The 461,373-nt window shown below is 42.5% G+C and carries 422 protein-coding genes, 5 tRNA genes and 1 pseudogene (2 of these 428 cut by a window edge); 194 read left to right on the top strand and 234 right to left on the bottom strand.

Annotation, left to right across the window (positions count from 1 at the left end; translation table 11 throughout):
- The 3 genes in view from GVT53_RS18835 to GVT53_RS18825 are tightly spaced (at most 9 nt apart) and all read left to right on the top strand, a layout consistent with a single transcriptional unit that may run on beyond the window.
- Positions 1-2,095 carry the 3' portion of a VPS10 domain-containing protein gene (locus GVT53_RS18835; RefSeq protein ID WP_240905232.1) on the top strand. The gene continues 1,004 nt to the left of window position 1, outside the view, so only the last 2,095 of its 3,099 coding nucleotides appear in the window; its start codon lies off the left edge, out of view; its stop codon occupies positions 2,093-2,095.
- The gene (locus GVT53_RS18830; RefSeq protein WP_166250021.1) at positions 2,095-2,667 is read left to right on the top strand and encodes a pentapeptide repeat-containing protein; all 573 of its coding nucleotides are present in this window, start codon (positions 2,095-2,097) and stop codon (positions 2,665-2,667) included. Before GVT53_RS18835 ends, GVT53_RS18830 begins: the two co-directional genes overlap by 1 nt.
- Before the next feature lie 9 nt (positions 2,668-2,676).
- Positions 2,677-3,030 (top strand): hypothetical protein, encoded by a 354-nt coding sequence (locus tag GVT53_RS18825; protein WP_166250020.1) that lies wholly within the window; start codon positions 2,677-2,679, stop codon positions 3,028-3,030.
- Between the two features lie 195 nt (positions 3,031-3,225).
- On the opposite strand, the gene GVT53_RS18820 is transcribed toward GVT53_RS18825, so the two are convergent.
- A complete protein-coding gene (locus tag GVT53_RS18820; RefSeq protein ID WP_166250019.1) occupies positions 3,226-3,696 on the bottom strand; it encodes a CBS domain-containing protein in 471 nt (156 codons plus the stop codon).
- Positions 3,697-3,818: 122 nt separating this feature from the next.
- Between GVT53_RS18820 and GVT53_RS18815 the strand changes: the two genes are divergently transcribed.
- The 3 genes from GVT53_RS18815 to GVT53_RS18805 all read left to right on the top strand — a co-directional run bounded on the left by GVT53_RS18815 (position 3,819) and on the right by GVT53_RS18805 (position 7,669).
- Positions 3,819-6,089: a M28 family peptidase gene (locus GVT53_RS18815; protein WP_166250018.1), complete on the top strand. Its 2,271-nt coding sequence runs from the start codon at positions 3,819-3,821 to the stop codon at positions 6,087-6,089.
- Positions 6,082-6,891: an SDR family oxidoreductase gene (locus tag GVT53_RS18810; RefSeq protein WP_166250017.1), complete on the top strand. Its 810-nt coding sequence runs from the start codon at positions 6,082-6,084 to the stop codon at positions 6,889-6,891. The genes GVT53_RS18815 and GVT53_RS18810 overlap by 8 nt, the downstream gene beginning before the upstream one ends.
- Positions 6,892-6,961: 70 nt before the next feature.
- Positions 6,962-7,669 (top strand): hypothetical protein, encoded by a 708-nt coding sequence (locus GVT53_RS18805; protein WP_166250016.1) that lies wholly within the window; start codon positions 6,962-6,964, stop codon positions 7,667-7,669.
- On the opposite strand, the gene GVT53_RS18800 is transcribed toward GVT53_RS18805, so the two are convergent.
- Both GVT53_RS18800 and GVT53_RS18795 read right to left on the bottom strand, forming a co-directional pair.
- Positions 7,670-8,170, bottom strand: coding sequence for a nuclear transport factor 2 family protein (locus GVT53_RS18800; RefSeq protein WP_166250015.1), 501 nt, complete (start codon positions 8,168-8,170; stop codon positions 7,670-7,672). It abuts the gene before it with no gap.
- Complete coding sequence (locus tag GVT53_RS18795) at positions 8,160-8,657, bottom strand: hypothetical protein (RefSeq protein WP_166250014.1); 498 nt, start codon at positions 8,655-8,657, stop codon at positions 8,160-8,162. Before GVT53_RS18795 ends, GVT53_RS18800 begins: the two co-directional genes overlap by 11 nt.
- Positions 8,658-8,721: 64 nt before the next feature.
- On the opposite strand from GVT53_RS18795, the gene GVT53_RS18790 reads away from it, so the two are divergent.
- A complete protein-coding gene (locus GVT53_RS18790; RefSeq protein ID WP_166250013.1) occupies positions 8,722-9,663 on the top strand; it encodes an NAD-dependent epimerase/dehydratase family protein in 942 nt (313 codons plus the stop codon).
- Positions 9,664-9,666: 3 nt separating this feature from the next.
- On the opposite strand, the gene GVT53_RS18785 is transcribed toward GVT53_RS18790, so the two are convergent.
- Positions 9,667-10,017, bottom strand: coding sequence for a hypothetical protein (locus tag GVT53_RS18785; protein ID WP_166250012.1), 351 nt, complete (start codon positions 10,015-10,017; stop codon positions 9,667-9,669).
- Between the two features lie 274 nt (positions 10,018-10,291).
- On the opposite strand from GVT53_RS18785, the gene GVT53_RS18780 reads away from it, so the two are divergent.
- A complete protein-coding gene (locus tag GVT53_RS18780) occupies positions 10,292-11,575 on the top strand; it encodes a DUF2157 domain-containing protein (protein ID WP_166250011.1) in 1,284 nt (427 codons plus the stop codon).
- Positions 11,565-12,143, top strand: a complete 579-nt coding sequence (locus tag GVT53_RS18775) for a GDYXXLXY domain-containing protein (RefSeq protein ID WP_166250010.1) — start codon at positions 11,565-11,567, stop codon at positions 12,141-12,143. Before GVT53_RS18780 ends, GVT53_RS18775 begins: the two co-directional genes overlap by 11 nt.
- 43 nt (positions 12,144-12,186) lie before the next feature.
- Here GVT53_RS18775 and GVT53_RS18770 read toward each other — a convergent pair whose 3' ends face one another.
- Positions 12,187-13,173 carry a helix-turn-helix domain-containing protein gene (locus tag GVT53_RS18770; protein ID WP_166250009.1) on the bottom strand — a complete coding sequence of 329 codons (987 nt, stop codon included), beginning with the start codon at positions 13,171-13,173 and terminating at the stop codon, positions 12,187-12,189.
- A gap of 126 nt (positions 13,174-13,299) precedes the next feature.
- Between GVT53_RS18770 and GVT53_RS18765 the strand changes: the two genes are divergently transcribed.
- The 4 genes from GVT53_RS18765 to GVT53_RS18750 all read left to right on the top strand — a co-directional run bounded on the left by GVT53_RS18765 (position 13,300) and on the right by GVT53_RS18750 (position 19,248).
- Complete coding sequence (locus tag GVT53_RS18765) at positions 13,300-15,717, top strand: TonB-dependent receptor (RefSeq protein ID WP_166250008.1); 2,418 nt, start codon at positions 13,300-13,302, stop codon at positions 15,715-15,717.
- 20 nt (positions 15,718-15,737) lie between these two features.
- Positions 15,738-17,102, top strand: coding sequence for a hypothetical protein (locus GVT53_RS18760; protein ID WP_166250007.1), 1,365 nt, complete (start codon positions 15,738-15,740; stop codon positions 17,100-17,102).
- A gap of 132 nt (positions 17,103-17,234) precedes the next feature.
- Positions 17,235-18,740: an ankyrin repeat domain-containing protein gene (locus GVT53_RS18755; RefSeq protein WP_166250006.1), complete on the top strand. Its 1,506-nt coding sequence runs from the start codon at positions 17,235-17,237 to the stop codon at positions 18,738-18,740.
- Positions 18,741-18,750: 10 nt separating this feature from the next.
- Complete coding sequence (locus GVT53_RS18750) at positions 18,751-19,248, top strand: DUF2271 domain-containing protein (RefSeq protein ID WP_166250005.1); 498 nt, start codon at positions 18,751-18,753, stop codon at positions 19,246-19,248.
- A gap of 294 nt (positions 19,249-19,542) precedes the next feature.
- Here the strand turns inward: GVT53_RS18750 and GVT53_RS18745 are convergent, their stop codons facing one another.
- From GVT53_RS18745 to GVT53_RS18705, 9 genes are all read right to left on the bottom strand, one after another.
- On the bottom strand, positions 19,543-21,753 hold the full coding sequence (locus tag GVT53_RS18745) for a S41 family peptidase (RefSeq protein WP_166250004.1): 2,211 nt from the start codon (positions 21,751-21,753) through the stop codon (positions 19,543-19,545).
- Positions 21,754-22,090: 337 nt separating this feature from the next.
- Positions 22,091-22,633 carry a DinB family protein gene (locus GVT53_RS18740; RefSeq protein WP_166250003.1) on the bottom strand — a complete coding sequence of 181 codons (543 nt, stop codon included), beginning with the start codon at positions 22,631-22,633 and terminating at the stop codon, positions 22,091-22,093.
- Between the two features lie 134 nt (positions 22,634-22,767).
- Positions 22,768-23,859 carry an alpha/beta fold hydrolase gene (locus GVT53_RS18735; protein ID WP_205791765.1) on the bottom strand — a complete coding sequence of 364 codons (1,092 nt, stop codon included), beginning with the start codon at positions 23,857-23,859 and terminating at the stop codon, positions 22,768-22,770.
- Between the two features lie 127 nt (positions 23,860-23,986).
- Positions 23,987-24,658 (bottom strand): recombinase family protein, encoded by a 672-nt coding sequence (locus GVT53_RS18730; RefSeq protein ID WP_166250001.1) that lies wholly within the window; start codon positions 24,656-24,658, stop codon positions 23,987-23,989.
- Between the two features lie 740 nt (positions 24,659-25,398).
- A complete protein-coding gene (locus GVT53_RS18725) occupies positions 25,399-26,664 on the bottom strand; it encodes a site-specific integrase (protein ID WP_166250000.1) in 1,266 nt (421 codons plus the stop codon).
- A 231-nt stretch (positions 26,665-26,895) separates the two neighbouring features.
- Positions 26,896-26,967: transfer RNA gene (locus tag GVT53_RS18720), tRNA-Arg, on the bottom strand.
- A gap of 89 nt (positions 26,968-27,056) precedes the next feature.
- Positions 27,057-27,461, bottom strand: coding sequence for a response regulator (locus GVT53_RS18715; protein ID WP_166249999.1), 405 nt, complete (start codon positions 27,459-27,461; stop codon positions 27,057-27,059).
- Positions 27,462-27,564: 103 nt separating this feature from the next.
- Positions 27,565-27,978, bottom strand: coding sequence for a DUF6691 family protein (locus GVT53_RS18710; protein WP_166249998.1), 414 nt, complete (start codon positions 27,976-27,978; stop codon positions 27,565-27,567).
- On the bottom strand, positions 27,975-28,532 hold the full coding sequence (locus tag GVT53_RS18705) for a YeeE/YedE family protein (protein WP_166249997.1): 558 nt from the start codon (positions 28,530-28,532) through the stop codon (positions 27,975-27,977). Before GVT53_RS18705 ends, GVT53_RS18710 begins: the two co-directional genes overlap by 4 nt.
- Before the next feature lie 105 nt (positions 28,533-28,637).
- On the opposite strand from GVT53_RS18705, the gene GVT53_RS18700 reads away from it, so the two are divergent.
- From GVT53_RS18700 to GVT53_RS18690, 3 genes are read left to right on the top strand one after another with little or no spacing between them, the layout of a single operon-like run.
- Positions 28,638-29,858, top strand: coding sequence for a sulfite oxidase (locus GVT53_RS18700; protein WP_166249996.1), 1,221 nt, complete (start codon positions 28,638-28,640; stop codon positions 29,856-29,858).
- A 1-nt stretch (position 29,859) separates the two neighbouring features.
- Positions 29,860-30,312 (top strand): monoheme cytochrome C, encoded by a 453-nt coding sequence (locus GVT53_RS18695; RefSeq protein ID WP_166249995.1) that lies wholly within the window; start codon positions 29,860-29,862, stop codon positions 30,310-30,312.
- A 2-nt stretch (positions 30,313-30,314) separates the two neighbouring features.
- On the top strand, positions 30,315-31,193 hold the full coding sequence (locus GVT53_RS18690) for a sterol desaturase family protein (RefSeq protein WP_166249994.1): 879 nt from the start codon (positions 30,315-30,317) through the stop codon (positions 31,191-31,193).
- Between the two features lie 37 nt (positions 31,194-31,230).
- On the opposite strand, the gene GVT53_RS18685 is transcribed toward GVT53_RS18690, so the two are convergent.
- The 9 genes from GVT53_RS18685 to GVT53_RS18645 form a co-directional block, all read right to left on the bottom strand.
- Complete coding sequence (locus GVT53_RS18685; RefSeq protein ID WP_166249993.1) at positions 31,231-32,640, bottom strand: MBL fold metallo-hydrolase; 1,410 nt, start codon at positions 32,638-32,640, stop codon at positions 31,231-31,233.
- Positions 32,641-32,697: 57 nt separating this feature from the next.
- On the bottom strand, positions 32,698-34,431 hold the full coding sequence (locus GVT53_RS18680) for a SulP family inorganic anion transporter (RefSeq protein ID WP_166249992.1): 1,734 nt from the start codon (positions 34,429-34,431) through the stop codon (positions 32,698-32,700).
- 63 nt (positions 34,432-34,494) lie between these two features.
- A complete protein-coding gene (locus GVT53_RS18675) occupies positions 34,495-35,127 on the bottom strand; it encodes a Crp/Fnr family transcriptional regulator (protein WP_166249991.1) in 633 nt (210 codons plus the stop codon).
- Positions 35,128-35,250: 123 nt separating this feature from the next.
- The gene (locus GVT53_RS18670) at positions 35,251-36,327 is read right to left on the bottom strand and encodes a sulfatase-like hydrolase/transferase (protein WP_166249990.1); all 1,077 of its coding nucleotides are present in this window, start codon (positions 36,325-36,327) and stop codon (positions 35,251-35,253) included.
- Positions 36,317-37,921 carry a fibronectin type III domain-containing protein gene (locus GVT53_RS18665; RefSeq protein ID WP_166249989.1) on the bottom strand — a complete coding sequence of 535 codons (1,605 nt, stop codon included), beginning with the start codon at positions 37,919-37,921 and terminating at the stop codon, positions 36,317-36,319. Before GVT53_RS18665 ends, GVT53_RS18670 begins: the two co-directional genes overlap by 11 nt.
- A complete protein-coding gene (pbfA, locus tag GVT53_RS18660; RefSeq protein ID WP_166249988.1) occupies positions 37,921-39,288 on the bottom strand; it encodes a (R)-1-hydroxy-2-aminoethylphosphonate ammonia-lyase in 1,368 nt (455 codons plus the stop codon). Before pbfA ends, GVT53_RS18665 begins: the two co-directional genes overlap by 1 nt.
- 3 nt (positions 39,289-39,291) lie before the next feature.
- Positions 39,292-40,950: an alkaline phosphatase family protein gene (locus tag GVT53_RS18655; RefSeq protein WP_240905077.1), complete on the bottom strand. Its 1,659-nt coding sequence runs from the start codon at positions 40,948-40,950 to the stop codon at positions 39,292-39,294.
- Between the two features lie 74 nt (positions 40,951-41,024).
- Positions 41,025-42,476: a SusD/RagB family nutrient-binding outer membrane lipoprotein gene (locus GVT53_RS18650; protein WP_166249987.1), complete on the bottom strand. Its 1,452-nt coding sequence runs from the start codon at positions 42,474-42,476 to the stop codon at positions 41,025-41,027.
- A gap of 21 nt (positions 42,477-42,497) precedes the next feature.
- Positions 42,498-45,707, bottom strand: a complete 3,210-nt coding sequence (locus GVT53_RS18645) for a SusC/RagA family TonB-linked outer membrane protein (protein WP_166249986.1) — start codon at positions 45,705-45,707, stop codon at positions 42,498-42,500.
- A gap of 282 nt (positions 45,708-45,989) precedes the next feature.
- Between GVT53_RS18645 and GVT53_RS18640 the strand changes: the two genes are divergently transcribed.
- Entirely contained in the window at positions 45,990-46,556 is a 567-nt protein-coding gene (locus GVT53_RS18640) for a helix-turn-helix domain-containing protein (protein ID WP_166249985.1), read from the top strand.
- On the opposite strand, the gene GVT53_RS18635 is transcribed toward GVT53_RS18640, so the two are convergent.
- From GVT53_RS18635 to GVT53_RS18625, 3 genes are read right to left on the bottom strand one after another with little or no spacing between them, the layout of a single operon-like run.
- Positions 46,549-47,229 carry a phosphonatase-like hydrolase gene (locus tag GVT53_RS18635; protein ID WP_166249984.1) on the bottom strand — a complete coding sequence of 227 codons (681 nt, stop codon included), beginning with the start codon at positions 47,227-47,229 and terminating at the stop codon, positions 46,549-46,551. The genes GVT53_RS18640 and GVT53_RS18635 overlap by 8 nt on opposite strands.
- Positions 47,226-48,398 (bottom strand): TIGR03364 family FAD-dependent oxidoreductase, encoded by a 1,173-nt coding sequence (locus GVT53_RS18630; RefSeq protein ID WP_166249983.1) that lies wholly within the window; start codon positions 48,396-48,398, stop codon positions 47,226-47,228. The genes GVT53_RS18635 and GVT53_RS18630 overlap by 4 nt, the downstream gene beginning before the upstream one ends.
- Positions 48,388-49,596: a DUF5690 family protein gene (locus GVT53_RS18625; RefSeq protein WP_220123538.1), complete on the bottom strand. Its 1,209-nt coding sequence runs from the start codon at positions 49,594-49,596 to the stop codon at positions 48,388-48,390. Before GVT53_RS18625 ends, GVT53_RS18630 begins: the two co-directional genes overlap by 11 nt.
- Before the next feature lie 348 nt (positions 49,597-49,944).
- On the opposite strand from GVT53_RS18625, the gene GVT53_RS18620 reads away from it, so the two are divergent.
- On the top strand, positions 49,945-51,594 hold the full coding sequence (locus tag GVT53_RS18620; RefSeq protein WP_166249981.1) for a solute:sodium symporter family transporter: 1,650 nt from the start codon (positions 49,945-49,947) through the stop codon (positions 51,592-51,594).
- Positions 51,595-51,639: 45 nt separating this feature from the next.
- Here the strand turns inward: GVT53_RS18620 and GVT53_RS18615 are convergent, their stop codons facing one another.
- Complete coding sequence (locus GVT53_RS18615; RefSeq protein ID WP_166249980.1) at positions 51,640-52,329, bottom strand: LytR/AlgR family response regulator transcription factor; 690 nt, start codon at positions 52,327-52,329, stop codon at positions 51,640-51,642.
- Positions 52,330-52,332: 3 nt separating this feature from the next.
- Positions 52,333-53,331 (bottom strand): sensor histidine kinase, encoded by a 999-nt coding sequence (locus tag GVT53_RS18610; protein ID WP_166249979.1) that lies wholly within the window; start codon positions 53,329-53,331, stop codon positions 52,333-52,335.
- A gap of 266 nt (positions 53,332-53,597) precedes the next feature.
- On the opposite strand from GVT53_RS18610, the gene GVT53_RS18605 reads away from it, so the two are divergent.
- A complete protein-coding gene (locus tag GVT53_RS18605) occupies positions 53,598-54,158 on the top strand; it encodes a YceI family protein (RefSeq protein WP_166249978.1) in 561 nt (186 codons plus the stop codon).
- A 354-nt stretch (positions 54,159-54,512) separates the two neighbouring features.
- Here the strand turns inward: GVT53_RS18605 and GVT53_RS18600 are convergent, their stop codons facing one another.
- Positions 54,513-55,352: a hypothetical protein gene (locus GVT53_RS18600; RefSeq protein WP_166249977.1), complete on the bottom strand. Its 840-nt coding sequence runs from the start codon at positions 55,350-55,352 to the stop codon at positions 54,513-54,515.
- Positions 55,353-55,755: 403 nt separating this feature from the next.
- On the opposite strand from GVT53_RS18600, the gene GVT53_RS18595 reads away from it, so the two are divergent.
- From GVT53_RS18595 to GVT53_RS18565, 8 genes are all read left to right on the top strand, one after another.
- Positions 55,756-57,081, top strand: a complete 1,326-nt coding sequence (locus tag GVT53_RS18595; protein ID WP_166249976.1) for a tyrosine-type recombinase/integrase — start codon at positions 55,756-55,758, stop codon at positions 57,079-57,081.
- Between the two features lie 16 nt (positions 57,082-57,097).
- Positions 57,098-57,232 (top strand): hypothetical protein, encoded by a 135-nt coding sequence (locus tag GVT53_RS21170; RefSeq protein ID WP_258537702.1) that lies wholly within the window; start codon positions 57,098-57,100, stop codon positions 57,230-57,232.
- A gap of 62 nt (positions 57,233-57,294) precedes the next feature.
- Positions 57,295-57,786: a hypothetical protein gene (locus GVT53_RS18590; RefSeq protein WP_166249975.1), complete on the top strand. Its 492-nt coding sequence runs from the start codon at positions 57,295-57,297 to the stop codon at positions 57,784-57,786.
- A 2-nt stretch (positions 57,787-57,788) separates the two neighbouring features.
- Positions 57,789-58,520, top strand: a complete 732-nt coding sequence (locus GVT53_RS18585; protein WP_166249974.1) for a hypothetical protein — start codon at positions 57,789-57,791, stop codon at positions 58,518-58,520.
- A gap of 89 nt (positions 58,521-58,609) precedes the next feature.
- On the top strand, positions 58,610-58,888 hold the full coding sequence (locus GVT53_RS18580; RefSeq protein ID WP_166249973.1) for a helix-turn-helix domain-containing protein: 279 nt from the start codon (positions 58,610-58,612) through the stop codon (positions 58,886-58,888).
- A 4-nt stretch (positions 58,889-58,892) separates the two neighbouring features.
- Positions 58,893-59,300, top strand: a complete 408-nt coding sequence (locus GVT53_RS18575) for a hypothetical protein (protein ID WP_166249972.1) — start codon at positions 58,893-58,895, stop codon at positions 59,298-59,300.
- A 54-nt stretch (positions 59,301-59,354) separates the two neighbouring features.
- A complete protein-coding gene (locus tag GVT53_RS18570; protein ID WP_166249971.1) occupies positions 59,355-60,548 on the top strand; it encodes a hypothetical protein in 1,194 nt (397 codons plus the stop codon).
- 713 nt (positions 60,549-61,261) lie between these two features.
- Positions 61,262-61,903 (top strand): hypothetical protein, encoded by a 642-nt coding sequence (locus tag GVT53_RS18565; RefSeq protein ID WP_166249970.1) that lies wholly within the window; start codon positions 61,262-61,264, stop codon positions 61,901-61,903.
- A 231-nt stretch (positions 61,904-62,134) separates the two neighbouring features.
- Here the strand turns inward: GVT53_RS18565 and GVT53_RS18560 are convergent, their stop codons facing one another.
- Entirely contained in the window at positions 62,135-62,365 is a 231-nt protein-coding gene (locus tag GVT53_RS18560; RefSeq protein WP_166249969.1) for a helix-turn-helix domain-containing protein, read from the bottom strand.
- A 9-nt stretch (positions 62,366-62,374) separates the two neighbouring features.
- A complete protein-coding gene (locus GVT53_RS18555) occupies positions 62,375-62,938 on the bottom strand; it encodes an SH3 domain-containing protein (protein ID WP_166249968.1) in 564 nt (187 codons plus the stop codon).
- A gap of 171 nt (positions 62,939-63,109) precedes the next feature.
- Here GVT53_RS18555 and GVT53_RS18550 point away from each other — a divergent pair, with 171 nt between their 5' ends.
- A complete protein-coding gene (locus tag GVT53_RS18550; protein WP_166249967.1) occupies positions 63,110-63,964 on the top strand; it encodes a hypothetical protein in 855 nt (284 codons plus the stop codon).
- 281 nt (positions 63,965-64,245) lie between these two features.
- On the opposite strand, the gene GVT53_RS18545 is transcribed toward GVT53_RS18550, so the two are convergent.
- Together GVT53_RS18545 and rseP are read right to left on the bottom strand one after the other, a co-directional pair.
- Positions 64,246-64,319 (bottom strand) — tRNA-Asn (locus GVT53_RS18545).
- A 70-nt stretch (positions 64,320-64,389) separates the two neighbouring features.
- Complete coding sequence (rseP, locus tag GVT53_RS18540; protein WP_166249966.1) at positions 64,390-65,742, bottom strand: RIP metalloprotease RseP; 1,353 nt, start codon at positions 65,740-65,742, stop codon at positions 64,390-64,392.
- 151 nt (positions 65,743-65,893) lie between these two features.
- On the opposite strand from rseP, the gene GVT53_RS18535 reads away from it, so the two are divergent.
- From GVT53_RS18535 to GVT53_RS18500, 8 genes are all read left to right on the top strand, one after another.
- On the top strand, positions 65,894-66,568 hold the full coding sequence (locus tag GVT53_RS18535) for an SCO family protein (protein ID WP_166249965.1): 675 nt from the start codon (positions 65,894-65,896) through the stop codon (positions 66,566-66,568).
- A gap of 85 nt (positions 66,569-66,653) precedes the next feature.
- Positions 66,654-66,899 (top strand): FeoA family protein, encoded by a 246-nt coding sequence (locus GVT53_RS18530; RefSeq protein WP_166250539.1) that lies wholly within the window; start codon positions 66,654-66,656, stop codon positions 66,897-66,899.
- Positions 66,896-69,112, top strand: a complete 2,217-nt coding sequence (gene feoB, locus GVT53_RS18525) for a ferrous iron transport protein B (protein ID WP_166249964.1) — start codon at positions 66,896-66,898, stop codon at positions 69,110-69,112. Before GVT53_RS18530 ends, feoB begins: the two co-directional genes overlap by 4 nt.
- A 7-nt stretch (positions 69,113-69,119) precedes the next feature.
- Positions 69,120-69,263 carry a hypothetical protein gene (locus GVT53_RS18520; RefSeq protein WP_166249963.1) on the top strand — a complete coding sequence of 48 codons (144 nt, stop codon included), beginning with the start codon at positions 69,120-69,122 and terminating at the stop codon, positions 69,261-69,263.
- Between the two features lie 209 nt (positions 69,264-69,472).
- Positions 69,473-69,997, top strand: a complete 525-nt coding sequence (locus GVT53_RS18515) for an RNA polymerase sigma factor (protein ID WP_166249962.1) — start codon at positions 69,473-69,475, stop codon at positions 69,995-69,997.
- Between the two features lie 2 nt (positions 69,998-69,999).
- Positions 70,000-70,785 carry a HEAT repeat domain-containing protein gene (locus GVT53_RS18510; protein ID WP_166250538.1) on the top strand — a complete coding sequence of 262 codons (786 nt, stop codon included), beginning with the start codon at positions 70,000-70,002 and terminating at the stop codon, positions 70,783-70,785.
- A gap of 19 nt (positions 70,786-70,804) precedes the next feature.
- A complete protein-coding gene (locus GVT53_RS18505; protein ID WP_166249961.1) occupies positions 70,805-71,557 on the top strand; it encodes a DUF4097 family beta strand repeat-containing protein in 753 nt (250 codons plus the stop codon).
- A 38-nt stretch (positions 71,558-71,595) separates the two neighbouring features.
- Positions 71,596-72,306: a DUF4097 family beta strand repeat-containing protein gene (locus GVT53_RS18500; protein WP_166249960.1), complete on the top strand. Its 711-nt coding sequence runs from the start codon at positions 71,596-71,598 to the stop codon at positions 72,304-72,306.
- Here the strand turns inward: GVT53_RS18500 and GVT53_RS18495 are convergent.
- The 3 genes from GVT53_RS18495 to GVT53_RS18485 are packed head-to-tail and all read right to left on the bottom strand — an operon-like array spanning position 72,303 to position 73,549.
- Positions 72,303-72,695, bottom strand: coding sequence for a DUF423 domain-containing protein (locus GVT53_RS18495; RefSeq protein ID WP_166249959.1), 393 nt, complete (start codon positions 72,693-72,695; stop codon positions 72,303-72,305). The two genes, GVT53_RS18500 and GVT53_RS18495, sit on opposite strands and share 4 nt — an antisense overlap.
- Positions 72,696-72,698: 3 nt before the next feature.
- Positions 72,699-73,103 carry a DUF2141 domain-containing protein gene (locus tag GVT53_RS18490; protein ID WP_166249958.1) on the bottom strand — a complete coding sequence of 135 codons (405 nt, stop codon included), beginning with the start codon at positions 73,101-73,103 and terminating at the stop codon, positions 72,699-72,701.
- Positions 73,104-73,105: 2 nt separating this feature from the next.
- Positions 73,106-73,549: a hypothetical protein gene (locus GVT53_RS18485; protein ID WP_166249957.1), complete on the bottom strand. Its 444-nt coding sequence runs from the start codon at positions 73,547-73,549 to the stop codon at positions 73,106-73,108.
- 125 nt (positions 73,550-73,674) lie between these two features.
- On the opposite strand from GVT53_RS18485, the gene GVT53_RS18480 reads away from it, so the two are divergent.
- The 5 genes from GVT53_RS18480 (at position 73,675) to GVT53_RS18460 (ending at position 79,356) form a co-directional block, all read left to right on the top strand.
- Complete coding sequence (locus GVT53_RS18480; RefSeq protein ID WP_166249956.1) at positions 73,675-74,415, top strand: DUF6090 family protein; 741 nt, start codon at positions 73,675-73,677, stop codon at positions 74,413-74,415.
- 14 nt (positions 74,416-74,429) lie between these two features.
- Positions 74,430-75,185: an SDR family NAD(P)-dependent oxidoreductase gene (locus tag GVT53_RS18475; RefSeq protein ID WP_166249955.1), complete on the top strand. Its 756-nt coding sequence runs from the start codon at positions 74,430-74,432 to the stop codon at positions 75,183-75,185.
- A 6-nt stretch (positions 75,186-75,191) separates the two neighbouring features.
- On the top strand, positions 75,192-75,668 hold the full coding sequence (locus GVT53_RS18470) for a hypothetical protein (RefSeq protein ID WP_166249954.1): 477 nt from the start codon (positions 75,192-75,194) through the stop codon (positions 75,666-75,668).
- A gap of 3 nt (positions 75,669-75,671) precedes the next feature.
- A complete protein-coding gene (locus GVT53_RS18465; RefSeq protein ID WP_166249953.1) occupies positions 75,672-76,163 on the top strand; it encodes a hypothetical protein in 492 nt (163 codons plus the stop codon).
- Positions 76,164-76,239: 76 nt separating this feature from the next.
- Complete coding sequence (locus GVT53_RS18460) at positions 76,240-79,356, top strand: VPS10 domain-containing protein (protein WP_166249952.1); 3,117 nt, start codon at positions 76,240-76,242, stop codon at positions 79,354-79,356.
- A 13-nt stretch (positions 79,357-79,369) separates the two neighbouring features.
- On the opposite strand, the gene GVT53_RS18455 is transcribed toward GVT53_RS18460, so the two are convergent.
- Both GVT53_RS18455 and GVT53_RS18450 read right to left on the bottom strand, forming a co-directional pair.
- Entirely contained in the window at positions 79,370-80,191 is an 822-nt protein-coding gene (locus GVT53_RS18455; RefSeq protein WP_166249951.1) for a ZIP family metal transporter, read from the bottom strand.
- The gene (locus tag GVT53_RS18450; protein ID WP_205791763.1) at positions 80,191-80,847 is read right to left on the bottom strand and encodes a metal-dependent transcriptional regulator; all 657 of its coding nucleotides are present in this window, start codon (positions 80,845-80,847) and stop codon (positions 80,191-80,193) included. The genes GVT53_RS18455 and GVT53_RS18450 overlap by 1 nt, the downstream gene beginning before the upstream one ends.
- Positions 80,848-81,046: 199 nt before the next feature.
- On the opposite strand from GVT53_RS18450, the gene GVT53_RS18445 reads away from it, so the two are divergent.
- Positions 81,047-81,511 carry a hemerythrin domain-containing protein gene (locus GVT53_RS18445; RefSeq protein WP_166249950.1) on the top strand — a complete coding sequence of 155 codons (465 nt, stop codon included), beginning with the start codon at positions 81,047-81,049 and terminating at the stop codon, positions 81,509-81,511.
- Positions 81,512-81,591: 80 nt separating this feature from the next.
- A complete protein-coding gene (locus tag GVT53_RS18440) occupies positions 81,592-82,734 on the top strand; it encodes a lycopene cyclase family protein (RefSeq protein WP_166249949.1) in 1,143 nt (380 codons plus the stop codon).
- On the opposite strand, the gene GVT53_RS18435 is transcribed toward GVT53_RS18440, so the two are convergent.
- The gene (locus GVT53_RS18435; protein WP_166249948.1) at positions 82,731-83,714 is read right to left on the bottom strand and encodes a polyprenyl synthetase family protein; all 984 of its coding nucleotides are present in this window, start codon (positions 83,712-83,714) and stop codon (positions 82,731-82,733) included. The genes GVT53_RS18440 and GVT53_RS18435 overlap by 4 nt on opposite strands.
- Before the next feature lie 173 nt (positions 83,715-83,887).
- Here GVT53_RS18435 and GVT53_RS18430 point away from each other — a divergent pair, with 173 nt between their 5' ends.
- From GVT53_RS18430 to GVT53_RS18405, 6 genes are all read left to right on the top strand, one after another.
- Positions 83,888-84,436, top strand: a complete 549-nt coding sequence (locus GVT53_RS18430; protein WP_166249947.1) for an RNA polymerase sigma factor — start codon at positions 83,888-83,890, stop codon at positions 84,434-84,436.
- Positions 84,426-84,857: a hypothetical protein gene (locus GVT53_RS18425; RefSeq protein ID WP_166249946.1), complete on the top strand. Its 432-nt coding sequence runs from the start codon at positions 84,426-84,428 to the stop codon at positions 84,855-84,857. Before GVT53_RS18430 ends, GVT53_RS18425 begins: the two co-directional genes overlap by 11 nt.
- Positions 84,858-85,080: 223 nt before the next feature.
- Positions 85,081-85,686, top strand: a complete 606-nt coding sequence (locus GVT53_RS18420; protein WP_166249945.1) for a TetR/AcrR family transcriptional regulator — start codon at positions 85,081-85,083, stop codon at positions 85,684-85,686.
- Positions 85,687-87,018 (top strand): TolC family protein, encoded by a 1,332-nt coding sequence (locus tag GVT53_RS18415; protein ID WP_166249944.1) that lies wholly within the window; start codon positions 85,687-85,689, stop codon positions 87,016-87,018.
- Positions 87,019-87,040: 22 nt separating this feature from the next.
- Positions 87,041-88,213: an efflux RND transporter periplasmic adaptor subunit gene (locus GVT53_RS18410; protein WP_166249943.1), complete on the top strand. Its 1,173-nt coding sequence runs from the start codon at positions 87,041-87,043 to the stop codon at positions 88,211-88,213.
- 22 nt (positions 88,214-88,235) lie between these two features.
- The gene (locus GVT53_RS18405) at positions 88,236-91,748 is read left to right on the top strand and encodes an efflux RND transporter permease subunit (RefSeq protein ID WP_166249942.1); all 3,513 of its coding nucleotides are present in this window, start codon (positions 88,236-88,238) and stop codon (positions 91,746-91,748) included.
- A gap of 70 nt (positions 91,749-91,818) precedes the next feature.
- Here the strand turns inward: GVT53_RS18405 and GVT53_RS18400 are convergent, their stop codons facing one another.
- Positions 91,819-92,169 carry a toxin-antitoxin system YwqK family antitoxin gene (locus GVT53_RS18400; RefSeq protein WP_166249941.1) on the bottom strand — a complete coding sequence of 117 codons (351 nt, stop codon included), beginning with the start codon at positions 92,167-92,169 and terminating at the stop codon, positions 91,819-91,821.
- 364 nt (positions 92,170-92,533) lie between these two features.
- On the opposite strand from GVT53_RS18400, the gene aspS reads away from it, so the two are divergent.
- The 4 genes from aspS to GVT53_RS18380 all read left to right on the top strand — a co-directional run bounded on the left by aspS (position 92,534) and on the right by GVT53_RS18380 (position 96,666).
- Complete coding sequence (gene aspS / locus GVT53_RS18395; RefSeq protein WP_166249940.1) at positions 92,534-94,282, top strand: aspartate--tRNA ligase; 1,749 nt, start codon at positions 92,534-92,536, stop codon at positions 94,280-94,282.
- 64 nt (positions 94,283-94,346) lie between these two features.
- Positions 94,347-96,131 (top strand): chloride channel protein, encoded by a 1,785-nt coding sequence (locus GVT53_RS18390; protein WP_166249939.1) that lies wholly within the window; start codon positions 94,347-94,349, stop codon positions 96,129-96,131.
- On the top strand, positions 96,128-96,388 hold the full coding sequence (locus GVT53_RS18385) for a hypothetical protein (RefSeq protein WP_166249938.1): 261 nt from the start codon (positions 96,128-96,130) through the stop codon (positions 96,386-96,388). The genes GVT53_RS18390 and GVT53_RS18385 overlap by 4 nt, the downstream gene beginning before the upstream one ends.
- 83 nt (positions 96,389-96,471) lie before the next feature.
- Positions 96,472-96,666, top strand: coding sequence for a cold-shock protein (locus tag GVT53_RS18380; RefSeq protein ID WP_166249937.1), 195 nt, complete (start codon positions 96,472-96,474; stop codon positions 96,664-96,666).
- Positions 96,667-96,720: 54 nt separating this feature from the next.
- Here GVT53_RS18380 and GVT53_RS18375 read toward each other — a convergent pair whose 3' ends face one another.
- Complete coding sequence (locus GVT53_RS18375; RefSeq protein WP_166250536.1) at positions 96,721-97,170, bottom strand: nucleoside deaminase; 450 nt, start codon at positions 97,168-97,170, stop codon at positions 96,721-96,723.
- A gap of 83 nt (positions 97,171-97,253) precedes the next feature.
- Here GVT53_RS18375 and GVT53_RS18370 point away from each other — a divergent pair, with 83 nt between their 5' ends.
- Together GVT53_RS18370 and GVT53_RS18365 are read left to right on the top strand one after the other, a co-directional pair.
- Positions 97,254-99,032, top strand: a complete 1,779-nt coding sequence (locus GVT53_RS18370; protein ID WP_166249936.1) for a 1-deoxy-D-xylulose-5-phosphate synthase — start codon at positions 97,254-97,256, stop codon at positions 99,030-99,032.
- On the top strand, positions 99,023-100,081 hold the full coding sequence (locus GVT53_RS18365; protein WP_166249935.1) for a DUF3078 domain-containing protein: 1,059 nt from the start codon (positions 99,023-99,025) through the stop codon (positions 100,079-100,081). The genes GVT53_RS18370 and GVT53_RS18365 overlap by 10 nt, the downstream gene beginning before the upstream one ends.
- Here GVT53_RS18365 and dgt read toward each other — a convergent pair.
- Positions 100,078-101,436 (bottom strand): dGTP triphosphohydrolase, encoded by a 1,359-nt coding sequence (dgt, locus tag GVT53_RS18360; protein WP_166249934.1) that lies wholly within the window; start codon positions 101,434-101,436, stop codon positions 100,078-100,080. The two genes, GVT53_RS18365 and dgt, sit on opposite strands and share 4 nt — an antisense overlap.
- A gap of 149 nt (positions 101,437-101,585) precedes the next feature.
- Here dgt and GVT53_RS18355 point away from each other — a divergent pair, with 149 nt between their 5' ends.
- On the top strand, positions 101,586-103,859 hold the full coding sequence (locus tag GVT53_RS18355) for an inorganic phosphate transporter (RefSeq protein ID WP_166249933.1): 2,274 nt from the start codon (positions 101,586-101,588) through the stop codon (positions 103,857-103,859).
- A gap of 36 nt (positions 103,860-103,895) precedes the next feature.
- A complete protein-coding gene (locus GVT53_RS18350; protein WP_166249932.1) occupies positions 103,896-104,618 on the top strand; it encodes a DUF6503 family protein in 723 nt (240 codons plus the stop codon).
- 1 nt (position 104,619) lies between these two features.
- Here the strand turns inward: GVT53_RS18350 and nadD are convergent, their stop codons facing one another.
- The 6 genes from nadD to GVT53_RS18320 form a co-directional block, all read right to left on the bottom strand.
- The gene (gene nadD, locus GVT53_RS18345) at positions 104,620-105,204 is read right to left on the bottom strand and encodes a nicotinate (nicotinamide) nucleotide adenylyltransferase (RefSeq protein ID WP_166249931.1); all 585 of its coding nucleotides are present in this window, start codon (positions 105,202-105,204) and stop codon (positions 104,620-104,622) included.
- A gap of 3 nt (positions 105,205-105,207) precedes the next feature.
- A complete protein-coding gene (gmk, locus tag GVT53_RS18340; protein ID WP_166249930.1) occupies positions 105,208-105,804 on the bottom strand; it encodes a guanylate kinase in 597 nt (198 codons plus the stop codon).
- Positions 105,801-106,658, bottom strand: a complete 858-nt coding sequence (locus tag GVT53_RS18335; protein WP_166249929.1) for a YicC/YloC family endoribonuclease — start codon at positions 106,656-106,658, stop codon at positions 105,801-105,803. The genes gmk and GVT53_RS18335 overlap by 4 nt, the downstream gene beginning before the upstream one ends.
- An 84-nt stretch (positions 106,659-106,742) precedes the next feature.
- Positions 106,743-107,462 carry a 3-keto-disaccharide hydrolase gene (locus GVT53_RS18330; RefSeq protein ID WP_417941845.1) on the bottom strand — a complete coding sequence of 240 codons (720 nt, stop codon included), beginning with the start codon at positions 107,460-107,462 and terminating at the stop codon, positions 106,743-106,745.
- 37 nt (positions 107,463-107,499) lie between these two features.
- Positions 107,500-108,246 (bottom strand): 3-keto-disaccharide hydrolase, encoded by a 747-nt coding sequence (locus GVT53_RS18325; protein ID WP_166249927.1) that lies wholly within the window; start codon positions 108,244-108,246, stop codon positions 107,500-107,502.
- Positions 108,243-109,295, bottom strand: coding sequence for a sugar phosphate isomerase/epimerase family protein (locus tag GVT53_RS18320; protein WP_166249926.1), 1,053 nt, complete (start codon positions 109,293-109,295; stop codon positions 108,243-108,245). The genes GVT53_RS18325 and GVT53_RS18320 overlap by 4 nt, the downstream gene beginning before the upstream one ends.
- Before the next feature lie 142 nt (positions 109,296-109,437).
- Between GVT53_RS18320 and GVT53_RS18315 the strand changes: the two genes are divergently transcribed.
- Both GVT53_RS18315 and GVT53_RS18310 read left to right on the top strand, forming a co-directional pair.
- Complete coding sequence (locus GVT53_RS18315; protein ID WP_166249925.1) at positions 109,438-111,141, top strand: GMC oxidoreductase; 1,704 nt, start codon at positions 109,438-109,440, stop codon at positions 111,139-111,141.
- A gap of 11 nt (positions 111,142-111,152) precedes the next feature.
- The gene (locus GVT53_RS18310) at positions 111,153-111,617 is read left to right on the top strand and encodes an ASCH domain-containing protein (protein WP_166249924.1); all 465 of its coding nucleotides are present in this window, start codon (positions 111,153-111,155) and stop codon (positions 111,615-111,617) included.
- 45 nt (positions 111,618-111,662) lie between these two features.
- Here GVT53_RS18310 and GVT53_RS18305 read toward each other — a convergent pair whose 3' ends face one another.
- From GVT53_RS18305 to GVT53_RS18285, 5 genes are all read right to left on the bottom strand, one after another.
- Complete coding sequence (locus GVT53_RS18305; RefSeq protein ID WP_166249923.1) at positions 111,663-112,799, bottom strand: Gfo/Idh/MocA family protein; 1,137 nt, start codon at positions 112,797-112,799, stop codon at positions 111,663-111,665.
- A gap of 24 nt (positions 112,800-112,823) precedes the next feature.
- Positions 112,824-114,062 carry an MFS transporter gene (locus GVT53_RS18300; RefSeq protein WP_166249922.1) on the bottom strand — a complete coding sequence of 413 codons (1,239 nt, stop codon included), beginning with the start codon at positions 114,060-114,062 and terminating at the stop codon, positions 112,824-112,826.
- A 97-nt stretch (positions 114,063-114,159) separates the two neighbouring features.
- Positions 114,160-115,389: a nucleoside permease gene (locus GVT53_RS18295; protein WP_166249921.1), complete on the bottom strand. Its 1,230-nt coding sequence runs from the start codon at positions 115,387-115,389 to the stop codon at positions 114,160-114,162.
- Positions 115,390-115,412: 23 nt separating this feature from the next.
- Positions 115,413-115,856, bottom strand: coding sequence for a DinB family protein (locus GVT53_RS18290; RefSeq protein WP_166249920.1), 444 nt, complete (start codon positions 115,854-115,856; stop codon positions 115,413-115,415).
- A 24-nt stretch (positions 115,857-115,880) separates the two neighbouring features.
- Positions 115,881-116,879: a sugar phosphate isomerase/epimerase family protein gene (locus GVT53_RS18285; protein WP_166249919.1), complete on the bottom strand. Its 999-nt coding sequence runs from the start codon at positions 116,877-116,879 to the stop codon at positions 115,881-115,883.
- Positions 116,880-117,015: 136 nt separating this feature from the next.
- On the opposite strand from GVT53_RS18285, the gene GVT53_RS18280 reads away from it, so the two are divergent.
- From GVT53_RS18280 to GVT53_RS18265, 4 genes are all read left to right on the top strand, one after another.
- Entirely contained in the window at positions 117,016-118,734 is a 1,719-nt protein-coding gene (locus tag GVT53_RS18280) for a GMC oxidoreductase (RefSeq protein ID WP_166249918.1), read from the top strand.
- Positions 118,734-119,387, top strand: a complete 654-nt coding sequence (locus tag GVT53_RS18275; RefSeq protein WP_166249917.1) for a gluconate 2-dehydrogenase subunit 3 family protein — start codon at positions 118,734-118,736, stop codon at positions 119,385-119,387. Before GVT53_RS18280 ends, GVT53_RS18275 begins: the two co-directional genes overlap by 1 nt.
- A gap of 1,115 nt (positions 119,388-120,502) precedes the next feature.
- The gene (locus tag GVT53_RS18270; protein ID WP_166249916.1) at positions 120,503-121,237 is read left to right on the top strand and encodes a LytR/AlgR family response regulator transcription factor; all 735 of its coding nucleotides are present in this window, start codon (positions 120,503-120,505) and stop codon (positions 121,235-121,237) included.
- A gap of 81 nt (positions 121,238-121,318) precedes the next feature.
- On the top strand, positions 121,319-123,220 hold the full coding sequence (locus GVT53_RS18265) for a tetratricopeptide repeat-containing sensor histidine kinase (RefSeq protein WP_240905076.1): 1,902 nt from the start codon (positions 121,319-121,321) through the stop codon (positions 123,218-123,220).
- Here the strand turns inward: GVT53_RS18265 and GVT53_RS18260 are convergent.
- Positions 123,213-123,782, bottom strand: coding sequence for a DUF3109 family protein (locus tag GVT53_RS18260; RefSeq protein ID WP_166249914.1), 570 nt, complete (start codon positions 123,780-123,782; stop codon positions 123,213-123,215). The two genes, GVT53_RS18265 and GVT53_RS18260, sit on opposite strands and share 8 nt — an antisense overlap.
- A gap of 122 nt (positions 123,783-123,904) precedes the next feature.
- Here GVT53_RS18260 and GVT53_RS18255 point away from each other — a divergent pair, with 122 nt between their 5' ends.
- Positions 123,905-124,489, top strand: coding sequence for a MarC family protein (locus tag GVT53_RS18255; RefSeq protein WP_166249913.1), 585 nt, complete (start codon positions 123,905-123,907; stop codon positions 124,487-124,489).
- Positions 124,490-124,498: 9 nt separating this feature from the next.
- Positions 124,499-124,699, top strand: coding sequence for a hypothetical protein (locus GVT53_RS18250; RefSeq protein ID WP_166249912.1), 201 nt, complete (start codon positions 124,499-124,501; stop codon positions 124,697-124,699).
- Between the two features lies 1 nt (position 124,700).
- On the opposite strand, the gene GVT53_RS18245 is transcribed toward GVT53_RS18250, so the two are convergent.
- The 4 genes from GVT53_RS18245 to GVT53_RS18230 all read right to left on the bottom strand — a co-directional run bounded on the left by GVT53_RS18245 (position 124,701) and on the right by GVT53_RS18230 (position 128,200).
- The gene (locus GVT53_RS18245; RefSeq protein ID WP_166249911.1) at positions 124,701-126,329 is read right to left on the bottom strand and encodes a S41 family peptidase; all 1,629 of its coding nucleotides are present in this window, start codon (positions 126,327-126,329) and stop codon (positions 124,701-124,703) included.
- A gap of 15 nt (positions 126,330-126,344) precedes the next feature.
- A complete protein-coding gene (locus tag GVT53_RS18240; protein ID WP_166249910.1) occupies positions 126,345-126,782 on the bottom strand; it encodes a deoxycytidylate deaminase in 438 nt (145 codons plus the stop codon).
- Positions 126,783-126,867: 85 nt separating this feature from the next.
- Positions 126,868-127,452: a HupE/UreJ family protein gene (locus tag GVT53_RS18235; RefSeq protein ID WP_166249909.1), complete on the bottom strand. Its 585-nt coding sequence runs from the start codon at positions 127,450-127,452 to the stop codon at positions 126,868-126,870.
- A gap of 10 nt (positions 127,453-127,462) precedes the next feature.
- Complete coding sequence (locus GVT53_RS18230; RefSeq protein ID WP_166249908.1) at positions 127,463-128,200, bottom strand: TerB family tellurite resistance protein; 738 nt, start codon at positions 128,198-128,200, stop codon at positions 127,463-127,465.
- 122 nt (positions 128,201-128,322) lie between these two features.
- Between GVT53_RS18230 and GVT53_RS18225 the strand changes: the two genes are divergently transcribed.
- From GVT53_RS18225 to GVT53_RS18210, 4 genes are all read left to right on the top strand, one after another.
- A complete protein-coding gene (locus GVT53_RS18225) occupies positions 128,323-128,733 on the top strand; it encodes a BrxA/BrxB family bacilliredoxin (protein WP_166249907.1) in 411 nt (136 codons plus the stop codon).
- A 77-nt stretch (positions 128,734-128,810) separates the two neighbouring features.
- Positions 128,811-129,548, top strand: coding sequence for a lysophospholipid acyltransferase family protein (locus GVT53_RS18220; RefSeq protein WP_166249906.1), 738 nt, complete (start codon positions 128,811-128,813; stop codon positions 129,546-129,548).
- Entirely contained in the window at positions 129,545-130,204 is a 660-nt protein-coding gene (locus tag GVT53_RS18215) for an HD domain-containing protein (RefSeq protein WP_166249905.1), read from the top strand. The genes GVT53_RS18220 and GVT53_RS18215 overlap by 4 nt, the downstream gene beginning before the upstream one ends.
- Before the next feature lie 64 nt (positions 130,205-130,268).
- Positions 130,269-131,693, top strand: a complete 1,425-nt coding sequence (locus GVT53_RS18210; protein WP_166249904.1) for a Gfo/Idh/MocA family protein — start codon at positions 130,269-130,271, stop codon at positions 131,691-131,693.
- A 99-nt stretch (positions 131,694-131,792) separates the two neighbouring features.
- On the opposite strand, the gene GVT53_RS18205 is transcribed toward GVT53_RS18210, so the two are convergent.
- From GVT53_RS18205 to GVT53_RS18165, 9 genes are all read right to left on the bottom strand, one after another.
- Positions 131,793-132,443 (bottom strand): hypothetical protein, encoded by a 651-nt coding sequence (locus GVT53_RS18205; RefSeq protein ID WP_166249903.1) that lies wholly within the window; start codon positions 132,441-132,443, stop codon positions 131,793-131,795.
- A gap of 176 nt (positions 132,444-132,619) precedes the next feature.
- A complete protein-coding gene (locus GVT53_RS18200) occupies positions 132,620-133,693 on the bottom strand; it encodes a PA0069 family radical SAM protein (protein ID WP_166249902.1) in 1,074 nt (357 codons plus the stop codon).
- A gap of 136 nt (positions 133,694-133,829) precedes the next feature.
- Positions 133,830-134,417, bottom strand: a complete 588-nt coding sequence (locus GVT53_RS20965) for a collagen-like protein (RefSeq protein WP_205791976.1) — start codon at positions 134,415-134,417, stop codon at positions 133,830-133,832.
- A gap of 211 nt (positions 134,418-134,628) precedes the next feature.
- On the bottom strand, positions 134,629-136,182 hold the full coding sequence (locus GVT53_RS18190; RefSeq protein WP_166249901.1) for a hypothetical protein: 1,554 nt from the start codon (positions 136,180-136,182) through the stop codon (positions 134,629-134,631).
- 24 nt (positions 136,183-136,206) lie between these two features.
- Positions 136,207-136,989, bottom strand: a complete 783-nt coding sequence (locus GVT53_RS18185; RefSeq protein WP_166249900.1) for an enoyl-CoA hydratase/isomerase family protein — start codon at positions 136,987-136,989, stop codon at positions 136,207-136,209.
- 39 nt (positions 136,990-137,028) lie between these two features.
- The gene (locus GVT53_RS18180) at positions 137,029-138,444 is read right to left on the bottom strand and encodes a sensor histidine kinase (protein ID WP_166250535.1); all 1,416 of its coding nucleotides are present in this window, start codon (positions 138,442-138,444) and stop codon (positions 137,029-137,031) included.
- A 166-nt stretch (positions 138,445-138,610) separates the two neighbouring features.
- Complete coding sequence (locus GVT53_RS18175) at positions 138,611-139,156, bottom strand: CopD family protein (RefSeq protein ID WP_166249899.1); 546 nt, start codon at positions 139,154-139,156, stop codon at positions 138,611-138,613.
- A 16-nt stretch (positions 139,157-139,172) separates the two neighbouring features.
- Positions 139,173-142,298: a VPS10 domain-containing protein gene (locus GVT53_RS18170; RefSeq protein ID WP_166249898.1), complete on the bottom strand. Its 3,126-nt coding sequence runs from the start codon at positions 142,296-142,298 to the stop codon at positions 139,173-139,175.
- Positions 142,299-142,376: 78 nt separating this feature from the next.
- Positions 142,377-145,511, bottom strand: a complete 3,135-nt coding sequence (locus GVT53_RS18165; protein ID WP_166249897.1) for a VPS10 domain-containing protein — start codon at positions 145,509-145,511, stop codon at positions 142,377-142,379.
- Between the two features lie 106 nt (positions 145,512-145,617).
- Here GVT53_RS18165 and GVT53_RS18160 point away from each other — a divergent pair, with 106 nt between their 5' ends.
- The 7 genes from GVT53_RS18160 to GVT53_RS18130 all read left to right on the top strand — a co-directional run bounded on the left by GVT53_RS18160 (position 145,618) and on the right by GVT53_RS18130 (position 152,937).
- On the top strand, positions 145,618-146,406 hold the full coding sequence (locus tag GVT53_RS18160; protein WP_166249896.1) for a 3-keto-disaccharide hydrolase: 789 nt from the start codon (positions 145,618-145,620) through the stop codon (positions 146,404-146,406).
- 10 nt (positions 146,407-146,416) lie between these two features.
- A complete protein-coding gene (locus tag GVT53_RS18155) occupies positions 146,417-147,841 on the top strand; it encodes a Gfo/Idh/MocA family protein (protein WP_166249895.1) in 1,425 nt (474 codons plus the stop codon).
- A gap of 14 nt (positions 147,842-147,855) precedes the next feature.
- On the top strand, positions 147,856-148,359 hold the full coding sequence (locus GVT53_RS18150; protein WP_166249894.1) for a DinB family protein: 504 nt from the start codon (positions 147,856-147,858) through the stop codon (positions 148,357-148,359).
- Between the two features lie 64 nt (positions 148,360-148,423).
- Positions 148,424-149,497: a DmpA family aminopeptidase gene (locus GVT53_RS18145; protein ID WP_166249893.1), complete on the top strand. Its 1,074-nt coding sequence runs from the start codon at positions 148,424-148,426 to the stop codon at positions 149,495-149,497.
- Between the two features lie 302 nt (positions 149,498-149,799).
- Entirely contained in the window at positions 149,800-150,387 is a 588-nt protein-coding gene (locus GVT53_RS18140; protein WP_166249892.1) for a hypothetical protein, read from the top strand.
- Positions 150,388-150,622: 235 nt separating this feature from the next.
- On the top strand, positions 150,623-151,762 hold the full coding sequence (locus GVT53_RS18135; RefSeq protein WP_166249891.1) for an SPFH domain-containing protein: 1,140 nt from the start codon (positions 150,623-150,625) through the stop codon (positions 151,760-151,762).
- An 80-nt stretch (positions 151,763-151,842) separates the two neighbouring features.
- Positions 151,843-152,937, top strand: coding sequence for a TFIIB-type zinc ribbon-containing protein (locus tag GVT53_RS18130; protein ID WP_166250534.1), 1,095 nt, complete (start codon positions 151,843-151,845; stop codon positions 152,935-152,937).
- A 54-nt stretch (positions 152,938-152,991) separates the two neighbouring features.
- On the opposite strand, the gene GVT53_RS18125 is transcribed toward GVT53_RS18130, so the two are convergent.
- Genes GVT53_RS18125 through hemH form a run of 4 tightly spaced genes read right to left on the bottom strand, consistent with a single transcriptional unit; the run spans position 152,992 to position 157,440 of the window.
- Entirely contained in the window at positions 152,992-154,089 is a 1,098-nt protein-coding gene (locus GVT53_RS18125) for a lactonase family protein (protein WP_166249890.1), read from the bottom strand.
- 53 nt (positions 154,090-154,142) lie between these two features.
- On the bottom strand, positions 154,143-155,519 hold the full coding sequence (locus GVT53_RS18120; RefSeq protein ID WP_166249889.1) for an MATE family efflux transporter: 1,377 nt from the start codon (positions 155,517-155,519) through the stop codon (positions 154,143-154,145).
- A 58-nt stretch (positions 155,520-155,577) separates the two neighbouring features.
- Positions 155,578-156,360, bottom strand: coding sequence for a DUF3050 domain-containing protein (locus GVT53_RS18115; protein WP_205791758.1), 783 nt, complete (start codon positions 156,358-156,360; stop codon positions 155,578-155,580).
- Positions 156,361-156,393: 33 nt separating this feature from the next.
- A complete protein-coding gene (hemH, locus tag GVT53_RS18110; protein WP_166249888.1) occupies positions 156,394-157,440 on the bottom strand; it encodes a ferrochelatase in 1,047 nt (348 codons plus the stop codon).
- A 146-nt stretch (positions 157,441-157,586) separates the two neighbouring features.
- Here hemH and GVT53_RS18105 point away from each other — a divergent pair, with 146 nt between their 5' ends.
- Both GVT53_RS18105 and GVT53_RS18100 read left to right on the top strand, forming a co-directional pair.
- Positions 157,587-158,657: a mechanosensitive ion channel family protein gene (locus GVT53_RS18105; RefSeq protein WP_166249887.1), complete on the top strand. Its 1,071-nt coding sequence runs from the start codon at positions 157,587-157,589 to the stop codon at positions 158,655-158,657.
- Positions 158,647-159,498: an N-acetylmuramoyl-L-alanine amidase-like domain-containing protein gene (locus GVT53_RS18100; protein WP_166249886.1), complete on the top strand. Its 852-nt coding sequence runs from the start codon at positions 158,647-158,649 to the stop codon at positions 159,496-159,498. The genes GVT53_RS18105 and GVT53_RS18100 overlap by 11 nt, the downstream gene beginning before the upstream one ends.
- On the opposite strand, the gene GVT53_RS18095 is transcribed toward GVT53_RS18100, so the two are convergent.
- A complete protein-coding gene (locus tag GVT53_RS18095; protein WP_166249885.1) occupies positions 159,484-160,242 on the bottom strand; it encodes a ThuA domain-containing protein in 759 nt (252 codons plus the stop codon). The genes GVT53_RS18100 and GVT53_RS18095 overlap by 15 nt on opposite strands.
- Before the next feature lie 11 nt (positions 160,243-160,253).
- Positions 160,254-161,132: a helix-turn-helix transcriptional regulator gene (locus GVT53_RS18090; RefSeq protein WP_166249884.1), complete on the bottom strand. Its 879-nt coding sequence runs from the start codon at positions 161,130-161,132 to the stop codon at positions 160,254-160,256.
- Between the two features lie 210 nt (positions 161,133-161,342).
- On the opposite strand from GVT53_RS18090, the gene hemA reads away from it, so the two are divergent.
- The 12 genes from hemA (at position 161,343) to GVT53_RS18030 (ending at position 172,210) form a co-directional block, all read left to right on the top strand.
- Positions 161,343-162,599 (top strand): glutamyl-tRNA reductase, encoded by a 1,257-nt coding sequence (gene hemA / locus GVT53_RS18085; protein WP_166250532.1) that lies wholly within the window; start codon positions 161,343-161,345, stop codon positions 162,597-162,599.
- The gene (gene hemC, locus GVT53_RS18080; protein WP_166249883.1) at positions 162,596-163,522 is read left to right on the top strand and encodes a hydroxymethylbilane synthase; all 927 of its coding nucleotides are present in this window, start codon (positions 162,596-162,598) and stop codon (positions 163,520-163,522) included. Before hemA ends, hemC begins: the two co-directional genes overlap by 4 nt.
- On the top strand, positions 163,500-164,210 hold the full coding sequence (locus GVT53_RS18075) for a uroporphyrinogen-III synthase (RefSeq protein ID WP_166249882.1): 711 nt from the start codon (positions 163,500-163,502) through the stop codon (positions 164,208-164,210). The genes hemC and GVT53_RS18075 overlap by 23 nt, the downstream gene beginning before the upstream one ends.
- 38 nt (positions 164,211-164,248) lie before the next feature.
- Positions 164,249-165,274, top strand: coding sequence for a uroporphyrinogen decarboxylase (hemE, locus tag GVT53_RS18070; RefSeq protein ID WP_166249881.1), 1,026 nt, complete (start codon positions 164,249-164,251; stop codon positions 165,272-165,274).
- Positions 165,271-165,762 carry a DUF6973 domain-containing protein gene (locus GVT53_RS18065; RefSeq protein ID WP_166249880.1) on the top strand — a complete coding sequence of 164 codons (492 nt, stop codon included), beginning with the start codon at positions 165,271-165,273 and terminating at the stop codon, positions 165,760-165,762. Before hemE ends, GVT53_RS18065 begins: the two co-directional genes overlap by 4 nt.
- Entirely contained in the window at positions 165,759-166,661 is a 903-nt protein-coding gene (hemF, locus tag GVT53_RS18060) for an oxygen-dependent coproporphyrinogen oxidase (protein WP_166249879.1), read from the top strand. The genes GVT53_RS18065 and hemF overlap by 4 nt, the downstream gene beginning before the upstream one ends.
- A 28-nt stretch (positions 166,662-166,689) precedes the next feature.
- On the top strand, positions 166,690-167,478 hold the full coding sequence (locus GVT53_RS18055) for a PhzF family phenazine biosynthesis protein (RefSeq protein ID WP_166249878.1): 789 nt from the start codon (positions 166,690-166,692) through the stop codon (positions 167,476-167,478).
- Between the two features lie 68 nt (positions 167,479-167,546).
- On the top strand, positions 167,547-168,536 hold the full coding sequence (gene hemB, locus GVT53_RS18050; protein WP_166249877.1) for a porphobilinogen synthase: 990 nt from the start codon (positions 167,547-167,549) through the stop codon (positions 168,534-168,536).
- Between the two features lie 12 nt (positions 168,537-168,548).
- Positions 168,549-169,856 (top strand): serine hydrolase domain-containing protein, encoded by a 1,308-nt coding sequence (locus GVT53_RS18045; protein ID WP_166249876.1) that lies wholly within the window; start codon positions 168,549-168,551, stop codon positions 169,854-169,856.
- Between the two features lie 39 nt (positions 169,857-169,895).
- Positions 169,896-171,017, top strand: a complete 1,122-nt coding sequence (locus GVT53_RS18040) for a CNNM domain-containing protein (protein ID WP_166249875.1) — start codon at positions 169,896-169,898, stop codon at positions 171,015-171,017.
- Positions 171,017-171,487, top strand: a complete 471-nt coding sequence (locus GVT53_RS18035; protein WP_166249874.1) for a methylated-DNA--[protein]-cysteine S-methyltransferase — start codon at positions 171,017-171,019, stop codon at positions 171,485-171,487. Before GVT53_RS18040 ends, GVT53_RS18035 begins: the two co-directional genes overlap by 1 nt.
- Before the next feature lie 9 nt (positions 171,488-171,496).
- Complete coding sequence (locus tag GVT53_RS18030; RefSeq protein WP_166249873.1) at positions 171,497-172,210, top strand: 3'-5' exonuclease; 714 nt, start codon at positions 171,497-171,499, stop codon at positions 172,208-172,210.
- 822 nt (positions 172,211-173,032) lie between these two features.
- Here the strand turns inward: GVT53_RS18030 and GVT53_RS18025 are convergent.
- From GVT53_RS18025 to GVT53_RS18015, 3 genes are all read right to left on the bottom strand, one after another.
- Positions 173,033-174,769, bottom strand: a complete 1,737-nt coding sequence (locus GVT53_RS18025; RefSeq protein WP_166249872.1) for an Ig-like domain-containing protein — start codon at positions 174,767-174,769, stop codon at positions 173,033-173,035.
- A 643-nt stretch (positions 174,770-175,412) separates the two neighbouring features.
- A complete protein-coding gene (locus GVT53_RS18020) occupies positions 175,413-177,608 on the bottom strand; it encodes a S8 family serine peptidase (RefSeq protein ID WP_166249871.1) in 2,196 nt (731 codons plus the stop codon).
- Between the two features lie 151 nt (positions 177,609-177,759).
- A complete protein-coding gene (locus tag GVT53_RS18015) occupies positions 177,760-178,710 on the bottom strand; it encodes an endonuclease/exonuclease/phosphatase family protein (RefSeq protein ID WP_166249870.1) in 951 nt (316 codons plus the stop codon).
- Positions 178,711-178,801: 91 nt separating this feature from the next.
- On the opposite strand from GVT53_RS18015, the gene hflX reads away from it, so the two are divergent.
- Entirely contained in the window at positions 178,802-180,013 is a 1,212-nt protein-coding gene (gene hflX / locus GVT53_RS18010) for a GTPase HflX (RefSeq protein ID WP_166249869.1), read from the top strand.
- A gap of 253 nt (positions 180,014-180,266) precedes the next feature.
- On the opposite strand, the gene GVT53_RS18005 is transcribed toward hflX, so the two are convergent.
- Positions 180,267-181,199 (bottom strand): DUF3078 domain-containing protein, encoded by a 933-nt coding sequence (locus GVT53_RS18005; protein WP_166249868.1) that lies wholly within the window; start codon positions 181,197-181,199, stop codon positions 180,267-180,269.
- 550 nt (positions 181,200-181,749) lie between these two features.
- Between GVT53_RS18005 and GVT53_RS18000 the strand changes: the two genes are divergently transcribed.
- The 3 genes from GVT53_RS18000 to GVT53_RS17990 all read left to right on the top strand — a co-directional run bounded on the left by GVT53_RS18000 (position 181,750) and on the right by GVT53_RS17990 (position 185,817).
- Complete coding sequence (locus GVT53_RS18000) at positions 181,750-183,234, top strand: IPT/TIG domain-containing protein (protein WP_166249867.1); 1,485 nt, start codon at positions 181,750-181,752, stop codon at positions 183,232-183,234.
- 32 nt (positions 183,235-183,266) lie between these two features.
- Complete coding sequence (locus tag GVT53_RS17995; RefSeq protein WP_166249866.1) at positions 183,267-183,494, top strand: hypothetical protein; 228 nt, start codon at positions 183,267-183,269, stop codon at positions 183,492-183,494.
- A 574-nt stretch (positions 183,495-184,068) separates the two neighbouring features.
- On the top strand, positions 184,069-185,817 hold the full coding sequence (locus GVT53_RS17990; RefSeq protein ID WP_166249865.1) for an Ig-like domain-containing protein: 1,749 nt from the start codon (positions 184,069-184,071) through the stop codon (positions 185,815-185,817).
- A 1,187-nt stretch (positions 185,818-187,004) separates the two neighbouring features.
- Here the strand turns inward: GVT53_RS17990 and GVT53_RS17985 are convergent.
- The 10 genes from GVT53_RS17985 to GVT53_RS17940 form a co-directional block, all read right to left on the bottom strand.
- Positions 187,005-187,514, bottom strand: coding sequence for a DUF2480 family protein (locus tag GVT53_RS17985; protein ID WP_166249864.1), 510 nt, complete (start codon positions 187,512-187,514; stop codon positions 187,005-187,007).
- A 30-nt stretch (positions 187,515-187,544) separates the two neighbouring features.
- Positions 187,545-187,778, bottom strand: a complete 234-nt coding sequence (locus tag GVT53_RS17980; protein ID WP_166249863.1) for a TIGR03643 family protein — start codon at positions 187,776-187,778, stop codon at positions 187,545-187,547.
- Positions 187,779-187,792: 14 nt separating this feature from the next.
- Positions 187,793-188,122 carry an iron-sulfur cluster assembly protein gene (locus tag GVT53_RS17975; RefSeq protein ID WP_100816841.1) on the bottom strand — a complete coding sequence of 110 codons (330 nt, stop codon included), beginning with the start codon at positions 188,120-188,122 and terminating at the stop codon, positions 187,793-187,795.
- Positions 188,123-188,128: 6 nt separating this feature from the next.
- Positions 188,129-188,551 carry a SufE family protein gene (locus GVT53_RS17970; protein ID WP_166249862.1) on the bottom strand — a complete coding sequence of 141 codons (423 nt, stop codon included), beginning with the start codon at positions 188,549-188,551 and terminating at the stop codon, positions 188,129-188,131.
- Between the two features lie 72 nt (positions 188,552-188,623).
- A complete protein-coding gene (locus tag GVT53_RS17965; protein WP_240905075.1) occupies positions 188,624-189,850 on the bottom strand; it encodes an aminotransferase class V-fold PLP-dependent enzyme in 1,227 nt (408 codons plus the stop codon).
- A 27-nt stretch (positions 189,851-189,877) separates the two neighbouring features.
- Positions 189,878-191,194, bottom strand: a complete 1,317-nt coding sequence (sufD, locus tag GVT53_RS17960; protein WP_166249861.1) for a Fe-S cluster assembly protein SufD — start codon at positions 191,192-191,194, stop codon at positions 189,878-189,880.
- A gap of 78 nt (positions 191,195-191,272) precedes the next feature.
- Complete coding sequence (sufC, locus tag GVT53_RS17955; protein ID WP_166249860.1) at positions 191,273-192,025, bottom strand: Fe-S cluster assembly ATPase SufC; 753 nt, start codon at positions 192,023-192,025, stop codon at positions 191,273-191,275.
- Positions 192,026-192,112: 87 nt separating this feature from the next.
- A complete protein-coding gene (gene sufB, locus GVT53_RS17950) occupies positions 192,113-193,558 on the bottom strand; it encodes a Fe-S cluster assembly protein SufB (RefSeq protein ID WP_166249859.1) in 1,446 nt (481 codons plus the stop codon).
- Between the two features lie 36 nt (positions 193,559-193,594).
- The gene (locus tag GVT53_RS17945) at positions 193,595-193,963 is read right to left on the bottom strand and encodes a four helix bundle protein (RefSeq protein ID WP_166249858.1); all 369 of its coding nucleotides are present in this window, start codon (positions 193,961-193,963) and stop codon (positions 193,595-193,597) included.
- A 37-nt stretch (positions 193,964-194,000) separates the two neighbouring features.
- On the bottom strand, positions 194,001-194,330 hold the full coding sequence (locus GVT53_RS17940) for a HesB/IscA family protein (RefSeq protein WP_166249857.1): 330 nt from the start codon (positions 194,328-194,330) through the stop codon (positions 194,001-194,003).
- 247 nt (positions 194,331-194,577) lie between these two features.
- Here GVT53_RS17940 and thiL point away from each other — a divergent pair, with 247 nt between their 5' ends.
- A complete protein-coding gene (thiL, locus tag GVT53_RS17935; RefSeq protein WP_166249856.1) occupies positions 194,578-195,624 on the top strand; it encodes a thiamine-phosphate kinase in 1,047 nt (348 codons plus the stop codon).
- Positions 195,625-195,744: 120 nt separating this feature from the next.
- On the opposite strand, the gene GVT53_RS17930 is transcribed toward thiL, so the two are convergent.
- Positions 195,745-195,999 (bottom strand): hypothetical protein, encoded by a 255-nt coding sequence (locus GVT53_RS17930; protein WP_166249855.1) that lies wholly within the window; start codon positions 195,997-195,999, stop codon positions 195,745-195,747.
- A gap of 243 nt (positions 196,000-196,242) precedes the next feature.
- On the opposite strand from GVT53_RS17930, the gene brnQ reads away from it, so the two are divergent.
- Positions 196,243-197,577 (top strand): branched-chain amino acid transport system II carrier protein, encoded by a 1,335-nt coding sequence (gene brnQ / locus GVT53_RS17925; RefSeq protein WP_205791755.1) that lies wholly within the window; start codon positions 196,243-196,245, stop codon positions 197,575-197,577.
- Here brnQ and GVT53_RS17920 read toward each other — a convergent pair.
- The 5 genes from GVT53_RS17920 to GVT53_RS17900 form a co-directional block, all read right to left on the bottom strand.
- Positions 197,574-199,268, bottom strand: coding sequence for a hypothetical protein (locus GVT53_RS17920; RefSeq protein ID WP_166249854.1), 1,695 nt, complete (start codon positions 199,266-199,268; stop codon positions 197,574-197,576). The two genes, brnQ and GVT53_RS17920, sit on opposite strands and share 4 nt — an antisense overlap.
- A gap of 300 nt (positions 199,269-199,568) precedes the next feature.
- Positions 199,569-200,801, bottom strand: a complete 1,233-nt coding sequence (locus GVT53_RS17915) for an alpha/beta fold hydrolase (protein WP_205791752.1) — start codon at positions 200,799-200,801, stop codon at positions 199,569-199,571.
- Positions 200,802-200,860: 59 nt separating this feature from the next.
- Positions 200,861-201,490 (bottom strand): cation efflux transmembrane domain-containing protein, encoded by a 630-nt coding sequence (locus GVT53_RS17910; protein ID WP_166249853.1) that lies wholly within the window; start codon positions 201,488-201,490, stop codon positions 200,861-200,863.
- A 70-nt stretch (positions 201,491-201,560) separates the two neighbouring features.
- Positions 201,561-201,737, bottom strand: a complete 177-nt coding sequence (locus GVT53_RS17905; protein ID WP_166249852.1) for a hypothetical protein — start codon at positions 201,735-201,737, stop codon at positions 201,561-201,563.
- Positions 201,738-201,742: 5 nt separating this feature from the next.
- Entirely contained in the window at positions 201,743-203,035 is a 1,293-nt protein-coding gene (locus tag GVT53_RS17900) for an aminopeptidase P family protein (RefSeq protein ID WP_166249851.1), read from the bottom strand.
- Positions 203,036-203,114: 79 nt separating this feature from the next.
- Here GVT53_RS17900 and GVT53_RS17895 point away from each other — a divergent pair, with 79 nt between their 5' ends.
- Both GVT53_RS17895 and GVT53_RS17890 read left to right on the top strand, forming a co-directional pair.
- The gene (locus GVT53_RS17895) at positions 203,115-203,504 is read left to right on the top strand and encodes a DUF2721 domain-containing protein (protein ID WP_166249850.1); all 390 of its coding nucleotides are present in this window, start codon (positions 203,115-203,117) and stop codon (positions 203,502-203,504) included.
- A gap of 181 nt (positions 203,505-203,685) precedes the next feature.
- Positions 203,686-204,114 carry a hypothetical protein gene (locus GVT53_RS17890; RefSeq protein WP_166249849.1) on the top strand — a complete coding sequence of 143 codons (429 nt, stop codon included), beginning with the start codon at positions 203,686-203,688 and terminating at the stop codon, positions 204,112-204,114.
- Between the two features lie 10 nt (positions 204,115-204,124).
- On the opposite strand, the gene GVT53_RS17885 is transcribed toward GVT53_RS17890, so the two are convergent.
- The 3 genes from GVT53_RS17885 to GVT53_RS17875 all read right to left on the bottom strand — a co-directional run bounded on the left by GVT53_RS17885 (position 204,125) and on the right by GVT53_RS17875 (position 207,370).
- The gene (locus GVT53_RS17885; protein ID WP_166249848.1) at positions 204,125-205,012 is read right to left on the bottom strand and encodes a RimK family alpha-L-glutamate ligase; all 888 of its coding nucleotides are present in this window, start codon (positions 205,010-205,012) and stop codon (positions 204,125-204,127) included.
- Between the two features lie 81 nt (positions 205,013-205,093).
- Positions 205,094-206,626 carry a histidine kinase gene (locus GVT53_RS17880; protein ID WP_166249847.1) on the bottom strand — a complete coding sequence of 511 codons (1,533 nt, stop codon included), beginning with the start codon at positions 206,624-206,626 and terminating at the stop codon, positions 205,094-205,096.
- A gap of 9 nt (positions 206,627-206,635) precedes the next feature.
- A complete protein-coding gene (locus tag GVT53_RS17875; protein ID WP_166249846.1) occupies positions 206,636-207,370 on the bottom strand; it encodes a LytR/AlgR family response regulator transcription factor in 735 nt (244 codons plus the stop codon).
- Positions 207,371-207,624: 254 nt separating this feature from the next.
- Between GVT53_RS17875 and GVT53_RS17870 the strand changes: the two genes are divergently transcribed.
- The 6 genes from GVT53_RS17870 (at position 207,625) to GVT53_RS17845 (ending at position 213,068) form a co-directional block, all read left to right on the top strand.
- The gene (locus tag GVT53_RS17870) at positions 207,625-208,239 is read left to right on the top strand and encodes a collagen-like protein (RefSeq protein WP_166249845.1); all 615 of its coding nucleotides are present in this window, start codon (positions 207,625-207,627) and stop codon (positions 208,237-208,239) included.
- Between the two features lie 379 nt (positions 208,240-208,618).
- A complete protein-coding gene (locus GVT53_RS17865) occupies positions 208,619-209,287 on the top strand; it encodes a succinate dehydrogenase cytochrome b subunit (RefSeq protein ID WP_166250528.1) in 669 nt (222 codons plus the stop codon).
- A gap of 2 nt (positions 209,288-209,289) precedes the next feature.
- The gene (locus tag GVT53_RS17860; RefSeq protein WP_166249844.1) at positions 209,290-211,293 is read left to right on the top strand and encodes a fumarate reductase/succinate dehydrogenase flavoprotein subunit; all 2,004 of its coding nucleotides are present in this window, start codon (positions 209,290-209,292) and stop codon (positions 211,291-211,293) included.
- 55 nt (positions 211,294-211,348) lie between these two features.
- A complete protein-coding gene (locus tag GVT53_RS17855) occupies positions 211,349-211,744 on the top strand; it encodes a four helix bundle protein (RefSeq protein WP_166249843.1) in 396 nt (131 codons plus the stop codon).
- Positions 211,745-211,763: 19 nt separating this feature from the next.
- Positions 211,764-212,510: a succinate dehydrogenase/fumarate reductase iron-sulfur subunit gene (locus GVT53_RS17850; protein WP_166249842.1), complete on the top strand. Its 747-nt coding sequence runs from the start codon at positions 211,764-211,766 to the stop codon at positions 212,508-212,510.
- 69 nt (positions 212,511-212,579) lie between these two features.
- Positions 212,580-213,068, top strand: a complete 489-nt coding sequence (locus GVT53_RS17845; protein WP_166249841.1) for a very short patch repair endonuclease — start codon at positions 212,580-212,582, stop codon at positions 213,066-213,068.
- Here GVT53_RS17845 and GVT53_RS17840 read toward each other — a convergent pair.
- Positions 213,043-213,747 carry a helix-turn-helix domain-containing protein gene (locus GVT53_RS17840; protein WP_166249840.1) on the bottom strand — a complete coding sequence of 235 codons (705 nt, stop codon included), beginning with the start codon at positions 213,745-213,747 and terminating at the stop codon, positions 213,043-213,045. The genes GVT53_RS17845 and GVT53_RS17840 overlap by 26 nt on opposite strands.
- 140 nt (positions 213,748-213,887) lie before the next feature.
- On the opposite strand from GVT53_RS17840, the gene GVT53_RS17835 reads away from it, so the two are divergent.
- Complete coding sequence (locus GVT53_RS17835) at positions 213,888-214,208, top strand: hypothetical protein (protein WP_166249839.1); 321 nt, start codon at positions 213,888-213,890, stop codon at positions 214,206-214,208.
- Here the strand turns inward: GVT53_RS17835 and GVT53_RS17830 are convergent.
- From GVT53_RS17830 to trhO, 7 genes are all read right to left on the bottom strand, one after another.
- Positions 214,197-214,712: a GNAT family N-acetyltransferase gene (locus tag GVT53_RS17830; RefSeq protein ID WP_166249838.1), complete on the bottom strand. Its 516-nt coding sequence runs from the start codon at positions 214,710-214,712 to the stop codon at positions 214,197-214,199. The genes GVT53_RS17835 and GVT53_RS17830 overlap by 12 nt on opposite strands.
- 322 nt (positions 214,713-215,034) lie before the next feature.
- Positions 215,035-215,688 (bottom strand): 3-oxoacid CoA-transferase subunit B, encoded by a 654-nt coding sequence (locus GVT53_RS17825; protein ID WP_166249837.1) that lies wholly within the window; start codon positions 215,686-215,688, stop codon positions 215,035-215,037.
- Positions 215,689-215,748: 60 nt separating this feature from the next.
- Entirely contained in the window at positions 215,749-216,450 is a 702-nt protein-coding gene (locus GVT53_RS17820) for a CoA transferase subunit A (RefSeq protein ID WP_166249836.1), read from the bottom strand.
- A 99-nt stretch (positions 216,451-216,549) separates the two neighbouring features.
- Entirely contained in the window at positions 216,550-218,877 is a 2,328-nt protein-coding gene (locus GVT53_RS17815; RefSeq protein ID WP_166249835.1) for a penicillin-binding protein 1A, read from the bottom strand.
- Positions 218,877-219,368: a gliding motility lipoprotein GldH gene (locus tag GVT53_RS17810; protein ID WP_166249834.1), complete on the bottom strand. Its 492-nt coding sequence runs from the start codon at positions 219,366-219,368 to the stop codon at positions 218,877-218,879. Before GVT53_RS17810 ends, GVT53_RS17815 begins: the two co-directional genes overlap by 1 nt.
- On the bottom strand, positions 219,358-220,518 hold the full coding sequence (locus tag GVT53_RS17805) for a PSP1 domain-containing protein (protein WP_166249833.1): 1,161 nt from the start codon (positions 220,516-220,518) through the stop codon (positions 219,358-219,360). The genes GVT53_RS17810 and GVT53_RS17805 overlap by 11 nt, the downstream gene beginning before the upstream one ends.
- Before the next feature lie 103 nt (positions 220,519-220,621).
- Positions 220,622-221,653: an oxygen-dependent tRNA uridine(34) hydroxylase TrhO gene (gene trhO, locus GVT53_RS17800; protein ID WP_166249832.1), complete on the bottom strand. Its 1,032-nt coding sequence runs from the start codon at positions 221,651-221,653 to the stop codon at positions 220,622-220,624.
- A 268-nt stretch (positions 221,654-221,921) separates the two neighbouring features.
- On the opposite strand from trhO, the gene recA reads away from it, so the two are divergent.
- The 7 genes from recA (at position 221,922) to GVT53_RS17765 (ending at position 230,669) form a co-directional block, all read left to right on the top strand.
- Positions 221,922-222,929, top strand: a complete 1,008-nt coding sequence (recA, locus tag GVT53_RS17795; protein ID WP_166249831.1) for a recombinase RecA — start codon at positions 221,922-221,924, stop codon at positions 222,927-222,929.
- A 96-nt stretch (positions 222,930-223,025) separates the two neighbouring features.
- Positions 223,026-223,469, top strand: coding sequence for a hypothetical protein (locus GVT53_RS17790; protein ID WP_166249830.1), 444 nt, complete (start codon positions 223,026-223,028; stop codon positions 223,467-223,469).
- 28 nt (positions 223,470-223,497) lie between these two features.
- Entirely contained in the window at positions 223,498-224,028 is a 531-nt protein-coding gene (locus GVT53_RS17785) for an RNA polymerase sigma factor (protein WP_166249829.1), read from the top strand.
- Positions 224,029-224,039: 11 nt separating this feature from the next.
- Positions 224,040-225,503: an outer membrane beta-barrel protein gene (locus tag GVT53_RS17780; protein WP_166249828.1), complete on the top strand. Its 1,464-nt coding sequence runs from the start codon at positions 224,040-224,042 to the stop codon at positions 225,501-225,503.
- Positions 225,504-225,635: 132 nt separating this feature from the next.
- Positions 225,636-227,525, top strand: a complete 1,890-nt coding sequence (locus tag GVT53_RS17775) for a sensor histidine kinase (protein ID WP_166249827.1) — start codon at positions 225,636-225,638, stop codon at positions 227,523-227,525.
- A 164-nt stretch (positions 227,526-227,689) separates the two neighbouring features.
- Positions 227,690-228,799 carry a histidine kinase gene (locus tag GVT53_RS17770; protein ID WP_166249826.1) on the top strand — a complete coding sequence of 370 codons (1,110 nt, stop codon included), beginning with the start codon at positions 227,690-227,692 and terminating at the stop codon, positions 228,797-228,799.
- A gap of 4 nt (positions 228,800-228,803) precedes the next feature.
- On the top strand, positions 228,804-230,669 hold the full coding sequence (locus GVT53_RS17765; protein ID WP_166249825.1) for a sensor histidine kinase: 1,866 nt from the start codon (positions 228,804-228,806) through the stop codon (positions 230,667-230,669).
- Here the strand turns inward: GVT53_RS17765 and GVT53_RS17760 are convergent.
- On the bottom strand, positions 230,666-231,403 hold the full coding sequence (locus GVT53_RS17760; protein WP_166249824.1) for a lysophospholipid acyltransferase family protein: 738 nt from the start codon (positions 231,401-231,403) through the stop codon (positions 230,666-230,668). The genes GVT53_RS17765 and GVT53_RS17760 overlap by 4 nt on opposite strands.
- A gap of 114 nt (positions 231,404-231,517) precedes the next feature.
- Between GVT53_RS17760 and trpS the strand changes: the two genes are divergently transcribed.
- Positions 231,518-232,486 (top strand): tryptophan--tRNA ligase, encoded by a 969-nt coding sequence (trpS, locus tag GVT53_RS17755; RefSeq protein WP_166249823.1) that lies wholly within the window; start codon positions 231,518-231,520, stop codon positions 232,484-232,486.
- Between the two features lie 551 nt (positions 232,487-233,037).
- On the opposite strand, the gene dprA is transcribed toward trpS, so the two are convergent.
- Positions 233,038-234,144 (bottom strand): DNA-processing protein DprA, encoded by a 1,107-nt coding sequence (gene dprA, locus GVT53_RS17750; RefSeq protein ID WP_166249822.1) that lies wholly within the window; start codon positions 234,142-234,144, stop codon positions 233,038-233,040.
- A gap of 105 nt (positions 234,145-234,249) precedes the next feature.
- Here dprA and GVT53_RS17745 point away from each other — a divergent pair, with 105 nt between their 5' ends.
- Both GVT53_RS17745 and GVT53_RS17740 read left to right on the top strand, forming a co-directional pair.
- Positions 234,250-235,194: an HU domain-containing protein gene (locus tag GVT53_RS17745; RefSeq protein WP_166249821.1), complete on the top strand. Its 945-nt coding sequence runs from the start codon at positions 234,250-234,252 to the stop codon at positions 235,192-235,194.
- Positions 235,195-235,252: 58 nt separating this feature from the next.
- The gene (locus GVT53_RS17740; protein ID WP_166249820.1) at positions 235,253-235,765 is read left to right on the top strand and encodes an acyl-CoA thioesterase; all 513 of its coding nucleotides are present in this window, start codon (positions 235,253-235,255) and stop codon (positions 235,763-235,765) included.
- Between the two features lie 3 nt (positions 235,766-235,768).
- Here GVT53_RS17740 and GVT53_RS17735 read toward each other — a convergent pair whose 3' ends face one another.
- The 31 genes from GVT53_RS17735 to GVT53_RS17590 all read right to left on the bottom strand — a co-directional run bounded on the left by GVT53_RS17735 (position 235,769) and on the right by GVT53_RS17590 (position 261,548).
- Positions 235,769-236,605 (bottom strand): aldo/keto reductase, encoded by an 837-nt coding sequence (locus GVT53_RS17735; RefSeq protein ID WP_166249819.1) that lies wholly within the window; start codon positions 236,603-236,605, stop codon positions 235,769-235,771.
- A 4-nt stretch (positions 236,606-236,609) separates the two neighbouring features.
- The gene (locus tag GVT53_RS17730; RefSeq protein WP_166249818.1) at positions 236,610-237,836 is read right to left on the bottom strand and encodes a murein hydrolase activator EnvC family protein; all 1,227 of its coding nucleotides are present in this window, start codon (positions 237,834-237,836) and stop codon (positions 236,610-236,612) included.
- Position 237,837: 1 nt separating this feature from the next.
- Complete coding sequence (gene lolB1 / locus GVT53_RS17725) at positions 237,838-238,617, bottom strand: lipoprotein insertase outer membrane protein LolB1 (protein ID WP_166249817.1); 780 nt, start codon at positions 238,615-238,617, stop codon at positions 237,838-237,840.
- On the bottom strand, positions 238,617-239,534 hold the full coding sequence (locus GVT53_RS17720) for a tetratricopeptide repeat protein (protein WP_166249816.1): 918 nt from the start codon (positions 239,532-239,534) through the stop codon (positions 238,617-238,619). The genes lolB1 and GVT53_RS17720 overlap by 1 nt, the downstream gene beginning before the upstream one ends.
- Positions 239,518-240,000, bottom strand: coding sequence for a hypothetical protein (locus GVT53_RS17715; RefSeq protein ID WP_166249815.1), 483 nt, complete (start codon positions 239,998-240,000; stop codon positions 239,518-239,520). Before GVT53_RS17715 ends, GVT53_RS17720 begins: the two co-directional genes overlap by 17 nt.
- An 11-nt stretch (positions 240,001-240,011) precedes the next feature.
- Complete coding sequence (locus tag GVT53_RS17710; protein WP_166249814.1) at positions 240,012-240,479, bottom strand: hypothetical protein; 468 nt, start codon at positions 240,477-240,479, stop codon at positions 240,012-240,014.
- A gap of 44 nt (positions 240,480-240,523) precedes the next feature.
- Entirely contained in the window at positions 240,524-241,540 is a 1,017-nt protein-coding gene (locus GVT53_RS17705) for a sugar phosphate nucleotidyltransferase (protein ID WP_166249813.1), read from the bottom strand.
- A 70-nt stretch (positions 241,541-241,610) separates the two neighbouring features.
- Positions 241,611-241,922 (bottom strand): GIY-YIG nuclease family protein, encoded by a 312-nt coding sequence (locus GVT53_RS17700; RefSeq protein ID WP_166249812.1) that lies wholly within the window; start codon positions 241,920-241,922, stop codon positions 241,611-241,613.
- An 83-nt stretch (positions 241,923-242,005) separates the two neighbouring features.
- A complete protein-coding gene (dut, locus tag GVT53_RS17695; RefSeq protein ID WP_166249811.1) occupies positions 242,006-242,440 on the bottom strand; it encodes a dUTP diphosphatase in 435 nt (144 codons plus the stop codon).
- Positions 242,430-243,899, bottom strand: a complete 1,470-nt coding sequence (locus GVT53_RS17690) for a lipopolysaccharide biosynthesis protein (RefSeq protein WP_166249810.1) — start codon at positions 243,897-243,899, stop codon at positions 242,430-242,432. The genes dut and GVT53_RS17690 overlap by 11 nt, the downstream gene beginning before the upstream one ends.
- A 336-nt stretch (positions 243,900-244,235) precedes the next feature.
- Complete coding sequence (locus tag GVT53_RS17685) at positions 244,236-244,844, bottom strand: hypothetical protein (RefSeq protein WP_205791746.1); 609 nt, start codon at positions 244,842-244,844, stop codon at positions 244,236-244,238.
- Between the two features lie 46 nt (positions 244,845-244,890).
- The gene (locus GVT53_RS17680; RefSeq protein ID WP_166249809.1) at positions 244,891-245,421 is read right to left on the bottom strand and encodes a hypothetical protein; all 531 of its coding nucleotides are present in this window, start codon (positions 245,419-245,421) and stop codon (positions 244,891-244,893) included.
- Between the two features lie 114 nt (positions 245,422-245,535).
- A complete protein-coding gene (locus tag GVT53_RS17675; RefSeq protein WP_166249808.1) occupies positions 245,536-246,084 on the bottom strand; it encodes a hypothetical protein in 549 nt (182 codons plus the stop codon).
- 34 nt (positions 246,085-246,118) lie between these two features.
- Positions 246,119-246,493, bottom strand: coding sequence for a hypothetical protein (locus GVT53_RS17670; protein ID WP_166249807.1), 375 nt, complete (start codon positions 246,491-246,493; stop codon positions 246,119-246,121).
- A 6-nt stretch (positions 246,494-246,499) separates the two neighbouring features.
- Positions 246,500-247,219 carry a SprT family zinc-dependent metalloprotease gene (locus GVT53_RS17665; protein ID WP_166249806.1) on the bottom strand — a complete coding sequence of 240 codons (720 nt, stop codon included), beginning with the start codon at positions 247,217-247,219 and terminating at the stop codon, positions 246,500-246,502.
- 95 nt (positions 247,220-247,314) lie between these two features.
- A complete protein-coding gene (locus GVT53_RS17660) occupies positions 247,315-247,740 on the bottom strand; it encodes a hypothetical protein (protein WP_166249805.1) in 426 nt (141 codons plus the stop codon).
- A 30-nt stretch (positions 247,741-247,770) separates the two neighbouring features.
- Entirely contained in the window at positions 247,771-248,526 is a 756-nt protein-coding gene (locus GVT53_RS17655; protein ID WP_166249804.1) for a hypothetical protein, read from the bottom strand.
- Positions 248,483-249,967, bottom strand: coding sequence for a hypothetical protein (locus GVT53_RS17650; protein WP_166249803.1), 1,485 nt, complete (start codon positions 249,965-249,967; stop codon positions 248,483-248,485). Before GVT53_RS17650 ends, GVT53_RS17655 begins: the two co-directional genes overlap by 44 nt.
- A gap of 287 nt (positions 249,968-250,254) precedes the next feature.
- Positions 250,255-251,115, bottom strand: coding sequence for an ATP synthase F1 subunit gamma (atpG, locus tag GVT53_RS17645; RefSeq protein WP_166249802.1), 861 nt, complete (start codon positions 251,113-251,115; stop codon positions 250,255-250,257).
- 30 nt (positions 251,116-251,145) lie between these two features.
- Positions 251,146-251,484, bottom strand: coding sequence for a four helix bundle protein (locus GVT53_RS17640; RefSeq protein WP_166249801.1), 339 nt, complete (start codon positions 251,482-251,484; stop codon positions 251,146-251,148).
- A 19-nt stretch (positions 251,485-251,503) separates the two neighbouring features.
- Positions 251,504-253,084, bottom strand: coding sequence for a F0F1 ATP synthase subunit alpha (gene atpA, locus GVT53_RS17635; protein ID WP_166249800.1), 1,581 nt, complete (start codon positions 253,082-253,084; stop codon positions 251,504-251,506).
- 2 nt (positions 253,085-253,086) lie between these two features.
- On the bottom strand, positions 253,087-253,626 hold the full coding sequence (atpH, locus tag GVT53_RS17630; protein ID WP_166249799.1) for an ATP synthase F1 subunit delta: 540 nt from the start codon (positions 253,624-253,626) through the stop codon (positions 253,087-253,089).
- A gap of 6 nt (positions 253,627-253,632) precedes the next feature.
- Positions 253,633-254,133 carry a F0F1 ATP synthase subunit B gene (locus GVT53_RS17625; RefSeq protein WP_166249798.1) on the bottom strand — a complete coding sequence of 167 codons (501 nt, stop codon included), beginning with the start codon at positions 254,131-254,133 and terminating at the stop codon, positions 253,633-253,635.
- Between the two features lie 78 nt (positions 254,134-254,211).
- Positions 254,212-254,406 (bottom strand): ATP synthase F0 subunit C, encoded by a 195-nt coding sequence (gene atpE / locus GVT53_RS17620; protein WP_014032715.1) that lies wholly within the window; start codon positions 254,404-254,406, stop codon positions 254,212-254,214.
- 36 nt (positions 254,407-254,442) lie between these two features.
- Complete coding sequence (atpB, locus tag GVT53_RS17615; RefSeq protein WP_166249797.1) at positions 254,443-255,612, bottom strand: F0F1 ATP synthase subunit A; 1,170 nt, start codon at positions 255,610-255,612, stop codon at positions 254,443-254,445.
- A gap of 82 nt (positions 255,613-255,694) precedes the next feature.
- On the bottom strand, positions 255,695-256,033 hold the full coding sequence (locus GVT53_RS21275; RefSeq protein WP_417941842.1) for a DUF6168 family protein: 339 nt from the start codon (positions 256,031-256,033) through the stop codon (positions 255,695-255,697).
- Between the two features lie 47 nt (positions 256,034-256,080).
- The gene (locus GVT53_RS17610) at positions 256,081-256,308 is read right to left on the bottom strand and encodes an AtpZ/AtpI family protein (protein ID WP_166249796.1); all 228 of its coding nucleotides are present in this window, start codon (positions 256,306-256,308) and stop codon (positions 256,081-256,083) included.
- A complete protein-coding gene (locus GVT53_RS17605; RefSeq protein ID WP_166249795.1) occupies positions 256,286-256,708 on the bottom strand; it encodes a bactofilin family protein in 423 nt (140 codons plus the stop codon). The genes GVT53_RS17610 and GVT53_RS17605 overlap by 23 nt, the downstream gene beginning before the upstream one ends.
- 21 nt (positions 256,709-256,729) lie before the next feature.
- On the bottom strand, positions 256,730-259,261 hold the full coding sequence (porW, locus tag GVT53_RS17600) for a type IX secretion system periplasmic lipoprotein PorW/SprE (protein WP_470299723.1): 2,532 nt from the start codon (positions 259,259-259,261) through the stop codon (positions 256,730-256,732).
- Between the two features lie 100 nt (positions 259,262-259,361).
- The gene (locus GVT53_RS17595; protein ID WP_166249794.1) at positions 259,362-260,057 is read right to left on the bottom strand and encodes an ABC transporter ATP-binding protein; all 696 of its coding nucleotides are present in this window, start codon (positions 260,055-260,057) and stop codon (positions 259,362-259,364) included.
- Positions 260,058-260,078: 21 nt separating this feature from the next.
- On the bottom strand, positions 260,079-261,548 hold the full coding sequence (locus GVT53_RS17590; RefSeq protein WP_166249793.1) for a DUF5687 family protein: 1,470 nt from the start codon (positions 261,546-261,548) through the stop codon (positions 260,079-260,081).
- A gap of 120 nt (positions 261,549-261,668) precedes the next feature.
- On the opposite strand from GVT53_RS17590, the gene GVT53_RS17585 reads away from it, so the two are divergent.
- Positions 261,669-262,718 carry a ferredoxin--NADP reductase gene (locus GVT53_RS17585; protein WP_166249792.1) on the top strand — a complete coding sequence of 350 codons (1,050 nt, stop codon included), beginning with the start codon at positions 261,669-261,671 and terminating at the stop codon, positions 262,716-262,718.
- Between the two features lie 19 nt (positions 262,719-262,737).
- Here the strand turns inward: GVT53_RS17585 and GVT53_RS17580 are convergent, their stop codons facing one another.
- On the bottom strand, positions 262,738-263,511 hold the full coding sequence (locus tag GVT53_RS17580; RefSeq protein ID WP_166249791.1) for a patatin-like phospholipase family protein: 774 nt from the start codon (positions 263,509-263,511) through the stop codon (positions 262,738-262,740).
- Positions 263,512-263,670: 159 nt separating this feature from the next.
- Here GVT53_RS17580 and GVT53_RS17575 point away from each other — a divergent pair, with 159 nt between their 5' ends.
- The 3 genes from GVT53_RS17575 to arsS all read left to right on the top strand — a co-directional run bounded on the left by GVT53_RS17575 (position 263,671) and on the right by arsS (position 265,938).
- Positions 263,671-264,228 (top strand): fasciclin domain-containing protein, encoded by a 558-nt coding sequence (locus GVT53_RS17575; protein WP_166249790.1) that lies wholly within the window; start codon positions 263,671-263,673, stop codon positions 264,226-264,228.
- A gap of 196 nt (positions 264,229-264,424) precedes the next feature.
- On the top strand, positions 264,425-264,760 hold the full coding sequence (locus GVT53_RS17570) for an arsenosugar biosynthesis-associated peroxidase-like protein (protein ID WP_166249789.1): 336 nt from the start codon (positions 264,425-264,427) through the stop codon (positions 264,758-264,760).
- An 89-nt stretch (positions 264,761-264,849) separates the two neighbouring features.
- Positions 264,850-265,938 carry an arsenosugar biosynthesis radical SAM (seleno)protein ArsS gene (gene arsS, locus GVT53_RS17565; protein WP_166249788.1) on the top strand — a complete coding sequence of 363 codons (1,089 nt, stop codon included), beginning with the start codon at positions 264,850-264,852 and terminating at the stop codon, positions 265,936-265,938.
- On the opposite strand, the gene GVT53_RS17560 is transcribed toward arsS, so the two are convergent.
- From GVT53_RS17560 to GVT53_RS17545, 4 genes are all read right to left on the bottom strand, one after another.
- Entirely contained in the window at positions 265,935-266,873 is a 939-nt protein-coding gene (locus GVT53_RS17560; RefSeq protein WP_166249787.1) for a hypothetical protein, read from the bottom strand. The two genes, arsS and GVT53_RS17560, sit on opposite strands and share 4 nt — an antisense overlap.
- Before the next feature lie 105 nt (positions 266,874-266,978).
- Positions 266,979-268,028: a glycosyltransferase family 9 protein gene (locus tag GVT53_RS17555; protein WP_240905074.1), complete on the bottom strand. Its 1,050-nt coding sequence runs from the start codon at positions 268,026-268,028 to the stop codon at positions 266,979-266,981.
- Positions 268,012-268,617, bottom strand: a complete 606-nt coding sequence (locus GVT53_RS17550) for a DUF4254 domain-containing protein (protein ID WP_166249786.1) — start codon at positions 268,615-268,617, stop codon at positions 268,012-268,014. Before GVT53_RS17550 ends, GVT53_RS17555 begins: the two co-directional genes overlap by 17 nt.
- 39 nt (positions 268,618-268,656) lie before the next feature.
- Positions 268,657-269,586 carry a DUF6427 family protein gene (locus tag GVT53_RS17545; protein ID WP_166249785.1) on the bottom strand — a complete coding sequence of 310 codons (930 nt, stop codon included), beginning with the start codon at positions 269,584-269,586 and terminating at the stop codon, positions 268,657-268,659.
- A gap of 39 nt (positions 269,587-269,625) precedes the next feature.
- On the opposite strand from GVT53_RS17545, the gene GVT53_RS17540 reads away from it, so the two are divergent.
- Complete coding sequence (locus GVT53_RS17540) at positions 269,626-269,847, top strand: DUF6341 family protein (RefSeq protein ID WP_166249784.1); 222 nt, start codon at positions 269,626-269,628, stop codon at positions 269,845-269,847.
- On the opposite strand, the gene purD is transcribed toward GVT53_RS17540, so the two are convergent.
- The 28 genes from purD to GVT53_RS17400 form a co-directional block, all read right to left on the bottom strand.
- Positions 269,836-271,113, bottom strand: a complete 1,278-nt coding sequence (gene purD / locus GVT53_RS17535; RefSeq protein WP_166249783.1) for a phosphoribosylamine--glycine ligase — start codon at positions 271,111-271,113, stop codon at positions 269,836-269,838. The two genes, GVT53_RS17540 and purD, sit on opposite strands and share 12 nt — an antisense overlap.
- A 44-nt stretch (positions 271,114-271,157) precedes the next feature.
- Entirely contained in the window at positions 271,158-272,135 is a 978-nt protein-coding gene (locus GVT53_RS17530) for a UDP-glucuronic acid decarboxylase family protein (RefSeq protein ID WP_166249782.1), read from the bottom strand.
- A 6-nt stretch (positions 272,136-272,141) separates the two neighbouring features.
- Positions 272,142-273,494 (bottom strand): undecaprenyl-phosphate glucose phosphotransferase, encoded by a 1,353-nt coding sequence (locus GVT53_RS17525; RefSeq protein ID WP_166249781.1) that lies wholly within the window; start codon positions 273,492-273,494, stop codon positions 272,142-272,144.
- 53 nt (positions 273,495-273,547) lie between these two features.
- Positions 273,548-274,444, bottom strand: coding sequence for a GDP-mannose 4,6-dehydratase (locus tag GVT53_RS17520; RefSeq protein ID WP_166249780.1), 897 nt, complete (start codon positions 274,442-274,444; stop codon positions 273,548-273,550).
- Entirely contained in the window at positions 274,428-275,462 is a 1,035-nt protein-coding gene (gene gmd / locus GVT53_RS17515; protein ID WP_166249779.1) for a GDP-mannose 4,6-dehydratase, read from the bottom strand. The genes GVT53_RS17520 and gmd overlap by 17 nt, the downstream gene beginning before the upstream one ends.
- Positions 275,459-276,601 (bottom strand): glycosyltransferase family 4 protein, encoded by a 1,143-nt coding sequence (locus tag GVT53_RS17510; protein WP_166249778.1) that lies wholly within the window; start codon positions 276,599-276,601, stop codon positions 275,459-275,461. Before GVT53_RS17510 ends, gmd begins: the two co-directional genes overlap by 4 nt.
- Positions 276,602-277,621, bottom strand: coding sequence for an NAD-dependent epimerase/dehydratase family protein (locus tag GVT53_RS17505; RefSeq protein ID WP_166249777.1), 1,020 nt, complete (start codon positions 277,619-277,621; stop codon positions 276,602-276,604).
- 61 nt (positions 277,622-277,682) lie between these two features.
- Positions 277,683-278,909: an O-antigen ligase family protein gene (locus GVT53_RS17500; protein WP_166249776.1), complete on the bottom strand. Its 1,227-nt coding sequence runs from the start codon at positions 278,907-278,909 to the stop codon at positions 277,683-277,685.
- 20 nt (positions 278,910-278,929) lie between these two features.
- Positions 278,930-279,988, bottom strand: coding sequence for an O-antigen ligase family protein (locus GVT53_RS17495; RefSeq protein WP_166249775.1), 1,059 nt, complete (start codon positions 279,986-279,988; stop codon positions 278,930-278,932).
- 118 nt (positions 279,989-280,106) lie between these two features.
- A complete protein-coding gene (locus GVT53_RS17490; protein ID WP_166249774.1) occupies positions 280,107-281,039 on the bottom strand; it encodes a polysialyltransferase family glycosyltransferase in 933 nt (310 codons plus the stop codon).
- Between the two features lie 5 nt (positions 281,040-281,044).
- Positions 281,045-282,286 carry an MATE family efflux transporter gene (locus GVT53_RS17485; protein WP_166249773.1) on the bottom strand — a complete coding sequence of 414 codons (1,242 nt, stop codon included), beginning with the start codon at positions 282,284-282,286 and terminating at the stop codon, positions 281,045-281,047.
- 80 nt (positions 282,287-282,366) lie between these two features.
- The gene (locus GVT53_RS17480; protein ID WP_166249772.1) at positions 282,367-283,956 is read right to left on the bottom strand and encodes an acyltransferase family protein; all 1,590 of its coding nucleotides are present in this window, start codon (positions 283,954-283,956) and stop codon (positions 282,367-282,369) included.
- 110 nt (positions 283,957-284,066) lie between these two features.
- Complete coding sequence (locus tag GVT53_RS17475; protein ID WP_166249771.1) at positions 284,067-285,347, bottom strand: hypothetical protein; 1,281 nt, start codon at positions 285,345-285,347, stop codon at positions 284,067-284,069.
- Between the two features lie 62 nt (positions 285,348-285,409).
- The gene (locus GVT53_RS17470) at positions 285,410-286,093 is read right to left on the bottom strand and encodes an acylneuraminate cytidylyltransferase family protein (RefSeq protein WP_166249770.1); all 684 of its coding nucleotides are present in this window, start codon (positions 286,091-286,093) and stop codon (positions 285,410-285,412) included.
- A 1-nt stretch (position 286,094) separates the two neighbouring features.
- Complete coding sequence (locus GVT53_RS17465; RefSeq protein ID WP_166249769.1) at positions 286,095-287,141, bottom strand: nucleotidyltransferase family protein; 1,047 nt, start codon at positions 287,139-287,141, stop codon at positions 286,095-286,097.
- Positions 287,138-288,310, bottom strand: coding sequence for a UDP-N-acetylglucosamine 2-epimerase (gene neuC / locus GVT53_RS17460; protein ID WP_166249768.1), 1,173 nt, complete (start codon positions 288,308-288,310; stop codon positions 287,138-287,140). The genes GVT53_RS17465 and neuC overlap by 4 nt, the downstream gene beginning before the upstream one ends.
- The gene (neuB, locus tag GVT53_RS17455) at positions 288,307-289,308 is read right to left on the bottom strand and encodes an N-acetylneuraminate synthase (RefSeq protein ID WP_166249767.1); all 1,002 of its coding nucleotides are present in this window, start codon (positions 289,306-289,308) and stop codon (positions 288,307-288,309) included. Before neuB ends, neuC begins: the two co-directional genes overlap by 4 nt.
- Entirely contained in the window at positions 289,305-289,943 is a 639-nt protein-coding gene (locus GVT53_RS17450) for a NeuD/PglB/VioB family sugar acetyltransferase (RefSeq protein WP_166249766.1), read from the bottom strand. Before GVT53_RS17450 ends, neuB begins: the two co-directional genes overlap by 4 nt.
- Positions 289,940-291,082, bottom strand: a complete 1,143-nt coding sequence (locus tag GVT53_RS17445; RefSeq protein ID WP_166249765.1) for a LegC family aminotransferase — start codon at positions 291,080-291,082, stop codon at positions 289,940-289,942. Before GVT53_RS17445 ends, GVT53_RS17450 begins: the two co-directional genes overlap by 4 nt.
- A 7-nt stretch (positions 291,083-291,089) precedes the next feature.
- The gene (locus tag GVT53_RS17440) at positions 291,090-292,280 is read right to left on the bottom strand and encodes a UDP-N-acetylglucosamine 4,6-dehydratase (RefSeq protein ID WP_166249764.1); all 1,191 of its coding nucleotides are present in this window, start codon (positions 292,278-292,280) and stop codon (positions 291,090-291,092) included.
- 48 nt (positions 292,281-292,328) lie between these two features.
- Complete coding sequence (gene rfbC / locus GVT53_RS17435; protein ID WP_166250525.1) at positions 292,329-292,871, bottom strand: dTDP-4-dehydrorhamnose 3,5-epimerase; 543 nt, start codon at positions 292,869-292,871, stop codon at positions 292,329-292,331.
- Complete coding sequence (rfbA, locus tag GVT53_RS17430; RefSeq protein WP_166249763.1) at positions 292,871-293,740, bottom strand: glucose-1-phosphate thymidylyltransferase RfbA; 870 nt, start codon at positions 293,738-293,740, stop codon at positions 292,871-292,873. The genes rfbC and rfbA overlap by 1 nt, the downstream gene beginning before the upstream one ends.
- Positions 293,737-294,798 carry a dTDP-glucose 4,6-dehydratase gene (rfbB, locus tag GVT53_RS17425; RefSeq protein ID WP_166249762.1) on the bottom strand — a complete coding sequence of 354 codons (1,062 nt, stop codon included), beginning with the start codon at positions 294,796-294,798 and terminating at the stop codon, positions 293,737-293,739. Before rfbB ends, rfbA begins: the two co-directional genes overlap by 4 nt.
- Before the next feature lie 38 nt (positions 294,799-294,836).
- Positions 294,837-295,613: a dTDP-4-dehydrorhamnose reductase gene (gene rfbD, locus GVT53_RS17420; protein WP_166249761.1), complete on the bottom strand. Its 777-nt coding sequence runs from the start codon at positions 295,611-295,613 to the stop codon at positions 294,837-294,839.
- 35 nt (positions 295,614-295,648) lie between these two features.
- Positions 295,649-296,698: a hypothetical protein gene (locus GVT53_RS17415; RefSeq protein ID WP_166249760.1), complete on the bottom strand. Its 1,050-nt coding sequence runs from the start codon at positions 296,696-296,698 to the stop codon at positions 295,649-295,651.
- A 2-nt stretch (positions 296,699-296,700) separates the two neighbouring features.
- Positions 296,701-298,389: a DUF6909 family protein gene (locus GVT53_RS17410; RefSeq protein ID WP_166249759.1), complete on the bottom strand. Its 1,689-nt coding sequence runs from the start codon at positions 298,387-298,389 to the stop codon at positions 296,701-296,703.
- A gap of 50 nt (positions 298,390-298,439) precedes the next feature.
- Positions 298,440-299,939 (bottom strand): GH3 auxin-responsive promoter family protein, encoded by a 1,500-nt coding sequence (locus GVT53_RS17405; RefSeq protein WP_166249758.1) that lies wholly within the window; start codon positions 299,937-299,939, stop codon positions 298,440-298,442.
- On the bottom strand, positions 299,940-300,809 hold the full coding sequence (locus GVT53_RS17400; RefSeq protein WP_166249757.1) for a M23 family metallopeptidase: 870 nt from the start codon (positions 300,807-300,809) through the stop codon (positions 299,940-299,942). It lies immediately after the preceding gene.
- A 166-nt stretch (positions 300,810-300,975) separates the two neighbouring features.
- Between GVT53_RS17400 and tatA the strand changes: the two genes are divergently transcribed.
- Both tatA and GVT53_RS17390 read left to right on the top strand, forming a co-directional pair.
- Positions 300,976-301,173, top strand: a complete 198-nt coding sequence (tatA, locus tag GVT53_RS17395; RefSeq protein WP_166249756.1) for a twin-arginine translocase TatA/TatE family subunit — start codon at positions 300,976-300,978, stop codon at positions 301,171-301,173.
- A gap of 222 nt (positions 301,174-301,395) precedes the next feature.
- Positions 301,396-303,219 (top strand): OmpA family protein, encoded by a 1,824-nt coding sequence (locus GVT53_RS17390; RefSeq protein WP_166249755.1) that lies wholly within the window; start codon positions 301,396-301,398, stop codon positions 303,217-303,219.
- A 50-nt stretch (positions 303,220-303,269) separates the two neighbouring features.
- On the opposite strand, the gene GVT53_RS17385 is transcribed toward GVT53_RS17390, so the two are convergent.
- Positions 303,270-303,416, bottom strand: a complete 147-nt coding sequence (locus GVT53_RS17385; RefSeq protein WP_166249754.1) for a hypothetical protein — start codon at positions 303,414-303,416, stop codon at positions 303,270-303,272.
- Positions 303,417-303,459: 43 nt separating this feature from the next.
- Here GVT53_RS17385 and GVT53_RS17380 point away from each other — a divergent pair, with 43 nt between their 5' ends.
- Positions 303,460-303,630 (top strand): DUF6747 family protein, encoded by a 171-nt coding sequence (locus tag GVT53_RS17380; protein ID WP_166249753.1) that lies wholly within the window; start codon positions 303,460-303,462, stop codon positions 303,628-303,630.
- A gap of 76 nt (positions 303,631-303,706) precedes the next feature.
- Here GVT53_RS17380 and GVT53_RS17375 read toward each other — a convergent pair whose 3' ends face one another.
- The 3 genes from GVT53_RS17375 to GVT53_RS17365 form a co-directional block, all read right to left on the bottom strand.
- Positions 303,707-304,711: a DUF4837 family protein gene (locus GVT53_RS17375; protein ID WP_166249752.1), complete on the bottom strand. Its 1,005-nt coding sequence runs from the start codon at positions 304,709-304,711 to the stop codon at positions 303,707-303,709.
- A gap of 12 nt (positions 304,712-304,723) precedes the next feature.
- Complete coding sequence (locus GVT53_RS17370; protein ID WP_166249751.1) at positions 304,724-306,325, bottom strand: lytic transglycosylase domain-containing protein; 1,602 nt, start codon at positions 306,323-306,325, stop codon at positions 304,724-304,726.
- 117 nt (positions 306,326-306,442) lie between these two features.
- Positions 306,443-307,633, bottom strand: coding sequence for a phosphoglycerate kinase (locus GVT53_RS17365; protein WP_166249750.1), 1,191 nt, complete (start codon positions 307,631-307,633; stop codon positions 306,443-306,445).
- Positions 307,634-307,815: 182 nt separating this feature from the next.
- On the opposite strand from GVT53_RS17365, the gene GVT53_RS17360 reads away from it, so the two are divergent.
- From GVT53_RS17360 to GVT53_RS17340, 5 genes are read left to right on the top strand one after another with little or no spacing between them, the layout of a single operon-like run.
- Positions 307,816-308,967, top strand: coding sequence for a DNA polymerase III subunit (locus GVT53_RS17360; RefSeq protein WP_166249749.1), 1,152 nt, complete (start codon positions 307,816-307,818; stop codon positions 308,965-308,967).
- 11 nt (positions 308,968-308,978) lie between these two features.
- The gene (locus tag GVT53_RS17355; protein WP_166249748.1) at positions 308,979-309,374 is read left to right on the top strand and encodes a DoxX family protein; all 396 of its coding nucleotides are present in this window, start codon (positions 308,979-308,981) and stop codon (positions 309,372-309,374) included.
- Between the two features lie 12 nt (positions 309,375-309,386).
- A complete protein-coding gene (locus GVT53_RS17350) occupies positions 309,387-309,842 on the top strand; it encodes a DUF2207 domain-containing protein (protein WP_166249747.1) in 456 nt (151 codons plus the stop codon).
- Positions 309,843-309,844: 2 nt separating this feature from the next.
- Positions 309,845-310,027 carry a hypothetical protein gene (locus tag GVT53_RS17345; RefSeq protein WP_166249746.1) on the top strand — a complete coding sequence of 61 codons (183 nt, stop codon included), beginning with the start codon at positions 309,845-309,847 and terminating at the stop codon, positions 310,025-310,027.
- On the top strand, positions 310,024-310,596 hold the full coding sequence (locus GVT53_RS17340) for a DUF7010 family protein (RefSeq protein ID WP_166249745.1): 573 nt from the start codon (positions 310,024-310,026) through the stop codon (positions 310,594-310,596). Before GVT53_RS17345 ends, GVT53_RS17340 begins: the two co-directional genes overlap by 4 nt.
- Before the next feature lie 58 nt (positions 310,597-310,654).
- Here the strand turns inward: GVT53_RS17340 and GVT53_RS17335 are convergent, their stop codons facing one another.
- The 6 genes from GVT53_RS17335 to GVT53_RS17310 form a co-directional block, all read right to left on the bottom strand.
- A complete protein-coding gene (locus tag GVT53_RS17335; RefSeq protein ID WP_166249744.1) occupies positions 310,655-311,161 on the bottom strand; it encodes an OmpH/Skp family outer membrane protein in 507 nt (168 codons plus the stop codon).
- 241 nt (positions 311,162-311,402) lie between these two features.
- A complete protein-coding gene (locus GVT53_RS17330; protein ID WP_166249743.1) occupies positions 311,403-312,233 on the bottom strand; it encodes a class I SAM-dependent methyltransferase in 831 nt (276 codons plus the stop codon).
- A complete protein-coding gene (locus GVT53_RS17325; protein WP_166249742.1) occupies positions 312,211-312,756 on the bottom strand; it encodes a hypothetical protein in 546 nt (181 codons plus the stop codon). Before GVT53_RS17325 ends, GVT53_RS17330 begins: the two co-directional genes overlap by 23 nt.
- Positions 312,757-312,854: 98 nt before the next feature.
- Positions 312,855-314,723, bottom strand: a complete 1,869-nt coding sequence (mnmG, locus tag GVT53_RS17320; RefSeq protein ID WP_166249741.1) for a tRNA uridine-5-carboxymethylaminomethyl(34) synthesis enzyme MnmG — start codon at positions 314,721-314,723, stop codon at positions 312,855-312,857.
- Positions 314,724-314,725: 2 nt separating this feature from the next.
- Positions 314,726-315,145 carry an rRNA maturation RNase YbeY gene (ybeY, locus tag GVT53_RS17315; protein ID WP_166249740.1) on the bottom strand — a complete coding sequence of 140 codons (420 nt, stop codon included), beginning with the start codon at positions 315,143-315,145 and terminating at the stop codon, positions 314,726-314,728.
- Entirely contained in the window at positions 315,138-318,557 is a 3,420-nt protein-coding gene (locus tag GVT53_RS17310) for a hypothetical protein (protein ID WP_166249739.1), read from the bottom strand. The genes ybeY and GVT53_RS17310 overlap by 8 nt, the downstream gene beginning before the upstream one ends.
- A gap of 161 nt (positions 318,558-318,718) precedes the next feature.
- On the opposite strand from GVT53_RS17310, the gene gltX reads away from it, so the two are divergent.
- Entirely contained in the window at positions 318,719-320,215 is a 1,497-nt protein-coding gene (gltX, locus tag GVT53_RS17305) for a glutamate--tRNA ligase (protein WP_166249738.1), read from the top strand.
- A 93-nt stretch (positions 320,216-320,308) separates the two neighbouring features.
- Entirely contained in the window at positions 320,309-321,244 is a 936-nt protein-coding gene (locus GVT53_RS17300) for an SPFH domain-containing protein (protein WP_166249737.1), read from the top strand.
- A 69-nt stretch (positions 321,245-321,313) separates the two neighbouring features.
- Here the strand turns inward: GVT53_RS17300 and GVT53_RS17295 are convergent, their stop codons facing one another.
- The 4 genes from GVT53_RS17295 to GVT53_RS17280 all read right to left on the bottom strand — a co-directional run bounded on the left by GVT53_RS17295 (position 321,314) and on the right by GVT53_RS17280 (position 324,191).
- On the bottom strand, positions 321,314-321,529 hold the full coding sequence (locus GVT53_RS17295; RefSeq protein ID WP_166249736.1) for a DUF6327 family protein: 216 nt from the start codon (positions 321,527-321,529) through the stop codon (positions 321,314-321,316).
- The gene (locus tag GVT53_RS17290) at positions 321,526-321,876 is read right to left on the bottom strand and encodes a hypothetical protein (protein ID WP_166249735.1); all 351 of its coding nucleotides are present in this window, start codon (positions 321,874-321,876) and stop codon (positions 321,526-321,528) included. The genes GVT53_RS17295 and GVT53_RS17290 overlap by 4 nt, the downstream gene beginning before the upstream one ends.
- A gap of 3 nt (positions 321,877-321,879) precedes the next feature.
- Positions 321,880-322,209, bottom strand: a complete 330-nt coding sequence (locus GVT53_RS17285; protein WP_166249734.1) for a YtxH domain-containing protein — start codon at positions 322,207-322,209, stop codon at positions 321,880-321,882.
- 296 nt (positions 322,210-322,505) lie between these two features.
- A complete protein-coding gene (locus tag GVT53_RS17280) occupies positions 322,506-324,191 on the bottom strand; it encodes a glutamine--tRNA ligase/YqeY domain fusion protein (protein WP_166249733.1) in 1,686 nt (561 codons plus the stop codon).
- A 267-nt stretch (positions 324,192-324,458) separates the two neighbouring features.
- Between GVT53_RS17280 and GVT53_RS17275 the strand changes: the two genes are divergently transcribed.
- From GVT53_RS17275 to GVT53_RS17245, 7 genes are all read left to right on the top strand, one after another.
- On the top strand, positions 324,459-326,717 hold the full coding sequence (locus GVT53_RS17275) for a T9SS type B sorting domain-containing protein (RefSeq protein ID WP_166249732.1): 2,259 nt from the start codon (positions 324,459-324,461) through the stop codon (positions 326,715-326,717).
- Positions 326,718-326,723: 6 nt separating this feature from the next.
- Positions 326,724-328,796, top strand: a complete 2,073-nt coding sequence (locus tag GVT53_RS17270) for a PorP/SprF family type IX secretion system membrane protein (protein WP_166249731.1) — start codon at positions 326,724-326,726, stop codon at positions 328,794-328,796.
- A gap of 24 nt (positions 328,797-328,820) precedes the next feature.
- Positions 328,821-338,831 (top strand): T9SS type B sorting domain-containing protein, encoded by a 10,011-nt coding sequence (locus tag GVT53_RS17265; RefSeq protein ID WP_166249730.1) that lies wholly within the window; start codon positions 328,821-328,823, stop codon positions 338,829-338,831.
- 21 nt (positions 338,832-338,852) lie between these two features.
- A complete protein-coding gene (locus GVT53_RS17260) occupies positions 338,853-339,812 on the top strand; it encodes a PorP/SprF family type IX secretion system membrane protein (protein ID WP_166249729.1) in 960 nt (319 codons plus the stop codon).
- A 47-nt stretch (positions 339,813-339,859) separates the two neighbouring features.
- Complete coding sequence (gene folB, locus GVT53_RS17255; RefSeq protein WP_166249728.1) at positions 339,860-340,216, top strand: dihydroneopterin aldolase; 357 nt, start codon at positions 339,860-339,862, stop codon at positions 340,214-340,216.
- 64 nt (positions 340,217-340,280) lie between these two features.
- Positions 340,281-340,352: transfer RNA gene (locus tag GVT53_RS17250), tRNA-Cys, on the top strand.
- A 75-nt stretch (positions 340,353-340,427) separates the two neighbouring features.
- A tRNA-Cys gene (locus tag GVT53_RS17245) sits at positions 340,428-340,498 on the top strand.
- Positions 340,499-340,530: 32 nt separating this feature from the next.
- Here GVT53_RS17245 and GVT53_RS17240 read toward each other — a convergent pair.
- The 3 genes from GVT53_RS17240 to rnr are packed head-to-tail and all read right to left on the bottom strand — an operon-like array spanning position 340,531 to position 344,112.
- Positions 340,531-341,193 (bottom strand): LysE family translocator, encoded by a 663-nt coding sequence (locus tag GVT53_RS17240; protein ID WP_166249727.1) that lies wholly within the window; start codon positions 341,191-341,193, stop codon positions 340,531-340,533.
- 2 nt (positions 341,194-341,195) lie between these two features.
- Positions 341,196-341,876, bottom strand: coding sequence for a head GIN domain-containing protein (locus GVT53_RS17235; RefSeq protein WP_166249726.1), 681 nt, complete (start codon positions 341,874-341,876; stop codon positions 341,196-341,198).
- Positions 341,877-341,928: 52 nt separating this feature from the next.
- Positions 341,929-344,112, bottom strand: coding sequence for a ribonuclease R (rnr, locus tag GVT53_RS17230; RefSeq protein WP_166249725.1), 2,184 nt, complete (start codon positions 344,110-344,112; stop codon positions 341,929-341,931).
- 594 nt (positions 344,113-344,706) lie between these two features.
- Here rnr and rpiB point away from each other — a divergent pair.
- Genes rpiB through GVT53_RS17215 form a run of 3 tightly spaced genes read left to right on the top strand, consistent with a single transcriptional unit; the run spans position 344,707 to position 346,510 of the window.
- Positions 344,707-345,138, top strand: coding sequence for a ribose 5-phosphate isomerase B (gene rpiB, locus GVT53_RS17225; RefSeq protein WP_166249724.1), 432 nt, complete (start codon positions 344,707-344,709; stop codon positions 345,136-345,138).
- A 5-nt stretch (positions 345,139-345,143) separates the two neighbouring features.
- Positions 345,144-346,067: a cation diffusion facilitator family transporter gene (locus GVT53_RS17220; RefSeq protein WP_166249723.1), complete on the top strand. Its 924-nt coding sequence runs from the start codon at positions 345,144-345,146 to the stop codon at positions 346,065-346,067.
- Entirely contained in the window at positions 346,067-346,510 is a 444-nt protein-coding gene (locus GVT53_RS17215; RefSeq protein ID WP_166249722.1) for a GNAT family N-acetyltransferase, read from the top strand. The genes GVT53_RS17220 and GVT53_RS17215 overlap by 1 nt, the downstream gene beginning before the upstream one ends.
- Positions 346,511-346,576: 66 nt before the next feature.
- On the opposite strand, the gene GVT53_RS17210 is transcribed toward GVT53_RS17215, so the two are convergent.
- The gene (locus tag GVT53_RS17210; protein WP_166249721.1) at positions 346,577-347,185 is read right to left on the bottom strand and encodes a hypothetical protein; all 609 of its coding nucleotides are present in this window, start codon (positions 347,183-347,185) and stop codon (positions 346,577-346,579) included.
- Positions 347,163-348,410 (bottom strand): DNA (cytosine-5-)-methyltransferase, encoded by a 1,248-nt coding sequence (gene dcm / locus GVT53_RS17205; RefSeq protein WP_166249720.1) that lies wholly within the window; start codon positions 348,408-348,410, stop codon positions 347,163-347,165. The genes GVT53_RS17210 and dcm overlap by 23 nt, the downstream gene beginning before the upstream one ends.
- Positions 348,411-348,661: 251 nt before the next feature.
- Here dcm and GVT53_RS17200 point away from each other — a divergent pair, with 251 nt between their 5' ends.
- A complete protein-coding gene (locus GVT53_RS17200) occupies positions 348,662-349,243 on the top strand; it encodes a hypothetical protein (RefSeq protein WP_166249719.1) in 582 nt (193 codons plus the stop codon).
- A gap of 10 nt (positions 349,244-349,253) precedes the next feature.
- Here GVT53_RS17200 and GVT53_RS17195 read toward each other — a convergent pair whose 3' ends face one another.
- The 6 genes from GVT53_RS17195 to GVT53_RS17170 all read right to left on the bottom strand — a co-directional run bounded on the left by GVT53_RS17195 (position 349,254) and on the right by GVT53_RS17170 (position 357,274).
- Positions 349,254-350,216, bottom strand: coding sequence for a DUF3592 domain-containing protein (locus GVT53_RS17195; protein ID WP_166249718.1), 963 nt, complete (start codon positions 350,214-350,216; stop codon positions 349,254-349,256).
- 112 nt (positions 350,217-350,328) lie between these two features.
- The gene (locus tag GVT53_RS17190; RefSeq protein ID WP_166249717.1) at positions 350,329-351,954 is read right to left on the bottom strand and encodes a S41 family peptidase; all 1,626 of its coding nucleotides are present in this window, start codon (positions 351,952-351,954) and stop codon (positions 350,329-350,331) included.
- Positions 351,938-352,735, bottom strand: a complete 798-nt coding sequence (locus GVT53_RS21215; protein ID WP_166249716.1) for a ribonuclease P protein component — start codon at positions 352,733-352,735, stop codon at positions 351,938-351,940. The genes GVT53_RS17190 and GVT53_RS21215 overlap by 17 nt, the downstream gene beginning before the upstream one ends.
- Positions 352,736-352,878: 143 nt before the next feature.
- Complete coding sequence (locus GVT53_RS17180; protein WP_166249715.1) at positions 352,879-354,729, bottom strand: M1 family metallopeptidase; 1,851 nt, start codon at positions 354,727-354,729, stop codon at positions 352,879-352,881.
- Between the two features lie 3 nt (positions 354,730-354,732).
- Positions 354,733-356,382, bottom strand: coding sequence for a S8 family peptidase (locus GVT53_RS17175; protein ID WP_166249714.1), 1,650 nt, complete (start codon positions 356,380-356,382; stop codon positions 354,733-354,735).
- 25 nt (positions 356,383-356,407) lie between these two features.
- The gene (locus GVT53_RS17170) at positions 356,408-357,274 is read right to left on the bottom strand and encodes an MBL fold metallo-hydrolase (protein ID WP_166249713.1); all 867 of its coding nucleotides are present in this window, start codon (positions 357,272-357,274) and stop codon (positions 356,408-356,410) included.
- 209 nt (positions 357,275-357,483) lie between these two features.
- On the opposite strand from GVT53_RS17170, the gene GVT53_RS17165 reads away from it, so the two are divergent.
- Positions 357,484-359,337: a cation:proton antiporter gene (locus GVT53_RS17165; RefSeq protein ID WP_166249712.1), complete on the top strand. Its 1,854-nt coding sequence runs from the start codon at positions 357,484-357,486 to the stop codon at positions 359,335-359,337.
- 119 nt (positions 359,338-359,456) lie between these two features.
- On the top strand, positions 359,457-361,235 hold the full coding sequence (locus tag GVT53_RS17160) for an SLC13 family permease (protein WP_166249711.1): 1,779 nt from the start codon (positions 359,457-359,459) through the stop codon (positions 361,233-361,235).
- Positions 361,236-361,240: 5 nt separating this feature from the next.
- Here the strand turns inward: GVT53_RS17160 and lepA are convergent, their stop codons facing one another.
- Complete coding sequence (gene lepA / locus GVT53_RS17155) at positions 361,241-363,037, bottom strand: translation elongation factor 4 (protein ID WP_166249710.1); 1,797 nt, start codon at positions 363,035-363,037, stop codon at positions 361,241-361,243.
- A gap of 151 nt (positions 363,038-363,188) precedes the next feature.
- Between lepA and GVT53_RS17150 the strand changes: the two genes are divergently transcribed.
- Together GVT53_RS17150 and dusB are read left to right on the top strand one after the other, a co-directional pair.
- Complete coding sequence (locus GVT53_RS17150; protein WP_166249709.1) at positions 363,189-365,609, top strand: TonB-dependent receptor; 2,421 nt, start codon at positions 363,189-363,191, stop codon at positions 365,607-365,609.
- Between the two features lie 50 nt (positions 365,610-365,659).
- Positions 365,660-366,652, top strand: coding sequence for a tRNA dihydrouridine synthase DusB (gene dusB, locus GVT53_RS17145; protein ID WP_166249708.1), 993 nt, complete (start codon positions 365,660-365,662; stop codon positions 366,650-366,652).
- On the opposite strand, the gene GVT53_RS17140 is transcribed toward dusB, so the two are convergent.
- Both GVT53_RS17140 and rbfA read right to left on the bottom strand, forming a co-directional pair.
- Entirely contained in the window at positions 366,649-367,854 is a 1,206-nt protein-coding gene (locus GVT53_RS17140; RefSeq protein ID WP_166249707.1) for an ABC transporter permease, read from the bottom strand. The two genes, dusB and GVT53_RS17140, sit on opposite strands and share 4 nt — an antisense overlap.
- 2 nt (positions 367,855-367,856) lie before the next feature.
- Complete coding sequence (gene rbfA, locus GVT53_RS17135; RefSeq protein WP_127136013.1) at positions 367,857-368,252, bottom strand: 30S ribosome-binding factor RbfA; 396 nt, start codon at positions 368,250-368,252, stop codon at positions 367,857-367,859.
- 102 nt (positions 368,253-368,354) lie between these two features.
- Between rbfA and mce the strand changes: the two genes are divergently transcribed.
- Both mce and GVT53_RS17125 read left to right on the top strand, forming a co-directional pair.
- The gene (gene mce, locus GVT53_RS17130; RefSeq protein WP_166249706.1) at positions 368,355-368,762 is read left to right on the top strand and encodes a methylmalonyl-CoA epimerase; all 408 of its coding nucleotides are present in this window, start codon (positions 368,355-368,357) and stop codon (positions 368,760-368,762) included.
- Between the two features lie 57 nt (positions 368,763-368,819).
- Positions 368,820-368,893, top strand: a tRNA-Ile gene (locus tag GVT53_RS17125).
- A gap of 351 nt (positions 368,894-369,244) precedes the next feature.
- Here the strand turns inward: GVT53_RS17125 and GVT53_RS17120 are convergent.
- From GVT53_RS17120 to GVT53_RS21225, 4 genes are all read right to left on the bottom strand, one after another.
- Positions 369,245-369,880, bottom strand: a complete 636-nt coding sequence (locus tag GVT53_RS17120) for a DUF7002 family protein (RefSeq protein WP_166249705.1) — start codon at positions 369,878-369,880, stop codon at positions 369,245-369,247.
- Complete coding sequence (locus GVT53_RS17115; protein ID WP_166249704.1) at positions 369,880-371,529, bottom strand: adenylosuccinate synthetase; 1,650 nt, start codon at positions 371,527-371,529, stop codon at positions 369,880-369,882. Before GVT53_RS17115 ends, GVT53_RS17120 begins: the two co-directional genes overlap by 1 nt.
- Positions 371,519-372,991, bottom strand: a complete 1,473-nt coding sequence (locus tag GVT53_RS17110) for an ImmA/IrrE family metallo-endopeptidase (RefSeq protein WP_166249703.1) — start codon at positions 372,989-372,991, stop codon at positions 371,519-371,521. Before GVT53_RS17110 ends, GVT53_RS17115 begins: the two co-directional genes overlap by 11 nt.
- A gap of 255 nt (positions 372,992-373,246) precedes the next feature.
- Positions 373,247-373,480: a helix-turn-helix domain-containing protein gene (locus GVT53_RS21225; RefSeq protein ID WP_335341876.1), complete on the bottom strand. Its 234-nt coding sequence runs from the start codon at positions 373,478-373,480 to the stop codon at positions 373,247-373,249.
- Between the two features lie 774 nt (positions 373,481-374,254).
- On the opposite strand from GVT53_RS21225, the gene GVT53_RS17105 reads away from it, so the two are divergent.
- From GVT53_RS17105 to GVT53_RS17095, 3 genes are all read left to right on the top strand, one after another.
- Positions 374,255-377,284, top strand: coding sequence for a SusC/RagA family TonB-linked outer membrane protein (locus GVT53_RS17105; RefSeq protein WP_166249702.1), 3,030 nt, complete (start codon positions 374,255-374,257; stop codon positions 377,282-377,284).
- A 17-nt stretch (positions 377,285-377,301) separates the two neighbouring features.
- Entirely contained in the window at positions 377,302-378,732 is a 1,431-nt protein-coding gene (locus GVT53_RS17100; RefSeq protein WP_166249701.1) for a RagB/SusD family nutrient uptake outer membrane protein, read from the top strand.
- Positions 378,733-378,804: 72 nt separating this feature from the next.
- A complete protein-coding gene (locus tag GVT53_RS17095) occupies positions 378,805-381,105 on the top strand; it encodes a zinc-dependent metalloprotease (protein ID WP_166249700.1) in 2,301 nt (766 codons plus the stop codon).
- 166 nt (positions 381,106-381,271) lie between these two features.
- Here the strand turns inward: GVT53_RS17095 and GVT53_RS17090 are convergent, their stop codons facing one another.
- The 4 genes from GVT53_RS17090 to GVT53_RS17075 are packed head-to-tail and all read right to left on the bottom strand — an operon-like array spanning position 381,272 to position 383,497.
- The gene (locus tag GVT53_RS17090) at positions 381,272-381,514 is read right to left on the bottom strand and encodes a DUF6520 family protein (protein WP_166249699.1); all 243 of its coding nucleotides are present in this window, start codon (positions 381,512-381,514) and stop codon (positions 381,272-381,274) included.
- 58 nt (positions 381,515-381,572) lie between these two features.
- Complete coding sequence (locus tag GVT53_RS17085) at positions 381,573-382,076, bottom strand: MauE/DoxX family redox-associated membrane protein (protein WP_240905072.1); 504 nt, start codon at positions 382,074-382,076, stop codon at positions 381,573-381,575.
- 35 nt (positions 382,077-382,111) lie between these two features.
- The gene (locus GVT53_RS17080; RefSeq protein WP_166249698.1) at positions 382,112-383,074 is read right to left on the bottom strand and encodes an AraC family transcriptional regulator; all 963 of its coding nucleotides are present in this window, start codon (positions 383,072-383,074) and stop codon (positions 382,112-382,114) included.
- Between the two features lie 51 nt (positions 383,075-383,125).
- Positions 383,126-383,497, bottom strand: a complete 372-nt coding sequence (locus GVT53_RS17075; RefSeq protein WP_166249697.1) for a DUF7793 family protein — start codon at positions 383,495-383,497, stop codon at positions 383,126-383,128.
- Positions 383,498-383,842: 345 nt separating this feature from the next.
- Here GVT53_RS17075 and GVT53_RS17070 point away from each other — a divergent pair, with 345 nt between their 5' ends.
- The 6 genes from GVT53_RS17070 (at position 383,843) to GVT53_RS17045 (ending at position 388,330) form a co-directional block, all read left to right on the top strand.
- Positions 383,843-384,682: an RteC domain-containing protein gene (locus GVT53_RS17070; protein WP_166249696.1), complete on the top strand. Its 840-nt coding sequence runs from the start codon at positions 383,843-383,845 to the stop codon at positions 384,680-384,682.
- Between the two features lie 269 nt (positions 384,683-384,951).
- Positions 384,952-385,239, top strand: a complete 288-nt coding sequence (locus GVT53_RS17065) for a helix-turn-helix domain-containing protein (RefSeq protein WP_166249695.1) — start codon at positions 384,952-384,954, stop codon at positions 385,237-385,239.
- Positions 385,236-385,910 carry a hypothetical protein gene (locus GVT53_RS17060; protein WP_166249694.1) on the top strand — a complete coding sequence of 225 codons (675 nt, stop codon included), beginning with the start codon at positions 385,236-385,238 and terminating at the stop codon, positions 385,908-385,910. The genes GVT53_RS17065 and GVT53_RS17060 overlap by 4 nt, the downstream gene beginning before the upstream one ends.
- Positions 385,894-386,571 carry an ATPase gene (locus GVT53_RS17055; protein WP_166249693.1) on the top strand — a complete coding sequence of 226 codons (678 nt, stop codon included), beginning with the start codon at positions 385,894-385,896 and terminating at the stop codon, positions 386,569-386,571. Before GVT53_RS17060 ends, GVT53_RS17055 begins: the two co-directional genes overlap by 17 nt.
- A gap of 18 nt (positions 386,572-386,589) precedes the next feature.
- Positions 386,590-387,651, top strand: a complete 1,062-nt coding sequence (locus GVT53_RS17050) for an endonuclease/exonuclease/phosphatase family protein (protein ID WP_166249692.1) — start codon at positions 386,590-386,592, stop codon at positions 387,649-387,651.
- A 148-nt stretch (positions 387,652-387,799) separates the two neighbouring features.
- Positions 387,800-388,330, top strand: coding sequence for a hypothetical protein (locus tag GVT53_RS17045; protein ID WP_166249691.1), 531 nt, complete (start codon positions 387,800-387,802; stop codon positions 388,328-388,330).
- A gap of 151 nt (positions 388,331-388,481) precedes the next feature.
- Here the strand turns inward: GVT53_RS17045 and GVT53_RS17040 are convergent, their stop codons facing one another.
- Positions 388,482-389,051, bottom strand: coding sequence for an N-acetylmuramoyl-L-alanine amidase family protein (locus GVT53_RS17040; RefSeq protein ID WP_166249690.1), 570 nt, complete (start codon positions 389,049-389,051; stop codon positions 388,482-388,484).
- Positions 389,052-389,347: 296 nt separating this feature from the next.
- On the opposite strand from GVT53_RS17040, the gene GVT53_RS17035 reads away from it, so the two are divergent.
- The 8 genes from GVT53_RS17035 to GVT53_RS17000 are packed head-to-tail and all read left to right on the top strand — an operon-like array spanning position 389,348 to position 396,173.
- Entirely contained in the window at positions 389,348-389,641 is a 294-nt protein-coding gene (locus tag GVT53_RS17035) for a hypothetical protein (protein WP_166250523.1), read from the top strand.
- 36 nt (positions 389,642-389,677) lie between these two features.
- On the top strand, positions 389,678-389,968 hold the full coding sequence (locus GVT53_RS17030; RefSeq protein WP_166249689.1) for a hypothetical protein: 291 nt from the start codon (positions 389,678-389,680) through the stop codon (positions 389,966-389,968).
- Entirely contained in the window at positions 389,943-392,369 is a 2,427-nt protein-coding gene (locus tag GVT53_RS17025) for a TraG family conjugative transposon ATPase (RefSeq protein ID WP_166249688.1), read from the top strand. The genes GVT53_RS17030 and GVT53_RS17025 overlap by 26 nt, the downstream gene beginning before the upstream one ends.
- Positions 392,356-392,961, top strand: coding sequence for a conjugal transfer protein (locus GVT53_RS17020; protein ID WP_166249687.1), 606 nt, complete (start codon positions 392,356-392,358; stop codon positions 392,959-392,961). Before GVT53_RS17025 ends, GVT53_RS17020 begins: the two co-directional genes overlap by 14 nt.
- A gap of 11 nt (positions 392,962-392,972) precedes the next feature.
- Complete coding sequence (locus tag GVT53_RS17015; RefSeq protein ID WP_166249686.1) at positions 392,973-393,797, top strand: hypothetical protein; 825 nt, start codon at positions 392,973-392,975, stop codon at positions 393,795-393,797.
- Between the two features lie 31 nt (positions 393,798-393,828).
- On the top strand, positions 393,829-394,446 hold the full coding sequence (locus tag GVT53_RS17010; protein WP_166249685.1) for a conjugal transfer protein TraK: 618 nt from the start codon (positions 393,829-393,831) through the stop codon (positions 394,444-394,446).
- Positions 394,447-394,452: 6 nt separating this feature from the next.
- Positions 394,453-395,355 (top strand): conjugative transposon protein TraM, encoded by a 903-nt coding sequence (traM, locus tag GVT53_RS17005; protein ID WP_166249684.1) that lies wholly within the window; start codon positions 394,453-394,455, stop codon positions 395,353-395,355.
- An 11-nt stretch (positions 395,356-395,366) separates the two neighbouring features.
- Positions 395,367-396,173, top strand: a complete 807-nt coding sequence (locus GVT53_RS17000; protein ID WP_166249683.1) for a DUF4138 domain-containing protein — start codon at positions 395,367-395,369, stop codon at positions 396,171-396,173.
- 198 nt (positions 396,174-396,371) lie between these two features.
- Here GVT53_RS17000 and GVT53_RS16995 read toward each other — a convergent pair whose 3' ends face one another.
- From GVT53_RS16995 to GVT53_RS16980, 4 genes are read right to left on the bottom strand one after another with little or no spacing between them, the layout of a single operon-like run.
- Positions 396,372-397,397 carry a ComEC/Rec2 family competence protein gene (locus GVT53_RS16995; protein WP_166249682.1) on the bottom strand — a complete coding sequence of 342 codons (1,026 nt, stop codon included), beginning with the start codon at positions 397,395-397,397 and terminating at the stop codon, positions 396,372-396,374.
- Positions 397,398-397,399: 2 nt separating this feature from the next.
- Complete coding sequence (locus GVT53_RS16990) at positions 397,400-398,092, bottom strand: hypothetical protein (protein ID WP_166249681.1); 693 nt, start codon at positions 398,090-398,092, stop codon at positions 397,400-397,402.
- A gap of 3 nt (positions 398,093-398,095) precedes the next feature.
- The gene (locus GVT53_RS16985; RefSeq protein ID WP_166249680.1) at positions 398,096-400,285 is read right to left on the bottom strand and encodes a ThiF family adenylyltransferase; all 2,190 of its coding nucleotides are present in this window, start codon (positions 400,283-400,285) and stop codon (positions 398,096-398,098) included.
- Positions 400,286-400,289: 4 nt separating this feature from the next.
- A complete protein-coding gene (locus GVT53_RS16980; RefSeq protein WP_166249679.1) occupies positions 400,290-401,420 on the bottom strand; it encodes a cobyric acid synthase CobQ in 1,131 nt (376 codons plus the stop codon).
- Between the two features lie 502 nt (positions 401,421-401,922).
- Here GVT53_RS16980 and GVT53_RS16975 point away from each other — a divergent pair.
- The 3 genes from GVT53_RS16975 to GVT53_RS16965 are packed head-to-tail and all read left to right on the top strand — an operon-like array spanning position 401,923 to position 403,710.
- Positions 401,923-402,516 (top strand): hypothetical protein, encoded by a 594-nt coding sequence (locus tag GVT53_RS16975; RefSeq protein WP_166249678.1) that lies wholly within the window; start codon positions 401,923-401,925, stop codon positions 402,514-402,516.
- Positions 402,513-402,914 carry a hypothetical protein gene (locus GVT53_RS16970; RefSeq protein WP_166249677.1) on the top strand — a complete coding sequence of 134 codons (402 nt, stop codon included), beginning with the start codon at positions 402,513-402,515 and terminating at the stop codon, positions 402,912-402,914. The genes GVT53_RS16975 and GVT53_RS16970 overlap by 4 nt, the downstream gene beginning before the upstream one ends.
- Positions 402,901-403,710 carry an ImmA/IrrE family metallo-endopeptidase gene (locus GVT53_RS16965; RefSeq protein WP_166249676.1) on the top strand — a complete coding sequence of 270 codons (810 nt, stop codon included), beginning with the start codon at positions 402,901-402,903 and terminating at the stop codon, positions 403,708-403,710. The genes GVT53_RS16970 and GVT53_RS16965 overlap by 14 nt, the downstream gene beginning before the upstream one ends.
- Here GVT53_RS16965 and GVT53_RS21100 read toward each other — a convergent pair.
- From GVT53_RS21100 to GVT53_RS16945, 5 genes and pseudogenes are all read right to left on the bottom strand, one after another.
- Positions 403,661-403,939, bottom strand: a pseudogene (locus tag GVT53_RS21100) (hypothetical protein); the annotation flags it as partial. The gene GVT53_RS16965 and the pseudogene GVT53_RS21100 overlap by 50 nt on opposite strands.
- 7 nt (positions 403,940-403,946) lie before the next feature.
- Positions 403,947-404,201 (bottom strand): cupin domain-containing protein, encoded by a 255-nt coding sequence (locus GVT53_RS16960; RefSeq protein ID WP_205791749.1) that lies wholly within the window; start codon positions 404,199-404,201, stop codon positions 403,947-403,949.
- 188 nt (positions 404,202-404,389) lie between these two features.
- Positions 404,390-406,006 (bottom strand): type IV secretory system conjugative DNA transfer family protein, encoded by a 1,617-nt coding sequence (locus GVT53_RS16955; RefSeq protein ID WP_240905071.1) that lies wholly within the window; start codon positions 406,004-406,006, stop codon positions 404,390-404,392.
- 11 nt (positions 406,007-406,017) lie between these two features.
- Complete coding sequence (gene mobB, locus GVT53_RS16950) at positions 406,018-407,043, bottom strand: MobB family relaxase (RefSeq protein WP_166249674.1); 1,026 nt, start codon at positions 407,041-407,043, stop codon at positions 406,018-406,020.
- A 5-nt stretch (positions 407,044-407,048) separates the two neighbouring features.
- Positions 407,049-407,633, bottom strand: a complete 585-nt coding sequence (locus GVT53_RS16945; RefSeq protein ID WP_166249673.1) for a BfmA/BtgA family mobilization protein — start codon at positions 407,631-407,633, stop codon at positions 407,049-407,051.
- Positions 407,634-408,063: 430 nt separating this feature from the next.
- On the opposite strand from GVT53_RS16945, the gene GVT53_RS16940 reads away from it, so the two are divergent.
- Positions 408,064-408,279 (top strand): STAS-like domain-containing protein, encoded by a 216-nt coding sequence (locus GVT53_RS16940; protein ID WP_166249672.1) that lies wholly within the window; start codon positions 408,064-408,066, stop codon positions 408,277-408,279.
- A 98-nt stretch (positions 408,280-408,377) separates the two neighbouring features.
- Here GVT53_RS16940 and GVT53_RS16935 read toward each other — a convergent pair whose 3' ends face one another.
- The 4 genes from GVT53_RS16935 to GVT53_RS16920 all read right to left on the bottom strand — a co-directional run bounded on the left by GVT53_RS16935 (position 408,378) and on the right by GVT53_RS16920 (position 409,952).
- Positions 408,378-408,827 (bottom strand): JAB domain-containing protein, encoded by a 450-nt coding sequence (locus GVT53_RS16935; RefSeq protein ID WP_166249671.1) that lies wholly within the window; start codon positions 408,825-408,827, stop codon positions 408,378-408,380.
- 76 nt (positions 408,828-408,903) lie between these two features.
- Positions 408,904-409,284: a DUF6876 family protein gene (locus tag GVT53_RS16930; RefSeq protein ID WP_166249670.1), complete on the bottom strand. Its 381-nt coding sequence runs from the start codon at positions 409,282-409,284 to the stop codon at positions 408,904-408,906.
- A 66-nt stretch (positions 409,285-409,350) separates the two neighbouring features.
- The gene (locus GVT53_RS16925) at positions 409,351-409,761 is read right to left on the bottom strand and encodes a single-stranded DNA-binding protein (protein WP_166249669.1); all 411 of its coding nucleotides are present in this window, start codon (positions 409,759-409,761) and stop codon (positions 409,351-409,353) included.
- Entirely contained in the window at positions 409,758-409,952 is a 195-nt protein-coding gene (locus GVT53_RS16920) for a hypothetical protein (protein WP_166249668.1), read from the bottom strand. Before GVT53_RS16920 ends, GVT53_RS16925 begins: the two co-directional genes overlap by 4 nt.
- A 356-nt stretch (positions 409,953-410,308) precedes the next feature.
- Between GVT53_RS16920 and GVT53_RS16915 the strand changes: the two genes are divergently transcribed.
- The 3 genes from GVT53_RS16915 to GVT53_RS16905 all read left to right on the top strand — a co-directional run bounded on the left by GVT53_RS16915 (position 410,309) and on the right by GVT53_RS16905 (position 413,214).
- Positions 410,309-411,202 carry a hypothetical protein gene (locus GVT53_RS16915; protein ID WP_166249667.1) on the top strand — a complete coding sequence of 298 codons (894 nt, stop codon included), beginning with the start codon at positions 410,309-410,311 and terminating at the stop codon, positions 411,200-411,202.
- A 1-nt stretch (position 411,203) separates the two neighbouring features.
- Complete coding sequence (locus tag GVT53_RS16910; RefSeq protein ID WP_166249666.1) at positions 411,204-412,352, top strand: putative phage abortive infection protein; 1,149 nt, start codon at positions 411,204-411,206, stop codon at positions 412,350-412,352.
- A gap of 172 nt (positions 412,353-412,524) precedes the next feature.
- Positions 412,525-413,214: a hypothetical protein gene (locus GVT53_RS16905; RefSeq protein ID WP_166249665.1), complete on the top strand. Its 690-nt coding sequence runs from the start codon at positions 412,525-412,527 to the stop codon at positions 413,212-413,214.
- Between the two features lie 94 nt (positions 413,215-413,308).
- Here GVT53_RS16905 and GVT53_RS16900 read toward each other — a convergent pair whose 3' ends face one another.
- The 4 genes from GVT53_RS16900 to GVT53_RS16885 all read right to left on the bottom strand — a co-directional run bounded on the left by GVT53_RS16900 (position 413,309) and on the right by GVT53_RS16885 (position 416,854).
- Positions 413,309-413,665 carry a hypothetical protein gene (locus GVT53_RS16900; RefSeq protein ID WP_166249664.1) on the bottom strand — a complete coding sequence of 119 codons (357 nt, stop codon included), beginning with the start codon at positions 413,663-413,665 and terminating at the stop codon, positions 413,309-413,311.
- Positions 413,666-413,768: 103 nt separating this feature from the next.
- Positions 413,769-414,305 (bottom strand): hypothetical protein, encoded by a 537-nt coding sequence (locus tag GVT53_RS16895; protein ID WP_166249663.1) that lies wholly within the window; start codon positions 414,303-414,305, stop codon positions 413,769-413,771.
- Positions 414,302-415,834 (bottom strand): patatin-like phospholipase family protein, encoded by a 1,533-nt coding sequence (locus GVT53_RS16890; RefSeq protein WP_166249662.1) that lies wholly within the window; start codon positions 415,832-415,834, stop codon positions 414,302-414,304. The genes GVT53_RS16895 and GVT53_RS16890 overlap by 4 nt, the downstream gene beginning before the upstream one ends.
- A gap of 357 nt (positions 415,835-416,191) precedes the next feature.
- Complete coding sequence (locus GVT53_RS16885) at positions 416,192-416,854, bottom strand: response regulator (protein WP_166249661.1); 663 nt, start codon at positions 416,852-416,854, stop codon at positions 416,192-416,194.
- Positions 416,855-417,247: 393 nt separating this feature from the next.
- Here GVT53_RS16885 and GVT53_RS16880 point away from each other — a divergent pair, with 393 nt between their 5' ends.
- The 17 genes from GVT53_RS16880 (at position 417,248) to GVT53_RS16800 (ending at position 446,913) form a co-directional block, all read left to right on the top strand.
- Positions 417,248-417,733, top strand: coding sequence for a hypothetical protein (locus GVT53_RS16880; RefSeq protein WP_166249660.1), 486 nt, complete (start codon positions 417,248-417,250; stop codon positions 417,731-417,733).
- Positions 417,734-418,455: 722 nt separating this feature from the next.
- A complete protein-coding gene (locus tag GVT53_RS16875) occupies positions 418,456-420,135 on the top strand; it encodes a hypothetical protein (protein ID WP_166249659.1) in 1,680 nt (559 codons plus the stop codon).
- Entirely contained in the window at positions 420,135-423,683 is a 3,549-nt protein-coding gene (locus tag GVT53_RS16870; protein ID WP_166249658.1) for a peptidoglycan-binding domain-containing protein, read from the top strand. The genes GVT53_RS16875 and GVT53_RS16870 overlap by 1 nt, the downstream gene beginning before the upstream one ends.
- A 10-nt stretch (positions 423,684-423,693) precedes the next feature.
- Positions 423,694-424,620, top strand: coding sequence for a hypothetical protein (locus tag GVT53_RS16865; RefSeq protein WP_166249657.1), 927 nt, complete (start codon positions 423,694-423,696; stop codon positions 424,618-424,620).
- 14 nt (positions 424,621-424,634) lie between these two features.
- Positions 424,635-430,454, top strand: coding sequence for a hypothetical protein (locus GVT53_RS16860; protein ID WP_166249656.1), 5,820 nt, complete (start codon positions 424,635-424,637; stop codon positions 430,452-430,454).
- A 1,294-nt stretch (positions 430,455-431,748) separates the two neighbouring features.
- Positions 431,749-436,311, top strand: coding sequence for a fibronectin type III domain-containing protein (locus GVT53_RS16855; protein WP_166249655.1), 4,563 nt, complete (start codon positions 431,749-431,751; stop codon positions 436,309-436,311).
- A gap of 13 nt (positions 436,312-436,324) precedes the next feature.
- The gene (locus GVT53_RS16850; protein ID WP_166249654.1) at positions 436,325-437,914 is read left to right on the top strand and encodes a hypothetical protein; all 1,590 of its coding nucleotides are present in this window, start codon (positions 436,325-436,327) and stop codon (positions 437,912-437,914) included.
- Positions 437,915-437,931: 17 nt separating this feature from the next.
- On the top strand, positions 437,932-438,117 hold the full coding sequence (locus tag GVT53_RS16845) for a hypothetical protein (RefSeq protein ID WP_166249653.1): 186 nt from the start codon (positions 437,932-437,934) through the stop codon (positions 438,115-438,117).
- A gap of 397 nt (positions 438,118-438,514) precedes the next feature.
- Positions 438,515-439,804 (top strand): tail fiber domain-containing protein, encoded by a 1,290-nt coding sequence (locus GVT53_RS16840; protein ID WP_166249652.1) that lies wholly within the window; start codon positions 438,515-438,517, stop codon positions 439,802-439,804.
- Positions 439,805-439,814: 10 nt separating this feature from the next.
- Positions 439,815-441,320 carry a tail fiber domain-containing protein gene (locus tag GVT53_RS16835; RefSeq protein WP_166249651.1) on the top strand — a complete coding sequence of 502 codons (1,506 nt, stop codon included), beginning with the start codon at positions 439,815-439,817 and terminating at the stop codon, positions 441,318-441,320.
- A 21-nt stretch (positions 441,321-441,341) separates the two neighbouring features.
- Entirely contained in the window at positions 441,342-442,742 is a 1,401-nt protein-coding gene (locus GVT53_RS16830) for a tail fiber domain-containing protein (protein ID WP_166249650.1), read from the top strand.
- Positions 442,742-443,431 (top strand): BACON domain-containing protein, encoded by a 690-nt coding sequence (locus GVT53_RS16825; RefSeq protein ID WP_166249649.1) that lies wholly within the window; start codon positions 442,742-442,744, stop codon positions 443,429-443,431. Before GVT53_RS16830 ends, GVT53_RS16825 begins: the two co-directional genes overlap by 1 nt.
- Before the next feature lie 27 nt (positions 443,432-443,458).
- Positions 443,459-443,683 carry a hypothetical protein gene (locus GVT53_RS16820; protein WP_166249648.1) on the top strand — a complete coding sequence of 75 codons (225 nt, stop codon included), beginning with the start codon at positions 443,459-443,461 and terminating at the stop codon, positions 443,681-443,683.
- 47 nt (positions 443,684-443,730) lie between these two features.
- Complete coding sequence (locus GVT53_RS16815; protein ID WP_166249647.1) at positions 443,731-444,327, top strand: N-acetylmuramoyl-L-alanine amidase; 597 nt, start codon at positions 443,731-443,733, stop codon at positions 444,325-444,327.
- A gap of 17 nt (positions 444,328-444,344) precedes the next feature.
- On the top strand, positions 444,345-444,815 hold the full coding sequence (locus GVT53_RS16810; protein WP_166249646.1) for a hypothetical protein: 471 nt from the start codon (positions 444,345-444,347) through the stop codon (positions 444,813-444,815).
- Between the two features lie 2 nt (positions 444,816-444,817).
- Entirely contained in the window at positions 444,818-445,141 is a 324-nt protein-coding gene (locus GVT53_RS16805; protein ID WP_166249645.1) for a VOC family protein, read from the top strand.
- An 8-nt stretch (positions 445,142-445,149) separates the two neighbouring features.
- The gene (locus GVT53_RS16800; RefSeq protein ID WP_166249644.1) at positions 445,150-446,913 is read left to right on the top strand and encodes a hypothetical protein; all 1,764 of its coding nucleotides are present in this window, start codon (positions 445,150-445,152) and stop codon (positions 446,911-446,913) included.
- Between the two features lie 54 nt (positions 446,914-446,967).
- Here the strand turns inward: GVT53_RS16800 and GVT53_RS16795 are convergent, their stop codons facing one another.
- The 7 genes from GVT53_RS16795 to GVT53_RS16765 form a co-directional block, all read right to left on the bottom strand.
- The gene (locus tag GVT53_RS16795) at positions 446,968-447,258 is read right to left on the bottom strand and encodes an STAS-like domain-containing protein (RefSeq protein ID WP_166249643.1); all 291 of its coding nucleotides are present in this window, start codon (positions 447,256-447,258) and stop codon (positions 446,968-446,970) included.
- Positions 447,259-447,377: 119 nt separating this feature from the next.
- Entirely contained in the window at positions 447,378-447,653 is a 276-nt protein-coding gene (locus GVT53_RS16790; protein ID WP_166249642.1) for a hypothetical protein, read from the bottom strand.
- Positions 447,634-448,545: a hypothetical protein gene (locus tag GVT53_RS16785; protein ID WP_166249641.1), complete on the bottom strand. Its 912-nt coding sequence runs from the start codon at positions 448,543-448,545 to the stop codon at positions 447,634-447,636. Before GVT53_RS16785 ends, GVT53_RS16790 begins: the two co-directional genes overlap by 20 nt.
- A 253-nt stretch (positions 448,546-448,798) precedes the next feature.
- The gene (locus GVT53_RS16780) at positions 448,799-449,815 is read right to left on the bottom strand and encodes an RES family NAD+ phosphorylase (protein WP_166249640.1); all 1,017 of its coding nucleotides are present in this window, start codon (positions 449,813-449,815) and stop codon (positions 448,799-448,801) included.
- Between the two features lie 3 nt (positions 449,816-449,818).
- Positions 449,819-450,751: a sce7725 family protein gene (locus tag GVT53_RS16775; protein WP_166249639.1), complete on the bottom strand. Its 933-nt coding sequence runs from the start codon at positions 450,749-450,751 to the stop codon at positions 449,819-449,821.
- The gene (locus GVT53_RS16770) at positions 450,732-451,511 is read right to left on the bottom strand and encodes a sce7726 family protein (protein ID WP_240905066.1); all 780 of its coding nucleotides are present in this window, start codon (positions 451,509-451,511) and stop codon (positions 450,732-450,734) included. Before GVT53_RS16770 ends, GVT53_RS16775 begins: the two co-directional genes overlap by 20 nt.
- A gap of 184 nt (positions 451,512-451,695) precedes the next feature.
- A complete protein-coding gene (locus GVT53_RS16765; RefSeq protein WP_166249637.1) occupies positions 451,696-452,841 on the bottom strand; it encodes a tyrosine-type recombinase/integrase in 1,146 nt (381 codons plus the stop codon).
- 669 nt (positions 452,842-453,510) lie between these two features.
- Here GVT53_RS16765 and GVT53_RS16760 point away from each other — a divergent pair.
- The 5 genes from GVT53_RS16760 to GVT53_RS16740 all read left to right on the top strand — a co-directional run bounded on the left by GVT53_RS16760 (position 453,511) and on the right by GVT53_RS16740 (position 457,716).
- Positions 453,511-454,602 carry a sensor histidine kinase gene (locus GVT53_RS16760; RefSeq protein ID WP_166249636.1) on the top strand — a complete coding sequence of 364 codons (1,092 nt, stop codon included), beginning with the start codon at positions 453,511-453,513 and terminating at the stop codon, positions 454,600-454,602.
- Between the two features lie 5 nt (positions 454,603-454,607).
- Entirely contained in the window at positions 454,608-455,933 is a 1,326-nt protein-coding gene (locus GVT53_RS16755; RefSeq protein WP_166249635.1) for a sigma-54-dependent transcriptional regulator, read from the top strand.
- 206 nt (positions 455,934-456,139) lie between these two features.
- Entirely contained in the window at positions 456,140-456,556 is a 417-nt protein-coding gene (locus GVT53_RS16750) for a GreA/GreB family elongation factor (protein ID WP_166249634.1), read from the top strand.
- A 42-nt stretch (positions 456,557-456,598) separates the two neighbouring features.
- Entirely contained in the window at positions 456,599-456,958 is a 360-nt protein-coding gene (locus tag GVT53_RS16745) for a hypothetical protein (protein ID WP_166249633.1), read from the top strand.
- A 140-nt stretch (positions 456,959-457,098) separates the two neighbouring features.
- Positions 457,099-457,716 carry an MCP four helix bundle domain-containing protein gene (locus GVT53_RS16740; protein WP_166249632.1) on the top strand — a complete coding sequence of 206 codons (618 nt, stop codon included), beginning with the start codon at positions 457,099-457,101 and terminating at the stop codon, positions 457,714-457,716.
- On the opposite strand, the gene GVT53_RS16735 is transcribed toward GVT53_RS16740, so the two are convergent.
- Genes GVT53_RS16735 through GVT53_RS16725 form a run of 3 tightly spaced genes read right to left on the bottom strand, consistent with a single transcriptional unit; the run spans position 457,713 to position 460,880 of the window.
- Positions 457,713-458,156, bottom strand: a complete 444-nt coding sequence (locus tag GVT53_RS16735) for a 3-oxoacyl-ACP synthase (protein WP_166249631.1) — start codon at positions 458,154-458,156, stop codon at positions 457,713-457,715. The genes GVT53_RS16740 and GVT53_RS16735 overlap by 4 nt on opposite strands.
- A 7-nt stretch (positions 458,157-458,163) precedes the next feature.
- Positions 458,164-459,516 carry a sensor histidine kinase gene (locus tag GVT53_RS16730; protein ID WP_166249630.1) on the bottom strand — a complete coding sequence of 451 codons (1,353 nt, stop codon included), beginning with the start codon at positions 459,514-459,516 and terminating at the stop codon, positions 458,164-458,166.
- Entirely contained in the window at positions 459,516-460,880 is a 1,365-nt protein-coding gene (locus tag GVT53_RS16725) for a sigma-54-dependent transcriptional regulator (RefSeq protein WP_166249629.1), read from the bottom strand. Before GVT53_RS16725 ends, GVT53_RS16730 begins: the two co-directional genes overlap by 1 nt.
- Before the next feature lie 202 nt (positions 460,881-461,082).
- On the opposite strand from GVT53_RS16725, the gene GVT53_RS16720 reads away from it, so the two are divergent.
- Positions 461,083-461,373: the beginning of a TolC family protein gene (locus GVT53_RS16720; protein ID WP_166249628.1), read on the top strand. It continues 1,044 nt past the right edge of the window; 291 of the gene's 1,335 nt are visible here — the first part of the coding sequence; its start codon is at positions 461,083-461,085; the stop codon falls past the right edge of the window.

Below are 461,373 nucleotides of genomic sequence, written 5' to 3'. Positions count from 1 at the left end.
GCCTCATGGGGACAATCACGACCTCTGGATACACCCTAAAAACAACCAGATCATGGTCAACTCCAACGACGGCGGTGCCAATGTGTCCAACAACGGAGGTATCAGCTGGAGCTCGCAAGAATATCAACCCACCTCGCAGTTTTACCGGGTCATCACGGATAATTTAGTGCCCTACAATGTGTACGGAGGCCAACAGGACAACTCTTCCGTGGCCATTGCCAGCCGCACGCGCGATGGCGGTATCGATTGGAAAGACTGGTACCCGGTGGCCGGTTGCGAAAGTGCCTATTTGGCATTCGATCCAGACAACCCCGAGGTCGTTTACGGTGGTTGCTACCAAGGAATCATCGAAAAGTGGGTGAAGGCTTCGCGTATGGCAAAGCCCATCAAAGAATATCCAGAATTGGGCCTCGGAAACATTCCAAAGGATTTTAAGTTCCGCTATAATTGGAACGCCCCCATCATTAGCTCACCCCACGATCGCAACACCATTTACCATGCAGGCAATGTGGTGTTCCGAACCAAAGATGGCGGCTACAGTTGGGATGTGGTCAGTCCTGACCTAACAAGGGACGAAATCGAGAAACAAGGCCCGGGAAGCGGACCGTACACCAACGAAGCTGCCGGTGGGGAAAACTACAACACCATTATGTACTTGGTGGAATCTCCCCACGAAGAAGGTCTGCTCTATGCCGGTTCGGACGACGGTTTGGTGCACATCACCAAAAATGGTGGTGATTCCTGGGAAAATATTACGCCCCCGAACATTAAGGAAGGTATCATCAACAGTATTGAGGTATCCCCACACGATCCTGCCACGGCATACATCACTTTGATGCGATACAAGTTTATGGATTTGGACACCTACATCTTCAAAACCACGGATTATGGGCAAACATGGACCAAAATCACCAACGGGATTGATGGTGAGCACACCTTTGCCCGCGTGGTGCGCGAGGATAAAAAGCAAAAAGGATTGCTGTATGCCGGTACCGAAACCGGGCTATATGTTTCTTTGGATGATGGCCAACACTGGCAACCCTTGCAACTGAACCTGCCCGTAGTGCCCATCAATGATTTGATTATTCAGGATAATGATTTGGTAGCCGCCACGGCCGGAAGGGCTTTTTGGATATTGGATGATTTGGGTGCGATCCAAAATAGTTTGAAGCCGGCAAGTTCGCTTCAAATTGTGACGCCAAAACCATCGTACCGAATTTTTAACGGCAGCAACGATGAATATGTACCGGGATTGGGCCAGAATCCAAAATCTGGGGTAACCTTTGATTATTACCTGCCCAAGAAATTGGATTCCACCGAACTGAAGCTGGAAGTGCTGTCCGGCGGAAAAGTAATCCGAACTTATACCAATCAAGCCCCAAAAGATTTCAAAAGCTGGGCAGGCGGACCATCAAAACCACAGGTTTTGCCTTCCGCCAAAGGATATAATCGGTTCACTTGGGATTTTTACCGTGAGCCCTCACCGGCCATTGAAAATGTCTTTGGTTTTGATGGTTACGGAAGCTCGCGCGTGGCACCGGGAACCTACACGCTCCGCCTAACTTTGGAAGACGAGACGGTCCAAACAGATGCCGTGGTTCTGGCCGACCCATTGATCGATGCTTCACCTGCCGATTATGCGGAGCAGCAATCCTATTTGACCCAAATCGATGAGACCTTGGTAAGCATGCACAAGGCCGTCAACCAAATGCGCACCGCAAAAAACCAGCTTAAAAAATATAAGGAACTGCTTCAGGACAACGAAAGTGCCAAAGAATTGCTGGAGAAGGGCGATGCACTTTTGGAACGCATCAATACCTGGGAAGAAAACTTGATTCAGCCCAAACAGAAAACCTTCCAAGATGTGGTGAACTTCAGCAGTAAACTCAATGCAGATTTTATGCATTTGAGAGGTTTTATAGATGTGCCGGAACCCAAAGTGACCGAAGGAGCCAAAGAACTGTTCAAGGACAATATGGCCGAATGGAAAACTTTTGAAAATGAGAAAAATGCCATCGTGGGCAGTGGTATGAAAGATTATAATGACATGTTCAAGGCCTTGGACATTCCTGCCATTATTTTAACAGGAGAGTAATGGCAGCAGCCTTTTGGACCGATCAGGAGTTCACAAGACAGGATTATACGCAAACCAAATTGCCCAAGGGCGATTACGAAAATTGCCGTTTTGTGGACTGCCTGTTCTCCAAAGGTTTTTTGGACAATCAGAATTTTGTGGAATGCACTTTTGAAGGATGTGATTTCACCAACGCCAATATAGCCAACACCATTTTTAACGAGGTTACTTTTGAAGGGTGCAAAATGGTGGGCCTTCAGTTTGATACTTGCAATCAACTATTGTTATCGCTTCATTTTTTGGATTGCAATGTATCCATAGCATCATTTACCGGGATGCATCTCCCCAACATCCAATTTTCTGATTGCAGGCTCCATCAAACTGACTTTACCGATGCACACCTGAAACAGGCCAAATTCCTTGACTGTGATCTGGAAAATGCCATTTTCGAGAACACAAATCTGGAACAAGCTGATTTCACCTCTGCCATCAATTTCAATATTGATCCATCCATCAACCAATTGAAGAAAACCCGTTTTGGCAAGGACGGATTGATCGGTTTATTAAAAAAGTATGATATTGTGGTGACCTAATCTTATCCTATGCCTGAAAGAAAATGCTTGGTTTGCGGTGAAAAACTATTGGGCCGTATCGACCAAAAATACTGCTCCGACCACTGCAGGAATGCCTACAATAACCTATTGAACCGCGATAGCAAAAACCTGGTGCGCAACATCAACAACAAACTCCGAAAAAATTACAGGATACTCGATAGCTTTCCATTACGGGACGGCAAGACCAAGACCACCAAAATGCGCTTGCTGGACAAAGGTTTTGATTTTGAATATATCACCAACCTTTACACCACCAAAAAAGGCAGCACCTATTTCTTTGTCTACGACTTGGGCTATTTACCGCTCGACAATGATTATTATATGATAGTGAAAAGAGAGTAGACTCCACCAGTAGTGTATTTTGATAATATTATGGTAAACCGTCAGTTCGAGTGATTTTGAGAAACGAAAAATCGTATCGAGAACCTTTTTTTAAATAAAAATTCTTTTTCTCGATACAAATTTCACTCATATTGTCGTGAAATCCACTCGAAATGACGAATCTTTCATCAAAATATATTACGAGTTAAAGCCTTTCTATTTCCAGCTGTGGGAGGTTAGTTTAAGCGCCGCAACCACCACATCTTTTCTACTGATCTGCCCCACCAGGATGTCATTTTTCATTACGGGCAACCTACGCCTGTTGTGCCTGGCAAAAACACCGGCAACATCAAAAATGGACATATCGTGCGGAACTGTTTCCACATTTTTCGTCATAAACCGCTCCACGCTCTTGTCCAAAATAGGCTGGTTAAAATATCGGCTCTCGGAAATTTGCTTCATACAATCTGCCTCGGAGACGATCCCGACCAAAAAACCATTGTTGTCCAAAACAGGGCCACCGGATATATGGTGCTTGGCAAAAGTCTCCATTACTTCCAAAATGGATTGGTCAGGGGAAAAAGTGATCAATTTTCTGGTCATGTAATCCTCTACCAAAATTGGGGCATTGTATTTCTTTTTGTTCTCTTCCTTGGAACGAACGCCTTGAAAACTCTTGATTGCCATACGGTTAGATTTTAAAGTTGAACAATAAATATAGACTTTTTTAGCGAATAACCTAATTTTGGCCATCAAAATATGAGAACCTTTTAGAAATTCATACATTTAGATTCCAACAACGCTATACCATGAAATTTTCAAGAACCCTTGCCCTGATACTTCTTTTTGCCGCTGTTTATTGGAGCTTTAAATCCTTGATGCCCACCTATGATGCAGACGAGAAGATTCCCAAGGAATCCTTTTCCACCGATAGGGCTTTGGAACATGTGGAACAATTGTCCAAAGAACCCCATGCGGTCGGTTTTCCGGGACATGAACGCACCAAGGACTACATCATTTCCGAACTGAACAAAATGGGGCTGAAGACCATTGTCCAAGAAGGGTATACGGCAGGCGATTGGGGCAACTTGAGCAAGGCCACCAATATTTTGGCAAGAATAGAGGGAAGTGGAGATGGCAAAGCGCTTCTTTTGCTCTCTCACTACGATAGCAGTCCACATTCCTCCTACGGAGCTAGTGATGCCGGTAGCGGTGTCGCCACTATTTTGGAAGGGGTGCGCGCATTCTTGAGCGAGAACAAAACCCCACAAAACGATATCATTGTTCTAATTTCCGATGCCGAGGAACTGGGCCTTAACGGTGCCGACCTTTTTGTGAACAACCATCCTTGGGCCAAAGATGTAGGGCTGGTCCTTAATTTTGAGGCACGCGGCAGTGGCGGACCCAGCTACATGCTCATCGAAACCAATCGGGGCAATGCCAAACTGATAAAGGAATTCAAGGAGGCCAACCCAGCATTTCCCGTGGCCAATTCACTCGCCTATAGTATTTACAAAATGCTCCCTAACGATACCGACCTTACCGTTTTTAGGGAGGATGCTGATATTGATGGCTTCAATTTTGCCTTTATCGATGACCACTTTGATTACCACACTGCATTGGACACCTATGAACGGTTGGACAGGAACACCCTGGCACATCAAAGCAGCTATTTAATGCCGTTGCTTAGCTATTTTAGCGATGCCGACCTTAACAACCTTAAAAGTTTGAGCGATGAAGTGTACTATAACCTTCCACTCTATCGGATGGTCTCCTACCCCTTTGAATGGATCTGGCCCATGTTCGCCTTTGCAGTGCTTGCATTTGTACTGTTGCTGTTTTTTGGATTCAAAAAGAAAATGCTTAATATCAAGGATGTTCTCAAGGGATTTGTGCCCGCACTGATCACGTTAATCGTCAACGGGCTTGCAGGTTATTTTTGTTGGTCCATCGTCACTTGGTGGTATCCCGGCTTTAAGGATATGCTTCATGGATTCACTTACAATGGCCACATCTACATTGCCGTGTATGTTATGTTCTCCCTCTTTGTTTGTTTTTACACCTATCATAAATTCCGAAGAACCAGTACGCCCAATTTATTGGTGGCCCCAATATTCATTTGGTTGATCATTTGCGGATTGGTTGCGCAATATTTAAAGGGAGCGAGCTTTTTTATTGTACCGCTCTACGGTTTATTGGCAGGGCTTTTGGTGACCATCAACCAAGAAAAGCCAAATGCCTTCCTAATGGTGTTCTTGGCCTTGCCCGCCGTGCTGATCTACTCACCGTTCATTAAAATGTTCCCCGTTGGCCTTGGTCTAAAAATGATGGTCGCCGCAACGCTGTTCACAACACTATTGTTCTTCTTGGTACTCCCGTTTTTTGGTCAGTTGAAAAGTAAAGGGCGATTGGCGTATCTATTTTTGTTCCTCTTTTTTGCCTTCGGAATCACCAGCCACATCCAATCCAGTTTTAACGAAGAAAGACCAAAACCCAGTAGCCTCCTCTACATTTATAATGCAGATACCGATACTGCCCAATGGGCCACTTACGACAATGTTCTGATTGATTGGAACGGCCAATTTTTAGGGGGTGACAAACGAAAGCCCGAAGCAGAGACAATTTCCAGTAAGTACCGTACGAACTTGAATTATGTTGCCGATGCGCCGAAGAAAGAAATTCCGGCACCGTACATTGATACGGTACTCGACACAATTATTGGTAGTAATAGGGTAATTGAAATCTGCATTATGCCAAAGAGAGATGTAAACCGTTTGGAGATATTCACAAACCCGATAAAATTGGGCAAAGCCAAAGTAAATCGCATTGAATTATCCCCCTATTTTTTGGAAAACCGAAAGAACAGGTTGGTTACACATTACATCTCCGATAACAATTTCACAGAGCTGCAATTGGAGTTCCCAAAGGATTCCGTTTTGGAACTGACCCTGTACGAAGCCTCCAACAATCTACTGACTCATCCTGATTTTAGCATTCCGGAACGCCCAAAAAACAGCATTCCTACACCATTTGTCCTAAATGATGCTATATTGACGATAAAAACATTACGATTTGAGTAAAAACATTGGCGTTTTAGGTTGTGGATGGTTGGGGTTGCCCCTTGCCAAAAAGTTGATCGAAGATGGGCATACCGTTTATGGCACTACTACATCTTCCAACAAATTGGAGGTTTTGGAAAACGAGGGAGTCAATTCGTTCAAAGTTCAACTATCCGAAAATGGCATCGAAGGGGACATCCAAGATTTTCTTTCCCACATTGACACCTTAATCGTAAATGTTCCGCCAAAACTTCGTGGCAAAAACACGGAAAGCTTTGTCGACAAGATCAAACATCTCATCACGGAGATAAAAAAGAGCGAAGTGTCGCATATCATATTTGTGAGCAGTACGGCCGTTTATGGAGATGCGGAAGGCGAAGTCTCCGAAGAGTCACCTACACAGCCCGTAACCGAATCTGGTAGGCAGTTGGTGGAATGCGAGGCCATGTTTCAGAACTATAAAAATTTCAAGACCACCATCATTAGGTTTGGCGGATTGATTGGCCCCGACCGACATCCCGTGACGATGCTTTCCGGTAGAGAGCAGCTCACCAATGGCAATCACCCCATCAACTTGATACATCTTCACGATTGTATCCACATGATTCTTACCATTCTACGGCAAAAGTACTGGGGCGATATTTTTAATGGGGTATATCCACATCACCCAAAAAAACAGGTATACTATTTTGAAGAAGCCCAAAAAAGGGGACTGCCGGCTCCCAATTATCGAACAGAGCTATCAGATAAAAAAGGTAAAATAGTATTGAGCAAAAATTTTACGGATAAGGGACACACCTTTATGACCCCTGTGGTTTACTGATTCCTTATCGTATTCTTAACAGCTGGGTTGGGATTATTTTGTTAGATTTGGCGCACTAAATTGAAGATCAATGAAAAAGACTGTACTCTTGCTGCTCCTATTAGTGGGCTTTACAGGTATTTCCCAAACAAACGACGCACTCCTAAAACATTACAATGCCTATTACAAAGAAATGCGCCTTCAAGGTGATATTAATGGTGTAATAAGCGCACTGACACACTTAAATGTTATTTCCCCTTCCAAAGAGAGAAGGGACACCTTGGCCTTTGTTTACATGAACAATGGCAAACACATGCAGGCATTGAACACCATAGGCATTGAAAAGAATGCCGATGATTCGGACCTGGCAGTACAGGTAAAGGCCTTTTCCTTAAAGTCTTTGAACCAGCCCAAAAGGGCATTGGAACATTTCGAGGAGTTGAATTCCAGAAATCCTTCCCCCTACTTGGCGTATGAAATGGCCGATCTTAAAATTCAGACGGGTGATATGGCCGGTGCCGTTACAAATATCGAATATGGTATTGCCAATGCCACGGACGAGATGAAATATGCTTTTTATGAGCGACAGCAGCCGTACGAAGTTCCGTTAAAAGCTGCTTTTTACCATTTGAAGGGTTTGGCCGACTTTAACCAAGACAAGGAAAATATTGATGCCGCCATTGCTTCCATTGATGAAGCATTAAAAATAGCCCCTAACTTTAATTTGGCAAGCTTGAGCAAACAAGCTTTGGAATCCAGAAAAAATGAAGCCGCATCGGGCACGAGCAACGAGAACTAACTATTGCTTCTTTTTTAGTTCTTGAAGCAATTCATCGTCTTTCTCCCGCTTAATTTGCACCAGTTCGTCCACATTCTCGTTGGGTACGGCAATTGACAATACATAATGGGCAATTTTCCATTGCCCATTTATTTTTTTAAGCACTCCGGAACCCCTGCAAATCTTCATTTGGGTGTCTAGCAATTCGTCGAACCAAGCAAAGGTTTCGGACTCGTCCAAATAAATGTTGCGTTCCACGGCGGTAAAGCTCCACGCTTTCCCTTTATCAAAATAAGGTTTGGAAAATTCCCTGAACTCATCGTTCTGCCAGTTTTCCATGGCATCGGTTCCCAAGAAGACACCGTCTTTCGTCATTTTATCAAAATATGCCTCGAAATCGGCATTTGCGGCAGCAAGGTGCCAACCATCCAAAACCATATTGATTTTATCTTTTTCCGCATCCTGTGCAAATATGGCAAGGGACGCCATCAAAAATCCGAGTAATATAATGTTACGTTTCATCTAGAATCAATTTTTTGTCCAACTGGCTGTTCATGATTACATTCAACTGCTTTCGCATGGAGTTATAAGCTTCCAAAACTTTAATGGCAGGAGCCGTTGTGGGTTGATTTTCCATAATACTGGCCTTCACTTTGTACAGGAAAGTCCGCATTACCATTTGTCTGCTCTTTATCTGATAGGTATCAAATAGTTCCGGGTATTTTGCTTCGGCCAGTTTTTTCTCCTTTTCTATTAAGTCGTCAATGGCCAGGGCCAAGTCTTCGTTATTGGTCGCCTTGTAAAGTACATCAATACTACTGTTCAAGTCTTTGAACTGCGGCCAATCAGCTACTATGGCAGCAGCTTCGGCATTGATATCAAATTTTTCGGGCATTTTTTGATAGTTGAACTCCAACGCCTCGGTGTTCACCTCAACAGGGGCTTCCTTGGCCTTTTTACAGGCGCCCAGAAGCACTATCAAAACAAGAATACCTAACAATTTTTGCATAAGCGAATGTACAAATTTTAATAAAGGGTATCTTTGCGACTGAACTAAATTAACTTCATTTTTAATGCATAAGCCCATATTGATCATTGGCGCCTGTGGCCAAATTGGAACGGAACTCACCTTTGAACTCAGAACCAAGTACGGTGCTGAGAATGTAATCGCAAGCGATATTCGCGAGGGCGGCGATGCCCTGATGCAATCGGGGCCTTTTGAACTTTTGGACGCGACCAATTATGCCGCTATTGAGGATGTGGTAATGCACTACGAGATTGATGAAGTTTATTTAATGGCGGCCATGCTCAGTGCCACTGCGGAGAAATTTCCCATGCGTGCTTGGAACCTGAACATGAACTCTTTGTTCAATGTGCTCAACTTGGCGAAGGACAAAAAAATATCCAAAGTGTTCTGGCCGTCCAGCATAGCTGTTTTTGGCCCAAACACGCCAAAAAACAACACACCGCAAAACACCATTATGGAACCCAGTACGGTGTATGGCATTAGTAAGCAATCGGGGGAAAGGTGGTGCGAATACTATCACAAAAAATATGGTGTGGATGTTAGAAGTGTGCGCTACCCCGGGCTGATAAGCTGGAAAACGATGCCAGGCGGGGGCACTACCGATTATGCGGTAGAAATTTATCATGAAGCCCTTAAAAAAGGTGCGTATGAGTGCTTTTTGAAGAGTGATACCGAACTTCCCATGATGTATATGGACGATGCCATCAGAGCGACCATTAATTTAATGGAAAGCCCATCGGAGCAAATAAAAGTGAGGTCTTCCTACAATTTGGCCGGCATGAACTTTACTCCTGAACAGATGGCCAAAAGCATAAATGCCCATATTCCAGGTTTTGAAATAAGCTACGCTCCGGATTTTAGACAAGAGATTGCCGATTCCTGGCCCAGTAGCATTGACGATACGGAAGCAAGAAATGAGTGGGGCTGGAAGCCCAAGTTCAACTTGGAACAGACCACAAAAGAAATGCTGGATAATCTGAAAGGTTAACGATTATTCGTCCTCATCGGAGTCGGAGTCATCAGAATCGGAATCATCATCGGAATCGGAAAAGCCTTCCTCTTCATCGGGGATTTTTTCGTAATCCTCCGAATCAAAATTATCGTCCTCGTTATCATCCTCATCGAAATCGGCCATGGTTCGTTCCAGTTTTGAGCTGATCTTTACCAGATATTTGGTGTCCTCGGTAGATACTTCTACGGCCTCTATATATTCTCCTTTTATATTCTTGAAGTTGATAACGTCGTCATCCCCATAGCCATCAGGATATTTTTCCACCAAAAGCTTGAGTACCTCGGAGGTGAGTTTTTTATAGTCTACGATTACGCGTTTGAGGTTGTCCATGGTGTTGCGGGTTACTTATCCTAAGTTATTCAACTATTGTGATTGTATGGAAAAAGTATAAAAAAAATCTTTGCATTTCAAAATTGGGGCGATTTTATCGACCAAATTTGATGTAAAGGTGAAGTTGGCATTAAAAAAAGGGAAACAATACGGAAAAGCAATTGCTAAGATGAATAAAGTCTTTCTACCAATCTTACACCTTATCTCCGAACTTTGCAATAATTATGTATCTTAACCTGATTTAACACAGGACTTAACCTACAAACACAGGACTATGAGTATTCTCAACGACCTGCCAGAACTTGAACGTGCCGGGGTAATCTCCAAGGATACCGCGGCAAAAATCGAATTGTACTATAAAAACAAAAAAGACCCTTCCTCCAATAAGCTTTTTGTTGTTTTTGGCATTTTAGGGGCCATTTTGGTAGGCTTGGGCGTTATTTTAATAATTGCGCATAACTGGGACGAGCTTTCGCGTGGTTTAAAAACGGCCGCTGCTTTTCTTCCATTGTTGATCGGTCAGGCTCTGTGTGTGTTTACCCTGCTCAAAAAGAACCAAAATAAGGCATGGACAGAAGGCACATCGGTTTTTTTGTTCTTTGCCGTTGGCGCCAGCATCGCCTTGATCAGTCAGATTTACAATATTCCCGGAAACTTAAGCTCCTATCTACTTACTTGGATGATCCTGGGATTGCCCCTTGTTTATGTCATGAAGTCTTCTATGGTTTCGTTGCTATACATTGTGGGGACCACCTATTATGCTTGCGAAACCGGTTATTGGGATTACCCTACCACCGAACCCTACAGCTATTGGTTATTGATTGCCGCCATGGTCCCGCATTATTACCTTTTGCTCAAGAACAGTCCAAAAAGCAACTTTGTACGTTTTCATAATTGGTTTATTGCGCTATCCCTTACCGCCGTTCTTGGTGTCTTTTCCAAGCAGATGGACGAACTCATGTTCTTGGCATACTCATCTTTGTTCGGGCTGTTCTATCTTTTTGGAACAAGTAAGTTTCTCTTGGATGAAATCAAAAAAAACGCCTATACCCTGTTGGGAAGTTTGGGCACCGTAATTATCTTATTGATATTAAGTTTTAACGAGTTTTGGGAGCATTTCATAAAAAAAGAAATGTTCCTGAGCGACATTATTGCTTCTCCAGAATTTATCATCACCATCATATTGTCTATACTGGCTATAGTGCTGTTGTATGTAAGGTTAAAATCGTCATCGATTAAAAACCTTCCTCCTTTTGCGGTTGCCTTTTTGGTTTTTATCCCCATATTCTTCATTGGAACCTTTTCGCCAATAGCGGTATTCTTGATAAATCTTATGGTTTTTGCCGTTGGGATACTTACCGTTCGAGCTGGATCAAAACAAGACCATTTGGGCATTCTCAACTATGGACTACTTATAATTGCTGCATTGATCGTATGTCGATTTTTTGATACGGACCTAAGCTTTGTTATCCGCGGACTATTATTTGTATCGGTAGGTGTCGGGTTCTTTTTTGCCAACTATAGAATGATTCGAAAAAGACAGGGAAATGATGAATAAGAAAAATCAACTACTCATTTTTGCCGTGGTGGCATTGGTGCAGCTCTACGTTCCTGCCAAAATGATATGGAACCAAGAAAGTATATTAAAAGACGGTGCCGAATATAAATTCAAGACAGCTCCCATTGACCCAAATGATCCTTTTCGGGGAAAATACATCACTTTGAGTTTTGAAGAAACCAACTATACGGTGCAAGATGAAACGGACTGGCGCCGAGGAGAGGAAGTGTACGTGCTCCTAAAAACGGATACATCCGGATTTGCAGAAATAGACTCCGTTTCCAAACAAATACCTTCGAGCGATCAGGACTTTGTAAAAGCCAAAGTATGGTTTGTGTCCGGAAATGGCGAGAACAATTTAACTATCGACTACCCTTTTAACCGATTTTACATGGAGGAATCCAAGGCCAAAGATGCAGAGATCACTTATCGAGAATCCCAAATGGATACCACAAAAACCACATACGCCCTGATCCAGGTAAAAAATGGTGATGCCGTATTAAAAGATGTGCTGATCGATGGCGTTCCGCTGAAGAAACTCGTTAAAAACGCTCAATTGAAGAATTGACATTAATACCTTCACCAAATGCCATGCCCCTTTTATAAAGAAATCAATTTTTAAGGGCGCTGGGCAAATATCCCATTGTGCGCTTGAACGCATTGGTAAAATGTTGTGGGTTGGAATACCCGACTTCGTGTGCCGCCTGAGCAATCGTCAAACCCCTGTTCACGATCAAATCACTGGCAGTTTCCATCCGTAATTGTGTGATGTACTTGAATATGGTGGTGCCATATGTCCTTTTAAATTCCCTTTTCAGTTTTGATGCATTGAATCCTGCTACGACCGTAAGCTGGGAAATGCACAGGGAGGTATTCAAGTTTGCTTTTATATGATGCTCCACAATGCGTAAACTATTCATGTCCGCATTGGGCATATCTATCTTTGGAACAGGGCTGTGCTTTGCGTTCGCCTGAATCAAAATATCGAGCAACAAGGTGGTAATCCTGGACTGCAAATACGTCTTTTTCAACCTTCCATCAAACGGGCAAGAGATAATCGCTTCCAAAACTCTGCTCAGTTCAGGAGAAATCGGGCAGGGCCGTTTCCAAAAAACGATCGGTTCGCCCTTTTCAACTGCAGTACCGATCTTTTCCAAAACCTGGGCATAGTCTTCCCCTATCAACTTCTTGATCAGGCCCTGCGTAAAAATAATTTCAAGGGTACGCCTTGGGTTACCCTTGTACTCGAGAATACCGTTTGTTCTTGGAAGATAGAACATGTTGTACTCAAATCCCCCAATCTCTAAAAGAGGTTGCTCCCCTCCCTTGGGCGTGTAGCAATAATTCCCCGCAATTTCAAAATGTAGCACAAAAACGGAAAAATTGTTGGAAACCTCAAAACTGTATCCGTTCGGGGCATTAATGTCTTTGTTCACCACAAAAATCCCATCCAACTGGGTTTCCCTAATGGTACCAGAAACACCATCCGCATCGATGTTGATCTTATTTTCGATCAACTCATCGGCCAAAAAGTCCTTCGAGTATTCTTTTTGATAAATACTGTTCCTGAACAAACTACTTTTTAAAACGGATCGCATTACTTCCTTTTGCGTACTTAAAAATTCCTTTTGCGGTACTCAACCAACCACTACTGCTCTAGATTTGCAAATCTAGTTTATTTAGATTAAATCTTAATAAAAATTGTAACCCTTTTTACTATTGGAATGGCCAAATACCTTGTAGTGATTTTCTTTTTGATTGTTGCACCAATACAGGCTCAAAGCACCAAAGAGAGCTCTATTTTTGGTAGAATAACTTCTGTGGATGGCAGCCCATTGTCATACGCCACAGTGGTGATCAAAGGAACAAGAACTGGAACTTTGACCGATGAACAAGGAAATTTCCAAATGAATGTTCCTTATGGCCAATATACCGTTACCGTTACTTTTATCGGTTATGTAAAAACATCCAAGACCGTGGAGACCAGTCCCGGCAACAATAGGGCAAGGCTTGATTTTACCCTAAAGGAAAATACCGAGAATCTGGACGAGGTCACCGTCAACGGCAAATCCAAAAAAACGGTACTGGAAACCGAAGGTTTTGCCGTAAATGCCGTAGAAACCAAGGAAGCCAGCCTACGGAATATACAGGCCAACGAGTTGTTGAACACCACTGTCGGGGTCAAAATACGCCAAAATGGAGGGCTGGGCTCCAACGTGGAATATTCGTTGAACGGTTTATCCGGTAGCGCCGTCCGTATTTTTATTGATGGCATACCCATCTCAACCTACGGGTCTTCGTTCAACCTGAACAGCATCCCTCCTTCCATGATCAAGCGAATCGAAGTGTACAAGGGCGTGGTTCCGGGTCACTTGGCAGATGACGCACTGGGAGGTGCTATCAACATCCAATTGCATCAAGAAGCAAGTACCAATTTTAATGCTTCCGTTTCCTATGGATCATTTAACACATTTCAGGCCAATGTAAATGGAACCTACCGCTTTGATGATTCCGGTTTTACCGTAAAAGCCTCTCTTTTTCATAATTACTCCGACAATGATTACAAAGTTTCGGGCCGAAGTGTCGTCGTAACGGGTATTGGTGGCGTACAGACGCCGATTACCGCCAGACGATTCAACGATGCCTACAGGTCTACCGGAGGAATGGCACAGGTCGGCTTTACCGATGTAAAATGGGCAGACCAATTTTTTGTAGGGGTCACGGGTTCCGATGATTACAAAGAAGTGCAGCATGGGGCCTTTATGACCATTACGCCCTATAAAGACAGGTTTTTGGAATCCGATGCCCTGTTGGGCAACCTCACGTATCAAAAAACCGATTTGTTCACCAAAGGTCTGGACCTGAATGTACATGGTTTATACGGAAAACGGAACCGGGCCGTGAACGATACCGTGCCATGGGCCTATAGCTGGAACGGGGAACGGGCCATTGATTTTAGGGGAGATGAATACCAATATTCGTGGGGGTCACAGCAAGAAGGAGGTCCTACCTTGGCAAAGATCAAACGAAATGTGGCATCCATACGTTCCGGGCTGTCCTACTCCATCAACAACAACCACAAATTTTTGTTTAACCACGTTTTCAGTAGTATAGACCGGGAAGATAGCGACGAACTACGGTCCGTCTTGGAAAACACATTTACGGGAACCCGCGACCTGCGCAAGAACATTTTTTCCTTGACCTATGAATTATCCGCCTTTAAAAACCGTTTGAAGACCAGCCTGTTCGGCAAGCACTATCAGCAAAAAACAATCAGTGTGGATCCCGCGATTGAAACCGATGCGAACGGAAACAATCAGGTTGTGGACGAGGTGGTGAGCAGCAACAAAGATTACGATGGGTACGGTTTTGCTTTGTCCTATGCAATTTTGCCAAACATCACACTTTTGACATCGGCAGAGAAAGCCGTTCGCCTTCCCAACGAAACGGAAATTTTTGGTAACGACGGGGACAACGTAGTGGCCAATGCAAGCATTAACCCAGAGCAGAGCAATAATTACAATCTAGGGTTCCGCCTTGGAACGTTCTCCTTTAAAAAGCACGATTTTAGTGTTTCGACGAACTTTTTCACAAGAAACATTAAGGATAGGATCGGTTTGCCCATTGAAACATCCCTTAATGTGGACGACGAACTCATTCTTTATGTAAATCAGGGGAGCGGTACCTCAAAAGGTTTTGATGCCCAATTTGATTATACCTACGACAATAATTTTGGGGTCAACTTCAATATTTCCCGTTTTGATTTGACCGTTGAAAACAGAGGAGTGGAAATCGATGTGCCCAACACGCCGTTCTTCACCATGAACGCAAGTGCCAGATACTCGTTCAAAGATTTGATACAAAAAAATTCCAGATTGAACCTCTTCTATACCATGTATTTCACCGGAGAGTTTTCATACTTGGTTCCGCAGGGCTCCAACACCGTGGGAGATGACTTTTTTAAAGTCCCGGAGCAATTGGCCCAGGACATTGGTCTTAGTTACACCTTTCCCAACAACAAGTTCATAATGAGCTTTGATGTGAAGAACATATTCGACAAACCTGTCTATGATAATCTATCGGTACAAAAGCCGGGAAGGGCTTTCTATCTAAAATTAAACTACATAATCAATTCTATTTAATTACTTAAATATCATTTAAAATGAAACGTAACTTTTTGAATATTAAATTTTTCGCCTCTATCCTTATGGTAGTAGCACTTATTTCCTCTTGTAGTAGCGACGACAATGGGGGCACCCCCCCTCCCACCGATGGTGATGGTGATGGAGACGGTGAACCCGTGGAAGATACAAGATGGATCACCGTGGCCGCGGCCCGAATGGGAGAAAATCCGGGAGACGGCAATGGCGGTACATTGATCTATGCCATTAGCAGTGAAGATGCCAAAGACCCTACCGTATCCGTGGAACCTTTTGATAATGGTTTTATAGTTCCATCGAACAGAACGGCCAGATTGCAAGCCTCAGAGGATGGCAACACAATCTTCAACATCAGCTATGCTGGGGACACCGGCGGAAATTACACCAAGTATACCGTTGATGGCGGACAGGACTTTACCCAAACAGGAACCGAGATCAGCATTGCACCATACGTAGGCTCTGCCCCTAGATGGATCAAGTTGTTCGATGGGGATAAAACGGGGTCGGCCGTGTATGTTTCCACAGAAAATCAATTCGATGAAAACGACAATTACCTACGCACCGAGGCCACAATGGGAGTTTTGACCTTGGACTTGGAAAATTCACAGATCAACGAATTTCAAGAGCACAGCATCGCTTTAAGTGCCGAAGAAGAGGCCAACGGTTACTACATTTCCAGAATCGATATGCCCGTACTGAACGAAGCGGGGGACAAACTATATATCGGAGCCCGTTTGAGCAAGGTAGATCCTGAAACCGCAGAAAGGGATAGCGATTACGAAATTTTGGGCTCCAAGACCATAGTATTGGACTATCCATCACTGTTGAACCCATCTGTAATCACTTCCACAGTCGGGCACGGAAATACCAACGGTTACCGAAGCATCAATGCCTTCTTGTACAACGGAAGTGTTTATCAGGCCAACCAAGGAGACCCCGAAGGTTCCCACATCCTAAAAATAGATGCCGACAACGAATACGACGACACCTACGATTTTAATCTTGACGAAGCGTTGGGCGTGGAAGGAGCATATATCCTTGCCTGGAGACCAGCGGCCAATGGAAAAGCTGTTTTGGCCTACCGTCATAATGGCTCGGCCGAAGGAGTTGCAGGGGCGCAGGGATTCTTTGCATTAGTGGATTTGGAAGCGCAGACCGCTCAGCAAATCACCGAAATTCCTTATGACCCTGATTTTTACCTCTTCCAATACCAAGGTTTTGCCGTTGATGGTACAGAAATCTATGTAACCCAAGCTCCTGTTGGGGAAAACGGAAACATTTACGTAATCGACACGGAAACCGGGGACGTGACCAAAGGTGCTGAATTAATCAATGTGGAAGGAAGCCACTTTATCGGAACTTTTTAATGCCTTCCATGAATTTATGATTGTAAAAATCCGCGTGAACAACATTTCTCGCGGATTTCTTACCTTCGTATTAAGACTAATTTAAAATAGTGAATCAAGAAAATATAGTTCACTCAAAAGAACCCAACAAAAATGAAGGCAAAAACGATAAAATCAGTTCTTTTCGGTATTATTACCGTGCTTACCACCGCCGTTACAACGGCTCAGGGTGGTTCTGAAAATCCATTTATGGACAGGGATTACTGGGCCTCACAACCCAGCCTTGCCGATATTGATGCCAAGATTGCCGAAGGATATTCCATTACCGAAGCCAACAGAGGTGGGTTCGACCCAACGACCTTCGCCATTTTCGGAGGCAACCCTGTGGCAACCATAAATCATCTTATAGAAAAAGGAAACGATGTGAACAAACGCACGCACGACTCAAGAACCTATATTTTTTGGGCAGCCTCCCGAGGAGATCTTGAAGTGATGCAATACTTGGTCGAAAAAGGTGCCAAAACGGACCTAAAAGACTCCCACGGGTACTCTTTGACGCAATTTACCGCAGCTACGGGCCAAACCGACCCTAAAATCTATGATTTTCTTATTAAAAACGGAGCAGACCTAAAAAACGAAAAAGACCACGATGGCCGAAATGTACTTTTGGTGGCAGCTCCAAGAGTTAAAGATTTGGACCTTATCGACTATTTCGTGAGCAAAGGGCTAAATCTTAACACAACGGACGGCCACGGAAATGGAATCTTTAACATAGCGGCACAAGGTGGAAATATTGATGTCCTCAAAGCGTTGGCGGACCGAGGCGTTTCCACTGAAAAAAACCCGAAAACCAACGAAAATGCCATTCTTTTTGCCAGCAGGGGCGGAAGAGGGAGCAGCAACGGTCTGGAAGTTTTTGAATACTTGGAAGGATTGGGGCTGGATGCCAATATTACATCAACAGATGGAACCACGCCATTGCACAACATTTCACGTTCTTCTGATCATCTGGCCATCTACGATTACTTTATTGGTAAGGGGGTTGACCCCAACGCTGCCGACAAAGATGGTAACACACCATTGTTGAACGCAGCCACACGAAATAAACTGGAGGTAGTGAAGTATTTGGCCGAAAAAACAAAGAATATCAACCATACCAACAAGGAAGGCCATTCTGCCTTGGCCCTTGCCCTTCAGAACAACAGCGGAGAGGTAGTAAATTACTTGATTTCCCAAGGGGCCAAGACCGATGTTTTGGACAAGGACGGAAACAATTTGGCCTACTACCTTTTCGCCACCCGTGGCAATCCCCGTGATTTTGATGAAAAAGTGGCCGCATTGCGCAAAAAAGGCTTTGATTTTAAGCAAACCCAACCGGACAAGAGTACCGTTTGGCATTTGGCCGTTGCCAAAAACGATTTGGGACTCCTTAAAAGTGTTTCAGCTTTTGGAGCGGACATCAACGCAAAGGATAGCCAAGGAAACACGGTTCTGCACTACGCCGCAATGAAATCCAATAATGCCGACATGCTTAAGTACTTGATTGCTAACGGAGCAGATACCAAATCCATGACCGAATTTGGTGAAACACCTTATGATCTAGCGGTAGAAAATGAGTTATTAAAGCAAAACAACGTCAATTTAGATTTTTTGAATTAACTAGGGACAAATGAAGAAAATTATATCTAAAACATTATCCGTTCTTACTCTGGCCCTAATGGTTTTTGGTTCATCTGCTTTTGAACAGGCACCATCACCCGTATCGTATAAATGTATGATACAAATGGCCAACTATTCCGGTGAAAGGGCATACGTGGTCGTCTCCTTAATAGATGGCGATGGCTCCTATGTCAAAACCCTTTATATGCAGGGGGATGACCCCGAATGGTTTCCCGACCTTAAAGAATGGTGGGGCTTCAGCCATGGTACAAACGAAAAGATCGATGCCATTACAGGGGCAACCGTTGGAAATGGTGAAAGAAACCTAATCACTTTGACCGTGGATTCATCGGTAATCGACAAGGGTTACAAGATACGGTTCGAATCCGCCGTGGAAAACCAAGAATATTATACCGTTGATTCCGAGATAGACCTTAGTTCCTCTTCCATTCCAGGAAAGGCCGAAGGAAAAGGATATATACGCTATATACGAATAGCTCCAAATTGATCATACTATGGAACATAAAAAAAATCCCCGGTTATCGCCGGGGTTTTTTTTTGAGGTCCAATAAGAAGATTGTATCTATCCTGTGAATGGGAAAAAAGGAATAAATCTTAAAAAAGTAGCCCCGGCATGAATCAACGTTTTCCATGGACTCCAATTTTTATTGGGGTTTTCACTTTTTTCAAAATGTTGACGGTTTGTGAACTCTTAAAGTCAATTTGACTTTCGTCATTTAAAATATAACCAAACCGTTGTAAATGATTTAATTATAAATCAAAGTCTATCGTTTATTTGAACTTATTCTTCTTTTTTGATTATTTCAATAGCTTTTTCCAGCAGTTCATCCTTGCCTTGCCTGATTCCTAAAATGGTCGGTTTGACTTCTATGTCCGGAACAATACCAACTCTTTGCGTCTCTTCTCCATTTGGGTAATATACCCCAATTCCTGAAATCATGGTTCTCATTCCGCCAGGCAAATATAGCGGGGAAACGTTACCATCAGCTCCTGCCGTTGTACTGCCAATTATGGTGGTATTGTCTCCTGCCCTAAAAGCCATAGAAGTATATTCAGCTTGACTTTGTGTAAGTTCATTGACCAGAACCACTAATTTTCCTTGGTATGTATCTCCTTTACTCGGAATTTTCAACTCTTTTTCAAAAGTAAATTCACCAGGATTGTCTACGGACCCGTGGGTAAACTTTACAAAAGGCGTAGCGGAAGAGACAAAATAACTTCCTAATACAAATGGGACAAACTTTGAAGGATAATTTCTGATGTCCATGATTATACCTTTTGTGTCTCTGAATTGCTTCTTAATTTCGGATATATCTTCATCCTTAATGGTTTGTAAGGTCACATAGCCAATATTGTTATCCAGCAATTTAAAAGATTTTCTATCATCTCTTCTATACCATCGGTATATGTCAAGGCTATCTTTTGGGTATAGTTTTAATGACTTGATCTTTACTTTATTTTCCCCTAATTGTACCTTTATTTCAATTTCATCGGAATTCGAGCGCAAAAGGTCCATTGAGATATCCCTAAGCATTGTAGGATAGTTGGAAGCCGGATAATATTTAGCTTTCTCTTCCACTATTTCGGCCACGGGTATGTCATTGATCTCGGTGATTACGTCTCCTATTTCCAATCCAACCTTACCTCTATGTTCCTCATTATAAAAATCCGTTACTACTAATTGATTTTCAATGAAGCGAGTATGAACTGGGGGATAATTTGACCCCTTCCAAGCATTTAGCTTGCCTGCACCTTCCCATATATTGGCATGTGTATCTTGAACATCCCCAATAAGCTGGATGGCCGCCATTTCATATTCGAGTTCGTTTTTGGCATTTAGAAAGATTGGAATGTATTCACCGAGTACCGTGTTCCAATCCTTATCGGTAAGATGCCTGTATGGAAAAAAATAATGAATCATGTTCCAAAATCTATATAGCGCAAGCAATCTGTATCCATCATCGGGAAAAGGCATGAGATAGTATGCCTCTTCATTTTTAAATATTGGATTACGAACGCCAGGTGCCATCCCTATGTAATAATGCTTTCCCTGGGAACGGCTATTGTAGACATCCAGTAACTTTTCTTTGAGTTGAGCATCTTGATCCTCAATCCAATTATGATCAGGGCGAATCACCGCGTCTTCACTGGTGGGTTCACATTTGGAACAATCTTTCAAATCACCCAAGGAATCAATCCATTCAATTAATAAAGTATTTCTCTCTACCTCGCTTTTGGTTAGAATATATTTTGGCAAAAACCGAAAGAGTTCATAGTCCCAATTATAATTTCCCGCGGCTATTTCTGGATGATGATATTTGAGAAACCCCCAAACTCTGCCCAACAAGGCCAAGTTTTGGATGTCTTTGGAGGATATATCGGACAACTCGATCGATGATCCTGAATCAAACTCCTTATCCAATTGTGCCTTGGTCGGTTTTCTTTTGGCTTGTTTAAGGGTTTGTACATTTTGACCATCTATAGTCACTGTAAAGTCATCAAACCAGGCCTCACCTCTACCTACCAGTATACCAGCAACATAAATCATTTCAGCACCTTCAGGATAATTGAGGTTTATTGTATATTTTTTCCAGTCGTTGGTTCCCGTTATATTTTGATTTTGCATATTATCAAATTCCAAGTAAGAACCGCCGCCATCTATTCTCATCAGCAAGCCTGCAAAACCGTTTTGGACGTCCTTGGTTCGCATATAACCTTCAAGCTTTATGCTTTTGCCTTCATATTTAGCAGGTATTATGTATGCAATACTTCCAAAGTTACCGCCTTCAAGAGATGTAATTTTTCCTGCCTTCTTTCCCGAATACGCCAGGGTATCTATGGATAATTTATAGTCGCCCCATTGGAACCAATCTTCCGCAAGGTCGGCACCTTCATTATGTTGTTCAAAATCCAAATTAAACTTTTGATTATTCTGACCATGGCAACTTATAGTGACCAGAAGAATTGAAAGTGAAAATAGTAGCTGTTTCATTTATGGTTTTTTAGTGTTTAGGTGTAGAAAAGATTTCCATTTTAAATGCTATTGGATACTGTTGGGGGAGATTGCCACTTGATATGTAGCACTTTAAAAATAGAAAAATCCGAATAGGATTGAGAAAGGTTAACAGCAATTTAAGGGATGACCATGTGTGAATGGTTGTTTTTAACGCACCACTTTAAGTACATCCATGCCGCTCCAATGATTAGCATAAGTGAACCTGAAATATTGGGGTAATTATTTAAGAATCCAACAATTGATTAAAATTTAATTTTGTTCACTGGCAATCGTTTATTTGAACTTGGGTCAACCTAGTTCTTTAATTGTACAACTATTTATTTTCCTCTTTTTTAGGTCTTTTAATCCCATAATCGAATGAATTATCAACAATCCGTTTTATGGTCGCAATTTGCCCGCAATGCCACATCGTATGCTTAATATTCCAGTCAATAGCATCAAATTTAGTTTTGGCTACCGGGTGTGGAACTTTAGTTGGTTCAACAGCATTCTGTAAATCATTTTCTGATAAGGAACTAATTACTGCCAAAGATTTTTCCTGCATAAGTTTTAAATGCTCCAATAACTGATTGGAATCCGTTTTTCCAACCATATCACTTGCAAAAGTATTATAGTTACAGATTTCGGTATATAGACGTAAATCAAGGTTTTCAATCAATTCGGAAATGTGTCCTACCGTCGTCATTATCGTATGGTAATAAATACTGATTATTTGATGCCCGACCTGCCAGCTTACATTTGACTCAATTCCATCGGCCATGATATCCCATTTGTCCATTGGAACAGAAACAATCAATTTGTTTGTCCACTCAAATGCATTTTCAGTTTGTTTGATAAGGGTTTGAAGTTCAGTCATTTTGCTTACTCTTAAGCTGTGCACTAAAATGCATATATTATACTAAATTAGAATCTAATCATTGGAGTGGATATCGTTTATTTGGACTTTTTCAGGATAAAGGGCAATTGTTTTTCAAAATATGCGGTACATTTTTATTCTTGTTTTAATTGCATCAACATTTTCCTTCCATTTTCATTTTTCGGATTCAATTCTATAGATTTTTCATACATTTTGATTGCTTCTTCTTTTCGATTTGATTTCATTAAAGCTTCACCATAACTATCGTATGCATTGAAACTATCCGGAAATAAGATTGTAGTTAATTTGAAAACTTCTAAAGCCTTATCCAATTCTTCATTTCCCAAAAATGAATATCCCAATGCATTCAAATCCTGTTCTGAACGATTATTCTCCTTAGCTTCAATTGACAATTCCATGGCATTGTCGAGGGCCTTTTGTAAAAGTTCATCTTGTTGTTCATTGTCCAATGTTCTTGAGTAAGCTTTGATAATAGCATTGATTATTAATCCCGGGTTATCTTGGAATACAGCATGACCACTTCCTTTGGCAACAATGTTGGTTACATTGTCCTTATGGTCACCAAGTTCCTCGTGAAGTTTTCTCCACCTCTTTGAAAGTACCTCGGGAAAACCTGGGAAGGAATTTTCAGGGAAAATATTCAAAATAGGTATATTCTCCTGAAAATCAAGGTTTCTTACGTATCGCATTGTTTCATTGAAATTCACATTTAAATAGTAGTCTCCCGAAGGCTTAGGTATGGAGTTAATATCTACATTTTGATCTCTCATGGCAAGGAATTCCTCATTCCAAAAATCAGGGGGAGTTGCATCAATCAAAACGACCGATTTGACTTTTTCAGGATGCTTATTAGTGTACAACAGATTATACAACCCACCGTAGGAATGGGAAACAAGAATAATTTCATTGTTAAAACCCAGTCTTGAGAGACCTGTATCGAGTTCTTTTATTCCATTTAAAATTCCAAAATCCGAATCCTTTTTTAGATTAGGGTTTAATTCACTGTTTCCAAACCCAGACCGGTCATAGGTGATTAATGTTGTACCCGTAACTTTATATATTTTGCCTAATACATCGTTCCAAACGGAACCATCATTTCCCCCTCCAGCTTCAAAAAGAATAGGAGTTCCCGTTCCTTTCAGTATGTTGAAATGCATTTTATAACCGCCAATGTCCACAAGTGTATCCAGGGCTTGTGAATACATTGAGATAGATGAAAAGAAAATTATCGAGAATTTTAAAAAGAAATGTCGCATTTGGTCTTTAGATTGGATTATGGTTTAGTGCTTATAAAGCTTTAAAGTACATATATTATTGCAAATCAAATAATTGTTAACTGTTGATTTTCTTCTTGTGCTTTTTGCAATAGGCTTTACCCAAAGCTTGTTTCTTGTCCCAAAACAGATTTCCACATTCAATACACTTTCTTCTGCCTTGGTACGCCAAATATTTATAGAGGGTCTTTTTAGAACCAACATCAATGAGTTTCATTATCTCCTCAATGCTCAACTTGTTGTCCCTGTAGTATCGTTCGGCCAACATAGCTTTGTTCAATGCCTGTTTACTGAGACCAGGCTTACGACCAATTTTCAATCCTCGTCTTCTTGAGCTTTCCATTCCTGCCCGTGTACGTTCAATGATGATGTCCCTTTCCAATTGGGCAACAGATGCAAAAAGGTTAAAGATGAACCTTCCATGAGGGGATGTGGTATCAATAAAACTTTCCTGAATGCTCTTGAAATGGATGCCCTTGCGCTCAAAATCCTCGATGAGTTTGGTCAAGTGAGAAAGGCTTCTGGCGATTCGGTCTAGTTTCCAGACTACAAGTGTATCGCCTTCACGTAAAATGGATAAAAGTTCATCGAGTCCCTTTCGTTCAGCTATTGCCCCTGATGAAATATCGGCATAGATGTTCTTGGGTTTGATACCTTCCTTGAGAAAGGCATCCACCTGCAAATCGTGTTTCTGTGATTTTGTGCTCACTCTTGCATAACCAAACTTCATCTTAGGGGTAAAAAAGGGTATATAAGGTAAACTATTTAAGTGTACGGAAAAAGTAAACTCTTTAAAATCAGTAAACTTGTTTAAGGTTGAAAGTTCAATAAAATGGTGGTTGAAAAAACCTCTCATAAATCAGAAATCGATATAATGGCGAACGCAACGCAGTGGAGTGCTGCAAGCCCCAAATCTTGCCAAACTAACCTTACTGAGCGAGGCAATTTTATCTATTAATCCGGTATACTCTTCTCATCATTCGAAGTGATCCAATGGTCTGTTGGCCTCAATTTTATATCGTTCCAATCTCCATTCCGTTATTTTAAGCTTTAGATTGCTTTTCCATAGGTGCGATTTTGTTTTTTAGTGAAATTGAGTCAATTTTTTCGTCAAAAATTTCTAGTGTTTACTGGGCCTGCCAAAGGGTTTACTGTAGATTTCGGAAAACTCTACTGTAGCCCCAATTTTTGCATAGTATTCCAAAACCATTTTAATTAACTGGTTTTCAACTTGTTGAATACCTGAAAACAACCGTGATGGCGCAATTTGCGCATCACCCTCTTGCTATTCGTTTTTTCACGCGTGCGTGAAAACCCAAATACCTTTCTTTGGTGTATAGAGTAACAATAAATTCAGTGGTTTTGTTTATTAGGAGATGTTGATTAAACTTATCTTCCTAAACACTACAAAAAACCGATAGGAACCAAGCGCAAAAGTTAGAGATAAGAATTTAAAGTTTCAGCGTTTCACTATGATTCATTCGATTTCTTTTTTAGATCTGACTCAATTGACGTTTCCAATTTGCTTCTCAAAATCTCCATATCCTCACCAACCTTCCTTTCCAACACCTTTGCATAAATCTGGGTGGTGGTAAGTTTTCGATGTCCCAACATTTTTGAAATGGTTTCTATGGGTACACCATTGGTCAAGGTAACTGTCGTGGCGAACGTGTGCCTTGCCATATGAAATGTCAAATTCTTTTTGATTTTTGCTTCACTTGCAATCTCTTTCAAATAAGCGTTCATCTTTTGGTTGGAGATTCTTGGAAACAAAGTGTTGTTAATGATAGACCTAGTATCTTTATAAAGTTCAATCAAGTCAAGAGCTTTTTTTAAAAGTGGTATTTTGACCGGGTTATGGGTCTTCTGTCTTTTTGTAATTATCCAATATTTTTTGTCTATGCCCATGACCACATTATCTTCCGTTAAAAGCATTAAATCCGTATAACATACCCCTGTATAGCAACTGAACACAAAAAGATCTCTGACGGTTTTCAGCCGATTGCTATCAAGTTTGAGCTCTTCAATCGCTTGAAGTTCCTCGGAACCAAGATACTCTCTATTCGTAGGAGTCAATCTCTGCTTAAACTGTCTAAAAGGGTCTTTATCTATCCACTCCAGTCGATATGCCAGAGAGACCATTTTCCGTAATCTTTGAATATGCTTCATCACAGCGTTGTTACCAATTTGTTGTTGGTAGTGATTGGGTTTATGCCTGCGAAGAAAATTTTCAAAGTCAAGGATGAACTTATAGTTCAATTCATCAAGTCGGATATCTTCTTTCTTTAATTTTTTCTTCAAAAACAAAAAGATATACTTCTGACTGGTGAGATATAATCTTGAGGTATTCCAATGTAGCTTGGGAAACATATTGGAATTATGGTAGGACACCAAGTCCCTCATGGTAAAATGTTGATTTTCCACTTCCTCATCCATAAATCTGGCCTTTACACTATGAGGGGTGATGTGCTTTCCCTCTATGCGTAATTGCTGATATGCATGGAAAAGACCGGAGTAGAACTCATCAAGATATTGGTTGGTTGATTTAGCATGAATAGAAGAAGTTTTTACACGCTGCTTGTTTGAATCCCATTCATTGATTTGGATTCTTCGCTTTAAACTGATGTTGAGCTTTTTTCCATTGACAGAAATCCTGGCATAAATAGGGGCTTTGCCATTTTTTGACCTACCGGAATAAAGCCAAAACAGGACGGAAAAAGTGGAATTTGACCTCATAATTGTCTTCTTTTTGTTAAACGTTGACGAAGACGAAAGTCAAATCAAATCAAGTATGACGACTAAATTACTGAATTTTAATTACTTAAATTAAAATAGCAACTTGAAAAATGTTGACGATTTGTGAACTCTAAAAGCCGAAATCAAAGGAATTCAATTGAAATCAAAAAATATTAAATGTCTGATTTTCATTTATTTAATGATTTATTGAATCATTCGGAAGTCAAAAAGTAGCCCCGGCAAGAATCGAACTTGCATCTAAAGTTTAGGAAACTTCTATTCTATCCATTGAACTACGGGGCCATTCCATAAAATGGACTGCAAAAATAGCGTTTTTGATGGATTTTTTGCAATCACCCCTATCAAATTGTAGCAATAAACGGAAAGTAGGATTATGATCTTTTTTCCTCCTCCTCTTTTAAGATCTTGGACAAATAGGAACGGGATAGCGGTTTGTCCACATAACCGGAAATAAGACCATTTTTCTTTGCAATGGCCCTGTCCGATGCATTGGTAAAGGCAGAAAGCACATAAACGCTCGGAAGTTGGTGCCCTTTGAACAAATTTTTCAGATTTTCCAGAAAATCCCATCCGTTCATACCATCCATAACAAGGTCCAAAAAAATAATATCCGGCAATCTATTATAATTGTCTATCGAATTAAAACAGGCCCGTATGCCCTCCTCTCCACTGGAGCAGGTAACAATATCAAAATTACCGTTGGATTGCTGTATGCAGTAACGAGTCGCAAATTGCGACACCAAGTCATCGTCTATGATAAACGTAGTTAACTTCATGTAGATACTATTACGTAAGTTTGGGGTTATCAAAACTATACGCTGGGCCGCTACCAACCATTCATTTTTCGTTGTCTTGCCCAAATATCCCGTTAAGCTAACTTTAATGGGGCAATTTGCCCCTTACAATACCATAGACAAGAGCTCCCAATACCGCTCCGATCAACACTATGATTATGGGCCAGTAGCCGGCGCCCACTAAAATATATATGGGTCCGGGACATGCACCTGCCAAGGCCCATCCCAATCCAAATAAGGTGCCGCCCAAAATATATCGGGCAAACGACTTTTCCTTGTCGGGTATGCTGATGATTTCTCCTGAAAAAGATTTTATCCTGCCCTTTTTGATCAAAAGGACCAAAACTGTCCCAACGGCCAAAGCGGAGCCAATGATGCCGTACATATGGAAAGAATCGAACTGGAACATTTCGTAGATCCTAAACCAAGATGCAGCTTCTGATTTGTAGAGCACAATTCCCAAAAATGTTCCCAATATGACATATACTACATTCTTCATTTCGCAAAAATTAAAGGAAACAATACGTGGACCATGATCAGTCCACCTATAAAAAACCCGATTACGGCAATCAAGGAAGGCCGCTGTAGATTGCTCAAACCGGAAATGGCATGGCCAGAGGTACATCCACCGGCATATCGAGTTCCAAAACCAATCAAAAAACCGGCCACAAGCAAAATGACCCATACTTTTGGGTCTGCCAAGGATTCCATACTAAAAAGTTCCGTGGGCAGATACGCTTTTCCTGCACTATCAAAACCAAGATCTTGCAGTTTTGTCACGGTTTCATCAGAAATATGGACAGCTGGATCGGGCGAGAGCCAGTGCGCTCCCAAAAACCCTCCAATTACGGAACCAAGGACAACCAATAGGTTCCATCGTTTGGATTTTACATCAATTTTGAAGTAATCGGTAAATTTTCCAGCACCTCCAATGGAGCAGAAGGTTTCTAAATTGGAGGACATTCCAAATTTTTTGCCCATCAAAATGAGCAATGCCATAATAATGGCGATCAGGGGCCCGGCAACATACCAAGGCCAAGGTTGATAAAGCATTTTCGTGAGGTTTTATGCAAATTAATATGATTTCATTTGGCCACAAAGCTACTTAAGTTACAAAGCCTTGTTTAACTTTACCGTACTTTAAAGGTCAATAACCCCATGAACAGAAGAAATTTTACAAATAGAATGTCCTTAATTGCCATGGCTACCGTTTTGGGAGGGGAAATAGTTTTTGGCCATCGGATGCCGAAAAATTACATTCCATTGGGATTACAGGACCCGGACCCGTTCAAAATGTTCAGTAAGGACAAGGAAATGGTGGTTTTGAACGATAAGCCCTGGAACATGGAGGCAAGGGCCCATTTGTTGAACGATGACATTACCCCGAACAAATACATGTTCATTCGGAACAATGGTAGAATTCCTGAGAATATTGATGCTTCCCAATGGACATTGACGGTGGATGGTGAGTCCGTCAAAAACAAAAAAACCTTTTCCCTGGCAGATCTAAAAGATAAGTTCCAACACCACACCTATCAGTTGACCTTGGAATGCGGCGGCAATGGACGAAGTGAGTTCAATCCGCCCGCAAAAGGCAATCAATGGACGGTGGGAGCGGTTTCTTGCGCCGAATGGACGGGAGTAAGACTTCGTGATGTTCTTGAAGATGCAGGAATCAATTCCGATGCGGTTTATATCGGCTATCATGCCGCAGACACCCATTTGAGCGGCGATCCAAATAAGGAGCCAATCTCTAGGGGAGTTCCAATTCAAAAAGCGCTACAAGATGAAACCTTACTCGCATTTGCCATGAACGGGGAAGATATTCCCTTGGCCCACGGTTTTCCCTTGCGGTTGGTATGTGGCGGATGGCCCGCATCCACATCGGGGAAATGGGTCAATAGAATCAGTATTCGGAACAAAGTGCACGATGGTGAAAAAATGGGCGGTACATCCTACCGGGTTCCTTGCGAGACCGTTGCTCCGGGCAGCAAAGTTGCCGACTCCGATATGTGCATCATAGAATCCATGCCGGTAAAATCTTTGATCACCTACCCAAAAAGCGGGGCACTCATCAAAGAAGGGGAAACATTAAAAATCAATGGGCATGCATGGGCCGGGGAACTTGAGGTTTCAAAAATGGAATATTCCATCGATTTTGGCAGTACTTGGCAGAGCTGTTCCCTTAAAAAGCCTACAAACCGTTTGGCATGGCAACACTTCAGCGCCACTGTTTCGTTCCCCAAAAAGGGCTACTACGAAGTTTGGGCAAGGGCAACCGACACCAATGGAAAAAGTCAGCCCATGGTATTGCCCGGTTGGAACCCGAAGGGGTATCTGAACAATGCTTGCCATCGTATAGCCGTCAAAATAGTCTAAGATGGGAAACGATTTTCAAAAACAGGTTCAGGCATTTTCCAAAATCCTTCTTTCCTTTTTGGTGATTATTTTGGTGCTGTTCGGAGGTCTGTTTTATTGGGCCAACCATAAATCAAAACCCAATATTGTAGAAATCCCTTTGGAAGAATCCACCGAAGATTACGACAAAATAGAAAATGGCATCCACGTGGCAACGGGATTTATAGCGGATACGGGAATGCAAGTGACCATACAAAATTGTACGGCCTGCCATTCTGCAAAATTGGTCACCCAAAACCGAATGAGCCGAGAAGGTTGGAAAGCCACCATAAAATGGATGCAGGAAACCCAAAACCTTTGGGATTTAGGAGCGAATGAAGAATTAATTTTGACCTATTTGGCGAAAAATTATGCCCCGACCGACAAAGGACGCCGCCAAAATTTGGAGGATATTGAATGGTATGAACTAAAATAGCTATGATGGATTACATTGATGCCTTGGTTAACGGATTCTTGGGTATGGTCCAATGGACCTGGAGATCCATTATTTTCGATGTTCCTTGGTACACCAACTATTTTTGGGGGTTGATTGTTATTTCTCTTTTGGTTTGGGCATTGGAAATCCTTTTTCCCTGGCGCAAGGAACAGTCCATTTTTAGGAAGGACTTTTGGTTGGACATATTTTATATGTTCTTCAACTTTTTTGTGTTCGCCATTGTAATAAACGGAGTGTACAAAGTATTGAACGTTCTTTTTACCGATGTTGGAATTACCTCAAGGTCCTTGTCCATGGTGGATATTGCCGATTGGCCGCAATGGCTGCAGCTACTTGTGTTCTTTGTAGTCCTCGATTTTGTTCAATGGTTTACACATATACTTTTGCACAGGGTACCGGCATTTTGGGAATTCCATAAGGTGCACCATAGTGTAAAGGAGATGGGTTTTGCCGCCCATATGCGTTTCCACTGGATGGAAAACATCCTGTACAAACCTTTAAAGACTTTGGGGGTGATGGTCCTTGGTGGATTCGAGCCTGAGCAGGCTTACATTGTCCACTTTGCCGCCATTGCCATAGGTCATTTTAACCATTCGAACTTAAGACTGACCTACGGTCCGCTAAAATATGTCCTGAACAATCCGGTGATGCACCTGTACCACCACGCCTATAACCTTCCGGATGGGCATAGGTATGGAATGAATTTTGGCATCAGCCTTAGCCTATGGGACTATATCTTCAATACCCATTATATCCCCGAAAGCAGTGGTAAAATTGAATTGGGTTTTCCTGGTGATGACAAATTGCCCGAAGGATTTTGGAAGCAATCCATCCATGGCTTCAAAAAAGATAAAAAATAAAGCGACGCCATCTGGGCGCCGCTTTATTGGATACTGTTTATTTTAATGTGGTAGGGCATACATAATCGGTAACGGGTATCCCAGCTTTTTTAATGCCCGCAAAACCACCTGCTACGTCCACCAAGTTGTGGATTCCCCTGCTTTTTAAGATGGAAGAGGCTATCATGCTCCGATATCCTCCTGCGCAATGCACGTAAAAGGTCTCTTTTTCCGGAAATTCCGATAAGTGGTCATTAATATAGTCCAGAGGGGTCAAGTGAGCGTTTTCCAGATGCTCGGACTGATATTCTGATTCTTTACGGACATCATATACGGGAACTCCCTTCTCCACTAAACTTTTTAACTCTTCGGCATTGACACTCTCAACGGTATCAACCTCCTTACCTGCACCCTTCCAAGCGTCGATTCCACCCTTCAGATAGCCCAAGGTTTGATCAAAACCTACACGCGATAAACGTGTGATGGTCTCCTCTTCCCTTCCTTCGGGTGTAACGAGCAGAATGGGCTGTTTTACATCGGCGACCAAGGCGCCCACCCAAGGCGCAAAGCTTCCGTCCAACCCAATGAATATAGATCTGGGGACATGGCCTTTGGCAAATTCATCTTGATGGCGTACATCGAGTACAATGGCCCCTGTTTCGTTGGCAGCTACCTCAAAAGCTTCTGGTTCCAAGGCCCGTGTGCCTCTCTCCAAAATTTTGTCGATGTCCTCATAACCTTCTTTGTTCATTTTTACGTTGAGGGGGAAGTATTGTGGTGGTGGCAACAGACCATCGGTCACTTCGGCGATAAACTCATCCCTGGTCATATCGGCCCTAAGGGCGTAGTTCATCTTTTTTTGATTGCCCAAGGTGTCCACGGTTTCCTTCATCATATTTTTTCCGCAAGCAGAGCCCGCGCCGTGTGCCGGGTAAACAATGACATCGTCCGCCAAGGGCATGATCTTGTTGCGTAGACTATCAAACAGGGTCCCTGCCAATTCCTCCTGTGTCATGTGGGCCGCTTTTTGGGCCAAATCTGGTCTGCCCACATCACCTAGGAATAGTGTGTCTCCACTAAAAATTGCGTGATCCTTACCATTCTCATCTCTTAACAAGTAGGTGGTACTTTCCATGGTATGCCCCGGTGTGTGCAGGGCAACAATAGTGATCTTACCCAGTTTAAACTCCTGCTGGTCTTTGGCTATAATGGCATCAAAAGAAGGTTCTGCTGTGGGACCATATACAATGGGCGCCCCTGTTTCCTTGGACAAGGTAATATGCCCGCTCACAAAATCGGCATGGAAATGGGTCTCAAAAATGTACTTGATGTCGGCATTGTTCTCCTTGGCCGTTTCTATGTAAGGTCCAACCTCGCGAAGCGGGTCGATGATCGCCGCTTCCCCTTCACTTTCTATGTAGTAGGCCCCTTGTGCAAGGCAACCTGTATAAATCTGTTCTATCTTCATTGTTTATGATTTTTTATCAAAAATACTATTCCGCGTCCCTAAGTTCAGTTACTAAAGTTACAAACTCTTTGTCTTGGACTGTAACGACACTTTTTTTTGCATAAGGCTTCTCTCGCTTTGCTCGGCACATCCGTTCACTGCATCAATGGTCTGTACGTACAGGTTTTCTTCCCCAAGAATTTTTACAATACCACTACTGTACAAAATATCCCTGGTCGGGCCTATGGCAGCTGCAATCAAAAAATGGATGTTCCGCTGCCTTAAATCCAATATAACACGTTCCAACATGGACGCAGCACTACTATCTATATAATTGATGGGCTCGGCATTAAGGATAATATATTTTAGGACAGGCCCTTTTTTATCAATCTGCCGATAGAGCTGCTTTTTAAAATAATCCTTGTTGCCAAAATATAATTGGGCATCGAACCTTAAAACGAGTTTATCGGCCTCTATCTCAACATCTCCCGAGAACCGGTCTATATTTTTGAAATAGCTCGTATCCTTGATCCTGCCCAATACCGCCATATGCGGCTTGGAAATCCGGTAGACCAACAACATCAATGACAACAACACCCCGAAGAGAATCCCCTCCATCAACCCGATAAAAAGCGTCATCAAAAAAGTGGCAAACAACAATAAGAACTCGTCTTTTCTGTTTTTCCAAAGTATCAAGGGGTATTTTATATCGATGAGCCCCACCACCGAAACGATGATAATGGCACCCAAAATGACTGCGGGCAGATTATAGAACAACGGGGTCAAGAAAAGTAATACCCCGGCAATGATAAGTGTACTAAAGATCAAAGACATCCCGGTTTTTGCCCCTGCTTGATCGTTCACGGCGGTCCTTGAGAAACTGCCCGACACGGAAAAGGACTGGAAAAACGAGCCTAAGATATTGGAAACGCCCAATGCTCGAAGTTCTTGATCGGCATCTAACTCGTACTCCGGGTGTTTTTCCTCCACGGTCTTGGCTATGGAAACCGACTCCATAAACCCAAAAAGGGCCACTGTTATGGCGATGGGCATGAGCTGCCCTATTTTGTCCCACTGGAATTCAGGGGCCTGAAAACCCGGAAGTCCCTTTGGAATTTCCCCTACAATATGAATTCCCTGTGTTTCCAACCCAAAGATCGCCACTGCCAAAATGCCCAGCACTACCATAAACAAGGGCACGGGCAACTTTTTAATGAAGCGGTTCAACACAAATATCAATAGAATGGATCCTGCCCCGAGCCCAAAAGTAAGCCAGTGTACGTATTCCAAACTTCCAATGATATTGCCAATCAGTTCATGTATTCTGCTGGACTGGGCAAAATTGGTGCCCAATATATGGTTCAATTGCCCAAAGCCTATTAAAATGGCGGCTGCGGATGTAAAACCACTTATGACGGGTTTGGACAAAAAATTGACGAAGAACCCCATTTTGAATATTCCCATCAGGAACTGTATCCCTCCAATGAGCAGGGTCAAAAAAAGTACCGTTGCAATATAGTCCTCCTCATTGACCAATCCCAGGGCACCGACACCCGCAGCGACCAATAACGAATCCATTGCCACGGGCCCCACGGCCAGCTGCCGAGATGTTCCCATGAGAGCGTATACCAACTGCGGCACCAAGGCCGCATACAACCCATATATAGGGGGCATTCCCGCGATCATGGCATAGGCCATACCTTGGGGAATGAGCATTATTCCCACGGTGGTGCCCGAAATCAGGTCTTTTTGGAGCAATGATTTATTATAGGTAGCTATCCAAGATAAGAAAGGGAAGAACCTTTTGATCATGCGGTGGGTTTTTTACAAAAATAGGTTGCCCAAAGGCATTTTAAAGTAACAAAGGGTACAAACTTACAGATCTACCACGTGAATATAATTTCTGTGCAGCACCAATTTTTTCATCTTTTCCAGTTTTTTCAGCAATCTGGAAACCACAACCCTTGAGGTATGTAGGTCATATGCAATTTCTTGATGGGTATTTCTAATATGGTCATCATTCGTTACCTCAACTTTCTTTTTTAGATAATCGACCAACCTTTGGTCCAAATTCTTAAAGGCAATACTGTCCACTGTCAATAACAACTCATTCAAGCGGTTCTGATAGCTCTCCAATACATAATTCCGCCATCCCTTATATTTTGCCATCCACTCCTCCATTTTTTGAACGGGAACCATTACCATTTTGGTATCGGTCTCTGTTATGGCACGGATTTCACTTTTGGTCTGCCCCATACAGCAAGCCATGGTCACGGAACATGTCTCTCCCTGTTCCAAATAATATAGCAACAGTTCATCGCCCTCTTCATCTTCCCGCAACACTTTTATGGCACCTGACAGCAACAGCGGAATACTCCGGATATATTGCCCAATATCCATAATGGTCTCACCGGCCGGCACCTCCATTAGTTTGCCCTCTTCCACGATCTCATCAATAAGCGGCTGTTCAAAATAACTGCCGAATGTTGCTAAAAGCTCTTCTTTCATATGCTGATCATACACTCCCCTAAGGTAATTATTTTAGGACTAACCAATGCCCTCCAAAGCAAAACCCACACTTTTGGTGTGGGCCTCTGCTGGTCAATGCAAACTAATTAAACCTACTTAAACTTATAATTTTATAGAGGTTCCCTCCATATCTTTTGAGATGGGCATGTCCAATAGTTCCAGTACAGTGGGTGCAATTTGGTTGGAGAACAATTGTTCTTCCTTTGCAATTTCTCCCAATGGTTCTATGCCTTTGCCAAAAAGAATCATCCAAACGGAACCTGCTCCATCAATATCAGTGCCATGGCTTCTCCAAGTATCCAAAGGCTTGGTACCCCGACCGTGATCGGTTGTTATCAAAAAAACGGTTTGATCCCTGTAAAAATCATCTTGTTGTGTGTACTCCCAAATCTCTTTGATGAGAGCATCCGTGTTATGGGCCGATTTTAAATACGCCTGATAATCCCCATCGTGGGCAAAATCGTCGGTTTCTCCGTAAGCGATATAAACAAACTTCGGATGTTCTTTTTTCATGTGTTCCAAAGCATAATGATGGGTAAAGGCATCCAACCGAACCGAGCCCCAAGGACTTGGTATCTGTTCCTGAAGGTCGTTCAAGAACTCCTCCCTCGGATTCAAATTTCCCGTAGCGGCTTCAAAACCTGCATTTACCGGAACGCCGGAACGCTCTTCGTTGATGATGTAAGGAAACACGTCCCAGCTGCCAAAAGCAGCTACTTTTCCTTTGCCTTGAGGTGTATTGTTGTACAATTCCAAAATGGTGGTGTTGGGATTGGGTACTTTGTCATTGCTTCGGATATTTTTATCATCTGCGGTTCCCGTCAAAATTTCGTTGTAACCTGGATAGGAAAACCACATGGAGTTGGTGAGGTCCACCTTACTTCCCAACCTTCGGTTTCCGTGAATCTGCCCCATTTTTTCCACTTGATTCCAGAAAAAGGGCAACAACGCTTCTCTTCGTTCTTTCGGTGTTTCTCTCCAAAAAGCTTCCTTCAACATGTCGGCATCGTGCACATAATCCTTATTGTAGACCAAAAGGGAATCGGCTCCGGCAAACAGTTCCTGCCAGCGAAAACCGTCCAAGGTGATCAATATCACCTTTGTATCCTCCGATCGTTGAGCGTTCATGTTGATAACTGCTGCGATGACAGCCATCAAAAGAATAATTCTATTTTTCATTTTCCTGTGGTGTTTTAAATGATGCTATTTCGGACCAATCGCTCCAATTGAGGTTTTGGTCACGGTAACGAACCCTCCAATAATAGGTGGTGTTGGGTTTTAATCGTTTGGTTTCTTCATCGGTCAAATCGTCGTCTTTTTGACGATTTTCCTTGTAATACCAGTTTTCGAATTGTTTCCAACTATCCAAGGTCAACTTATCAAAATCAGGATTTTCCGAAACCTGCCAATGTGATGCGGCGTGGAATACACCATTTAGGGAGCTTGAAAACTCACCGGCTTTCAAAGTAGTAAATTCGGTGGTCACTATTTCATTGTTGGCTGGGGAAACCACTGTTGGGACATTGGGCTTTTTTTCCAATCGCCAAATGGTGATACTGTCGGTAAGTTCATTGTCCCTTCCCTTAATGTTGTTTCCTTGACTTATTCTTTTGATGGTGAATTTTGGGTCGTTCCGGTTTCCGTCCACCTCTACCATCACAAAACCGTACTCGTCTTGGGTAACGGTAAACTCGTCATAGTCCCTGCCTTCAAACTCACCCCAATTGTCAATGGCTCCACCTGCCGAGGCCACATTGACCCACAAATGTTTGTGATCTCTGGATTGCCCTCGGGAATAGCCGTGCGTATGTCCAAAAAAATGGATGCTCGGCTTGCCAGTTTTGGTAGAGAACGCTTCCAACATCTTGACCACCTTTCCTGTTGATTCTTCCTCACCGGGAATCCAAAGTTCCGATTTATGTGGATGGTGAAGCTGCGCGAACACAAAATCGATATCATCGTTCTTTTCGGTATCGGCCAGTACTTGTTCCAACCATTCGTATTGTTCCCGAAGGTCGCGGTAGCCGTCGTTGGAATTTAGACCAATAATGCGGGTATTGCCATAATCCTTGTACCACCAATGCTCGGCATAGGCCGGGGTTCCATTTTCGGGAAGGTTAAAATATTTGAAGTAGAAAACAGAATTTTTTTCGTGGTTTCCCAAAACGGGATAGACAGGCACCTCAGCAAATAATTTTTGAGCGGGGTCAAAAAAATGTTCCTTCCATTGTTGATATTTACTGCCCGTAGCGACCAAATCACCCGGTATCATCACCATGGCCAGATTGTTGGGCAATTTACCGCCATGTTCTTTTTCGAGGTATTGAAGCACGCCTTGATTTACGATTTCCGAAAACTTGTTCGGATGCTGGCCATCGTACTGCATATCGCTCATGGCAACAATATTGAACGATTCCTGATCACTGGAGAAGGGCGGGGTCTTGAACTGAAAGATATCGGATTTGGCCTTACCGGTTTTCACACGGTAATAATATTCCGTAAATCGTTTTAAGCCTTCCAATTTTACGGTATGCACCCGTGAATCCGAGAAATTGATGTCCTCGGCTTTGCCGGATGTTTTTTTGCCCAGTTTTTCCGTAGTTCCCCATTCTACGATGCTTTCTTCACCGCTTGTGGTCTCCCACATGATCACGATGGAGTTCGGTTCGGCATCTTGAAGATAGGGTTGCACTAAAATTTGGGGCTCGGTCTGGGCGGTAAGCCCCATCAAACCCAAGCAAAATACAATTAGCAGTTGGTTTATTTTTTTCATTAGGCGATATGGTTGGTTTTTAAAAAGGCGCAGTTCAATATTTCAAATGCTTTTTCCAGTTCTTCCCTGGTTATGGTCAATGGAGGGGAAAGTTGGAGCACGTTTCCTTTGGAAACCTTGAAGCTCAATCCTTGTTTTAAACACTCGTACATGATTTCTTCGGCTTCGGCCGTTGCTTTTTCTTTTGTTTTTCTATCGGTCACCAATTCAATGCCCCAAAGCAATCCCACCCCTCGCACGTCACCTATCAAGGAATATTTTCGGTGCATTTTGTACAGGGCTTTTCTCATAAATTCTTCATCTTCCTTCACCTTTTGCAAGATGTTTTCCTCTTCCAAAACCTCTAAAAGTGTCAGGCCGGCCATGGCACCCAACGGACTTTTTTCGTGCGTGTAATGCCCAAGGGAAATATGACCAAATTTGTTGTATTCTTCACGGGCAACAATAGCGGCTTGTGGAATTATTCCACCTCCCAATCCTTTGCCCAAGCAAAGAATGTCGGGCTCTATATCAAAAAGTTCATATGCGAACATGGTGCCCGTTCTTCCAAAAGCGATGGGGATTTCATCCAAAATCAACAAAACACCATGTTTGGTGCAGAGCTCTCGGGCTCCTTTCCAGAATTTTTTAGATGGAACCTGTACATCGGTATTACGAATGGTCTCTGCCAAAAAAGCTCCAATTTGATGGTCTTTCTCCAGTACATACTGCAAATATTCCAATGCCTTGTCCTCGTTCCCTTCAAAAATTCCGCGATAAGTAATTGGTGGGGGAATGCGTTCCACACCGGGCATCAATGGCCCCATATGTTCCTGAAAAACCGCTTCGCCCCCAACGCTTATGGCATCCAAAGATGCTCCGTGAAACGAATCCCAAAACGAGACCACTTTGTGCTTCCCCGTGATGGCTCTGGACAATTTTAAGGCAATACCTATCGCCGAGCTTCCGTTCGGGGTCATTAGGATGCGGCTGAGGCCTTTTGGGGTGTAGGATGTCAATTTTTCCGCAAATTGAACTGCTGTTGCATTGGCGTACCTTCTGGTGGAAAACGTCAAATTTTGCAACTGCTCCGTTAATCTTGCAATCAATTTTGGATGGGAAAACCCGATTTGATGCACATTGTTCCCGTGAAAGTCGAGGTATTTCTTGCCAGACACGCTGATCATGTGCGAGCCTTCACAATTTTGGAGCGCGTCCAAACATGGGGTGGACATGGATTGATGCATAAAATACTTGGCATCTTTCTCCAGTAATTCCTTGGTGTCTTCGCTTACTTCGTTCTGCAACCACGCACTCCGAGCCGGGGTAAGGTTGATGTCGCCCTCCACAACGGATCCTGGGTTGTGCTTATCGCGCATTTGCTTCATTCTTTATTGTTTTTCCCTGAACAGCTTGTTCGCCGGAATGATTTGTTTTGGCGTGTCGGGACCTGAATATTTCACATCCAAATGATAGCCTCCGCCACCGTTAAAAAACTCCACACGCAACAAATGTCTTCCCGCCGAAAGCTCCATGGAGCCACTGCGCTCCATAACGCCGTGATCACCATCGTTATCCACTATTTCCTTCCCATTGATGTAAAGTTTGCTGCCATCATCGCTATTGGTGAAAAAACTATATGTTCCTTCCCCCGTCACATCCAAATAGCTTTCCAAAACCACGCCTACCTGTTCTTGCGGCATATCTTCGGAAAGTGCCTGCTTATGGGAAAATTCGGTCGCATAACCTTCATGCATCGGATTCAAGGTAGTGAAATCCGGAAGCTTTTCGATACCGCTTACTTCAAAAACCTCAAATTGGACAGGGTCTTGTTTGGTCTTTGAAACAATCCTAAAATTGCCTTCGGCAACTGTACTCACCAATTGATCATTCTGAAAAATCCCTGCCTTGACAATATTTGTCTGCTTGAGGTAAAAGGTATCTTGATAGACCTGACTGTTCTCCAAAGTGGGCACGTTGTTGCCAATGGTATACCGAATCTCACCTACATTGTTCGGATTTTGCATGACCACGGCAACGGAATCCACTTTAAAAACTCCTCCGGCCGGCTCAAAATGTCCAGCATCCGGAAGAATCTTTGGTTGGGTTATTTGTTGTTTTCGTTTATACATAAGTTTTGGGGCCTCATTGCCGATAAAGGCACCTTTTACAGGTCTGCCTATCCAAGCTTGGGGCATTTGCAGTCCCATGGCGTAGGCAACGGTGGGTGCATTGTCGTACTGATACACGGTTTCTTCGATTTTATAGCCTTTTTTGATTCCCGCTCCGTACAAAATGAACGGGACTTCCATTTCGGCCAAACTTTCTCCGCCATGTCCAAAACCCAGCCCCCCATGATCGGATGCTATTATGAACATTGTCTTTTCAAAAATTCCGACATCTTTGGTTGCATTCACGATTTGGGCAATCAAGGAATCTGCTTTTTCAACGGACTTGTAGTAGTCAGGGCTGCCATGTCCTTGTGCATGGCCCGCATGATCCACATGGTCCAAATGCACAAAAGTAAATTTCGGGGCGTGCTCTTTAATATAGTTTACTGCTTCCTCAGTGGTTTTGTCCTCATGATCTCCATCAATATCAAAATCCACATCAGCTTTTTCGAACAAACGACCGAAACCATCCCAATCGTAGATGGCTCCCACGTGGGCCTCGGGCCGCTGATCTTTGAACAGGGTAAATATAGTGGGGAAGGTCCCGTCTTCGGTAACCACGACAGGCGGTAATTGATGATCGAACTTTTCCCATCCGTTAGAAGTAACTCCATGCTGTTCGGTATCTGCTCCCATGAGCATGCTGGCCCAATTGGGGCTGGAACTTGATGGCAGTACGGCGCGGGCATGCATGGTGGCGGCTCCGTTCTGGATTATGGAGTCCAGATTGGGAGTGTTTGCTTGTTGAATCCCGTCGGGGCTCATCCCGTCCACACCTATTACAATTATATGTTCGATTTTTGATGGTTGACTTGTTTTTTTAGTGCAGGACAGCATCAAAACGAAAAATATTAGGGGCAAAAATAGTTTGGTTGCCATGAGTATAGTTTTAACGACAAAGGCTGCCCTGCGGAACAGGGCAACCTATTGCTTGGTTATTATGAACAATTACACTAGTATCTTGTTCCTGTTTCCCACCAACTTGGTGTATTAATATTATCTCCTTCTCCTCCCATGGCCTGAACGGCTGCATCATAATTGGCCTTGTTCAGGGTTTGTTCTGATGCCGGGTAAAGGAAACGCACTGGATAACGTCCCCCGTTAAGGTCGTCCTGGCCTGTTTCCAATGCCGGGATGCCCGTTCTTCTGTAATCCATCCATCCTTGGTAATCCACGTTCCAAAGGGCAATGGTCTTTTGGGTCATAAGCAATTGCAAAGAGCCATCATACTGTACGCTTGGCTGGGCCAAATATGCATCAATATCAGCATCTGCAACGCCCCAATAGGCCAAACTTGCCCTAATCCCAGCGTTGTAATAGTCTTCGGCACTACCGGTAATAAAGCCTCTTTCGGCGGCTTCCGCCAAAATAAACTGGACTTCGGAGTCCTTCATGATAAAAGCTTCTGCTGCGGTTTTGGAGAAATAGAAGAGTTCCACATCCAAACGGCTTGGGCTGTTGGCATCATCATAGGCGCGGGCATTGTCTTGGTTAAGACCGATCGGGATACCTACCCATTCGCCATCACTGTTACGGTCGAACCAAATGTCCAATCGAGGGTCGTTAAACTCCTCAAAGTAGCCCAACAATGTTGTGCAAAGACTCTTTTCGTCAAAACCACCGATACGTCCCGTACTTTGTGGCCAAGAATCGTTGTTTGAGGTTCCGCTGTATACCAATACCGCGTTATCATCGTTGGACATGATATAATTTCCTGCATTGATTATGGACTGCATTTCTGCGGACACATCCCGTTGTTTGGAGATTCTCATCAGGTAACGAAGACGCAATGAATTTGCCAATTTTCTCCATTTGGATGCATCGCCATTGTAAATAACATCGCCCGTGGACCCTGTAATGCCCTCTCCTTTTGCCAATGCGGCATCGGCATCGGCCAAATCTTGTAGCACCCCGTTGTAAACAGTCTCCTGATCATCATATTTTGGGGTAAAGATTCCTTCGGTTCTTCCCGCCATAGCTTCGGTATAGGGAACATAACCATACAAATCGGTAAGGTTGGCATAGGAAAGCGCCCTCATGGTCAAGGCGATACCTTCATAGGTTGCATTTTGACTCTCTTCTGCTCTTGAAATTTCGAGAATATCGTTGATCTCGGGCAAATAGTTATAAAAGAAGTCCCACATTCCCTGATCTCCCCAATCGAATTGGCTAAAACCTGGAAAGTTGTTCTTGGCCATTAACTGTGTTATGGTATTTCCATCACTATACCCCTCCTCTGTCAATCTCCTTGTAATCTCGGAGGTTACCGTTGAGGTAAGCAAGTTGGCACTTACTTGTTCGGGAGCATTGGGGTTGGAGTTGATTTCCTCAAAATTGTCCGTACACGAAACCAAAAGGGTTCCTGCCAGTAAGATGGATGTTATGAAGTTTGATGTTTTCATCATTCTTTATCTTAAAATTCTTTTTTAAAATTCTACGTTAAGGTTAAGACCTATACTTCTTGTACTTGGCAATGCCATATCTTCCACTCCGGGAACTATTGATCCTCCGGAGAAGGAGATAGTTTCTGGATCTACGTGGTCATTTTCGGTCCAAAGGGCCAGATTACGTCCCACAAGGGAAATGGTTGCCGATTTGACCGGAGTTCTGGACAACAACTTGCTGGGCAAGGTGTAGCCCAGTTTTACTTCTCTTAGTTTTACATAACTGGCATCGAACATGGAGCTTTGCTCGTTGCCCCTGTTGTACACGTGCGAGTAATAGTTAGATGCTGCAACGTTTACCGTATTTGGGGTATAGTTTCCGTTTCCATCATCTACCACACCTTGGGCTACGATACCTGTTTCACGACCTGGCACGGTAAAGTCCAACATACCGGTTGTACCTCCAATGGCAACCGTTCTGGAGTGATAAACACCACCCTGTCTCCAATCGAAAAGGAATCCAAATCGAAGATTTTTGTAACGGAAACTGTTCTGGAAACCGACCATAAAATCGGGGTTATAGTTTCCGAGGTTTCTAAGTTCATTGCTTCTTATTGGCAAACCTGAGTCACCATCGATGATCCATTGTCCAAAATAAGGGCTGTTTTGGTCCGTCACCTGTTCGAAACCTGTTCCGTAAAGGTCTCCCATACGCTCTCCTACCTCTGCAACAACTTGCAAATAGTTCTCTTTTACCAAGTATTGGGTCAAACCATCGGTCAGCTCCTTTACTTCTCCACGGTTGGTGGTGAAGTTGATGTTGGTATCCCAGCTAAAGCTGTCCGTTCTTATGGGCGTTGCGGTCAAGGTGACTTCCAGACCTTTGTTCTCAACCTCACCTGCATTGATGATTCTTGAGCCAAATCCGGAAGTATTGGATACCGGCAAAGAAAGAATCTGGTTGTTGGTCACGGATTTGTAAGCGGCAACATCCAGTCCCAAACGGTTTCCAAAAAATCTAATATCGGCACCTACCTCAAAAGAGTTGGTACGCTCCGGTTTTAGGTCGGCCAATTTTAGTTCTGATGGCGAGTAGGACCTTGAATACCCGTTAAAGGTATTTCCGAATCCGTAAGTGGCCGCCAAGTTGTATGGGGTCGTATCGTTACCTACACTTGCCCAACCTCCCCTGATTTTCGCAAAGCTGATGGATTGTGGCATCTGGAACATATCCGAAAGGATAAAACTTAAACCTACGGATGGGTAGAAGTAGCTGTTATTGCCGTCAGGAAGTGTGGAAGACCAGTCATTACGAGCGGTCACATCCAAAAAGGCATAATCTTTATAGGCCAAATTGGAGAAGGCATACAAACTGTTTACGGTAAATTTACCATCATAATCACTCTGGGTCAATGGCTCTGCCGCGTTACCAAAGTTGTAGATACCGGGAATGGACAATGAGTTGGCACTGATACGCTGATATCTATTCTTTGCGGATCGATGGTTGCCCCCGAAAGAAACACCAAAATCAAAATCTTTGTTCAATTCTGTATTGTAGGCCAACAAGAAATCGGTGTTCTGCTCGTATGCATAAATAAAATCTTCTCTATACTGACCATTTGGGAAGCGCTGTGTGGAATAAGCTCTCTTTCTTCTATCCAACTCATTGGAATAATCAAAACCGGAACGCAACATCAAACTAAGACCTTTGGCCAAAGTAATGTCCGCCCTCAAGTTGGTGATCACACGGTCCTTATTGAAAGCATTTGTGTTCTCAAATACGGTAAAGAAAGGGTTATCGTGGTAGTTGTAGTTATAGTTGTACTGCTGCACACCTTCCAAACCTGGCTGCCAGTAGTCCCTTAAATTGTTCATGTTGATATGGCGACCGAACCAAATCCACAGGTACATTACGTTTTCCGTTCCGTAGGAGTTGTTGGGACGGTTACGTGAATTGGAGTTGATGTAGTTCATGGAACCGGTAACCTTCAACCAATCCGTCAAGTTGTACGATCCGTTTACTTGATATGACCTTCTTTTAAAGTTGGAATTTGGGATAACGCTCTCACTCTGCAAATCGGTGAAGGATACCCTAAAGTTTCCATCTTCGTTGGCACCGGTCAAAGCAATGTTGTTGCTCATGGTAAAGCCCGTTCTAAAAAAGTCATCGATATTGTTGGGTTGTGGCGAAAAAGGTGTTGCAATAATTTCGTCGGCAAAGGTGCCGTCAGGGTTTCTTGGCCTTACGTTTACATCACCGGCACGGAGTCCACTGGTTGTTGGACTATCATGCTGTGGGATCAATTGCCCGTTCATGGCAGGCCCCCAGCTTTCGTCCACGTGGTCGTTAACACCACCTGTCAAGGAACGGTTCTGGCCGCCATCGTTAAAAGCGAACTGCCCTCCCGAACCTTGTCCGTATCGGTTTTGATATTTGGGAAGCGTCAACAAATCCTCAAAAGTGGTGTTGTGGGTAAACGAAACACCGATGCCCTTGCTTCCTTTGCCCGATTTTGTTGTGATGAGCACCACACCGTTGGCCCCTCTGGAACCGTACAAAGCTGTTGCGTTTGGTCCTTTTAAGACTGTCATCGTTTCCACGTCATCCGGATTGATGTCCATGGCCCCGTTACCATAATCAACCCCCATGTTCCCTTCACTACCTGTGTTGTTCACATTGTTATTGATCGGGATACCATCCACAACAAATAATGGTGAATTGGCATTTGGACTCGGGTTCAAGGAGTTTTCCCCCCTAATAATGATCTGAGAGGTAGAACCTACACCAGAGTTGCCACCGGTAATTTGAACACCGGCCATTTTCCCTGCCAAAGAATTGACAACATTGGTTTCCCTGGCTTCGGAAATTTCCTCTCCCGAAACCTTTTGCACCGCATAAGCAAGCTTTTTGGTCTCCCTTTGGATACCCAAGGCCGTTACCACTACCTCGTCCAATTGTTGTGAATCGGGCTGTAAAACCACTGTTGCCGTAGTTTTTCCCGCTGTTTCCAAATCTTGCGATATGTAACCTATATAGGAAACAACCAAGATTTCCCCTCCTTGTGGAAGCTCTATTTCAAAGTTTCCATCAAAATCGGTGGCCACACCAGTGGACCCACCCTTTACAACTACCGAAGCACCTGGCAATGGCACGTTGTTCTCGTCTAATACCTTTCCTGAAAAGGTGACTTGCGAATAGCCAATCATACTTACGGTGAATGCAAGTAAAAAAGCTACAATCGATTTTTTCATTTGTTGAGTATTTGTAAAAATTGGTTAATTATTTATCAACAAATATCCAACAGAAGAGTTAAGGCACGCCTTTAAACAGATTAAAAAAATGATACGGAAAGGTTAAAAGAAACTGCTCAATGTTAGGTAAACATTATTTACAAATATTCAACTTTTGTAAAACCCTACAAGCTTTCATTTTGATAAGATAACCTAGTAAATAAATAGATTTTGCAATTTTTTCCTTAATCTTGAATGTTATAAGAAATATTATAAATACTAAATTTTTGGAGCTCGCTTAAAATGGAAGATTACCTCATCGGCATTGGAAAAAGGATCAAGCAAATTCGAAAGAACAATAAAAAGACCATAAACGATGTTGCAGTGAGTGCTGGAGTGACCGCCGGGCTTATTTCCCGTATCGAAAATGGTCGTACCATACCCTCATTGCCCGTATTCTTGAAAATTGTGGGCGCCCTGGAAATGGAGATGACCGATTTTTTTGACGGCATCCCCAAGGCACACGGGCAGGTTTTTCTAGTGACCCGAAAAGATGAACAATCCATTATTGAAAAAGAGGACGAGGCCGTTGGTTTTACCTATAACTACATTTTTGGCAAACAATTGAACTCCGTTGGTTTTGAAAGCGTGCTTTTGGAGGTGCAGCCCAACTCGGAACGCGATAAAGTGGTCACCGATGCTTTTGAGTTCAAGTATATTTTAACGGGAGAATGCTATTATCGCATAGGCGACCAAGAGGTATTGCTAAAAGAAGGGGATTCCATTTTTTTTGATGGTAGAATCCCCCATGTGCCTATCAACCGGGGAAAAATCCCCTCTAAAATGCTTGTGGTCTATTTCTTTATTTGATCGGGAACAATATTTCTATCAAATCGGACAACGAATCCTTGATCATCGTGGGCTCTGCTGTCGCCAATTGTTCACGGGTCTGGGCACCTGTCAACACCGCAACGGTCCATCCACAATTTGCATTTTTACCTTCCTCAATATCAATAACGGAATCGCCAGCTTTCAGCACATTTTTGGTCTCGGTGATGTCGAACATTTCCATGGCCTTGTCTATCATTTCGGATGATGGTCTACCGTTTACCACATCGTCCGCTGTGATCAGGGCATCAATTTGATTGCCTGGAATCCACCCCAATTTCTCCAAAAGTGAACTTGCTGTTTTTTTATCGTAGCCTGTGTTCAAAACAACCTTGATCCCATTCGACCTCAACATACCGAAAAGTTCCTCAACCCCGTCATAAGGAGTTACGTTCAAATTGGCATACGCCTCTTCCAACATTACTTTAAAATCCAAAAAAACGGAATGCGGGTCCACACCCTCCGTTTGATTTTGTTTCAAAATATCGGCAATGGCCTTGAACTTTTCCTTGCCCGCACCATATTCAAGCACTGTTTCCAAGGAAACTTCCACGCCATGCTTAGCCAAAGCGGCCCTAACCGTTTTATACACCACGTTGTCTTCGTTAACCGTTGTGCCGGCCATATCAAAAACGGCCAGTTGTAAATTCTTCATAAATTAATTTTCTGCGCATTAAAAATTGTGGCGATATTCTTTTTGGAAAATCCGGCACTGCCCGTCATTCCCTTTCCCCCGATTCCCGTTACAACATGGATGTTCCGGTCTATGGTTTTTTGAAAAATATCGCTGTTCTTACATTGTGAGTAGATACCGTACCATCTTTTCTGGATTTGATAGGTAGGCAGATCTATGATTTTTTTGGCCTCCCCGATCATAAAATTATCAATGTCCATATCCAGGTCGTACCCTAAATCTTCCATTTTGTGGGCATCGGCATATTGATGGGAATCTCCCAAAATTACCGAACCGTCCGCTGCCTGTTTAAAAAGGATGTGGACGCCCCATTTTTTCTGAAGGCTATCCTTTGGCTCACTTGCTTTGATTTTTGCAAAGGACGGACATTCATGGAATGCCTCGTACCTTCTAATGGACCATCCCGTTAAAATGGATCCCTTTAATTCGAAATCCTTTTGTGGTTTGGTCTGCATCATTTGCAGTTTGGAGACTTCAAGATCACTGGATGCGAACATTTCTGGATATAAGTTTTTGAAATCTGCCCCATTGCAAACTATGACCTTTTTTCCGTACACTTCTTCATTTTTTGTGCTTTGGACCGAAACCCACTCCCCACCCGATTCACAGGACACCACAGGAAAATCAAACTTAATGTGCAGGCCTTTTTGGTCGACCAGATATTTCTGAAGCTTGTGGATCATGGTCCTAGGTTCTACCGTGACCTCATCCGGAAAAAAGAGTCCCGCAGTTACATAATCGCTTCGCAGCCCAGGGTAACGCTCCAAACACTGTTGTTTTGTAAGCATTTTTGATGGATAATCGTTACCATTGTTGATGGCCCTTAACTCGACCAACAATTGCTCTTCTTCTTCATTGGAGGCCAGATAAACCGTTCCGTTTTGACGGATGCTGATATCAAATTGGGACTGAATCTCCTTATAGAGCCTAAGACTTTCGCGACCAAATTTCTGCCATTTGGTGTTCATACCAGAGGGTACTACTTGTCCAAAATTTTGAGTGGTCGCCCCTTTGGGATAGGCATCCTTCTCCACCAAACATACTTTTAGGCCCAATTCCAATGCATGGTAGGCATGAAAAGTCCCCAAAATACCGCCACCTACAATGACGGCATCATATTTATTGTCCATAATCCAATCGCTTATTAAGTTCTTCCGATCTACGGCGTGCCACAAAATGCACATACAACATCAATGTACTTACAATACCGATCACAGCAACGGCATAGGTACCGTAAACAAAGAAGTTGAGCCAAGAGAGGTTGGCCTGTCCAAAGTTTTTATAAAGCAGCACCAATACGCTGCCAACATATCCAAAGGTATCGGCTATATAAATAAGAAACCCTGAATTTCCCTTTACCTTGAACGTGGCAATGAACCTATCAAAAAAGAGGCAATTGAACGGCACGTAACAAATGTAAAGTCCAAAACCGGTGCACACCATCCAAATAAATGGATCCAAGACCCCTATTTGGAACATAATTGTGCTGACCGTCAATACCAAAGTCCCTAAAATGAGCAAGGCATGGTAGGTAAGCAATGCCTTAAAATTATCTTTTATATAGAAAATGGAGCCAATGATCAATAGCACCACAATGGCAATGATGATCTCCGAGGTTGAAAAAACGGAAATATCGCCTTGGTAGCCGATGCTGTCCCATAGTTCGCGGGCAAAATTGTCCCTAAAATCCCGGAAAGCGGTCAAGAAAGTGTAGAACAGTACAATCAAGAACAAAGGAAGGAAGAACTTTTTTATTACTTTTTTTCTGTCCTCCGCCGTCATCGGGATACGCTCCGTTCTATTTTCAATATCCTCTGCCGTAGGTGGAGGAACGGACTGTAAAAGAAAAGAGCATATCAAAAGGGGAACAAAAAATAATGCACCGGTTACGGATGGCATCCAAAATTCACTGATTCCCCAAGAATTCATCACGTAAAGCCCTACGGATTTCACCACACCGCTGGAAACGATAAAACTTGCGGAAAGAACAACTCCCAAGATATCGGTGAACCGTCTTCCTTCAATATAGGAGAAGACGATTCCCCAGATCATGCCCAACGGAAAACCATTAAGGAACATAAAAGGAATATTGTATGGCGCCGGCACCCATGCAAAAAGCACCAACGATATTTCGGCGAGTACGATCAACGAAATCAAATAGAGCAGCCTGCGACTTGGCTTTAATTCGGATATCACCTTTATGCCCACAAATTTGGAAAGGGCATAGCCGAGCACTTGGGCAATCACCAATAGGATTTTGTAATCCATTCCCATAAAGGACAGCCCATCAAAAGTGGCCACGGAGAAAGGTTTTCTAAAGGCGTACATGCAAAAATATGTGCCAAATGCAGCAAGCGAAGCATGCAGAACAAAAACTAACCTTGATGATTGTTTGAACGTAAGTTTACGGCTCAATGTTTACAAATAATAAAATTATGTTTCAAATTACTCAATTTTATAAGAAAGTAGCCACATGTTTCAGTTTAAATTATTGTTAGCTATTCATTATCCTTTTACAAGCAATTATTGATATATCACATTTTCCAAAAACCTCCGATCCAAGTTAAAATGTGTGTATGGGTTCATCCCGCATTTCGGAAAATTCAGGTTATATTAGCGTGCACAACCAGCTAAACAAATTGTTTTGTCCATGGGCAAAACACCAAATATTATACTATGGCACTTATTTCGTTTTTAGGATTCACACTATTAGTGGGTATCATATCCTGGTGGTCCGTTAGAAAAACAGATGAATCATCATCCGATGGTTATTTTTTGGGCGGCAGGAGCCTTACTGCAGGGGTCATTGCCGGCTCATTGCTATTGACCAACTTGTCCACCGAACAAATTGTGGGCCTTAATGGCAGCGCCTATAAGGATGGGCTTTCCGTTATGGCCTGGGAAACCTTGGCGGCCCTGGCCATCGTGGTAACAGCACTGTTTTTGCTGCCCAGATATCTAAAGGGCGGATTGACCACCGTGCCCCAGTTTTTGGCGAAACGTTTCGATGTTGCCACAAAAACCATCACCTCGGGACTTTTCCTAACGGGCTATGTTGTGGTACTGCTACCGGTGATCCTTTATTCCGGTTCGGTGGCGATCAGTGGCATGTTCGATGTTCCCGCTCTTTTGGGCGTATCCGAATCCTCCGCCTTGGTCATTTGCATATGGGGAATTGGTATCATCGGCTCCATTTATGCCGTTTTTGGCGGATTGAAGGCCGTAGCCGTATCCGACAGTATCAACGCAGTTGGATTGATCATAGGTGGCATAATGATTCCTATATTCGGTTTGATGGCCATTGGCGATGGAAGTGTAATGGGAGGGCTCGACACCTTAATGGCCGCCAACCCCGAACGTTTTGATTCAACCGGGAACCCTGGACAGGAGGTGCCTTTTTCCACCATTTTTACGGGCATGATGCTGGTTCAGCTTTTTTATTGGGGAACCAACCAACAAATTATTCAACGTGGACTGGGTGCCAAAAATTTGGCCGAGGGACAAAAAGGATTATTGTTGGCCGCTTTTTTAAAGATACTGGGGCCCATTATTTTGGTTTTGCCCGGAATGATCGCTTATTATTATTTTGAAGGCGGGCTGGCCAGCAGTGATCTTGCTTATCCCGAATTGGTAAGGGCCGTGCTGCCAAAACCGCTGATGGGCTTTTTTGCCGCCGTGCTTTTTGGGGCCATCCTAAGCTCGTTCAACAGTGTGCTCAACAGTTCGGTGACCTTGTTCGGAATTGATATCTACAAGCAGCACATCAACAAAAATGCCCCGGAAATGACCGTAGTGAAGTATGGTAAGGTTTTCGGGGTGTGCTTGGCACTTGCAGCGATGTTCATTGCGCCGCTTATAGCCAATGCAGGTAGTTTGTTCAACTATCTTCAGGAAATCAATGGTATTTACAGCATTCCTATTTTCACCATTATCGTAGTAGGTTATCTTACTAAAAAAGTTCCCGCCATCGCGGCTAAAGTTGGCATCCTTTCAGGATCTATTCTTTACATCATCAGCCAGTTCATCGTTGGACCCAAAATGGTATCCCAGGCACTTGCCGAGGCGAAGGCCAATGGCATAACCGATCCGGTAGAACTCAACTTGATCGAGGCCGGGGCATATCCGCACTATTTGCACGTTATGGCCATTTTGTTCGTTTCCAACATTGTTATTATGCTTATCATCGGAAGGTTCTTCCCAAGAAAAGAACCGTTCCAATTGGAATATACCAAACAAGTTTCCATAGAACCCTGGAAACACGTAAAATTGGCCAGTGCACTCATAGCCATAATCGTAATCGGAATCTATGTCTATTTTGCGAAATAGGGAATAGGCGAAAAAATTAAAAAGCCCAGATGTTCTGGGCTTTTTTTATAGGATGCTCTTTAAAAAATTTTCTTTGTAGGCCCTTCCCATTGGGATTTTGGCGCCATTGGTCAACAAGACCAAGTTGCCGGAGATCCTATCGATTTTTTGCGTATTGATGATATGTGATTTATGAATCTGGTAAAATTGGTTGCTTCCCAGGACCTTTACCCAATGTCGAAGGGGCTCGTTGGAAAGTATTTTTCTTTCTTTGAGATGGATTTCGGTATAGTCGGAATCGGATGTGATGGTGTAAATATCCTTGACGAGGACCTTGATGTGCTCGTGGCTGGACTTTATGTAGATCTCCGTTAAGGGCCCACTCTCATTTTTGGGGCCATTGGGTTCGTACTTGGCATTTACCTTGTTCACGGCCTGCAAAAAGCGTTGGAAAGAAAAAGGCTTCAACAGGTAATCTACTACGTTTAGGTCGTACCCTTCGAGGGCATATTCGGAAAAAGCGGTGGTCAAAATTACATGTGGCGGGTCGGGGATGCTCTTCAAAAAATCCAGTCCGTTTATTTTGGGCAGGTGAATATCCAAGAACATAAGGTCAACGGATTCTGCATTCAAGAACTCCATGGCCTTCAATCCATCGGAAAACACATCCACTAGCTCCAGAGTGGGAACATCCTGAATGAACTTTCTCAAAATCCGCTGCGCCGGCGGTTGGTCTTCAACGATAATACACCTCATTTGTTATACCTTTTCCAGTTCCAGCTTTAAATATACTTGGTAACTATTATCGGCTTCCTCTATCTGCAAAATATGCTTTTTTGGGTAAAGTAGTTCCAGGCGTTTCTTTACATTTTTAAGGCCGATGCCCTTGGCAACGCTGTCCAAACTAAAGCCGGGTTCATAATTGTTCTTGCAACGGAACTCCAATATGGAATTGTTGAGCCTAACGGAAATATCTATCTCTATATCCGAAGATTGACCGGATTGGCTGTGCTTGAATGCATTTTCGATAAATACGATCAAGATCAAGGGCGCAATCCTGTACTCGCCTTCCATTTCATCTACATCAAACTGTACGTCTCCCCTGTCCTCTATCTGCAATTTATACAAACGGATAAAATTGCCCAATTGTTCCAGTTCCTTTTTCAAGGGCACCAATTGTTCCTTGGATTCGTACAACATATAGCGCAGTACACCGCTCATCTCCAATATGATCTCTGGTGTTTTTGGTGATTCCTGTAAGGCGTAGGAATACAGGTTATTGAGATTGTTGAACAAAAAATGTGGGTTTATCTGGCTTCTTAAAAACTGTAGCTCACTTTCTTGAATGGTGGTCTCGAGCTCATCGATCTGCGCTTGCTTTTTAAGGGCATCCCAGCCAAATTTACAGCCCGATAGGATGAACATAACGGGCAACACCCCCAAAAGTGAAATATAAATTCCCGGAAAGGTGTTTGCCCTTTTTGTATTAGGGAATATAATGGGCTCCAGAATGGCCTCCTCTACGGTTATCACTATGGCTACAACTATGGCCGACCCCACAAAGAATTGCCAATATTTCTTTTTGTACAGAAATTTTGGCATCAGATAATAGGTGATGCCCACAGTGGCAAATGCATAAAACAATAGAAATATGGCCCTGTGCACCACTATGCTCCCTGTGTTCCTGTCAAAAGAAAAGAACAACAGGACCAATACGTGCAATACTATTTGAAAAAGAAGTTCCTTTTTAGAAATCAATACAGTTAGGTTAATGAGGACCAAAGCTATATATAAAACTGTAGTAAAAGAAAAGTAGCATTACCAACAACCGAGTTTGACCCCTCAACGACAAAATACATCCATCCATTCTTAATTGATTGGTTGATTGGAGGTTAAGCTATGTTGTTCACAGAAAATATTTATATCTTATGATTTAATTGACCATATTTATATGAGACCTTTTTAACATCAAAGATTGAAAAGTAAAAAGAGAACGAACAACGAACACTAAAAATCACACAATCATGAAAAAAGTAATTTTTACATTGGCCTTCCTGACCACCTTGATGGTCACGGCGCAATCCACGTGGAAATCTGACGCCGCGCACTCCAAGATCGGTTTCGGTATTTCGCACCTTATGATATCCACCGTGGAAGGACATTTTAGCGACTTTGATATAACCGCAACGGCAACCGATACTTTTGAGGATGCCGAATTTATGGTGGACATTAAAACTACCAGTATAGATACCGACAATGAAAGGCGAGACGACCACTTAAGGAGTGCCGACTTTTTTGAGGTGGAAAAGTATCCTTCCATAACATTTAAAAGCACGGATTATGAAAAAACCGGCGACAATACGTTTAAACTCACGGGCGACCTCACCATTCATGGTGTGACCAAGAAAGCGACCTTGGACGGTACGGTAAACGGTATTATCACAGACCAACGAAGTCAAAAATTGAAAGCAGGGCTAAAACTCACCGGAACCATTGACAGATTGGAGTTTGGTGTTGGTGAGGAATCGGCCTCGATCGGAAACGAGGTAAAGTTGACCATTCACTTGGAAATGGCGCAGCAATAAAATATGTCTCCATACAAAGAGCCACCGAAATCGGTGGCTCTTCTTTTTCCCCTCTTAACTAAAAAATTCTTTTTAAACGCTCCGGCGCCTCAAATCGATAACCGATATAAAATGGACCAGCCCTTTGCAAAATTGGAGCCTGACCGTTCAACAACTTTACATTAAATTTGGGGAAAGGATACCCCTGATATTAAACACCAATTCCTTTGGGGCTAGCCCCAAAGGAATTGAAACAACGGACAGAGTTTAATTTAGAGACCCCATTTGAATAAGACACTTATATTCAAAAACGAGTTTTCAGAGATTGTAATTCTCTGAAAACTTCTTTTGTTGTAATGGTTTTAATTGTTTCGCCTACTCTTTTCCCAGTCTTTTACCTAAATAATTTTCACCATGATGAACAAAGATTTTCTTAAGCCTTAAATAGTGATCATTTAATTTCTTTTCGAAATTTTTGTCATTGTAAAAAACCTCTTCAAAAAATGAGTCAGACAACAAAGCAACTGAATATTGATTGAAAAACGTACCTGTAACTCGAAATGAGCTCTTTACTAAATTAATTTGCAGAAACACATTCCCTTTATTATCTATAATTTCCAATCCATGTTTATCGTGATTAACCGAAAAAACCGAATTTTTTTTCAAGGACCACTTATTCTCGACTAACTCAAAAATCAAATCCCCATTAGGAGCACTTAGATGTGTTGAGACTAAAAATTTATTACCGTCTTGAATTATCATAATCGACACTCCATTAATATATCCTCTTTGAGGTTCTTTTGAATCTTTATCATTAATTTCAAAATGTATTGTATTACCCAATGCCAGTTTATAATCATTATATTCGGTGGAAATAAACTCAATTTCCCCTTTCTCTCTCTGTTCATTCTTAATTATAGTTGCAACTTCATGCGTATTAGAAGTAATGGCATTTATTTGGGAAGAAAATTTTAAAATAGAATCTGTTAATTCGGCAATTCTATCTTGTTTATCTTGAACTTCTTTATTTTTAGACTCAACTAAATTTTTTAGATTACTATTCTCTAATTCTAAACTTTCTATTATTGAGTCTTTACTCTTGGTTATTGTGCCCCTTAGTACCTCTGTTCCTTTAAATTGATCAATAGCAAGTAAAATAGCACCGATGCCTCCCAAGAATATTAGTATTAAAGACCAAATCAACAGTGTAGACATTTGTTTTGATTTAATCATGGAATTCTATACCTTAACTCAATGATAAGATAGAACATTTTAATTAAAAAAGATTTTAATCATCTAAAATAAAGCTGCACTACATGCAGCTTCTTTCTTTTTAGCTCAACTACTAGGCTCCCTTCGGCTGCGCTCAGGATGAACTTCTCGCCCAACCCCCAACAAAAAAGCCCACTCCTTTCAGAATGGGCTTTATTTCTGCTCCCCCTCTTGGGGTGCTATTATCATATTACCATAGATAGATAACAACTTCAACACACCTAAAACCCTTTATTTTACTGGCTCTATAATTGCAATTGATTTATAAAAATTGTGTTTGGTTTTAAGAATGTTGGATAATATGTTGGATATTTTATCCAACATACCTAACTTTCAAGTGTTCAAAATGGCAAATATTAAATTCTATCCCCATAAAAGGGCAGGCTCCTGCAAAGTATATCTAAGACTCAATATTGGGCGGGAAAAAGATTTTCGACTCTCCACGGGCCTATCAATTCAAAATGCAAAGGATTGGAACCACACCACCAACTTACCCAAGGAAAACGACCCTAAGAACAAGAAATTAAAAAACCGTCTCAACGATCTTGCAAGAGAGTTGGACAAATTCATTGATGATACCGAGAAAGATGAGACCAAAGGACTGTTCGATATTGAAAGTAAGCACATAAAAACCATCATACAGAAGTTTAACAACTTGGAACCCATCAAGGAAAAAGAGTTTTTGGTGCCTTATTCTAAATGGTTTAGTGAAGACTTAAAGAAAAGGACCTATATCCGGAATAACGTAAAACTGTACTACAAACAAAACACCGTTGAGAAATACCTCAACTTTTCCAAAATACTGGAGAAGTATCAAAAGCACAAGGGCCATAAGTTGAAAATTAAAGAGGTTAACACGCGATTTGCAACTGATTTTCTTGATTATCTAACCAATACAGAGATAAAGAGCATAAATACTAAGGGAAGATACATTAAGCGCCTTAAAACGATTGTGAGGGATTCGCAACTGAATGGCTGCAAGGTTGACCCTGACTACATGAACATCAAAGGTTTTCAAGACGAAAATATTGTAACCTATTTGACCTTTGAAGAAATTGATCAAATCATTGAAAAGGAGATGCCGAATGAACGGCTTCAGATTGCAAAGGATTGGTTCATTATTTCCTGCTACACCGCTCAACGAATTTCAGACTTGCACCGCTTCACCAAAAACAACATCCAGACCATTGATGGTGGTAAGTATATTATTCTCAAACAATTCAAAACCGGAAAGAATATTGAAATACCTATTCATTACAAGGTGGATGAGGTACTTGGGAGATACGGCAATGATTTCCCTCCAAAATTCACCGACAACGAGCAAAGTCAGCGCAGCATACTATCCACATTAATAAAGGAGGTTTGCAGAATATCCGGGCTTAGGGAAAAAGTTCAGGGAAGGTACAACGGTAAAAAAGGTTTGTTCCCAAAACACAAATTGATCAGCAACCATACCGGCAGGCGTTCCTTTGCATGCAACTTCTATAACTTGGGGAATTGGTCCACGCAAGAGATAATGAATATAACGGGCCACGTAAACGAACGTAATTTTTTGACATACATAGATAAGTCGGACCCAACACTTTCAAGGATTGCAAGAGCAAAATTTGATGCAATGGAACAAGAAGACCAACGCAGAAAAGAACCTCAACTTAAAGTCGTAAACAATTAACCCAAAATACATACAGATGAAGAAAACATTATTTGAAAAACAGGAGGAATGGCTAAGAGAACTTAAAGAAGAAAACCTTTCTCTTAAGTTAAAACTTGAATTAACCAAAATTGAGATTGCCATGGCAAAAAGAAATTTGGGCCTTGATTAAAATATTTAAAAGTCAAATACTCCCCTGACCACCATCGAGACAACCTTGAAAACGAAAAATAAATGTATTTAAGCGAAGCACACAAGAAATCCTCGGAAGCGAAACAGGCAACAATCAAGAAATGGCAAGAATCACCAACGGATTGGATCAAGATGGACAAACTGGCACAGGAACACTTCAAGGAGCACGGCCAAAAAAGAAGTTCAAATAATGGTTCGGGAAATAGTCAGAAAAAGTTAAAAGACACTTTTGATTACACCTCCTTGACCAGAAAGGAACTTGATATTCTTTATCATCAGATTATAGACAAGGCCATAGAGAATTATGAATATCGGCTTCATGTGCTTTTTAAATGGAAAATCAACCATGAGCAATTTCATTACAGAGCCGGGGCCAGTCTAGCAACAAGGATTAGACGGGAAGAACAAAGAATGAAAAAGCATGATATTATCGGTGTCTATTTTAAAAAACGGTGGGCCAACATGACACCGGAAGAGGTTGAAGCCGATCGGAATTGGATTAGGGACCAAGGAGACTTAAGAAATCCTAATTAGCGATGAAAAGAAATCCTGCATTCGACATAAATGAAGATTACCAAGGTTTTCGCACCAATTTTATCCAGGGAATAAATGAATTGCTTTCCAAAGAATCCTTCAAATCAAAAAAAGAAGAGTTAGAAACTGGCCTTGAGGTGGCAAGAATGATACATTTCATTTGCATACCCGAAGATTTAGAAGTAATTATTTCAGAGGTTAAAAAGGCTAAACTTCTAATTGAAACCGAAGAGGTAGAATATCAATTAAACCAAAAAATCAAAGATTCTAACCTTACTAAATTTCAAGAGACACGATTTAAGGCCATTGTTTATTCCCAGTATATTAAGTATCTAATTGGGCGATTAAATTTTTCAAACTTGTTCCCCGAAGGCTTCCCTTTATTTGATTTCACCATACACAACGATGAGGTCATAACAACAATCGAACCTTTAGAACAAGAGATTTTAGAAAGACAAAACAAGAAACCACCTAAATCGACTCCAACAAGAGTTAAAATTGGGGCATTGTTTCTTTCGGGTGAAGCAGATGAAGCCTACAAAATTCACGGTTCATGGTCAAAAGTAGCCGCACATTTCGATTTTAAGAAATTTAGGGGTCAGTTCTCCGCAACTGCAAAAAGAGAAAATTCGGAAAATGAGAATGATGTTTTCCAAACACACCAAAAGGAGATACTTAATCACTGTAAGTCCAATAATATCCCTGTCAATCACAAAGAGTATCTAAGGCAATAATGATACTGAATTGATACTAAGTATCATCTTTTAGTATCATTCTCCCTTATTGAATTTTAAGCATTGTTAATGATTAAAGCAATGCTCTTATGAACCAGATTCAATTCATTGGCACCACGCCACAGCAATTACGAAATGACATCAACAACGATGTCAAAACACAAATTGACGAACTCAAAAAGTGTTTCCAACCCAAGAACCCCGAGGAACTTCTATCAAGATCCGAAACTGCCGAACTTCTAAAAATCAACCTTAGCACATTGTATTTATGGACCAAAAAAAGAAAACTCAAATCCTATGGTCTTTCCGGAAAGGTCTATTACAAAAGAAGTGAAGTTGAATCGGCATTAATTGCCCTAAACGATTAATGCCATGGAGAAGTTCAAAAACCGCATTTTCAGCAAATCCGTTTACGATAGGAAAGGTATTAATGGTGGTTCCATGAAATTTAAATACCGAGAAGGTATAAGACCAGTGAGTGATTGGATTAAAATCACAATTGATATGGGACGCTCCAAAGCGAAGGGCGTTACAAAATGGTTAACCGAAATGGACGACCATTTGGAGAACCGGCAACCTACAACAGGAATGTTTAAAACCTCACAGCCCAGATGGACCTACGGCGATTTAAACAACAAGAAACACCTTTTGATATTTGAATTGACCCAAGGGGGTAAAACACTAAACATCTACTACTTCAAAGATTATTACCCCAGAAGCCCCAAAAGGTTCACCTTAGAATTTGCACAGGCCGAAGTAAAAAAAGAAGGGGGCATTTAGCCCCCTATCTATTTTGTTCAAAATGTTATCCGCATAGACAACGGAGTAAAGATAATGATTGATTTCGTTAAAATAAAAGTAGTTGAATGTGATATTGACAAACTCACAAACCACCCTTATTTGGAGTTTCATCGCACAGTTTCAGAGAAGACAGGAGAACTGGGAAAATTCATGGTTGCTTCATATCACAAATGCAAAATTAAAGTCTATGATAGCGGAACAATTTTTTTCTCCGGCAGCATCCATAAGATGCATAATTCAATCAAAGGCATAGAAGCACCGAATAGAGACCCCAAAGGATTTAACGGGAACGACTTCTATTTTCAAGACATAATTGAAATAAGGGAACATATCTGTTCGCTATTTAATGTCACCCCTGAATGTTTAGTACTTCAAAATATTGAGTTAGGACTTAACCTTAATTCCATATTCAATCCACAAGACTTCATTAAATGGTTATTACTTTTTGAGGGTAACGAATTTGAGTTTCATTTTGATGGCCTTTACGCTCAATCAATCCATCAGCAATACATCATTAAGATTTACAATAAGGGCAGACAATATGCTATGCAAACCAATACCCTAAGATTTGAAATCAAGGTTCTTAAAATGCAACACCAATTAAATCATGTTGGTTTCAGAACAATGGCGGATATTGGCCCTAACGTCATAGGGCTTGCGTTTGATTATTTAATAAAGCAATTACAAAAAGTACTTTACTATGATATTACCATCCAAATGAAAGGATTGCAAGACAAACAAAAAAGTAAACTAAAAGACTTTAAAAACCCGAGATATTGGTCCGGCTTAACTCCAAAAAAAAGACATAGAGATAGAAAGAAATTGAATATTCTGATTGAATCAAAAAGCAAAAATCTTAAATCTGAATTGGCACTCTTAGTGAACAAAAAAAGGGAACAATTTAACCAACTTTCCGAAACACCCTTTGTGGAACAATTTAACCATTCAAATATAGGGTTAAATAATACCCCTTTAAAAAACAGAATATGCCCAGTAACGGGCATAGATATTTCAATGCAAAAAGAGGGCTCCAAATTACTTTCCAATACCGGGTTAAAACATCTTGAAAAAACCAACCTAAAAGAATTCAAAAGACTGCAGTCAATACTTCTTACTGGAGAGTACAATAAATTTGAAAGAACGGTTTATGACATGATGAGCAAACAGATCAGAAATTACTTTTACAGCAAACGAGATTTTTATTCTGATCCGATTCTTTTCAATTAAACCACCATGCTAAAAACTTGGCGCCAAATTATAGTTGAGGTCAATTTTTTCAGAAGGGAGATGCAAAGAAAAACTCAAAAAACCTAACCCTTAAAAACCTAATGAACCCCCGTGGGGTCGAGAAATCCGATTTTCCTAAGATGGAAAAACCCATATTATCTGTATTACCTCCCAAGGGTACTATCGTGTGGGCAATACTGCATCTTTGTTTACATTAAAGAAGTATGGGGCTAGAGATTTGTAATACGAATAAAATCGTTTTAATCTTTACTTTCAATCAAATCACGAAAGGTAAGATCCTCATACCTAATTCCATAATAAACTTGAAAATAGGCAGCACCTTTCACTTCATTCTCCTTGACTATATTTAGAAGTTTATATTTAAACCTTAACTGATTACAAGTGGTTGAATCGATATCGCCACAAATCCTATCCAAAACTTTATGTGAATTAGGTGAACTTATTTTCTTGTCTATATCGGGTGTATATAAAATCATCCAGGTGATAAAACCTAAAACGATGGTTGAAACTGTTCCGGCTAAAAATTGTTTATTCCTGCTTAACGTAGTATTAATCATGGCTCACAATCACAGTGCATTTGAGCGGGGGAATTACAATGTACAAAAATTCAAGAATTTATATTTTCTGTATTCAAATCATTACTATAACAACCATCTATCGTATATTTATATTTGATAATAAATTTTGATACTATGAGTCCTTTATTTGGTTTAGGTTTAAGCGCACTTTCTTCTGGTTTACAGTTGTTCAAAGGCAATAAACAGGAAAAGGAAGCGCAAGAGGCCATTGATAATTTTGAATTTCAAGATCTCGACAATGTTTATGAGGATATGCCCATAAGCACAGTAGGTTCCGATATCATCCGTGAAGAAGCATCAAGGACAACGGCCGGAATGGTCGATGCCGCACGAAGTGGCGGTGTCCGTGGTGTTCTTTCCGAACTTCCAAAAATTCAGCAGTATAGCAATGACGTGAACAGTCAGGCCGCCATGGATCTGGACAACCAGATACGTGAACGTAACCGATTGATTGCCGAAGATGAAAAGACCATTAGGGCCATGAACGAGCAACGACAAGCAAATGAACTTGCCGGCCTTGGACAAAAATTGGCAACTGGGCAGCAAAACTTTTTGAGCGGTATGGACAATTTAGCAAATATCGGAATGAGTGCGGGATTCACAGATAGTTTAAGAGACCCAACCCCGCAACAAAAAAAGGTACAAGTCCAGAGTATGGGGATAGTTGGAACCGCTCCAAAAATGGTAATGCCCAGTGTATTATCATCAACACCATCAACACTTTACAACAACTATCTTTCAACCTCATCTCTCTGATTTTTGGATTCAATTAGATTCAGCACTATCATTAGTACCATAAAACTAATCTATTCTTGTTTTTATACCCTTTCCAAATCCTCAAATAAACTACATAAAACACTGTTTTACAGTTTATTGAAATTTATTTTTTTTGATAGTTTATTAAATACAGAAAACAATACATATATATCAAATGTATTGCACGAAGTTACCTTTTGTTGAAAGTTGAGGTTGCATTCTCCCCACTGTTTAAGCGTGTGTGTCTTTAATCACCAATTCACATCCCATTTCATTAAGTAATTTCAAAAGGGAATTAAGTGTTATGTTTTCGGCCTGGCCCCTCTCAATCTTACTATACCAAGTTCTTTGGACCTTTGCAAACCTTGAGAATTCCTCTTGACTGATGTTATTGCCCTTTCTCCATTCCTTTAAATAGGTGGCCACATCTTGAAAGGTTTCTATACTCCTCTTATCTGCCATATGCTAAGTTTAATTACATAGACTTCGGGCAACATAGGTTTTATTGCCATTACTATTGATATAATAACATCCTCCTCTAGGGCCTCTTATGTATCTCCTTGAACTACTATACTTTCTTGTATAGTTGGTAGATTTTGACTTTGCTAATGGCGAACTACTAAGTGATGCCTTGGCAGCAACCTTTTGGTTGTTCGATTGAGGGCAATTTAATTTCGAAGCATAATATTGAAAAACAAACCCTTCGCCATACTCTGTAATGACACGGTAATAGTTATTGTTCTTTTCCTGAACATAAAGGGTAGTCCCAATTGGCAATTTTGAAATTAGTTCTGACCCTCTATCTGCTTTTGACCTCAATTCCGCTCCAGATGTAGCACAAAATATAGCATCTTCAGGAGAAATGTATTTTGCAGTTTCCTTGTCTATTTCCCTTTGAATAACCTTTAAAGAATCACTCCAATATTGCACATTATTTAAAACTGCCTTTTTAGCCTTTTGTAATTGTTCTATCTTTTGATTCTGTGATAATCCAATTATTGGGAGCAGAAAAAATGTAAAAATTACTATCCTCATTTAAGTTCCGATTGTAAGTTTTTGATTTTCAGGTCAAAATTAATTAAATATACCTGTTTAACTAATACAAACAGAAACACTATAATCTAAAATCTTGCAAGTTTTTAAGTCTTTCTCTACTTTTATAACAATCCCTTCTAACATTCAAATTTTTAATAATCTCGACCCAATATGAATTGGAATGAATATCCATGGATAAATATTGTATCAATATTTATTGGAACCGTAATAGTAGTTATTCAAATTTTAGATTGTAAAAGCACCAAATGTAAAAAACGTAAAAAAAATTCAGTAATAGGTTTATCTGTATTTCTTATGATATTCTCAACATTTGGAACTATCACAGACGAGGTAACTAGAAATAAGGAAATTGAAAAGGATAGCATTAGAGCAGTCAATATTTCTAAATCCATTGAATCAAGCATTAAAAAGGCCGAATTACTTAAGACTAACGTTGATAATTTAAACGATGTTATTGTCAACGTTGATAAAAAGACTGATAGCCAATTAGAAAGAATTGGTCAGTACTCTAATAGTTTCAAACGAATTTTGGATTTACAAGACTTAAATATGAAAAACCTAACTGGTGGAGACGGATATGCATATATAGAACCACAAATTAACAGTTTGGATTCTGCAAAATCTAAGTTTGGTTTAACAAGAGGTGGAACAAATACTTTAGTCAACCTCCAGATAGTTGCCTGGACTAAAACCACAGAATTTCAGGAAATCTTACCTTCCTTTTTTTACAGTGATGCTTCGAAATATGACATGGAATACTTTAACGGTGAATTTCCTATTGCAATAGCATTCAGCGCGCTAAATGGAACTTGGGATCAAATAATCAAATATTTAAAAGTTGAAGGCAACTGGGAGTATTGCTACTATGTAGTTTCTTTTACAGATAAACACTTGAAAGGGAAAAATTATATCTTCAAAAGATATGTTTCAAATAACTTTCCAGAAAACGAATTGATTCAACGATTTGAAAATCTTTGGATACAACAACAAACAGAAAAGAAATAACCTAGTGAAATTAGAATTTATCTTTTTGACATTGCCTACTATTGTAAAACGGTGCCAAATTAACTTGTTTTCAAAAGAATACTTAACTAACACTAAATTCTACTTGGTTTGGATGTAGTGAGAAATAAATAATGCGATGACAAAAAGTTAGCATAATTTCTATAAATGAAATAAGTAGAAGAAATCAAGTTACATTCCTTAATATTGGATAAAGTGTTGGATAAAAAAGAGGCGCGAAAACAAAAAACCCAGTAAGTACAATACTTACCGGGTCGTGTCTGCTCCCCCTCTTGGGCTCGAACCAAGGACCCTCTGATTAACAGTCAGATGCTCTAACCAACTGAGCTAAGGAGGAATATTTTTACCTTAAGCGGGTGCAAATATAATAGATTCTTTTTTACACCACAAACAAAAAAAATGGTTTTCTATTTAAAAAGCCACTTGTACAAATCGTTGCCATTGGCAAACAGCAACAAAGCGATCAAAATAAAGAACCCTATCATTTGGGCATACTCCAAAAATTTATCGCTGGGCTTACGGCCCGTTACCATTTCATATAGTAAGAACATCACGTGTCCACCGTCCAACGCTGGGATGGGCAGAATGTTCATAAAGGCCAAGATTATGGATATAAATGCCGTTGTTGCCCAAAATGCCGGCCAGTTCCAGGTATCGGGGAACATACCTCCAATAGCGGCAAACCCACCTACTTCTTTATACGCGCCTGTATCGGGGTTAAATATTTTCTTCATGCCCTTGATGTAGTCAGAAAGTGTTTTTACACCCTTGTTCCATCCAGCAGGAATGGATTCCCAAAAAGAATAGGTCAATGTACGTTGCTCCAGATATCCTTTCTCTTTATATTCCTCCGGGGTCATTCCCAAAACCACGCCCAAGGTACCCTTATCCGTAATGGAAACGGTAAAGTCTATCGGGTTGCCGTTTCTCATAACCTTAATAGGCACTTCTTTTCCCTTGTTTGCCTCCAAAATAGGGGTAACTTGATCCTTATACTCCACAGATGTTCCAGCTAATTGCACCACTGCATCCCCTTTTTGCAGTCCACTGTCAATATTTGGGGAGTTTTTGGGAATATCGTTGATTACGAATGGCCATCGAAAAGAAATCAAGGCCCTTGATTTATCCTTATTATCAGACAATGTCTCGATTACGTCTATTGGCACTTGTTTTTCAAGCACCTGTCCGTTCCTTTCAACTGTAAATTGGTTGCCCAATAAAAGTCCGGGCATTATTTGCGACAAAGCATCTACTTCTTCCCCATCAATGGTTAAAATCCTATCACCCGTTTGAATCCCCAGTTCGTCACCTAAAGCCTTGTCCGTTACCCAGATACCATCCTTTAGGCTATCGTTGGCGATATACTGCTCACCATAGGTAAAAACCAGTCCAATAAAAATGACAACGGCCAAAATAAAGTTTACCGTTACCCCGCCGAGCATAATGATCAAACGCTGCCAGGCCGGTTTGCTACGGAACTCCCAAGGCTTTGGCTCCTGCTGCATCTGCTCCTTGTCCATGCTCTCATCGATCATCCCGGAGATCTTCACATATCCGCCCAAGGGCAACCAACCAATACCGTAAACGGTTTCCCCTATTTTCTTTTTAAAGAGTGAAAACTTTACATCAAAAAAGAGGTAAAACTTCTCCACCCTGGTCTTAAAAAGCTTTGCAGGGATAAAGTGTCCCAGCTCGTGGAGCACAATCAAAAGCGATAAGCTCAAAAAGAATTGTATGGTCTTTATTACTATAGGGGTCATTCGTTATCTTTTGTTAAAACGCACAAAAGTAACCTTTTAGAGATTGATAAAAAAACATCAAATTTTATCCTTTCGTGATTTAAGAAAGATTTAGCAACAATAAACTGCTTTGTGCTTGAAGAATAGCCCTTTGAGGCGTAATTTTGCAAACATGGGTTCATTTTTTGCCAAATACAAACTGTTCGGAATCGTAATGTTGGGGCTATCGGCAGTGATCGTCTACCTATTTTACAATGCCTTGCAGCCCGAAAAAATACTCCCGGTATACCAACCCTCCATGGTGGACAAATCGTTGGTGGACAGTACACTGCACTACACAAAAAAATACCACAAAGTGGCCGATTTTTCCCTAGTGAATCAAAATGGCGATACCATAACCCAGGAAAATTACAAGGATAAAATTTACGTAGCGGATTTCTTTTTTACCACCTGCCTTACCATTTGCCCGATCATGACCAAAAATATGGGCGAAGTACAGGAAGCCATTAAAAACGACCCCACTATTATGCTTCTGTCCCATTCGGTTACGCCACAGATAGATACGGTTGCCCAATTAAAACGCTACGCTCTCGAAAAAGGAGTTATCGATAGTAAATGGAACTTGGTCACCGGAGATAAAAAACAGATATATGATTTGGCGAGAAAATCCTATCTGGCCGTTAAGAACGATGGTGACGGAGGGGCGTTCGATATGATCCATACCGAAAACTTTATTTTGGTGGATAAGGAAAAACGTATCCGCGGTTTTTATGATGGTACCGATCGTGATGAAATAAACAGACTCCTTGAAGACATCAAAGTGCTTAAAGCAAGTTACCTAGAATAAGCCCAAATCGCTTTATCCGTAATTGCACCGTCTAGTTCCGCATTTTTACCTATTTTTGCCTTACTTAAAATCAATCTAAATAAGAATCGTGGCCACCGTTGCAGACCTAAAGTATGGACAAAAGGGTATTATAAAGGATTTTACCGAGCACACCCTACCCGTAAAACTAATGGAAATGGGATGCCTTCCCGGGAACAGTGTAGAACTTTTGCGGATAGCTCCTTTGAACGACCCCCTATACATCAACCTCAGTGGAAGCCACTTGGCCATAAGAAGATCCCTGGCACAGCTTATTGAGTTGGATATTATTGAAGAAACGCAGGCTAAATGAGCAAAAACATCAACGTAGCCCTTATCGGGAATCCAAATACAGGAAAAACTTCAGTTTTTAACCAACTTACCGGACTCAAACAAAAAGTAGGGAACTATCCCGGAATTACAGTAGAAAAAAAAGAAGGTATCTGTAAACTCCCCAGAGGGGTAAAGGCGCATATCCTAGATCTTCCCGGAACATACAGCCTAAACACCACCTCTTTGGACGAAAGTCTGGTAGTGGAACTTTTGCTCAATAAAAATGACAAGGACTACCCAGATGTTGCCGTGGTGATCAGCGATGTGGAAAACCTTAAAAGGAACCTGCTCTTGTTTACCCAGATAAAGGACCTAAAGATCCCCACTATTTTAGTGATCAATATGGCGGACCGCATGGACCGCAAGGGCATCTCATTGGACATTGAGGGCCTGGAAAAAAAGCTGGATACAAAAATTGCGCTCGTAAGTACCCGAAAAAATACGGGAATCGATCGTATCAAAGAACTCATTGAAGATTACAGGAGCATTTCTTCAAAATCCATACTGGATACCGGCAGAATATCACCGGAATATTTTAAACGCCTCAAGGACACCTTCCCGCAGGAGGACCTCTACAAGTTATGGCTTGTGATCACGCAGGACGTGAACTTTATGCCCATCGAGAAAAAACGGATCCAAGATGCCACAGGCTTTTCCACCAAGTCCAAGGAAGAGCTCAAAAAATTACAGCACAAGGAAACCGTGCTCCGCTACCAGCTCATCAACAATATTTTAAAGGACACCTATAAGGTCGACTTTATGGCCGCCAAGGGCATGAGGGCATCTTTGGACAAAATACTGACGCACAAAGTTTTTGGCTACCTCATTTTCTTTGCCATTTTACTGCTCATTTTTCAGGCCATTTTTGAATGGAGCTCCTACCCCATGGACTTTATAGATGAAAAATTTGCCCTAGCTGCAGAATGGATCAAAAATACATTTCCCCCCGGGGTCTTCACAGACCTCCTCGCAGAAGGAATCGTGGCCGGTATTGGAGGAATCGTCATTTTTATTCCACAGATAGCCTTTTTGTTCCTGTTTATTTCCCTGTTGGAAGAATCCGGATACATGAGCCGAGTTGTATTTTTAATGGACAAGTTGATGCGACCCTTTGGTCTGAGCGGCAAAAGTGTTGTTCCATTGATTTCCGGTAATGCCTGTGCCATTCCCGCTATTATGGCGACAAGAACCATAGAAAACTGGAAAGAAAGGCTTATCACCATTTTGGTAACGCCCTTTACTACCTGTTCTGCCCGATTGCCGGTGTACTTGATTTTGATTGCCCTGGTAATCCCCGAAGGCAGCATTTTGGGACTTAGCTATCAAGCATTGACACTGATGCTGCTTTACCTCATCGGATTTGGAATGGCGCTCCTATCCGCCATGGTACTCAACAAAATCCTAAAAATCAAAAGCAGATCGGTTTTTATGGTGGAAATGCCTACCTACCGACTTCCATTGGTAAAGAATGTGGTTTATACCGTCATCGAAAAAACAAAGAGCTTTGTGCTCGGTGCAGGTAAGATTATTTTGGCCATTTCCATCGTGTTGTGGTTTTTGGGCTCTAATGGCTATTCCGATGATTTCCATAATGCCGAAAGCATCGTAAAAGAACGCATAAAGACCGAAGGACTGAGCACGTACAGTAAAAATTACGTGCAAAACAACATACAAACCTATCGGGCATCCAGCAAGGCAGAAGGATTGTCGTCCAATGCCTTACAGGATTCCGTACAAGTATTGACCCAAGACCTTACAGAAAGAGCAGTGGCACAAGAGATTGCCAGCTACAAGTTGGAACATTCCTACATCGGGCAGGCCGGAAAAGCCTTCGAACCATTGGTAAAACCCTTGGGCTACGATTGGAAAATTGGCATAGCCGTATTGACCTCCTTTGCCGCCCGTGAAGTGTTCGTGGGAACCTTGGCCACCATTTACAGTGTGGGCAGTGATGAGGAAGAAACCATTAAGAGCCGCATGGCCGCCGAACTGGATGAAGATGGCAAGCCATTGTTCAATTTGGCCTCGGGGATTTCTTTGATGTTGTTTTACGCCTTTGCCATGCAATGTATGAGCACCCTGGCCATAGTAAAACGGGAGACCAACTCATGGAAATGGCCCATGATCCAATTGGGCTTTATGAGTGTTTTTGCTTATATTATAGCTTTGATAGCCTATCAAATCCTAAATTGATACAAAGATGATTCAACAAATATTGGCATACGGAACATTGATTGTGGCGGCAGGCTATTTGGTTTGGAAATTCTTGCTTCCCAAATCACTCTTCAGCAAAGGGAGCAACAACTCCAATTCCTGTGGCCAAGACAATTGTGGCTGTAGCTGATTCAATCCATTACTTGTCAGGTCGAGCGCAGTCGATACTTCGACCAATTTGATTTCACCTCCCACACTCAGTAGTTGATGATACTGCTATGCCTTATTTTTCAGAAACTTACCTCTCCATCAAACAATTTTTCATTTTTTTCACCCCCTTTCTGTAACCTTTCTTAATTTCCTGACTATATAAAGTAAACGCCAACTAAAAAGCAGCATTTGGAAACACTTTCAGATGAAATGATCATGCAAAAAGTATCCGAGGGCAATTTGGATATGCTCAAGATACTTTTTGACCGGCACCACAAGCACGTGTACAATTTTCTGTACAAAATGTCCGGTGACAAAATGTTGGCAGAAGATCTTACACAGGATGTTTTTTATAAACTGATCAAGTATCGGAACTCCTATAAAAACGGGTCTTTCTTGTCGTGGATGTTCACCATAGCACGCAACAGCTTAAAAACACACTACACAAGAAACCATAAGAACCATGACGATATTGAGGTTTTGGCCTACAAAGCCGGGGACGAGGAAAACGACCTGAGCGAGAACAATGCCCACCTCCAATATGCCTTGAGCCAACTGGACCCATACGACAGGGAACTTGTGATTTTGAACCGATACAAGGAAATAAAGTACGATGATCTAGCGGAAATTATGGGAACTACGCCCGGAGCCGTAAAAACAAGAGTGTGCAGGATCTTAAAAAAATTAAAGAATATCTATTTAGAAAGTATATAGCCATGGAAAAACAACAAGTTTTTGAACTAATACCGGACTATCTGGATGGAGCATTGGACGCAACACAGAAAGCGGAATTTGAAAAACATATTCAACAATATCCAGAGTGCAAGAAGGAACTGGAGCAGATGAAAGCCTTTTTAAACATTTTTGATGAAGAAGTTCCCGCTCCTACGGACAGACTTAAAGCCAAATTTGAATCGGCTCTGGAACAAGAAAAAATCAATCAGGGGAAAGTCGTTCAAATACATCAGAGAAAATCATCTAACTGGACAGGAAGCGTTTTGAAAATTGCGGCCAGCATTGCCCTTTTGGTCGCGGCCTTTCAAATGGGAAGCCTTTTCCAACAACGAAAAGTGAACGAGGACATTGCACAACTTCAGGACGAAACAAATCAGATGAAGCAAACAGCCATGTTGTCGTTGATGGAAAATCAATCCGCAAGCAAACGTATTCAAGGGGTCAACTATATCGAGGAATTTGAACAACCCGATGAGGCCATCATCCAAGCACTGGCCAACCGCTTGCTCTATGACGAGAACGACAATGTTCGCATGACCGCTTTTGAGGCATTGGTGAAATTCACCTCCTCCGAAAGGGTAAAGACCACCTTTATCAAAGCCTTGGAACAAGAAAAAAACCCGAGTATCCAAGTCGCCATTATTCAAGCTTTGGTACAGATCCAAGAGAAAAAAGCGGCGGAACCCATGAAAAAATTATTGGAGAAAGAAGATACCCAACCCTTTATCAAGGATCAAATCAGGGCAGTATTGCCAAGTATTACATAAACATCAAAAAACGAAAATCATGAGAAAATTCACATTTATTTTAATGGCCCTTTTTATGGGCGGCATTGCCACAGCGCAGAACGATTACACCAAATCCCTAAATGGCATCCAATGGGTGAAAATCGAATCCAAAAACGATATTGTGGTAAAAACCCACAGCTCCAATGAAATTTTGATAAAATCGGGGCCGGAAGTAAAAACACCCGAACGCGCCAAAGGTTTAAAATTGGTCGGCGAAGGCGGTACGGACAACACCAATGTTGGTTTTTCTGTGGTACAGGACGGCAACACCTTGATCGTTTACAACCTACGCAAGAGCAAAGGCGCGGAAATCTATTTGCCCGCTTCACAGAACATTGCCGTAAAAAGCACGTGGAACGGAGATATCGAAATCGATGGTTTTTCCGGCGAGATCGAAGCCGATGCGCAACTCAACGGAGGGGTGAAATTATTGAACGTTAACGGGCCGGTGACCGCCAACTCGTTGAACGGCGAACTCGAAGTGACCTTTGGAAAAGTGACCCAAAGTTCTCCAATATCCCTGTATTCCACCAATGGTGCGGTAGATGTAAGCCTGCCCTCTAACACCCCGGCCAACTTGGCGCTGAGCACGCTCAACGGAAATGTCTACACTGATTTTGACGTAAAGTCTGAAGATAAGAATGGGTTGAAATCCGTTTTGGGCAGGGACATTAAAGCATCCATCAACGGTGGTGGCGTTAAAATTTCCATGAAATCCACCAATGGAAATATGTACCTCAGAAAGAAATAAACATCAATTACGTAATAACATCAAAAAATCGAACAGTCATGAAAAAAATCATCATCACAGCATTTGTAGGGTTGGCTACGCTCACTTTGAGTGCACAAAAAATCATTGAGAAAAATTTCAACTATTCAGGACAGTCCATTGACCTTGACGTAAAATTCGCCAATAACATCGAGGTAAAAACTTGGGATAAATCCACCGTCTATTTTAAGGCGGACATTACCATTGAAGATGGCAAGTATCTGGATAAATTTAAATTGGATATTGACGAAAGCGGTAGTTTTTTGAGCATTGCCTCCAATGTTGAAGACGTTTTTGACGCTTTTAAGGAGGAATGGAAGAAAACCCGCCCCGATAAAAAAGGCTATTATTTTGAAGGTGACACCTATGAGTTCAACTACGTCCTGTATGTACCGAAAGGAGCCACGTTAAAAGTAAGCAGCATCAACGGGGACCTTCAATCCGAAATCATGGAAGGGGACTTTACCGTGGAGTTGATCAATGGGGACATCGACATCAAAAAATACAATGGTGATATGGATTTACAGACCATCAACGGTGAAATAGACTTGGTGATGAAGGACTCCAGGTTGACCGCAGAAACCATCCATGGGAACATTTATGCCGATGAGGGTATGGAACTTACCGTAAGCGACCGCTATGTGGGCCAAAAAGTGGAAGGGCGTTTTGACAGTGCCACGCATCGTTTAAAATTGAACACCATCAACGGGAACATGTACCTACGGCTTTAAATCAAATTGGAAACAAAGGAATAGAGCAGCAAGGCCCAACCGGCAACCAAAAGCAATCCTCCAAGCGGGGTCACCGGGCCCAAAAAGCGAGGCTTGTTGCCTTTTGCCGCACCCCAACAAAGGGCATAAATGCTAAAGGAAAACAGTAAGGTCCCAAAGATAAAGCAGTTGACCATCCACGCATCCAGCGCTTTATCAAAATTTAAATTAAAGCTCAGCACCAAAAGTACGATAGCGTGATACATTTGATATTTGACCCCTGTCTCAAAACTTTGAAGGAGCTCTGGGGTCAATTTCTTTTTTAGGACATGGGCACCAAAAGCACCAAAAATTACTGCCAAAAGTCCATACAGCGCTCCCATAAGCTGGGCCATAAAAATTGTTCCCATAAGTTATAGATCTATATGTATTTCGTGGTCCGAACTCATTGTAAAAGCACATTCCTTAAACTTTGGCGGACCAAAAGTCTTCATCTTGGCCTTGGAAAAGGCAACCTTCTCTTTCGGAATGCCCAACCAATTGGTATCCAGTTTTCCATTATCGTTCTCATCATGGAAAATGGCCAGCGCATATTCGCCGGAAGGGAGATCCGAAATATGCAATACTACACTTCCCATGTCGGCATTAACGCTATCCGACCTTAAAACCTGATCAAAGGACAAAAAGCTCTCATCTGAGTCGTAGACCGCGACTTTAACGCTCCCATGATCGGAAGGTACATTGTTCACCTGAATGGACAGGATATTCTGAGCAAGGCTAAAAAAAGGCAAAAACAGTAAAAAAATAAAAATCTTCATATTTATTGGATGCCTTTGGCCTTTTCCTGGTTGTTCAACAATTCCATTTGCAAAATTGCGAATAATTCCTCGGTTTTCAGACTGTCCTTAAGATTCAGGTATATTTTCAGGGAATCGTGGTGCACCAACTTTATTTTCTGTTGATAGAGATCGTCCACAAAAACGTAGACTTTCGTGTCTGTAATGGAATCCTTGAAAACCCCTTTTTCCCTTTCCATCCAAGAAAACCCGCTGGAGCGTTCCATTTCGGGGAGTTTCTCCACAAAAAGCACGCTGTCCAATTCTGTCAGAGGTATTTTTTGATAATAAATGCCAGAGAAGATTTTCAGGTTGCCCTCTTCGATTTTGTGCCAGTTTTTATAATGCTCCACAAAGGCAAGCACACAAATAACCAAAGTGAGAACAATCAACACGTTCCACAACCAATGTCTTTTTTTTGATTTCATAGTATTTCTCGAAAAACCTGTGCCCAAATAAACAATGCGTCGCAAACAAAGGTAATTAATAGAACAACATAGGAATCCGTACAATATTGCGCCCTAACTTATTATCTTTAAACAAACCATTGACCATGCCGACCATTTTCAGAAAAATACGCAGAGTTCTATTGACAGAAAATAAATTTTCGAAGTACTTGCTGTACGCCTTTGGTGAAATTGTCCTAGTGGTCATTGGAATTTTGCTGGCCCTACAGATCAATACCTGCAACAATGAAAAAATCCAGGATGGCAAGGAACAGTTTTACCTCAGCGAAATCAAATCCACCCTCGTTCAAGATTCGTTGGCAATAAAGCACGTATTGGAATACAACATCAAAAAGCAAAAAGTAATCGGCGAAATGATGGGCATTTTTTCCGATACACTCAACAATATGGAACGTCTTGCAATATTGGACCAATCTACGGATGTATTCGTGGACTACCGCCTTTTCGAGCCCAGTGCCACCACCTTCAACAATATGATCTCTGCGGAAACAATCAGTGTCATCCAGGACAACCAACTTAAAAATATGCTGACCAATTATTATGAATACAACTATGCAGAAGGTCTCCAAGAACGTTTGGTGCAAATGAATCGAAAGGTTGTGGACGAGGCTTTTCCCGAATTCTTCACCCGAGAATTCGCCAAAGCCCAACTGAACCTGGATACAGAACTAAAACCCATTGATGAAGTGGAACTGCATAAAAGTTCTGTTTTTCTTTCCGATCTTTACGGCATAAGTTATCTTATCAATATGCAGGATGATTTTCTTAAAACCACCTTGTCCAAAATTGATAGGCTCATCAAAAAAATAGACCAAAACATAGACTAGCTATATTTTACCCTATGGATTTTACAGGAAAAAATGTATTGATTACAGGTGCATCTCGAGGCATTGGAAAAGCAACCGCCGTGGCTTTTGCCCAAAAAGGAGCCAAAGTGGGCATCAATTATCGCAGTAATGATGAAGTGGCCCATCAAACTTTGTCAGAATTGCCGGGTGAAGGCCATCAACTCTTTAAAAGGGACGTCTCCCAAAAACAAGAGATCGAAGCGCTCATTGAAGATTTTGTAAAAGCCTATGGCCAACTGGATGTTTTGGTGAACAATGCGGGCATTTCCGTTTTCCACGAAATTGATGAAGTTGATTTTGACCATTGGACCAACGCTTGGGAAAAAACTTTTGAAACCAATCTTTTTGCCGTGGCCAATCTCTGTTATTGGGGAGCCAAGGCCATGATGAAAACCGGAGGCGGACATATCGTAAGCGTATCCTCTCGGGGTGCGTTTCGGGGCGAACCCACAAAACCAGCTTATGGGGCCAGCAAGGCCGCATTGAATTCGATGAGCCAATCCCTTGCCAAAAAACTGGCACCGCACCATATTTATGTTGGCGTTGTTGCCCCCGGATTCACCGAAACCGAAATGGCCAAAGAAACCCTAACCCCGGCCGAGCGGGAAAACCTGCTTCGCGAATCACCCTTTAAACGAATGGCTCAGCCCGAAGAAGTGGCCCACGCAATTCTATTTTTGGCATCTTCGGAGGCAGCCTACTCTTCAGGAACAATCATAGATGTGAACGGAGCTTCTTATTTAAGATAATCGATTATGAAAGCAGCCACCGTTGCACAGCTCAAAAAAGAACTCCAATTCAAGTCGCAAGAAGAGATCATGCAACTCTGCCTACGTTTGGCAAGATTCAAAAAGGAGAACAAAGAACTGCTCACCTACCTGCTTTTTGAATCCGACAGCGAAGAAGGGTATATCGAAACGGTGAAGGAAGAGGTGGACGATATGTTCGACGACATCAACATCAACAGTTATTTCTACATCAAAAAGAGTGTTCGAAAAATCCTGCGAACCATCAAAAAATACATTCGCTATTCGGGCAACAAGGCTACCGAGGTGGAATTGTTGTTGTATTTCTGTGAAAAAATGAAGTCGTTTCGGCCATCCATCAACAGAAATACCACACTAAAAAATTTATACAACCGACAATTGGAGTACATCAACAAAAAAATCCCATTGCTTCACGAAGACTTGCAACACGATTATGGGGTGATTCTTGAAGAACTAAATCATTAAAAAATGTTTGAAAGTGATGATGAAATGGATGCCAATAGCGATGAATTTGAAAAAATGCCCATTTACAAAAAAGGATGGGTGATATTTGATTTGGCAGATAAAATAGCATCCCTCGCAAATGACGAAGAAGAATATGCCTCCCTGCCCGAAACCGAGTTGGGCCTCTTGCAGCACCATGCCGAGCAATTGAGAAATGATGCCATGCTCATTTGTCCGAAAATAGCAGGTGCCGAAGGAGGCGATCTTTATGCAATCCGAATGGAGAATGCAACCATCATTCGAAAAGCTGGCCGCGAGATTCAGACAGGCTGCTCAGGTTTGGAAATGTGGGGGTTCAAACACACGGAATACCTGGAGTTGTTACGGCAGGAAATTGAGGAATTCCGAATCTTGTTTGCCGAATGGGTACAGACTTTTGACCCTTGGAACTATACATTGGACCGCTGGGGTCTATTTAATCCGCCCGGAGTCAACTTTGATGATCCAGATCTATAACACTTCATCTTTACATGTCAAAAAGATTGAGTAAATTGTGTCTTTAACCTAACTACTCATAACCAACCTTGACATCATGAGAATACCAAAAACCCCTTTGATGACGTGGACGCTACTTTCCATGTTTTTTTCAACCTTTTTTATTTACGCACAAAATGCATCCCCCATTACCATCGACACCAGTTTTTACAGCGGTTTTGAGTGGAGGAACATTGGACCCAACCGAGGCGGGCGTTCTTTAGGTGCTTCGGGAAGTCCATCAAGACCCAACGAATATTATTTTGGAGCCACGGGAGGTGGTTTGTGGAAGACAATAGATGGAGGTAATACATGGAAATCCGTGACCGACGGCCAGGTAACCAGTTCCTCCGTAGGAGCGGTGGCCGTTGCCGAAACCAATCCCGATGTGGTCTATATCGGGATGGGTGAAACGCAATTGCGGGGAAGCATCACCCAAGGTGATGGGGTGTACAAAACCACCGACGGTGGAGAAACCTGGACCCATCTAGGGCTTGAAGAAACCCAAGCCATTTCAAGAGTTCGCGTAGATCCCACCAATGAAAATATTGTTTACGTTGCCGCTTTAGGACATCCTTATGGAGAAAATGAAGAACGTGGCGTTTTTAAATCCGTGGATGGAGGCAAAACTTGGAAAAAAGTCCTTTATGTAAGCGACAAAGCTGGTGCCGCTGATTTGATCATAGACCGAAACAACCCCAACGTACTCTATGCCAGTACTTGGCAAGTGTACCGTAAAGCTTGGAAAATGTGGGGCGGTGGTCCAGACAGCAAACTGTGGAAATCCACGGATGGCGGTGAAACTTGGACCGACCTTACCGAGAACCCCGGAATGCCCGAAGGGCCTATTGGTAAAATCGGTGTGACCGTCTCTCCAGTCGATTCCAACCGTGTCTGGGCCATTGTGGAGGCCAACGAAGGCGGTGTTTTTCGTTCTGATGATGCCGGGAAGACCTGGGAGCTCACCAACAACGAACGTAAACTGAGACAACGAGCATTTTACTACTCCAGAATTTATGCCGACCCCAAGGACAAAGATGTGGTATATGGGTTGAATGTGGATTTCTATAAATCCACCGATGGCGGAAAAACCTTTGATGTAGAAATAGAACCCCCCCATGGGGACAACCACGATCTTTGGATAGACCCGAACAATCCCGACAGAATGATCAACGCCAACGACGGTGGAGGTGTGGTGAGCATCAACGGAGGAAAAACATGGACCGAACAGGATTATCCAACTTCGCAATTTTATCATGTAATGGCCACTAGCGACGTACCTTACCATGTAGCGGGAGCCCAACAAGACAATACCACTTTGGCCATGCCAAGTGATGGCTGGGACTTTATGCAAGCTAGGGGACCAAGTTCCGAATGGTACTACGCCGTTGGTGGTGGTGAAAGCGGCTGGATCACACAAAGCCCTACCAATCCCGATATTTTTTATGCAGGAAGCCAAGGCGCACTTTTGACACGCTACGACCGTAGCAACGGCCAAACCCGTGACATTCAAGTGTACCCGCGATTTTTCTCGGGGGAACCAGCAAGTGCGTTGCCCGAGCGCTGGCAATGGACCTTCCCCATCATGTTCGCTCCCAAAGACCCGAACGTAATGTACACCTGTTCCCAACACGTTTGGAAAACCACAAACGACGGTCAGACTTGGGAAAAAATCAGTCCGGACCTTACCTATGCCGACCCGGAAACTTTGGGCAAAACGGGAGGAATTTTAACCATGGATATGAACGGGCCAGAGATTTATGCCACCGTATTTGCTTTGGCGCCATCCAATCACGACATCAACACCATCTGGGCCGGTTCTGACGACGGCAAAATTCACATCACAAGAGATGGCGGGGAAAACTGGGAGGATATTACTCCAGAAGACCTGCCAAAATTTTCAAGGGTGAGCATTATTGAAGAATCCATCCACAACCCCGGAACTTTATATGTGGCGGCCAACAGATACCAAGTGGATGACAGGGCGCCTTACGTTTTTAAAACTCACGATTATGGCAAAACCTGGACGAAGATCATCACGGGAATAGCAGATGGTCACTTTGCTAGAGCGATTCGCGAAGACCATAAAAGAGAAGGACTATTGTTCCTGGCCACCGAGCACGGGGTCTATTTTTCCATAAACGATGGAGCTGAATGGCAATCGCTCCAACTGAACTTGCCCGATACCCCTATCCGGGATTTGGTCATCAAGGACAACGATGTTGTTCTGGGCTCCCACGGTAGAGGATTTTGGATATTGGACGACATTCAACCCTTTAGGGAATATTCAGAAGACCTAAAAAATCAGAAAAACGTGTTGTTTACCCCTACTGATGCCATCAGGGGTATTTACAATGCCAACTTCCAGTATTATTTGGAACAAGAGGTGGATACGGTCACTTTTTCCATTTTTGATGCCAACAACAACCTCATCGAATCGTTCGGAGGGAATCAACCAAAATATGAAGATGATGGCGGTTCTTCGTGGTGGAGCCGTTTTAGCAGCACCAAGCCCACAACGGCAAAAGGCATCAACACCTTTACTTGGAACTTAAGATATCCCGGGCCCACCACTTTTGATGGCATCATTATTTGGGGTGCTTCGGCCACAACCGGACCAAAAGCCCCTCTTGGAAGCTATACCGTCCAAATGAAAGTTGGGGAAGAAGTCATCAAGAGCTATCCATTTAAAATCGAAATGGACCCCAACCTCAAAGGAATTACGGCAGAAGACCTTCAAAAACAATTTGAACTGGCCTCCAAAATCACTGAAAAAGCAACCGTTGCCAACGAAGCGGTCATTCAAATACGAAGTATCCGCAAACAATTGGATAGTTTGGGCCAAGGTGTTTCCAGTAGGAAATTTACAAAGTTGTCCGAAGATTTTATGGAAACCTTGACTGAAATCGAAGAAGACCTTTATCAAACCAAAAACCAATCGGGGCAAGATCCATTGAATTTCCCCATCAAATTGAACAACAGGTTCAATGCCTTGCAAAGAAGCATTGAAAACGGAGATGCCAGACCAACGGATGCCGCCTACGTGGTATACGAAGAACTGACTGAAGAGTTGAACGGCCATATGGCCAAACTGAACACCGCTTTGGAGAAAGAGCTGCCAAAGGTGAATGCGCTATTAATGGACGCCAATGGGTCAAAAATAACTGTGGATTAACACCCACTTTTGATTATCCCAGACCTACATCCAAGGTCATCATTATAATAAATCCACCGATAAAGCCCATTGTGGCTATATCGGTGTATTTGTCTTGTTGCGTTTCGGGAATCACCTCCTCGACCACCACAAAAATCATAGCGCCTGCAGCAAAGGAAAGTGCGTAGGGTAAAATCGGCTCAAAGGTGAGTACCGCCCATGCTCCCAAAACACCGGCTATGGGTTCCACAATGGCCGAGGCTTGACCATACATCCAACTTTTTCTTCGACTGAGGCCGTGCCTACGCATGGGGACAGCAACGGCAAAACCTTCTGGAAAGTTTTGCAACCCGATACCCAAAGCCAAAGCCACGGCCCCACCAATTGTGGCACCCTCAAATCCAGAAGCTACCCCTCCAAAAAGGACGCCTACCGCCAGTCCTTCGGGAATATTGTGCAAGGTAATGGCCAAAACCAATAACGTGGTGCGGTGCCAAGGCGTCTTTACCCCTTCTGCCTCATCCATTTTAAAATTGATATGGACGTGGGGCAAAATCTTATCGAGTCCAAAAATAAAGCCCGCTCCCAATAGGAAGCCGACCGCAGCAGGAATCACTTTTACAAAACCGTCTCCGGGACTCATTTCAATTCCCGGTGCCAGCAAGCTCCAAAAACTGGCGGCGACCATAACTCCTCCGGTAAAGCCCAACATTCCGTCCATCAGGGCCCGATTGGGACTTTTGAACAAAAATACCAGACCTGCCCCCGCAGCAGTGAGCCCCCAAGTAAAAAGCGTCGCGTACAAAGCGGCCAAAACAGGGTCAATTTCTTGGAAATATTGTATTACTTCATTCATCAGTCATTCTTTTTTACATAGAGGTTAGACGCTATTTGATGTGATATCCGCATTTCCTTGCCATCCATTAGAATGCGAAGGGAATTGTCAAAATCTTCCTTGTCCAATATTTTGATGGTGTTCCCAAGGGCAATGTTGTTCTTGTCCAAAAATTTGAGAAAGGGTACTGAAGAATCCTTGACCCCAACACAAACGCCGTTGGAATTTATGGGCATTTCGCTGAGCAGTTTTTCATCACGCTCCTGAAACTTGCCATCTTTTGTGGGAATGGGGTCGCCGTGCGGGTCGTGTTTGGGAAAATCCAGAAGCTCATCGATCTTATCAATCAACTTTTCACTTTTGATGTGTTCCAGTTGTTCGGCCACCTCGTGCACCTCATCCCAAGAAAAATCAAGCTTCTTTACCAAAAAAACTTCCCACAAACGGTGTTTTCTAATGATGGACAAAGCGGTTTTCACACCCGTATCGGTAAGCGAGACACCTTGGTAACGCACATAATCCACCAAACCTTTTTCGGCCAATTTTTTTGCCATATCGGTCACGGAGGATGGTTTGGTCTCCATCTGCTCCGCAATAGCATTGGTGGTAATCGATTTGGAATCGCCACCGCCCAAATGAAAAATGGTCTTTAAATAGTTCTCTTCTGATCGTGTCATCAAAAAATATTTACTCAAAAATACATTTTTATTAAACAAAATCTATTTTTAGTTATGTCTAAAATATACAGGGCCATCAATTATCATGCTTATGCCAACAAATGATGTCCAATCCTATTAAAATTTTACTTGAATGAGCTAATCTACTCGGATGATGAAATTTACCTTTATCCAAAGTAGAATTTTAAACAAGGAACCCATGAAAATTTACAAAGCCATTAAAAAGGACCACGATATACAAAGGGAACTGTGCAATAAGATCAGTAACACATCGGGCGATACCAAAGAGCGAAAAGAGCTTTGGAAAAAACTAAAAAAAGAGCTTGAGGTACATGCCGTGGCCGAAGAACGATACTTTTATTCCCCTTTGGTGGATAGTGATGAAATGCAGGAAGATGCCCGACATGGCATGGCGGAACATCATGAAATGGACAAAATGATCGCTGAACTGGATGATACGGACATGAGTTCGCCACACTGGTTGGCAACGGTAAAAAAGTTGATTGAAAAGGTAGAACATCATCTTGAGGATGAGGAAAAGGACTTTTTTGATAAGGCAAAAGATCTTTATTCCGATAATGAAGCAGAATCTTTGGCGAAGAGTTACGAAGCCACGATGAACGAATATCGTAAAACTTGGCCCGACTCCATTCCCGGTCAATAAGCTCAATATTTAAAAAACTAGGGTAAATTTATGCGGACGAGTTAAATCTATCCTATACTTCCTTTGCTTATTTTTACCCCATGCCCAAGTACGATTACATTATTATAGGAGCTGGAGCCGCTGGCCTTTTGCTGGCCAATGCGTTGGGCAAGGACGAGTTCTTTGCATCCAAATCCATTTTGGTGCTGGACAAGGACGATAAAACCCAAAATGACCGCACTTGGTGTTTTTGGGAACGGGGCGATGGCGCGTTTGATGATTTAATTCATAAAACTTGGGATAACATCTACGTAGGCGGGCAGCAACTTCAAAAATCGACCCCCATTGCACCATACACGTACAAAATGCTCCGGGGCATTGACTTCTACAATCACTTTGTACCAAAGGTAAAGGCCTATCCCAACATCACTTGGGTACAGGAAGAGGTGACAGGCATCCAAGAGCATGAAAATGAAGTTTTAGTCGCTACATCTTCCCAAAAATATATAGGGCAAACGGTATTTTCCAGTATATATAACCCTTCCATCCCATTAAAACAAAACAAATACCCTGTTTTGCAACAACACTTTGTGGGATGGAAAATAAAAACCGAACAGTCGGTATTTAATATTGATGAAGCTACTTTTATGGACTTTTCCGTGCCCCAAAAAGGCAATACACGTTTTATGTACGTGCTTCCTTTTTCATGTAATGAAGCTTTGGTGGAATATACCTTGTTCTCCGAGCGGCTTTTGGAAAAAAGTGAGTATGGGGAAGCTATCAAAACCTACATTACAGAGCACTACGGTAATATAAAATACTCCATTGAAGAAACCGAATTCGGCAGTATTCCGATGACCTGCTATTCGTTTCATAAACACAATACCGATCGGGTTTTTCATATGGGAATTGCTGGTGGATGGGCCAAACCAAGTACGGGCTATACCTTTTACAATACGAGCCAACAAGTGCCCAAATTGGCGGAGCATTTAAAGGCAAACAAACCATTGACCGCATTCCATCAAAAAAGCAGGTTTTTATTCTACGATATGCTCTTGTTGGACATTTTGCACGAGAACAATCACTTGGGACACGAAATCTTCGAGTCGATGTTCAAAAGAAGAAAGGCATCCTTGATTTTAAAATTCCTCGAGAACGAGACCAATTTGTGGGAAGAGCTCAAAATTGTGACCGCTCCCAAACCCATGCCGTTTATCAGGGCGCTCTTAAAGCGAATCTTTTAAACCGTACGCTCCATCAAACTTTCGCCAAATTGTTGTAGTAAAGTCTTGCTTTTTTTCGGTAGCTCGGTTTCTTTCAAAGCATCAAATGCCTTTTGGGTAAAGCTCTTGATCGCACTTTTTGTTTCCTCTACTGCCCCACTCTCCTTAAAAATGGCTTTTACGGCAGCTACTTTAGCTGTAGCATCCTCTGGTTTTATGGAATAGAGATGCAACAATCCTTCTTTATCGTCCTTGGAGGCCTTTTCCAACGATTTTAAGTACAGGTAGGTCTTTTTGTTCTCCATGATATCCCCTCCTACCTGCTTGCCAAAGGTTTTGGGATCTCCAAAGGCATCCAAATAATCATCTTGCAATTGGAAGGCAATGCCCAGATTACGGCCAAACTCATAAATGGCATCGGCATCTTTTTGGGAGGCATTGGCCACGATGGCCCCCATCTTCATAGCGGCGGCAACCAATACGGAGGTCTTGTACTCTATCATTTTAAGATATTCGGGAATTGTTACATCGTCACGGGTCTCAAAATCAACATCATATTGTTGACCTTCGCATACCTCAAGGGCCGTTTTACTGAACAGCTTGGTAAGTTCAACATATATTTCAGCGGAATAGCTTTCAAAAAATTGATAGGACAAGATCAACATGGCATCCCCGGATAGGATTCCTGTGTTTATGTCCCATTTTTCATGTACCGTTGTTTTTCCCCTTCGCAAAGGGGCATCGTCCATAATATCGTCGTGCACCAAGGAAAAGTTATGGAACATTTCCACGGCCAGTGCTGCATCCAGCGCATCTTCTACTTTTGCGCCAAAGGCCTCGGCCGTCATCAAGGTGAGAATGGGGCGCATCCGTTTGCCCCCCAATCCCAAAATATATTTCACGGGCTCGTACAGAGTCTTGGGCTCCCCTAGTTGGTTCCTTTCATTGAGGTACGTAACAAACTGCTCCCTATACTGACTAATGATATCGATGTTTGACATGCGACCAAAAATACATTCAAATATTGAATTTGATATAAAGGCCACGGTCTAAAACTTGGATACTTTGTATCCATTTTTCCGAAAACAGGATTCTTTTGAAAAAAATTTCAGAAAAACTGCAATGAAATACTTTTTCTTCGTCTCTATAAGTGAAAAGCAACCGATTCAACCGAATGGCAGCCAAAACCGATAACCGAAATAACCTGACCGACTTCTTTACCGAGGAGTATGGCTCGCTGCGCTCCTACGTGCAATCGAGGATCAGGGATACATCGGAACGGGATGCGGAAGATATTGTACAGGATGTTGCGCTGCGGATGTTTTCTCGATCGGATGACGCCTTGCCCATAACCAACGTTGGGGGGTTTGTGTACAATGCCATTAGGAACAGGATCATAGACATTATGCGCGGCCAAAAAGAGAGAAAACTGCCAAGTGAGGACATAGACCGGCAATGGCAGGAGTTTGCCGAGTTTTTTTATGGGGATGCGGACAACCGCTACTCTCTGGAAATGGAGCAAGCCTTAAAAAAAGCGGTGGAAGATTTAAAACCTGCCTACAGGGATATTGTCATTGCCATAGATTTTGAAGGATACAATTACAACCAAATTGCAAAAAGAACTGGAATACCGGCAGGCACATTAATGTCCAGAAGGCACCGTGCCATGTCGGAACTATCAAAAACATTGGAAAACATAAAAGAACTGAATTATGGAACATAAAAAAGATTTTGAGAAAGCCGTGGAAAAGAAGGTGGAGCGAACCGTAAAAAAGGTGATTAAAATAATTGCCATGGTGATTTTAGGCGTATTGGTATTCCTTTTGGCCAATTATCTGCTGATGCGACTATGGAACTGGTTGATGCCCGACCTTTTTGGTGTGGGAACCGTTACCTATTGGCAGGCATTGGGTGTCTTTATACTGGCTAAACTGCTGTTCGGCTTTGGCGGCGGCGGTGGAAAAAGCAAGAGCGGCAGTCACAAAAAGAAGATTAAATCGTCCAACAAATGTACGCCTTGGAGGAGGGACTTTGATGAGTGGAAACACTACGACCAATTTTGGAAAGAGGAAGGCGAAGAAGCCTTTAAAGCATATGTTGAAAAAATCAAAAACGAGAATCATGATACATCAGAAAAAAATTAAAGCCCGAAAGAAGTACTTACTTCAGTTCAGTCCGTTTTTTTGGCGGTTGGGACAAATCGATTCAGACCCGGCCAAGCAAGATGGACAGCTTAAGCCTGTGTTTGTGAATGGCAATGGGAAAGAATCCAGTTAAAACAAAAAATGAATCCCTCGTTAAAAAATTGTAAAACCATGGAAACTTTTTTTGTTTTTAAAGTTTCCATACTTACATTTGGCCCTGATTATGAGGGAAAACATTATACATAAGGCCACCGAAATGTTCTTGAACCTAGGTTTTAAGAGCATTACCATGGACGATCTGGCCAATGAAATGGGTATTTCAAAAAAAACGATCTACTCCCATTTTAAGAACAAGACCGAACTGGTAGAGGAATCTACCATGGCCATGTGCGATTTTATCACCAGCGGAATCGACGATATCGTTGAACTGAAAAAAAATCCGATCGAAGAGCTTTATGAAATCAAAAGATTTGTAATGGTGCACCTAAAGGATGAAAAATCTTCCCCATTGTACCAACTGCAGAAATATTATCCCAAAATTCATTCGGGCCTAAAGGAAAAGCAATACAATTCCATGCACGGTTGTGTCCTGGAAAATGTGAGGCGTGGTATGGAAATGGGCATTTACAGGGACAACCTCAATGTTGAATTTGTTTCCAGAATTTATTTTACCGGCGTCATGAGCATAAAGGACAACAATTTGTTCCCCACCGAGATTTTCAGCAAAGTAGAATTGCTGGATTATTATTTGGAATACCATCTTAGGGGCATTGTAACCCCGGAAGGAAGAAAAATACTCAACTCAATCATCAATTCAAACAAAGAATAAATGCGAAAAACGTTAATCAATCTATTACTTATACTGCCCTGGTTGGCATCCGCACAAGATACCATTCCAAGCCTTAGTTTGGATCAGGCGATCATCTTTGCACTGGAGAACAATTATACCGCTATAAATGCCGAACGGGACATACTGGACGCCCAAAAGCAAAAATGGGAGACCATTGCTGCCGGACTGCCGCAGATCAACGGAGCAGTGAGTTATCAAAATCAATTAAAGCAGCCCGTTTCCCAAATTCCTGCCGAATTTTTTGGAGGGGAGCCGGGAACCTACCAAGAAGTCGTATTTGGGCAGGCACAATCCATGTCCGCCACGGCCACGCTGCGGCAGCAAATTTTCGATGGATCGTACATTGTTGGCGTACAGGCCACCAAGACCTTTTTGGAATACAGCCAAAACAACAAGGAAAAAACGGAACTCGACATTCGTAAATCGGTGGTCGAGGCCTATGGCAATGTACTTTTGGCAAGGGAGAGTGTCATCATTTCCGAAAAAAACAAAGCTACGCTGGAAGAGAACCTTTATGAGACCAAACTCACCTACGAAAACGGGCTTGGTGATGAGGAAAGCGTAGACCAATTGCAGATTACCCTCTCTACAGTGGACAATCAACTCAAGAATGCTCGCCGTATGGAGGAGATAACCCTTCAAATGCTGAACTTGGTGCTGGGGCTTCCTATTGAAACGCCTACCGTTTTGACCGAAAATCTGGACGACCTCACCCAAAAGGAAATCGATCTTGGATTGATCGACGCCGAATTCAACATCGAAAACAATGTGGATTATAAAATAGCCTCCAACCTTAACGAGCAACGATTTTTTGAATTGAAATTGGCCAAGAGCCGGGCGCTTCCCACTTTAAATGCTTTCGTCAACTACGGCGGAAACTCGTTCAGTGATAGCTTTAATTTTCTGGACAGTGGGCAACAATGGTTCGGTTCATCCATTTTAGGGGTAGATCTAAATATTCCCATTTTTAGTTCGTTGGGGAGAAGTGCGAGCACCCAGCGGGCCAAAATAGCTCTGGAAAAGGCCAAGACACAATTTACCGAGGCACAGGCACAGATTCGTCTTCAACTGGAGAGTGCCAAGAGCGATTATATCCTGGCCATTGAACAGTACGGAACCTCAAAGGATAATTTGGAGCTGGCCGAACGCATCGAAAATAAAAATCAGGTAAAATACGAAGAGGGATTGGCCACCAGTTTTGAACTGAGACAGGCCCAGACCCAATTATATACCAGTCAGCAAGAATATTTACAATCCATGGTCGATGTCATCAACAAAAAGACAGCACTGGAAAATATTTTAAATCAATAACACAAGAGAAAACCATTCCATCATGAGAAAAGCAATATATATAACACTAACTGCAGTAGTTCTGGCTTCTTGCGGAGGCGACAGCAGCAAATCTTTGGACAAAGCTTTGGCCAGCAAGGATATTGAGACCATCCGTGCCAAACACGCAGAAATCTCCAGTAAAAAGAAAGCATTGGAACAGCAATTAAAATCTTTGGACTCGGCCATTGCACTGCTGGATAATTCGGCAAAACTGCCCTTGGTGACCACCATTGAGGTGCACCCGGAGAAATTTGACCATTACTTGGAACTCCAAGGCGATGTTAAGACCAAACAGAATGTTTTGATATACCCCGAAATGTCCGGAACCTTGAACCGTGTCTATGTAAAAGAAGGTCAAAAAGTTTCGAAGGGACAGTTGTTGGCCTCCATAGACGATGGCGGGCTATCCAGTCAGTTGGCACAGCTAAAAACACAGGCGGAACTGAGCAAGACCACTTTTGAGCGACAAAAAAGGCTTTGGGAACAAAACATCGGTTCCGAAATACAATACCTTCAGGCAAAAACCAATTACGAAGCACAGGAAAATGCCGTAAAACAAATGGAGAGCCAAGTAGGCAAATCAAGTATTAGGGCCCCGTTTACCGGCATTATTGACGATGTGATCAAAGATGAGGGTACCGTGGTAAGCCCAGGTCCAGGTTCCGAAGTGTTCCGAATCGTCAACCTATCCAATATGTACATCAACGTGGAGGTGCCCGAGAGCCATTTGCCCAATGTTACTCCTGGTAAAGATGTAAAGGTGTACTTCCCTGTTTTGGGCGATAGCGTTGCCACTACGGTACGCCAAACAGGAAATTTTATTAATCCGAGCAACAGATCGTTTACCGCCGAGATTCCTGTACCAAGCCTTGATGGAAGGGTAAAACCCAACCTTACGGCAAGGGTAATGATCAACGATTATACCAGTGAAGAGGCCATTCTTATCCCACAAAGTGTGCTTTCCGAAAATGCGGACGGCGAACAATACGTGTATCTCGTGGATGCCGATTCCTTGAAGAACGATCCTGTGGCCAAAAAAGTCGTGATAAAAACAGGAAAAACACAAGGCGACTACGTTGAAGTGCTTTCTGGAATCAAGGAGGGCGATGCCATTATCGATGAAGGTGCCCGTAGCGTGAAAGAAGGACAACAAGTCAATATAAAAAATAGCTAGACAGCCAAAGCAGCAATAAATTATGAGCAAACAAAAGAAAAATGTAGACAAGGAGTTTCGGCTGTCCTCTTGGGCCATAGATAACCAGACCACAATGTATGTGCTGATCCTGCTTATCCTTATCCTTGGTGGCATGGCCTATTTTAGCATGCCCAGGGAAAGCTTTCCGGAGGTAAAGGAAACCAAAATATATATTAGTTCCCTATATCCCGGAAATACTGCAGAAGATATTGAAAAACTGATTACGGACCCGCTTGAGGACGAGCTCAAGACCGTGAGCAATCTGGTAGAGATCACCTCTACCTCCCAAGAAGATTACTCCATGATCATTGTGGAGTTTGATGAAAACATATCGGTTGAGGCGGCCCTGCAAAAGGTAAAGGACGAAGTGGACTCCAAAACTGCGGGAGAGGATTGGCCCACTTTTAACGGAGCAAAGGTAGAACCCAATGTTTTTGACCTAAGCCTTTCGGAGGAAATGCCCATACTCAACATCAACATTTCCGGTGATTATCCCATAGAAAGACTGAAAGAGTTCGGCGAACACCTTGAAGATGAGATAGAAGGCCTTTCAGAAATCAAACAAGTGGACATTCGTGGTGCACAGGAAAAAGAAGTGGAAGTTGCCGTTGACATTTACAAGATGATGGCCGCCAAAGTCAGTTTCAACGATGTGATCAACAGCATCAGCAACGAAAATCTGACCACTTCCGCAGGAAACCTTGTTGCCAGTGGGCAACGCAGGACCATACGGATCGTTGGGGAAATCGACAAACCCAAAGAACTCGAAAACTTTGTGGTGAAATCCGAAAACGGAAACCCTATTTACCTAAAGGATATTGCGAAGGTCACTTTTAAAGAGGAGGACAAGACCACCTATGCACGGGAATTTGGCCACCCGGTAGTAATGCTGGACGTAAAAAAGCGTTCGGGAAAAAACATGGTCGCCGCCGTAGATCAGATCAAAGTGATCGTGGACGATGCCATAGAGAATGAGTTTCCTCAAGATCTTACCGTCACCATAGCCAACGACCAATCTTCCAAGACCATTGGCCAAGTAGATGATTTGGTGAACAATATTATCTTCGGTATCATATTGGTGGTAACCGTTCTGATGTTCTTTTTAGGTTTCAAAAATGCATTGTTCGTAGGTTTTGCCATCCCAATGTCCATGTTTATGTCACTAATGATATTGGACGTAATGGGCTACACCATGAACACCATGATCCTCTTTGGACTAATTATGGGACTGGGAATGTTGGTGGACAACGGTATCGTGGTCGTGGAGAACATTTACCGGCTTATGGACGAGGAAAAGATGCCTCGTATCGAAGCTGCCAAAAAAGGTATCGGTGAGATTGCGTTCCCCATTATTATTTCAACCCTGACCACGGTTGCGGCCTTTGTGCCGTTAGGGCTTTGGCCAGGTATCATGGGACAGTTCATGAAATATTTCCCCATAACGTTGTCCGTGGTTTTGGGATCATCCCTGTTTGTGGCCATCTTCTTCAACTCCGTTCTTGTATCACGTTACATGACCACAGAGGACAAGGAAATGCCCTTAAAACAGATTGTCCGCATTACCTCGATTATGTCCGTTATAGGTATCATTATCATCATTTTTGGAGGCGATTATAGAGCGTTGGGGTCCTTAATGGTCCTTACGGCCATCATGTTATGGATATACCGTTTGTTCCTAAGGAATTGGGCCGGTATATTCCAAAATAGGATTCTGCCAAAATGGGAAAGCTTTTACGAAAGGACGCTTCGGTATTCACTTGCCGGTAGAAAACCAATCATTATTGCTATTACAACTTTTGTACTGCTTTTGATAGCCTTTATTGGTTTTGGTGCCTCTGTTGGAAGCCAAAGAACCAAGGTGGAATTCTTCCCGGACAATAAGCCGAACCAGATTATCGTGTATATCGAATATCCCGAGGGTACCGATATCAAAAAAACAAATGAAATCACCAAGGACATTGAGAAACGGGTGTACGATATCATCAATTCGGACGCCTACATGAACGGTGATTACAATTTTATGACCGAAAGTGCCGTATCGCAGGTTGGTGAAGGTGCCGGTAACCCACAGACCGATGGTGGTTCCAGCGCCGAAATGCCCAACCGTGGAAAAATTACGGCCACACTTCGAGAATTCAAGTATCGTGAAGGGGCGGACAGCCAAGAGTTGTTGAGAAAAGTTCAGGAAGCCCTGAAAGATGTGTATCCAGGCGTCGCCATTTCTGTGGAAAAAGATGCCGTTGGGCCTCCCGTGGGCTATCCCATCAACATAGAATTGGAGGGAGAGGATTATACCGAGTTGATCAACACTGCCGAAAGGATGCGGAATTTCATCAATTCCAGAAACATTCCCGGAATCGATGAGCTCAAGATAGACGTTAACAAATCCAAGCCATCCATGTTGGTACAAGTGGACCGCAAAAAAGCAGGTGAACTGGGCATCGCAACAGGCCAAATAGGCCAGCAGCTCCGTAGTTCCATTTTTGGTTCCAAAGCAGGTATTTACAAAGAAGGTGGCGAAGATTACGACATTTATGTACGATTCAACGAAGATGACCGGTACAACACAAGTGCCCTGTTCAACCAGCGCATCACATTTAGAGACCCGTCCAGTGGACAGATCAAGGAAGTTCCTATTTCTGCGGTCACCAAGCAGACCAATAGCACTGGGTTCAGCGCCATTAAGCACCGGGATGTAAAACGGGTGGTAACCGTTTATTCCGCATTGGCTTCGGGCTATACGGATGCCGGTGCCATTGTGGGCAAGATCCAGGAGGAAATGAACGATTTTGAAAACCTTCCTGATGACATAAGTATCGATTATACCGGACAGATTGAAGAGCAGAACAAGCAGATGGCCTTTTTGATGGGTGCCTTCTTTACCGGTCTTGGTCTGATATTCTTCATTTTGATCTTCCAATTCAACTCCATAAGCAAGCCGGGCATCATCATGCTAGCGATTTTCTTGAGTTTGATAGGTGTGTTCGGAGGTATCGTGGCCACTGGAAGCGCATTTGTGATCATGATGACCATGATGGGAATTATCTCACTTGCCGGTATTGTGGTGAACAATGGTGTGGTACTATTGGATTATACCCAACTGCTAATCGATAGAAAAAAGGTGAAATTAGACCTTGATGAAGATGGGCTTTTGGAACCGGACGATTTCTTGGAATCCGTGGTAAGGGGAGGAAAATCCAGGTTGCGCCCCGTACTGTTAACGGCCATTACCACCATTTTAGGTTTGATTCCGTTGGCAACAGGGTTCAACATCAACTTCTTTACCCTAATGAGCGAGTTCGATCCTGATATTTATTTTGGGGGTGACAACGTTATTTTCTGGGGGCCATTGGCTTGGACCGTGATCTATGGATTGTTGGTAGCAACCTTCTTAACATTGATCGTTGTTCCGATTTTGTTCACTTTGGTTTACAAACTCAAACTAAGGATTAGAAAAAGAAAGTTGGCAAGGCAAGAGCGACAACAGCAACAAATTGAAACTGCAACTTCTTAAATACAGTTCAAAACAACAAAAAAGCCCCGACCATTTGGTCGGGGCTTTTTCTTAAACACTGATTTTTTACTTATTGGTTTACCGTTACGGCATCGCCTTGGTTCCAATTTTTTACTTGAACAATTCGGTTGTCCGTAAAGTCCACTTCGCTCAATTCATCATTCTTCCAAAAGAACCATTTACCGGTCTTTTGTCCATTTTCGTATTGGCCTGTGGCAATTTTTTTACCTTCAACATTGAACATTACCCAATCACCATGCAACTTTCCGTTCAACATATAACCTGTTTGGGCAATTTCGCCATTGTCATGAAAATAAGTGGCTTTCACCATTTTTCCCATTTTTTCAAAGGTCGGTTTGGCATCTTGAGCAGATACACCAACCACAAACATCACCGCCAAAAATAATACTGCTTTTTTCATACTATATGGGATTTAATATTGTTAGTATCAATTTGATAACGTATCAAAGTTACTTAAATTTTACATTAATAACACGCTTACATAACATTTAATTTACATTAAGTTAACCTAAAAAAGTTATTTAATTGTATTTCAGCATGTTAAATATTATCCAAAATCAATACAAGCAGTCTTTTAACGAGGATTTTTGTACCATATCGTACTTAAAAGTAACAAATATTTATATCCAATGTTAATTTAACGTTATGTAAAATATTGCGGTTTGTCATTTTTGAAGTTCAAAAAACAAGTCCATGAGAAAAACAGCATATCTCCTGTAAAATATCCACATTCCTATTAAATTTGCCCTCTCATAACAAACATCATGTACAGAAGCAAAACTTGCGGTGCATTAAGGGCATCGGATATAGGTTCGGAAGTTATTTTAAGTGGATGGGTACACAAGCTACGCGACAAAGGTTTTGTGGCTTGGGTCGATTTACGCGACCGATACGGCATTACACAATTGGTATTCGACCAAGAACGCACCTCAAAAGAACTTTTGGAGCAAGCTCGCGAACTGGGACGTGAAACCGTTATCCAAGCCAAAGGCCAAGTAATAGAAAGGGCTTCCAAAAATCCAAACATTCCTACGGGAGAAATAGAGGTACTCGTTACCGAGCTCACCATCTTGAATGAATCCCTCCTACCGCCCTTTACCATTGAAGATGAAACCGATGGCGGAGAGGATATCCGCATGAAATATCGCTATTTGGACATCCGAAGAAATCCCGTAAAGAACAAACTCATATTTAGGCACAAGGTGACCATGGAGGTCAGAAAATATCTGTCCGACCAAGGATTTATCGATATTGAAACGCCTTACCTCATTAAATCAACCCCCGAGGGAGCCAGGGACTTTTTGGTGCCCAGCCGAATGAACGAAGGCCAGTTTTACGCCCTGCCCCAATCCCCACAGACCTTCAAACAATTGTTGATGGTGGGTGGAATGGACAAATATTTCCAAATCGTGAAATGTTTTAGGGACGAAGACCTCCGTGCAGACCGCCAGCCCGAATTTACCCAAATTGACTGTGAAATGGCGTTTGTGGAACAAGAAGACATTTTAAATACATTTGAGGGATTGACGAAGCATCTTTTAAAAGAAATCAAAGGTGTGGAAGTGGATGAATTTCCACGAATGACCTACGATGATGCCATGCGACTGTACGGCAATGACAAACCGGATATCCGTTTCGGGATGGAATTCGGGGAACTCAATGAAGTTGCACAGCATAAAGATTTCAATGTATTCAATGCTGCTGAATTGGTCGTCGGAATTGCGGTACCGGGTGCAGCTTCCTATACCCGAAAGGAAATTGACGGTCTTATCGATTGGGTTAAACGCCCTCAAGTCGGTGCCAAGGGAATGGTCTATGTAAAATGTAACGAGGATGGCAGCTACAAATCATCCGTGGATAAATTTTATGACCAAAATGATCTGGCCAAGTGGGCCGAAACGACCGGTGCAAAAGCGGGTGACCTTATCTGTGTACTTTCAGGAAACACCAATGAGACCCGTACACAACTTAGTGCCCTTCGTATGGAGTTGGCCACTCGTTTAGGACTTAGAAAAGCTGATGAATTCGCCCCTTTATGGGTCGTGGATTTCCCATTGTTGGAACTGGATGAGGAGACTGGAAAGTACCATGCGATGCACCATCCGTTTACCTCTCCAAAACCAGGTCAGCTGGAATTATTGGATTCAAAGCCCGGTGAAGTAAAGGCCAACGCCTATGATCTGGTACTGAACGGAAATGAGATAGGTGGCGGTTCCATCAGGATATATGACAAAGAAACCCAAGCGACCATGTTCAAACATTTGGGCTTTACGCCAGAAGAGGCCAAGGCACAATTTGGATTTTTGATGGATGCCTTCCAATACGGAGCTCCGCCCCACGGCGGCATTGCTTTTGGGCTGGACAGATTGGTGGCCATTTTGGGCGGGCAAGAGACCATTCGAGACTACATCGCTTTCCCTAAAAATAACAGCGGACGCGACGTAATGATAGATGCCCCGGCGAACATCGACCAAGAGCAACTAAAAGAACTCCATTTAAAATTGGACTTGTAATAATAGAAAATCCCGTTTAGTAAGCGGGATTTTTTAATACTTTTAATAGGTATTACGGACCTCCATGCCCTACAGCAATAAAAAACTGCTCACCCGCTTTTTAAAATGGCGATATAGAAATATCTCCAATAGGACCTTTATTCAGATAATGAGTTTGGTCGTTGGGTTTTTGGCAGGACTGGTCGCGGTTACCGTAAAGAACACCACCTATTTTATTGAATCGCTCCTAAAAAAAGGAATTGTTTTCTCGGAGAACCAACTTTATTTTATACTTCCTACCATAGGTCTGACCTTGGTTTATCTCTATGTGAAATTTGTACATAAAGAACCGTTGCAACATGCGGTTTCCTCCATCATATTTTCACTCTCAAAAAAGAGGGGACTGCTCAAACTAAAGGATATTTACACCCCATTGATCACCGCGCCGCTCACCGTTGGTTTTGGTGGTTCCGTTGGATTGTTGGGTCCAGCGGTGAAATCCGGCTCGGCCGTCAGCTCCAATTTGAGCAGATTGTTCCATATTGATGCAAAGACGAGGACCCTTTTGGTTGCCTGTGCTTCGGCAGGTGCGATAGCGTCCATTTTCCAGTCGCCCATTGCCGCCATAATTTTTGCAGTGGAGGTCTTTACGTTGGATTTGACCATGATGTCCATGTTGCCCTTGCTTTTGGCCTCAATTTCTGGAGTGCTTACCTCCTATTTCTTTTTGGGCAACGAAGTATTGTTCAGTTTTTCGCTATCCGAAGGCTTTAAACTCGAGGACACCGCCTTTTATATTTTATTGGGGGTAGGTACAGGATTTGCCTCCATCTATTTCACCAAAATGTACTTTCGGATACTCTCATTGTTTAAAAAATTGAAAAGTCCAAAGTATAAATTATTGGTCGGTGGAATAGCCATCGGGATAATGCTATATGCCATTCCCCCACTCTACGGTGAAGGTTTCGGGTTTATAAACAGCCTATTGGATGGCGACCACTTAAAAGCGTTGGGCACAACCCCCTTTGATGATTATACCCATAACATTTGGGTGGTGATCGCCCTCTTGTTCGGCATCACCATCTTCAAGGCCATTGCCATGACCACCACCATTGGCGCAGGGGGAGCTGGAGGAGTATTTATCCCGACTATGGTGATGGGCAGTGCATTTGGCAACGTTGTGGGCAAAGTCATTAATAATCTAGGGTTGGGCTTCTCGGTCTCGGAAAGCAACTTTACATTGATTGGAATGGCCGGTCTCATTGCCGGGGTAATCCACGCGCCGTTGACCGCCATATTCTTGATAGCCGAAATCACAGGAGGATACCAACTCTTCGTCCCTTTGATGATAACCGCTGCCATTTCCTATTTAATCACCAAAAATGCCCTCGATTATACGATTTACACCAAGGAGTTGGCCAAAATAGGGGCGCTTTTGTCCCACAACAAGGACCAAATGGTGCTCGGGCTCATGGAAATGGACGATGTCATCGAAAAGAACTTTAAACCGGTCCATCCAAAAATGTCCTTGGGCGAGATGCTGCATCAATCCGTATCCAAATCCAAAAGAAACCTGTTTCCTGTGCTTGATGATGAGAAAAAGTTAATTGGAATAATCGTCTTGGACGACATCAGGCCCATGATGTTCGACACAGAGATATATGACACTGTTTTTGTTAAAAATTTGATGCATGCTCCTCCAGAGGTTATCTTTTACGAAACGGACAACATGAAACAGGTAATGAAAAAGTTTCAAGACAGCGGCGCTTGGAACTTGCCCGTCATCAAAAATGGCAAATATGAGGGCTTCATCAGCAAATCAAAAATGTTGACCGCATATCGCAGAAAATTGATCAATTATTCACAATGAAAATCAAACTGAAACATATTGTTTTTCTGATCATGTTGGCGTCTTTGGGTGCCATATTTTATGGGCTTTCCCTGGAAGGCGAACATCCGCAGGCACCAAAGTATATTGGCGGAGGCACTGTAGGACTATTTTTGGTGGCCATGCCACTTTTCCTTTGGAAGGAGAGCAGGTTCAAAAACATGAAAGATTACATGCTTACCAAGGAAAATATTAAGAAAATGCAGGAAAAAGAGCAAAAAAACACTGAAAATCAATAATTTTCATAAGATTTAAAGTTCATTTTATGCAATCAGTCATAAAAAAAGTTACATTCGTATTTTAACATTTTATTTATTTTTTAATGACTGGTACAGTAAAATTTTTCAATGATTCCAAAGGTTATGGTTTCATTACGAACGACGACACAGGAAAAGATATCTTTGTTCATGTTACGGCATTGAACGGAGTGGAATTGAACGAAGGCGACAAAGTAGAATACATCGAAGAAGAAGGAAGAAAAGGAGTGGTTGCTTCGCGCGTGCAAGTAATCGGATAAAAAATATTTTATTTTGATTTGATTTAAAACCTCGGCAAGTCCGGGGTTTTTTCTTTAATTGAGGTTTCTCCGTTGAATAAAGAATCGTTTGAGCAACTCCGAAGCTTCCTTTTCCATTATCCCTCCGACCACCTCCGTTTTAGGGTGCAAATGTCCTCCCATTACGCTAAATCCACGTTCCAAATCCGAAGCCCCGTACACCACTTTGGAAATTTGGCTCCAATACAATGCCCCAGCGCACATTTGGCAAGGCTCCAAGGTCACGTACAACGTACATCCCTGCAGGTATTTACCGCCCAAGAAATTGGATGCGGCCGTAATGGCCTGCATTTCGGCATGTGCCGTAACATCCCTTAAACGTTCGGTTAAATTGTGGGCCCTTCCGATTATTCTATTATTTACCACAATAACGGCTCCAACCGGCACTTCACCATTCTCGAAGGCGATCTCCGCCTCTTGCATGGCTCTTTTCATAAAATAAGTGTCATCAAACGGGTTCTCCACGATTTTTATGTGATTTTTCAACAGATTGCTAAGCTACACATAAAATAATTTTGGGGAGAATCGATACTTTTGTTTTTTATTCATTGGAAAGACTGTTAAAACATATCGAATCCCCTGAAGACCTCAAAAGATTGACCTTGGACGAGTTGCCCAAGCTTGCGCAAGAATTGAGGGAATTTATTATTGATATTGTTTCCACCAAAGAGGGACATTTAGGTGCCAGTTTGGGCGTTGTGGAACTTACCATTGCCCTTCACTATGTTTTTAATGCCCCGTATGATAAACTTATTTGGGACGTGGGCCACCAAGCCTACGGGCACAAGATTTTGACGGGCCGCAAAGAGATTTTCGACACCAACCGACAATTAGGGGGCATTAGCGGTTTCCCAAAACGCAGTGAAAGCGAATATGACGATTTTGGCACGGGGCACAGCTCCACCGCCATATCCGCCATCCTTGGCATGTCCATGGCCTCTAAACTGAAAAACGACTTCAATAGACAACATATTGCCGTGGTGGGCGATGCATCAATCGCGAGTGGAATGGCCTTTGAAGGCCTCAACCATTTGGGCGTGACCGATGTCAACACCTTGATTGTTTTGAACGACAATGCCATCGGAATCGATCCTAGCGTAGGTGCGTTAAAAAAATACCTTACCAATGTCAAGGCCGGCACCGCGAAGGACGAGAACATTTTTGAATGCCTTAATCTCAACTATACAGGTCCTATTGATGGCCATGACCTAAAAGCCCTTGTTGCAGAACTGGAACGTTTAAAACATGTTGATGGGCCAAAATTGCTCCACATCATCACGACCAAAGGCAAAGGCTTAAAGCAAGCCGAAGAAGACCAAGTCGTGTACCATGCCCCCGGTAAATTTGACAAGACCACGGGGGAACGGTTAAAAAAATCCGGGCAAGCGCAACCGCCCAAATATCAGGATGTTTTTGGGCATACCATTGTGGAATTGGCCCAAAAAAATGAAAAAATCGTAGGGATTACACCAGCTATGCCGAGCGGCAGCTCCCTGAAATTTATGATGGAAGAAATTCCAGAGCGCGCTTTTGATGTAGGCATCGCGGAGCAACATGCCGTTACCTTGGCCGCGGGTATGGCCACACAGGGGTTGATTCCGTTTTGCAACATCTACTCTACATTTTTGCAAAGAGCCTATGATCAAGTCATTCACGATGTTGCACTACAAAAACTCCCTGTAATTTTCTGTTTGGACAGAGCCGGATTGGTCGGGCAGGATGGCCCTACGCACCATGGAGTTTTTGATATGGCCTTCTTGCGCTGTATTCCCAATCTTACGGTATTTGCCCCGATGAACGAGATGGAGCTCAGAAATATTATGTATACAGCCCAATTGGGGCTCGATGGCCCTATTGCCATTCGATATCCAAGAGGTCGGGGAGCAAACATCGATTGGAAAAATGACTTTGAACCCATCGAGATAGGTACGGGCCGATGTTTAAAAAAGGGATTCAAAATAGCTATACTGACTGTTGGAGATATTGGAAATGGAATTTCCGAACTTATTGCAGGCTTTAGTGCCCCCGAAGCATTGGGGCACTATGATATGCGTTTTGTAAAACCTTTGGACAGAAATCTCCTCCGTAGCATTTTTAACTCCTACGAACATATCATCACTGTGGAAGATGGTACAAAAATGGGAGGTTTTGGTTCTGCCGTTCTCGAATTTGGCAATGAAGAGGGCCTAACAAAACCAGTGAAAATATTTGGGGTTCCTGACCAATTCATAGATCATGGGGAACCCTCCGAAACCCACAAAATGGCTGGTATAGATTTTGATACGATTCACTCATACATACAATCAACCTTAACCCAATGCGATTAAATTGTTTTTTGATTCTGTTCCTAACTGTTTTTCTATCTGCCAATGCCCAGGTAACCCAATTAAAGGCTTTTGAAATTGATAGCACCAATGGTACCTTTAAAATAATCCGCATTAAGGATGTAAAGCTCAAATACCTTACCCGAAATGCAAAATTGACCGACCCACGTACCGTGCTGAACAGGGTAAAACCTTTGAGTATATGGTACAATCGGTTCAAGCCGACATCGTTCTGGAAGAAGGTCAACAAATTCGGGCTCAACATTAGCGAAGTGGCTTTTGTTAACTGGAATGCGGGGGGCGACAACTCCGTTTCGGCACTTGCAAGCGCGGACTTTGCCAGAAATTACAAATTTCGGTATCTGAGTTGGAACAATGAAGCCCAGCTCAGGTACGGGCTAAACGCTCAAGAAGGACGAAAACTGCGTAAAACGGACGACCAGATTAGATTGTCCACAACGCTCAGTTTTAGAAAGGACACCATCACCAATTGGTACTACTCGGTAAAGGCCAACATTCGAACACAATTTTCCAATGGTTATAAATATCCGGATCGGGAAACACCGATTTCAAGATTTATGGCCCCGGGATATTTGTTTGTCGGTGTGGGTACCTCCTATATCCCACCAAAGGACCAGTTCAACCTTTATATTTCGCCCGCTACCTTGAAATCGACCTTTGTACTGGATGAAGCCCTCTCCAATCAGGGCGCATTCGGTGTGGAACCAGGGGACAGGGTGTTTTTGGAACTTGGTTTTTTGGTCACCAACACTTGGGAAACGGAGATTGCGAACAATGTACTGATGAGTCATCGGCTCAACCTGTACACCGATTATGTGCGAAGTTTTGGGAACATTGATGTGGATTGGGAACTCAATTTCAATCTAAAGGTAAATGATTTTCTGAATGCGAATATTGGCACACACATCATCTTTGATGATGACATCAAATTTGATGAGGAAGTTGCAGAGGATGGGACCGTCATCAACCCCGGTGTAGCAAAAATCCAGTTCAAACAGCTCTTGGGGGTCGGATTGCTCTATTCGTTTTAAATCTTTTTGCCGGTCAACTTATCGTGGATATGCACTGCGGCACTATCGGATAGGCTGGCCACAAAACAACTGGTGTCCAACAATATTTTATAGAGCGATGTATCTGTGTTCCTGTAATTTTCGGGCAAACTTTTGATGAGCAACCGGTCGTAATTGGTATCCTGTCCCTCTTTTACATTGATAAGCGCGGTAGTGTACATATCCAATAAATCCGAAATAATTCGATACCCCGCCAATTCTTTATCTATAACTTCGGTGGATTGATAGATTTTTTCCACGCTCAGTTTAATAATATCATCAACCTGAGCTATATATTTTCCCTTGTCCAACAGTGAAGCATCAAATTCACCATTCAGGATTTTATCCTCGTTCTTTACAAAAACCTCCACCGCATCGCCAATCAATGTACTTATGGCAAGTGCCCTCAAATAACTCAGGCGGTCACTGGACGTGGTCATGGCATTGTACTTTTTGGTATTGATGTTGTCCTTCACCAAATTGATCAGATATTCCAAGGCATATTCCTCGGGAATCAACCCCAAGTTGATGCCATCTTCAAAATCGATGATGGTATAGCATATATCGTCCGCTGCTTCCACTAAATAAGTGAGCGGATGCCTTAAAAATCCGGTTTTAGGATGGGCAGGGTTGGGCAAGAGACCTATTTCTTCCACCAATTCATTAAAAAACGCTTTCTCGGATTGGAAAAACCCGAATTTTTTATCGGCAATGTTCCTCGATGGTTTTTTGGGCAGAGAGGCCTTGGGGTATTTTATAAAGGCACCCAAAGTGGCGTAGCTCAAACGTAGTCCTCCCGGGACCCCTTCGCGGGATTCCGTGAGCAGTTTAAATCCGTTGGCATTGCCTTCAAAATCGATAAGATCCTGAAACTCCTCCGGCGTCAGTACATCTTCGTAGAACTTTCCCTTGCCCTGCTTAAAGTAATTCCCGATGGCTTTTTCACCACTATGCCCAAAGGGGGGGTTGCCAATGTCGTGTGCCAGGGCGGCGGCGGCAACAATGGCACCAAAATCGTTAAAATGATAACCATGGACTTCGGACAGGAACGGATATTTAGACAACACCTGCTGTCCGGCAATGCGCCCCAAACTTCTTCCCACCACAGATACTTCCATGCTGTGCGTTAGGCGCGTATGCACAAAATTCCTTTGCGAACCTACGGCAATAGGCATGGGGAACACCTGTGTCTTATCTTGCAGGCTTCTAAATGCGGACGAAAAAATGATCCGGTCATAATCTACCTCGAAACCTAGTCGGGTCTCGTTCTGTTCCTTGCGAAGACGTTTTCCCGTGTCCCCGTATCTTTTTAAAGAGAGTAACTGCTCCCAGTTCATCGGCCTTTAATTTGTGACGAATATATGCCAAAAGACAAACCTATATACAACACATTGAAAATATTGATATTTTTAGCACCGCATATTGGTAACATTTTATTAACCTAATTGCGGATTTATAATGGCATTTTTGCCATATTTCTGAAAGAATGGGGGAGAACATTTACATTTTTATGGTTATTGCCTTAGGTGTTTTGGCAATTACCGATTTGGTAGTCGGTGTCAGCAACGATGCGGTGAACTTTTTGAACTCCGCTTTGGGGTCCAAGGCTATTTCTTTCAAGACCATTATGATCGTCGCCAGTATTGGAATCGCATTTGGGGCGATGTCCTCCAGTGGTATGATGGAGGTGGCTCGGAAGGGAATCTTTAATCCTTCGGAATTTGTGTTCGCCGAAATCATCATAATCTTTATGGCGGTGATGATTACGGACGTACTCCTTCTGGACTTTTTCAACACCTTGGGAATGCCTACATCCACAACGGTATCCATTGTTTTTGAACTATTGGGAGCGGCCGTGGCCATAGCTTTGGTAAAGGTAACCAGCGAAGGAGGTGGAATCGACGCCTTGGGCGGATACATCAACACAGGAAAGGCAACAGAGATTATATTTGGCATTTTGTTGTCCGTGGCAATTGCCTTCACCATTGGCGCATTGGTACAGTTTTTATCCCGATTGCTGATTTCTTTCAAATTTGAAAAGCAACCCAAATGGATCGGTTCCATTTTTGGGGGAATGGCCATAACTGCCATAATTTACTTTATTTTGGTAAAAGGTTTAAAAGGTGCTCAATTTTTGGAGGGTGCCGTTTTGGAATTTTCTGCAACCAAACCAGAGCTTTTCCTTTTTGCCAATTTTATATTTTGGGCCATCGTTTCTTGGGTGCTAACGGCCATATTCAAAAAGAATATTTACAGAATCATCATCGTTTTGGGCACCTTTGCTCTAGCCATGGCATTTGCCGGGAACGATTTGGTGAACTTTATCGGGGTTCCCATTGCGGCCCTCCAATCTTTTCAGGATTGGCAATCATCCGGGATTGCGGCAACCGAATACTCCATGGGCGGATTGGCCGAGGCCGTACAAACGCCCACTTATCTGCTGCTCATCTCCGGCTTGGTAATGATTATTACACTTTGGTTGTCCACCAAAGCACGTTACGTGACCGAAACAGAAATCAATCTTGCCCGTGAAGGAGATGGTGAGGAACGTTTTCAACCCAATTTTTTGTCCAGACAAATCGTAAAATTTTCCATCACGGCTTTTGACAGTATCTCGAATATAATACCGAAAAGCACAAAAGAAAGACTGGACCAAAGATTTACCAAGCCCAACAATTATATTCCGAAGGGAAAAACACAGGACCAACCTGCATTTGATATGGTAAGGGCATCGGTAAACCTTATGGTGGCCAGTGTGCTCATTTCCATTGCAACCTCCATGAAGCTTCCTTTGTCCACTACATATGTAACCTTTATGGTCGCCATGGGCAGCTCTTTGGCCGATAGGGCTTGGGGCTCCGAAAGCGCAGTTTACAGGGTCGCCGGTGTGCTTAACGTAATAGGTGGATGGTTTTTCACCGCCATCTGTGCATTTGTTTCCGCTGCCATAATCGCTTATCTGATCCACTTAGGTGGTTTTATAGCCCTAATCGTTCTTTTGTCGCTAGCAGCTTTGCTGATTGGAAGAAACTACTTGAGCCATACAAGAAAGAAAGAGGAAAGCAAGGCCGAGGACAGCTTAAGAAAAGCCGAAAGCAGTTCGATCCAAGGAGTGATAGAAGAAAGCGCGGCCAACATTGCCAATGTGATCAAGAGAAGTAATCGCATTTATTCAAATTCCATTCGGGGATTGTCCAAGCACGATCTCGACTTTTTGAAAAAGAACAAAAAGCAAAGTAAAAAATTATCCTCGGAAATAGATGGACTTAGAAATGATACGTTCTACTTCATCAAAAATTTAGAGGAAGCCCATATTGGTGCCAGTAACTTTTACATCAATATCATGGATTACCTTACGGATATGTCGCAGTCCCTGGAATATATTGGAAAGGTGAGTTACAACCATGTCAACAACAATCACAAAAAATTAAAATACAACCAAATCAAGGAACTCAAAGAAATCGACCAAAAATTGGAAGCTATCTTTGAAGTTACGGAAAAGGCCTTTCTTGATCGATCCTTTGAGCAAATAGGCGACATACTTGCCACCAAGGGAGAATTGAACGAACTTGTTTCACAAAAAATAAACAGACAGGTATCCCGCACCAGAACCGAGGAGTCCAGTCCAAAGAACACCACTTTATACTTCTCATTGCTATTGGAAAGTAGGGATTTGATAGCCGCAATGATGGATCTATTGGAACTCTATTATGCAGAACATGATAGCTCGGTCAGACCTGCGACCATCGAAAAAAAATAAAAACGGTATCTTTTCGTCCATATTAATTTCTATGGGATGAAAAGATATTGTTTTGCCCTACTGGTTTTTGGTCTGCTATCCGTTGCCTCCGGACTTTCACAATCAATTCCTGCGGAAGAGGTCTTAAAAAAGGCGATTGCCTTTCACGACCCGAACAATCATTGGGAAAGCTTGAAAGCTACGTTTAAAGTGGTAATGGAAACTCCAAACCGTCCAGAAAGAACCAGCGTTATCTCGGTAGATTTTCCAAAACAGGAATTTAATCTGAATGTATCCCAAGGAGATGACACGTATTCCTACCAAATTAAAAACTCATCCTGCGAAATCGCCCTAAACGGGAGCAAGGAATTTACCCAAAAAGAAGCCAAGGAGCTTAAACTGGACTGCGAACGCGGCCGTTTCATGAAAGATTACTACACCTACCTCTACGGCCTGCCCATGAAGCTGAACGACCCAGGAACCAACTTGGACCCAAAAACTGAAAAGAAAACATTCAAAGGCAAAGATTATATTGTTTTAAAGGTCACCTACGATGCCGAAATCGGAAAAGACACTTGGTACTTTTACTTTGACCCAACCACCTACGCCATGGAAGTTTATCAATTCTATCACGATGAAAGTAAAAATGATGGAGAATACATCATATTAAAAGGCCTGGAGAAAATCGAAGGGATAAAAATGCCCAAGACCAGAGCGTGGTACATGAACAAGGACGATAAATATTTGGGAACGGACACCTTGTATAAGGCTGCCGGATAGTCTATCTGTAAAAATTCATCTCATCCATATACTTCCAAACGGTATTTGGCAGCAAAGGACGGATGTTTTTACCTGCCTTGTGGGCCTTTCGTATAAAGGTGGAGGAAATTTCCATAATCGGTGCATCGACCCGGCTAATTTTTGGATGGCCCTTAAATTGATGCTCCACTTTGCCCTCTGAAACCCTAGGATAAACATAAATGGAATACTGTTCCAATATGGTTTCGTAGTTCTTCCACTTATGGAAACCCTTCAAGTTATCCTCCCCCATGATAAGCGAAAATTGATGGTCTTTGCCATAGTTGTCGTCCAAATGCGCCAGTGTATTCGTCGTATAGTTGGGCTGCGGTAGGTCGAACTCTATTTTGCTGGGCTTTAACTTGGGATAATCTTGAACTGCCTCGAAAACCATTTGATACCGATGGTTGTTGTCCAGAAGCGATTGCTTCACCTTGAACGGACTTTGTGGGGTGATTACGAACCAAACCTCATCCAAGTCCGAAAACTCCACCAAATGGTTGGCAATGGCCAAATGGCCAATGTGTATGGGGTTGAAGGTCCCAAAAAAGAGCCCTACCTTTTTCATGGTCTAGTTTTCTTTTGGAGGTATCTCGACACCGAGAAAATCGGCCACCAATTTATGGGCTTCGTCCAAGGCGACAGGTAAATCGTAGTTTTTGATGACCTTATCAAATTGAGGGGCGGTAGCAAGCTCCACAGAGGCCTTTGCTATCCGCATATTGATTTTGTCGTCACTTTCGGTGCTCCTCTTTTTAAGCCTGATTTTCAATTCGTCCACACTGGGCGGCTTTACAAATACGGCCAATGTTTTCTCGGGAAATTTCTTTTTGATTCGGAGCCCACCGGATACGTCTATATCAAAAATTACATTTTTTCCTTCTGCCCAAAGACGCTCCACTTCGCTTTTTAAGGTTCCGTAAAAATTGTCCCGGTATACCTCTTCCCATTCCAAAAAATCACCGTCCTTAATGTGCCTCTTAAATTGGGAAACGGACATAAAATAATAGTTGACCCCGTTCTTTTCCTTTCCTCTTCGCGGACGGGAAGTGGCCGAAATGGAAAAGGCCAAGTTGAGTTCGGGTTGATTCAACAAATGTTTCACAATGGTTGTTTTTCCACTGCCGGATGGTGCAGAGAAAATAATGAGTTTACCGCCTTCCGTCATAACACATTCAGCATTTGTTCTTTGATTTTTTCCAACTCGTCTTTCATTTGCACCACCAATTGTTGCATGGGTGCATAGTTTGCCTTGGATCCTATGGTGTTGATTTCCCTTCCGATTTCCTGAGAGATAAAGCCCAATTTTTTACCGTTGGAATCGTCGGAGTTCAAGGTCGATTCAAAATATTTTAGGTGGTTGGCCAAACGGACCTTTTCTTCGGTAATGTCGTATTTTTCCAAATAATAGATGAGTTCTTGCTCAAACCTATTGGCATCCAGTTCTACTTTTAGGTCGGCAACCGCTTTTTCCAATCGCTCGCGCACAGTACCCAATCGTTCTGGGTCCATGGTATTCACCTTTTCCAATAACCCATTTAGTTTTTTGAGGCGCTCAACAAAATCTTCCTCCAAGACTTTTCCTTCTTCATTCCTAAACTCGACTATTTTGGACAGGGCTTCGTTCATAGCCTCGATTATGGACTTGTACTCCTCATCATCAATATCGTCCTTATCGGTTTTTAAGGTATCGGGCATACGCAGGGCCATCTCCAATAGTTTAATATCGTCTCCTTTGACAATATTGGCCAATTGGTCCATATAATTCTTGACAACGCCTTGATTGACTTCCGAAGTAGTCTCCTCGCCGGTAATTTCGACATAAAGATTAAAATCGACCTTTCCCCTTTCCAAAGCGCCTGCAATCATTTTACGCAGCTCCAGTTCCTTTTCGCGATAAATTTGCGGAAGCCTGGCATTGATGTCCAAACTTTTGCTATTGAGCGATTTGAGCTCTATGGTAATCTTTTTGGAAGGAAGCTGTACAATATGCTTCCCAAAGCCTGTCATGGATTGAATCATAGACGTATGATAAATTTTGCCAAAGGTAACCAAAATAGGTTACTGGCACTTTAAAGATTCTATCTGGCAAATGGTGAAAGGGAGTTAATTCAACTCCCTTACCCAAATATTCCTAAAGCTCACCCTACTGTTGTCCCCATGATCCTGAAGCCTAAGCGGCCCCTTTCCATGTGGTGGGTTTTTGGGCCAACCGATGTATGGGGTAGTTCCTTTGATCTCCACATGATCTTGAACCAGAACACCGTTATGGATCACGGTCAGGGTGCCGGACTTTACTTTTTGACCTTTTTCAAACTCGGGTGCATGATAAATAATGTCGTAGGTATTCCATTCCCCAGTGGGCACAGAGGCCATTGCCAAGGGTGTATGCTGTTTGTATATGGAGGCGACTTGGCCGTTTACATAGGTGTCGTTGTCATTGTTATCCAACACTTGAACTTCGTAGAGTCCGTTCAGAAAGATTCCGCTATTTCCCCTATTTTGGCCATCTCGTTGCACTTCGGCAGGTGATTTCCATTCAATGTGCAACTGAATGCTCCCAAAATTCTGCTTGGTCTGGATGTCTCCAGTTCTATCCTTCACGGTCATGCTACCGTCCTTGTTCAAAGTCCATTTGGCGGCAGTACTGTCCGCGGTACTTATCCATTTCTCCAACGAGGTACCATCGAACAATACAATGGCATCGCTTGGAGGCGCCCCGTTCTCACCGGGTGTTACTTTTGGCGGAACAGGTTTATATAATTCGGTCGCTTCGGGTTTTGTGGGCTCTACTTCCTGAGCATTGATGAAGAAACCTGTCATCATGGCAACTATTCCCAAAGTATATCTCAATCTTTTCATCCTATAGTTCTTTAATCATGATATTTCTGAAGGCTACCTTATTGCCATGGTCCTGCAATCCGATTTTCCCCGTTTTAAAGGCGGCAAAATCTTCCCAGTCGGCAAATTTGGAATTGGCGATCAATTTGTCCCACTCTGGACCTTCTAACGGAAACTCCACAATTTTGGTCCCGTTCAAAATTACATGACCTTGGTTGGTCTTGTGATTGATCATCAATTCCACGGAGTTCCATTGGCCCGCTGGTTTCACCACTTTTTCAGATGGTGGAACAATGTCGTACAAGGATCCCGCCAAACGATCTTCGCCATTTTTTGCATCAGGATGTCTCTCGTCATCCAAAACTTGAATTTCCGGACCGGTAACGTAGGGTTGGCCATATTCCTCCCCTTCCTTTACGCCCCAAAAGAATCCACTGTTTCCTCCTTCGGCGATCTTCCAATCCAGGGTCAGTACAAAATCGGTAAACTCTTCATCGGTAACCAAGTTGTAGTTGGCTCCTTCGGGTCTTTCTTCCATTGGGTAAAACACCATGGCCCCATCTTCCAGTTTCCAAGGTTCGGTTACCTCTCCCCCATTGTACATGTGCCAACCGTCAAAACTTGTCCCGTCGAACAGGGTGGTCCATTCAGGTTCTTTTTCTTCAACTACCTCCGTCATTTCTTCTTGAACTTCTTCTTTGTTTTCCTTTGGTTTGTCCTTGCAGGCAAATACTGCTGTAAGAGCTATAAACAACAATGGTTTTTTCATAATCCTAATATGTTTTTAAGTTTTTGTTCATCAATGTCCGCTCCTGCGAAATCATCAAATGTTTTTGTGGTTGCTTCTATAATATGGTCTTGGATGAATTTCGCACCTTCGCGGGCTCCCTGCTCCGGGCTTTTTATACAGCATTCCCATTCCATCACGGCCCATACATCACATCCGTATTGGGTCAATTTGGAGAAGATGGTCTTGAAGTCTATCTGTCCATCGCCCAAAGAACGGTACCTACCTGCTCTATCCCCCCAATCGTTGTAACCGCCAAAGGCTCCTTTTTTTCCTGTTGGATTAAACTCGGAATCCTTCACGTGGAACGATTTTATAAACTCATGATAGTGGTCGATATAGGCTATATAATCCAGTTGTTGGAGCACGAAGTGACTTGGGTCGTACAAAATATTCACCCTTTTATGATTCCCTGTGGCTTCCAAAAAGCGTTCGAAAGTATCGCCGTCGTGAAGGTCCTCCCCGGGATGGATCTCATAACAAACATCTACGCCCTGCTCATCAAAATGATTAAGGATGGGCATCCATCTATTGGCCAATTCCTCAAACCCCATCTCTACCAATCCGGCAGGTCTTTGGGGCCACGGGTGCGCCGTATGCCAAAGTAGGGAACCCGAAAATGTTGCGTGCACGTCCAGTCCCAATCTTCGGCTTGCCGTAGCAGCTTTTTTAACGGTCTCTATGGCCCATTTGGTGCGCTCTTTTGGTTTTCCGTGCAACGCTTCTGGAGCAAAATTGTCGAACATAATGTCATAGGCAGGATGCACCGCTACCAATTGCCCTTGCAAGTGCGTGGAGAGCTCGGTAATCTCCAAACCATAAGAATTTACTTTTCCTTTTAGCTCATCACAGTAATCTTGGCTTTCGGCCGCTTTGTCCAAATCTATCAGGAAGGATTCCCAAGTTGGTATCTGGATCCCTTTGTATCCAAGATCTGAAGCCCATTTGCACATACCATCCAAAGTATTGAACGGAGGTTGACTGTCCACAAACTGCGCCAGAAATACGGCCGGTCCTTTAATTGTCTTCATTTAGTTAAAATTTAAGGAATTAGTAAATCCCAAGTAAATTGGGATTTATCTTTTATATTTAAGAAAAAAACTATGCTATTTTTAGGTCTCATGTAGAAAAACATAAATATAGGGATTAGCTAACAATTAAAACAACATTAAAGTGATTGAAAACAAAGTTTATGATGCCATTGTTGTAGGAACGGGCATAAGTGGCGGTTGGGCCGCCAAGGAATTATGCGAAAACGGACTCAACGTATTGGTGTTGGAACGAGGTCCCATGGTAAAGCATATCGAAGATTATAAGACCATGAACGATGATTCGTGGGATTATAGCTTAAAAGGGGAGCTTTCCCGTGAGGACAAAGAAAAATATCATAAACAACTTAGGGTCGGATGGGCACCCAAAGAAGACGTGAAACACTTTTTTGTGAACGATTTGGAACACCCTTACCAAGAGACCAAACGTTTTGATTGGATCAGGGGCTACCAAGTGGGGGGAAGATCCTTGACCTGGGGTCGGCAGAGCTACAGATGGAGCGATATTGATTTTGAGGCAAACGAGAAGGAAGGCATTGCCGTGGATTGGCCGGTACGCTATAAAGATATTGCCCCATGGTACGACAAGGTTGAATCCTACATAGGCGTTAGCGGCCAGGCTTTGGGACTCAAACAACTGCCCGATGGGATTTTTCAGCCCCCCATGGAACTCAACTGTGTTGAAAAGGAACTCCAGGAGTCGCTGAGCAAAAAGTTTGATGATGGCCGATTGCTCACTATTGGGCGCGCCGCCCATATTACAGAAAACACCACCGATTTTATGGGTCGAGGACCTTGCCAATACCGTAGCCGTTGTTGGAGAGGATGCCCTTTTGGCGGTTATTTCAGCAGCAACTCATCAACATTGCCCGCTGCGGAAAGAACCGGAAACTTGACCTTGAGACCAAATTCGATTGTACACGAAGTGGTCTATGATCAAAATCGGAACCAGGCGACCGGCGTAAAAATCATAGATGCGGAAACGCATGAAAAATTGGAATTCAATAGTAAGATTGTCTTTCTTTGTGCCTCTTCCATGGCATCGGTGGGTATTCTGCTACAATCTAAATCCAACAGGTTTCCCAATGGAATGGGGAACGAGCATGACCAGCTTGGTCGAAACATCATGGACCATCACTACCAACTCGGTGCATCTGCCAAGGTCGATGGACATTTGGATAAATACTACAAGGGTAGAAGACCCAACGGAGTTTATATTCCGAGGTTTGTTAATTTGGACGAGAAAACCAAACGCTCCGATTTCATTCGAGGTTTTGGGTATCAAGGTGGCGCCAACAGGGGCGATTGGTCAGAAATGGTAGCGGAAATGGGATATGGGAAGGCACTTAAGGAGGCTATATTACAACCTGGCGGCTGGGAAATTGGATTAAGCGGCTTTGGAGAAATGCTACCTTACCATGACAATCGCGTAACGTTGAGCAAAGAGAAAAAAGATCAATGGGGACTGCCCCAACTGGATTTTGATGTTGAATTCAAGGAGAACGAATATAAGATGCGGGAGGCCATAAAAGAAGAGGGCGTGGCAATGTTGAAAGCGGCAGGCTTTAAGAACATTTCCACGTACGACAGGGAAACCGGTCCCGGTCTGGGCATTCACGAAATGGGAGGCGCCCGTATGGGCCGCGACCCAAAAACCTCCGTACTCAACAAACATAACCAACTACATGCAGTTCCCAATGTATACGTTACCGATGGTGCCTTTATGACCTCAGCCAGTTGCGTAAACCCATCTTTAACGTATATGGCATTTACGGCAAGGGCTGCCAACCATGCTGCGGAACAGTTCAAACAAAATAAATTTGCTTAAAAACCCTACTTATGGAAAATGCTTCTGCCCGAAATCTTTGGGGCGACTTTTTGGATGCCCATTTGGAGTTTGCTTCTGAAGATGCGCCCAAGGTCATTCATTTTTGTGATAATGAAAAAGATGCCAATTTGTGTGCCGATTTAGTCTGTAAAGAGACCAAAAGGGCCACCACACATTCCCTAAAAGGAATACAGCTCCGCAATGAAGCTCTGCCCAAAATCGGTGATTTTTATGTGGTAACGGATTGGAACGGGGATGCCAAATGCATTATTCGGACCACTGCTGTAAAGTTGCTGCCCTATTTTAGCATTAGGGAAGAGCATGCCCGCTTGGAGGGTGAAGGCGATAAAAGCCTGGATTATTGGAAAAAAGTCCACTGGGATTATTACACGCGGGAACTGTCCAAATTAAGGACCAGACCCACTGAGAGTATGATCGTGGTGTTCGAGCAGTTCGAGATGCTCTATAAAAAATAATGGCTGCCCATGGGCAGCCATCATCTATATTTCTTTGAATGGACCTTAATCCATATCTACCCAAATATTTCCTTGTTTGTGGGATGCCACTGTGTTCTCTATAAAATTTAGACCACGTACACCGTCCATCATGGTTGGGAATTCACCATCGTTGTATTCTTCCCCGCGGATGGCTCTTGCAACACCTAAGTAGATGTTGGCCATAGAGTCAAAAATACCTTCTGGGTGTCCCGGGGGCAACTTGGTTCCATCTAAAGACAGTTTGGAATTGTATTCGTGACCTGGTTTGTATACCTGCAATGGCTCCGGGTCGTTCAATTTGTAGAGGTAATTAGGGTTTTCCTGTTCCCATTTTAAACCACCTTTTTGGCCGTAAATGGCTATGGTCAGATTGTTTTCTTCTCCCGTAGCAACTTGACTGGCCCTAATGACTCCTTTTACGTTCTTGTCCATACGTATAAGGGCGGTACCATCCATATCCATGACATTGTCATCATACATATAATTGAAATCGCATAGCAAGGATTGCACCTGGAGACCAGTGGTGTATTCTATCATGTTAAAGGCGTGTACACCGATATCTCCCATACAGGAACTGATTCCCGCTTTTTTGGGGTCGAGCCTCCATACGGTTCCTCTCTTTTCCTTATCGTGGATAATGGGGTTCATCCAACCTTGATAATATTGTGCATCAACTTTGTGTACTTTTCCAATGACACCGTCCTTTATCATCTCGCGCATTTGGCGCACCATGGGATAACCTGTGTACGTGTGTGTCACGGCAAATACTTTTTTGACCTCTTTAAGGGTTTCTTGAAGAATTTTGGCTTCTTCATAAGTAGTCGTCATCGGTTTTTCACAAATGACATGGAAACCGTTGTCCAACAACTTTTTCGCCATGGGAAAGTGCAAGAAGTTGGGCGTAAGAATGGAACATACTTGAATACGTTCATCTTCCGGCAATTTCATTTCTTCTTCTATCAACGTATCAAAATCTTTATAGATACGATTGGTAGGAATATCTATTTCCTTGGCAAAGGCGATACTGTCCTCATGGTCTGGGTTGAATACCGCACCGACTATCTCATAATTATCGTTAATAAATGCTGCTACCCTGTGCAGCACACCTATGAGGGAATCGCCTCCCCCCCCAAGGATTCCAAGTCTGATCTTTTTAGGCATTTTCTATTGTTTTATTTTCTTTAATTATACTACTTCTTCTTCGGTATGCCCTTGTGGCACCCTTCTTTCTTCCAATTTCTTTCGGAACAGGAACAAAATGGAAAACAGAATCAACACGGCCAGCGGGAAGAACATCATTTTTCCCAAGGTAGCCTTTCCTGCTGCCAGTTCCGCTACCTCATCGGCCAATCCGGTTGAAATCGCCGTTTCTTTTGCAGTGTCCAGCCATCCACCGATCACAGGTTGCCAAATGGCCGTGGAGAACATTCCTGCTCCACCTACCAAGGACATTCCCAATGCTCCCGTTTTTGGGAGATATTCGGAAGTAAACCCGATCATGGTAGGCCAAAAATAACAAACTCCCAACGCAAAAAGAACGGCTGCCAGATAAATCATGGAACCTTCGGCAACGCTCATGCTATACACTGCTGCCGTAGTGATCAAGGCAGACATGACCAACACTCCTATGGGGTTCAGCCTATGTACGATTGGCCCTGCAAAGTATCGTCCTATGGCCATAATACCGGTCACCATGGCCAACACCAACATGGGGCTCGCGCCAGAATTGCCCAAAATACGTTCTACCCATTGCTGGGGTCCAAATTCGGATATCGCAGTAAGGGTCATACACAACATGATAAAAATGAACAACGGGTCTGCCAGACCTTTGATGTTCTTGGTGGTATCCGTTTCGATATGCTCGCTTTCCGGAAACTGTTGCTTAAAGAACATATATCCATAGATAAGCGTAGGTATCAACATTACCGCAATCTGTAATTGCCAACCCATTCCAAAGTCGGTCATGAACTTGGAGATAAGTGAGCCGATCACAATTCCTCCAGGGAACCATACGTGGAACCTGTTCAGCATTGCCGTCCTGTTCTTGGTGAACATATCGGCGATCATTGGATTACAGGCCGCTTCCACCGAACCATTGGCAAAGCCAATAAAGAAGGTGGATATAATCAGTGTCCAAAAACCTCCTGCCATTATAGTTAGGATCAACCCAAGCATATGGCAGACAAATGCCGTTACCATAAGTTTACGTGCTCCGATTTTATTGTAGAGCAATCCGCCAAAGATCATGGCAATGGGGAATCCAAAAAAGCCCATACTGTTTATCCAACCCAATTGTTGATTGGAAAGCATGAACTCCTCCCCTAATTGGGTCAATATACCAGCCCTAATGGCAAAGGTCATGGATGTGACCACCAGCGATATACAGGCTGCTAGAAATAGCTGATTCTTGTTTACGTTTTTCATTTTTGTTTCAGTTAATTTTGGTTGTATCTATAATCTTATGTCCTATTTTGATCATATTTAAATCAAAGGATGTCCGAGCATGTGCATTCCCGGTCACCTAGGATTTATATTCTACTTTTTCGTTTTTGAATATCAACGCAAATAGTATAAACACCACTGCTGCAAATGCTGCAGGATAGATCCAAATGCTTTCCCAGACATGGGCACCGTCTTCCATGGTAAGTGAATCGGTAATCTGTCCAGCGATCCAGAAACCTATCAACATGCCCACTCCATAGGTGGCCAATGTGATCAATCCCTGAGCGGCACTTTTGTACTTTTTCCCAGCTTTGGTATCGGTATAGATCTGTCCGGATACAAAGAAAAAATCGTAACAAATTCCGTGCAAGGCTATTCCAATGATCAGCATAAACGACAATTCATCCGCATTACCGTATGCAAACAACAGGTAACGGACCGTCCAGGCCAGCATACCCACCAATATGGTCTTCTTAAATCCGAATCTGGTAAAGAAGAAAGGAAGTGCCAGAATAAAAAGTGCTTCGGAAATTTGACCGATGGCCATTTTACCTGTTGGGTTTGGCAACCCTATTTCTGCCAAGAACGGGTTGGCATTTTGATAGTAAAAAGCCAACGGGATACAAATCAATACTGATGATATAAAGAACACCAAGAAGTTTTTATCCTTCAACAGTTTCAATGCATCAAGTCCCAGAACATCGGAAATGGTCACTTTTTCGCTTTTGTCCACCTTTGGTGGAGTCTTTGGCAATGTGAAGCTGAATAGACCCAAAATTCCCGAAGCGATTCCTGCCATCAAAAATGTATTTTTAAGCATTCCCGCCTCCAAGGCTTCTGGAGAGTCCCAAACAAAAAGGTAGCTTATTACCAGCCCTGCGATAATCCAGCCAATGGTGCCAAACACACGGATATTCGAGAACTCCTTTGCCGGGTCCTTCATTTGATTGAAGGATATGGAATTTACCAAGGCCAATGTTGGCATGTACAAAATCATATAGCCCAATACGTATGGATAGAAAGCGGCAAAATTGTCCGATTGATACATCTGGTACATTAAAAATGCACCGATAAGGTGCAGTACTCCTAAAATTCGTTCGGCATTAAAATATCTGTCGGCAATGAGCCCTATAATGAACGGAGCAATAATGGCACCCCAAGATTGTGTGGAAAAGGCCATCGAGGATTGTCCTGCTGTTGCTTCGAGATTATTCCCAAGGAATGTTCCCAGGGTAACAAACCAACCTCCCCAGATAAAAAACTCGAGGAACATCATAAAGGAGAGTTGGAATTTGGTCTTACTATTCATGTGAGGTATTGGTTAATTGGGTTTTATTTTTTGTAATATACATAATCCAGAGGTTCGGGCTCAATTCCGGCATTTCGGAACTCCACCATAATCTGTCCTCGATGGTGCGTGGAATGGTTGATGATATGAAACAGGATATCCTTGAGTTGATTGGAATGACCCGCTCCCTTACTGTTCGTATATTCCACTCGCTGTTCTAGATCATCGGTATTGGATACAATTTCAAAGGAAGTCCGTTGATTGTCGTAATGAATGTCTTCCCATGTATTGATATCATGCAGGTCCCAAACACCAAAATCAGTTGGGGATTGCATCATTCTTTGGTTCCAAATATGATGGGCATTGAGAATGTGGCTAAAAAGTCTAATGCAGTTGTCCGGAACCTTGTCCAGACCACTGCATTGTCCAATTATTTTTTTGTTACAATAAAAATTGTAATCGAAGAGCTGTTGTAAAAATCCCTTCATCAATCCATTAATGTTTTTTTGAATTTACTCCAATACTTTTTCCAAAAGTTGCTTGGTGGCCAATATTCCTTCTTCTTCGCTAAGTTCGGAGCCTTCGTACTCTACACCGACATACCCTTCGTATCCGGCGTCCAGGACAATGTCCATCATCCTTGGATAATCCACAACGGTTTCGTTTCCTTCTTCGTCAAAATTATAGGACTTGGCGCTAACTCCCTTCGCATAGGGCATTAATTCCTTTACACCTTTATATTTATCATACTCTTCCAAACATTTGGACGAATAATAGTCGCCTTCTTCCCTTTTGATGCAGAAATTTCCAAAATCCGGCAATGTACCACAATTGTCCATGCCCACTTTTTCCATAACGTCCGCCAACATTTGGGCATTGGAAGATGGCCCTCCGTGATTTTCTACAATTATATTGATGTTCTTGTCCTTGGCGTATGTGGCCAATTGGGTAAGCCCTGCAACGGATGCCGGCATCCATACCTCTGGTTCCATGCTTCCGTTAAGGTTAACGCGGATGGAGTGGCAACCCAAAGCTGCAGCTGCATCTACCCATTTATAGTGGTTTTCCACTGCTTTTGTTCTTTCGGCTTCATCCGGAACAGCGATGTCGCCTTGGCCGTCCACCATGATCAAAAGGTTCTTCAATCCATATTTTTCACTTTCGGCCTTACTCTTTTCTACCCAGTTGTTCATGGCCTCCTCGGAAAAATTCGCTGCTTGCAGTTCCTTATAATAAAGAGCGCTCACATATTCCAATCCCTCAAAACCCCATTCGCTTGCTTTTTCGGCAAACGTGTAGGGATCAACGCTTTCTTCAAAGATCATTTTGTGGATGGACCATTGTGCCAAAGAAAGCTTAATGTCCGGTTTAGTATCCTCTACCACTTCCATTTCAGTTGCAGATTCCTCTGCTGTTTCCTTCTTTGAATTCTGTTTACAGGAATAAAATCCCAAAAAAGCCACGGCAATAACTGTGGCAATACTTTTCTGTGCTAAACTACTTCTGTTCATATTTTTACGTTAGTTAATTTAGTGCTGAATCCAAAAACTACAACGTTATAGTGCTGAATTCTCAATAAACATAGGGATTAAATGTAGAAAATTAATTTAATAATTAATACATTTAGCAAATAAACAATCCGAATAAATGAGTAAATTTTATTACAATCAGGAGCAGGAATCCTATGATGCCATCGTGGTAGGTACGGGTATCAGCGGTGGTTGGGCTGCAAAAGAATTGTGCGAAAACGGTCTCAAGACTTTGGTCTTGGAGCGTGGCCCCATGGTAAAGCACCGAGAAGATTATCCAACGGCCAACATGGACGACTGGGATTTTAAGCATGGGGGCAGAGCAACCCGAGAAGATGTTAAACAACAGGAAAAACAATCCAGAACCGGTTACACCACCGGTGCAGCTTCCAAGCATTGGTTTGTGAACGATCTGGAACATCCTTACAACGAGACCAAACGTTTCGATTGGATGAGAGGTTACCACGTAGGTGGACGTTCCATTATGTGGGGACGACACAGCTACCGTTGGAGCGACATTGATTTTTCGGCCAACAAAAACGAAGGTATTGCCGTAGATTGGCCAGTACGCTACAAGGACATTGCCCCTTGGTACGATAAAGTTGAAAGTTATATCGGTGTATCCGGTGAAAATTTAGGTCTCCCCCAACTTCCCGATGGACAGTTTGAGCCCATGATGGAACTCAATTGTGTAGAGGATCATGTAAGGGGCAAGGTCGCCGAACATTTTGGTGGCCGTGTGATTACCGCAGGTAGGGTGGCCCACATAAACAGTGACAAACAGTTTGATGGTGACGGCCGTGTTCGTTGTCAATTTAGGAACCGTTGTATTAGAGGATGTCCTTTCGGAGCATACTTTAGCAGTGTTTCCTCTACATTGCCAGCTGCCGAAGCTACAGGAAACATGACGCTTAGACCAGACTCCATTGTACACGAGGTTATTTACGACCCAAACACCAAAAAAGCAACGGGAGTAAAAGTTATCGATAGGGAGACCAAAGAAGAATTCGAGTTCAAGGCAAAGGTTATTTTCCTTTGTGCTTCTGCCATAGCATCCACTTCCATTTTGATGCAATCCAAATCGGATAGATTCCCTAATGGTTTAGGAAACGACTCCGGAGAATTGGGCCACAATGTTATGGATCACCATTTCTTGGTAGGCGCATCCGGTAAGTTTGATGGGTATGAAGACAAATACTACAAGGGTAGAAAACCAAACGGAATCTACATCCCAAGATTTAGAAACCTTGGCGGTGATTCCGATATGAAAAACTTTAAACGTGGTTATGGCTACCAAGGGGGTGCAGGTAGAGGCAATTATGAAGAATTGATTGCGGAAGCTTCGTTTGGTAAAGATTACAAGGATGCAGTTCTTACCCCGGGAGGCTGGACAATGAACATGCTCGCGTTCGGTGAAATTTTGCCTTACCATGACAATAAAATGACCTTGGATTACGACAAAAAGGACAAATGGGGTCTTCCTACTGTTACTTTTGATGCAGAAATTCGTGAGAATGAGCTGAACATGAGAAAAGACATGCAAGATCAAGCCGTTCAAATGCTTGAAAAAGCAGGCGCAAAAGACATTACCCCTTACGATGCGCAATATGCATTGGGGCTGGGTATCCACGAAATGGGTACCGCAAGAATGGGACGAGATCCAAAGACTTCCGTTGTAAACGGCAACAACCAAGTACACGGATGTGAGAACGTATATGTTACCGATGGTGCCTTTATGGCATCTGCAAGCTGTGTAAACCCATCGTTGACGTATATGGCATTTACGGCAAGGGCAGCCAACCATGCGGCCCAAGAACTTAAAAAAGGAAATATATAATGGAAAGAAGATCAGCACTTAAAAATATGGGGATGGCCTTCGGTTACGCCGTGGCCACGCCAACATTGTTATCGCTATTGCAAAGTTGCAAGGACAAGCCTGCATATGCGGAGTGGACACCTAGTTTCTTGAGCAAAGAACAAGGATATGCCATGGCCCAAACGTTGGATGTGATTCTTCCTAAAACGGACACGCCCTCTGCGACCGAGGTAAACGTCCATACATTCATAGATGCCTATTTGGACGAAGTAATGCCATTGAACCAAAGAGAATTTGTCGTCATGAAAATGAACAAGTTCTACGATAAGGTCCTATTGGATTCGGGCAAAGATTCTTTAATGGATATCGAAGCTGCGGATATAGAGCCTGCATTGCAAGCCTATCTTAGAAAGCGTTCGGATGAAGAGGAAAAAGTACATTCCGAAGCCATCATGAACTATATGCAAGCTATTATGCAAGGAGGTAAGGCTAGCCTGGACGAAGATATTGCCCGATTCTCTTTTGCCAACGATTTAAGGGACTTGGCCACATGGGCCTATAAATCATCAGAATATGTTGGTGAGGAAGTATTGGCTTATTTACCAATTCCCGGCGAATACATCGGCTGTGGTGACCTTGAAACCTTGACAGGCGGAAAAGCCTGGTCTATCTAAGGCTAGATAACATTCCATAAAACTAAAAAACCTCCAAATGCTTGGGGGTTTTTTTATGTGATGCGCTCTATACAAAAATACCTCGGATGTTCTTTTGTGGGGTGAACTTATCCGAGGTATTAAATCAATAAACACTATCACCTGTACCGTTTTTGGTACAAAATAACTGTATACGCAGTACAGCAATAGCTGTATTCAATGCACAGTAATTTGTTGAAGATTTTTCAAAAACAATTTTAAAATCCTATCCTTTTCAGTAAGTAGGATTTACACAATTGAGTCCTTAAGTCAACACGGCAAAGATTTAAAATTACCCTGAGTTTTTAAAGGTCCACCGGCAAAATCAGCCGCAAAGTTTTTAACATAAGGTGTTGAAATCTAGGAATGGAACCATATTATGCGCAATACCTTACAAAATCTGTAAAAAACAAAAGACCAAGTAACACAGTTGTATGTTTACTTGGTCTTGCTTTTATGATGAACAGGCCAAAGGCCGAATATTACCAAAGAGTACGGCCGCTTCAATTGAGCCTCAACAAATCCTTTTTCGTCCTAGGTAGTTCCCCCGAAACCTAAAATCAAATCCAGATTATGGCCAAACCGAAGTTAATTGTGCAAGCGGTTTATACAATCAAAAGATTGGTTGCCGTGGCCGTACAATTATTTGGTAATACAAAATTTTTAAGAGCTGGTCTTGCAAGGCTATTTCCTCGCAACAACTTTGTTCCAATCAGATCCCAATTGGGTGTTGTTCCTTTCTGATAACGCGGCAAAAAACAGAGCCACTACCAAAATCAAAAACAATATTGCACATTTCTTCATTGTTATGGCTATTAAAAGAGTGTCCTTTTATTTTTGACATGCCGAATATAGACAACTAAATTCCACTCATATGGTGTCTATGTATAAACTGTTCTGTTTTATGTATAATTGGTTTTTGGGTCGGGGCAAGCAGCTTTCGATTTCTTTAAACATTTGTTCAAAGCTTAAAAAACCTGGTAATTTTCACCTGATTTCCCTTTTTATACCAGTTATACGTGCTAAATATCCATTAACACATAATTTTATTGCCATGTAAAGAATAATTCTAATTTTGGTATAACCTATATTAGATTATGCTAGAAGCCGTAATAGTCGATGACGAAATAAAAGCCCTACAAAGCTTGAGCTGGGAACTTACCAACTTGAGCGACGAAGTGGATATTATCGCATCTTTTACCGATGCCAGGGAAGCTTTGGACTATTTGGAAAAGAACACGCCCGATTGTTTGTTCTTGGATATTGAAATGCCCGCCATGGACGGGTTCCAGTTTATAAAAAACCTAAAAAACAAGGATTTTCCCGTGGTCATAACAACAGCTTACAACCAGTATGCCCTCCAAGCCCTAAAGAACGAGGCCATCGACTACTTGCTCAAGCCCATAGACTCCGACGATCTGGAAGAGACCATAGCCAAAATAAAAAAGTTCAACGCCAAGAATCTGACCGTTGAGCGGTTGGAAAAAATTCTGCTTAACTTTAATTCAGAGTCGCAGAGCAAAAAAATAACCATCAATACGGATGGCAAGTTGGTGTTTTTGAACAGTGATGAAATCCTGTATGCGGAATCGGACGGAAACTACAGTACCATTTTTTTAAAGGATGGCCAAAAAATCCTTCTCACCAAAAAACTAAAGGAAGTAAATGCCCTTTTACCGGAAAGCAGTTTTTTCAGAATCCATAATTCCTACATCATCAATCTAAATAAAATAAAGGAATTCCTTAAAACCGATGGTTATGTGGTTTTGGAATCCAATCATAGAATACCAGTCTCCCGGCAAAAAAAATCCGACTTTTTGGATATGCTATAATCCCGTAATGTTCCCGTGCCTATCGTAAAGTTCCTCCTTATTGAAAACCTACATCGAGTACGAACCGGTTCTCTATTAACCTTGTTGCTGTTTTCTTTTTTAAGCACTTTACAGGCACAAAAAATTTCAGAAGAGTTTGTGGACAAAGCCGAGACTTTGGTACAGCTCAGATCCAAGACATACGAATCTCTCGATGGGGAACTCTCTTCCGAAAAAAGGGATACAACACTTTTAAGGTATTTTGCCGATTTGAGCGAAAAAAACGAGTATCTGGAGGGGAAATCCTATGCATTGAACATGTTGGGGATGAAATACCGGAACATATCACAATATGATAAGGCCGTAAAACTGCACGAACAAGCACTCAAAGTCTCAGAAGAAGCAGGCAATACCGATTTTAGGATTCTTAGCCTCAATATGCTCGGTGTGGTCTATAGGCGTACAGACGCCATTAAAACCGCCTTGGACTTTCATCAAAAGGCACTTGAGCTGGCCGAACAGGTAGAAGATCCCTCCCATCATATCAAAAGGAGCATCAATGTTTCCTTGAATGGTATTGGGAACCTCTACCAAACCTTGGAACAGTATGATCTGGCCATATTACAGTTCCGAAGGGCCCTTAAACTGGAAGAGGAACTCGGAAACAAATTGGGCTTGGCCATCAACCATCAAAACATTGGACATTGCCTAGAGGAAAAGGGCGATTTGGAAGCTGCCTTGGAAAACTACCGAAAGTCCCTGGCCTACAACGAAGAGATCGGGTCGGACATTGGGCGCGTGATCTGCAAGAACAGCCTTGCCCAAATCTACCTAAAACAAGATATGCCATACCTGGCCCTTGTACTTTTGGAACCCCTGATGGATGAATCCAAAAAGATAGGCGACCTTTCAATGGCTTCGGTCATCTATATCAATTCGGGTTGGGCCCACACCAAACTGGGCGAGTACCAAGAAGCAGAGGACCACATTATGGAAGGGCTGCAAATGGCACAAAACCGAAACATTCCGAGCACCATCTTGTACGGGTATGAGAAAATGTCGGACTTGGAAAATGCCAAGGGAGATTTTAAGAGCGCCTACGAATTCTATAAAAAAGCTGACGAGTACGACAAGCAGATTTCCAGCGCTACCAACCTACGGTACATGAACGACGTTATCATAAAGTACGAAAACGACAAAAAAAACAATCAAATCGCCGTTTTGGCCAAGGAAAATGAAATTGTTCGACTACGGCTCAAGAAAAACCAGACGACCCTTTTGGTCAGTGCCTTGATCGTTGGGTTGATATCTTCCATACTCTATATTCTTTACAGACAATACCAGAGCAAGAACGAAAAGAGGGTGCTTACCTTGGAGCAACAGATGCTGCGCAGCCAAATGAACCCGCATTTCCTGTTCAACTCCCTAAACTCCATAAAGCTATATATTATAAACAATGAGCAAAAAAATGCCGTTCATTACCTGAACAAATTTTCCAAGCTCGTCCGTAAAATTCTGGAAGCATCGTCCCTAAAAGAGATTCCGCTGGCAGAAGAACTGGGCACCATGGAATTGTACATGAACATTGAAAACATCCGCTTCTCCAACGAAATAGATTTTAAAATCGAAGTGGAGGAAGGTATCAATATTGACAATATCAAAATCCCTTCTTTGACACTGCAGCCTTTCTTGGAAAACTCCCTGTGGCACGGGCTCTCCCCAAAAGAGGGCGAGAAAAAAATACAGATCAATGTGAAGCACAAGGACAGGGGACATGTGACCATTGAAATTGTGGACAACGGGGTGGGACGTACCATGGCCGAACTGAACAAAGAAAACCGGGTACTAAAAAAGAAGTCCCTGGGCATTCGTATCACCAAGGAACGATTGGCCAATTTTGCCAAGGACTACCAGAATAAATTTGATGTGGATATTTTGGACCTTTTCGATGAGAACGGAGACCCTATTGGCACCAAAGTAGTGCTGGACATACCCACTATTTAGAGCTTTCCGAGGCCACTTGCTCCAATTCTTGGTACCAAGCCTTTCCAAACTTTTTGATGAGCGCATCCTTTACAAACTTATATATGGGCACCTTTAGTTCCTTGCCCAAAGAGCAGGCCGGATCGCAGATTTCCCATTTGTGGTAATTGACCGCCGTAAACTCTGAATACTCCCTTGTGCGAACCGGGTACAAATAGCACGATATGGGCTTTTTCCATTTGGTTGCGCCGGCCTCATAGGCAGCTTCCAGGCCACATTTGGCTATGCCATCGTCCGAGAAAATCACATAGGCACATTCATTATTGTTCACCAAAGGGGTTTCCCATTCCCCGTCCTCTCCCTTTACAAACACTCCGTGCTCTTCAATGGCGGCTATGCCTTCGGGACGCAAAAAGGGTTTAACCTCATCATAAATATTGAGCAGCCTATCGGTCTCGGAATCCTCCAATGGGGCACCATATTCCCCTCCAACACAACAGGCACCCTTACAAGCATTTAAGTTGCACACAAAATCGTTTTCCAGTATCTCTTCGGATACAATGGTTTTTCCTATCTGGAACATGGTTTCGCCTTATTTTTTTGGCAAAGGTAAATCAAAACCAAAAAATTGATGATTTATAAACATTTTATGTCATCCAAAAGTCTTTTTTACCCGTAAATTTGCCGTCCAAAAAAATTGACGCCATGAATTTTAACTTTAAGGAGATAGCGACCGCCGGGATGGTATTGTTTGCCGTAATCGATATTTTGGGGAGCATCCCGATTATACTGTCCCTTCGCAAGAAGGTAGGGCATGTACAATCCGAAAAGGCATCCATTGTGGCCATTTCGATCATGATCGCCTTTTTGTTCGTCGGCGAAAGCATTCTTTCCTTGATCGGCATCGATGTTAACTCCTTTGCTGTCGCCGGGGCCTTTATCATCTTTTTCCTCGCCATTGAAATGATCTTGGGAATCTCGCTCTACAAGGACGATGAACCGGAGACCGCTTCCATTGTCCCGATCGCATTTCCATTGATCGCAGGTGCGGGTACCCTTACCTCTATTTTGTCCTTGAGGGCAGAATACCATGTGGAGAACATTATAGTGGCCATTATTATAAACGTTATCTTTGTGTACATCGTGCTTAAATCCAGTGCCCGGATTGAACGGATATTGGGAAAGAACGGACTCAACATTATCCGCAAAGTATTTGGAGTGATCCTTATGGCGATAGCCGTAAAACTTTTTGTGACCAATGTAAACGGGCTACTGTCGCACGCTGCTTAAAACATTGATATGAACAAGACATTTGCTATAGTTTTAATCATACTCGCATTGGGCCTTATCGCCTACAACGTAACCTTGGTGGATTTTGAAAACCCGATACAAGGGGACAGCACCATTGCGCTGATCGGCATTGTGGCCTCCTTGAGCGCTATTGTATTGATGCTGATTTTTATGACATCAAAAAAAATAGACAAAAAGTTGAAGGACTAGATCAAGGCTTCATCTTGATTACACCTAGTTGGGACTGGTCTATATCGGCCTTGTCCAATTCCTTGACCTTCTCCAGCATTGAATCATAGTCGCCTTTTATCTGGGCAGATAAATTTGGAGAGAACAATTGCTCGGCAATATTTGCCTTAAGGTAGGCCTTTATCTTACCCTCGTATGCGTAGAAATCCAGCTTGACCTTTCGATCCAGCACAAATTGGATAAAATTATCAAAAAGGATGTCGTCCACTTGGAACTCGTCCAAAAATTGGTTCTGATCGTAACCATCGTACATTGTCCGGTCCTTTTCCAGATGTTCGAACACAAATCGGGCAAAGAATTGATACGTGTCGTCCATACTTTCGATAGCCTCCTCTTGATTGTTGCCGATCGGAACAAAAACATCCGGAATTATTCCGCCGCCTCCATAAACCACCTTGCCCTTGGGAGTCACAAATCTCAGGGAATCGGCCACCTTTATGCTGTCCGCGGAAGTTAGTTCGCCACTTGCGTAGCGTTCCATAAAACGTTGGTAATAATCGTGGTTGCCATCTTTATAGGATTTTTGGATGGAACGTCCCGTGGGAGTATAGTATCTGGAAACGGTCAGCCGGACCGCGGACCCATCCCCCAGATCCATTTCGCGCTGCACCAAGCCCTTTCCAAAGGAACGGCGCCCAACAATGGTACCGATATCGTTGTCCTGCAATGCCCCTGCGATGATTTCGCTGGCAGATGCGGAACGTTCGTTGATAAGCACATATACTTGTTTATCCTCAAAATCTCCCTTTTTGGTGGCATACGCTTTTTTGATCCTTCCTTTTTTGTTCTTGGTAAAGAGAATCAACTTATCATCGCCCAAAAATTCATCCGCCAATTTTTCGGCAATGCCCAAATAGCCCCCGGGATTGTCCCGTAGGTCCAACGTCAACTTTTCTGCACCGCGCAACTTTAGTTTACGGAGTGCGTCCTTGAACTCATCAAAAGTGGACTCGGCAAAACGGTTTATTTTGATGTAGCCCATGTCCTTGGTCAGCATATAGTAGGCATCCACGCTTCTAATGGGAACCTTGTCCCTGACCACGGCAATGTCCATCATTTTATCTTCCGTCTTCCTGTATACCTTTAAGTTGACCTTGGTCCCTATTTTTCCCTTTAGGGTGGACACGACTTCGTCATTTACTATGCTTCTGCCGTAAAGCGTATCCTTGTCCGCCATAAGAATGCGGTCGCCCGGTTTTATCCCGCTGATGTAACTTGGTCCATTTTTAATGGTCCTGATCACCGTAATGGTGTCACGGTACATATAAAAGCTCACTCCGATACCTGCAAAATCACCTTTCATGCTTTCGGCAACATCCTTCATTTCATCTTTTGGGATATACACGGAATGAGGGTCCAATTTGCCCAAAATATTGTTCACGGTAACATCCACGATGCTATCGGTATCCACATCGTCCACATACTCATAGTCGATATAATCGATAAGCCGGTTGAGCTTGTCCTTTTTGGAATTGGTGGAGAAAAGCTTTTCGGGGGAATCGTTAAAATGAAGCTTGCCTCCTATAAAAATACCGACGGCCACCGCTAAAGCAAGTAACGTGGGCCAAATATATCCTTTGATTTTCTTCATATAGCAATTATGGTTTTAAACCATTTCTTCCAAAACGGGCATATGTACGATTTCAACTCCTGCCCTTTCCAGAAATTTTAATCCAGAGTCGTCTTTGTACGCACTCTGGTATACCACACGTTTTATGCCAGCTTGGTGAACGAGCTTGCTGCACTCCCTACATGGGGACAACGTGATGTACAATGTTGCACCTTCGCAGGATTGGGTCGATGAGGCTACTTTAAGAATGGCATTTGCCTCTGCATGGAGCACGTACCATTTGGTGTAACCTTCTTCGTCTTCACAAAAATTTTCAAAACCCGTTGGGGTGCCATTGTATCCGTCGGAAATGATCATCCTGTCCTTGACGATGATCGCACCGACCTGTCGTCTTTTACAATATGATAATTTTCCCCATTCTTGGGCCATCCGTAAATAGGCCTTGTCGTACTTTTCTTGTTTGCTCGCCTTCATAAATCCAAAAAACGCTGATAATTAAATAAATATACCTGCTTTGATAGAGCCTTACAACCTTATTGAATAAAATTTAACGAAGGTCCTACATGGGGAACGTAGCTATGAGCAGGGGTATTGTAATGGCAATGATCAAAATTGAGGCGATCGCAATAAAAATGGACCGTTTCACCTTAAACAGGTTCAAGACCGCATAGGCGATGGCCAAAACCACAAGTATAATGGTTACTTGCGACAGCTCTATTCCTGTTGCAAAACCCAATAACGGTGTGATCTTATCCTCCTCCTCTGCCATTAACATCTTAAAATAGTTGGAAAACCCAAAACCGTGTATCAACCCAAAAAAAGCTGTGGCCAAAACATGTAGAAATAGACCTATGTCCAAAGATTCCTTGAATACGTAAGCAAAATTGAACAGGGCCGTAAGTACAATGGTCACGGGTATCAAAAACTCGATAAGACCAACATCTACCGTAGCGACCTCGTAAACGGACAGTGCCAAGGAGGTACAATGCGCAATGGTAAAAATGGTTGCCAAGATCAGTACCCGCCTCCAACTTTTAAAAGTGAACGGAATTGCCAGGGCCGATAGGAATAAAATGTGGTCGTAGGCCCCAAAATCCAACACATGGCTAAGCCCCAATTTGATGTAAAATAAAAACTCTTGCATAATTTATAGGTTAAGAGATTCCTCGTTCTTGTTGAATGGTTTCGTAGGCCTTTTGTACTTCCTTGAATTTTTCCTCAGCTCCGTTCCTAATGGCCTCGTTTTCGGTGACCACCCGGTCCGGGTGGTACTTTTTGGCCATTCTCCTATATGCTTTCTTCACTTCTTCATCTGAGGCGTTCTTCTCGATTTCCAAAATCTTGTATGCCGTATCGGCAGATTTTATGAACATCGCCATAATGCTTTCAAAATCGTGCGGGCTCACCCGAAAATATCCAGCTATTTCACGCAACTTTTGCACCTCGGCCTTGCTTACCTGCCCATCCGATTGTGCAATGCCGAACAAAAAGTGGAGCATTTGCAAGCGCACCTCGTACCGGGTACGCTGCACCATAAAGGTACAGATCCGTTGCGCCGATATCTCCCTTTTTTTGATAACCTCGTTGAAGGTCCTGAAAATCGCATTTGCTTTTTCCTTACCGTAGGTGCTCAAAAAATATTGTCGCACATAATCAAGCTCGCGTTGATTTACTTGTCCGTCCGCTTTGATTATAATGGAACAGAGTGACAGTAAGTTCAATTCAAAATCGGCCGGGGAAACCGATTGTCTGGTCACGTTTTCAAAAACGGACCCGGGCCTTTTTCCAGAACCTCCAAAATTGTCCAGAAAGGTGCCCACGATAAACCCCAATACCGCACCGGGAAATCTAAACATAAAATAACCGAGCAAGGCGGCTATCCACTTGATCATGTTTCAAAATTTAAAGCGCAAAGATAGGGGTTTGATTAAGAAACAAAGCTTTAAGCAATGTTAACGGTGATGAAAAAATCCTCACAATACCGTATCTTTGTAACATAATCAAAAAGAAGTCTATGTATCCAGAAGAATTGGTAAAACCTATGCGCGAAGACTTGGCAAGTGCCGGGTTTGAAGAACTACATACAAGTGAAGCTGTAAATGATGCCCTAAAAAGGGACGGAACCACTCTGGTTGTGGTTAATTCGGTTTGCGGTTGTGCCGCGGCCAATGCAAGACCAGCTGCTAAATTGAGCTTGCAAAACAGTAAAACTCCAAATAACTTGGTTACCGTTTTTGCAGGTGTGGACATGGAAGCCGTTGCAACAGCAAGAAACCATATGGTCCCCTTTCCTCCTTCTTCACCAAGCATGGCCTTGTTCAAAGATGGAGAATTGGTTCACATGATCGAAAGGCACCACATTGAGGGAAGACCTGCCGAGCTGATCGCAGAAAATTTGATGGAAGCCTACAACGAGCATTGCTAACATCAAGTAAATAATATATGAAATGGCCACCCTAAAGGGTGGTTTTTTTATTTTTACAATAATTTAAATAGGTATCCGTGCTAAAACTATTATCATACCCCCTTACCGTTTTATTCTTTTTGCTGTTTGGTCTGGTTCTGGTCATTTTTCATCCTATCCAGTGGTTTTGTTTAAAAGTGTTGGGGTACGATGCGCACAAACAAAGTGTTTCCATCTTAAATTGGTTCATTATGCGGTGCACCAATGTTCTGGGAACACGGTACAGTTTCAAAAACGAACAGAACATTCCAACGGATAGGCCACTGATCATTGTGACCAACCACCAAAGCATGTACGACATTCCCCCGATCATTTGGTATATGCGAAAACATCATCCCAAGTTTGTGAGCAAAATAGAACTGGGCAAAGGGATTCCCAGTGTGTCCTACAATTTAAGGCATGGTGGTTCGGCCTTGATCGATAGAAAAGACCCTAAACAGTCCATTGCCGAGCTCCAAAAACTGGCAAAATATATTAATCAGAACAACCGTAGTGCCGTTATTTTCCCGGAAGGTACCCGAAGCAGGAACGGCGAGCCCAAACCATTCAGGACCACGGGGCTCAAAGTAATGTTGAAAAATGCGCCCTCGGCGCTGATCGTACCCATCAGCATCAATAACTCATGGAAATTGTTGCGATACGGAAAGTTTCCGATGGGACTGGGTTCCCAAGTCACGTTCGAGGTACATCCTCCCATAGAAAATGAAGGCAACGCGCATGAACTTATTGCCCAAATTGAAAGTACGATCGTGGCAGGTATCAAAACCAACCAATGAAGGAAGCACAACTCATACAAAAAACCATCGATTTTGTTAAGGCAGCGCTCCAAGATGCCGAGGGCGGGCACGATTGGTTCCATATTGAACGTGTTTTCAATACATCCAATTTGCTGTTGATGCATGAAGAGGGAAATCCTACGGTCGTACAATTGGCCGCCCTGCTTCACGATATTGCCGATCCAAAATTCCATGGAGGAGACGAGAGCATTGGGCCAAAGACTGCAAAAAGTTTTCTGGAATCCCTTTCTGTTGATGAGGAGACCATTGATCATGTTGTGAACATCATCAAACATATGTCCTTTAAAAACAGCTTTGGCAAAACTGGAGAATCATTTACCTCAAAAGAACTTCAAATTGTACAGGATGCCGACCGACTGGACGCCATTGGCGCCATAGGCATTGCCAGGGCGTTCAACTACGGAGGTTTTAAGAACAGGGAACTGCACAATCCGGATGTTCCGCCCAACCTCAACATGGGCAAAGAGGAATACAAAAACTCCAATGCGCCCACCATCAATCATTTTTACGAAAAACTTTTATTGCTCAAGGATAAAATGAACACCGCTACTGGAAAAAAACTGGCCGAGGAACGCCATCAATTCATGATGGATTACCTTGATCAGTTTTATAAAGAATGGAATGGCAGTGAGTAAAGCCTAGGATTTCTCTTTCCCTTTTTTGTATCTTGGGGACTCACATAATATCAAACTAAACATAATGCAAAGAAGAAAATTCATCAGAAATGCCGCTGCTGCTTCGGCCGCATTTTCGATTGTACCCAGTCACGTACTGGGGAAAACCCACATTCCTCCCAGCGACACCCTTTATGTGGCCGGATTTGGAGTCGGCGGAAGGGGAAATTCAGTAATAAATGGCCTTAACGATACGGGAAGGGTGAAATTTGTTGCCTTTTGCGATGTGGATGACCGTCGCGCCCAACAAACCCACGAGCAGTTCCCCGATGTAAAACGGTATAAAGATTTTAGAAAGGTCTTTGATGCGCATTTGGGCGACATCGATGCCATTGCCGTGGCAAGTCCGGACCACACGCATGCAACCATTTCCTTGCCCTTTATGCGAGAGAAAAAACATGCCTACGTGGAAAAACCGCTTACCCATAATATTTACGAGGCCCGTTTGATGACGCAGGTCGCCAAAGAGCAGGGCATTGTGACCCAAATGGGAAACCAAGGCGCATCCAGTGATGGTAGCCGAATCGCGCGCGAATGGGTAGAATCCGGCATTATCGGAAAAGTACATACCATAGATTGTTGGACCAACCGACCTGTATGGCCGCAGGGTGTTCCCTTACCAACAGAAAAAGACCGAATTCCCAAGGGATTGGATTGGGACCTTTGGTTGGGCCCTGCCAAAATGAGGGATTACAACGATGCGTATCTACCATTTAAATGGAGAGGTTTCTGGGATTTCGGAACAGGTGCCTTGGGCGACATGGGATGCCATATTATGGAAACACCTTTTAGTGTCCTTGATCTAGGATATCCTACCGAGGCAGAGGCCAGTTGCACCACGGTTTGGGTGGATGATTTTGTAGAGGCGGATTACAGCCACTCCTGTCCTCCTTCATCCAAGATCCATTTAAAGTTTGAGCACGAAGAACACGGCGACATTGCATTGAACTGGTACGATGGTGGCTTAAAACCGGACCTACCGGACGAGCTTAAAGATGATGAGACCATTGGCGATTCCGGTGGAGGAAGTATTTTTTATGGCGACAAAGGCATTTTGATTTGCGATACCTATTCCCGAAATGCTAGATTGCTACCTTCCGAAATGATGGATCTATATAAATCACCAGCCCCTAAATATGATAGGGTGCCGGGCGGAATCGATGGGCACTTTGCCAATTTTGTGGATGGTTGCCAAAACGGTACACCGACTTCTTCCAATTTTGAAAAAGCAGGACGGCTTACCGAGACCGTACTGATGGGCAACTTGGCCGTAAAAGCGTATCAATACAAAGAGCTGAAGGAAGGAAAAAAACTTGGGGATTGGGATCCTTATGGTTTTCCCGGTCGAAGAAAGCTTTTCTGGGACGGCGACAATATGAAGATTACCAATTACGATAAAGCCAACGAATGGGTAACCCGCGATTACCGTGATGGCTGGGAATTGAAATAATTTTCGAACAACTATATTAAAAATGGCCCAAATTGGGCCATTTTTTGTTTTATAATTCTGAGCAAAAAGGAGTCTTTAATAAGACGAATATCTTTTTTGCTATTCCAGACCAAAATATTCGGCCACTGCATGGTAATCGCTGGTGTCCACGCCTGCAGCTTTAAGTTCGCTCATCAAACTTTCTTGATTGTTCTTGCCTACCAAATTGGTCTCAGCGACTATAACAATTAGCTCATCTCCCAAAAATCCTTCTGGCATAACATACGCATTAAATTCAGGTACTTGTTGAAACTGTAAAAAAATAGAGTTGCTATAATAAGCTCTAACATAAAAGTTACCCCCAGGCCCCATACCAGGCACTAGGTATCTACCCCCATCTTTTAGTATGTAGAAAAAAAACACGGAATTTTCGATATCTTCCGCGGTCACTTCATTTGGAAAAGGAATATTAAAAGTCGAACCAGAATACCCCTCCAACGAAATATTAAAACGGCGCACATTGGCATTACCGTCCTCACCGTTGATGCCATCCTTGCCTTGGCAATCGAGGGCATCAAAATTGCCATCGTTGTTCACATCTTCTTCGGTATCGCCCGCACCATTTCCATTAAGATCCCAACAGCTAATTCCATCTTCACCAGGAGGACCAGGGTCTCCTTTTATTGAATTACCTTGTTCTCCTTGTAGCCCCTGTTCGCCATCCTCGCCAGAACAAGAGACCAAGATCATGGCCATACATAGTAGCGCCATATTAAGTAATTTAACTGCTTTCATAATAGTTGCTTTAAGTTTATAGATCTTAAAGCTAAGTGCATCTGACCATTATTTTACCTACCAATTGACTGGTGCCCGTATTCAATTGATGAATCGTTGTTTTGAATTGACGGCAGCTGTAACTTGTTCTAGAAATGATAGTCAAATTTCGACTAAAACAATCTCATCTGCCCGTCCTTGTATTGCTCATGGAGTTCTAAGTTCAAGGGTGGAAAAACCTTGCCCTTAAAGTATCGTTTCCTTGCAATTTGGGCCATTTCGTGTATTTGCTCGGCAATCTTGCCTTCCCCCCTTGTTCGTGTTCCAAATCTGCTATCGTTAACCGTTCCACCATGGCAATCCTGAATCTGGTGCAGTACTTTCTCGGCCCTATCCGGCATTGCCTTTTTGATCCAGTCCGAAAAAATCTGTCCAATGGCACCATTGAGGCGTACCACCGTCAACCCAAAAGAGAGCGCACCATGTTCCGCCACCGTTTTTGCCAAGGGCAGCAGTTCATGGGAATTTATTCCCGGAATCATGGGAGCCAACATTGCGTTAACGGGGATTTGATTTTCGGATAGTACTTGTATTGTTTTCAGCCGTTTTTGAATGGATGCGGTTCTAGGTTCAAGTTTTCGCCTTGTTTCTTCTGATAAGGTAGTTACGGATATGTTGACTCCGATCAATCGGTGTTCGTTGAGTTTTTTCAAAATATCCAAATCCCGCAACACCAATGCATTTTTGGTGATGATGCCGACTGGATGGCGATATTTTAAAAAAACCTCCAAACATTTTCTCGTGATCTCGAACTTCTGCTCGGCCGGTTGGTAACAATCGGTGTTGCCCGATAACACTATCGTGTGCGCTTTCCAATTTTTATGTTTGATCTTGGCCTCCAATAGTTCCGGCGCGGATTTCTTTACCAAAATCCTCCGTTCAAAATCCAGCCCCGGACTATATCCCCAATATTCGTGGGTATTTCGGGCGTAGCAATAAATGCAACCGTGTTCGCATCCTTGGTAGGGGTTCATGGAGTATCCCATGCCCACATCCGGACTATCTACCTTGTTCACAATGGTTTTTGGAAAGATGGGTATGTACTGCGTCTTGTTATTTTCAGCTTCCTCTCCTTCCAAACGGCAAAATTCCAAGAAATCGTCCCGCATTTCGAATACATGCTGCAAAAACCGATTTTCGGTATTTTTTTGAGCTCCCCTTCCCTTCAAAAATTCTCTGGATGACATAATTTGGATTTATTCCAAATATATGGATTATTTCCTTTTTATATGAATTGGCAAATAATTTATCCAACAAAAAAGCCGGGCGATGCCCGGCTCCATAATTAATGGTTAGGTTGTCCTTAAAAGGACTAAAACATATTTAATTTAATCCAAAATACGCTGCTACTTGATTATAATCCGAAGTGTCAACCCCTGCGGATTTTAGTTCGGACATTGCATCTTCTTTACTTGTTTTAGCTGTGCCGTTGCCCAAATCAATAGCAACAATTCTTAGCATATTGAACTTTCCTGCAGGAAACACATAAGGCGTGTGATCTACGTTAAAAAAATCGATTTTAACTTCACTGTCCTGCTCTAAAACTATAACTTTGGTATACCTTTGAAACTGGTCTATTGGACCTGGGATTGAATACCATCTATCATTTGGATCACCTGTAGATTCTAGATAAAATAAAAGTGCAAAATTGGTAACATCCAATCCTTCATCGATAAAATTAGTAAGTGTAATTTCAATAGTATCTGATGAATAGTCGTTAATCAGATAGTCAAAAGTGCGAACATTTGCATTTCCCTGTTCACCTTGCTCGCCTTGAGGGCCTTGTTCCCCCTGCTCACCTTGGGGACCTGCAGGTCCGATTGGTCCGGTTTCCCCATCTTCTCCAGAACAGGAAACCAACGTTATTGACATGGCCAACATGGCGATACTACATAATTTTAATACTTTCATAATTATTTTTTTATTAGGGTTAATGCCCCAAATGTATGGTGCTTACACCATTGTATTTGGCCCTAATTCACCAATGCGGGCTATGAATTGATGAATGCCCTACTTCAATTGATATGTGTATTTTTATGTAGGTTTTTTCCTTCTTTTTTGGATTTGAAACATAAAAAAAGCCTCCAACGGAGGCCATTTTTCTTAATTATTTGTTGTTCAGTTATTTAAAATCGACTTTTACAAGTTGTTTCCTGCTTCCCCTTTTGGCATAAAAAAGCATTTTATCCTCTGCTTCATCCTTCAAGGGTTTGGAGACCATAAGCGGCAATCTCGCTTCTTGCTGATCAATCACCTTTTCGTAATCCATTACCCCGTTTTCGTCCAACGAGATCATAAAAACATTGCGGTTTCTGCTAAATCCCTGCTTAAATATCAAACGTTCGTTGTTGATCAATTGCGGATTTTCTGCGGCCGTACAAATAAAGAAATAAGTGGTGCCGTCCTTGCAGTACGAACTGTAGGATGCGTAGGCCCCATCGCCTTGGGTAACCTCTGTTTTGTTGATGTTACGGGCCCAGTCCATGATTCCGTTGGCGGTAAGCTTCACACTGACGATGTCGTTGTGGTGGTATCGCTCAATTCTCACCCGTTGTCCGGCCCCGGTAGTTTCCAGTCCAGTGGTTACAAAGTACTCTTCGGCATTGAAGAATATTTCGTTCTCTTCAGTGACCTCAACATTTTTAAACACAAGGTTCTTGATGTCCTTATCTTCTTCACGGCCAAACTTATCGTCCATAAACTGCTGCGAAAAAGGATTGTATTTCTGGGAACGAATGTCCAAGGAGTTGGGATTCACATCAAAATAAACGATTCCATTGTACCTGTTATCCTTTCTATCGGCATAAAAACCCGTACAGACCAGTTTGTCCTTCATCAAAACAGGATACAATGCTTCCGGATACTTCCCGGGGTCTACAAAGGATTGTGTTTTACTCCCGTTTTGCGATACCTTGATCAATTCATATTGAAATTTTCTTTCATCGACACTGAACCTTCGCTTTTTAAAATAGGCCTTACCAACAATATAGGCCGTTTGAAGGTCCTCGGAAAAGGCAACGTTCTCGAAAGCGTAATTCTTTTCCTCGATTTCATCCGAAAAATCGAACTCGAACTTTTTGTTGAGCGCGGTATCGAACATATGGATCATATGCTTATTGCTCTTTCCTTTTTTGTGGTGTGTACTGATGACAAAACCTGTTTTAGCTTCATTAAAAAGAATGGCGGTGGTGAACCCACGAGAAAAATCACGGTTATAGTAGTTCTTCCCTACGGGGTCGTCCACCTGCTCCGAAGCAATGGACAGCAATTTTTTCTCTCGAAAACCAAAGTCTATGACTGGACTGCTGTGTACCCAATACTCGTATTCGCCCCTGCTGGTGTTATAATTGAGGAACATAAGGTGCAATTGTCCATTTTTGAGGAATCCATCCACAAAATCCAGGTCCTTGAGCTTATAATTATATTCGGATACCAACTCCAGATCACTGTTGTATTTTTCGATCAGATATCCCTTGGGTTTTAGGATCAGTCCTTGATAATAGGCCCTTACTAAAATGTAGCCGCCAGAATCGTCCTCGTCGATGGCAACCAGATTGGAATAGCGGTAACGATCCTTATATTTTTCTCCAAAATCATAAGAAACGGGCATTTTCTGTGCATGGACGGCCATGCCTGTCAGCACAAAACTAAATAGAAGAAACAGGTATTTTTTCATGATTAGGCTTGGTTAGGCCAATGGTCATGATCCAGGGAAATCTGCTTGGCGCTTTTCCAAAAATGCCGTGGTCCCCTCTTTAAAATCGTCGGTCCCAAAGCATGTGCCAAAAGCATCAATCTCCACCGAATAGCCATCAGCGTCATACTTAAAACCTGCATTTATAGCTTTTATTGCGTGTTTTATGGCAACTGTGGAATTATTCGATATCCTGCTCGCAATTTTGGTGCAAAAGGGCAACAATTCCTCGCTGGATACGACATGGTTCACCAGTCCATAACCAAAGGCCTTGTCCGAGTCGATCATACCGGCCGTCATGATCATTTCCATGGCACGGCCCTTGCCCACCAACTGTGGCAGGCGCTGTGTGCCGCCATACCCGGGAATTACGCCCAAGGACACTTCGGGCAGTCCCATTCGGGCATTGCTGCTGGCCACCCTAAAATGGCATGCCATGGCCAGTTCCAATCCACCGCCCAGCGCAAAACCGTTTATTGCCGCAATTACAGGTGTCGATAGGTTCTCCACAAAATCGAAGAGATTCTTCTGGCCCGCTGCCGCCAATTGTCGTCCCTCCTTCACCGAAAAATCGGCGAATTCGGAAATATCGGCACCTGCCACAAAAGCCTTATCGCCACTCCCCGTAATGATTATGACCTTGGTATCGGGGTCTTCATCCAATTCCCTGAAAGCTTCGTGGAGCTCCTCAATGGTCCTAATGTTCAAGGCATTGAGCTTTTTGGGCCTGTTTATGGTAATGGTGGCCAAATTGTTCTCTTCTTCAATGTAAATGTTTTCGTATTCCATATAGAATGCTGTTTGGGGTTGCAACTATACAAGTTGCCATTAATTCTTCTGTTCCTTTGGAAAATCGATGGTAAACACGGTCCCTTTTCCAACCTTTGAAGTAAAGGTAATGGTTCCGCCATAGTTTTCCACAATGTTCTTTACCATACCCAGACCTAGTCCGGTTCCACTGGATTTGGTGGTGAACTTGGGCTCAAAAATGCGATGTTTGTGCTCATCGGCGATGCCTAGACCGTTATCCGCGACCGAAATCTTTACCCGATCGCCCACTGTTGCCACAGTGACCAAAATCCTTGGGGATTCCACTTCGGGAATGGCCTGGATCGCATTCTTGACCAAATTGGTGATCACCCGTATCAATTGGGTACGGTCCAGTTTGGCCACTACCTCATCCTCATCTGTTATAAAATGAATATAATCCTCGTTAAAGATTTCCAACGCCAACTTTACCACTTTTACCACGTTCAAGGTTTCGTTCTGCTGGGCGGGCATATCGGCAAAACTGGAAAAAGCAGTGGCAATGTTGCTCATGGTATCGATTTGCTGGATCAATGTCTTGGAAAACTCCTTTACCTTTTTTTGTATCTCGGGGTCGCCGGGGTCGAACTTCCGTTCAAAACTCTGAACCGTGAGACGAAGGGGCGTTAACGGGTTCTTGATTTCGTGCGCCACTTGCTTCGCCATCTCACGCCAAGCTTGCTCACGCTCGCTACGGGCCAATTTTACCGCACTTTCTTCGAGCTCATCTATCATTCGGTTGTAAGAATCCACCAACTTGGCAATCTCCTCCCCTGGGCTTTCCAAATAGATTTTTTCGTTCTGATGGGTCAGATTGGTGCGGTTGATCTTATCCGAAATCGTCTGCAACGACCTTGTAATGTATTTTGAAATGAAATATGCCAAAAAGATGGCGACCACAAGCATCAGAACATACACCATGCCCAATCGGAAGAGAAACTCCCGCAGTTCCATATTGTTGAAGGTGTTATCCTCAAAATAGGGCAGGTTCATAATGCCGATGGGCTTGAACTTTAAGTCGTAGATATAGGTATAGATGGCCTGATAATTATCTCCAGCGGCCCTTTTTTCCTCTACAAACCGTGTTTCCCCACTTTCCCGTAAAAAATTGAGCACTTCGGCATCCAAACAGGTGGCAATGGAGTTGGATTCAAAGCTAGGTCTTGAATTTTTTATCAAGTTGCCCTCAAGATCATAAATATTGAAGTTTACGTTCTGGATGTTGGCAATTTCATAGATCTCCTCGCTAAAAATCAGGTGCAAATTTTCGGTAGTGACCGGATAAGTGGTTTCCTTCAGCGTATAGTTGATACTCTTGATGAGCTGTTCTTCCTTTCGCTCCAACCGTTCGTTGTGGTAATCGTTCCCTTGTTCTTTGTATTGGTACACCGTAACCCCTGCAATCAACACAGAAGCAACCACAACCAATGTGATCATGGCAACGAATATTCGTGAACGTAAGGACAGTTTTCTGAGCAAGATTGCCTGTTTTAACGTTAAATTTAAGCAATTATCGAGCCAAATAACCTTGAAGTACAAGAATCAAGTGCAAGCACAAAGGGTTTGGCACTTGTGCTTGAATTTGAGTTTGAACTTGAACTCTCTATGCATTAGGATTCTTGTCCCGAACTTTTTTGTACCATCGAATACCGAGCATCAACAATACCATAAGAGCAAACATCCCCACAATGCCATAGATCCAATTAAAGGCGCTTTTTAGAACCACTAAAAAAACAACGGCAAAAAGAATAATGGTCGCCACTTCGTTCCAAATTCGCATAAATTTTGAGGTGTATTTGACCTCATCGCGCTGTAGCTGTTTAAAAATTTGATGGCATTTAAAATGATATGCAAAGAGCAGCAACACGAAACCGAGCTTGACGTGCATCCAAGGTTGCCGTAACCATTCCGGCATTAAAATCAACAGCCATACCGCAAACAACGTACACAAGATCGCCGACGGCCATGTGATGATATACCACAATCGTTTTGTCATCAACTTGAGTTGATCGGAAAGTATCTCCTTGTCCGGCGATGGTTTTTGCAATGCCTCGATATGATAGATGAACAACCTCGGAATGTAGAACAGACCCGCGAACCAGGTCACCACAAATATGAGGTGCAACGATTTTATGTAAGGATACAGCACTTGCCCGTTTTATATGTTACATCCGAATGGCGCCAATGCCATTCTCCCAAAGTTTGGCGTTAAAATTAGGTATTTCTGTATTCATTAATGCTTCTGCCCTTCGTTTTAATCCAACCCACTGGGCGTCCAGTTCCGCTTTTCTATCTTTTGATGGTTGATTGATCTGCGGCAAAGCACTGTTGCTATGGTTCATCACAAAAAGATATTCTGCGGTAAATTTGTTGGGGAAATTCTCCACATCGTCATACGCCTGTGATTTGCGCTGTACCATTTCACCGTCCCACGCTTTCAATTTATCAAGCAACTCCTGTCCTTCGCTTTTAAGTTCCTTATCATCCAGATCTTTGATCAACTTCTCCAACTGATCTTGAACTTCTTTCAATTTGTTCACTTTGTTGTGCATATCGGTCAACTTCTGCTCAAAATCGTTCATAATGGCATCGTGTTCTTCGAACTGTTCTTGTGTGATAGCTGTATTCGGGGTGGGCACAATGCTTCCCTGTGTGGAAACCGTCTCCTCTCCCACTTTCATTTTGATGATGTATTCTCCTGGCGGAACTTTGTGCCCTGAAAAGTCGGCCTCGATGTAAACACCGGGGACACCGGGGACAATAGGGGTTTTCAAATCCCAAACAAAACGGTTCAGACCTTTGTCTTTTCCCAAAACGGGTTTTGGTGGGGCCCCACCGCCATTGTGCGGGATGTAGCTTTCATCTTTTTTGGAGGTAAAGCTTCGAACCACTTTGCCCTGCTCGTTCAAAATTTCCATCGTCACTTCGGTGGAATCCATTTTTTCGGGAAGGTTATAGTAGATCACCATCCCATTGGCCGGGTTGACCCCTTCAAAAGGATTGGTTCCAGCCACACTTTTGGTAGAACTGTTCATCTGACTTCCCCAATACCCGTGAATGGCTTCTTCTGGCTTATATATTTTTAGCTCGTCGGTGTTGCCCTTGTGCTGGGAAAGTGTGGTGATGTTGTCCAAAATCCAAAAGCTCCTTCCCGAAGTGGCCACAATCAAATCCCCTTGATTCACTTTTAAGTCCGTAATCGGTGTTTTGGGCAGATTCAATTGCAAGGATTCCCATTTTTTACCATCGTTCCAAGAAACATAGAGCCCTTTCTCGGTACCTGCATACAACAGCCCTTTTTGCTCTTGGTCTTCACGCACTACCCGTGTAAAGGCCCCGTAGGGAATGCCTTCACTAATATTGGACCAGCTTTTCCCGTAATCGGTGCTCTTGTACAATCCAGGGGTATAGTCGTTGAACTTGTAACGCGTGGTGGCGATGTAAATGGTACTTGGATCGTGCGGGGACACCTCAATGGCGTTCACCAAACATTCCTTTAAGTCCTTCGGGGTAATGTCTTCCCATGATTCTCCGCCGTTTTTGGTAATGTGCACCAAACCGTCATCACTACCGGTGATCAAAACCCCTGCTTCATGGGGTGATTCGATGATGTAGGCCAAGGTTCCATAGTTTTCGGCACCTACAGCTTCGTTCGTATAGGGTCCGCCACCTTTACCTTGGAATTCATCTTGATCTCGGGTAAGATCGGGTGAAATTTCTTCCCAAGTCACTCCATTGTCCCTGGTGCGCAAAACCAGTTGTGCCCCGTGATAAAATGTTCCAGGCTCGTGCTGCGACCAAATAATGGGTGCGTTCCAATTATAAAGGTATTTCATGTCACGGGCATCACGTCCCAAATATTGAATGGGTGCTGCCATCACATTGCTGGACATTTTGGAATCCATATCCAACAACTCAATGGTTCCCAAATAACTTCCACCCATCATATAGCGAGGGTTATCGGGATCAAAGGCCAAAAAGGCACTTTCCCCTCCTGCGGCATAGTGCCAATCCTCTTGGTTGATGCTCCATCGACCTACGGAAAGACTTGCGATTTTCACGGAAGTGTTGTCCTGCTGCCCTCCGTAGATATTGTAAGGAAACAGGTTATCCGTACTGATCCTGTAAAACTGCGCGGTTGGCATATTGTCCTGCAGCGTCCAATTTTCGCCATAATCAAAAGAAATGGTTGCCCCGCCATCGTCCGCCAACAAAATGTTCTTAGAGTTTTTGGGATTGATCCATAAATCGTGCGTATCCCCATGGGGCACGGAAATGGTCTCCCACGTTTTTCCGCCATCTTCGGAACGGAACATGGAGGCGCTCAACACATACACGGTATCTTCATCATTGGGGTCGGCAAACACTTCGATATAGTACCAAGCGCGCTGTACCAATCGGTTGTCGCCGCTCACCATATGCCAGCTATCTCCAGCATCGTTCGAAACAAATAAGCCTCCTTTATCTTGATTGGAATCACTTTCTACCAAGGCATACACTTTATCGGAGTTGGAAGGGCTAACTGCAATGGCCATTTTTCCTTTCTCTTCGGGAAGTCCTTCGATCATTTCTTTCCAAGTATCCCCTCCATCGGTGCTTTTGTACAATCCGCTTCCAGGCCCGCCACTGATCACTTTGTTGGGCTTACGTTGATGATCCCACATGGCCGCATACAACACCAAAGGGTTGTTGGCATCCATAGAAAGTTCTGCAGCGCCCGTACCTTCATCCACATATAGAATCTTCTCCCACGTTTTTCCGCCATCCATGGAACGGTACACCCCTCTTTCCTCATTGGGAGCGTACAAAGCGCCCTGGGCGGCTACGTAGACAATGTCAGGGTTGATCGGATTGACAATGATACGGGAAATGTGCTGCGTTTTTTCCAAACCTAGTTTGATCCACGTTTTCCCTCCATCGTTGGATTTATACATACCATCTCCATAAGAGGTCATGACACCTCTTGGGGCATGCTCCCCCATACCGCAATACACAATATGAGGGCTGGATTGGGCCACGGCGACAGCACCCACGGAACCCATTTCAAAAAATCCGTCCGATATGTTCTCCCATTGTCCTCCGGCATTGGTGGTTTTCCAGAGGCCACCTCCCGTTGTACCCATATAATAGGTGAGCGGATCGCCCACAACGCCACTTGCGGTTACGGAACGTCCGCCCCTAAACGGTCCGATGTTCCTGAATTTCATGGGTTCAAAATAATCGTTGGCGGTCTGTGCAAATGAGAGCGTGCCGAATAGGGCACTTAGCAAAAGAAGCAGTCCTTTTTTCATGGTGATGGTTGATTTGTATCGTTGCGGAATGTTGTACAAATAAAAAGCCCCTATGCAAAACATAAGGGCGTTGTTTATTTATTCTTCGATGCTCAAATAGTTCAATTTGAGTTGATTGAACTCATTGTTGAAAGCTGAAATCTCCTCGTCGACCAAGGCATCAAATGCTTCCAATTGCTCGTTGATTTTGCCTGACATTTCATTTTTAACGGCAATATCCTGTTCCGTTGGAGGGAAATCGTCAATGGAGACCAAACTGTTCAAGTGCGCCAATTTATTGGTCAGTTTGATGGGAAAATTCAATGGGTCCTGACCGCTTCTGTTTTTGGTCTGATACAGTTCTTTTTCAATGGAACTGAATTCTTCCTTCATTTTTTCGGCTTTCTCCACCAAAGCTTTTGTTGATTCATCATCCTTGTACTTTTTGATGAATTCGTCCAATTTGCCATTGATGGCCCTGATCTTTTTGATGGATTGATGCGCCCTGTCCACGGTTTCGTTCACCTCGGTGATGAAGTCGTATTGCTTCTGCATATCGGCCACGGTAACCTCTGCCCTTGGATCGGGAAGGATGGTGAAGTTTTCCGTTTGATCGTTCCCGTTCACGTTCAGGCTGACTTTGTATGTTCCCGGAACTGCTTTTGGGCCGCTTAGGTTGGCCCACCATAAAATCATACCGTCCAATTTCTCTGCGCCTTTACCTCGGGTGTCCCAAACATAGGTGTTCCCTCCTTTTTTGGCCTCCAGTTTTTTGTCTTTTTCCTTGGCGTAGGTGCTATAAGTGGCCAACGTATCCCCATTCATTTTGGTATAGGTCAGTGCCACGCTGTCCTTTTCGGAGAAATCTTTCAAGTAAAAATGGGTTATCACTCCGTTGGCCAAGTTTTCACCTTCTGTCTTTGATGGTTTCCTCGCAGCTCTACCTTTGGTACGGTAACTGTCCCTTGGTTTGTACAAAATGGCATCTGCAGATTTTGTGGCATCATCCAATTGGTGCAAAACTGTCAAGTCATCAATCACCCAAACACTTCTACCTTGGGTGGCCACGATCAAGTTATCATCCTTGATGGTCAAATCGGTAATGGGCACAATGGGCAAGTTCAATTGAAACTTTTCCCAGTGGGCTCCATCATTGAAAGAGATGTACATACCGGTTTCCGTACCTGCATACAACAACCCTTTTCTTTTTGGGTCTTCTCGTACCACACGGGTAAAGTGCTCATCTTCGATTCCGTCGGTGATTTTGGTCCAAGTTTGACCATAATCGGTGGTTTTGTAAAGGTATGGAGCAAAATCTCCCAACTTGTAACGCGTGGCTGCTACGTAGCAAGTCCCTTCATCAAAAGCGGAAGGTTCAATGCTGTTGATCATGTTCCATTCGGGCATACTTGGCGGGGTAACGTTTTCCCAAGTTTGACCACCGTCTTTGGTCATATGAATCAAACCATCATCACTGCCCACCCACAATAATCCTTCTTTCAATGGACTTTCGTTGGCAGCAAAAATGGTACAGTAATATTCCACACTGGTATTATCCTGTGTAATGGGTCCACCGCTGGACACCAATTTTGTCGGGTCATTTCTGGTTAGGTCACCGCTCAACAACTCCCAACTCTGACCTTCATTGGTGCTCATGTGCACATGATTGGAGAAGGTGTACAATTTATTGGGGTCATGTTTGCTGAACATGATGGGGAAGTTCCACTGAAAACGGTACTTCATCCCTTCGGCTCCGTGGCCCATGGGATTGTCCGGCCATACGTTAACTGCCCTAGCTGTATTTTTCGCATGGTTCACCCTGGTCAATAATCCACCGTAGCTGCCTCCATAAACAATATCATCATTGATTGGGTCCACAGCAATGTGAGCGGACTCACCACCAGCGGTTTCTTCCCAATCGTCCTCTCCAATGGAACCGTCATCACTTCTGTAATTGATTCTAAGCGTGGAGTTGTCTTGCTGTGCTACATAAATTCTGTATGGGAATGCATTATCCGTAGTGACTCTATAAAATTGTGCAGTGGGTTGGTTGTGATAGGTGCTCCAGGTTTCCCCACCATCATAACTTACCTGTGCACCACCATCATCGGCCATGATCATACGGTCGGAATCCTCCGGGGCAATCCAAAGGTCGTGATGATCGCCGTGCGGTGCATTGGAAGATTCAAAGGTTTTTCCTCCGTCCGCACTTTTATGATAGCTCACATTCAGCACATAAACCACATCTTCATCATTGGTGTCTGCATAAACTCGGGTATAGTACCAAGCACGTTGTCTCAAGCTTCTGTCACTGTTTACGAGGGACCAGGTTTTTCCTGCATCTTCCGAGCGGTACAGACCTCCCTCTTCCTTGTTTTCCACCATGGCCCACACCCTATTGCTGTTTTGGGGCGAAACGGCCACACCGATGATTCCCAAAGTATCGGTCGCGAAACCTTCGTTTTTGGAAATCTCCGTCCATGTTTCTCCGCTATCGGTACTTTTCCATAATGCTGAACCTTCTCCGCCACTGTTCAAACTATAGGGAGTTCGTTCAATTCTCCAGGTTGATGCATACAAAATTCGTGGGTTGTTCGGGTCAAATGTCAGATCGACCGCTCCGGCCATATCGTTGGCAAAAAGCACTTTTTTCCATGACTCACCTCCATCCGTACTTTTATAAACACCTCTCTCTTCGGTGGGCTTGTACAAATTGCCCATTACCGCGGCATAAACAATATCCGCATTCTCCGGATGAACTCGCATTCGGGAAATATGACGGCTTTTGTCTAGGCCCAAGGATTTCCATGTTTTTCCGGCATCCTCGGTTTTCCAAACGCCATAACCAGAGGAAACGTTGCCGCGAACAGTTTGCTCCCCTCCACCTACATAGATCACATTGTGGTCGCTTTGCGCCACCTCAACGGCACCGATACTTCCACCAAAATAGCCATCGGAAATATTTTCCCAGGTTCCTCCACCATCTTTGGTTCTCCATACTCCACCGCCTGTGGCTCCAAAATAATACAAATGGGGTTCACCGGGCACTCCAGCAACGGTTCCGGAACGTCCACCACGGAATGGACCGATCAATCGGTATTCCAAACTTGAGTACAATTCTTCAGGGTACTGTGGTGCGCTTTGTTTTTTGTTCCTGCGCTGGGAATGCATGGGGGTAATAAACAATGTAGCGGTAAGCAAGAGCATACCAATTTTGAAAAAGCAAGTCTTCATTTTTAAAGTGTTGAGTTAGTCAGCCTTAAATGTAGTGAAAATGCAGCAAAAAAGTTGTCCAATATTTTGTACTTTAACCTCGCATATAAAACTCAAAAACTAAACCATGCTCAAATTTTTTAAGCTCGCAATCCTACTTTTGATGGTTGCAGCTTGTAAAAACCAACCTAACAAAAAAGAAGAAACAGCAACTCCACAACCCGAAGAAAAACAATCCGAATGGACCTATCTTTTTGATGGTACAAGTTTGGAAGGATGGCGCGGCTACAATATGGATTCCCTCCCGCCCGGATGGACCATAAAGGACAGTGTCCTCACTTTTGATACCGAACTGGGTCTGGAACAGGATTATACCGGTGGAAAAGATATTATTTATGGCGCGGAAGAGTTCGATAATTTTGAACTCTATCTGGAGTGGAAAATTCCCGAAGGAGCCAATAGCGGCATTTTTTACCATGTAAAAGAAGGATATGACGGACCGCCCGAAGTGTCTCCCGAATATCAAATTATAGATGATGAAAACTATGCCGACATCCATGATCTAACAGGATACAACTCGCAATTTGGTGCCGAGCACCCAGAACTGCTTCAGGACTGGCAGAAAACAGGTGCCGATTACGCTATGCACACAGCGGATGAATCAAAGAAACAACTGAATCCCGTAGGAGAATGGAACTCCTCCAAAATCGTGTTCACGCCCGAAAAGGTGGAACACTGGCTCAACGGCAAAAAACTATTGGAATTTGTGCCGTGGTCCGAAGAATGGAACACTAAAAAAGCATCGGGAAAATGGGACAATGCTCCCGACTACGGAAAATACAAAACGGGCTATATTGCTTTGCAAGATCACTCCAGCCCAATTTGGTTCAGAAACATAAAGATTAAAAAACTATAACCTCCAAACCATGAACAAAAGAGAATTTATCAAGAAAAGTAGTGTGGGAGCACTTGGAATAATGTTTGCCCCATCTATTTTAAAAGCAGGATTTCCTAAAGACAAACTAAGAACGGCACACATTGGAGTCGGCAATATGGGGATGGAGGATTTAAAAGCCGTTTCTTCCCACGAAGCAGTGGAAGTGGTTGCGCTTTGTGATGTAGATGCCTTAAATCTATCGGCAGCGCACAAAATGCACCCTGGGGCACGTATCTTTTTTGATTACCGTGCCATGTTGGAAGAAATGGGGGACGAAATCGATGCCGTTATCGTATCAACACCCGACCATACCCACGCACCTGCTTCATTGATGGCCATGCACATGGACAAGCCTGTGTACTGTCAAAAACCATTGACCCACTACGTGTCCGAATCCAGAGAGATGAAAAAAGTGGCTGCAGAAAAAGGATTGATCACGCAAATGGGCATCCAGGTGCATTCCTTTTACGATTACAAACTCGCCACACTTTTGATTCAGTCCGGTATTATAGGAAAAGTACATACCGTACACGCGTGGTCCCCCAAAAATTGGGGATATGACGGCCCGTTACCGGAAGGCGAAGACCCTGTACCGGAACGATTGGACTGGAACCTCTGGTTGGGCACCTCCAAAGAAAGACCTTATAAGGATGGTATGTACCACCCTGGAAATTGGAGAAAATTGATGGATTATGGCTGTGGCACCTTGGGTGATATGGGAGTCCATATTTTTGACACCCCTTACAATGCTTTGGAGCTGGATGTGCCCAGAACCATAATGACAGAATGCCGACCTACGAACGGTTTCGGTTTTCCGGAAAACAACAAAGTTACTTACGAGTTCCCCGGAACAAAATACACGGGTAAATCCCTGAAATGGATTTGGTACGATGGACCAGGCGTTCCAGAAATGCACGAAGACCTGATGTTGCCCGGAATGGAAATGAAGAAGGACAACGCAGCTGCCAAAAAAAGTGACGGAAACAGTATCTCCTTGGACGCCGGAGTAGCAGGAGAAAACGAATTGCCGGAACAAGGAGCTATGTTTGTCGGAACGAAAGGACGATTGTTGTTGCCCCACTTTATGCAATTGCCAAAGAAAATACGAAAAGGAAAATACGTGGACATTTCCAAAGAAATCGCCAAGGTTTCCGAAGAGAACAATTTGGGTGAACCCATCCGAAATTATGCTACCGAAGGCCCCAAGCACTATCACCAATTTGTGGACGCTTGTTTGGGGAAGGATACCACAACCGCTCCTTTTGATTATGCGGCCAGATTGACCGAAACCATTTTATTGGGCACCATCGCAGGTCGTTTCCCGGGTGAAACCTTGCATTGGGATGCAGAAACCGCACAGTTCAAAGAAGAAAAAGCCAACAAATATTTGGCCGGGGATTATCGGAATTTTTAATAAATAGTTTTTTTATGTCAGCCACCCAAGAGTATTGGCTTAGTGGCCCCATACCAGAGGTACCCGCATTGTTGCAACCTGCCGCACACGCACTATTGCAATCCGTGCGGGAGGCAAGGCAGTATGTCTCCGATTTTCCCGAGGATAAACTTTGGGAAAAACCATTTGGCAGGGCTTCGGTCGGGTTTCACCTCAAACATTTGACGGGCGTTCTAGATCGATTACTGACCTACGTAAAAAAAGAAAGCTTGACGGATGCACAATTCCAATACTTAAAAAACGAGGCAAATGGGGAAGATGCACCATCATCCCAAGAATTGATATTGAATTTTGAAACCAAGGTGAATGAGGCTCTGGATTATTTTAAGACCGTCTCCGAAACGACGCTTACAGACGAACGCTTTGTCGGAAGAAAAAAGCTGCCCACTACGGTAATTGGATTACTTTTTCATGCCGCGGAACACAGCCAGCGCCATGTGGGACAATTGTTGGTTACGGTAAGTGTTTTGAAAGGCTAATCGATGGATTATGGGTAAATCAAATCAATATTTTTGTTTTTTATTATTCACATTTCCATTATTGATGCTATCACAAAACCGACTCAGAGATCATAATATTGAAATCGGGGTGCTACAACCCGGAACTTTCAATGCCATTACAGATGTCCCCGGAGTTCGAGTGGGGCATTTCACGCTGATTGAGGGTGATGACATAAGAACGGGGGTCACTTCAATTTTGCCGCATTCCGGAAATATCTTTCAGGAAAAAGTCCCTGCTGCGATTTATGTTGGCAACGGATTTGGAAAATTGGCCGGATACACCCAAGTAAAGGAACTGGGCAATTTGGAAACACCCATTATCCTGACCAATACTTTGAGCGTCCCCACAGCGATGAATGCCTTGATCGGTTACACGCTCAGTCAACCTGAAAACAAAAATGTCCGCTCCGTAAATGCCGTGGTGGGAGAAACCAACGATGGCTACCTCAACGATATCCGAGGGCGCCATATCACGGAAGAACACGTGCTTCAAGCTATTGAAAATGCAAAATCTGGCCCAGTTGCCGAAGGTAATGTGGGAGCCGGCACGGGAACCGTCTGTTTTGGGTTTAAAGGTGGCATTGGCACATCATCCAGAGTTTTGCCTGAAAAATCCGGAGGTTATACCGTAGGTGTTTTGGTACAGACCAATTTTGGTGGCGTTCTGCAGATTGCCGGTGTGGAAGTGGGCAAAAAATTGGGACACTATTCGGACAGTTTTAAATACTCCCCTGATGGTTCCTGTATGATGGTGGTCCTGACCGATGCTCCTTTAGATTCCAGAAATTTGGAACGATTGGCCAAAAGAGCCATGCTGGGACTTTCAAGAACAGGAGGTATTGCAAGCAACGGAAGCGGCGATTATGTGATTGCAGTTTCCACGGCGGAAGCATGCCGAATTCCCTATAAATCGGATAATTCTATTCAAAAGGTGCCGACCTTACGGAATGACGCCATGACCCCAATCTTTTTGGCCACCATCGAAGCCACGGAGGAAGCTATTTTGAATTCCCTTTTTGCAGGCGAAACAATGGTTGGCTGGGATGGGCACAAAATCAAGGCACTTCCAAAGGAAAAGGTATTGGAAATGTTGAAAGCGGCAGGTAAAATCGACTGATTATTTTTCCAACTGTGACAATATTGGTTCGTTTTTCTTCAATCAGAGAGCCAATATTTATGATTTTCCAATTTTTTTAACCCTCATTGTCTTGGGGCTTATCAATATAGAATTCATAGAAGAATCCTAAGGAAAATCAAGAGGTTTTTTAAATCAGTACAATTCCATATAAGATATCGGCAGCCCGATTTTGAGGTTAGATAGCTAATCCATTTTAAATTATATTCTCCTATGGCTCTTTAGGTTAAAGAAAAATTATATAAATTTAGATGCGCTGCCCCAAAACTTAACACCTACTTATTATGGAAAATATTCAATGGAACAAACTTGGAAAAGATGCCTCTAATGAAGAGTGGCTAAATGAAATCAACAGAATACTTGAAAAAATTGATTTGGTAACGCCAACAGAAGAAGCAATCCAGAACAGCGACTATGATAGAGGTTATTTTCATGACCATATAGTAACGCTGAAAGAACTCACTGCGAAAACACTTTCTTCTACTGAAGCAATACAACGCCCTCCATGGAGCGAAGCCATTAAAAAATTAATCGATTTGACCCCTTCCGCAAAAGACCTTTTGATGGATTCTGGCTTTTCTGAAGATGATCTGGAAGATATTGATGAAGAAGAAGCACTTTATGACGGTGGAATTATGGATGGAGTTTCTGATTTTCATCAATATACAGCTGATTTTTGTTATCAATCCTTTATGAATCCCGAAGTTTCCAAAAGATCGGATTTTACCGAAACACTTATGTATGTCATCAAACAGGATTCAGAAAAAGTAGGAGCCGGTTTGTCCGATGATGACTTAAACGAGTTGTTAAACATGGAACATGTGAAAAACCATAAGGATTATGAAGTGATTAAAAAATTATCCGATAGTTAACTATCTTATTATTTAAAACTCATATACTCAAACATCAAGGGCAATCTGTATAAGGTAGCAGAAGGTTTAATGTCTAATATCCTTCACGACATTCAAGCTTTTTGCTGCCTTTTTTGATTTATATTATTCTTAATTATTACCCATCTGTAACAATACCTGATCATTTCACACTAATCTAACGGAAGTAATCTCCATTTTTCATAAATTAAGCATCAAATAAACTAAAAACACGACCATGGATATTTTTGGAAAAATCAAGGAAAAACTCAGCAACGAGTTTATTGACATTGTTGAGTGGCTGGACTATACGGACGACACCATTGCACACCGTTTCGAGCGCTATCAAAATGAAATAAAGAATGGCGCCAAACTGATTGTTCGCGAAGGACAGACCGCCGTTTTTATCAACGAAGGCCAACTCGCCGACGTATTTGGACCGGGAACTTACGACCTTACCACACAAAACTTGCCTATTCTGGCTACCCTAAAGGGTTGGAAATATGGATTCAACTCTCCTTTTAAAGCGGAGGTATATTTTGTGAACACCCACTTGTTCACCGATGAGAAATGGGGCACCAAAAGTCCCATCACTTTAAGTGATGACCGCTTTGGTCTGGTGGAAATCCGAGCTTTCGGGACCTATGCCTTTAAAATTTCCGATGCTGGAAAGTTTATAAAAGATATTGTAGGTACGGACAGCAACTTTACCAATTTTGAAATCAACGAGCACTTAAAAAGTTTGATTGCCACGCGATTCACGAATACCGTGGGTCAGGCCAATTTGCCCATCGAACTCTATGCTGCCAACACCACCGAACTTTCGGACACGTGCCGGGAGGTTATGTCGCCCGAGTTTGAAAGCGTAGGGATTTCCTTGGAAAAATTCTATATCGAAAACGTCTCCATGCCGGAAGACCTTAAAAAGGAAATCTTCGAGTACAGCCGCATCGATAAGCTTGATTTGGATAAACTGACCAAATTCAAAACTGCCAAAGCCATTGAGGCAGCCGCCCAAAATGAAGGCGGTACCGCCGGTGCCGGCATGGGCATGGGCATGGGGTTTGTTTTGGCCCAACAAATGGGCGGTATGATGGGCGGAAACACGCAAGCAGCCCCACAACAAGCGGCACAGCCTTCTGGTGGAGCAGTACCTCCCCCGATGCCTGCACAAACGATGTATTATTACGCTTCCAACGGGACACAGCACGGCCCCGTGAGCTTTGAACAAATGCAATCCCTATTTGCTGCGCGAACCATTAACCGCGACAGTTTGGTTTGGAAACAGGGCATGTCCACATGGACGGCATTGAAAGAAGTGGATGAGTTGAAATCGTTCTTGGGGGGCAATACGCCACCGCCATTACCAACAGAGTAATCATTTTTCACCCAATCATTCCTGTGAGAGCAGCAATCCGATAAACCATCATGATTCCCGTCCTTCACGGGAATGAAGCTATGGAAGAGCAAAAAATCAAAAAATCCGAACTCAAAAAGGCCTGTACCAATTGCGGGGCGGAACTCAAATACAAGCCTGGCACCACAAGTATCAGTTGTGAATATTGTGGGCACCAGGAGACCATTGAATTGGGTGAAAACGGATTTGAGGAATTGGAGCTACAGCCATTTTTGCAGGAAATGGGCTCTCAAAAGCACAGTGAGGAAATTTCCATGCTGCATTGCAAAAATTGCGGTGCCGACCAACATGTGGAAGAAAACTATAAATCGCTCCACTGCGTGTATTGTGGTCAGCCATTGGTAATAGAGGACGCCTACAAAGAAAATTGGATTTTGCCCGGTGCAGTGCTCCCTTTTCAAATTGATAAAAAACAATCCTTCATCATTTTTAAGAATTGGGTAAAGCGTTTATGGTTTGCACCGAACAACCTAAAAAAAGCGTCTTTGGACCCTCAGTTTACCAAAGGCCTCTATTTGCCCTACTGGACGTTTGATGCGCAATTATATGCCTCATACACAGGTCAGCGGGGAGAATATTACTATGAAACCAAAAGAGTTCGAAATGCCAACGGCAAAATGGTGACCCAAAGGGTCCGGAAAACGAGATGGTACCCAGCTGCTGGTGAAGTATCAGGATTTGTGGACGACACTTTGATCAAAGCATCACAGCAAAAAGCCGGAAGAATTCCAAGCAAAATTGCCTTTTGGGATTTGAAAAAGCTTCAACCGTTCGACAGTGGGTTTTTATCGGGATTTGTTACTGAAAAATATACCATACCCTTAAAAGATGGTCATTTGCATTCCAAAGAGGTGGCAAAGGACATTGCAGACTCTTGGTGCCGACGCGATATTGGTGGCGACACCCAACGTGTGCTTTCCATGGACATGAAACTGTCCGAAGAGACTTTTAAGCACATTCTATTGCCAGTTTACGTGAGTGCCTATCGCTACAATGGCAAAGAATACAATTTTTTTATCAATGGGGAAAACGGACAAATTTCCGGCACACGACCTTATAGTTTTTGGAAAATATTCTTTACCGTTCTGGCTGTATTGGCGATTATTGGTGTGATTGTGTTCCTTTCTAAAAAGTAATGGCATCAATTCTCGATACAAAAACGCTTCACGTTTTCACTCGATGTGACATTTTTACTTAAACACCAAACAAACCGGATTAGGATGTTTTACTTCGTTGAGAAAGGTCAACGTTCCTTGTTCCCCATCTCTTTTGAAAACCACAATATTGCTAGTCTTTTTGTTGGCGACCAACAAGAATTCACCTGTTGGATCTATGGAAAAATTTCTGGGCCAATCCCCGCGTACCGATTCCCTTCCGACCAACTCCAATCGACCTGAATTCACGTCAACAGCAAAAATTACGATGGTGTTTTCCCCACGGTTGGAACCGTACAAAAACTTTCCGTCCGGTGATAAATGAAGGTCGGCACAAAAGCTTTCCCCATCAAAATCCGCGGCCAAGGTTGGAACTACTTGAACTTCTTCAAAGTTACCCCCAGCATCTTTTTCAAAAACCGAAATGGTGCTGTTCAGTTCATTTATTACGTAGAGTGCTTTTCCATCGTTACCAGAGGTAAAATGGCGAGGACCTGCCCCGTCTTCAAAAGGTATGGATGCCTGTTCTGCGGGCACGAACTTATCCCCTTCTTGACGGTATCGTTTTATGGCATCCAATCCCAAATCGGTTACCATAAGTCCATCTGCGTTGAACTGGGCCATATGGGCATGCGATGTTTTCACGGAGTCCAGTTTTTTATGATCAATGATTTGCGGGTCGTCCGCCAATGAGCCATCGTCATTTAGAGAAAATAAGGCCACATTGCCGCCTGTGTAGTTGGCTACGGCCAAATGCCCATCACTCGAAAGTGATACGTGGCAAGGATGTGCGCCTTGGGTGCCCATACTATTTTGAAGCTCCAGCACATCATCTTTCAACTTAAAAGCGGTGACAGCACCACCCAAACTATCAAAGTCCGCGGTTTCCTGAACGGCGTAGAGGTTCTTTTTATCTTGTGAAATGGCCAAAAAGGAGGGGTTGGTCAGCTTGGCAGCCAGTTTTTTGCTGGACAGCTCTCCAGTGTTCACATCAAAGGTGTACGTGTAGATGCCCTCGCTATCGCCATCTGTGTAGGTTCCAACAAATAGAGTGTACATAGGTTTTTCTTTAGGTTTTTCAGCGCAAGCGGTTGCCAAAATAGCAACTATGCCCGCTAGAATAATTTTTTTCATGGATGTTTAGTTAGGCCACCCAAATTAATCATTCTAAATCAAAGAAGCAGTATTCAGGACAGTTCAGATTTGATTTCCTTTTGAAGAAAGAAGCCCGTGACAATGGTAGAAAGGACATCTGCAATACAAAACGAGAGCCACACGCCTATTTCGCCCATAAAATTGGGCAGAATCAAAATCAAAGGAATAAAAAAGAATCCTTGACGGGTCAATGTCAGCAATAGTGCTGGAATCGCTTTCCCAATGGCCTGGAAATAGGCTGCCCCGATCAACTGTATGGCAATGATGGGGGTGGCAGCAAAAACCAAACGCATAGCCAAGGGTATGTGCTGCAACACAAAATTATTGGCTTCTGCCTCTTCTGCGGACAATCCGGGGCGGTCGCTCAAAAATAAGGAGGCAATTTCCGAAGGAAAAACCATCAGCACCACAAAAACAAGCGTGGCCATCAAAGCGGCATATTTGATTGCGGTATAAATCGATTCCTTTACCCGATCATATTTTACCGCTCCATAATTGTAGCCGGCAATCGGCAAAAATCCTTGCGTGACCCCAAAAACGGGGAACAGCGCGAACATCAACATTCGGCCGATAATGGCATACACGGCAACCATGGCCTCGCCGCCCAGATTGAACAATATGTTGTTCATCAACAAATACGTAATACTGGTTACCGCTTGTCGGGCCAAGGTCACAAATCCCAAGGAACCGATTTCTCGAAGAATGGGGCGGTCCAACCCGAAATGGGAAACATCAATCTTTAGTTCGGAGTTATTCGACAGAAAAAAGTAAAACACATAGAAAAAACAGAGCAAATAGCCCACCGTGGTGGCCCAAGCGGCTCCATGCATGCCCCAATCGAACACATAAATAAAAATGTAATCCATCAATAGGTTTCCCACAGATGGAATGATCATGGCGATCATCGCAAAACGAGGTTTGCCTTCCGCACGGATGACGGAATTGCCCATCATACAGAGCGCCAAAAAAGGTACCCCGTATAAAATAATGGTGTAGTAAATCTTAGCGGGCTCAAAAATGGAGCCTTTTCCCCCAAAGGCGGGAATCAGGCTGTCGACAAAGTAAAGTCCAAGGGCCACCATGGTAATGGTAACCACTAAAGTGAGGGTAATCTGGTTCCCGAAAGTTTTTAGGGCCTTTTCCCGATTATTGGCACCCAGTGCCCGCGAAATAATACTAGATCCCCCGATACCGATGGCCATTCCCAAAGCGGCAATAAAAAACGAAACGGGCAACACCACATTAATGGCGGCAATGGCTATGGAACCTATCCAATTGCCCACAAAAATGGAGTCCACCAGAACGTTCAGGGACATTACCAAAATACCAATGGAAGCGGGTACGGCCTGTTTGATCAGTAATTTTCCAATGGGTTCCTGCCCAAGTTCTTCAGAGGTTATTTTGGCCATACCAAAGGGTATTCTTCGAATTCTTTAGTTAAGGTGATTTGGTCAATCCTGCTCAAAGCTACGACGCATTCACCAAATTATTTTTGTTCGCTTCCAGTTTTTGGGCAATACTGTCCCAAAGTTCAACTCTACATTGAAGCGCTTGTTTGCTGTATTCCAACACATCGGTCCATTTTTGGGCATCCGAACCGCAAAGGGCCTTGATCATGCGCAAGGCCAAAGGGCCGTGATCCTCACCATCCAACTCAATGTGCCTTTTGAGATAATACTCCAGTTTCTTATACTTGCCAGCTCCAGATTGCTCGATGATGCCCAAGAACATATCTGGAATCAAATCCTCGCGACCAAAGGTAAATGCAGCGGCAATAATATGTGGTTGTTGCGTATTGATCACCTCAAAGGTAAACTGCAGAAAATTCTTTTCCACCCGATTGAGTTCGGCCGCTTCAATCTGGGTGGATATTGCCTTTAGATCATTGAACGATGAAATGGTTGCTTCAACTTTTTGGGTGTCCGCACCTACTTCCTGCATGGCATCCAAATACATTTCAAAATGACTTTTGGCCTCTCCTTTTTCATTAAAATCGCTCTCTTCCTCCAACACAATTTCATTGATGAACCTTGTCACAGCGGTGTCTTTTGCAGGATGCCAAGGCAAGCCTACGCAGGTAAGATCCTGCTGCAGGGCCTTCAGGAGGGACATAAAATCCCAAACGGCATAGACGTGGCTCTCCATGAAGGTTTTAATATCATCCACCGACTCCAATTGGGCATACATTGGATGGTTCTTGAGTTGTTCGCGTAGGGGTTGAAGCTCTTGCTCCAAGTTTTCAATTTTCATAGCAATACTTTTGTTCTTTTCTTTTCACGGAGTTTATCGGATGTTGGTTTCCGGCAAAGCGTCTTTTTCTTCCCATTCCTTGATCCATTTGGCCATGAGCTCGGCCCAATCGTCCCGGTCGTTCAAACAGGGGACATGAATGTAATCGCCGCCGCCTGCTTCTTCGAACTGCTCCTTGCCTTCCATTGCGATTTCTTCCAATGTCTCCAAGCAATCACTTACAAATGCCGGGGTGATCACCGCCAAGTTTTTGATGCCCTCATGCCCCAAGCGTTCAAATTCTTTATCGGTGAAAGGTTGCAACCATGGGTCGCTTCCCAATCTTGATTGGAACGAAGTGCTCACCTTATCCCCGGGTAAGCCCAATTCTTTTTTGACCAGTTCGGTGGTATCGTAGCACTGATGACGGTAACAAGTATGGTGCGCCACAGAGTTTGTTTTACAGCATTCCCCGTTCAACTGGCAATGGAACTTGGTTGGGTCCGATTTTCTAATATGCCTTTCAGGAATTCCGTGATAGGAAAACAGGATATGGTCGTAATCAAAACCCTTGAGTCCTTCGGCAATGCTTTTTGATAATATTTTGATGTAATCCGGATTGCTGTAAAAAGCGGGCAAGGTGGTCAAATGCATTTCGGGGAAATCCTTTTGTTGCACTTCCAACGCTTTCACCACCACTGTTTCGTAGGAAGACATGGCATAATGTGGATACAAAGGCACCAAGAACACCTCATCCACTCCTTTCTTCTTCAATTCTTGTAAACCTTCTTTAATGGACCCAGAACCGTAACGCATCCCCAAAGCCACTGGAAGTTCTGTGTGTTTTTGTACTTTTTCCGCGAATCTTTTGGAAATAATGATCAAAGGAGACCCTTCATCCCACCAAATTTTGGAATAGGCCTCCGCGGATTTCTTCGGACGCGTGTTCAAAATAATTCCGCGCACGATGATATTCCTTAAAACAGGATTGACATCGATGACACGTTCGTCCATCAAAAATTCATCCAAATACGGCTTTACATCTTTGGCAGTCGGGCTATCTGGCGACCCCAAATTGACCAATAAAACTCCTTTTTTCACGGCTTGTAAGTTTAGGCCGCTAAAATACAACACGAAGTGGACTTGACCTTTTCCGCATCAAAATACTTTCTTATGACCAAATAATGTTTCTCGATTTTGTTTAAGCAATCTTACTTTCTTGACTTTTCTACCTTATTTTTGAAAATATGGAGTCCTTTTACGACAACGTTTCCAAAGAATCGCTCATTTACTTGGGTGTGACCCTGCTTGTCCTCATTATTCTGTATTGGGGCACTTCGGTCCTAATGAAACGTTTGGGCAAGAATCCTAAATATTTGCTGCCCAAAAGTGCTTTTCGGCGCTTGGCCTTCCCATTAGTATTGATTTTTATATCAATTCTCCTACGAATGAAGGCGCTCCGCGACCTATTAAATTTGGAAGACGCGGAGTACTGGTTTAAAAAAGCAAGTACCATTCTCTTCATTTTTGCCATGGCCTGGGCAATGATCGCTTTGCTCAAAATCATCAAAAAAGCGGTCATTCAAAATTATGACATTGGAGTTGCGGACAATTTAAAGGCACGAAAGGTCTATACCCAGTTCACTATATTGGAACGCATTTTTATCTTCATTATAATTCTGTTGGCTACCGGCTTTATGCTGATGAGTTTTGAAGAAATCCGCGAAGTGGGCATCAGTATTTTTGCTTCTGCGGGAGTCGCGGGAATCATCATCGGTTTTTCGGCACAGCAGTTTATCGGGACAATTTTGGCAGGTATCCAAATTGCCATTGCCCAGCCCATAAAACTGGATGATGTGGTCATTGTGGAAGGCGAATGGGGCCGCATCGAAGAGATTACCCTTACCTATGTTGTGGTGAGCATTTGGGACAAAAGACGTTTGATAGTGCCCACGCCCTACTTTATCAACCAACCGTTCCAAAACTGGACCAAGACGTCCTCTGAACTGTTGGGGACGATATTTTTATATATGGACTACAATGTTCCGTTCGATAAAATCAGGGAAGCGCAAACTGAAATTTTGAACAATACCGACCTTTGGGACGGCAAGGTAAATGTGGTGCAAGTCACCGACACCAAACCCAATTATGTGGAGATACGCACCTTGGTAAGTGCCAAAGACTCGCCAACGGGTTGGGATTTGCGGGTACATGTCCGTGAGAAGCTTATTGAATATTTACAAGAAAACTATCCAGAGAGCATTGCGAGAACCACCCGATTGACTGTTGAACGTAAAGATGATAAAAATGAAGATTAGGATAATTGCGGCTTTTTTGATGTTGGGAGCCTTTGTAAATGCACAAAAAATTACCTGTTCTCCTGAGGACAAGTCACTTTTTGAGGCCAAAATCGCTGACTTGGAGCAAACAAAAGCATCAAACTTAGGGGATACCATTGCTTTGGTTGGACAATCCTTTTTGGGAACGCCCTATGTGGAAAAAACCCTTGAAGTCGGCGATACAGAAACCTTGGTCGTGAATTTTGGAGGGCTGGATTGCACCACTTTTGTGGAAAATGTGTTGGCTTTCAGTTTGATGTTGCAGCACCAGCAGACAGCTTTTGAGAATTTTACCGACAATTTAGAGACCGTTCGGTATAGAAATGGTGATTTAAACGGATATCCCTCTCGTCTCCACTACTTTACGGAATGGATTCGCAACAACGAGAAAAAGGGATTGGTAAAAGATATCACTGCGGAACTGGGTGGCGTGGAGCTGGAAAAACCCATCAATTTTATGGGGACGCACCGCAATCTGTATCCATTTTTGGCCAGTGATGAAAATTTTGAGTCCATGTTGGCGGTGGAAAAAGAAATTGCCAAAGAAAAGCTTTGCTATTTGCCACAGGATCAAATTGAAGACAAGGAGCACCTCATCAAATCGGGAGACATTCTTGCCTTGGCCACCTCCATAAAAGGATTGGACGTGACCCATACGGGAATCGCCATCCATCAACCTGATGGAAGATTGCATTTATTGCACGCTTCAAGCAAAAATGGCGAAGTGGAAATCTCAGAATTGCCTTTGGCGGATTACCTGAAAAACATCAAGAGCAATATTGGAATCATAGTGGCAAGACCGACCTTACTTTCGCTTTAGGCACCATTCAATCGCTCCCAAAAGGTGTTGACGGAACATGGGTTCGTCATAGGACTCTTCGGTATGGCCTCCTCCGGTGTAAAAAGCCCTTCCACCATCAAACTCGTGATACCAAGCTATGGGGTGATTGGAGCCGTTGGTTCCGCCTTCGTAAGTGGTCTCATCCAAATTGAGCAAAACAGTAACGTCCGGATTTAAATCCTTAAAGTTGTACCACTCATCGGTTCTAGTCCAGGAATCCTGTAAGTGCTCCGTGGACGGATGCGCCTTGCTCACCACATCAATTTTTGCCTGCCGGACGTTGGGGTCGTTGGGATGGCTCACAAAATAACCCCCGACCAACTTACCGTACCAAGGCCAATCAAATTCGGTATCCGATGCGGCATGAATGCCCAAAAAAGCACCTCCTCCTTTTATGTACGATTCAAATGCACGTTGCTGTGCGTCGTTCAACACATCCAACGTGGTGCTTAAAAACACAACAAGTTTGTAATTTTTAAGGTTTGATGCTGTAAAATCCTCCCCTGATTCCGTTTGTAAAGCGATAAAGCCGTTTTGCCTACCAAGTTCTCTTAAGGTCTGCACTCCTTTTTCTATGGACTTATGCCTCCAACCCTTGGTTTTTGTAAATATCAGTACCAACTCGGGCATTTTTTTAGCTTCCGATTCGGTTGTAGGTGTGTCTTGCGCAGCCATTTGAAACATAAAACAAAAGGCAAGCAGGGATAATGTGAAGATTCTCATTTGTTGTTTGTTTAGACGTTGGAAGTTAAGTATTTTTTGGGTGTTGTGCCGAACTTCTTTTTAAAAGAGGCTATAAAATGACTTGCAGTACTGTACCCGACCTTTAGTCCTACTTCGTTGACATTGTGCTTCCCGGTTTCCAACATTTTGCGGGCATATTCCATTTTATAATCGAACAAAAAACCAAATACGGAGTCTCCGTAGATCTGTTTGAAGCCTTCTTTCAACTTTTTAAGGCTCAACCCCACTTCTTGAGACAGTTCGGCCAATGTTGGCGGCTCGGCCATTCGGGAAATCATGATCTCCTTGGCCATACGGATACGACGCACATTGTCCTCATCGGCCAAATAGGGGCATTGTTCCAAATCGGCATCCTCGGTTTTGTTGAAATAGAGCGAGATCAATTCGTAGACCTTGCCTTTTAAATACAGTTTTTTGACGGATGGATGCAGGTTGAAATTCATCAACTGGCTCAACACAACGGCAGTTGCCGGCGACACCATTTCCTGTGAGTAATATTTCTTTTCCTTGTTATCATCACTTAAAAAAGGGATATAATCAGCTTCATCCGAAAACAGGGAATGAAACTTTCTGATGGTCATCACTACGGATACCAACCAAGAACCCGGTGAAACTACCAAGTCCAGAGGCAAATCTTTTTGGGTATTGTAGAGCAACAAGGAGTTTTCTTCATTGACCTCCAAATAATAGTTTCCCTCGTTAAAATTAAACTTGGACTTTCCTTTTAAACAAAAGTGAAATTGAATGTAAGAGCTGTCAATATCACGTTCAATAAGTTTAGGTTCTTTGGCATCGTTTTGAATTTTAAGTATATAAATCCCGTCCTCGACCAAAATTTCGTCATAAGAACCGCTAGCGATATTTTTCATATTGGTTTTCAATCTGATTTTGCGTTTTAGTTAATTTAGAATCGCTCTAAATTGTATTGTTCATCATCAAATTTATCAATAATAACAATGCTTCACCCCAATTTTAAGAAAAATAAACCATAAAATAACACTTGCAGTTATTTATAGTGCCGCTAGCGTTATTTTTTGATCTACAAGCCTGTTATTTTTGTGCTGCGATTTATATCCTTTATGAGGGACTACCATATTTCAAAACATAATTCCTTCTATGCCGTTGGTTTGAGTTACAAGAAGGCGGATGCAGAGGTTAGAGGAAAGTTCAGTCTGGATGTTCCTGCCATTGACCATATTTTGGGCAAGGCCAAGGAAATCGGAATTGATGGTCTTCTGGCCATCTCTACTTGTAACCGTACCGAACTCTACGGTTTTGCGCAACATCCCTACCAGCTCATCAAGTTGCTTTGTGACGAGACCCACGGAACGGTTGAAGAGTTTCAGGAAGTGGCCTACGTGTACAAAAACCACGATGCCATTTCGCATATGTTCAAAGTGGGAACTGGTCTTGACAGTCAGATTTTGGGCGATTTTGAAATCATCAGCCAAATAAAACAAGGCTTTTATCGCTCCAAAAAGCAAGAAATGGCCAATCCGTTCTTGGAACGTTTGTGCAATGCCGTGATTCAGGCCAGCAAGCGCATCAAAAACGAAACGGAAATATCTTCTGGTGCCACATCCGTAGCTTTTGCTTCGGTAAAATATATTTTGGACAATGTAGACGACATCTCCAACAAGAACATCCTCTTGTTCGGAACGGGGAAAATTGGAAGAAATACCTGTGAAAACCTGGTGAAGCATTCCAATAATTCCCACATTACATTGATCAACCGAACTCGGGAAAAGGCGGAGGACATTGCGGGCAAATTTCATTTGACCGTAAAGGATTATGGGGATCTGCAAACCGAGATACGCAAAGCTGATATTCTTGTAGTCGCCACGGGTGCCCAATTGCCCACCGTTTCCAAAGCACTCATCTATCCCAAAAAACCCTTGTTGGTGTTGGACCTTTCGGTACCTAAAAATGTATCGGACGATGTGAAGGAACTGGACAATGTGACCTTGGTGCATCTAGATCAACTCTCGCAGATTACCGACGAGACCTTGACCAAACGAAAAGAATACGTTCCCAAAGCGGAGGCTATCATAGAAAAAGTAAAAAAGGATTTCCTGAAATGGCTGGAAACCCGCAAGTTTGCCCCTGTGATCAATGCACTCAAGGACAAACTGAACACGATGAAAACCGAGGAAATCGATTTTCAGACCAAAAAAATTGAAGGATTCGACCAACTTCAGGCAGAAATTATCTCCGACCGGATCATCCAAAAAATCACCAAACAGTTTGCCAACCACTTAAAGAGCAACGAGGTGGATACCGATGACAGTCTGGAACTGATCCAGAAAGTATTTCAGCTAGAACTCCACTCCAAATGAGCAAAATAATCCGCATTGGAACCCGCGACAGCGAATTGGCGCTGTGGCAAGCCACCACCGTGCAACAAAAGCTGGAAGCACTTGGGTACGACACCATTTTGGTGCCGACCAAATCTTTGGGAGACCAAGTATTGGACAAGCCACTTTACGAGTTGGGCGTTACGGGCATTTTTACCAAGACCTTGGATGTTGCCCTGCTCAAAGGAGACATTGACATTGCGGTACACTCTATGAAAGATGTGCCCACCAAGCTGCCGAAAGGAATAGTACAAGTTGCGGTTTTGGAGCGCGCGATGACCTACGATATTTTGGTTCACAAAGGGTCCAATTTTTTGGAAAACGACCAACCTGCCACCATTGCCACAGGCAGTTTGCGCCGAAAAGCCCAGTGGCTGAACAAATATCCCAACCACAAAGTGGTTGATCTTAGGGGAAATGTAAACACCAGGCTCCTAAAACTCATTGAAAACGATTGGCAAGGCGCCATTTTTGCACAGGCCGGATTGGAACGCATCAAACTATTGCCCAAAGATGCCATTCAATTGGATTGGATGATTCCCGCCCCAGCGCAAGGTGCGATGTTGGTCGTGGCCAAGGAAGAGGACGATTTCACCAAAGAAGCATTGGACAAACTCAACCATTCCGAAACTGAAATCAGTACTACTATTGAGCGTGAATTCTTGCGCACTTTGGAAGGTGGCTGTACTGCTCCGATTGGCGCTTTGGCGCAAATAAAAGACCATATGGTTTATTTTGAAGGTGTTGTTTTCTCTTTGGATGGAAAGCAGAAAATCGAAATCAAAAAAGAAGCAAAGCTATCGGATGCCAAAAACCTAGGAAAAGCAAGCGCCCAAGAAGTGTTGCAAAAAGGAGGCGACAAATTGATGCAAGAAATCAGAAATGAAAACAGTACTGTCCACTAAAATGTTGAGTCCGTCCCAAAAGGAGCTTTTTCTAAATTCTGGTTTGGGATTGGTGGAGTACGATGCCCTAAAAATTGAGCTGTTGGATGTAAAAATCCCGTTCACTTACAACAACTATATTTTCACAAGTAAGAATGCCGTTAAGGTATTTTTGAATCAATCCGAGGGTCACGAGAAATCAAATTTCCGCGCCTACTGTGTGGGTGAAAAAACAAAAGCACTTTTGGAAGAAAATGGCGCAAAAGTGGTTGAAATGGTTCAAAACGCATCAGAATTGGCCAAAATTCTTGTGAAAGACCATCAAAATGAGTCTTTTATATTTCTTTGCGGCAACAAGAGAAGGGATGAACTCCCTGATACTTTAGCGAAAAATAACGTTCAGTATAAAGAATTGGAAGTTTACCGAACCCATTTAAATCCAAAGGCGTTTCAAAGGGATTTTGATGGTGTTCTGTTCTTTAGTCCAAGTGGCATCCGAAGTTATCTTTTGGAAAACTCATTAGGGAACGGCATCTTGTTCTGTATCGGAGAGACCACAGCTGCTGAAGCTCAAAAACATTCAAAAAATATAATCATTGCCAACAAACCGACTGTGGAAAATGTGTTGGTGCAGGCGATTAAAGAGTTATCAATACAAACGGATGCTGAGCGGAGTCGAAGCACCTTTCAACATCGAAAAAACAATTAAAAGATTCCTGCCTTCTCAGGAATGACAAATTAAAATCTATGATAAAAAACGACTTGTTCCTAAAAGCTTTGAAAGGCGAAACCGTCGAACGTCCGCCCGTGTGGATGATGCGACAGGCAGGGCGTTATTTGCCCGAGTTTATGGAACTCCGTAAAAAATACGATTTCTTTACCCGTTGCCAGACCCCAGAATTGGCTTCGGAAATTACCGTACAGCCCATTCGCCGATATGGAATGGATGCCGCGATTTTGTTCAGCGATATTTTGGTGATTCCCCAGGCTATGGACATCGAAGTGCAGATGAAACCGAATTTTGGACCTTATCTCCCCAACCCTATCCGCTCGCAAGCTGATTTGGACAAAGTAATCGTGCCCGATATCCAGGACACTTTGGGCTATGTGATGGATGCCATTACAATGACCAAGGAAAAATTGAATGATGAAGTTCCCTTGATCGGATTTGCAGGTTCTCCGTGGACATTGCTTTGTTATTGCGTCGAAGGCCAGGGAAGCAAGAGTTTTGACAAGGCCAGAGGGTTTTGCTTTACTCAACCGGAAGCTGCACACGAATTGCTTCAAAAAATCACGGATACCACCATCGCGTACCTAAAAGCAAAGGTCGAGGCGGGTGTCAATGCCGTTCAAGTATTTGACTCGTGGGGCGGGATGCTTTCGCCTCAGGATTATCAAGAGTTTTCTTGGAAATACATTCAGCAAATCGTGGATGCATTGAAAGATGAAGCGCCTGTAATCGTTTTTGGAAAAGGATGCTGGTTTGCCTTGAAAGAAATGGCCAACTCCGGGGCTTCGGCCGTAGGTGTGGATTGGACGTGCTCCGCTCAAAATGCAAGGTACTTGACAGGTGGCAATGTTACCCTTCAAGGTAATTTTGATCCTGCTCGCTTGCTTTCGCCCCCATCAACCATCAAGGAAATGGTCACGCAAATGATTCGTGATTTTGGCAAGGATAAATATATTGTAAACTTGGGTCACGGTATTTTGCCACATATTCCCGTAGAGCACGCCAAAGCATTTATTGATGCGGTAAAAGAGTATCAAGAGTGAACCTTTTTGCAGTACTGAAACGGGTTGATTTTAAAAATATACTGAAAGTTATTTTTATAGGACTGAGCCGTCCTCACTTTATATGGCCGACCATTAAAGCCACAAAGGATTGCATCGCCATATCGACCAAAAACTATGGGAAACTGCATCATAAAAATGGCCCTGCCAATGCTTTTAGACACGCCTTTTGGAATTATTTGATTGCCAAACGGTGTTTTAAATGGCAGCAAAATAAGGAAACCGTTTTGGCGTGGGCCAAAAAAGTCACCGATTGGCACGAGGATTCATTTCCGAACAAAAAATTGCCAAGGGAAATGGATTTGCACAATAACGAAGTGGGGCGCTTCATTTTTGAACAAAATACAGATAAATCAGAACAAGAAGTCATTGAACTATTGAAGCAAATGGCTTTGGAATCCATCAAAATTGATGAGAACAGCATACTTTCTGAATACAAAAACCGAATGGTACATATTTTGGAACAATGAAAGATAAATTTTACGCATACATTCAACAATTACAGGACAGCATTACTTCAAAACTGGAAGAAATGGACGGAACCGCCAAGTTTCAACAAGATTTTTGGGAACGTGAAGAAGGTGGCGGTGGCAGAACACGTGTCATTGAAAATGGGACTGTTTTTGAAAAAGGTGGTGTCAATATTTCCAAAGTTCACGGTCCCCTACCCAAAAGTATGCAGAACTACTTTGGAGTGGAAGATGTGGATTTCTTTGCCTGTGGCCTCAGTTTGGTGATTCACCCTAAAAGTCCAATGGTTCCAACTGTGCACGCCAATTGGCGCTATTTTGAGATGTACGATAAACAAGGCAACATCGTAGATCAATGGTTTGGCGGCGGTCAGGACCTCACCCCCTACTATTTGTTCGATGAGGATGCAGCCCACTTTCATACGGTCTGCAAAAAAGCTTGTGATGCACACAATTCTGAATTTTATCCAACATATAAAACGAAGTGCGACGAATACTTCTGGAACGCCCATCGCAACGAAGCCCGTGGTATCGGTGGATTGTTCTTTGATTATTGCAAGGCAACCGAAGAGACCAATATGGAAGATTGGTACAATTTTGTGACCGAGGTCGGTGACAGTTTTTTGGATGCCTACGCACCTATTGTCGAGAAAAGAAAGGACCTTCCCTACTCCAAAGAACAGCGCGACTGGCAAGAAATTAGGCGGGGCCGTTATGTGGAATTTAATTTAGTGCACGATAAAGGCACCCTGTTCGGCCTAAAAACCAACGGCCGTATTGAAAGTATTTTGATGAGTCTGCCTCCGCACGTACAATGGCGATATGACCATCATCCAGAAAAAGGAAGTGAGGAAGAGCAGTTGATAGCAGTGCTGCAAAATCCAAAAAATTGGGTTTAATCCGTAGCTTTGCCTTGAAACCAAGCCTATGAGACAGAAAATTTATCAAATAGATGCATTTACCAGCCAGACATTCGGCGGAAATCCGGCCGCGGTCTGTATTTTGGATTCGTGGTTGAGCCCAGAATTGATGCAAAAAATCGCGCAGGAGAACAACTTGGCAGAAACCGCCTTTGCCGTCAAAAAAGACAGGCAATATGAAATTCGCTGGTTTACCCCCGAAGTGGAAGTGGACCTTTGCGGACACGCGACACTGGCAACTGCTTTTGTGCTCTTTCATTTTTATGAGTTTGAAAAAAATACCATTCAGTTTTATTCAAGCCGAAGTGGAAACCTCACCGTGAACAAGGCGGACAATGGTTGGTTGACTTTGGATTTTCCAACTGATAATCTGATTGCCATTCAAAATATTGAAGAGTTGGACACGGCCATCGGGCAAGCCCCCATAAAAACCCTGAAGGGCAAAACGGATTATATGATGGTGTATCAATCACAAAAGGAAATTGAAGCCATTGAACCCAACCATCATTTGCTTGGAAAATTGGATGTTCGTGGCGTTATCGTAACCGCACCAGGGGACGAAGTGGATTTTGTTTCCCGTTTTTTTGCTCCCGCTTGCGGCATTCCCGAAGACCCAGTGACCGGTTCCGCCCACACTTCATTATCGCCATATTGGGCAGAAGTTTTGGACAAAACCAAAATGACGGCCAAACAACTTTCCCAACGAGGAGGTGACTTGGTCTGCGAATATTTGGGCGAGCGCGTTAAAATTTCGGGTAAGGCCGTGCTTTATTTAACTGGCGAGATCGATATATGAATCAGCACATCACTAAAACTTAAACGAAACAGCTTGAAGCTTAAGGCTTACAGCTTAAAACTAAATATATGTACCCACTCATAAGAAACAGAAGACTTCGCGCATCCGAATCCATTAGAAGATTGGTTCGGGAAACCACATTATCACCCGATGACTTTTTGGTGCCCTTGTTCGTGACCGAAGGCAAGGGAATCAAGGAAGAAATACCTTCTATGCCCAACTATTTTAGGCTGAGTTTGGACAATTTGGAGAAAGAAGTGAAGGAACTTTGGAAAATGGGCTTGTGCTCCGTCCTTCTTTTTGTAAAGGTCGATGATAAACTGAAGGATAACAAAGGAACCGAAGCGCTCAACCCCAATGGTTTGATGCAACGTGCCATAAAAACCGTGAAAAATGCCTGTCCGCAGATGTTGGTTATGACCGATGTTGCCTTGGACCCGTTTTCTTCCTACGGACACGATGGCATTGTAGCCGAAGGACAAATCTTGAACGATGAAACGGCTGAATTGCTAGCGGAAATGAGCGTGTCCCACGCCAAGGCAGGGGCCGATTTTGTGGCCCCCAGTGATATGATGGACGGCAGAATCCTTACGATTCGTGAAGCCTTGGAAGATGAAGGCTTCCTCAACACGGGGATTATGGCCTATTCCGCCAAGTATGCCAGCGCCTTTTATGGTCCGTTCCGGGATGCTTTGGATTCCGCTCCCGTGGATATCGCCAATGTGCCCAAGGATAAAAAAACCTATCAAATGGATTATGCCAATCGGTATGAAGCCATCAAGGAAACCCAAATGGATATTGACGAAGGTGCGGATATCGTGATGGTAAAACCGGGTTTGTGCTATTTGGACATTGTTCGGGAAATCAAAAACGAAGTAGAAGTTCCGGTTGCCGTGTACCAGGTTTCCGGAGAGTATGCGATGGTAAAAGCCGCCGCGGAAAAAGGCTGGTTGGACCACGACGCCGTGATGTTGGAACAGCTTACGGCCATTAAAAGGGCCGGTGCCGACATTATTGCCAGTTATTTTGCAAAGGATTTTATTCGAACTTTGGGCTAAAACCTCGACCAAATGAAAAAACTGGTGGCTTCGTTCCTCTTCATCACTTTAGTGATGCCCTCTGCATTTGCGCAACGCGAACTAATCCACGCCTTGCCCTCAAAATTGGGTTTCGATGAAGCTTTCATCAATAAAAAGGTGGATTCCATTATGGAAATGGGCATCGATAGCTTGGCTTTTCCCGGGGCACAACTCTTGGTGGCCAAAAACGATACTGTCATTTTTCATAAAGCCTACGGTTTCCACACCTACGACAGCATTCAACCCGTGGCTTTGAACGACCTGTACGATTTGGCCTCCGTCACCAAAATTTCTGGGCCGTTGCCCGCCTTAATGAAATTGGTGGACGAAGGAAAACTGGATTTGAATCAACCTTTCAGCACCTATTGGAAGCCTTGGCGGCACCGAAAAGACAAAAAAGACCTCACGCTTCGGGAAATTTTGGCGCATCAGGCAGGTTTGGTTCCCTACATTGTGTTTTTACAGAAAGTGTTTCGGAAGAATGGCCAAATTAAAAGAAGGTTTGTGCACCGTTCATCCGGTAAAAGATTTCAAGGGCAAGTGTATGATGGGCTCTACATCAACAATCGGTTCGAGCGAAAGATGAACCGTATCATCAACCGCTCCAAGGTTTCGGATGAAAAGAAATACAAGTATTCAGGGCTCACGTTTCTCATCTTTCCAAGTTTGATAGAACAGCTCACAGGAACCGATTATCAAAGATATTTGGATGAAAATTTCTATCAGCCTTTGGGATGTCACACCTTGGGCTATCTGCCCAAAGAAAACAACTACGTGAACGCCATCGTCCCCACCGAAATGGATTCACTCTTCCGAAAAACCTTGGTAAAAGGTTGGGTGCACGACGAAAATGCATCGCTCAAAGGAGGTGTTTCCGGCAACGCGGGATTGTTCGGTACGGCGGATGATTTGGCCAAATTGATGCTCTTTTATCAAAATTATGGCAAGGTGGACGGCAAACAGCTGATTGCTGCCGAAACCGTGAAAGAATTTACCGAAGTACAGTATCCCGAAAACGAAAACCGCCGTGGATTGGGATTTGACAAACCCTTGCTCGATAACGCCAAGCTTCCTTTGGAAGAAGCCTACCCCTCCCCTTTGGCAAGTCCCAAAAGTTTTGGACATTCCGGTTTCACGGGAACCTTTGTTTGGGCCGACCCTGAAAACAGGCTGACCTTTATTTTTCTATCCAACCGGGTATACCCGTCCAGAAGCCACCGCCAATTGTATGATTTAAATATCCGAACCGCACTTCAAGATGTTTTTTATAAAGCGGCGGGATTAAACATTCAAAATTAATTCCTATTCCCTATCTTGGTACTCAAGCAATAACCATTTATGGGACTACTGATTTTTTACGCCCTTATTTCTATTTTCTTTTCCTTTTTATGCTCCATTTTGGAGGCGGTGCTCTTGAGTATCACCCCAACCTTCATCAATGTGAAAAAGCAGGAGGGAAAAGAGTATGCCGCCACATTGGAAACCCTTAAAAAAGATGTGGACAAACCGCTCATTGCCATCCTTACCCTCAACACCGTTGCCCATACCGTGGGTGCCATTTTGGTAGGGGTACAGGCAAAAGTTGCTTATGCTGAAATGTATGGAACCACGGAGCGAACCATTTTTGGATTTTCACTGACCGAAGATTTGATGGTGGGCATTGTATCCACCCTAATGACGATACTGATCTTGGTGGCCTCCGAAATCATTCCCAAGACCATTGGCGCCACTTTTTGGAAGCAACTGGCCAACTTTACCAGCAAAGCGCTCACCATTATGGTGTTCATCCTAAAATGGACGGGGCTGTTGTGGTTGTTGCAGCTCTTCACCAAACTGGTCGGTGCCAAAGGAGAGCACGGCAGCGTATTGAGCCGGGAAGATTTTAGTGCGATGACGGAAATCGCCCACGAAGAAGGTGTTTTCAAGGAATCGGAATCCAAGATGATCAAAAACCTGCTTTATTTTGATGAAATCCTGGCGCGGGACGTAATGACCCCAAGAACGGTAATGAAAGTTGCCTCAGAAGACACGCCGATAAAGGTGTTTTTTGAAAAAAACCGACCACTGCGGTTTTCCAGAATCCCCTTGTACAAAGATCGTATGGACAACATTACCGGCTTTGTTTTAAAAGATGAAATGCTAGAGGCCATCATCAACAAAAAGGGAAGTGAAACCTTGGCCACCATCCGCAGGGAATTGTTGGTGACCAACCGAAGCAAATCCATCAATGAACTTTTCAAAAAATTTGTGCAGAAGCGGGAACACATTTCTTTGGTGGTCGACGAGTACGGTTCGGTAAGCGGGCTGGTGACCATGGAAGACGTGATAGAAACCTTGCTCGGATTCGAGATCATGGACGAAAGTGACAACGTGGAAGACCTCCAAAAGCTTGCCCGAAAGAACTGGAGCGCACGCGCAAAGCGTTTGGGGATTATTGAAGATGATAATGAAATAGAGTGATGGAAACTGCTTACGTACAGACACCTATCGGAACAGCAGAGTTGAAAGGAGATACGCTTGGACTATCTTCCGTAACCGTTTTGGAAGACAATAAACCAAACGGTACAATTCCTGATGTTTTAAAGGATGCTGCAAAGCAGTTTGAAGAATATTTTAATGGAGACCGAACGGTATTTAACCTTAAATTGAATCCGTCCGGAACCGATTTTCAGAAAAAAGTTTGGGATGCGCTTTTAAAAATTCCCTTTGGAAAAACCATTTCTTATTTGGAACTTTCCAAACAACTCGGTGACGTAAAGGCCATTCGTGCAGTAGCCTCGGCCAATGGCAAAAATCCACTTTGGATTGTGGTTCCCTGTCATCGTGTAATTGGAACCAACGGAGACCTCACAGGCTATGCAGGTGGACTGCATAGAAAAAAATGGTTATTGGAACACGAGAGTCCTGCCAAGCAGACGACTCTTTTTTAATTTTTTGCCATGCTTTATAAACTTAACCTGGAGCATATCCTTTTTTTGGATATCGAGACCGTACCCCAACACGAAAATTTCTCCGATCTGGACGAAACCGCCCAACTTTTATGGGAACAGAAAACGCAGTACCAGCGCAAAGACGAGTTCACCCCGGAAGAATTTTACGACCGCGCCGGCATTTGGGCCGAATTCGGTAAAATTGTATGTATCTCCGTGGGCTATTTTGTCCATAAGGGCGAACACCGAAATTTTAGGGTGACCTCCTTTCAAGGTGATGAAACCCAAATCCTAAAGCAGTTCAAACAACTCCTGCAAGACCATTTTAGCCAAACCAAGCACCTTTTGTGCGCGCACAACGGCAAGGAGTTCGATTTTCCGTATATCGCCCGCAGAATGATCATAAACGGCATCAATCTGCCCTATAAACTCGATTTGTTCGGAAAAAAGCCATGGGAAGTCCCCCATTTGGACACGATGGAGCTTTGGAAATTCGGTGACTATAAACATTACACCTCCTTAAAACTGCTGTCGTATGTATTGGGAATCCCCTCTCCCAAAGAAGATATGGACGGCAGCATGGTAAAGGATGTATTCTACAAGGAAAATGATATTGACCGCATCATCACCTATTGCGAACTGGATGTGGTGACCACCGCACAAGTTTTCTTGCGACTGCGCAACGAGGAACTTTTGACGGATGATGAAATTAAAAAGGTTTGATTTTAGAAGTCAGAAGTCGGAAGTCAGAAGTCGGAGGTCAGAAGTCGGAAGTCAGAAGTCGGAGGTCAGAAGTCAGAAATCAGTACGCAGTACGCAGTATTGAGTAATGAGAAAATGGTCGCTGAGCGGAGTCGAAGCGACATGATGCCAAACCGGAAGTCAGAGGTCAGAAATCAGTACGCAGTATTGAGTATTGAGAAAATGGTCGCTGAGCGTAGCCGAAGCGACATGATGCCAAATCGGATATCTTGGTTCTTGAATCTTTGCTCTTTTGTCCTTCGTCCTTCGTCCTTTGTCTTGCGTCTTGGCTCTTGATTCCACCCAACCCGCCCATTGTTCATTGTTCATTGTTCATTGTAAACCGTTCATTGAACTGACACGAATTCCACGAATTATCACGAACTCTGGATGAAGATTTCAGAAGTCAGAAGCTCGGCCGCTGAGCTTAGTCGAAGCGACATGATGCCAAATCGGAGGTCTGAAGTCAGAAATCAGAAATCAGTACGCAGTATTGAGTATTGAGGAAATGGTCGCTGAGCGTATTCGAAGCGACGTGATGCCAAATCGGAAGTCAGAGGTCGGAGGTCAGAAATCAGTACGCAGTATTGAGTATTGAGTAATGAGAAAATGGTCGCTGAGCGCCCGCCTGCCGGACGGGCAGGTAGTCGAAGCGACATGATGCCAAATCGGAAGTCTTGGTTCTTTTGTCCTTCACCCTTTGTCCTTTGTTTTTCGTCCTTTATCCAATATCTACCAAAAAAGAAAAGCCCCCCGCTTGCACGGAAGGCCTTTCAATAATTAACCATTAAAATAAATACTATCCTATTTTACAAATACGGAATGGGCATAAGAAGAGGCTTCTGAGGGCAGTTCCATAGGTTCGCCGTCTATCCACAAGGTGGCAAAATCTGACACTTCTCCTGCTACATATACAACATCGTTATCTACAAAAACTTCTTCTGCACTTCCACCATCATCGGAAAGAAATTCTACTTGGTTGTTGGTCCACAGTGCGGGCTTAGCGTTCAAAAATCCTGAACAATAAACATTTCCATTACTTACATATACAGATTTGGCTCTGCTGCTAAGTACACCACTTAATACATTCTTAGCTCCATTTTTCCAATAAACAGCACCTTCATCCTGTCCCTTTCCTGCTACAAAAACATCGCTATTGTCGTCTACAAAAACTGAATATGCATAACTAACAACATTAAACTCAAAAGATACGTCCTCCAATGGCACCTGCAGCCCGTTTTCCCAAAGTGTTGCGGCGTAAGCCTGTGCAAAACCAGTGGTTTGCGTTCCTGCCACATAAATTTTGCCTTCTTTCACATAAACAGATCCTAGTAATCCGTCTTGTGGGTCAATTATACCGCCCTCTAAAAAAGGAAGAACCTGCTCTGTACCATCCACCCATAATAAAGGTGCAAAACTACTATTTCTCCTTTCCTGGCCCGCAACATAGACCACGCCATTGTCAACATAAACAGAAGTGGCCTCGTTTTCTACAGCTTCCGAGTTCTCCGCAAGCAGGGTCACCTCCCCGTTCTTCCATAGGGCAGGGTGTTTGTTCAATTGGCCGGCCACATATACATCGTCCCCGTCCACATAAACAGATCTTGCATAACCGTTTTCTTCGGAGAGGACGGTCTTTTCCCCGTTTATCCACAAAACAGGTTGGTTGTTATCCCGCCCTGCCACATAAACGTTCGGCTGTACCACAATGGTAGAGGTCGCGCTTGCATTGTCCACGGTAACGGTAATGGTGGCCTGTCCCGCTCCAACGGCGGTAACGTTGCCCTCCTGGCCCACGGTGGCCACATCGGTGTTGTCCGAGCTCCAAACGGGGGCGCTTGTTTGCTCCACATCGGCCTCCAGTGCAAATATGGAGAGTTCCCCGGTATCGCCGGTAAACAGTTCCAAGCCTTCCTTGTCCAGTTCCAGTTTGGTCACCGGTCCGTCCACTACGCTTACGGTACAGGTGGCGGTGGTTCCGCCCACATTGGCGGTAATGGTCGTTTCCCCGATTTTCAGGGGCGTGACCAGCCCGTCCGCGTCCACGGTGGCCACGGTCTCGTCGCTGCTGCTCCACGCCACGGTGTCCTCCCCGATAGCGGTGGTGACCTCCAACATGGCGGTATAGGCAGGGTAAGGGTACAGGGTAAGGGCATCCTCGTTCAGGGCGATGCTCAACGGTGCATCCTCTTCGGTAACGGTAAAGGTGCCGGTGCTGGTGGCGATCTCACCGTCCACGGTAACGGTTATCTTGGAGCTTGTGGCGCCTGTTGGCACCTCTACCATGAGCTTGGTGGCGGTGGCGCTGCTCACGCTGGCGGCCACATCGCCGAACTTTACGGTGTTGTTGGCGGAGGTATCGTCAAAATTGGTGCCGTTTATGGTCACTTCCGTGCCCACGGCCCCGGAGGTGGGCGTAAAGCTGGTTATGGTGGGGGCGTCCCCGGTCTTGGGGGTGTCCGGCCCATCGTCCTTGCCACAGGAGAGCACGAACAGACATACGGACAGGGCCAGTGCGGCCCATGTACTGAATTTTTTCATTACAATTACATTTAAAGTTACTAATTCCAACAAAGTAAGGGCAAACGGGTGTGTTTCAGGGGTGCCAATTGACGGATGCCCCGTTTGAATTGACGGATGGGGGTTTTGGGTTCAGGAGAGGTGGAATTTTAGTATTGAGAAGTGGGAAAACGGGGTGGGCTCAGCTATCAGAGGTCGGAGGTCGGAAGTCAGAAGTCAGAAGTCGGAAGTCGGAAGCTCGGTCGCTGAGCGGAGTCGAAGCGACGTGATGCCAAATCGGAGGTCGGAAGTCAGAAGCTCGGTCGCTGAGCGGAGTCGAAGCGACATGGTGCCAAATCGGAGGTCAGAAGTCAGAAGTCGGAAGTCGGAGGTCGGAAGCTCGGTCGCTGAGCGGAGTCGAAGCGACATGATGCCAAATCGGAAGTCAGAAGTCAGTACGCAGTAAGCAGTATTGAGTATTGAGAAAATGGTCGCTGAGCGGAGTCGAAGCGACGTGGTGCCAAATCGGAGGTCAGAAGTCAGAAGTCGGAAGTCGGAAGTTGGAAGCTCGGTCGCTGAGCGTAGTCGAAGCGACATGGTGCCAAATCAGAGGTCGGAAGTCGGAAGTCTTGGTTCTTTTGTCCTTTGTCCTTCACCCTTCGTCCATCTTCCTTCGTGCTTCGTGCTAGTTCTTGTAAAACTTGGTGCTTTTAATCCCTGCATAATCCTGGACCACCAAAACATACAATCCAGCGGATAGCGAGGAAACGTTGATGGAACCTTCGGTCTTGCCTTTTTTGATCACGTTGCCAGAAGTGGTGACAATGGAGAACTCGGCATCTTTGGACAATTCTGCTTCCACGTTCAAATAATCCACGGCTGGGTTCGGGAATATGGAAATGTTCAATTCTTGGGGAACAAACATGGGTGTGTTTTCAATCAAAACGGTGTTCTCGCCGTTAAATTCAAACTCCATGGTCTCCGAAAATTCGGAAACGGCGTTTTCGGTACAAATGGCACGTACACGGGCCTCGTACATTTTCCCTTCTTCCAAAGTGGTAAGTTCAAAGTTGTTTTCCCATATCAGTTCGTTGGTCCAATTATCGGCATCAATACTTTTGTACTGGATCTCGAACAGGGTTTCATTGGCTTCGCTCCAAGAAATGGTAGCACTCCCGCCCGTCAAATTTTCCAAGGCCATATCCGAAGGGGTCTCAATGGAACAGTTGGATACCTGTGCACCGGAAACGATCAACGAGAAATCCTGAAAACCGTTCTTCAAGCTCCCCTTATGTGAGATTGTAATGGTGTAGGTGCCTTTTGCATTGTCCACCTCAACACGCTCAAACGGGTCAACTTTGTTGTCACCTTTGGTGGCGGCATCTGTGGCCTTGGCCGGGTTCAGCTTCCAAGGCAAATAGGTTTCACCGTCCTTGGTTATCCTAATATCCAGATCGTTCACCAAGGCGGCCGTGGTACTGTTCAGGTCTCCGCGGTTTATGGTTTCGGATTCCGGGTCGGTCCACGAAATGGAAGCCATCAACGGTTCATTCTCCATGGCCATTACGGTAATGGAGTACGTTTCTCCTTCGGTCAATGTTTCTTCGTTAACCATGGTGGTATAATCTTTATTTTGAAGTACTTGTGCCGCAGATTTGGCATTTATTATTCCCCAGCCCATTTTGTAGTCGGGTCCCTTTGCATCTACATCGTCGGCAGTATGAAGCGCAAGTCCCTTTAAGGTCGACGCTTTCATATAGTTGCCAAAAAGCTCTTCGTGGTATTGCTGCAACAATAACAATGACCCCGTAACCCCGGGCGCCGCCATAGAGGTCCCTGCCGAAACTTGATAACTGCTATTGGTAGCGGAGCTGGTGGAGAGGATATTCCCGCCATCACCTGCAAGGTCGGGTTTTATGCGCCCATCGTCAATAGGCCCAAAACTGCTGTATCCTGCAACCGAAGCTTTTATAAGTTCGCCATTGCCGCCTATTTCCGTATTGGCACCAGCAATGGTCAATCCATTCTTGGTGGTGGCAAAGCCCAACAGTAGATCAAATCCATCTGCTGTTTTACCGTAGAACGGGGATTCGTTATCATTGGATTTTTGGGCATTTCCTGCAGCGGTCACCATTAAATAATATGGGGCGTTGTACATGATCTTGTCCCAGTCCTGTGTAACTTTAATGTAAGCACCAAAATACCAATCCGGCACCCTGTCCGACAAGATTCCGTAGGAATGGTTGCTCAACAGCATGCCGTTGGCGGCCGCTTCGGCAACTTCGATTTTGTCCCTGCTCCAATCGTGGGTCAATGCTTGTGCGCCATAGGCAACACCTTTGGCATTGGGTTCCACACCAGCGGAAATCAAGTTACCTGTGACCAAAGTGGCATGCAGGCTTACCTCGACTGCATTGTCGGCATTTTTGGCACGGTTGTCAAATTCTTGATGCGATGTTAGCGCAACCCCGGAATCCCATACGCCCACTTCCATTCGGGTGCCGGTAAGTCCCAAGTTCAATAGGCCCTTATCGTAAAGGGTGTAAGCCCTCGAGGTTTTGGATGCTGGGTCGTTAAGCGTGGTGTAGTATAGGGGTGTTCCATCGGTACCAATGTCCTTTAATGCGATTTGCGCACCGTTTGTTTTGTTCTCCATGGCATTGGCGCCTTTGGATTTTATCAACTCGCCTATTTTTTTAAGTTTGGACTGATGCTCTATTTCCATTTCGGAAATCAAAGAGGACATTTTGCCTTGATCGTAAGAAGAACGAATCTGTTTTTTGGCAGTATCAGATTGTGCAAGCATAGAGGCTCCGCTTACAAGCGAAAGTAAAATGGTGAAGATCACTCCCTTGGCCCCTAAAGGAAATCCGTAATCCATAGTTAAGTTAAGGTAAGATTTGGACTACGAATATAATTTTATATGTAGGATTCATCGATAAAATTCCTACTTTATTCGATGAAATACATAGCTGTTTATCGATTTCTGTTGTGAAAATTAACTTTTATGTGGTGTGGGCCTATTCCTACTTTTATGTTTTGTGCTCATCCAAGAGCACGTACACCGGAAAATGGTCGCTATACCCGCCCAAATATTTATTTCCGGCATAGGTTCTAAAGGGGTTTCCTTTGTAACGCCCCTTCCATTCCTTTAAAAAACGGGGGGCAAATATGTTGGCCTTCACAAAACTGTGGGTGCCTACCTCGTAGTTCAAAAAACTGTGGGAAAGCAAAATTTGGTCAAACAAACTCCACGTTCTTTTATAATTGGCGCTCCCGGTAACGGGCGATAACAATTTTTTCATTGGGTTGATGAATCGGCCCGTACCCATGAGCGCTTTTATGCTTTGGGAATTGGGCCCGTCGTTAAAATCGCCCATCACAATGATGTTGGGATCGACCCCTGCGATCTGTTCGATCTTTTCAAGGATGGTCTTGGCCGCTTTTACACGTTTGTAGCTGGTAATATCGGCTCCCTCCCTTCGGGATGGCCAATGGTTTACAAAAATATGGACCTCTTCTTGGTGCAACTTGCCGTGCAAGTACAAAATATCCCGGGTAAGGTCGCGCTCCCCATTGGTGTTCTGCACCATCAATGGAATAGTCTCGGCACTTATTACCCCAAAGTGCTTTTTATGATAGATCAACGCCGTATCAATCCCACGTTCATCGGGCGAATCAAAATGCACAAAATCGTAGTCGATATGCCGTAACTGTTTGGCCTTCAACAACGTTTTTATCACCCGTTTGTTCTCCACTTCGGCCAATCCCACCAAAACGGGCGGGTGATGGCTCTCCTCCAATCCTATGCTGGAAATGGTACGTGAAATCTTATTGGTTTTGTTCCAAAATTTGGATTTGTTCCACCGTTTAAAGCCGTTGGGTGTAAAATCATCATCCAACAGATAAGGGTCGTCGATGGTATCAAAGAAATTTTCGAGGTTGTAGAATGCTATGGTATATCTGTTTTCCTGTTTTTGCAATGAAAAAAGTATAAGGGTTGACGAATAGAAGGGACAAAGTACAAAAATAGCTTCCAAAACATTGTGTAAATTTGCATTCTAAACCCATTTGATGCTAGAAAAGAAATCAATAGAATATGAAAAGGCGGTACTGATCGGTGTATTGAACCAGTACCAAGATGAGGACAAGGTAAAGGAATACTTGGATGAACTTGAATTTTTGACCTATACCGCTGGTGGGGAGGTCGAAAAAAGGTTTATACAACGCATAGATGTGCCCAATCCAAAGACCTATATCGGTAGCGGTAAAATGGAAGAGGTGCGCCAATTTGTAAAGGAAAACGAGATAGGCTCCGTTATTTTTGATGATGAGCTATCCCCGGCACAACAGAACAATATAGAAAAGTTGTTGAAGTGCAAGGTTTTGGACAGGACCAGCCTTATTCTCGACATTTTTGCGCAACGTGCCAAAACAAGCTATGCCCGTACGCAGGTGGAGCTGGCGCAATATGAATATTTATTGCCCAGATTGACCGGCCTTTGGACACACTTGGAGCGTCAGCGGGGTGGTATTGGAATGCGTGGACCGGGTGAAACCGAAATTGAAACGGATAGACGTATTGTTCGCGACCGGATTGCCCTTCTCAAAAAGAAACTTGCCAAAATTGACCGCCAAATGGAGACGCAGCGGGGCAACCGCGGTTCTTTGGTAAGGGTGGCTTTGGTAGGGTACACCAACGTAGGGAAGTCCACTTTAATGAACGTGATCAGTAAAAGTGATGTTTTTGCCGAAAACAAGCTCTTCGCCACACTGGATACCACGGTAAGAAAAGTGGTACTGGGCAACTTGCCCTTTTTGTTGAGCGATACGGTAGGATTCATCAGAAAGTTGCCCACACAATTGGTGGAAAGCTTCAAAAGTACTTTGGACGAGGTAAGGGAAGCCGACCTTTTGCTGCATGTGGTGGATATTTCCCACCCAAATTTTGAAGAGCACATTGACTCGGTCAACCAAATTTTGGACGAAATCGAAAGTTCGGACAAGCCCTGTATTATGGTGTTCAATAAAATCGACCAGTACCGTCCGGAGGAAATAGATGAGGATGATCTGGTGACGGAACGCACTTCGGCCCACTTTACTTTGGAGGAATGGAAAAAAACGTGGTTCAATAAAATTGGGGACAAAGCGCTTTTTATCTCTGCGCTGAACAAGGAAAACATGGACGAGTTTAGAAAACGGGTCTACGATGCGGTACGCGATATCCATGTAACCCGGTTCCCGTACAATAACTTTTTGTACCCGGAACATTTGGACGAGTATTGATCCGGGCAAACTTCCTCGACGAACAACCACTTATTTTTTATTTCACAACAATTTTGGGCCAGTTCACAACAAAAGTTTAGGCAATTACTACCCTTGGCCTACTTTCACATTGTTTTTAAGTCATTTTAGTGTCGAACGCAGATCTTCATCGATCTTAACCTACTTAGACCATGGTCTTAAAAACATAGAAAACATTTTTCACCCCACAAAAAAGCCACCGTTTCGGTGGCTTTTTTTATGCTTCATATTTAAATCAGAACTTATAGCTGAGCCCTAAGGTCCAGTAGGTCTGCAATTCGTTGTCAATCGTATCGAATGTGGCATCCGGGTTTGGAGTCGGAGCATTGTTCACGATATAGTTGAGCGTCTCTTGTTTGTTGTTCCTCAAACCAAAATCGAACCCTACTCCGATCATTTTCCATAGTTTATAGCTGAAGGAGTTGGTCCAGGTCCAGTTGCTCAGGTCGCTGCTCTTATAACTTTGGAACAGGGATAGGTTACTTTTAAAGCTCACGGCACCTATTTGTTTGGTATAATCCGCCACGATCTTGGCACCCATGGAAGATTCGAAAATATTATCCTCGCTGCTAAATACAAAGTTGTAGTTGAGCGGATGCATCACCACCACCAAATCCGGAATCGGGGTCCACGTGGCACCCACACCAAGGTCCAGATAACCGGGGTCGTTAAAGTTGCTCAAAATAGTGGTCCTGTATTCTGCAAGGGCCGAAATGGCGAATTTTTCGCTCAATTTTCTACCATATAAGGATGAAATATTGAATACATCTGTGGCTTGGCGGAAGCTATCATCGTCCGTTGGGTCGTCCTTATCATCCAGTTTTACCCAAGCGAGGTTTACATTGGCCGCGTTCCTCCAAAAGAATTTTTCTTCTTGAAGATTGGCAAAAGCATTTACGGTAAATCCGATATTACCGGATGAGTTGTTGGGAATACCTTGCGCAAACCAATTGTTGAACTGGGACAGGCTTCCACCGATGGTCCCGAAAGCACCGATCTTCCAGCCCGGTAGTGCATCCAGTTGTGCCTGTAAAGCATTTACACGAGATTGTATGGCTGCAATGGAGTCCTTTTTTGGGGCAATCTGTGCTTTGAGTTCCTCTTCTGTCTGGGCCGAGGCCATTGAAACAACAAAAAAGGACATAGCAATAAAAAGTGATTTTTTCATAGTATGGAGTTTTCTGTTTAGAACCGTAAAAGTAAGAAATGTCACCGCTTTATCCTTCAACAATGGAGAATAAGCAATAAACAATGTGATAGGGTCTGGTGGATTCAAGAACCAATACTTCAGATTTGGCATCATGTCGCTTCGACTACGCTCAGCGACCGAGCTTCCGACTTCTGACTTCTGAAATCTTCATCCAGAGTTCGTGATAATTCGTGGAATTCGTGTTGGTTCAATGAACAATAGGTGGATTAGGTGGAATCAAGAGTCAAGACGAAAGACAAAGGACGATGGACAAAGGGCGAAAGAGCAGAGATTCAAGAACCAAGACTTCCGATTTGGCATCACGTCGCTTCGACTCCGCTCAGCGACCGAGCTTCCGACTTCCGGCCTCTGACCTCTGACCCCCTCAATCCAACCCTCCAAAAACACATCAATCCACTCCAAACCCCCATCCGTCAATTCAAAAGGGGCATACGTCAATTGGTGCCTATACGCATGGCGATTTTGACTTTCCTTTGCGAAAATTAATAATCCCATAAAATAAAATGTTATGAAAAGAGTATTGTTGCAAGCCTCGCTTGTTTTATCAATTTTAATGGTTGCCCTGGGCTGTAGCAAGGACGATGCACCTGCACCGATTCCAGCTCCCTCCATTACCAATTTTACCCCGCTTTCCGGTACGGTTGGCACCATTGTGACCATCAACGGTAAAAACTTTGGAAGTACAGAAATCAACAACACGGTCAAGTTTGGAACCGTTACCGCGGAAATAACCAGTGCAACTACCACCAAAATTGAGGTAGAAGTACCCGTAGGGGCTAAAACAGGGAAAATATCCGTGGTCGCCAATGGCGATACAGCAGAAAGTACAGATGTGTTCACCGTAGAGGCGGAAACTCCCGATCTGGCCTTGAACAAATCGGCTTTGGAACTTTATACCTTGGAAGACGAAACCCTTGTTGCCAGCGGAAATGGGGGAGCGACCGTAAACTGGAGTTCCAGTGATCCGGCAGTGGCCATGGTAGATGCCAATGGCAAAGTAACCGCCGTAGGAGCTGGAAATGCCACTATTACGGCCACAGTAGGGAGCCAATCCGTAAATGCAGAAGTCACCATTGTACCCAATGTCTATATTGGAGGGTACGAGAGCAATGGAACCAACAATGTTGCCACCCTTTGGAAAAACGGTACGCAAACCGCGCTCAGCACAACTGCCGACAACTCCCAAGTAAACTCCGTTTTTGTTGTTGGGGCGGATATCTACGCTGCCGGATTCGACGGCAATACCGCTATGGTGTGGAAGAACGGGGAAGAGCTCTACAAGCTCACCAATGGTGCCAATGGCGCACGGGCCAATGGAATATATGTTGAAGGGTCCGATATTTACGCCGTAGGCGAGGAAAATATAGATGGTTTTTTTGTAGCAAAGGTTTGGAAAAATGGCAACCTTTTAAAATACATTACAAACGGGGAAACCAATGCCTATGGCAAGTCAATTTTTGTTGATGGTGTCGATATCTACGTTGCCGGACATGAAAATAACGGGGAGCTAAACATTGCCAAAGTATGGAAGAACTTTCAGGTACTACATGATCTTTCAGATGGTAGCAACCCAGCAGAGGCTTACTCCCTATTTTGGGACGGCACCGATGTACATACTGTGGGCACCGAGATCAAAGTAGGTACGTTCGTAGCTCAAATCTGGGTGAACGAAGTACTTTCCAAGGAACTTACCAATGGAACCAATAATGGATATGCCCGTTCCGTTTTTGTTGATGGCGATGATGTATATGTGGCAGGAAATGATGGCATTGCGCCAATAATATGGAAAAATGGTGAAGTATTGCACCAGTATGCCGATGGCGGAAATTATACCGAAGCCAATGCAGTTTATACCAACATCGGTAATGTGTATACATCGGGATTTGCCTACAACGGCAGCAACAATGAGGTAAAATTATGGAAGAATGATGAGGAAATGACCATTACGGACGGCTCACAAGATGCCAAGTCATTCTCTATTGTAGTCGAGTAACTTTTTTATATTTTTTTTGGTTATAATTGAGCATGAAGGGCTCCACTTTAGTGGGGCTTTTCTTTTGGGTGGATATTGGAGGAAGGACAAAGGACGAAAGACGAAGGACAAAAGACGAAGGAAGATGGACGATGGACGATGGACGAAGGATGAAAGAGCAAAGATTCAAGAACCAAGACTTCCGATTTGGCATCATGTCGCTTCGACTACGCTCAGCGGCCGAGCTTCTGACTTCTGAAATCTTCATCCAGAGTTCGTGATAATTCGTGGAATTCGTGTCGGTTCAATGAACGGTTTACAATGAACAATGAACAATGGGCGGGTTGGGTGGAATCAAGAGCCAAGACGAAGGACAAAGGATGAAGGATGAAGGGTGAAGGACAAAAGAACCAAGATATCCGATTTGGCATCATGTCGCTTCGACTACGCTCAGCGACCGAGCTTCTGACTTCTGACTTCTGACCTCCGACTTCCGACCTCCAATTTGGCATCATGTCGCTTCGACTACGCTCAGCGACCATTTTCCCATTACTCGATACTGCGTACTGCGTACTGATTTCTTACCTCCGACCTCCGACCTCCGATTTGGCATCATGTCGCTTCGACTCCGCTCAGCGACCATTTTCCCATTACTCGATACTGCGTACTGCGTACTGATTTCTGACCTCCGACCTCCGACCTCCGACTTCCGACTTCCGACCCTCCAAAAACCCAACAATCTTCTCCCAAAACCCCCATCCGTCAATTCAAACGGGGCATCCGTCAATTGGCACCCCTGAAACACACCCGTTTGCCCTTACTTTGTTGGAATCGACAACTTTAAAAACGATTATTATGAAAAAATTCAATAGATGGGCCGCACTGGCCCTGTCCGTATGCCTGTTCGTGCTCTCCTGTGGAAAGGACGATGGGCCGGACACCCCGGCCCCGAAACCAGAGGAGACCTCCCCCACCATAACCAGCTTTACGCCCCCCTCCGGGGCCGTGGGCACGGAAGTGACCATAAACGGCACCAATTTTGACGATACCCCCGCCAACAACACCGTGAAGTTCGGCGATGTGACCGCCAGCGTGAGCAGCGCCACCACCACCAAGCTCATGGTAGAGGTACCGACAGGCGCCACAAGCTCCAAGATAACCGTTACCGTGGGCGGGGAGACCGTCACCAGCACCGGCACCTTTACCGTTACCGAAGAGGATGCACCGTTGAGCATCGCCCTGAACGAGGGTGCCCTTACCCTGTACCCTTACCCTGCCTATACCGCCATGTTGGAGGTCACCACCGATATAGGGGAGAACACCGTGGCGTGGAGCAGCAGCGACGAGACCGTGGCCACCGTGGACGCGGACGGGCTGGTCACGCCCCTGAAAATCGGGGAGGCCACCATTACCGCCAATGTGGGCGAAACCACCGCCACCTGTACCGTAAGCGTAGTGGACGGACCGGTGACCAAACTGGAACTGGACAAGGAAGGCTTGGAACTGTTTACCGGCGATACCGGGGAACTCTCCATATTTGCACTGGAGGCCGATGTGGAGCAAACGAGCACGGCCGTTTGGAGCTCGGACAACACCGATGTGGCCACCGTGGACCAGGAGGGCAAGGTTACCGCAGTTGGAGCGGGACAGGCCACCATTACCGTTACCGTGGACAATGCCTCGGCCTCTTCTGCCATTGTGGTGAACCCTAACATATATATTGCTGGGAGTGAGATCAATGAAAACGATATTACCGTAGCCAAGGTATGGAAGAACGGGGAAGTGCTTTATGAGCTTTCGGACGGGATAAGCAGTAACAGCTATGCCAACGATATTTTTGTGGATGGTGATGATGTATATGTGGCCGGATGGGAAAAAAGCTTGAACCAGATATCCACCGTCACGGCCAAGGTATGGAAGAACGGGGTGCCCACTACACTTAGCGCTCCCGCCAAAGCGGAATCCATATTTGTAAGTGATGGAACGGTATATGTGGCGGGTACGACCGATAATGGTACAAAAGGGGCAATTTGGAAAAATGGTGTATTGGAACTGTTACCCACGGAAAATGAGGAGGTCACAATCAATTCTATTTTTATAGAGGACAACAAAGTATATGTGGTAGGTTCCGATTATATTGATGATGGATTAAGAGCTAAACAATGGGTGGATGGCGAGGTAACCTATCTTTCGCAAACAGAATCAGAAGCAAAATCGGTTTTTGTAAGCGATGGAACGGTATATGTGGTTGGTAGCGAAGGAAACTATCCCAACCATAAGGCCACTGTTTGGGTAAATGGCGATAAAGTCTCCGGAGCGGCGCCATCTTATGCGACAGATATTTTTGTTGAAAATGAGGATATTTACACTTCCCTATGGTTCAATGGTGATTCACAGATATATAAAAATGGTGGTTTGCTTTATGATCTTTCCTCTGAAAGCGAAACATTTGTTACATCAATATTTGTTCTCAATGGGGTTGTTTATTCTGCGGGATCATTTTATGGGCAAGGTGGTTATTATCCCAAATATTGGATCAATGATGAATTATTTGAAATTGATGCGACCGCATCAGAGCAAGGTTTTTCCATTTTCGTAAAGTAAATTTATTTTCTTTAATTTAAATAGGTTAAGAAGGCCTTCCGTACAAGCGGGGGGCTTTTCTTTTGGGGGGATATTGGACGAAGGATGAAGGATGAAAGAGCAAAGATTCAAGAACCAAGACGCAAGACAAAGGACAATGGACGATGGACGAAGGACAAAAGAACCAAGACTTCCGATTTGGCATCATGTCGCTTCGGCTACGCTCAGCGACCATTTTCTCATTACTCAATACTCAATACTGCGTACTGATTTCTGACTTACGACTTCTGACGTCTGACTTACGACCTCCGACCTCCGATTTGGCATCACGTCGCTTCGACTACGCTCAGCGACCATTTTCTCATTACTCAATACTGCGTACTGATTTCTGACTTCCGACTTCTTCATCGAGAGTTTGTGTTAATTCGTGGAATTCGTGTCAGTTCAATGAACAGTTTACAATGAACAATGGGCGGGTTGGGAGGAATCAAGAGCCAAGACACAAGAGCAAGGACGATGGACAAAGGACGAAGGATGAAAGAGCAAAGATTCAAGAACCAAGACTTCAGATTTGGCATCATGTCTCTTCGACTACGCTCAGCGACCATTTTCTCAATACTCAATACTGCGTACTGCGCACTGATTTCTGACTTCAGACTTCTGACGTCTGACTTACGACCTCCGACCTCTGACTTCCGATTTGGCATCATGTTGCTTCGGCTACGCTCAGCGACCGAGCTTCGGACTTCCGACTTCCGCCCTCTGACTACTTTTTAAAAAGTTCGTGATAATTCGTGGAATTCGTGTGGGTTTGGTTAACAATTACCCATGAGTAATGAGCAATACCATACGTTGAAGTTGCCCATTTATCGATAAGGATCATAACAGAACAGTCACTCTGTTTTTGTGTGCGGTTGAACGGGAACTTGCCACAAAAAATCGAGAAAATTGAGCTTTTTTAAGCTAAATCAAGGTTTTAAGGCATTCTGCACATAAAAGAACAAATGGACTTTCCAAGGTAATTATCGATGATGGGCCATATGGTTTCAGCTTCCTCTGCGTCCTGCAGGCGGGCGCTGAGCGACCGAACTGTCTTACTGGGCAAATCGAAGTATCTCAAGAAACCAATATCGCTTCGACTACGCTCAGCGACCATCCTCTGACTACTGACTACTGACTACTGACTACTGACTACTGACTACTAAAAACTACTTCTTTCTTTTGAACAAGGGCACAGAGGAACAGGCTTCGCCGTACATCACGCTTTTCGCCACTTCTTGTATCTTGGCCACGGCCATGAGGTACGCATTTTCTGGAACAGGTTTGTTGGAACACCCCTTTATGATCACGGGTTTGTCCGCCAAGTCGCTGACATCCAGCTTTTCCAAAATGGATTGGTAAAGTGCCGTTTCTAAATTTTCCAAACTTCCTTGCACCACCTTTTTAGCGTAGGGCTGCAATTTGGAAGCTATCAACATAAAGGCCCAACCCGGGATAATCGCATCCGAAGAACATTGTAAGGCCACGTAAGCATCTTGGTAGGCCGACCAGTCGTGCGCATCTATGTGGGCACGGAACTCTTTTTCACGTAAAATAAAGCCTTCGTACAACCAATCCTTAATGTCCAGCACCCTTCGTTCCCCTTTTGGATAATAGTCCTCCAGGTTGAAGGTAATCAACTTGCTCTGGGCTACTCTGTTTATTATTTCTTTATCCATAGTTGTCATTCCTGCGAAGGCGTGGATCCTTTACAATTTTTGATTCCGGGACCTAAATCTTTGCGCCGATGATGTTTTTTGATGCTTGGTCTTTCTTCCTTTTACCCGTTTTCTCCACAACTCAAAAGAAGACCGTTTAAGACTGTTCCGCATCACTTCGCGAACATCGTTCTCTTTTAGGCCGAACTGGTATTCAATGGCCTCGAATGGAGTTCTATCCTCCCAAGCCATTTCAATAATTCTATCGATTTGTCTTGTGGTCATTCTATATGGGTATTTTAAAGCAATCCCAGTTCCAATTTGGCCTCTTCGCTCATCAGCTCTTGGGTCCAAGGCGGGTCAAACGTGATTTCCACCTCCACATCCTTCAAAACGTCAATGGACTTTACCTTCTCCTCTACTTCCACTGGCAGGGTTTCGGCCACCGGGCAGTTGGGCGATGTTAGGGTCATCAGGATCTTTACTTCGTATTCTTCGTTCACGAACACATCGTATATCAAGCCCAGTTCGTAAATATCCACAGGAATTTCCGGGTCGTAAATGGTCTTGAGCACCTTTACGATTTTCTCGCCCAGTTCTTGTGTATCTATGGTAGTTTCTTCGCTCATTCTAAGTTATTTTAACTGTGTTTGATAGGCAACGGCATACAATTTCAATTGCTTGATCATACTTACCAATCCGTTCGCGCGCGTTGGCGACAAATGTTCCTTAAGACCGATCTCATCGATATATTGGGTGTCCGCATCAATGATATCTTGGGGCTTTTGATTGCTGAACGCCCTTACCAAAATGGCAATGATGCCTTTTGTGATGATGGCATCGCTATCCGCCGTGAAAACCAACTTGTCCCCATCCAGTTCGGCATGCACCCAAACTTTGCTTTGGCAACCTTTGATCAGGTTGTCATCCGTTTTGTATTGTTCCTCTATCAAAGGAAGTGATTTTCCGAGCTCGATCATGTATTCGTAACGCTGCATCCAGTCGTCGAACATGGAGAACTCATCTATAATTTCTTCCTGTATCTCTTTTATGGTCATGCTGTGGTTTTGTTCAAAAGTACAACTCGGCGGGCTGCCATTCAAGTCTTTATGATAATGATAACGGTTTGGCTACAGCAACATGTTCCTTGCACGCCTAACACCTTCCACCAACTTGTCCACTTCATCCTTGGTGTTGTAAAAGCTAAAACTGGCCCTTACCGTACCGGGAATCTTGTAAAAATCCATAATGGGTTGGGCGCAGTGGTGCCCCGTTCTTACGGCAATGCCCAACTTGTCAACAATGGTCCCAATGTCGTAGGGATGGATTCCTTCAATGTTAAAGGAAATCACCGAAGTTTTGTGCGCTGCGGTTCCGTAGATCTTTAACCCATCAATGGTAAGCAGTTGTTCCGTGGCGTAATTCAAAAGTTCATCTTCGTACTGGTCAATGGCCTCAAAACCGATGCTGTTCATATAATCCAAAGCGGCACCAAAGGCAATACCTCCACAAATGTTGGGCGTACCCGCTTCAAATTTATGGGGCAGGTCGGCATAGGTGGTTTTTTCAAAGGTCACCTCAGCGATCATTTCCCCACCTCCTTGATATGGTGGTAATTTTTTGAGCCATTCCTCTTTGCCGTACAATATCCCGACTCCGGTAGGTCCGCACATTTTATGGGCGGAAACGGTATAAAAGTCAACATCCAAGGCCTGCAAATCAGCTTTAATGTGCGCTGCTGCCTGTGCACCGTCCACCAAAACCGAGGCTCCCACTTTGTGGGCAGCATCGATGATATCCTTTATTGGATTGATGGTTCCCAAGGCATTTGACACGTGGTTACAGAAGACCAGTTTTGTCTTGTTTGACAACAAATTATGATACTCATCCATAATCAGCTCGCCCTCCAGACTCATTGGAATGACTTTGAGCACTGCCCCAGTGCGTTCGCAAAGCATTTGCCATGGCACAATATTGGAATGGTGCTCCATCGCCGATACCAAAATCTCATCGCCTTCTTTCAAAAATGAAGTGAATCCATTGGCAACCAAATTGATGCTGTCCGTGGTTCCTGAAGTTAAAATAACCTCGTAGGGATGGGCTATGTTAAAGTGCTTTTGGATTTTTTGGCGTGCTGCTTCGTAAGCATCGGTCGCTTCTTGGGACAAGGTATGTACCCCACGGTGGATGTTGGCATTGTACCTTTGGTAATAATCAACAATGGCATCAATTACCTGCTGTGGTGTCTGCGATGTTGCTGCATTGTCCAAATACACCAAAGGCTGCCCATTGACCTCTCTTTGGAGGATGGGAAAATCCTTTCGAATGGCCGGTATGTCCAAAGTGGTCTCTATCATTGTAACGTTGAGGTAAAAATATTCTGCTTACAGGTCAAAACCCATACGAACTCCCAATTTGTTGGCAATAATCTTGTTGATTCGCGCCTTAAGCTCGGGAATACGGACACTCTCCAAAACGTTGTTGGCAAAAGCGTACATCATCAAAGCTTTGGCTTCTTTTTTCGGGATTCCCCTTGATCTTAGGTAAAAGAGTGCTTCTTGGTCCAACTGACCAATGGTGCATCCGTGCGAACATTTTACATCGTCCGCAAAGATTTCCAGCTGTGGCTTTGAATTGATCGTCGATTTATCGCTCAACAAAATATTGTTGTTTTGCTGAAAGGCATCCGTTTTCTGGGCAATCTTGTCCACAATGATTTTTCCATTGAACACCCCTGTGGAACTGTCACCGAAAATTCCTTTGTAGTCTTGATGGCTCTCGCAATTGGGCTGTGCATGGTGCACCAAGGTATGATGGTCCACGTGCTGTTTGTCCCCAAGAATGGTAATCCCTTTCAAAGTAGAATCGATGCGCTCCCCGTTCTGATAAAAGTTCAGATTGTTTCGAATCAGTTTTCCGCCCAAAGAGAAGGTATGCACCCTCACAACACTGCTATCCTTCTGAGAAATATAGGTGTTGTCCACCAATGAAGCGGTGGGCTCATCGTTCTGAACCTTGTAGTAGTCCACAATGGCATCCTTTCCCGCGAAAATCTCGGTCACGGAATTCGTGAACACTTCGTTGCCCGTCAAACTTTGATGACGTTCTATAATCTGAACCTCAGCATTGTCCTCCGCTACGATCAAGTTACGAGGTTGCAACATCAAAGCTGCCTCGTTGCCCGTGGCCAAATGCAAAATTTGGATGGGCTTTTTGGGCATTTTGTTCTTTGGTATGTAAATATACGCTCCCTCTTTACTGAAAGCGGTGTTCAAGGAGGTCAACGACTCATCTTTGGAGGCCGCTTTGTTGAAATACACCTCTATCACTTGCTTGAACATCGGCTTACTGAAGGCCGAACTCATCAAACAGACATCCACACCATCATGTGTTGTTTCAGAGAGGTAAGAACTGTACACCCCATCAACAAACACAATTTTGTAGGTGTCTATCTCGTGCAGGAAGTACTTTTTGACATCTTTATATTCCAATGTGGTCTCATGCTTTGGAAAGATGCTGAAATCTATCTTTTGCAGGCCTTTCAACGAAGTATACTTCCAAGCTTCATCCTTTTTGGTCGGGAAGCCTTTGGTCTCAAAGTTCTTTATGGCATTAGATCGTTCCTCATGTACTGGATGATCTAAATCCAGGCCATCTTCAAAAGCCATAAAAGAGGAGACTAATTTTTCCTTTAAATCCATATTTTTTTCAGTTATCAGTTATCAGCTTTCAGTTATAGGTTTTCTAAAATCTGATGTCTGAAGTCTTACATCTGTTTTTTAAACCGCGGCTTCTTCTTTTAACCAATCGTATCCTTTTTCTTCCAGCTCCAAGGCCAGTTCCTTGGTTCCGGATTTAACGATTTTGCCATTGTGCAATACGTGGACAAAATCGGGAACGATATATTCCAACAATCGTTGGTAGTGGGTAATAACGATAATGGCGTTGTCCTTGCCGCGCAATTTGTTGACACCATTGGCCACGATACGAAGTGCGTCGATATCCAAACCGGAATCGGTCTCGTCCAAAATGGCCAATTTGGGTTCCATCATCGCCATTTGAAAGATTTCGTTTCGCTTCTTCTCACCTCCGGAGAACCCTTCGTTCAAGGAACGGGAGAGAAACTTTCTGTCGATTTCCAACATTTCGGACTTCTCGCGAATTTTCTTTAGCATTTCGTTGGCGGGCATATCTTCCAGGCCTTGTGCTTTTCTGGACTCATTGATGGCCGTTTTCATAAAGTTGGTCACGGACACCCCGGGGATTTCCACTGGGTATTGGAAAGAAAGAAATACGCCTTTGTGGGCTCTCTCCTCTGGGGAAAGTTCTTCCAAATCCTCTCCTTCCATTAGGATGCTTCCTTCTCCTACCTCAAATTCCTCTTGACCTGCGATTACTTCGGCCAAGGTACTTTTACCTGAACCGTTAGGGCCCATTATGGCGTGTACCTCACCTGCATTTACCTTTAGGTTGATTCCCTTGAGGATTTCTTTATCGTCTACGCTTGCGTGTAAGTTCTTGATTTCTAACATTTTGTAAAATTATGTTCTTTCCTATAAATTTTAATTTCGACTTCGCTCAATCACCAAGTCATATTGGGTAGCTGAGAGCAGTCGAAGCTATCCTACAGAGCCTTCCAAACTGATTTCCAATAGTTTTTGTGCCTCCACGGCAAACTCCATCGGTAATTTGTTCAACACTTCCTTGCTAAAACCGTTCACGATCAATGCAATGGCCTTTTCAGTATCGATACCCCTTTGATTGCAATAGAAAATCTGGTCCTCGCCAATTTTACTCGTGGTGGCCTCGTGTTCTATCTGTGCAGTCTTGTTCTTAGCTTCGATATAAGGGAAGGTATGTGCTCCGCAACGGTTGCCCATCAACAGGGAATCGCATTGGGAGAAGTTCCTCGCGTTTTCGGCACGACTGTTCACCTGTACCAATCCGCGGTAGCTATTTTGTGACTGTCCCGCAGAAATACCTTTGGAGATGATGGTACTCTTGGTGTTCTTGCCCAAATGGACCATTTTGGTCCCGGTATCCGCTTGTTGGAAGTTGTTTGTCACTGCGATGGAGTAGAACTCACCGATTGAGTAATCCCCCTTCAAAATACAAGATGGGTATTTCCATGTTACTGCCGAACCTGTCTCAACCTGTGTCCAAGAAATTTTGGCGTGCTTTTCGCAAAGTCCGCGTTTGGTCACAAAATTGTAGACCCCACCTTTTCCTTCCTTGTTCCCAGGGAACCAGTTTTGAACGGTGGAGTATTTGATTTCCGCATTGTCCAAAGCAATCAATTCCACAACGGCCGCGTGCAATTGGTTTTCATCACGCATCGGGGCGGTACAGCCTTCCAAGTAACTTACGTAACTGCCTTCTTCAGCAATTACCAAAGTTCTTTCGAACTGACCGGTTCCTGCTTGGTTGATCCGGAAATAGGTGGAAAGCTCCATCGGACACCTTACCCCTTTTGGAATGTAGCAGAAAGATCCATCGGAAAATACCGCTGAATTCAATGCTGCGTAGAAATTATCTTTTTTGGGAACTACGGTTCCAAGGTATTTCTTCACCAATTCCGGATGTTCCTTTATCGCTTCGGAAATGGAACAGAAAATAATGCCTTTTTCGGCCAATGTCTTTTTGAACGTAGTGGCCACCGAAACGGAATCCATTACAATGTCCACGGCAACACCTGCCAGTTTTTTCTGCTCGTCCACGGAGATGCCCAACTTTTTGAAGGTTTCCAACAATTCTGGGTCTACTTCGTCCAAACTGTCGTACTTCGGTTTTTTGTTGGGAGCCGAATAATAGGAAATGTCCTGAAAGTCAGGTTTTTTGTATTTCACATTGGCCCACTCGGGTTCCTCCATTTCTTGCCAAGCACGAAAAGCTTCCAATCGCCACTCCGTCATCCATTCCGGTTCTTCCTTCTTTTTGGAAATGGCAATCACGATGTCCTCGTTCAACCCTTTAGGCAGGGTATCCGATTCAATATCCGTGTAGAAACCGTACTCGTACTCTTTGGTCTCCAGTTCTTTTTTTAATTCTTCCTCTGTATAAGCCATATATTGTCTCAGTTAAAAGTTAAAAAGTCAAAACAGTTAAATACCGCTTCGTTTTTTAACGTACTTGATATAATTTGCAAGCTGTTTGGAAATGTTGATTACCTTCTTTTTGTAATCGACCAGTTCTTCAGCTTTAAAATATCCTATCTCTTCCATTAAGTTAAGAAGATTTCTGACTTCTCCGGCAGAACCTTTGGAGAAATAAAGGAATCTTATCAACTCTTTGTCTGTTTCCCTTTCAAATCCCTCCGAAATGTTGTTCGAAATTGAAATCGTTGCTCTTCTCACTTGGTCAACCATCGCAAAATCTTCTTTCAAAGGACTTTTCTTCAATAAATCATAAACTTGAGCAGTAAACTTTACGGTTGTTTTGTAAACTTCCAAGTCTTCAAAAGAGCTGTACATTCCATTTACTTTTTACTGCTTAGCTCTTTAACTCACTTTATAATGAAAAACTTTCTCCACATCCGCAGGTTCGTTGCGCGTTGGGGTTGTTGAAAACAAAACCCTTTCCGTTCAAACCTCCAGAATATTCCAATGTAGTGCCCACCAAATACAAAAAGCTTTTCTTGTCCACGATGATTCTCACATCGTTATCCTCAAAAACTTTATCTGTATCCGTTGCAGCATTGTCAAATGTCAATTCGTAAGACAATCCGCTGCACCCTCCGCTCTTTACGCCAACACGCACATAATCCGTGGTGGCATTATAACCTTCCTCGGTCATAAGCGATACCACTTTGTGTCGTGCTGATTCTGAAACCTTAATCATCTTCTTGAATTTAATCTAAATAGCCCACAAATATACTGTATATGTAGGGTTTTACCATGGCAACTAACATTATTATAACGAATGATTCCATAGGTGTTTCTTATGGAAATTGAGGCCGATTTAACGGTAAGTCGCATCAATGGCGTATTCCCAACTATTTTCCATGATTTTTGATACGCTTTTGCCAAAAAAATTTTATGTTCCCGACAACACCAGATTTTACGATTATCCTCATTATTTTTGCAAAATGCTAGAAGACAAGAATCAAGAACGTACATCTTTGGAGGAATTGGGCGAATTTGGCCTAATAGACCACCTTACCAAAAACTTCGAACTCAAACAACCATCTTCCGTGGTCGGAGTGGGCGATGATGCTGCCGTAATGGACTATAACGGCAAAAAAACCATTGTTTCCACCGATATGCTGGTGGAAGGTGTTCATTTTGACCTGAGCTATATGCCCCTGAAGCATTTGGGCTACAAATCGGTGATGGTCAACCTTTCCGATATTTACGCAATGAACGCCATGGCCACGCAGGTTACGGTTTCTCTGGCCATTTCCAACAGGTTTCCTTTGGAAGCGCTCGAAGAATTTTACGAAGGCGTTGCCCTTGCCTGCAAACTTTACAATGTTGATTTGGTAGGTGGAGATACAACCTCATCTACCCGAGGAATGATTGTCAGCGTAACCGCTCTAGGGGCAGCTAAAGAAGATGACATTGTTTACCGTAAGGGCAGCAAGCCCAACGATCTTTTGGTGGTCACTGGCGATTTGGGCGGGGCTTATTTGGGGCTGCAAGTGCTCGAAAGAGAAAAAGAAGTCTTCAAGGTGAACCCCAACAGCCAACCGGATCTGGAACCCTATTCCTACATCGTGGAGCGTCAATTGAAGCCCGAAGCTCGAAAAGACATTGTGGAACTGCTCAAAAAACTGGAAGTAAAACCAACTTCCATGATCGATATCAGCGATGGTCTATCATCCGAAGTGATGCACCTTTGCAAGCACAGTGACATCGGTTGCAATGTTTTTGAGGAAAAAATTCCGTTGGACCCCACTGTGATTTCTGCATCCGAAGAATTTAAGATGGACAGCACCATGATCGCCTTGAGCGGTGGTGAGGATTACGAGCTGTTGTTCACGATTGACCAAGCGGATTTTCCAAAAATAAAAGGGAATCCTAATTTAACGGTGATCGGCCACATGACAGAAAAGAGCGAGGGTATCCATTTGATCACACGGGCGGAGACAAAAATTCCGATTACCGCACAGGGCTGGAACTCGTTCAATAAATAAAAAAATCCCGAAAATCAAGGGCATCCCTACATCATGGTATTGGGGCACGCAACCATTAGCAGCAGGCAATTACTTAAGTTTCCGGGATAAGATTTGGGCCTTTCCTAAAACAAAAAAGGGCTATGCCACTTGGTGCACTACCCTGCTTTTACGTTTTCTGTACATATCTTCCAATGTACTGTTGATCTCTTGCATTTGTGGCGTCAATGCGGAAAGCTTTCCACTGACATCCGTTGTGACTTGCTTTTGGCAATGAATGCATTTGTACTCTTTAATGTGCTGCGTCACTTTTTTGGAGACCGTGTAATGGTGCCCGAACAGACTGCAAAAGAAAGAAGAAAATTTGTTGCCATGTTGCGTAGTAGTTGTTTTCATAGGCGGGTTTTGTTTGGAGAAAAGCATTGAATTACGAAATGGGGCTTCGAAAAATGCTTAATTTGGTTAATGGTAATTTTTTGTTATATAAATTATTTTTGAGATTCAACTTTTTACAGGAACGGATGTTGATAACTTTTTATTTTGTGAATGTATCGAGATAACATTTTTTTCGATGAAATACCTCAAAATCGACAAAAAGCCGTCTTTTTTCGTCCAAAAACACTTTTGTAAGATACCGTATTGAAAACAAATTATCAACAATCCATCAATAAAAAATCGTTAACTGTAACCGCATTTGCTCTTTTTTCGCTCTTTTTTGGTGCGGGCAATCTGGTTTTACCCCCCTTACTCGGATTTAAATCGGGCGATTTATGGTGGTTGGTGGCCTTGGGTTTCTGTATTTCGGGAGCACTTGTCCCTATTTTGGGTATAATTGCCCATGCCAAATTGCAGGGCACCTTGTTCGATTTTGCCAAAAAAGTGTCCCCGACATTTAGTGTGGTCTACTGCTATTTGATCTATGCCATCGCCATTGCCCTGCCATCGCCCCGAACCGCATCGGTTACCCACGAAATGGCCATACAGCCCTTTTGGGACTCTCCCTCATTCCTTACAAGTCTCGCTTATTTTTTATTGGTATTCTTGTTTGCCATCAACCGAACCAAGGTTTTGGATGCGCTGGGCAAAATTTTAACGCCTGGCATCTTGATTATTTTATTGGTGATGATATTAATGGCGGTCTTTACCATGGATTTTGATTTTGCCCCTTCAGGAATGAGCCAACCTTTTAGCTCGGGTATTTTGGAGGGATATCAAACTTTTGATGCCATTGGCGCCGTTGTGGTAGGTGCCGTGATCATTATATCCATTAATATTAAGGAGAAATCTGCAACCTTTGAAGAAAAGCGAAGGCTGATCGGTAGGGCCGGACTTTGGGCGGGAGTCGGTTTATTATTGGTTTACGGTGGACTGATTCTTACTGGGGCTTTGTTCGGGGGTTCGTTCGACCAAGAAATCACCAGAACAGCACTTTTACGCGGAATAAGCACCAAGACCATGGGGCCAACTGCCAATCTATTGTTGAGTATATTGGTAAGTTTGGCCTGTTTTACCACGGCGGTCGGAATCGTTACCGGAACTTCTGACTTTATAAAAGGCCGTTTCAACAATTCTATTTTGGCCTATCGAATTACAGCTTTTATTGGATGTTTGTTGGGTATTTTGATAGGCCAGTTTAATGTTGGCTATATCATCGATGTGGCCGTACCGTCACTAATGTTCATTTATCCCATCACCATTATTTTGATTTTGTTGAACGTTGTCCCAGATAAATGGTCTTCACTAAGAGTGTTCAAAAGTGTTGTGTGGACGACGGTTCTGTTCACTGTTCCTGATTTTTTGGGAAGTATTGGAATGAGCGAAACCATTTTACCTTATGTGGATTGGATTCCGTTGAGCCAGCATCAAATGGGGTGGGTGTTGCCGGCTTTAGTTGTGTTCGTTGCCTGCAACCTTGGCAAAAAATCTAAAAAAAGGCCTCCCGATATTCGGGAGACCCAGTCATTATTTAATTAGTCACAAGCGGTAGACCAATAATCAAACATACCCTGTACATTGTCCGCTTCAGCTTTGGGAAGCCCTTGCTTCAGATTATCTCTCCATTCTTCCCACGTATTTCCAAAAGCGTTTTCAAGATCCTTCAATGTAAGTTCTGCAAAATGTGATTCATAGTTTGGATTCAGAGAATCGAAACCATTATTATCTTTCTCTGGATACAATAAATCTTTCACAATATATCGGTAGAATGATTCGTCAAATTCACAGGTTGTACTACCTAAATAACTTTTATGAATGATTGGGTAGTGCGCCTTAATAAGTTCTCCCTCAACCCCCATGGCCCAACTCTCTCGAACCACTTTCTCAGATTTACTGTAATTAAGTTCATCATTTATATAATGGAGGTTACGGTGAGATGCATGACCAAATTCATGTAAAACCGCCCTAGCTAGTTCATCATGCCTTACATCATAATTTTCCCCATAAAACCATCCTTTTTCTTTGTTCTCATCCTTAAACGCTCCATAAACCCAAATCGAATGGGGGGCCAAATTATAGAAATACCCGGCAACCGGTGCAAACTTTGAAGGTCGGTTATAGGCCCTTATCCATATCCTGTCATTCCCCGGTTTATTGTGCATCGGCCTGGTTATGCCATAATTTTCTCCATAGAAGGAATGATATGCAGCTCTGTGAATCTGCGCATAAAAGGATTGGATGGAACCGTTGATAATGGCATCCCAATCACTTTTCTTGTTAGGGCCAAAGTACCAGGCACGGATGACACCAGAACCCTTGATGATGTACCATTCGTGGTTGGACCATCTCACACTGTATTCCACCGAGTGTTTAAAATCCTTCTTTACCCTGAACTCGCCCTGCTCATCTGTTGTTCCCCATGACCATTTGAGTCCCCGTCGGGCCAAAACTTGGGCCCCGGCTACCGGGACAGGTTGGCCATCGGTAGGCTCTCCTGCAGCATGGTCTATTACACGTATCCTTCCTTCGGGTCTCCATTTTTTCTTCTTGGCGGACAAGCTTTCTTCAAAACCTTTGAACGCATCGGTTCCCTCGGCTAAGTTTTCTGCAACCGCCTCCAGTGCATCGGCCAATTCCAGTTGGATGGTTCGGTCTTCATCGGGCATGTATAGCTCCATAAACACCTCGTGGTCAATTGTTATGGGAAATACATAATCATGGTCTACAACGGTGTACATTGGGTTAGGGGCCTCCAAAGGCAATGTCCTGTCCCTATAGCCATCATTGTGGTCCGATGTGGGCTCGAAATTGTAGTGCAAAGGAAAATCAAAAAGGTCCAATGAACTGTCGTATCTGGACAGTTCCAGAAGTTGCTCTTTGCTCTTGGGCAAGAAACGTACGTAAAGTTTGTTAACTTTTACAGGGTTCTCAGTACCCATATAGAGTTCCCTCTCTTGCAATTTTTCCCACGCGTATTGCATGTTTTGAACGGTCTGTGGTATTTTTATTGGTTCTCCGAGGGTGACAGACCCCTCAAAATCAATGGGCGAAATGGGTTCTTCCTCATTGATCATACATGTCCGGCCCTTGTCCACATCGTGATCAAAAAAAGCTTGGACCTTCTCTGCTTCAATCGAATTATTGTCCAGTACTTCCTGCTCACATCCCGTTAAACCAATTGCCATTGTCAAGATGAACATTACTGGCAAAAGAAACTTTTCTCTTTTCATTTTCTGATTTTGTTTATAGTTATGGCTAAACTCAGAAAATTATTAGTCTCCAAGGGCAGTGAATTGACGGATGGTATTATTTAGGCAATAAATGCACCGTATGAATTGACGAAAGCCAAAAGCAACTGATATTGGGTCATCTAATTCCCACTCCCTTGATGAAGTCGTAGGGATAATCGTAAGCTGTTTCTAACTCTTATCATATAGGGACAAATAAAAAATCCAGTTTGGTAAACACTTCCGTCTACCAAACTGGACTTTAATATTCCAAACGTTATCCTGTTTAATCCGTATCCTTTATCAATACAAAACCGAATCAAAAAAAGATTTCATTTCGGCTGCGTACGGAACACCATATTTTGCAAATGTTGCCCTTGTCTGCGCATCCGGTTTCCAATCAAAAAAGGCATGTCCTGCACCATCGACCTGTAAATATTCCACGGTCTGACCATTCTCTTTCAATAATTCAACATAGCCCTGAATCATCTCGTTTGGTATCAACGGGTCCTCAGTGCCCCTTACAATAAAGTGTGGTATGGCACGGTCTGCCACATTGGGAACGTGCATTGCGGGGGAAACGGCATCAAAATAGGCTTGCTTTACCTCTGGCATAAACTGCTTAAAATCCGAAGCATTGAACGGGCCATAACTTGGTGCAACCACTTTTATGGCTTCGGTAATTTCGTTCTTAACGGCATCAATAGTCTTTCCTTTGGGCATATAACTTGGCATGTATTCGTAGACACCATTGGCCTTGCCAAAACCACCATCGCCGATCATTGGGCCCAAAATAGCGGCAGATGCGGATAAGTGGCCGCCCGCACTATCTCCGGTAATTGCAATTTGAGTTGGGTCACCGCCGTATTCGGCAGCGTGCTCTTGAATATGTGCAATGGCTCCGAAAACATCCTCTATCAATTGGTGCATGGCATTGGGCTCTTTATCCCCGTCCAATGGACCTACCCACCTATAATCTATACTGTAGACTACATATTTGCCTCCTTTTATGAGCTCCCGGGCAAGTCCCCTCATAATATCTTCATTGTTGGAGGACCATCCTCCACCGTGAACAATTATGGCCAATGGCAAATCCTTGGCTCCCTTTGGTGAATACACATCATATTTTAAGGGCTTCACACCTGGTTGCGCATAGACAACATCTTGTGTTACGTTTATATTATCGACCAGGTCATTTTCCACAAAGGTGGCGCCAACGGACATGTCCTTGTCAACGGTAACCTTCATTGTTGGTGTAAAGTTCTCCACACTGGTAGTTCCCCACATTCCCCCTTTAAAGGTATAATAAATTACATCCAGACTATATCCATCAGCGGGAGTGGCCTCTACCGTTAATTCGGTCCCGGCGGCAACCATTCCGTCTTTCGGCAATTCAGGGGAAACGGTGTACGACCCATTTTCGGGCGAAACGAGCGTAACTTTATGCATGTCTTGTACTGTTTCCGGGTTGATTTTGGCAGAGGAAATACTTGTGGCCAAAACAACCATTGATAGGGCAATTGCTGTTTTCATCATAATTTTATGTGCTTGATTGATTAGTTGTGGTTTGCAAAAACTAAAGTTAACACATTTTCTCAGTCACAACAACAGTGTTTGTTGCTGTTGGCTTTTTCAAAGCACTCCTTTCCTTCGGAAAATGCAAAGTAGGCCAATCCCAAGGTTCCCAAACTATCTATATAGGGTATTTTGAAAAGCTCATATATTCCACTACTGATCAACAGGATGATCGACATGTACACACAGACCAAGGTGCAGTTGGCATCTGCCAAAATGGGCGCGGAACCGAGCTCCCGTCCAACTTTTCGCTTCCACCAGACCAAGACCCACATTACAAGTATGGATATGCCCGAAATAATGACGCCCCAGAATGTGGTGAGCGGTTTGTGGCCCGTCCAAATATTATAGAGGCTGGAAACTACAAGACCGACGACCAAAATATAAAAGGCCACACCGGTAATCCTTAGCGCTGTCCGTTCAAACGGATCACGATCGCTTTCCGGATTCCTTTGGATACGCAGCACCATATGGGCAATGCCCAAACCAGAAATCACCTCGATAAAACTGTCGGTTCCAAAGCCAAAAAGAGCAAGGCTTTCATCTTCAAAACCTAGATATGTGGAAATAATGCCTTCTGCCACGTTATAAATAATGGTGAACAAGGCAAGGGCAAATGCAGTTTTATAAAGTTTATCCTGCTTTTCCAAACTATTCGAATTTGCTTTTGCTGAAGTTCGCTTTTTTGTATTACAATCACAAAAGATATAGGTAACTTATCTACTCCGAGTCCCGCTTCTTTTTAGTGTAATGGTAAATGGCGTATGCAATGACCGCCAAGACCACGAAAGGAAGGTAACTCCCGATCACCACTCCTATTTCGTAGGCACTGTCGGGAGCTTCCTCCATCTTTTTTTCAATGTTTGATTGTTGGATAAGGAAAAATAGCAGCTTCATTGGCACTATTTGTTCATTAAGTCTTCTATTTCTTCGATTTCGATAGGAATGTTGCGCATCAAATTGAATGGTTCTCCTTTTTCCTGAATAACGACGTCGTCTTCCAAACGGATGCCCATTCCTTCTGCTGGAATGTATATGCCCGGTTCTACGGTAAATACCATATTGGCCTTCATCGGCTTTTTCAATTCCCCATAATCGTGGGTGTTCAATCCAATATGGTGACTGGTGCCGTGCATGAAGTATTTTTTGTAGGCGGGCCAATCCAGGTTTTCGTTCTGCACATCGGCTTTGTCGAGCAATCCCAAACCTATCAGCTCGGAGGTCATCAATTTACCCACTTCTTTGTGATACTCGGCCCAAATGGTCCCGGGCACCAACATTTTGGTAGCTTCGTCCTTCACGCGAAGCACGGCACTGTAAACCTCTTTTTGCCTGTCAGTGAATCTACCGTTGGCAGGAATGGTGCGGGTCATATCACTGGAATAGTTGGCATATTCTGCGGCAAGGTCCAGCAAAATCATATCGCCATCCTTTACTTCTTGGTTGTTCTCCAAATAATGCAGCACGTTGGCATTGTTTCCTGATGCAATAATGGGACTGTAGGCAAATCCTTTGGAGCGGTTGCGGACAAATTCGTGCAGGAACTCCGCCTCCATCTCGTGTTCCCAAACACCGGGTTTCACAAACTCCAAAATTCTCCTGAAACCCTTTTCGGTAATATCGCAGGCTTTCTGCATCAACTCGATTTCCTCGGGCTCCTTTACCCCTCGAATGTTCTGTAAAATGGGGTTGCTCTTGGCCCATTGGTGCGCCGGATACTCTTTTTTGCATTTTTCGATGAACCGATCTTCGCGGGTCTGCGTTTCCACCGCTTGGCGGTAATGCTCGTTGGTGTTGAAATAAATGGTGTCCGCTTCGGTCATCAGATCAAAAAAGATCTTGTCAAAATCGGAAAGCCAGTACACGGTTTCTATCCCGGACACTTCCGTTGCTTTCTCTTTGGTAAGCTTTGCCCCCTCCCAAACGGCAATATGGTCGTTGGTCTCCCTTACAAAAAGAATTTCTCTATGTTTCGAATCCATGGCATCTGGGAACAACAACAATATGGTTTCCTCCTGATCTGCGCCGCTCAAATAAAAAAGATCGCGGTCCTGCTCAAACGGCAGGGTGCTATCGGCACCAATGGGGTAAATATCGTTGGAGTTGAACACCGCAATGCTCTTGGGCCGCATTTGGGCCATGAATTTCTTACGGTTTTTCACAAAAAGATTACTGTCTATCTGGAAGTATTTCATAGTTGTATTTTGATTTCTTCAAATGTAGTTAATTGCGTTACCGAAGACAAATTCTTACCTTCCCTATCAAATTGAAAAAATGCAGCTCAACCTCAGCATCCCGGCACTACTTTTCCCTGCCATTTCTTTGACCATGTTGGCCTATAATGCAAGGTATTTGGCCATAGCGGCATTGATCAGGCAACTCCATAAACAGTTCGAGGAAACATCCGCTCCGCCATTAAAACAACAGATCAACCAGTTGAGAAACCGTCTGGGCATTATAAAGAACATGCAGGCTACGGCCATCATCAGTTTTTTGTTGGCAGCAGTAACCATGTTCCTAGTGTATGTAGAAATCGAGGTGTGGGCCCACATTGTTTTTGGCATAAGTCTTGTTTTTTTAATGATTTCCCTGGTTCTCTCTCTTTTAGAGGTACAGTTATCCACCAAGGCATTGGGGATTCAACTGAAAAATATGGAAAAATAATAGGCTGTTTAAACAATGTATGTAGGAATACTTCTTCTTACGCTCAGTGCTTAAAAATCAACCGTCAATTGAAAAGGGCCCTGTACCAATTCTAACGGGTCATTGGTAAACCCAACCCGAATAGAACTGCAGTTTACTTCTACTTTTGCGCATAAATTTTAAACATTTTTAGTGAAGGTTTATGCAGCGTGTTAGGGATTTGGAGTTTTTTAAAAAAATAAAACAGATCAGGGAGTATGAGTTTGGCACCTTTTATTTTTTTGAAGGTCTGGTCATTTCAGAAATGAACGAAGGTGAAACTTTCGATTGGTCCATTGCCGAAAAAATAATCGATGTGGCCTATGAGGTATTGGGAAAGGACAAGCCAATTGCCTATATCAGTAATCGCATCAACAATTATTCTGTAGTGCCGACCGATTGGCTGAAGTTTTATAAGCATCGCCATAAATTGGATTTTTATTCCATTGTGGCTTACAATACAAGCGGATTGACGAGTGTAGTTTTGGAGAAATTGTTCTTCAGGAATAAAATTCGTCAGTTTTCCGATCTTGAAGACGCCATCAAATGGAGCATGGCGAAGATCAGCAATCAAATCGACCTATCTGCTTAAATCTTGTTCACTATCTGCTCCGTTTTGCATTTTTCTCTACGTACTGAACTATAGTTTTGGCCACGTTTATGCCAGTGGCCGCCTCAATACCCTTTAAGCCAGGGGAGGCGTTTACCTCGATAAGCAAGGGGCCGTTTTTGGAACGGATCAAATCCACTCCTGCCACACCCAGGCCCAAATGTTTGGTGGCATTGATGGCGATGAACTTTTCACGAGGCGTCAGCTGCACTTTTTGAGTCTCGGCCCCACGGTGCACGTTCGACCTAAAATCGTCCAGCCCGCTGGTCCGCTTCATGCTGGCCACAATTTTATTGTCCACAACAATGATACGAAGATCTTCACCATTGGCCTCCTCGATATACTCTTGCAACAAAATACTGGTATTCATATTGTACAGGGTATCGATCACGGATTTTGCCGACTTCTTGCTTTCCGCCAAGATAACCCCTTTGCCCTGGGTGCCTTCCTGCAGTTTGATGATTACCGGAGCTCCGCCCAAAAGCTCGATTTGGTGCTCTACATTATTGGGATTGATGGAAAACACGGTTTTTGGTACAGGAATCTGTTTTTGGGACATCATTTGCAGGGTGGAAACCTTGTTCCTTGCCCTAATGATTCCCATGGACTTGGCCGTACTGAATATATTGTTCATCTCGAACTGCTTTACTATGGCCGCTCCGTGTCTGGTAACCGTGGTTCCGATTCTTGGGACAATGGCATCAAATTCGTTGGTTATGTTATCGGCTCCATAAAAAATCTGGGGCTTTTCGTCTCCCAACTGTACGGAACATTTGGTATGATCAATATGCTCTACATAATGCCCTGCCTTTTCAAACTCCTCTGCTATCCTTGCGGTGGAATACACATTGAGGCTTACGGAAAGTATGGCAATGTCCATTGGTTTTTTAAATTTTATCCAAATTCGGACAATTATTTGGATTTTCCTTTTGCCCGCTGTTTTTCTTTTGGTGAAATAGGGTTATTCCGTAAGTTTTGGGAGGTTCACAATAACCCTTGTTCCCAGTGCCTTTCCAGTCTCTTCGTCTTTTCCATCGTAAATGGCGTAGCTAAAATCCTCATGGTATTTTTTGGAAAAAAAATCCAATCTATCTTGGACGATCGTCAATCCCAACGATTGCCCCTTTAACGGGTTTTGACGGTTTTTAAGGCGGGATGCTTCCCGTCCTATACCATTATCCTCAACGATAACCGTAAGACAACCCCCTTCATCGGTTTCTTGGACTTTAATGACCAACTGTTTTTTGCCTTTTTTTGTAGTAAGTCCGTGCCAAATGGAATTTTCCACAAAGGGCTGTAATATAAGGGAGGGAATCAAAATAGCATCCGGAGATATCCCACCATCAATTTCTGCAATGTATTCAATGTTGTTTTTGAATCGGTCGCTCTCAATTTCGGTATACATTTCAATAATATCCAATTCCTCCTTTAAGGTCACCAAATCCTTCCTTGAACTTTCCAAGATTCCACGGATAAGTTTGGAGAACCTGCCAAGGTAATAAATGGCCTTTTCTTGATCATTTTCTATTAGATAGGATTTAATGGAATTGAGCGCATTGAAAATAAAATGGGGATTCATTTGACTGCGCAGGGCATCGAGTTTGAGCTGTGCGAACCTGTTCTCCATTTTCATGGTGAGTTTTTCGGTCCTTTCCCTTTGGGCCTCCGAACTTAGCCCCTCTATTTCGGCCTTGGTCTGCAAGAGCTCATCCGATAGGGTTCGGTTGATACTCTCCTTGATCACTTGGTTTTCCTCCAGTTGTTCAATGTATTTTTTCTGTACATGGGCCTTATCCTTGTAGACCATTTTCTGTTCCAATCCAATGGCGAGGGCGAACAACAGACTTTCCAACAATACACCCAGGTAAAAAATATACAGTGTTTCGTCATTGGCCCTGCTATTCTTAAACGAATACAAGGTGATAACGAGGTATGAAACAAAAAGTGCCGACATGCCCGATAGAATGTACCACTTGATTATGCGGTCCTGTTTCAGTACCAAATAGAATCCTCCCACGAACACGATCAGGCTCATCGGCAAAAAGAAAAACCCATGGAAATAATCGATCAAATAAGACCTGGGATTCATCAATTGAACGCCCCATAAGATCAAGTATATCGGTGCAACTCCCAAATAGGCCCTGTATGTCCATTTTACGAATTTCGGATGCCCGTTTTTCAACTGCATAATGTCCAAGACAAAAAAGCTGAACAGCATGGACGCAAACAATTGTGTAGGGTAATGAACCCAAGCTACAAAGCTTCTCCCGGAAGGACTATGGAAAAAATCAGAAAAAAAGACACCTTCCACATATTTCATCAAGGTTATGCCGGTGACCAGGGCATACAGGCAGTAAAATAGGTAAAACCGTTTCTTGTGCTGAAAAAACTGTATCAGAAAAAAAACAAAAAGATAGAACAGTACGGAAACCACAAGGAACCCGAATCCATTTTGGTTACTATCCTTGAAAAAGTCTGTCAAATTTTTCAGCATACGTGCAGATTAGCTCATCCGATTTAAAAAGGCCTCCTTTTTGGTCCTTGAGACCGGTATCTTCTTTTGGTTCGATAAAACCAAATACCCTTCCGAACGTAGATACTCCTTCACTTTGAGCAAATGCACGATATAGGAATTATGTACCCTGAAGAACATTCGGTTGGGAAGCATGTCCTCCAGCTCTTTCAATTTTTTTGATACCAACAACTGTTCCCCGGATTCCAAAAAGGCTTTTGAGTAATTCCCGTCCGATTCGCAATACACGATCTCATTTACCCGCAGGAACAAAATTTTTCCGCTTACGGGAATCTGAACGATCTGCGGTGAACTTGCCCGGGAAAGGGCTTCAAAAGTTTGCTCGAATTGGTGTTTGAAATTTTGTGCCCCGTTCAATTTTTTCAGCTTTTCCACCACGCCCAAAATATCATCTTGGTCTACCGGTTTCAAAAGGTAGTCCACAGCGCTTTCTTTAATTGCCCTAATTGCATATTGATTGTATGCTGTGGTGATGACTATGGCAAAGTTGCGATATTCCAATTTTTCCAAAAGCGAGAAACCGCTCATTTCGGGCATCTCAATATCCAAAAAAACACAATCGGGCTTTAAGTAATTGATTCCCGATATGGCCTCTACGGGAGAAGTAAATGTTTCAACAATTGAGATAAAGTCCGAGTGCCTCCTCAACTCCCAAGAGAGGCTGTTGATAGCGGCCAACTCGTCATCTACAATAATTACCCTCATGATGGTTCCTTATTTACCCCAAATTATAAATTGAACCGCTACAAAACCCACCTGTAGTGATATTTAACATAAAATGGTGTATGTCCGGCAACTATGCTGTACGGATGGTAAATCCTTCCAAAAAAGAACGGAATGCCCCATTGGCAATAAAAAACAACCAGCCAGCATAATAATATGCACCTACGGTAAGGAGCGAGTTCATCAACTGGTCCAGCAATTCTAATTTGACCGCTGAAACCCAAAAAAATTAAAACATGAAAACAAGTGAATTGTCCATTAAAGCATTCTTTTTAACCGTAATGTCGGTTGCAATGATCGTCTCATGCTCTCCAGAGGATGGTGAGGACGGAGCCGTTGGCCCACAAGGACCCCAAGGGGAACAAGGCGTCGCCGGACCTGCAGGCCCACAAGGAGAACAGGGAGAACAGGGCGAGCAAGGAGAAACTGGTACGGCCAATGTGATTTATTCGGATTGGGTAAATACCGAATTCGGCAACAACATCATAGCCACATCCTCTTCCTTTACCATTGATGCCCCGGAAATTGATCCCGACATGCTAAATTTTGGGACCATTTTGGTCTATGCAAGAAGAATTGATCTGGGTGCCGGAGGAAACCTCGTCTACCAACTCCCTATAGTATTCGGGGCAGGCAGGCAACAATCCTATTATTATAGGGCACTAAGTGATGAAATCAGAATCACGGTGGCAGCCAACGAAGAAGGCGAAAGTGTCTCTGACGGCTCATTTTTGGAGCAGTACCGTTATGTTCTCATTCCCGGTGGCGTATCCACATCTGCTAAATCAGATTTAGATTTTACCAAGATGAGCTACCAAGAGGTGATTGCACATTTCAATATTCCTGAATAATCAGGTATTATAAAGTTCCCCCTAACTTTTTTAATACGTTGAAGCTTATACAAAGTATGTGAACAAATCGGATGTTATTCCAGGTATCTAACTTTATAAATCATCTAGGCTTCACCACGGTTCATCTGTTCCGATAAACCTGATGGGATACAGGAAACAGTCTCTTTTTATCCAACTCTCCATAACTTGTGTGGAAAATTTCTCCATTTTAAGGACATTTCCTAACGCAAAATCCAACCTCGGCCATACCTCGCTGCCTTTATTCGATCATTTTCAAAGCTTTGACCCTTCTATATAATGTTTCTAAATAAGGGGGTACAACTTGTTTATTCCTTGTTAAAAACTCATCCGTGCCGTAAATTTGTGTAAAAACTAACTTCTGATGAGTTTGATAAAATCTTCGTTGGCCCGAAAATATGTTATGGCCCTATCGGGTCTTTTTTTGGTCACATTTTTGATTCTTCACGTGACCATTAATTTGGCCTCGGTATTTTCCCCCGATTTTTTTAACGAAGCATCCCATTTTATGGGCTATAACCCCATAGTCCAATTTTTGATGCAGCCTATTCTAATCGCAGGTGTCATTGTTCACTTTGTAATGGGCTTTGTTTTGGAGATCCAGAACAAAAAAGCCAGGAACGTGGGCTATGTTAAGTACAATGGCAGCGCCAATGCACCATGGGTTTCCAGAAACATGATCTATTCAGGTTTGGTGATCCTTGCTTTCTTGGCATTGCACTTCTACGATTTCTGGGTACACGAAATGACCTATAAATATGTGGAGGCCAATCCTGAGGACCCAACACGTTACTACCACGAGACTGTTGAGAAATTCGCTCCTTTTTGGAGAACCATTCTTTACGTGGTTTCCTTTGTGTTGCTGAGCCTGCACTTGTGGCACGGCTTTGCATCCTCTTTCCAATCCATGGGTGCCAACAACAAGTACACCGTTGGATTTACAAAATTTGCTAAAATATTTGCGGTAGTGGTACCCTTGGCATTTGCATTTATCGCCATATACCACCACCTTAACCCAATAACACAGTAAGTATGGGCATATTGGATTCTAAAATTCCATCTGGGCCGTTGGCCGACAAATGGACCAAGCATAAAAACGACATCAATCTGGTTAACCCTGCCAACAAAAGGAACATCGACATCATCGTTGTAGGTACAGGACTTGCAGGTGGTGCCGCTGCCGCAACTTTGGCCGAGTTGGGTTACAACGTAAAAACATTCTGTTATCAAGATTCACCGCGTAGGGCGCACTCCATTGCTGCCCAAGGGGGTATCAATGCAGCAAAAAACTATCAAGGGGATGGCGATAGTAACTACCGCCTTTTCTACGATACCATCAAAGGTGGCGATTATCGCTCCCGCGAAGCCAACGTTTACCGACTGGCAGAAGTTTCAGGCAACATCATCGACCAATGTGTGGCTCAAGGGGTTCCCTTTGCCCGTGAGTATGGCGGTATGTTGGATAACCGTTCTTTCGGTGGGGTACTTGTTTCAAGAACCTTTTATGCCAAGGGACAGACCGGTCAGCAATTGTTGCTGGGTGCCTACTCTGCGATGAACCGTCAGATCAACCGTGGAAAGATTCAAGCCTTTAACCGTCATGAAATGATGGATTTGGTCTTGGTCGACGGTAAGGCAAGAGGAATTATCGCTAGGGACTTGGTAAGTGGGGAAATCGAAAGGCATAGCGCCCACGCCGTAGTTTTGGCTACGGGAGGGTACGGAAACGTATTCTTCCTTTCCACCAACGCCATGGGAAGTAACGTAATGGCTGCATGGAGAGCGCACCGAAAAGGAGCCTTCTTCGCCAATCCATGCTTTACACAAATACACCCTACCTGTATTCCCGTTTCTGGGGACCATCAATCCAAATTGACATTGATGTCCGAGTCGCTAAGAAATGATGGTCGAATCTGGGTACCTGCAAAAAAAGAGGATGCCATTGCCATACGCGAAGGCAGATTGAAGCCAACGGAAATTGCCGAAGAAGATAGGGACTACTATTTGGAAAGAAGGTATCCCGCCTTCGGTAACCTTGTGCCCCGTGATGTGGCATCAAGAGCCGCCAAAGAACGTTGCGATGCCGGTTTCGGAGTGAACAAGACCGGTGAAGCGGTATTCTTGGATTTCGCATCTGCCATAGAGCGTTATGGAAAAGAAAAAGCATTGACCTCTGGAATTAAAGATCCGGACAAGGCGACCATCACCAAACTAGGTGAAGAAGTTGTTGAGGCCAAATACGGCAACCTTTTCCAGATGTACGAAAAAATCGTAGACCAAAATCCATACAAAACCCCGATGATGATCTATCCCGCGGTACACTATACCATGGGAGGTCTTTGGGTGGATTACAACTTGCAGACCACTATCCCCGGCTGTTATGCAGCAGGAGAGGCCAACTTTAGCGACCATGGTGCCAACCGATTGGGTGCTTCAGCGTTGATGCAAGGACTTGCCGATGGATATTTTGTATTGCCATATACTATTGGTGATTACTTATCCGATGATATTAGAACCGGTGCCATTCCAACGGATTCCAAGGAATTTGAAGAAGCTGAGCAACAAGTTCGCGACAGAATGGAAAAGTTGATGGGCGGTTCGGGAATCCATTCCGTGGATTATTATCACAAGAAACTTGGTAAGATCATGTGGAACAAATGTGGTATGGCCCGTAACGAGAAAGAACTGAAAGAAGCCATCAAGGAAATTTCCGAACTTAGAAAGGATTTCTGGGAGAACGTAAAAGTTCCCGGAAGTATCGATTCCAAAAACCAAGAACTGGAAAAAGCTGGACGCGTGGCCGATTTTTTGGAGTTGGGCGAGCTTTTCGCAAAGGATGCACTGCACAGAAACGAATCATGTGGAGGGCACTTCCGTGAAGAGTACCAGACCGAAGAGGGAGAGGCGCTCCGTGACGATGAAAACTTTAAATATGTGGCCGCATGGGAGTACAAGGGCGAGCCCAAGGATGCTGAACTTCACAAAGAAGATTTGGTATATGAAAACATTGAACTGAAGACAAGATCATATAAATAATTATTGTGTTATTGGTTATTAAGTTATTGGATAAAGAACAGCAGTAGAATCAGTAGTGGGAAGTTTTAAATCTTTTGAAGAATTGGCTTGCTGGAAAGAATCCAGAATACTAAGGAATTATGTTAAAGATGAAATCATTCCACTTTTGCCCGATTCTGAAAAATTTGGACTTGCCAGTCAAATACAACGTTCTTCCCGGTCAGTTGGGAACAATATTGCAGAAGGGTTTGGAAGGTTCAACTATCAGGAGAACATTCAATTTTGCCGCATGGCAAGAGGCTCTTTGAATGAAACTTTAGACCATATGATTATAGCGTTGGATGAAAACTATATCGAAGAGGAAAAACTTAATAACTTTAGAGGATTATATAACAGAACATTGAAAATATTAAACGGTTATATCAAATATTTAAGGGATGCTAAACTAAAGTTTAAACCAATAACCGATTAACTTAATAATTAGCGAAGCAATGAAGCTACATTTAAAAATATGGCGTCAAAAGGACGCATCCACACCAGGAAAAATAGTTGATTATACCCTCGACGGTGTAGAAGGAGATATGTCTTTCTTGGAAATGTTGGATATCCTAAATGAAGAATTGGTCTCCAAAGGTGAGGAACCTGTAGAATTTGACCACGATTGTAGGGAAGGGATCTGCGGAACTTGTTCCCTTCAAATCAATGGGGAACCTCATGGACCGGATAGATTGGTAACCACTTGCCAATTGCACATGAGAAAGTTCAAGGATGGGGATACCATTGTAATTGAACCTTTCCGTGCCACCGCATTCCCGGTTATCAAGGATTTGATCGTAGACCGTAGCGCTTTCGACCGCATACAGCAAGCTGGTGGTTATATTTCGGTGAACACATCTGGAAATACCATAGACGCCAATGCCATACCCATTAACAAATATGATGCTGACGAAGCCATGGATGCCGCCACCTGTATTGGTTGTGGCGCCTGTGTGGCCGCTTGTAAAAATGCAAGTGCCATGTTGTTCACCTCGGCCAAAGTTTCCCAATTTGCCTTGTTGCCCCAAGGTCAGGTTGAAGCTACCGAGCGCGTACAAAACATGGTCCGCCAAATGGATCTGGAAGGTTTTGGCAACTGTACCAACACCGGAGCCTGTGAAGTGGAATGCCCCAAAGGTATCTCATTGACCAACATTGCCCGTATGAACCGTGAATATTTATCCGCCACTATAAAAGGATAAACAAATCACATTTCGGATATACAAAACCCAAACTCCAGTTGGAGTTTGGGTTTTTTGTTATCTTACGGTATGCCCAAAGAATACCCAAAAGAACGCATCAAAGTCCCTCGGTTCAATGAGGAATCTGGTTTCTACACCACACCGGAACGTTCCAAGATCATGGGAAAAATCCGCGGCAAGAATACCAAGCCGGAACTTGCTTTTAGAAAAGCCTTGTGGCAATCGGGCTACCGTTACCGCATCGACTACAAAAAACTCATAGGAAAGCCGGATATCGCCCTTAAAAAGTACAAGACCGTTATATTTATTGATGGGGAGTATTGGCACGGCCATAATTGGGAGAAACGCAAGGAAAAAATAAAGACCAACCGTGAGTTCTGGATTCCAAAGATTGAACGTAACATGCAGCGCGATGCAGAGGTGAATCAGGCCCTAAAGGAAAAAGGATATACGGTATTCCGATTTTGGGAAACCGAGGTAAAAAAGAATCTGGATGGATGTTTGGAACAGGTACTCACCCATTTGAACGAGGTCAAAGCTGCTTTTTCACAACCTTGAATACTTGTAGCACTTCATCCAAAGGCAGCTCAAAATCCTGAAATTCCGGTGAAGTATTCAAGTTATGGCATAGCAAACTCTTATGTACCCTATCAAACCCTGTAAGCTGCTTACAGATAATCCTATCGGAACAGACCAAGATATATGGTTGTTTCCAATAAGTTTCGTTATTACGGGTCAAAGATTCCTTTTTGATTTCGAGCCCAAGCACATAGGCCTTGTTCGGGATTGCCTCGGAAGTGCCATCGTCCATGGAATCACCGGACACTTCAAATATCCGATGGGCCTCATCCGTTAAAAAATCGATGATAAATCCACCCTGGAAAGGATTGCTAAAAATATCCTTCGCTATGTCCCGAATGTATTTTTGATGCCACTCCACCAACACCAATGGTGCCATCACCAAGTATTTTCCATATTCCAACGGGTAAAAAACGCTCCCGTGCTTGGTAAATGGCTGACGCTTGGTATAGGCCTCGCCCATATCGTTCACCTCGTGCATGTAGAGCTCCGCAATGGTGAGTCCAAAGTACTCAGCAATCTTGGTAAGGTTTTTTATAGGGATGTTGGCATCCTTGCGTTCGTAGAGCTGAATCGTTCGAAGACTGACGCCAATTTCCTTGCCCAATTGCGATTGACTTAAATTATTTTTTCTTCGTAATTGCTTAATTATATACATTTATTTCTATATTGTGCAATATTGTTACGCAATAAACACACGACGCAGCAATCTATCTAGTTTTCTGTAATTGGGTTACAGGCCAAATATAGAAAATCGGATCTGACCCCGACATATAATTATTTAAACTTGAATTATATATGGGTTCAATTAAAGGCCATGGGCCATTCCTAAAAGCCGAACTGATCTTTAAAGATGAAGATTATGGCAAGCCGATAAGCGCAAGACTCTCGGAAGTACTCCGTAGAAACACATCCAAAAACGATCTGGCAAATATTGCCATACAGAGCAATGTGAGCTTTTCCACCATTCGCGATGTGGTGTACCGCACCAATAGTTTGACCAAGCTGAATGCGAAAGCCATGTCCTTATTGATTCATGCGGCTTTCGAAAATTCCTTCGCCTACAAATTACAGGCCGAGGGGGATATTGTTTTTTTGGGAGGCTTGCTAAACCTGTAAGCGGAGCAACCAGTCCGTTTGCCTGTCAGAACCGATATAGTACGGATGTTCACCAAACTTGGCAAAGCCGTGCCGTTGGTAAAACCGAATGGCTTTTGGATTGCGTTCCCAGACGCCGAGCCAAATGTAGCTCTTGTTCAATGTTCGGGCCTTGGCAACTATTTTTTGCAGCATCCAAGAACCGATTTTTTTGCCTTGATGTTCCCCGATGACATAAATACGCTCGATTTCGAGGGCATTGGAATCGTACACATCGGTTTGTGCGGTATTGATATTTAGTTTGAAATAGCCCGCCAGAGTTTCATCATCATAAACAAAATAAAAAAGACTATCCTTCTTTTTGAGTTCGATTGCCAGCTTTTCGCTGCAAAAAGCTTTATGGATATATGCCTGGAAATCTGCTGGATTATTGTCCTTCTCAAAAGCTTCGGAAAAGGTAGTTTTAGAAATAGCCACCAAAGTGTCCAAATCGGTAAGGGTACATTCTCGAAAATGCAGTGCCATTGGTATGGTTTTCCTTAAAATTATAGCAAAAAAAAGAGCCTAACAAGATGTTGGCTCCAAATTTTTCAGGGGGATTATAACTGACTAAAGCATAAAGAGCTTTTTGATCAAAAGCATAAACCCTGTAAAAAAATCGTTTCGGTAAACTTGGACGTTTTCGTCCATCGTTGTGTGTGTTTTTAGTGCCATGGTTAAATCGGTTTTGGTGGTGTTAATTTGGGTAAAAATTTCGATATAACCAAATATATAATCGATGAATGGCAATATAAAACTATTGTTGTGTAATAGCTTTAATATGTTGTAAAAATGCCGGGGATATTTATTAAATATTCATTTCGGGGATGTCGCCTTCCACAACCAGCCTTCCTTCGGTAGCCTTCTGTATTTCTTCTACGGAGACACTTGGCGCTCTTTCCAACAATTTAAATCCTTCTTCGGTGACTTCCAGAACAGCTAGATTGGTCACTATTTTGGTGACACATCCAACACCTGTCAATGGCAAGGAGCATCTTTTCAACAGTTTTGAATCACCGTCCCGGTTGGTGTGCATCATTGCCACGATAATATTTTCCGCTGATGCCACCAAATCCATGGCACCGCCCATTCCCTTGACCATTTTTCCGGGGATTTTCCAGTTGGCGATATCTCCGTTTTCGGCAACTTCCATTGCCCCTAAAATGGTCAAATGGACATGTTGGCCACGAATCATTCCAAAGCTAGTGGCCGAGTCGAAAAATGAAGCTCCCGGCAACGTGGTAATGGTCTGCTTTCCGGCATTGATGATGTCGGCATCTTCCTCACCTTCAAACGGGAAGGGGCCCATCCCTAGGACACCGTTCTCGCTTTGGAATTCCACACTTATATCGTCCCGCACAAAATTGGCCACCAAAGTGGGAATCCCTATACCTAGGTTAACGTAGTATCCGTCCTTGACTTCTTTTGCAATGCGCTTTGCTATTCCGTTTTTATCTAACATTTCTTTAGTGTATCTTATATGAACACCCCTAAAGTCCCCTCAAGGGGACAATCTTGATGCTTAATTTTTGGTTCTTACAGTTCGCTGCTCTATTCTTTTCTCATATTTCTGGCCTTGGAAAATACGCTGTACAAATATCCCGGGAATATGAATCTGGTTGGGGTCCAAACTGCCTGCCGGAAGCAATTCTTCGACCTCCGCAACGGTAATGGTGGCCGCCCCACACATGCAGGGGTTAAAATTTCGGGCAGTGCCCTTAAAAATCAAATTGCCTGCCTCATCTCCCTTCCAAGCTTTTACAAAAGCAAAATCGGCTTTAAAAGCAGGTTCCAAAACATACATCTTGCCATCAAATTCTCGGGTTTCCTTACCCTCGGCCACTTCAGTTCCATATCCCGCAGGGGTATAAAAGGCCGGGAACCCTGCCTGGGCCGCCCTGCATTTCTCGGCAAGCGTTCCTTGTGGTGTGAGTTCCACTTCCAGTTCCCCACTGAGCATCTGGCGTTCGAACTCATCGTTCTCGCCCACGTATGAGGATATCATTTTTTTAATCTGATGTTTTTGTAAGAGCAATCCCAGTCCAAAATCGTCCACTCCGGCATTATTGGAGATGCACGTGATGTCCTTAATGCCCAATCGAACCAATTCATCGATGGCATTTTCGGGTATACCGCATAGGCCAAATCCTCCCAACATAAAGGTCATCCCGTTTTCAACTCCCTTCAGGGCATCGGTTACATTGGCAACTTTTTTATTGATCATAGCATTCGTATTAATATTCCTTGAAATTACGATTTAAATAAAAAAGCCCCAAGCAAATTAGGATATGCTTGGGGCTTTATTTTATCAAAACGGTTTGAACTAGAAATCCAAGTCGTCCAGATCGTCTTCGGTATCGATATTTTCGTCCTTCTGTTGTTGGGAACAATCCAGATTAATTGACATTTCTTCCGGCACTTCAAAAGCATCCTTGGAAACACCGATTTCTTCGTTGGCATAGTTCTTTTTCATGTAAAGTCCCCAGATAGGCAGCGCCATGGACGCTCCTTGTCCATATAACAAACGATTAAAGTGGATGGACCTATCTTCTCCTCCGACCCAGACACCGGTCACCAAATTGGGCACCATGCCCATAAACCAACCATCACTCTGGTTCTGCGTGGTTCCTGTTTTCCCGGCAATCGGGTTTGTCAATTCGTATGGGTAGCCGGTAATAATTTCTTTGTAAACGGTGTTGTTCTTGCCGTAGGTGTGCCTTAAACGTCCACCTGAACCGTATTGGGTAACACCTTCCAAAAGGTTGATCATGGCATAGGCGACATCCTTGCTCAACACATCCTTTGTTTCTGGTTTGTACTCAAAGAGTACGGTGCCATTTTTGTCCTCGATACGTGTTACCATTACAGGTTTTACATAAACCCCTTGGTTGGCATAGGTTCCAAAGGCTCCCACCATTTCGTACACACTCACATCTGGCGTACCGAGTGCAATAGATGGTACTGCTGGAATTTCCTTGGTAATCCCCATGTTTTTTGCCATAGAAACAACAGCTCCGGGGCCAACCCTATCTATAAGTTGTGCCGTAATGGTGTTTACCGAGTTGGCCAATGCGGTTTTTAACGACATATCCTCCCCTGAATATTTTCCATCGGAATTCTTTGGCGTCCAAGCCAACATGTTCCCATGCTTTCCTGGCTCGATGCTATATTGATTGTCCGGCAAGGTATAACAGGGAGAGTAACGTAATTGGTCTATGGCAGCTGCATATACAAATGGCTTGAACAATGAACCTGCTTGCCTTGACCCTTGAATTACATTATCGTACTGAAAGTGTTTATAATCTATTCCACCTACCCATGCCTTTACGTGGCCTGTTTGTGGCTCCATGGACATCATGGCGGTACGCAGGAAAGTCTTGTAGTACCTAATGGAGTCCATCGGGGTCATGATGGTGTCTTTTTCGTAGGAATCGCTGTTCCAATCAAAAACGGTCATTTCCGTTTTTTTGTGGAAGGTGGCCTCGATATCTTTTTCGGACAGCCCTTCTCTTTTCAATTGACGCCATCTGGGTGAACGTTTCATGGCATTCATCAAAATGGTGTCTATTTCCCCTTTACTTAAATCCAAAAAAGGTGCGGTCGGGTTGCGGTCGGGTGTATTTTGGTGAAAGAATTCTGCCTGCAAATTGCTCATGTGTTCCTGCACGGCTTCTTCCGCGTTACGCTGCATTCTGGAATCGATGGTCGTATAGACTTTTAGCCCATCCAAATAAATATTGTAGTTCTCGCCATCGGGTTTTGGGTTTTCACGCACCCAATTGTTCAGATAACGCTGCATGTACATTCTAAAATAGGTGGCCAATCCTTCTCGGTGCGATTCGGGATTAAAATTGATCTTCATCTCACTGCTTTGCAATGAGTCCTTCTCCTTTTCGCTGATGTACCCATACTTTGCCATTTGGCCGAGCACGGTATTTCTCCGATTATAAACCAATTCTTCACGGCGCATTGGATTGTAGAGTGAAGAGTTCTTTAGCATGCCTACCAAAACTGCAGATTCTTCGGTCTTGAGCTCTGTCGGCTCTTTTCCAAAATAGATTCTGGCAGCGGAACGGATTCCATCCGCATTGTACCCAAAATCATAGATGTTCAGATACATGGCAATGATCTCCTGCTTGGTATAATTCCTTTCCAAACGGGTGGCAATCACCCATTCCTTTATTTTTTGAAGTATGGCGTTAGTGGTACTTTCCTTGTCCCTGACCCCAATAAAGAGTTGTCTTGCGAGCTGCTGGGAAATGGTACTGGCGCCCCCTTTTGTCCCCAAATAGGCCAACGCCCTAACAAATCCCCTTGCATCTATCCCTGAGTGATCGTAATAACGGGCGTCTTCGGTAGCTACGAGTGCGTTCACCAAGTTTTGGGGGAGCGTTTCATAATCTACCCATGTTCGGTTGTCGTCCAAGTATAGTTTTCCCAAGGTTTCCCCGTCGGATGATAAAAATTCCGTTGCCAAATTGGTCTCGGGATTTTCGAGCCTTTCAAAAGTGGGCATTTCTCCGAACACCCCCCAAGAGGCGAGAAGAAAAATCAGGACTGCTGAAAGAACGCCTGCCCCGAATATGATCCAAAACCACTTAATAAAAGGAAAAAAATTCTGTTGCTGTTTTTGTTGACGCTTCTTTGCCATTATAATTTGGGTGCTTTTTCTATTTCCAAACCAACATCCGTTATTCCCTCCAAAACATGAAGGCCTTCCACATCGCCATTTTTGCGCATAGCGTGGGAAATGTTCACCTTATATACGCCGGAATCGGGAAAATCGATGTTTTCCTTGAACCAAAGTTTATTTTCCTTGACACTGCCCATTCCTTTTCCGAGCCATTCCCCATTGGGCTCTGCCATTCTATATTCCAACGTGTCCTTAACGGTATTCCCGCTTGGATATTCTAACTCGGTTATCAAAAATAAATTGCTGAAGGCAAAATTATCGTCGTTTCTGATGTTGATGAACAGATTATAGGTTTGGGTGGAATCCAGTTCGGAAAACTGGAAATCAACATCTTGGCCCATCTCCCATTTGGCCTCCTTGACCGGTTTATAGTCGGAATAGACCAGTGAATCATTACAGGATGCCAAGCTAAAGACCGTGACCAGCAGCAACAAAAATTTATTTTGCATTGGAAGATGCTTTGGATTTTGGTTTTCTACGTTTTTTCTTTCTTCTCTTTTTATTCTTAGGCCTGTCAAAACGGGTAAGGCTGTCCTGACCTACGACATTTTCGAAAGTAGTCTTTTCTTCCGCTATATTATCCGCGGCATACTCTTCAAGACTGGCAACTTTATCGCCCTTCTTGTTAAGTTCCATAATTTCCAAAACCTGATCTTTGGAAAGGGTGTGCCAAGTTGCTGGCTCATCTTTATACGAAAACCAGAGCGTTTCCTTAAAAATATCCGCTTTTTGACAGAATGCCATTCCTTTTTGGGTCTTGAGCTTAACGTCGGACGGCGGGAAGTTCTTGAGTGCTTCCAGATACATATCCAGCTCATAATTGAGGCAACATTTAAGCTTGCCACATTGCCCCGCCAGTTTTTGCGGGTTCAGGGCCAATTGCTGATAACGTGCCGATGCCGTGCTCACGGACCTGAAATCCGTCAACCAGGTAGAGCAGCAAAGCTCACGACCACAAGAACCGATACCGCCCAATCGCTGGGCTTCTTGTCGGTAGCCTATTTGGCGCATCTCAATACGGATACCGAAGGCCTTGGCCATATCCTTGATCAACTGCCTAAAATCGACCCTGTCTTCGGCCGTGTAGTAGAATGTGGCCTTGGAACCGTCTCCCTGAAATTCCACATCACTGAGCTTCATTTCGAGCTTCAATGAAATTGCTATTTCCCGGGAACGCTTTTTGATTTCTTCTTCCCTATCCCTGCATTTTTGCCAAATATCAATATCGCGCTGGGTAGCTTTTCGGTACACCTTGGGAATAGCCTTGTCATCTGGCGAAACTTTTTTGCGCTTCATTTGAATACGCACCAATTCGCCGGTAAGGGTCACCACACCAACATCGTGGCCCGATTTGGCCTGTGTGGCCACCACATCGCCAATGGACAAAGTGAGATTCTCCGTATTCTTGAAAAATTCTTTTCTACTATTCTTGAAACGTACCTCAACGCAATCAAAAGGTTTTTGACCGTTGGGCAACGACATATTGGAAAGCCAGTCAAAGACTGTCAGCTTGTTACAACCATCAGTGCCGCAAGTACCATTGTTCTTGCAACCACGCGGTTGTCCATCCTTGCCGGTTGAACAACTGCTACACGCCATATATAATATCTTGATTTAAGGAAACTTAATGCGCTTCCCTAAAAAGGGTTCATAAAAAATTACTAGTTGTAAATATACTACAAATTGTTGCAGCATTGAAATACTACTTCTTGTATTTAAGAACCGGTGACCGCCCTTTTTTGAATATTTTATTGCTGGCTCCCTTGCCCTTGCGCAAACGTTTTTGTTCTTCGTAGGGCAACGCATGTACCTCCATACAATCCACCGAGCAACAATTATTCATTTTTTCGGCACATTCCCCACATTGGATAAACAAAAGGTGACAAGCTTCGTTGGCACAATTTACATGGGTGTCGCAAGGTTTACCGCATTGGTGGCAGTGGGCGATAACATCTTCGGAAATGCGCTCTCCCCTTCTATGGTCAAACACGAAGTTTTTGCCCAAGAATTTATTCTCCAGCTGTTTTTCACGCACCTGTCTGGTGTATTCGATGATCCCACCTTCCAGTTGGTACACATTTTTAAAACCTTTGTGTTTGTAGTAAGCGCTCGCCTTCTCACAACGGATACCCCCGGTGCAGTACATCACCAATTTTTTGTCCTCCTTGTGCTCGGCAAGGTCTTGTTCAATAATATCGAGGGAATCGCGGAAGGTGTCGACATCCGGGGTGACGGCATTCTTAAAATGCCCGATTTCGCTTTCATAATGGTTTCTCATATCCACAAGAACAGTGTCCGGGTCTTCAATAAGTTGGTTGAACTGCTCTGCCCCTACATGAATTCCTTTGTTGGTGACATCAAAAGTTTCATCGTTCAAACCATCGGCCACAATTTTGTCCCTGACCTTTACTTTCAACTTCAAAAAAGATTTGTTGTCCTGCTCTATGGCGATGTTCAACCTCACATTTTCCAAAAAGGTGATACTGTCCAGATGTTCCTTGAAAACATTAAAGTTTTCTGCCGGAACCGATAATTGGGCGTTTATCCCTTCGTGTGCCACATAGATACGCCCAAGGACTTCCATGTCGTCCCAAGCCAAGAAAAGGTGGTTTCTTAAAATTTGCGGATTGCCGATTCGTGCATATTGATAGAAAGAGATGGTAAGCCGTTCCTTCCCGGCCTCCTCGATAAGGGCTTCCCTTTCTTTCGCACTTAATGTGTTGTACAGTTGCATGCTATACTTGATTAAGTTAAAGAATGGTTCTAAAATTTGTGCAAAGATAAAAATTAAAGGGAGAGTAAATTAAAAGGGCCGCGAAGGCCCCCTTAATCCATTACCGTTTTCATAGCTGAATTTTCTTCCTCATAGCAATTGCGAGCCCTTAAAAAGGCTCTATGGAGATGAGTTAGTATTGTTAAGATGTATTGTTATTAAAAAGGTTGCGTGCCCTTTTTTTCATGTGGAAAGAAATGGTATTTTAGCCTTCCTAACAATTTTTACCATGAGCAAAGAGAAAGAAGCAAAATTAAAGGCACTAAAACTTACATTGGACAAGTTGGACAAAACCTATGGCAAGGGTGCTGTCATGAAAATGGGCGATAGTGTTGTGGAAGATGTCGAAGTGATTCCTTCCGGCTCTTTGGGATTGGATATTGCACTTGGTGTAGGCGGATATCCGAGAGGAAGGGTAATCGAGATTTACGGCCCGGAATCTTCGGGTAAAACCACATTGACATTGCACGCCATTGCAGAAGCACAAAAAGCGGGAGGCATTGCAGCTTTTATTGATGCAGAGCATGCCTTTGACCGTTTTTACGCCAAAAAATTAGGGGTTGATATTGATAACCTTATCATTTCCCAACCCGACCACGGGGAGCAGGCCTTGGAAATTGCCGATAACCTGATACGTTCCGGTGCCATCGATATTGTAATCGTGGATTCCGTAGCGGCATTGACGCCTAAAAGCGAGATCGAGGGAGAAATGGGGGATTCAAAAATGGGTCTTCACGCCAGATTGATGTCCCAGGCATTGCGAAAACTCACCTCTACCATCAGCAAAACAAAATGTACCGTAATATTCATCAACCAGCTACGTGAAAAAATTGGTGTAATGTTCGGGAACCCTGAAACAACCACCGGTGGTAACGCACTTAAATTCTACGCTTCCGTTCGACTGGACATTAGACGTTCCACACAGATAAAGAGCACCGATGGCGATGTTCAAGGGAACAAGACCAGGGTAAAAGTGGTAAAAAACAAAGTCGCTCCACCGTTCAAAACTGCAGAGTTCGATATTATGTACGGCGAGGGAATCTCTAAAATCGGGGAGATACTCGACCTTGGAGTTGCATACGAAATCGTGAAGAAGAGCGGTTCGTGGTTCAGTTATGGCGATACCAAACTGGGGCAAGGCAGGGATGCTGTTAAAGCACTGCTCTTGGACAACCCCGAACTATCCGACGAATTGGAAAGCAAGATCAGAGAGGCCATTGCCGCTGTAAACGAATAGTGCTTTTATCGATTTTTTTGGGAGTTTAACTTTTGGTTGTGATAATCCTACGCAACCCCTGCGCATACTGCACATCTAGGGAATAAAAGGATTATTATGAAAAAAGTGTTAATGCCCTTTATGTTGATCGTGGCATGCTCATGGTTCATCTCCTGCGAGGTGGATGATGATTCCCCCAATTTTTACTTTACTGCCCTTACCGCCGTGGAGGCCGAGGTGCCAGAATCATTCGAAGTTGGAAAAACTTACGATATTGAAGTAACCTACCTAAGACCAAATGGTTGTACCTTTTTCGAAGGTTTCGATGTATCGCAAACTGCCGAAACGGGCCGTGATGTTGTAGTGGTAGGTTCCGTGCTCACCGATGAGGACAGGGCCTGTACCGAAGCTGTGGAAGAAGTAGTCGCTACCTTAAAATTTAATGTAATTTATACCAAGGACTACACATTTCGCTTTTATGCCGGGGATGACGGGGAAGGAAATGCTAAATTTTTAGAATACACGGTTCCAATTGCAGAGGAAAGCGAACCAACAAATTAAAAATCCATAATCCAAAATTGACCAACATTTGGATCTTGAAGAATTGATACATAACTGTCAAAAGGGTAACCGACAGGCACAAGCTGAACTATACCGGAGATATTCCGGTATTCTTTTCGGCATGTGCCTGAAGTACTCTCGCAACAAAACGGAGGCTGAAGATAACCTGCACGACAGTTTTATGACCATATTCGACAAAATTGACCAATACGGTTTTAAAGGTTCTTTTGAGGGTTGGATCAAAAGAATAACCGTAAATACCGTTCTTCAAAAGTATAGGAAAGACCAACACCTCAACGTGGTTTCGGAAAACACCGAGGATGAGGTGGAGGTAGATACGGAAGATGCGGACATAAGCCTCTCTACCCTGCTGGGATACATTCAAGAGCTACCACATAAATACAGGTTAACGTTCAACCTATACGTGTTGGACGGTTACAGTCATAAAGAAATCGGTGAGATGTTGGGGACATCCATCGGAACATCAAAATCGAATTTGGCAAGGGCAAAGGCCATTTTGAGGGAAAAAATAGAAAAAGCCAAAATAAACATTGCTTAAATAAAAAGACAATGGGGAAAAAGAATTTAGAGCAATTGTTCAAAGAAAGCTTTCACGACTTTCAGGAAGTTCCGGACGAAAAGGTCTGGACCTCCATCGAAGCTTCTTTGGACAACAAAAAGCAAAAAAAGCGGGCCGTTCCTATTTGGTGGGGCCTTGGGGGTGCAGCGGCGGCCTTGGTCATCGCATTGCTGGCCATTAATCCGTTTGGTGAAGTACCAGAACAAGAGCAGATCATAACGGATACAGAAAACAGTACCGCTCCCGAAAGTAGATCCAGTTCAGAAGAAAGGGTAAATCGAGATTTAATCCCTCCAACGGCTAACCAAAATGAGGAAAGCGGTTTGGCAAATACTTCTGAGCAAAACAACCTGGATCAAAGAGACGATCAAGCTGTAGATAACGGCTTTGCCAAAACCAAGGCTTCAAGTAGAACCGGAAATACTATTTCCTCATCAAACCAAAATGGTTCACAAGAGTTGGCTCAGGTCGATAATAACCGTTCACAAGAAACCGAAAGGGGTTCTCGTGATGAAGCAGTGGTAGAAAAAAGCAACAGTGCCGTTGCGATGCACATTGACCAAGAAGAGCCTGCCAAAAGACAAAAAACTTTATCATCCGAAAAGAATGGTGATCAGGTCGCCGAAAATACTGCGGAAAAAAAGGATGAAACTGAAAAGCAATCCATTTATGACGCCATTGCGGAGCAGGAACAATTGGAAGAAGCGGTCGCTGCAAACAAATCCGGAAAATGGTCCGTTGGCCCATCCTTAGCGCCCGTATATTTTAATGGCGCCGGTGATGGTTCTCCCGTGGGTGCGGATTTCGCTTCCAACTCCAAAACCGGAAACCTCAACTTGAGTTATGGTGTAAACGTGGCCTATGAGGTTGGTAAAAAGGTAAAGATACGTTCCGGTGTGCACAGGGTAAACTTTGGCTACAACACCAACGATGTGGTGTTTTCCTCTACACTACAGGCAGCGGCGAGCAATAGGATCACGAATATCGATTACGCTCCAAACTCCCAGACCATTTTGGTACAGAGCAAGGAAAGTGCAAAAAATTCGCCGGTAATGAGCTCTAAAGAAGTCCCTTTTAGCGAGGTTCCCAGCTTGGAAGGCAAAATGGTGCAGCAATTGGGCTATATCGAAGTTCCATTGGAAGTAAACTATGTTGTTCTGGACAAAAAATTCGGGGTAGACCTGATCGGGGGCGTTAGCTCTTTGTTCCTTGTGGACAATTCCGTATTGTTGGAATCCAATGAACTCGTCACCGAAATGGGAGAGGCGAACAATATTAACTCGTTAAACTTTAGTGCAAACTTTGGTATGGGGCTCAATTATCATTTTACCCCAAAGTTCAGGTTCAATGTGGAACCTGTTTTTAAATACCAGCTAAATACGTTTTCGAACGTGTCCGGTAATTTTCAGCCCTACTCCATTGGGGTGTACAGCGGATTTACCTTTAAGTTTTAGCACAGAAGAAGTTGGTTAGGAAGATTGCTCCTTTAAGCAATCAATTAAACACCCCTCTTTTAGGGGTGTTTTTTGTTGGCACACCGAAAATTTATCATTTCCTAAATTTATGTAACTTCAATAAAAAAGAACATGTCGGTTTCTTTATCCAAGTTTTTATTGACCTTTGCTTTTGCCCTACTTACGGTGAACGGTTATTTGGCTCAAAACCGACATACTGAAACCCTTTTTGAAGATTCCATCGAATTTAAGGTGTTCCGAACCACGGATGCTCAAATGTCCTTTGACCAGGTTTATGATAATTTGGATGATTTTTTGCCTAAAGAGCAAATCAATGAGAAGACCCATCCCAATGAGATTTATTGGATCGCATTGGATCTTGGAAGCATCAAGGAACCTTTCCCAAAAAATGGGGATTATTTTATAACGTTGAACTGTTTTGATTTTGGCCATGCCTTCTATCAAAAAAATGGCTCTATTGCAAAAAAGCCCATAGGACAGTTTGATGAGGGTACCAAAAGCGCCAAAACAAGCTCCTCCATTTATCACTGCGAAATCCCATTTTCTAAAAGCTCACTCATTGACAATCGCTACCTGTTTTTACGGGTGAAGCGGATAAAGTTTATCGAATCCATTAAAAATTGGACATTCACTATTCAAGAAGAATCATCCCAAAACACCTACACATGGGCCGATATAAAATCATCCATACCCACTTATATGTACATGGGGGTAGGTTTTATTATGGGCGTTGCCATGCTGCTGTTCTATGTGTATTTTGGAAAGATGGAGTTTCTGTTTTACTCCCTCTTTGTGTTGTCCATAATAGTTTATCTGTTCCAAGGGGAATTGATTCTACCGGAAAAACTCCAGTTGAACAATTCCTTTGTCGTAAGCTGGCTTTTGGATGCCAACACCATACTCTTGGGAACACTCTACCTTTTGTTCGCATTGTTCTACCTTGACCTAAAAAAGGTGTATCCCCGGGCCTATACTTTTATCAAAATCGGGATCTATGCACATGTGCTCCTGTTGACAACGGATGTCTTTTTCTTCTCATTTAGGTATCATTTGGGACACATCTATCTCTTGCAAATATTGAGAATCGTGTCATTTTTGATAACCATATCCTTTTTGATCTACTTATTTATTTACAAGAAGAACCGTATAAGTATCATTTTTCTGTTTGGGGGCAGCATTTATATGATCAGTATTTGTATCTATTATTATTTTAATATGGGTTCCGATGCCGACCCCATGCTTTACGGAAATTCGTTGGTACTGATCGTGGGGTCTATCCTGGAAATCATATTTTTTGCCTATGGGCTTACCTACAAAGCGTTTAACGAGTACCTTAAGGGGCTCCATTTTGAACAAGAGGCCATTACCAACAAAAACAAGGCGCTAAGGGCACAGATCAACCCCCATTTTATCTTTAATGCCCTAGGGTCCATTCAACACCTTATCCTTAAAAAGAAGAACGATAGCGCCCTGAACTATTTGAGCAAGTTTAGCCGAATGGCCAGAAATGCCCTGGAAGCATCCGCAGAGGGAACAGGCACATTGGATGAGGAAATAAGTATGTTAAAGGATTATTTGGAACTTGAGTCGCTCCGTTTCGACAATGTTTTTTCATACGATATACAAATAGATGGCCAATTGGATACATCCGAGATAGAAATACCCTTTATGATTTCGCAGCCCTTTGTGGAAAATGCGATCATACATGGTCTTTTGCCAAAAACCTCGGGCAAAAAAGAGCTCACCATAATTATGAAAGAGCAAGACGGTACATTAAAAATAATCATCGACGACACCGGAATAGGGCGAAATAGGGACGATAGATCAGAAGGAACAAAAACGGTAAAAAGAAAGCCAAGAGGAATGGGGGTCACCGTCAACAGGTTGGAATCTTGGCATTTTGGTTCCGGAAAAGTGGAAATATTGGACAAGGCGGATAACGATAGCGAGTCAAAAGGAACCAAGGTCATAATTTCCATTCCGCTGGAACAATACCAATAAGGCCCCATTGGTACAACTGCTGGGGTAAAAGTGAATTAACTATACCGCTTCGCAAAAATTATCGATAAATTTCTTACATTCAAATCCTAAACACTAACTAACCCTTTGATACTGTGAATTCTGAGCAGTTTGAAGATATTCTCATATACTTTTCCAAATCATTGATGGGAAAAGAAAATGAAGAGGACATCCTTTGGGATCTGGCCAAAAATTGCATCTCCAAACTGGGGTTTGTGGACTGTGTGATCTATCTGGTCGATGAAAACACAAAGCTACTTGTCCAAAAAGCGGCCTACGGACCCAAAAATCCCAAGGACAGAGCACTGTACAACCCCGTTTCCATTGCGCTTGGCAAGGGCATTACCGGTAACGTTGCAAAAACCGGCAAACCAGCATTGATCTTGGACACCTCAAAAGAACCCGACTATATCGAGGACGATGCCAACAGACTTTCGGAAATATGCGTACCCATTGCCTACGAAAAATACGTGTACGGAGTAATTGATTGTGAGCACCCCGAAAAGGCCTATTTTAATGAACGCCATTTAAAAATGCTCTCTGCCATTGCCTCAATCTGTGCCATAAAAATTAGGAGTGTACGGGCAAGCCAAGAAGTTATTAAAAAACAAGAAAAGCTCTTAAAAATAAGGGAGGAGATGGTAGAGCTAAAAGTACGCGCCCTCAACTCCCAGCTCAACCCGCATTTTTTGTTCAACTCCCTCAATGCGATCCAATATTTTGTTACTTCAGAAAAGAAAAAACTGGCCCTGGAATACCTGTCCACCTTTAGCCGGCTCATACGTTTTTATTTAAGGCAATTGGGGAACGATACCGTCTCGCTCTATAACGAAATTGATATGCTCCACTGGTATCTTAAGCTCCAAAAACTACGGTACGATGATTCTTTTGATTACATGATTGCCATGGAAAAAAGCTCGGAAACAAATCACGAAGCCATTATACCTTCATTTGTGATCCACACCCTCTTCGAGAATATCATAGAACGGTCCATGTTCAACCAAAAAAAAGGGCAACACTTTAAGATTACCTTTAAATCTTCCGATGCCGAAGTTGTTTTAGTGATCCAATACCAAGAGTTTGATTCCAAGAACGCTAACCCGCCAGAATATAGGGAGCGCATTTTAAAATGGCAGGACCAGATCAAACTGCTCAATACAGTAAAAGGGTACGCCATTAAAAATGAAAGCAAAATCCATAAAATCGGGGAAAAATGGGTCGGCAACATAACCCTTACCCTACCCAATCTAAGATAGCTACATGAAAGTTTACGTAAAAACCATTTTACTCTTTCTAGTTGTTCTTTCTGCAGTGGACCTTTACCCCCAAGATCCCGATCATCGTCTTTTTGAAAAAGAAGTAGGCTTTAAAATTCTGAAAACAAATAACGATACGGACTATGATGGTTTTTTGGCCGTAAAAAACCGATTGGCGGAACCCGGCGAAATTTCCGAAAAAACTTCTCCGAACGACTTTTATTGGATCCGTTTGGATTTAGGGGACCATGTATCAAAAGTTGGCAAGGATGATTCATTTTACCTTAGGTTCAATTCCTTTGATCACGCCACCATTTATCTGGAATCCCAAAATAGAATAGTCCCTAAAAAAATAGGCAAGTTCGACAAGAACAGTGAGAGCATTCAAGTAGACCATTCGTATTACGATTCGTTTTTAAAATTACGAAGGCACAATTTACCGGACGACGGCTATATAACCCTTAAGGCACGGCGCATTACCTTTAGGGAAGATGTACAAAACTGGAGTTTTACCATAAGCAATACCTCTCCCAACACCTTTGTCACACAACAGGATTTTGAGGATCAGGTGCCCTATTATTTTTTTACCGGGCTTTGCTTTATTATGTGTTTTACAACGCTTTCCTTCTACTTTTTTATTAAAAAATCCGAGTTTTTATGGTACTCCATTTATATTGTGGTCACCTTTGTGTACGTATGTGGGCTCAATTTTGGCATTTACGACTTTGTTTTCAACAACCACTATATTTCCTATTGGGTTTCCCAAAGTTTCTTGTTCGTCGATAACATCGTGTATCTTTTCTTCTTTGCCAGTTTTCTTCAATCCAAAAAAGAATACCCGTTTGTGCATTTTTTGGTACAGGTACTCGCAGTCCTCAATGTCATAATTCTGCTCTGCATTGGTGTTTTGTTTGCCCTGGGGGATACCATTGGGTTCATTTTTATCACCCAAAACGCTTATGCGCTGCTTAATTTTACGGCTCTTTTGGGGCTCGCCTATCTTATGTATGTTGGCAAGGACCCATTGGCTTACGTTATGGCCTTGGCAACATCGGCCTATTGTGCCGCCCCTTTGGTCAGAACATTTTATTCAACGCCGGAAGATGGCCTGCTGTTGGATGGACTTTATTATATAATTATCGGCTGCTCCATTGAAATGGTCATATTCTCTTTCGGCCTTTTCTATAAAATCCATTTGGAGTTCCGCGAAAACCTGATGCTTCAGCAAAGAGCTCTTTTTGAAAAGACAAGGGCATTGCGAGCACAGATAAATCCTCATTTTATTTTTAACTCCCTTAGCGCGATTCAACACTTGGTGTCCGTAAAAAAAATAGAAAGTGCCCTAAAATATTTGAGCAAATTCAGTCGGCTTACACGGAATGTACTGGAAAGCTCCATGGATATCAACATTCTCCTGGCAGAAGAGATAAAAATGTTGGAAGATTACCTATCACTGGAATTGTTGCGGTTCGACAACAGCTTTTCGTACACAATAACTACGGATGAAGGCCTGGATCCCGAAGAAATAGAAATCCCCTCCATGATTTTACAGCCTTTTGTAGAAAATGCATTGATCCATGGCCTGTTGCCCAAAAAATCCGGAACCAAGCAACTTGATATCAGTTTTGGGAAGGACAACAACCATTTGATTTGTACGGTGGACGATACGGGCGTGGGCCGGTTGGCAGCAAAAGAAAGGTTGCACATCTATCAAAACGAAAAAAAATCAAGGGGACTGGAGGTCACCAAACTCAGGTTGCAATCGTTGGGAGAAGGCAAGGATTCCATTACCATAGTGGACAAATATGATGACAACAACCAACCCATGGGAACAAAAGTGATCGTTCGTATTCCTTTGAAGATTCTTTAATCATTCCCCAAATCATCCAAAATAACCTGCCTTACCTCTTCCCGAAGCGTTGAGGTATCGGAGGCAGCCAAAATTCCCGTCTCAAAAAAGGGGTGGACAATGGCACGGATCCGTCCAGGTCCACCACTGAAAAAAGTAAAGGAAAAACGCTTTTTATTGTCCAAAAAGGTCATGGGCACTACCGGAATTTTATGGGCTATGGCCATTTTAAAGGCCCCATCCTTGAATTTGTCCAGAACAATGTGCTCCTCTGGAACGCCCCCTTCGGGAAAAATACAAATGCTCAGTCCTTGGCTAAGGCGTTTCTGGGCACGCCTGTAAACCCCGGTCCGGCTCTTTACACTTTCGCGGTCCACCAAAATGCAGACCCGTTTGTAGAAAAATCCAAAAATGGGAATGCTCACCAGTTCTTTTTTGCCTACGAACACAAAAGGGTTGCGGCTCACGATCAGCATCAACATAATATCCAGCATACTGGTGTGGTTGGCCACCAACATATAACTTTTGCCCTTCTCCATTCGCTGCTGGCGCACAATTTTTGGAAAACAGCCCATTCCATACAGAATGGGACGGGCCCAAAAATTACGGGCAAGCCAAAAAAATTGGTGGTAAGTACTTTCAGAAATCGTCAAAATCAACAAGACTGGAAAAAAAAGGATAATGGGAACGGTAACCAAAATATAGAACCAGATCCTATACAATACATGCCCCACATTTTTGATTACTCCAAGCATCTTCCAAATGTAAAGTATTTCCAAAATTTAGCGTTAGTAGCATCCTATCTTTTAGACTAAGAGTCACTTTTTTTATAAGTTAGGGATGCGTACTTTTACGGGCAAAAACAAAGAATGGCGCGAATACTGACCGGTATACAAAGTACGGGAACACCACACTTGGGAAATATTTTAGGGGCAATTGCCCCTGCCATTTCAATGGCACAGGATCCCAAAAACGATTCTTTCCTGTTTATTGCAGATATGCATTCACTCACCCAAATAAAAGATGGTGAACTCTTGCGCAATAATACCTACGCCATTGCCGCAGCTTGGCTCGCGTTTGGGCTGGATATTGAAAAAACCGTTTTTTACCGTCAGAGTGATATTCCACAGACCGCGGAATTGGCCTGGTACCTCAGCTGCTTCTTCCCCTATCAACGGTTGACGTTGGCACATTCCTTTAAGGACAAGGCGGACAGGTTAGAAGACGTTAACGCAGGCCTGTTTACCTATCCCATGTTGATGGCCGCCGATATTTTGTTGTACGATGCGGATATTGTTCCCGTAGGAAAGGACCAGCTACAGCATTTGGAAATGACCCGCGACGTAGCCTCCCGATTCCACAACCAAATGGGCGAAACTTTTGTAATGCCCGAAGCCAAGGTACACGAACAAACCATGTACGTGCCGGGAACCGACGGAGAAAAAATGAGCAAAAGCCGTGGAAACCTCATCAATTTGTTCCAGCCGGACAAAAAACTGCGCAAGCAGATCATGGGCATTGTTACCGACAGCACTCCCATGGAAGAGCCCAAGGACCCTAGCAAGGATAACGTGTTTGCATTGTACAAATTATTGGCCTCTCCCGAACAGATAGAGGAAATGAGCGCCAATTATTTGGCCGGAAACTATGGCTACGGACATGCCAAACAGGCCTTGTACGAACTTATATTGGAAAAGTTTGAAGAGCCCCGCGAAAAGTTCGAATACTATATGAACCACCTGAACGAAGTGGACGAAGCCTTGGCCTTTGGTGCCGAAAAAGCCCGTAAAGTAGCGGATGGGGTGTTGGCCAGGGTTCGTGAAAAGTTGGGCTATTAGTTTTTTATCGATTATTTAAAACAAAAGCCTGTTCGTTTTACGTTGCAGGAATTTGGTAAATGCTCCGATTTGACTTAAAATCAGTAAAATCCTCGATTTTTAGTGGTTGCTTTCCGTTGAACTACACCCATAAACAGAGTGACTGTTCTGTTGTCATTTCATACGACGAAAGTCATTCCTGCGCCACATTCTGCAACGGGATAAAAAGGCAGGAATCCATCGTCAAACCATTCAACCGTCACTTCCATAGCTCAGAAAAACAGTTGAAGAATCTTTAGATTTCTCGACTGCGCTCCGAATGACAAAAAAGAATATTCGAGACAATTCGTGAGATTCGTGTGATATCTAATCAATAAGCAATGATCAATTTCCAATAATCCAATAATCGAACAATCCAACCATCCATCCACCCTTCGACTCCGCTCAGGGCACACCTCTCCAACCATCTAATTCATTCCATGTCAACTGCCCACTGAACAACCGCCGATTGTCGCTTCGACTACGCTCAACGACCTACTGCCGACTGCTCTCTGCCAACTGAACCTCAAAACCTACACCGCCTCGAACATTTTACCGGGCAATGGTCGGATCACGCCTTTCATTTCCATGTTCAGCAAAGTGGACGAAACCTTAAAAATGGGCAAATTGCACTCCAAAGCCACGGTGTCCAGCAGTTGTTTTCCGTTCAATTGCAGGTAGGAGTAGATTGACTGTTCTGTTTCATCCAACTCGACGAACAGCTGTTTCTGCACTGTTTTTTCCTGATTTTCCGCCTCAATATCCCATCCCAAAAGGTAAATCAGTTCCGCGGCAGAGGTCAATAAGTGCGCTTTTTGATATTTGATGAGGTCATTGCACCCTTTGCTCCATTTATCGGTCGCTCTACCCGGAACGGCAAACACTTCGCGATTGTAGCCGTGGGCCAAATCTGCCGTTACCAAACTGCCTCCTTTTTCCGCTGACTCGATTACAATGGTCGCTTCGCTGATTCCAGCAATGATGCGGTTGCGTTTAAGGAAATTCTCCCGGTTGGGTTGACTGTTGCTCCAAAACTCCGTCATAAAACCGCCATTTCGCTCTATTTTAGATCTGTATTTGGCGTGCACCTTCGGGTAAATTTGGTTGAGCCCGTGCGCCATACAGGCGATGGTCTGTAAGCCATGGTCCATTGCTGCTTTTTGAACGGCGATATCAACGCCATAGGCCAATCCGCTCACAATAATCGGGTTCAGCGGTGCTAATTCTTCAATAAATTGTTGACAAAACGATGTGCCGTAGTTGGTCACGTTCCTGGTGCCCACGACACTTATGATTTTTTGGTAGTTCAAATCGATGTTTCCCCTTTGAAACAATAAAATGGGTCCATCTACACAATGTTTCAATCGGGCGGGGTAACCATCATCCATAAAATAGGAGATGGAAATATCTGCTTTGGACAGAAATTCGAACTCCTTTTGGGCTTCTTCCAAGTGGATGGAATCGAATAAACCTTTCAAGGTCATCTTGCCAATGCCATCTATTTTTAAAAGATGGTGCAGTTTGTCCTCAAAAATAGCTGTTGGACTTCCGCAATGGGCAATTAATTTTTTTGCCGTCACATCTCCGATATTGGGAATGTTTTGCAGGCGCAGGGCCGCAATAATTTCAGGTTCAGTCATTTGATTTGGGCGTCAAAGTTGTCCACAAAATACAGATTTTCAAATGTTAATAAAAAGTTATCCGGCTTATTTTCTACTGTCTCATTTTTTACAATATTTGTGCCTATGCGGATAGACTCATACATAGAAAAATTGTTGTTTGATTACAATTGTGTTGTAGTACCTGGTTTTGGTGCTTTTTTGGCCCATGGCAAATCCGCAGAAATTGATTTGGCGACCAACACTTTGGTACCGCCGAGCAAAACCATTTCCTTTAATGCCCAACTCTCCAAAAATGATGGTCTGTTGGTGTCCCATATTTCCAAAGAAAAGAATTTGGACTATGAGGATATGCTTCAGGAAGTGGAAAACATTGCCCAAAATTGGAACACCAGATTGTCCCAAGGAGAGAGCATTGAACTTTTTGGAATTGGAAAACTCTGGCACAATAGCGAACAACGTATTCAGTTCCAGCCCGAGGAAAAAATCAACTTTTTGACATCTTCCTTTGGCCTATCCACTTTTGCGGCCACTCCAATACAGCGAGAAGTCATCAAAGAAGAGGTGGAAGAAATGGAAGAGCGTATCCCGTTCATCATTACTCCGGAAAAAAGGGAGCAAACATCGTTTAGGCCTTGGTTAAAATATGCTGCCGTTATTCTATTGGCCGTGTCTTTTGGTGCGACATCGTACCGCACGTACGGTGAACTTCAACAAAAAGAGGTGGCTGCCCAGCAAGATGCCCAACAAGAAGTTTCTCGTTTGATACAAGAGGCCACTTTTTTTGAAAGTGCTCCTTTGGAACTGCCCGCCATCAACATTAAGGTGACCAAAAAACAATTGGGCAAGCATCATGTAATCGCCGGAGCTTTCCGTGAAGAACAAAATGCCGAAAAAAAGGTAAATCAGCTAAAAGAGAAGGGGTATAATGCCTTTTACTTGGGCGTGAACAAATATGGCCTGCACCAAGTGGCCTACGATAGTTTTGACGACCCTAAAGAAGCTATCACCTTTTTGAGAAAAGTCAAATCCGAAGATTCGAGGGATGCTTGGTTGCTTTCCGAGAAATAATCGAGCTTTCCTTTAAAACCATCCCGCACTTCAATATCTTTGCGCAAAAATTTAAGGTATGCGCGCTATAAAACCGAGTGAATCCCGCACGGTAATGACCGATTTGGTATTGCCCAGTGAAACCAACCCCCTCAACAATCTTTTTGGCGGGGAACTTTTGGCCCGTATGGACCGGGCGGCCAGTATTGCTGCCCGTAGGCATAGTCGCAGGATTACGGTGACCGCTTCGGTAAACCACGTAGCTTTTAACCGATCGGTTCCCTTGGGCAGTGTGGTCACGGTCGAAGCCTCGGTTTCCAGAGCTTTCAACACATCTATGGAGATTTTTATCGATGTTTGGATCGAGGATCGCTTTACCGGGGAGCGCACGAAGGCCAATGAGGCGATTTATACCTTTGTTGCGGTGGATGATACCGGAAAACCTACGGAAGTGCCGCCACTGGAGCCTGAAACCAATTTGGAAAAGGAACGCTATGCCGCCGCGCTTCGCAGAAAGCAGTTGAGTTTGGTACTTGCCGGCAAAATGAAGCCTGCGGATGCAACGGAGCTTAAGGCGTTGTTTACCTCTTAGGTTTTAGAAGGCAAAATTATCTGGGTCTGGGCCAAATCGTTTGCCCTTTTCCAATCCATCGAGCAATTCAACATCTTCTTCGGACAATTCAAAATCGAAAAGGTCGGAATTGGCGATGATGCGTTCTTTTTTGGATGATTTTGGGATGGTGACCACTCCCTTTTGAAGGTCCCATCGCAGCACAATCTGGGCAATGGTCCTATCGTATTTGGACGCCAAATCCTTCATAATGCCCAAATCAAAGATATTTCCTTGCATCAAGGGAGACCAAGCTTCGTATTGAATTCCTTTGGAATTGCAGAAATCAATCAAATCCTGTTGCACCAAATAGGGATGAAATTCCATTTGGTTGACCATCGGCACAACCTCGGCAGAAGTCAACAAATCTTCCAAATGATGTTGCAGGAAGTTGCTCACACCAATGGCCCGCACCCGCTTTTCCTTGTATAGTTTTTCAAGGGCCCTCCAGGTTTCCTTCGAAATTTCGCCTTTGGGCCAATGCACCAGATACAAATCCAAATAATCGGTTCCCAAACGTTCCAAACTGGCATCAAAAGCTTTTAAAGTCGTATCGTAACCTTGATCCGTATTCCAGACCTTGCTCGTTAAAAAAACATCGCTCCGGTCCACATTGCTTTCGCGGATTCCTGTGCCAACCCCTTCTTCGTTTTCGTAAATGGCAGCAGTATCAATATGACGGTAACCGTGGTTCAATGCCGCCTTTACCGCATTGATCACTTCGCTTCCATCCTCGGATTGATACACGCCCAATCCAAAATAGGGCATCTGGACCCCTTTGTGCAGTTCAAAGGCGCCTTGTAAATCTGTTATTTTCTTCATAGTGTTAGAGTTGATAGATCCAATCTTCGGGATTCAAGCGATTGGAGTCCTTATATAGATAGAACTTCAATTTGGTGGTGCCGTCCAACCGATTGGTATTTATTTCTCCCAATACCTCTTTGGCGGCCACCTTATCCCCTTTTTTTACGTACAGATTGGATAGGTTATAGTATGTACTTATGTAGTTTCCGTGTTTTATCTGTACCCCTTTGTTCCCACCGGGCACAGATAGTATGGCGATGACTTCGCCTTCAAAAATGGCTCTCGCTTTGCTCCCTGCGTCGGTGGTAATGGTTACACCGTTGTTTCGATGCTTGATTCCCGGGTACAATTTATCCGCATACACACCATATCCCTGACTTTTAATGCCTTTTTCAACCGGCCAGATCAATCTCCCTTTGTTGGAGGTAAAATTATCGGCCAGCAACCTAGTTTCTGGCGTCATTGCAAATGTGGCGCTGCTTGCAGAGTTACCAGAGCTTTTGTTGGAACTCGCGATGGCACTTTTGATCATTCGTTCTATCTCACGATCAATTTTACGGGCCTCCTTTTGCTTTTCCGCAATGGCAGCAGTGTATTTTGCCTCGTTTTGTTTTATGCTCGTCAACAGGCTTCTTTGGGATTCAATTTCTTTGGACAGTTCTGCCTTTGCTTTCTGGTTCTCCGCAATGAGTTGGTCCTTTTCTTTCCGTTGACGAACCAAATCCTGATTTAACTGGGTGAGCTCTTCTGTTTTTTTAACAATGCCCTCACCTTGCTTTTTACGATGCTTTGCATATTGTTGCATGTATTGAAGCCGTTTAAAAGCTTGATAAAAATTTTCAGAGGACAATAGGAACATCAACCTATTGTTCTGGGATTTGTTTTGATATGTTTTTTGAATGAGTTCTGCGTAATCTTCTTTTAAGATCTTTAAATCTTCTCGGAGCTTACTTATGTTTCTGATGTTGACATTGATTTGCCGGTTGAGCAAATTGGATTGTTGATTCGTCACACGAATAAGTTCTTGCCGAACATTGATTTTATTGTCCAAGGCTTCCATTTGGTCCAACACGGTGCCCTTTTCCTTACGTTCGGCGAAGAGCAATCTATTGATTTCCTTTATTTCCTCCTGAAGACGTTCACGTTTGGACTCCAAAGCTTTTTGCTCACTAGTTTGCGCAAAAGACCCCGTTGAAATAAAAAATACAACTATCAGATAATAAATACAATATGAAATTTTACCTTTCATATTACTTTAATATAATTTTGTCATATCCGTTGGGCACTTTGTAAGGAAATGTCATCGATTTATTTAATTCCAAGTTACGAAAACTTAAATCTATCGTGGTCAACTCTCCTTTTTCTTCCGCAACTATCTTAATATCCTCGGGAAATATTATTCCCGAAATATCTTGATAGGTATAATTTGCAGCAAGCTGTCTGCCGTTTTGGGGTTGGGATATTTGTTGGCTGGCCACCTTAAAGTTTTTGGGTTCCAACTGAAACAAAATCTTAAAGAACTCCTGCGCCGCTTTTGGCTTCAATTGGTAATTGCCGTTGTACACTTCCGTATTGAACTTTTCCTTTCGCATATCCATAACAGCGTTTCCAAGTAGCAGGTTCTGTACTCTTTCAAAATCCAATTCAGTGCCGAGCATCTCGCTCAAATAACTAAAGTCCCCATCAAAATATTCATTTTGTAATTTATTGTAAAAAGATACCTTGTTCGGCGTTATATGGGCCTTGACCACGCCCAGTGGAGCGCTCATCCAAATCACCTTGTCCTTAGCCATACGAAGGCTCACATTTACCCCTTGTGAATCATCCCCATTGGTATAATCTATCTTAACACGCCCCCTCAAAGTCTTAAATTTGGGCTCATTGGAATAATGGGCATTTATGATGTTCTTCGCTGATAGTCTTGGGTTAATTTCCCCTCCAGTGATGGACTTGGTACTTTTACAAGCTCCAATAGTGAGCAGAAAAACCGTTAACACTGCGATTCCAGGTAATTTTTTATATAGATTCATTATAATCCTGAATTGATCTTGTTCAAATACTCGTTTGCTTTTTGGGTGTTTCCTATTTTGGAATACCCCTCGGAAAGCTGTTTGTATATCCTATTCTTCAAATTGTCATCGTCCAAGAGATAATCAAGTCCGCTTTCCAAAACTTCTATGCCCTTGTTCGGATTGCCGGTGTTGTTCAAGGCTGTCCCGTAGGCATAATAAAAATACGGCTGTAGCGGATAGGAATCCAACGCTTCCTGTGAATCATCCAACAGGGATTTGTAGTCAGCTGCTGTTATCAATTGTTCCATTTGTGCTTTCAAATCTGCTAAAGAATCGTCCAGATTTTCCCTTTGTTCAACGACGGGAGCTGCTTCGGTTTGCGTATCACGTTGAAGGGAATCGCTTATTTTTCGATTCAATTCGGATTTTAGTTGGGAATTTTCCAAATCATCGAGCACCTTTGAGGCTTCCTCATATTTCTTCATTTTGAACAAAGAGACGGCCATATTTTGCAGAAGTTTTTTGTTCTCGTAGGGTATGCGTTGCTTTACGCTCTCCACAGGGCTTCCTTGTTTGTCCAGAATGGTCAGTAAATTGTCCAAATACCAATAGTCGTTCGGTTCGGATAGTAATGCTGCAATGGCATAGTCTTGCGCTTGGACATATTTTTTATCGAGCATATACGCTTTGGCCAGTTCATAGTCCACCACGCTGTTGTCGGGCTCCAATTGCTTGCATTTCAAGAACAAATCCACGGCCCTGTCATAGTTCTGGATGCCTTTTTGCTTTAAGGCCTCAAAGAAATTTTCTTGAAACTCATCGGTATATTCTTCGAGATAGACATCGGCGCTTTCTTGTTCTTCTTGGGCATAAGACAAAATGCACAAGAAAAAAGCACACGCATATATGATACTATTTTTAATTAATTGCTTCATTTACTACAGTCAATATCATTTTATCCCTCTGCAAATATTCGAGCAGATATTTGCGCTTGATTTTCGTAAAACTATTATCAGTATAAGTTCTTTGTTTAGTGATTGTAATAAAATAATAATTCCCGTCTTTGTTTAGTGTCCAGGATTCCGATGCCGAAGACACAGTTTTACTTCTTAAATCATTCCCACATCTACCAAATGATTTAATATTATATTTTGCTGCGGAATATATATTTCCCTCCTTTTTTGATAATTTTATGACTCCTGATGGTCGAACAAAATCATTTTTTACGAAGAAATCATCCTTGTTTCTAAACACAATTTGCTCTTTGCTAGATTCAAGTGATGATATGACCCATTCATTTACCAAAAAATCAGAATCAATGTCATTTTCTTGGGCGTAGCTATAACAATACATCACCATTGATGCTCCCAAAATCAGCCTAAAAAGAAACTCTTTTTTCATTTTAACTCTACCTAATTAAAAACCTCATCCAACAATTGGAGTTTTAAATAGTTCTGGTTCAAACTAACTATTTTATAAATACTGGCATATATTGGGCTTTGATTGTTTCCAAAATAGTATCCTCTGGTAAGTTGGTTACCCTCATAGTTTAAGGACCAAACCTCCTTTTTGAGCGAACCATTCCCTGAACTTATAGGTTCTGAACCACAAATCCAACCAGAATAGTTTTTTATCTGACTTGTACAGACCACAGAATCCAGACCTATTTTGAAAGTGTAAATTGTCTTCAAATCTTCTTTTGACAATGTTTTGGTAAAGCCTGGTTTTCTAAGTATTATTTGCTTTAAAGTAGATTCCTTATCGGAAATGACCCAATCATCAAAAAGAAAGTTCAGATTCACTTTTTCTTGGCCATAGGTATCACAATACATCACCATTGATGCTCCCAAAATCATCCAAACAAGAAGTTTCTTTTTCATAGTAACATCCTAAGTCCCCATCAAACCAAAAATCCATTCTAAAGTTATTCCAAAACGGAATAATCTCCAATACTAATGGTCTCAAAATTACCATTATAAACAACATGGTTGCCAATCATGGCATTATCGAGATTGGCATTGCTGATTTTACTGTTGCTCTGGATGAGGCTGTTCTTTACGGTCGAGTTCTCCAAAACAGTATTCGCGCCAATAGAAACATAAGGCCCCACTGTGGTATTCTTGAGCACTACGTTCTCTCCGATGAAGCAAGGCTCAATGATATTGGCATTTTCCTGTTTCACGGAATCGGCAATCATTTGTTCCCCTTCTTTCTCCAAAAAGCCCAACATACGCTGATTGGTTTCCACGGTAACGTTTTTGTTGCCGCAGTCCATCCATTCATCCACCTTACCCGGAACAAATTTCATACCCTTTTCCATCATCCGTTTGATGCCATCGTTGATTTGATATTCTCCCCCGTGCTTGATGTCATTATCCAATACGTGCTGGAGTTCATTTTTGAGCACTCCAACATCTTTGAAGTAATAAATACCGATCACGGCCAAATCGGAGACAAATTCCTGAGGCTTCTCAACTAATTCAACAATTTCATTGGCATCGTTCAACTGAACCACTCCGTAGGCCTCTGGATGCTCCACTTGCTTCACCCAAATAACACTGTCGGCCGATTTATCCAAATCAAAGTCAGCGCGAATCAAGGTATCGGCATAGGCAATCACAGCAGGGCCGCTCAGCGACGCTTTGGCGCTCATTATGGCGTGTCCTGTGCCCAGCGGCTTGTCTTGTCTGTAAATGGACCCTTTGGCCCCAAGTTCATCGGCCAGTTCCATTAAGCTTTCCACAACGTCATCTCCAAAAAAAGCAGGGTCGCCCAAAATAAAAGCGACTTCCTCAATGGGTTCTCCCAACACCTTGGCGATGTCACTCACCAATCGGTGCACAATGGGTTTGCCCGCAACGGGAATCAATGGTTTTGGAACTGTCAATGTGTGTGGTCTCAGACGGGAGCCTCTTCCCGCCATGGGTACGATTATTTTCATATGTCACACACCTGCGAAGGCAGGTGTCTCCTTTTTAGTGGTTAATACTTTCTCCTTGATTCAACAAGGTTTATCTTAATTTATTATAATTCAATTTCCAGTTAAGACTGATGTCAACCCAGTTTGGGTTAAACTCTTCTATTAAATTGATTTTCCACCCTCTCTTCCACTTTTTCATTTGCTTTTCTCTTTTTACAGCTTCTTCTCCATTTTCAAACTGTTCAAAATAAACCAACTTGTCACAATTGTATTTTGCGGTAAAGGACTGTGAAAACGCTTTTAATTTATGTTCTTTTACTCTTTCATCCAGATTATCGGTAACGCCTACATAAAGTACTCCATCAGGTCTATTGGTCATTATGTACACATTCCAAAATTTCATAATTTCAATAGTATTAGGACGACCCTTCTTATAAAGGCTTTGTAGGTGTCCTTCCCTAAGAGATTCCTGCCTTCGCAGGAATTTTACTTGATTCCAGTACTCCCGAATCCCCCTTCGCCCCTATCCGTTTCCGAAAGGGTCTCAACTTCGTCCCATTCGGCACGCTCGTGCTTGGCGATGACCATTTGGGCAATGCGCTCCCCGTTTTCCACGGTAAAATCCTCATTGGACAGATTGACGAGTATTACCCCAACGTTTCCGCGGTAATCGGCATCGATGGTTCCAGGTGCATTAAGCACTGTAATCCCTTTTTTGGCCGCCAATCCGCTACGTGGTCGTACTTGTGCTTCATAACCCACGGGGAGTTCCATAAAAAGTCCTGTAGGGACAATGGCCCTTTCCAAAGGTTTTAATGTTATGGGGGATTCCAAATCCGCTCGTAAATCCATCCCTGCGGATGCAAGGGTTTCGTAATGCGGCAGCTTATGGCCTGACTTGTTGATGATCTTAATCTTCACGTTTTATAAATATGCTTCGTAATTTATCTCCTTCCATCTTGTACACTAGCCCTAAAAATAACAAAAACAGTAGGCTGCCGGCTATTAAATTTCTATTAAAAACATAGAAGGAGAGGATTGACAACACAAGTGATACGGATAGATAGAATACAATCTTCCGCATATTATAGGGCACGGGATAATATTTTTTTCCGTAGTGATAGGACAAAAACATCATACTGGCATAGGCTGCCAAGGTTGCCAGGGCGGACGCCATATATCCAATTTTTGGAATGAGGCTTATGTTTATGATAAGTGTGATGATGGCTCCCACGGATGAAATATAGGCCCCATACTTGGTTCTGTCCGTTACCTTGTACCAAACGGATAGATTATGGTATATGCCCAAACAGAAGCTTGCCAGCAATATTATAGGAACCACGTCCAAGGCTTCACGATAAATTGGGTTATGCAATAGCAACCTGCCAAGAACATCTATAAACACAATGACACCCAACAAGATAATGCTACCTAGAATTACGAAGTAATTAGTGATTTGCGCATATGTCTTTTGAGGATTATTACTATTAGAGTGGCTGAAGAAAAAGGGTTCCACTCCCATACGGAAAGCGGTTCCAAACAGTGTCATAAACATGGCTAGTCTATAGCAAGCCCCGTATTTGCCCACTTCGCTTTCCGCTATGTCTGATGGAAGTAGTTCCGTCAACAATATCTTATCAAACACCTCATTTATAGTAAAAGCGATTCCGGCAACAAGAATTGGTCCTGCATATTTCAGCATCTGTTTCCATATATCCAAATCGAAATTATAGGATACTTTGATATAGGTGGGAAGTAAAATCAGCAATGTTACTCCACTGGCAATAACGTTGGATATCAAAACATAATGGATTTCCCAATCAGGTTTGTACAGCGATGCCAGAAAGCCCGTATCGCCTTCTTGGGCCATCTCCGGGAGAATAAGCAGAAAGAACACATTAAAAGCCAAATTGATGGCCACATTAATCGTTTTTAATACTGCATAGCGCATTGGTTTTTCATTCGCCCTGAGCAATGCAAACGGTATGATAACCACCGCGTCCAAAACCAAAATATAAGTGGTGAACTTGAGATAATCTGAGTTGATGTTGGTTACTCCGGAAAGCCATTCCCGCACGGAAAGTGCAAGAATCAGAAACAATAAAGAAGAACCCAATAAGGATATCAACGAAGTGGAAATCACCTTGGCCTTGTCTTCGGTTTTATGGTAAAATCGAAAAAAGGCAGTTTCCATACCATAGGCCAAGAATACATTAAAGATTGCTATCCAAGCGTAAATATTGGTGTACTGTCCATAGCCTGAAGCATTCTCAAACACCGAGGTGTACAACGGCAACAGAAAGAAAGAAATGACCCGCGGCAATACCGTGGCCAAACCGTATATAAATGTTTGTTTAAAAAGCCTTTTTAGTGGATTCAATAGGTGTTGCTTCTTTAAAAACCTTGATTAGGTGGCTACAAGTTACGCAAAAGCCATAAGCTGTAATACTAAGAAAAACAAAAAGGCCACCCATTCGGTGGCCTTTTCTCTTTTATTGATTTGCGATTCCATTTACCTAAGTTCTATGAAATCATCCAACCTATATTTTAATCTTGGATAAAATATATAAAGCCAATCCATATAGCAAGACCGAAATGACCAATACCCTTGGGTCAATTTTAAATGACTTCCACACCATTTTAGAGGTTGAAGTCTTTTCAACTCCCAATATGTAAAGGAAAACCACAAATACTATGGTTACAATGATAAAATAAATCACCTAGCACGTTTAAAAGAAACCCAGATTTCTCTTTCTTGGAAATTGTTTGCGGGATTTGTCCTATTTTTAATCAAAAGGTCGGTCAAAACACCATTGTTTTTCTTGTTAATATCGTACCACGCCAAACTTTGAATCTCATGGAAGTCTTTTAGCTCTGGTTTTGGAATTTGTTCGTAATATTTACTCAAAGAATCCTTTTGCACTTCAACGGGTAATTTAAATCCATGTTTTTCCAGATAAAATTTGGATAAGCTGGATGTATTGGGCATACCATATTTGTCTACAACTTTTTGATAAAATTGTTCCACATCCCATACCTTAAGGATTAGAAGAATTTCTTTGAACTTTTTATCCTCTCCCAGTTTTACCTTGGCGGCTATCTTTTCTACAGAAAATCCCAGAAAATGATATTGGCCTGCCATCTCATCAACTGTGCAATAGTCGTAGGATGTTAGACCAGAATCTACAGAATTGCTCATATTTAATTCTATGTAAGTAGAATCTTTAAACACATCTGAGAACGATTTGCATAAAACACTTTCATCAATAACCATTGTCTGAGCGATTAAGCACGATAAAACTAAATACCACGAAATTGAATTCATGAGTAGATTTATGTATCTTTAGTGAGCAAATTTACCATTGCCTCTTTCAAGAAATCCAATCACTTAGGACATAATTGGCCTTCCATTTTTCATCAATCTTTTTGAAAACTATCAAATCTCCACCTCCTGTGCTTTCCACATATATTAAAGCATATTCCCCATCATTTGATAAAATGGGCACAGAGAGGGTCAAAGTATTAAAATCATGTTTTTTAGAGATTGTAATGTTATCGAACATCCCTTTATTAAAACTTATTTTCTCAACTGCTTGAGCTTTTCGTTTAAGCCTTATCATCTCCTCTTTGTCAAAAATTTTTCTAAATTCGACACCAAACTTTTTTTCAATGATATCATGGGAACTATTCAATTCACTGTAGTTGATTAAATCAACTAATGTTGAACTGCTGGAAGGTTTGACCAAAGATTTGAAAAACAATTTTTTCTCCTTTCTGTTTTCAAAATATGCATTGATTACTTCGGATTGTTCCAATGTTATATTTTGAATACCGGAAGTGCTTTTACAGTTCAAGCTAAAGAGAATTGCAACGGCACAGATTAAATATGTTATTCCTTTCATATTTTTTAGAAGATAGCAATACTAAGCCTATAGGGCTCATGCTTGATATAGACAACTGACAAAGTGAATCCAAAAACAAAATAAGGTTATGAGCAGCCGACAAATTGATTACCCTCAGCTAATCCAAAGATGCAAATAAAAAATATCCTCCCAAGCATCATCATCAAATCTGAACAAGGTTATTCCTCCAGCAGCACTTTCTGGGCCTTCATAGATTTCTTCATACATCAATGCATACTTAGTTCCGTTATTAGTAAAAACATATGGGAAAGAGATACTAATTTTAGCTTTCTGATTGAGCTCTATGTTTCCATTGAGCTTGTTTTTATTTAACCTTTGTTGAATTGTACTCTGATTGACAAATTCTCTGATAATACTACTAAATTCCTCGTTGGAGAACATGGAATGGAAATCAACTTTAGGTCTATCGTAATTTCCCAAATCGTTATTTGCTTCTTGCCAAGCAGATAGGTTGTCCAGTTCTTTACTATACTGGCTTATGTCAACTGTTTTTCTTGCCAACACTTTTTCATCCATAGAGCCATAATGTGAATTTATCAAATTATAGGCTTCGCTTGATGTTTCTAGCTTCATTGTATTGCATCCTATTGTGATAAGCAAGACAAAAAAGAACATAAAAATACATTTTATTGTAGTTTTCATCTTATGGACATTTTTCTCCTTTTGCATGACATTATTAATCCACAAGCACATAAGCCAATTTCACTGGAATAACTCTTTTTTTCCCATTTAAATTTTGTTGTACAACATATACATCATGCTCTATTATTTGAGGAGGTGCCATATGCCTAAAAAATTGAGTCAAAGAGTCAAGAGTAATGGTTTTGTTAGTTGAATTTGAACCATAAGAATATCTTTCAGGGTTCTCAATAGGGCTCATTTCTATATGTTCGTTATTATACAAGTTGATTATAATTGGAAATGAATCGGTATCTTCTATATGGACATATATTTCTTCTCGAGGATAATAATCTAGAAGCTTATATGTGATTAATACAACAATAACCAAAAAGATAGCTATAATAGTTCCAATAAAATATTTTCCTTTCATAATAAATTAATTACAATCTATTCCTTTTGCATATGCTTTTTGTAGAGCGGTTACAACATTATTTAATTGTACTTCATTTAACTCTTGGTGCAAACCAGACCAAGCTAAATTTTCGTAATATGAAAAATTTTCGGATGAGTTATCGAATGCTTGTAATCCCTTGGCAATAGGTATTACATACTTATCTCTCATTATTGAATGATGTAAATCATTGGTTCCAGTAGTGGCCTTTATGTACTTTTTGAATAATTCTACAAATGAATCTTGGCCATCTCCAAATTGATGCTTTAAAAGTAATGCATGAATACTCTCATGCAATATCGTTCTAGCTATATCGATAGGTGGTCGATTATCTATCTGATTAGTATTCAAAATAATCTCATAATTGTTTTGATAAAGAAATTTTGTAATCCCATTAGGTATTGTACCATCACTGTTGGGGCTTAATTTCCCCAAATTATAGGTAAGATAATATGTGTTGTGATTAAGTTCATCATTAAATGCAATGTAGGTATTCTGAATTATTCCTAACTCGGTTAAGTTTGTGGAGTTCAACTTATCATAAACACACTTTGCCTTCCCTGTAAGGTTGTTGATGATTTTTTCTTCCTCCTCATTAATGGGCAGCAGGGTGTTCTCCTCCGGGCAGTCGGCGCTCTTCCCCATAATCGCATAGGCCTTTAAAATGCCATCGGTCCCGGGGCCACCAAAATTTCCTTCGCCCACTTCCACAAAGGGTTCGTTGTCACCTCTGCTGAGTTTTCATTGTTCAGAAAACAATCAATTGTTTACTGTTTTGAGAAAAACAGATATTATGATTTTCATTCAGACAAAGATGTATGGACATTGACCTTGAGAAACTCGTTGTCCACAAGAAAAAACACAACGAATTCATCAAAATACTTCATTATTTTATAGGCATCCAGTTTTCCAGTAGAAGCGTCTCTAAAGAACTTCTTCTTTTTTAGGAACCTTTGTAGACTGTAAACTCTCTTTGGTTTTAAACTATATTTTTTTGGCGGAAAACCTGATTGAGTGAAGAAGAACAAATCTTCCTTTATAATAGGTCCAAACGCTGATGTAACCAGTTCTTCAGTCTTGAATCTGAAAGCATGAACACCTTCATGATTTTTTTCCGCCGAGATATAATTCGAATCAAAATTAAAATACAAGGTGTCTTTGGGTACTTTTTGTCCCCAACAACTAATGAAAAATATAGATATTGTTAAGCTTAATAAAAAATTCATAACTTTTGATAGGCCAAAAACATACAAAGCCTAGTCTGATGGCTGGCGAGTTAAAATTATTTTTTCCTTATTTGGCAATTGTATTAGTTTGATTTTGTTTTTGGTTCTTTCCTGTATCAAAAATCGTTTTTCGATTGACATATTTTTATGGATTATATCAATGGGTTTCAACTTCACTTCAATGCTAGAGCTATATCCAAAAAAAGGTTCTGTATAGATTTCAATTTCTTTATGTTCTATAGTTGATAGAATCAATTTCTGGAAAATTGGGCTCTGCATATTTAGTTCGGGAAATTCTCCACTCTCATCAGATACGAGGGCAATTAATGTTTTGTTATCTAAATCCTTCAGCAAAAGGTTTGTGCCTTTTAAGGGCACCCCATTTACGTCCTTTACATAAATTTTAATCAGACAATTATTGCTGTTATCAAAAATTGGAAGAGATTGTAATTTGTTTTTACCAAGGATTGTTACATCTTTTATGGTATCCATTTTTCCGTACGGCTCAAATTGTAATATTAAAGTGTCCTTACTAATGGTGTATAGTCCTTTGGAGAGTTCTTTTGAGCCTAAATGAAGTAGTTTGGTCCGATTAAAGGTTCCATCATCATCAAAACTATACTCAACCCCAATATCATTGACCATGACCGTTGGCGATTTATAAATAAAATTTCCCGAAAGAGTGTTTTGGCCATAGCAACTATTTATAACAATAGGAAATATTGCAAAAAACAAAATAAATCTAACAACCTGCATTATTTCCTTTTTGGGGTTTAGGATTTCCATTTGTGTCTTTTTTTGTTAATTCAATTAAAATTACATCATTAATTCTTTTTTGTGTTGCCAAAGGCAGTCCATTAAAGGCACTAGTAGAATGAAGACCAGCCCAGGCCATATCTTCATAAAACTGTCTACTATGATGATACCCTTTTATATTACCAAACTCTTGTAGAGAATCAGCCATTGGTTTAATATAATTGTTGGCAATATAATCATGTCCATAGTTTAAGTACGCAGAAGCCCAATCAGGTCCTAGCAAAGCTTGTTTTTGAGCAATGGTAGCAGCATTGTAGGATGATGCAACAACATATGCGTGTATAGATTCATGCATCATTGTCCTTGCCCATGAAAGGTCTGTTGCATTGCCCCATGCTTGTGAATCAAAGGTTGTGGTAACAGTGCCTGTAAGCTTGTTGTATTTGGTAGATGTGGTTCCCGTAGCGCCACCTAGGCTTCCATCCTTCACTTCCCAGTTAAAGCCCGGGGTATTGCCCGCAAACTTTTGTACAATATATCCAACTCCCTTATTCAGGGTCTTCAAATCATTCAAAACGTTCTTAAGGCATGGTTTAAGTGCCGTGTCATCGATTTTTTCTTCAAAATCATCTTCCTCATTAATCGGCAGAAGGGTGTTCTCCTCCGGGCAGTCGGCGCTCTTCCCCATAATCGCAATGGCCTTTAAAATGCCATCGGTCCCCGGGCCACCAAAATTTCCTTCGCCCACTTCCACAAAGGGTTCGGTGCCGGCTCCAGAACCGCCGCCCCCATTGTCCGGTGCATAGGTGTTCCAATAGTCGTAGTAGCTGCCGGGGTCGTGGTTCCCGCCACCGCCGGAACCTGAGCTTCCTTCATTTCCTCCGTTACTGCCGCCGCCACTATTACCACTGTCACCGTTGCCTCCTTCGGCATTTACACTCAAACAGGGCTCCGGTTCGCTGCCCATTTTGCCGTTCTGGTCCATCTGCAGGCCAAAGGCTTCCAAGGTATATACCCCTATGGTGCCCTTGAACGGTTTTTCCTGTCGTGGCCCCGCCACATATTCGGGCCAGTAGTCCTCGTCCACCTCGTAGCGCAGCACAAAGGGCTCGTTATGTACCCCTTCGTGGGTCTGCTTGGCCACCACGTTGTAAAATACATTATGGGGCGTATCCGCAACGTACATCCGAAGGGAATAGGTGGTATTCCCCACGGAGTCGGTCACGGCCAGCACGCGGCTGCCGTCCAGCACCACGTCCGAACCATCGCTTTTGGAGGCCCAGCCCACCTTGGAGGTCTGCTGTGCTATGGAACTTGAAAAATCGGGCAGCTCATCAATGGTCAATGCCTTTAGCTGCACACTGTCTTCCGTTACTTGGATTGGTTCTAGGTAGTTGGTCTCTTCTTTTTCGCAGTTCCAGGCCAAAAGGGCCAATAGCATTACGGGGAGTAGTTTCTTCAGTAGTTTCATTACTTGTCAAGTTTTAAGAATTAATAAGACTTGGGGAATCTTTGAAAACACACAACATACGGATATACGCAGTCTCTGTTGCGCATATATTTTGCTACGCTGTACAAGTAAGGGGGTAGTGTTCCCGCTAAACTAACAACTTTTTTTGACAATGGATTGGACGAAAACCTTAAAAAAACTGGGGTTTTTCCATAATTTACGAGTAAATCGCCATGAAAAATGGGCCAAAAAGCTCAAAACAAAAAGGCCACCTGATCGGTGGCCTTTTTCAATATTGTGTAATCGCACTAATTGTTCAACGCTTCCGCTCCACCAACAATCTCGAGGATTTCGTTAGTAATGGCAGCCTGACGGGCTTTGTTGTACGTCAACTTTAATTCGTTTCGAAGCTCAGCGGCATTGTCCGTTGCTTTGTGCATGGCGGTCATACGGGCACCGTGCTCACTGGCAAAAGAATCCCTGATCGCCTTGAACAACTGTGTTTTCAAGGATTTTGGAATCAATTCTTTTACGATCTCTACTTTGGATGGTTCAAAAATGTAATCCGCTGCAATGGCTTCGTCACCTTCTGCACCAACAATGGGCAAGAACTGTTCGGTCATTACAATCTGTGTAGCGGCATTCTTGAACTTGTTGTACACCAACTCGATTTTATCATAATCGCCTTTGGTGAACAAACGCATCAACAATTCGGCGATTTCGGCAACGTTGTCAAAGGTCAAATCATCATACACCATACTTTGATCCCCAAGAATCGTGTGCCTTTTGCGAAGAATGTCGTTTCCCTTCTTACCAATGGTGTAGAAATCAACTTGTTTGCCCGGATATTTGCTGGACACCAAATTGTTGCTCTGCTTAATGATGTTGGAATTGAATCCACCACAAAGTCCCCTGTTGGAAGTAATGGCAACCACCAAAACTTTGTTTACGGGCCTATTGTCGGCATACTCACTTCCTCCGTCTCCTTCCAAACTGGCGCTAAGCCCTTGCAAGAGCTCGGTCAGTTTATCGGAATAGGGACGCATCGCCGTGATAGCATCCTGTGCTTTCTTCAACTTGGCAGCCGATACCATTTTCATAGCACTGGTAATCTGCATCGTTGATGAGATGGATGATATCCTGTTACGTATTTCCTTTAGATTTGCCATTGTTTTAAATTATGGGTTATGAGTGATGAGTTAAGAGTTTTTGACTATTGCCACTATGATTCTTATTAACTCCTCACATCTATCCATCAAATCTTTAGGGACTTCTCTACCAGTGGCTTCTAAAATCTCAAGCCAATACTTTGTTTCGTCGGCTTCCTTTAGAGCTATCCCAAATTTATTTTTAAAATCTTTTGCGCTAACCCCTCTTTGCGCTTCCCTAGTATTTGCACCGATACTGGTGCCACTTTTCATCAATTGAGAGGCTATCTCAAAATCCTTTTTATTCTTTAAATCATCACAGTAATGAACAATTTTACAAGCAAACTCGAAACTTCTAATTCTTATAGGACTCGTTTCAAGCTTTCCCATAACTCATCACTCTGAACTCTTAACCTTTGTACTTACTAGAAAGCTCCTTACAAACAGCTGTCAACGTATCGGTAACCTCATCGGTCAATTTACCCGCTTTAAGGGTGTCCAATACATCTCTGTGCTTGGCGTTCAAGAACTCCAAGTAATCTTTTTCAAATTCTTTTACCTTGTCCACAGGAACATCTCTCAACAAGTTCTTGGAACCTGCAAAAATGATGGCCACCTGATCTTCCACGGTAAATGGATCGTTCTGACCTTGTTTCAAGATCTCAACGTTTCTACGTCCTTTTTCAATAACGTTCAAGGTTGCGGCATCCAAATCGGAACCGAACTTGGCAAAAGCTTCCAATTCACGGAACTGGGCCTGGTCCAACTTCAAGGTACCCGCCACTTTCTTCATGGACTTGATCTGCGCATTACCTCCCACACGTGATACGGAGATACCCACGTTGATCGCAGGACGAACCCCTTGGTTGAACAAGTCTTGCTCTAAGAATATCTGACCATCGGTAATGGAAATTACGTTGGTAGGGATATATGCGGAAACGTCACCTGCCTGTGTTTCGATAATGGGAAGGGCTGTCAAGGAGCCTCCACCTTTTACCATAGGCTTCAACGAATCCGGAAGGTCGTTCATGTTTTTTGCGATATCATCATCACCGATAACCTTAGCGGCACGCTCCAACAATCTTGAGTGCAAGAAGAAAACGTCACCAGGGTATGCTTCACGTCCCGGAGGTCTTCTTAAAAGCAAGGATACCTCACGGTAAGCCACCGCTTGTTTGGACAAGTCATCATAGATGATCAAGGCCGGACGGCCTGTATCCCTGAAGAACTCACCGATAGCTGCACCGGCAAATGGAGCATATACCTGCATCGGGGCAGGGTCGGAAGCATTGGCGGCAACAATGGTCGTATAGGCCAAAGCTCCTTTTTCTTCCAATGTTTTGGCGATGGCGGCAACCGTTGATGCTTTCTGACCTACGGCAACGTAGATACAGTAAACCGGCTCACCTGCATCATAAAATTCTTTTTGGTTTAGGATGGTATCGATACAAACGGTGGTCTTACCTGTTTGTTTGTCACCGATCACCAACTCCCTTTGCCCACGACCAACTGGAATCATGGCATCGATTGCCTTGATACCTGTCTGCATGGGTTCGTCAACGGGTTGTCTAAAAATTACACCAGGAGCCTTACGTTCCAAAGGCATCTCGTAGGTTTCGCCGGAAACAGGTCCTTTACCATCGATAGGTTTACCCAAGGTATCCACCACACGGCCAACAATTCCCTCACCAACGTTGATGGAAGCAATACGCTCGGTTCTCTTAACAGTAGCGCCTTCCACAACTTCTTTGGACGGGCCCAACAATACAACACCTACGTTATCTTCCTCCAAGTTAAGAACGATACCTTGCATGCCCCCGTCGAACTCTACCAACTCCCCGTACTGGGCATTGGAAAGTCCATATACACGGGCAATACCATCACCTACTTGTAATACGGTACCTACTTCATCCAAAGAAGCGGATGCTTCGTAACCTGATAACTGTTTTTTCAAAATTGCTGATACCTCAGCGGCTTTTACTCCTGCCATTTTTATAGACTATTTGTAAATTCTCTTTTTAATCCGTTCAATTTGTTTGCGATGCTTGCATCGTATTGGGTATCTCCTACCCTAAGCACAAATCCTCCGATGATGCTCTCATCGATCTTATTCTCCAAAGTGACCTTGTTTCCGGTCGCCTTGGTCACAGTATCCAAAATTTTCTTCTCCAATTCGGAAGTCAATGGAACCGCTGTTGTAACATAAGCCACCTCTTCGCCCTTCAATTTTTCGTTAAGGATGATGTATTTAAAGGCCACTTCCTGCAACATGGCAATTCGCTTGTTGCTGATCAACGTTTGAAGAAGGCCTTTGGTGATTTCGTTGGCCCCATTGAAGATTTCCAACAAACTGTTCTTTTTTACCTCTGATCTTACAATCGGGCTCTCCAACATATTTTGAAGCTCCACGCTCTCAGAAATGGTCGCAGCTATCTCCCGCATGTCCTTTTCCACGGCATCGGCCGCTTTCTTTTCGACTGCGAAATCCAAGGTTGCTTTTGCGTAACGTATGGCTGCCCTGTTTTGGTTCATGGTCTACTAGTTCAGTTTAATATCGCCCAACATATCCTCGACTAACTTTTGTTGTTTGCCTTTCTCGGACAGTTCTTGTTTGATTACTTTTTCGGCAATCTCCAAGGATAGGTTGGCCACTTGTGCTTTAATATCGGCAACAGCGGCTTTCTTTTCGCTTTCGATGGTAGCCTGGGCCTGCTTGATCATTTTATCACCTTCCACCTGAGCTTGTTCTTTGGCTTCGGAGATTATGCTGGCCTTTATATCCCTTGCTTCTTTTAGCAGAACATCCCTTTCGGCTCTGGCCTCTTTTAAAAGTCTTTCGCTGTCGGCTGTAACGTTCTGTATCTCCTTCTTGGCAGCTTCTGCAGCTTCAAGGGCGCCTTTAATGCCTTCTTCACGTTTTTCAACGGAATTCATTATAGGTTTCCAAGCATATTTGGCCATGATGAAAATCAAGACCAACATGATCAATGTTTGCATTACAAACAAGCCTGGAGAAAAATCGTTTAATAATTGTTCCATAACTAAATTAAAATTTAAAAGGCTGCCGATAGATAACCAACCGTTACCATCGGCAGCTTAATGATTTTGCTTTTTGGATTACTTTCCTAAGAAAAGTGCACCAAATGCCAAACCTTCCAATAGTGCGGCAATGATAATCATCGCTGTCTGAATTTTACCGGTTGCTTCTGGTTGACGTGCAATACCTTCCATTGCACTACCACCAATTTTACCTAGTCCGATACCAGCACCGATTACAATCAAACCTGCACCTACTAAATTTGGAACTGTCATAAAAGTCAATTTATATAGTTAAAAAATAAACTCAATTTAAATAAAGTCCGCTCTTACATCCTCTGCATCAACTTCTTCATCATGATCATGTCCATGATCATGTTCGGCTACCGCCATACCAATAAACAGCGCGGACAACATGGTAAATATATATGCTTGCAAAAATGCAACCAACAGCTCTATCAATGTAATGAACAATGAAAGAACAAACGACAATAGACCGGAACCGAACACGGTCAATTCCGATTTCATGGTTATCAGAATCGCTATAAGGCTCATCACAACAATATGACCCGCCGAGATGTTGGCAAACAAACGAACCAACAATGAGAACGGCTTGATCAAAAACGCCCCGGCCAATTCGATCACGGCCAAAACAGGACGAATCAAAACGGGCACTCCTGGCATCCAAAGCATATGCTCCCAGTAGTCTTTGTTTCCTTTAAAGGTATATATGACCAATGTAAAGATGGCCAAGGCAGCGGTTACTGCAATCTGACCCGTCACGTTGAAACCAAAAGGGGTAAGCCCCAAAAGGTTCAAAATCCATATGAAAAAGAAAACGGTCAGAAGGTATCCCGTGAACTGACGATACTTGTGCCCAATATTTGGCTTTGCGATCTCATCTCGAACATAGAGCACCAAAGGCTCCAAAATACGGCCAAAACCGGTTGGGATTTGTTTGTTTTTGTATTGTCTGGCCAATCCGCCAAACCAAATTATCATCAGAATGCCTATCAACAACATCCCGAAAACACTCTTGGTAATGGAAAAATCCAAAACTTTGTGCGCGTTGACCGGATGGTGCTCCTCATCCATAGCGATTTCCTCTGCACCAGGCTCCAACTCGTAAATTTTACTGTGTAGTTTAACAAAACGGGTTCCTCCTGCCTCAACAATGTGATGACCTGAATCATCATGGTGAAATCTTGAGGACATAAAGGTAACAAGGCCTTCGCTGGACCATACGATTACAGGCAGCGGAAACCCAACATGCTTGCGCTCTCCCTCTGAGTTTGTATAGGAAAAAAGATGAAAATCGTGAGAATCTTTGATGTGGTGTAGGATGTAGCTCTCAACCTCTTCTTGGGTATTTACCGCACCCTCTTTTTCTTCGTCGGAGGAGGAGTTTGCGCTAACCCCAATGGAAAACAACAATATAAACAGTGTGGCTGCTAAATCAATGGATCTTTTGAATACCCGCATTGCAATTAAAGAAATTATCCGTTCGTCAAATTCCGCGCAAAGGTAGTATTAAAATGTCAAAAAATAATTTTTTTTCGAGATTTCATTCCATTCTTTTCAAAAGTTGACTCAAAAAGAATACCTCACAGCCCAAACCCAAAAATACCGGTATCAGAAAATGGCCTTTATTTATCTCGGCTTCAGCGATGTCACCAAAAAAATAATTCTGAAAAACTGCGACGAAAAGCAGCAATTTCAACACCAATGTCGCCAAATATATGAACCCCAATTGGTCCTTCAATTTTTTGATTTGAGCCAAGAAATGGAAAACCAATATCAGTACCAACACAAAAGACAGTAAAAAAAGGTATGGTTTGAGCAGCATACAGTCTTTGGAAAGGTAAGGGCAGCCGATTAAATATGCATGCACCAGGTAAACCATTAAAAACGACAGCGTAAAAACACCTGTCTGCAAAAGACCTTTTCCTCTCATTTGCCCAATTGAATCGCCTGTTTTATCAAAATATACATGGCCATGATTATCGCGACAAAAGTAATCAGTTCTTCAGCAAATGAAAACTCGTACTTAGTTTCTACCCAAGAACCCAACAAGTTTCCCAGATAAATAGTAGCGCCCATTTGAATGGCGGAACCAGACAAACGGGCGGCTGTATTGATTGTTTTTTTATATTTTTTAGGAGGCTTTTGCTGGCTCATTCTTAGTGGTTGACTGCATTTTAGTGGCAGCAGTTGCAGCTCCTTTGCCCATGGTACAGGCGGCATTAAACGTTGCTCCAGGTTCCACGGCCAATTTTGATACACTTACAGTGCCTTCAATATATGCAGACGATTTTAGGGAAAGAAGGTCCTTTACGTTGAGTTCGCCATTGAACTTGCCTTCAATATCGGCATTCACACACTCTACTTTTCCGTTGATGTAGCCATCTTTTCCAATGACGACCTTACCGGACGTGGTTACATTGCCTTCCAACTTGCCATCTATCCTAAAGTCGGCTTCGGAGGTAATGTCTCCCTTTATTTTTGTGTTTTTTTCAATACGGTTGGGCTGGCCGCCAAATTCATTCATAGGTCGTGGTTTTTTGTTGTCAGAAAACATAGTGTTCTTGGGTTTTGGGGATTAAAATTGTGCTTTGTATGATTCTAGATTCTTGTGGACCTGTATAATTTTATAATTGTCCGATAAAACTACAAAATTCTCATCTTTAATAAGGTAGTCCCTATTGTTTTTTATAAGCTCGGCAAAGCCCAGGGCAAAATCTTTGGAAGGAAAACCATGTACCACCACAAACTCATCTTCCAAATTATAAATGTCCTTGGATACAATGTTCTTGTAATTTAGTTCGTCCACCACCTCGACCAAACGGTTTTTGAGCTTGGTCGCATTTTCATCATTCTTGATTTTAAACGGAAAAACCACTTTCCAGTTTCCTGTTCCGGTAGAGCCTGTTTCCGGGGAAAACTCCTTGGTCTCCAATTTGGGCAATTGTTCCTCTACCATCTGCTCCGCTTTCTTCCCTTCTGGATTGTTAGGGTAGGTAAGTGCAACGTAGTTCAATGCTTCCTTAAAAGGTTCAAACCCCTGCAAACGACCAATGGCATTTGCCTTTAACATCTCGAATTTGGGCACAATGGGGTCTCCCGTAAATTGGTTGATGTATTCTTCCGACCGGGTAATGACCTGCAAAAATTGCTGTTCTTCGTACTGTTTAAATAGTGAGGCATACCTCGCATCGGGACTATCCGAGTTTCCGTCCAGTACAGCTTGCGGGTTCAACAAAATTTCGGCGTAACGGGTATCGGGATGATTGCTGATGATGTTCTGCTTCATGCTCACCGCCAATGGGCTTCCGGATTCCTCGTAAATCTTGTAGAGGTTATATTTTGATGGGAGAATCAAGCGTTCCTCGGGGTTTGAGGAGAGCACGCGCTCCAACTTGGCAGCGGCCAGCATGTTGTCCTTAAACTTTTCTTTGTAGATCAATCCCAACTGATAATTGGCAAAATTGCGTTCGCCCTTTAAACTATCGATAACGGCCACATCGGTGGGAACTTGCTCCAAGTAATAGTCCACCGAATACTTTTGGTCTTCGGTCAACACTTCATCATTGGCGGCAATCTCTTCCCCTGTTGCCTCGGAAACCAGTGTTTTGGATTTGTTGCTCCAACGCCAATCGTCCTCGAGATTCCTTGTGCCCCATCGGGTCTTGAAATCGTTTCTGCCGTGGCCCAGACTCGTAATGTTATAGAAATAGAACTTTCCTTGGTTCTCTTTGCCTCCCTTACTGTTGGCAAAAGTGGCAAAACCGGCATTGGTGCGTTCCAATTGTTTCTCGGCCTCAGCTTCTTCTTTCCGCTTCATCTCGGCAATGTAATCTTCAAAATAGGCTGTACGCTCCGCAACGGGCATTTGGTACAACGTGATCACACTGTCGGCGTGCTGTACAATATCTTCGTACTTGATCACATCCTCAAGGTTGTCCAGTCGCTTTTTGATATCGCGATGCTTTCTGGTATTCTCGTTCAGGTTGGTCAACGTACTGTCATAGTAAGAACCTGCCATTCGGTACTCGTCCTCATCAAAATAATAATCCGCCAAACTCTGATAGTTCAAGGCGTATAATTTGCGCTCGCCCTGGGTGGCCTGTATGGATTTGTTGTAATAGGCCAAGGCCAAACTATCTTCTTCGTAGGCCATGTGATATTGGGCCACCTGTCTGTAGATTTTGTCCAAAAAGGGCCTGTTCTCCCGATTCTCTTCCAAATCGGTAAGGTATTCCAACATTTCTTCCCGGTTCCCCTCCGTAAGTTCGGTGTTCTGTATTTTTTTGAGGTGCGCATTGATCATGTACACCCTTGGCGATTTACGGTTCAGCTCAATGACCTTGTTGTACGCATAGTTGGCACTGTCCTGATGCCCCAATTGGTCGTACAACTGCCCAATGATGAACAGGTATCTTCCCTTTTCGGGGTTCTTTTTGGTGTAGGCCTGGGATATTTTCAGTTTTTGAATGGCGGTATCCGGAGCATTCAGGTTGATGTAGCACTGTGCCAAAACAGCGTTGGCATCGGCATATTCCTGATCCTTGAGTTTTTCGTATTTAAAGAGCCGCTTCAAATTTTTGATGGCCACTTCGGGGTTGTCCAAACGCATGTTGGTCTTTTCCCGCCAAATGGTGGCTTCATTGAGTTTGTCGCTCTTGCTGTATTTTCTAAGGATGTAGTTGAAGGATTCCAAAGCCGGAATATAGCGTTGGTCAAAATAGCGGGACTTCCCGAGAAGAAGGAATGCCTCGTCTATTTGAGGGTTGCGTTCCTCATCCTTAATGTCCATGCTGTGCTTTTGAATGGCCTTGGTGGCCTTTTCCTCGGCAATAAGGAAGTTGGGGTTGTTGTCCTCTGAGTCTAGTTTTATCTCGTCGGTGACCTTTAAGCGCTCCACGGGAAGGATTTCCCAATAGTCGTCGCGATAAGTGGCATTGATTTCCTCCAATCCTTTTTGAAAGGCCAAATTACCGTTGTACAAGGTGTTGTACTCGGTGTTGAGTGCGTGCCAATTTCGGTTGATGAATTTATCTTTTTTGGTGGAACATGCATTGAATGCAAGCCCTCCCAAAACCATGGCGCCTAAAAATGTGTGATGAAGCTTCAAAATTATCGATAATCTTGTGTAACCTTAAACTCAAAAATGAGCGGATTATTATAAGGCTTATCGATAAAATGCAAGAATTTTTGGCGATGCTTTTCAAACATCAACCGGCAAAGAAAGCTTCGAGCTCCTTCATGGTTTCCGCAGAGGTGTGGATATCCTTCACGATTTCGCCTTTGTTGAGCACCACGATACGTTCGCAGACTTCGGTCACATGAATCAAATCGTGACTGGAAACCAATACGGTAACACCTTCTTTGGCTGCCAAATCCTTAATGATCCCTTTCAATCGTATTTGGGTGGTCGGATCCAAATTGGCAAAAGGTTCGTCCAAGATCACCACTTCGGGGTTGCCGATAAAGCTGGCCACAATGCCCACTTTCTTCTGGTTTCCTTTGGAAAGGTCCCGCAAATACTTTTTCTGGCCCAATATTTCCCCGTGGAAAAAATCATCAAATCCGGACAGCAAGGCATCCACATCGGCCTTGTTCCTGCCGCGCAGTTCCCCGATAAAGTAGAAGTATTCTTCGGGGGTGAGGTAGCCTATCAAAAAGGTCTCATCAATAAAAGCGGAGGTAAAAGGTTTCCAATCCTCGCTCTGGTCCACTTGCACATCCTTGTTGATAATGTGCCCGGATGAGGGCTGAATCAAATCCAACAACAAGCTAAACAACGTTGTTTTCCCCGCTCCATTGTTGCCCACAAGGCCAAAGCTCTGTCCTTTGGGTATCTCCAGGTGGTCAATGTTCAAAACAGTATTCTGTCCGTAGGTCTTGGTCAAATTATGAACTGTGATCATGTATCTCTTTGTTAATGGTGGTTATTTCTGTTTGTATGCTTGTAACGTTTTGTATTTCTCTTTTTTGTAAATGCCCTCGATCATGGTGAACACCTTGTTCTTGAACACGAAACCGAGCAGGCCAAAAACGGCCACAAAAATGTATCCTGCCATGGGGTTGATCAAAAAGTGGCCAATGGCATAAATCCCGATGGGCAACACCAGCTTGGGCAACGTAAGCAAAAGGGTCTTGGCATTAAAGGCCTGCTTGTCGCCAAACGCCTTTTTGTTCGATGTAAGGTCTATCGGGGTCTTTACATAGGCGCCGCCCCAAAGCACCAAATAGCTGTTGATGCCAATATTGTAAATGGCGCCCACCAATACAGCTGCATAGGCCTCCCAGCCAAAATAGATATAGAACGTGGCCAAAATGGTGGAAATGATGGTCGCAATGATCACCAGATACCATTTTGATGAGAGATACTCCCGATATTTGATGTTCTGGCTCATCATTAAAGGATAGTAGCTACTGTCCCAACTGGGCACGTACTGCCCAAAACTGAACAGGAAGCCGCCCGTGACAAAAATTCCCGCAAAAATCTTCCAAAAAGGTCCATCGTAAACCTCAAGTGCGCCCGTAAAAAAGAGGAGTCCGTAAAAAATAAAAAACGCTCCCGCAATCACAGCGGAACGTGATCTTTTGTTTCGCTTGATCAGTTTGATGTCGTTCTTCAAGAAAGTGCCCAAGTTCCCAAAACGGTCCAACCATTCCAAGTTTTCCGTTTTGGCCTCGGTCTGTTTTTTGGCCAATCCGCCATCCAGGTACATATGTTTTTTGAAATAGGCGAAGGCCCCGTAATACAATCCAACCAAAATCACCCAAGGAATTACTGCGGTCCAGGGCATATCATAGAAAAAATCGAAAATGGGCTGGGTATAAATGGTAATATCAAACCATTGGTAATACTGTGATGCCCCGGCGACAATGAACAATGCCGCAATCGCATAAAAAACCACGTTCTGGTTGTTCACCATTACATTAATGAAGTTGTTACAGTAGATCAAGGCCATCAAAGCGAGATGCCAACCTATGACCTGCAAAGGCGGATAGCCCTGGGCAAGCAACACAATACTAAAGGGAACAAAAAAGAAGGCATGGGCAATATTGAAAAAGGATATCACCGTTTTTCCCAACGAAAAGTTTACCACCTTGCTCTTGCTTATGGGCAAATAGAGCAGTGGTTTTATATTGGTGACCGGCATTTTTTGAAGCATGTATCGGAACACAAGGTCAAAGGCCAGATAGTAGACCATAAACTGGTTGACGACACGAAGCGGGTCGCCGATCTCCATTTCCTTGATCAAGAAAAAGGCCCCGACACCCATTCCGAGAAATACCACAATAAAGTAAAGGGCACCCAAAGCCATCAATATCTTAAACCAGATCTCTGTTTTAAAAGTGGCTGACCTAAAAAATGACTTCCATTGGAGTCCAATAAAATGTTTGAGCATGGTTGGCGTTTTTTTAGTTGGTGTCTAATTTATCGGATTTGTTACATAAGAGAGATGCTTTTTATAAAAATAGGCATGCAAAACGACTGTAATGCTTAATTTTGCAGCAAAATTCGATACATGAGCCATTTTCATGCCTTAAAAATAGCCGCGGTGGACCGATTGACACCAAATGCCGTGGCCCTTACCTTTGATATTCCGGAAAATTTAAAAGAGGCTTACAGCTTTAAAGCGGGCCAATACATTACCCTAAAACACACATTGAACGGAAAGGAACTTCGCAGGGCCTATTCCATTTCTTCCCCTCCCTCTTCAGGAAAATTAACGGTGGGCATCAAAAAAATGGAGGGCGGAACCTTCTCCGTTTATGCCAACGACCAATTAAAGGCGGGCGATTCCATGGAGGTTATGGTCCCCGAAGGCCGATTTGTTTTTGATGCAACCTCACCTCAAAAAATTGCGGCCTTTGCTGCAGGAAGTGGCATTACTCCGATTATGAGCATTGCCCAAACGGTTTTGGAGAGCCATCCGGATAATACTTTTGTACTGGTCTTTGGAAATCAATCGCCCGATGAGACCATGTACTTTAACAACATCCAGTCCATTAAAGAGCGTTATGGTGATCGCTTTTTTGTGCAGTATGTATACAGCAGGTCCACTGTGGAGGATGCGCTTTTTGGACGGATTGAGCGGTCAACCGTGAACTTTGTGCTCAAAAACAAGTTCAAGGGAACCGAATTCGATGGTTTTTACCTTTGCGGTCCCAAAGAAATGATAGCACAAGTCACGGATACCTTAAAGTACAATGGTGTTTCCAAGGAAAAAATCCATTTTGAATTATTTACTGCCGATGATGACGGCGATGACGAACTTGCCGAAGAACTCGAAGGCAAAACTCGGGTAGAGGTTCTTTTGGATGATGAGACCTTCACCTTTGTGATGGACAAAAAGGAACGGGTTCTCGATTCCGTTTTAAAGGAGGATATTGATGCGCCCTACTCTTGCCAAGGCGGTGTTTGTAGTAGCTGTATTGCCCGACTTACGGAAGGCAAAGTGGAAATGGTAAGAAATCAAATACTTACCGAAAGTGAAATTGAAGAAGGGTTTATCCTTACCTGCCAATCGCATCCCATTACCTCAAGTATTAAGGTGGATTATGACGATGTATAGATAGATGGATAGGGCCAAACTAGGTTTTGGCCAACAATCTTTCCAAAGCCCTACTTCCGTGTTCGTAACCAATATTAAAGGCATTTTCGATGCCTTTTTTGTCCAAAACACCAATGGTCTCAAGTTCGCTCGGTTCAATGAACAGATCACATTCCATCATCTTCTCATGGTTGGAGGCATGGATCATTAAACTGGTCACCCTTGCTGTCAACTGAAAGGAATTCCGCAGATCTTTTTTTTCCAGCGGAACCGTTATGGAAACATTGCTTCCAATGGTATAGTCCGTAATATGATCCACATATTCCTTCGGAAAATTGTTCATGATGCCCCCATCGGCATACAGGACACCATCTATGGTCACAGGGCTAAAAACAGGCGGCAAGGCGGCGGATGCCAATAATGGTTTAATGAGTTCGCCGTCATAAAAAACCTTTTCCGTTCCTTTAAGTAAATCCGTGGCGACCACAAAAAGGGGACGTTTCAAATTTTTGAAGTCGTTCTCGGGAAAAAAATGCTTAAAAATATTAAAATACCGCTCGGTGTCGATAAACCCTGGCTTGTTGATGGCAAAAAAGCTGTACTGAAACAGTGGCGTCTCCTTAAAAAATTTAAGCATATCCTCCACCGAGTTATCGTTGGCGTACAGTGCTCCCACCAAGGCCCCAATGCTTGTTCCCGCCACCACCTTGGCTTCAATTTGGTGTTCACGCATGGCCTTTATGAGTCCTATATGTGCCATGCCCCGTACACCTCCTCCGGAAAGTATCAAGCCTATGGATTTATCTTCAAGCATTTGTTTTGGAATCAATAAACCGTAAAGTTAATATAATGATGGTTTGCCAAGGTTACTACAACATTGTATTTCGATTAAAAGGCATCCCTCAAAACACAAAAACCAAACCTCCCCGGTCAAAACTCCGTAAGTGATGATATAAACTAAAAATTTAATCTCATGAAATCTATTAAAACATTAACGTTACTATTTGCTTGCGCTGGATTTTTTACCATCACAACCGGTTTTGCACAGACTAAAATGGTGGGAGGAGCCCCCATGTACCCAAGTAAGGATATTGTTTCCAATGCCGTAAACTCCAAAGACCACACTACTTTGGTCGCTGCTGTAAAAGCTGCGGGATTGGTAGAAACTCTCCAAGGAGAAGGGCCATTTACCGTATTTGCCCCCACCAATAGTGCATTCGAGAAATTGCCCGATGGAACCGTAGCTACATTGCTAAAGCCAGAAAACAAAGCAAAATTGCAAGGTGTGCTTACCTACCACGTAGTGGCTGGAAAGTATAATGCCAAAGACTTGAAAAAATGGATAAAAAAAGGTGACGGTATGGCCGAGCTTACCACGGTGAACGGAGCTAAGTTGACCGCCATGATGGACAAGGGCATGATCATGATCAAGGACGGTGCTGGAAATGTGTCCAACGTAACCATTGCCGATGTGAATCAATCCAACGGGGTGATCCATGTGGTGGATACCGTAGTATTGCCATCAAAATAAAATTTTTATCGGTATTTGAATTAGTAAAAGAGCGGCCATGGTGTCGCTCTTTCCTTTTTAGAAGACTGATAATCAAATTCTACGGTAACCTTAAATGATTATTTTTTCGAAATCTGTAATCCAATCCAAATACTTTCGACCCAATTAAATAGTGATAATTGTTGTATGTTTAGGTATAACATTAAATCAAAGAAAAATGGCCAATTCATATTACGACCCGGCAGACCTAAAAAAATTCGGTAACATCACAGAATGGAGCGAAGAGCTGGGCAAAAAGTTTTTTGACTACTACGGAAAGGTTTTTGAGGAAGGTGCGCTCAGTGCCCGTGAAAAATCCTTGATCGCTTTGGCAGTGGCACACGTGGTAAAATGTCCGTACTGCATAGATGCCTACACCAAAGATGGTCTGCAACGCGGCATCACCAAAGAAGAGATGATGGAGGCCGTACATGCCGGTGCCGCCATAGAAAGTGGAGCAACCTTGGTACATGGTGTTCAGATGATGAACAAGTACGACAAACTTTCCATGTAATCTTGGACCGCTTCGCTTATAGGAGTTGGACAGAAAAATATATCCAGTGGAATCTAAAAGTTTTCCACTGCGATCATAGCAATTAAAAAATGACGCAAAGTATACTCACAGACATAAAGAAAGCAGCTAAAAAATCACTGAAAGCGCGGGAAAATGAGCTTGCCAATACCCAAAAGCAGTTGGAGATATTGAGCGGCAATCTTTTTACGGGCGGAGATCTTCCGTTTTTTAAGGATAAAATTGCAGAATCAGGTCAATTTCCGCTGAAGCCCAAAAAGTTGGAAGTACTCCAGATCAATGTAGGGTACATGTGCAACCAAGTCTGTGCGCACTGCCATGTGGATGCGGGGCCCGACCGACAGGAAATTATGACCCGAGAGACCATGGAGCAATGTCTGGAGGTCATCCGAAACACTGGGGCCCATACGTTGGACCTTACCGGTGGTGCTCCCGAAATGAACCCGGATTTTAGATGGTTTGTGGAGGAAGCGTCCAAAGCGGGCATCCAGGATTTTATCGTCCGCTCCAATTTGACGATTATTTTAGCGAATAAAAAGTACCACGACCTGCCCGAGTTCTTTAAAAAACACAATGTCCATGTGGTATCGTCCATGCCGCACTATACACGGGGCAAAACGGACAAACAGCGGGGCGATGGTGTCTTTGACAAATCCATCAAAGCGTTGCAGATGCTCAACAAAGTGGGTTACGGAATGCCAAACAGTGATCTGCGCTTGGATTTGGTGTATAACCCTTCCGGAGCATTTTTGCCAACGGACCAAAGTGCGATGGAACGTGATTTCAAAAAGGCGTTAAAAGAAGATTTTGATATTGACTTCCACAACCTGTTTGCCATTACCAATCTGCCCATTTCCCGGTTCTTGGACTATCTTATCGCATCCGACAATTACGAAGATTATATGTATTCCTTGGTAGAGGCCTATAATCCGGCCGCGGTTGAAAATGTAATGTGCACCAATACCATCTCGGTAAGTTGGGATGGTTGGCTGTACGATTGTGACTTTAACCAGATGTTGGACCTGAAAGTGGCGAGCAAGGTGAAGCACATCAAAGACTACAATGATGATGTACTCAGCAATCGAGACATTGTCATTTCACAACATTGCTACGGCTGTACCGCCGGTGCGGGAAGTAGTTGCCAAGGTACGGTGGCTTAATCCACTACGGAAGGGAAGACGCCCCGTGTGCCCATGTCCACGACATTTTCGCCCAACAAAGGTTCATATTTACCGTTGGCGTTGGTATCTTCCCATTCAAAACTTTGGTTGATGGATATGACCACTTCAATGTTGATGTCTTCAGTGGCATTTGCGGGTATCACCAAAGCCGATGGAAATTGTCCTGTGACAACACAAGACCCTTCCGGAACCGGGGAAGTTTCGTTAATGGGATTGGGCACGGTGGTCTGGGGGGCTTCGCCTTGGGTCAATTGCGTAAATACAAACCCTTCAATATTTCCCTTGGTCTCCAATCCGAAATACCCTTGGGCCTTGTTCCCGTTCACCGTAACTGTTTGGTCTTCGATCACGTAATTGCCAATGTAGGTATTGTACCCCAAAAAGGAAGCAACGATGCCGTCCACATCAATATCATCATCCACTCCGGCCGGCCAATCGGGAATCTCAGTTGCGGCTCCTTCCAAATTATAAACAATTGTATACTTCTGATAGCCAATGGAAGCCCTGATATACTCATAGGTTCCGGCCGTAACATAGCTCAGCGGCACACTTAGCGTATTGATTTCCTCATTAAAAAACACCTCGCTGTCAAAATCGATGGCCAACGCTCCCCCACTTCCCGTGGTCGCAGTGGAGGTAATGGTGACCCCATCATCGTACGGGGTAAATTTATCCGGGTATAACCCGATAAAGTGCAGTCCCAAAATGTCAAAATCGGGGTTTTGCGCTGCATTTCCTTCGGGAACCGTTACGGGATTGCCCAAATTGTCCAACCGCTCTGCTTCGGCATCCATGATAAATGTAATGTTCAATCTCGGTACTTCTTCCGCTGGAGTTCCAGTTGGTTCATCAACTGAACATGAAAGCATGGAAATTCCCATAAGTGCGGAAAATAGCAAGTTTGTGTTTTTCATAGTTTGTGCTTTTATGTGATTTGGGTTCTTACTATCCGAAAATGGATACGGAAAGTTAAGATAATTGTTTGTATGAAAAAGATACGACTATCGGTTAATGGTTGCTCAACCCTCCAAAATCCCCACCAGCCTCTCCAGCACTTCTTGCGGTTTGATGGTTTTCATGGCGTCCCTATACCCTTCGGGAACCTTGTTACCGTAAATTGATGTTGGAATCAAGGGGTAAGTTTCACGGTCCGCCATAAGCGCATTTTCCATGGGCTGCCCAAACGGATAAAAACCGGCATATGGGTGGGTAACCCCCCAAAGCGTGACCACCGGAATTCCATAATTGGCGGCCATGTGCGCATTCCCACTGTCCATGGACAACATCACATCCAAGTTGGAAATGAGCTGTAGTTCTTCCGCTAGATGGAGTTTGCCCGCCATGCACTCTACATTTTTGTATAGCTTGGCAAGCCTCCCCAACACCTCCACTTCCTTTGCTCCACCGCCAAACAACAGAATTTTATACTTATCGGTATTGTTGAGTTGTTTGATGATTTCTTCCGTAGCTTCCAACGGATACATTTTACCCTCGTGGGCCGCAAACGGTGCAATTCCGACCCACTTTTTTGTATCCTGATGTACCAAACCCAACACTTTCTCGGAGAGTTGGATTCTGCCAAGTGGTTTAGCCTTGGTTAAATCAATTGGAAAACCAAGTTCTGCAAAAACATCGGCGTAGCGTTGGTGTGTGCTTTTTAATTGTTCAAAAACTTTGTTTTTGGTCCGGGTAAGCGCCTTTTTCTCTTTTCTGCCCTTATCAATTTGGGCAAAAGGAATGCGTTCCAACGAAAAATATTTCTTAAGCACACGACTGCGCAACACATTGTGAAGATCCGCAACAGCATCAAAGTTCAGAGGTTTGAGTTCCTTGTACAATCGCCAAAGACCCATTAGGCCCTTATGACGATTTTTAACATCGGCCTCCTTAACTTCCACATTCCCCAGCCCATCAAAAATGGGCATGAACGGTTTTTTTGTGAGTACGGTAAGTTGTATTTCCGGATAATTCTCGGTAAGCGCACGTAACACCGGAACCGTCATCGCCACATCGCCCATGGCGGACAGGCGAATGACCAAAATATGGGTATGTTTACCCTTTTTGTCCACGCAATACTGGGTTAAGTTCGTCGTCGTTGTACATTTTCATCTGTTTATAGACTTTCATGTACTTTTCGCCTGCTTCAATATCGGCCAATAATTGGTCTATGGCCATGGAAAGATCCTTTTTCTGTTCCAAAAGAACCGCTAGCTTATCGCTGCATTTTTTAATATGCTCCGGAGAGGCATCAGTCCGGTTCACCTCTTCCTGCATGTGATATATTTTCAAGGCCAAAATGGAAAGTCGGTCTATGGCCCAAGCCGGGCTTTCGGTGTTGATCATGGCGCCTTCCTTCACCTGTACCGATTGGTATTTGTTCAAAAAGTAACCATCGATATACTCTACCAAGTCCGTACGATCCTGATTACTGGCATCAATTTTACGTTTAAGGTCCAAAGCGGCAACAGGGTCAATTTTTGGGTCACGGATAATGTCCTCGTAATGCCATTGCACGGTATCTATCCAGTTTTTTCTGTAAAGCAAATGCTCTACTTTATCCTTTGGATAGGGATTGCTGAATTCTTGGTACACATCGTCCTTGATGTGGTAAGTTTCTATACTTTCCTGAAATATTTTGAAGGCAAAATCGCTGAACATAGCTTAAAATTTGTCCAAAGATATTGCTTTATGCCCTAATTAGTTGAGATGGACGGCAAAAAGCGAGCAGGCCAATACCAGACAAGCGACCATTACTGCTTCTTGTAGCCTTCTTTTTTTCATCGCTTCAAAATAGTTGGTGAAAAATACCGTAGCAGGGAAGAAGGTAAGCAAAACGGGCGATGCATCGGCGGGAGTAAACAGAATTATGCCTGTTCCCAAAACGAAGATCAAAAACACTATCCGGAGCAAAAGCAATTTTCCTCCGCTCACATTTCTCAGTCGTATGAATACCGTAATGGAAACCAGTATGGTCAAAATCAGATAGATCAATGTCTGTATGTTCAATACCTGGAAGAACGATTTACTGGTAAAAAGACCTAGGGAAAACTGATAATGGTCCTCAAAAAAGCCCATTGACCCTTTTACTTTCAATACGGCAAACGTTAACATAAAAATCGTGGCCACACCCAAGAAGGGCACCAACCAATTTTTGAACGTTTTGCGATCGTAGACCCCTATCACAAAAAAAACAAGGAACATAAAGGCCAAGGCCCAATCGTAGAACAAGCTTGCTATGGCAATCAGCAGGGAGGCATCAAAAATTTTGTGCTTTACGTTTTTTGTGGATTTGATGGACAAAATCCTCCAAAAGGCCAAAAGAAGAAAAATATTGGCAAAGACAACATTTTTGAGTACCAATTCATCGGAAAACGCAATCATCAAAAGCAGAAAAAACAACATGGAATAGGAATTGGATTCCGTTGCCTTTTCGCTTCTCACTATTAGGTTGATGGTAAAAACGGACAGCAAATGTGTAACAAAGAGCAACAGTTCCAACGGAATAACTTGGTTGATCTTTTGTTCCCCGAGCTGAAAAAACACGTTGCCGAAGTAAAAAAGAAACAGAACGATGGCAAGAACAATAAAGTTTATGGGTTTAGTTTTTCCGAAAAAGCTTGAAATCATCCTATCTTTTGCTACTTTTGTAAAGTAAATATAGCCAAGATGAGCAAGTTTTTTTACGGTATAGAGGACTTATTTGTAAACTACCTTTTCGCACCACTGGATTTTTTCCGTTTTATGCACAGCTGGTGGGGTTCCAACTCCATTAACTGGATCTTTATGATCATCGGTTTTGTGGCGATGGTCTATTGGATGGGCCAGTTGAAGATTTTCAACGAAAGCGGTGAAGAGGACAAGAGCATAAGCTCCCACTCATACATCTAGATCGAACCCTAAATCTTTTCTGTAATACATTCCATCAAAATGGAGTTTTTCCATGTTTTGATAGGATGTTTTCAGTGCTTCCTTAAAGTCTTTTCCAAAGGAAGTGACTGCTATTACACGTCCACCATTGGTAACTACCTTTCCGTTGGACAGTTTTGTTCCGGCATGAAAAACAATGGAATCCTCAATATTTTCCGTTCCGGTAATTTCTTTTCCTTTTTCATAAGCTTCAGGATATCCTCCCGATACGGCCATTACGGTTGTCGCCGTTCTTTCATCGATTTGCAGGTCAATTTGACCTAGGGTACCGTTGGCCATTGCCAATAACACATCCACTAAATCATTTTTAAGGCGAGGAATTACCACTTCGGTCTCGGGATCTCCCATACGAACGTTGTACTCGATTACCTTGGGCTGATCGCCGACTTTTATCAGTCCAATAAAGATAAAGCCCACATAGGGCAAATTATCCTTTTTAAGGCCGTCTACGGTCGGTTTTACGATTTGACGCTCTATCTTGTCCATAAAGACGTTATCCGCAAAAGGGACCGGGGAAATGGCACCCATACCGCCCGTGTTGAGTCCGGTGTCCCCCTCACCTATTCTTTTGTAATCTTTGGCGGTGGGAAGGATTTTATAGTTGGTGCCATCGGTCAGTACAAAACAGCTCAGTTCGATACCGTCCAAGAACTCTTCGATGACCACCGTTGCGCTTGCGTTCCCGAATTTGGAATCGACCAGCATGGATTTGAGCTCATCCTTGGCCTGCTGCAAATCTTGAAGAATCAAAACCCCTTTTCCTGCGGCCAGACCGTCAGCCTTGAGCACGTAAGGTGGTTTTAGGGTTTCCAAAAAGGCATACCCCTTTTCCAATGTTTCACTGGTAAAACTTTCGTAAGCAGCCGTTGGAATATTGTGCCTCATCATAAATTCCTTGGCAAACTCCTTGCTTCCCTCAAGTTCTGCAGCAGCTTTCTCCGGCCCGATTACAGGAACGGCCTTGAGTTCCGCATCGTTCAAGAAAAAATCATGCACCCCATTTACCAGGGGGTCTTCTGGTCCCACAACCACTAAATCGATGCTCTCTTCCAGCACCAATTGCTTGATGGCTTCAAAATCGTTCACGCCGACCTCAACATTTGTGGCAATTTGTGAAGTTCCCGCATTGCCGGGCGCTACAAAAAGATTGGATGTTTTAGGACTTTGCGAGATTTTTAGGGAAATGGCATGTTCGCGACCGCCAGAACCCAGGACCAGGATATTCATGATTTGATGTTTTGGCAAAAATACGTTTTGATGGGAACTTTTGTCTAGTTATTTGGAGAGAAATCTCTGTGGGCCTCCCATAACTTTTCATCCGAAAGGGATTTGAAATACTCGAACACTTTTTTGAGTCCTTCGGAACGATGCACCTTGGGTTCCCAATCCAGAATTTCCTTGGCCCGGGAAATATCGGGCTGTCGCTGCATCGGGTCGTCTTGCGGTAATGGTTTAAAAACAATTTTCTGGTCGGTTCCCGTCAGTTTGATGATTTCTTCGGCAAACTCCAAAATGGTGGTCTCATCCGGGTTCCCGATGTTGATGGGTTCCACATAATCGCTCATCAAAAGGCGGTAAATACCCTCGATTTGGTCATCGATATAGGTAAAGGAACGGGATTGTGAGCCATCTCCAAATACGGTCAAATCCTCTCCGCGAAGGGCCTGGCCCATAAAAGCGGGAACCACCCGGCCATCGTTGAGGCGCATTCGAGATCCATACGTATTAAAAATCCGAACAATACGGGTGTCCAGTCCATGGTGCCGGTGATAGGCCATGGTGATGGATTCCATAAAGCGTTTGGCCTCATCGTATACTCCTCGCGGCCCAATGGGGCTAACGTTGCCAAAATAGTCTTCATTTTGGGGATGTACCAAGGGATCGCCATACACTTCGGAAGTAGAGGCCACCAAAATGCGTGCTCCGTGATCTCTTGCGAGCCCCAATAAATTCAAAGTCCCCAAAGAACCCACTTTAAGGGTTTCTATCGGAATTTTAAGGTAGTCGATGGGACTTGCGGGCGAGGCAAAGTGAAGAATGTAATCCATCTTGCCCGGAACATGGACAAATTTCGTGACATCGTGATGGAAAAATTCGAACCGTTTTAGGTGGAACAGGTACTCTATGTTCTTGATATCCCCTGTAATGAGGTTATCCATGCCTATGACGTGGTGGCCTTCGGCAATGAACCGATCACAAAGGTGGGACCCTAAAAAACCTGCTGCTCCTGTGATGAGTGTTTTTTTCATTTGATTCTAATATGCTTTGGCTTCACCTTTAAATGCATTGAGTACGGTTTGTACAATGATTTTTATATCAAGAAACAAAGACCAGTTTTCGATATAGAAAATATCGAACTTAATCCTATTTTGAATATCGGTTTCAGTTTCGATTTCCCCCCTGTAGCCTCTTACTTGTGCCAAACCGGTGATGCCGGGTTTTACAAAGTGGCGGACCATATACTTATCTACACTGGTTGCATATTCGTTGGTATGCTTAACCATATGTGGGCGTGGACCCACTACGGACATGGTACCAAAAAGGACATTATAAAATTGGGGGAGTTCATCGATACTTGTCTTTCTTATGAACTTACCAATTTTAGTTATTCGCATGTCATTCTTGGTTGCTTGGATGTTATCCGCATTAACATTTGGAGCCATAGAGCGAAATTTATAACAATAAAATTCCCGATTATCTATCCCGTTCCTGGTCTGCCTAAAAAAGACAGGGCCTTTGGATTCCAACGTGATCAATATGGCCAAAATAGGCGTTAACCAAGACAACAAACCTAATATAATTATCAATGAAAAAAGAATATCAAAACTTCTTTTGATAAAGGCATTAATCGGGTTCTCCAAAGGAATATCCCGAAGCGATAGTACTGGTATATAATCGTAATATTCGAACTTGAGTTTCTTGGAGAAGATGTTTTTATTGTCCGGTATAAATTTGAGTGTCTTTAAATTATTATCGGCAAAGCTGATAAATTTTGCAATCTCCTCATTTTTAAGTTCTGAAACGGAGCAGTAAATTTCATCAACATTATTTCCCAAAATGTACTCAAAACAAAGGTCTAATTCGAAACCCACTGATTTTGGTGAAAATTGTTTTGTAAAATTATATCCAAACTCTGTTCTTTCCTGAAAAACTTTTCGCAACTGGTCTGTTTTCTTGTTTTTACCTATTATTACAACGTTTCTTAGGTTTCCTTTGACCTTTTCTCTATACTCCATGAGTAAATAGTAGCTCAAAAGTTTAATTGTTGATACAATTATAAAAACAATTATAAAGTACTCGCCCAAGGCAAGCCTACTGATAATAGGTTGCTTAAAGAAGCCGATAAATGCATATAATACCAAAAAGTAAAAAACGAACTGGACAAAAATCAACCGAAATATATACGTTACTTTGGAAAACCTATAAACAGTGTAAAATTCATTTTTCATGGAAATAACAATCCAAGCTAATGAAATATATACATGAATTAGCACTGGGGTTTGGAAGTTAATCGGAAGGATATACAGGAACATATTCAAAACCGCCAAATCAATAATATATGAGGTTGGGGTTATTAGGTTTGAATATCTATGTTGTTTGAAAAACATTCACCGAAAATAGAGTTAATGAAATCATACGTATTGAAGTACAGTAAAGTGTTCTAACCGGAGTACATTTCTTTGAGCGTATCTTTCAATAAAAATACGGAATCTAACTTACCAATGATGCCCTGAAGTTTTTTTGGTGAACCCTTCAATTCATGTATTTCGTTTTTTCTAACAAATTCTGGATTAACTCCTACTTTTATGTGGTAGCCAGTCAATTCAGCCATAATTTCCAAAATTTCATTAATGGAATAGGTCCTGCCGCTAGCAATGTTGACTATCCCCGACCTGAAAGAACTAAATAATAATTTTTCATAACTTTCTTGGAGCAATCGTATATCGTTGTATTCTCTGAAGGTGTTTAGGTTGCCCAATTCAATTTCTTTCTTTTTTTCCTTAAAATGCTTTACAATTTTTGGAACCAAAAAATGGTTTTCCTGACCCTTCCCAGTATAATTAAAAGGGCGTGTGATAATAATATCCAGTTTATCAAAGTAGTTAGTTGCCATATTCTCCATTGCAAGTTTACTGTTACCATAATGATTGATGGGTCTTGGGCACATTTCTTCCGACAATTGAGTTCCAATATTCCCATAGACAGCTGCACTACTTGCGATTAGCACCTTTTCTACTTGAGGGACGTTTTCTACCAAAGCATCTAAAAGATTAATGGTTCCTCTAACATTGGTGTCATATATTTTTGGAATGTCCTTTGTTGCAGCAAAGGAAATCGCCGCCAAATGGACGACTAGCTCTGGTTTTACCTTTTTCAAAACCTTTGCCATCTCATCATATTCTAATATGTCGCATTGCGTATGGTTATTCTTTAAAGGTTTTGAATTAGTGGTCCCATGGACATTATAACCTTTTTCACTAAAAAAAGACTCCAAATGTGCACCTGTAAATCCTGTAATACCAGTAATCAATACCGTTTTATCAATAGGATTTTCCATTTTTGTTTTTTTCAATGTCCGATTTAACCATCATTTCGCATAATTCTTCCAAGGAGGTCTTGGCTTCCCATCCCAAAATATTTTTGGCCTTCGTTGGGTCACCAATAAGCAATTCAACTTCTGCAGGGCGATAAAATTTTGGATTGACCTTTACTAAGGTTTTACTTGTATCTTTGTCTAATCCTATTTCGTTCTCATCTTTTCCTTGCCACTCCATATCCACCCCAATGGCCTTAAATGCCATTTCCACAAAATCTCTAACGGTTTCGGTCCTTCCGGTTGCCAAAACAAATACATCCGGATTTTCAGCTTGCAAGATTCGGTACATTCCTTCAACATAATCTTTCGCGTATCCCCAATCCCTTTTAGCGTCCAAGTTCCCCAATTCGATTACATCCAACATTCCCAAAGAAATTTTAGCTACGGAATCTGTAATCTTTCTGGTAACAAATTCTTTTCCTCTCAAAGGTGATTCGTGGTTGAACAATATGCCGCTGGATGCAAACAAATCATACGACTCTTGATAATTCAAAGTGGCCCAATGTGCAAACACTTTGGCGACACCATAAGGGCTCCTTGGGTGGAAGGGTGTCTCTTCTGACTGGGGTATTGCCCTGACCTTTCCGAACATTTCAGAAGTTGATGCTTGATAAAACTTGATTTTAGGGTTGATGGTTCTAATAGCTTCCAATAAATTCATCGCCCCCACACCAGTGATTTGAGCGGTAGCTATTGGTTGTGAAAATGAAACGCCGACAAAGCTTTGTGCTGCTAAATTATAGACCTCATCCGGTTTTATGTCTGAGATAATTCTAAAAGCACTGGATAAATCAACAAGGTCATACTCCAATAAATGAAGATTTGGATGTTCCTCTATGCCCAAATCTTCTATTCTCCAAAAATTTGTTGAACTGGTTCTTCTATAAGTACCATAAACTTCATAATCTTTCGATAATAGTAATTCTGCCAAATAAGCAGCATCTTGTCCGGTGATTCCCGTTACAATTGCTTTTTTCATAAGCGGTGCTTTTCAAATATTTCTTTAAATGTCTTACTTACTTCTTCCACAAAAATGTTTCTGTCAAATTTTAATGAAAATTGTCTTATTTCGGATGGCTTGAAAATATCTTCATATTTTTCAAAATGGTCAATGCTTTCTTTTAGTGAAGAAACTGTTTGCTCTTTGAAATAAAGACCGGTTAATCCGTTTTCTAAAGATTCATTAATGAATTTACCTCTCACGGTTTCAAGAGATCCTCCTTTACCGTAAGCTATGACCGGTGTTCCGCAGGCTTGTGCCTCTATTGGTATAATCCCGAAGTCCTCCTCAGCAGCAAATATGAATGCCCTTGCTCTTTGCATATGGTCTTTAAGCACTTCAAATGGCTGGTATCCGAGAAGGGTGATATTTTCGCCGGACTTAGCTTGTATTTTCTTCATTTCTGGACCATCCCCAATTACTATTAACCTTTTATCTGGCATAGTGGAGAAAGCCTCCACAATCAAATCTATCTTTTTATATGGAACCAACCTGGAAGCAGTTAGATAAAAGTCTTCTTTATTTTCACACAGTGTAAACTCACCTACCTGAACTGGAGGATAAATCACCTTATAGGATTTTCTTCTATACGTTCTCCAGACTCTTTTCTCTACGTAATTAGAAATTGGAATAAATTCATCAACATTATTTGCTGTTTGCCTATCCCATCTGCGGATGTAGTGCAGTATTCTTTTGGCAACCAGTCCCTTCAATCCTGTTTGAAGCCCAGATTCGTTTAAATATTGATGATAAAGATCCCATGCATACCTAATAGGTGAATAAATGTAACATATGTGAACTTGATTAGCGTTGGTTATTACCCCTTTCGCTACCGCATGGGAAGAAGATATTATCAAATCATATCCTGATAAATCAAATTGTTCGACCGCAAATGGAAAAAGTGCCAAGTAATTTTTCCATTTAGTTTTAGCCTTTGGAAGCTTTTGAATAAATGAATTTGTAACCCTTTCTTTCTGAATTCCCAGTTTTTCAAGGCTCTTTTCATCTGAGACCAAAACAAAAATGTCTGCCTCTGGATAGATGTTTGCAAATTCCTTAAAACAACTTTCGGAACCAGCTACAACTGTTAACCACTCATGTACGATTGCTACTTTCATTTATTGAAAATCTTCGGGTGAAACGCCTTTCCAGTGCCTAAGGGCCGAACGAAAATCATACCTAAATTCGAATCCATTTGCTTGTAAATATTCAGATTTAATATTTGTAGGAAAACCTGCCTTTTTCACCCTAACCGGATGTATGTCTGTTTTTTTTCCAATAATTCGAAACATTACCTGGACACAAAATGCTATTAACACCAACAAAGGAACTGGGAGTTTTAAAACCGGCTTATTAATTTCCAATTCCTCCTTCGCTATTTTAACCATCTTGTTTAAGGGCTCTAGAGCGCTTTCGGCGTAGTTATATAGTATTAGACGTTCCTGCTTTTTAATTGTAAAAAGAATACTGTCGATTAAACCATAAACATAACCATAAGCCTTTACTATATTTCCCCCATTCGGTAAAATAAATGTGCCTTTTTTTAATGAGCTTATCATCCGGTAAACATTACCGGGGTCATTGGGGCCAAAAATAACACTAGGCCTAACAATTATTAATCTTTTTGATTTATCAGTAGCCAACCATTTCTGATGAATTTCTTCTGCAAGAGCCTTAGAAATGCCGTAAGCAGTCTCTGGGTACAAGCTTGAATTTTCAGTACGCTGGTCTTCCGATCTCCCGTACGGGGCAATGCTACTTGTGAAAAATATATTCTTAACCCCTATCTTCTCCGCAAATTCCACCACATTTTTTGCTCCAGGCACATTTGTGTCAAAATATTCTCGGAAATCATGCCCTGGCTCCCTATGAATCGCTGCAAAGTTAAAGATCCAACTATTTACTGGGTCAAAATCAACAATTGGTATTTGATTTATCGGATGTCGCACATCACATTTAATATGCTGAATATTGTGCTTCTCATAAAAAACCTCAGAAGCTTCTGATTTATTAATGTCCGCAACTATAAGATGGTCAAACAAGCGATTTTGGGCTAATCTCAAAATCAAGTTCCTACCAATATATCCGTCTCCTCCAAACAGAACTGCAACTTTAGGTTGCTCTATACTATCGGCCATATTTTATTTCCATTATTAAACCAAAAGTTCAAAAGTAGTGATTAAATAAACCTTTACACAATCAATTAAACTTTAATTGTTTGCTTAAAAAACCATTCAAAACTGAAATCATTGAGCTAAAAACGCTAAAGAAAACCACTCCTTTTAACCTTATAAGATAAGACTCTGTCATCAGAGCCAGACCGAAAAGAATTAAAAAAGAAAATGAGATGAAATTCACTGGATCAAGAGGGTTTTTAATTGGCAACATATGTCCGATCAAAAGAAAGAGTAAACTTACAAAACCCAAAATACCCATATCCACATAATGTCTTAGGTATTGGTTGTGTAGGTCGTACGCATGATAATTGATTCGCTCGTCTCCATTTTCTAATATGTAATTACGCACCACCTTATTGCTTTGCCCAAGACCTTCTCCCAACAAAAAATAGTTGTCTCTGATTGTTTCAATTGCCAAGGGCCAATATGTGCTTCGTTCGTCGTTCTTGATTGCATCATACTTTACTTTAAATAACGGAAGTTTGGACATAGTTGCCAAACCCAAAGACAATACTATCAAAACAGAATAGATTATCCATTTTTGCCGTCTGTATTTTTTAATCAGCAAGAAAAGATAATAACAGTTTATAAAGACATAGATTAATATTGAGGTTCTTGCTGATAATAAGAAAAGATTTAAGCTAAAAAACAACCACAAAAGAAGGTGACTTTTCAGGTTTCTTCCATCTTTAAAATTAAGGTCGGCCAAAATCATAACAATAGCTCCTAAAATCAAATAGCTCCAGTAGGTTGGGTGAACTTTAATAATATGAGGAAACTTATATTGAAGATACAATGCCTTCGAGCTGTTTTGTTTTCCCATATATTCAATCCAGTCAGCATTATTTTGCATAAATAGCAGAAACTCTATAAAGGAGTAAAAAGCAATCGCAAGCAATGCCGCCAAAAAAGTAATGAAAAAGATTTTGATGTCGTTTTTTTTCCATTCAAAACCTATTACGACTAAGGGAATGATTAAAAGAGAGGACTGTCTCTCCAGAATTTTTAGACTGCTTATAATTTCAGGGGAAAAAATTGTGTACATCAAATAAACCAGTACGGCAAAGACATATGGTACTAATAATCGTTTTCTTTTCTTGATTATTTTTATTGTTCCATATCTAGTAAAAGAAAAAAATACCAGTGCAATGAGAAAAGGGGGGTAATACTTTTCGCCAAAAAAAATAGGTGTTAGCGGCAGTGTTGCCAATAAAAAAGGAACCATCCATCTAAAAAGTTTTTTTATCATCTTTTCACACCTATTAAGGGCTATGTTTTTCTTAAACGGTTTCTTCTAATAAATAAGGCAAGGAACAAACCATATATCCATCCTGTTTGTGCCGCATAAACAAATGGATTTACCATAATTTCAAAATGAAGAAAAACAAATATTCCAAAAAAAACCAAGTCTTCGTTCTTCCTATTATTTAAAAAGGACAGGGTTAAATAACAAATCAAAACTATAAAGCCTATGAGAGCAAATGCTCCATTTCTGAACAGAATATCAATAAATATATTATGTGAGGATTCGTAGGGGTATCCGTTTACTTCAAAGTCAATACTACCCATGCCATGACCGAATAGTACTTCAAAAGTATTTGCTTTCAATAAATGGTTTTCATAAATATCTTTGAAAATTATAGGCCTACCGGAAGATGCCTGTTCAAAAGTTACCTCTCCAGTGAAAAAGCTCAAGAATCTATCGCTGAATTTTTCAACTATTACTTGTACGCCATCCGACATAAAAAAAAGAAACACTCCTAAAATTGAAAGCCCAAAACTAATTCTCAGCAAGGAAACAAGGGTTTTCCCTTTTTGGTCATAAACAGCAACCAAAAAAAGTGTGAACACGACACCAAACAGTGCTCCTCTAGACATGGTCAAAACAATCACCAAAAGCAGATACAAGCATGTAATCAGCCTTTTAGATCCTTTGTTTAGGTAGAAGAAGGCAATGATAAACCCAATACCCAAAAGTAGTGCAAAATTATTTGCTCCTCCAGCAAATTGACTTTCAACTCGCAATCCTCTAACCGTACTTAAATTAAACACTTTATCAAAATCATCTAAAAACAATCGTATCGAAAGTAATAGCAGAACAATTATTAAAGACTTGTAAACAAAGTCCTTGCTTAGTTTAGTGGCGAAGTAATTTCCCAACATAAATGCAAGCACCAACTGAAGATGGACTATAGTAAAAATCAATTGATCCTTAAATGTTCCTGCACTTCCAAATAGAACATTAACTCCTGTACTTGCGATAAATACCAGTAAAATAAAAAGTGATAATACGCTTGAATAATTAGCTATGATTTTACCATTTGTCAACAATAAAAGTGTTGAAAAGACAAAAAAAAGAATTATCGTGCTAAGATACACGTTCCCAACGCCCTCAATTGCCAAAAAATTAAATGGTAGGGACAGGAATAGTATGAGCCAACTGATCTTAGGCAGTGAAATTGTCTTCAAACTTTAAAGTGGAGTCAAATGTTGTATAAATCTGTGAGTCAATTTTAAGTTTATCTATTTTAACGCCAACGGTTCTCAAATTGAAAATCTTAGCGTCCAAAAGTGCTGTTGAGAAAAAACTGTAAGCCGTTTTGCAGCGGGCAAAGCCATCAAAAATATTGTCGAGTACAATGACATTGGCTGGCAGTTGCAGCTGAGATAGTAGATTTGGGCAGCCTGGATGTTCCTTTACAAAAAGCTTATTATACTTTTTGGAAAGTGTTTCAATAATTTTCTTGTTATAAAAAGCTTCTTGCAAAGGGCTGCAAAGTCCTGACCTACTCAAACACTGAAGCAAAAAAATTGCATTTGCTTTATCCTGTTTTAAGTCTCTCTTTTTATACTCCAAAAAAATGTCTGCCTTTATAAAATTAAGCTTAACATATACTTGACTACTCTTCCAACCTCTTGTGCCTATCAAATATTTTTTTTCCCTTTCAGTGTAAACATAATACTTGTCGAGGACCAAGCCACCAAATCCTGCGCCAAAGGGAAAAACCCCAAAAATCTTCTTACACAATCCGTTCAACGAGCTTCGGAAAGCCTCTCTAGTCTGAGAATAATTGAGCGGAAACAATCCATGCTGTAGTGCAATATATTCAATGTCGGGTCGCCGACTTTGCATATGTTTGATAACATTGTGACTGGCATACCCTTCGGCGGTAGAAAAAAAAACTTGTTCCACTTTTTTGTTACTGACAAATGCCTCAAGCTCCTTAACTGCTTCAAGTAATCTTTGCTTGGACTTAAGTCTTCGAATTAGGTTTACTATTTTGTTTTGACTTAAAAAATTATCCAATTCAGTATGAAAAACAGATATCTCATGGATTTTTGCAATGGCCTCAAATCTTTTTGCCATTGAGCTTTCCATGATTACTAATACTTGGCTTTCGTCCATTTGTTGCGGGCAATAATACTTTTAAGCAAAAGTACTAAAGAATACGTAAGAATAAAGGCGTAACCTGCGCCAATAATACCAAATCGTGGAATTACAAAAAAATTTAGCCCAAGATTTAATAAAAAGGACACACCCATTATCTTCATAATAATCTTCTCCTCCTCAATAATGTACAGGTATAAATGAGGTATTAGTGAAATATTATTTAAGACAAAGCCAATGAGCAGTAAATAAAGCAAGTCCATATGGTCAATGAATTCAGTTTTTCCAATCAAAGAGAAAATATATGGACTCGCCACAGAGATAACAGCAGTTAGCAAAATGCTTGAAATTATCGTTATAATACCAAAATTCTTTATTTCTTTTCTGAACTTCTTGAAGTCAGTTAAATGATAATGGATCATTTGCGGAAGATATATGATATAAAAACCACTAATGATAAATATGTGTATCGAAGAAGCTACTTGAAACACAAAAGAATAAACTCCAGTTTCTTCAAGACCAAGCTGCTTGCCTATTATGAATTTATCAGAAAATTCTATCCCCTTCAAAAAAAAAACAAGGATGACAAAGGGCAGTACAGCTTTAAGGTTTATTATAAGCGTCTTTTTCTTCAATCTTTTGAAGTCATCCCTTTTAAAAGCATGTAAAGTTTTTGAAAACGTATTGTATGCCGATAAAAATAATAGTAGGTATGATATTAACATAATCCATAGAACAATGGAAAATGTAAGTTTCTTGAATATTTGAGCATATATTAAAAGCAATAGTATAAAGAGAGCACTTTTAAGTATCAGTTGAATATTCCCTTTTCTAAAAAATCCGTTTATCATTAAGTATCTGTACGCTTCTTGAGAGAAATAATCGCACAACCCAATAATCAATACTAAGATGATATTTGTAGCGGAAATAAGTTTGCCAGGAAAAATCAGTAAAAAAAGGACAATTTGAAAAACAATAAGCACTGGGGATATGCTAGCAAAGAATGAAAGGTGCCCCTTATAGACTCTTTTCTTGTCTACGGTTTTCACAACAGACCTATTCGTGAGATTATAAAACTCTAATCCGAAAACTGTTGTTGAAATCAGGACAAAATATCCTATCAATTGGTAGCTTCCGTAGTCATTTAAGCTTAGTTCTTTGGCCAAGTACCCGACCAAAAGAAACTTAGAACCAATGGAAATACCCCTTGTGAATAGACTCTCTAAACTATTTTTCAAGATTCTGTTTTTTAACTATTCTTCCTTATCAATTGTTAGTTTTCCTAGACCATTAATATTATATGATATTCCCTCTTTGGTTAGAATGTCTCTGGCACATACTCAAATATCCCGATATCTTCATTGTTCTCCCTAAGTGTTCTTGCTATTTCTGTCCCTAATAGCAAGTGATCGACTCTCCACGTAATACTATTGTCTTTAGAATACCCATACTGACCTAGATTAAGTTTTTTAATTTTAATGTTGGGCAAAGCTTGGCTTGAGACAAAATACTTTTTACCAGAAATTTCAAATTCCTTTACATTATTCTTAAAGTCATATGCCAAATGATCTATGCGTTCTTTAAGTAAAGTAGAATCAATAGGGTAAACATGAACAAAAAATTTACTGTCCCTTTGTACTTCTGCTAAAGAGTCTTGTGCCAAAAATATTAACTGTGTTTCATCCTTTATGTTTGCAATGTAAACATTGTATATCGAATCTGCATAAATACTCCTATGTCTTAATAATTTTATGTACGGGTTTGGGTTATTCTTCAAAAGCCGCTCAAAAGCTCGTTTGGAATCCAATTGTTGGTTTAACTTATTGCTTTGCAACACAATCAGTCCAAAACCAAAGATAAAGGCAGAATACTTAAAGATTTTCTTCAATGGTATCTGTGAACCAGACCACTTTCTACCTAGGTCTATAAACTTTCTTTCGACAGCATAATAGGTTAAAAAACTGAATATTAGACTTACTAAAACACATATTACAAACAAAAGTAGGCCTTTTTCAATGGATGGAAACCATTTTAATAAGCTCCAATAAACGATTGGGTGAAGTAAGTAAATGGAGTATGAAGCATCTCCCATCACCTTTAGAGGTCTATGCAACATACCTGCTCTCACGGTGCCCAACAATAATGCTCCGCCACAAACAAGAAAACATCCTAAAGAGTAAATTAGTCTTGGTGCTCCAGATATTATCCCCAACAAATCACCCCTTTTAAATACCGGAACAAAAATCAATAAGCCTAGGATCAGGCATGAGATTGCTACATAAGGGAGTTTTTTGCCCTTAAAGTATTTGGCAAGCAACATGCCTCCAACAAAAAGATATACTTGATTAAAAGGATTAATATAAGTTTTCCAAGCGGATGCAAGAACCTCAAAATCTGGTAGCCTATAAAACGAAAAGTAGACCGTAATTAATACAGTCAACCCGAATAAAGCCTCCAGTCCATATCGACTTTTGTTCGTTAAAAACAAAGCAATTGGAAAAATAGAATAAAAAACCAATTCATTCCCAATGGACCAAGCTCCTGTTGGTATATATTGGTCGTGTGCGACAAAACCAAAAAAACCAGTAATGTTTAATAATATTTTTTGGATTTCATAGTTTTTGCCCAGCAAGATGATGGTCAAGAAAATGCTTACCCAAAGCAATGGAAATATTCTGGCTGCCCTTTTTATGAAAAAAGATTTAAGCCTTGAAAGACTATTTTGGTCGTGATAAACCAAGAATAGGGTTAACCCACTTAAAACATAAAAAATCGAAACACCATATATACCTATTTTACCTAAAAAGGTTTCACCTCCTAAAAGACCATAGTTCCAAACGGAGTAATGATAAAGCATTATGCCAATGGCCGCTATGCCTCGTAAATAGTCTAACGTAAAGATTCTCATCAGGGCCTTTCTTTATTTTAAACAGGCTATTATCAATTGTTCTATTGAAAATTAGATTGTGACTGACTATTGATTAAATTAAAAACATCAGCAAAAATTGTCCTACAAAATTATTCTACCACGACCTGAAGTCTAGAACCATCTTGTATATGACAGGCCGAAGCATTCCATTCTCCAGGGTAGCCATTATTGACCACTGAACGGATTGAAAACTCATAGGTCTCCCCTTGATCGAAATTGCTTTTGTCCAAAATGTGTTTATAGTAAGGATATTCGTCAGGAACTCCCTCTGTTTCCAAAAGCACTCCAATATTGTTTTCAAAGCCAACAGGTCCGTACTCGATTTGGTAAACTACAACATCATACGGGTTGCAATACAGTTGATTAAATCCAAAATCAATCGGCCATCTTAACATAATCGAATCCTCCGTTACAGACACATCAACTAAATATGCAGTATTTGCCTTGGGGGTTTTGTGTTCATATATCACTAATGGCTCTGAGTAGCTGGAACCACATTGGCTCCTCACCAAAACGTCGTATAAAGTGTCTGGCTCAAAATACTCTGGATATTCATTATGTAAATTGGTTTTGTTAAATGAGAAATTTCCAACTGATTTTGCAACCAACATGCCTGAACCAACCCCATTACCTTGCTTTACAATTTCAACATCAACAGGTAAATCAATAAAATCAACACTAAAGTTATATCCATCATTATTTGTTACATTATAAGCGATGTCACAATTAAATGCATCGGTTGAAAACGATTTTATTACCCAGTTAGTTTCTGCGTTTTCACAGATTCTACGTGCATAAAAGTCATAAGTACCGTCCTGTTCCAACTCATTTGATTCCACATTAAATTGATACTTCCCTTTAACTTGATTGATGTCCGTTGGCTTCAATTCAGTGCCCATTGGTATAATTGCATACTCCCACTCATTTGAAGTTCTCTCTTCTGGATATACAGCAATTTCAAAGCCTTCAAATTTCCAACCAAGCAGGACGACGTCTTGTTCGTCAAAACCGTTACAATCATTTGTACTGAAATTGTATGGATTTGTAATGAACTCCCCTTCTACTTCATCCGGACATATGGATTTCAAATAAAAGTCATATTGAGTTGAGGGAATTAGACCTTCAAGTAAAATCATCTCTTCTTGTGTTTCTATTTGAGTGCCATCACCCAATCGAAATCCCTCGGGTCCGTATTCTACAATGGAAGAATATCCTTGTGTTTCCACCCATTTTAATACAGCACTGTTCTCTGTAATGGATACCAGACCAATTTGTACATTGGCAGCACAGATGTTATGGGCTTCATTATGTTCGCAACAAACAATCAGTAAGAATAAAATAATTTGCAAACTATATTTAATTTTTCTCATACCTACTAAATAGCGATTTGTTTGAGTTCATCTAACCGACTGTTGATTAGAACATCTGTCAATTACTCGTTTACAAGTTTCTCCGCCATTAACCAATCAAATTCGTCATCAATATCCAAAGAACTTTTTTTGTCCATAGGATACTTTTTTATGTTCTTGAACTCAGAAATTTTATTCCTTTTTAGGGCAGTCACATTTATAACATAGATGGCCCCATTAAATTCCCAGACCTTGGGGCAATCTTGCCTTCTGGTAAAACTTCCTTCTTTGGACTTCTTTAAAAAACCATTTGCGTCCTCCTCAAAAAGAGAAAAGTAAGGGTTCGATTTGGCCTCCTTTGTCGAAACAACCATATCCAGGCCTTGGTTTTTATAAAATAAATCTATGGCTTCTTGGATATGCCGACTTGTTCTGAAAGGTGAAGTTGGCTGAAGTAAGACCATAACATCAAAACTATATCCTTGATTCTCATAAAAGTCAATGATATGGAGAAGTACATCTTGGGTACTAGCAACATCCGTAGCAAGATTTTTAGGTCTCAAAAAAGGAACTTTTAGTCCTGTTTTTTCGACTATCTTTTTGATTTCCAAATCATCTGTTGAAACCACAATTTCCTCATCATTAAAGACTTCCCTAGCTGCACATATGGTATATTCAATCAGAGGCTTGCCTCCAAGTTTTTTGATGTTCTTACCGGGAAGGCCTTTAGATCCGCCCCTTGCGGGAATGACGACAATTGAATTCATTTTAGAACTTTATCTGTTTTATGTCTTGTTGAGCCTTTTTAAAATCCTCGTGTTTTCCTATATCCAACCAATATCCTGACAATGGATATGAAATAACTCTTCTTTTTTCCTTTAAGAGGGTTTCCATTAAATCTGTTGCATTGAAAAATTCATTTTTTGGCAAATAAGACAATACTGATTTTTTTATCAAATAAATCCCACCATTGGAATAGTAAGTGTAAGTTGGCTTTTCTCGAAGATTGATGACATGTCCGTTACTGGTTTCCAATACGCCATAAGGTATATCAACCATATAGGGAATTGTAACCACCGAAAGATCGGCATCCTTATTCAAAAAATCTAGGAAAAAATCCTCATAATCCAGATTCGTCAAAATATCAGAATTTGTCAGCAATACATATTCATGTTCAAAATCAGTGATCTTTGAAACAGCGCCAATGGTTCCCATTGGTCTGTCCTCCCAAACATACTTTACTTTAACATTTCTTTTATGTCCATCGCCAAAGTAATCCTTGATCTGTTCACCCAGATATTTTACAGAAATCCAAAAATCATCAATTCCATATAAGGCAAGTCTATCCAGGTTATGTTCCACAATAGGTTTATCTCCGACCTTTAACAATGGTTTGGGTACAGTATCTGTCAAAGGCCTTAGGCGACTACCTCTTCCCCCTGCCATTATAACGGCATCAACAGGCAAATACGAGCGAATATTCCGGAAGTTGATAATATTTACAATTGTTCCTTCCCCATTAAGCACCGGAATTATTCTAAAGTTCTTTTCACGATATTCTATTATTTCCTTTATGTTCTGCTCTCCTTTTACGACATATCTAGGGTTAGGCTGAATAACAGAATCTACTTCATCTTCTATGGATATGCCTTTAATCAATCCTCTTCTAATATCCCCATCGGTCAATGATCCTTTTAGCTTATTATTTTCGTCAATAACAAACAATATGGCATCACTCGCAAGCTCATCCAATTTTATTAAGGCTTGCCTAATTCTACTTCCTGATAAAATGAGGTGATTTCTGTAGCTTCTCAATTGACTTCGTGTTTATGGTTAAGGTCATAAAAGGGTTTCTGAATTTTGGAAAGGTCTAGGTTTCGTAATATATTTATAATCTTGGATGTAGTATCTCCGTTTCCATATATCTTATCCTGATGTGGGATGCTGCTTAAAAACTCTTTTGACTGTGCTTTTTTTATGGCAATCTTAATATCGGAATATACTGGAATACAATTGATTATGCTATCCGACATTATCCTTCCTTTTTGTCTATCGCCAATATTTATGGTTGGTTTTTCAAAATAAGGCACCTCCAAAATTCCACTTGAAGAATTCCCTATAACAAAATCCACGTATTGCAGTGATGATAGGTATCGGAGTTGACCCAATGATGCAAAACCCAAGGCCTTGCTTCTATTAGAGTCTACATAATCTTCTATCATTTTATTGATTATAGCGCCCCCCTTATCAGAGTTTGCTTTCGTAAAAATCAAAGTGTAGCCCTTCAGGTCGTCCAAAGCCATCAAAAGTTGGTTGAATTGCCTTTCTGCCGTTAGGTTTTCGGTAGTCACGGGATGAAAGGTAATTAAGGCTGATTTATCTTTGAGCTTTGTCCCCAGCGACTCCTCCAATTGATTCTTAGACATCAATTTTAACCGTTTTATGCTGTCCACCCCAATAGCACCAACATTGAATACTCTTTGAGGATGTTCTCCCATTTGAATAATTCTGTCCTTGTAAAGTTGGGTCGAAGCAAAATGAAAGTGACTCATTTTAGTAATTGCATGCCGTATAAACTCATCATATGCTCCTTCTGTGGTTTCTCCTCCATGTAGATGAGCAATTGGAATGTTCGCGATTGTAGCTGCTGTGGCTGCCGCCAATATTTCAGTTCTATCTCCCAAAAGCACTAGCAAATCTGGTTTTAGCTGATCAAACACTTCGGCAAAACCCTTTAAGGCGCGACCCACCGATTTCGTTATTGATTTTGCCGAATCTCCATCCCAACCATCTTCAATTTTTGCATCAATGGTAAAGCCATCAGACTCTATTTCCCTATATGTATTGCCAAATTCGGGTATAAGGTGCATTCCGGTCACTAGTAGTTTAAGGTCAAGTGACTTGTCTTCCCTGATCGCCGAAATCAGAGGTCTCAACAATCCATACTCAGCTCTTGTGCCTGTCACCACTGCCACCCTCTTCATATCAAATCATCTTCTTCATAGTCCTTGGTAGCTTTTGTCCCAAGAAGCTGGTCCCATTTCATCGGTGAAATACCATTGCCCGGCCTTTTCACGGTCAAATTTTTCTCTGTAAATATTTCACCTTTTTTTATTCTCGTTTGTGCTACTATGCTCTTCCTTGCAATAGTTTTGTTTTTCATTTCACTTTGACTAGGAGCCTTTTTTCCTGTCCCTAAAGCTAATTCGATATTACGAATAGCAGTTACCATATCCTTAAGCTCCTCTGGTTCCAAGGAAGCTTTGTGGTCTGGACCCTCCATGTTTCGGTCCAGAGTGAAGTGTTTTTCTATCACCTTAGCACCTAAGGCAACCGCGGCTGTTGGAACCTCGATTCCGAGCGTGTGGTCAGAATACCCGACTTGAACTTCTAATAAATCTCGTATGGTCTTCATAGCGTTCAAATTAACGTCCTCCATTGGTGTGGGGTACTCGGTATTACAATGCAAAACAGTTATGTTAGATTTATTCGTTCCGGCTTCTATTAGGATGTTCAAAGCATCCGATATTTCCTTAATATCTGCCATACCTGTTGAAAGTATGGTTTTCTTGTTAAACTCGCCTATTTTTCTAAGATAAGGTAGGTTGGTAATTTCGCCCGAGGGGATTTTGAAGAGCTGCAGTCCAAAATCGTACAAAAACTGAAGGCTGTCTAGGTCAAAACCTGTTGAAAGAAACTTTACTCCTTTATAGTCACAATATTCTTTTAAAACATAATGGTTTTCCTTTGAGAGCTCCAATTTCGATAGCATTGAGAGCTGTCCACCATCCTTTGATTTCGTGTTTTCTATTTGATAATCTGCCTTTTTGGCCGATTTGCTTACCAAACTTTTGGCATTGAATGTCTGGAATTTGACGTAATCTACACCAGCGGATGCGGCAACATCAATCAGTTGCTTGGCCAACTCAAGGTCTCCATTATGATTAACTCCGGCTTCTGCAATAATTTGTACTCTTTTCACATTATTCTTTTTAACGGATTGCCTCCATATATGCTTGGGAAATCAATACTCTTTCTCACAAGACTGCCCGATGCTATTATAACATTGTCAGCAAGCGAAACACCTTGATTCAAGACTGTCCCACTACCAATAAAAACATTTTCTCCACAAACCACTTCACCATTAAGTATTGACCCTGTTGAAACATGCGTGAAACTTCCTATTGTACAACCGTGTTCTACAATAGCGCCCGTATTTAGGATGCAGCAGTTGCCTATCTGGGTATTTGCGTTTACGAATGCATTATGAAGTACGACAGTTCCTTCTGAAAGTTTGGCAGATGACGATACATAGGCTGATTTTGCTATAATCACGGGTAGCTTGCCTCCGTTATCGGTAACCAAGTCAAAAAGATTCCTTCTAACTTGACTACTTTTTATCTGTCCCACAGTAATAACAAATTGACGCTGCTTGTTTACATGTTTCACTATATCCGTATCATCTCCTAATATTGGAAAACCCATAACTTCCTGTGGTTTTGATGAATTGTAACTTGGGTCAAGAATCCCGCGAATGGTATATTCTCGTAGACCTAAAATAACCTCGATTACTGACTCGCAATGGCCTCCACCTCCTAGTAGTATTAATTCTATCATATTACTGCACTGCTAGGTATATTAACAATCCTATCTTCCAACCATTGTGCGTTTTCTAAATCCGTTGGCAAAGTGTTTTTAAACATATCCAAATGATTCATTAATTTCCAAACAGGTCTAGTCATTACACCGTTTCTGTTGGTTTGTTCCAAGAAAGAATCTCTCTCCTTACGGTCCTTTAAAATGATTGCATTTAACCAATAGTTACTCCGTGCATTTTTAGGCTCTACAACAAAGCTAACTTCCTCCATGGCGCTAAAAAAGGTTTGGTACTTTTTGGCTGTCTCTCTTTTATTTTCAATAATAGAAGTTAATCTTTCCATTTGAGCGCAGCCCAAGGCAGCATTAATATTTGGTAGACGATAGTTAAAGCCGATTGTATCGTGATCAAACTCCCATTTATGTGGAATCTTTGCAGTTGTAGTGAGATGTTTGGCTCTCTTAGCTAAACCTTCGTCGTTTGTGACTAACATACCACCACCACCGGTAGTTATAGTCTTGTTGCCATTAAAGCTGAGTGTTCCCATCTTTCCGAATAAGCCAGTGTGTATCCCATCATAATAGCTGCCTAACGATTCTGCTGCGTCTTCAACCAATTCAATGTTGAAGTCATTTGCAATCTTGGCGATTTCCTTTATTCTTCCCGGGTGCCCAAAAGTATGCATGGGAACCATGGCTTTAATAAGCCTGCCTGTAAGTTTGTTTTTACAACGCCCATCCACTTGTTCGGTATTGGTTTGCAAAAAAGTTAATAGTTTTTCAGGAGACAAACTCAACGTATTTTTATCCACATCAATAAAAAGAGGATGGGCCCCAATATAACTTATTGCATTGCAAGTGGCGACAAATGTTAAAGGTTGTGTTATTACCTCATCATCCCTCTTTACATCCGACAATAAAAGGCCTATATGTAGGGCTGCGGTCCCATTTACAGTGGCAACGGCAAATTTGGCTCCAGTAAAATCCACAACCATTTCCTCAAAATAATCAACATATTTTCCAACGCTTGAAACAAATGTAGAATCTATACAATTGTTCAAATACTTTTTTTCGTTGCCATTAAATATAGGTTCATGCAATGGGATAAAATCCTTCCGCCCATACAATTCGCGAATAAAGTCAATGGTTGCTTGGCACATTTTCAAATTACATTTTACTATCTAAATATTTTCCTTTTTCCAAATGGCCAAAACCTGGTATCATTTGATGGAACAAGGAAACTATTTGCTCCTTCGACCAGCCGCCCTTAGATTTCATCTCAGCTATGGATTTCTCAAATAATCTAATTTTTTCTACATCATGTCCTGCCTTGTTCTTTATTACTCCCAAGTTGATAAATCTATTCATGTCCAGAGTTTCATTTTTCGTGAAAAACTCCTCGAAATCCTTTTCTCCCGTGGTATCACTGCTTACAAACAGACATGGCCATTGATTATTATTTGGTAGGCTTTTGGCCAAATTACGGGCTTCCTCTTCCGATTCACATAAAATAGGTGATAGCCCCCTACTTATTAGGTATTTTTCAGCAATCTCGGAAAAGGTGATTAAATGCAGTTCCTCGCTCAATTTGGGAAAGAATATATCCCTGTTTTCCCCAAAAATACATGACATTAAACATAGTTCTCCCGACTCTTTTGGGGTCACAAAATACCGCTTTATGTCAGTTGGGGCTACTAACGGCTGTTTTTTTGAAATTCGCTTTTCAAAGCCATGTAAAAGAGACCCGTCAGAAAAAGCAACGTTGGCGAACCTGGCTGTAGAAATAGATATGTTCTCACTTCTGTACATCAAAAACAGCTCCATAATGCGCTTGGAGGCACCCATCATGTTTACCGGGTTTGCTGCTTTATCCGTTGAAACACAAAAGTATTTTTTAGCTCCCCCTTCTATAGCCTGTCTTATTGTTTTGTCAGTGTTAAAAATATTTACGTTAATCATTCGCATCAGGGTAAAGGGGTCTTTCTCACTTCGGACATGTTTTAGAGCAGATAAATTCAAAACATAGTCATATTTCCCGTCTGATGCTATAAATGCATCATATTCATCCGAACCAATATCTAAGGCATAGGTTGAAAAATCTCCATCTATGTATCCCAATGAACTTCGAATATCCCTTACCAGTTCAACCAAATTATTTTCACTTATGTCAACAACATGAAGTTTTTTGGGGTTTCTTTTAAAGATTTCTTTGGTAACGGCTTGTCCTATTGAACCAGCTCCTCCTAAAACCAAAAAAGATGAGTTTATGATTTTTTGTAATAGTATCTCTTCATGAGCCTTAATATCCTCCCCGAAGAGCTCATTTTTTCTTCCAATCAAGGATAATATATTGTCCATTGTTTTAATTTGTAATTGTTTTGTATCCTTTTCGGCTTGTCTTAATCACTAAAATTTATCCATTAAATTCGATAAAACTTTATCTTTATTAGACAGTACAATGTCGCTATTTTTCAATCTCCACTTGATACCTAAATCCGAATTATCATACTTAATCCCCCCCTCAGCCTCTTTATTATAATAATTATCGCACTTGTAAAATACCTCTGCTGATTCGCTCAATGTTAAAAACCCATGGGCAAATCCTCGTGGAACAAATAACTGCTTCTTGTTATCACAACTTAACTCTATGGATAAATGCTGCGCAAAGGTAGGAGAATCTTTACGCAAATCAACCACTACATCCTGAATTCTTCCTTGTAACACCGAAACCAACTTGGCCTGGGCATGCTCTCCTTTTTGAAAATGCAATCCACGCAACACTCCTTTTTTTGAGAAGGATTGGTTATCCTGTACAAAATTTACCTCTCGGCCAATAGCTTCACAAAACGCTCTGTGATTAAAGCTCTCAAAGAAATACCCCCGTTCATCTTCAAAAATTTCCGGTTCTATGATAAAGCATCCTTTTAGTTTCGTCTCTGTCGCTTTTATCATTCTTCTTTATTCAAAATTCCCAACAATCTTTTACCGTAACCACTCTTCATTAATGGTTCGGCCAATTCTTTCAACTGATTTTCATTGATATAACCCATTTCATAGGCGGCTACTTCAATTGATCCTGTTATCAACCCTTGGCGCTCTTCAATCACCTCCACAAATTGTGACGCTTGCATCAAAGCCTGAAATGTCCCGGTGTCCAGCCACGCAGTTCCCCTGTCCAATATACTAACGCTGAGCTTACCCTTTTTTAAATACGCTTTGTTGACATCCGTAATCTCCAATTCTCCTCTACTGCTGGGCTGTATGTTTTTGGCAATAGAGACAACATCATTATCGTAAAAGTAGATTCCCGGCACTACATAATTGGATTTGGGTTTTTTGGGCTTCTCTTCTATACTGATGGCTTTCCCTTCCTCGTCAAATTCTACCACCCCATATCGCTGTGGGTCGTTTACCCTGTAAGCATAAATGACCCCCCCTTCTGGGTCGCTATTTTCCTGCAATAGTTTGGACAAACCGGCTCCATAAAAAATATTGTCCCCCAAAATAAGGGCAACCTTATCCCTGCCAATAAAGTCTTCTCCAATGATGAATGCCTCCGCAAGACCATTCGGGGATTCTTGCGCCGCAAAGGTAAAAGAACAACCATATTTTTGTCCGTCACCCAACAGTTCCCGAAAAAGTGGAAGGTCTTTTGGGGTTGAAATAATAAGAATTTCCCTGATTCCGGCATACATTAAGGTGGACAAAGGATAATAAATCATTGGCTTGTCGTAAATGGGCATCAGCTGCTTGCTCACCGAAAGGGTAAGTGGGTGCAGCCTGCTACCGGTTCCTCCTGCCAGTATGATTCCTTTCATGAGTTGTATTCTTGATATTGTTTTTGGTAATATTCACGATAATTACCCGACGTGACCTGGTCCAACCATTTTTGGTTTTCAAAATACCAATCTATGGTCTTTTCGAGCCCTTCCTCAAAGGTGACCGAAGGCTTCCAGCCTAATTCTTTATTTATTTTGGATGCGTCTATGGCATATCTTAGATCATGTCCTGGGCGGTCTTTTACAAAGGTTATGAGTTTTTCTGATGTTCCCTCCTTTCTTCCAAGTTTTTTGTCCATTAGTTGGCATAGCAAGCGGGTCAATTCTATATTCTTCCATTCATTGAAACCGCCTATGTTGTAGGTTTCTCCTTTTCTTCCTTTATGAAATACCAAATCGATGGCCTCTGCATGATCTTTTACATACAACCAATCGCGGGTATAGTTGCCATCACCATAAACGGGCAATGGCTTGTTTTTTATGATATTATTGATGAACAACGGTATTAATTTTTCGGGGAATTGATTGGGGCCGTAATTGTTGGAGCAGTTAGAAATAACATACCGCAAATCATACGTTTCACCATAGGCCCTTACAAAATGGTCAGAGCTTGCCTTGGATGCCGAGTAAGGCGAGTTTGGGTCGTACGCCGTACTTTCATTGAAAAGCCCTTCCTGCCCCAAGCTTCCGAAAACCTCATCGGTACTGATATGATAAAACAAAAAGGCGGGGTTCGCTTTTGACGATTGTAATGAGGCGTTCAACAAATTGACGGTGCCCAAAACATTCGTTCGCACAAAAGATAAGGGGTCAGATATAGACCGGTCCACATGGGATTCCGCGGCCAAATGAATTATCCCATCAAAATTGATTTGGGAGAAAAGATCGTTTACAAAACCCGCATCAGTAATATCTCCTTTAACAAATGAATAGTTTGGGGCTTGCTCTATATCTTTCAGGTTTTCCAGATTTCCAGCATAAGTCAAGGCATCTAGATTAAAAATTTGATACTCCCCATATAGTTCAACAAACCGCCGAACCACATGAGAGCCGATAAAACCAGCTCCTCCGGTAATCAAAATATTTTTCTTCTCCATGTATGCCCCTGTTAAAAGCCTTTTAAGGCCTTATTCACTCATTCAAGAACACTGTTCTTTGGCCTCTTTGCTAAAGTACGATAATTAGGCTCCAAAACAAGATTGACCTTATCCGTCAGACCATTCTCATTCAATATTTGTTTGGCAAAATCATACCATGTCATCGGTTTTCCATCCGTAAAATGGTAAATACCAAAAGGTTTTTCTCCCAACACGATTTCGTTCAAAATAAATTTGGCCAATGACTCTGCGTTGGTGGGGCACCCTTTTTGGGCATCCGTGATATTCAAGTCCTCTCCCGCCAAAGCCTTTCTCACTATTGCTCTGTAAAAATTGTGCCCGTATTTCTTACTGTACAACCAAGATGTGCGGATTATATAATGGTTGGGTTGAATCTGTTGAATAAACTTTTCCCCGGCCAACTTGGATTTTCCATATACGTTGATTGGATTGGTTTTATCTGCCACGGTGTACCCCGCTTTTTTTTTCCCATCGAAAACATAATCCGTGGAAATATGAATCAAAGTCGTACCATGCATTTTACAAACTTCCGCAAGTTGTTTTGCTCCCTCGGCATTCACATTCATGGCTTTTTGGGGCTGTTTTTCTGCTTCTTCAACATTTGTATAAGCAGCGCAATTGATGCAGAAATCATACTGCCCTTGCTTAAAAACATCAAATAATTGGGCGGGCTCTGTAACATCCAACTCATTGGATAGTTTAAAGTCAAAACTAAAAACGGTAAATTTTTGGGCGTTATTTTGCAGGGTTTGACCAAGTTGCCCGCCAGCTCCTGTCACCAAGATTCGTACCATAGCACTCAATTGTTCCCGTATCCCTACAATAAGGTTTATTTCTGATTATAGGACTTCAAATACTTATTAAGTTCCAAAAGTGCCAGAACTCCCAACACCACAATCAACAACAAAATGGGCAACTTAAACTTATAACTTTTCCATAACCCTTTTTGCTCTACTCCTCTTGTCGGAAAATCACTTATTACGTTGATGATGGTCGACTTGTTGGCTCGTTCTTGGTTCAATTCAACCAGTTTTTCTTTTAAAATATCTTTTTCTTGGACAAGGGCCAACTCCCTCCCCTTGGATTCGCCTCCTTCTGCTAAATTGATGTTGGTGCCTTGCATCGGTTTATCGGCCTCCTTTACCAAAACCGTTCGGTATAAGCTCTGTAGGGAATCTATTTCCACCAACTGTTTTTTGTATATCTCTTCTTGAAGATCTAAGTTTTCGTCATTGATTCTTTTTTGAAGCTTGAAATACTCATTTACAGAAATCGAGTTGATTATGGCCGGTTGGGCCTTTTTGGCCACTCTATTGTCCGTGCTTATCATGGATATTTGATGAAATCTAGCATCCATGGAATTAAAGTTTTCGAGATAATTCGTGTAATCGATGGCCTTAACGGTAGTAGTATCCAACTCTCGGATAAACTCGTCGAATAATTTTATCTTCTGGTTTTCATCCGAATAAGAATCTGTAAAAATCTCTTTGATACTGGCCGCCTCATGTTCCGTAATGTTCAACGCAGTTGCCAGGGCAACAGAATCCTGTGCATCAGCCAAATCATTATAAAAGGCAATGTTATTATATAGTTGTTGGACACTGTTAAAGTTCGGTTCTACCACCATTCTGGAAATATATTTCTCAGGAGTGGTTCTATCCAGAACAAATCCAGCTACTCCACCTATGATAATAGCCGCACCAATAAAAATTATGTTTTTTTGGATAAAAAGAAGAAACAACACGATCAAGTGGAATATTCCTTTAAAAATGCTGCCAATGAAGTTAAAGAGCTTTTGAAATCCCTTTCCGATCATCTGGAACAATTGCCCCAAATCGATTTCATCCGAATTTTTCTGATTTACTGGTTGGTCTGCCATACCTATGAATTGAATATTTGTTTTAAAATTCTGTCCGTTATCAAATATGTGGGTTTTACCCCTGTTGTTCCCAGTCCGCCCGAAGCTAAAGTGCTCCCGGTCTCCAAGGGATTGTCCGATGCATAGTAAGCGTATCTTACCTTCACATCTTTCTTGATGCTCTTTCGTATCTGCGATGCCGATTGTATCGCTTTTTGATAGTGCACCCCTTCCATTTCCAATCCGATCACGTTCCAAGTGGATTCGTTGAAAAACTGTAGAATATCCCTGTTTTGAAGCGATGTTCCCAATACGGTAACCATGGTCCCTTCCATGACCTTCAAACCGTGCCCTTCAAAATCGGAACCACTGAGTTCGTTGTTGAAGGGATAATTATCCGCCGTACCCTCGAAAATATGTGCGGAAGGAATCATCAAGTCTCCTTTGCCGCCTTCCAGTATTCCAGCTTTTCCCATTATGGATACCGAATCTACATTAAGAAAAATCTTTTCCTTACCATCTTCCATCGGTTTCAAAAGCTCATCGATAGTCTCGTAGGCCTGTTCCCCAAAGGCATAGTCCATCACAAATATAACGGGTTTTTCTTCCTCTGGAACATCTGCCGGGAGCTGGTAACAACAGCTTTCGCTTCCAAATTTGGCGGTATCAAAAATTTGGACATCAATGTTCGCACCGGACTCGTCATCCAGAAAGATCATTCCATTGCTTTGGGCCAAATTCTTCACCTTTTTATTGAGCGACCTGTTCTTATCGGAGCCCAAGGCTTCATAAATATCCAAAGATTCATTGTCCGGAAACTCCTCGGCCAATGCTTTTTTGGCAAAGAGCGAGTTCATTACACTGTGCATATTGGCGCTTATGATATGAAGCGGCCTGGACATCAGGTTGTGCTCCTTAAGAGTAGCCTTGATTTTATCGGCCCACTTTTCTCCATGGATATGATGTCCCAATCGTTCCCTTAGCAACGGACTGAAGGTAATGGTTCTCTTATTGCCGGTGGTCTCCTCCTCAATGGCCAATTTGCCGAGCCAGTAAATTACGTTCAAAAAGCGGTCTGGGTCTTCGGGGGTCTTCAGTTTGTTTTGAATGTTTACTACCTCATCAAAAGTCCTCCCCAAAATATTGGCACAATGAATCAAAGCAACTTCCCTTTGCTCATTGTCCTTTTCCTCCAAAAGAACAAACTCGCTCAACTTGTCCCAGTCCCTTATGGTAGACGTTCCGTCATCTACCAAAACCCTTTTCGAGATTTTACCGGACTCAACGAACAAAAAGGTAAGGTGGGTCAAAATGTCGTAAATATCACTTCTGCCCCTTGTAATTTCGATGTTCATCTGCTCGTCGTCAATGCGGTAGCAGTTTCTTCTTCGCTTTGGGGGTACAATGGGCCTTAAATGTGATTTTGCAAAACCCTCATCGGATGTTAGGTTGATAAAACGGCACTCTTCTATCCCTTCGGGCAGTCGCTCCAACACATAGATCAATCCGTTAAGTTCGGCCTTTTCTTCTGCAATGGTCCCATAAATTTCGGGGCGGAGCAATAAAAGTGCTGTTCTGAGTGCATTGCCGGAAACGCCGGAGGGCTTATAGAATCCCCTATTTAGCAAATGGCGCATGGTGATGTACAAGCGTTCGATCGCATTGGTGGACTCTTGCGCCCTAGTAGTCTGTTTTACTTCTGTTGCCATCATATCTTCTGGCAAAAATAAGTGAATTCCTATGAAAGTTAAGCCCTTCTAAGTCAACTAATTTTAAATGGTTGGAGTCCGTCGGCCACTTTTCGGTCGTTGGCAAGGCGTTGGACCTTGTTCTGACCTCCCAGTTTACCGATGGATTTCATATAATCCTGAAAACCATTTGGTTTGATGCTGCTTATTTTCAATGTTTGAAGAATATTTCCATCAATAAGGTCAAAATAGTAACTGTTCTGCTGTTTCATGCTTTCCTCCATGATGCCCTGGAACTTTTTCATGTCCGTTGGCTCCCTTTCAAATTCGATGAACCATTCATGATAGGGCAGTTCTCCCTCCGCTGGATTGGTCTGCGGGGCTACGGTAAATTCGTTTACCAGAGCGTCGGTCTGTTCAACCGCAAGTCGTAATGCTTCTTCAACCTCCTTGGCAATCACATGTTCCCCAAAAGCGGAAATAAAATGTTTAATGCGGCCCGAAACCACTATTTTGTATGGGTTTTTGGAAACAAACCGAACGGTATCGCCAAGATTATAGCCCCAAAGCCCGGCATCTGTGGAAATTACCATCGCATAATCAACGCCCAGTTCCACATCTGCAATGGTCAATCGTTTGGGGTTTTCATCAAAAAATTCATCGGCCTTTACAAACTCATAAAAAATGCCTGCGTCCAATAGCAACAACATTCCCTTTTCCTTTTGGGAATTTTGATAGGCAAAAAATCCTTCACTGGCAGGAAAAAGCTCAATACTGTCCACCTTTCTTCCGATAAGATTTTCAAATTTAGCACGGTAAGGTTCGTAATTCACCCCTCCATAAATGAACAACTGAAACTCTTTGAAAAGTTCACCGACCTTTTTCCCTGTCTTGGCGTTAAGTTTTTCAAAGTACATCTGCACCCAAGATGGTATTCCCGCTATGACCGACATATTCTCTTTCTCGGTCTCCTCAACAATTTTGTCCACCTTGGTCTCCCAATCCTCAATACAATTGGTTTCCCAGCTCGGCAATCGGTTTTTTTGAAGGTAATTCGGCACATAATGGGCAGAAATCCCCGAAAGACGGCCCAGTTTGATGCCATTCTTTTCCTCTAGCTCCGGGCTACCTTGTAAAAAAATCATCCGGCCATCTACAAAGTCGGCGTTCCCGGTTTCGTGTATGTAATTGAGAATGGCGTTCCTTGAGGCTTCCACCTGATTTTTAATGGATGGTTTGGTAATGGGAATGTATTTGGCCCCAGAAGTAGTTCCCGAGGTCTTTGCAAAATAGATGGGCTTTCCTGGCCACAGTACATCTTGTTTACCATCAATGATTTGTTGCACGTATCCCTTTAGCTCCTCGTAATCGCGTATGGGAACACGCGCTACAAAATCTTGGTGGGACCTTATGTTTTCAAACTGATGGTCTTTGCCAAAAACGGTGCCCTTGCCCTGCGCTACCAAGTGGTTGAAAACCTTTTGTTGGGTTTTCACGGGTTGGTCTACCCATTTTTTGGTTTTTTTGGCGATTCGGTTCGCAAATATTTTTGCAGCAAATGCTTTTAAGGACATTTAGTTGAAATCAATATAGTTCTGTGGGTCTACCGGTTTGCCCTTTCTCCAAAGTTCAAAATGGAGGTGAGGCCCTGTGGTAAGTTCTCCCGTGTTTCCAATAGATGCGATTACTTCTCCTGCCTTTACCAAATCTCCTTGTCCCTTGCTCAAAGAGCCATTGTGCTTGTACACCGAGGTGATTCCTTCTTGGTGTTCTACAATGATCACATATCCGGTTTCGGTGGTCCACTCTGCAAAAAGCACGGTGCCATCGGCAATGGCTTTTACGGGAGTGTCCCTTGGTGCCACCAAATCCACGGCGTAGTGTTTTGTTTTTTGGTCGAACCCTTGGGATATGGTCCCGCTAACAGGCGAAAAGAACAATGTTCCCAAATTCTCGATGTCCCTTTCAAAAAGATTGTACTTGTCCTCGAGCTCCACCTCTTCCCTCAACAACAGATCTTGTCGAATTGGGGTAAGGTCCACGGAGGCCGGGTCCAGCTTATACTGCTCAAACAGGGAATCCCGATTCATTTGGTTGTTTTCGATATCGCCTCGCAACACCTTTCTCACGTTGTCCAAATATCGGTTGGTGTAGTTGAGCACAGTGACCAATGAATCCGTTTTATAGGTAAGGTCGGTGGCCTGGCGTTTCAATTTGGTGGACGAGTACCCAGGAATATATTCGCGTAGGGGAGTAAAGGCAATGATCAGGGTAGTGACGCCAATAAGTAGAATCATGAACATGGTTCCCGTAACAAAAACATTCAATCTGTTAAGCTTAAAGGATATCTTTTCCTCAAAAGTGCTTTCATTGAGAATGACCAAGCGATACTTGTGCAGCAGCTTACGCTTTATCTCCTTTCTTTTCTTTTTGTCCTTTGCCATGATGAACAAAGATAGGCTTAGATTTTAATATGCATGTTAAGCTTTTTAAAAAGCTTATGGGCTTAAGTTCTGAAAAATCGTTCCCAAATGCTAATTTTCGTTAATCGAACACGCTCTTCCACTTCTTTTTAGTACTTTTACTATTCTAATTAAAGGTTTTGATAATATGATTGCTCAAACTATATTTCTTGGAATGCTAGGTCCTTGGCAGATTGTGTTGATTGTTGCCGTGGTTGTTTTGCTGTTTGGAGGTAGAAAAATCCCAGAACTAATGAAGGGCCTTGGTAGCGGTATTAAAGAATTTAAGGACGCCACCAAAGAAGACGACAAACTGGAAGGGGAAACAAAGGAGTCAAAATCCTAAATTTGACACTTTTTATGGTGTAAAACGTGTTGTGTTGCCAAATCATTTTCGGCGACAACAACACTTTTTTAACGTTCAACGCCAAAAATAGGCCCTTTCACAACAAAAAATTATCACCCCAATTACCTTATCCTATTTTAGCGGTCGTAACTAAACCGTTAGGCCCCCTATGCTTAACCTCCAAATGGACCTTTTAAGTTCGTTTGTGCAGATGGAGTGGTAATGAAAAGACTGATCTTGCTTATTTTCTTCTTGTGCTCCTTTGGGATATTTTCCCAAGAGCGCTCCCTATCCGAATTTGACGGAATGTCCTCACCTTCCGATGAATCAACTTCTACGGATAAGGTTGCTTCGGTATTTGTAACAGATGTAGAAGAAAAAGCATATAAATGGTACAACGAACTTTACCGGGAGTATCAGCATGAAATGCAAGAGGATACTTTTATAAGAAACACCCAAGCCTCAAAAAGTGCCGGAAAATATCAACGGGCAGTAGCAATTACCAAGATGCTACGTCAGAAAAGGGATGAGCCCCTCAAAGAGCTCAACAACTTGGGCGCATACAACGTAAAAATCAAAAATCTGGAAATCAACTCTCCCTATTCCGATTTTTCCCCGATGTTCCATAAAGATTCCGGTATTGTATATGCTTCGGCAAAGGACACCCTGTTTTTGACCACCCGAAGGTACCGCCGCACAAATCAGCCCTTTCTGGATCTGTATGTGGCCAAGGCCAAGAACAAGCAAGGCGACCTTTCGTCCCCACAAAAATTTTCAAAAAAACTCAACACCAAGTATCACGAAGCCTCAATGGCCTTCTCCCCGGATCATAATACCATTTATTTTACCAGAAACAATTACAAAAAGCGACTCAAGCGGGGAAAAAACGGCATCAATCACCTAAAGATATATCGATCCTATTTTGTGGACGGCGAATGGACCAAGGCCGAAGAGCTTCCGTTCAACAGCGAAGATTATTCCACCGGCCATCCCACGGTAAGTTTGGATGGAACAAAAATGTACTTTGTTTCCGATAGGCCCGGCGGTTTCGGGGAAACCGATGTCTATATGGTCGATATTGATAAGAACGGCGGCTTCTCGGAGCCAAAAAACCTTGGGGAGACCATCAACACACCTGCAAAGGAAATGTTTCCTTACATCGCCGAAAATGCACTTTATTTTTCTTCTGATAGAGCTATGGGGCTTGGCGGTTTGGATGTGTACCGATCTAATGGGACAAACGGTACGTTCAGCGTAGGCGTCAACCTAGGCGAGCCCATCAACAGCACTAAGGACGATTTCTCCTATATTATTGACCCTTCCGGCCAGCATGGCTACTTTGCTTCCGACCGTACAGGGGGCAAAGGGGATGATGACATTTATTCCTTTAACCAAACATTGAACCTGAATGCGATTGTAGGCTCCATTGAAAATGCATCAACGGGTGACGTTCTGCCAGGAACAAACGTGTCCTTGCTCGATGAAAATGGAAAGCTTCTTTACGAGACCACCTCGGACTCCGTGGGTTCTTATCTCTTCAAAGACCTTGATCCCGACACACAGTACACTGTTGTCGCCTCCAATACCGGTTTTGTTAACGACAGTCTATCGGTACAGACCAAGGAGAACGAAAACATATCGGTAAGCCATTCCTTAAAAATGCTGATGGAAGAAAAGCCGATCACGGAGATTTTTGAACCAAGCAATGTCTATTTTGGGTTTGACAGTTATACAGTAACGGCCAAATATGCACAAGAACTGGACAAGTTGATCACCGTACTGAAAGAGAACCAAACCCTATCGTTAAAAATTGAATCCCATACGGATGCCATAGGCCCAAAGGCCTACAACAAATATTTATCGGACAAAAGAGCCAAGTCCACAAAGGCATATCTTATTTCCCAGGGGATCGATGCATCCAGGATTGTGAGTGCCATTGGGTATGGTGAGGAACGTTTGTTGAACGATTGCGCCAATGGGTCCCCATGTACGCCCGATCAGCACCGCCTGAACAGAAGGTCCGAATTTATACTGGTTGCCCAATAAATCCAGCTTAGCGAAGGGTTAAACGCTCAATTTCCCAAGCACATTACACTTTATCGATGCCTTTGCCCGACCAATGGTTTTTGATTCACCTGCACTTTATCGATCAAAGGTATATTCTCGTGGATTACAAGTTCTTCTTGGTTGAGTTCACCTTGTTTTTGCGGCATTTTGTCCTTTAGTTTTACTTCTTGATCCACAAAGTCAAATCTTTGGCCTGTATTTAATCCTTAAATCAGACATATGAAAAAATTACTACTCGTTAAAGAAATCTACATAGAAGGCTTCCGCAATTTAGGCCACATTATAGTCGAAAAGTATTTTAAGTTTTTCGCATGGTTCAGCTTTGTAATGTTCTTTATAGTTCTTTATGCATTTGTATACAGGATGGCCACAGGTTTTGCTTTTGACTAAACTCATCACGTTTAAATAAAAAAAGGCCCGAACCAATTGGTTCGGGCCTTTTGCTTTTTATGGGGAATCCCTTTTTCTAATTCTTTGGAGCAGTGGTCTCCGGCTGAAAGTCCACCGTCTTTAAAATGGCTTCCAGCTCGAACATATAGTCCCTTTTCTCTTCGGATGGAGCGAAAGTGAACCCTTCAATGACCATTTTTCTGTTGTTCTCTTTATCGTTTATGATATACGTTAAAAAAGGGCCCGCCATCGGGTATCCGTGCATTTCCCAAACCCCTTTGACCTCAGCTGCCTTTTTTCCTCCTATTTCCGCGGGAAACACATAGGGGGCAAACGCTTTTTCAGTAATCATATAGGTCCCTTCATATTCGCCGGGGATAAACTTTTGTCCGATCGAGTCCCGCATTCGTACAATATCTTCCACAAAGGTGGAATCGTTGCTGAAATAGTCCCAAGGCATTTCGTACGCAATGATGTTCATGGTTCCCTTCGGAATCTGTATGTCCATCCAAACAAAGTTGTCCTCACGCCTGCCGACCTTATAAAGCGATGGTACATCCATATGAATCCCAAATTCCTCTTCCAAGGCTTTGTCCTTGCTCAGGGAGCGTTCAAACCTTCGTTGTGCCTCGGCAATTTCATTGGCCTTGAATTCCTTGATGGCCCTGTCAGCCAAAGAATCCAGATTCTTGATCATAACCTCCTCTGTTGGCCCGGTGATCACAGCTACTTTTTGTGGTTTGGCGTAGGCATCGTCCTTAATATGCGCCAATGATGTGGAATCTTGCTCAACATACAACAATGACCTGGAATGCGTGGTTGTGCCCTTAAAAACCTTTGGAGGCACTTGTGTTATGGTGAACTTGGGTTCTATTTGCGGGAGCCCAACGATCTGGGCGGCAAACTTGTCCCTTATTTTTTCACCTACAGGCCCTCTCCAGAGGTCGGTGTCCATTACCACCATTAAGGTATTTATACCCCCTGTTGAAGGTGGCAAAAACTTTTCTTTTGATCCTGATTCCTTACAGGATCCCATTGCCAACATAACTGTGGCAAAAAATAGCGTTCCTAATCTTTTCATCTTGTGTTAAATTTACGAAGAACAATCACACAATTTAAGTTTTGTGCCCGGTTTTAGATTATTACCGCTAATACCGTTCCATTCTCGTAAATTTTCTATGGAAACCCCGGGGTACTTTTTGGAGATGGTCCAAAGTGAATCGCCCGACTGTACCGTATGGATCTTGGAGCCGCCTGCAACCGTGGTTCCTGAGTTGGAACTGCTGGGCTTGGATGTACTCTTGGCAATGTAGGGCTTTCTGGGGTATATCGTTAAGCGTTGTCCAACGCGCAGATTGTTGCTGCGAAGTCCGTTCCATCTTTTTATCTGGCTTACACCTACGCCGTATTGTTCCGCGATCTTGCCCAAATAATCTCCGCTTTTTACACGATATCGTATTTGGTCATCCGCAGTTACCATGTTGGGCAATGGTTTTTCCAAAGAATCGAGCTCCTTCTTTGCGTAGGCATAAATCTGCTCTTCGTTGGAAACAAACTTTCCTATTTTGGATATGGGCAGGCGCAGCGCGTAATTTTTCCCCTCGACTTTAGGGATAATATTGAGCTTATAGGCAGGGTTGAGCATTTCCAGCTCTTCGGTCCCTATATCCACCAATTTTGAAATCTGGTCGAAAGTGATCATGTTTTTTACATGAATTGTATCCGTTTCAAAATAGGCGCGGTCCGCTTTTTTGTATTGTAGGCCATGCTCTTCCGCATATTCAAAAATGTACATGGTAGCCAAGAATGCCGGAAGGTATCCTGCAGTTTCACGTGGAAGGAACGGCCTTATGTTCCAATAGTTCTCATATCCTCCAGAGCGTCGTATCGCTTTGTTTACGTTTCCTGGGCCAGAGTTGTACGCCGCCAAAGCCAAGTCCCAGTCCCCAAAGATGCCGTATAGCCTTGCAAGGTATTTACTTGCGGCCTTGGTCGCCATGATGGGATCGTGCCTCTCGTCCACATAACTGCTTACATCCAGTCCGTACATTTTGCCCGTGCTGTACATAAACTGCCAAAGTCCCTTAGCTCCCACTCTGGACATTGCCTTCGGGTTGAGAGCGGATTCCACAATGGCCAAGTATTTTATTTCCAAAGGAATATTTTGGTTGTCCAACTCCTGTTCGAACAATGGGAAGTAAAACTGGCTTGCCGTGATCATGCGCTGCATCAGGTCCCTTCTCCTTGTCAAAAAGGATTTGATAACACTTTCCAAAGAAGAATTGTAAGTGATGTTGAACGGGGTCTTCTCGTTCATTCGGGCCAATCTTGCCTTAAGCGTGTCCGTCGGCAAATCCACCTCGAAGGCTTCCTCCAGGTCCGGATTATTTTGAATCTCCAAAACCATATCACTGAACAAATCGGCATTGCTATGGAGTTCCTTCAGCCAAAGGCTGTCATATCTCCACGCTTCTTCAAGATCGCGCAATTTAAACTTTCCGTCTTCGTGCGTTTCCAAGGCCATAAGCTGGCCGTCTATTTTGATGTTGGAAACAGCAATGGCCGGCCTTTCATCTTGTTGCAGCGAGGTAGAATCCTGCTCATTTTTGGATGATACGCCTGCCTGTTGTGCTCGTACAAATGGAGCTGCGGAAATCAGAACCGCAAAAACAGCTATTCTTAAATTATGATTCATTTGGACAAGATTTGATTTCGGGGCGAACGAAAATGGCTTTTTTTTCTGAAAGAATAAAGCCCTGAGACAAAATTCTCCAACTTTTAACGTTTGCCCCGATATCTCACAACGTGAGACTTAGCCCAATATTGCAGCAATGCCCGGTAATGTTTTCCCTTCCAGGCTTTCCAACATGGCTCCTCCTCCCGTGGATACGTAACTTACCTTCTCTTCGAACCCGAATTGCTTGACCGCGGCAACGGAATCCCCTCCACCTACTAGGGAGAAGGCTCCGCTTTGGGTGGCCTCATCAATATAATTACCAACGGCAATGGTTCCTTTGGCAAAGTTTTCCATTTCAAAAACACCTACCGGACCGTTCCACAAAATGGTCTTGGATGCCAAGATTACTTGTTTGAAGATTTCCAAGGTTTTTGGACCGGCATCCAATCCTTGCCATCCATCGGGAATTTCGTTTACGTTCACAAATTGGGTGTTGGCGTCGTTGCTAAAATCATCGGCGGCCAAAACATCTACGGGCAAGTACACCTTTACGTTTTTGGCCTCGGCCTTTTTAAGAATATCCAAAGCCAGTTCCATTTTGTCGTCCTCGCAGATGGAATCCCCTACTTTACCGCCTTTGGCCTTTACAAAGGTATAGGTCATGCCGCCACCAATGATGAGGTTGTCAACCTTATCAAGTATGTTTTCAATAATGGTGATCTTGGAAGACACTTTCGCTCCGCCCAAAATAGCGGTCACTGGTTTCTCTCCTGTTTCCATCACCTTGTCAATGGCTTTGATTTCTTTGGCCAACAAGTACCCGAAGCATTTATTTTCCGGGAAGAACTTGGCCACGATCGTAGTGGAGGCGTGTGCCCGGTGCGCGGTACCGAATGCATCGTTCACGTAAATATCACCGTGCTTGGACAAGGCCTCTGCAAAGGACTCATCACCTGCTTCCTCCTCGGCATGAAAACGAAGGTTTTCCAACAAAAGCACCTCTCCACTTTTAAGTCCCGCAACAGCTTCATCCGCTTTTGCTCCCACACAATCGGCTGCAAATTTTACTTGTACGCCGATAATGTCGGATACCTTTTCTACAATGTGGGAAAGTGACATATCTGGATTGGCCTTTCCTTTTGGTCTTCCTAAGTGGCTCATCAGAATTGCAGAACCGCCATCTTCCAAAACTTTTAGAATGGTAGGTTTTGCGGCATCGATACGACTGGTATCGGTTACCTTGAAATCACCGTCCAATGGTACGTTGAAATCCACTCTGATCAATGCTTTTTTTCCTTCGAAATTGAAATCGTCTATCGTCTTCATGTAATGTGTTCTTTTTTGAGAGTTTCAAATGTAAAGATTTCCTGCATTTTCATCGGTTTGACGGGCCTTTTATTTCAAAGTTTATCTCTTTTTAACCTTTTCGGTTTGATATGTTAAACCCGCAATGAACCTGTCTAACCTGTCCTGCAAAACTTCAAGACTTAAAAATGTATCTTTGGGTCATGCTTTTTAAAAATGTTTTAGGGCTGGAACACATCAAAAACCATTTGGTGACCACTGCGGAAACCGGTCGGGTGGCCCATGCGCAATTGTTCGTGGGTCCCGAAGGCTCCGGGGTGCTTCCCATGGCGCTGGCTTATGCACAATATTTGCTGTGCGGCAATACGGGTGGTGAAAATGATGGGGAGAACACGGTTTGCAATACCAAGTGTAATTCGTTGACACACCCTGACCTACATTTTGCTTTTCCGGTTTCCAATTCGGATAAGGTAAAATCGCATGCGGTGAGCGATCATTATCTGGAAGAGTGGCGCCAATTCGTAAAAGAACAGCCCTATGGCAACTTGTTCGATTGGTACCGGCATATCGGCATCGAAAAAAAGCAGGGACAGATCGGGGTGGACGAAGCCCAGGACATGGTAAAAAAGCTCTCCCTCAAATCCTACGAAGGGGGTTATAAAATCTTGATTGTTTGGATGGCGGAAAAAATGAACACTTCGGCAGCCAACAAACTTTTAAAATTGATCGAGGAACCGCCGAACAAGACCATTTTATTGCTCTTGGCGGAAGAGGAGGAACAGATCATCAACACCATACGATCCCGCTGTCAAATCCTTAACTTCCCGCCGCTTGCGGAACAGGTGATTACCGATGCGCTTTTGGTGAAGGGGGTCGCCCAGACCGAAGCTTTGACAATTGCGTTGGAGGCCAATGGCAATTTTAATAAGGCTCTTGACCTGCTGAACAAGGATTCGGAGGATCTCGTGTTTGAACGTTGGTTCGTACAATGGGTCCGTAGCGCTTTTAAGGCAAAAGGCAACAAGGGCGCCATTCAGGAGTTGATTCTGTGGAGCGACGAAGTGTCCAAAACCGGACGTGAGGTCCAAAAAAAGTTCCTGAACTATTGCCTTACCATGATGCGGCAGGCCCTTTTGCTCAACTATAAGGCCAACGAACTTGTGCATGCCAAAGTTCACATGGAAGGTTTTGATCTAAAAAAGTTTGCGCCCTTTGTGCATGAAAACAATATTTTGGATATTGTAAAGGAGTTGGAGCAGGCAATTTTTCACGTGGAACGCAATGGAAACTCCAAATTGATTTTCACCGATTTGTCCATAAAACTTACACGGCTCTTGCACGCCAAGGCCGCATAAATAAACTTACCATGAACCATTTATTTTCCAATGCCGCAGAAATTCTATTGTTGGCATTTTTGACGATTACTTTTTTACAGAGCGGAATCGATAAGCTTATGGATTGGAAAGGCAATCTAGGTTGGCTTACCGGGCATTTTTCCAAGTCTATTTTCAAGGGCTCGGTTCCTTTGCTTTTAGGTATTGTTTTGATACTGGAAATGTTGTCCGGCATACTCTGCGGAGTCGGTATTTTTCAAATAGCTGTTGATGGCGAGAGCAATTATGGTTTTTATGGGGCCCTTCTTTCTGCGGTGACTTTGTTGATGCTATTGTTGGGCCAACGTGTGGCCAAGGATTACGCAGGCGCTCAAACCATTGTGGTGTATTTGATTCCAACTATTTTTTTGGTGTATTTGATGCAGTAATCCCAATCATTTATGATTCTAGAACCCAAACAACGTCCTGAACTCGCCGACAAGACCAAAAGTGCCTACGAGCAATTCAAACGATTGATCATTGAAATCAAAAAAAAGAAACTGCCCGAGGAAATGGAGCTGGTCATCAATAAGCACATTACACAACTCAATTCGGTTCCCGATACCGGTAAAACATTACGAAACGAAATCCGAAAAGAGCAATCTAAAATTGTAGGATTGTTGGCTCAGAAACTCAAAATCGTACCCATAAATTATTTTAGAAAAAACTGGTTTGTTCTGGGCATGACAGTTTTTGGTTTGCCCATTGGAGCTGCCTTGGGGCTTAGTTTGGGAAATATGGCGTTTTTGGGCATTGGACTGCCCATAGGCATGTCGATGGGGCTGGCAATGGGCGCCCGAATGGACAACAAGGCAAAAGAAGAGGGCAGGCAACTGGATATTGAACTTAAGATGTGATCATGTTCGGGAAAAAAGCGATTGCTCCTTTAGTGGTCATGGTGATTAGTCTAGTCCTTTTTGTTATCAATCTGATAGAATTAAAAAACGGAAATGGTGGGATTTGGGGCATGGTTTCCAATATTTTGCTAATTATCGCCATGGCTTTGGTAATCACCGGTAATAAGAAAAAGTCCAAAAAATGAACGAACAAGAACAAAATACAGAGGGAACTTCGGTTGATTCCATTTCGGCTGCACAGGCCGATCTGCGCAAAGGCTATGCAGATGGCTCTTTGGGAGTTTTGGTTTCCGGAACGGTTTGGATGACGGCCGCTCTGGTGGCCTTGTCCGTTACATCTCAAATCGCTGTTTGGACCTTGTTTTTCGGCGGTATGCTCATTCATCCTTTAGGGTTGTTGCTGGCCAAGCTGATTGGTGTTCCTGCAAGTCATTCCCCAAAAAATACCTTGGGCAAACTAGCTTTGGAGGGAACAATTTTTATGTTGATGTGCATTCCCTTGGCATTGCTCCTATCGTTACAGAACCACGCTTGGTTTTTTCAGGGCATGTTGTTGATCATTGGTGGAAGGTATTTAACGTTCACTACGCTTTATGGCATCAAAACGTATTGGATCTTGGGCGGTCTGTTGGGTGCAGCTTCATTTATGTTGTTTGTTTTGAAGGCTTCCCCTGCCATTTCTGCCCTATCAGGCTCAATTATAGAAATTGGTTTTGGTATCTATCTATTTCTATCTTACAGGAAAACCAAATAACGCAAAACAAAAAGGCCCAATCTTTCGAATGGGCCTTGCGTAATTGAATGTATCGAGCTTACTTCTCGTACTTATCGTTCAATATTTTAAGGATGGCATCGGTAACATCTTTTGTGTCGTCTCCATAGATTACGGAACCTCCTTCACCGCCACCTAAAATGTAGGTGTAGCCGTTCTCTTTTCCGTAGGCCCTGATTTCCTTTTTCACCTTTTTTACCAAAGAGTCCATTTGTTCTTGGCTGGTCTGTTGCAATTGCTGCTCTTCTTGCTGCAGTTGTTGGCCAATACGCTGACCGCGTTGTTGCAGTTCGGAATATTGCTCTTGGGCGTTTTGCTGTGACAGGCTTTGAGCCTTGCCCTGGAATTGTTGCAATTCCATTTGGAACGCTTGTGAGATACTGTCACGTTTTCTGGACATGGATTCGGCCTTTTTTTGGAACTTGGCCTCAACATCCATCTTCTCTTGATATTCGTCCATGATCTTTACACTATCCACAAATGCAATTTTGTTTTGCTGACACGACATTGCGGCAATGGCAATGGCAAGCACTACTAATTTTTTCATCTTTTACTTTTTATAGATGCGCAAAAATAGAAAAGCTTTTGGAAAGGTGGTCATTAAGTTTTTGTGATATAAAAAATCAATCCCATTGCCCGATAAGAATTCTTTATAGCAGCACATCTGATGCATTGGAAATATTTATTTTAATGGCCTTCATAAACGCGTGTCTTTAGGTAGATCTTTTTTGTTTGATGTGATGATGCGCCACCATCCTATTAAATGCGGCAAATGGGCCTAAAACGGCTTATTTCTTCTTTTCAAGAATGTAAATCAATGAAGAGTGCTCTTTTGTAAAGATGGCTTTGAAGTTGGACCACAACCCTACCAAAAATGCGCTGATGAGATACAGTTTGTTACCTCGATATTTTTCTGAGAGCATGGATACATAAAAAGCATCGAACCACATCGGTCTGATTTTAACCACCTCCATTTGATGTGGTTCAAAAAGTTTGGAAATGGATTTTTTTGAAAAATGCCAAAGGTGCCGGGGAACATCATAAGCTGCCCAATGGGTTTTGTAGTGTTTGGCATCGTAGGATTTAAAGTTGGGCACAGCAATCACCAAAATACCATTCTCTTCCAAAAGATTGACCAAGGTTTTTATTTGGTCATCCAGATTGGGGAGGTGTTCCAAAACATGCCAAAGTGTGATTGCCTGAAATTTTTGCCCGGACACATCTTCTAAACTTGATGATAGTTGGATACCTTTCTGCTCGGCAAGTTTTCTTGCTTTAGAACTTGGCTCCACCCCGCTTACTTGAAAACCTGAATTCTGGGCCGCAATCAAAAAATCTCCCGTTCCCGCACCCAAATCCAAAAGGTTTTTGGTGTTATTCTTTTGATTTTCAATGATTTGAACCTTATTTTTAAGATTTATACCCTTAACCCTATGGTATAAACGGTCCGTAAACGATGATTTTGAATCTGTGTGGGAAATATAGTCTTCACTTTCATAGTACGGAGCTAAATTATGGGGTTGCGGTTTGGTCACCAGCATATCCAATTGTTCATCTAAATACAATTCGAACGGTTCTCCGGAAACAGCGTGATCCTTAGTTTTTAAAAACAACTTCATTATAGTTATCGGTTGCCAAATATTCGGTTTTCAATTCTCGAAGATAGGGTAAAACTATTTCCCTTGAAACGGAACCTTCCAATAAACAATCCTTTTCCGAATCGCTAAAAACTTCAGCGGCGATATACCAATTTCCAATACGAGAGGTATGAGCGTCTTCAAAAATAGGTTCTGTATCCGCTGCTCGGTTCAACGCGACATCCAAGGCCAACGGAATCAAATTGATTGTTTTGGTTGGGATTTCAACTTCATAAAACGAAAAATAGAAAGTTTGTCCGTCTACTAAAAATGGAACTTGGACATCCACATAATAATCGTTTAGCTGAAATTTTGTGTTGATGTATTCGTAAAATTCATTTGCATTCTTTGGATCCTCGAATACAAAGATCGTTTTCTTCGGAAGACCTTTTTTGAATCGCTTTCCTCTCGTCAATTTATAATCTTTAATGTTCGGTGCAATCCGAATTGGGATACAAGAACTCAAGAAGATCAAAACAAAAATGGCTAGTAAGGTTTGTTTCATCTGGCATAGTGTTATACCGAATACCAAATCAAAAACTGAGCCATTTAGATATAAACAGGGAACAAAAACCTGTGTTCCACGTGGAACATAACAATCATTTATCTCCCCAAATACACCAAAAGAACGCTGATGTCAGCAGGAGAAACCCCACTGATTCGAGACGCCTGTGATATTGTAACGGGCTGTATCGACGCTAACTTTTCCCTGGCTTCGTAAGACAGGGATTTAAGTTTTGAATAATCAAAATTATCCGGGATACGGACATTTTCCAACCGCTGTAGTTTATCCGCATTGGTCTTTTCCTTTTCTATATAACCGGAATATTTTACCTGTATTTCGGCCTGTTCCAATACCTCCGTGTCCAAATCATTGTTCTTTACAAACTCGGATACGGATTCCAATTGGAGCATGTGGTCCATGGTAACTTTTGGCCTTGAAAACACCTTGAACAATTTGTCCGATTGCTTTACCAAAGATGAATCCAACGACTCCAAAATAGGATTGATTTCGTCCGTAGTAAAACTTGTTTTCTTAAAAAAATCCACAAAATTATCCGACTTGCTCATCTTCTCCTCCATCCGTTTTAGGCGCTCTTCTTTGGCTAAACCTATTTCGTATCCCTTTGGGGTCAGTCGCAAATCCGCATTGTCTTGCCTCAACAGGGTGCGATACTCAGCGCGCGAAGTAAACATTCGATAAGGCTCTTCAGTTCCTTTTGTTATCAAATCATCGACCAGGACACCTATATAAGCCTCGTCCCTTTTTAAGATAAATGGCTCTTTTTCGTTGATTTTTAGGTGGGCATTTATCCCTGCCATCAAACCTTGCGAAGCTGCCTCTTCGTAGCCCGTTGTTCCATTAATCTGTCCAGCAAAATACAGGTTTTGGACCAATTTAGTTTCGAGCGTATGCTTTAATTGTGTCGGCGGAAAATAATCATATTCGATGGCATAACCGGGCCTAAAAAACTTTACGTTCTCAAATCCTACTACAGATTTTAGCGCTTTGTATTGCACGTCCTCGGGCAAGGAAGTCGAGAAGCCATTTACATAAACCTCAACGGTGTTCCAACCTTCTGGCTCCACAAAAATTTGATGGGCATCCTTATCGGCAAAACGATTTATTTTATCTTCAATTGATGGACAATATCGAGGCCCCAAGCTTTGGATTCTTCCATTGAACATCGGCGAACGATCAAACCCCTCTCTAAGCAAATCGTGGACCAGTTTACTGGTGTGGGTCATGTGGCAATCACGTTGAGTTTGAAGAATTGATGTGTTCAAGTAGGAGAACTTTTCCGGTTGTTCATCACCAGGCTGTGGTATCATTTTGGAATAATCCAAAGACCTTCCATCAACCCGTGGAGGGGTTCCGGTTTTCATTCTACCGCTATCAAAACCAAGTTCCACCAATTGCTCGGTTATCCCCGTTGCTGCTTTTTCTCCTGCTCTACCTCCCCCTAACTGCTTCTCCCCGATATGGATCAATCCATTTAAAAAGGTCCCATTGGTGAGCACTACCGCTTTGGCACGAATCTCCAGGCCAAGGCTCGTTCGTACGCCGACAACTTTATCCCCTTCAATCAACAAACCATTGACCATCTCCTGATAGAAATCCGCATTTGGGGTGTTTTCCAAAGCCATTCGCCATTCTTCCGCAAAACGCATTCGGTCGTTCTGGGCACGTGGACTCCACATGGCCGGACCTTTGGATTTGTTCAACATTTTGAACTGTATGGCAGACTTGTCCGTAACTATCCCGCTGTAGCCTCCAAGGGCGTCAATTTCACGAACTATTTGCCCCTTGGCTATCCCGCCCATCGCGGGATTACAGGACATCTGTCCAATGGTTTGAAGGTTCATCGTCACCAACAAAGTGCTGGAGCCCATATTGGCAGCGGCCGCTGTAGCCTCTGCCCCTGCGTGGCCTCCCCCAACAACAATTACATCATATTCCTTTTCAAACATACCTATAGTTCCACGTGGAACATTTTAATTTTCTCTTCTTCCTTTTCACGCATTATCCGTGTTTGTTGTGGAGCCTTGTCCCCATAACCGATAAGGTGGAGGATTCCATGGCTCATGACCCTACGGAGCTCTATGTCGTAATCAACTTCAAATTCTTTCGCGTTGGCAAACACCCGCTCAGTAGAAATAAAAATATCTCCCGAAATAGTTCTGCCATCCACATAATCAAAAGTGATAATATCGGTCAATGTATCATGGTTCAAATACTCTTGATTGAGTTCTAAAAGATATTCGTCCGAACAAAAAATATAATCAATTTGTCCTACAGTACATTCCTCAGAAGTTATAATCCTACTTACCCAATCGGCATAGTCGGCTTTGTTCTGAAGTATAAAATCACTCTTAAAATGAAAGTCAATCATTATCGAAATACACCTTTACTTTTTTCTCAAAATTTTGGCGCAAAGGTAAAGCTTGTCTATTTAATATTTCAATGCTGTTCTGGTAATCTTGAAGCAACTCTGGTTTGGTGGTTATTGGATTTGTGTATTGATTGACGTTGGTGTTACTTTCACGCTCCTTCTTTTCTCCCTGCTCCATTGAAGCGTTTTCCAGTTTCATAAGCTGGTGTTGAATATTGTTTGCCTTGTTTCGTGTGCGCTCTGTTATGCCATTCTCCAATAAATCATTCTCAAAATCCTCCATTTGCTGGATCAACTTCTTAGCAAGGTTCTTGTCGGACTCCTGCATCATGTCCTGCAATTGTTTTTCCAAGTTCTCCCTTAAAAATTGTTGCTCCTTATAGATTTCGTACACCTCGTTCAAATCCATTTCACCAAGACCATTTCCGTTTGATTTGCCATCTTCGCCATTACTTGAATCTTTGTTGCCGTTCTCGCCATCCTCTCCGTTCTCCCCATTATCACCTTGACCAGGACTTCCTTTGTCGCCTTGTTGCTGACCTCCCTCATTATCCCCTTGCTGTTGGCCCTGCCCTTGGGATTGCTTCCCCTTTTCGCCAGATCCGTTCATCTTTTCTTGGATTGCTTGTTGACCTTTGATAATATCCGGCAATTGAAAATCTTGTCCCCCTCCTTGCCCCTGGCCAGGCATCATGTTCTGTTGCATATTATCCAAAATGTTGGCCAGGAAATCGGCCAATGCGTTGGTTGCATTTATTACGTACTGTTGATAGGACGCTCCCTGGTAAATTTGATTTTCTGTTATACTTTCGAGTGACTTGTCAATGTTGTAATAAACCTCGGTGATCTGTTCATTGACAAATTCCGACAACTCGGCCCTTCGTAACGATAAGGCAAACAGGCTGTCGTCCACATGTTCGAATAACCTTCGTAAATTCTGTTGGTCCTTAACAGTTCTGGAAAATTGGGAAATATCTACATCTGCTTGTTGTATGTTGTCAAAAAGATGCTCTTGTTTAAAAGAAAATGTGACCAAATTATCCAAAATCTGGCGAAGCATTTCCGCATCCTCAGCATCGGTTTCTCCTCCTCCCATGGAGCTCGATTTCATGGATTGGCTCATCTCGCGCATTTTTTGGGCAGCAGATTTCTGTTTCTTTGAAGCATTGTTGCCTGCTTCTTGCTTCTCCTTGGATTGGGAAGACTCCTCCATTCCTTGATGCTTATTAATCTCTTCTAACGCATTTTGTTGATCTTTTTTTACAGCTTCTGTTTTGTCTTTATCTGTATCTAAATCCAAAGGCTTTTGAAGTCCATTATTGTCCTTTTCCAATTCACGGATGTCTTTTTCCAATTCCTTAAATTGTTCATTTAGCTTCATCTGCTCTTTATCGCTAAAATCTTGGCCTAATTTTAATTCGGATAATATTTGTTGTCTTTCTGCAAGTTCATCCAGCTCTTTGGCAATCTGTGATGCCTTTTCGGTTACATAATATCGTTTCGTCAACTCTAATATTTGCTCTAGATTACGGGTGTTCTTACCTTGGCTTTTGCCCAGCTCCTCCAAACGCCTTTGCAAATCTTCCTTGTCAATTTTGTCAGCAATTTTATTGAGCTCTTCCAATAACTCGGCATTCTTCTTTGCCTCGGCCTCCTGTCGCTCCAAACGTTCTTGCAGCATTTTCTTCATTTCGGAATCCTCAGCATTCTTATCCATGCTCTTGTTCAAATCGTTGCTGAACTTCTGCATTAATTCTTCCTGCATTTTCTGCTGTTGTAAAAAGTTCTTGATTTGACTCTTGTCCTCGAAACTCAGGGATTTTTCTTCCTTCTGAAGATTATTTATTTCTGATAGTTTTTGTTCTTGCTCCTTGAATTTTTCCAAGGATTCGCCCATTTTGTTCAATGTGGCATTTTGAAACTCTAACTCCTTGTTGTTGAGTTCATTATCATTATAAAGTGTTGCATTAAAAACGGCACTTTTGGTAACCTTTCCGCCTCTAACACCATCATTATCAACAACTTCAAAATACAACTTGTAATTTTTACCGCTCTCTAGCTGCAATCCGGAAGGGAATGTATAGTAAAACTGATAGACATTTGAATTTGGTGATGCCAGTGAAATACGTTGTGTAGCATCAATATCATCGGTAGGGTAACAAACCAATCGGATTTCATCTATAACATGATCGTCCGCTGCCTGACCCGTATAATAGGATTGGTTGGGATTTAAAGAATCCAAAACTTGATCGACCTGTACGGTGGCCTTGGCATCCTTTATGACTTTTAGACTGTAGAAAAGTTTTTCAAAATCAGAGACCCTTTGGTTTGAGGTGCTGAGTTCATAATCCAGATCATTGTAAACACGTTTGGTGTTGGTGAAAAATTTATCCTCCTTTTGGAACGATAATGTGGTGTCGGTGGTGACCATTTTTATATCATCCACATATGCTCCCTGTATATTCCAGGTCACTTGGGTCCCCTCTGGAATTTCTGCGTTTCCTGTACCCGAGATGACCTCCGGCATTAGATTAAGATAGGATGGATAACGCAGCTCTAAAGAAAAATCGATTAGGGTCGGTGTCCTATAGCTCGCAATGGAATAACTCTTGGAGTTCCAACCATTGGCCGTAAGATAAAAACTGGTTTCGGGAACCGGAGGGCTAAAAGTATATTCGTAGTAAGTTCCTTTTTTTTGCATCAACAATTCCTCGCCATTGACCACCATTTGGACGGTTTCAGGTCGGACATCCCCCACTGTTTGTACTTGTATGGTCAGAGGTTCATTATCCAGCACCTCCAGCCTATCGTTCATCACCTGAAACGAAAACGGTGCCGGTCTCTCATAAGCCATATCGTAATGCATCACTCTTTGATGGGAATTAAAAAAAGAAACAATATCACCAGCTACCCAAATAAAAAGAAACAATGCGAGGGGAATCAAAATATACTTGGCATAGGTGTAGCTTTCCTTAAAATTAACAGCATCAGCGAACGGAACAGTTCCCAAGCCCGATGCCCGTTGCTCTATACTGGCCATTAAAAGGTCGGTCTTGACCTCGTTCTCCGAAAGCTCCAAAAGATTGAGCAATTTATCGTCCACATGAGGAAAATGTTTCCCAATAATCCTCGAAGCTGCCCTGTTGTCCATTCCCTTTCTCACCCTGAACAGGTAGAGCAAAGGGATTGCGATATACCTATACAACAAATACAGCTCAACAACCACAAAAAGTAGAAATAGGGTTAGCCGCCAAGATTCATTCAGCCATAGAACATATTCAAAATAAGTTACGGCCATCCAAAATAAGGTTCCCAAAGTAAGGAACAGGAATACGCCTTTTATCAATTGCTTTGTGTAAAAGCGTTTGATAAACTCTTCCAGCTTGGTCAATATGTCCTGATATGCACTCAAAATAGTATATAATTATTACCAAATTACCCGATCCGTTGGAAAAGTGCGGAAAAAATTTGTTAAACCTCAATTTATCAAACCATTATCCACATTTAAAACAGCCCCTTATCCCTTTCCAGTTCCTTGGCGGGAACGTATCTTTGTGTAAAATAAGACCTAAAATGAGTCAAAAAGTACGCGTTCGTTTTGCCCCGAGCCCAACTGGTCCCCTACATATTGGTGGTCTTCGCACAGCTTTGTTCAACTATTTGTTCGCTAAAAAAAATGGCGGTGATTTTGTGCTACGCATCGAGGACACCGACCAAAACCGCTTTGTTGAAGGTGCAGAGGAATATATAATCGAAGCATTGAACTGGTGCGGAATTCCATTTGATGAAGGACCTGGAAAGGAAGGTGACTTTGGCCCGTACCGACAGAGCGAGCGCAAGCAACTTTATAAATCATATGCATTACAACTTATAGAAAGAGGTAAGGCATATTATGCATTTGATACTGCCGAAGCTTTAGATCAACATAGAAAGGACCACGAAGCCAAGGGGAAAACATTTATTTACAATTGGCATAACCGCCAAAAATTGACGAACTCCCTTTCTCTTTCCAATGAGGAGGTCAAAAACAAGATCGCGGCAGGTGAAGATTATGTAATTAGATTTAAATCTCCGGAGAATGAAGCGTTACTTCTCAACGACATTATCCGTGGGGAGATTAAAATAGATTCGAGCATACTGGACGACAAAGTATTGTTCAAAAGTGACGGCATGCCCACCTACCACTTGGCCAATATTGTTGATGACCATTTGATGCAGATTACCCATGTGATCCGAGGTGAGGAATGGCTGCCGTCCTTGGCATTGCACACCTTGTTGTACGATGCCTTTGGTTGGGATGCTCCTGAATTTGCCCACCTGCCCTTGATCATGAAACCGGTCGGTAAAGGAAAATTGAGCAAGCGTGATGGTGAAAAAGGCGGATTTCCTGTATTTCCGCTCACGTGGAACCAATCCGAAGGATATAGAGAAGCTGGTTTCTTTCCGGAGGCCGTAGTGAACTTTTTAGCGCTATTGGGGTGGAACCCTGGCACCGAACAGGAAATTTTTAGCTTGGAAGAGCTGGTGGAGGCCTTTACTTTGGAGCGTGTGAACAAGTCGGGAGCGCGGTTTGACCCAGAAAAAAACAATTGGTATAATCAGCAATGGTTACAAAAAACAAGTGATGAGGAACTTGCCAAATTGTTTGCGGCCCAACTGCAGAAAAAAGGCATTGCATCCCAGCCGGAATATGTAAGACAAGTAGTTTCATCCATTAAGGAACGTGCCTCTTTTGTTAAGGATTTTTGGGAGCTGTCCGATTACTTCTTCAAGTCACCAACCTCCTACAACGAAAAAGCTGTCAAAAAACAATGGAAAGAAGATACTCCGGGAATCATGCAGGAGGTTTCGGAACTTTTGGATACCATAGAAGACTTTAGTTCTTCCAAGATTGAAGAAACCGTCAAAAGCTGGATAGGTGAAAAAGAACTGTCCTTTGGAAAAGTTATGCCTCCGCTACGTTTGGTCATTGTAGGCGATATGAAAGGTCCCCACCTCTTCGATATTATGGAATTGATCGGGAAAGAAGAAAGTATAGGCCGTATCCGAACAGCTATTGCCCAACTATAGAAATTGATGGAAGTGTAACATTATTTGAAATTTAGCTACTAATTATGTGGCCAAGTTTCGTAATTTCCATTTCTAACATAAAAACTAAATATCATGGGCAACTTTCTTTTTATACCTATTGCGTTTGTAGCGCTGATCATTCTATTCAAGTTTTTCTTTATTGTAAAGCAGCAAACCGCCGTTGCCGTGGAACGCTTTGGCAAGTTCCACAGCATCAGGAGCTCTGGGCTGCAAATGAAGATTCCCCTTGTTGACCGTATAGCCGGTCGACTGAGTTTAAAAATCCAACAATTGGATGTGATCGTCGAGACAAAGACCTTGGATGACGTATTCGTAAAACTGAAGGTTTCAGTGCAATACGTTGTTATAAGGGAAAAGGTCTACGAGGCCTTCTATCAATTGGAATATCCACATGACCAGATTACCTCCTATGTGTTTGATGTTGTCCGTGCCGAAGTCCCTAAAATGAAACTGGACGATGTTTTCGTAAAAAAGGATGATATTGCCATCGCGGTAAAATCAGAATTGCAAGATGCCATGTTGGACTATGGTTTTGATATCATAAAAACCTTGGTGACCGATATTGACCCAGATGCACAGGTAAAAGCTGCCATGAACCGTATCAATGCATCCGAGCGTGAAAAAATAGCTGCCCAATTTGAAGGTGATGCACAACGAATTTTGATTGTGGAAAAAGCGAAGGCCGAAGCAGAGAGCAAAAGGTTGCAAGGTCAAGGTATTGCCGACCAGCGTAGGGAAATCGCACGCGGTCTTGAAGAATCCGTTGAGGTGTTGAACAAAGTCGGCATCAATTCGCAGGAAGCATCTGCTTTGATTGTCGTCACCCAACACTATGATACTTTGCAGGCCATTGGCGAAGAAACGGACACCAATTTGATACTATTGCCAAACTCACCCCAAGCAGGTAGCGATATGTTGAACAATATGGTGGCATCCTTTACGGCAAGTAACCAAATTGGCGAGGCCATGAAGCGCAAACAAAATCAAAAAGATTCTGAAAATTCTTAGATTAGTTGTCTTTGTTAAATATAAAAAGGCTCCCAATTGGAGCCTTTTGGTGTTAAATGTTGCGCTTATCTAACTTAACTTGTTCATCAATTTTTTTGCAACAATGGTCAGTGCCAATTTTTGTAGCAGCGGCGCCATACCGGTGAGTATATTTGTTGGGTACAGCTCCTCTTTTGTTCTTTGAACAGCGAGCTTAACCTTTTCTTCATCAATTTGTCGCTGTAATTTCAGAACTTTAAGGTCTCTGTCTATATCTTCAAATGTGGTATAAGGTGCTCTGTTCATAATTCATCAAAATAAAATTTAGAAAACTTCTTAAGAATCGGTTTTTCAAACTTCTTGCGTAACAGGACCAAAACTATACCAAAAAGTATATAAAAGCCCCCTACTATTAAAAAACCTTGCGAAGTGCTGTCCAGCTCGCTTCCCAACCAAAACGCGGCGCTCAATGAAAGAAACAACAGCGCAAGGGAGGCCACACAACCTATTACAAGTATTTTGGTCGCAGTGGTAATTCCCCGCATCATAGACTTAAAGCTCTGAAGTCGGTAAAACTCAAAACTGTTTTTAACGTAGGACCTTACCCCTTCTTCTACATGGTCTATCTGTTCTTTAATTTCTTCGAAGGCCATATATTACTTCTGTAGTTGGGCGTTCTTTTTTCTAAGGTCTTCCAATTTTTTCTCCAAGGCAACCAAAATATCATCAGCTTTGTAGCTCATGCTGGATAGTGTGTCTTCCAATTTTTCCTCGAACTCTACTTTCTTGGCATCAGCGGTTTTGCTAAATTCTTGCTTGGCGTGAGTAAGACTTTGAGAAATATCATCTTTGGCCTTTACAGCACTTTTCTTGATTTTCTTTCTAGTTCTTTTTCCCTTGTCCGGTGCATACAAAATTCCAACTCCTGCACCAACAAGTGCTCCGGTCAACAATGCGGTTAATACATTTCCTGTGTTATTTGACATAATATTGATTCTTTAAATTAAACTTGATTTTAAACCGTGGGATGTGTGTTGTCCCAAATCGATTTACTCAAAATTAAGTCACGATCAACACAATGATCGATTCAATCGAAAGAATGATTAACGCTTTAGCTATTTTTTGATGAAATACTGCAAAAGAACCCTTCTAATGAACTTTAAAAGTGTTGTACAGAGAATATGAAGGACAATAAATGAATCGCAAACAAAACCCGCCTATTAAGGTCGTTTTTAATAAGAAACCTCAATGGCGGGCATAGCTTTGATAAGAAAATTTTATGCTATTCCTTGTGCTCCAATTTGGCCCAAGTATCCCTTAAAGTTACTGTTCGGTTGAACACTAAATTTTCTGGTGTTGAATCTTTATCTACATTAAAATATCCCATCCGCTGAAATTGGACCCGATCACCGATTTTGGCATCTTTCAAACTTGGTTCCAGATAACCGGTTACTTTTTCCAGTGAATCGGGATTCACAAAATCCATAAAATCCTTTTCCTTATGGCTGTCCGGCGTTGCATCCGTGAACAAACGATCGTAAAGTCTAACTTCTGCGGTAATGGCATGGGGAATGGAGACCCAGTGCAGGGTACCCTTAACCTTTCTCAAACTTTCCTCTGTACCGGAACCACTTCTACTTTTGGGGTCATAGGTACATTGAACTTCCTTTATGTTGCCCTCATCATCCTTTGTGCAGCTTTCCGCTTTGATGATATACCCATTTTTTAAACGGACCTCTCCACCAAGCTTCAACCTGAAGAATTTGCGGTTGGCCTCTTCCCTAAAATCCTCTTGCTCAATATATAGCTCTCTTGAAAAAGGCACTGTTCTACTTCCAGCAGATTCATCTTCTGGATTGTTCTCGGCATCCAACCATTCTTCCTTGCCCTCTTCGTAATTCGTTATAACCAGTTTTAATGGATTTAAAACGGCCATCACACGAGGGGCTATCTTATTAAGGTGTTCCCTGACATGAAAATCCAATAAAGAGACATCAACAACATTGTCACGTTTGGCAATCCCGATGGTATCTGCAAAATTCCTGATGGATTCCGGTGTAAACCCTCTTCGTCGAAGTCCGGAAATAGTGGGCATCCGTGGATCGTCCCAACCTTCCACAACACCTTTCTCCACCAATTGAATCAATTTACGCTTGCTCACCACGGTATGACTTAAGTTTCTGCGCGCGAATTCACGCTGTTTTGGGCGTAAATTATCGGAAGATACCACTTGGTCCAAAAACCAATCATATAACTCCCTGTGCGGTAAAAACTCCAACGTACACAACGAATGCGAAACCTGTTCAATGTAATCGCTCTCCCCGTGTGTCCAGTCGTACATTGGATAAATACACCAATCGGTATTTGTTCGATGATGTGGTTTATGGAGTATTCTGTACATTACCGGGTCACGCATCAACATATTGGAAGACGCCATGTCAATCTTAGCCCTTAAAACATGTGCACCGTCCTTAAAATCGCCGTTCTTCATCCCTTCAAAAAGCGCCAAATTCTCCTCAATGGAGCGATTACGGTACGGACTTTCCTTGCCGGGCTCGGTAGGCGTCCCTTTTTGACTGGCAATATCCTCTGAGGATTGGCTGTCCACATAAGCTTTTCCGTTCTTGATCAAGTTTACGGCCCAATCGTACAACTGCTGAAAATAATCGGATGCGTAACATTCCGTATCCCACTCAAACCCTAACCAACTGACATCCTTCTTAATAGCCTCAACATATTCCTTCTCCTCTTTGGCGGGATTGGTGTCATCAAACCGAAGGTTTACGGGAGCATTGTAGCGTAAGCCCAGACCAAAATTAAGGCATATGGAGCTGGCGTGCCCTATGTGCAAATATCCGTTGGGTTCCGGAGGGAAACGGAACCTTAAATCCTCTTTTTTATACACTTTCTTTAAATCGTCCTCAACAATATGCTCTATAAAATTGAGCGATCTAGCTTCTTCTGCCATACCAATAATTTGAAGCGCAAAGGTAGTAAAATCCGGAGTTGATAGCTATTTTTCGCGCCGTTGTGTATACAAAGTAGGCGATTTCACAACAGTTTTGGTATCACCTACAACAATATCTTTCCCTTCATCGAAATTAGAGACATATTTGTTATTGGAATACTATATGATGAAAAGGCGCATGAACACCGCCTTTTTGAATGAATTACAATTAAGGGGCACAAACTAACAGGGCTTTATAGCCCATAACCCTCTTAAAAACTAACGGTGATGAAACAAAGTAATTCAACCTATAGCATTCTGGTACTGGCCTTTGCTTTTATGCTATTGGCCACTCAAGGAGTACAAGCTCAAGTGCTGTATAAGCCTGAGCCAGCGGCCAACCCGAACTTGGGCGGAAACTCGCCTTGGACCGCAGTTTGTGCCTCCGCAGGATTCAACCAATACTATGTAAGCTTTAACTGGGACCCACCTTTGGTGGCCAGCAATAACGAGTTTGTACTGGAATTGTCCGATGCCAACGGTTACTTTTCCAGCCCAACTGAACTGGCCCGTGTAAGCGATAAAAATACCACGTTTGATTTTAAGTTCCAGTTTGCGCTCCCTTCCGACATTAGGGGCGACAACTTTAAATTTAGGGTCCGTAGTACAAGCCCTGCCAAGACAAGTCCTGCTTCGGATGCGTTTTCCATGTACTTTATCGATTATAATTCACCTTTGTTGATAAGTGAAAATGGTAGCGGAAACATTCCAGCGGGCGGGGAGATACAAATTTGTGGCGGTGGCTCGGTAACCCTGAAACCGCACAACATACCCAATGCCGGAACATACATTTACAATTGGTACCGTAGCGGGACATTACTTGCCGAAAAAACAGAAAGCATCACCGTTTCTGAATCCGGCATGTACTATGTTGAATTGGACTACGGGGACTGTTCTGGGTCGGCAAACACCTTGTCGAACACCATCGAAATAACTACAGGCAGCAGTTCCGGACTGGCAATCAATGGAACAAGCAACATTTCCATTTGCCCCGGCGAAACCCACCTGTTGGAAGCCAACATCAGTGGAGAGGGATTGACCTACAAATGGTATAAAGATGGCTCTGTGGTAAGCGGGCCTACCGTTGATGGCAACACCTTTACGGTTGATGCTGGAACTAGCGGTTTTGAAGGCTCGTACAAGGTTGAAATATCCGGTTCTGGGGTTTGTACCGAAATGTCCAATCCAGTTACCGTGTCAAGTTCAGGTTCCTTTGATATTTCCCTGAACAACGAAGAAAACATTGTACTTCTACCGGCACAGACCAAAACGCTGTCCGTAAGCACTACCGCGTCCAACGCAACATATCAATGGTATAAGAACAATTCTGCCATTACCGATGCAACCAGCAGTTCATTGGAAATTGATGGAATAGGAGAATATTATGTAAAGGTAACCGATAACGGAGGACCATGTACACCTGCACCTGTTGCATCATCAAAAATCAATGTAGTAGCGCCAAATTCATTTGAATTTGTTGTGGACTATGTTGGAACCTATACCTCTTGCGAAAGTGTTGATGCCACGTTGAGCCTGACCCAAATATATGCGGTCGGAAACAATGGCAATAAAACCGATGTTACCGCAGACCTTCAAAATTCGTTCGATTATCAATGGAAATTTAATGGAGGGGATGTTTCTGCTGAAACTTCCAAAACCATTACCGTATCCGACCAAAATGGGAATGGTGAATATACTTTGTTCGGTACCATTGATGCTTTTGAGGCATCTTCCAATAAACTGCAAGTAAAATTAGCGTCCAACGAAACGCTTCAAATAACCGCAAACAGCACTGTTTTGTGTGAGGGCGGCGAAGCAATCGTTCTTGAAAGTACTTTGGACCTGACCGATGCGTCCTTTGAATGGAAAAAAGACGGTACCGTTGTAGATACTTCGTCCACCAGTTTAACTGTAACCGGAACAGGTGTTTACCAACTCGTTATCACTTCCAACGACTGCCCTTTGGTATCCAACGAAATAACCATTAGTGCATTTGATGAATCGTTATTGGTGCTTGATAAATCCAAAGACCTCATCATTATTGAGGGAGAGACCCAAACTCTTACCGCAAGCGGTGCAGATTCCTACGAATGGTACGATGCAGGAAACAACCTGATTTCTTCTAGCAGTTTTTACGACTTTGCCGAAGAGGGGGAATACCTGTTGATTGCCTACTTCGGGACATGTACCGTGAGCAAAGTGATCACTGTTACCTACAGGGATATGTTTGCCATACCCAACGTTATTACCACCAATGGCGATGGTATTAACGATCTATGGGTATTGCCCAACACCTATTCCCGAGACCCAAATGTTCTTGTCACCATTTTTAATGAGCGGGGAGAACAGGTATTTAGCCAAGCCGGCTATGAGAACAACTGGCCTCAGTCCACCACATCCTTTAACAAACAAAGCATGATCTTTTATTACAAGATCACCCGTGGTGGCAAAAGCCTGAAACAAGGAACCATCACTGTTATTAAATAAGCAGCAATGCAGACCAAAAAACCTCTACTATTACTTGCCTTTTTGTTACTTGCCCTCTCTGGAATTAGAGGACAGGAAGAAGGAAACTATGTACCCTATAACGTACCTTCACAAAACCTATTAAAGTTCAACCGGTTCCTTCTGAACCCGACTTTTTCCACGGTTAGGGAAGACAAATCGTACATCAACCTGTTTCATAGAAACCAGTCGGTATCTTTTGATGACAACAATCAGGTGTACTTTTTGAGCTATAGCGGTAGGGTAAGCGATAGAAGCGGTGTTGGTCTAAGTTTATTTACCAACCGAGAAGGCTTGTTCAACAATTTTGGAGTGCATGCCAATTATGCCTACGGCATTCGCCTGAGCCAAAAGAGTACATTTACTTTTGGGGCCAACGTAAGCTATTACCAAAGTGCATTTAATCAGGATAGGGCCAATTCCGTAGATTTTGACCCATTATTGGGCTCTTTGGAAAGCAGTTCATTGGTGAGCTTTCAACCAGGTTTTAACTTTTCCATAGGCAAGTTCGATATCGGTGGTTTTGCTGAAAATCTCTTTGACTACAATTTAAAAACCAGCGAATCGGTAACGGATTTCAACGAAAAAACCTACTCCGGACATTTACAATATACCCATCAGTTTGAAAATGCAGGAGGAATAATGGAACAGGCAAGATTAATGCCGTTGGCCAGAGTCCGCAAAGTAGGGGAAGAAACCATAACCCTTGGCGGAAACTTGATTCTTGACCTGCCAAAATTGGGCTGGGTACAAGCTGGTTACGATGATTTTTATGGCGCTTCGGCCGGGCTTGGTTTTAACCTTACCAAAAATATCTCATTGGGTTATACGGTTGAAAAAGGACTTTCCAACGAATTTGAAAACTTCGGGGTTACCCACGAAATCTCATTGGCATATTCCTTTACTCCCAACCTTACCGAAGACCGTGTGATGTTGGAAAAAGAAGGCGAAGAATTGGTCTCCAATGACGAGGACGTTCCACAGGATAGTTTGAACATTACCGATAAAGACCTCGAAATTGCCCGCTTGCAAGATAAGCTTGCCGAAAACGACGCCATTTTGGATGAATTGTTGATGCGTCAAGATTCCATAGAAACAACTCGTAAAAAAGACTTGGAGAGGCGTTTTGAGACCGTAATGAAAATGGTTCAGCGCGAAACCCGAGGTCAAAATCCGGCATTGGAGGAAAAAGCCAAAGCGGTATATTTTGCCAATATGGACAGCGCGGATATCGTGACACGCAGAAAACAACCTTTGGCCAACCACGGTCTATCCAACAATACCTCCACTAAAAAGGTTATAAAGATCAATGAGGCCAAGGACAATACCAGAGCCACATATGCATCGAACACCACTTCTGAAAAAGACAATACCTACAGGCCTGCCAAAAGTAAAAAAACAACTGGGTTCAAATCCCATGCCGTTCCCAATGTAGAGAGCGGACATTACCTGATAGCCAATGTGTTCAGGGACACCGATAACTTAAATGCCTTTATTGAAAAACTTAGGGCCCAGGGCATAGATGCCGATTATTTCCAAAATCCAAAAAATGGGCTTAACTACGTTTACATCGGTGATTTTGGCAACAAAAAGGATGCATTGGATGCCTACCACAACAAAATGAACGGTACCTACCAAGGCGATGCCTGGGTAATGAACGTAAACGGGGGCAATTCCCAAATTGCAGGATACTCGGGAGAAGCCGCCAACCGTAATTCCAATTCCAAATATGGAAGCAACCAATTGTCCAAGAATGTGGCCGGTAATTCCAACGGGAACCGCCACGTGGTCATTAGAAGTCAGTCCGGCGACGGATTACCAGAAGGATATTATATAATCGCCAACGTCTTTGACAATTCATCAAGCGCAAAGCAATTTGTAAAAGAACTGAATTCCAAAGGGTTGCACGCCAGTTATTTTGTAAGCCCTGCAGATAAAAACAGGTATGTGTATTTAAAGAGACACGAGACCTGGAACAATGCCCTAACCTCTTATTATACCAAATTGAACGCATCGTATGACGACGATATGTGGATCATGCGCATAAAAAAACAAACTTAACCATTAACTATAACCACCATGCTTATGAAAATAAAACTACTCAGGTGGGGCACAATTACCTGTATGTTGCTATTGGGATATACGGGTATTTCTCAAATAAAGAACAATTTAGATGTACGCTATGAAAATCAGCTTAAGGGAGACCTTACCTTTATAGCAAACAATATTGTAAACAGGGACAACAGTTCCAACGACCCGGAAGACCCTTACAACGTAACGGGAACGAGTTCATCGTACAACGATGACCTCAACATGCAGTACATAGATATTGATGGAGATCCATCCACCTTTAGCTCAAGTAGTGCAACATTGGCCGTTCCGGACCCCAGTTGTTCCAGGATTCGCTATGCTGGACTTTATTGGTCCGCTGTTTATCTGGACTCCAACAGAAGTAGCGATTTTAATCAGATCAAGTTCCGGGTTCCCGGGGGATCGTACCAAGATATTACCGCAGATGAAATCCTGTTCGACGGCGAGGGGGATTCCGACTTTGGAAACTATGCTCCTTATGCATGTTACAAAGATGTTACCGATATAGTCACCGCATTGGGAAATCCCGATGGGGAATACTTTGTGGGGAATGTTCGTGCAAGTTCAGGGGACGATGTACAAGGTGGTGTTTCCGGTGGTTGGACCATGGTAGTGGTTTATGAAAACCCGACCTACCCGGGAAAATTCATCACAACTTTTGATGGTTATGCCGGTATTAAAGCAGGGGAGACCGTTGATATTCCCATTGATGGGTTTACCACATTGCCAGCTCCTTTTCCGGTAAGGGCAAAATTGGGCGTAGCCACCTTGGAGGGAGATAATAGGATAGACGGAGATCAATTGGCCATCATGGCCGACAGTAACAGTACGTTTCAAACCTTGTTCAATACGGTAAATCCGTCCAACAACTTCTTCAACAGTAATATTACCATTGAAGACAACATCATTACCACAAGAAACCCCAACAGTATCAATACACTGGGGTGGGATGTGGACCTCTTTACCATTCCCAACCCGAGCAATAATGTTATTCCGAACGATGAAACAGGAGCCACGCTTAGGGCTTCGTCATCAGGAGATAAATATGACATCTTTTTTACCTCTTTGGATGTTGAGATCATTGAACCTCAAATAAACCTTGGTAAGACCGTAGAGGACATTTCCGGAAACGACATCACTGGGCAAGGAGTGCACTTGGGACAATATCTGGATTATGTGCTTACCTTCGAAAACGTAGGTAACGATGATGCCGTAAACTATACTATTAGGGATGTCCTGCCCATTAACGTTACCCTTGATGAGTCCAGCATAATAATGCCTTCCGATGTTACCTATACCTATGATCCGGCTACCCGGACCATAATTTTCAGCATACCTGATCGCTATGTTGAAGAAAATGATCCAGCTGCAACCATCCGCATGCGCGTGCAAGTGGCCGAAAACTGCTTCGATTTTATAGATGCCTGTACCGATATAATAGAAAACCTTGCCTATTCCACCTATTCGGGTGCAATAAATCAAGCGCCGATAACCGACGACCCCAGTGTGTACGATTTTGATGGCTGTGGATTTCCCTATCCAGGAGCTACCAACTTTTTGTTGGACGACCTAGAGGCCTGTAACTTTACCCGTACCGTTCAGCTTTGTGGGGACAACGTGCTCTTGGATGCAGGTGACAATTTTGATAATTACATCTGGTACCGCGACGAAAACGGAAACGGACAAATAGATGTTGGTACCGATACCGTGATCACGGACAGTGATTCCGACAACGACCCAAGTACCATTTTGGTAGGTGAAACCGGAACATATATTGTGGACAAACAGGTGGCAGACCCCTGTAAAGATTTTGCAGAAATAATCAATGTGGAGCTTTTTGGTTCTGTACAGTCCAACCCTATAACCGCATTGATCAACGATACCTCCAACACCATTGATGGCGCCATTGATATTTGCCCCAACGATGGTAGTGAACTTCCGGAAATATTCCTTTGTGGATTAAACGATACCGAGCTCATCCAAATAAACATCCCCGATGCCACAAGCATAGTTTGGGAACAACTGGACGAGACCAGTTGCGGGGCATCCGTTGATGGTTGTGCCAACACCAATACCGATTGTACCTGGAACATGGTCGATACCGGCAACGATTTTTTGGCAGAAAACACAGGCCAATACAGATTGGTCATCAACTATCAAAACGGATGTTTTAGCAGATTTTATTTCAACATCTATAAGAACCCTCTAAATCCCCAACACACCTCCAGGGACATTATCTGCGATAACCCAGGAAACATCACTGTGACCAATATGCCCTTGACCTATGAGTTTCAACTTGTAGATCAAAATACGGGCAATGTACTGGTTCCTTACGGCAACGCTACCAGCTTTGATATAGCCGATAGCGGCGTTTACATGGTAGAAATGAGACAACAGGGAGTTACCGATGGGTGCGTTTTTGTTTTGGACAACATCGGTATCCGCGAAAGGAACTTCGAAGTGGACATTACAGCCGTCAACACCAGCTGCAACGAACTGGGCGAAATATCAATTTCTGTACTGGATGTGGAACCACAATACTACTATTCCATCTCCAAAGATGGTGAAGAAGTGGATTCACTTGGCCCTTCTGATGACAATAACCACACCTTTGAAAACCTAAGCAGCGGTGTGTACGATGTTGAAGTAACAACCGATGACGGTTGTTCCTATACAGAACAAGTAACCATTCTTGACGAAGCAGACTTGGAGCTTGATGCAAGGGTTTCACAACATATTACCTGCAGGGAAGGAAACATTTTAATGTCATCCTCCGGAGGCAAAACACCTCATCGTTACGCCATTTGGTCCTTTGTGGATAACAACGGTGTCACACAAATTTCATATCCCGACCCAACCGATATTCCACCGTCCGAATACCAGACCGAACAAATTTTTGATGTTGTGGGTGCAGCAGGCGCGGGTACCTACGTTTTTATCGTAACGGACCGAAACAACTGTCATGCCTTTTCTGAGCCCGTTGAAATTGAATTTAGGCCAGCTGCGGAATACAATGCAACATCTGTTATGGATGTATTGTGCTACGGTGAATCCACCGGAACCATTACTTTTAATTTGGTAGATGATAATGGGTATCAACTCACCTATTATCTATTTGATGCTACCGGCTTTGATGAGGACAATTATGACTTTGCCAATGCCTTGGCCACCAATACATCGGGTAATTTCCCAGGTCTTGGTAGTGGTGACTACGTAGTGGTCATCAACCAAAGAAAAGGTAGTGCATCTTGTGATTATTACGAGTACCATTCCATATCCGCACCGACCAATGCCTTGGACGCAGAGGTTGAGATTGTACAAAACTATACCTGTACACAACTTGGAGAAGTTAGAATTTTCAACGTACAAGGTGGCAACGGTCCATACGAATATAGTATTGATGGCATAAATTTTATTTCTGATTCTGGTACTTTACTGGAAGAATCCTTTGGCAACTTAACGGATGGTACCTATACCTTGACGGTAAGAGACCAAAACGGATGTACGTTTGCCGATTCGGTGACCATACCCCCGTTAAATCCCCCATCAGATTTAAGCTTTGCGGCAACAATTCCCGGATGTCCTGATCAAACTTCGGACGTAACGGTAACAGTGGCCGATGGGACCGCAGCCTTTGTTTTTGAAATAATTGCGCCAACATCCGTACCTGCCGATTCCGTATCCGGAGACACCGCCACCTTTAACGGTCTAGACCCGGACACATACACATTTAGGGTTACTGATGCCAATGGTTGTGAATATACAGAAACCTATACCATTTTGCCTATAACGCCGATTGGTGTGGTTGGTCAAGCTACTGCCAATATCAGTTGTGTAAATACCGCTGATGGCGAGGCCCTTTTCACAGTTTCTGGATTCAACACCTCCTATAACTATTCCATAACCGGACCTTCTGCATATACCAATACAGGAACCGCAGAGACCAACGGAACCATCTCTTTAACCAATCTAGAGGACGGAACTTACACCATTACGGTTACCGATACCGATACAAATTGTGTTGATACCACTACGGTTACCATTGCAGCGCCCCCTGCACCATTGACCTTGAGCATAACTGAAACACCTCCTACCTGTATTACGGATGGAAGTGTAACCTTGACAGCTTCAGGAGGATGGGGAGGATATGATTACTCCATTACCTATCCTGTAAGCGGAACAACTTACACAAACGCCACAGGAGTGTTCAATAATCTGGATGAATCCGGCACATACAATGTATCCGTGACCGATGCCAATGGATGTCCGGTGACCGATTCTTTCCTGTTGAACAACTTTACACCACCAACCGCAAGTGTTGATGCTACCTCCGATCTATGTTATGATACCGCAACAGGAGCTACCGTTGTAGTTGGTGTTTCCGGGGGAACCGCTCCTTACTCATACAGTATAAATGGCGGACCGCTTCGTAGTTCCAATACGTTCAACAATCTTGTGCCCGGCACCTATACTTTTACCGTTGTGGATGCGAATGGTTGTTCCGATGATATTGATACTCCTATTGTTGTGCAGCCACAATTGACAGCGAACCTGTCCTTGGACAAAGACCTTGATTGTACAATTAATCCAGATGCCGAACTGGGGTTGACCGTAAACGGTGGCTACCCACCATATACCTACGAAGTCAATATTGATGGAGCGGGATACACTCCTTATGCAGGGGCTTTTCCATATACAACCTCTTCGGACGGAACCTATCAATTTAGAGTTACCGATTCCGAAGGATGTGTGGTCGAGACCAATACGGTTACTGTAACCCCTGCCGACCCGCCTGTGATAAGCAACATAACGCCTACGGACATCCTATGCCATGATGAAATTACAGGGGCATTGGATATCACCATAGATACATCTGTCGGAGTGCCTCCATATACCATAAATGTAGTAGAGACCATAAGCGGAACAGTTTATGGAACCCAGACCACAGGGTTGCCTGCAGGTTCGTATGAAGTTACTGTTACCGACAGTAAAGGTTGTGAATCGGCTCCCTATCCTGTAGTAATTTCTCAACCAGACCCTATTGTTTATACAACCACCGATGTTCCAATACAATGTGATGCTTCTGGAGGCACAAACCCTGGTTCCATTACTGTTTCAGGTGTCTCGGGTGGTACTCCTGAGTATACCTATATTTTAAGTGCCAACAATGGATTGCCCTCTCAGACTTATACTACGACCTCAGGTGCCAGAGACCATACCTTTACCGTGTTGGAATTTGGAATCTATCAAATTGATGTAGTAGATGCCAATGGCTGTTCTTCATTCACAACGGAAATCATAGCATCACCCCCGAACGATTTGAATATTGATGTTAGCACTACAACCGTAGACTGCTCCTCTGGTGGAACAGCCGTTGTAACCGTAGATTCATCCGTAGGGGTGGGCAATTACCAATTTGCCATATTGGAAACGTATTCAGCTCCATATTCCAGCAGCTATCAAGCACCGGATACGTCCGGAGGAAGTACCGCTACCTTTATCGGGCTTACCCCTGGAATTACCTATACTTTTGTGGTTTTTGATAATATTACCAACTGTTACTACTTTGAAGAAGCTGCTGCACCTATCAACACTCCTTCACTAATGACGGCGAATTTGGCCGACGTAAACAATGTAAGTTGTACAGGTGCCGCTGATGGTAATGTTTCTTTCTCCTTCACTGGCTTCGATGCTTTAGCTACTGGCGTTGAGTATGAAATTTTCAATAGACAATCCAATGTATCAACAGGCTTCTCGGGAATAGAAAGCGTCAATCCACCAACCGCTGTATCGGTCACAGATGTTGGTTTACTTCCTCCTGGAGAGTACTATGTTTTGCTTACCGAAATTGGAGGTCCCAACAATGGATGTTCCATAAATGGAGGGGCATTTACCATTCGCCAATCCGCCAATCCTTTGGATTTGGATGTTGACAGTCCACAAAACGATAACTGTAACCCTAATATGGGTATCATTACAGCTACCGGAAGATTTGGTACAGCTCCTTATGTGTATCAGTATTTACCGAATACAGCTCCTGCTCCAGACGCAACTAGTTCCGGATGGACCACCGATACATCTGTTAATGTTGAAGGAGGTGATTACATAATTTATGTAATGGATGCTTATGGATGTATTGTCAATAAACCCATAACCGTAGATGACGACCCCACACCAACCATATCATTGACCAGCAATCAATGTGCTGGAGACGAGGGAACATTCAACATTACGGTAACCTTGGACAATGTGGGCGTTGGTCCATATTCCGTGAGCCTAAATGGTGGGGCCTATCAACCAACAGCGATGGCAAATGCGGGTGATACCCATCAATTTACCAATTTATCATCTGGAAATTATACCGTTGCAATAAGAGATGTAAACGGATGCCAGGATACACAGACCATAACCATTGAGCCACCAATATCACTGACCGCATTGCCAACAGTAATGCCAAGTTGTACTATGGGTGATGGTCAAGTTACCCTTACCGCATTTGGTGGTTCCGGTTCGTACGAATATGAACTGTTCTATGCCTCCGGCCCCGACACGGGATTAAGCGTTACGGGAAGTGCACAACCATCCAATATATTCAATGGATTGGATGCCGGTTTATATGATGCCGTAGTTTATGATACCACCTTATCTGGATGTAGTGCCACTACAAGTGTGGAACTTGAACTACCAACACCTGTATCCTTTACCTTGGCCGTTACCAATGTTACCTGTGCGGGCGACAGTGACGGAACAATACGTGTTACTTTGGGCCCTGGTTCCGACAACCCGATATACGAATATGAACTCATCGCAATTAGTGGAGGTGCTGTAAATCGTCCATTACAACCCGATTCCTTTTTCCAAAATCTGCCAGGTGGAGTTTATGATGTTCGTGTGGTTTCCGGAAGAGGGTGTGAACTCGTAAATCAAATAACAATTACCGAACCCGCACCTCTAGATGCCGCTGTAACGGGCATTACACAATTGACTTGTGATGCTAACAATGGAACACAACAGGCAGAAATAGAAGTGACCATTGCTACGGGAACAGGAACACCAACGTATTTCTATAGTGTCAACGGTGGTGCCTTTACAGCTACCGGAGGAAATGTTTTCACCTATACCACAACATTGGATGGAACCTATGATATTGTTGTAAGAGACAGCAACGGATGTACTTTTCCATTGCCAACACAGACCATAGATCCATTGCCACAAATGAGTCTGTCCATAGCCAATGTGGTTGATATCACCTGTAGCAATACTGGAGAAGAAATCACGGTTATAGCCAGTGGACAATCCACTCCGGACGACTTGACTTTTGAAGTTTTGGAAACCGGGGATAGCCAGACCGTAGCAACGGACAGGGCTACCTTTACACTGCCAAATCCCGGTGATTACACCATTCAGGTGACCGATAACGGTACTGGATGCTACGAATTTATCACACACCGAGTGGAGCCATACGACCTTATCGATGTGGAAGCCGTGGCCTCATCACCAGCGATGTGTTTTGATGATGCAGGAGAGTTGACCATAACCGTTTCCAACTACAATGGTCCTTTCGATTATAGTGTGTTCAGGGCCGATGGTACACTTATCGTATCCGCAAGTGAAAACACTGCAACAGGTCCATTTCCAGTAACACACCCCGATTTGATCGGTGGTAATTATTATGTTGAAGTTACCGCGACAGGTACCCCATTTTGTGATGCCACATCAGGTACGGTGACCATAGTTTCACCAAGCGCTGAGCTTGATTTTACACCACAACAAGTGGCCAGCGTCACCTGTACCGATGATCTTGGTGAAATTCTTGTAGCTCCGGTAGGCGGATATGCCCCATACGATATTGTTTTGACCAATATGAACACAATGCAGGTCTACACCATCAATGATGTACAAAGCCATGTGTTCACTGGTTTGTCTGCAGATGATTATACGATTAGGGTTACCGATACTGGCGGCTGTTTTGAAGATAGAACGCTGACCTTGTTACCACCAGCCCCAATAGTAGCGGATATCAATGTATCCACCACTTTATTGGATTGCCTTGGAGATGAAACTGCATCCGTTTGGGCGGATCCAGTAACCGGAGGCAGCGGTTCCTATGATTACCAATTGAACTATTACGATGAAACAGGAACTACCATTATATTTACCACAGGCTCTCAAAGAAGCAACATATTCAATAATTTAGGTGCTGGGACCTATAGTATTACCGTTACCGATAATTGGAGCTGTAGTGATACAACAGACCCCGTTACCATTTCGGAACCAACTGAAGTAAGAGCGTCTCTGATCAAACTTGCGGACCTAACGTGTTTGACCGATGGAAGCATGCGTTTATCAGCAACCGGTGGAACAGCTCCCTATCAATATTTTGATGAGGATACTTCAACTTGGATAGATTTTGATAATCCTACCTATCACGAATTCTTTAATCGGGGAGCTGGTGAATATCAATTTGAGGTGAGGGATTCCAATCAATGTACTGCCATGATTTCCAATCAGGTCAGTCTAAGAGAACCTCCTGCTTTGATCTTGGAAATTGACGATTCTGCGGCCTTTATCAACTGTGCCGGAGAAGCCACTGCTACTATTCTTGCACGTGCAACGGGTGGTCTTGGCAACTATAGCTACGAATTGTTCAACGATCCCGGTTTCAGTAATTTGGTGGATGGACCTAATACCACAGGAAGATTCGATAATCTAATGGCCGGTGAATACTATGTTAGGGTAACCAGCGAGGATTGTATTGAAGAATCTCCTATCATTCCTATAGAAGATCCAGCTCCTTTGCAGGTTGAAAGACAAGAATCTACCGATATTACCTGTGCCGGAATGGAAGATGGTACCATTTCCGTTGAGGTATCGGGTGGAACAGGTGAAATTTTATACGCCATTTCACCAAACCTAAACAGATTCGATACCCAAAATACCTTTACCGATTTGGCTCCTGGTATCTACGATGTCATTGCTCAAGATGTGAACGGATGTTTCATGACGTTCCAATTTGAACTTGAGCAACCAGAACCTATTGTTGCAGAAGCCATCAATATTATCGATGAGGTATGTTTTGAAAGTGGCGATGGTGCTTTCGAACTACAAATTTCTGGAGGAACAGCTCCTTACGAAACCAGTTTGAACAGTAGCGCGGATGCTAATTTTGTGCAAGATCAGACCTTGTTCCAAAATTTAACTGCCGGAACACATGTGGTATTCATCAGGGATGCCCAAGGTTGTGAAACCAATGTTATCGTGGAAATAGACCCAGGTGTTGTACTGGCTGCCACCGTTACACCCATGTACGAGTGTACCGGAAACATCCCCAATAATTCATTGAACATTGTTTTGGAAGATGAATCCATTGCCGGTGACCTAATGTATGCCCTGGATTCCACCGACCCGGCAGATATGCATTTATCCGCTGACTTTACGAATATGGCCCCAGGCGACCATTACCTCACCATAGCACATGCCAATGGATGTATGGCCACTTATGACTTTACCATTGATGCTTTTGAACCTTTGGTATTGACATTGGAGAACAGAACAATCAACCAGATTACGGCAATTGCCGAAGGCGGGGTAGAAGACTATACCTTCTACTTCAATGATGTGGACTATGGAACGGACAACACGTTCTTTATTAGTAGCACAGGAACTTATACCGTAACCGTAATAGATCAGAACGGTTGTGAAGCCACTGCGGAGATCTTTATGGAATTCATAGATATCGAATTCCCGAACTTTTTCACCCCAGATGGCGACGGTCGCAACGACTTTTGGATACCTGACAACATTGAAGGGTTCCCGGACGTACTAATCAAGATTTATGACCGTTATGGTAGAGTAGTGGAAGAGATGACCCGCAACATTAAAGGTTGGGACGGAAATTACGATGGTAATCCATTACCTACCGGAGATTACTGGTATGTTGTCCAACTTGAGGGAGCACAGGACGACAGAGAGTTTGTTGGTCACTTTACATTATACAGAGAATAACACTTAACCTGCTTTAACCCCATGCAAAAAAGAATATACGTAACAATCTTATTGTTTTCCTTGGTATTTTGTGCCAAGGGACAAGAGTTGACCGTACCCCAATTGTCCCAATATATCGCCGATAATCCATTTTTAATGTCGCCTACCTATGCAGGTATCGGTGATCATATAAAAGTTCGTTTAAACGGTCTTACGCAATGGGTAGGGATAGAAGATGCCCCCGATACCCAGACCTTGGCCGCCGATGCCAGAATTGGGAATAGATCCGGAGTTGGTATGCTTTTGTACAACGATAGTAATGGATATACACGGCAAAGAGGCGCAAGGGTATCTTTTGCGCACCATTTAACGTTGGATAGGTACGACGACATTTTTCTCTCTTTTGGTATCTCCTACAACTTTAACCAGTTTAGGATCGATGTGGAGCAATTCAGGGAAAATAACGGTCAATTGCCCGCGGACGATAAGGCGACCACCAACCACAATTTTGATTTGGGCGTGCTTTATCGCTACGACAAGTTCTTTTTTAGTGCCAATGCAGGCAACGTACTGAACAAGGATCTCTCCAATTTCAATACCGATATTATTACCATAGAGCCCAATAAGCTCAGAAACTATTATGTTTATTCCGGTTACAGCTTTTCCAAGAGCAAGAACAGTAAGTTGGAAATTGAACCATCCGTATTCTTTCAGTGGTTCGAGAGCGATGGCCGTTCCGTTACCGATTTGAACGCCAAGTTCCGTTTCCGCGATTTTGAGGATTATTACTATGTGGGCCTCACCTACCGTTTTTTGAACGATCAATTAGGGGAACCCTTGTACATTGCCCCCATAGCCGGACTTAAGAAAAGTAATTTCTATTTTGGTTATTCCTATCAAGTGATCACCAATGAGATTTTGGGATATAGTACAGGTACACACGTTGTTACCGTGGGAATGGACCTTTTCCAAGGAATAAGTAACTGTAGATGTATGTATTGATTTAATGTGTTTTGACGTATTTTTACCCTTTCTTATAAATCACAGTTTTGGGAAAGATCAGGTTAAAGAACATTAGAATACATTCCAACCACGGATGCCTAAAGGAAGAAATGCTCATTGGGAGCGATTACAGGGTAGATCTTGAAATTTCTGCGGATCTTTCCCAACCTGCAGTCTCCGATCAGTTAAGCGAAACTGTGGATTATGTACATCTTAACAACATCATAAAAGAAGAAATGAAAGTACGTTCCAATTTATTGGAACATGTGGCCAAACGTATTATTGATCGTATTTTCAAAGAAATAGAAGAAGTGACCGAAGTCGAAGTCGAAGTTTCCAAGATTAATCCGCCCATCGGTGGTGATGTGGAAAGTGTTTCGGTAAAATTGAAAATTACTCGATAAACCGCTGATAATTAAGCACTGATTAAAACATTGTTTTTATATTTTTGTTGTTATCAACATAAATGGCATTGTGGTCGAATTGGATAGACAAAGTCCCGCAAGGATTTTTATGGTGGTTCGAGTCCACCCGATGCCTCAAAATCGTTGCATGAATATTTAGATTATTTCAATCCAGATATTCATAAAATATTTTTAGCTTTGCGATCCCTTTGGCATCGTGGCCGAGTGGCTAGGCAGAGCTCTGCAAAAGCTTGTACAGCGGTTCGAATCCGCTCGATGCCTCAAAACCCAGTACTTAGTGCTGGGTTTTTTGTTTACAGGTGCTCTATCCGTTCTATTCGTTCTTGAAGATCAAATCGATCGCTCGGCAAAAAACCTTTGCTTATGAGTACTATGCCACAAATGATCAAAACTATTCCCAATCCTTTCTTTATCAAAACAATACGTTCTTGGGTCAGGTATTTTTTTAATTGTTTGGCCAATACAATTTTTATTAGGTCCGTTGCAAAGTAGACCACCAGTACGGTACCAAAAAACACCGTCATTCTATTGGGATCGTTCTCCAAACTGGGCCCAACTACAATTATGAGCCCTAACCAAAAAGCCAATACTCCTATATTGATGAAATTGAGAAGAAAACCTTTAACCAATAAACCCAAATACGTTCCCTTGGAGGCCTTTACATTGGTCTTTTTTTTCGTTTTTTTCACAAAAAGAAAAATCCCGTATACCAATAAAATCATTCCACCAAAAACAAATAATCCAGGTTCGTTGCTCAAATTTTCCAATAACTGAAAACTACTGAAATAGGCGATGAGCAGAAAAACAATATCGGCAAATATTACTCCGATATCCAAGCTCACACCTGCCCTAAAACCTTTTGTGGCACTGGTTTCCAATAAAACAAAGAAAACAGGTCCGATCATAAAGCTCAACAAAAATCCCAAAGGGATGGCAGCTTGGATATCATCAATCATTTTTAATTCACTCTTTTTATTTTTCCTCCAAAGAGGGTATGCTCGTCCATTTTTTTTGGATCTCCATATACCAGCACTTCCCCTCCGGCCTTAACATTGGCCTTAACATAGTCGGTTGCATAAATTTCTGCGTTACCGCCTGCATTTACGCTTATGGTGGTAAACTTTGTTTTAAAGTTTCTACCACTGTACTCACCACCGGTGTTAATGATCACATCTTGATTATTGGAAAAGCCGCCGGCAAAAACTTTACCCCCCGAAACTGCCTTTATCAGCAATTGGTCCACTTCGCAGTTGATCTCGAGTTCCCCGCCCTCCTGTGACTTAAGTTCCAAAACTTTTTGCACATAGGTATCGTCGGAAGATATTCTGGCATCCTCGTTAACATCTATGATCACCAATTCTTCGGAATGATACAAATCTACATAGGTCCTATATCCACTGAATATTTTAACGATCTCCATTCGGATCTTTAAAACACCTTCGTTGTTTACGATGGCCACATTGGAGGTATTGGCGCCGGTGATGACCGCCTTGTTTTCGTTGGATCTAATCAAATTGATGGAAATACCATCAAACCCCTTTACTTCTGTAAATTTTTGTAGGTTTTGGGTTATGGTAGCATCCTGGGCTTCAATATATTGAAGGGATAGGAACAAAATAACAATCGTAATAATTCTCATGTTATAAAAATTTGGTTCTCAATAGGATAACAAATTTTATTCCAAAATAGTATTATTTCTTTTTACCGATCAACGAAAAGTCCAGATGGCGTTTAACCAAATCCGTGTTCTTCACCATTACATAAACTTCGTCCCCAAGCTGGTACATCCGTTTGGTACGTTCCCCGATTATGGCGTACTGGCGTTCATCAAATACATAATAATCATCTTTGATGTCCCGGATACGGACCATGCCCTCACATTTGTTCTCCACAATTTCCACATAAATGCCCCACTCGGTAACTCCGGAAATAACACCAAGGAATTCCTGGTCCTTGTGATCTTCCATAAACTTGATCTGCATATACTTGATGGAATCGCGCTCCGCATTGGCGGCCAATAGTTCCATATCCGAAGAATGTTTGCATTTTTCCTCGTAAAAATCAGCTTTTGGGGCTTTTTCCTTATCCAGATAATGTTGCAACAAACGGTGGACCATTACGTCCGGATAACGGCGTATGGGCGAGGTAAAATGGGTATAATATTCAAAGCCAAGTCCGTAGTGGCCTATATTTTCCGTGGTATAAATGGCCTTGCTCATACTGCGGATGGCCAACGTATCCACTAAATTTTGTTCTTTTTTGCCCTTTACATCCTCCAATAACTTGTTCAGGGACTGGTTAATGGTCTTACTGTCCTTTAGGTTGATACTGTGTCCGAATCTGGAAATAACGCCGTTCAGGGCCATTAATTTATCCTCATCGGGCTTGTCGTGCACCCGATACACAAACGTTTTCTTCTGTTTGCCGATAAATTCGGCCACCTTTCTATTGGCCAAGAGCATAAACTCCTCGATCAATTTGTTGGCATCCTTTGCTTCTTTAAAGAAAACCCCAACGGGCTCATTGTCTTCGGAGAGATGGAACTTCACCTCTATTTTATCAAAAGAAATGGCACCGGCATCCATCCTGGCCTGTCTCATTATCTTTGCCAATCTATCAAAAGTGAGAACGGCATCCACAACATCGTCCGAAACGGAATACGCTCCTTCCCTTATGGATATTTCCTTTGGAATATTGTTCTGCTCGGTCTCAATAATATGCTGGGCCTCTTCGTAGGCAAAACGTTCGTTGGAATTAATGGCGGTTCTACCAAACCATTGCTTTACCAATTTGGCATTGTCATCCATTTCAAAAACTGCGGAAAAGGTATATTTTTCCTCGTTGGGTCGAAGCGAACAGGCCATATTGGAGAGTACCTCGGGCAACATAGGAACCACCCTGTCCACCAAATATACCGATGTGGCCCTATCGTAGGCTTCATCCTCCAAAATGGTATCCGGCTGCACGTAGTGTGATACATCGGCTATATGGATACCGATCTCATAATTGCCATTTTCCAACTTTCGAAAGGAAAGTGCATCATCAAAATCCTTGGCATCCTTTGGGTCGATGGTGAAGGTGAGTACGTCCCGCATATCCCTTCGCTTGGCTATTTCGGATTCCTTTATACTGGTATCCAATGTTTTGGCGAACTGTTCTACCTCATAAGGAAACTCGTGCGGCAGGCCATATTCGGCCAAAATGGAATGTATCTCGGTGTTGTGTTCCCCGGGGCGTCCCAGTACTTCCACAATTTCGCCGTATGGAGAATCGGTATCATCGGGCCAATCACCCAGATTGACCAATACCTTGTCGCCATCATTTGCTTTCTTCAATTTTTCGGGCGGGACAAATATATCCGTGTACATCCTGGAATCGGTAGGGCGTACAAATGCAAAACTTTTTTGCTTGTCTACAATACCTACATAAGATGTTTTCTTGCGCTCGAGTACCTTGGAAATCTCACCTTCCATTTTTTTGCTCTTGCGCCTCGGTTTTATAAAAACCTCGACCGTATCGCCATGGAAGGCACGGTTCAAATTATTGTTCTGGACAAAGATGTCATCTTCCAGTTCATCCACAATAATGTAGGCATTGCCACTTGTGGTCAAATCAACCCTACCTGTGTAATACGTATGAAGTGATTGCTTCTTTTGATACTTGCCCCGTTCGGGCTCCAAAATTCGTTCACCGGCCTTTAACTGTCCCAAACGTTTGATCAAAAGGTTTCGGTCCTGTGTATCGTCTATTCCGAGTTTTGATGCTATTTGCTTATAATTGAAGCTTTTAGATGGTTCCTTTTCCAGTACGGTGAAAATGCCCTTCGTAATTTCATTCTTTCGCTGACTACCAGCTCTCTTCTTTTTCTTTGACATTAACGTCCTTATTTTTTTGAAAAATACGAATTATAATCCTTGGCCCACAAGGAAAGGATAAGTAATCACAAACAAAGTCAACTTTATCAACAATAATCAATATTATATTTTTTCTTCTTTTTTAAATTTAATTAAAATGATGATTATGATGGATCGTTGAAATGTGGAATAAAATTTTGGTAAAAAAGTTGCTTTGAACGATCAAAATAGTTTGTTCACAATTTGTAAGACCACAAGAATTTTAAAAATCAATCGATTAGATTTTTTGTACACAGTTTTTAATAACCGTTATCAACATCAATTTATTGAAAAGTTAATGTGTTTTTAATGTTAATTACCGTAAAAAAGTTCTTGATATTGGTTGATTAATTTTTAATTGAATATCACCGCAACATTAAATAATTATTCCTACTGATCGATTTTCTTGAATTACAAAATTTCGTTACTATAAGTTTTGGGCAAATAGTTAACAAAATGGTGTTATTGTTAATGGCTTGTTTTTTAATCGAATGGAAAATTCCGTACGATTTTATGAACAGTATAACATCAAAAGATATTGTACCTTTGCCATGTACCCATTTTAATACCACAACCATGAAAATAGCCATAGGAAACGACCATGCGGGAACCGATTATAAACTTGCCATTATCGGTCTGTTAAAATCTAAAGGAATAGAAGTTATCAATTACGGAACAGATGGAACCGACAGTGTGGATTATCCGGATTTTACACATCCTGTAGCTACCGATGTGGAAGAAGGTAAAGTAGATTTTGGCATTGTAGTTTGTGGTAGTGGCAATGGAGCCACCATGACGATCAATAAACACCAGGGTGTTAGGGGAGCCCTTTGTTGGAACAAGGAGATTACCCAATTGGCCAGAGAGCACAACGATGCCAATATTTTAAGCTTACCGGCTCGCTTTATTGCACTACCGCAGGCATTGGATATGGTGGAAACATTCTTAAAAACAAAGTTTCAAGGCGGTCGTCACGAACGTAGAATAGAAAAAATTCCATGTAGATAAACCCTATGGGTCACCATCACCATCACGGACATTCACATTCGCACGCCCATCCCGATCTACAGGGAAGGAACCTCCTTATTTCCATTTTCCTGAACATTGGGATCACGTTGGCACAAATTATAGGGGGATTGCTATCGGGCAGTCTTGCATTATTATCGGATGCCCTTCATAATTTTAGTGATGTACTTAGTTTGATAATAAGCTATGTGGCCAGGCGATTGGGACAACAAAAAGCATCCAATCTTAAAACCTTTGGGTATAAACGAGCTGAGATTTTGGCAGCATTCATCAATGCCGCGACTCTGGTTGTTGTGGCCATTATCTTAATGAAAGAAGCTGTGGAAAGATTGATGGATCCGCAGGAAATAGAATCCAACCTCGTTATTTGGCTCGCTTTGGTCGCCATTGCAGGAAACGGGTTTAGTGTATTGTTGTTGAAAAAGGATTCAAAGAACAATATGAACATGAAATCTGCCTATTTACATCTCCTTACCGATATGATGGCATCCGTAGCCGTTTTAATAGGTGGTGTTCTGATGAAATATTTTCAGATCTATTGGGTGGATGCCATCCTTACCATGATCATTGGTGTCTACCTTATTTATATGGGGTATGATCTGTTGAAGGAATCCACCAAGGTATTGATGCTCTTCACGCCAAAAACCGTGGTCATCCAAGATATTGTGGAATCCATCTGTACCATAGAGCCCGTTAAAAATGTGCACCACGTACATATTTGGCAACTCAATGAAGACGAAGTCCACCTGGAGGCCCATATCGATTTTAAAAATGATATCCGCCTTTCCGAGTTTGATGAAATCCTTGAAAAAATCGAAGAGCACGTGTATCATAAGCATGGGATAAACCATGTAAACATACAACCGGAGTTTGATAAGTGCGATTCCAAAAGCGTAATAGTCCAAGATTAATGCAAGTATCCGTTAAAACCTTTGATGAGCTATCAACCAAAGAACTTTACCAAATTCTGCGACTCCGCAGTGCCGTTTTTGTAGTGGAGCAGGACTGCGTGTACCAAGATGTGGACAACAAAGACCAAAAAGCACTTCATGTCATGGGAATTAAAGATAAGGAAGTAGTTGCTTACACACGAATGTTTAAACCGGGCGATTATTTTGATAATGTGAGTATTGGCAGGGTAGTGGTAAGCAAAGAACAACGCAAATACGGTTTGGGCAAACAGATCATGTTGGCATCCTTGGCTGCAATAAATCAAAAATTCCCCGGGCAGACCATAGAGATTTCGGCGCAATCCTATCTATTAAAATTTTATAGGGAATTAGGTTTTAATGCCACTGGAGAAGAATATTTGGAAGATGGGATTCCACATCGTAGAATGTTGAAGACCGAATAACTGTCCTATCTCTTTAGGGCACTTTTGGGGTGTTATTCATCTACTTACAAATCATAGCATTACTGACTAAACCAACCTTTTCGCCACACCAAGCCGCTCCAAAAAATCCAGTTTTAAAATAAGATTCACGGGTTTTTCCGCTTTGTTCTGACGGGAAAAGAACAGATAGCCTTGATTTCGGGGGTCAAGTTGTTCCAAAATCAGTTTTCCATGATTTTCTCTATGTTGGAAAGACAATTTTTTTAAATTATCTTGATTCAACCCCAATTCATCCAAACGAAGAATCAATTTTTCACGGTTTACCCAAGTGATGTTGCAACTGGTGAACTCATCTTCATCATCTGAATAAATACTGGTCACCAAGGCGTAAAAATGGGTCTTTTTGGAAACATCGAACAGCCAACCTTCTTTTTGTACTCCATTTTTGTGATACACCAGTTCAAAGGCAAAAGTGGGCAAACTTTCGTTCACGTAATCCAATTGAGCTTTTTCATCAACAAAAAATTGCTTTCCCGAAGCTTTATCCTTTAGGATAAGATCTATGCCCTGTACTTGTTTTTTAAGATGGGAAACCCGTTCAAAACAATAATGCTTTAAGTGTTTTTGATAGTACGAATCCAGTAAAGGCGTCAGTTGTTTTTCTTTGGAAAGATCAGTTTTGAAGTTGCTTTTCAAGTTCGGATATTTTCCGGAACAGGGAAACACCTATTTTTTCCACAATGCCCACAACCAGTGCGTTGCCCATAAAAAAGGCACGTTTGGCATCCGAAATGCCCTCCAATTTGGTATGGTTATCTGGAAACATGTTCAACCGTTCCAATTCAACAGGTAAGAGTCTTCGCAGTCCCTTGGAGGTCTGGACCACGTGCTTAAACCGGGATGGGGACTTGCCGCCCTCACCGGTTATTATAGTTCTGGAAGGTTGATCAAGGGCATCGGGGAAAACCATGCTGCCCTCGCTGTAATTGTATTCAAAACCAGTGCTGGTCTTGCGTATTTCTTTTTTTGCCCCCTTTAAATATTCCCATTTCGGCAGGTCGGCTTCGTCAATACTATATTCCGGAGCAACGGCACCTTTTTTCAAAATATCGGAGAGGACGGTTCTTTTGCCATCGTACGAAGGGGCAGTTTTTAGGGTAGATACTTTCCCGTTTATACAAATCCCTGTGTTCAAGAACGGGGACAGCCCTTCTTCCTTATTGAAATTGTTCGATAACTGGACCAAATCCTTTTCCAAATCAAATTCAACAAGATTTTTTGTGGATTGCTCAACAGGAAAGGACTCACAAAATGTACTATCCCTTAAAATCCAGTCGGTAGGATTGGCTTTCTGAAGGTTTTTATAAACGTCCGTACCTTTTAAATACGCCAGAAAAAAAACGCGCCTTCGGCGCTGTGGCATACCATACTCGGCCGCATTGATCACGCGCCATTCCACGGCATAGCCCAAATCCGACAAACTACGGAGCATTACGGCAAAATCCCGGCCCCGTTGGCTGGAGGGCGATTTTAATAGACGGTCCACATTTTCGAGAAACAAGTATTTGGGCTTATTTTTCTTCTCCGAAAGAATCCGGTGAATGGACCACCAGAGCACTCCTTTTTTACCAATGAGTCCCTTGGAATTTTTTAAGGAAGTCGCAACGGAATAGTCTTGGCACGGAAAGCCCCCAACTAGTACATCATGGTCGGGAATTTCCTCCGTTTTTACGGTTTCTATATTTGCGTTGGAATGATTTTCGGCACCAAACCGTGCCTCATAGACCAAAGATGCATGCTGCATTTTAGTGGAAGGCTCCCATTGGTTGCTCCACACTACTTTGTAGTGTTTTGTGCTTTCCAATCCCAAGCGAAAACCGCCAACACCCGCAAAAAGTTCACAGACTTTAAGTTGTTGCATGCCCAAAAATAGAATTAATTCCCTTTTTTAATGGTATGGTCCCACAAATTTGTGAACACGGGTTTTTGGTACGTAGAGCCACGACCAGAGACTGAAATTCTATCGAATCAACTCACAGGAATCCGATTATGGAATCACAGAAATGGCTCCAGAGGGCCATTGGTAAATTCAAAAGGGGCATTCGTCAATTGGCAGCATCAATTTTTTGACGGTTTCGCTAATTTGGATTAAAAATCCAAAACAAGTTAACAATGAGAGCAACAATCAGTGCCCATATCCTATTAATTCTCTGCATGGCATGCAAAAACCCAAAAAGCGGGGAAATCAAAAGTAAATCGCCCGAAAAAACCGACTTAACGGAACAACATGAAGTGAGCGCGAATATCCCAAAAGCGGTCCAAACCTCGGAAAAAAGTTATGTAATAGCATCGGAGGTCCCTATTTATGACCCGTATGATTTTGCTTTGGAAATAGACGCTATCAAGGCTCTTTTGGGCAAGGAGATTCGGATTGATATCGATTATTTTAAGGATGAGTATTCCGGAGAAAGGGATGCTTTGATCAAGGTCACTTACGAGGACACAGAAATCAAATTCTATCAATTGCAGGAAGGGAAACACAATGCCAACATTACCACGCCAAAATTATCGGTATTGAACGGAATAAAAATTGGAATGCCAAAACAGGAGTTTTTAACCGTCATGCAAATTGATGATCCAAATGCATCGGCGGCCAACACATTTGTTTACACCGACGACTATGGTGCCATGGATTTCTTTTTTGAGGACGAAGCCCTTTCGTTGATCAAGATCTATTTTGAGGAGGGGGATTAACGGGCTAAGATCAACCTCCAAAAACAGTTTTGTAAAAAGAGAATACAAAAACTGCTGAAAAGATAAAGACCACTATCATAAAAAGTCTGTTGAGAAAAAGAATAAAATCTTGGGACTCCAAATTCTCTTTGATGCGCGAGATCTTCGGGTTACTGGGGAGGTACATAATTTCCAACTGATCGGATTCCAAAAGTGAGGCAACATCGGCATCGTCCAAGAATTTTTTGTCAAGCCCCTCGACCCTTTCACCTCTACTGTTTTTAAATACGTATGAAAATTGGATGGCCTTGTCATTTTTTATAAATGCCCCAGTGTCCCTGTGGTCCGTAATAATGGCTGTTGCCGCAACGCCGTAGTACAATAGGTTCCAGTTTTGCATACTGGTTTTTCCATTCACCAAAACACCGATTTTTTGTAAAAGCAGGTACAAAAGAATGCTTACCCCGATGAGAATGAGCCCGATCTGCCATGTTTGTGATGATTTGAATACCATCTCATACTTTTCCGGAGAAGAAAATATTTTCTGCAGGGCCTCACCCATCAAAATGTAACTGCCAACGACATAGACGACGATTTTTAAAATACAGATGAGCACAAACACGAACGAAAACCGACAAACTTCTTGAGACAGGAAAATGGGGTCTTTGGGCTTTCGGGCAATATTCAGTCCAACAGGAATGGTCTTATCCTGTTCAAACCGTTTTAAGCTGGGCTTGCTGTCCCATACCCTAATTTTTCTATGGATATGGCTCCCGGAAAAGTTTTCTAACAACAGCAAGAGCTCCAAAAGTGGCTTTTCCCCTTTTTTAATGGTTTTTACGGAGATGATCGAGGCTTCCTTTGTTTCGATGGATTTGTTCTTGCGGTTTCTCAGAATACAAAAAGACCGAGAAAAACAATTTTTCATAAGATTATTGAGCCAAAACAAAAGGACAACAATAACTAGGATGAGCGTTAGAATGGTGTAGTTCATAAACAAGTTTTAGGTTAAAGTACCATCTTAATAGATGATTTCACCACTAAACTTGACGGTTACACGGTTTGAATTGATAGATGCCCCGTTTGGATTGGTAAAGGGCTATTTTTTAATTTAAAATTTTGGAGTATTTGGCGTTGTCGGCCAATAATTCTTTTGCGGTCAAGATCGCATCATCATGTTTTAAATAATGTTTATAAAGACCTTCCCGGTAAAAATATCTGGTAATGATCTCGTCTTCCAGATTTTTCTTGATTTCGTCTTCATAGGTATCCAGCGCATTGATTTTTCCCCTGTTTACGGCAAGAAGAAGGTCCTTGTACTTTTCTTGGACCTCGGAGCCGAGCAAGGTATCATCACCGTTAATGGTCTCCTCCAAAACCTTTTCGGTTTTTGTCTGGTAAGAGAAGTTCTGTTCCGCCGCGTAGGCCTTGAAAGCGCTGTAATCCGAGCTTGAAAAGTTAAAGCTGTCGACGGAATCAAAATTATGGTCGTAGAAATATTGCGTTGCATAATCAAAAACGATGTTGTTGGCTTCCAAAGCATCGATCAGGGAGTTTGTTTTCAAGGACTCGATGGTGATATCCGGCATTACACCGCCCCCGTCCCAGACCTTTCTTCCGTTTCTGGTGGTAAACTCGTTAAAATTGGTGTTCCTGACAGCGTTTCCCTGTTCGTCCCGGTTCCAATAATCCAACGATTGGATGCATCTACCGGAAGGGGTGTAATATCTGGAAATGGTGACCTTTAACTGTGTGCCGTACGTAAGCTTGAGCGGCCGCTGAACCAGGCCTTTGCCAAAACTCCTTGCACCGACGATTACGGCCCTGTCCAGATCTTGAAGTCCGCCCGAAACAATCTCGCTGGCCGATGCGCTTTTTCCATTAACAAGCACAACCAAAGGAATCTCCAAGTCCTCAGCTTTGTTTCTCGTCCTATATTCTTGATTGAATTTTTTCACCTTGGATTTTGTGGTAACGATAAGTTCGCCTTTTGGTACAAAGAGATTGGTTACGTTTATCGCTTCGGACAAAAGACCGCCGGGATTTCCCCTAAGGTCAAGAATCAATCTTTCGGCACCACGGCCCTTAAGGTCCTGCAAAGCAGTTTGTGTCTGTTTGGAAGCTTTTTGGTTAAAACGGGACAAAACAATATATCCGGTTTTATCATCGATCATATCATAAAAAGGAACGGCATCTACCTCCACGCCACCTCTGGTAATGGTGGTGGTTTTGGTTTCTCCCTGCCGTAAAAAAGTGACCTCAACAGTGGAGTTGTTGGCACCTTTGAGCAGCTCTCCTGCGTTATCGTCAAAATCGGCGACCAAGGTTTCCCCAATCTTTATAATTTCGTCTCCGGCCTTTAATCCTGCTTTGTCCGCTGCATACCCTTGATATGGCTCCACAACGACCAATTTGTTTTCATAGGAACGGACAAGAGCGCCAATGCCGGAGTATTCCCCCGCATTGTTGATTTTGAAAGATTCTACATCCTGCTCGTTCAAAAACTGGGTATAGGGATCCAGTTCTTCCAACATGCTCTTTATGGCGGAATCCATCAATTCGGCGGGATTGGTCTCGTCCACATAATTCATGTTGAGCTCCTTGAAGAGGGTCGTAAAGATTTCTATCTGTTTGGCAATTTCAAAAAAGTCGCTTTTAAAACTACTGGCCCCGACCAGGACCACAACCGCCAAAACGGGAACCAAAACCTGCTTTCTAATCAATCTTTTCATGGGATTCTTTATTTATAAAGGCATCTAATAGCTTTTTCATGGCCGTTTCAACTTCATCAAAACTTGGAGCCTTCTTGCCAAGGTATAAAAATATGAACGCAAAATTTCCTTCAATGTTGTTAAAAATGAGGGGCTTGTTGAGCCGGTACGCCTCTCTCATCAGTCGTTTGATGTGGTTACGGGCCACTGCGGTTTTAAACCTTCTTTTTGGGGCGACCACCGCAACTTTTACCTGCGGGCCATCATTAAAATCAACGGGTAAATAGATGAGCTTGATGGGAAATACATGTAATGACTTGCCTTCTGTAAAGAGCGCTTCGAACAGTTTTTTATTGGTCAGCTTCTCTTTTTTGGGGAAGGAAATGTCCCCTTGAGGGGACTTTAGGGGTGTAATTTCTAATTCAAAACCAGGCTTTTTACTTTGCATTTCATTTATGACTTCTTTTAAGGTCATCAAAACACTGAACATATTTTTTTTGACCTCACTATCTTGTAGCCGAATCAAATGTACGCCCACTTTTTCTAGTTGACGTTCTCTTTCTGCATCCTTATCATATTTGAACTCATGAGATATCCCATCAATTTCAATAGCGAGCTGTAATTCATGGCAATAAAAGTCAACAATGTACTCAAGGAGAGGCACTTGTCGATGAAATTGAACCCCCAAAGCACGCTGTTTTATTTTTTCCCACAGAAGGACTTCAGAGAGCGTGCTGTTTTTACGCAGTTGCCTAGCGAACTCTTTTAACCTTGGATTGTATGGAATAATCTTGTTTTTCAATGGTCACAAAAGCTAAATATATTAAGAATAATTGGTCAACGAACACCCCTAAGGTCCCCTCAAGGGGACAAGGATGAGCCCTTCCTTAATAAAAAAGGGCGGCACAAACGGCCACCCTTGTTGTGCTGTTAAAAGAACAGCGCTTATTCCTCTGCCTGATACACGTTGTTTTCTCCATCTACATCCGCCATCAGTTGGGATGGGTCTATCATAATGGCCTGTACGTTCTCCAAGGGCATGTCCAAGGTAAATTCGTATGTTGGGAAAGCCCATGGCCAATCGTCCAGAACAGTGCGGTTTAGGTTTGGATATGGATTTTCTTTTTCACCGTACATCATCCGCAATGGGATGTAGTATGTTTCCTGTGTTCCGTCCTTTCCAACGACCAGGATATCCAACGGCATTGGCATTTCACCGATGCGCTCCAAGGCAACTTTGGTGTTATCGCCATCTGCATCAACAGTTTTGATTCCGTAATCGATGGTGTTGGTAGTCTGGGTCCAGTCGGTCAAATACCAGTTGAGCTCCATGCCGGATACTTTTTCTGCAGTTCTTTTGATATCGTTCGGAACGGGATGCTTGAACTTAAAGTCTTCAAAGTACTTTTGAATGGTTTCCATCAACTTGTCCTGCCCGATTATATACCCCAATTGGGAAAGGAAAATAGAACCTTTGCTATAAGCTGAAATGCCATAGGCAAAGTTCGTGGGATATCTGTCCGCATGGGTGGACTGTGGCATTTCCAGACCGGAGTTTACCAAAGCGTAGTATCCGCGATAGGAACCTTCAAAAGGGTTTTGCTTGTTCTGTTCCATGATCTGGTTCATGCACAAGCTACTGATGAAAGAAGTAAAACCTTCGTCCATCCATTCGTGTTCGGACTCGTTGGTCGCAAGCACGTGCTGGAACCAAGAGTGGGCCATTTCGTGAACCATAACCCCGACCAGGCTTCCGAATTCGCGTTCGCCGGTGATCAAGGTGCTCATGGCATATTCCATTCCACCATCGCCTCCCTGTACAACGGAATATTGTTTATAAGGATATTTACCAACATTATTGCTGAAAAATTTCATGGCTTCCGCCGTTTTCGGCTGTAGGTTTTTCCAGTTTTCATTGAACTCTGGATTGTCCTTGTACAAGAAATGAAGCGTTGGGCCACCTTCCATTTCATAAATGTCGTGGATGTAGTCTGGGTCGGCCGCCCACATAAAGTCGTGTACTTGTGGTGCTTTAAAATGCCAAGTCAAGGTTTTGCCCTTGGTTTTTACTTTTGTGCCGGGTGTTTCATATCCGTGTCCGATTTCATTTGGATTCTGAAGATATCCGGAGCCACCTACGGTGTAATCCTTGTCCAAGGTGATTTTTACATCAAAATCGCCCCAAACGCCATGGAATTCACGGGCTATGTATGGATTGGGATGCCACCCTTCAAAATCATATTCAGACAATTTTGGGTACCATTGGCTCATGGAAAGCGCAACGCCTTCGCTACTGTTTCTTCCCGAACGTCTGATTTGAAGCGGAACCTGTCCGTTGAACGTCATTTCCAAAGTGGTTTTTCCTCCGGAAGGAATAGGCTTGGCCAAATCAACCACAAGAATGGTTCCTTCCTCGGTAAAAGTCACGGGTTGGCCATCTTGGGTAAGCGATTCGGCATGGAGATACCCCATTTCACTTTCTGATAGGGATGCAATCCTGCTTTTCCCGTCTTCCATCATTCGTTTATCGGGGTCCTTGATACTTTGGAGCCTAATGTCCATTTCACTGCCAGGTTGAAATGCATTGTAGTATAAATGGTAAAAAACACGATTTAAATCATCCGGGGAATTGTTGGTATAGACCAATTTTTGTGTGCCGGTGTACTGATAGGTCTTTACATCCATCTGTACATCCATGGTATAGTCCACGTGCTGTTGCCAGTCGCTTGATTGCGCACTTAAAAAAAGGGTAGCGCCAAAAAAGGCCGAAAAAAAGAGGGATCGTAAATGCTTCATATTTTATTTTGAATTGCTTTCTAAGGTCATTTTGCCGTTTGAGATGTTGTCTGCTAAAATTAAGGCATTATAGGCATTAACCATCTTACCGGACTTGGAAATTTTGTCGAAAGTGGTTGCTTTGGTCTCATCACCGGCAACAATTACAGAGGTCTTTGTTCTAAGTCCGGACTGCATGATGATGCTTTTGACCTGCGATGCGGAAAGGTCTGGATAATAAGAAAGAATCAATGCAGCAACGCCTGCAACTGCCGGGGCCGCCATGGATGTGCCTCCTTGGAACTCGTATTCGCTATTGGGCATCGTGGAATATATGGCATCGCCTGGAGCAAAAACATCCACACGTTGTTTCCCATAATTGGAAAAAGAGGCTACCATTTTGGAGCCATAACTACTGGAAAGTGCTCCAACGGTGATCAGGTTGTCCACAAACTCGCTGTCGCTGTCCATATCGTCGTTGGGGTAGTTTCTGTTTTCGGGAATCTCTAGGTCGTCTCCATCGTTACCCGCGGCATGCACGATCAACACGTTCTTGGAGGCGGCATATTTTATGGCATCGTAGACCCACTCGGCCTTTGGAGAAAAAGATTTTCCAAAGCTACAGTTGATTATGGACGCTCCATTGTCAACCGCATATCTAATGCCCAAAGCAATGTCCTTGTCGTATTCATCTCCGTTTGGAACGGCCCTAATGCTCATAATCTCAACGTTTTTGGCCACTCCGTTCATACCAATGCCATTGTTTCTTTTTGCAGCGATAATTCCGGCAACGTGGGTTCCATGACTTTCGGTATCCACCATGTTCTTTGGATTTCCGTTACCGTACGGAACGTCGTCAATATCATAAGGGTCGTCGCCCACGGGCTCCCTACCGTTAAAGTCTTTGTTGAGGTTGTAGTTGGCCTGATCGGTAAAATAAGTGATGCCTTCTTCAAGCTCTTCCAACACCTCTGTAATACTATCGCCATAAGTGAACATTTGGGTCAATACGGCAACACTTTGCTCCATTTGCGCCGTTTTTGGTTCTATGGATAGCAAATCCTTTTTGGTGTAGGTCTCTTTGCCCAACTCGTTTTTAACAAGTTCATCGGCACCTTTCACCACCTGAAATATTTGTTCGTACTGCTGTTTGTTCTGAACGGCCTCGGGATACTCCTTGTCGAGCAAAAGTCTTGCTTCCGCCCTCTCTGATGCATCCCCGATGTTTAAACGTAGCATTCTAACATATTCCAGTTGCTCGTTATAGGATTTGCCCAAAAAGTTATAACCGTGTATATCGTCCACATACCCATTGCCATCATCGTCCTTGCCATTATTGGGTATTTCGTCGGAATTGGTCCAAAGGACGCCCTTTAAATCTTCGTGCTCCAGATCCATGCCCGAATCCAAAACGGCCACAACAACGGTCTTCCCTTTTCTGTTCTTAATGATTTCATCGTAGGCCTTGTCCACGCTCATTCCCGGAATAGTGTCCTTGATGAGGTCCAAGTGTCCCCAGTTTTTCTTTTCCGTTTCGGTAAGTTCGGCAACTTTCAAGGGTACGGAGTCAATGTTATCAACTGGGGTCGAAACCAACGCGGTAGACCCGCAGCCCATTAAAAATAGGGCAGCGGACAGAGACAGGAATGATAGTTTGTTATATGTGCGATTCATAAAAATTAATTGTAAAAATGTGAGGTTATTGTGTACTGAATATTTCATTATAAGAAAAGAGGCGGTCCGGGCGCGCACCCTTTTCGGTCTGCTTCAATGAGCAGATCTGATTATGTGCATCGTGCTCGAACAAGAGCAGCCAATCGTTTTCTGCGGCTTTATTTAAAAAAGATTCCTTCTCTTTTAAGGTCAACAAAGGGCGGGTGTCGTATCCCATAACGTACGGTAAGGGAATATGTCCCACCGTGGGAATGAGGTCGGCCACAAAAACCAATGTTTTGCCCCTATATTTTAAATGTGGAAGCATTTGCTTGTCGGTATGGCCGTCCACAAAATGAATGCCGAACCCGAGTTCAGAATTTTCTATGAAAGAGGTTTCCTTTCTGTTCACAAAATGCAACTGACCGCTTTCTTGCATGGGCAAAAGGTTTTCTTTTAAAAAAGAAGCTTTTTCCCGTGCATTCGGCCGGGTGGCCCATTCCCAATGGTCTTTATTTGTCCAGAATTTGGCATTTTTGAAGGCGGGCTCATAACCTGTACGATCCTTGTTCCATTGAATGCTGCCACCGCAATGGTCAAAATGTAGATGGGTCAAAAAAACGTCTGTTACATCATCCCGATGGAAGCCGGCATTTTTTAACGATTGGTCCAAGGAATGATCGCCCCAGAGATAGTAGTAACTAAAGAATTTTTCGGATTGTTTGTTGCCCAGTCCATTATCAATCAAAATAAGTCGGTCCCCATCCTCTATCAAAAGGCATCGGGCGGCAAGATCGATCATATTGTTGGCATCCGCAGGGTTGGTCCTGTTCCAAATAGATTTGGGAACCACACCGAACATGGCTCCACCATCCAACTTAAAATTACCTGTCTCTATGGGATAAATTGTCATTCCGAAAGTAAAATGGGGTGCAAAATAAGAAAAGCACCATCTAAATGCCGAAAAAATAAAGATATATTGGCCGTATTTTAACAAAAAGAGGACGAGTTTCGTTAAATATGTCAATGTTTGGGGAAATATGCGCTTTTCTATCCCTTGGCCGGGACATTGAAGAACGATTATCTAAAAGAAAAACAGTAAATTTCCACAAAACTTAGACGATGCTCGAACTTGCTGGAATCATAATCCTTGGCATTATTGCACAATGGGTGGCTTGGCGGTTTAAACTTCCCGCAATTTTACCTTTGATATTGATAGGATTGCTGGTGGGCCCCATAGCCACTTTATATACGGAAGATGGATCAAAGCTGATAGAACCCATTTGGAACGGGGAAAAAGGACTGTTCCCGGGGGAGGGACTTTACTATTTTGTGTCCTTGGCGATAAGTGTTATCCTTTTTGAAGGTGGATTGACCCTAAAAAGGGCAGAGATATCCAATGTGGGGCCAGTTATCACCAAATTGATCACTATCGGAACCATAGTCACTTTCTTTGGCGCAGGGGTTGCCGCACATTATATTTTTGGGCTTTCTTGGCAAATTTCCTTTTTGTTCTCCGGCCTGATCATTGTGACCGGCCCTACCGTAATCACGCCCATCCTTAGAAACATTCCGTTGAAAAAAGACGTTTCGGCGGTGCTGAAATGGGAAGGTATCCTGATCGACCCCATTGGGGCCTTGGTCGCGGTATTGGTATTCGAGTTCATTAGTGTTGGAGAAGGACAGGCCTTTACCCAAACGGCGCTTATCGAGTTCGGTAAGATCATCCTGTTCGGAACTACTTTTGGGTTCACTTTTGCACATGCATTGGCATTTGCCATCAAAAGAAATTTTATTCCACATTATCTGCTCAATGTGGTTTCATTGTCCACGGTACTCCTTGTTTATGTGGAGTCGGACCTGTTTGCACACGAATCCGGGCTTTTGGCCGTAGTGGTGATGGGTATGGTGATGGGAAACATGAATTTGCCAAACCTTAAGGAGCTGCTCTATTTCAAGGAATCGTTGAGCGTGTTGTTGATTTCCATCCTTTTTATCCTTTTGGCGGCCAACATCAACATCAGTGATCTGGAACTTATCTATAATTGGAACACTGTGGCACTTTTCGCGGTAATCGTATTTATCATACGGCCGATAGGGGTTTTTCTGAGTGCGCAGGGATCCAATTTAAAATTCAACGAGAAACTTTTTATAGGATGGGTGGGTCCACGAGGTATCGTTGCAGCAGGTATTGCTTCGCTTTTTGGCTCCAAACTGGTATTAAGGGGAGAGGCAGGCGCAGAATATATCACCCCGCTGGTTTTTATGATAGTACTGGGAACGGTTTTGTTAAATGCGACCACGGCCCGTTTTTTTGCAAAACTCGTTGGCGTGTTCTTGACGAAGTCCGAAGGTATTCTGATTATTGGCGCGTCCAAGCTTTCCAGATTGATCGGAAACTACCTTAGAAAGAACAATAGGCACGTGGTTTTGATAGACAACAACCAAAATAATGTGGAAAAGGCCAAAAAATTGGGGCTTGAGGCCATTACGGCCAATATCTTCTCCGATACCCTCACGGATAACATCGAGCTCAACGATATGGGATATTTAATGGCGTTGACGGGCAACTCAGACATCAACAAATTTGCGATCAACAAGTTTCAAAGACAATTTGGTGAGAACGGAGCTTTCAGGCTTGTAAATACCGAAGAGGTGAACGATCCGGACAATAATCCAAAGGAAGGGCTTTTTTCGCATACCGATGACTTTATTCAATTAATGGATACCGTCCGTAAGCACCCTACAATTCATGAAATCGATTTGGAGGACAAGGAACATTATGACGAACTGATCGAGATTACTTATGAGGATAGGGACATTGTACCCTTGTTCACCAAATCGCCAGACGGTAGCATTGAGATAATTCCTGCCAACAGCAAGGACTTTACCCCAAAAGGCGAAGGCTTTAAATTGGTTTATTTGGGCAAAGAGATTGAGGAGGCCAAAGAGGAAAAAAATCCCGAAAAAGATTAAAATAGTTTTGTGAAAAAGAGTCGAAAATGGTTTAGAGACTGTTCTATTCACTTACCATTGACAGAGCCGGCACCGAAAAATAGGTGCCAAAAAGAATAGAACTCTAAATTAGGCGCAATATGGGCAGCGATTTGATTATTACCATTGTGATCATCTGTATAGGGATTGTCCTGTTCGTAAAGGATTATTTCTCCATAGATACCACTTCCATCATTATTATGGCCCTCTTTATTGTGGCGGGCGTCCTAAATCCAAAAGAAGGTTTTTCGGGCTTCAACCATCCGGCCACCATAACCCTCGGGTGTATGTTCGTAGTGAGTGCGGGAGTGTTCAATTCCGGAATCTTGGGAGGTCTTAGCGACCGGATCATAAAACTGGCCAAAATACATTACAGCATTGCATTGATCACATTTTGCCTAATTGCGGGCATGTTTTCCGCTTTTGTGAACGATTCTGCGGTGGTGGCACTGCTTTTGCCCATTGCACTGACGGTTTGCAGGGAGACGAAAATATCCCCGGGTATGTTGTTGATTCCCATATCCTTTTCGGCACTTTTTGGGGGCACCTGTACCTTGATAGGCACTTCCACCAACATTTTGGTGAGCAGCTATGCCCAGGAATATGGATTGGAAGGTTTTGGGATGTTCGAATTTAGTTTGGCGGCCCTTTGTTTGGCAACCATTGGGTTTGCCTATATCTTTTTTGTGGCACCGCTTCTTCTGCCAAAGCAAAAAAAGGAGCAGGATGTTCTTACCAAGGAAGCTCAAAAGTATATTACCGAGTTATTGGTTGAAAAGGATTGCCCAGATAGCAACAAGCCTTTGCACATGTCCAAATTGGTCAACGATTATAACGTTCAGATATTGGACATTTCCAGGGATAGGTTTAACAAAAAGAGCATCGGCCCCGAAACATTTATTTTGGAAGGAGATGTAATGAAAGTCCTTGTTCCGCCGAAAACACTTAATGCTATCCGGGACATAAAGGGCTACAGGGTAACCGGCGACAAACAGTTTGATGAATCGGAACTGGAGAAGAACATTTATGAGGTCATTGTTCCCTTTGGCTCCAGACTTACAGAAGGCTCCCTGCGCTCACTTAATTTCAGGAGGCAATACAACGGGTCGGTTTTGGCCATTCGGCAACGTGGGGAAATCCTGTATGAAAAATTGGCCGATGTTAAGTTGATGGAAGGCGATATGCTCTTGATCTTGGGCACTGAGGCCGATGTTGATGCACTGGTTGAGCAAAACTTGGTGGTGGCTCTTTCTGAATACAAGCATGGGAAGGTAAATTATAAAAAAGCCGTTCCCGCCATTGTTATTGCTGTTGGAGTGGTGTTGGCGGCCTCGCTCAACCTTACCTCCATTTTGATAAGCAGTATGGTCGGAGCGCTATTGTTGGTGGCCACATCCACATTAAAACCTAAAGAAGCTTACGAGGCGGTGGAATGGAAGGTCATTTTTATGATGGCAGGCGTGCTTTCCATGGGAACCGCCCTCGAAAAGACCGGAGGGGCGGAAAAAATAGCCCTTTTTATAGAGCAGACCTTGGGAAATTATCATGCCCAGGTTACCCTCAGTATTTTGTATTTGGTTACGTTTTTGAGCACCAACGTGCTCTCTAGTAAGGCTACGGCTGCATTAATGACCCCAATTGTGATAAGTTTGGCATCTGCCATGGAGATAAGTGAAAGGCCATTTCTGGTAGCAGTAATGTTCGCTTGCTCCCTTACGTTCATGACCCCTGTAAGCTATCCTACCAATACTATGGTGTATGCCCCTGGAAACTACAAATTCAATGATTTTTTAAAGGTCGGGACCCCGCTCAATATCATTATTTGGATCGCGGCGACTTTTGTGATACCGTACTTTTTTCCTTTTAATCCGGGAAGCTAAACCGGTTAATCGTTCAGTTTTAGCACGGCCATAAAGGCTTGTTGCGGTATTTCCACGTTCCCCACTTGGCGCATACGTTTTTTACCTTTTTTCTGCTTCTCCAACAACTTACGCTTACGGGAAATATCGCCACCATAACATTTGGCCGTAACATCTTTTCGCAACGCTTTAATGGTTTCCCTGGAAATGATTTTGGAACCGATCGCTGCTTGAATCGGAATATCGAACTGTTGCCTTGGAATAAGCTCCTTTAGTTTCTCACACATCTTTTTACCGATGGTGTGTGCATTGTCAAAATGGACCAATGCGGATAGTGCATCCACGGGTTGGGCGTTCAAAAGGATATCTACCCGAACCAGTTTGGATACCCGCATGCCTATCGGCGAATAATCAAAAGAAGCATAGCCTTTCGAGACGGTTTTTAACCGGTCGTAAAAATCAAAAACAATCTCCGCCAAGGGCATGTCAAAAATAAGCTCGACCCTTTCCGTGGTCAAATAGGTCTGGTTAACAATCTGTCCTCGCTTTTCTATACAGAGCGACATCACGTTGCCAACAAAATCCGATTTGGTGATAATCGTCGCCTTGATGTAAGGCTCCTCAACACGGTCTACGGTCGAAGGATCTGGAAGGTCGGACGGGTTGTTTACGATAACGGCTGTTTCCTTGTCCTTTGTGGTATAGGCGTGGTAGCTCACGTTGGGGACCGTGGTGATCACGGTCATATCAAATTCGCGCTCCAAACGCTCTTGGATGATCTCCATGTGCAACATGCCCAAGAACCCGCAACGAAAACCAAAGCCAAGGGCGGCACTACTTTCCGGAGTAAAAACTAGGGATGCGTCGTTCAGTTGCAGTTTTTCCATGGAAGAGCGCAGGTCTTCAAAGTCCTCGGTGTCCACAGGGTAGATTCCGGCAAAAACCATCGGTTTTACGTCCTCAAAACCACCGATCGGGTTTTTCGTGGGGTTGGCCGAATCGGTGATGGTGTCGCCCACTTTTACCTCACGGGCATCTTTGATGCCCGTGATCAAATATCCCACATCACCTGTAGAAATCTTCTGTTTGGGATGCTGGGTCAATTTTAGCGTACCGATTTCATCGGCTTCGTAGGACCTTCCGGTAGCTACAAACTTTATTTTCTGCCCTTTGGTGATTTCCCCGTTCATTACCCTAAAATAGGTCTCGACCCCTCTAAACGGGTTATAGACGGAATCAAAGACCAATGCTTGTAAGGGCTCGTCACGATTTCCCTTCGGGGGAGGTATCCTATCAATGATGGCGGTCAAAATCTCTGCAATTCCAATCCCTGTTTTTGCACTGGCCGGTATTACCTCTTCCGGTTTGCACCCCAAAAGGTCCACGATGTCGTCGGTAACCTCTTCCGGATTAGCGCTTGGCAAATCAACTTTGTTGAGCACTGGAATGATTTCCAAATCGTTTTCCAATGCCAAATACAAATTGGAAATGGTCTGTGCCTGAATGCTCTGTGCGGCATCCACGACCAAAAGAGCGCCTTCGCAGGCCGCAATGGAACGAGATACTTCATATGAAAAATCCACGTGTCCGGGAGTATCGATCAAATTGAGCACATATTTTTCGCCATTGTGCATATAGTCCATTTGAATGGCATGGCTCTTAATGGTGATCCCTCTTTCGCGCTCCAAGTCCATGTTGTCCAGCAACTGGTCCTGTTTCTCGCGTTCGGTCACCGATCCTGTAAAATCCAACAAACGGTCGGCCAAGGTACTTTTACCGTGGTCTATATGTGCAATGATGCAAAAATTCCTGATCTTCTCCATATCAACTATAACATACCCTAAAAAAGGGACTTAATCAACTGCAAATATAATTGTTTTAAATACCTGTAAATGGTTTTTTCTCAATAAGAAAATTCCGACCTATTCCGCTCAGAAATAATTTCTTAGATTTGATGCTCAACCCTAACCTCTAATGAAGAACCTCACCTCTATTGTTTTATGGGTGTCTTTCACAATTTGTGGCGCATACGGCCAGACCTTTACAATAACGGGAAAGGTGGTGGACGAGCAAAATCAGGTAATTCCCTACGCCAATATTTTATTGTTGAACGCTACGGATTCCACGTTTGTTAAGGGAAGTTCCGCCGACGATGAGGGTTTTTTTGAACTCTCCGAGGTTGCCTCGGACCTTTATTTGTTGCAGGCGAGCTATGTGGGCAGAGGTTCCGAGCCACGGGCCTTGGATATTCATGGAGATGTATCGCTCGGCGCTTTGATCATACCTATGGAAAGCAACGAATTGGATGAGGTGGTGGTCACAGCTCAGCGCCCCAAGCTTCAAAGATTACCAGACAGACTGGTCTTTACGGTTCAAAATACGGTAGTTTCACAGGGAACATCGTGGGACATACTCAAAAATACGCCCGGGGTCATCGTTAATCAGGATAATTTAATGATTCGCGGTCAAAATGCCACCGTTTACCTGAACGATAGAAAGGTGCAGCTCTCTGGACAAGAGGTCCAGGATTTGCTGCAAGGACTCTCGGGAACAAACATCAAATCGGTAGAGGTAATCGCCAACCCGCCGGCAAGGTACGATGCCGAAGGAGGCCCCATATTGAACATCGTTACCAGCAAGAACATTGTACCCGGTTACAAGGGAAGCGTCAACGGAACCTTCACACAGGCCGTATTTCCAAAATACAGTATCGGAACCAGCCATTACTACAAAACGGACAAGCTCAATTTGTTTGCCAACTATACCATCAATCCCCAAAAGGAAATCAACAAGACAAAAAAGGGCATCAATTTTATGGATGGGTCCAATGATGTTTTTTCCATTTGGGACACCGATTACAATCAAACGGATAGGTCGCAATCGCAAAATGCCAGCTTTATTCTGGATTATGATTTTGATGACCGCAACAGCTTGAACATCACATCCAACCTGCTTTTTAACTTAGATCAGGAACAGGAGACCTTGCTAAGCACCGAAATGCGAAACGCACAGGCCCAATTGGACTCGACCTTTACCACCCGTAACAATGCCAATATGGACAATACCAACATGGCATTTGACCTGACCTACGTGCACAAATTGAAGAAAGAAGGCGCTCAAATTAGGGCAAATGGACACTATACCTATTTTAATGGGGAGATGTTCCAAAGACTTTCCTCCAACTATTTTGATGCAGGCGGGACTTTTTTGAGGGATTTTGGTTTTGACACCGATTCGGACCAAGAAATCGAAATATTTACCGGACAACTGGATTATTCAACCCCCGTAGGAAACGCATCCATCGAATCCGGGGCGAAAATATCATCAATCACATCGGAAAACACGATGAACTTTTTCAATTTTAACGGTTCCAGCAACACGGTCGATGCATCGCAATCGGACAGATATATTTATGATGAGAAGGTGTACGCGGCCTATATGAGCTTTATAAAAAACTGGGAAAAATGGTCCATGAAGCTGGGTGTTCGGGGTGAGCTCACCAAGGCCGAAGGAAACTCCATCACCTTGGGAGAGACCAACACGCAAGACTTTTTTGAACCCTTTCCTTCGCTCTATGTACTGTATTCACCTTCTGAGAAACATAGTTTTTCCTTTGATTATGGGAGAAACATCAACCGCCCAAAGTACAACGACCTGAACCCTTTCCGGTTTTTCTACAATGAAAACGATTTTGAGGAGGGAAACCCAGGGTTGAGACCAAGTTTCAGCAACAACTTTAACTTTAATTACACACTCAACAGCGAGTATTTCTTTGATGTTTACTATCGCGACAATGGGGCCAACATTGCCTACTTGGTGTTTCAGGACAATCAAAATCAAACCTTGGTGGAACTCAAACAGAACGTGTTGAAAAGTAAATCGTACGGGTTGGATTTCACCGTAAGCAAGTCCATTTTGCCCCCGTGGTTTTTATACGCCTACACATCCCTGTTCCATGAGGAGGAAACTTTTTTGGCAGAGGAGAGCGGAAATGTCCCTTTTACCAATAAAGTAAATGGGGTATATGCCTATCTGGGCAATTATTTGACCTTGTCAAAGGATGGTACCTTTACGGGCGAAGTGGCCGCGACCTATGTTTCACAGTTCCTGTACGGCTCTTATGTGTCGGACGAGCAATTCAATTTAACGATCGGGCTGCGCAAGACCTTGTTCGATAACAAAATAATCTTGTCCCTTGCCGCGGAAGATATCTTGGAGCAGTATGTGCCCACCTATCGTTCGCAGTATCTCAACCAGGATAATTTTTACCGTAGACGTCCCGAAACACAGTTTATCCGCTTTGGTTTCACCTATAATTTTGGAAACTTTAGACTGGAAGATAACCAAAGGGGTATCGATAAAAACGAGCGCGACCGACTACAATCGCAGAACTAGCTTTTAGTTATTGTCTATTTTGTACTTTTGCAGTCCAAAAACCGTAGGATTTGCCAAAAATTGGAAACATAGAACTCCCTGATTTCCCGCTTCTTCTAGCTCCGATGGAAGATGTGAGCGACCCGCCTTTTCGTAAACTGTGCAAGGAGCAGGGCGCCGATGTGGTCTATACCGAGTTTATTTCTTCCGAAGGACTGATCAGGGATGCCGCCAAAAGTGTCATCAAACTGGACATTTACGAAAAAGAGCGCCCTGTGGGCATTCAAATTTTTGGTGCCGAATTGGATTCTATGCTCCAGGCAGTGGATATTGTTGAAAAATCGAACCCCGATATCATTGATATCAATTTTGGCTGTCCCGTTAAAAAAGTGGTCTGCAAAAATGCAGGGGCCGGTATTCTGCGCGATATTCCGTTGATGGTGAAATTGACCGAAGAAATCGTGAAGCGCACCAAACTGCCCGTTACCGTGAAAACGCGTTTGGGGTGGGACCAAAGTACCATCAAAATTGTTGAGGTGGCAGAACGATTGCAGGATGTGGGTATCGAGGCCATTTCCATTCACGGACGTACCCGTGTGCAGATGTACAAGGGCGAGGCCGATTGGAAATCCATTGCCGAGGTGAAAAACAACCAGCGGATGCATATTCCCGTGTTCGGAAACGGCGATGTGGACACGCCCGAAGCTGCCGTAAAAATGCGAGATGAATACGGATTGGATGGCGCTATGATCGGTAGGGCAAGCATTGGGTATCCTTGGTTTTTTAACGAAGTGAAACACTACATAAAAACGGGTGAACACATAGCTCCGCCAACAATGCAGGAACGTGTGGAGGCCGCTCGTAGGCATCTGCAAATGGCCATTGATTGGAAAGGTGAAAAACTGGGCGTTTTTGAAACCCGAAGGCATTATACCAACTATTTTAAAGGCATTCCGCACTTTAAAGAATACCGTATGAAAATGGTGACCAGCGATGACGCTGCAGATGTTTTTGCCGCTTTTGATGAGGTACAGGAAAAATTCGGGGATTTTCAGTTTGCTTAAGCGGAAATCAATTTTTGGGTGATTCGGCTGCTTGCAATTTTTGAAGAGATAACCCCCAAAACCACAATCGTCCCGATTACAATCAACAAGTTGATAACATTGAATTCCACGGGATAAGCTAATGACGGTGTAATCTTCAACCACCCAAACGCCAATTGGGAACCAATCAACAGCGAACCGATCAAAACACCTATCAATCCACCGAAAGAGGTGACCAATACGCCTTGGATAAAATATATGCGTCGCAATTCTTTTATCGTTGTACCCAAGCTGAACAAGGTTTTGGAGTTCTGCTGTTTGTCCAAAATCATCATAATAATGGCCCCGACAACATTGAATAGGGCGATGATCAAAACGAGGGTAAAAATCAAATAAGTTGCCAAGTTTTCGGTGTTCAGCATCCGGTAGAGCGAGGTGTTTTGTTCCCTACGCGTCAAAACGGAAACTTTATCGCCCAAAACCCCAACAATGGAGTTCCTAATATCCTCTGGCGAGGCATTTTCCATCAATTTAAAATTGATGCCTGAGACTTCGGTGCTATCTTTCTGCAATAGCTCTTGAACCAAAGGAAGTCGTGTAAAAACATATTTTTTATCCAAAGATTCCTCCACGGCATAAACGCCGCTTACCACCAAAGCAAGGTCGTCATAAGGTTTCGGGTTGAATCCAGGTTGCGAAAAAGAGCCCTCGCCGGGCTTGGGCACCAAAACTTCCATGGCGGTCCTGTTGTTCATCGGAACACCCAGTAAATTGTAGATACCAATTCCGATAACCCCATTGTGGACATCGGGGCCCCAATTTCCAAAAATAAGGGTGCTGTCCACCCCTGTAACGGCTCTGTAGTTTTCATCAACCCCTTTAATGTAGGCGATGGTGCTTTTTTCCTTGTAGGTAAGATAGGCCCGCTCTTCCAGTTCTTTGGAAAAGTTGGCCAGTCCATCAATTTGACCTAGTTGGGCTTCTTCATCTGCAGAAACTGTAAAATGTTTGCCAATCGTGGGTGAAGCCTTCAAATCGGGATCAAAGGTATTGGAAAAGGAAAGGCTGAACGTCTTTAAACCTGCAAAAGCGGAAAGCACGATAAAAAGGGCCGCGGAACCTATCACAATCACTAAAAAAGTGATGAAATTGATGATATTTACCGCGTTTTGGCTGCTTTTGGACCGTAAATAACGTTTTGCGATATAAAGCGGAAAGTTCAAAATCAGGATTTCTTACGTTTGTCGAGCAGGTCCCTGTTCTCGATAGGGTTTTCTTCTCTTTTCAATGATTTTTCAATCCCTTCGATGTATTCCAAGGAATCATCAAGATAAAAATTGAGCTCGGGCACACGCCTAAGTTGGTGCTTGGTACGCTGGGCCAGTTCGTAACGGATGGCCACTTGGTTCTCTTTGATGCCTTCCAACAGTTCTTTGGCACCCTTGTTTGGAAAAATGCTCACATATACCTTGGCCAAGGATAGATCTACGGTCACGGAAACCTTGGAGACGGAAATCAAGGTTCCCTTAAGGCCACCATCGGTAGCGGCCCGTTGTAAGATATCGGCCAGGTCTTGTTGAATGATTCCCGCTATTTTTTTCTGTCTTTGTGTTTCCTCCATACTGCAAAAATAAGCGAATTAATGACTATCATCACGCTATTAACCATTTACAGTGTGTAATTTTGGAAAAAGGCGAACATTTTAACGCATATTGCTACTCATATGGACAAAATTGAACACATCGGGATTGCGGTCAAAGACTTGGCTGCATCCAATGCATTGTTTGAAAAGTTGTTGGGCGTGCCACACTATAAAATCGAGGAAGTCGCTTCGGAGGGAGTAAAGACTTCTTTCTTTCAATCGGGCCCTAACAAAATAGAGTTGTTGGAAGCGACCCAACCAGACAGTCCCATTGCCAAATATTTGGAGAAAAAGGGGGAGGGCATTCACCATATTGCCTTTGCCGTGGAGGATATTGTCTCAGAAATTGAACGTTTGAAGGGCGAGGGCTTTGTGGTTTTGAACGAAACACCCAAAAAAGGGGCGGACAACAAACTAGTGGCATTTTTGCACCCAAAGGGCACAAATGGCGTGCTGGTGGAGCTTTGCCAAGAAATAAAAGAAGCCTAGGACGTTAAAACCTTGCGCTGAAGAAAAATAAACACTAATATTGCATCCGCAAAATGCGGTCCTATAGCTCAGTTGGTTAGAGCACCTGACTCATAATCAGGTGGTCCCTGGTTCGAGCCCAGGTGGGACCACGTCAGTGTACACAGGGCCTCCGAGAGCTTCGGGGGCTTTCTTTTTGATCTCCTTTAAGCTTCTACCCTAACTTTACCCTAACTTTTGAAAGTTTAACAAGTTTTAACAGGTTCCGATTGTGTTTGAACTCAATTTATATGATTTGAACACAAAATATCATTTCTTCTACATTTTGCTATAAGCAAGAAATAAAAGGATGTATTGTATTTCTGGAGGTGCCATATTGTATTATTTCAAAAAAAATGACCTAATCTGCTGTCGATTCATAATAATCCCTGATTATTAAAATTAATTTGACTTGGCAAAACAAACCATCCATTAAATCAAATAATAACACAACTTAATAAGAATCATTCAAAATCTATCCATGGACCATTAGGGTTCGAGGAAATCATAGCTGACTCTGGAATTATACAAGTATCTATAACTGTTATTTCTGCAAGTCTGCCTATACCTTCATTATAGTCTTCTACGGTTTTAAAAGTGTTCAAGTCTCGTGGCGGAGGCGCCCCACCCCATTTTGGATGACATCTTGTGGCCCCAGAATTCAAATGACAAAGTAAAATATCTTCGTTAGCGTCAATTAAATCCTCTAAGGGCACTCTCAAAATTCTTGGACCTTCATGGGAATATCTGGTAAAATGAGTATTAAGTCTTTTAATTGAAGGCCAGAAAAAGACTCGATCATTTAACAGCTTAATAAAGTCTCTTGCGGAAGCCCCGTTTTGCAAACACTTATTAAGACTTTTTATGCTAATAGGAGCTTGATCTCGAATTGCGATTGATGCTCCGTCGACATTTATTATAACATGATTTGGTCTTCTATTTCGTACGAATTCATTTTTCTCATCCGGACTCAATTGAGAGGCGTTTACAAGAGTGGTTGTGCTATGTAACAATCTTGATTTGCTTATATGGGGAATGTTATTTGACGCTGTCAAATGATAAACGTATGGTATTTTGTTCAGTAAAATATCTAATTCCATTAAATCCAGTTTCTTTTATCAATGATTGATCTATAAGAGAATCGTGTTGCAATAAGGCTCACAGGAACCTCAGCACACCTTTCAAGCTCTTCTATAAATCTCATGGTTTCTGGGGTTAATTGATTATATCGGCGAGCATTTTGATTTTCATAACTTATATAGTCAGAAAAAGTAAATGCAATATCTGTAGGCGTATTTAGTTCGCAAGCTTTTCGAAACAAACGCCAGTTGAATTCAGCTATTCTACGATTTTTTTTAGTTGTAGACGTCTTCTCAATTTTTTGCATTTCTGAGAGTGGATAACCAGACCTTTTTGAAATTGCTTCTAGTGTTATTTCCCTACTCATAAATTCTCCCGAGCTTCCACCTTCTGGGTTTTGTACTCTAATAGGATACCTCCTGACGACCATTACTACTTTTCGAACCTTCCCAAATCCAAGCCCAGCTTCAGCCAGACACCCTCCTGCTGTTGTTTCTCTGGAGGTTACATAGGGATATAATCCATGATGAATACTTAAGAATGTACCTTGAGTTCCCTCAAGAAGTATTTTTTTGTTTTTAAGATTCATCTCTTCATAAACCTTACTGGCACTTCCAATAAATGCTTTTAACTGATTTTGGTTTCGAGCTTTAAATGAGTCATCTGCATTTAATCTGTTAATGAACAAGTTGTTTGCAGTAGCTGCACCAACACCTTGTTTGGTAGAGCCGATTTTATCCAATTCCTCTTCGATTCGTATATCATCGTTGGAGATAATTGTCGCATTTTCATCAATTACAAGTCTATCGGGAGTTACTTCGAATTTCTTTATTTCTTTTAATAAGACCTCCACACTTATTACAGCTCCAGGCCCAATGACCAAGACAGAGTCTTTATTCTTATTTGCACCGGAAGGTATTATATGGAAAACATCGGGTGACGGATTATTATATACTTTATGGCCTGCATTTGGGCCACCAACTCTTACTAAGCAAGAGTATTCTGGCGCCAAATATGCTGCTATTTGTCCTTTACCTTCTGAGCCAAACTGACCACCGACAACTACATCAACATTTTCTGTATGTATGTTGGGTAGAATTCTCAAAAAAGCAGAGATTCTAACAACATGATCATCCGGAATTGCAGTGTCTTCTGTATGAACAACTAAATCACTTATTTTTTCTAAGTCTTTTACCTGCATTTCCGTTTTATCCTTTGAATAGAATTCAAATTTTTCAACTGCCTCCTCATAAGTTTTGAACTTATCACTTGCTCTTCCTCTTTCAACGAATCTCTTTAGCCTTATATCTCTTGGACATTTCAAATGAATGTGACAAACCGCATCACCATAAGCTCTTCGAAAAGCAGCGATTTGTGGTGATATTCTTGCGCTATCAATAATTATTCTATTTTCTGGGATTAAACTGTCGTGAAGTTGGTCAAGAACCCAAGAACCATCCGTGTTTTTGTCCTTTGCCTCACCGAACTGTTGTAAAAGACTTCGGTCCTCGGGTATAATGCCCCCATTTTCTGCCGCATAACAATCTTCCAAAACTTTGCGCGTGCTAAATTGTTTGAAAAAATGATGTTTTTCTAACCCCTGGCAAATTGAACTTTTACCGCAGGCAATTTCCCCACTAATAATTATAATTATTTTTCTATTCCTCATCCACCTCCTTTAAAATTAAAGATTGGTTTATATTGGGTGGGGGGACATTATTGTTAGGTAGAAAATAAATTGTGACATTTATACCATAGGAAGCTAATTCGTCATAGATTATCCCTTTAATTATGTTCCAATTTCCTTTGGCTTGACCAGAACCTATTGGAGGCATATGTACCGTATAATCAGGGTTTTGTTCTATATATTTTCTTAAACTAATAAGGCCGTCTCTTAAACTGGAATATTTTAGAGGAATATTTCCATCTTTTGGATATAGGCCATCTTGCGCTAAGATTTGAAAAACAATAATGTCAAAATCTACTCTTACGAGGTTGGTTTCACCTAACTTGAAATTGTTCTTATCTTTCTTCCAATTTTGAAGGCTACTCTTTGTTTCTTTGTATTTCTTAGCCAGAGCTTTCCCAAACCCAAAACCGACGCCTGCATGATTGTTAACAATTTGGACAATAATTTTTTTATTATCGCCTCTAGGTTCTGTTGCATCGCCTGAAACAAGATATATTCCTTTATTTCTTTTTTTGACAAACTTACTGGGACTAATTAAAATGCCAACTCTGGGGACTAATTGTTTGCGAATTGGCGATAAACCAACTGACTCGACATTGAATTCCTCTCCATTAAATTCTTCCCATGACTCAACTCCATAAGAAGTCCAACCGGGTCTTTTACATTCATATGCACTGGAATTAAAGTCAATTTTGCTACCTTTCTCAAGAACTAGATTAGATTCTTTAGATTTTTGGGAATAGCTAACAATTAATTCTCCTTCTCTATTGTATGAACAAATAGCCACTGTACAGGGGTAATCGACTACTGTGCATAATCTTAGGAAGACTGACTCTACAGAAGCTTGATAATCACGCGCTAGTGAAATGATATTGGAAATTGTGGGGTCTATTGAATTTGCAGTTGTTGTAAATTCGGCGTAGGGGAGCAAGAGTTCTGAAGCTCCAATGTTACACAAAAATTCTAACTCCCAAGAACCACTTTCCAAGTGGTTTTTCCTGTATCGGATAGTGTCAGCACAATCAGTAAAAAGTGTATGTGCTATTTCATGTGCGATGGAAAAATTGGTTCTAGCGGTGCTCTGAAAAGGATTGTATTCAATAATAAAGGAGTCATTTTCAGGGATAATTCTTGCTTCAGAGATTAACTCGTTTGGGGTAACCTTATACCCCATCAGAGAAGCAAGATGTGACATATTGAAAGGCGGTCCAACCCACCCAGCGTTGAAAGCTTTAAGGACTAAATTTCTACTTCTTTTTATTATTATTTCAATAGGATCCTCAAATTCCTTATCCTCTGTTAATAATTCCAACACCGATTTGTGTTTCCAATTGACATATATGTCTGGAGTTCCTTTGATTCTTGAAATCTTTGGACCAGCTTTGGCATACCCTCTCTTTTGCAAATAATCTTTGGCAAATTTTGAAGTGGTATTACTCATTTATTTTTTTGTTTTAATTAAAAATACAAAGTTTTGTTTGTGTGCTGAAAAATATGAGATAAAACTTACAAACGGTTTTTAGGGGAATGTTTATAAATCTTTATGGACTTCTTATATATGCCTAGGTAAGATATGCCAAAATGGGCAGATTGAAATTTAATTTAAGAATTTGTAAGAAAAGTAAAATGGGAATGTTCGTTATGGATTTTACATTTACAAAGTGAAAAGTTGTTTAAACAATTTTTTAATTCCTTACTAAAGTCCAGCTATTTTAAAAAACTCACTAAGTTTTATACCCTTCGCTTCACAAATTCTATTTAGTGTTTCCACCGGTATTCTATATTCATTTCTGCCTTTAATTTTCCTTACGGTACTTTCATCAATGTTGTGATTAATAGCAAAAGAACTCTGAGTCTTTCCTTCCTTTATCCAAGGAAGTAACCATTCATTGGTTATATAGCTACATATTTTCACATTTACATTTGACATATAAACAAAAGAAAAGGAAGAGAAATAAAATACTTCGGTCGTTCGACCGAAAACCAAAATATTTTATTACCTTGCATCCAGTTAAATAAATTTGCGATTCTTCGTTAGCAATATATTTGAAGCAATCGCTTTGATTCTCGGATGGAAAACTGGTAATTTTTTATGCGAACGAGATGATAAGCAGTTTGCTCACGACCCGGGCGTGGGCTCACTTATCGTTTGCAGGGCATTTACCAGTGCCTCCGTCCGTTAAGTTGAGTTTCCACGCCCAACTTTTTCTTAGCGTTTAGTTTTTCTTTATTTCTTTTTCGATGTGTCGCAAACCTTTTAGGTTATGGGAAACATTTGGCAACTTTTTTCTGTAGGGTTCACACCGTGTTTTTGTTCCATTTTTGGGGCCTGTCACTCGGTGTTCGACATCCTTTTTAAGAAAAAGCCAAAGAATCCCGTATAACCAAGGACTATCGTTATGGGTTTTACGCTACTTATTTTTCGGTTTAAATTTATTCTTCTGACCCATAACTGACATATATATTTTTCGGGCAACCGGCCCAATCACGAAATCATAGTCTTATTCCATTAGGAATCCCATTTCCAAGAGCACTTGTTTCTTGGACAGGATGGCCTATGCCCGAACCAAAATGCCCTAAGGTAAGTTACGACATTGTCGGGACTTCGGGGGCAGTGCAAACAAAAAACCTCCGGACAGGGTAGCAATTGTCCAGAGGCACGATTCAATTAACACTAACGGTTAAAATCAAACGACTCAAAATCATGAAGATAATACGGATAAATGCGAACAGATTTTCCCTGTTCCTAATCATTAACATGCTGCTGGCCCTTTGGCCATCAGAAACCTTGGAGGCTGCCATGGCCCCACCTCCCCAAGCTATGGTCACCGGCACCGTTACGGACTCTGATGGAAACCCTCTCGTCGGGGTAAGCATCCAAGTAGAGGCCACCCAACGGGGCACAATCACCGACCTTGATGGCTCCTTTACCATTCAAGCCAATCCTGACGATACCTTGTACTTTTCAATCATTGGTTTTAAACCTTTGACTGTTGGCATCAAGGGAAGGAATGTGGTCAACGTCCAAATGGAGGAAGATGTCACCCAATTGAGGGAAGTAGTTCTCAATGCGGGCTATTACACCGTATCCGAAAAGGAACGTACGGGCAACATCGCCACCATCAAGGCCGAGACCATGGAGAAACAGCCCGTGGGCAACCCCTTGGCTGCCATGCAGGGACAACTTTCAGGGATCAATATCGTCCAAAATACGGGTGTCCCCGGTGGAGGATTCGAGGTCGAGGTACGGGGCAGGAACTTCATCAATGGGGTCAGCGACCCGCTCTACATTATCGATGGCGTACCCTTTGGCTCCCAGTCCCTAGGTTCCGGCAGTGTCTCGGGTGGGATTCTGGGAGGAAACATCAGTCCGCTCAATGCCATCGACCCTACAACCATAGAAAGTATCGAGGTATTGAAGGATGCCGATGCCACGGCCATCTATGGGTCGAGGGGAGCCAATGGGGTAGTACTGATCACCACGAAGCGTGGAAAAGCGGGCAGGACAACCTTCAGTGCCAACCTCAGTACCACCTTGGGCCAGGTTTCCAATTTTTTGGAACTGATGAACACCCAACAATATTTGGAAATCCGAAGGGAAGGCATTATCAATGACGGTTTCGGGGACTTTTTGAACGACCCCAATTTTGATCTGTTCTTTCCGGACCTCAAAAGCTGGGACAATTCACGATATACGGATTGGCAGAAGGTGCTCATTGGCGGTACGTCCTATCGCAACAATGCCCAGCTTTCGGTATCAGGGGGCAATGAACGGACCAGCTTCTTGATCAGCGGCGGCTATTTAAAGGAAACCACGGTATTCCCCAGGGACAGCAATTATAAAAAGGCAACGGTACAGAGCAAGGTGAACCACCGCTCGGAGAACGACCGTTTCCAGATCGACCTGTCCACCATCTATTCCAATGAACGAAACCGATTGCCACAGCGGGATTTCACGGGACTGGCCTATACCTTGGAGCCCAATGCCCCAGAAATCTATGATGAAGAGGGACGGTTGAACTGGGAAAACAACACTTGGAACAACCCCTTTGCCGCTCTGGAGGAGGACTATGTCTCCAAGGTGAATACACTAATTGCCAATGCCTTGGTTTCCTATAAGCTATTGCCCAACTTGGAACTAAGAACCAGTCTGGGCTACAATACCTATCGCTTGGATTCCTACCGGACCCTGCCCAGCAGTGCACGTAACCCGAGTTTGGGACTGACCCCTGAGAACTATTCCTCGATTACCACCAACGTTTCCCAACGGGACTCATGGATTGTGGAACCCCAACTCCAGTGGAAACAAAAGTGGAGCAGGACAGCCCTGGATGTATTGATAGGGACCACCTTACAACAACAGACCACCGAGGGTTTTGTGCAGCGTGGGATAGGTTTTCCCAATGAGGATTTGATCTTTAACCTATCCGCTGCCGAAACCTTGGAAGTGCTGACGGATACGGAAAGTGAGTACAACTACAATGCGGTCTTCGGTCGGGTGAACCTCAAGGTGATGGGCCGTTACATTCTCAATCTGACCGGTCGTAGGGACGGTTCCTCCCGTTTTGGTCCCGGCCGGCAGTTTGGGAACTTTGGGGCCGTGGGTCTGGCCTGGCTCTTTAGTGAGGAATCCCTTTTTGGGGACAATTCGATATTGAGCTTTGGAAAATTGAGAGGTAGTTATGGAACCACGGGCAGTGACAATGTCGGTGATTACCGGTTCTTGGATACCTATAGCGTAACCGGATTTGATTATAATGGGATTTCCATATTGGAACCCACGGGCATTTTTAATCCACTTTTTGGATGGGAATCCAACCGTAAGCTGGAGGCAGCGTTGGAGTTCGGTTTTTTCAATGACCGCATATTGCTAAACACCTCATGGTACCGCAATCGTAGTTCCGATCAGTTGGTCGGCATCCCCTTGGCGGCCACCACCGGTTTTTCCGAATTGACAGGCAACTTTGATGCGACCGTTGAGAATTCTGGGGTAGAGGTGGACCTTCGTACCATCAATCTGAGAAATGGCAAATTAAAGTGGTCCACAAGGGTCAACCTTACGGTGCCGAGGAACAAATTATTGCGCTTCGACGGTCTGGAATCTTCTCCCTTTGCCAATCGCTATGAGATCGGCAAGCCACTGACCATTGTCAAGCTCTACAATGCCCTTGGCGTGGATCCGGAGACGGGCCTCTACACCTTTGAGGACTACAATGGGGATGGGAATATCAGTAGTCTGGAGGACCGACAGTTCATAGAGGACCGGGCCCCGCGTTTCTATGGCGGGTTGGGCAATACCCTTACCTATGGCAAACTATCCTTGGATGTATTCTTCCAGTTCAAAAAGCAGAAAGCTTTTGACCAATTGGCCTTTGGTACTACCCCAGGCTTTCGTGGGAACGCCCCGGTCGAACTCTTGGACCGTTGGCAAGAAGTTGGGGATATGGCCCCCATTCAAAGAGCTTCTGGGGGACTCGCCCCGGATGTGGACCGCGGGACCTTCCAGCAATTGAGCAATGCCGCATTTTCCGATGCCTCCTTTGTTCGTTTGCGGAACATTTCCCTGAACTATGGGCTGGGCCGGTTGGATAATGGCATGCAGGTGAATGTTTACCTACAGGGACAGAACCTATGGACTTGGACCAAGTATTGGGGACCTGACCCTGAACAACCTTCCAACGTTAGACTGCCACAACTGCGGCAGATCACCCTTGGACTGCATGTAGACTTTTAACCATAAAAAAATTAGATATGATACAACGAATAAACAAAATCAGGAGCGCAGGAGACCATGGTCTTCCAGCACTCATAAAACAGCTCAACCTTCAAATCCTTCCGTTGCTCATGAGTCTGGGTATGGTAGGCTGTACGGACTTTGTGGAAGTGGAACCGCCCAAGGATACCTTGGTCGCGGAAACGGTATTCGATGAAGCCTCCACGGTACGCTCCGCCATGGCCAACCTATTTTTCGGGATGCGGGAACAGGGCATGGTATCGGGCAGTTTTGGCCTGACCACGGCCTTGGGCATCTATGCGGACGAACTGGATTATTATGGATTCGAAGTGCAGAACACGGAGTTCTACCAACACAATCTCTTGGCAGGCAATGAATTGGTGAGGCAATGGTGGGCCAATGGCTATGAGCTGATCTACGGCGCCAATGATATCATTCGAGGTGTGGAAGAATCACAGTCCCTGAGCGAGGAGGAAAAGGCCCTATTTACAGGACAGGCCCTAATCGTCCGCTCCTATATCCATAGTCTCTTGGCGCAGTTGTTCGGTGATGTCCCGTATATCACCACGGTGGACTATCAGGCAAACAATACTGTATCACGTAGCCCAGAGGCGGAAGTTTTTGAAGCGATCATAACCGATCTGGAACGGTCCGTGGCTTTATTGGAAGGTATGGAAAATCCATCGTCGGAACGCACCATCCCCGACCAGTATGCAACAAAGGCCTTATTGGCCCGGATGTACCTGTATGTAGGGGATTGGGCGAATGCTGAAGCCATGGCCTCCGAACTGATAGGAGCCTTTGATCTGGAAGACGATTTGGAAAGGGTCTTTCTAAAGGATTCGGGCGAGACCATTTGGCAATTGAAGCCGGGCGAGGCCCCTAGGAACACCCAAGAGGCAAACCGATTGATTATACAGGCGGTTCCAGGCCAGACCTATGCACTGACCGAATCATTCATGGACAGTTTTGAGGAAGGCGATCTCCGGGAAGCTTTTTGGACGGAAAGCATATCCAATGCCGATAATACACTGACCCTGTTCTACGCCCATAAATACAAGGCCGATTTTTCCCAGACGGAGTCCATGGAATATTCAATTGTACTGCGTTTGGCGGAACAATACCTGATTAGGGCCGAGGCCAGAGCACTATTGGGCAACCTCTCCGGTGCAGCAAGTGATTTGAATACGCTCCGCAATCGGGCAGGCCTACCGGATATCCCTATAGGAACACAAGGGGAACTATCGGAGGCTGTATTGCAGGAACGGCGGATGGAACTGTTCACGGAGCGAGGGCATCGTTGGTTCGATCTGAAACGCTTTGGAGAGGCCAGTGCCGTATTGGAAGGTATCAAGCCAGGGTGGCAGGATACCGACCTGTTGTTGCCCGTTCCGGAGACCGAGATGGAGATCAACCCCAATCTACTGCCGCAGAATGCCGGATACTGATAATTGTGAACAAGAGAGGATGCCAGGGCATTTCCAGCAGAAGCCTTGGTCTCCTCAATAAAAATGACATCAATGAAAAAACTCGTAATAATACTATGGCTTTTTATGACGGTTGGGGGATTTTCCCAAACACCGAAAACCAACCCCATAAGTGAGGATGAAGTGCTAGCTTCCACAACAGGGTCAACGTTTCTGACCTCCTTTATGGAGGAGGGGGAGCTCTATCTCAATATTCCGAGGGAGGTGCTGGAGAACCCTATGCTCTTTATCCGCTATGACTATAGAAAAGCATATAAGTATATACAGGTGCTTTGGTCATTGGAGGGGGACAAGGTGCTATTAAAACATCCTAGGGTAAGGTCCTCTGCTGGAATCATTTTACCTGTAAGGCACCACAAGGCCTTAAAGGATAATATTTTGGCCATGTTCCCCTTGGAAAAGGATATGTGCAAGCAAGGGGACCTGTGCATCAATATCACTTCCTTGGTAATGGACAATATCATTGAGTGGACCAAGGGCTTCACGGAAACCTTGGTGCCTCAGTTGAGCCTGTTACAGGGCTCGAAGGATTTTCACAACGAGGTAGTCATCAAGACCCGACGTGGTTTGATGTTCGAAGGTTCGAGAGTTTCCTTTCCAGTATTTTTTGGATTGGCGGCCCTTCCCGAGAAACTGATGAAAGGTAGGAACTATGACTATCGCATGGGATTCTTCAACGAGGACCGGAGTGGTATCGATAATGGTGAACCCAAGAACAGTGTGGCCAATATTGCTCGGTGGCGATTGGAGAAAAAACACAAGGATCGGAAACTGAGCGTTCCCGTTAAACCGATAACCTTTGTCATACCGCCAGATGTTCCCGAACAGTGGAGACCTTATGTGAGGGCAGGTATCGAAGAATGGCTGCCTGCCTTTGAGTCTGCAGGGTTCGAGGATGCCATAGTGGTCAAGGAAACGGACAGCTTGTCGGAATGGGAGGCCCATAGTATCCATACCTCCTATGTGGATTGGGGCGATTCCAAATATTTGCGCGGCTTTGATGAGTCAGGTGGTACTGTATCCCATATAATTGATTTCAGGACCGGTGAAATCCTCAAATCTGACATCTATCTAGGAGCGTCGGTCGAAAATGTTACGGACCGTTATTTCATTCGTTGCGCGCCCTTGGACAAACGGGCCCAGTCGTTGCCTTTTCCCCAAGAACTTACGGGAAGGCTTTTTCAAAGGATTGCCGCCCATGAGGCGGGTCACGCCTTTGGTCTTTTTGACAGTAACTATGGGGAGTTTGCCTATCCCGTCGAAAAGATGTCCGATATCCAGTGGCTGAAGACCATGGGCCATACCCCAAGTGTAATGAATTATTCCAGGGAAAACAGTATTGCTCAACCGGCAGACAGTGTACCCCCTGAACTGTTAATCCAAAAAGTAGGTCCGATGGACCGGTACCAAATCCAATGGGGCTACACTGAATTCCCAGAGGAAATGTCAGAGCAGGAGGAGGACTTTGCCTTGGAGCGTATTATGGGGATGCAGGATTCCATTCCCTGGTTTAGGTTCAATCAAAGCCAAGCAGAAGTATTTGGGCCCGCTACGGCCAATGAAGTAGTGGATACGAATAATCCCGTCCAGAGTACCAAGTTGGCCCTGAAGAACTTGGAACGTGTTATTTGCCTGATGCCGACCGTCGTAAAGGACCAAAAGGACATTAGAAGATTGGAAAATCTATATGGAAGATTACTGGAACATTGGAAAGACCATATGCTCTATGTGACCTCTTTGCTAGGCGGGTACGATATTCGGTACAAGCCCATCAGTACCCCTGGCAAGATGTTCACGCCAATCCCTTTGGCCATGCAGGAGGAGGCCATGGACTTTTTGCATGCCAATGCCCTGAATCCACCGCAATGGTTGGTTGCCCCGGAGTTCCTTCCCAAACTGGAGTATTCCACCTTTCCCGACAAAATGGTCGAATTCCAACAGCGGTCGGTGGACGAACTATTGCGGACGCGACGCTTTAAGCGCTTTGAATATATGGAAACGCTTGAGGGCTTTGAAGGCACACTTGAATGGTATCTATCGGAATTGCAACAAGGATTGTTCAGGGAACTGTATGAAGGTTCTCCCAAAGTAGGACGGATAAGACAAGAAATCCAATCCTATTATATCGACCGGGCCATTATGGCGGTACATCAAAACGCTCATCATACCTATGCAGAAATGAAAGCTTTTGATTATACCGCTTACTCCAAAGGGTTGTTGATGGCGCAGTTGGTGAAATTAAGGGGGGATATCAGGAGCAAGTTAAAAAAGGAAAAGGACAGTGATGCCAGAGGGCATTGGGAGCACTGCTTGGCCCGATTGGATTCGTTGTAAACATATCAATGGGTCAACAAACCAAATAGCAGAATGTAAACGATATCTCCAGTGGGGGATGGCAGTTTTCAACAACTAAAGAGTAATTTTTGTTTTCATTTATTTTTTGAATTAGTCAAAAAGGTGCCCTGTGAGGGGCACCTTTTCTACTACGAGTGACAAGGAACTATGGGTTCCTGCCCAATGGTGTGGACAGGGAAGGTTCGGCATATAATTGATTGCCGAAGTAGGTACAACTGATGTCGCCGTTAGGTTCACAGTCGTCCCCTATGGTCACCTCCATGACCCCGCTTGACGTTTGATAGTACGCCACTTGACTGACCGTATTGCTCTCGGTGGCAAAGGCCAGACCGACCGCCAATAGAATGGCAAAGGCCGGTAAAACAAGTTTTAAAAATTTAGTTTTCATAGTATTAAGAATTAGATATGAATGCCTACTCTTTTTCTAAGGTTTTCGGCTTCCCCTTTCACTGCACAGTGTTTTTCGACGTTGATTTTTTTCTTGTGTTTTCCATGAGCACGATACCGATCAATGCCAGGACGATCCAAAAGGCATTGAACACGAGGTGCGTTTCCCAGCCCATGGAGGATATGACCCCACCGCAGGAGCAGGGGATATGGTCACTGAAACGCAGCATCCAAACGATATAGCCCGTGAAAAGGGACATTAGTATAAGAGACCCGTAGAGGGCAACCAGCCGATATACTTTGGTCAGTAGCAGGATGGCGAGAACAATCTCAAGAAGAGGCACGATCCAGGCAATCCACTCGGCGAAGGGACCCAAGAGCTGCGAGCGGCCCAATTGGAGCTTAAAGTCAGATAGTCCCATGAGTTTACTGCTCGCAGTATACAGGAAAAGTATGCTGTAGAGATAGCAGATGGTTTCCACTACGGCTTGACGCTTTTTTATGAGTATACCAGTATTCATTGTAAGGATTTGATTTACAATGATAAAAGTAAAAGGGTCCAAAGATCTCTAAGGGATTATTTAGGCTCTGAGAAGGATTATTTTGAAAGTTTCCGCAGTAGGGACGGCGTGTAACCATACATTTTTTTGAATTCCCGTGTAAAGTGGTTCCCCTTTTTGAAACCTACGGTCTTGGCAATGGCCAGGATGGTCTTGTTGGAGTGCTCTATCAGGATATGGGCCTTTCTGAGCCGTTCATATTTTTGATACTGAAAGGCCGTCATGCCGAAAAGCTCCTTGAATCCCTTTTTGAACTTGTACTCGTTGGTGTTGCAAATATGGGCCAGCTCTTTGATTGATGGCAGCGGCATATCCAGGTTATCCATAATATATCGTTCGGCCTTCCTTAGGTTATCCATATCCATGGCGTGGAGGATATGGGTCTCCGTTTTTTCTGGTCGGGGCAAAAGGCCATGGGCCTGTAATTGTTTTTTCAATTTCTTTTGAAGTAACCCCTGATCCGTTTCATCGTTCTTGATCAGTTCAAAACAGGTCACCATAAAAGTTCCCTCATGGTTCCAATGCTCTGGGAAATAGATCACATGACAATGGGCGGGGAGCTGGAGCCCCGATTGCTCTAAAAATGATACCCGAAGGGTCAGTTCCCAAACCCGATCTTTAGGGGATGCCTTCAACAGTTTTTTCCATCCCTTTTTTGAGCTTTTGTCCAGCAGTTGAGCAAATGGGCGACCGTTCAAGGTCCCTTCTTTGTAGTTTAATAGTGTTTCGACCCTTGGGTTGGTCCTAGTGACCTGGCCTATTTCATCCAGTTCAAAGAACAATTGAACGACCATTTCATAGGAGTTGTGGAGTTTGATAAAGCCTTGGTGCAGAAAGGCGTCCCTGAGTTCTTCGGTGGTGGTGTTCACCAAAAACGTCAGGGCCTCCAGTGCATCGTTTTTGTTCGTTCGTTGGATTTGGTAGGAGAAGTTTCCATTGGCGATATGTACCAATTGGTTGTAGATATCCTCTAATCTTTTTTTGTTTTCCGGGCTGTCCATATTCGTTTCCTTTTTTTGGATTCATAAACCATCGGAAACGGTATACGCTACCTATCGACGGTACAATAGGTACTTACGGGCCGTTTCCATGTCGGGGAACACTTTGATGGGCGCCAAACGCATTCGGATTGAAATGTATTTGGAGAAGACCTGTTCCAGGGGCGTGGCCGCTACCAGAATCAGTTCCTCGACCAGTTCGGCACCTTCTCCGGATAGATAGTGCCAGGCATCCTTTTCGATATGCCTGACCCCATTGATATTGCAAAGGATGCGGTAGGGTTTCCCCCGTTGCAGTGACATACGGCGGGCCACCGTTTTTTTGGCTCCAGAAAGGTCAATGGAAATACCCTCTTTCCAAACAAAAAAGAGGATATCATCACCCAACCACATGGTGGCCAATTCGGTTTCCACAATTCTTTTCATCCGTTGCGACTTTAAAATGGGCGTTTAAAATAAAAAATTTCTGAAAATATTTTTAACAAGAAAAATCTGCTTTTTTAACAAAATAGGCTCCAAAACGTAAAAAAACATATCCGTAAAGGATTTTTTTAGGCCCAAGCTTCCCTTTCAATAGAAAACTTTGTGGATTTTGATTAGTTTGAAAAAGTGCGGTTTGACACCAATGGTGGTAAGGAGTTCAAATTTAGAAAACTGATTTGTTACCGATTGGACCGATTTGAAGGATGTCCAGTTCAAAAGTTCCCAAAACATTAAAACGATGGGTCGTGACCACAGCAAGCTTTTGGAGACCAGTAAAGATTAGCTAAAATGAAATATCAAAAACTGCTATCGGAATTTGAGGGCCAATTAGAGGCCTTGGAGAGCGGAAACGGCGATATCCTCTACAAAGCGGAGAGGGGCATAGCACTGGTGGAAAAATGTATCCGCAAACTGCAAAAACAGATTGTGGGCCAAGATTTTGAGACGCAGGCCGACGAGATCTATTTTTTCAAGCATGTCAAGCCCCAGATTTTTAGCAAGCTGATCTATTATATCAGGCTCTTCAGTATTGAGAGCAAACGCCCTAGGGGAAAGGATGTGGCCCAGATCAAGTATCTCCAGCAACAAATCGATAAGCTGCAGACCTTCTTTAACGACAACTTGGAATTCTATAACTATTACCGGCGTGGGGCCATGTCCATGGACGAACAGTATTTTGTCCGGGGCAACCGGGATCTGCGCATGCCCTTGGAATCCTTCCACTTCTTGATCGATGATGAGTTCTCCACATGTCAGGACTGTACTGTGGCCACCATTATGGCCTATGATATGCTCATTGTTTATCTCAGAAAGGAAGTGGACGATTTGAATAACAATATGGAACCTACTAAGAACACTATTATGGAAAAGCCTTCAAAACTTTTTTGGACGGGTAGCAAGACCGATCTCATCGAGCTGCTCTATGCCCTGCATACCAGCAAATGCATCAATGGGGGCACTGTTGATATCAAGGAAATGGCCTCCCATTTCGAATACTTCTACAATGTTGACCTGGGCAATTACTACCACACTTTTATCGATATCCGCTCCCGTAAGAGCAGCCGGACCCGGTTCTTGGACCGGCTCATCGAGATGCTCAACCAGCGGATGGAATCCCTTGAAGAATAGACTCCGAATTTTTCCCAAGTTGGTACCAACTTGGGAATTCTGGTTTTCGAGGGTTTTGGCGCCCCTTTTTTGCGATTTTCAAGTTTTTTCGGACCTCCCAAGAGTACAAATGACCCTAAATCGATACAAATTGTATGTCAAAAAAATCGTTCCCAAGTTGGTACCAACTTGGGAATTTTTTCGAAAAAGGTTTTTCAGTTTTGTGGTCGAACCCGGATAGGGAATCCAGGACGCAACAGGTCCTATACCTATCCAAAAACCACAAACATATGGCAGCAACGATCATTACCACGGAAGACCTCATGGAATTCAAAGTCGAACTCTTGGAGGAGTTCAAGAACTTGATGGTGGAGCACACCCATCCCCAGCCCAAGAACTGGCTGCGCTCCAGTGATGTACTGGATCGATTGGAGATAAGCCACGGCACCCTTCAGAGCTTGCGCAACAAGAACATCATCCCCAGCTACAAAGTTGAGGGCATCCTTTTTTATGATGCCGAGGAAATCGACCAGATTATTCTGGAGAACAAGGTGGAATCCATAGACGGTATGGTATGAACTACATCAAGCACCTTAATGCGGCCTTGGTGGAAATCTATGGGGACGAGCGTTTGTGTCCCGGCCATATCAGTTTGTACCTGACCCTGTTCTTCTATTGGAATTTATACCGGTTTCCAGAGGAATTTCCGGTCAATCGCAGTGAACTGATGAAGATGGCCAAGATCGGTTCCAAGTCCACTTACCACCGTTTGTTGAAACAATTGGATACGATGGGCTACATCAGCTATTCCCCTTCTAACAGCCCGGCCCGTTCCAGTAGGGTCGGACTGTCCCAAAATTGGGACACCAGCGGTACGGTGATGGAACGAAGCCGTTCCATTTTTGGGACCTACTGTCCCATCAGTGTACCCGACACCTTATATAAGAAAACAAAACAAACGAACAAACGTTCTTTGGGAGCCAAGCCCAGAAGCCAATTGGAAGTCCTAAATTTTTTTAGGGAGAACGGATATGGAAAAGAAGAGGCCCAACGGTTCTTCAACCATTATCAGGCCATTGGCTGGAAGATAGGGGGCAAGATTTCCATTGTGGATTGGAAGGCAGCGGCGCACAATTGGATGCTCAAGGCTGATGAAATAAAAAAAGCAAATGGCACCTCCAAAGTCCCTTTTAGAACCCGGGATCCTTTGATGGTCGAAACACAAAAGGACTATGGGCAACCCCTCTAAGATAACGGAAGGTGGCATGGTCTATTCCCTGGGAGAGTTTGACGGGAAGCAGGTCGAATATGATTTCTCCAAGGTGCTAACCTATATGGAAGCCAAAGGGAAACTTCTGTTTGGACGCAATTTTAGGCTCTATCACGAGGACCATAAAGTCCTGTTGAAGCTGTGCAATTATATGGTCCGTGATCGTACCAGTTGTCTAGAACAGGGCATTGATCCCGATAAGGGGATCCTGCTCTCCGGGCCTGTAGGCTGTGGCAAGACTACCCTGATGAAATTGATTCGGCACATCACCCCGCATTATAAGCCTTACAAGGTCATCCCAGCACGGAACATTGTCTTTGGGTTTAACCATGTCGGCCATCGCATCATCGAGGACTATGGCAACGGGCAGTATTTCTGTTTTGATGACATTGGGGTGGAGCAAATGGGGCGACATTTCGGGAAGGACTGTAATGTCATCGGGGAAATACTGCTGTCCCGCCATGAGCTGTTCTTGGAATCGGGCCTCCGCACCCATGCGACCACCAACTTGAATGCCGAGGAGCTGGAGGAACGCTATGGCAAGCGTGTCCGGAGCCGTATGCGGGAACTGTTCAATTTGGTGGCCTTTGACCAAAATGCCCAAGACAAACGGGGGACAAAAAACACTGATAAAAAATAAAATCAAAAATCGACAATCATGAGAATAGCAACAATGAACATCCAGAACCTTTTTCACAGGGACCTTTCCTTTTTACGGCAAAACGCTTCCAAGAACCTTCAGGATTGGATGGAGGAATTTCAGGCCCTTTTGAAAAACCCCAACAAACAGCACCAAGATTTGGGGAGGATGCGGGAACTGGCCTTTTTGATGGGCTTCAGTCCACAGGCCACCGAACCTTTTTTAACGCTGCGAAGAAAATGTGGTCACCTTTACGTAAAACCTTTGGGCGAGGAACGTCAGACCAGGGCCACGGAGCGGGTCGGTTGGAACGGCTGGGTGGAACTCCGCACCTATCCCTTGGATGAAAAGCACCGGAGCGCCAAAGTGGGGTGCATTGCGGAGGCCGATCCAGATATTTTGGTATTACAGGAAGTGGAGGACAGACCATCGCTATCGGATTTCAACAGGAATTATCTAGGTCCCAAATTAAATGGTGCCTTTGAGCAGTGGCTCTTCACGGAAGGGAATGATAATAGAGGGCTGGGACATGCCATCCTCACCAGGAACGGTTACCGGATTGTCGGGTTCCAGCCCCATGCCCATGAACAAGACCAAGAAGGTGAAGATCTTTTTGAAATGGACTGCCCGGAATACACGGTGGTAACCCCGGCAGGGAAGGAATTGACCATCATCAGCGCGAGGTTCCAGCAGGATGGCCAGGATTTAGATCTTAGTGGGAAACGAAAGGAGCAGGCCCAAAAAGTCCGATCTTATTGTGACCGCTTGCTCATGCAGGGAAAGGACAATATTGTGGTGTGTGGAACCCTGGGGGAGGTTTCCTATGGGGATAGTTTGCGGCCCTTGTTAGGGGATAAAAAACTAAGGGACATACCCTGTCAGTCGATTTGTAAAATAATAAAGGGTAGAAAAGGGACAGAAGAGAAAGTATCCGAGAATTGGCTGGTCAAACACGATTATCTTTTGAGTTCTGGAGCATTATACTTTAGGGTTCGAGAAAGTGGGCTATGCTTTCCAACCATATCTCAGGAGGCATATGGATCAAAACCCCCATTATTATGGTTTGAATTTGGAAGTTAAATTAAATGTATGTCTTGTGATTTGTCTAGCAAATAAACTTGGGACAGTATATTATGTCTTTCACTGAACTTATACTTTTCAAAGTGTACTATGTTGAGGCATTAATTATAGCTGTTTTTAGTTATATTCACTTCTAAAAGGGTAAGATATGGATTACAGCAGCAACATTGATATAAGTTCGGATTTAACCGATTCTTCTAAATTTGATTTACATGACAGAAAATTAGAAATAGGTTCCCTGAACTTAGATAATTACAATTGTAGATTAGATAAGCACGTTTGTAAACTAATTTATGATGTAGAAGATTGTGAATTCTATCCTTTAGATGAAAATGACCAACACTCTGTTTTCATAGCATCTTGGATAAACTATTTTACTTGGTGGGATTTGCAAAATGAGAAAGATAAAGAAGGTCTCGTTAGTACTTATATATCTTTAGTGTCTAATAGGTACTATGAAAAAGTCCATTCAATTATAGGATTTAATATTATTGTCGGAAGGCCGGTAGAATCGGATTTGGATTGGTTTTATAAAGAACGTAATCTATTTAAACTACGTTTTAAGGACTTTCATCCAGTTGGTTTCTTGTCGACAGAACAGGAGTTTAAAATCAAAGATGAATTTAATGAGTTGTGTCAAGAGCTAGATGATTTGGTGAAAGGATCGAATAAAGCTTAATTGCGTCATCGACTATAAATTCAAAGTACAGTTCTATCGAAAGCGTCTCCTAATAATTTATTTTTTTGACCGGCTACTAATTTCCTTTATTAAGAAACTGACCATACGAGATAATAGTTCTCGAATCATAATTACAAGAGATAGAAATGCTTTAGTCATAATAAATCGTTTTAATCAGTGATTGTAAAATGGTCAGAGCTATTGCCGTTTGACTTTCTGTTTTTTTGGCAAATTCGGCTTCAACTCCATTGGAAATAAACCCCGTTTCCAATAGCAGGGAAGGACAGTGTCCATATGTATCGCGCAAAACTTGGAAGTTGGCATATTTGACCCCACGGTCATAAATACCCAATTTGCTTTGTAAATAATACGCCAATTTATTGGCAACGGCATAGGATTCACTGTCCACTTCTTTGTGGAACAAAAAGATTTCGAAACCTTGCGCTTTATGGTTCGGAGCCTGGTTGCAATGGATGGACACAAACACATCGGCTCCAAGTGCCTTGGCCAGCCTAGTGCGGGTACCCAAGGGGACCAAGGTATCCGTATATCGGGTCAGGTAGATTTCCAAACTGTCCCCGAACAATCTACGGTTCAATAAAAGACATCGCTTGGCTATATCCAAGACCACTTTCTTTTCCAAAATCCCGTTTGTCCCCACTGCCCCTGAATCGGGACCTCCATGGCCGGGGTCGATGACCACAATGGGCTTTTGCGCCATTGTTAGTGAACAGCAAACAAACATTACTAGGGAGCATAGGTACATTTTCATATCGGAACACATTTGTTTGAACAATTTCCAACGAACTGTTCATTCTGGTGCCAATCCTTCAATAATTAACAGCTTAAACTGTTAAAAAATGTGACTTTTGAAGCCTTTTCTTCATATCACTGGAAATTCCACATCGGAAAACCTCTTGGGCGATGAAAACAAGCTCAAGGGCCATTTCAATCAATTATCACAAACAGGTCCCCACTACCGAAGAATGGCGTGGGGCCATCAAAAAACGAACGGTCATGAAAAACTTTAAAAAATCAGTATTGCTATGTTTGGCACTATTTCTTTCCCAGGTCAGCTATCCCCAAATCGGGGGTATTGAAGATTCCGTCGCGGATATCTCGGATACTATCCGGGCCATTTTCCCCATCATCCTGGGCGTTATCTTCCTCATAGGCTTTCTTTTCAATGCGGGCCATTTCTTTGGGGAGAACGCCGACCTCAAGAAGGGGATCACCCGTGTTCTCGTCTTTGTGCTCATTGCCGGGGCGGTCGTTGGAATCTTCACCTATCTCATCGGTATTGTTGTCTAGGCGGCAAACAACTTTTTTATCCAACAACAAGATGATATGAAACAGTATAGTATCTATAGCAATATCCGTGTCCGCGCCTTGATCTTTGGATTGCCCGTTGATTTTTTTGCCCTCCAGATGATGGCCATTGTGGGCTCCCTCATGGCGATTATCTTCTCTTTTAGCTTGATGCTCCTTATTGGGGTGGGCTTTGTCAATGCAGTGCTTTATGGGGTCTTGCTCAAACTGGCCCAAGCACCGGGAATGCTCCAAATAGGGGTACGGTTCCCGCATAGTATCTCCAACAAAAAAATAACTCCTTATGAATACTACGATGAACTTTCATGAAAGCTATCCCATTTTGGATGTCGATCAGAACAGGATATTGGCCAACAACGGGAACATCGTCTATGCCTACAGGGTGGAACTGCCCGAGATCTACTCCCTGTCGGAGTCGGATTTCGAGGAGCTGCATGGCCATTGGTTCCAAGCATTGAAATCCCTCCCCATTGGTACGTTGGTACACAAGCAGGACATCTATCGAAAAACATCCTATGATGCCGGCCGATTGCCCAGTGACACCTACTTGGCCAAGGCCACAAGAGACCATTTTGAGGGCAGGGAACATCTTTCCCATGAGTGCCTGATCTTTTTTATCTGGCCCAAGAACAGGGCCATCAATAGCTCCGCGCTGATTAATCCTTTTGCCAAGGTATCCAAAAAGTTACCGGAAAAGCTAGGGGAAGGGGCGGAGGAGTTCGGCAAATCGGTTAGGGATACCGTTGGATTTCTCAACAATTCCACAAAACTAAAACTGTTACCCTTTAACCAGGCCGCAATGATCCAATACACCGATGCCTACTTCAACGGATTCAACGAAGGTTTTGATACGGACATGGTATTGGAAAAGAAAAAGGTCCAGGTCGGCGAGCATTGGTTCGGGGCCATGGCCGTGAACAATGAAGCCTGTTTTGGGGATACCGTGCAGACCAGTCGCCCCAACCCACATTATACTGCGGACGGTTTCTTGTTCCACCAAGGCTTTATCGACGGTTGCGGGCTTGCCTTTCCTGGAAATCATATCGTCAACCAGATTATCCATTTGGATGACCGGCACAAATGGCGCAAACAACTTGAAAAACGGTTGGAGGAACTCTCCAAGAGCAGCAATTTCGGATCCCGGAACAAAATGCTGTACGATAGGGTATCGGATACCCTTTCCAAGCTCAACCAAGATGATTCGGCATCTATCATCAGAGGCCAATTGAACGTGCTTTGTTGGGCAAAGGACCAGCAGCGTTTGGATCGATCGTTATCGGAACTCACCGCCTGTTTCAAGGAACTGGATATTAAACCCTACTGTCCGGTGGGCAAATCGCGCATCCATTATATGCTCAACAGCTATCCCATGTTTTCCAGCAATTTTGCGGATACCGACCTTTATGTCACCGACCTAAAACATGCGCTCTGTTTGTGGATCAATTCCACGAATTATCGCTCGGACAAAAAAGGAATCATTTTCAATGACCGTCTGGAAAACATACCTGTAGTCAAAGATGTATGGGATGAGGAAAAACGGCGTATCAAGGCCCGGAACTTTGCCATTTTTGCTCCCACGGGAGAAGGCAAGTCCTTTTTGGCCAACAATATATTACGGCAGTATTTTGAGCAGAATGTACGACTGGTGATCATCGATCTGGGCGGAAGCTATGCCAAGTTTGCCCAGTTGTACGCGAACCAGCACATTATCCTTAAATATGAACCCGGTAAAAACTTGGGCATCAATCCTTTTTATAAAACCCCTGGCGAAGCTGTCACCGCAGAGTGGTTGGAAGATCTGACAAACTTTCTGATAGAACTCTATGTCCCCGGCGAAGGGAGTAACAAAGCACAGGAAGTGGCCCTCAAGAAAATACTTCGTTCCTATTACGAAAGGGTCAAGAAAGGACATTGTCTGGATGGTCTATATCGGTACGTACAGGACAACCGTGTTAATCTGTTGGAGGAACTGGATATCGATTCCAGTTATTTCAACCTAACCAATTTTCTGCATATCCTCTCCGAATATGTTGGCGATGGCCTTTACAGTTTTCTTTTCAAAGCAGGGGAGGACCAATCGCATCGTTTGGAGGACAAGCGTCTGATCGTCTTTGAACTGGACGAGGTCAGGGACAACCGCGAGGTACTTTCGGTCATGCTCAAGCTCATCAAATCGGCCATCCAGCGCACAATTTGGCAGAACCGATCGGAGCAGGGCATCATCCTCTTCGATGAATTCGCCAAACAGCTCAAGTTTGACAATGTCTTGGAGAGTGTTGAATTCTACTATCAGGCCATCCGCAAACAGAACGGTGCCATTGGCATTGTCCTACAGTCCATCAACCAACTGCCGGAGAACCATACCTCGGCCACCATTCTGGAGAATACCCAGGTCATCTATAGCCTGCGCAATGAAAAGGGATATGGGGCACTGCGAGACCGCCTTAACCTGACTTCCCATGACGTGGACCAACTCCGCTCCATAAAGAACGACCTTAAGGGAGAGCGCAAGTATACAGAGATCTTTATCAAGATTGGGTCCGAGAGCAATATCTACCGCTTGGAAGTGCCCCCTGAGGCTTATGCCGCCTATCTCACGGATGGCTCCGAAAACCAGACCATAATGAATCTTTTTGAAAAGACCCATGATATGGAATTGGCCATTAAAGCATTTATCAATCAGAAAGAGCAAAAAAATGAAAACAAATAAAGACCGATTCTTCAGGAAAAAATTCTTGACATTGTTGTTGACGCTGATCTTCACGCTATTACTGCCCGGCCGTGCTACGGCCCAAGGGATGCCGGTATATGACAACACCAATTTTTTGTCCTTGGGCAAACAGTTGATCGAATCCGCCAAGCAGACCGCAGAACTCTTAAATATGGTAGAAGAGCTCAATGCCGTCAGGGAAAAGATAGAGAAGGTAAACAATGCCGTCAGGCAATACCAAGCGGTCAGGGATATCACCAAAAACAATGAAGAGCTTTTCGAGATGGTCGGGGACGACCTAAGGGAAGTATTGAACTCTCCCTATATCCATGGGGATGAAGTGGAGGTCATCACCAATGCCTTCAATGGCATCATGGAACATTCATTAAATCAGCTGGATTTTATGGAACAAGTGCTCAGCAATGATTTTTTGAACATGAGCGATGCGGAGCGCTTGAAGATTTTGGAGGACCAACGTGAGGCATCCCAAAGGATGTTGGTCGATATCAAGCTCAAAAAAAGGAGATATGACATGGTGATCTCCTTTCGGAAAATGAAGACCCTTATCAAGGACAGAAAATTGAACTATTAAAGGACATCGTTATGGGACTCGAATATGTGGATGCGGTCTTCCAGACCATTATGGACAGCAGTTTTGCCTCCTATACCATTGGAGGTATGAAGGCCTTGGCCGTGTTGTTCTTTTTGATCAACATCATCAAAAAATATTATGAGGGCGGGGCGAGCCGGACAGGATTGACCTGGGGGCTGACCCCGACCGATTTGGTCCGGAACTTTGCTGTAGTACTGGTAGTACTGTTCTCCACGGAAGTATTGGCCACTTTTGATACCATATTGGTGGCTATCGAGGGACAGTATAGGGAAACGGCACCGGAACTTATGCCACTCGCCCTTCAAGAGGTCGAAGTTACCGAAGAACCGGGATTGTTGGATGCTGCGTCCAAAGCCATGGGGTTGCTATATGAATGGCTGTCCACTCCTTTTTTGGGACTCCGGACCCTTGCTTGGATGGGGAGTGTGGTTCTTTGGATATTGGACTTGTTCATTTATCCGCTCTTTTTGGCCGAACGCTATTTTATCCTTGGAGTGATGCAGGCCTTTTTTCCATTGGTCATCAGTATGGCGGTCTTCGAGAAATTCCGTGAAATGGGGTACCGTTTCTTCAGGCTCTATGCAGCGGTGTATATGATCGTCCCGGCTTTCTTTTTGGTCAATGTTTTTGTCAATACGCTCTATCAGGAGGTAATCGACAACTTTTGGCCCAACCTTTTTGGGACGGATTATGGCAGCGAGCTGTTCGCTCCCTTGATCGAACTTGCAGGTATCGGCTTTATCGTGTTGTTGAAGTTCAAACTCTACAAAAGGGCGACCACCTTCACTTTTCGACTTTTTGCGGGAGGTGCATAGGGTATATAGTTAATTAGTCAAATAAACGTTTATGAAAAAAGTATATAAAAATATTACCGACGTACTGCGCCTGAACCGTTTTATCGTTTTGGCCGTGGTCATACTCTGTCTATTGACCAGTGGACTTTCCTTGGGCCTGTTGTACCACTATCAAAAGAAACTGTTGAACTCCGCTTTTGCTATAGGTGGGGATGGAGCCATTGTGCCCTTACAACTGGTCGACCAGCAGCAAAAACGCGAAGTGGAGGCCCTGACCCATATCGACCGTTTCCATCGGCTCTTCTATGGGATTGATGGCACCAATTACAGAGATCATCTGGAAAAGGCGCTCAGGTTGGGGGATGCCTCTGTGGATGCCATCTATCGACAGAAAAGATCGGACGGGGTCTATAACCGTTTGTTGCAGTTCTCCCTGCGACAGCAGATTGAACAAGTGGAGATTGAGTTGGACTTAAAATCGGAGCCTTATGGTTTTCGGGCAAGGACCTTATTCGAGGTCCATAGGGGCACGGTCACCGACCGCTACCAATTGGACACTTCTGGGAAACTCATTAATGTGGACCGGAACTTTCCGCACAATCCACATGGATTGCTGATCATCGATTTCTATGAGGATTCCCTTCGAAAACTAAAACCACAAACCAAATAAAGTAACATGAAACTGGAAAAAAACAAATTGTTGTTTATAGGACTGATGGTCTGCTTGCTCGGGTTTATAGTGCTCTACACCCTATCAATGGAGGAATCGGGAGACGGGGAATTAAAACAGCCGAAGGTGCCCACATTGACGGAAGAACCTGAGGAGTACCGCTCCAAATTGGAGGCTGTGGATGCCATCAAGGAAGAACGGGAAAGACCAAAACCCAGTCTTTACGGAGAACAGTATGTCGACTCCACGGGGGCCTATGACATTACATTTAAGGATAAGGAACGTCAGCGTATTGTTGACAGTATTTATAGGGAGGGACGTATCGATTATGGAGAAGGGATGTACCGAAAGCCTGATAAAGAGTTCCAAAATGAGAGCGAAATAAAATCCGAAACTCATAATCCTCCCATAACACCAGAACAAGAACGCATTCACTTTTCAACGGCCCATATTGCTTTTTTTTCTTCTCAACCGATAAAGCGGGATAGTGTTCATCTTCCCGTTGCAATCCTGGCCATGGTCAATGGAGAGCAGCGGGTAAGGGCCAAAAACCGATTGGAACTTCGGCTAAAGGAGGATGTTAAAATCAAGGGGATGTACTTCAAACGGAACACCTTGCTCTATGGCCTTGTTTCTTTTAGAACCAATCGGGTCTTTGTATCCATCGACCATATCGGTAAACACCCCATCCATTTGAAAGCCTACGATAAGTTAGATGGTGGAGAAGGCATATATATTGAGAACAGTTACCGTGAAGAAGCCACACGTGAAGTGATGGACGATGCCGTCCAGGATATCAACCTTCCTGGCATACCTCAAGTGAGCGGTATCAAACAAGTTTTTAGACGTTCCAATCGAACGGTGAAGGTGACCATTCATGATGGCTATCAACTCATTCTTAAACCTTAATATTCAAACCTATGAAAACGCTATATCTTTTTAGTTTACTGACCTTATCACTTTTTGGACTAAATGCCCAATCAGACACGCTGTATATCAACGACACCCATATATTGCCCATGATATTCCCAGAGCCAATTGAAAGGGCCGTAACCGGACATCCGAATTACACCTTTGGTTATAATGTCGATACACTGGAAAGATTGGGACTTTTACAAGGGAATCCCGGTACCGATAGCAACCTTTTGGTACTGACCCGAGACGGTCTGGCCTATTCCTATTATTTAGTCTATAGGGATGAACTTAAGATAAGTTATCGCTTTATAACTGAGAATGATGCTATCGGAAGTGTTTCATCTATAAAACTTTTGGATTCATTAAACCGGGAGAAAAAATGTTCCCCTCAAAATAGTATCCAATCTAATAGGACACAGTACCAAGAGGCAAGCAACTACTTTTTGGACCAAAGTTCCAAAATGCTCAAATCCAAACGTAGGAACGGAATCATTCTTCGATTGTGCGAAGTGGGTTATTTTGGAAAGCAAACCTATGTTGTCTTAGAAATCGAAAATAAATCCAAGATTGATTTTGAAGTTGATTTTGTCCAAATCTTTAAATCCCATGGAAATTCAAGAAAAAAATCTTCCTATCAAAAACTTATCATGGAGCCACTTTATAGGTATGGAATGCCCAAAACGGTCAGGGTTGGACAAAGGGAGCGATTTGTATTTGTAGTTCCCAAGTTTACCTTGGGCAGCCGTGAAAATTTATTGGTGGAGCTTCGAGAAAAGCGAGGTGATAGAGAAATGGTTGTTCGGTTAAAGTAATGTGCCTTTATTCAATATGATGAAGTTTTAGAAAAATGAACAGTTCTATCTAAGGGTAGCTTACATGAAGCGGATTATTATTTGGATGTAAAAAATATCAGGGCTATGGCATTGGCTATTTTGATGGGGATTATTGATTATTTGAAAAGTGGGTTATGAAAGAGTTTTGAAGTGCGGCATTCAGTTAAACCTTGAAAATTATAAAGGTTTTGCAGTATTCCAGTTTCTTTTTGGAAAAAGATTTGATGTAGAATTTATGTGCTTTGTTCCCCCTTTATGCGTACTATATACACTGCAATTAGAAAGATTCTTTTTGATACAGCTTATAACGGCTTTTCTTGGATGCTTTGCACTCCCATTTGCGGAAACCCAAAAATGATTTGGGTTAAAATAGGATACCCAATTGGTACTAATATTTCTTCTACTACCATGGTGTGGCAGTTGGCAAATGTGTAAGTTTTTTAAATCATAACCATTCTGTGTAGCAGATTCAAAAGAATCAATTCCAGCATCTGCAGTAAAAAGGTATTTCCTTCCACTTGAATCTGTGAATTTTGTGAGAACCGATGTTAGGTTTTCAGCTGAAGAATCATTTTTTTCGTCTAAAATCTTACATGGTATGAGCCCTTCTTCAACTTCGTTAACTTCAGATTCTTTTAGAGTATTAAGACCCATAAATTTAAGAGATTTAATATTCGTAAAATAGTCAAGCTGTTCTAAATAAAATTCTTTTGAAGGCCCAACAATTTCAAACAAGTTATGGTCTAGTTGAGTATCCGAAAATGCCTCTAATGGTACAATATTATATTGATTTAGAACAATTTTTAAATCATCAACATCTTGTAGTGACTCCATTATTCTCTTGACTTTTCTATTTGAATATAAAATGGACTCGTAGAGGCCTCGAATATCTGTCCTCCTTGCTTCATCGATGTACAAGGTTGGGTCGTTATAATAAAATCGCACAATTTGACTTTTAAAATAATGTACGATATCCGCCAAGCCGCCAATGTGGTCTTTGTGTGGATGGGTATTTATTATAAGTATAGGGCAATCTTTGATAACATGGGGCTTAATGTATTTCTCATAGTGGGCAATAATTGTAGTAGCATCTTTCGGATTGCCACCGTCAATAATTGTTACAAAATCCTGTCCATTGGTTTTAGTCCAAATAATTTGGCAATCTGCATTGCCTAGGTCTAACATATCAATACTAAAGTCCATAATCAATTCTGTAAAAACTGTTCAAATAATACCTTAGCATAATACTTTCCATAACGATTTATCAAATACTTACTGAATAAAATTGGTAATGCGTATAGAATAGCAAATCCAATACTAATGTTGAATGCTAATAAATTTGGAATAACACTTTTAAAAAAATAAAGATTTAGCAATGAAATCAATACAGCAATTAAGCAACCACCAATCAAGTTTCTAGTAAAGCCATATTCTATATTGTGTTGTAACAACAGATGATTATCTCTTGTAGCATTCCTAACTTGAGCAACAGCACTCACAATAGTTTTTCTGGCTTCCAGTTCATTTTTATCTTCTTCGCTTTTAGTAAAAAGCTCAATATCAAATTTTTCTTTAACTTTTTCACGAATATTTATTTTTGTTCTTTCTGCAAAGAAAGTGCCTGAATGAAGTAAAAAATTGGTTGTAGGCATATTTAATTCATCTTTAAAAAATACTTTTTGAAATAATTCTTTGGACACAAATCTGTTTATCTGGGTCATCAAGTAAATTATAGCTATTGAAATAGTTATATCACTTACCCATTTGTAGCCTTTAAGGAAATCTATGAAATCTATTACTTTCCCACTAAAACCAAAATAGTAAAGTGTCAATATTGGAATAGCACAAATTATAGTAGGGAATAGCCTAGCTTTTAGATAGTATTCTGTTGTTTTCATATACTAGATTTTAAGGTTGTTAAGGTATATTTGGAATTCTCCGCTGTCACCAAGAATAAGGATCAACGCTGGTTGGCCGTTAAGTTCAGCCTCTCTTGTAAGCTCAGCGAATTGGATTTTATCGTCCCCACTCATATTTAAACTACAATGTCTAGGATGGCTGTGCCATTCGCCCAAATATTTAAGATTCTGGTTTGTGATTTGACTTATTCTTTGCAATTCACCAGAAACACCATCAATACCCCTTATAAATAAAGTAGGTCTTTCAATACTATCCTTAGGAGATAAAATGGTGTGAGCAATGTATATTTTTTTGTAATAAGTATCGACAGTTCCAATTAAAACACCGCCAGTCTCATTAGGTAATTTATTATTTCTGTGTCTTGAAATTATATTCAGAAGATGGTCCTCATTTATTAATACAGTCCAATCACTAATAGAAACTTTATGCCAATTATCTATGGTAAAATTGAAGTGCTTTACAGATTGTAATTCATCAAGTCGCCAAATTTCAATATCTGCGGTGTTATTGGATAATTTTTTTTTGAAATTTTTTGCCGAAATACCAGAGAAAATAGATAGATTCTCCTGCGGTATCTTTGAAGTTATATCTCTACAACCTCTGGCATACCTTATTTTGCCACTTTGTTCAAATTCTAAGTGATTAGTTAAATTAGGGTTTTGTATTAATTCCTTATAATACTGAACTTCCAGAGTATCTAGGGGAAAAACTCCTTCATTGTCTTCAGTAAGCATTACTAAATCAGTACCGCTTGGATTTAGAAAGGAGGATAATTTTCTAGGACCTTCTATCTCATTTACCAAATATCTTTCAACTCCAATAGAGGTGGACATATCTATTACTATGTCTGATTCTTCTAATATGGTTTTGTCTAAACTAGAAACGGATAAAGGGAATGACTTAGAAAAATCGTTATCGCTCAAAAGTTCATTGGCCTGTTTGGACAATGCTTCTGCCTTATTTAGAGAAGTATGTTTCTCAATATTTGTTGACGCATGTCTGATAAAATTATGAGGAAGTAGAAAATCTTTGTCAATTAGGTTCCAGCTTCCAAATCCATTTCTGGCTAAATTCATAAAAAATTGAGAACCTAAAGCACCTATACCTACCAATGATATTTTATTGTCGATACCTTTGCTATTTTCAGTACCGCTATATTTTCTTGCCCACTCCACGTCTAGGTCTGGAATTGGGTTTAGTATTTCAATCTCGATTGCTTTCAAGTTTTCTTCAGAAAACTTTTCACCAGTATGGTGAATATCTTTAGTGCCCAAGATTGCGAACCCGTACATATTTAACATTTTGCCTAAGGAACAATCTACTTTAAAACATATAAAAGTCGGCTCGGTTTGGTCTTCATATCTAATAATTGGAATTTGGACATTTATGAAAAGTGTTGCTTCCCAGAAATCACGGTCTTTATTTAGTCCTAACCCTAGCTCCCCCAGTTCTAATATTCTGGGCTTTAAAAAAGCCTTAAAATCTACTCCTTTTGAATTAAATAATTCAATCAAGTCAAATAGATTATCTACCCTTTGATGTACGACTCCATTTTTTAGAGGAGTAATAGAAATAAATATTTTATGAAAACTCTTTTTTACAGGATCATCAGTACTTTTGTAGAAGTTCCCAGATAACTTACTAAAAAACCTGTGGGTATTGTTTCCCATAATCATTCCTCCATTGCCAATAATAAAAGGTTCTAAATGCTGGTCTTCTTGATGTAATGCATTGATAGCAGTCAATTCTAACCAATTCTTTATTGATTGTAAAAACACCGAACCAGACCAATTGTGCTTTAACTCTTCGAAAGTTTCCTCAAAAAGACAAAGGCTAACAGGTCGCTTATCTTTTGTAATGTTGGTATGGGGTAACCCTAAAGGAAAATCATTTCTTAGAGCATAAACTTTTGGTAAATTCTGATTGTTTATAGATGTAACGATTACTAAACTTTCTTCCTGACGTATATCGTTTATTGGATTGTTGGGAATATCAGGAAGAATATTTATGTAAATAAATTCTTGATGTTCATCATCGTTATTTGATATTTTCAATAACTTAATAGTATTATCAAAAGCAGAAATTGATGAAACAATTTGCTTTGAATGTTCATTTTTTAATTTATCCACATCTAATTCTTCACCCAACGGGTCTTTGTAATCTTGCTCCATATTTTTAACCTGCTCTAGATGGTTTTTTAACCCCAGCACCTATTGCTGCTGTTGCTGCTCTTTTTAAGGTTGTGCCATAATCATTAATCTCAAAAACTATTGGTTTTTTATGGTCATCATAAAATTTTTGTGTGTTCTCAAAGTTAGTTTTCCCTACAACTGAAACATATTCATCTCTTGCAGGGTAGTGTGGAGGGTTATCTTCGTCATCAACAACTAACTTGGAGGTAGCAACAACTTTTGCTCCAGTTAATTTATAGTTTAAAATATCCAAAGAAGTTTGCTTTGCTTTTGAATTATCGATGCCCTTGTCATCATCTTTATAAGGTGTGTCATTGAAAAAAGTCCAAGAACAATGGTGCGGTGTTTGAAAAATATCCCACTCTAGAGCATCAGTATTTTGGTTTTTTTCCGACTTCTCTTTTATTCTAGCCCATCTGTAATGGTCAGCATCACCTCCGTGCAGAATCCTACAAGAGTAATCGACTCCGTTACTTTTATAGAATCTAGCTTGGTAGACAATACTGGACATATTCCTATCGCCAATGGCATTACAATCGATAACATCCGCTTTGAATGGAGCATGAATAAATAAATCAAACTTTTCAAAACTAATTCCATTTGCTTCTGAGACAATATCCCCCGGTATATATTGAGGAACATTTGTAAAATTATTATTGTCATCATACCCCACTAATACTAATCTATTTCCACGCTCATCTTTGGAACTATCATTGTTTTTGTACAAATTTCTTCTGCGTTTTACTTCTTTTCTAATTACTCCTGCGTCAGAGTCATCTGATATATCTTCATCACTTAAAATATATTCATTGACCCATAGTTCATCTATAATAATTTTCTCGTCACCATCAACGTATGAACTCACCTTTCCGGTATGGAAGTGTATTCCGAAATTTTGGCAATGGTCATTGTCGTGGTGTGTTAATACAAAGATGTCCGTATAAGGTTTTTCATCTCTTTCGTCTAATTCTTGAATAAGGTCTTTTTTGACATCATAAATATCATCTTTAACCTCCCTAATTTTACAATCTGTAATAATATTAGTGTTACCAAGTTTAATCAACGAAGTATCACCATTTCCTACTGGGTAATATTTAATTTTTTTATTGCTCATTATTTATTTTTTTGATAAAATTATTTTCAATTTTTAAACCATTTATGGTTTTTGCTAGTATTATGACATAATGTCATTTTAATATTTCATTATTCTATAATTATGGTAGTTCTCTTAAAGGAACCACCATAATCATCTCGCCTAATTACTTTGTTCTAGCATCGAGGCTATGCCACTAATAACAACAAGGGCCGCTATACCAAAGACGATGGTTTTGGCCACATCCCCACGTACATTGACGCAATTGCCTTTATGACATACACTTAGTTCTCCTGTAGAGAAATTAATACTATTCATAAAAATGAAATTTAAGTTTAAACAATCTCCATTCAGAGCTGTGGAGTTCCGCTCTCTTTTTATGACTTTTTCTTAAAGACCTTTATAGCTCATATTTTTTATATTGTGCCTTCAATCATAATATGCTTGTTTCTTTAACTTTTTTGCCACATGATGGAAAATTTTTTAAATCCGCAAGCATATTCTTAGTAGAACATCAATTGATATGGATAAATCGAGCAAAGAGGTGGCCGATGTATTTAGCAGTTATACCATTGACCAATTAAACGACCTCATTTTAAGAATGAGAGCCTTTGCCAAGCAAAGACTTGGTGATTATAATGACAATCACGAAGGGCAACAAAAGTTGGATTTTGTTTTCAACGTTTTCCAAAAAGCACTTACCGATATAAGGAATTGGGATAAGGACAAATGTGATTTTGAGAACTTTCTTTTTGGGGTTCTAAAAAGCGAAATAAGTGCGTATCACGAAAAAGCAAAAAGACGAAAGCCACCGGAAGAAGAAGATGAAAACGACGAATCCTATATTCTCGATATACCAGTATACTCAGAGGAAGTTGGCTTCGACGACCTATCATTTGATGAAGTTGACAACAAAAAACTAAAAGAAAACTATGTTACGTTACTTAAAGACTCGGGAGCATCTGACTTGGAGATGCTAATATTTGAATGTTGGTGTGAAAATATCTACAAACCGAACGAGATTTCGGCTTTCTTGGAAGTGGATATCACCGAGGTTTACAATGCCGTTAAAAGGCTTGAGAGAAGAAAAGGCAAACTTAACAGTCAAGTAAAATGAGCAACTTAAAAAACAAAATTGATAAGGGAATTACAGAGTTTTATTTGAATTCCGATATTGAATTGATAAAAAAGTCCTTAGAGGAAGATGGTGTAGATGTCGCCAAGGAAAGTACGGAAATATCCAATTTTTTGAAGCGATTGAAGTTTACCCAAACCGCAGTGGCAACTCAGGAAAATGACCAAGCATTGATTGAGAGGATAGTTGAAAAATTTCAAGATGCAATCAATAAGAATATAGAGAAGCCTATTGCCACCCTTATAAGTTTAGTAGAAACAAAACAAATGTCTGTACAATTTAGAAACTTGGATAAGTTAACCCCGGATGAAATAAAAGAAATTATCAAAGGAAAAAATCTGGTTGACCTGATGGACGAATTGGACAATGAAGAATCATAGATATAATAAAGGCTCTGCAGCAGCAAAAAACCTACTTGAGGAATATGGCTTTGAAAGTCTTTTGGACTTTTCCCTAGAATTGTTTGCAAGTGGTCTTGGAGCAACCGTTATCGAAAAGCCTTTGGTAAACTCTGATGGACGAATCATATTTGGAAAAAAACACACTATAATTGAAATAAACCAAGATATTGAATTTGAACAAAAAAAACGTTTCACATTAGCCCACGAAATTGGACATTTTGTGCTTCATAAAGGTATTGATATTCATAACGATACTGAAGCAACTACATCGTGGTTCAATAATAAGGAAAAACAGGCAAAAAATGGTCGTGTTGAATATGAGGCTAACCAATTCGCTTCCGAATTGCTGATGCCAAGTACACTATTTTATGAAAAACAAAAGGGTAAAAAATTTTCCCCTCAATTACTAAGGGATTTGGCTGTTTTTTTCAAGACGAGTATTACATCAATAGCTTTTAAATATTTTGAATTGGGAGACCACCCAATTTGTCTTTTTCACTCACATAACAAAACTGTAAGTTACTGGAAATGGCCAGATGGTTACCCACATTTCATCATTGATAGAACAAAACTTGAACCACCCGAAGATTCGGTGGCGATGGAATTTTTTGAAAAAGGAAAAATATATGCCAAGCACCAGGCTAAGCAGCAAATTTGGAAATCTACCTGGTTCGATTTAAAGCACTGGGAAGATGATAATGATTTCAATTTTTTTGAGTACTGTATTATTTCAAGTTCTCACAATTCAGTTCTGAGTGTTGTATGGGAAGAGTAAAGTAAATGACTTTTTTATCCCCAGACTCCTTATTAAAAGCCACCAAATTAAACAGCCTCCCCGTCCGTGAGCGTACCCGATTGCCATACCGTTCTTCCAATTCCTGGGCATTAAGGTTGATGGTTGCGTGGGTCTGGATGTTGTGGTTCAAGAACTGTTCGTAATTGGACAACAATATCTCGCCCAAGACACTGCAGTCTTTTCCAAAATGTCTGCTTGTGGTTTTTATTTGAACTTTATTCAATCTCTATTCTATCCCCTCGAGAAGTAGGCTCTGAAATTACAAGAAATTCCAAATCCACTTTTCCTTCATTTCGTATTTGATGTACATTTTTGGGTTCAATATGAATCCCTTCGCGTTCCACAACCCTTACCAATCCATTTTTCAACTCAAATATCGCTTCACCTTTCAAAATGTAAAAAAATTGCTGGGCCTTTGAATGATAGTGCTTTACCTCATTTGTGTTTGGGGGCATTACCTCCTCAATCATACTCAGTCTATTACTTTTCAATAAATGCCATCCATTACAATTAGTCCCCCATTTGTAATGCTCAGAATTTTCCAAGTGTTTCTTCATATTTTAAATGAAAGTTCAATAAAATGGTCAGTTAAGAAAACCATATATTATTTGAAAATTTTGTCAAAGTTGTTTTAACAACAAAATAAGTCCGAAAAGACTCATTGTTTTTGAAACAACCTCTTCACCTCCAAATGTATCCTTTGAAAGTTTGCAGCTATTTCAGGGCTATTGAACGCAAATCTAGGCTCAGGCAATTCCCTTTTAACCTTGGGTACCGGAAACCGTACCTTCCTGTCCTTCCCGTCCGAAAAAGCGATAAACTCCCCTTGCCGTAGCCGGAAAAACTCCTCCGACCGTACCTTGCCCACTTCCCGTTCGATATTGGTAATCCGGGTATCGGACGCCATAAAATCCGCTTTCTTGCTCACACTGCGAATGGGCTTTTTGACCAGTTCAAAAAAACGTTCGTAATAGTAGGCGGTATCGGGATCATTCGCCTTCCCAAAGAACTGATAGGACAAATTGGAGAGAATGGCGCGACTGGCCTTGTCCCCGTACATCATGTCGTTCTGTGCCTTGTCCTGCATCACATATACGGTGGTAATGTCATAGCTACGGAGGGTGGCCGGGATACGGTGCATATTGAGCAAGCGAATGGTCGGGGCCTCTTCCATCAATACAAACGAATGCCGTTGCCCACGTAGGCTCATCTGTTTGGTCACGGTATGGAGGATAGTGGCAATGATGGGGGAGTACGCGGTTTCAAATTTGGGATGGTTGACGATAGATAGGACGGAAGGATTTTTTGGGTTATTGATATCCAGGTCCACTTCATCCGCGGAGAGTGCCATAAAGATGCGTTGGGTGCTGATCTTTTTCAGTGCATTGGCGAGTGTGGAAAGTACCCCGGCGGTCTGCCGTTCAGAGGCCCTGCCTGCGATAAAGGCATCGGCCATCGCCTTGGCCACCAGATCTTGGCTTAGCCATTGGATGAGATGCTCTGGCTCCAATAGTTGGTATACTGCGATAAGGTGGGGCAAGGTACAGTATTTGGGATGATGAGTGCGAAGCATCCAGATCAATCCTCCTAACAATCCCTCGACGGCATCGTTAAAGAACTTGGAGGAACCTTGGGCAACCGATTCCCGTTGTTCAAGAAGGTTTTCCAGTAGGACCCGGGAGACCTCGTTCACACTTTCCTCATCGGGCAGGTAACGGGGCGCAATGGGATTGACCCGTTTATGGATGGTATCAAAGGACACGATATGAAAAGGAATGCCTTGGTCTTTGAACAACGGATAGGCCAATTCGGTAATCTCAAAATGTTTGTAGTCATGAATCACCCCACAGAACCTGTGTTTCTGAAAATGCTGCAACAAGGCATAGACCACGGATTCCGTTTTCCCGCTTCCTGCAGAACCAATAATGGAAATCCCCCGCCGAATGTTTTTAAGGGTCAGGGTACCACTGCGGAGGGGTAGCCGAGCTTTGTATTTCGGGGGAATGACATTTTCCTCTTCCTGTATATGAAGTACCAATCCAATTAGCATGTTAAGGAATACCGAAGGCAGTAGGACATATAACAATAATGGGGGTATTATTTTCCAACCTAAGAAGAAGACAAACAGGACACTTTCCAACAGAAACAATCCCAGTACTATCAGCACACCCCATCGATGGACATATTGAAAGAGCAGCATACCCAATCCCAATGGAAGGAAAAGGAGCCACCAATGGCTGGTAAAAAAGGGTTCAAGATGGTCAAGGAATTCCATTGACATAGCGGTTAGATTTCAATGGAACTGGCCTTTCGGGCGAGGGCTGCGGCCTTTTGCAATTGGGCCAAGGTCTTTCGGGCCACGGCCACCTTACTGGTCGGAATGTTGGGCAGCGGTACTTTGGCCCCGGTCTTGGACAATAGTTTTAGTGCCACGGCTCTTTTGGAGGCGGGCAGTCCCAAGATTTTGGAGAAGTAGGTCTTGGGGTCTTTGTCCAAGGTCTTCCGTGCATTGTAGGACTCCACATAGTTCCGGTTGTATTTGAACATCCGGTCAAAGGTCTTTTCGGCCTTTTCGAAAAACTCATCCCTTCGGAATCCCCGTTTCACGGTTTGTCCATGGAGCTTGGCCTCCGATTCCCGATAACTACTCCCAGGGGAGAGACTGTAGGTGTTGGTCACATCCTTCCGGCTCATCACGATATGCACATGGGTTTGGGAACCTGGTTTTTGCATGCCTTCCTCGATGGGTTTTCCATTCAATTTATGGGGCATTTGTTTATAGAGCCGGTTGATATCCCGTTGGATGTGTTTGGGGTTCGCTTGGAGGGCCCCACGGTTGACCTTGGCCAGGTAGTTTTGGAGCTTGGCAATCTGTGCGCGATAGGGGCGGTTTTCCCGGATTTCCCGATCTCGTCCGGAATAGGTGCGTTCTCTTTCAATCTTTGCAAAATATTTTAACTGCTCCACTTGTACAGGCTCCTTCCGGTAAAAGGAAGCCGCATAATCCTTCATCACCTCCCGGACATAGGCCTTGAGCTTTTCGGGGTCGTTTTGGATGGCGGCCAGTTCCCGCTGACTGGGATTAATGGTCAGGGAGTAGAACTTGGGTTCGTTTTGTTTGAGGCGGTCCGTATTGGCATCGATTTCCTGGACCACGGTCTTGGGATCGATATGGTCTTGTTGCTGGTTAAAAAAGGGTTCCTGCTGTTCGGGAGCGAGTGCCTTGTTTTCCTTCTCCAGATAGTCTACAAAGTCTGCTGAGCTTTGGGAAAAGGTTTCGCCGAGATGTTGTCGTGTGATGGTGATATACATAACTATTAAATTTTAAAGTGTTCTTGAACGGCTTTCCATTCGGAAAGGGTCATATCCAATTGGAGTCGGGGTGCAACGAGTGCCGGGCGGATGATCTTGACCCGGTCCAGGAGTTGTTCCTGTATCTGTGTTTTGAGTTGGGCCAGTTCCTGTTCCAGAAGCTGTCGTTGTTTGCGTTCCTCGAGCAGGGCAAACTCAGTATCAAGGTCCATGCCTTGGATCTCGGGAATGACCAATTCGGCTCTAGGGATATTGCCAGACTTTTGAGACGAGGAGGTTGGCCCTCCTTCAAAAAGCAGTTCCATCATGGCCTTGGTGGGCATGATACCATGCTTTTCGAGGTCTTTGATAATGGCGATGGTGGCATTGTTGCGTTTAGCGGTAAAGTCGCGGAACTTTTGGAGGAAGTCCATGATTAGGCCCATGCGCTTGCCGAGATTTTCGTGGGGGGAGATTTCATTGTACTTGAAGAAATCGAGCATCCCGGCCAAGGCCAGGGTATGGGTCTTGTAGTACATGCGCGAGAAGGACTGGAACCGTCTGGCGGTATCCTTTTTGAAGCGTATGTTGCTAAAACTTTCAGTTCCCATAGTAGTTTTTGATTTGGATTTGCCGCAAATCCATGCCTGTTTACAGGGGTTTCGGGGGCAATTGCCGCAAATTGAGGCCTCCCAAGCCTTTTGTTTAATTACCTTTTCAATAATAAACCGCTGTTTTACAGCGGGTTATTTGAAAATCAATTCATGCAACACCGGCTGGCCGTGTTGCCCTCTTGCTCTTCCTTATTGTGCGCAGCACAAAAATCATCGCCCATTTAAGGTATTTTGGAAGTGCCATTGAACGAAAGCATTCCAAAACTTTAAGATTTACCGATACCATGAATTATGGGGTTTGCAACAATTGTTTGGGAGGGCTGGATATCTTTCAATGCTTTTGTAGCTTTATGCTGTGTAAAAGACAGAACGGAACACAAAGAGAATCCGGTTTTCAGAAATCGGTTCCAGTTTTGGCACTAGGGATTTGGCGGCCAGACTGCGTGACGATGTTATGCTGGACATTGACGAAATTGATAGGATCATTTTCGATTTTGAAGGCGTCAACGTAATCACCAATTCATTTGCCAATGAATACTTTGGTAAAATGATCGAGCGGATTTCGGTTGAGAAATTCAGAAATAAGTTTGCTTTCATCAACGACAATGATTTTATCCAAAGGGTGCTGATATCCTCGTTTTGATGGTTAGGTAAACCCCTTTAAAAGGTATAGCCACCCCCAGGGGTGGCTTTTTTGTTTACTGGATTCGATTCTCTGTGACTGAAGAAAATGTGTTCAACTCAAAGGAGCCCGTTGTCCGCAAAACTAAAGTACTTCCCATGGGGCACGATGATGAGGTGGTCGAGCACTTTGATGTCAAAGAGGCGGGCAGCTTGACGGATTTTCTGTGTCAACTCCTTATCCGTTTGGCTCGGTTTAAGGTTGCCCGAGGGATGGTTATGGGCAAGGATGATGGCCACGCTCAAGGTCTTGAGCACCACGGCAAAGAGGATGCGCAGATCTACAATGGTGCCAGTAATGCCCCCATCGGAGACTTGATAGGTGCCCTTGACCCGATTGGAATTATTGAGCAAAAGGATTTTAAAGGATTCTTTGAGCGCAAGGGTATTGGAATCCCAATTGTTGTGCAGTACTTTGGACACATCCCGGGATGAGGTCAACTGTGGACTATTGGCAACGCCCACATGTTCGCGATAACTTATTTTTATTTCATTAACTTTCGTTGTCATTTTTCTAAAATTTAAGGGTTTGGAAAAGTGATAGAGGGGATGTACTAGGGGTTATTGGCGCATCCCCTCGACCATTTTAATATTCAGAGGGCAATAGGAGGGTATTGTCCACAAAAAAGAGGCAGAGCTGTTCCAAAGGAAAATCCGTGGTATGGTACCGCTGTTCGGTGAACACGGTTCCGTTTCCATCACTATAGGCGATTACGGCATCGTAACCATGGGTTTCCGCTTCCGCTTTGGAATAGCGTTTAAAATCGATGGTGATAAATCGGCTTTTGGACATGAGGCTCTTGCCCATGACGGAGGCGTCTGTCAGGAGCCAAAAGGCGTTCGCGGTCTGTGCGAGGAATTGGATGCCCTCGGTATAGCGTGTTCGGCATAGGGGCAGGGTGAAGATCTGCTGCGAGCCACAAAATTGGCTGAGCTGTTCTTGTAGTTTTTGGATGTTCGTTTCCATAGTAGAGGTATTATCATTAAACAAAAGAGAAAAGAAGGGATGTCCGTGAAGGACACCCCTTTGGGGCTAGGCATCCTTTTGGGCGGATGTCCTTTTGGAGCTACTTGGCTTTTCGTTGCTGGCTTTGGCCGTGTCGGTGATCGGCTTGGAGCCCATCAAGAGGACTTCATCGGCCACGACCTCGGTCACATAGCGTTGGTTCCCGTCCTCGGTGGTATAGGTACGGGTCTTGATCTTGCCACGAACACCTATCTCACTGCCCTTAGCGGTGTACTTTTCAAGGATATCGGCCGTCTTGCCCCAGGCTACGACCTGGTGCCAGTCGGTGTTCTGTACCTTTTCCCCTTTGGCGTTGGTGTAGTACTCATTGGTGGCCATGGGAAAATTGGCCACTTTACGATCTCCATCGAGGAGGGTGATTTTGGGGTCTTCCCCTACATTTCCGATTAACTGTACATGATTTCTGAAATTGCTCATGATTGAAAGGATTTATGCCCAAAATGGGCGGTTAGAAAATAATTGAACTCATCTTTGAGGAACGGAACCACCTCCCCAGCACCCACAGCACAAAGGCCGAAGGCAACTGATTTACTTATGGTATCCGGAGCGTCTTCCTTTTTTTGATTCTTTTGTGCTGCTTCCGATAAATGGGATGTGTACGATTCCATGGTATGAGGTTTTTGATTTACTTCCAGTAGTGCCATCGCTGTCACCTTTTTTTTGATGCTGAACCAGGAACAACAGGCCTGCTTGTGCAAGCCGTATAAAAAAGAAACCCCACCGAAGTGGGGTCTGGCTTTATGCCGGCCACAAGAAGGGATGTTGTTGTTTTGCCCACAAAAAAAGAAGGGCGGTGAGCTCACATAGGAAACCCAAAACGAAACAAGGGAAGTTCACAGTCCCATGGAAGCAGCACAAAGCATAAAGGGAAATACCTTACAGACTATGAATCACAATTATACGTATGGAGACCCAATGGTCATATGGAGGATTATTGGTAATTTTCTGGTTAAAACCATTTTCCATGTTGAGTTCAGAGTATTTCTACAATTATTTCCAATTGAACCATTTCGACTACAAGCAGGAAGCCAACCGTCATTTATTGGAAATGGACGACAAGACTTTTGAAGCGACCTATAAAGGCATTATCGATTTAAACCGTATGGATTATGACCGGACCATCAAGATGGATATCCGTTTTACCTTTCTATTGGCGGTCGAAACACTTTTTGAGTTCATTTTCGCCCTATTGCCTGAGGAGGATGGGTCATTAAATGACAAGAAAATACTGCAAAGATTAGCGGAAAAGAAACATTACAACGCGGAAATCAGAAAATTTGCCAAAGAAGAACCCAATCGATTGGACGAGAACCTCAAAAAGAATTTTTACTATAAGTTGAATGGCAAGCTAAGGAGTAAGCCCTTGATTCAACAGCTGTTCTATGCGGGTGTAGAACAAGAAAGAGTTGAGCAGGACCTCAAAAAATGCACGGATGTCATATACCGGTCCCTTCGCGTGTTGGCCAAGGAAGTGGCCAACCGAACAGAATTGAACAGCTATAAGCATGGGTTCAAGGCCATTCCTTATTTTCGAACCTTTGAGTTTCAAGACCCAGAGACCAAGAAAAACTTGATTGAATTGGATTTGAGGGATTCCGTGAGCAATTTTGTATTTGATGAGAAAAAGAACACTTCACGTATCGAGACCCATACGCTGGATCACAAGCGGGATATTTTGCTTACCGGCTGGACCTCACATTTGATAGCAAATATGGTACAGACCCGAAAGTCCTTATATGAAAGTGGTAAAGGGATTGCTGTAAAACTCATGTTCTTTGATGAAAAGGAATGGGAACGGGCCCAGAAAGCTAACGTTAAGGGACAACATTTTGTCATAAACTTTGACCATAAACCTTGATATGAGCGCAAAGAAAGACCACGTCGAACAAAAAGCAGGAAAAGAGTTTAAATTGGGCAGGACTTCAAAGGTATTGATGGTCCTGGCCGCCCTACTCTTGGTGTTTTCCTTTATAGCACCTTGGCTGCTTACAAGGTATTCCCTAATGGATATGGCACCGTATGGGACCATAGGCGATACATTAGGAGGGATTATGAATCCTTTTATAGCAGCGGCAGGGGTCATCTCCACGTTTTTGGCATTCTACATGCAGGTACGTGCCAATAAATTGCAGCGTGAACTTTTCGAGGAACAGATCATTGAGGAAAGGAACCGCTTTAAATTAGATCTGGGAGAACAACAAAAACAATTCAAGCAAACTGCCTTTGAGCAACGATTTTACGAGATGTTGCGATTGCACAAGGAGAACATTGATGAAATGTCCTATGTGGTAAGACCCGTTAACAAAGAATCCAAAGAGGTCTATGGAAGAAAAGTATTTGTGGAGTTCCTAAAGGAAGTTGAAACCATATATGCCATTGTCAAACACTATTTTCCAATGGAGGACAAAGCATTCCATATCGATTTGGCCTATAGCTACTTTTTTCAAGGAATTGGTGTGCAAGATTTGAGGTATGCCCAAAAAAGCTCCAAAGACCCTTACGACAAAGCGAGGAAAGGAATCATGCAAATTAATTTGATACACAAAAACAGGGGTGGTGCCGCACCCGGATTGAATGGAATAGCACACCACACCGGAAACCGAATCAAAAAATTACCACATTGTTGGCTAGGTTATGGTCATAGCAGCCAACTTGGGCACTACTATCGGCATTTGTACCAAACGGTAAAGTTCGTGGCAAAAGAACCAGAGGAATTTATTTCCTACGAAGAAAAGCGCAGCTATCTCAGAACATTAAGGGCGCAACTTTCCAACGAGGAGCAGGCTATGTTGTTCTATAATTACAAATCAAAATATGGAAGTAAATGGGATAGCCCAGAAAATAAGTTTATTACCGATTACCGCATGATTCATAATTTGAACAATGGACTATTGATCTATGATTTTGATTTGAAGGAAGAGTTTGACCTGAAGAATAATCCGCAATACAGGAAGGAAATCGGAAGGGATGACGACCATCTTTTTGAATTTCAAGAGTATTGGGGCTAACCAGTCGATAAAGAGAAGACATATAGAGTTCTCCAATCCATGAATACAATCCTTAATTCTCATTTATCATGGAGACACCATAATAAGTAATCCGTAGGTTCGAACTTGTAATTATAAAGTAACTTAACTAAATTTAACATACCTCCCCCTATGTTTTAAATCAACCATAGGAATGAAAGATTTTGTACTTGAGATCATAATCTACATTGGATTGATTACCAGTACCATTTCGGCAATGGACTTTTTTGTTTCGCAAAGTTTTAAAAGAAGATTGAAAGATTATGCTGAATCCCTTTGGATATGGCTTGATTATAAAAAGGGCATCGACTTTTTTAAGATACCCCGAAAGTCGGAAAATCATCTACTGCTATCCGTTTCCTTGACCACTATAGTGCTTTATTTCAGCTCAATTATTGCTTCTCCCGAATCTGGGGCTCAATTAACTTTTATTTATTTTATTGCTATTATAACCAATATCCTTGCCTACTACACCATTAAACCTTTAAGAAGCTATTACAAAATAAATGTATCCTATGTTTTGGATACCGAGCATTTGTCAATTGCCGCAACAAGGGCTATAGGCTATAGTTTAAATCCGACATTTATTATTCCTTTTTTTGCACTCAAAATTTTTAATCTGGAGGTCATAATTTTACTGTTTGCGTATCCTATAATCATATTAGCGAATATGTGGTTGTGGTTGCTGGCTTATGCAAGTATAATTACCTTCTTGAAATTGATGATATTTCTTTCAAGTGCCATTGTCTACAAGATTGCTTCATATCCCAAAGGGCCTATGATTTTTATCTCGGGCTTTCTTTCTTCCATTGCAGCGATCTTGAAAATTTACACAAGCATATAGCTTCATAAAGCCACATGAAAGACTTTTTTAAATAAGATGATAACAGATAGCTCTGGATTGCTTTCCTTCAAAAAAGACCACTTTAATTAAACCATTACTGTTGACCAGGAAGTTTTATGGACTGTATCCAAGACTTATTAAGCTTTTCCATCTTATTGAATTGATTGAGGTCGTTTAACTTCTTATCAATTGCTATAGTGGTGGAATCAACTTTCTCGCTATTACACCCGATAATCTCATCTTTTAGGTCTACTATGGATAGCTCCAAAGTCGATATCAGACTATCCTTAAGCTTTCGCTCACGTTCAAACTGTTGTTCAATACTGTCCTGAATTCGCATGATTTCTTGGTACTCCTTTTTCTTGACACGCATTTCAAAACCGGGAAGCTTGATTTCTTCCGTATTTAGAATCATCCCCGCAACGGACTCTTTAAAGATTACAAGGCCCAAGACCAAAGCTATGGCCTATATCCTATATCAATGTTTTGTACGGAAAGGTTTTTGTGCTCATATTTTATATGATTTTATGGTTCTTTCTTGGCCACTGATTTATCTACATACGTTTAGAATTCATGGCTTTTTTTATAAAAAGACGATTGTAGGTTCTACCGGCAAAAACAATAAAATGATAGGCGGCAATGGCCAGGGCGGTTAATAGAAAAGGGATAAGCACAAACCATTTTAGCCTTACAATCCAATAAAAAACAGAGAAACATTTACCCTGGCAGTATGTCCCATCCAACAATCCCAGTATCATAAGGTTTTCGGTGATGTCAAACAAGGCGGGCAGTATACTTAATGAGTAATATCTAATGGAGATTCGTTGTTCAATGGAAAGGAAGAATATACGAATGGATGAGTAAAAAAGTAGGGTATAGCAAAGTATGAAGAAGAAATCAAAATAGGTGTTGGCCATTAAATTATCCGTTTCAAGCACTTGTGTTTGAAACGCCGTAAACGAATCGGAGAGCTGAATCCTGTAAATGTTGGGTACATTGATATTGGTATGCAAGAAAAAGACCAACATGCAGACCGAACATAGCAACAAGGCAACGTTCCAAAGAGATTGTTGAAAGTTTAAACTTCTCATAGTTTCATACTTTGGGTTTCTTTCAATTCTTCTTCCCTGATTTTGATATAGTCCGACCAATCAAACTTTTCCAATTGCTCTATGGCTGCGTCCACCCCTTTCATGAACAATTTCTTTTTGGTCGGTTGGTCCATCCAAAAATCCAACCAATTGAAGTCCTTGGTATCTACCGTGACCACACGTTTTTCTATTTCCCTACTGGTATTTATAAAGTCCTTGTCATAGAAATATCGAAAGGTTTTCAAATAGGAAATAACATAACTAAGGAGCGAAGATTTTTCGAGTGTTTTCTTTGTATTCTTATCCTCCCGCAATTTGCTCAAGAGCACACCAAAAGTCGGAAATCTGGGAAGTTTGCCATCCATCCTGTGAAATTCACGGATGGGAAAGTTGGATAGCATGCCCCCGTCCACAAACCGGGCCTCTTTTTCAATTGTGTTGTTAGGCTCATCTTGATAATAGTGTTGGGTACCGGGAACAAAAACCTCAAATATAAAAGGCAGGGACATCGAGGCCCTTAAATAGGCAGAAGGCATCACATTACTGGGGTTGTGCCAGTAATCCGGGGCCCGATCAGGGAATTTTACAATACGGTTGTGTGTTAGGTTGGAGGCAATAAGCACTAATCTAGGGGCATCATTTTTTGTTCTTTGATGGAAATCAATTTCCGCCATTCGAGACATGAGTCCGTCGGTTCTGAATATATCCAATAAATGGAGCAATCCATTGCACCACTTAAAAAAGACTTCACCCTTGTTCAATCCAAACCGTTTGCCCAAGATCCGAATGAAAAACACATAGAAAAGGATGCCAACGGCCAATACGTTCAAGGTACCCAGAAAAAAATCATAGGTCCTAAGCTCAAATCCCGTGAACCCGTTGGAAGAGCGATACACGAGACCAAAAAGGCTATAAATAAAAATCAGTAGGAAACCAATTACAGCAGATATCAAACCGAAAGCGCTCAAATAGGAAACTCCTCCAAAGTTTTTGAACAACATGCGTTGGAGTTTGCCTACAACACCTTCTCGCTCCATGAAAGAGCTAAAGTCCGTATTAATGATAATGTGGGTCAATATCTCCGACTTGGTTCCCTCACGCTCATTATCTTTAAAGAATATGGATTTTTGGGTGTACACCTTATTTGAAATAGCAGCCAAAAAAGTAGCATTGATAGCCCCGGCACTTGTTCCGCCATAACTATAAAACCGGATACCGACCTTCTCCAAAATATATGTATACCCCAATAGGGCAATGCCGTACATTCCCCCACCCTGCTGCACTAGGTCCGCCATAGGCCTTTTGAGCACCCTACCATTGATGTGTTCCAAGGCATAGGCCTTGGAAATATAACTGGGATGGATTTCCCCATTGTCCTGTAGTTTTTTGGAAAGAACACTATTACCACTATTGACAACAGCCTCAAGTTTTAAATCCGCTTCCTTCAAAAAATCATGGGTGCTTTCAATACTGCCCGTCTTGATTAATTTTTCTTGTGCGGCCTTTGCAATAAAATGAGCTACATCCATAATGCTAGTTTATGATACATAACAAAACCCAATATTATTGAGCAGGCATTGTTTGTCCTCTACTTTTATAACAGTTTAGTATTCATTAGGAGTAAGATTCATGAAAACTGTACAGTTGAAGAGCAAAGAGAATAATTATTAAACCTTCACAAACACCTAGTAATACAACTTTTATATTTATGTTGACCCTGCTCTACGCTTCAGTTACAAGTTAGTACAGCTTGGATTAAAATGACAATCTTAACTGAAAATTGATGGTTTCACCTTCACCTTCATAGTGTTTGAGTATCTATTCAAAAGGAATGAATTAAAGTAACGGACAACAAGGTTAATTGACTGAATGAAAGTGCCTAAGGATTAGATGAACCCTTTTTCCTTTGCCTTTTTGATTAGTGATTTATCTCCTTCTTTGACATCAAAAAGTTGTTTTAACCTTCTTTTTCTGCGTTCAATGGTCGGAAGGGAAAGCGGGACAAAATGTGGAAGGTTTTTCATTTTCTCGCCCAATGAAAGGTGGTAGAGTATTTTTCGGTCAAAACTATCCAGTGTTATTTGGTTTGAAACCTGCTTTCGTACTAAATTGTTGACCACTTCACAATAATAACAATTCCCCATTAATACAGTAGCAACGGAATCTTGTAAGGTTTTCGGTGTCAGTTTACTCTTGATGCTAAACCCATTAGGGTTGATGCTTTTCAAAATACTATTGATACGGTAGTTGTCGCTCAACATGGTCAGGATGATGATTTTGGTATCCGGAAAATCCTTTCTCAACAAAATCCCAAGATCTTCACCATCCAATATGCGATGGTTTTTAGCAGGAGGAAGATTGATATCCAAAAAAACCAAATGATAGGGCTTGCTTTTTGAGCTTGTAATTTTATCATAGGCCGCATCACAATTAAACGCCGTATCTATGATACTTATTTTTTCGGCCATTGTTTGTTCAAGTATCATCTGATAGCCCCTTACCGTCATCGGATGATCATCCACCATTAAAATCCTTAATTCCTGTCGCATAACAATATGTTCAAATGCTTGTTGTTTGGTTAACAGATGTTTAGATAGGTTGATACTATGGTTTGGTTCTATAGTTATATTTTATAAGGGGGAAGTTATTTGGTCTAAATAAACTAATAATTAACAATAATGGGATTAAGGAGCTGTTAAAAATTATCCTACATCAGAGATTGATGGAAAAACCATCATAAACGGATACTTAGTTTTAAGGGACCAATGGATAGAACTAAGAATAAAAAGTCAAAAAGACATTAAAAAAAGATGGTTTTACCATCAAATCGATGAAGTCATATCCTTTTTCAATAGGTACGCAGCTAATTTAACATTTGTCATAGAATAAAACACAACTGTAGGAGTTGTAGTGTTAATTAAAAACACGTAAAAATAGAAACAATGAAGAAACAGAAATATATTTTAATAGCAGTACTTGCTATGTTGGGTTCTTTGGTTCAATCCTGTAGCTCAGATGATGATTCGGGGGCCCCGGCCTCGGATACTTATATCCGTTTTACTATAGACGGTACCGATTATGATTTTGGAAATATCATAACTGCGGAATCACTGTCGATTACATTCAATGGAAATAATGGTGAAACGATACAGGATGTGGGGGACACACGGATCAGTATTTATTTGCCTTTGGACATTGTTGTTGGAAACCATAATATCGAAGGGGGAGCTTTTGGAGGAGATTACAAAGTGTCATTTACCTCGGAACCCATGGGATTTGATTTTGACTTTGCCCATGATGGAAGTATTAATGTCACGAGTGTTACCGAGGATTATGTGGAAGGAACCTTTACAGCCACGATTATGTCCGAAAGTGAGGAGACCATAACTCTGGTTGACGGTGAATTCAAGGCCATGCCCATAGAATAAATGTAGAATCTTTGAAAATAAAACAGAAAGCTCCAGAAACCCTGGGGCTTTTTTGGTTTAGGATGAAAAGATTCTTTCCAATTCTGATAACATTCAGACCAAATCAAAACCCGTCATTAACGAGGGAAAAACCATCATTGTGTTTAAATTTAAAGTTAAAACTTCAAAACCATCAATATTCGATGGTAAAGCCATCTAGACGCTCAAAAATTGTCCATTAAATTTAGACATACATTAGGGCATTTGAGACCTATGGAATCAATTGTTCCTTTCTAAAACCTGAGGTTTCAACAGATATGTCTGAATTTTTCTTTTTTACCCAACAAGATGCTTTGTCTCAAAATCAAACTGACACATTAGCTTTTGGTCCAGTTCCTTCCAGCCCTCTTGAATATAGGGTAAACAATCAGTTTTTAGTTTCAGCTGATGCACCAGCTTTTGCAGTTGTCGATGGGATTCCCTTGGTACAGCAATGTGAGAGTGACCCTAACTGTATAAATATTGTATTATACCCGTTCAAAACCCCTGATTTTAATTTTCCTAATATTAAATTTTTTGTTTATCGAGGGATTCGAAAGGATTCAATTATTAATTCCACGACTGGAGAAATTTTCCAAGCAGACAGTACATGGAAAACCGATAATATCTTAACGACCCTTTATAATCTTCAAAACAAAATCAATCAAGATGCGGGGACATCTGAGGTTCCTAAAGCAGAAAACTTGGGATACCACTATTCGGATTCCAATGACATTGACAATTTCAAACCAGATACCGAGTTTGTTGAGACCATTGTCTTTTTAAATGATGGCTTGCAATTGCCATTGGTAAAGGCAGGTTGTCAGCTCGGAAAATTTATTGGGGGAGGCGGAACGGGAACTCCCGCAGGATTCCAGATTATATTGGACAGGGTTGGTTATGAGCCAACATTGGGATGGGTTAGGAGTGAGGATGATGTGGTGGCGGTCAACAATTTAACTGCCAACCCTACTGCAGTGCAGACATTTCAGCATTGGCATGAAAAAGAACAGATACTCACGTATCTCGACCCTGCTGCTTTATATGGATGTGCCCAAGCCAATGGCCATAAAATTAAAGTGTACCAAAACGATGCGGATGATTCTGGGACAAAAATGGATGCATCCAGCGCGGTATCACTTTTTCATAATAAAAACTGTTGTTATATTGACATCAGGAATGACTTCAATTATTCTTTTAACTATTATAGTCAATATGTTAATTCACTAGAGCTAGGGTTTGAGCAATCAGGAACCGAGGACTTTTTGGTAAGCTCTGTGGATTATTATGCCAATTGGCCATTATTGCGACTTTTAGAGAAGAGTGTTCCTGCTGGAAGCAAATCCAGAATTTTGATGAAGCTTCCAATACATGATGTAGCAGGCTATAACGCAAGATACTTTCTTCGATCTTATACACATAAATTTTTGGAAAAGGCGGAATGGACCTTCTTTCAAGAACTTAACTACCTAGACTCTGCCGGGGCCGTTCGGAAAGATTTCTGTGAGGAAGTTTTTGTGGAAGCATGGGTAAGTGATGATGATTTTCTAGGAGCTAATTATTTTTCTCTTAAATATGGTAAAGTTCAAGTTTCTGAATTGAACGATGATATTATTTCTAGAAGGAACCAATATGACTTAGTATTTCCTTTGGATATGAAGAATCTGATTGGAGACGATATTTTGGATGACGGAGATTTCAAGGTTTCATTGTATTCTTCAGAAAATGCCCCCATTGTCCTAAAGAATTTTTTAGATATCAGTAATGAATACTATACTCAATACATCGGTATTGCCAGGGATAAATACAATACCACCTTTTTTTCATTTCCGGATCGTATCGGTTATGAATCTGGGAGAAGGTTAAAATTCCCTTTTGGGATTATACAACAGGGCAAATATGATAATTCCGCTTTTTTGGAAGAATTTGAGTACACCTCTGGGACAGAAAGTTTAGGGTTTTTGGAAGTGTTGCCAAAACGAACTTTAGACTCAGCTTTGGTATTGAAAAAGGTCGCAAAAGACTTTAAGGGTCAATTGGAGGAATTCCTGTACTATTTGAACACTGCCCCTGCCCAAGACAACAAATTTGCTATTGATGCCAAAAAGTTCCATGCTCTTACCCTGTCCAACGAAGAATATGATACGGTAATGGCATTGGCGGCTTCTGATTTTGATCAAGGATATAAAATATTTCTGCAACCAACCTCAGGTGATATGCCTACCCGAAATTTCGATGGTTTTGCTATTGGGCAATCGGATTTAAAATTACAAGGTATTGAATTTAACACCACGGATGATAAGGTCCAATCCAAAGAGGTGTTGGTGGAAGATACTGTTACCCAAGAAAAGAGCGAACTCAATTTTTACGTAAACAAGACCTGATGGCTGTATTTATTTCAAAAAAGGCTTTAGCCAAAATACCGAATCAATTCCAATCAACCTATATACCTGTTGGAAGAAAGGTTTTGATTCATAATTCGTTAAAAGAAAACCGATTCTTTAATAATCTAGTCAAGCAGAGCCAAGGAGCTAAAGAACTGAAAAAGGATGATGTAGGTCCCAACGTCGAATTGTTCCAAGCTATCTTAAAGGCAGTTAGGTCTTTCCAAGAAGGTCAATTAGTCGAAACTGAGATTAGTGGAAGTTTTGGCATTATAACGGAAACTACTTTAAAAGATGCTCAAAGTAATTTTGATCTTCCTGAAACTGGTGTTCTCGATGCCCAGACTTTGTTGGCGATTGATAGTTTTTTAGTTGAGAACCAGCTTGTTTTTAATAAGAAAAGTGGTATTGTCTTAGCCGACGGTTCTGAGGGGGAAATTAAATTGACTATCACAACAGTTGATGGAAAGGTTTATGCCAATATTGAGCAAACTGTCCTTTTAGAACCTACAATATCGCAGACGGATGGGGTTCCCGACTTTTCACAAAAGGAAAACGGTGCCGAGATAGTTTCTGCTCGACCGACATTGGATGGCAAACATTATTTCGTAGGGGACGGTAAAGTTGAAAACCCCATATTATCAGAAAACAAAGGATATTTTATAGAAAAAGGTCTGGTGCCAAGGACACCTTCAGGCCTCCCGCCCGACGCTAAACCACGTACCATAAGGGAAGGAGAAACCTTGATTTCCATCATTCATGAGGAATATCTAAAAGATGCGTATCCTATATATACGGTTCCGGGTGAAGATACCTCGGCTGTACTCCATGAGTTTCCGGCAAGAACATTGAGCCAAGATGATAAGGATTACCGTATTCGGTTTTATGCCAACCTTATCTACTATATGAATACGGATCCGAGTATTGCCTATGCTATTCATAGAAGCTCCATTTCTCCAAATACAATAGATTATACCGATACTCATTTAGATGAGGTCAATATTTATGACAACGATACCTTTGGCCTCAATTATAAGAATTTTTTGGAGCGAATAGAAAATTTGGATCCCAATTACGAATGGAATCTCTATGCATCAAATTATACAGTACCATATACTGGTGAAACATACACTTTTGATGCTCCTTTCAACTTGGATGTGGGTGAAGACCTATACTTGCCAAGCCGTGAGTTTGTGGAGGCTTTATACTTGCATCTAAATTTTCGTCCAAAGGAAGGCGAGATGTACGAGAAAAAAACAGACTCGGAAGGGAACAACTATTTTGATTGGATACCACAGACGGGTTTTGATGATTTTTTAGATGATGTTGCAAACGCTATTAGTGATGCCGCAGAGAGAACACTGACAATAAACCTTTATACTGAAGCCTATACCTTTTTTAAGAATGTATATAGCTGGATTATTGATGTCCTCAATGATCATTGGCCTCGGAGCATGGGCTTTCAGGTTAATTTGGATGCTGAGGTGGCAGCATTGTTCGGTATAGGTGTTGGCGGTAGTGCCTATGTATGGAGGAAAGTGACTCCAAAGGACGAAATCACTATCCAGACCATAACCAGTGCCGAAGTTAGAGGCACTGTAGGTGGCGGCGTTGGTTTTGACTTTAATCTTGGGGGAAGCAAAAAGGGGAAAATGGCCAATATGGGCAGTAAGAAGGCATCAAAAAAAGGACTTGCGGCTTATGCAGGTGTCGATGCCAAAGTAGGTCTGGGCATATATCAGGAACACGAATTCCCGGTCAACAAAGAAAATACGGCGTTATTGGCTTTGCTCTTACCGGCGATCAATGCTACTTCCAGTGTGGCCAATGGGTTGTCCAAAATTTTGAATTACCTGGAAGTCATCAATATAGATCCCATGGACTACATCACCAAGTTGGTGGTCGAAATAGAGACAAAAGGTAGGGGATTTGGCAGGTTAAATTTGGGGTTGAATATCACCAATGAATCCGATTATGCCAAGAATGCATCCGGAACGTATGAAGTGGATGCAAACAACCAAGATTCGTTGAGCGTCAATGGAATTGCCAAACTTTTTAAGAAGGTTAACTTTTTCTACGGCGGAGGGGTCGATATTGGGTATGGATATGCTTGGGAGACCAACTGGACTTACGGTAACCTCCCGGACATGCCCAAGTACGATGGCCGTATGGCGAATAAGGTAAGCTCTCAAATAGAAATATTCTACGAGGGTTCGGCCGCATTGGATGCCTCGGTAAGCAATTTTATACAACGTTTGGTTTTAGGTGCCATTGGGGGGGTACCTGTTCTGCCCACCTTTAATTTTGATGCAGGGATTGCCCTTGTAGCTGGTTTGGAACTTAAACGGGAAGACATCCCTGAAAACCATGCATTTGCCGATTATAATTTGTCTTTGGCAGATTTGGGTGACCCCAATAACAATACTTCAAAATTCTTGGGTGCCAAGCTTTATAGTGGGGATTTTGAGGTGCCCGTTACCCCGGCAAGTGAGATTATAGCCAATATCAATATTGGTCAACTTAAACAAATCATAGATGGTCAATCTGGGAATACCAATATCCTCAGTTTTACCAATCTTTTATTGGTATTTGACAAACTAGGCTATCGTAAACGTTTTTCGGCAAATCTTGAATCCTACCAAAGCAAGCAGAATAATACAGTTTTGAACCGGGTAAGAAACTTCACCGATAGTTATAGAAGTCAAACTTATGTGCTAGAAGATAATGGTGAAGATATAAATTATGGTTCGAAGGATTTTTTTAAAACACTAGAAAGAACAGGGTTTACATTTAGTTCGTCGATTGAAATTGATACGGAGTTTTCCATGGATGCTACCATCAAGGCCCTTCAGTATGTATGCTTGCGTCTCCGGTTTATGGCCTCTCGTGAAAAATATGAGAACGCCAATCAGTTAAGTGTTTATGTGAGCAAACTGCAACAGATCAATGAAGCCTATCAAGAGGTTTTAACGCCTGCATCCGGTAACTTCACCGAAAACGATTTTGATTTTTTGTTGAACGACGCTACTTGGGGGTTACAGACCATCTTGGATATTGGAGGCACTGGGGAAAATGAATTGGTACCCTATAATGCCATTTTAGGTGAAATGTTCAGGTTTTTGGATACTGGGGAACTTCGCGACCTATTGCAGGACACCAACCGAGAAAACCTTATAAATGAAAGCACAAGAAAAGCCCAAGAACTGTTGGGGTTGCTTAAAGACGCGTTTCAATTATGGGTGAAACAAGCCAATACTACGCTAAAACTGAACTCGAAATTAAGTGTAAACACGGGCTTAAACCTTAAAGGGGCCTTTGGCCCGAAGGTGAGTTTGGCCGCTTTTTTTGAATTTGGTTTTTTTGATGAGTTTCTGGTAGTGGATCAAGGAGAATTGGTGTTGGAAGGGGAAACAACGGACAATCCACTATATGAAACTGTTCAGGCTATTGCAAAACAATTTTCAAAAGATACCACTGTGCCAGATTTTGATAGTGGTAATGAGTTGGGTGGTAAAATTTCGCAAACTTTGTTAAATGAATCCATATAAAGTAACGAAGATGAAATGCACAAAACAGATGTTCGGGCTAATGTTGGTCATGGTAGTAATGCTGAGTTGTCAATCCAATTCACAGGTTATAACGGACTGGGATGCCATACTCAGAGGACCCATACAATCAGTGGAAATTAATACCTACAAACCTGATTTGAAGGATGGTACTATCCAAAAAGGAAACTTGGTGAACACAAGTAGCTTTACCTTAAACGGAGAGGGGGGCAAACGAATCTTTAACCAAGAAGGTAAGCGGATAGGATTTACAAATTATAAAAAAGGAAGTACCGAGCCTGCATACCATATACACAATGAATATTCAAAGGGGAACTTAGTGGAATCCTTTACATATAAAACACCCTTAAAAAAAGTGCTCTTGGGTAAGGAACAATACGAATACGATAATAAGAATAGGGAAGTATTGGCAAGGTATTTTGAACCATCATATTGTGATAATAATAAATTTTGGTTAGCTCAAAAAATCATATATGAGTACAATGAGCATGACGATATGATAAGAAAAATCGATACTTCCTTTGTTCATTACGATTGTGATGACATCAGAATTCGAGCCAATGTTTATGAGCGACATCCTGTATACGAAAATGGGTTAAAAGTGGAGGACGGCACCTATACCTATGAGTATGACCAAGATGGGAACATGATAAAGAAGGTGGATAAAAACAACCCTCCTATATACTATGAATATTATCCGAGTGGGGTTAGAAAGAAGAGGTATTTAGCCCCAGAAAGTTATCGTGATTTTAATGAAGATGGTTATCTGATAAGAGCTACCGCTCCAGTAATGGGCGGGTTTATGTACACAATAGTTTACGAGAACGAAGATAACTATGGTAATTGGACCCGTATGGTCATTTACCGGGATAACGAGCCCTATTTGATTGGGGAGCGCACCTTTACCTATTACGAATAAGAAAAATAAAAGATATGCCCACAAATCCTTTATATCCAGTAGTCAGTGACCTATTGCCTTTAGAGAAGATACCCTCAGAATTGCAAGGGTTGCGCGAAGCATTGGAAAATGTCTTGGACGAGGTCTATTTTAAAGATTTTAGGGTAGGGCAAAGTTACCATGGAGAAGCGGCCTATTATGCCATGACCCTGGTTACCTTTAATCCCTTGGGGTTGAACATCCCTTTTGTCCAAGACCTAAAACTGGTTTTAAACCCCAATGGGCAGGGCAATACCGAAATACCCATATCTTTTGATTACAGCTGGGAGGTGCTCAAATACCTGAACGGTTTCAATTTCAGCTCTTTTGATAATAGTGTAACCTCCATAGTTGAGGTGCTTATGGAACTGGCGGGCATTACCAAGACCGAAGTGTTAGATCAGGTATTGGGCAGTTTCTTTACTGGGGCTGATACTTTAGAAGACTTTGTAAGTGCATTTAATACAGGACAAGGGTCTTCCATTTTTGTAGATCCAACGGTGCCTACAAGTCTGCAAGTGACCGATGTGGTCAACCAGATTGAGAAGGCTGATTTAGATGTCATTGGTTTTGTAGTAGATCAATATCTCACAGGTGCTGATTTTAGTGAGAGCCTTGACAATCTCAATGGGGTTTTTGCATCATGGTACGGCTCCATTACCACAGATAGTCTAAACCGGATTTTAAAGGTAAAATTCAGGGTTTTGATTCCTAATCTTTCTGTAGGATTGCAGTTCCCGAGAAAATGGTTGGTGCCAGTTGATGCCCAATTGGAACCCTTGCCAGAACCTGACGTATCCATTTTGTCTTTCAATATAGGGAGTCTGATATATTCGTCTGAAGCCGGTTTTGAATTTCAAGAGGCACAAAGTTTTTCCCTGACACAATCCATGATCGGTAATACAGGGCTGATTATTGAGTTCACCAACCTTAAAGTGGATCTCGAAGAAGGACGGAACATTCCTGAAGCTGATGCTTATGGCCGTGGTCCAGGATTTAAAGGTGTCTATGCCCAAACAGCGGCAATAACCCTGCCTAAAAAATGGTTTGATAATACAGAAAATAACCCTAACACGACGGCACAGTTGGCCGGTTATGATATCTTGGTGGGTACGGGAGGCTTTTCAGGGCGACTAGCTCTGGAGGTAGTAAATGGCACCAGTGATCCTTTATTGGTCAAAACGGTTGGCACTAATGGTTTTGAGGTCGGTTTTTCGGCTTTTGATATCAATTTTGATAGGAACAAAATAGTTTCTTCAAATATTGCTGGGCAATTAAAGATTCCGCGCCTTAGGGATGCCAATGGCAATGATGCAGAAATAGATATTACGGGGCATTTGGATTCGGATGGGGATTTCTTGATTACGGCCTCAGAGCAAGATGGATTTGCCCCCATTGAAATTCCCGAAGTGTTGAAACTGTACATACAGGGAATTGAACTTGGGCAGGAAGATGATAATTTCTTTATAGGTACCACGGCAGAATTGGAATTTACCAATGCTGTGATGAACAAACTGTTGTGCAATGAAGCTGGCGGGGACAACATTCGCATCGCTTTGCCCGCAATTCGTATTTATAGCAATGGTAGTTTTGAAGTAGTCGGGGGAACCATACCCTTGCCCACGAATTTTGGCATTTGTCTGGGTCCGGCCAAAATGAACATTACCAACCTCAATTATACATCCCACCAGCAAGAGTATAACGGAACCATACGTGAATACAAATGTTGGGGTTTTGATGGTGCTTTGAACCTTGACCCATTAGGGGTGGATGTCAGAGGCGATGGAGTGCGATATTATTATACTATTGATGATGATAATGCCAATGGCAAACCCCATCATTCCTATATACGCATCAGCACAATAGAAGTGGACATCATTATCCCTGGGAATGCCTCCCCTGACACAGCAACGGCCATTATAAATGGATATTTATCCATTCCAGAGCCAGGAGTGTCCACAGAATATGCCGGTGGTATTTCCGTTAAACTTCCCAAGTTGGGTGTTAGTGGTAGTGCAGAAATGCGATTGCAACCCCAGTATCCAGCATTCATTGTGGATGCTAACGTGGAGATTCCGACTCCTATTCCATTAGCATCAACAGGTTTGGGCGTATTTGGTTTTCGAGGTCTTTTGGGATATCGTTACGTTGCGGAAAAGGAGGCAATCGGGCTGACTTCAGGAGAGGACAGCTGGTACGATTATTATGTATACCCCCAGCGGGGCATCAATATTGATAAATTCAGTGGTCCGGAACAGACCACGGATTATGAAGATCCGGTATCCATAGGTGCAGGAGCATCCATAGCTACCTATGGCAATGACAGCATTATTTCATTTAGGGTATTTATGTTGTTGTCCATACCCAGCTTGTTTTTTGTAGAGGGTAAGGCCAGCATATTGAGCAAGCGATTGGAGTTGGACGATACGGATGAACCACCCTTCTTTGCCTTTATGGCCATAGGGGATGATTCCATTGAAGCTGGATTGGGAGCGGATTTCAGCATTCCACAGAATAATGGCTGGATTTTGGATATGCAGGCCAAAGTGGAGGCAGGCTTTTTCTTTAACAACCCTTCCGCTTGGTATATTAATTTTGGTACGAGACAAGAGCCCATATCGGCTAGGTTGCTTACTCTATTAACGGCACAGACCTATCTGCAGCTTTCTGCCAGGGGAATAGAGGCCGGAGCAAAAGCAGAATTTGAGTTTAATAAAAAATATGGCCCCGTCCGTGTAAGAGCATATGCGTATGTAGAAGTAGGAGGGTTCATCAGTTTTGAACGGCCCCAGATTGGAGGTTATCTAGCAGCTGGCGGACAGGCAGAGGTCGATATTAAAATTATTAGTGTTTCAATTGGCTTGGATTTGGTATTTGGTGTAGAAGCGGCCAAACCCTTCTTGATATATGGAAAATTTAGACTTTGTGTCAAAGTTAGAATCTTCCTTGTCAAGATTAAGTTCTGTGGCAAAGTGGAACTTAAATGGGAAAAATCCAGGGAGATTGATAGGACTCCAGTGCCGCCGATTGCACAGGAACGTGTATTGGAACTTGCCAAAGGGGTTCATATGCTCACAGGGGACACTTTTGATTTGGTTCATTTAAATGACAATGATATTACGGACTCAGATTTTATTCCTTCTGACAGTGATGACAAGTTCAACAGTACGGTATTGCCCTTGGACACCTATATCGATATCAAGTTTGCCAAGCCCTTGAACCCAAACCTTGTGGCAAATAAAACGGGAGGAGTGACCAATGCTCCACAAAACTATATTGAATTGATTCCTCCGCAGAAGACGGTTCGTGGTAAGGAGGTAAGACAGGTTAAACATGCCTATAGCATGGAGGATATAGAAATTAAGGCCTGGGACGGAAGCGCATGGCAGGACTATAACCCCTATGAAGTGTTGATCAATGAGGCCAGTGACCTTACCCCACAAGAAACAGCCAATTTAAAATTGGGACATTGGCAAAAAACAGGTAGAGAATATAATGCCTTGCGAATTCTTGGGGACAACCCATTTTCTTATACGCAGTTGGGCGAACCGGGTTGGTTCGTTCCCGAACGTTTGGGCGTTACGGCATCCTCCTTGTTTTGTAAAACTGAGGAGTTGGAACTAGAATGTGCCAATTGGTTGAGAAAGTCTACTGATGTCGAGTACATCACCTATATCAAAATTGAGAATTCCTTTGATGATCTCGACAATTTTTTTACGACAGGACGAATGTCATTTTTGGTAAGAGGCCCGCTATTTCTTGGGGAACTGGGTGAAGAATATAAGGCCAGGGTAGTTCAAAAGCCCAATGACTTTAATTTCGACAAATCTTTAGAGATTTACAATTTCATGGCTGTCGAGTTACGACTTCCCAATCCATCCAAAAAGTTGACATTTAAAATGTCGACGATTTCGGAAGGAGTGACCATTTCTTTTTACCGACCAATTATCAATGATATATCCCTAGAGACCGAATATGAATTGGTTGGAACCCTATACAAGACACGTTCTCAGTTAAATCAGGAAGTAGTTTATGAAAATGCCGCGGATAGCTTTACCATGGTAGTGGTCCAGCCGGATTTTCCACAGGTTGAGCAGATCAATGCCCTTAATGAAGAGATAGAAGAATTTTATGAACAAGCTTATAACGACTTCATTGGAGAGAATAATGGTGAAATTGTACTTTCCGATGAATTGGACAATGCTCAAGTAGAGGCCAAAAAACAAGAAATCGTTGACTTGATCCAATCTGGTTGTACCGGAAGCATTCCAGGAACAGTGTTGAGTGGAGGAATTGGACAAATGCAGATTGGAACTTCCTTTGTTGTAGGAGCAAAGGATATTGTTTTGGATTCGCTACAGGATTACACTACCTGTACCAGTTTGTTACATGAAGTTTGTTGGCTTTCAGAGGCAGATTACGAGTTCAACACGAACATTCCAGCACAGGCGGCCATACAGGAAGACTTTGATTTGGGTACGGATGCCGTATCCAAAGTGGTGGCTCCCATTTGGAGACCGGATACCAAGTACTATATCCATTTAAAACTTAAGGATACTGTCGACAGTGATGAGGCAAATACCAATGGTGAATACCATTATTACTATGGATTTAGAACAGCTGGCCCATTGGGTCATTTCCATAATGCACAAGGTGTGGACTATGGTGGAGAGCGGGACGGTAATGGACTTTTATTGGATCCAGATAAATATCCATTGGCCAACTTACGAAAGTATATCGATTACAACCGTTCTTATCCCAATGCGGATGGCAACTTGTTACAGTCCAAACCGTTGTTTTATAGCAATGCGGAGGCCAAGCTCCAATTGTTCTTTGTAAGGCCACAGACCTTTCATATGTTTAACGACTGGCCAGCATTCAATGGGTCTTCCCTGATACCTGCTGAAATGAAAATCATGATCAAGGATCCCGTAAATGATACCTTGATTCCTTATCCATTGCCACCTGAATTTGATGAGACCACAATTCCGGGTGGAATTGAATCATGGGATGAGGACAATGCTGCCTTAATGCCTACCTATTTACAGCATTGGAACAACTTAGTTACGGCCCAGGATTCAAATTTCAGTTGTGTGGTTGTCGGAGGCAGTGCAATTCGGCCCAAGAGTAAAATTAGGACGGTCAACTTGACCAATCTAAAGCCACAAAAACTCTATACGGCTATGGTGAACAGTGTGTACAATGGTAATATGATTGAACTGCACAACTATGCATTCCAAACTTCCAGATATGCGAATTTTACTGAACAGATAAACAGTTATCTGTTGGAAGATGGCAATGGAAACCAAAAGGAGGCCATCTTCAAAATCCAATTGGACCTTTCAACTGCCCAGATTGATTCAGCATATAGTTTGATAGAAGTGGAGGGATCTCCAGATGCTGCGGCACAAGTATTGGAGGATCGATATGTGGACTATTTTGACCGGATTATGGAAGGGGTTTTTGGATTATCCCCCTTACCTACAGCAGAAACAACTGAGTTCAATGCCGTTGTGGATCAAAATACGGGTGATACCATTGCCTTATTGATACGAAACCCTGAACCATTCAACGACCCAAAAATTCCTAAGGATGAATTAAGGGAAACCATCAAAATATTGAACAACGCCAATGACGACCCTGATGGCAATTACCATATGCTATATTCAAAGGATGGTTCACAGGTTTTGATTATGAGAAACAACAAAAGAATAACTAATAATGCCCTACGATTCCAGTTCAGGCATTTCTTGTGGAATGGAGTGGAATATATTGAAAATGACATGTTATTGGTTGAAAACATAAATATCACTTAGTATGCTCAATATTAAAGAATATCAATACAAAAATGAATCTGATGAAATATTAAGTTTAGATGATTATTCTTTTTTTCACTACACTTATGCTTCTAACCTTAGCCCCTATATTTCTCGAAGAGCTTTTATAGGGACCAAAAGCGGTGTTTCAAATATATATAATGGATATATTTTTAGTGATTTAAGCTTAGATGGTAATCCAATTTGTAGTGTTTTTGTGAATTTAGGTCAGGCAGCTAACGAAAACGCTTTAAAGTTCAGTAATGGAGATTTTCTTATACTGGGATACAATAATGATGTTAATGGAAACGTAATACAAGAGTTAAATGCTTACAGAATTTCTCAAGAAGGTATCTTGATTTGGGGAAAAAAAATTATTGATTATTCAACGGGAAGTTTTATAGATGTTGTTTTTGGTTCCAATGATGAGTTTTATATTTTCCTTGTTAACCAAGATATATTAATGAGATTTAATGGAAGTGGGACCAACATCAATACTATTCAAATTACCGATGATGTTAATGGTGATGCACTAGGTCGCTCGTTATACTACCATGAATCACATAATAAAATTTATCTTCTTCTTAGGGAAAAGCTTATTCCTGCAAATCAAAACCCCAATAATTTATTTGGAGCTGTAGTATTGATAACCTTTGATTCTAATCTGATACAAGAACAGACTAGGCGATATAGGATACCTGAAAGTTTATTTTCGGGAAGTACAAATAAGTTTGTTCAATCTCTTGGAATGGCTTTCACTAATACCACATTGACTATTAGAATACGTCTATCGGGGGATGATGGACTAAGAAGTGTTTGCTATTTCTCGATTCCTATTAATGATACAAACAATTTGGTACAGGGAAAGAGATTACTTATTTATAATGGAACTTACCCTAATATTTTTATATTAAACAGTAGAAAAAATCCTGGACAGGATAATATCTTTTACGGTCCGTATTACTCTGAAATTAGTTCTTCTAATATATATGATGATGTAATGTATTCATTTAATTTGGATACATTGGAACTGAAACAATGGAGATATCAAAATATTCGGTTTGAGTCACATTTTCTTCTTAACGGGAAAATTTATTTTCAAAAAAGTGAAGTTGGTGGCAATAATCTCTACTCTCTGGATATAAACCATTCCTTTGAGGAGATTGATGAAGAATGTTTCGACATCAACAATCGATTCTCAAACAGTTTAGCAACCGACAATGTCGACTTTTTTTTGAACCAGGATCCTGTACCTATTACAGTATTGGCTAATACTCCGAATATAAACAAGTCAGTGGCGACAGAAAGTTTTACTGCTCAAATTGTCTTTTCTTGTCCTGAAGTTATTGAACCATATTTCCAATCTCCCCATCTCTACCTTCAATCAGCGGGCTCAACCGGTACTGATGGAAGTGCTGAAGGAATTCATTTAAGATGGTTGCTAAAAAAAGACCTGATCAAACATTTGCCTAAAGGTAATTTGGCCTCTACCATAGCTAATTATAACAAGGCAGATGATTTTGTAAAGATTTATCGAGCCCCTTACGTGGCTTCTAGGACGACTTTTGATTTGAGTCAGGCTCCCAAAGTGGTCGATAACCGCAATGCGGTCTGGTTATACGAGGCCAATGGAATCAAAGTCTATCTCTATTTTAGAAATAAGAACCAATATAGTACAGTAAGAAACACAATTGACCCTTTAACGCAACCCACTCAATTCTTGGCCGGGTATGGCTCCGAACTTTTAGAGTTGGAGAGCAAGAGTGAATTGTTTTTTTCATTAGAGTTCAATGTGAATGCTGGGACTTCTCCAGTAGTGGAGACCGAATTGCTTTCTGTTGAGGAAAATAAATTGACCGCTGAAAAGGCCATTTTGGTGCGCAAAACGTTTACGGGAACCTCACAATTGTCCAATACCCGAATGGTGACCGAAAATGGTCGTAGTTTCCGTTTCCGGTTAATCAATTGTGAGATAACCAGTATTTCTCTTGAGTTTTATAGCACTTTGTCATCAAACATTGAGAATGGATCAGGTTGGACGGATTTGGGAGATTTCTCCCTTTCCACTAACGATGCAGAAGTGTTTTCACGTTTGGAACCTTCTTCAGACTTGGTAAACGGCCAATGGCAACGCTATAATGATGATGCATTTGTCAACATTCAGAATTATAAAAATAAATGGAACGTAACCAATACGAATACCCAAAGTAGTATTAAGGAAACGGTCCAGGATTATATAACATTGAGTGACGATGAGAACAATCCTTCAGCGGTGGAAAGCTTTACTTTCAGTGATGTTTTGCCAGATGGTGTGACCAATCCGGAAGATGATTCCTTTGAAATTGCGAATTTAACATTATTGCAACAAGCCTCCTTGGATTATCATGTGGCCCGGATGTTGGGCCTCGGCCATTTGGATGTGGATACGGCCGTGCAAAACAATGACGCTTTTGTCTATATGGCCGTATATGAAACCAAGGTTACTTTTCAAGGTGGACAGTACATCACCGAAGATACAGAGCACCGGTATATCACGATCCCAACATCAAAAAGCGATGAACGTTTACCAAGCCCCATAGATTTAAAGCAACCGGTACCTGGGATCTACCCTAATAATGGAATAAATGAAGAGGCCTTGCCCTTGACCGATAATGAAGGGTATACACAAGATGGCAAGGCAAGATTTGTTTCCCTTTTTGTGGATGAACAGGAAGATTTATCGGTGGACAAGGGATTTTATAACTCGCCTACAGAATTCAATCTGACAGAAATCACGAATTCTGTCTTTGCAGGTATAGAATATAAAGGAGTTGGGGAGACCGAATGGAGAAAGCCGGAACTGCCAAATACGGATTACTATCAAAACTCGGTCCCTAGTGGTGAGAGTCCCCATAATGAGACATTGCCGCTTCCTATTCCAGATGAAGGAGTGTCATTGTATGTACATCGCGAGCGCGAAAATGGGGAACACATTTATGGCTCTTATGGAATCAATTGGTTTTCAAGAGCTTCTGAAAGTAGTGTGCAATGGAATTTGGTTACGAACATTCAACCTAAGGACACCCTTGTTCCTCCCCATAACAGGAGTGCATTGTTAATACGGGAAGAGTCTCCATTATTATTGACTTCAAGTAACGAACAACAGCGGTTGGAAAATATACCGGGGAGTGATAAGACCCTGATAAGACTGACGTTCGACTATAATACCCGAGAGGAATTAATGACCTACAAGGTTACTCCTGAAAATATGAATGGAGCGACAGATCCTTTGGACACTGATGCCATTTTTCCAGATAGCCAAGAAGTGTTTGCGGATGAAGTTGAAATCTATTTTCGTAGTAAACTGCCTCTGAACGTCACTGGAAAAGCTTTGAGCGTACAGGATCACTCGAGCAATGAAGTCCTTTCGGTCATTACTACCGGATCCTATATTTTGGATAGTACGGGGGAGACTTTAATGCCGTCAATCCCAACATCTCAATTGGCCAATTTTGTTGGTGGGGTATTAGTTTTGGAGGAATCTGAATTCATCATCCATGAAGTTACGGAAGCGGTTGAAGGGCCAGTGTTCACGGTATACAAGAAGCAACTTTCAGATAGATTGCAGACTGGGGCGGAACCCAGTCCTAATGAGGAGCTGCAGTCTCCTGTAATCAAAGGGGACGGAATGCTGATGGCCGTTGAGAACCTGCAGAATGTTTCAAGTTGGGGGACTCCCAATCCGCACCCGCTCAAGGTACAGATTGGGGACAATTGGACAGTGCACCGTGAATTGATAACAAGAGAAGGGCCTGATGATGGAGTGTTGGAAGAGATAGTAGAAAAGTCAAGAGGGATATGGGATACAGCTTTGATAGAAGAAGACCCACAACCCATTGGATTTGACGGGAATGGGCAACCAATAGAGGAACATCGAGGGTTCTATAAAGCTACGTTTTCTTCAACACAACTTTCCAATCATCCCCAAAGTTCGGGAGCAAACCCTGTTGAGTGGTACAAGGGAACCATTCGAGTGCATACACAAGATGAGCCCAACGGAAACCGAAAAGCGTTGGATGTGATCAAAATTGAAAATGTAGGTACGTCCAATAATCTCGTGGTGTATTTTGTTGATAATGGGTTTTCTTCTGATTCTGCATATGATGCCATCCAGATTGGGAATGTTCAGGTAAATTTTTATCCAGGCTATCGAGTATACCTCTATGAAAACGCAACTGCCGGTATTACAGATAGTACGACGTTGCCCAATGCTGGGGAAGGAACTCGATACACCTGCTTTGGATTTAGGAGTGTAGGCAATTCTGGAGCATATGCATCCAGAATCTCGGTGCCTACTATCATGTTTGCACAAGAAGACGTCAAACCTTTGGTACCGGAACTACCGGTAGGGGCATCTTATGCGACAAGACCAGATAGCTTTGGAAAATCCACCTATACCTTGACCACACAATTTTCCCATCGCCCCCATGGTGTTCAGTACTATCGTACAAATGATGATGCCATATTGAATGTGCTCTACAGCCCTTCCACAGTACAAACGGTCAAAGAAGGGATTGAACAGTCGGATATGAGTTTTTTGAGCAATAGATGGCAAAACCTTTTAGGGTTTGACTATAATTATCCACCAGAATCCTATCAAACAGATGGTCTTTTTGCCATTTATCCCGAGAATGAAGAGGGATATCGTTTGCCAAATCCGGACAATGAAAATCTATTTGATGTAGGCGGAGGTGAGATTCCTGGAAGCATTGTGCCTGGTCTGATGGCAGATCGTATACAACAAGCTATAAATTTATTGTTTACCCCACTTACTGAGATACCGATTCTTTATGATTATATAAACACGGGGCAGGATTACAATCCCATAAACAAAAAACAGGTAATACGTGATGAGAACGGAGCATTGTTGCCTCCTGCACCACCGGAAACTTCTGATTTTGACATTGCTCCCATGGCTAAAATAGTGGCAACGAACAAAGTGCAGTTCACTGATTTTGGGTTGGATGGCACTTCAAACAATCTATACTTTTATGGTGTCAAGGAATTGGGCAACCAAATGCAGATCAGTGATTTTAGCCCAATTCTTGGGCCGATAAAATTGGTAAACACGAATCCACCGAAGGCCCCTTCTATTAAAAAGGCGGTTCCAATCATAGAAGATGTAATCTTGGGAATTGCACCCCAAATAAGGATTGAGGTAAATGCATATCCCAAAGTGGAGAATATTAAACGGATTGCTTTGTATCGTGCATTATCAGCATCGGATGCACTTTCGGTGCGAAGTATGGAGAAAGTGGCCGAGATAGCTCTCGATGCAACGGGTCAGATCAATGATAATGTTTGGGAAGTTTCAGATGACTTTTCCAGTTTGGTGGAGGTTCCGTATGCGGACCCTATATATTACAGGATCGTGGTATCAAAGGAAATTGAATATGCCGACAAGGACGACCCGAATACCGTTGTGACAGATTATGTGCCCTCCATTCCATCTAAACTATTGGTTACGGCTATTGTGGAAAACGGTGTTCCACTGGCTCCTCAATTGAGCTATACCGCTGATACTGGTGCCGGGCAGTTGGACAATGTTGTTTTAGAGTGGGGGAAAACCGCATACAATGCTAAATATATCTTGTTCAAAATGACCAATGAGGGACAATGGACCAAGATATACGAGATCACTTCCAATGAAGAAACCATATCGGTGCCCCTATTGCAGACCGAATTGGCCACGGATACATTGTTGGTGGAGGACACGGATGGCAACAATATTTACCATCATTTCAAGGTGACCGTTGAGAACACTTCCAATTCAATTAGCCAAGAGGATGAAATATTAACGGTACCCATGAACAATTAAATACAAAAAAAACATGAAGAAGGATAATATTACACTTAAATCATATTTTGAAACTGGGGACTATCCATCTGAAGCCGAATTTGTCGATTTAATCGATAGCTTTTTGAACATCGAGGAAAACGATACCGTTACGGGAATTACCGATAATGGGGACAATACCTATACCTTCCATTTGCTTATTGGTCAGGATGTAATATTAAATGGAGGCAGTATCCCCGAAGATATTCCGATAGAGAATATCTTAGGATTGCAAGCATCATTGGATTTATTGCAGCAGAATATTGACAATGTCCCATCTGTAACAGGCCTTGAAGCTGTTTCTGATGGCAGTGATACTGGGTGGAGGTTGGTAGGTGAAGACCCAGCAGACCATGCCAATATCGGAAGCAAGGCCATTGATTTTACGGTTTTCGGTTCCACGGGGAATGCAGGTGCCACTAATTTCTTTTCTTTTGCACAAGGACAGGAAATCATATCGTCTGGCCAAGGTTCCGTAGGTTTTGGCAACAATAGTATAGCTTCTGCTCAATATGCCTTTACGGCAGGAAATGGTAATACTGCGTCTGGCAATGAATCGGCAACTATTGGTTTCCAGAACAATGCGACCGGGAACAGGGCATTTGCAGTAAATACCTTGAACACCGCTTCTGGAGCATCCTCTTCTGCCTTTGGTGTGTGGAACTTTGCAAGGGCGACAGGAGAACTCACCGTAGGGCAGTATAGTACTGACTATATACCGAATGGGACCAATGATAGGGCGTTCAACGTTGGGGCGGGGACGTCGGATGTTAACAGGGTCGATGCGCTGACAATACTCAAATCAGGGGAGGTATTGGCGCCAAATATTGATAATTCTAAAATTACTGCTGCCAGTAACAAAGTGCTCATTACAAAAGAATATGCGGATGAAAATTATATAATAAGTCCAGGCTATATAACGGGTACCCCAAACCTTAAAACAGTTATGGGAATATATAATTCCAATAATGGTTCCATTGCTGAAATTGAATTGTTGACCGTTTCGGAAGGTTTTGGGACAAACGGTAAGGGAACATTGAATATAAAATCAAACACGAATACGGATATAGTAAATCCCAATCCCTATACAGTAGGAGGTGGAAGAGCTCATCTATTAGCAGGAAATGGCAAAGCCATGCTTGGATTTCAGGACAATTGGGTGCGGTTGAATCCATTCAATGATTTTTCTTCTGGAATTTTTGGTGGAACCGGAATCTTTAGAACAGATGGGGAAATCCAAATGGGACAGGATGGGAGTAAATTTAAAGTAGCAACATCTGGGGCAGTAACTTCAGCAAGTACCATAACGGCTACCAGTTTTGTCCAGTCTTCCGATGTTAGTCTAAAGCGGAATATAACACCTTTAGCAAATAAACCCATAAAAGTTGATTGGGCATCCTATGAAATGGAGGGAAAAAAGAGATATGGTGTGATAGGCCAAGAACTTGAGAAACATCACCCCGAGTTTGTTATAACCGGCCAAGATGGGTTAAAGGCAGTGTCATATATAGATTTATTGGTCGCTAAGAATGCAGAATTGGAGTCCAGGATAGAAAAATTGGAAGGGTTGAATGAAACCGCTTAAATTGAAGTGCTAACTAAATGAAAGAGAGAAAATTGGAATTGCTTTCCGCAGCGCTGAGAACCGTAGGTGGAAACTTTGATATTGCTACATTGGATTTGATTTTTACCGTTTCAGTGGAGCTTGAAAAAAAAGGGGAAAACATGACATTGGGAGAGGTTAAAACCATTTCAACCAAGGTCATGAAAAAGTATCAAACGAGTTAATCTTAAAATATAGTTGTTTTAACATTGGATGATGGTCATAATGCCGTGTTCAACAATGATATGACCATGGGCATTTATCCTATCGTTCGATGAAGGGCTTAAAACCAAAGTGAGTGATATTGAAGCGACTCACATATTTGTATGATGTAGAGAATTCGAACTAAAAAAAAGGATAAGAAAAGATATGGTGTAATTGTCCAAGAATTGGAGCAAACCAATCCTGAATTTGTAGGAATAGATGCTAAGGGTCTAAATCGGCGACCTATATCGACTTGTTGGTGGCAAAGATGGCCGAGAAAGATTAACAAATCGATTAATTGAACAATAGATTGCTACAACTGAAAAAGCATTAAAAAGTTGAACAAGACCCTTTAGCCTCCTTAGTATAAGAGAAATTATGGAAAGAAATAGAAGTACTCTTAAATCGTATTTTGAAACAGGTAAATATCCAACTCAAACACAGTTTGCTGAATTAATCGATAGTTTCTTGAGCATTGTTGATGATGACGCCGTTACGGGTATAACAGACAATGGAGATGGCACGTATACATTTCAATTGTTGTCGGGTTCAACGGAGACAATAGATGTCCAAAGTTTGCCCGATGATATTCCAATTTCTGCCATTGTTGGTCTTCAGGCCGCACTTGATGATTTGCCTTCCCAATATCTAAGAAAGGATCAAGACGGTACATTGAGCGGTAGACTTACAGTTACGGATAGGATAAATACCAGTAGGATAGATACAAACTCCGGTCAACAGCTGGTTCTTAATGCAGGGGAGTCCGCCGGACAGGCAACGGGTCAAACCAATGAATATATCTACTTGAATTCTGAACAAGGAATAGAGGTGAATACCTCTCCCGATAATTGGGCAAGTGGGTGGTCTGGAAGGGATACGACTAAGATTAGTGGTTCCGAAATTCAGCTTAAAAGTTCCAATACAAGACTTTCACCCGCCGATGGTAACTCCTTGAGAATAGATACAGGGACCGGTTACATCGAGGTGGGTTCAAAAAACACGTCGCATTGCCATTTTTATACAGATCGTACGAACTTTTATTTTAATAAGGAATTACGGGTAGACTCAGGAATAGTAAGTTCCTACAATGAAGATTTACAATTGACACGGGCTGGTAGTTCTGAGGATAGGTTCAGGGTGACCACAGGATATTGCATCAGTGACCAGAACTTTTTGGTATATGGTAGAGGGGCCCAAACATTGACAATGAGAGCCTACAGCAATGATGCCAATACGCCTTGTTATATGAGATTTGAAAAGTTGGATGGAACGGATAGGTCATATATCGGATATGGGTCTTCTTCTAACAGTCATTTGTATATAGTGAACCAAGAGGGAACAGATTGTTACCTGATGCTAAAGACCAATGGAGAAGCAGAATTCAATAACAATGTCAGAGCCGATAATTTTATTCTCTCATCTGACAGCAGGCTGAAAACTAATATTAAACCCTTGGAAAAATCCATGAACTTTGATTTTGTGGAGTTTGAGTTAAAGAAAAATGAAGGGGAAAAACGGTATGGCGTAATAGCACAAGAAGTGGAAGAAAATCATCCAGAACTTGTTTTTACGGATGAAGAGGGAATGAAGCAGGTCAAGTACATTGATTTACTAGTGGCCAAGGTAGCAGAATTGGAGAAAAGACTAGCCGTACTAGAAAATAATTAAGCCAAAGTGTATGAAAAGAAATAGGAGTACATTAAAATCATACTTTGAAACAGGTGATTATCCAAATGAGGCACAATTTGCTGATTTAATAGACAGCTTTTTAAGTGTCAGTGAAGATGATGCATCCATTGGAAATATTTCAATAACAATGAATTCCTTCTCTGATGGGAAGTCGTTTTCTGTTTATGCCCCTGGTAGCAGTTCCTATATTTCCATGGATTCCAACGGTTGGAGCATTTTGGGAAACACTAGTGCCAATGATGGTCAAGATTCTCATTTAATTATCAAAAGGAACGGGGGCCTGGAATTCAATGACAATGGTTCGGTCTATAAAGTGTGGCATGCTGGAAATGATGGCAACGGTTCTGGCCTGAATGCCGATTTATTAGATGGGATGAGTTGGGGCAATGTGAATTCTGATATTATTACTTCGGGAAAATTAAGGTCTAGTGAGGCTTTTGCCTTGAATAATCGGACAACAGAGGATGATAATTTTTCTATTAGGAGTTATGATAATTCTGATACAGATATAACCTCAGCTGTAAATGGTTCAACAGCAGGTGTTCTAATTGAAAATCAGATTTATGGGCATACAGTTGTAGGTCTTAGGTCCAATGATGATAATGATTCTTTTAGTATAATAGCGAATTCAACTGGTGAATTTGCATCATATTCTTCAAGAATTGCGGGCTTTAAAAGAACACAGATTCAACTCGATAAGCCAACTTCAGTAAATGCTAACAAGTTTCAAGTATCGAATGGGAACCATTTGTTTACAACTGACGGTAGGCTACATGATTTTTGTTCAAATGGTAATACGGTACTTCGCCTATTTAATAACTCCACAAATACAGGTAGCCGATGGGAAATATTAAAACCATATAACGGAGGTCTAAGTTTTTCCTTTCATGACGGTACGAGCGCAAAAGCGGCAATTGTTGCAGAAACAGATGGGGATGTGGCTATCTATAAGAATCTTAATGTCAAGGGAGACGTTATCCAAGGAGATGCGAAAAATATTATTCAGTTTAGGGATAGTGATGGATGGTTACGACTAAATCCAAGTGGTAACTTCAATAGCGGGATATATTGTGGGAATACGGGAGTATTAAGGCATGACAATCGAATTGAGGTAGGAGGCGGAGGGTCTGCATTTCGTGTAGATATCAATGGTACTGGTTTTTTCAGTGGAAATGTTACTGCTGATAATTTTGTTCTTTCTTCTGACGAGCGTTTAAAAAAGGGGGTTGAAGATTTAGCAACCGGGAGTGTCAACGTCCAATGGAAGAGTTTTTATCTTAAGAATGAACCGGCGAAACGATTTGGTGTGATTGCCCAAGAATTGGAACAAACCAATCCAGAGTTTGTACGAACCGATGAGAAAGGACTAAAATCAGTGGCCTATATCGATCTTCTGGTTGCCAAGATGGCTGAAAAAGATCAACAAATTGATCAATTAATCAATAGACTGATGCAATTGGAAGCATCATTTAAAAAGTTAAGCGAGACTTTGTAGACGATTTAAGTATCAATAATAATGGAAAGAAATAGAAGCACCTTAAAATCATATTTTGAAACAGGAAATTATCCGACTGAATCACAATTTGCTGATTTAATTGATAGCTTCTTAAACATCAATGAAGATGATGTGGTCACTGGAATCACAGATAATGGTGATGGGACATATACGTTTCAATTGCTTTCAGGGTCAACGGAAACAATTGATGTCCAAAGTTTACCCAACGAAATCCCCATAAGTTCAATAGTAGGACTTCAAGTGATATTGGACCAGTACTTAAGAAAGGACCAAGATGACACAGCAACGGGAAGTATTACGATTTCCATGAGCTCATTTTCTGGTGGTAAATCCTTTGGGGTGGGTGCATCCGGAACTACTTCATACCTTTCGATGGACTCCAATGGCTGGAGCATTTTTGGAAATGTAAGTGCCAATGATGGTCAAGATTCTCATCTGATTATTAAAAGGAACGGTGGGCTGGAATTCAATGACAGAGGAACTATACATCAAGTCTGGCATGGAGGCAATTTGAATTTGTCCAGTCATTCAGCAGATATACTTATCGCAAAAAATAATGCTTGGTTGACATTGGACTCATCCAGTTCTGGAGCTGATGGGGTAGAACAAGCAGCAGGAATTTCAGTGGGGGAAAGCGGATATAAAGGAGGCGCTGCTGTTCATATGACCTATACAGGTAATGGAAGGGGCTATATTGGTATGGGCTCAGTATCCGGAACAACCTCGATTCCCACCAACGCAGCTTTGGAATTCCAATACCAAAACACCTATACCATCTTTAGAGGGCAGGCTAGATTCCAAAGTGCATCGGCATATTTGCTGAGGCAGGGTGTATCAAATTCAGGATATCAGGTTGGGTTATATTCCCAGGCATCTTCCACAGCCTACACCTCTCCCATATATACACTGGGAACATCTTATCTTCCGAATGATACAACCCTTGGAAATATGTACGGGATAGGATTTGCAAATGCTTCCGCCTCATTCCTGAACAGTACTGACTTGGGAACCAATCCTGCAGGATGGGGTCTTTATGTTGCTGCGGATGGAAATGCCAGAATCTTTCTGAACGCCTCAAATGGCAGGGGGTATTTCAAAGAAATGGTTTATGCTAGCAATTTCATTCTTAGCTCCGATAGGAGATTAAAGACCAACATTGAGGATGTTGCACCACAAATGATACCCATACGTTGGAGAAAATTCAAAATGAAAAATGATGAAGGCAAACATCAAAGATATGGCGTAATAGCGCAAGAGCTTGAAGAACATTGTCCTGATTTTGTCAGAACAGATGAAGAAGGAAATAAATCTGTGGCCTATATCGATTTGTTGGTCGCAAAGAATGCAGAATTGGAAGCACGTCTTGAAAAAATGGAGGAAATAATTAAAAATCGAAGATAATGGCGGTACCTAATACAAATACTTTTAGTCTAAATGATGTACGGGTCGAGCTGGGTCTCGGAACAACAGCATCGCTTTCTGCATGTTTTGCTGCAGCAGTTGAATCACAATTCGATGATACTTATAAGGGTGCCAAGGATAGACTCAGCAATTTCAGGAACTATGGTGCTTTTGTGCCAACCTTAACAGTTTCCCCAACTAGTAGAAGGGTTTCTTCGAGTTCGGGCTCGTTTACTGTAACGGTAACCTCAAACACTCAATGGACTGTCTCAGAGAGTTTGTCTTGGGTTAGTATAAGTGGTGCTTCTGGTATTAACAATGATACCTTCACTGTAAACTATACCACTAATTCCATTACGCAATCAAGATCTGGAACTATAACAGTAACCATCGTGGGTGGTGGGCAGAGTGCAACGATTAGTATAACCCAATCGGCAGCTACCGGTCAAACGACTTATCAGGTTCAACTTGGTTATGGGACCAGTCAATCCTCTGCGTGTGGATTCGCAATAACAAATCCCGATTACTATTACTTGACGGGAAGCTCAAATCTTCTAAATGCTACTGGAGTTTATTTTAATGCCCCTGGAACAACCAAAGCTCCAAGTGGATATTATTCGGATGGAGGCAGTTTTCGATATTGGAACGGGAATGCTTTTTCAGGTCCTGCAGGGTTATGTATTATATAAATTGATTTAAGAGAAATAAAATATTATATGGATACCAAAAAACTGGAATTGTTATCAGCAGCGTTGCGCACATTGGGCGGAAATTTTGATGTACCTACATTGGAAATGATTTTTTCCCTGAAGGAAGAAATCGATGCAAAAGGAGAAGCTATTTCTATAGGGGAAGTGAGAGCAGTAAGTCAAAAAATAGCGGAAAAGTACCAAGACAACAATCTTAATACAAGGGCGGTAAATCTCGAAAATAATACGTAAAGATTACTGGCCTTTTATGATGTTTTGATTAAAGTAAATCTATAAAGATGACCATATTAATCGATAATGGACATGGAGGCATAATTAATGGGGTCTACCAAACAGCGGGAAAAAGGAGTCCTGTTTGGAATGATGGCTCCCAGCTATTTGAAGGGGAATTCAATCGAGCGATTGTTAACCAAATCATTCAAGAGCTGACGAAGTTAAAAATTAACTATGTAAATATAGCCCCCGAGTATTGGGATGTGCGTTTGGAAACCCGGGTAAACAGAGCTAATAAGTATTCCCCAACGGAAAGTTTTTATTTAAGTGTCCACTCCAATGCAGGAGGAGGGCATGGCTCTGAAATATTTACTTCGCTTGGAGATACTAAGAGTGATCAAATTGCCACAATATTTGGGAATGAGTTTATAAAGAAGTTTCCTGATAGGACACTACGAACAGATTTTTCGGACGGGGATTTGGACAAAGAACGTAGGTTCTATGTATTGACAAGAACAAGAATGCCGGCAATTCTCACGGAGAACTTTTTTATGGACAATGAAGAGGAATGCAAGACTCTTTTAATGACCAGGGAAGGTAGGGCGCAAATAGCCCACTATCATGTTGAAGCTATAAAAAAAGTGAAACAGCAATTATACTAACACTAAAACATAAATCAATGAAAACAAAGAGCATTCGGAATATCCTTATTGTGGGTCAAGTCCTCTTATTCTTGTCATCATGCAATGCCCTAAAAACGGCACCATATGACCAATACTCCTTCCAAAAGGCAGTTGAGATAAAGGTGGAAGCTTCCAACCTTATGAAAAAGGCAACAAATCCTTTTTCAAGCTATGAACAAGAGGTTGAGGAATTACAGCTAGAATTGGAAAAAATGGTTGTATATGAAGCGAACAAGCCGAACAATGGTATTTCCTATGAAATGTGGGGGTTATTGGCCGATCAAGACAAAAACCTTTTGGGTGGTTTTTTAAAGAGATGGGAAGAACAGGAAAAGTTGGGACAAGTTTTTTTGAACGAAGCACAGTCTCAGGTAACAGAGGCCATTGACATGATTATCCGATACGAGGGCAAAAAGGATAAAGAATCGGAGAATGGTATAATGCAATTCATATTAGATAACCGATAATTATGGATTTTGATAAAATTTTTAAAGAACTAAAGGAGTCGTTGGTCAAGTTATTGGGTGATCAATATGCAGGACTTAAAAAGGAGACTAAGGAAGACATTGTCGAATTTGTCAATGGTTCCAAAGTAAAACTGGAGCGTTGGACCTTGCTGTTGGCCAATGGGGAAATAAGCTTGGATGATTATCAATGGTTGGTAGAAAGCCAAAAGGATTTGTTGACCATGAAGGCACTTGAAAAAGCAGGGATTTCCAAAATAAGTTTGGGCCATTTCAAGAACAAAGTGGTCAATACGTTGGTGGATATTGTAAAGGGACTGATTCTCTAGCGAATCAAATGGGATCGAAGGATGATATAACCTTTCATTTAGGCATAACCATGGCGGGTGCGGTTTCCGCAGGAGCCTACTCCGCTGGCTTTATGGACTATGTTTTTGAAGCACTTAACCTTTGGGAGGCTCAAAAGAAGAAAATTGTGGAAAAGCATAATGAGGGTCAACCACTATCAAAGTATGAGAAAGCCGTGCCTCTCCATGAAGTCTGTATCGATGTTTTGGGTGGAGCCTCTGCCGGAGGAATGGTAAGTGTGATTTCTGCCTTGTCGAGCTTTTCAGGTATTGAGCCGGTTAGAACCCCTTGTGATGTTCCCACAGGAAATATCTTGTACGATAGCTGGGTGCTTATGGATGATGACCAGAACGGATTGAACACTTTTGAGAAGATGCTCCTTACGGATGATTTTGAAGGTCAATCGGAAGGAACCCCATCACTTTTGAACACTTCCCCGATTGACAAAATTGCGGACAAAGTATTCGACTCGTTCGAAAAAAGTAATGACAGCTCTGGGAGACCCTCTTTTATATCGGAAGATCTAAGGGTTTTGGTCACTTTGTGTAGTTTAAGAGGAATACCTGTAGAGTTGAACTTTGAGAATTTTACATCCGCCCACTTTCCCTATTCACCCGGTCATCGCATGAACGAACATAGAATAGTGGCCCATTTCAAACTAAAATATGACCAGAAAAAGGATAAAGATGTATTTCTTGAATTTAACCCATATGAGCAAGGGTCAAAGGAACTCTTGAAGCTCTGTACAAAGGGTACAGGCGCATTTCCAATAGGATTGGCCCCAAGGCATTTCAAAGGTAAAATATCAGATAAGTATATTGAAAATTGTATTTTAAGGAGCTTGCCCATTAAGGATAGGAAGACCATTAAAATACACTTGGACGAGGATTTTTTTGATTTCACCAATGTGGATGGGGGCACCATAAATAACGAGCCCTATTCAGAAGTGCTTCATACATTGGAAGAAATGAATCCCCCCTATAATTCTAAACTACCAATGTTTGGTACAATTATGATAGACCCCTTTCCTAATTTTTATAATCAGGATACCGCAAAAGCAACAGGAGGATGGTCCTCTACCAACATATATCAGAAAACTATTTGGCAAATTATCCCCAAGCTTTATACGACCTTAAGGGAGCAGGTAAGGGTTAAACATTCGGGACGTTTTTTCAATGACTATTTTAGATTGCTGGTGTTTCCTTTAAAATGGGAGAAAAGGGGCGTCCTTAAAAATCATCCACCGCTTTCATGCGCTGCTCTTGGAGGGTTTGGAGGTTTTTTGGATGTGGAATTCAGAAAGCACGACTTTTTCCTTGGCAGGAACAATGCCAGAAATTTATTAAGGACTTATTTAATGCTGGAGTACGACCCAAACAATCTACATCCATTATTTAAGAATCTTTCGAAGGAAGCCTTTGAAATGTTCCGATTAAAGAAGAATGGTAAAACGTACTGTCCGATTATTCCTGATCTTAATTTAATTGATGACAAAGAGTCCAGAGAGACCAACCCGTATAATTACACCATAGATGATTTTCCGAAGCTAAAGCCTACCTATTTTAATAAAATCAAACCTTCAATTAAAAAGAGGGTAAATAAAATGATTGCTAAAGAAGCCTTTTCGAAATTTAAGAACAAACCTCTACGCCGTTTTGGTTTATTTATTATCCGCGGATATCTTTCAAGGAAAATTACCACATATGTAATTGATAGAATGAAAGCAGATTTTCAAGTAAGAAAAATGATATAACGCAATCGGATATATTTGATTTATGGGCCGCGTTAGTTAGGTCTCAAATCAAAATCAGGCTAGATAAAGCCCTCTGTACTTCTCTACATAGGATTTTAACCTTTCAAACTGATTTTTAGAACCTTTGAATTTAACAGTCTTTTGAAAGTTGGTAAAGCCAAAATCATCCAGAAATGCACCAATCGATGAATTTAAGAAAGAAGAAGAAAGCGCCAAATCGGAATCTACCTCTAAAAGGATAACTTCTCCGTTCAAATAAGCATTTTTCAGATGATCAAATAAAACAAAGCCTTCATCAACTGAACTTGAGTTTTTAACCAAGTCTTTCAAAATCAATGTCTTCATTAGTGCAATTTAGTAAAATCAATGTTCAAATTTCAAATAAATTAGATTGAAGTATAGTATTTAGACGTTTCGATGGCGGCATCACTCGTGTAAATAGATTAGCTACTAGGCACATGTAATTATTCCAACTCGAAAAATGACAAAAAAGCCTTTTTAATTTTGTTTTGTTGTGGTTTTCTGAACTTTAACTCGTCAAGTAACTCTACCTCGATTGCTTTCAAATGTTCATACTCATCTAATGAAATAGTGTGCAAAGTAGCCGTAGGTGAACTCGCTAATCTATCCTGACTCCTTTTGTTTTTTTTAGAATTTGAACTAAAAACCCGCTGATAGATTACAGCATCATCCGTAATTTTTTTGATTTCAAAAGTCTTACTATTCGTTTTGTTGTCCATTTGATTCTGAATTGGATTGAAAAATTAAATCATATATTCCATCCGCAACACCAGATACGATGGCAGGGGCATATTTTTCATCAAAAGCTTTTGATTTATCGCTATCAACACAAATAAAACCATGGCAGTCAAAATTTTCCTTGTCAGCTTTCTTGTAAGGGACTATGGGAAATACTAATTCACTGTTGTATGGCAAAATACCATCTGTATAACATTCTTTACTAGTATTTCTATAATTATTTTCGTTGTTCACGTCATGGTTGATATAATATTTTTTAGGACGATTTTTCAATACACTGTCTAGGCAACTGCTAAATGCGGAATTTCCAATTATCGTATGTTCAATTTCCTGATATTGTTTTGTGTCTCTTGCACTATGTGATTGATCTCTAGTCAAGTTTTTAAGAATTGTATGCTCTCCTACTTTTTTGTCTTTAATAGGAACCTTTATAGAAACAGAGCAATTTGATTTAGTGATATCGTCGAAACATATTTTTAGGTTATTACAAAATATCATCATAGAACTCATAAATTCCTTGTCTTCAAAACCAGGGGTTTTTCTATAGTAATGGGCCTCTGCAAAACTGTCGCGTAATAATATTATCGCATTTCCATATGTAGACTCCTTGTATACAGAGTGAAAATATTTAAGAGACTCTTTGATAAAGAGAGCTACAAACCTAATAATGTATAACGCTAATACACCTATTATGCCAAACTTTATGGCCGTAGTATATTCCCATTCCCATTCCTCTTGTCCAAAAGGAATGATTAAACTTGTGATAAACCCAAATCCTCCACCAGTTGAAATCCATTTTCCAATATTCCAATCAAATGCTTTTAGAAAAGCGTCTCTTAGAACAGAAAGAAAAGCAGAATAGTTTATCTCCATATTTTTATTGTGCACTGAACTTGTTCATAGGACAAATTCTTTACTTCTATGATTATAATCTACACCTAGTATAATTTACTCTCATGAAGCGTGATAACCAATTGATCAACAAAGTGTTTGGGGGTGACAAACAAATGTAAGAATTTTATGTTAGATATTAGTAATTAAGGTTTGTTCAAAAAAATGCGATAATAATAATGAATCAAAATCCAGCCATAGAAGGAGAACCTGATATGTTCTTTTTTTAAGGTATTTAGATTACCTCCTTACTTTTGAGCTTAAATTTCGTTACCTTATGTAGGTCAACTACTGTACAATCCATAAGGCTTTGGTCGAAAACCACAATATTTTTACCTGATGGGTGCAAAGAACTTGCAAAACGTATTCCGCTGGCACCGGTATAAACTCGAATAAATTCACAAATAAATTGGGTGGGAATATATTCAATTTCTGAGTCATAACGCCTCATAGGCTTGGATAAATCTTGACTGATTCTTTCCCGCAACAATTTGGCCATAATCGTCTCTCTCACCATTTCCGGTCGAAACAATGGAGTGTCCTCAGTGAAGTCTACAATATTTACAAATTCATGATGTGATTTAAGTTGAAAAGAAGCGATACTAAGCTCGTCCAAGTAGGAAGCTCTAACTTCATAAAGGACAGTTTCCGGATTATCACATAAGTACAAATAGGGTATCCCAGAGGGATTGGCCCTCCCTCCTTTGGCAAAGTGGCGTTTGGGACTATACATATCTTTTTCAGTATAGGCATCATTTCCACTTTGGTGGTGTACTCTTGCTCTAAATAAGCAGGTTTCAGGGGTCAACCTATATTGTGTATTAAAAAAACCGTCCCACCCTAGATCGAGAAGTTGTTCTATATTTAATAAAAAGCGGTTGGACCACTTTAAATCATTCTTCAGGGTTTCCCAGTAACCATGATTGTTAAGGATTTCCTCGATGTATTCAACAGGACTATTGGCATTGGATATTTCTGTGTCAATTTCGGGAATCACAAAATTTAATATTCTTTCTGCCACTTGAGGGTCAGAAAAAAAGCTCCAATTGCCTTGGATTTTGTTTTTGATGTTTTCTCCCTCTGATGTTGGGATGTAATTATCTATTAGTTCTTGGAAGAAGTCCTTGAATTCATCGATATCCATAATGGGTTGTTCCTTTGTGTTGCAGACAGTACAATCTCCTATCATTGTAGAGGCAGAAATTAAGGACTTTAGCTCGGTATCGGCAAAACAGTTTGGACAAACTTTCATGGATTAATGGTGACTTAGGTAGTCTTGGACAATAAGTAAGTGGTTTTTTAAACTAATCTTTTTTACAGTTCCTAGGCCTGGATAATGTTGCCGATTGTAATAATCCTCAAGTTCGGCAATTGCGGCGTTATTTAGATTATTTCCTCTACAAAATTGAACCGCTTTTTCAGCTGCCTCTGCAAACTTTCCCTGTACGTTTGCAATGGAATCGTTGGTGTCCGATGTAAAATGTCTGATCCAGATTTGGTTATCTCCCTTCATATAAGTCAGGTGAATCACTACAGCTCTTGGAGTACTTCCGCTATCACTATATTCACTGGGCAGTACTGTGTAATCTGAAAAGCCATTAAAATTCTCATTCAAGTAGTGAAGGTGTTCTTCTGAGAAACGATGTTCCTGGATATCTAAAAAATCACTGTTTCGCTGTTGTTTTTCAAAAAAATCATCTAGTCGGATATAGGTTTTGTCTAAATTCCTGACATACCTATCGAGTGCCCTATTTCTCCCAGGGTCTTCCACGACAATCAATTGGACAGCCTCAGATTCAATCAAGTCTTTAAATCGAACGTCATCTGGATTGATATCATTTTGACAGATTATCATACAATTTTGCAGATTATATTCTTCAATCGAATCTAAAATATATGTTGTATTGTTTCGATAGTAAAATGCCCTGGTTACCGGGAAATTGCCTTGTTGGAGATAGTCCAGTATAAGTGCATGGTCGCCATATAAATCCCCTACTATAGGATTTACTAGCAGTACTGCCTGTTGGTTTCTGCTGGCAAAGGTTGTAAGGGCAATTTTTAGATTATTGAAAGACTCCTTAACGGGCTCCAATATGGGCACAATGCAGCCTTGGGAAGCACCAGTATTGGCTAAATCCCTTAATGCAATCAATTCAAACTGGCGAGCTCTAAGCAGTGGATAATACATATGGTGTTTGCTTTATTGGTGATTTCAGAAGACCAATTAACTCTTTCCTTTCTGTTGTTGTCAACTTTAAAGCAAGGCTAATTTGATTAAATTCCTTATAGTGCTTCTTGGCTATTGCTACTTGTTTTTGTCTCCTCTTCATAATAGAAATAAAATAGGAGTTGAGGATATGATTGGGAATCTGCAGTATTAACTCCTTACATTTCTCAAACTGATTGAAACTGGTCATTCTGGGTAAACTGCCAAAATATTCCAGGACCAAACCTTTATATTCGTTGGTGTGAAAGACCTCCATAATAACATTTGGGTCCACTGTTTCATTTGAAGTTGCTTTACGAGTAATTTTAAACTTTTCTAAATCGTTAGGTTGGTATGTTATAATTCCGATTTCCTGCTCTAGGTATGTATATTCCTTAGATTTGGATTCAGGTATAATCAGATAGATTTCGTTGAAAGCAGTTCGATAATTTTTTAGCTGTATGTCCAGTCTTTTGGCAGAATCCATTTCAGTTTTAATTTCAAAGACCTTGGAAGTACCATTGAACAGCACTAAGTCTGCAACGGCATTCCCGATTCTGAATTCGGAAAATACTTTTGAATCTCCAGATATAATGTCATTTATTAGTATCTCATTTAAAAAGCTATTCTTGAAAACATATTCATTTTGATAATTATTTTCAAGAATTTTATAGATATACCTGAGGTATTCCAAAAACGAAGAATTATTATTCTCAAACCAATCCTCATCGTACCTGTTCATTTTTTTGTAGATTGAGGTAAAGTCCTGCTTTAGCCATGACTTGACTTGATTTCTAGAAAACAGAGTGGAATAATCTCTTAATTGATTGATTGTAAAAGAAGAAGCATTTCCCATACCACAAAGTTAATTTAAAATTTTTGTTTCAATGTTTTGTCAGAATTTACTTGACAATATATAGGTTGTACTATAAGATAACCTTTTCATTTACGTGGTCCAATGCAGCATTATCAAAGCTCTTTAAATAGACTTCCGTTGTTATGATGGAGTTATGACCCATAGCCTCACTGATCAAAGCAGTTGAAACACCTAGGTATTTTGCGATTGTGGCCCAGGAATGTCGAATGGTGTAAGTGGTGACGTTTTCATCGATTTCAGCATCTTTGGCTATAATTCTCAATCTTTCGTTCATTCTGCGTCTCTGTGTCTTATACGCTTCAAAGCGTTCTGAGCTACCATCATAATTGGTCGGAAACAAAAAGTCGGTCAGCCTTTTATTTCTCAAATAGGGCTGTAACAGTTTTGCCAATGGTTCAGAGATATGAACTGAAAGGGGATCACGGGTCTTGCTCCTCCCATAATACAACCGGTCATGTCGAATATTTTCAACCTTCAGTTTTACGAGGTCTACAAAGTTCATCCCTCTACAGTAGAACATTATCATGGCATAATTCCGAGCATGCCATAGGGCACTGTCTTGTTCATATTCAAGATCCCTTATTTTAAGAATCTGTTCCTTTTTCAACGCTCTTTTTTTTGTCCGCATTGGCGGAGGTATCCTATAATGTTGGAAAACATTTTTTATCGGGACGAATTGATCTTCATTGATAGCACTGTTATATATAGAGCGAACTGCCCTTAAATAAATGCCCACACAGTTTATGGAATTGCCTTTGCCTAAATGATATGCTTCAAAATTTCTGAGAAAGGTTACTGTAATGTCATATAATTTGATGTCATCGGTACCATTAAACTTAGTAATTGCCCGCATACCGTTTCTTAGCCATGTTGCACTGCCGGGAACATTGGCCGCCATCTTACGGTTGACCAAGGTTTCTCCCCATTCGATCAGGGTCATTTCATTATTGACCTTGTGCTTGATTTCTGAATCGGAGTTTTTGTCCCACTCTTTTGTGATCAGTTCAATGAGCCTGTCCGGACTCACCTTATTTATGCTCAGTCCAATTTCGTCGATCAACCTTTTGGCAACAAACATTTTTTCTTCCAATTCAAAGTTTACAGTATCACAGTCCAAATCTTGGTTGATATATTTAGACCTTCTCAGTCTTTGTTTTCTTTTGTCCCAACCACTTGGTAGGGTCCAGATATCCATTCTAATAGTTCGATATTTTTTATGATAAACCCTTAGAACAATTGGATAAAGCCCTGTTCTTTTGTTCTGCGATTTGGGGCGGGTTTCTAGAAGATACGTTACTTGAGCCATTTTTTTCGTGTTAATGAGCAATTGGAATACATTATAAAGTACCCAATAGCGGTTATATCCATTTAACGAACCCTATACTGTATTGAAATGGGTACATTGAATTATCAAATACTATCAAGGATTTCAAAACCTTACTATGATATGAAGAAAGAATCCATTTTGATTCATTTCAAGACATCATTTAATAGATGGTTTTACCCTAGGTTTTATAAACCGAATGTTGGTTTATCAACATATTTTGCTAGGATATTTACCCTAATTTTACCCTAACTTTTTCAAATATCCAAATGGGATCAGGTGAGTTCAAAAATTCCAGAAACTCACTCAAATCACTAAAAATCAATAAGATAATAGGTGTTTTAAATTTCGATGGATTCGAATTTTTGCGACTCATAATCAGGTGGTCCCTGGTTCGAGCCCAGGTGGGACCACGAAAACCCTTTCAAGTCGTTGATTTGGAAGGGTTTTTTATCTCAAATCCTTTGTCCCAAACAATTCTTGTTGTGGTCTACAACCCAAAACCCAATTATTCACTAATTTGCCACAAAGGAGGAAAACATGCTCACTGCCGAACAAAAACTCAAAGAACGCATCAAGGAACTTACCTGTTTGTACGAGGTAACATCCCTGATCGTCAACTGCGATTACGACGATATGGAAACAGCATTGCTCGGCATTGTGCAGTGTTTGCAGCGTGCTTGGCAGTTTAATGAGGATACCTACGTGCTCTTATCCAACTCTGATTATTTTATCAAAACCGAGGAGAAAGGAGATGACTACGTGTTTTTGGAGTCGTTCATCACAGTGTTCAATAAACCTAGGGGTGAAATCAAAGTGGGGTATCCGTACCCGAAGTACCAACTCAAGGATTTTTTGGAGGAAGAGCAACAACTGCTGGATAATGTGTGCCTAAAGGTGGGCAACCTGTTGGAGCGTAAGGAAATCAAGGAAAAGGAGGAGCACATCCGCCGACAGGTGGAACAATCCGACAGGCTTCGCATCTTGGGGGAAATCACCGCAGGCATTGCCCACGAGCTCAACACACCGCTTGCCAACATTCTGGGCTTTACCGAGCTTTTACAGGACCACATCAGTGATGATCCACAAGCCCTCAAGGATTTGGACAAAATCATCACCAATACGATTTTTTCACGCGAAGTCGTCAAAAAACTGATGTTCTTCGCTTGCGAAATGCCGGAAACGCGGGAAGTCATCAATGTGGTTGAGGTGATAGAAGAGGCCATCAATATGCTGCGTACCACCTTGCGCCAGAATGATGTCTCTTGTGACTTTGAACATTCCGAAGAAACCATCGAACTTCGTATTGATAAAATCCAGCTGACCCAAGTGGTCTTCAACCTAATTGTAAATGCCATCTATTTTGCACCGCCAAAAAGTACGATCTCAGTTTCGCTGGCAATCGAAAAAGGAAACATCATCCTAAAAATTGCGGATCAAGGGCCGGGCATACCGGAAGAATCCAAAGCACATATTTTTGACCCATTTTTTACCACCAAACCCGTGGGCGAAGGGTCTGGATTGGGACTTAGCGTGGTGCACGGCATTGTGCAGAGCCACCAAGGTAGCATTGCAGTTACCCCGAATACCCCGGCAGGCACTATATTTACATTGAAATTCCCAAAAAAGTAAACACGTTGTTGAAAAAGGAGAACATATTGCTGGTCGATGACGATATCGATATTCTGGAACTGCTGCAACGGCACTTAAAGTCGATGGATTACCACACCTATAAGGCGGTTTCGGTCAAGGAAGCGTTATATATTTTGAAGGATACAGAGATTGACCTATTGGTGACGGACATCAATATGCCGGAGATCGATGGGCTCGAATTGGTGAAATATGTGGCGGAACACTATCCCCATATGCCCAAGTTGGTGGTCACGGGATTTCCATCGGTCGAAGATGCATCGAGTGTTATCAAGCACGGGGCAACCGATTATTTGACCAAACCATTTACCAAAGTGGAGCTGGAACTGGCCGTGAAAAAAGCACTGGCCAGCAAGGAAGCAAAGAAAACAGATAAAAAACCACCGGTAAAACCTGTTGCCACCAACGGGTATTCCGATATGATCGGAAACTCCGAAGCCTTTAAAAAAGTCACCGAAATCATAGATCGGGTAAAGGACAATCGGGCCACAGTGTTGGTTCGTGGCGAAAGTGGAACCGGAAAGGAGCTGGTGGCAAGATCTATCCATTACTCGGGCAAGTTTTCCCGGGCGCCCTTTATCGCGGTGAACTGTGGTGCCATTCCCGAGAATCTGTTGGAGGCCGAACTTTTTGGGTACACCAAAGGTGCATTCACGGGAGCCAACGAGAATCGTGATGGCTTTTTTCAGGCGGCGCACAAGGGCACCATTTTTTTGGATGAAATCGGAAATGCCCCCTTGCCCGTTCAAAATAGATTGCTGCGCGTGCTCCAAGAAAAGGAAGTGACCAAAATAGGTTCCCAAAAACCTGAACAGCTCGATGTAAGGGTGATAGCAGCGACCAATAGTGATTTGGACGAACTGATTCAGAAAAAAACCTTTCGCGAAGACCTCTTTTATCGCCTTTCCGTGGTGACGGTGGATGTTCCTCCGTTGAGAGACAGAACATCTGATATTCCTTTGCTGGTGGACAAGTTTATACAGAAGTACGGCATTGAATACAAAGACCGCTTTGTCCGTATTACCGACGATGCCCTTGAAGTTCTGAAGCGATATTCTTGGCCGGGCAATATCCGTGAGCTGGAAAATGTAGTACAGCGCGCCGTGATCATGTGCGATGGCAAAATCACTTTGGAACAGTTACCGGACGAACTTAAATATAAAATCGACTTTCCACAAAAGGGCTTTAAAACACTTGAAGAAAAAGAAAGAGAATACATACAGGAAGTACTCCTTTCCACCCAAGGCAACAAGACCAAAGCTGCCGAAATTTTGGGCATCAACCGCAAAACACTTCGCGAAAAACTGAAATAGCCACTGGTACATTTCGCCCCGACCGGGTAAAAAATACCCAAAACCACTTTTCTTCATTTGATGCAGGACTGTTTTTAATTAACTGACAATCAATTATTTATAAATCGTCACTGATAGTTGTATTCCCCAATGGCACAGGCTTTGCCTTTATATGGACAAAATGCTGGGATGCTCAATTACGGTGTCCCGTTCGTTAAGAACTGGAAATGAAATACGGAAGCCTGATCATGGAAAAAAAGGATTATCTAACACTAAAACGCATACTGAACTTCCATAGGTATTATGAGGATTATGCCCATAAAGACGCCTTGGAACAGTTGGGCGAGAGAATAGATAGGGCTCTGGTAGAGGATGAACTGGACATGCCTGACGATGTGGTCCGGTTAAATTCCAAAGTTATGGTGGAGTTTGCGCAAGGCGTGCAGCAAACTTTTCAACTGGTACCATCAACTCGGGGAGACCTTAAAAAGAGTACGGTCTCTGTAGTGAGTACGTTAGGGGCCAGTTTGGTAGGACTTGCGGAGGGCGATCAAATTCAACTTGGTTTTCCCTCGGATGTACAATCCTTCAAGATAATCGGCGTGGAACAATCGCACCAATTATCGTCCAGTTTTGATTTTTAAGAAAACAATAAAAACAATTATAAACCCTAAATAAGTATAGTTATGAGAATAATAGTTCTAGCAATTTTATTCGTGGTAGCCACCACAAATATGAACGCACAAAGCGTAAACCCACAAGATGTAAAAGTTGGTGATGTATTGGAAATTGGTCGCCCAGATGCACCAAAATTCAAGCACATTGATTTTCCAAGAGCAAACTTCATCATTAAAAAAGGAGGAATAGCCAACTATAAAACAGTGGTAGGAAACAAAGTGATGGTAACGGACATCAAAGAGAAAAAAGATGGTACCGTAGTGGTTAAAATCAAAAAAACAGACGGAAAGAGATTTTTTAACAGCCACCCAGTGGTTAAGGCAGATTTAAAAAATGCACTCGAGTCTGGCGAGTTGAGTGTACTGTAGTTGATTGATGATTTCCGCCTGGCTCAAAGCATTAGGTTTGCTCAATTAGAATGGTTAGCTAATGGCCGGGCGGATTTGCATCCCCGTAAAAAATTTAATATCATGCACTTATAATCCAATTCATGTAAAAACAAAAAAGGATGCCAAAAAGAACAATAAGACAACGAATTCACGCAGGCTTTGTACTTGCAGCAGCATTTTTATTGGTTCTTGCATCCAATCGGTTGAACAATCGGAACTTCTCGACCGTAGAGCATGGAGTGGATTCTGTTTTTGAGGACAGGTTGGTGGTACAGGAATATATTTATAGGTTGAACAACCTATTTCATAAAAAGGAAATGTTCTTGGCCTATAATTCATTGGACGAAAAGACACTTCCACAATATCCTGAGATCAATACCATTTTGGCCGATTTTGAAAAAACGGACATTACCCGTGAAGAATCCCTGCACCTAACAAGTTTGAAGGAAAATTATGGGGAACTTAAAAATCTGGAACAAGCACATATAAAGGACAATGCTTCCGAAGCGGACATCATGGCTGTTTTGGACAGGATCGGTAGAAATTTGGACGAACTGTCCGAGGTTCAACTCTCCGAAGGAAGACAGTTGACACAGCGCTCCAAAAGGTCTTTGGGCATGAACGAACTACTGTCCCGGATTGAAATTGTGTTCCTCATCATTATCGGGATATTGTTTCTTGTCATCGTTTTTCACCGCGATAAATCCGAGATGAAACTTGTGGAGGATGAATCTTAATGCACCTCCAAGATTTCTTGTTCCTTTCCGTTAAAAACAAATCGCTCCCCTTTTTCTTTGCCCAACAATAATCGGGCAATCGGAGCATTGGCGGAAATACAGTAAAAAATCCTACCCTCTTTTTTAAGGGCACCAGCGGAGATGGCAATAAAATAATCGGCCATGCTCGTTTTTACCAAGGAGCCCAAGCGGATTTTGCTTGATGGTGCATCGATATTGATTTTGTTGAGAATGCTTCGAGTGGCATCGAGTTCCTGTAACTGCTGGCCCAGTTTTTCCTGTTCCAATTGTACCATGGCCCGCCCCGTTTCATGTTTGTCGCCCGCCGAACTTTTGGTTTCCGAGCCCAAGGATTCCTGGAGCTCTTCGCTCTGCTTTTTGAGTCGTTCCGACCTTTGGTCCACGTAGCTCCAACAAAAATCCAACAGCTCTTTTTTCATAATTTGATTAGGCAAAGGTGAGTCGAAAAACAGTTTCGGTATGGGGGACCGAACGCACCTGAATGCTCCCGCCGTGAAGTTGCATTACACGTTTGGAGAGACTAAGACCAATACCGGTGCCTTCGCTCTTTGTAGTAAAAAAAGGCACGAATATTTCATCCATCACTTCTGGTGGAATACCAGGGCCATTGTCCCGGATCTCTATAAATTTGGAACCTTTTTCGTCCACCCCAGCGACCATTAGCACTTTACCGTTTTTAGATGCCTCAACAGACTGTAGGGCATTTTTGCCCAAATTGATCAACACTTGCGAAATCTGTTTTTCATCAATATAAAACTCCAAACCCTCCGGATGGCAATCGGTGGAAAATTCACTTTCCCCGTCTACCAGCCTGACAGACATCAGCACATCGATTTTTTCGAGCAAATCTTTTCCTTTCACCAAGGATTTGTTGGGTTCGGGTACGTGGAGTAGACTCCGGTACGACTGCACAAAGTCCATTAGGTCGCCCCCTTGTTCCTTAATGACCTCCAGACCTTTCAAGGTGTTTTTTATCTGAACCTCCTCCAATTCCGCCATTGGGGTGATTTTGTCCCCTTTGCGGTAATATTTGATGATGGAATCCGAAATGGAGGCAATGGGGGTGATGGTGTTCATGATCTCGTGGGTGAGCACACGGATGAGCCGCACCCAGGATTCCGTTTCCTTTTCGTCCAGCTCTTTATGGATATCCTGCACCACGACCAATTGTAAAGATTGGCCGTCCAAAGTAAGCGGTGTTGATTTTATGGCCAATTGCGTTTGTTCGCGCTCATTGGATAACTGGAACAGTTTTCTTTGAAAAGGGTTGAAGTCTTTAAAGATCTCATAAAGATTTTCATCAACCTGCTTCAATTGTTTAATGTGGTTCAAGGGGGTGTAATCCAGCAATTGCTCCAAGGTGGGATTGGCAAATAGGATATGCCCTTTTTCATTGTAGGTCATGATGCCGATACTTGCTTGCTTTAAAATTTCTTGATAGTACTGCTCCCGTATCTGAAGTTGCATATGTACCTCTTGGATCAGTCCGTTGACCCGATTGAGGCTGCGGTTCAACTCCTTGAAGGACTCAATAGTGACCCCTTCGGGAAACCGGAGCGTAAAATCCTCGTTCTTGATGGCATCAAAAAAATAGGCGATTTTTCGGTTGGTCCGGTTGATAAAAGTAATCAGTGAATACACTTCGCCCACCAAAATAATAGCACAGAGCCCCAAGGCAAAATACCACTTATAGGCTACGGAAAATGCCAACGCCACAGCGGTAAGGGTCATAAAAACGACCCTGAGAATAAGCTGAATGTAAAAGTTTCTACTTGCCATCAGTCATTCTTTTTCTTCAACTTATTGTAAAGGGTTTGGCGGGATATGCCCAATTGTTCCGCCGCCGCACTGTAATTTCCCTCATTTTGCTCCAAGGCCCTATTGATCATCTGTTGCTCCATTTCGTTGAGGGTCAAGGGTTCGTTGTCCATGGACTGCATAGGCTTGGCATGTAACAAAAAATCCGAGGGTTTCAACACGTTTCCATCCGATAGGATTACGGCCCTTTCCATAGTATGTTGCAATTCGCGAACATTCCCGGGCCACGGATATTCCATCAGTTTCTCCTGTGCCGTTTGATTCATTCGCAGGCCGGATTTATCGTATTTATGGGCAAATTTTTTCAGGAAAAAATCGGCTAGCACCAAAATATCCTCATTGCGCTCCCGCAAGGGCGGCACCTCTATATGGATGGTGTTGATGCGGTACAGCAAATCCTCCCGGAACAGGCCATCGGCGACCATTTGTTCCAGATTGCAATTGGTGGCGCAGATCAATCTAATGTCCACATCAATAGGTTTGTTGGAACCTACCCGAACCACCGATTTATTTTGAATGGATGACAATAATTTCGCCTGCATCTGCAAAGAAAGGTTCCCGATTTCATCCAAGAACAAGCTGCCTTGGTGAGCGGCCTCGAACTTGCCCGCTCTATCTTCCTTGGCATCGGTAAACGAACCTTTGGTATGCCCAAAAAGTTCACTTTCGAACAGGTTCTCGGCAATGGAACCCATATCCACTCCTATAAAAACTTCATTTTTCCGGTTGGAGAGTCGGTGCAGTTCGCGGGCTATCAGTTCTTTTCCCGTTCCATTTTCACCGGTAATCAACACATTAACGTCCGTTTTGGCCACTTTGGCCACGAGGTTTAGCACAGCGGTCAGCGCCTTGGATTGGCCAATGATATAGTTACGGTCCTGATTGATGACCTGCTTTAAATTGCTTTCCTTTTTCTTAAGGTTGTGAATTTCCTGTTTGGATTTTCGCAGCTCGTAGGCCGATTTCACGGTGGTCATCAAGCGTTCGTTGTTCCAAGGTTTCAGCACAAAGTCCGAAGCGCCCTGCTTTAAGGCCCTAACGGCCAAATCCACCGCCCCGTAGGCGGTCATCATAATAACGGAAGTATTCGGAGACCTTTTTTTAATCTCGTTCAGCCAATACAAACCTTCATTTCCGGTATTGACTCCGGCAGAAAAGTTCATGTCCAAGAGCACAATATCGATATCCTCCAAATTTGGAAACGAAGAGATTTGGTTGGGATTAAAAATGCTCTGAACGCTTTTGTACTCAAACTGCAAAAGAATTTCCAGAGCACTGAGCACACTCTTATTATCATCGACCACTAAGATTTTGGCATCGACCATAAAGCCTTGTATTCAAATTGATGGTTAAAGCTAGTAATTGCATCAATATGTTTTGTTGGACTGTAAAATATTTGGACATTTTTTGTACAAAATTTTTACACCCCATTGGTCGATATTGCTGTTTTTTTCTGTAACTAATTGATAATCAGGAATAAATTCTTTTGGCACAAGAATAGAAGGTAGTTTGGCACAGGAATACACTATGACTCTAAAACTTAAAATAACCACCTTAGTATTATTGGCATCTTTTATTGGTGCTGCCCAAGAGGTTTGGACGCTGGAAGAATGTGTGGATTATGCCATTGAACACAACCTTCAGGTAAAGAATACCTCCTATAACAATGAATCCAGTAGGGAATCTTACAGACAATCCATCAGAGACCTATTGCCCTCCGTGAGCGGTTCTACCGATTACAGTATTAGATACGGTAGGTCTGCAGATCCGCAAACCAACGATTTTGTGAATACGGAATTCTTCAGTAACAACTATTCG

Source organism: Flagellimonas oceani (assembly GCF_011068285.1).
Classification (GTDB): Bacteria; Bacteroidota; Bacteroidia; order Flavobacteriales; family Flavobacteriaceae; genus Flagellimonas; species Flagellimonas oceani.
This window is presented reverse-complemented; position numbering and strand designations above follow the sequence as displayed.

Excerpts from the sequence above, each read along its gene's own strand:
- GVT53_RS17190 (WP_166249717.1), bottom strand. The coding sequence starts at position 351,954 with ATGAAAAGATTGATTAGAAAGCAGGTTTTGGTTCCCGTTTTGGCGGTT.
- GVT53_RS18600 (WP_166249977.1), bottom strand. The coding sequence starts at position 55,352 with ATGTCTACACTGTTGATTTGGTCTTTAATACTAATATTCTTGGGAGGC.
- GVT53_RS18780 (WP_166250011.1), top strand. The coding sequence starts at position 10,292 with ATGAGTATTCTCAACGACCTGCCAGAACTTGAACGTGCCGGGGTAATC.
- GVT53_RS18235 (WP_166249909.1), bottom strand. The coding sequence starts at position 127,452 with ATGCAAGAGTTTTTATTTTACATCAAATTGGGGCTTAGCCATGTGTTG.
- GVT53_RS18480 (WP_166249956.1), top strand. The coding sequence starts at position 73,675 with ATGCCGACCATTTTCAGAAAAATACGCAGAGTTCTATTGACAGAAAAT.
- GVT53_RS18795 (WP_166250014.1), bottom strand. The coding sequence starts at position 8,657 with ATGCAAAAATTGTTAGGTATTCTTGTTTTGATAGTGCTTCTGGGCGCC.
- GVT53_RS18185 (WP_166249900.1), bottom strand. The coding sequence starts at position 136,989 with ATGGAATACGAAAACATTTACATTGAAGAAGAGAACAATTTGGCCACC.
- GVT53_RS17550 (WP_166249786.1), bottom strand. The coding sequence starts at position 268,617 with ATGTTCAGCGATTTTGCCTTCAAAATATTTCAGGAAAGTATAGAAACT.
- trpS (WP_166249823.1), top strand. The coding sequence starts at position 231,518 with ATGGCGCGAATACTGACCGGTATACAAAGTACGGGAACACCACACTTG.
- GVT53_RS16770 (WP_240905066.1), bottom strand. The coding sequence starts at position 451,511 with ATGAACAGGTACGATGAGGATTGGTTTGAGAATAATAATTCTTCGTTT.
- mobB (WP_166249674.1), bottom strand. The coding sequence starts at position 407,043 with ATGTATATCACCATCACACGACAACATCTCGGCGAAACCTTTTCCCAA.
- sufD (WP_166249861.1), bottom strand. The coding sequence starts at position 191,194 with ATGGATTTAAAGGAAAAATTAGTCTCCTCTTTTATGGCTTTTGAAGAT.
- GVT53_RS16760 (WP_166249636.1), top strand. The coding sequence starts at position 453,511 with ATGCTCACTGCCGAACAAAAACTCAAAGAACGCATCAAGGAACTTACC.
- GVT53_RS17375 (WP_166249752.1), bottom strand. The coding sequence starts at position 304,711 with ATGAAAAGATTAGGAACGCTATTTTTTGCCACAGTTATGTTGGCAATG.
- GVT53_RS18270 (WP_166249916.1), top strand. The coding sequence starts at position 120,503 with ATGCTAGAAGCCGTAATAGTCGATGACGAAATAAAAGCCCTACAAAGC.
- GVT53_RS16925 (WP_166249669.1), bottom strand. The coding sequence starts at position 409,761 with ATGAGCAATTTCAGAAATCATGTACAGTTAATCGGAAATGTAGGGGAA.
- GVT53_RS18790 (WP_166250013.1), top strand. The coding sequence starts at position 8,722 with ATGCATAAGCCCATATTGATCATTGGCGCCTGTGGCCAAATTGGAACG.
- GVT53_RS18785 (WP_166250012.1), bottom strand. The coding sequence starts at position 10,017 with ATGGACAACCTCAAACGCGTAATCGTAGACTATAAAAAACTCACCTCC.
- GVT53_RS17505 (WP_166249777.1), bottom strand. The coding sequence starts at position 277,621 with ATGGCCGATAGTATAGAGCAACCTAAAGTTGCAGTTCTGTTTGGAGGA.
- GVT53_RS17940 (WP_166249857.1), bottom strand. The coding sequence starts at position 194,330 with ATGATTAAGGTTTCAGAATCAGCACGACACAAAGTGGTATCGCTTATG.
- GVT53_RS18765 (WP_166250008.1), top strand. The coding sequence starts at position 13,300 with ATGGCCAAATACCTTGTAGTGATTTTCTTTTTGATTGTTGCACCAATA.
- GVT53_RS17405 (WP_166249758.1), bottom strand. The coding sequence starts at position 299,939 with ATGTCCTTAAAAGCATTTGCTGCAAAAATATTTGCGAACCGAATCGCC.
- GVT53_RS17330 (WP_166249743.1), bottom strand. The coding sequence starts at position 312,233 with ATGAAGTTGTTTTTAAAAACTAAGGATCACGCTGTTTCCGGAGAACCG.
- lolB1 (WP_166249817.1), bottom strand. The coding sequence starts at position 238,617 with ATGAATCTATATAAAAAATTACCTGGAATCGCAGTGTTAACGGTTTTT.
- GVT53_RS17760 (WP_166249824.1), bottom strand. The coding sequence starts at position 231,403 with ATGCTTGGAGTAATCAAAAATGTGGGGCATGTATTGTATAGGATCTGG.
- GVT53_RS16945 (WP_166249673.1), bottom strand. The coding sequence starts at position 407,633 with ATGGGAACTGAAAGTTTTAGCAACATACGCTTCAAAAAGGATACCGCC.
- GVT53_RS17235 (WP_166249726.1), bottom strand. The coding sequence starts at position 341,876 with ATGAGAATTATTACGATTGTTATTTTGTTCCTATCCCTTCAATATATT.
- GVT53_RS18000 (WP_166249867.1), top strand. The coding sequence starts at position 181,750 with ATGAAAAGAGTATTGTTGCAAGCCTCGCTTGTTTTATCAATTTTAATG.
- GVT53_RS18310 (WP_166249924.1), top strand. The coding sequence starts at position 111,153 with ATGGAAAATGCTTCTGCCCGAAATCTTTGGGGCGACTTTTTGGATGCC.
- GVT53_RS18455 (WP_166249951.1), bottom strand. The coding sequence starts at position 80,191 with ATGAATGAAGTAATACAATATTTCCAAGAAATTGACCCTGTTTTGGCC.
- GVT53_RS17095 (WP_166249700.1), top strand. The coding sequence starts at position 378,805 with ATGAAAAAACTCGTAATAATACTATGGCTTTTTATGACGGTTGGGGGA.
- GVT53_RS16775 (WP_166249639.1), bottom strand. The coding sequence starts at position 450,751 with ATGTATTATCCACTGCTTAGAGCTCGCCAGTTTGAATTGATTGCATTA.
- GVT53_RS17590 (WP_166249793.1), bottom strand. The coding sequence starts at position 261,548 with ATGCTCAAACATTTTATTGGACTCCAATGGAAGTCATTTTTTAGGTCA.
- GVT53_RS18190 (WP_166249901.1), bottom strand. The coding sequence starts at position 136,182 with ATGAAAAAATACCTGTTTCTTCTATTTAGTTTTGTGCTGACAGGCATG.
- GVT53_RS17350 (WP_166249747.1), top strand. The coding sequence starts at position 309,387 with ATGATTCTAGAACCCAAACAACGTCCTGAACTCGCCGACAAGACCAAA.
- GVT53_RS18300 (WP_166249922.1), bottom strand. The coding sequence starts at position 114,062 with ATGAAAAACGTAAACAAGAATCAGCTATTTCTAGCAGCCTGTATATCG.
- GVT53_RS18505 (WP_166249961.1), top strand. The coding sequence starts at position 70,805 with ATGAGAAAATTCACATTTATTTTAATGGCCCTTTTTATGGGCGGCATT.
- GVT53_RS16970 (WP_166249677.1), top strand. The coding sequence starts at position 402,513 with ATGAGCAACTTAAAAAACAAAATTGATAAGGGAATTACAGAGTTTTAT.
- GVT53_RS18490 (WP_166249958.1), bottom strand. The coding sequence starts at position 73,103 with ATGAAGATTTTTATTTTTTTACTGTTTTTGCCTTTTTTTAGCCTTGCT.
- GVT53_RS18640 (WP_166249985.1), top strand. The coding sequence starts at position 45,990 with ATGGAAGATTACCTCATCGGCATTGGAAAAAGGATCAAGCAAATTCGA.
- GVT53_RS18055 (WP_166249878.1), top strand. The coding sequence starts at position 166,690 with ATGAGACAGAAAATTTATCAAATAGATGCATTTACCAGCCAGACATTC.
- GVT53_RS18485 (WP_166249957.1), bottom strand. The coding sequence starts at position 73,549 with ATGAAATCAAAAAAAAGACATTGGTTGTGGAACGTGTTGATTGTTCTC.
- GVT53_RS18520 (WP_166249963.1), top strand. The coding sequence starts at position 69,120 with ATGATTCAACAAATATTGGCATACGGAACATTGATTGTGGCGGCAGGC.
- GVT53_RS17000 (WP_166249683.1), top strand. The coding sequence starts at position 395,367 with ATGAAAACGCTATATCTTTTTAGTTTACTGACCTTATCACTTTTTGGA.
- GVT53_RS17030 (WP_166249689.1), top strand. The coding sequence starts at position 389,678 with ATGAAACAGTATAGTATCTATAGCAATATCCGTGTCCGCGCCTTGATC.
- GVT53_RS17290 (WP_166249735.1), bottom strand. The coding sequence starts at position 321,876 with ATGGCCTTCGAAGAAATTAAAGAACAGATAGACCATGTAGAAGAAGGG.
- GVT53_RS16965 (WP_166249676.1), top strand. The coding sequence starts at position 402,901 with ATGAAGAATCATAGATATAATAAAGGCTCTGCAGCAGCAAAAAACCTA.
- GVT53_RS16980 (WP_166249679.1), bottom strand. The coding sequence starts at position 401,420 with ATGAGCAATAAAAAAATTAAATATTACCCAGTAGGAAATGGTGATACT.
- GVT53_RS16930 (WP_166249670.1), bottom strand. The coding sequence starts at position 409,284 with ATGGAAACGAACATCCAAAAACTACAAGAACAGCTCAGCCAATTTTGT.
- GVT53_RS18280 (WP_166249918.1), top strand. The coding sequence starts at position 117,016 with ATGAGTAAATTTTATTACAATCAGGAGCAGGAATCCTATGATGCCATC.
- GVT53_RS18725 (WP_166250000.1), bottom strand. The coding sequence starts at position 26,664 with ATGAGGTCAAATTCCACTTTTTCCGTCCTGTTTTGGCTTTATTCCGGT.
- GVT53_RS16740 (WP_166249632.1), top strand. The coding sequence starts at position 457,099 with ATGCCAAAAAGAACAATAAGACAACGAATTCACGCAGGCTTTGTACTT.
- GVT53_RS18710 (WP_166249998.1), bottom strand. The coding sequence starts at position 27,978 with ATGAAGAATGTAGTATATGTCATATTGGGAACATTTTTGGGAATTGTG.
- GVT53_RS17035 (WP_166250523.1), top strand. The coding sequence starts at position 389,348 with ATGAAAAACTTTAAAAAATCAGTATTGCTATGTTTGGCACTATTTCTT.
- GVT53_RS18005 (WP_166249868.1), bottom strand. The coding sequence starts at position 181,199 with ATGAAAAAATCACTTTTTATTGCTATGTCCTTTTTTGTTGTTTCAATG.
- GVT53_RS17050 (WP_166249692.1), top strand. The coding sequence starts at position 386,590 with ATGAGAATAGCAACAATGAACATCCAGAACCTTTTTCACAGGGACCTT.
- GVT53_RS17175 (WP_166249714.1), bottom strand. The coding sequence starts at position 356,382 with ATGAATCGCACATATAACAAACTATCATTCCTGTCTCTGTCCGCTGCC.
- GVT53_RS18745 (WP_166250004.1), bottom strand. The coding sequence starts at position 21,753 with ATGAAACAGCTACTATTTTCACTTTCAATTCTTCTGGTCACTATAAGT.
- GVT53_RS16890 (WP_166249662.1), bottom strand. The coding sequence starts at position 415,834 with ATGGATGTAGCTCATTTTATTGCAAAGGCCGCACAAGAAAAATTAATC.
- GVT53_RS18415 (WP_166249944.1), top strand. The coding sequence starts at position 85,687 with ATGCGAAAAACGTTAATCAATCTATTACTTATACTGCCCTGGTTGGCA.
- GVT53_RS16815 (WP_166249647.1), top strand. The coding sequence starts at position 443,731 with ATGACCATATTAATCGATAATGGACATGGAGGCATAATTAATGGGGTC.
- rseP (WP_166249966.1), bottom strand. The coding sequence starts at position 65,742 with ATGACCCCTATAGTAATAAAGACCATACAATTCTTTTTGAGCTTATCG.
- GVT53_RS18825 (WP_166250020.1), top strand. The coding sequence starts at position 2,677 with ATGCCTGAAAGAAAATGCTTGGTTTGCGGTGAAAAACTATTGGGCCGT.
- GVT53_RS18595 (WP_166249976.1), top strand. The coding sequence starts at position 55,756 with ATGGCAAATATTAAATTCTATCCCCATAAAAGGGCAGGCTCCTGCAAA.
- GVT53_RS17660 (WP_166249805.1), bottom strand. The coding sequence starts at position 247,740 with ATGAATTTTTTATTAAGCTTAACAATATCTATATTTTTCATTAGTTGT.
- GVT53_RS17400 (WP_166249757.1), bottom strand. The coding sequence starts at position 300,809 with ATGGCAAAGGACAAAAAGAAAAGAAAGGAGATAAAGCGTAAGCTGCTG.
- GVT53_RS18125 (WP_166249890.1), bottom strand. The coding sequence starts at position 154,089 with ATGAAAAAAATTATTCTAGCGGGCATAGTTGCTATTTTGGCAACCGCT.
- GVT53_RS17825 (WP_166249837.1), bottom strand. The coding sequence starts at position 215,688 with ATGTTAGATAAAAACGGAATAGCAAAGCGCATTGCAAAAGAAGTCAAG.
- GVT53_RS18365 (WP_166249935.1), top strand. The coding sequence starts at position 99,023 with ATGCGATTAAATTGTTTTTTGATTCTGTTCCTAACTGTTTTTCTATCT.
- GVT53_RS17055 (WP_166249693.1), top strand. The coding sequence starts at position 385,894 with ATGGGCAACCCCTCTAAGATAACGGAAGGTGGCATGGTCTATTCCCTG.
- GVT53_RS18130 (WP_166250534.1), top strand. The coding sequence starts at position 151,843 with ATGGAAGAGCAAAAAATCAAAAAATCCGAACTCAAAAAGGCCTGTACC.
- tatA (WP_166249756.1), top strand. The coding sequence starts at position 300,976 with ATGATTGCTCAAACTATATTTCTTGGAATGCTAGGTCCTTGGCAGATT.
- GVT53_RS17580 (WP_166249791.1), bottom strand. The coding sequence starts at position 263,511 with ATGCTTGAAGATAAATCCATAGGCTTGATACTTTCCGGAGGAGGTGTA.
- GVT53_RS18115 (WP_205791758.1), bottom strand. The coding sequence starts at position 156,360 with ATGAAAATTGAAAACTTGGAGCAAGAGCTTCAACCCCTACGCGAACAA.
- gmk (WP_166249930.1), bottom strand. The coding sequence starts at position 105,804 with ATGACGGAAGGCGGTAAACTCATTATTTTCTCTGCACCATCCGGCAGT.
- GVT53_RS17945 (WP_166249858.1), bottom strand. The coding sequence starts at position 193,963 with ATGTACAGCTCTTTTGAAGACTTGGAAGTTTACAAAACAACCGTAAAG.
- GVT53_RS18770 (WP_166250009.1), bottom strand. The coding sequence starts at position 13,173 with ATGCGATCCGTTTTAAAAAGTAGTTTGTTCAGGAACAGTATTTATCAA.
- ybeY (WP_166249740.1), bottom strand. The coding sequence starts at position 315,145 with ATGATTGACTTTCATTTTAAGAGTGATTTTATACTTCAGAACAAAGCC.
- GVT53_RS17540 (WP_166249784.1), top strand. The coding sequence starts at position 269,626 with ATGAGCAAGTTTTTTTACGGTATAGAGGACTTATTTGTAAACTACCTT.
- GVT53_RS16850 (WP_166249654.1), top strand. The coding sequence starts at position 436,325 with ATGAAGAAGGATAATATTACACTTAAATCATATTTTGAAACTGGGGAC.
- GVT53_RS17995 (WP_166249866.1), top strand. The coding sequence starts at position 183,267 with ATGAAGGGCTCCACTTTAGTGGGGCTTTTCTTTTGGGTGGATATTGGA.
- GVT53_RS18830 (WP_166250021.1), top strand. The coding sequence starts at position 2,095 with ATGGCAGCAGCCTTTTGGACCGATCAGGAGTTCACAAGACAGGATTAT.
- GVT53_RS17070 (WP_166249696.1), top strand. The coding sequence starts at position 383,843 with ATGAAATATCAAAAACTGCTATCGGAATTTGAGGGCCAATTAGAGGCC.
- GVT53_RS18575 (WP_166249972.1), top strand. The coding sequence starts at position 58,893 with ATGGAGAAGTTCAAAAACCGCATTTTCAGCAAATCCGTTTACGATAGG.
- GVT53_RS18445 (WP_166249950.1), top strand. The coding sequence starts at position 81,047 with ATGAAAATTTACAAAGCCATTAAAAAGGACCACGATATACAAAGGGAA.
- rfbD (WP_166249761.1), bottom strand. The coding sequence starts at position 295,613 with ATGGTACGAATCTTGGTGACAGGAGCTGGCGGGCAACTTGGTCAAACC.
- GVT53_RS17065 (WP_166249695.1), top strand. The coding sequence starts at position 384,952 with ATGGCAGCAACGATCATTACCACGGAAGACCTCATGGAATTCAAAGTC.
- traM (WP_166249684.1), top strand. The coding sequence starts at position 394,453 with ATGAAACTGGAAAAAAACAAATTGTTGTTTATAGGACTGATGGTCTGC.
- GVT53_RS17775 (WP_166249827.1), top strand. The coding sequence starts at position 225,636 with ATGTCGGTTTCTTTATCCAAGTTTTTATTGACCTTTGCTTTTGCCCTA.
- GVT53_RS16805 (WP_166249645.1), top strand. The coding sequence starts at position 444,818 with ATGGATTTTGATAAAATTTTTAAAGAACTAAAGGAGTCGTTGGTCAAG.
- GVT53_RS17850 (WP_166249842.1), top strand. The coding sequence starts at position 211,764 with ATGAAGCTACATTTAAAAATATGGCGTCAAAAGGACGCATCCACACCA.
- GVT53_RS18410 (WP_166249943.1), top strand. The coding sequence starts at position 87,041 with ATGAGAAAAGCAATATATATAACACTAACTGCAGTAGTTCTGGCTTCT.
- GVT53_RS17670 (WP_166249807.1), bottom strand. The coding sequence starts at position 246,493 with ATGAAAGGAAAATATTTTATTGGAACTATTATAGCTATCTTTTTGGTT.
- GVT53_RS18460 (WP_166249952.1), top strand. The coding sequence starts at position 76,240 with ATGAGAATACCAAAAACCCCTTTGATGACGTGGACGCTACTTTCCATG.
- GVT53_RS17020 (WP_166249687.1), top strand. The coding sequence starts at position 392,356 with ATGAAAACAAATAAAGACCGATTCTTCAGGAAAAAATTCTTGACATTG.
- GVT53_RS17835 (WP_166249839.1), top strand. The coding sequence starts at position 213,888 with ATGGGTTCAATTAAAGGCCATGGGCCATTCCTAAAAGCCGAACTGATC.
- GVT53_RS16895 (WP_166249663.1), bottom strand. The coding sequence starts at position 414,305 with ATGAGAAGTTTAAACTTTCAACAATCTCTTTGGAACGTTGCCTTGTTG.
- GVT53_RS18170 (WP_166249898.1), bottom strand. The coding sequence starts at position 142,298 with ATGAAAAAAGGACTGCTTCTTTTGCTAAGTGCCCTATTCGGCACGCTC.
- GVT53_RS18380 (WP_166249937.1), top strand. The coding sequence starts at position 96,472 with ATGACTGGTACAGTAAAATTTTTCAATGATTCCAAAGGTTATGGTTTC.
- GVT53_RS17900 (WP_166249851.1), bottom strand. The coding sequence starts at position 203,035 with ATGAAATACTTCCAGATAGACAGTAATCTTTTTGTGAAAAACCGTAAG.
- GVT53_RS17765 (WP_166249825.1), top strand. The coding sequence starts at position 228,804 with ATGAAAGTTTACGTAAAAACCATTTTACTCTTTCTAGTTGTTCTTTCT.
- GVT53_RS16795 (WP_166249643.1), bottom strand. The coding sequence starts at position 447,258 with ATGAAGACATTGATTTTGAAAGACTTGGTTAAAAACTCAAGTTCAGTT.
- lepA (WP_166249710.1), bottom strand. The coding sequence starts at position 363,037 with ATGGAGAAGATCAGGAATTTTTGCATCATTGCACATATAGACCACGGT.
- GVT53_RS18350 (WP_166249932.1), top strand. The coding sequence starts at position 103,896 with ATGAAAAGATATTGTTTTGCCCTACTGGTTTTTGGTCTGCTATCCGTT.
- GVT53_RS18405 (WP_166249942.1), top strand. The coding sequence starts at position 88,236 with ATGAGCAAACAAAAGAAAAATGTAGACAAGGAGTTTCGGCTGTCCTCT.
- GVT53_RS18215 (WP_166249905.1), top strand. The coding sequence starts at position 129,545 with ATGAAGGAAGCACAACTCATACAAAAAACCATCGATTTTGTTAAGGCA.
- GVT53_RS18680 (WP_166249992.1), bottom strand. The coding sequence starts at position 34,431 with ATGATCAAAAGGTTCTTCCCTTTCTTATCTTGGATAGCTACCTATAAT.
- GVT53_RS17740 (WP_166249820.1), top strand. The coding sequence starts at position 235,253 with ATGCGCGCTATAAAACCGAGTGAATCCCGCACGGTAATGACCGATTTG.
- GVT53_RS17920 (WP_166249854.1), bottom strand. The coding sequence starts at position 199,268 with ATGAAAAGAGAAAAGTTTCTTTTGCCAGTAATGTTCATCTTGACAATG.
- GVT53_RS17870 (WP_166249845.1), top strand. The coding sequence starts at position 207,625 with ATGAAAACAAGTGAATTGTCCATTAAAGCATTCTTTTTAACCGTAATG.
- GVT53_RS18465 (WP_166249953.1), top strand. The coding sequence starts at position 75,672 with ATGTTTGAAAGTGATGATGAAATGGATGCCAATAGCGATGAATTTGAA.
- GVT53_RS18225 (WP_166249907.1), top strand. The coding sequence starts at position 128,323 with ATGTATCCAGAAGAATTGGTAAAACCTATGCGCGAAGACTTGGCAAGT.
- GVT53_RS17010 (WP_166249685.1), top strand. The coding sequence starts at position 393,829 with ATGAAAAAAGTATATAAAAATATTACCGACGTACTGCGCCTGAACCGT.
- GVT53_RS17810 (WP_166249834.1), bottom strand. The coding sequence starts at position 219,368 with ATGCAAAATAAATTTTTGTTGCTGCTGGTCACGGTCTTTAGCTTGGCA.
- GVT53_RS18330 (WP_417941845.1), bottom strand. The coding sequence starts at position 107,462 with ATGATGACAGGTTTCTTCATCAATGCTCAGGAAGTAGAGCCCACAAAA.
- GVT53_RS17200 (WP_166249719.1), top strand. The coding sequence starts at position 348,662 with ATGAGAGCAACAATCAGTGCCCATATCCTATTAATTCTCTGCATGGCA.
- GVT53_RS17640 (WP_166249801.1), bottom strand. The coding sequence starts at position 251,484 with ATGGGAAAGCTTGAAACGAGTCCTATAAGAATTAGAAGTTTCGAGTTT.
- GVT53_RS16960 (WP_205791749.1), bottom strand. The coding sequence starts at position 404,201 with ATGATTGAGGAGGTAATGCCCCCAAACACAAATGAGGTAAAGCACTAT.
- GVT53_RS17560 (WP_166249787.1), bottom strand. The coding sequence starts at position 266,873 with ATGAAAAACACAAACTTGCTATTTTCCGCACTTATGGGAATTTCCATG.
- hemE (WP_166249881.1), top strand. The coding sequence starts at position 164,249 with ATGATAAAAAACGACTTGTTCCTAAAAGCTTTGAAAGGCGAAACCGTC.
- GVT53_RS16985 (WP_166249680.1), bottom strand. The coding sequence starts at position 400,285 with ATGGAGCAAGATTACAAAGACCCGTTGGGTGAAGAATTAGATGTGGAT.
- sufB (WP_166249859.1), bottom strand. The coding sequence starts at position 193,558 with ATGGCTTATACAGAGGAAGAATTAAAAAAAGAACTGGAGACCAAAGAG.
- GVT53_RS18230 (WP_166249908.1), bottom strand. The coding sequence starts at position 128,200 with ATGATCAAGTGGATAGCCGCCTTGCTCGGTTATTTTATGTTTAGATTT.
- GVT53_RS18665 (WP_166249989.1), bottom strand. The coding sequence starts at position 37,921 with ATGAAAAAAATAAACCAACTGCTAATTGTATTTTGCTTGGGTTTGATG.
- GVT53_RS17110 (WP_166249703.1), bottom strand. The coding sequence starts at position 372,991 with ATGAGTAATACCACTTCAAAATTTGCCAAAGATTATTTGCAAAAGAGA.
- hflX (WP_166249869.1), top strand. The coding sequence starts at position 178,802 with ATGCTAGAAAAGAAATCAATAGAATATGAAAAGGCGGTACTGATCGGT.
- GVT53_RS18630 (WP_166249983.1), bottom strand. The coding sequence starts at position 48,398 with ATGGACAATAAATATGATGCCGTCATTGTAGGTGGCGGTATTTTGGGG.
- GVT53_RS18285 (WP_166249919.1), bottom strand. The coding sequence starts at position 116,879 with ATGAACAGAAGTAGTTTAGCACAGAAAAGTATTGCCACAGTTATTGCC.
- rfbB (WP_166249762.1), bottom strand. The coding sequence starts at position 294,798 with ATGGAGAAGAAAAATATTTTGATTACCGGAGGAGCTGGTTTTATCGGC.
- GVT53_RS16810 (WP_166249646.1), top strand. The coding sequence starts at position 444,345 with ATGAAAACAAAGAGCATTCGGAATATCCTTATTGTGGGTCAAGTCCTC.
- GVT53_RS17790 (WP_166249830.1), top strand. The coding sequence starts at position 223,026 with ATGAAAAAAGTGTTAATGCCCTTTATGTTGATCGTGGCATGCTCATGG.
- GVT53_RS18615 (WP_166249980.1), bottom strand. The coding sequence starts at position 52,329 with ATGAGGTGTATTATCGTTGAAGACCAACCGCCGGCGCAGCGGATTTTG.
- GVT53_RS18735 (WP_205791765.1), bottom strand. The coding sequence starts at position 23,859 with ATGTATTCACAAGCCCTGGATACACTTGTGGACATTGGCGGTTATAAA.
- GVT53_RS18255 (WP_166249913.1), top strand. The coding sequence starts at position 123,905 with ATGAATTTTAACTTTAAGGAGATAGCGACCGCCGGGATGGTATTGTTT.
- GVT53_RS17980 (WP_166249863.1), bottom strand. The coding sequence starts at position 187,778 with ATGACCACAAGACAAATCGATAGAATTATTGAAATGGCTTGGGAGGAT.
- GVT53_RS18565 (WP_166249970.1), top strand. The coding sequence starts at position 61,262 with ATGAGTCCTTTATTTGGTTTAGGTTTAAGCGCACTTTCTTCTGGTTTA.
- GVT53_RS16765 (WP_166249637.1), bottom strand. The coding sequence starts at position 452,841 with ATGGATATCTGGACCCTACCAAGTGGTTGGGACAAAAGAAAACAAAGA.
- GVT53_RS17080 (WP_166249698.1), bottom strand. The coding sequence starts at position 383,074 with ATGGACAGCCCGGAAAACAAAAAAAGATTAGAGGATATCTACAACCAA.
- GVT53_RS18740 (WP_166250003.1), bottom strand. The coding sequence starts at position 22,633 with ATGACTGAACTTCAAACCCTTATCAAACAAACTGAAAATGCATTTGAG.
- GVT53_RS17180 (WP_166249715.1), bottom strand. The coding sequence starts at position 354,729 with ATGAAGCATTTACGATCCCTCTTTTTTTCGGCCTTTTTTGGCGCTACC.
- GVT53_RS18535 (WP_166249965.1), top strand. The coding sequence starts at position 65,894 with ATGGGTTCATTTTTTGCCAAATACAAACTGTTCGGAATCGTAATGTTG.
- GVT53_RS18580 (WP_166249973.1), top strand. The coding sequence starts at position 58,610 with ATGAACCAGATTCAATTCATTGGCACCACGCCACAGCAATTACGAAAT.
- GVT53_RS17710 (WP_166249814.1), bottom strand. The coding sequence starts at position 240,479 with ATGAAAAAGAAACTTCTTGTTTGGATGATTTTGGGAGCATCAATGGTG.
- GVT53_RS16935 (WP_166249671.1), bottom strand. The coding sequence starts at position 408,827 with ATGACAACGAAAGTTAATGAAATAAAAATAAGTTATCGCGAACATGTG.
- dcm (WP_166249720.1), bottom strand. The coding sequence starts at position 348,410 with ATGCAACAACTTAAAGTCTGTGAACTTTTTGCGGGTGTTGGCGGTTTT.
- GVT53_RS17685 (WP_205791746.1), bottom strand. The coding sequence starts at position 244,844 with ATGAATTCAATTTCGTGGTATTTAGTTTTATCGTGCTTAATCGCTCAG.
- GVT53_RS16735 (WP_166249631.1), bottom strand. The coding sequence starts at position 458,156 with ATGAAAAAAGAGCTGTTGGATTTTTGTTGGAGCTACGTGGACCAAAGG.
- GVT53_RS18155 (WP_166249895.1), top strand. The coding sequence starts at position 146,417 with ATGAACAAAAGAGAATTTATCAAGAAAAGTAGTGTGGGAGCACTTGGA.
- GVT53_RS17585 (WP_166249792.1), top strand. The coding sequence starts at position 261,669 with ATGAGCCATTTTCATGCCTTAAAAATAGCCGCGGTGGACCGATTGACA.
- GVT53_RS17160 (WP_166249711.1), top strand. The coding sequence starts at position 359,457 with ATGGGCAGCGATTTGATTATTACCATTGTGATCATCTGTATAGGGATT.
- GVT53_RS17735 (WP_166249819.1), bottom strand. The coding sequence starts at position 236,605 with ATGAAGAAAATAACAGATTTACAAGGCGCCTTTGAACTGCACAAAGGG.
- GVT53_RS17075 (WP_166249697.1), bottom strand. The coding sequence starts at position 383,497 with ATGAAAAGAATTGTGGAAACCGAATTGGCCACCATGTGGTTGGGTGAT.
- GVT53_RS17990 (WP_166249865.1), top strand. The coding sequence starts at position 184,069 with ATGAAAAAATTCAATAGATGGGCCGCACTGGCCCTGTCCGTATGCCTG.
- thiL (WP_166249856.1), top strand. The coding sequence starts at position 194,578 with ATGCTAGAAGACAAGAATCAAGAACGTACATCTTTGGAGGAATTGGGC.
- GVT53_RS18800 (WP_166250015.1), bottom strand. The coding sequence starts at position 8,170 with ATGAAACGTAACATTATATTACTCGGATTTTTGATGGCGTCCCTTGCC.
- GVT53_RS18470 (WP_166249954.1), top strand. The coding sequence starts at position 75,192 with ATGAAAGCAGCCACCGTTGCACAGCTCAAAAAAGAACTCCAATTCAAG.
- GVT53_RS17340 (WP_166249745.1), top strand. The coding sequence starts at position 310,024 with ATGAACGAACAAGAACAAAATACAGAGGGAACTTCGGTTGATTCCATT.
- GVT53_RS18655 (WP_240905077.1), bottom strand. The coding sequence starts at position 40,950 with ATGGCAACCAAACTATTTTTGCCCCTAATATTTTTCGTTTTGATGCTG.
- GVT53_RS17470 (WP_166249770.1), bottom strand. The coding sequence starts at position 286,093 with ATGAATTCAATTGTCGTCATTCCCGCAAGGGGCGGATCTAAAGGCCTT.
- GVT53_RS18025 (WP_166249872.1), bottom strand. The coding sequence starts at position 174,769 with ATGAAAAAATTCAGTACATGGGCCGCACTGGCCCTGTCCGTATGTCTG.
- rfbA (WP_166249763.1), bottom strand. The coding sequence starts at position 293,740 with ATGAAAGGAATCATACTGGCAGGAGGAACCGGTAGCAGGCTGCACCCA.
- GVT53_RS17275 (WP_166249732.1), top strand. The coding sequence starts at position 324,459 with ATGAAACAAAGTAATTCAACCTATAGCATTCTGGTACTGGCCTTTGCT.
- GVT53_RS17025 (WP_166249688.1), top strand. The coding sequence starts at position 389,943 with ATGAATACTACGATGAACTTTCATGAAAGCTATCCCATTTTGGATGTC.
- recA (WP_166249831.1), top strand. The coding sequence starts at position 221,922 with ATGAGCAAAGAGAAAGAAGCAAAATTAAAGGCACTAAAACTTACATTG.
- GVT53_RS18275 (WP_166249917.1), top strand. The coding sequence starts at position 118,734 with ATGGAAAGAAGATCAGCACTTAAAAATATGGGGATGGCCTTCGGTTAC.
- GVT53_RS18290 (WP_166249920.1), bottom strand. The coding sequence starts at position 115,856 with ATGAAGGGATTTTTACAACAGCTCTTCGATTACAATTTTTATTGTAAC.
- GVT53_RS17445 (WP_166249765.1), bottom strand. The coding sequence starts at position 291,082 with ATGTGCCAAGCAACCATTGACTTTATTCGCGAATTGTATGGGCGGAAG.
- GVT53_RS18440 (WP_166249949.1), top strand. The coding sequence starts at position 81,592 with ATGCCCAAGTACGATTACATTATTATAGGAGCTGGAGCCGCTGGCCTT.
- gltX (WP_166249738.1), top strand. The coding sequence starts at position 318,719 with ATGAGTCAAAAAGTACGCGTTCGTTTTGCCCCGAGCCCAACTGGTCCC.
- atpA (WP_166249800.1), bottom strand. The coding sequence starts at position 253,084 with ATGGCAGGAGTAAAAGCCGCTGAGGTATCAGCAATTTTGAAAAAACAG.
- atpG (WP_166249802.1), bottom strand. The coding sequence starts at position 251,115 with ATGGCAAATCTAAAGGAAATACGTAACAGGATATCATCCATCTCATCA.
- GVT53_RS17965 (WP_240905075.1), bottom strand. The coding sequence starts at position 189,850 with ATGATAGAGACCACTTTGGACATACCGGCCATTCGAAAGGATTTTCCC.
- GVT53_RS16885 (WP_166249661.1), bottom strand. The coding sequence starts at position 416,854 with ATGCGACAGGAATTAAGGATTTTAATGGTGGATGATCATCCGATGACG.
- GVT53_RS18390 (WP_166249939.1), top strand. The coding sequence starts at position 94,347 with ATGCCCTACAGCAATAAAAAACTGCTCACCCGCTTTTTAAAATGGCGA.
- GVT53_RS18435 (WP_166249948.1), bottom strand. The coding sequence starts at position 83,714 with ATGTCAAACATCGATATCATTAGTCAGTATAGGGAGCAGTTTGTTACG.
- GVT53_RS18045 (WP_166249876.1), top strand. The coding sequence starts at position 168,549 with ATGAAAAAACTGGTGGCTTCGTTCCTCTTCATCACTTTAGTGATGCCC.
- GVT53_RS17150 (WP_166249709.1), top strand. The coding sequence starts at position 363,189 with ATGAAGAACCTCACCTCTATTGTTTTATGGGTGTCTTTCACAATTTGT.
- GVT53_RS17195 (WP_166249718.1), bottom strand. The coding sequence starts at position 350,216 with ATGAACTACACCATTCTAACGCTCATCCTAGTTATTGTTGTCCTTTTG.
- GVT53_RS18585 (WP_166249974.1), top strand. The coding sequence starts at position 57,789 with ATGAAAAGAAATCCTGCATTCGACATAAATGAAGATTACCAAGGTTTT.
- GVT53_RS16920 (WP_166249668.1), bottom strand. The coding sequence starts at position 409,952 with ATGGAATCGTACACATCCCATTTATCGGAAGCAGCACAAAAGAATCAA.
- GVT53_RS18020 (WP_166249871.1), bottom strand. The coding sequence starts at position 177,608 with ATGGATTACGGATTTCCTTTAGGGGCCAAGGGAGTGATCTTCACCATT.
- GVT53_RS18135 (WP_166249891.1), top strand. The coding sequence starts at position 150,623 with ATGGATATTTTTGGAAAAATCAAGGAAAAACTCAGCAACGAGTTTATT.
- GVT53_RS18815 (WP_166250018.1), top strand. The coding sequence starts at position 3,819 with ATGAAATTTTCAAGAACCCTTGCCCTGATACTTCTTTTTGCCGCTGTT.
- GVT53_RS16845 (WP_166249653.1), top strand. The coding sequence starts at position 437,932 with ATGAAAGAGAGAAAATTGGAATTGCTTTCCGCAGCGCTGAGAACCGTA.
- GVT53_RS18150 (WP_166249894.1), top strand. The coding sequence starts at position 147,856 with ATGTCAGCCACCCAAGAGTATTGGCTTAGTGGCCCCATACCAGAGGTA.
- GVT53_RS18820 (WP_166250019.1), bottom strand. The coding sequence starts at position 3,696 with ATGGCAATCAAGAGTTTTCAAGGCGTTCGTTCCAAGGAAGAGAACAAA.
- GVT53_RS17220 (WP_166249723.1), top strand. The coding sequence starts at position 345,144 with ATGGGTCACCATCACCATCACGGACATTCACATTCGCACGCCCATCCC.
- GVT53_RS18165 (WP_166249897.1), bottom strand. The coding sequence starts at position 145,511 with ATGAAGACTTGCTTTTTCAAAATTGGTATGCTCTTGCTTACCGCTACA.
- GVT53_RS17165 (WP_166249712.1), top strand. The coding sequence starts at position 357,484 with ATGCTCGAACTTGCTGGAATCATAATCCTTGGCATTATTGCACAATGG.
- GVT53_RS17545 (WP_166249785.1), bottom strand. The coding sequence starts at position 269,586 with ATGATTTCAAGCTTTTTCGGAAAAACTAAACCCATAAACTTTATTGTT.
- GVT53_RS17895 (WP_166249850.1), top strand. The coding sequence starts at position 203,115 with ATGCAGCTCAACCTCAGCATCCCGGCACTACTTTTCCCTGCCATTTCT.
- GVT53_RS17915 (WP_205791752.1), bottom strand. The coding sequence starts at position 200,801 with ATGATGAAAACAGCAATTGCCCTATCAATGGTTGTTTTGGCCACAAGT.
- GVT53_RS18620 (WP_166249981.1), top strand. The coding sequence starts at position 49,945 with ATGGCACTTATTTCGTTTTTAGGATTCACACTATTAGTGGGTATCATA.
- GVT53_RS18475 (WP_166249955.1), top strand. The coding sequence starts at position 74,430 with ATGGATTTTACAGGAAAAAATGTATTGATTACAGGTGCATCTCGAGGC.
- GVT53_RS17450 (WP_166249766.1), bottom strand. The coding sequence starts at position 289,943 with ATGATAGAATTAATACTACTAGGAGGTGGAGGCCATTGCGAGTCAGTA.
- GVT53_RS17115 (WP_166249704.1), bottom strand. The coding sequence starts at position 371,529 with ATGAGGAATAGAAAAATAATTATAATTATTAGTGGGGAAATTGCCTGC.
- GVT53_RS17650 (WP_166249803.1), bottom strand. The coding sequence starts at position 249,967 with ATGAAACTACTGAAGAAACTACTCCCCGTAATGCTATTGGCCCTTTTG.
- GVT53_RS17680 (WP_166249809.1), bottom strand. The coding sequence starts at position 245,421 with ATGAAAGGAATAACATATTTAATCTGTGCCGTTGCAATTCTCTTTAGC.
- mce (WP_166249706.1), top strand. The coding sequence starts at position 368,355 with ATGGACAAAATTGAACACATCGGGATTGCGGTCAAAGACTTGGCTGCA.
- GVT53_RS17480 (WP_166249772.1), bottom strand. The coding sequence starts at position 283,956 with ATGAGAATCTTTACGTTAGACTATTTACGAGGCATAGCGGCCATTGGC.
- aspS (WP_166249940.1), top strand. The coding sequence starts at position 92,534 with ATGTACAGAAGCAAAACTTGCGGTGCATTAAGGGCATCGGATATAGGT.
- GVT53_RS17805 (WP_166249833.1), bottom strand. The coding sequence starts at position 220,518 with ATGGCGTGTAGCAGTTGTTCAACCGGCAAGGATGGACAACCGCGTGGT.
- feoB (WP_166249964.1), top strand. The coding sequence starts at position 66,896 with ATGAGCAAAAACATCAACGTAGCCCTTATCGGGAATCCAAATACAGGA.
- GVT53_RS16840 (WP_166249652.1), top strand. The coding sequence starts at position 438,515 with ATGGAAAGAAATAGAAGTACTCTTAAATCGTATTTTGAAACAGGTAAA.
- GVT53_RS17930 (WP_166249855.1), bottom strand. The coding sequence starts at position 195,999 with ATGAAAACAACTACTACGCAACATGGCAACAAATTTTCTTCTTTCTTT.
- GVT53_RS18695 (WP_166249995.1), top strand. The coding sequence starts at position 29,860 with ATGGGAAACGATTTTCAAAAACAGGTTCAGGCATTTTCCAAAATCCTT.
- GVT53_RS18355 (WP_166249933.1), top strand. The coding sequence starts at position 101,586 with ATGGGGGAGAACATTTACATTTTTATGGTTATTGCCTTAGGTGTTTTG.
- GVT53_RS17215 (WP_166249722.1), top strand. The coding sequence starts at position 346,067 with ATGCAAGTATCCGTTAAAACCTTTGATGAGCTATCAACCAAAGAACTT.
- GVT53_RS17100 (WP_166249701.1), top strand. The coding sequence starts at position 377,302 with ATGATACAACGAATAAACAAAATCAGGAGCGCAGGAGACCATGGTCTT.
- GVT53_RS17390 (WP_166249755.1), top strand. The coding sequence starts at position 301,396 with ATGAAAAGACTGATCTTGCTTATTTTCTTCTTGTGCTCCTTTGGGATA.
- GVT53_RS20965 (WP_205791976.1), bottom strand. The coding sequence starts at position 134,417 with ATGAAAGTATTAAAATTATGTAGTATCGCCATGTTGGCCATGTCAATA.
- GVT53_RS17510 (WP_166249778.1), bottom strand. The coding sequence starts at position 276,601 with ATGAAAGTAGCAATCGTACATGAGTGGTTAACAGTTGTAGCTGGTTCC.
- GVT53_RS18305 (WP_166249923.1), bottom strand. The coding sequence starts at position 112,799 with ATGCCTAAAAAGATCAGACTTGGAATCCTTGGGGGGGGAGGCGATTCC.
- GVT53_RS17380 (WP_166249753.1), top strand. The coding sequence starts at position 303,460 with ATGAAAAAATTACTACTCGTTAAAGAAATCTACATAGAAGGCTTCCGC.
- GVT53_RS16785 (WP_166249641.1), bottom strand. The coding sequence starts at position 448,545 with ATGGAGATAAACTATTCTGCTTTTCTTTCTGTTCTAAGAGACGCTTTT.
- trhO (WP_166249832.1), bottom strand. The coding sequence starts at position 221,653 with ATGCAACTGTACAACACATTAAGTGCGAAAGAAAGGGAAGCCCTTATC.
- GVT53_RS18705 (WP_166249997.1), bottom strand. The coding sequence starts at position 28,532 with ATGCTTTATCAACCTTGGCCTTGGTATGTTGCCGGGCCCCTGATCGCC.
- GVT53_RS18450 (WP_205791763.1), bottom strand. The coding sequence starts at position 80,847 with ATGACACGATCAGAAGAGAACTATTTAAAGACCATTTTTCATTTGGGC.
- GVT53_RS18570 (WP_166249971.1), top strand. The coding sequence starts at position 59,355 with ATGATTGATTTCGTTAAAATAAAAGTAGTTGAATGTGATATTGACAAA.
- GVT53_RS17285 (WP_166249734.1), bottom strand. The coding sequence starts at position 322,209 with ATGTCAAATAACACAGGAAATGTATTAACCGCATTGTTGACCGGAGCA.
- GVT53_RS16860 (WP_166249656.1), top strand. The coding sequence starts at position 424,635 with ATGCCCACAAATCCTTTATATCCAGTAGTCAGTGACCTATTGCCTTTA.
- GVT53_RS18200 (WP_166249902.1), bottom strand. The coding sequence starts at position 133,693 with ATGTCATCCAGAGAATTTTTGAAGGGAAGGGGAGCTCAAAAAAATACC.
- GVT53_RS18260 (WP_166249914.1), bottom strand. The coding sequence starts at position 123,782 with ATGTTCCAGATAGGAAAAACCATTGTATCCGAAGAGATACTGGAAAAC.
- GVT53_RS18625 (WP_220123538.1), bottom strand. The coding sequence starts at position 49,596 with ATGTACGCCTTTAGAAAACCTTTCTCCGTGGCCACTTTTGATGGGCTG.
- sufC (WP_166249860.1), bottom strand. The coding sequence starts at position 192,025 with ATGTTAGAAATCAAGAACTTACACGCAAGCGTAGACGATAAAGAAATC.
- GVT53_RS17625 (WP_166249798.1), bottom strand. The coding sequence starts at position 254,133 with ATGGAACAATTATTAAACGATTTTTCTCCAGGCTTGTTTGTAATGCAA.
- GVT53_RS18040 (WP_166249875.1), top strand. The coding sequence starts at position 169,896 with ATGGGACTACTGATTTTTTACGCCCTTATTTCTATTTTCTTTTCCTTT.
- GVT53_RS17335 (WP_166249744.1), bottom strand. The coding sequence starts at position 311,161 with ATGAAAAAATTAGTAGTGCTTGCCATTGCCATTGCCGCAATGTCGTGT.
- GVT53_RS17860 (WP_166249844.1), top strand. The coding sequence starts at position 209,290 with ATGGGCATATTGGATTCTAAAATTCCATCTGGGCCGTTGGCCGACAAA.
- GVT53_RS17345 (WP_166249746.1), top strand. The coding sequence starts at position 309,845 with ATGTTCGGGAAAAAAGCGATTGCTCCTTTAGTGGTCATGGTGATTAGT.
- GVT53_RS18325 (WP_166249927.1), bottom strand. The coding sequence starts at position 108,246 with ATGAAAAAACCATTGTTGTTTATAGCTCTTACAGCAGTATTTGCCTGC.
- GVT53_RS18760 (WP_166250007.1), top strand. The coding sequence starts at position 15,738 with ATGAAACGTAACTTTTTGAATATTAAATTTTTCGCCTCTATCCTTATG.
- hemF (WP_166249879.1), top strand. The coding sequence starts at position 165,759 with ATGAAAGATAAATTTTACGCATACATTCAACAATTACAGGACAGCATT.
- GVT53_RS17575 (WP_166249790.1), top strand. The coding sequence starts at position 263,671 with ATGAAATCTATTAAAACATTAACGTTACTATTTGCTTGCGCTGGATTT.
- GVT53_RS18335 (WP_166249929.1), bottom strand. The coding sequence starts at position 106,658 with ATGATTCAATCCATGACAGGCTTTGGGAAGCATATTGTACAGCTTCCT.
- GVT53_RS16835 (WP_166249651.1), top strand. The coding sequence starts at position 439,815 with ATGAAAAGAAATAGGAGTACATTAAAATCATACTTTGAAACAGGTGAT.
- GVT53_RS18205 (WP_166249903.1), bottom strand. The coding sequence starts at position 132,443 with ATGGCGCTACTATGTATGGCCATGATCTTGGTCTCTTGTTCTGGCGAG.
- GVT53_RS16990 (WP_166249681.1), bottom strand. The coding sequence starts at position 398,092 with ATGAAAACAACAGAATACTATCTAAAAGCTAGGCTATTCCCTACTATA.
- GVT53_RS17280 (WP_166249733.1), bottom strand. The coding sequence starts at position 324,191 with ATGGCAGAAGAAGCTAGATCGCTCAATTTTATAGAGCATATTGTTGAG.
- GVT53_RS17500 (WP_166249776.1), bottom strand. The coding sequence starts at position 278,909 with ATGATAAAAAAACTTTTTAGATGGATGGTTCCTTTTTTATTGGCAACA.
- dprA (WP_166249822.1), bottom strand. The coding sequence starts at position 234,144 with ATGACTGAACCTGAAATTATTGCGGCCCTGCGCCTGCAAAACATTCCC.
- GVT53_RS17655 (WP_166249804.1), bottom strand. The coding sequence starts at position 248,526 with ATGGAAATCCTAAACCCCAAAAAGGAAATAATGCAGGTTGTTAGATTT.
- GVT53_RS18635 (WP_166249984.1), bottom strand. The coding sequence starts at position 47,229 with ATGAAGAATTTACAACTGGCCGTTTTTGATATGGCCGGCACAACGGTT.
- GVT53_RS18550 (WP_166249967.1), top strand. The coding sequence starts at position 63,110 with ATGAATTGGAATGAATATCCATGGATAAATATTGTATCAATATTTATT.
- GVT53_RS16825 (WP_166249649.1), top strand. The coding sequence starts at position 442,742 with ATGGCGGTACCTAATACAAATACTTTTAGTCTAAATGATGTACGGGTC.
- purD (WP_166249783.1), bottom strand. The coding sequence starts at position 271,113 with ATGAATATCCTGGTCCTGGGTTCTGGCGGTCGCGAACATGCCATTTCC.
- GVT53_RS18075 (WP_166249882.1), top strand. The coding sequence starts at position 163,500 with ATGAAAACAGTACTGTCCACTAAAATGTTGAGTCCGTCCCAAAAGGAG.
- GVT53_RS18715 (WP_166249999.1), bottom strand. The coding sequence starts at position 27,461 with ATGAAGTTAACTACGTTTATCATAGACGATGACTTGGTGTCGCAATTT.
- GVT53_RS17240 (WP_166249727.1), bottom strand. The coding sequence starts at position 341,193 with ATGATTGATGATATCCAAGCTGCCATCCCTTTGGGATTTTTGTTGAGC.
- GVT53_RS17120 (WP_166249705.1), bottom strand. The coding sequence starts at position 369,880 with ATGGAATTAGATATTTTACTGAACAAAATACCATACGTTTATCATTTG.
- GVT53_RS17905 (WP_166249852.1), bottom strand. The coding sequence starts at position 201,737 with ATGAAGCTGCTATTTTTCCTTATCCAACAATCAAACATTGAAAAAAAG.
- GVT53_RS18510 (WP_166250538.1), top strand. The coding sequence starts at position 70,000 with ATGGAAAAACAACAAGTTTTTGAACTAATACCGGACTATCTGGATGGA.
- GVT53_RS16790 (WP_166249642.1), bottom strand. The coding sequence starts at position 447,653 with ATGGACAACAAAACGAATAGTAAGACTTTTGAAATCAAAAAAATTACG.
- GVT53_RS18690 (WP_166249994.1), top strand. The coding sequence starts at position 30,315 with ATGATGGATTACATTGATGCCTTGGTTAACGGATTCTTGGGTATGGTC.
- arsS (WP_166249788.1), top strand. The coding sequence starts at position 264,850 with ATGACGCAAAGTATACTCACAGACATAAAGAAAGCAGCTAAAAAATCA.
- GVT53_RS17730 (WP_166249818.1), bottom strand. The coding sequence starts at position 237,836 with ATGAAAGGTAAAATTTCATATTGTATTTATTATCTGATAGTTGTATTT.
- GVT53_RS17700 (WP_166249812.1), bottom strand. The coding sequence starts at position 241,922 with ATGAAATTTTGGAATGTGTACATAATGACCAATAGACCTGATGGAGTA.
- GVT53_RS16780 (WP_166249640.1), bottom strand. The coding sequence starts at position 449,815 with ATGAAAGTTTGTCCAAACTGTTTTGCCGATACCGAGCTAAAGTCCTTA.
- GVT53_RS17015 (WP_166249686.1), top strand. The coding sequence starts at position 392,973 with ATGGGACTCGAATATGTGGATGCGGTCTTCCAGACCATTATGGACAGC.
- GVT53_RS18775 (WP_166250010.1), top strand. The coding sequence starts at position 11,565 with ATGATGAATAAGAAAAATCAACTACTCATTTTTGCCGTGGTGGCATTG.
- atpE (WP_014032715.1), bottom strand. The coding sequence starts at position 254,406 with ATGACAGTTCCAAATTTAGTAGGTGCAGGTTTGATTGTAATCGGTGCT.
- GVT53_RS18700 (WP_166249996.1), top strand. The coding sequence starts at position 28,638 with ATGAACAGAAGAAATTTTACAAATAGAATGTCCTTAATTGCCATGGCT.
- rbfA (WP_127136013.1), bottom strand. The coding sequence starts at position 368,252 with ATGGAGGAAACACAAAGACAGAAAAAAATAGCGGGAATCATTCAACAA.
- GVT53_RS17885 (WP_166249848.1), bottom strand. The coding sequence starts at position 205,012 with ATGGACATTGCCATACTTTCCGTAAGCCTCAATGTGTATTCCACCGCA.
- GVT53_RS18560 (WP_166249969.1), bottom strand. The coding sequence starts at position 62,365 with ATGGCAGATAAGAGGAGTATAGAAACCTTTCAAGATGTGGCCACCTAT.
- GVT53_RS18320 (WP_166249926.1), bottom strand. The coding sequence starts at position 109,295 with ATGAAGACAATTAAAGGACCGGCCGTATTTCTGGCGCAGTTTGTGGAC.
- GVT53_RS17370 (WP_166249751.1), bottom strand. The coding sequence starts at position 306,325 with ATGAATCATAATTTAAGAATAGCTGTTTTTGCGGTTCTGATTTCCGCA.
- GVT53_RS18430 (WP_166249947.1), top strand. The coding sequence starts at position 83,888 with ATGGCAGCCAAAACCGATAACCGAAATAACCTGACCGACTTCTTTACC.
- GVT53_RS18030 (WP_166249873.1), top strand. The coding sequence starts at position 171,497 with ATGCTTTATAAACTTAACCTGGAGCATATCCTTTTTTTGGATATCGAG.
- GVT53_RS18140 (WP_166249892.1), top strand. The coding sequence starts at position 149,800 with ATGGAAAATATTCAATGGAACAAACTTGGAAAAGATGCCTCTAATGAA.
- nadD (WP_166249931.1), bottom strand. The coding sequence starts at position 105,204 with ATGAAAAAGGTAGGGCTCTTTTTTGGGACCTTCAACCCCATACACATT.
- GVT53_RS21275 (WP_417941842.1), bottom strand. The coding sequence starts at position 256,033 with ATGGTTTACCTGGTGCATGCATATTTAATCGGCTGCCCTTACCTTTCC.
- GVT53_RS17975 (WP_100816841.1), bottom strand. The coding sequence starts at position 188,122 with ATGAGCGAAGAAACTACCATAGATACACAAGAACTGGGCGAGAAAATC.
- GVT53_RS18145 (WP_166249893.1), top strand. The coding sequence starts at position 148,424 with ATGCTATCACAAAACCGACTCAGAGATCATAATATTGAAATCGGGGTG.
- GVT53_RS17610 (WP_166249796.1), bottom strand. The coding sequence starts at position 256,308 with ATGAGCCAGCAAAAGCCTCCTAAAAAATATAAAAAAACAATCAATACA.
- GVT53_RS17675 (WP_166249808.1), bottom strand. The coding sequence starts at position 246,084 with ATGAAAACTACAATAAAATGTATTTTTATGTTCTTTTTTGTCTTGCTT.
- GVT53_RS18750 (WP_166250005.1), top strand. The coding sequence starts at position 18,751 with ATGAAGAAAATTATATCTAAAACATTATCCGTTCTTACTCTGGCCCTA.
- GVT53_RS16745 (WP_166249633.1), top strand. The coding sequence starts at position 456,599 with ATGAGAATAATAGTTCTAGCAATTTTATTCGTGGTAGCCACCACAAAT.
- GVT53_RS16975 (WP_166249678.1), top strand. The coding sequence starts at position 401,923 with ATGGATAAATCGAGCAAAGAGGTGGCCGATGTATTTAGCAGTTATACC.
- GVT53_RS18555 (WP_166249968.1), bottom strand. The coding sequence starts at position 62,938 with ATGAGGATAGTAATTTTTACATTTTTTCTGCTCCCAATAATTGGATTA.
- GVT53_RS16955 (WP_240905071.1), bottom strand. The coding sequence starts at position 406,006 with ATGGAATTCCTTGACCATCTTGAACCCTTTTTTACCAGCCATTGGTGG.
- GVT53_RS18590 (WP_166249975.1), top strand. The coding sequence starts at position 57,295 with ATGTATTTAAGCGAAGCACACAAGAAATCCTCGGAAGCGAAACAGGCA.
- GVT53_RS16830 (WP_166249650.1), top strand. The coding sequence starts at position 441,342 with ATGGAAAGAAATAGAAGCACCTTAAAATCATATTTTGAAACAGGAAAT.
- GVT53_RS18385 (WP_166249938.1), top strand. The coding sequence starts at position 96,128 with ATGAAAATCAAACTGAAACATATTGTTTTTCTGATCATGTTGGCGTCT.
- pbfA (WP_166249988.1), bottom strand. The coding sequence starts at position 39,288 with ATGAAGCAAATGCGCGATAAGCACAACCCAGGATCCGTTGTGGAGGGC.
- atpB (WP_166249797.1), bottom strand. The coding sequence starts at position 255,612 with ATGCGGGTATTCAAAAGATCCATTGATTTAGCAGCCACACTGTTTATA.
- GVT53_RS18105 (WP_166249887.1), top strand. The coding sequence starts at position 157,587 with ATGGAGTCCTTTTACGACAACGTTTCCAAAGAATCGCTCATTTACTTG.
- GVT53_RS17830 (WP_166249838.1), bottom strand. The coding sequence starts at position 214,712 with ATGGCACTGCATTTTCGAGAATGTACCCTTACCGATTTGGACACTTTG.
- GVT53_RS17475 (WP_166249771.1), bottom strand. The coding sequence starts at position 285,347 with ATGAGAAAAATTAAATATAGTTTGCAAATTATTTTATTCTTACTGATT.
- GVT53_RS17410 (WP_166249759.1), bottom strand. The coding sequence starts at position 298,389 with ATGATGGCAACAGAAGTAAAACAGACTACTAGGGCGCAAGAGTCCACC.
- GVT53_RS18035 (WP_166249874.1), top strand. The coding sequence starts at position 171,017 with ATGGAAACTGCTTACGTACAGACACCTATCGGAACAGCAGAGTTGAAA.
- GVT53_RS17605 (WP_166249795.1), bottom strand. The coding sequence starts at position 256,708 with ATGTTTTCTGACAACAAAAAACCACGACCTATGAATGAATTTGGCGGC.
- GVT53_RS18670 (WP_166249990.1), bottom strand. The coding sequence starts at position 36,327 with ATGAAAAATAGAATTATTCTTTTGATGGCTGTCATCGCAGCAGTTATC.
- GVT53_RS18420 (WP_166249945.1), top strand. The coding sequence starts at position 85,081 with ATGAGGGAAAACATTATACATAAGGCCACCGAAATGTTCTTGAACCTA.
- GVT53_RS17890 (WP_166249849.1), top strand. The coding sequence starts at position 203,686 with ATGCAGCGTGTTAGGGATTTGGAGTTTTTTAAAAAAATAAAACAGATC.
- GVT53_RS18685 (WP_166249993.1), bottom strand. The coding sequence starts at position 32,640 with ATGAAGATAGAACAGATTTATACAGGTTGCCTTGCACAAGGGGCCTAC.
- GVT53_RS17720 (WP_166249816.1), bottom strand. The coding sequence starts at position 239,534 with ATGAAGCAATTAATTAAAAATAGTATCATATATGCGTGTGCTTTTTTC.
- GVT53_RS18100 (WP_166249886.1), top strand. The coding sequence starts at position 158,647 with ATGAAGATTAGGATAATTGCGGCTTTTTTGATGTTGGGAGCCTTTGTA.
- GVT53_RS17300 (WP_166249737.1), top strand. The coding sequence starts at position 320,309 with ATGGGCAACTTTCTTTTTATACCTATTGCGTTTGTAGCGCTGATCATT.
- GVT53_RS16730 (WP_166249630.1), bottom strand. The coding sequence starts at position 459,516 with ATGGCAAGTAGAAACTTTTACATTCAGCTTATTCTCAGGGTCGTTTTT.
- mnmG (WP_166249741.1), bottom strand. The coding sequence starts at position 314,723 with ATGTTTGAAAAGGAATATGATGTAATTGTTGTTGGGGGAGGCCACGCA.
- GVT53_RS17820 (WP_166249836.1), bottom strand. The coding sequence starts at position 216,450 with ATGATCAATAAAAAAGTTGCCAATGTAACCGATGCCCTGAAGGGAGTT.
- GVT53_RS17440 (WP_166249764.1), bottom strand. The coding sequence starts at position 292,280 with ATGGACAATATATTATCCTTGATTGGAAGAAAAAATGAGCTCTTCGGG.
- neuC (WP_166249768.1), bottom strand. The coding sequence starts at position 288,310 with ATGAAGAGGGTGGCAGTGGTGACAGGCACAAGAGCTGAGTATGGATTG.
- GVT53_RS17265 (WP_166249730.1), top strand. The coding sequence starts at position 328,821 with ATGAAAATAAAACTACTCAGGTGGGGCACAATTACCTGTATGTTGCTA.
- GVT53_RS18240 (WP_166249910.1), bottom strand. The coding sequence starts at position 126,782 with ATGAAGGCGAGCAAACAAGAAAAGTACGACAAGGCCTATTTACGGATG.
- GVT53_RS17970 (WP_166249862.1), bottom strand. The coding sequence starts at position 188,551 with ATGACCATAAAAGAGATACAGGAAGAAATTATAGATGAGTTCTCCATG.
- GVT53_RS16910 (WP_166249666.1), top strand. The coding sequence starts at position 411,204 with ATGAGCGCAAAGAAAGACCACGTCGAACAAAAAGCAGGAAAAGAGTTT.
- GVT53_RS17525 (WP_166249781.1), bottom strand. The coding sequence starts at position 273,494 with ATGTTTTTCAAACAACATAGATATTCAAACCTAATAACCCCAACCTCA.
- GVT53_RS17705 (WP_166249813.1), bottom strand. The coding sequence starts at position 241,540 with ATGAAAATAATCGTACCCATGGCGGGAAGAGGCTCCCGTCTGAGACCA.
- GVT53_RS16880 (WP_166249660.1), top strand. The coding sequence starts at position 417,248 with ATGAAGAAACAGAAATATATTTTAATAGCAGTACTTGCTATGTTGGGT.
- rpiB (WP_166249724.1), top strand. The coding sequence starts at position 344,707 with ATGAAAATAGCCATAGGAAACGACCATGCGGGAACCGATTATAAACTT.
- GVT53_RS16820 (WP_166249648.1), top strand. The coding sequence starts at position 443,459 with ATGGATACCAAAAAACTGGAATTGTTATCAGCAGCGTTGCGCACATTG.
- GVT53_RS18095 (WP_166249885.1), bottom strand. The coding sequence starts at position 160,242 with ATGAGAATCTTCACATTATCCCTGCTTGCCTTTTGTTTTATGTTTCAA.
- GVT53_RS18210 (WP_166249904.1), top strand. The coding sequence starts at position 130,269 with ATGCAAAGAAGAAAATTCATCAGAAATGCCGCTGCTGCTTCGGCCGCA.
- GVT53_RS21225 (WP_335341876.1), bottom strand. The coding sequence starts at position 373,480 with ATGTCAAATGTAAATGTGAAAATATGTAGCTATATAACCAATGAATGG.
- GVT53_RS16725 (WP_166249629.1), bottom strand. The coding sequence starts at position 460,880 with ATGGTCGATGCCAAAATCTTAGTGGTCGATGATAATAAGAGTGTGCTC.
- GVT53_RS17295 (WP_166249736.1), bottom strand. The coding sequence starts at position 321,529 with ATGAACAGAGCACCTTATACCACATTTGAAGATATAGACAGAGACCTT.
- GVT53_RS16800 (WP_166249644.1), top strand. The coding sequence starts at position 445,150 with ATGGGATCGAAGGATGATATAACCTTTCATTTAGGCATAACCATGGCG.
- GVT53_RS17040 (WP_166249690.1), bottom strand. The coding sequence starts at position 389,051 with ATGGCGCAAAAGCCCATTGTGGTCATCGACCCCGGCCATGGAGGTCCC.
- GVT53_RS17745 (WP_166249821.1), top strand. The coding sequence starts at position 234,250 with ATGCGGATAGACTCATACATAGAAAAATTGTTGTTTGATTACAATTGT.
- GVT53_RS18805 (WP_166250016.1), top strand. The coding sequence starts at position 6,962 with ATGAAAAAGACTGTACTCTTGCTGCTCCTATTAGTGGGCTTTACAGGT.
- GVT53_RS18120 (WP_166249889.1), bottom strand. The coding sequence starts at position 155,519 with ATGGCCAAAATAACCTCTGAAGAACTTGGGCAGGAACCCATTGGAAAA.
- GVT53_RS17270 (WP_166249731.1), top strand. The coding sequence starts at position 326,724 with ATGCAGACCAAAAAACCTCTACTATTACTTGCCTTTTTGTTACTTGCC.
- GVT53_RS16905 (WP_166249665.1), top strand. The coding sequence starts at position 412,525 with ATGAAAGATTTTGTACTTGAGATCATAATCTACATTGGATTGATTACC.
- GVT53_RS17770 (WP_166249826.1), top strand. The coding sequence starts at position 227,690 with ATGGGAAAAGAAAATGAAGAGGACATCCTTTGGGATCTGGCCAAAAAT.
- GVT53_RS17365 (WP_166249750.1), bottom strand. The coding sequence starts at position 307,633 with ATGAAGACGATAGACGATTTCAATTTCGAAGGAAAAAAAGCATTGATC.
- GVT53_RS18425 (WP_166249946.1), top strand. The coding sequence starts at position 84,426 with ATGGAACATAAAAAAGATTTTGAGAAAGCCGTGGAAAAGAAGGTGGAG.
- atpH (WP_166249799.1), bottom strand. The coding sequence starts at position 253,626 with ATGAACCAAAACAGGGCAGCCATACGTTACGCAAAAGCAACCTTGGAT.
- GVT53_RS17415 (WP_166249760.1), bottom strand. The coding sequence starts at position 296,698 with ATGGCAGACCAACCAGTAAATCAGAAAAATTCGGATGAAATCGATTTG.
- GVT53_RS17045 (WP_166249691.1), top strand. The coding sequence starts at position 387,800 with ATGGATTACAGCAGCAACATTGATATAAGTTCGGATTTAACCGATTCT.
- GVT53_RS18160 (WP_166249896.1), top strand. The coding sequence starts at position 145,618 with ATGCTCAAATTTTTTAAGCTCGCAATCCTACTTTTGATGGTTGCAGCT.
- GVT53_RS17845 (WP_166249841.1), top strand. The coding sequence starts at position 212,580 with ATGCCCAAAGAATACCCAAAAGAACGCATCAAAGTCCCTCGGTTCAAT.
- GVT53_RS17260 (WP_166249729.1), top strand. The coding sequence starts at position 338,853 with ATGCAAAAAAGAATATACGTAACAATCTTATTGTTTTCCTTGGTATTT.
- GVT53_RS17060 (WP_166249694.1), top strand. The coding sequence starts at position 385,236 with ATGAACTACATCAAGCACCTTAATGCGGCCTTGGTGGAAATCTATGGG.
- hemB (WP_166249877.1), top strand. The coding sequence starts at position 167,547 with ATGTACCCACTCATAAGAAACAGAAGACTTCGCGCATCCGAATCCATT.
- GVT53_RS18180 (WP_166250535.1), bottom strand. The coding sequence starts at position 138,444 with ATGATCACATTGGTTGTGGTTGCTTCTGTGTTGATTGCAGGGGTTACG.
- GVT53_RS18495 (WP_166249959.1), bottom strand. The coding sequence starts at position 72,695 with ATGGGAACAATTTTTATGGCCCAGCTTATGGGAGCGCTGTATGGACTT.
- GVT53_RS18645 (WP_166249986.1), bottom strand. The coding sequence starts at position 45,707 with ATGAAAAAATCGATTGTAGCTTTTTTACTTGCATTCACCGTAAGTATG.
- GVT53_RS17520 (WP_166249780.1), bottom strand. The coding sequence starts at position 274,444 with ATGGAAAATCCTATTGATAAAACGGTATTGATTACTGGTATTACAGGA.
- GVT53_RS18295 (WP_166249921.1), bottom strand. The coding sequence starts at position 115,389 with ATGAATAGTAAGACCAAATTCCAACTCTCCTTTATGATGTTCCTCGAG.
- GVT53_RS18245 (WP_166249911.1), bottom strand. The coding sequence starts at position 126,329 with ATGAAGAAAATCAAAGGATATATTTGGCCCACGTTACTTGCTTTAGCG.
- GVT53_RS16915 (WP_166249667.1), top strand. The coding sequence starts at position 410,309 with ATGTTGAGTTCAGAGTATTTCTACAATTATTTCCAATTGAACCATTTC.
- GVT53_RS18730 (WP_166250001.1), bottom strand. The coding sequence starts at position 24,658 with ATGAAGTTTGGTTATGCAAGAGTGAGCACAAAATCACAGAAACACGAT.
- gmd (WP_166249779.1), bottom strand. The coding sequence starts at position 275,462 with ATGAAAAAAGCAATTGTAACGGGAATCACCGGACAAGATGCTGCTTAT.
- GVT53_RS16750 (WP_166249634.1), top strand. The coding sequence starts at position 456,140 with ATGAAATACGGAAGCCTGATCATGGAAAAAAAGGATTATCTAACACTA.
- GVT53_RS17815 (WP_166249835.1), bottom strand. The coding sequence starts at position 218,877 with ATGGCAAAGAAGCGTCAACAAAAACAGCAACAGAATTTTTTTCCTTTT.
- GVT53_RS17530 (WP_166249782.1), bottom strand. The coding sequence starts at position 272,135 with ATGAAAAAAACACTCATCACAGGAGCAGCAGGTTTTTTAGGGTCCCAC.
- GVT53_RS18090 (WP_166249884.1), bottom strand. The coding sequence starts at position 161,132 with ATGAAAAATATCGCTAGCGGTTCTTATGACGAAATTTTGGTCGAGGAC.
- hemC (WP_166249883.1), top strand. The coding sequence starts at position 162,596 with ATGAGCAAAATAATCCGCATTGGAACCCGCGACAGCGAATTGGCGCTG.
- GVT53_RS17780 (WP_166249828.1), top strand. The coding sequence starts at position 224,040 with ATGGGGAAAAAGAATTTAGAGCAATTGTTCAAAGAAAGCTTTCACGAC.
- GVT53_RS17875 (WP_166249846.1), bottom strand. The coding sequence starts at position 207,370 with ATGAGGGTAATTATTGTAGATGACGAGTTGGCCGCTATCAACAGCCTC.
- GVT53_RS17360 (WP_166249749.1), top strand. The coding sequence starts at position 307,816 with ATGCTTTTTAAAAATGTTTTAGGGCTGGAACACATCAAAAACCATTTG.
- GVT53_RS17595 (WP_166249794.1), bottom strand. The coding sequence starts at position 260,057 with ATGATCACAGTTCATAATTTGACCAAGACCTACGGACAGAATACTGTT.
- GVT53_RS17840 (WP_166249840.1), bottom strand. The coding sequence starts at position 213,747 with ATGTATATAATTAAGCAATTACGAAGAAAAAATAATTTAAGTCAATCG.
- GVT53_RS17985 (WP_166249864.1), bottom strand. The coding sequence starts at position 187,514 with ATGGATAAAGAAATAATAAACAGAGTAGCCCAGAGCAAGTTGATTACC.
- GVT53_RS17355 (WP_166249748.1), top strand. The coding sequence starts at position 308,979 with ATGAACCATTTATTTTCCAATGCCGCAGAAATTCTATTGTTGGCATTT.
- GVT53_RS17570 (WP_166249789.1), top strand. The coding sequence starts at position 264,425 with ATGGCCAATTCATATTACGACCCGGCAGACCTAAAAAAATTCGGTAAC.
- GVT53_RS17105 (WP_166249702.1), top strand. The coding sequence starts at position 374,255 with ATGAAGATAATACGGATAAATGCGAACAGATTTTCCCTGTTCCTAATC.
- hemA (WP_166250532.1), top strand. The coding sequence starts at position 161,343 with ATGAGGGACTACCATATTTCAAAACATAATTCCTTCTATGCCGTTGGT.
- GVT53_RS18400 (WP_166249941.1), bottom strand. The coding sequence starts at position 92,169 with ATGAAAAAAGCAGTATTATTTTTGGCGGTGATGTTTGTGGTTGGTGTA.
- GVT53_RS17325 (WP_166249742.1), bottom strand. The coding sequence starts at position 312,756 with ATGAAACAAACCTTACTAGCCATTTTTGTTTTGATCTTCTTGAGTTCT.
- GVT53_RS17490 (WP_166249774.1), bottom strand. The coding sequence starts at position 281,039 with ATGGAAAGCTCAATGGCAAAAAGATTTGAGGCCATTGCAAAAATCCAT.
- GVT53_RS21170 (WP_258537702.1), top strand. The coding sequence starts at position 57,098 with ATGAAGAAAACATTATTTGAAAAACAGGAGGAATGGCTAAGAGAACTT.
- GVT53_RS17170 (WP_166249713.1), bottom strand. The coding sequence starts at position 357,274 with ATGACAATTTATCCCATAGAGACAGGTAATTTTAAGTTGGATGGTGGA.
- GVT53_RS16865 (WP_166249657.1), top strand. The coding sequence starts at position 423,694 with ATGAAATGCACAAAACAGATGTTCGGGCTAATGTTGGTCATGGTAGTA.
- GVT53_RS18605 (WP_166249978.1), top strand. The coding sequence starts at position 53,598 with ATGAAAAAAGTAATTTTTACATTGGCCTTCCTGACCACCTTGATGGTC.
- GVT53_RS18650 (WP_166249987.1), bottom strand. The coding sequence starts at position 42,476 with ATGATGAAAACATCAAACTTCATAACATCCATCTTACTGGCAGGAACC.
- GVT53_RS18500 (WP_166249960.1), top strand. The coding sequence starts at position 71,596 with ATGAAAAAAATCATCATCACAGCATTTGTAGGGTTGGCTACGCTCACT.
- GVT53_RS18755 (WP_166250006.1), top strand. The coding sequence starts at position 17,235 with ATGAAGGCAAAAACGATAAAATCAGTTCTTTTCGGTATTATTACCGTG.
- GVT53_RS17715 (WP_166249815.1), bottom strand. The coding sequence starts at position 240,000 with ATGAAAAAAGAGTTTCTTTTTAGGCTGATTTTGGGAGCATCAATGGTG.
- GVT53_RS18250 (WP_166249912.1), top strand. The coding sequence starts at position 124,499 with ATGAACAAGACATTTGCTATAGTTTTAATCATACTCGCATTGGGCCTT.
- GVT53_RS17090 (WP_166249699.1), bottom strand. The coding sequence starts at position 381,514 with ATGAAAACTAAATTTTTAAAACTTGTTTTACCGGCCTTTGCCATTCTA.
- GVT53_RS17880 (WP_166249847.1), bottom strand. The coding sequence starts at position 206,626 with ATGCTGAAAAATTTGACAGACTTTTTCAAGGATAGTAACCAAAATGGA.
- rnr (WP_166249725.1), bottom strand. The coding sequence starts at position 344,112 with ATGTCAAAGAAAAAGAAGAGAGCTGGTAGTCAGCGAAAGAATGAAATT.
- dgt (WP_166249934.1), bottom strand. The coding sequence starts at position 101,436 with ATGAACTGGGAGCAGTTACTCTCTTTAAAAAGATACGGGGACACGGGA.
- GVT53_RS16995 (WP_166249682.1), bottom strand. The coding sequence starts at position 397,397 with ATGGACTTTAGTATTGATATGTTAGACCTAGGCAATGCAGATTGCCAA.
- GVT53_RS18675 (WP_166249991.1), bottom strand. The coding sequence starts at position 35,127 with ATGAAAGAAGAGCTTTTAGCAACATTCGGCAGTTATTTTGAACAGCCG.
- GVT53_RS16870 (WP_166249658.1), top strand. The coding sequence starts at position 420,135 with ATGGCTGTATTTATTTCAAAAAAGGCTTTAGCCAAAATACCGAATCAA.